Raw genomic sequence first — 457141 nt, 5'->3', positions numbered from 1 at the left:
TCGCACTGACGTAGAGCCCGCGGACGGTGGCGAGCGACACGAGGGCCGTCTCGACCGTGACGCCCGGCTCGCGGCCCTGCCGGATCGCGTCGACGATGTCGGTGTACTGCCGCGCGTGCCCGGCGGCGAAGTGGTCGGGTTCGGCCGGGCCGCCGACGACGTGCTCCGGCGGGACGACGTCGTCCTTCTGGTCGACCGCTCCGGCGACCGCGGTGGCGTTCGCCGTGGTCGAGGCGGACTCGAGCGTGGCGCTGTCCGGCGCGACGTGGAAGTAGGCGAGCCGGTCGTCGTCGACGACCGCCGACCCCTGCGTGCCGTAGACGGCGTACCGCGCGGAGAGCCCCGGGTAGGCGGCGGTCGTGCAGTGGACGACACCGAGCGCTCCGCCGGCGAACCGGACGGTGGCGACGGCGGTGTCCTCGACCTCGATGCGGTCGTGTGCCAGGAGTGCGGTCTGCGCGGAGATCTCAACCGGTCGTCCGAGCGCCCACACGAGCAGGTCGACGGTGTGGACGCCCTGGTTCATGACGGCGCCGCCGCCGTCGAGGTCCCAGGTGCCGCGCCAGTCGCCGGAGTCGTAGTAGCCCTGCGACCGGTACCAGGCGACGCTCGCGACACCCGAGGTCACGGTGCCGAACCGGCCGTCGTGGGCTGCCCCGGCGACGACGGCGGAGGCCGGGTCGAACCGGTGCTGGCTGATGACGCTCGTGACGAGTCCCCGGTCGCGAGCGGCGGCGACGAGCGCCGCGATCTGCCGGGCCCTGGGCATCGTGGTGTCGAGCGGCTTCTCGATGACGACGTGCTTGCCGGCGGCCAGGGCGGCCTCGGCGAGTTGCACGTGCATGCCGGACGGCGAGCAGATCGCGACGACGTCGACGTCGGTCTGCGCGATCGCGTCCTCGATGGTGGACGTCGTGATCGGCCGGGTGACGCCCGTCGCCTCGACCTCGTCGGCGGCACTCGTGGCGGCGGCGGGGATCGCGTCGACGAGGGCGACGACCTGCAGGTCGGGGTGGTGCACGGCGACCTTCGCGTGGTGGCGTCCGATGACGCCGGCGCCGACGACTGCCAACTTCAGTGGGGTGGTCATCGCAGGGTGACTCCGATCTGGTCGGTGAGGGTGCGGAAGGCGCGACCGGCGCGACCGAAGGCCGCGGGGCCGGAGAACCCGCCGAGGGAGGTGACGTCGGCCAGGTGCGGCTCGAGCGAGGCGTAGCCGGAGTACCCGGCGTCGCGCAGGGCGGTGAGCGTCTGCAGCAGTTCGCCGTCGCCCTCCCCCGCCGGGACGACCGACGAGTCAGCGGCGAGGGCGTCCTTGACCTGCAGGTAGTCGACGTACGGGGCGAGCTGCGCCCAACCGTCGGTGAACGGCTTGACCCCGCACTGCACGTAGTTGGCGTTGTCCCAGGCCAGGCGGAGCGCGGGCGACCCGACGCTCTCGACGATGTCGAGCACCCGCGCCGGGACGTCGCCGTAGATGTCCTTCTCGTTCTCGTGGAGCAGCGTCACTCCTTCCCGAGAAGCCAGGTCGGCGAGCGCACGCATCCGGACGAGGACGTCGTCGCGGACGTCGCCCGGCTGCCGGCCCTCGAAGTAGAACGAGAAGATCCGGATGTTCGTGGTGCCGAGGGCGTGCGCCGCGGCGATCGCGCGGCGGAGTCGTCCGACCTCGTGCTCGACCGGCTCGTCGACCGGCACCTTGCCGATCGGCGACGCGATGGCGGACACGGTCTGGCCGCGCTCGTCGAGCAGGCGGTGCAGCCCGGCGAGTTGCTCGTCGTCGAGGTCGACGACGTTCACACCCCAGGCGCTGCGGACCTCGATGGCGCTCGCGCCGAGCGCCTGCAGGACCGCGACCTGGACGACCGGGTCGGCGTCGATCTCGTCCCCGAAACCGGAGAGTTCCCAACTGAGCTGGGTCATGGCATTCCCTTCGTGGGTTCGGACGGGAGGCGCGTGGCGGGGTCGCACCGCGCCTCCCGTCCGATCGATGGTTGCGTTCGCTACTTGACGGAGCCGGCGGTGAGGCCGCCGACCAGGTAGCGCTGGAAGACGAGGTACAGGGCGACGACCGGCACGGCGCAGACGATCGAGGCGGCCATCATCTGGCCGTAGATCGGGACGGCGCCGCCCTCCTGCGCGGTGCCGAGCACCTGCAGGACCACGGCGACGGTCCGCGTGTTCGGGGTCGTCATGATCGTGGAGAACAGGACGTCGTTCCAGCCGAGCAGGAAGGCGAAGATCGCGGAGACGACGATGCCGGGCCAGGACAGCGGCAGGACGATCTTCGTCAGGATCTTCGTGCTCGAGGCGCCGTCGATGCGCGCCGCTTCCTCGAGTTCCTTCGGCAGCCCGCGCAGGTAGGTGACCATCACCCACGTCGAGAACGGCAGGGCGAACGTCAGGTAGGTGACGAACAGGCCCCAGCGGGTGCCGATGATCTGTACGCCCGTGGCGCTCGCGATGTTCGAGAAGACGACGAACACCGGCAGCAGCAGGAGCGTGCCCGGGATCGACTGCAGCGCGAGCAGCCCGCGCAGGATGGTGAGCCGGCCGAGGAACCGGAACCGGACCAGCACGTACGCGGTGGACACGGCGAGCGCGGCGCTCGCGACGGCCACCGCCCCGGCGGTGAGCATCGAGTTCACCAGGCCCTGCCCGAGGGCGACCGTCGACCAGATGTCGACGTAGTTCGACAGCGTGAACGCGGACGGGAAGTACTCGCCCCGGGCGACGGCGACGTCCGAGTTCACCGAGCCGAACACGATGTACAGGACCGGGACGGCGATGAACGCGACGAGGACCGCGATCACCGTGACGAGCAGCCACCGGGGCAGCAGGCGGGTGACGTCGGTGTCGTAGGGGCGCTTCCCGCGGCGCCCGGGTGCCGTGATGCTCTCGGTGAGCGTGGACGTGGGTCGGGTGGTCGTCGTGAACGCGCTCATGCTCGTGCTCCGTCGATGTCTGCGGCCGCGGCCGGGGTGGCTGCCGCGAGCGTGGCGCGGTCGGCGCGCCGTTGCTTCCGGCCGGGTCCGGCGTCGTCGCCCGTGTCGAGCTGCACGGCTCGCAGGTAGACGAACAACGGGATGGCGACGATCACGAGCGAGCAGATCGCCATGGCCGCGGACAGGCCGAAGCGGAACGACTGGAAGCTCGCGATGTACGTCAGGACGGGCATCACCTCGACGCTCGACGGCAGCGGGTTGCCGAAGAGCACGAACGGCAGGGTGAAGTTGTTGATGTTGTGCAGGATCGAGATGATCACCGCCAGGCTCAACGGGCCGCGCAGGTACGGGAAGACGATGTACCGCAGCTTCGCCCACCAGGTCACCCCGTCGAGGGCGGCGGCCTCGTGCACCTCGTTGGCGACGGCCTGCAGCCCGGCGAGGGACAGCAGGTAGACGAACGGCCAGCTCGTCCACACCATCACGCCGGCGAGCGCCCAGTACGACGCGGACCCGTTCAGCCAGAGGACGTCGGTGTGCAGCGTGGCGTTCACCACGCCCTGCGGTTGCAGCATCGTGCGGAAGAAGGTGCCGACGACGAACGCGGGGAGCACGTACGGGATGAGGTAGACCGAGCGGACCAGCCCGCGACCGGGGAACCGGTTCTGGGTGGAGATCGCGGCGGCGACGCCGATCGGCACGGTGACGACGGTGACGAGCACCGACAGGGACACCGAGATCCAGATCGAGTGGAGCAGCGGTGAGTCGGTGAAGGCCTCGGCGAAGTTGGCGAAGCCGACGAACGGGGCGCTGAACCACTGCCGCAGCGTGTACTGGTCGAGGTCGAGCATCGCGATGAACAGGCCCACCAGGAGCGGCACCACGATCACGGCGAGCATGAGGACGCCGCCGGGCAGGAGCATCCAGAGCGGACGCTCCTTCTTGTACAGCGGCGTCGTGCCGTGCGGCCGCACCTGCGGGGCCGGCGTGCGGTCGGTGCGCGGCCGGGTCTGCGTGCTGGTCATCACAGACCTCCGTTCTTCTGACGGTCGAGGGTGGACTGGGCGTCGCGCTGCGCCGCTGCGAGTCGTGCACGGAGCTGGTCGTCGGTGACCTCGCCGCGCTTCAGCGAGGGGATCGACTGCACGACGACGTCGACGAGCGAGAGCTGGATGTCCGACCAGGCACCCGTGAAGGCGGTCGGCTTCGACAGTTCGCCTGCGCGGACGATGGGTGCCAGGTCGGGGTTCGCCGTCGCGACGCGGTCGGCGGCCTCGGCGTTCGTCGGCAGTTGGCCGAACAGCTCGAAGTAGCGTTCCTGGGCGGCCGGGGCGGAGACCTGCCGCACGAAGGCGAAGGACAGGTCCTGCTTCGTGCCGTAGTCGGCGACGACGAGGTTGTCGCCGGACAGGATGCTCGCGGCCTCGACGCCGTCGGCCGGACGCTCCGTCGCCCCCGGGGGCACGGTGGGCAGCAGCGCGTAGGAGTACTTCCCGTCGACCTTCGAGCCCTGCAGCGAGTTGAGCGAGGTCGTGGTGGTCATCGGGAAGAAGGCCGCCTTGCCGTCGGCGAACTGCGCGAGGGCCTGCGGGTTGTTCCACCCGATCGCGGCCGGGTCGACGACGCCGTCCTTCGTCACCCAGTCGAAGTAGGTGCGGTACGCCTGCTCGACCGCGGTCGTGTCGATCTCGACCGTCGTCCCGTCGACCAGCGTGTTGCCGGCGTTCTGCGCCATGCCCCAGACGAACTTCCAGGGGTCGAAGCCGTCGGCGTAGGCGATCGCCATGCCGTACGTCCCGTCGCCCGTGGTGGCCTTCGCATCTGCGGTCAGCTGGTCCCAGGTGGTCGGCGGCTCGGTGATGCCAGCGCGCTCGAGGAGCTCGTCGTTGACGGCCATCACGAACGGCCGGCTGGCGAACGGGATGCCGATCTGCTTGCTCGCGCTCGGCCCGGAGATGCCGAGGGAGGCCGGGGAGAACTGGTCCTTCCCGCCGACGGCGTCCCACTCGTCGGCACCCATCTCGACGAAGGCGCCGGTGGCGTACGCGGTCGGGGTGAAGGTCGTGCCGATGGCGTACACGTCGGGGCCCTGCCCGGAGATGACGCTCGTCTGGATGGCGGTGAGTTCCTCCTGCGGGGTGGAGTAGGTCTCCCACTGGATGTCGGCGCCGGTCGTCCGCTTGAACGCGGCAGCGGTCTCCTGCTGCCACTGCTTGCGTTCCTTCGGGTACGTCGTGTCGGCGCCCATCATCACGCGGAGGGTGTCCGGGTCGTCGCCGCTGCCGTCCACCACGGCGCAGCCCTGCAGGGAGAGCGCGGTGAGGGCGATCACCGCGACGGCACCGACGAGGGTGCGGGGCTTCAGTCTTCGCGTCTTCACGGGGGTTTCCTCCTCGAGACCTCCTCCGGGCGGCACTGCCCGGTGACACCACTGTCCCGGTGGTGGCAACAGGCGGCAACCGGTTGCCACTTGTTGCCAGAGCCGCCTACGTTCGCCTCGTGAGCGAACTCGACACCGACGTCGGCAGCACGGTCCGACGCGTCACCATCCGCGACATCGCCGTCGCGACCGGGGTGGCGCCGTCCACCGTGTCCCGTGCGCTCTCCCTGCCCGACCGCGTCAACCCGACCACGCAGCAGCGCATCCAGCGGGCCGCCCGCGACCTCGGCTACGTCGCGAACTCGCAGGCGCGCGCACTGACATCCGGACGCACCCGGGCGGTCGCCGTGCTCGTGTCCGACATCACCAACCCGTTCTACTTCGACGTCATCCGCGGCACGCAGCACCAGCTCGCCGCCGCCGGGTGGACGCAACTGCTCGTCGACACCGAGGAGTCCGCCGAGGCCGAGACGGCCGCCCTCAGCGCGATCGGCGCGAAGGCCGACGGGGTGGTGCTCACCGCCTCACGCCTGTCCGACGCGCAGATCGCCCGGGTCGCCGCACGCCTGCCGCTCGTCGTCGTGAACCGCCGACCCGAGGGGGTGCCCTCCGTGCTCATCGACACCCCCGGCGGCGTCGAGCAGGCGGTGCAGCACCTCGTCTCACTGGGGCACCGCGACGTCCTGTACGTCGCCGGGCCGGACAGCTCGTGGTCGAACGAACGCCGGTGGCGGGCACTCGTGCGGGTCGCGAAGCGCCTCGGCGTCCGCGTCGCACGGGTCGGACCCCACGCACCGTTCGTGGACTCCGGAGCGGCAGCCGCAGACGCCGCCGTGCACGCCGGAGCCACCGCCTGCATCGCCTTCAACGACCTCATCGCCATCGGTATGCTCGCCCGCCTGCGCGAACGCGGCGTCCGGGTGCCCGAGGACATGAGCATCGTCGGCTGCGACGACATCTTCGGCGCCGACTTCTGCAACCCGCCGCTCACCACGATGACCTCGCCGATCGAGCGGGCCGGACGGGTCGCGATCCGGATGCTCCTCGGCCGACTCGGCGCGGACCTGGCCGACGACCCGTCCGGGGAGCACGCGTCCGGCGCCGTCGCCCTGCCCACCCACCTGACCGTGCGGGAGTCGACCGGCCCAGCACCGGCCTGACGCACTGCTCGCTCGTCCCCGCGCTTCCCGCTCGTCCCCGCTCGTCCCGCTCTAGCCGCTCTTCCCCCGCTCGTCCCCCGCTCGTCCCCGCTCGTCCCCGCTCGTCCCCGCTCGTCCCCGCTCGTCCCCGAAGGAGTCGACGATGACCCAGACCACCGCCACCCGTCTCGCACCGCACGCCGACCGGCTGTTCCCCGCCGACCCGGCGGCCCGCCGGGTCGCCCGCACGGTGTACGCCGCCGTCGAGGACGCCCCGATCATCTCGCCGCACGGGCACGTCGACGCCGCGACCATCGCCGCCGACCAGCCGTTCCCGGACCCGGCGGCACTGCTCGTCACGCCCGACCACTACGTGCTCCGGCTGCTGCACGCCAACGGCGTCCCGCTCGAGGCGCTCGGTCGCGACCCGCACCACCAGCCCGACGGCCGCTCGGTGTGGCGGCACCTGGCCGAGCACTGGGACGACTTCCTCGGCACCCCGGTGCGGTACTGGTTCGAGACGGAGCTGCACGACGTCTTCGGGCTGACGGAGCAGCCGTCGCGGCAGAACGCGGACGCCCAGTACGACCACCTCGCCGACCTGCTCACGACACCGGCCTTCCGCCCGCGCGCACTGTTCGACGCCTTCGGCATCGAGGTCCTCGCCACCACCGACGGCCCCGCCGACGACCTCGCCGCGCACGCGCAGCTCGCCGCCGACCCGACCTTCACCGGCCGGGTGGTCCCCACCTTCCGCGCGGACGCCGTCTTCGACCCGTCGCGATCGGACTGGAGGCACGTGGTCGCGGCCGTCGGACAGGCCGCCGGCATCGAGACGGGCACCCACGCAGGACTGTTGGCAGCACTCCGCGCGCGTCGCCGGTACTTCATCGAGCACGGCGCGACCGCCACCGACACCGGCGTGCTCGACGCCGGTTCCACGCCGCTGTCCGCCACCGAGCGCGAACGCATCCACGCCGCCGCGCTCCGCGGTGACGTCTCGACCGCGGAGGCCACCGCCTACCGCCACGACATGCTCTACCGCTGGGCCGAGATGAGCGTCGAGGACGGCCTCGTCATGCAGCTGCACCCCGGCATCATCCGGAACCACCACACGCCGACGCTCGAGCGCTTCGGGCCGGACACCGGGCACGACCTGCCCGCCGTCGGCGCGTTCACCACCCCGCTGCGCCCGCTGCTCGAGGCCTTCGGCACCGCACCCGGGTTCCACCTCGTGCTGTTCACCGTCGACGAGACGGTGTTCTCGCGTGAGATCGGACCGCTCGCCGGCTTCTACCCCGCCGTCTACGCGGGGGCACCCTGGTGGTTCATCGACACCCCGGCGGCGATCGCGCGCTACCGGTCGGCCGTCACCGACTCGGCGTCGTTCACGAAGACCTCGGGCTTCATCGACGACACCCGCGCCTACTGCTCGATCCCCGCGCGGCACGACATGGCCCGGCGTGCGGACGCGGCGTACCTGGCGTCCCTCGTGGTCGCGCACGAGATCAGCGAGGAGGACGCCGTCCGCACTGCACAGCGCATCGTCTCCGACATCCCGCGGGCGACGTTCAAGCTGTAGCCCGGTCGACGCCGGATCGCCGGTACGGTCGGACGATGGGCACCGACGTCACCGCCGCGTACGCCGCGCGGGCCAGCGAGTACGCGGAGCACCTCGGGTCGATGGACCGCGTGCACGCCGACGACCGGCAGCACGTCACGGCGTGGGCCGACGGCGCCGGCGAGCGGATCCTCGACGCCGGGTGCGGGCCCGGCCACTGGAGCGCGCACCTGGCGGACCGAGGCCACGCGGTGCTCGGCATCGACGCCGTGCCCTGGTTCGTCGACCACGCGCAGCGCGTCCACGGCGGTGCCGGCGCGCACGGCGGCAGCGCCGCGTTCCGGGTCGGCTCCGTCGACGCGCTCGACCTGCAGGACCGGACCGTGGACGGGGTCCTGGCCTGGTACTCGCTGATCCACCACGCCCCCGACCGCCTCGCCGTCCCGCTCGCCGAGATCCGTCGGGTGCTCCGCCCGGGCGGGAGCCTGCTCGTCGGGTTCTTCGAGGGCCCGACGGTCGAGCCCTTCGACCACGCGGTGGTCGGCGCGCACCGGTGGTCGGTGCCGGCGATGGTGGAGGTGCTCGTCGACCAGGGGTTCGACGTGCACGACACCCGCACCCGGACGGACGACGGTCAGCGCCCGCACGCCGCCGTCACGGCTGCCACCCGCGGGTGACGAGGCCGGTCTCGTAGGCGAAGACCACCAGCTGGGCCCGGTCCCGCGCGCCGAGCTTGATCATCGCGCGGGACACGTGCGTCTTCGTGGTGAGCGGGCTGATGAACAGGCGCGCGGCGATCTCGGCGTTCGTCATGCCGACCCCGACGAGCTGCATGACCTCGCGCTCGCGGTCGGTGAGCACCCCGAGCTCCGGCGCGAGCGACGCCGGCTTCGCGTGCGTCGCGTACGCCTCGACGAGGGAGCGGGTGGCGCGCGGTGAGAGCAGGGAGTCGCCGGCGACGACGGTGCGGACGGCACGCAGGAGCTCCGCGGGCTCGGTGTCCTTGACGAGGAACCCCGCGGCACCGGCCCGGATCGCCTCGAAGACGTAGTCGTCCTGCTCGAAGGTCGTCAGGATCACGACGTGCAGGGCGTCGAGCTCGGGGTCCTCGCCGATCAGCCGGGTCGCGGTCAGGCCGTCGGTCCCCGGCATCCGGACGTCCATGAGGACGACGTCGGGGCGGAGGCTCCGGGCGAGCGCCACCGCCGCGTCACCGTCACCCGCCTCGCCGACCACGGCCATCCCCGGCTCGGCGTCGACGAGCGCGCGGAGCCCCGCTCGGACGAGCACCTGGTCGTCGACGAGCAGGACACGGATGTCGGTCATCGGGGGTCCTCCGTCAGCACGTCGGGCGTGCGTCCCGTGTCGGGCCCGCGGTCCGGGTCGGGTCCGCGGTCCGGGTCGGGTCCGCGGTCCTGGTCGGGTCTGCGGTCCGGGTCGGGCGGCCCGTCGGTCTGCGCCGGCAGCCGAGCGGCGACCCGCCAGCCGCCCTCCCGCATCGGGCCGGCACGCAGGTCACCGCCGACGGCGGAGGCCCGCTCGCGCATGCCGATGATGCCGTTGCCGGTCGACCCGATGCCGGGCGACCCGGTGCCCCTGGACCCCGTGCCGACCGAACCTGTGCCGACCGAACCTGTGCCGACCGTCCCCGTACCGAACGGCCCCGTACCGACCGACCCCGTACCGAACGAACCCCCGGCGACCGACCCTTGCGCAACTGACCCTTCAGCGACCGACCCTTCGGCGACCGACCCCGCGGCACCGGACGGGTCCGGTGCCACGGCCGCATCGCCGGCACGCGGACGGTCTTCGACCACGAGGTCGACGACGTCCGGCCCGACGACCACCTCGACGCGGACGGCGTGCCCCGGTGCGTGCTTCATGACGTTCGTGACGGACTCCTGCACGATGCGGAATGCACTCCGGCCGCTGGTGCCCCGGACCGTCGACGGGTCGCCGTCGAGGTGCAGGACGATCTCGATCCCCGCTGCCCGCGCCCGGGCCACCAGGTCGGGCAGACGGTCGAGACCCGGCACCGGATCACGGTCAGGGTCGTCGGGATCGCCGTCGACCGACCGGAGCACCCCGAGGACCGTGCGCAGCTCGACGAGCGCCTGACGGCTCGAGTCACGGATGTCGGTCAGGGCGTCACGCGTGGCCGTCGGGAGCTCGGTACCGAGGTGCAGGGCCACCCCCGCCCGCAGGTTGATGAGGGACATGCTGTGGGCCACGGAGTCGTGCAGCTCGCGGGCGATGCGCACCCGTTCCTCGCCCGCACGGCGGCGTTCGGCCTCGGCTCGGGCGCGGCGTCGGTCGGCGACCCGTTCCGTGCGCACGCGGACGAGTTCGGACACCGCGATCGTCACCGTCAACCACGAGAGGGCGAGTAGGACCGTCGCGAGGTCGAGCACGGGGGAACGACCGAGCACGACGTCGGCGGTCGGCAGCGTCACGAGGGCGACCCCGGCGACGACCCAGACGGTGCGGCGGTGACCGCGCACCCACGCGTTCGCGATCGCCATCGTCAGCGCGGCGACGAACGGACCACGCGGCGAGACCACGACGGCGTACCCGACCGTCGTGACGAGGACCACGAGCAGGACCGCCCGCGGCCACCGCCAGCGCCACGGCAGCACGACGACACCGCCGACGAGCAGGGCGAGCGCGAGGGGGCCGAGCGCCACCGGGTCGACCGGCACCAGGTCGTCGTGCCGGGTCCAGGGCGGACCGCCCCGTCCGCCGAACGGGATGCGGGACGCCACGAGGGTGCCGAGGACCTGCACGACGGCGACCGGCAGCACGCGCCCGGTGCGGGCGAAGCGCACTCGACCCGTCGGCCGGGCTGGTGCCCGGTCGCGGTGGTCGGTGCGCTGTCCGGTGGTCATGCTCCGAGCCTAGGGTCGACCGCCGGCGCGGTCGTCCGGCCCGATGAGCACCTGTGGACTACTCCGTCGGGAGTACTCCGGTGCAGGAAGAGTCCCCCGTGCACGACTGCGGGAGGACACCGGACTGCGGCTCAGGGACGGACGCGGGACGGGCCTCCCGACCGGCAGGCTCGTCGTGTCGCGACCGCGGCACCGGAACCGACCACGGAGGTCACCATGTTCAGCACCATCACGGCAACCGCACTCACCTCGGCAGCGGCCCACGGGCCGCACTGGCAGGGCGGCGGGTTCCCCTTCTTCCTGTTCCCGGGGTTCGTCGTCCTGACGTTCCTCGTCGTGTTCCTCGTGTTCGGGGTGCTCCGTCGGGGCAGCTGGCGCGCACGCTCCGACGCCCGCGGCGTGCTCGCCGATCGGTTCGCCCGCGGGGACATCGACGCCGAGGAGTACCGCTCCCGACTGTCCGAGCTCAGCCGGAAGTGACCGCGAGCGCGGCGGTGATCGCCCGGACCGTGTCGTCGACCGACCCGTCGATCGGCACGGCGACGGCGTGCTCGTCGGCCTCGGGCCGTTCGAGCGTCGCGAACTGCGAGTCGAGCAGCGACGCCGGCATGTACTCGTGGTGCCGGTGCGCCTGCCGGTCCGCGATGAGGTCTCGCGACCCGTCGAGGAACGCGATGACCAGGCCGGGCGCCGAGCGCCGCAGACGGTCGCGGTACACGCGCTTCAGGGCCGAGTTCGCCATCACGCAGCGCGAGCCGTCGGCCTCGACGGCCGCGATGCGCTCGGCGCAGGCGTCCAGCCACGGCCAGCGGTCCTCGTCGGTGAGCGGGATGCCCTGCCGCATCTTCTCCTTGTTCGCGGCCGGGTGCAGGTCGTCGGCGTCCACGAAGACGCTCGGCTCGCCGCGCTCCGCCAGGGCGTCGGCGACGGCCTGCCCGATGGTCGACTTGCCGGAACCGGAGACACCCATCACGAGGACCGGCGGGAGGACAGCGCGCTCGTTCATCCCTCCACAGTATTGACCGGCCGTCCGGCCGTCCCCAGTTGCCGTCGCTCCTGTGCGGACCCAGGACCGGGATCGTAGGTTGGGGCCGAGACGTCCGGACGAAGGAGACGACGTGGCAGACAACGACGCAACCGAGCAGGACCCGAAGGCCAACATCGGGGTGATCGGTCTCGCGGTGATGGGTTCGAACCTCGCGCGGAACCTCGCCTCGCGCGAGGGCAACACGGTCGCGGTCTACAACCGCACCTACGCCCGCACCGAGGAACTCATGCAGGAGCACGGCGACGCCGGCTTCATCGCGTCCGAGGACATCGACGGCTTCGTCGCCTCCCTGACGAAGCCCCGCACCGCGATCATCATGGTGCAGGCCGGCAAGGGCACCGACGCCGTCATCGAGCAGCTCGCCGAGCGCTTCGAGGAGGGCGACATCATCGTGGACGGCGGCAACGCCAACTTCCACGACACCATCCGCCGCGAGCGCGAGCTGCGCGAGAAGGGCCTCAACTTCGTCGGCACCGGCATCTCCGGCGGCGAAGAAGGGGCGCTCAAGGGCCCGTCGATCATGCCCGGTGGGTCCGACGAAGCCTGGGAGACGCTCGGCCCGATCCTGAAGTCGATCGCCGCCGTGGCCGAGGGCGAACCCTGCGTGACGCACGTCGGCACCGACGGCGCCGGCCACTTCGTCAAGATGGTGCACAACGGCATCGAGTACGCCGACATGCAGCTCATCGCCGAGTCCTACGACCTGCTCCGCCGCGTCGGAGGCCACTCCGTCGAGGACCTCGTGCAGGTCTTCCAGCAGTGGAACGAGGGCGACCTCGAGTCGTACCTGATCGAGATCACCGGTGAGGTGCTCAAGCAGCACGACCCGGAGACCGGCACGGCGCTGGTCGACGTCATCCGCGACGAGGCCGGGTCGAAGGGCACCGGCGTGTGGACCGTGCAGAACGCGGTCGGACTCGGCGTCCCCGTCTCCGGCATCGGCGAGGCCGTGTTCGCCCGAGCCGTGTCGTCGAAGCCGGCGCAGCGCTCGGCCGTCCAGCGCGCGTTCCCCGACCGCCCCGAGATCGCAGCGGTCCCCGACGGGTTCGAGGACGACGTCCGCGCCGCCCTGTACGCGTCGAAGGTCGTCGCCTACGCGCAGGGGTTCGACCTCATCATCGCCGGTGCGAAGGAGTACGACTGGGACATCGACCTCGGTGACATGGCGAAGATCTGGCGCGGCGGCTGCATCATCCGTGCGCAGTTCCTCAACCGCATCGTCGAGGCCTACGACAAGAACCCGGAGCTCGAGAGCCTGCTCGTCGACCCGTACTTCGCCGACGCCGTGAAGGAGGGCGAGGCCGCGTGGCGTCGCATCGTCGGCATCGCGGCCGCTTCGGGGATCCCGGCGCCCGGGTTCTCGTCGGCGCTGGCGTACTTCGACTCGCTCGCGTCCGAGCGGCTGCCCGCCGCGCTGATCCAGGGACTGCGCGACTTCTTCGGCGCGCACACCTACCAGCGCGTCGACAAGGACGGCACGTTCCACACGCTCTGGTCCGACGACGACCGGCGCGAGGTCGAGCAGGAGCCGTCGACGCACTGAGCGAGCTGCGCTCGTCGAGGGCGTCTCGGAGCAGGAGGCGCCGGGTCGCGTGATCCGGCGTCTCCTGCTCGTCCGGTCGGGCTCGGTCGTCGGCTCGTCCGACGGGCCGGCCGGGTCGTCGGCTCGTCCGACGGGCCGGCCGGGTCGTCGGGTCGTTCGGTCGGGCTCGGTCGTCGGCTCGTCCGGCAGGCCGGGTCGCCCGGCAGGGTGGGGTCGTCCGGCAGGGTGGGGTCGTCCGGCAGGGCGGGGTCGTCCGGCTGGGCTGGGTCGTCCGGCTGGGCTGGGTCGTCTGCTCATCCGGCTGGTCAGGTCCGGAACCCGTGATGCGTGCGGCCGTCGATCAGGCGACGATGCGCTCGCGCGCCAGGTCGGCGACGAGCCGGTCCAGCCGAGGCCCGCGGCCGAGGAAACGGCGGGACCCCGGAGCCGATCGGACCAGGAACGTCGCCACCGCCGGGGCGTCGTCCGGCCGGACGTAGTGGATCGCGACCGCGCAGGCGCCGTGCCCCCGGGGTCCGTGCACGTCCTCGAGCGCGATGTGCACCACGCGGCTCCACCGCACCACCAGCAGTCGGGTCGCCCGGCGTCCCTCGAGTTCCCACAGGGACGCCTCGGTCGCGCCGAAGGCCCAGGTCACGTGCTCGCTCAGGGTGACCTCTGGGCGCACCTCGGCGACGGCCTCGCGGAGTTCCGCGGTCGGTGCCGCCGGGACGAGCCACACCGTCGGGTCGATGCGGCGCACGGCGAGTGCGAGCGAGTCGTCCGCCTGCCGCCGTCGCAGCGCCGCAGCCCGGAACACCGCGACCACGATGACCGTGACGCCGAGTGCGATCGCCGCGAGCTCGACGAAACCGAACCACGACAGGTCGGCGTGGGGCGCGGCCGCGATGACGACGACCCGCGTGACGAGCAGTGCCGCCCACACCCCGACGATCGTCCACCGCAGGGTCATCAGCCGACGCGCGGCCGACATCGGCGAGCGGTCGTGGCGGCGGGCAGGTCCGAAGCGCGGGACACGTTCGGGAGACCTCGGCACAGGTCGATCCTCGCACGACCCGACGCGGGGCCGCTGGCGGGCGCCGGTGAACGACCGGGGAACCGGACGCACAGCGCACCAGCGGCCTGGCGACCTACGCTCCTCCGGTGAGCTCGCAACCGACGTCCGCCAGCACGACGCGCCGCCCTGTCCTGTCCGCAGCCGGGGTCGGGCTCGTGTCCGCCGCGGCCTTCCTGGGCATCGCGGAGTTCGGCGCACTGCTCCTGGGCGGTGCCGGCAGCCCGCTCGTCGCGGTCGGTTCGGCCGTGATCGACCTGGCACCGGCCGGGGCGAAGGACCTGATGGTCACGCTGTTCGGCACCGGCGACAAGGTCGCGCTGTTCGCCCTGATGACCGTCATCGTCGCGGCGGTGAGTGCCGGCGCCGGCGTCCTCGAGCGCGCCAGACCACCGTTCGGCGCGCTCGTGTTCGCGGCCGGCGGGGTCCTGGCGCTCCTCGCGGTGACCACGCGCTCCGGCAGCGGCACCCTCGACGGCGCCCCGACGGTCGTCGGCGTGGCCGCGGCGGTCATCGTGCTCCGGCTGCTGCTCCAGCGCCTGCGGAAGTGGGAAGCCGCCGCGCAGGTCCCCTCCGCGGCACCGCGACCGGCGTCGACGGAGCGCCGCGCGTTCCTGGTCTGGGGTGTCGCGACCGCAGCGGTCGCGGTGGTCGTGGGCGGGGCCTCCCGGCTGGGGTCCTCCGCCATGCAGGCGGCCGCCGCTGCCCGACGGGCCATCCGACTGCCCGCTGCGGCCACCGCCGCACCGGCGGTGCCGGCGGGGGCCTCGCTCGACGTCGACGGCATCTCGCCTTACATCACGCCGAACGCTGACTTCTACCGCATCGACACCGCGCTGCGGGTGCCGAACGTCGATCCCGCCAACTGGTCGCTGCGCGTCCACGGGGCGGTGGAACGCGAGGTCACGCTCACCTGGGACGAGCTGCTCGCGCTCCCGCTCGAGGAGCACGTCGCCACCCTGAGCTGCGTGTCGAACGAGGTCGGCGGCGACCTCATCGGCACCGCACGGTGGCTCGGCTACCCGATCCGGGAGCTGCTCGCCCGGGCCCGGCCGACGGGAGACGCCGACATGGTGCTCTCCCGCAGCATCGACGGCTTCTCGGCCGGCACCCCGCTCGACGTGCTGCAGGACGACGGCACCGCGGCGCTGCTCGCCGTCGGCATGAACGGCGAACCCCTGCCGACCGAGCACGGGTTCCCGGTGCGGATGGTCGTCCCCGGGCTCTACGGCTACGTGTCGGCGACGAAGTGGGTCACCGAGCTCGAGGTCACCCGCTTCGCCGACGCCCAGGGGTACTGGACGCCGCGCGGCTGGTCCGAGCGCGGGCCGGTCAAGCTCGAGAGCCGGATCGACACCCCGCGAGCCGGCGCGACGGTCACGGCCGGCAAGCCGGTCGCCATCGCGGGTGTGGCGTGGCAGCCGCACACCGGCGTGAAGGGCGTGCAGGTGCGGGTCGACGGCGGCGACTGGCAGCAGGCGACGCTCGCCGACTCGGCCTCGGCGGACACCTGGCGGCAGTGGGTGCTGCGCTGGACGCCCGACTCCGGGTCGCACCGCATCGAGGTGCGGGCGACGAGCGCCGACGGTGAGGTGCAGACGAGCGTGGAGCGGCCGCCGGCACCGAACGGGGCGACGGGGTGGCACTCGGTGGAGGTCTCGGCGCGGTAGGGGGCGGCGCGGCAGCGCGGGCGCGGCCCGCGGCCCGCGGTCCGTGCGGCGTGTGTGTGCGTGCGGTGCGGTCGAGGTCGCGGGATGTGCGCTTCCGATGGCGTCGAAGCGGCCGTTCGTGCGACCTCGGCGGACGCGAGCGGCGGGTCGTGCGACCTTGTCGGGCCTCGCCGCGACCGGCCGCTGAGCAGCCGGTCTGCGCCGGGGCGTCAGGCTCCGTCGGGCGTCGGGCGTCGGGCTCCGTCGGGACGTCAGGCGGGCAGGGTCGCGACGACGCAGGTGCCGTCGACCTCGTCGTCGTGCTCGATCGTGACGGCGAACCCGGCGTCGGCGAACACCGCCGCGGACGCCGACGACTGTGCCTCCGAGACCTCGATGACGACCGGGCCCCCGAGACGGAGCCACTCCCCCGCACCCGCGGCGATGCGGCGGTGCAGGTCGAGCCCGTCCGCGCCGCCGTCCAGCGCGACGCGGTGCTCGTGGTCGCGCGCCTCGACGGGCATCGTGGCGATCGACGCCGAGGGCACGTAGGGCGCGTTGACTGCGATCACGTCGACCGCGCCGCGGAACCGGTCGGGCAGCGGTGCGAACAGGTCGCCCCGGACGACGATGCCCCGGTCACCGACGTTCTCGGCCGCCACGTCGACGGCGTCCGGGTCGATGTCCGTCGCGACGAGGTCGAGCGCTCCGACCCGGCCGAACAGCGCCACGGCGATCGCACCCGAGCCGCAGCACAGGTCGACCACGCGGTCGTAGCGCTGCAGACGACGAGCGGCTTGCTCGACCACGACGGCCGTGCGCGCCCGCGGGACGAACACACCGGGCGTCACGCGGATGCGGTGGCCGTCGAAGGCGGCCCATCCGAGCACGTACTCGAGCGGCTCACCGGCGAGCCGGCGTTGCACGAGGGCACGGAGTCGCGTCGGCTCGCCGTCGCCGGCCTCGAGCAGCAGGTCGGCTTCGTCCTCGGCGAAGACGCTCCCCGCAGCCCGGAGCCGGGTCGCGAGGGCGTCGCGCGCCGGTGAGGTCAAGCGGCGCCGTCGAACATCGACGTGACCGAACCGTCGTCGAAGACCTCGTGGATGGCCCGGGCGATGAGCGGAGCGATCGGCAGGACCTCGAGGCGGTCCCAGCGCTTCTCCTCAGGCAGGGGCAGGGTGTCCGTCACGACCACCCGGTCGATGAACTCGCTCTGCAGCAGCTCGGTGGCCGGGTCGGAGAAGACCGCGTGGGTCGCCGCGACGACGACGCCCGTGGCACCGGCGGCCTTGAGGGCCTCGGCGGCCTTGGCGATCGTGCGACCGGTGTCGATGAGGTCGTCGACGAGCAGGCAGACGCGCCCGCTGACGTCACCGACGATCTCGTGCACCGACACCTGGTTCGGCACGAGCGGGTCGCGACGCTTGTGGATGATGGCGAGCGGTGCGCCGAGCTTCTCCGACCAGATGTCGGCGACGCGGACACGACCCATGTCCGGCGAGACGACGGTCAGGGTCTCCGGGTCGAGCGTCTCGCGGAAGCGCTCGAGCAGCACCGGCATGGCGAAGAGGTGGTCGACCGGGCCGTCGAAGAAGCCCTGGATCTGTGCGGCGTGCAGGTCGACGCTCATGATCCGGTGGGCTCCGGCCGCCTTGAACAGGTCGGCGACGAGTCGGGCCGAGATCGGCTCGCGGCCGCGGCCCTTCTTGTCCTGTCGGGCGTACGGGTAGAACGGCGCGACGACCGTGATGCGCTTCGCCGAGGCACGCTTCAGGGCGTCGACCATGATGAGCTGCTCCATGAGCCACTCGTTGATGGGCGCCGTGTGCGACTGGATGACGAAGGCGTCACAGCCGCGCACCGACTCGTCGAAGCGCGCGTACAGCTCGCCGTTCGCGAAGGTGCGGGCGTCCGTCGGGACGAGCTCGACGCCGAGCTCGTCCGCGATCTCGGCAGAGAGCGCCGGGTGTGCTCGCCCTGAGACGAGGACGAGTCGTTTCTGGCCGGTTGTCTTGATTCCGGACAAGTGCGGTGCTCACTCCCTGACCCGCGTGGGGTCGATGTCGACGACCGGTGGTCGCCAGGATCTATTCGCCGTTCGCGAGCCGAGCTGCCTCGGCCGCCGGTGTGCCGGGCCGGTGTTCCGCGACCCATCCGTCGGTGTTGCGCTGCGGGGCGTAGCTGATCGCGAGCGATCCGGCCGGGACGTCCTTGCGAACGGTCGTTCCGGCACCCGTGTACGCGCCGTCACCAATCCTAACCGGGGCGACGAACACGTTGTGCGAGCCGGTGCGGACGTTCGAGCCCACCTCGGTGCGGTGCTTGTGCACGCCGTCGTAGTTCGCGGTGATCGTGTTCGCGCCGATGTTCGAGTCCTCGCCCACCTCGGCGTCGCCGATGTAGGACAGGTGCGGGACCTTGCTGCCCCGGCCGATCGTCGCGTTCTTCGTCTCGACGAACGTGCCGATCTTGCCGTCGTCGCCGAGGACCGTGCCCGGGCGCAGGTAGGCGAACGGGCCGACCGAGGCACCGTCCCCGATCACCGCGAGGGTGGCGTCGACGCGGTTCACGGTGGCGCGGGCGCCGACCTCGGTGTCGCGGAGCGTGGTGTCGGGTCCGACGACGGCACCGGCCGCGATCGCGGTGGCACCGATGAGCTGGGTGCCCGGCAGGACCTCGGCGTCGGGCTCGATGGTGACGTCGAGGTCGATCCATGTCGTCGCGGGGTCCTGCACGCTGACGCCGGCGAGCTGGTGCCGGCGGACGATGCGGGCGTTGAGCTCGCGCGCGGCGACGGAGAGCTGCACGCGGTCGTTGATGCCGGCGACGAGCCACTGGTCGGTGAGCGTGACGACGTCGATGATGCCGCCCCGACCGGCGATGAGCGTCGGCGCGTCGGTGATGTACTTCTCGCCCTGGGCGTTGGCGGTGGTGAGTGCGGGCAGCACGGCCCGCAGGTGCGCGGCGTCGAAGGCGTAGATGCCGGCGTTCGTCTCGGTGATCGTGAGCTGTTCGGCCGAGGCGTCCTTGTGCTCGACCACCCCGACGAAGGCGCCGGAGTCGTCACGCACGACACGGCCGAGACCCGTCGGGTCGGGAGCGATCGCGCTGACGAGGGTCACGGCGTTCGCGGCACCGACGTGGGCGTCGACGAGCAGACGGAGCGACGCCGCGTCGAGCAGCGGGACGTCGCCGGACAGGACCACGACGGCTCCGTCGAAGTCGGCCGGCAGGCCTCCCAGCGCCACCTCGACCGCGCGGCCGGTACCGGGAACGTCGTCCTGGTCGACCACGATCGCGTCGGGTGCACGCTCGACGACCTCGGCGGCCACTCGGTCACGCTCGTGCCGAACGACGACGGCGACGTGCTCGGGGCTGAGCGACGACGCCGTGCGCAGTACATGCCCGATGAGGGGCAGCCCGGCGAGCCGGTGCAGCACCTTGGGCGTGGACGACTTCATGCGCGTGCCCTGCCCGGCGGCGAGGACGACGACGGCGATGCGCTGGTCGGTCATGGGTCCATCCTGGCGCACCGCGAGCCGCGACGCCTGACGAGCACGGTCACCCGTGGACAGTGCCCGCCGATCGGGCACCTGTGGAGGAGTCCCTGCGGCCGTTCCCCGCCGACGTTCCGTCCCATTGCACGTGGGATGGGAAGCGGGATCGCGCGTGGGTGGTCGGAAGGAACGGCCTCCTACGCGCGGAACGACTCACCACGCGCGGAACAGCACCCGACGCGCGAAACAGCACCCCCGCGGACAGCACCCCCACCCCGCGCCCCCGCACCCCCGCGCCCCAGCGCCCCCTACGCCCGCTCGCGGCGCACGACCGCCATGAGCACGAGTCCGGCGAGCAGGACCACGACGATGCCGAGGATGCCGAAGCGCGTCGAGCCGCCGATCGTGACCGCGACGCCGAACAGGGCCGGTGCCAGGAACGAGGCCGCACGGCCGGTGGTGGCGTAGAGGCCGAAGAGCTCGCCCTCGCGGCCGGGCGTCGTCAGCCGCGCCAGGTACGCCCGCGAGGACGCCTGCACCGGCCCGACGAAGAGCGCGAGCGTCAGGCCGAGCACCCAGAAGAGCTCGGTGCGGTCGCCGGCGGCGAAGACCCCGATGCCGCAGGCCGCGAGCCCGACGAGGGAGACCGTGATGATCGCCCGCGAGCCGAACCGGTCGTCGAGGCGCCCCGAGACGAAGGTGGCGACGCCGGCGACGACGTTCGCGGCGATGGCGAAGAGGATGACCTGCGACGCGCTGAACCCGAAGACCTGCGCGGCGACGATCCCGCCGAAGGTGAAGACCGCACCGACGCCGTCGCGGAAGACGGCGCTCGCGAGCAGGAACGCCAGCACGTTCCGCCGCTCCCGCCACAGCCGGGCGACGTCACGGCCGAGGTCCGCGTAGGCGCCGAACAGCCCGCCGGACCGTGCGGGGCCGGGCGCGGCCTCGGGCACGACCACGAAGAGCGGGATCGAGCTCACGGCGAGCCACACCGCGGCGATGCCGATCGCGACGCGGACGTCCCACTGGCCGGTCGCGACGGTGGCGGGGAGCTGCAGCAGCCCGCCGACGACCCCGTCGCCGCGGAAGTCCTGGATGCACAGCACGAGCAGCAGCACGAGCAGGACGATGCCGCCGAAGTACCCGGCGGCCCACCCGATGGCCGAGACCCGCCCCGTGCGGCCGCCGGACGCGATCTGCCCGAGCATCGCGTTGTAGCCCACGCTCGCGATCTCGAACGCCACGGTGCCGATGCCGAGCAGGGCTGCGCCGAGCAGCAGGTACGGCTGGCTCGGGGCGACGAAGACCATGCCGCCGATGGACAGCGCGATGCCGATCGTCGCGATGAGGACCGAGCGCCGGCGGTGACCGGACGAGTCCGCGAGGCGTCCGACCGCGGGCGCGACGAGCGCGACGACGATGCCGGCGACGGTCAGCGCGGTCGAGACGACGGCGGCGTTGTGCGCGAGCTCCCGCTCGACGACCGCCTTGCCCGCCGCGGACGTGTCGCCGACGAGCGCCGGGTCGACGAACGCCCGGCTCGCCAGGTACGTGCTGAACACGAAGGTGGTCACGACCGCGTTGAACGCCGCCGAGCCCCAGTCCCAGAGCGCCCAGGACACGAGTGCGCGGCGGTCGGTGCGCGACGGTGCGACGGCGGCCGGTGAAGCGGTCATGCGCGAACCGTAGCGCGTCCTCGTGACGCGCCGGTGGCCCCGTTCCGGGTCACGTGTCGGAACGGGAGGCCCGTGGCGGCCTGGCCACGGGCCTCCCGTCCGTCTCGTGGGCACGTCGGGAGCCGCCCGCTCAGGCGGGGACGCCGCCGGGGTAGACGACGGACTTGAGCGACTCCGGGTCGGTGTCGCTCTCGAGGGCGTCGCGGACGTCGTCGAGCCCGAAGCGGCCGGTGACGAGCGAGTCGAGGTCGACCTGCCCGGACGCGACGAGCTCGATCGCGACCGGCCAGGTGTTCGTGTACCGGAAGATCCCGGTGACCGTGACCTCGAGGTTCTGGATGTGCTCGACCGGCAGCGTCATCTCGGAGTTGCCGAGCCCGACCAGCACCGCGGCTCCTGCCGGGCCCACCGCCTTGATGCCGTCCGACACCGCGCGGGGTGCACCGCTGGCGTCGATGAACGCGTCCACGGGGACGATGTCGGACGCGACGGACACGGCGGTCGGGTCGACGACCTCGGTCGCGCCGTACGACAGCGCACGCTCACGGCGCTCCGGCACGAGGTCGCTGACGACGATGCGCGAGGCGCCGAAGGCCTTCGCCACCTGCGCGCAGATGATGCCGATCGGACCGGCACCGGCGATGAGCACCGACGACCCGGGGACGATGCCGGCCTTGCGCACGGCGGCGATGCCGACGGACAGGGGCTCGAGGAGCGCGCCGGCCTCGAACGAGACGGTGTCGGGCAGGACGTGCGCGAACTCGGCCTCGATGGTGACGAAGTCGGTGAAGGCGCCGTCGACCGGCGGCGTCGCGTAGAAGCGCATGTGCGGGCAGAGGTTATACCGACCCGCCAGGCACTGCGCGCAGCGGTGGCAGGGGCGCTGCGGCTCGATGGCGACGCGCTCCCCCACACGGGCCGGGTCGACACCGTCGCCGACCGCGGTGATCGTGCCGGAGAGCTCGTGGCCGAGCACGAGGGGTTCCTCGACGACGAAGTCGCCGATCTTCCCGTGCCGGTAGTAGTGCACGTCGGAACCGCACACGCCGACGGCGGCGACGCGGACGAGCACGTCGCCGGGGGCGACCTCGGGGACGGGGCGGTCCTCGACGGTCAGGTCCTGGGTGCCGAGCAGCACGCTCACGCGCTGACGCTGGATGGAGGTCATGCGGTCCTCGTTTCCCCGACCGCGTCGACGCGGTCGGACGTTCGGGTGGTGGGGGTGGCCGGTACCGCGAGGGCGATCCGGTCCGGGTCGCGCAGCAGGTCGCCGAACGCGATCTCGGCGGCTCCGTGCACGAGCACGTCGGGCCCGAGCGCGGCCGGCACGATGCGGAGTCGGTCTGCGGTCCCGGTCATCGACTGGGCGCGCACGTCGTCGAGGATGCGGTCCCCGACGTGGTCGAGCAGCACGCCGAGGAACCCGCCGAGCACGACCATCGTGGGGTTCACGGTGTGGATCGCGTTGCGGAGCGCCGTGGCCAGGGCGGCCACCTGCCGGTCGACGACCCGTTCGACGTCGGGCCGGCCCTCGGCGAGCGCGGCGGCGAGGGCGACGAGGTCGTCCGGAGCGGTCCCGGCCGCGGTCGCCAGGTCGTCGCGGGATGCCTCGGTCTCCAGGCAGCCGACCGCGCCGCAGTGGCACCGGATGCCGTTGGCCGCGACGAAGGTGTGGCCGAGTTCGCCCGCGTAGCCGTCGGCGCCGCTGAGCGGTCGGCCGGCGGTGATCACCCCGCCGCCGATGCCGCTCGCACCGCCGTTGAGGTACACGAGGTCGTCGACGCCCCGGCCGCTGCCGGCCAGCCGTTCCGCCCACGCCCCGAGGTTGGCGTCGTTCGCGGCCCGGACCGGCAGCCCGGTCCGTTCGGCGAGGGGTCCGGCGAGCGGCGCGTCGGTCCAGCCGAGGTGCGGGGCGTCCTGCACGGTGCCGTCCTCGACCCGGACGGTGCCGGGGACGGCGACGCCGACGCCGACGAGCCGGAGCCCTGCCGGAGCGGACGCTCCGGGTGCACCGGGACCGGTCGGGCGCAGCCGGTCGAGCAGCGCGGCGACGGTCTCGACCGCCTCGTCCGGCGTGGGCGGGCGGTGTTGCGGTTCGACCGAGCGGCTCCGCACGGTGCCGTCGAGCCCGACGAGGGCGACCGACACGGCGTCGACCTCGACCGTGACCGCGGCTGCGACGACGTCCGGGGCGGCCCGCACGACGGGACTCGGCCGCCCCACGCCGGTGCCCGGCGCACCGGCGGCGGGCAGGTCCTCGTGCAGGAGCCCGCGGTCGACCAGTTCACCGACGAGCGCGAGGGTGGTGGAGCGGTTGAGGCCGGTCCGTCGGGTGACCTCGGCGCGGGTGATCGGACCTTCCTCGTGCACGAGCCGGAGCACCCGCGCGGCGTTGCTCGGCGCGGGCGAGGGCGCGGGTGAAGGCGAGGGGGCGGGCACGGGCCCGGATGCGGCGCCCGGTGTCGCGGCGGTCGTGCTCGTCATCGGTCCCTCGTCGTGGTCGGTGGTGGATGGTGGATGGAGGCCCGGAGCCCACGGTCTGCGCCCGGGGTCCGGGGTCCGGGGTCCGGCGTTCGGGGTCCGGGTTCGGGGTCCCGGGTCCGACCCGCGGCGGTGACCCGCCCGGTCCCGTGGACGCGCAGCCCCGCCCCGGCCCGGCCCGGCCCGCTCAGCGTGAGCGGCTGAACGCGGCGTCGAAGGCGGCCTCGGGCGGCGCGATGGTGCCGAGCCGCCGGACGAACGCCAGCGCTTCGGGCCCGCCGACGAGTCGGTCCATGCCGGCGTCCTCCCATTCGACGCTGGTCGGGCCGGCGTAGCCGATGTGGTTGAGCACGCGGAAGACCCGCTCCCACGGCACGTCCCCGTGGCCGGCGGTGACGAAGTCCCACCCGCGCCGGGGGTCGCCCCACGGCAGGTGTGAGCCCAGTCGCCCGTTGCGGCCGTCGAGCTGCTTCACCGACTCCTTGCAGTGCACGTGGTACACCCGGTCGGCGAAGTCGAGCAGGAACGCGGCGGGGTCGAGGTCCTGCCAGACGAAGTGCGACGGGTCGAAGTTGAACCCGAACGCCGGCCGGTCCGCGAAGACGTCCAACGCCCGACGAGCGGTCCAGTAGTCGTACGCGATCTCGGACGGGTGCACCTCGAGCGCGAACCGGACCCCGACCTCCTCGAAGACGTCGAGGATCGGCGACCAGCGGTCGTGGAAGTCCTGGTACCCGGCGTCGATCATCGACGGCGGTACGGGCGGGAACCCGGCGACGGTCTTCCAGATCGACGAGCCGGAGAAGCCGGTGACGGTGTCGACACCGAGCGCCGCGGCGGCACGGGCCGTCCACTGCAGTTCCTCGGCGGCGCGCTGCCGCACGCCCTCGGGGTCGCCGTCGCCCCACACGTGCGGGGCGAGGATGTCCTCGTGCCGCTGGTCGATGGGGTCGTCGCACACGGCCTGGCCGGTCAGGTGGTTCGCGATGGTCCAGACCTGCAGCCCGTTGCGTTCCAGGATCGCCTTGCGCTCGGCGACGTACGAAGGGTCCGTCGCGGCGCGCCGGACGTCCAGGTGGTCGCCCCAGCAGGCGATCTCGAGTCCGTCGTAGCCCCACTCGCCGGCGAGCCGGGCGACCTCCTCGAAGGGCAGGTCGGCCCACTGTCCGGTGAACAGGGTGACCGGCCGGGAGGCCCGGGTCGTCTCCGTCGTGTCGCTCGCGTCCGTCGTCGTCGTCATCGTCGTCCTTCCTCGCGGTGGTCGGGTACCGTCACCAGGATCCGGGTGCGGACCCGGCGGGGACGGTGGCGGGTCGCTCGACGCGCGAGTGCACGTCGACGACCGCGTGGTCACGGGCGGCGGCCGAGACCGCCTCCATGACCTCGAGCACGTGGAACGCCAGGTCGCCGGAGGCCCGGTGCGGCCGCTCCGTCGCGAGCGCGTGCGCCATGTCGGCGAGCCCGTAGCCGCGGCCGGCGTCGGCGTACCCGGCGGCGACCGGCAGGTCGCGCCAGGTGCGGTCGTCCGCGGTGGCGATCGACACGGTGTCCGAGAACCGGTTCGGGTCCGGGACGCCCAGGGTGCCGGCGGTGCCGTACACCTCGAAGAGCGGTGCGCGGGTGGCCCAGACCTCGAACGAGACGGTGACGGTGGAGACCACGCCGTTCTCGTGCTCGAGGATCGCGACGATGTGCGTGTCGATGTCGACCGGGATCGGCGTGCCGGCGTTCGGCCCGGTCGCGACGGTGCGTTCCCGGGTGGAGCGGGTGGCACTGCCGCTGACCCGGACGACCGGCCCGAAGAACGTGACGAGGCTCGTCAGGTAGTACGGCCCCATGTCGAGGAGCGGTCCGCCGCCCGGCTGGTAGTAGAACGCCGGCGCCGGGTGCCAGAGCTCGTGACCGGGAGCACTCCACGAGACGGCGGCCCCGACCGGGGTGCCGACCAGGCCGTCGTCGAGGGCGGCCCGCGCGGTCTGGATGCCGGTGCCGAGGACGGTGTCCGGGGCGCTGCCGACGCGCAGGCCGGCGGCGCGGGCGGCCTCGAGCACCGGGGCGGCCTCGGCCGTCGACATCGCCAGCGGCTTCTCGCCGTAGACGTGCTTGCCGGCGGCGAGCGCGCGGGTGGCGACGTCGGCGTGCGCGGCCGGGATCGTCAGGTTGAGCACCACGTCGACGTCGTCGGCGGCGAGCAGGTCGTCGACGCTCGTGCCCCGCACGCCCTGTGCCGTACCGACGGCCTCGGCCCGGGCGACGTCGAGGTCGGCGACCGCGGCGAGCTCGAGGCCGGGCAGGGCCGGGAAGTGCTCGAAGTACTGCTGGCTGATCACGCCCACGCCGACCACGCCGACCCGGAGCACCCCTTCGTTCACCGTGCTGCCCACAGCAGCCCCCGTTCGATGATGGTGCGGAGCGGTTGCGACTCGACGACCTCGAGTCGGTGCCCGGGAGCCGACACGAACACGCGGCCCTCGCCCCACTGTCGGGTCCAGATCGCCGGTGCGGTCACCGGCCGGTTCCACGCGTCGAAGTCGCGGGCCTCCTGCGTGGTGGTCGCGAGGACGTCGTTGTACTCGTCGGACAGCACCCAGTACTGCTCGGTGACGAGGTCGAAGTCCTCGATGCCCTGCGTGATCGGGTGCTCGTGCCCGAGGTCGGTGACGTGCACCGTGTACGGGATGTAGTTGTCCGACTGCTCGCCGGCCCGTTCGTCGGGGTGCTTGCCCGCGTGGTGCGCGAACTGGCCGCCGATCATGTGCAGGTAGTCGGCGGTGTTCCGGAACGCGTCGGCGATGCCGCCGTGCCACCCGGCCAGACCCGCACCGCCCAGCACGGCGCGTTGCAGCCCGGCGAACTCGTCGTCGGCGATGGTCGACATCGTGACGACCTGGACGATCAGGTCGACCTCGGCCATGACGGACTCGTCGGCGTAGACGGCCGTCGAGTCGGACACCCGGACCGCGAAGCCTTTGTCACGCAGGAACGGCACGAACAGGTCGGTGGTCTCGACGGGCTGGTGGCCGTCCCAGCCCCCGCGGACGACCAGGGCCTGGCGTGTGCCGTCGGCGGCGCTCACGAGGTCACCGTCCAGCTGCTGCCGGCGGCGGCGCTGCGCTCGACGGCGTCGAGGACCCGCTGCACGTGCAGGCCGTCGGCGAACGACGGCGACGGGTCGGTGCCGGCGACGATGGCGTCGACGAAGTCCTTCACCTGGTGGCTGAAGGTGTGCTCGTAGCCGATGAGGTGCCCGGTCGGCCACCACGCGGCCATGTAGGGGTGCTCGGGTTCGGTGACCAGGATCCGGCGGAAGCCCTGCTCCCCCGCAGGGGCGTTCGACTCGTACAGCCGGAGTTCGTTCATCGCCTCGAGGTCGAACTGGATCGCGCCTTCGGACCCGCTGATCTCGAGCGTCAGGCCGTTCTTCCGGCCGGGCGCGTAGCGCGTCGCCTCGAACGTGCCGATCGCACCGTCCGCCGCGCCGCCGGTCAGCCGTGCGGTGAAGAACGCGGCGTCGTCGACCGTGACCTGGCCGCGCTCCTCGGAGGCGGTGCCGGACAGCCCGACGCCCTCGGCCATGAGCGGCCGCTCGGTGACGAAGGTCTCGAGCGTGCCGGACACCGTGGCGAGCGAACCGCCGGTGACGTGCTCGACGAGGTCGATCGCGTGCGCACCGATGTCGCCGAGTGCGCCGGAACCGGCGAGCGACTTGTCGAGCCGCCAGGTCATCGGGCCGTCGGCGTCGGCGAGCCAGTCCTGCAGGTAGAGCGCGCGGACCTGGCGGACGGTGCCGATCCGGCCGTCCTGCACGAGCTGCCGGGCGAACGCGATGGCCGGCACCCGGCGGTAGCTGAACCCGACCATCGCCCGGACACCCCGCGCACGTGCTGCGTCGGCGGCGGCGGTCATCGCCTCGGCCTCGGCGACGGTGTTGGCGAGCGGTTTCTCGCACAGGACGTGCTTGCCGGCCTCGAGCGCGGCGATCGCGATCTCGACGTGCGACGACCCCGGGGACACGACGTCGACCACGTCGACGTCCGGGTCGGCGACGACGGCACGCCAGTCGGTGGACGCTGCCTGCCAGCCGTACTGCTGCCGGGCGGCCTCGGTGCGTCCGGCATCACGCCCGACGATCACCGCCATCTCGGGTTCGGCGCCGAGGTCGAAGAACCGGGGAGCGGTCCGCCACGCCTGTGAGTGCGCGGCTCCCATGAAGCCGTGCCCGACCATGGCGACCCGCAGTCGTTGCTGTGCCGTCGACACACTTGCCATCCGCTCGCTCCTTTGCGATCACGTCCTTGCCACAGCCAACACTACCGCTTATGTTGGGCGCGGCAACATTTTGTTTCGACGACGAACGGTGACCACCATGGCAACGACGCCCACCCGTGCAGACAAGTTCTCCTTCGGTCTCTGGACCATCGGCTACAACGGCTCGGACCCCTTCGGCGGGCCGACCCGCCCCGCCCTCGACGTGGTCGAGGCGGTCGAGAAGCTCGACGAGCTCGGGGCCTACGGCCTGACCTTCCACGACGACGACCTGTTCGCGTTCGGTTCGACCGACGCCGAGCGCCAGACCCAGATCGACCGCCTCAAGGGCGCGCTCGAGTCGACCGGGATCGTCGTGCCGATGGTCACGACGAACCTGTTCTCCGCCCCCGTGTTCAAGGACGGCGGCTTCACCTCGAACGACCGGCAGGTCCGCCGCTTCGCGCTCCGCAAGGTCCTGCGCAACATCGACCTCGCCGCCGAGCTCGGCGCGTCGACGTTCGTGATGTGGGGCGGCCGCGAGGGCGCCGAGTACGACAGCGCGAAGGACGTGCAGGCCGCGCTCGAGCGCTACCGCGAGGCCGTCAACCTGCTCGCGCAGTACGTCACCGACAAGGGCTACGGCATCCGCTTCGCCATCGAGCCGAAGCCGAACGAGCCCCGCGGCGACATCCTGCTGCCGACCCTCGGCCACGCGATCGCCTTCACCGAGACGCTCGAGCGTCCGGAGATGTTCGGCATCAACCCCGAGGTCGGCCACGAGCAGATGGCGGGCCTGAACTTCACGGCGGGCATCGCCCAGGCGCTCTACCAGGGCAAGCTCTTCCACATCGACCTGAACGGCCAGCGCGGCATCAAGTACGACCAGGACCTGGTGTTCGGTCACGGCGACCTGCAGAACGCGTTCTCGCTCGTCGACCTGCTCGAGCACGGCGCCCCGCAGGGCGGCCCGGCGTACGACGGCCCGCGCCACTTCGACTACAAGCCGAGCCGCACCGAGGACATCACCGGCGTCTGGGACTCCGCGTCGGCCAACATGCGCATGTACCTGCTCCTCAAGGAGCGTGCGCAGGCGTTCCGCGCGGACCCCGAGGTGCAGGCGGCACTCGAGGCCTCGAAGGTCGGCGAGCTGTCGACGCCGACGCTGGACGACGGCGAGTCGTACGACACGTTCCTCGCCGACCGCTCCGCCTACGAGGACTTCGACGCCGACGCCTACTTCGGCGGCAAGGGCTTCGGCTTCGTCCGCCTGCAGCAGCTCGCCATCGAGCACCTCATGGGCGCTCGTTGAGCCAGCAGCTCGTCGCCGGGGTCGACTCGTCGACCCAGTCCTGCAAGGTCACCATCCGTGACGCCGCGACCGGTGCGGTCGTCCGCGAGGGACGCGCGTCCCACCCGGACGGCACCTCGGTCGACCCCCGCCACTGGTGGGACGCCCTCGGTGCCGCCGTCGCCGACGCCGGCGGCCTCGACGACGTCGATGCCGTCGCCATCGCCGGGCAGCAGCACGGCTTGGTGGCGCTCGACGCCGACGGCCGCGTGGTCCGCGACGCCCTGCTCTGGAACGACGTGCGCAGTGCGGATGCGGCCGCGCAGATGGTCGAGGAGCTCGGCCGGGAGGCGTGGGTCGCCCGGACGGGGCTGGTGCCGGTCGCGTCGTTCACCGGCACCAAGCTGCGGTGGCTCCGCGACGCGGAGCCCGAGAACGCAGCCAGCGTGGCGGCCGTCGCGCTGCCGCACGACTGGCTGTCGTGGCGGCTCCGCGGCCACGGCCCGGCGGACGAGAGTCCGCTCGGCCCCGACCTCGACGCCCTGGCGACGGACGCGTCCGACGCCAGCGGCACGGCGCACTGGGACCCGGTGCGCCGCGAGTACGACCCGGAGCTGTTCGAGCTCGCGCTCGGGCGGCCGATGCGCGTCGCCAGCGACGGTGTGTCGGGCGCGTCGTCCGCCCAGTCGTCCGTCCGGAACCAGGTTCCGGACGGAGAACCGCGGAAGAGCGCGGTGCAGAGTCCGGAACCTGGTTCCGCGGGCTCGTCGGACGCCGTGGTCGTGCCCCGCGTGGTCGCTCCCGACGAGGCGATGGGCACCCTGTCCACCGACGTGGAGCTGCCCGGCGGCGCGGTCGCGCGGTCGGGCCTCGTCGTCGGCGCCGGACTCGGCGACAACGCGGGGGCAGCGCTCGGCCTGGGTCTCGGCCCGGGCGACGTCGCGGTGTCCCTCGGCACGAGCGGCACGGTCTTCGGGGTCAGCGACGCCGAGGTGCGCGACCCGAGCGGGACCGTGGCGGGCTTCGCCGACGGGACCGGGTCGCGCCTCCCGATCGTCACGACGCTCAACGCGGCCCGCGTGCTCGAGGTGATCGGCGGCCTGCTCGGCGTCGACCACGGCGAGCTCGGCGAGCTGGCGCTGCAGGCGCCGGCCGGGGCCGACGGCCTCGTCCTGGTGCCGTACTTCGTCGGCGAGCGCACGCCCAACCGGCCGGACGCGACCGCATCGCTGCTCGGCATGACGCCGGCGACCACCGACCGGGCGCACCTGGCCCGGGCGGCCGTCGAGGGGATGCTCTGCGCCCTCGCCGACGGACTGGCCGCGGTGCAGGACACCGGGGTGACCGTCGAGCGGCTGCTGCTCATCGGCGGCGCTGCTCGGAACCCGGCGGTCCGGACCGTCGCCGCGCAGGTGTTCGGCCGTGACGTCCTGGTGCCGGAGCCCGGCGAGTACGTCGCCGCAGGGGCTGCGAAGCAGGCCGCGTGGGCGCTCACCGGTGCCCTGCCGACGTGGGACACCGCGACGACCACCGTGCCGTCCGACCCGCACCCCGATGTGCTCGAGCAGTACCGCGCCGTGGCGCGCTGACCGACGCAGCGGACCGACACCCGCCCCCGGCACCCTCGACGAGGGCGCCGGGGGCATCACCGTCCCAGGAGGACCCCGTGCCACTGACCGACCTGCCCCTCGACGCGCTCCGCGCCCACCGCTCGGACGTCCGTCGCCCCGCCGACTTCGACGCCTTCTGGGCGGACACGATCGCCGCCGCCCGGACCGCTGGTGACGGGGTCGAGACGACCCTCGTGCCGGCCGAGACCCCGGTGACCGGGCTCGTCGTCGAGGACCTGACGTTCCCCGGGTTCGCCGGCGACCCGGTCCGCGCCTGGGTCACGCGCCCGCTCAGCCCCGCGGACGCTCGACTGCCCGTCGTCGTCGAGTTCCTCGGGTACGGCGGCGGTCGCGGTCGACCCGGCGAGCGCGTCGGCTGGGCGCTGGCCGGGTTCGTGCACGTCGTCATGGACACCCGCGGCCAGGGCAGCGGGTGGGCCGGCGGCGACACCCCGGACCCGCACGGGTCGGGCCCGCACGCCAGCGGGTGGATGACGAACGGGATCGGATCGCCCGCCGACCACTACTACCGCCGCGTCTACACCGACGCCGTGCGGCTCGTCGAGGCGGTACGGACGCTGCCCGGCGTGGACCCGGAGCGCGTCGCCCTGACCGGTGGGAGCCAGGGCGGCGGCATCACGATCGCGGCGGCGGCACTGGTCGAGGCGCACGTCGGCCCGCTCACCGCGGTCATGCCGGACGTCGCGTTCCTGGCCGACTGGCGGAACGGCACCGACGTCGCGGTCGGTGGTCCGTACCTGGAGCTCGCGCAGTACCTCGCCGTGCACCGCGACGCCGCCGACACCGTGTGGGAGACCGCCGCGTACCTGGACGGCGTGAACCACGCCCCGGGGATCACCGCTCCCGCGCTGTTCTCGGTGGCGCTGATGGACGACGTCGTCCCGCCGCGCACGACGTTCGCCGCGTACAACGCCCTCGGCTCCGACGACCGCGAGATCGCGGTGTACCCGTACAACGGCCACGAGGGCGGCGGCTTCCGGCACTGGGAGCGGCAGGTGGCCTTCCTCCGCGAGCGCGGCTGACCGGCGCTCAGGCGGGGCGGCCGAGCACCCTGCGGAACAGCTTGCCGAACGCGGTCCGCCGCGGCCGCCACCCGTGGGCGGCGAGCGTCTCGTTCACCGGACGGGTGATGTACCCGGTGCTGAAGCGCCAGCTCGTCGCGCCGGGGACGACGGACGTCACGCTCGTCGACTTCATGATCCGCGTGTACTCGGCGGTCTCGGGGAGCAGCCGGACGACGTACCGGTACGTCGTCCGCTGCGAGTCCGCCTGCAGGACGTAGGTCGCGACGTAGCGGCCGTCAGCGTCGACCGACACGTCGAACGGGTGCTCCGTCGACCGGTGCAGCGCCAGCAGGGCGTCGTGCACGGCGGCAGGGGGCGAGGGGGTTCCGGGACCGGGCGTCGTCATGCCGGCACGCTACCGGTCCGCACAGCGTCGTGGCAGGCTCGTGGCGTGCCGAACGAACCGCTCTCGGGGATCCGCGGTGTCGTGTTCGACGTCGGCGAGACCCTCGTCGACGAGACCGCGACCTGGACCCGTCACGCACTGGTCGCGGGGGTCACCCCCTTCACGCTGATGGCCGCCCTCGGCGCGCTCATCGCGCGGAACGAAGACCACCGAGGTGTCTGGTCGCTGCTCGGGGTCGACGACCCGACCGTCGGTCGCAGCGCCGGCACGATCATGCCGACCGAGCTCTACCCCGACGCGCTGCCCTGCCTCCAGGCGCTCCGCGACGCGGGCTGGATCGTCGGGATCGCCGGCAACCAGCCGACCGGTGTCGAGGAGCGGCTCCGGGACGTCGGTCTCGCGGCCGACTTCACTGCGTCGTCGGCGGCCTGGGGCGTCGCGAAGCCCGATCGCCGGTTCTTCGAGCGGGTCGTCGACGCGTCGGGCCTCGACGCTCGAGCGCTGTTGTACGTCGGCGACCGGCTCGACAACGACGTCCTGCCCGCGCGGTCCGTCGGCATGCGCACCGCGTTCCTGCGCCGCGGACCGTGGGGCCACCTGCACGCGGACCGTGCGGAGACGGCCCTCGCGGACCTGCGTGTCGATTCGCTGACCGACCTCGTCCCGTTGCTCGTCCGCGCCTGACGTGCGGCGCACCGGCAGCTGACTACTCGGCCCCGTCCTGCGCGGTCGTGTGCGACGCGACGGCGCTCTCGAGCAGCGCGTTCGCGAGACCGGCGAGCGTGGCCTGCAGCGTTCCCGGGTCCTCGCCGGCGACCGCCCGCAGCGCGTCGGTGTAGCGGCGCCGGAGGTCCGCCACGACCTCGGTGCCGGCGTCCGTCAGCCGGAGCAGCGAGCCGCGACGGTCCGCCGGGTTCGGCAGCCGCTCGATCAGCCCGGCCGTGGTGAGCCGGTCGACCATGTTCGTGACCGCGCCCGACGTCAGGCGCAGGTAACCGGCGACCTCGGTGGGCGTCGAGTACCCGGTGTCGCTGATGAGCGTGAGGGCCTGCAGTGCCCGCTCGTGGACGCCGGTGCGGGCGCTGAGCTCGGCCGCGAGGGTCGCCTGCGCGCGGACGACCGCGTCGAAGGCAGCGACCAGTTCGTCGTCCCCGGCACCCGTCATCGCTGCGTCCCTCCGGTCGCGTTCGTCCGCACGAGAGTACCGGCAACGGGCCGTGTCCCCCCTGGTCCCCCTCATTGGGGACAACCGCGGGGTACCAAGTACGTCAGTGCTTCGTTATCTTAATGACTAAGCAATCACCACCGCGAAATGGTGAACCATCAACCCACGAACATCGAGGTACCCCGTGTCGAACCCGCACCGCATCTCCCCGCTGAAGCGCCTCCGCTTCGCTCCCGTGGCGCTCGTCGCCGGCGTCTTCGCAGCACTCCTGCTCTCCCTCTCGCTCACCGGCACCCTGTCCGGGTTCGCGGCGAGCATCACGAACACCAGCAACACGGCCGGCAGCGGCACGCTGATCATGCAGGAGCAGAACGCCGGCGCGACCGTCACCTGCCTCAGCACCGACAGCGGTTCCGTCTCGACGAACTCGGCGTCCTGCTCGACCATCAACAAGTTCGGCGGCAGCACCACGATGACGCCGGGCAACACGGTCAACACCGCGATCACGATCAAGAACACCGGCACCGCCGCTGCGAGCACCTTCACGCTCACCCCGGGCGCCACCTGCACCCAGACGAACAACGGCCCCTCGAACGGCTCCGCGACCGACCTCTGCGCGAAGATGAACCTCGTCATCACGTCGGGCTCGACCACGGTCTTCTCCGGCACGCTCGCCAGCTTCAAGGGCGCCGCCGCATCGGCCTTCACGATGCCCGCCGCCCCCGCCGCCGGTGCGAGCACCCCGTTCAACTTCGCCGTGACGCTCGACCCGAGCGCCGGCAACGCCTACCAGGGCCTGGCGGCCTCGGTCCCGATGACCTGGACCTTCACCGCCTAGTCCGCGAGCACCACCACCCCACCCCCACACCGGGTGGTGCCCGGCCGGACCCGACGGCCGAGCACCACCCACCCCCCCCCACGTCACCCCGACACGTCACCCCCCAGCAGCAGGAGCAGCAGATGAGCCAGGCAACGGTCGTGCCGCTGAGCGGAACGCTCACCCGCCCGCTCCTCGGCGAACCGTCGGCCACGCGCTTCGAGTCCGGGATCGCCTGGCTGGTCGCCCTCGTCGCCGCACTCCTGCTCGCCGGCGCCGCGCTCTTCCTGACGAGCGGCGGTCGCTGGTTCGTCGTCGAGACCCCCTCGATGGGCGAGGCCGCCCCGGTCGGCACCCTCGTCCTCGACCTGCCGGTGGACGCCTCCACCCTGCGGGTCGGCGACGTCGTGTCGTTCCAGGTCCCCGCGAACCCGGACGTGACCTACACGCACCGCGTCGTCTCGATCGACCCGGACGGCGGCCTGCACACCCGCGGTGACGTCAACGGCGCGACCGACCCGTGGACGCTCACGCAGGACAACGTCGTCGGTGCGCCGATGCTCCTCGTCCCGCACCTCGGCTGGCTGTTCCGCGCCGCACCGATCCTGGTGATCGGCACCCTGCTCATCTGGCTGCTGACGAGCCCCTTCACCGACCGCGTCACGCGCGGCTCGCTCCGGATCGCGGGCAGCGCGCTGACCGTCGCCTACGCGGCCTTCGTCCTCAAGCCCTTCGTGAACGTCACGACCATCACGAACACCGCCACCCCGCACTCGGTCACGGCCACGGTGGTCTCCTCCGGCATCTTCCCCGTCCGCGTCGACGCGCACGGCGGCACGAGCGTGCACCTGGTGGACGGCCAGGTCGGACGCGTGCACATCGACCAGCTCACCGCGAACGGGCACTACCAGCTGCACTCGACGATCGACCTCGGTCCGGCCGGGTGGGCGCTGCTCATCGCCGCCTGCCTGGTCCCGCTCGTGCTCTGCCTGTCGATCGGGCGCGTCCAGACGGTGCAGTCCGCATGAGGCCCCTGCGTCTGCGCGACGGCCGGCTCGTCGCCCTCGTCCTCGTCCTCGCACTCGTCGCCCTCGTGTTCGCGGTCGGCTCCGCCCCGACGCGGTCCGCGTTCTCCGCCAAGGTCACGAACTCCGGCAACACCGCGGCGACCGCGACCTACTTCACCTGCACCGGCGCGGTCGGCGCCGACACCACCAACGCCGTCTTCGCCTACCGGCTGACCGAGGCGTCGAACGCCACGACCGCGGTGGACTGGTCCGGCAAGGGCGCGAACGGCAGCTACCAGGGCGCCATGACCGCGACCACCCCGTCCCCCAACGCCTGCCCGCGCGACCCCGGCAGCTCCTACCAGCTGAACGGTTCGACGAGCTTCGTCTCGACGCCGGCCTCGGTCCGGAACCCGACGACGTTCAGCGAAGAGGTCTGGTTCCGCACGACGGTCGCCGGGGGCCTGCTCATCGGCTTCGGCAGCAACCAGGTCGCCACCTCCGGCCAGCACGACCGGCAGGTGTACCTCAACACGAGCGGGCAGCTGGTGTTCGGGACGTACAGCGGGACGACGCAGGTCGTCACCTCGCCGAAGGCGTACAACGACGGCGCCTGGCACCACGTCGTCGCGACGATGTCCGCGAGCACCGGCATGCGGTTGTACGCCGACGGCACCCTCGTCGCCTCGAACGCGGCCTTCACCGCCCCGGAGAACTACACGGGCTACTGGCGCATCGGTTACGACACGATCAGCGGCTGGCCGGGAGCACCCGCCAACTACTCGTTCACCGGCTCGATGCGGTACGCAGCCGTGTACAGCACGGTGTTGACCCAGGCCCAGGTGACCGCACACGCCGCCGCCGGCTCCTGAGCCGCCACCGACGGTCTGCGAGGATCGGCGGATGACCCTGCAGAACGACACCGTCGTCCTCGAACGGATCACGCCCGCGCTCGCACGGCGGATCCTCGTCCGTGACGAACGGCCGGACGACGCGTGGCACGCGGAGTACCCGCTGGCCGACGAACTCGACCCGCTCCGGACCCTGGCCGGTTCGTCCTCGCCCGACCCGGACTTCACGATGTACGTCGTGCGCCGCGCGGTCGACGGGGTCGCCGTCGGCGGACTCGGCTTCTCCGGCCCGCCCGACAGCGAGGGGCGCGTGGAGTTCGGCTACGGACTGGTGGCCGCGGCACGGGGTGCGGGGATCGCGACCGCCGCGGTGGGACTCGCGCTCGCGCACGCCGCCCGTCGTGGCGCCCGCACCGCCGTCGCGGACACCGAGGCCGCCAACACCGCGTCGCGCCGGGTGCTCGAGAAGAACGGGTTCACCGAGACGGGCCGACGCGGCACCCTCGTGGTGCTCGAGCGGCAGCTGTCGGCGGACTGACGCACGAGCACGAGCACGAGCAGAAACCACTTGCCGCCGTGGCAAGTACATGCCAGCATGGAGGCAACAGAGGGGAACCACCATGCAGCACCACACCGACGTCACTCCGGCCGAAGCCCGCCGCCTGCTCGACCGCGCCGGTCGGATCAGCCGACAGGCGCACGAACGGACGCGGTGGCCGTACGTCACCTTCATCCTCGCGCTCGGCACGGTGACCTCGTTCGGCACCCTCGCGATGGGCCTGACCACCGGCTCCGCGTTCGGGCTGACGTACGTCGCCACGCTGTCCGCCTTCTTCGCCCTGATCGTCTTCTTCGCGGTGTCGATCCGCGGCCGGTCCGCCTTCGCGCGCAGTCGTCGTTGGACGGTCTACATCGCAGCCTGGTTCGTCACGTACGCCGCGGCGATCGTCGTCGTCGCCTGGGTGCACGGATCGGTCCTGTGGTCCGGGGTCACGTCCGGAGCGGTCCTCGCCGTGACCACGGCCTGCGCGGCGTACGAGGCACGGCGGTGACCGTGACCGAGCAGTCGCACCCCCGCCACCGGCTCGACGACCGCCTGCAGAACCCGGTCCGGTTCTCGATCGTCGCGGCGCTCGACCGCGCCGGCACGCTCGGGTTCCGCGAGGTCCGCGACGCCGTCGAGGTGACCGACTCCGCCCTGAGCAAACAGGTCGCCCTGCTCGAGGCAGCCGGGTGGGTGTCGGTCCGGAAGTCCTTCGTCGGCAAGCTCCCGCGCACCGCGCTGACCCTGACGCGGTCCGGGCGCACCGCCTGGCAGGCACACCTGGCGGCGCTCCGCGAGATCGCGGGCCAGGCCTGACCGGACTCCTGCCATGATGGCGTCGATGCGCACCTCACCCCGGACCTCCGTCTCCCGTCGTCGCCGATCCGCGGCGGTCGCCGCCGTCGTCGTCACCGCGGGGCTCGTCCTCACCGCGTGCACGGTCCCGACCGCGCCCTCGACCGACGCGGCGGCCGTCGGCTCGGACCGCTTCGACGTCACCGGCTTCCAGCCGGAGAACGCCGACCCCGCCCTCATCGACGCCGACGCGGCGGCGATGACCGTCGTCGGCGTCGACGGGCTCCTGCTGAACCGGGCGGGCACACGGGTCTCCGCGCCGAGCCGCGCCGCGAAGGCGCAGCGCAACCGGGCGCACGCCCGAGGGCTCGACGCGCAGCTCCTGGTGAGCAACTTCGCCGACGGCGACTTCAGCGAACCGATCGCCCGCAGGCTGCTGCGGTCGCCGACGAACCGTGCCCGGGTGGTCCGCTCGCTCGCCACCCACCTCGAGCGGGGCGGCTGGGACTCGGTAATGATCGACCTCGAGGCGCTCACGGCGGCGGACCGACCCGGACTCACCGCCTTCGCCCGCGAGCTCCGGGCACGGGTCGGTGACGACGTCCGCCTCGACATCGCGCTCTCCGCGTCGACGACGGTCGCGGGCTACGCCCGGCTCGGCTACGACGTCCGGGCCCTGCGAGCGCCGCTCGACCACCTGACCCTGATGGCGTACGACCAGCACGGACCGTGGGAGCCGGACGCGCCGGGGCCGGTCGGCTCGTTGCCGTGGGCCACGAAGGCCGTCCGTGCACTCGCCCGCCTGGCGCCGGCCGACCAGATCGTGCTCGGCGTCGCCGGGTACGGCTACACGTGGAAGGGCCCGCGGCCCTCGGCGCAGGTGTCCGACGCCCAGGCACGACGTCGCGTGCGCGCGGCGGACGCGACCCCGCGGTGGGACGACGCCGCCGGCGAGTGGACCGCGACGCTGCGGAACGGCGAGGTGCTCTGGTGGTCCGACGCCCGGTCGCTCGAGGTGCGGGTCGCGCTCGCGCAGCGGCTCGGCCTGACCGGCGTGGCCGTCTGGTCGCTCGACCTGTCGGACCGGATCGCGCCGGTCAGCTGACGGCCCCGCGCCCGGCCGGCCGCGGCACCGCGAGGGCGGCGTCGACGAGCGCCGTGACCAGGTCCCCGTACCCGAGACCGACCGCGGCGTACATGCGGGGCACCTGCGACCGCTCGGTGAAGCCCGGAGTGGTGTTCACCTCGTTCAGCACGACGCCCGTCCCGGTGACGAAGAAGTCGAACCGTGCCACCCCGGCGCACCCCAGGACCTCGTAGAGCCGCACCGCCGAGCCGACGACCGCGGCGTGTTCGGCCGTCGTGACCCGCGCGGGCACGACGAACCGCGCGCTGCCGTCGTACTTCTGGTCGCGGTCGAACACCGCGCGCTCCGCCAGGTCGACCTCGAGCGTCGACCCGACCCGCAGCGCCCCGCTCCGGTCACGGAAGACCGCCACGTCGACCTCGCGGCCGGACACGAACGACTCGACCAGGACCACGCTGCCCGCCGACCGCGCGAGCCGGACCGCGTCGTCGAGCTCGGAACGCTCGCGCACGATGCCGACCCCGTTGCTGGACCCGCCCGTCGTCGGCTTCACCACGAGCGGCGGCTCGAGCGCGACCTGCTCCCCGTCGGCGACGACGACCCCGGGGGCGGTGGCGATCCCGACGGCCCCGGCGACGAGCTTCGTCACCCACTTGTCCATCCCCACCGCGCCGGCGCGGACCGGCGACCCGACGATCGGCACGCCGACCAGGTCGAGCAGACCCGCCACCGTGCCGTCCTCGCCGTGCTCGCCGTGCAGCAGCGGGAAGGCGACGTCGCAGGTGACCAGGACGGCCACCGCGTCGACGGCCGACAGGGGGTCGCCGGCCGTCGTGCGCCATCGCCCGTCCGTGTCGACGGTGAGCGCGACGACGTCCTCGCCCTGTGCACGGAGGGCGTCGGCGACCGCCGCTGCCGAGGCCAGCGAGACGTCGTGCTCGTCGTTCACGCCGCCGCCGATGACGGCGATCCGTCGAGGGGTCCGGTCAGTCATGGTCGTGCTCCTGGGTGCTCGTGGTGTCGGTGGTCGTCCGGTGGACCCGGGCGACGCGGCTGCCGATGCGGGTGACGATCTCGTGCGGGATGGTGTCCGACCACGCGGCCCACTCGGCGACGGTGGGTTCGCCCCCGTCGCCGGGGCCGAAAACGGTCACGACCTCGCCGGGCGCCAGGGCGTCGTCGCCGGTGTCGACGACGACGCTGTCCATCGAGACGCGCCCGACGACGGGCCGCCGGCACCCGCGCACGAGCACCTCGGCCCGGTGCGACGCCGCGCGCGGCACCCCGTCGCCGTAGCCGATCGGCAGCAGCGCCAGGTTGGTCGACCGGGTGGTGACGTGTTCGCGGCCGTACCCGACGCCGGTGCCGGCCGCCGCCGTCCGCGTGCCGACGACCCGGGTCCGCAGGGTGAGCGCCGGGCGGAGCCGGTCGGTCGTGCCGGACGGGTCGATGCCGAAGAGACCCGCGCCGACACGGTGCGGTCCGAAGGCGCCGCCGACACCCGTGATCGTGGCCGCGGTGGCCGCGAGGTGCGTCACCCGCGGTGCGAGCCCGGCACGTCGCGCAGTGCGCACGGCGTTCGCGAAGACCAGCCGCTCCCGGGCGTTCCAGGGATCGGTCGGACGGTCGGCGCTCGACATGTGGCCCATCACGCCGACCACCGCGACGGTGCCGGCGTGCTCGAGCAGGCGGGCGGTCCGGCAGAGCGCGGGCCAGGCGGGGACCGGGCACCCGTCACGCGCCATCCCCACGTCGACGTGCAGGTGCAGGCGGGCGACGCGTCCGGCCCGGTGCGCGGCGGCCGAGACCGCACCGAGCATCCCGGTGTCGGACACGGCGAGCCCGACGTCGGCGCGCAGGGCCCCCTCGAGGTCCGCGTCCGGCCCGTTGAGCCAGCTGAGCACCGGTGCCGTGACGCCGGCCGCCCGCACGGTGAGCGCCTCGTCGATGCTCGTCACGCCGATCGACGAGGCCCCGGCCGCGAGCACGGTCCGTGCGACCGCGCCGTGACCGAAGCCGTCCGCCTTCACCACGCCCATCAGGCGCCCTCCGGTCAGCGCGGCGAAGAACGCGGTGTTCGCGCGGATGGCGTCGTCGTGGACGACGAGCTCGGAGACCGGTCGGTTCACCGCTGCATCCGGGGGTCCGAGGTCGGGTCGACGTACATCTGCGGGCAGCCCTCGGACGGGGCTGCCGAGCGGAGTTCGAAGTGCCAGGCCTCGTTCGTGTAGATCTGACACAGTCCGTACGCGGCACCGTGTTCCTGCAGCCAGGCCGCCGCGTCCCAGTCGCCGATGTCGACGGCCTCGCCCCGCACGTGCAGCGACGTCTGCGGGGTCGAGACCCACCGGGCCGCCTCCTCGCGCGAGCCGTACTCCGTGACCGCGTCGTCGAGCAGCCGCTCCTGCAGGGCCGGCGACCGCCACCCGCTGTTGAGGAGGAAGTGCACGTCCTCGCCCTCGGCGTCCCGCGCCGCCTGGCGCACGGCCCGGAGCAGGTCCGGGTCCAGGCGCGTGACCGCCGGCAGGCCGTCGTCGAAGACGGACGCGCCGGAGGGGACCTCGCCGCCGGCCCGACCCGTCGACGACACCGGACCCCGTTCCATCGACGAGACCACGGCGCCCAGCGACCTCGAGGCCGTCGGGTCGGTCGCGACGGTGCGCACGGCGACGAGCGCGATCGCGGCGAGGACCACCACGATCGCGGTGACGAGGACGGCGACCACGCGGCGGTGGCGGGTCCCGGAGCGGACGGACGGAGGGGTCGTGTTCGGCATGCGGACCACTCCACCGTGCCGGCCGTTGCCGGAGCGTATGCGTTTCCGCATACGCTCACGACACACCCGTCCGCCTAGCATCGTCGTGTGCGCGTGCTGATCGTCGAGGACGAACCCCTGCTGGCCGAGGCCGTCCGTGACGGTCTGCGGCTCGAGGCGATCGCCGCCGACGTGGCCGGCGACGGGGACACCGCCCTCGAGCTGCTCGCCCGCAACCCGTACGACGTCGCCGTCCTCGACCGGGACGTGCCGGGTCCGTCGGGCGACGAGGTCGCCGCGGCCGTGCTCGCCTCGGGCAGCGGCACGCCGGTGCTCATGCTGACCGCGGCCGACCGGATCGAGGACAAGGCGTCCGGCTTCCGGGCCGGTGCCGACGACTACCTGACGAAGCCGTTCGAGATGCGGGAGCTCGTCCTGCGCCTGCGTGCGCTCGCCCGCCGGCGGGTGTCGCACCGACCACCCGTGCTCGAGGCGGCGGGGGTCCGGGTCGACCCGTTCCGCCGCGAGGTCTCGCGGGACGGGCGGCACGTCGCGCTCACCCGCAAGCAGTTCGCGGTCCTCGCGGTCCTGGTGGAGGCGCAGGGCGGGGTGGTGAGCGCGGAACAACTGCTCGAGCGGGCGTGGGACGAGAACGCCGACCCGTTCACGAACGCGGTCCGGATCACCGTCTCGTCGCTGCGCAAGCGGCTCGGCGAACCGTGGGTGATCGCCACGGTCCCCGGCGTCGGCTACCGCATCGACCCCGACGCGGGCGCGACGTCGTGACCCGTCGACGGCCCGGACCGAGCGTCCGGCTCCGCCTCACCCTGACGTTCGCGGCCGTCGTCGTGGTCACCGGCACGCTCCTGCTCGCCGTGGTCTGGCTGTTCCTGCTCCGCTACGTCCCGAGCGGGTCGATCGACACGGCCAGGGACTTCGTGCCGAACCGGCGGGACCTGGTCCGCGCGTTCGCCCCGGCGGCAGCGGTGGTGCTCGTCGCGCTGCTCGCGCTCGGCACCGTCGGCGGCTGGTTCCTCGCGCGCCGTGTCCTCGCTCCGCTCGACCGCATCGCCGAGGCGACCCGGCTCGTCGCGTCCGGCTCCCTGTCGCACCGCGTCGCGATGGCCGGCCGCGACGACGAGTTCCGCGAGCTCGCCGACGCGTTCGACGGCATGCTCGCCCGCCTCGAGTCCGACGTCGGCGCGCAGCAGCGGTTCGCCGCGAACGCGTCGCACGAACTCCGCACACCGCTCGCGATCACGCAGTCGCTGCTCGAGGTCGCCGAACGGGATCCCGGGCGCGACCCGGCCACGCTCGTCGCACGGCTGCGGTCGGTCAACACGCGTGCCGTCGACCTCACCGAGGCGCTGCTCCTGCTCAGTCGGTCGGAGCAGCACGCGGTCGCGCACGAACGGCTCGACCTGTCGCTGCTCGCCGAGGAGGCCGTGGAGACGTTGCTCCCGCTCGCCGAGGCCGACGCCGTCGACCTGCGGGTCGACACCGGGCCCGCACCGACGGCCGGGTCCCCGGCGCTGCTCCTGCAACTCGTCACGAACCTCGTGCACAACGGGATCGTGCACAACGGTCCCGACGCGCAGGGCGCGCGCTGGATCGGCGTGCGGACCGGCACCGAGGACGGTCACGCGGTCCTCGAGGTCCGGAACTCCGGGGCGACCGTGCCGCAGGACGTCGTGCCGACGCTCACCGAACCGTTCCAGCGGGGCGCAGCCCGCACGCGCAACGGGACCGGGACCGGGCTGGGCCTGGCGATCGTCGCGGCGGTCGTCCGTGCCCACGACGGCGAGCTCGAGCTCGCGGCTCCGGCGGACGGCGGGCTCGCCGTCACGGTGCGGCTCGGTCGCTGACGTCCGGGAGGCCCGGCCCCCTCCGTCCCGCAGCTCCCGGTCCGTCCCGCATCACCACCACCACCACCGCCCCGGGCCGGCACCGCCCGCACCGGACGGCGACGGCGACGGCGCTCCGCACCGGGTGCGGAGCGCCGTCGCCGGTCACGGCCGGGCGGGATCAGTCCTGGGCGACGACCGACCAGGTCACGATGCGGGCGTCCCGCACCGTCACCTCGTGCAGCGGCCCGGTCACCGCGACCGTCGCGCGCTCCGTGGCGGAGCCGGGGACGGGCCGTCGGGCCGGCCCGCCGCCGGACGCGACGATCCCGCCCGTCGGCACCGGGCCTCCTGGCCGGGACGCCGCGGCGTGCGACGCCACCCACACCTGCACGTCCCCGGGCTCGACCACCCGGCGCATCCGCAGGTCGGTGTGGGCGAAGCGCCCGGCGGGGACGCGGAAGCGCACCCGGGCGGACTCCCCCGCGGCGAGCGCGACCCGCGCGTAGCCGAGCAGCTGCACCTCGGGCCGCGTGACGGTCGCGTGCAGGTCGTGCCCGTAGAGCTGCACGACCTCCTCGCCGTCGCGGCCACCGGTGTTGCGGACCGTGACCGTCGCCGCGAGGACACCGTCCGAGCGGACCTCCGGGTCGACGACCAGGTCCTCGGCGACGAACGACGTGTAGCCGAGCCCGAACCCGAACGGCCGCACCGGCGTCGAGTCCGCCGCGGTGACGTCGGACGGACCGCCGAGGCGCGGGTGCAGGTAGGTGTACGGCTGCGCGCCCGCGGACCGCGGCAGCGACACCGGCAGCCGGCCGGACGGCGACGTGGCCCCGGTGAGCAGGTCCGCGATGGCCGGTCCCCCCTCTTCTCCGGGGAAGAACGCCTGCACGACGGCCGCCGGCCGTCGCGGGTGCGTGCCGTCGCCGCGGCCGTCCGGCTCGTCGTCGAGCGCCCAGCCGACGGCGTAGGGCCGCCCGGTCAGGAGCACCACGACCGTCGGCGTCCCGGTCGCGACGACGGCCTCGACGAGCTCGCGCTGCACGCCGGGCAGGTCGAGCGACTCGGTGTCGTTGCCCTCGCCGACCGTGCCGCGGCCGAACAGTCCGGCCTGGTCCCCCACCACGACCACCGCGACGTCCGAGGCGGACGCGGCGGCGACCGCCTCGTCGAAGCCCGAGCGGTCGGTGCCGGTGACGGCGCAGCCGGCGGCGAAGCGCACCGTGCCCGGGGCGCTGACGCCTTCCAGGGCCTCGCGCACGGTCGGGATCGCGAAGCCGAGCGGCAGGTCCGGGTGTGCGGCGAGCACGTGGTTGGCGAACGAGTAGCAGCCCTGCAGCGCCTCGGCGCGGTCGGCGTTCGGGCCGATGACCGCGAGCGAGGTGCCCGGCGCGAGCGGCAGGACGGGCGTGTCCCCCGTGACCGGTTCGTTGGCGAGCAGCACGAGCGACCGTGCGGCCAGCCGTCGTGCGAGGTCCCGGTGCAGCGGGGTGTCGAGGTCGACCCCGGTGGGCGGCTCGTCCCGGAACGCGTCGTCGTCGAGCAGCCCGAGCCGCTCCTTCTGCCGCAGGACCCGGAGCACCGCGCGGTCGACGAGCGCCTCGTCGACCTGCCCCGACCGCACGCGCTCGACCAGCGGGCCGAGGTAGGCGTCCCCGGTGGGCAGTTCGACGTCGATGCCGGCCTCGAGCGCGAGCGCCGCGGCCGCACCACGGTCGGCGGCGATGCCGTGCATGACCTCGAGGAACGCCACCGAGAAGTAGTCGGCGACGACCGTCCCGGTGAAGCCGAGGCGGTCGCGGAGCAGGTCGGTGAGCAGCGTCCCGTTCGCCGCGACGGGCACGCCGTCGATCTCGGCGTACGAGTTCATGACGCTGCGCGCACCGCCGTCGTGGAGCGCCATCTCGAACGGTGGCAGGAAGACGTCGGCGACCTCGCGCGGTCCGGCGTGCACCGGTGCGTGGTTGCGGCCCGCCTGCGACGCCGAGTACCCGAGGAAGTGCTTGAGCGTCGCGTCGACGCCCGCGCTCTGCAGACCACGCACGTACGCGGTGCCCACTGTGCCGACCAGGTACGGGTCCTCGCCGATGCACTCGTCGACCCGCCCCCACCGCGGGTCGCGGACGACGTCGAGCACCGGGGCCAGCCCCTGGTGCACACCGAGCTCGCGCATCGAGGCGCCGATCGCGGCACCCACCTGCTCGACCAGGTCCGGGTCGAAGGCGGCACCCCACGCGAGCGGGGTCGGGAACGTCGCGGCCTTCCACGCGGCGAGCCCGGTCAGGCACTCCTCGTGCACGAGCGCCGGGATCCCGAGCCGGGTCTCCCGACGCAACCGGCGCTGCTCCGCCCAGAGCCACGCCGCCCGCTCGTCCGGTTCGACCGGACGGGTGCCGTAGACGCGGGTGAACTGGCCGATCCCGTGCCGGGTGATGTCGGCCAGGGTGCGGCCGTCCGCCGCGGCCGTCATCTCGCCCTGCATCGGTGCGACGACGCCGTCCTGGTCGAGCCAGTAGCCGACGAGCTGCGCGGTCTTCTCCTCGAGCGTCATCTCGGCGAGCAGGGCGGTCGCGCGGTCGGCGCGGGTCGCGGTGGCCGTCGCGGCGTCGGCGTCCGTCACGGTGTCGTCGTCCGTCACGGTGTCGGCGTCCGTCACGGTGTCGGCGTCCGTCGCTGCCGCGGGGGTGGCCGGGAGGCGCGGCGTGCGTCCCGCGGTGCGGGTCGCGTCGGTCGCGGTCACCCCTTCACCGCCCCGGTCAGGCCGCCGACGATGCGACGCTGGAAGATCGTGAAGAACACGAGGGCCGGGATCATCGACATCGACGTGAACGCCAGGACCTTCGCCGTGTCGACCGAGTACTGCGACGAGAACGCCTGCACGCCGAGCGGCAGGGTGTAGCTGCCCTCGTTGTTGAGGATGAAGAGCGGCAGGATGTAGCTGTTCCAGCTCGCGATGAAGGCGAGGATGCCGACCGTGACGACGCCCGGCAGCGACAGCGGCACGACCATCCGGAAGAAGAACCCGAGCCGGCTGGCGCCGTCGATCGAGGCGGCCTCCTCGAGCTCGTCCGGGATCGCCCGCAGGAACGGCACGAGGATGATCACGGTGGTCGGCAGGGCGAACGCGATCTGCGGCAGGATCACCCCGACCAGGCTGTTCGTCAGGTGCAGGTCCTTGACGAGCAGGTACAGCGGGGTGATGGCGACCGTGATGGGGAACATGAGCCCGGCGGCGAACAATGCGTACAGGCCGCCGCGGCCGACGAACTGGTAACGGGCGAGCACGAAGCTCACCATCAGCCCGAGCACGACGACGCCGACCGTGGTGGACACGGCGCTGATCGTCGAGTTGCCGAGCTGCTGCCAGAAGATGCCGCTCGACAGCACCGAGCCGTAGTTGCCGAACTCGAACGGCGCCGGCAGGCCCGCGGGGCTCGTGGTGATCTGCGAGTTCGTGCGGAACCCGCCGAGCACGATGTACGCCACCGGCGCGAGGTTCGCGGCGACGAACAGGACCGCCACCAGGTAGGTGAGCGGGTTTGCGCGGCCGATCGCCGCGCTGGACCGGCGCTCCCGCGTGGCCCGGCGCCCGGGGGCGACGATGGTCGTGGTGGCCATCAGTTCTTCCTCTCCGTGAGTGCGCCGGCGGTGTCCCGGCGGAGCACGAAACGCTGGTAGACGAGGGCGACGGCGAGCGAGATCAGGAACATCACGACGGCGACCGCGCTGCCGAACCCGAAGTTGCCCGAGGTGCGGCCGTTGGCGACCATGTACGTCGCCATCGTCGAGGTGCCCGCGGTCGACGAGATGTACTGGCCCCAGATGATGTAGACGAGGTCGAACAGCTGCAGCGAGCCGATGATCGACAGGAACGCCCAGATCCGGATGGTCGGGCCGAGCAGCGGCAGGGTGATCCGCCGCTGGATCTGCCAGTAGCCGGCGCCGTCGATGGCGGCCGCCTCGAACAGCTCCTCCGGGATGCTCTGCAGCCCGGCGAGGAACAGGATCACCGCGAAGCCGATGTACTTCCACGAGATGATCACGAGCAGGGTCCAGATCGCGATGTCCGGGTTGGACAGCCAGTCGGCCCGGAGACCGCCGAGACCGATGCTCTGGAACATGTCGTTCACGGCGCCGTTCGACTGGAGCATGAGGCTCCAGCCGGTGCCCACGATGACCTCGGAGATCACGTAGGGCACGAACACGAGCACGCGGATGAGCCCGCGGCCGTGCATCTTCTGGTTGAGCAGCAGGGCGAGCACGATGGCGATCGGCCCCTGCAGCACGAGCGACAGCACGACGATGAAGCCGTTGTGCATGAGGACCGCGTGGAACGCCTTGTCCTGGAAGATGATGAGGTAGTTCTGCAGGCCGACGAAGTCGGTGGGCGGCCCGTAGCCCTGCCACTTGAAGAACCCGTAGTAGGCGGCGAGGCCCACGGGCAGGATCACGAACGTCACGAAGACGATGACCGCGGGTCCGGCGAGGACCGCGATCTCGACCCGCTTCCGCCAGTCCGCGATGCGGCGCGTGGACCGCCGACCGGCGGGGAGCGGCGTACCGCTCCCCGCCGGGGACGTCCCCGCGGCGCCGTCCGACCCGGTGGTCGGGGTCGTGCTGAGCGAGGTGTCGAGGGTCATGGTCAGCCCTTGGCCGCAGCCTGGTTCGTGGCCGAGACGATGTCCTTCGCGTCGCCCTTGCCGGCGAGCACGTCCACGACGCTGGTGTTCAGCGCGTTGCCGACGTTCTGGCCGTACAGGGTGTCGAGGTACTGCGAGACGAACGGGGCCTCCTGGTAGGCGGCGAGCGCCGACTTCAGGTAGTCGGAGTCGACGACCGACTGCGCCTCCTTGTTCACGGGGATGGCGTTGAAGGCCTTGTAGTAGCCCTCCTGGTTGTCCTTCTGCACGATGAAGTTGAGGAAGTCGGTGCAGGCCTTCTTCGGGGCTTGTGCCGAGCAGGAGTTGCCGTCGACGCCGCCCATCATCGACTTCGGGTCACCCTTGCCGCCGTCGATCGTGGGGAACGGGAACCAGCCGAGGTCGGACAGCGGCTTGCCGTCCGGGGTCAGCGAGGCGATCACGCCCGGGTCCCAGGCACCCATGAGCTCCATGGCCGCCTTGTGGTTGGCGAGCAGACCCGCCGAGCTGCCGGCGCCCTGCTGCGCCGCCGTGGTGAGGAAGCCGTTGTTGAAGGGCTTCGTCGCGTTGAAGTCCTCGAGCTGGTCGCCGGCCTTGGTCCAGCAGGCGTCGTCGAACTTCAGCGACTTGGCGGTGTCCTCGAGCGTCTTCTGGCTGCACTCGCGCAGGGCGAAGTTGTAGTACCAGTGCGCGGCGGGCCAGGCGTCCTTCGCGCCGACGGCGACCGGGTCGACCCCGGCGGACTTGAGCTTCGCGATGTCGTCGTTCAGCTCGTCCATCGTGGTGGGCGTGCCGTCGATGCCGGCCTTCTCGAACAGGTCCTTCGAGTACCAGATGCCCTCGGGGAGCACCGCGCCGGGCATGGCGTAGGTCTTGCCGTCCTTCTCGTAGCCGGCGAAGGTGCCGGCGCTGATCGACTGCTTCGCGTCGGCGCTGATGGAGTCGGAGATGTCCATGAGCTGCCCGGCGGCGATCATCGCGTCCATCTTGCCGCCGCCGCGCTGCAGGAAGACGTCGGGTGCGTCACCGGAGTTGAGCGCGGTCTGCAGCTTGCCGTCCAGGTCCTCGTTCTGGATCGCCTGGATCTTGATGGTGACGTTCGGGTACTTGTCCTCGAACGCCTTGACGGTCGAGGCCCAGTAGGCCTTGCCCGGACCGGTCGTCGAGTTGTGCCAGAAGGTCATCGTGACCTTCCCGCCGTCTGCGGAGGCATCGCTGCCCGCCGAGCAGCCGCTGGCCACCAGTGCTGTCGCCCCGATCAGCGCGATGGCTGCCGCGGCACGGATCTTCCTCGTCATCGTGGATCTCCTGAGTGTCGTCGTTGACATGCAGCGACATCGACTGCCGCTGCGGAGAGCGTGCCAGGCGCTCCGTGGCAATGTCAATCGATATCGATAACGTTTTCTTCACCGTCCGCAACCCGCAGCCGCGGTACGGTGTGCCAATGGATCCAGCCGTCGGCGCGCATCCCGGTGCCGGCCGGGTGACGATCGGCGACGTGGCACGGGCCGCTGGGGTGTCGATCCCCACCGTGTCGAAGGTGATCAACCGGCGCGACGGCGTCGCCCCCGCGACGATGGTCCGCGTGCAGCAGGTCGTCGACGACCTCGGGTACGAGACGTCGCTCGTGGCCAGGAGCCTGCGGAGCTCGCGGACCGGGGTGATCGGCATCCTGGTGCCCGAGTTCGAGCCGTTCTCGACCGAGCTGCTCCGCGGCATCTCGAGCGCGGCCACCGGCACCGGCTACGAGCTGCTCGCCTACGCCGGGCTCATGACCGGCGCCGACCGACCCGGCTGGGAACGCCGCTCGCTGTCGCGGCTGTCCGGCACGCTCATCGACGGCGCCATCGTGGTCACCCCCACGACGGCGTTGTCCAGCTCGACCATCCCCGTCGTGGCCATCGACCCGCACACCGGGCCGGAGGGGCACGCCACGGTCGACGCCGACAACGAGGGCGGGGCCGTGCTCGCGGTGGAGCACCTGCTCGCGCTCGGGCACACGCGCATCGCGCACGTGCAGGGCCGTGCCGACCTCGCCTCGGCCCAGCTCCGCGAGGCCGGGTACCGCTCGGCCCTGGCGGCCGCCGGCATCGCGGTCGACGAGCGGCTGCTCCATGACGGCGGGTACCAGGAGGACCAGTCCGCGGTCGTCGCCCGACAGCTGCTGACCCTCGAGGACCGACCGACCGCCGTGTTCGCCGCGAACGACTCCTCGGCCGTCGGTGTGCTGCGCGCCGCCGCCGACCTCGGGCTCCGCGTGCCCGAGGACCTGTCCGTCGTCGGCTTCGACGACGTGCCGCAGGCGTCGGTCACGACCCCACCGCTCACCACGGTGTCGCAGCCCCTCGCCGAGCTCGGCACCCGTGCGGTCGAGATGCTCCTGACCATGCTCCGCGGCGAGGACGCGTCGGACCACGTGCGGCTGCCGACCACCCTGCGCACGCGTCGGAGCAGCGGAACGGCCCCCACCGCCGCCTGACCGCGCACCGACCGCCGCCTGACCGCGCACCGACCGGCGCCTGCCCGCGCACCGACCGGCGCCTGGACGTGCCCCGACCGCCGCCGCCCGACCGCGCACCGTCCAGCGCCGCAGTGCCCGCCAGCACGGCAGCGTCGGCCAGCACGGCGTCGTCGCGGCCAGCGCGGCAGTGCCGTCGAGCGCCGCAGCGCCGGTCAGCGCCGGTCAGCGCCGGTCAGCGCCGCAGCGTCTGCTTCGGGTACTCGCCGAACCGTGCCGCGTAGGACGCCGAGAAGCGCCCGAGGTGCGCGAACCCCCACTTTCGAGCGACGTCGCCGATGACGCCCGCCTGCGGGTCGAGCTCGAGCAGCTCCGCACGGACCCGGTCCAGCCGGACGTCGCGCAGGTACGCGAGCGGCGTGACGTCGAACACCCGGCGGAACGACTCCTGCACGGACCGCACGCTCAGCCCGGCCACCGCCGACAGCTCGGCGATGGTGACCGTCTCGGCCGCGTGCGCGTGGATGTACTCGACGGCAGCACGCAACCGCGCGTTCCGCGGCAGCGACAGCTCTTCGGGCAGGTCGTCGCCACGCGGCGGGAAGGTCTCGAGGAACGCCGCCACGGTCTGCAGCTTCGCCTCGTGCCAGTCGTCGGTGCCGTGCCCGCCGAGCCGGAGCGAGCGGGACAGGGCGGACAGGGCCTGGTGCCAGCGGTCGGCGGTGCCGGGCTCCGGCTCGCGGGCGTGGTCGAAGCGCAGCGGCCGGTCGTCCCGGCCGAGCGTCCCGACGGCGACCCGGCGCACGAACTCCCGGTCCAGGTGCACGAGTCGCTGGTCGTGGTCGGCGGCCGAGAACACGAACTCGCCGTCGCACGGCAGGAGCACCGGGACGTCCCGGCGCAGTGCGATCCGCGACCCGCTCGTGTCGACGTGTGCGCTGCCCTCGGTGATCCAGGTGACGATGTAGTCGCCGCCGACCGGCACCGGGCCCCAGAGCGCTCCGCGCAGCTGCGACCGCCGGATCGTCACGTCGGAGTCACCGACCGCGGTGTACCGGTACGCGGGGTCGCCGTCGGTCGCCCGGACGGACCACCGGTCGGCGCCGTGCACCCGCGCGAGGTCCCGCCCGGCCGACTCGGCGCCGGAACCGGCGACCTCGAAGCGCACACCCTCGACCGGTCGCGTCACGGACGCCGTGCGCCCGCCGGACAGGCTCACGCCGGAACTCCCCGCGACATGACACGTCGTGCGTTCCGCGGATACGCTGACCCGGTGAGCGCAGCGCATCGTGGCACCGGCCCGATCCGCACCGAGATCCGCACCGAGGGGACGTGTCCGTGAGCGATCTCGACCTCGTCGGCGCGCTGACCCGTCTCGAGACGGCAGTTTCGGATCTCCGAGCGCGACTGCGCGACCAGCTGGGGGTGTCCGGCGGCGACGTCGGCGTGCTGCAGTACGTCTCGCGGGCCCAGGACGCCGGCCGGACCGTGCGCGTGACCGACCTGGCGAAGTACCTGGGGCTCACCGGTCCCGCCGTGACGGGCATGGTCGACCGCCTCGAGCAGAGCGGGCACCTCTGCCGCGTCCCGAACCCCGACGACGGCCGCAGCCGGCACATCGAACTGACCACGACGGCCAGGCGTGACTTCGCGCGCGCGATGGACGGCACGAACGAGCACCTGCACGAGCTGATGGCCTCCTTCTCGGAACGGGACGTGGCCAGGTTCGTCAGGATCGTCGACCGCGTCGTCGCGGCCGTCGACGTCGGCGCACCGAACCACTGACGGCAGAGTACGGGCGAGCACGGCTCGGATCGGACGATTGTCCGCCAAGCGCAATTAGGTCACTTTCCTACCTATCTGGACCGACCGTTCTGCGGCACCGACGACGTCATCCCTTCACCGCTCCCGAGGTCAGTCCGGACACGATGGAACGGCGGAACACCAGGACGAGGATGACGATCGGGACCGTGGCCGCGACGCTCGCGGCGAAGATCTGCGCGAACGGCACCGTGAACTGGGTACCGAACAGGGCGATGCCGACCGGGATGGTGCGGAAGGAGTTCTCGCTGTTGAACGTCAGCGCCATGAGGAACTCGCTCCACGACGCCGTGAACGTGAAGACCCCGACGGTGAACAGGCCCGGCTTCGCCATCGGCAGGATGACGGACAGCACCGTGCGCCACGCTCCGGCGCCGTCGATCTCGGACGCCTCCTCGATCGTCGACGGGATCCCCTGCAGGTAGTTCCGCATGATCCAGATGGCGAACGGCAGGTTGAACGCGACGTACGGCACGATGAGGCCCGGATACGAGTTGAGCAGTCCGAGGTTGCGCTCGAGCAGGTAGAGCGGCGTCAGCACCGCGATCGCCGGGAACACCGAGAGCATGAGCAGCGAGGTCATGATGGCGGTGCGGCCGCGGATGAACCGCCCGGCGAGTGCGTAGCCGGACAGGAACGCCAGCGCGAGCACGACGACGGTGGTCGACACCGACACGATGACGCTGTTGAGCATGTACTGGCCGAGCGCGTTGTCGCGGAACGCCACCACGAAGTTGTCGAAGGTGATCCGCTGCGGGAACGCCGTCGGTGGCGACTGGGCGATCTCGCCGGACGGCTTGAGCGACGTCGTGACGAGCCAGTACAGCGGCAGCGCGGTGAGCACCGCGATGACGACGCCGCTGACGTTGACGGTGTTGACCCACTTGCGCCAGCCCTTGCGGACACGTTGACGGGGCATCAGTCGTCCCCTCCCTTCGCCTGGTTCCGGAACGCCCGGAGGAACAGCAGACACCCGACGGCCACGATGACCGCCGTGGACGTCGCGATCGCCGCACCCGGACCGATGTTGATGTCCTGGAAGAGCACCTTGTAGCCCATGATCGCGAGCGACTGGGTCGTGGTGCCCGGACCGCCGTTCGTCAGCACGAACGGCAGGTCGAAGACGCCGAACGCCTGCAGGATGCGGAACAGCACCGCGATCGTCAGCGTCGGGGTGAGCTGCGGGAGCACCACCCGCCAGAACGTCTGCCACGTGCTCGCGCCGTCGAGCTCGGCGGCCTCGTAGTGGTCCTCGGAGATCTGCACGAGCCCGGCGAGCAGGATGATCGCCACGAACGGCGTCGTCTTCCAGATGTCCGCGACCATCAGGCCGGTGATCGCCGGCACCGGCTCCCCGAGGATCACCGGGGCGTCCCCGAACAAGCCGAAGAACCAGGTCGCGACGCCGTAGGTGCTGTCGTAGACGTACTTCCACAGCTGCGCGTTGACGATGGTGACGAGCGACCACGGCACGAGCATGAGCGCGAGCATCCAGCCACGGGTGGCCCCGAGCCGCTCGAGCACCAGCGCGACGAGCATGCCGAGCACGAGCTCGACCGAGACGGTCACGACCGTGTACAGGACGGTGAACCCGAGTGCCCGGTACCAGTCGGCGCTCTGCAGCAGGGCCGCGTAGTTGCCGAACCCGAAGGACTGGATGGTGAAGCCCTCGTAGCCGACCTCGACGTCGGCGAAGCTCAGGACGATCGAGTACACCACCGGGAAGATCGTCACCGCGGCGACGACCAGGAGCGCCGGGGCCGCGAAGCCCCACGCACCCCGCGCCCGGATGCGGTCGAGACGCGACCGCCCCGTCGGCCGGGGCGGCGGGGCAAGTCGACCCGGGCCTCCCGGCCCGACCGTCGTCCGCGTCGCGGTGCCGGCGCTCACAGCGCGTCACCCGACAGCGCGAGCGAGATGGCGGAGGCCATCGCGCTCGTGCCGCCGTCGACCGATGCCTGGCCGCCGAGGATGCTGTTGCCGTTCTGGTAGACGCCCTGCGAGACCTTCGGGTAGTACGCCGTCGAGGTCGGCCGGGGCACGAGCGTGATGCCGGCCGCGGTGTCGTAGGTGGGCCGCTGCTGCCGCTTCGCGTCCTCGCTGACGAGCGACGCACTGCGGGCGGGCAGGACACCGCCCTCGCGGGTCAGGAACTGCTGCGCGGTCTCGCTCGACATCCAGCTCGCGAAGGTGAGCGCCGCCGCGGGCTGCTGGGTGTGCGGGTTGATGTAGTTCCCCCACCCGCCGATCGTCGAGTGGTGGTCGTCCATGCCGTCGAACGTCGGTCGCGCCGCGAGCCCGACCTTGCCGGCGACCTGGCTGTCCGGTCCGTTCGCGATCCCCCACGCGTACGACCAGTTCCGCAGGAACGCGGCCCGGCCGCCCGAGAACGCGTCGTTCGTGTCCTGCTCCTGGTACGTCAGGGTGGCCCGCGGGGACGCCCCCTCGGTGACCAGCGAGCGCATGAACTCGAACGCGCGCTTCGTCTCCGAGCTCGTGGTCTCGGGCTTCGTCAGGTCGTCGTTGAGCAGCGACCCGCCCGCGTCCGCGACGAACTCGGTGACGTTGCAGGTCAGACCCTCGTACACGTCGCCCTGGAACGCGAACCCGTACGACACGTCACCCGTGTCGACGAGCTTCGCGGCGGTCTCGCGCACCTCTTCCCACGACGCCGGCACCTGGAAGCCGTGCTTGTCGAGCAGGTCCTTCCGGTACAGGAAGAACGACTCGTCGATGTAGAGCGGGAACATGTAGTACGTCCCGTCGACGCTCGCCGCCTGCCGCAGCCCCTCGGGGAACTGGTCGAAGAAGTCCGCACCGACGAGCTGGTTGACGGGGGTCGCGAGCTTGTTCTTCGCGAACTGGCCGGGCCACGCCACGTCGCCGAGGTACACGTCCGGGGTGCTGCTGCCGGCCGCGATCTGGGTCGTCAGGCTCGTGCGGTTCGTGTCGGTGTCGCTCGGGGCGCTGACGATCTGCACCCGGATGTTCGGGTGCTCCTTCTGGAACTCCGTGATGAGCCGCCGCCGCAGGTCCCCGCCGTCCTTCGACGCGATCTGGCCGGCCCACCAGCTGATCGTGGCCTCGCCCTCGGGCGGGTCGGTGGGCCAGTCCTCGACCCTCGTGCGCTCGGGTCGGGTGGAGCAGCCGGCGAGCAGCAGCACCCCCGCTCCCCCGAACAGGAACATCCTCCGGTCGATGGCCATCCGTCCTCCTCGACGTGTGGTGCTGCGAACCTGTGCGTCCACACAACCAGGCGGAGCCTGGGCTGTCCGCAGGTGGTGCTGGCGGGCGGCGGGGCGGGCGGCCGTGGCGGGCGGCCGCGCCTGCAGGCCGACAGGTGGTCGCGAAAGCGACAGATCCCGCACTGGCGGCCCCGTCAGCGCGGGGGAAGCGACAGTGTGCGACGAACTGTTCGCGGAGAACTGTCGCTTTCGCGAGGCGGGGCGGCGGACGTCGGGCGTGGAAGGGAGGCGGACCGCTGACGCGGCGGCCGGGAGGCCCGCGGCGGGGCCGGCCCGCGCCTCCCGGCCGACAGGTGGTCGCGAAAGCGACAGATCCCGCACTGGCGGCCCCGTCAGCGCGGGGGAAGCGACAGTGTGCGACGAACTGTTCGCGGAGAACTGTCGCTTTCGCGAGGCGGGGCGGCGGACGTCGGGCGTGGAAGGGAGGCGGACCGCTGACGCGGCGGCCGGGAGGCCCGCGGCGGGGCCGGCCCGCGCCTCCCGGCCGACAGGCGGGCGCGAAAGCGACAGATCCCGCACCGGCGACCCCGTCAGCGCTGCGGAGGCGACTGTGTGCGGCGAACTGTTCGCGGAGAGCTGTCGCTTTCGCGTGAGGGCGGACCGCGGGGGGCGAGGCGGCGGACCTGGTGACCGCGGGGCGGCGGACCGCGGAGGCGGCGGCCGCGGAGGCGGCGGTCGGGAGGCTCGTGGCGGGGGCGACCCGCGCCTCCCGGCCGACAGGTGGGCGCGAAAGCGACAGATCCCGCACCGGCGGCCCCGTCCGTGCTGCGAAGGCGACAGTGTGCGACGAACTGTTCGCGGAGGACCGTCGCTTTCGCGAGGCGGGGCGGCGGACCGCGAGGCGGCGGCCGGGAGGCTCGTGGCGGGGCCGACCCGCGCCTCCCGGCCGACAGGTGGTCGCGAAAGCGACAGATCCCGCACCGGCGACCCCGTCAGCGCTGCGGAGGCGACAGTGTGCGACGAACTGTTCGCGGAGAACTGTCGCTTTCGCGAGGCGGGGCGAGGCGGGGCGCAGGGCGCGGGCCGCAGGCCCCAGGCCCCAGGGCTCAGGCGCGAGCGGGCGCCGTCGAGTCGGCCAGGTGCAGGGCGCACGGGATGAGGGTGTGCGTGCGGTCCGTCGTGCCGCCCTCGAGGCGGTCGACCAGGGACTCGACGGCCAGGCGGCCGAGTGCCGGGCCGGGCGCGTTCAACGTCGTGAGCACGGGTTCGGTGGCGGCGCCGGCGCCGTCCGACGAGACGATCGCGACGACCGAGACGTCCTCGGGGACGCGTCGTCCGCCGGCGCGGAGGCCGCTCACGAGCCCGAAGTTCGAGTCGTCCTTCATGATGATCGCCGCCGTCAGGTCGGGGTCGCGCGCCAGCAGGTCGGCCGCCGCACGACGGCCGCCCTCGGCGGAGGCCCCCGCCGCGACGACGGTGCCGCTCAGACCGCGGCGCTCGACGGAGGCGCGGAACGCGGCCTCGGACCGGACCTTCGGGCCGTAGTCGGCCATCGCGGTGCCGTCGAGGTCCTCGACGACGAGGCCGATGCGGCGGTGGCCGAGGCCGGTCAGGTGGTCGAGGGCGTCCTCGACGGTGCGCTCGAAGTCGATGTCGACGAAGGAGATGCCCGACGGGTCAGCGGTCCGGCCGATGGCGACGAAGGGGACGTCGAGCTCGACGAGGCGCTCGATGCGGGGGTCGCGCATGGTGACCTCCATGACGACGACGCCGTCGGCGAGTCCGCCGGAGATGAGCTCCTGCACGTCGTCGCCGGTGGCCGCGGCGGGCCAGAGCACCAGGTGGTACCCGAGCTCCGAGGCGCGGCCGGCGGCGCTCGTGAAGAACTGCAGCGCCGTCTGTCCGAGCCGGTGCTCGAGGACCGGGAAGACCAGCGCGAGGATGCGGCTGCGACGCGACGCCAGGGCCCGCGCGACCACGTTGTTGCGGTAACCGAGCTCGCGCATCGCGGCGGTGACGCGGGCACGGGTGGCCGCGGACACCCGCTTGTTCCCGTTCACCACGAAGGACACGGTCGCGATCGAGACGCCCGCCCGGTCGGCGACCTGCTGCATCGTCGCCATGCCGCTCCCTCACCCTGTTCCGCTCACTGTAGCGGGGGTGACCCACGAGAAAGTTCGTCTAAGCGCTTTACCATCTAACCGCTTCGATGCTAGCTTCGACCCCACTCGGGACGCGACGGAGCGGTTCTGGTCCGGTTCGCTCCCGATCCACGAGCGGCACGTCGCGTTCGTGTCCGGCAACCATCCAGAGAAGAGCGAAGCAATGAAGCCTCGACACCGCAGGATCGCACCGGTCCTCAGCACGGTCGCCATGCTGGCGACCGTCCCCCTCGTCCTCGCCGGCTGTTCCGGCGGCTCGTCGGCGAGCTCCGGCGGCAAGGTGGACTCCATCACCGTGCTCGACTACTACAACCAGGGCAACGACAAGAAGGTGATCGGCGAGTACCTCGACAAGTGCGGCGCCGAGAACGACGTCACCATCAAGCGCACCCAGGTGCCCGGCTCGTCCCTCATCCAGAAGGTGCTGCAGCAGGCGTCGTCGCGGACCCTGCCGGACGTCCTCATGCTCGACAACCCGGACATGCAGCAGATCGCCGAGACCGGTGCGCTGTCGCCGCTGTCCGACTACGACATCTCGACCGACGGCTACGCAGAGGGCGTGCTGCAGGCCGGCACCTACGAGGGCAAGGTCTACGGGCTCGCGCCGACCGTGAACACGATCGCGCTCGTCTACAACAAGAAGGTGCTGTCCGAGGCCGGGGTCACCCCGCCGAAGACCTGGGACGAGCTGCAGTCCGCCGCGGCGAAGCTCACGAAGGGCAGCCAGTACGGCTTCGCGGTCGACGCGAACGCCACGTACGAGGGCACCTGGCAGTTCCTGCCGTTCATGTGGTCGAACGGCGGCGACGAGAAGGACATCGCCACCCCCGAGACCGCCGAGGCCCTGACGTTGTGGAAGGACCTGATCGACGACGGCTCGATGTCGAAGAGCGTCCTGAACTGGACCCAGGCCGACGTGAACGACCAGTTCATGGCCGGCAAGGCCGCGATGATGATCAACGGTCCGTGGCAGATCCCCGGACTCAAGGAGTCGGGGGTCGACTACGGCATCGCCCAGATCCCCGTGCAGTCCGCCAGCGACACGGCCGTCGCACCGCTCGGGGGCGAGGTCTGGACCGTCCCGAACACCGGGGACAAAGCAAAGCAGGCCGTCGCCGCGAAGATCGTCGACTGCATGAACAGCGACGCGAACCAGCTCGCGATGGCGAAGCTCCGCTACACGATCCCCTCGAAGACGGCCGTCGCCCAGCAGTTCGGCAAGGACGTCCCCGAGGAGCAGGTCTTCGTCGACCTGGTCGCCGACGCCCGGGCCCGCACGGGCGAGCTCGGCGCCGACTGGCCGAAGGCCGCGACGAAGATCTACACGGCCGTGCAGGCTGCGCTCACCGGCCAGGACTCGCCGGCCGACGCCCTGCAGAACGCCCAGTCGAGCAACTGAGCATGACGAGCACCGCGACCCCCGTCGCCCCACGGCGGGCCGCCGGCGACGGAGCACCCGCTCCGTCCCGGCGGCCCCGCCCGGGCCGCTCGCTGCGCTTCGAACGGATCGCGCAGCTGCTGTTCCTGCTGCCGGCCGTGCTGTTCCTGCTGCTGTTCTTCGGCTTCCCGGTCGTCAAGAACGTCGTCATGAGCTTCCAGGCGTACACGACGTCGACGTTCTACACGGGCGAGGCCCCCTGGGTCGGCTTCGCGAACTACGCCTCGGTCGTCTCGTCGCAGCTCTTCGACACGGCGCTGATCAACACCGCGCTGTTCACGGTCGGGTCGATCGTCGGCCAGTTCGTGATCGGGCTGCTGCTCGCGCTGTTCTTCCGGCGCAACTTCCCGCTCTCCGGGCTGCTGCGCTCCCTGCTCCTGCTGCCCTGGCTGCTGCCGCTCATCGTGTCGAGCGCCGTGTGGAAGTGGATGCTGGACCAGGACTCGGGCGTCGTGAACCAGTTCCTCGGCTCGTTCGGCGTCCCGTCGGTCCCGTGGCTGACGAGCCCCGCGGTCGCGCTCATCACCGTCATCGCGGTGAACATCTGGATCGGGATCCCCTTCAACACCACGATCCTGTACGGCGGGCTGCAGGACATCCCGACCGAGCTCTACGAGGCCGCGGCCCTCGACGGCGCCACCGGCTGGAAGGCGTTCTGGGCGATCACCTGGCCGATGCTGCGCCCCGTCGTGAGCGTCACGCTCGTGCTCGGTGTCGTCTACACGATCAAGGTGCTCGACATCATCCTCGGGTTGACGAACGGCGGGCCGGCGAACGCCACGCAGACCATCGCCACGCAGTCGTACGACCTGTCGTTCAAGCAGTTCGACTTCGGGCAGGGCGCCGCGCTGAGCAACATCCTCATCGTCATCTCCGCCCTGTTCGCGATCGTCTACCTCCGCCTCAACAGGAAGGCCGTCGATGACTGACGCAACCGCGACGCGCGCCGTGGTGACCCGCGGCACCCGTCGACCCACCCGGCCGACCACCCCGAAGCAGTGGGTGCTCTCCGGCATCGGGATCCTGATCCTCGCCGTCATGCTGTTCCCGGTCTACTGGATGGTCAACATCTCGCTGCAGCCGACCGGCTCCGCGATCGAGGCCGCCTGGTTCCCGATCAACGCGCAGCTCGGCGGGTACGCCCAGGCCATCGCAGACCAGGGCGGCGCCCTGGTGACGAGCCTGCTCATCGCGCTCGGCAGCGTCGTGGTGAGCCTGCTCATCGCGACGCCGGCGGCCTACGCGCTCGCCCAGTTCAAGGTAAAGGGCGTCGGACCGGTCCTGTTCGGCATCCTCATCTCACAGATGATCCCGGGCATCGTCGTCGCGAACGCCCTGTACGCGGCGTACAACGACCTCGGCCTGCTCAACACCGTGCCGGGGCTGATCCTCGCCGACAGCACCGCCGGCGTGCCCTTCGCGATCCTCATCATGCGGGCGTTCATGCAGAACATCCCGCCGTCGATCATCGAGGCCGCGAAGGTCGACGGGGCCGGCAACTTCCGGGCCTTCCGCTCCGTCGTCGTCCCGATCAGCGCGAACGCCCTCATCACCGCCGGGCTCTTCACGTTCCTGTTCACCTGGAGCGACTTCCTGTTCGCCCTGACCCTCACCACCACCGAGGACGTCCGGCCGATCACGCTCGGCATCTACAACTACATCGGCACGTTCACCGCCGACTGGTCGACCGTCATGGCCGCAGCGGTGATGGCGTCGATCCCCGCCATCGTGCTGCTGCTCGTGGCGCAGAAGTTCATCGCGGCCGGTGCCACCGGCGGCGCGGTCAAGTGACCCGCGGCCGAGCGACCCGCACCCGGTCCCCCCACCCCCGAGAGGCATCCACCATGACCACGACACCGTTGCGCATCACCGTCTGGGGCGAGAACGTCCACGAACAGGTCGAGCAGCACGTCGCCGAGCGCTACCCCGACGGCATGCACGGCGCGATCGCGGACGGGATCCGCGAGCACCTGCCCGACGCCGTCGTCCGCACCGCCACCATGCAGGAACCCGAGCACGGGCTCACCGACGAGGTCCTCGCGGACACCGACGTCCTCACCTGGTGGGGGCACGCCGCCCACCAGGACGTCGACGACGCCGTCGTGGACCGGGTGCACAAGCACGTGCTGTCCGGCATGGGCCTGGTCGTGCTGCACTCCGGTCACTGGTCGAAGATCTTCGGCAAGCTCATGGGCACCACGTGCACGCTGCGTTGGCGGAGCGAGCACGACCAGGAGCTCGTCTGGACGGTGAACCCGCAGCACCCGATCACCCGCGGGGTGCCGAACCCGATCGTCATCCCCGAGCAGGAGATGTACGGCGAGTACTTCGACGTCCCGACGCCCGACGAGCTCGTGTTCATCTCGGGCTTCACCGGCGGCGAGGTGTTCCGGAGCGGCATGACCTACCGCCGGGGCCTCGGGAAGATCTTCTACTTCTCCCCCGGTGACCAGGACTTCCCCGTCTACCACCACCCGGACGTCCGTCGTGTCGTCGCGAACGGTGCCGAGTGGGCCCGGCCGGAACGCGAGCGGGAGATCCCGACGCTCCGCCGCTACGACCTCGGCGAGTACTTCGACGGCCAGCACTACCGCGGGCCGTTCGACGACGCCCCGGTCGAGGACCCGGCCGCCGGTACGGCCCCCGTCGAGGACCCGGCCGCCGCCGAGGCCCGCGCGTGAGCGCGCTCCGCGTCGTCCAGGTCGGTGCCGGCGGGATGGGCCGCGCCTGGCTCGCCACCGTCGCCGCCGACCCGGAGGTCGAGCTCGTCGGCGTCGTCGACCTCGACCTCGACGCGGCCCGCGCCGGGGCCGCGCACGCCGGCGACCCGACCCTGCCGGTCGGGACGGACCTGACCGCACTGGCCGCCGAGACCGGCGCCGAGGCCGTCCTCGACATCACGGTCCCGGTCGCGCACCACCCCGTGACCATGCAGGCATTGCGCGCCGGTCTGCCGGTGCTCGGCGAGAAGCCCGCGGCGCAGACCGTCGCCGAGGCGCTGTCGCTCGCGGCCGCCGCCGAGGTCACCGGCAAGCTGTTCATGGTGTCGCAGTCGCGCCGCCACAACGACCAGCTCGTCGCCTTCCGCCAACACGTCCGCGGCCTCGGCGGCGTCGGCGGGCTGAGCACCCGCTTCGCGAAGGCCCCGCACTTCGGGGGCTTCCGCGAGGAGATGGACGACGTCCTGCTGCTCGACATGGCGATCCACGCCTTCGACTCCGCCCGGTACGTGCTCGAACGCGACCCGGTGTCGGTGTACTGCGAGTCGTGGAACCCGTCGTGGTCCTGGTACCGGGGCGACGCGGCCGCAGCCGCCGTCTTCACCTTCGAGGACGACGTCCGCTACGTCTACGACGGCTCGTGGTGCGCCCCGGGCGCCGAGACGTCGTGGAACGGCGACTGGCGGGCCTCCGGCGCGGCCGGCACCGCGCTGTGGGACGGCGACCACGACCCCTCCAGCGACCTCGACGGCGTGCCCGGCACCCCCGGGTCGGCGCCGAGCGTCGGGCACGAGATCGCGGGGGCGCTCACGTCCTTCGTCCGGGCGGTCCGCTCCGGCACCGCGCCGGACGGCGAGGTCCACGGCAACGTCATGAGCCTCACCATGGTCGACGCCGCGATCGCGTCGGCGCGGAGCGGGCGCCGCGTCGTCATCGACGAGGTGCTCGAGCAGGCGCACGCCGACGCCCTCGCCGCCGAGCGGGACGACGAGGTGCGCGAGCGCCTCGCGTCGTGGGGCTCGGTCCGCCACGCGCTCGGCACGTCGGTCGTCGCACCCGGCTGAGGCAGGGGCCGGACAGGAGGCGCGGCGCGGCCCCGGCGGTTACGGTTGCCTGGTGCGTGGACAACGGTCGTCGGACGCGGGGGCCGTCGCCCCCGTCGTGCTCGTGGTCGCCGACCCCCGCCGCCGGGCCGGCCGCACCCCGTGGCGCCGCGTGCTCGTCGGGGTGGTGCTCGCCGCCCTCGTCGGCGGCGCGGCGGTCGCCACCGCCGGCGCGCTCGTCTCCCAGCGCACGGCGGAGGCCTTCGCCGTGCGCGACGCGACGGCCGACACCGCCGCGCTCGCCCGGGTCGTCGTCGAACCCGCACTCGTCGACGCGATCGCCGACCCGGACGCCACCGTCGCTGAACGCGCTGCGGCCCGTGCCCGGCTCGGCGACGCCGTCGCGGGCGAGCTGCGCGCCGGTTCGGCGGTGCGGATGAAGCTCTGGCGCGCCGACGGCACCGTGATCTGGTCGGACGAGCCGCGGCTCGTGGGCGACCGGTTCCCGCTCTCCGACGAGGACCTCGAGGCACTCCGCACCGACCGCTCGGACGCCGAGGTGTCCGACCTCGACGAGCCGGAGAACCGGTTCGAGCGCGGGAGCGGCCCCCTGCTCGAGGCGTACCAGGCGGTGCACACCCCCTCCGGCGAGGCCCTGCTGTTCGAGGCGTACCTGCCGTACGACGAGGTCCTCGAGCGCGCCGCCGACCTGCGCCACGCGTTCGCGGTGCTGGCGTTCGGCACGGTCGCGGTCGTGCTCGGCCTGCTCGTGCCGCTCCTGCTCTGGCTGCTGGTGCGCATCCGGTCCGGCCAGCGGCTCCGGGAACGCCTGCTCGGCCGTGCGCTCGACGCCGAGGCCGCCGAGCGGCGCCGGATGGCCGGCGAGCTGCACGACGGTCCGGTGCAGGACGTCGCCGGGCTGGCCCTGTCGCTCGGCGCCGCCCCGGAGACCCGAGACGCCGCGACGACGCTGCGCCGGGCGGTGTCGTCGCTCCGGACCTCGATGGCGGCGATCCGACCGGCGGCCCCGGACCGCGACGGCCTCGGCGCCGCGCTCGACGACGCCTGCGCCCGCGCCCGCGCGGCCGGCGTGACGACGACGGTGCACGTGCCGGACGCCGTCGAGGCCTCGCCCGCCGCACTGCTGGCGGTCGTGCGGTTCGTGCGCGAGGCCGTCTGGAACACCGTGAAGCACGCCGACGCCACCACGGTCGACGTCCAGGTGGCCCGCGACGGGGACCACCTGGCGGTGACGGTGGCCGACGACGGCTCCGGCTTCGACCCCGCGGTCGTCGCCGGACCGACCCGTGCCGGTCACCTCGGCACGACGCTGCTGCGCGAGGTCGCCGAGGACACCGGCGGCTCGCTGCTGCTCCGGACCGCCCCGGGGCGCGGGACCACCTGGGAGCTCACGGTCCCCACCGACGTGGAGACCCTGCGGTGAGGGTGCTGCTGGTCGACGACCACGCGCTCGTGCGCGGTGGCCTCCGTGCGGTGCTCGCGACCACGGACGACTGCGAGGTGGTCGGCGAGGCCGCGACCGGCGAGGAGGCCGTCGACCGTGCGGCGGACCTGCGCCCGGACGTCGTCGTCATGGACCTGTCGATGCCGGGCGCCGGGGGCGTCGACGCCACCGCCCGGCTGCGGGCGGCGATGCCCGCGGTCCGGGTGCTCGTCCTGACGACGTTCTCCGACGACCACCGGGTCCGCGCCGCCCTGGCCGCGGGAGCCACCGGGTACCTGCTGAAGGACGCCGCGCCGGACGACGTCGTCGCCGCGGTCCGGGCGGCTGCCCGCGACGAGACCCCCATCGACCCGCGGGTCGCCCGAGCGCTGCTCCCCGGTGCCGCCGCGACCGACCGCGGCCCCGACCTGCCGCCGCGGGAGCGTGACGTGCTGGTCCGCATCGCCCGCGGGCTGTCGAACCGGCAGATCGCCACCGAGCTCGGCATCGCGGAGCGGACGGTGAAGGTGCACGTCGGCTCGCTGTTCCGACGGATCGGCGTCGCCGACCGCACGAGCGCCGCCCTGTGGGCACGCGACCACGGCTGGTGACGAGGTACTAGTACCAAGGTCCGATGGTGGGCGCGCGCGGCTCGGGCGACGATCGACGTGTACGGGCCATCCAGGCCCCTTCGCCCCAGGAGGCACCCATGCACACGGCACCCACCACCACCCGGCGCTCGCGCCGCCGCGTCGCCGGCATCGCCGCCGTGATGACGCTCGGCACCGTCGCCGCCGCCGCCCTCGTCGGGGTCTCCCCCGCGAACGCGTCCGGCAAGACCTCCACCGGTGGCGACTACGCGGTGACCGTCAACGGCACCACGACGAACCCCACCCAGGGCAAGGACTACAAGGTGAAGGACCTGGCCGTGTCCGGCACCATCGCGGTCCGCGGCAAGCACAACGGCTTCGACATCCGCATCGCCGACCTCGGCGTGTACGACTACACGCTCACCGGCGCCGCGGACACGCAGCGCATGGTCACGAAGCCGACCGTCGTCTTCGCGTCGAAGGTGCCGTCGCTCACGCCCGCGCAGCTCGCCGGCACGAAGCTGTCGTCGCTCGAGGTCCGCGACGACACCCTGGTCGCGATCTTCGGCACCGGTGCGGGCAAGTACAAGATCCAGGCGAAGGACGGCGCCCAGGGCGGCGTCTTCCAGATGGAGACCGAGTTCGCCGCGCCGGTGACCTTCACCCACACCCTCGGGGCAGGGCTGTTCTACTTTACGAACCCGTACAGCGGCAAGATCAACTTCGGTGACGGTGTCGCCGCCGTGGCGTCGGGCAGCGGCGCGCACCAGATGCTCCTCGGCAAGGACAGCCCGCAGGTCGCCACGAAGACCTCGCAGACCGCGACGACGACCACGTGGACCGTCCAGCCCGGCGGTCGCCTTGGGGGTGTGCTCGGTGAGGACGCCGTCGAGCTCTCGCAGGGCGCCACGAACTGCACGAGCGACTGCCAGGCCCAGAACCAGATCCGCGGCTCGCTGCCGGTCCCGCCGGACCCGGTGGGCCCGACCCCGCTGGTGGTCGCGGTCCGCTGACGCGACCGGTCTGCGGACGGACGCACCCCGCTCAGCGGCAACGCGAAGCGTTGCGCGGGGCGCGCCGACCGAGCCTACGAGGGAGGGGTGCCGGCTGGCACCGCGCCTCTTGTCCGTCGTCCCGGCCGCGTCGGAAGCCGCACCGCACCCAGCGAGGTGGGCGCTCGGACACGCGCGTGGGTAGCGTCTGCGCCATGGACGGACTCGGACTGGGGACCCTCAACGTCGCGACGATCGTGGTCGAGGGGGCACGGCGTCACCGCAACAAGACCGCCGTCCTCACCGCGCTGCCCGACGGGCTGCACGAGACGAGCTACGGCGAGCTCTGGGAGCAGGTGCGCGCGGCCGCCGGCGGGCTGCGTGCCCGCGGGGTCGAGCGGGGTGACCGGGTCGCGGTGATGCTGCCGAACGTCCCGCAGTTCATCGTCGCGTACTTCGCGGTGCTGTCCCTCGGTGCCGTGGTCGTGCCGATCCACCTGCTGTTCAAGCGCGAGGAGATCACGCACGTGCTCTCGCGCTCCGGGGCCGGGGTGCTCATCGCCTCCGGCACGGCGCTGGCCGAGGCGGGGCCCGCCGCCGTCGACACCGGGACGACCGTCGTCGGGGTCGGCCCGGTGCCGGACGGGGTGCCGGTGCCCGCGGTGTCGCTCGACGACCTCGCCACCGAGGGGACCCCGCTCGACGCCGTCGTCGGGTCGAACCCGCTCGACCCGGCCACCGTGCTGTTCACGAGCGGCACGACCGGAGCGCCGAAGGGCGCGGTCGGCACGCACTTCGCGCTCGTCGAGCAGGCGAACGTGTGCATCATCGACCTATTCGACCTGCGCGAGGACGACGTCGTCTTCGGCGGCCTGCCGCTGTTCCACACCTTCGGGCAGACCGTCGTGATGAACACGACGCTGCGCCGCGGTGCCACGATCGTGCTGCTCCCCCGGTTCGACGCCGCCACCGCGCTGGCACTGTGCGTCGAGCAGCGGGTCACCGCGTTCCTCGGGGTGCCGACGATGTTCATCGCGCTGCTCGAGGCGTCGCGGACCTCGGCCGAGCGGCCGCCGTTCCGCTGGGCGGTCTCCGGCGGGGCCGCGCTGCCGTCCGCGGTGTTGGAACGCTTCGAGACGACGTTCCGCTCGCCCATCCAGGAGGGCTACGGCATGACCGAGACCTCGCCCGTCATCTCGGTGAACCCGCGCGGGGTGCCGAGCCGGGCCGGCAGCGTCGGACCGGCGATCTGGGGCGTCGACGTCGTCATCGCGGACGCCGAGGTCGAGGGCCGCATCGAAGCGCTGCCCGTCGGCGAGGTCGGCGAGATCGTCGTGCGGGGGCACAACCTGTTCGCCGGGTACCTCGACGACCCGGAGGCGACCGCCGAGGCGATGGCCGACGGGTTCCTGCGCACCGGGGACGTCGGCCTGCTGTCCGAGGACGGCTACGTGACGATCGTCGACCGCAAGAAGGACCTCATCCTGCGGAACGGCTACAACGTGTACCCGTCCGAGCTCGAGTCGGTGCTGCACCGGCACGAGGACGTCGCCTCGGCGGCGGTGTTCGGCGTCGACCACCCGGTGCACGGACAAGAGGTGCACGCGGCGGTCGTGCTGCGCGACGGCGCCGTCGGCACCGACGCGATCGACGCGTTCGTGCAGGACCGGGTCGCTGCCTTCAAGTACCCGCGGGTGTACCACGTCGTCGACGGCCTGCCCCTCGGGCCGAGCGGCAAGGTGCTGCGCCGGGAGCTCGCCGCCCGCGACTGGTGACCGCCGGCGGCGCCAGCGGCGCCGACGGTGCCGCCGCCGTCCGGTGGTGAGGTCGCACTCCGGCCCGCTTCGCCGGCCGCGATCCGGGCCCGAGTGCAACCTCACCGGCCGACGGGCCGTCGTGCTGCACGGGCCGCCGTGCTGCACGGGCCGTCGTGCTGCACGGACTGGAGGCGCGACACCGGCCCGGTCCGCGGGTCGCGGGTCGCGCTCAGCGCGGGATGACCGAGAACAGGAACCGCTTCCGCACCATGTACCAGGCGAGCAGGATGAGCGCCGAGTGCACGACGAAGCCGATCCAGAAGTCGCCCCACGGCACCCCGGGGATCGACGCCACCGCGAGTGCGAAGAACACCTGCCAGACGAAGACGTAGAGCGACGCCTGCCCGAGCGGGATCCACAGCCAGCCGATGACCGCGTTGACCGGCTTCCAGAACACCGTGAGGATCGCGTACGACACGATCGCGAAGAACGCGATGTCGACCAGGCGTCCCCACTGCAGGTCGACCCGCTGGTATGCGGTGTTGTAGAGGCTCTCGTACATCGACGCCGGGAACGGGGTCGGGACGAACCCGAAGTGGTCGCCGGCCCACACGTAGACCAGGAAGGCGGCGTACAGGGCGACGGCGACGCCGACCAGCACCTTGCCGATCCGTCCCGTCAACGCGCCGACGACCTGCCGCCGGTAGTACCCGAGCACGAGTCCGTGCGTGAAGACGACCTGCCAGGTGAGCAGGGGGAACACCGCGTTGAACTGCGAGTCCAGCGGCCGGAAGTCCGGGTGCAGGGCCTGGAACACGTAGAGCGCCCAGCTCACGACGAGCAGCGCCCACCAGAACCCGCGCCGGATCACCCAGAGGAACACCGGGATGAACAGGCTGAGCACCACGAACAGGCCCATGATGTTGAACGGCCACGGTCCCATCTCGAGCAGCAGGAACTGCCGGATCGCGTACCAGGGCGGCGGGTAGCCGAGCAGCTGCATCGCGTTCGGGTACAGGTCGTAGACCCGTCCCTCGGCGTCGACGCCGCCGGTCCCGGTGCCGCGGTCGGTGAACGTCGTGATCGCGTCCGTGTTCAGGAACGGCACGAAGGACAGCACGAAGACGACGGCGATGACCGCGAGCGTGACGAGGTACTGCTTGCGGGCGCGCTTCCACGCCCCGACCGCCGCGGCCCACTCGCCCGCCTTCTTGATGGCGAACGGGTAGGTCATGCCGAGCACCATGCCGGACAGGAACACGAACATCTCGGCGCCGGTGATCGCGCCGACCGCGTGCAGCGTGAGGTACGAGTACGGGCCGCCGATCTCGATGTGCGTGATCACCACCGCGAGGATGATGAAGCCGCGGAACAGGTCGAGTCGCAGGTCGCGCCCCGGCTTGCCGTCGTCGGGGTAGCGCCAGCTCGGCAGCAACCGGCCGACGAGGCCGCTCAGCAGGAACACGACCGCCAGCCCGACCGCGAGCCAGACGATCCACGCCATCTGGTCGCCGCCGGTCTCGTACTGCTGGCTCGTGGCGGCGTTGCCCTCGCGGGTGGTGACCCGCTCGGTGACCGGGCCGAACGCGAAGTGGTCGGACCGCTCGAGGTCGGTCCGGAACGACCCGGCGATGCCGCGCGCCGCGGTGTCCCGCCAGTCGGCCACGCGGTTGCCGGCCTCGGGCTCGCGCCGGTTCGTCTCGACGAAGGTCACGCCGCGCACGAGCGGGCGGTCGCGCACGGCCGCGATCACCTGCCGCCACCAGCCCTGCTTCACCGCGAGCTCGGCGGCGCCGGGCAGCGAGTGCACGTACAGCGCACCGGTGTCGAGCAGCATCGGTCGGTCGCCGGCGACGGCGAAGCGGTCGTAGAACGACTCGGGCTGCGGGTCCTCGTACCCCCACGTCTCGTCGAAGCGTGCGGCGACCTCGCCGGCGTCCGGCACGTCGTTGCGGGTGAGCGGCACGTCGCGGCCGGCCGCCTCGGTCGACTTGCCCTTGCCGAAGGAGTACATCGACAGCCCGACCCAGTCGACCGCCTCGGCGCCGGGCCAGTAGGGCTCGTACGGGTCGTCGGCCGCGGTGAGGCGACCGTCGCCGTCCGTGTCGAGCTTCGTGACGTCCGCGGTGGACAGGTCGCGCAGGCGCCCGGCGGACTCGCCGAACGGGTACCCGGCGCCGTAGGAGGGCGACCACACCATGCGGGCGTCGGAGTCGCCGCCGTGCACGGCCGCGGCGAGCGACCGGAACGCGGACACGAAGTCCGTGGGCTGCTGGCCCCACCGCACCCACGTGCCGTTCATCTGCGGCGCCAGGCGGACGAGCACCTGCGTGCCGTACTGGTCGTGGGCGTCCTGGAACAGGGCGTTCGCCGCACGGGCGTCGGCGGCGTCGAGCGAGCCGAGCGACGACCCGGGCAGCAGGCTCACCACGAGCACCGCGCCCTGCGTCGCCGCGGCGCGGGTCGCCCGCTGGAACTCGCGTCGCGCCGAGCGGTCGAGCGGGTAGGCGATCTCGACGCCGTACATCGACGGGGTGGCGCCGAGACGGCCCTCGTACCCGTCGGGGGCGTCGTCGCCCCAGTCGAGGTCGGGACCGAACCATGTCGTCCCGGACTCCGGCGTCACGGCCGCCGCCCGGTGCACCGGCACGGCGGACGCGGGCAGTGCACCGCCGAGCAGGAACGTGGCGACGACGACCAGGAACGCGACCGCGCGAGCGGCCGAGCGCCTCACCGGTCGCACACCAGGGTCCAGACGTTGTGCCCGTGCTCGTGCCGGTGCTCGAGGCGGTCGAGCGCCGCGATGGCCAACGCCAGCCCCCGCCCGCTCTCCTCGTCGACGTCGGCCATCGTCACCGCGCTCAGGTCGATGTCGGCCGGCAGCCCGTTGTCGGTGAGCACGGCGGAGACGGTGCGGTCGGTCGCGCCGAGGTGCACGGTGTACCGCCGGCCGGCCTCACGGTCGGCGCGCTTCGTGTGCTCGACGATGTTCGCGGCGACCTCGGCGAGCGCCGTCTCGAGCGCGAAGCGGAGCCGCAGGTCGTCGACGCCGAGCCCGTCCCACCAGGCGCCGAAGCGGTCCTGCACCTCGTCGAGCGAGTCGGGGGTGGCGGGGACCTCGAAGGTGGTCTCGGTGCTCACAGGGGACCTCCGACGGTGCTCGACTCGTGTTCGGACTGTGCGCCGTCGCCCGGGCCCCGGTACAGGACGGCACGGATGACGATGCTGAAGATGAAGAGGTCGAACACGACCCACGCCGTGTTGACGAGCGGGGCGATGCCGGACGCTTGACCGGTGAGGTAGCGGACGCCGATGAGCACGAGGGCGCCGACCAGGGCACCCATCGCGATGAGCTGCGGCTTGACGAGGTCCCACCGCGGCTTCTGCTCGGACCCGTCGCGCACCTTGGGCGTGACGCGGAACCCGAGCGGCTTGCCCCGGAAGACGTTCTCGAACGCGCTCGTCACCGACTCGATCCAGACGGGGAAGAGCGCGAGCGAGTACTGCTGCCCGCGCCACGTCGGCCTGCCGGCGGCCACCACCCAGAAGAGCAGCTGGTTGAGCACGAGGAACGGGATGAGCCGCGCGAAGAAGTCGACGCTGTAGGCCTGCACCGGCACCACCCCGAAGGACAGGCAGAGCACGGGTGCGGCGATGTAGACCACGGCGGCGAAGCCGGACAGGTAGCTCCACATCGTCGAGAAGTACATGAGGCGCTGCCCCCAGGACAGGCCCTTCTGCACGAGGGGGTTCTCGCGGAAGAAGACCTGCATGGTGCCCTGCGCCCAGCGGAGCCGCTGCACGAGCATGGTCGGCAGGTCCTCGGGGGCCAGACCCTTCGCCAGGATCTCGTCGTGGTACGCGGACTTCCACCCGAGGCCGTGCAGGCGCATCGCGGTCGCCATGTCCTCGGTCACCGAGATCGTGGCGAGCGGCATGACGGGCTGCGCCTCGTCGTCGCGGTTGACGTCGAGCGCGCGGGCGAGCACCGCGATGGACTCGATCGCGGCGACCGGGGACGCGTCGCGCCGGCCGAGCACGTCGAGGGCGGCGTCGTCGAGGCCGGCGAAGGTGTTCGCGTCGGTGGACATGGCCGCGAGCTCCTGCAGGTCGTTCCGCACCGCCTCGAGGTCGGCGGCGGCGAACCGGAAGGCGATGGCGTCGATGCCGCGCTGGAAGGCGTAGGTGACGTCGCCGAGCGGTTCGCCCGAGCGCACCTGGTCGCGTGCCCGGTCGACGACCTGCTCGGCCTCGGCGAGCGCGTCGAGCACGCGGGGGTCGGTCTCGGTCTCGCGGGCCCGGGCGAGCAGCTTGCGCGACGTCGTCAGCGTGCGCTGCACCGACGCCTCGACCTCGGCCACGTAGCGGGTGATGCCGAGCTGCATGAGGGCCTCGCGCCGCAGGATGGCGTTGGAGCCGCAGAAGAACGCGGCGTTCCAGCCGTCCTTCGACTGCTGGATGGGGCCGTAGAAGAGCGGGGCCTGGCTGCCGAGCAGGTCGGCGTCGGGGACGTTCTCGAACCACTGCGGGGTCTGCACCAGGGCCATCCGCGGGTCCTTGAAGTAGCCGAGGGTGCGGTCGAGGATCGCCGGGTCGGGGACCTGGTCGGCGTCGAGGATGAGCAGGAACTCGCCCTGGGTGGCGAGCAGGGCGTTGTTGAGGTTGCCGGCCTTGGCGTGCCGCGGGCGGTCGACCCAGTCGGCCCCGCGGGTGATGACGCCGATGCCGAGCGCCTCGGCGGCCGCGCGCATCTCCGGGCGGTCGCCGTCGTCGAGGATCCACGTCGCGTGCGGGTGCGTGATCGCCTTCGCCGCCCGCGCGGTGCGGACCACCAGGTCGACGGGCTCGTTGTACGTCGTGATGAACACGTCGACGGTGACGTCGGTGGACGGCTTCGCCGGCGGTTCGCCGCGCTCGCGGAGCCGCCAGGCGCCGAAGGCGAAGAGCAGCGAGTCGATGACGCTGTACGTCTCGGCCAGGATGAGCGGGACCGCGATCCACCACGAGTGCCAGTTGACCGAGGCGGCCCACCGCCACACGACGTAGTTCAGCCCGGCGACCGAGGCGAGGAGTGCGACCACCCGCACGGACAGGAGCCGACGGCGGGCGGTGCCGGTGGTGAGCCGGCGGCGGTCCTGCCGGCTGACGTCGAGCGCCGTCACCGGTCCGCTCCGTGGGTGGTGCCGACGCACGTGCTCCGTCGCAAGCCCTGCCTCCTGATCCGCGCATCCCCCCGGGACGCAGCCCGCCCGGGCGTGGTCACGGCCGGGCACCGTGGTGATCGGTGCGTCGGTCGTCCGCTCCGGTCGTCGGGCCGACCTCGGCGTAGGGACCTGTCTACCGCAGCCGACGGCGTCCTGTCAGGCCCCCGCCCCGATCGGGGGTCGGGACTGCGGTGTCCGGTCAGAACCGCGCGGCGAACCCGAGGTCGTCGGCGAGCCGGGCGACCACCTGGTCGAAGTACGCGGCGCCGTCGGACACGGAGCCGACGAAGTGGCCGAAGAGCTCGAACGAGATCGACCCGAACACCGTCGACCACGCCATCAGCGTGCGCACCAGCACCTCGTCCGGCAGCTCGACGTCGGTGGCCCGCAGGGACGCGACGGCGTCCGCGACGGCGGGGCCGGCCACCCCGGGGGCCGCCGTCGGGGCGGTGGGCGACCCGGGCCTCCTGTCCGTCCCGTCCCCCGTCTCCGGTGCCGCCGCGCCGGACGCCACCGCGTCCGCGACGACGCGCACCAGCACGAAGGTGGTGCGCGAGGCGGGCTCGATCGTCTCGCGCGGCGCCACGTAGCCGGGCACGGGCGAGCCGTACAGCAGGGCGAAGTCGCCCGGGTGCGTCACCGACCACTGCCGGATCGCTCGGCAGGCGGCGACCCACCGGGCCCCCGGGTCGGGTCCGGCGGCGCGGTCGGCGTCCTCGACCGCTGCGCCGAGTTCGTCGTAGTCGGCGACGAGGAGCGCGGTGAGCAGGTCGTCGCGGCTCGGGAAGTACCGGTAGACGGCGGAGGAGACCATCCCGACGTCACGGGCCACGGCGCGCAGGCTGAGCTGGCTCGGCCCCTCGTCCGTCAGGCGCGCTCGGGCGGCGGCGAGGATCGACGCCGTCACCGTCTCGCGGGCGAGGGCTCGTGCAGTCGGGGGCATGCTCCGAGGATGCCACGCGAGAGCACTGCACACAAACGAGAGCGCTGCTCTTGCAATCAGCGCGCCGCTCGTGCATGCTCGTGCCGAGAGCACCGCTCTCGCAGAGCTGGATCCGAAGGAGACCCCATGTCGCAGCACCACCTCGTCATCGGCGCCGGGCCCGTGGGCCGCCACGTCGCCGCCCTGCTCGCCGACCGCGGCGAGCACGTCACGATCGGCACCCGGTCGGGCCGCGACACCGGGTTGCCGGGCGTCCGGCACGTCGCGCTCGACGCCTCCGACGCCGACGCCCTCACCCGTGCCGCCACGGACACGGCCGTGCTGTACAACTGCGCCAACCCGGGCGACTACACGCAGTGGGAGCGGACCTGGCCGCCGCTCGCTGCCGCGCTGCTGACGGCCGCCGAACGCACCGGCGCCGTGTACGCCATCACCGGCAACCTGTACCCGTACGGCCCCGTCGACGGGCCGATGCACGCCGGTCTGCCGGATGCCGCGACCGACCACAAGGGCGTCCTGCGCGCACGGCTCTGGGCGGACGCGCTCGCCGCCCACCGCGCCGGCCGGCTCCGGGCCGTCGAGGTGCGCGGCTCGGACTACGTCGGCCCCGGCACCGGCGAGAACGGCCACGTCACCCGGGTCCTGCCCGCCGCCCTGCGGGGGAAGGCCGTGACGATGATCGGCCGGACCGACCTGCCGCACAGCTTCACCGACGTGCTCGACGTCGCCAGGACGATCGTCGCGGCGGCGGCCGACGCGACCGCGCACGGCCGCACCTGGATCGTGCCGAGCAACCCGCCGCGGTCGCAGCGGCAGGCGCTCACCGAGGTGCTCGCCGCGGCGGGACGCCCGCCCGTGCCGGTGCGCCGGTTGCCGGTCCCGGCCGTGCGTGCCGTCGGGCTGGTGTCCCCGATGATGCGCGAGGTCGCCGAGATGGGGTACCAGTGGACCGCGCCCTACGTCGTCGACGACGACGAGACCCGGTGCCACTTCGGGATCGAGCCCACCCCGTGGGACGAGGTGTGCCGCCGGACGGCCGACGGGGTCGACGCCTGACGGCGCGACACCTGACGGCGCAGCGACGCGGCGACGCGCCGGCGCCGCGGGCGGCGCACCGACGCCGGACAGCGGGACGGGGTGGGACGCGCCGTTGCGTCCCACCCCGTCCGGTCCTGGTCGCGGCTTCAGCTCACCGAGAGCCGCGAGTACTGCGCCGCGGACAGCTGCCGCGCCGCCCCGCCCTCGGCCGGCACCCGCCAGAGGCCCGGCGTCGGGCCGCTGTCGACGTCGACGAACACGTCGCCGTGCGCGTCGGCCGCCCCGGTGTTCGGTCCGCGCGACCCCGCGGTCAGCCCCGACACCGGCGTCGTGGACGTCCCGCCGGGACCGACGACGAGCTTCTCCGGCACCGAGCGGTCGACGTTGCAGCCGGTGTGGCTGATCGGGTACTCGGCCGGCGCGGCACACCACCCGGCCGACTGCAGCAGCGAGAACCCGTCGGCGTTCGCGGCGGCGTACTCGAACGCGAGCCGCGGCTCGATCCCGGTCAGGGCCGACTCCCCGGGCCGCAGTTCGTACCAGACCCACGATCCCGCGGCACCCGGCGAGCGGATGTCGACGAAGACGTCGCCGTGGTCGTCGGCGAGCACCGCGGCGGGGTAGCCGACACCGTTGCTGCCCGGCATCGTGACCGACCGCGCGGCGACCCCCGTGCCCTTGACGTACGGGGACGTCGTCGACCCGCCGAGCACGACGACCCGGCCGCCCGGCGTCACCGTCCAGAACCGCTGGTCGGGACCGACCGCCGGTCCGCCGAGGTCCAGGACGGTCCGTGCCGCCCTGGCGCCCACCGGGAGCTGCTCGATCGCGCCGGACACCGCGTCGGCCCAGTACAGGTTGCCGGTCCCGTCCGAGCGCAGGTCGGCGGTGAGGTGCAGGCCGCTCGCACGGGTCCGCGCCGCTCCCCCGCCCGCCGGGTGCTCGACGATCGTGGTCAGGTCGGCCGACGGGGTGTACACGGAGCCGGCCGGGTCGGCGGCGTAGCCCGTGCCGTCGGCGGTGACGGTCGTCGGCGTGCCCGCACCGGACGTCGGGAACCGCACGACGGCGCCCGAGGCGTCGAGTGCGTACAACGACTGCGCCACGGGCTGCGCGTCGGGCGCCGTCCAGCGCACGGACACGACACGACCGGCGCCGCGGTGTCCGAGGGCACGGACCGACAGCCGGTAGGTCCGCTGCGCGCGGAGACCGTCGAACCGATCGGAGCGTGCCCGGGCCGGCAGCCGGTCGGTCTGCGTGCCGCCATGGTGGGCACTGTGGGCACTGTGGGCGCGGTGGGCACTGTGCGCCCGGTGCACCGGTGCCAGCACGACCTTCCAGCCGGTGACACGTGCGCCGGACCGCGGACCGTGCCAGGACACGACCGCGTGGTCGGCGGTCCCGGTCACCCGCACGGACGTCGGCGCGCCCGGCACCGAGGACGGCGGGGATGCCGTCGCCGGCGCCGCACCTCCGATGACGAGCGCCGCCGCTGTCGCGGCGATGAGCAGTGCTCGGTACATGACGGTTCCCCTGACTCCTCCGCGGCTCCCTGCGTCACGGCTGCGGGCATCACAGCACCGCGCCGGTGCGATGGGAACGCCTGCGCGGCCGATCTGCGGTTCCCCGCAAGCGCGCGCGGCGTCCGGAAGGTCCCATCACCCCTGCGATGGGAAGCAGTTCCGCGCGTGGGAGGTCGGAACTTCCGCCACACCACGCGCGATTCCGCGCACCACGCGCGGATCCGCGCACCACGCGCGGTTCCGCGCACCACGCGCGGTTCCGCGCACCACGCGCGGATCCGCGCACCACGCGCGCGGGGGCGCAGACGGACGGGAGGCCCGGTGCCAGCCGGCACCGGGCCTCCCGTCCGTCAGGGGGTCGCGTCAGGAGCGCGGGCGGCGCGCCGGACGGTCGTCGCGGTCACCGTCGCGGTCGTAGCGGCGACCGCCACCGCGACGGTCGGGCTTGATCTCGATGAGCTTGCCGCTGATCCGGGTGTCGGTCAGACGGTCGAGCACGCCGTTGTCCATGTCGGCGGGCAGCTCGACGATGGAGAAGTCCGGCTGGATGCGGATCGCGCCGAAGTCGTCGCGGCGCAGCCCGCCCTCGTTCGCCAGGGCGCCCACGATCTGGCGCGGCTCGACGCGGTGCCGGCGACCGACCTCGATGCGGTAGGCGGTCATCGGCTGCGACCGACGGGGGCCGCGGTCGCGGTCGCCGCCACGATCGCTGCGCGGGCCGCGGTCGTCGCGTCCGCCGCGGTCCTCGCGCTCGCCACGGCGGGCGTCGCGGTCCATCTGGCTGCGGAGCGCGTCGTCCGAGGCGGTCAGGAGCAACGGGTCGTCGCCCTGCGCCACGACCGCCAGGGCCGCGGCGACGTCGTCCGCGGGGACGTCGTGGTTCCGGACGTAGTGCGCGATGACGTCGCGGAACGCGGTGATGCGGTCCTGCTGCTCGAGCGCGGCGGTGATGGCGTCGTCGAAGCGCGTCAGACGCGTCTCGTTGACGTCGTCGATGGTCGGCAGCTGCATCTGCGTGAGCGGCTGCTTCGTGTGGCGCTCGATCGCCGACAGCAGACGACGCTCGCGCGGGGTGACGAAGCTGATCGAGTCGCCCGAGCGGCCGGCACGACCGGTGCGGCCGATGCGGTGCACGTAGGACTCGATGTCGACGGGGATGTCGTAGTTCACGACGTGCGTGATGCGGTCGACGTCGAGGCCGCGGGCGGCGACGTCGGTGGCGACCAGGATGTCGAGCTTGCCGGACTTCAGCTGGTTGACCGTGCGCTCGCGCTGGGCCTGGGCGACGTCACCGCTGATCGCGGCGGCCGCGTAGCCACGGGCACGGAGCTTCTCGGCCAGGGTCTCGGTCTCGCTCTTCGTGCGGACGAAGATGATCATGCCCTCGAAGTCCTCGACCTCGAGGATGCGGGTGAGCGCGTCGACCTTCTGCGGGTACGAGACCATCAGGTAGCGCTGCGTGATGTTCGCGGCGGTCTTCGTCTTGGTCTTGACGGTGATCTCGGCCGGGTCGGTCAGGTACTGCTGCGAGATGCGGCGGATCTGCGCGGGCATCGTCGCCGAGAACAGGGCGACCTGCTTGTCGTCCGGGGTGTCCGCCAGGATCGTCTCGACGTCCTCGGCGAAGCCCATCTTGAGCATCTCGTCGGCCTCGTCGAGCACCAGGTACTTCAGCTCGGACAGGTCGAGCGTGCCCTTCGCCAGGTGGTCCATGATGCGACCAGGGGTGCCGACGACGACGTCGACGCCGCGGCGCAGCGCGGAGAGCTGCACGCCGTAGGCCTGACCGCCGTACACCGGCAGGACGTGCACGTTCTTCATGTGCGACGCGAACTGCTCGAACGCCTCGCACACCTGCAGCGCGAGCTCGCGGGTCGGGGACAGCACGAGCGCCTGCGGCTTCTTGCTGCCGGACTCCATGCGGGACAGGATCGGCAGCGCGAAGGCCGCGGTCTTGCCGGTACCGGTCTGCGCCAGGCCGACGACGTCGCGGCCGTCGAGCAGGGTGGGGATCGTGGCCTCCTGGATGGCGGAGGGGGTCTCGTAGCCGATGTCCTTGACGGCCTTGAGCACAGCATCGCTCAGGCCGAGGTCGGCGAAGGTCACCACTGGCCCGTCGTCGAGGGTCTCAGTGGTGGTGGCGGTGTCCGTGCTCATGCTGAAACGGTATCTCGAATACGCCTGCAACAGTGACGGACGGGCACCTCCTGTGCACCCACGGACACCCGCCTTTAGTTGCATTGCGGAACTAGTGGATGTATCGTTGCGCGGTCTGCAAAGTTTCACAGTCCGAAAAAGGAGTTCGATGACCGCCACCGCACCCGTCCCGGTGCAGCCCGGTCGGAGCTCGTCCGAGGCCGCTCCGGCCTCCGGCGGCCCCGGCCAGCAGCCGCTGATGACCCACCGCCAGATCCTCCTCGTGATCTACGGGCTGATGGCGGGCATGTTCCTGTCCTCGCTCGGACAGACGGTGTTCGGCACGGCGATCCGCACCATCGGTGACGACCTGCACGGCCTCGACCAGCAGGCGTGGGTGACGACGGCGTACCTCATCACCTCGACGATCGCGACGCCGATCTACGGCAAGCTCTCCGACATCTTCGGCCGCCGCCCGCTCTACATCTTCGGCATCGTCGTGTTCATCGTCGGCGCCGTGCTGTCCTCGATGGCGACCTCGATGCTCATGCTCGCGGCCTTCCGCGCCGTGCAGGGCATCGGCGCCGGCGCGCTCATGTCGCTCCCGCTCGCGATCATGGGCGACATCCTCGCCCCGCGCGAACGCGCCAAGTACCAGGGGTACTTCCTCGCGGTCTTCGGCATCTCGTCGGTCATCGGCCCGCTCATCGGCGGCCTGCTCGCCGGCTCGTCCGAGATCCTCTGGATCACCGGCTGGCGCTGGGTCCTGCTGATCAACGTCCCGATCGGCATCGCGGCGCTCGTCATGGTCATCGTCTTCCTGCACCTGCCGAAGGTGCACGACAAGACCGACAAGCCGAAGGTCGACTGGTGGGGCGCGACCGCCGTCATCGTCACCCTCGTGCCGCTGCTGCTCGTGGCCGAACAGGGCCGTACCTGGGGCTGGGGTTCCCCCGCCGCGCTCGCCTGCTACGTCATCGGCGTCGTCGGGCTCGTCGGCCTGCTGCTCATCGAGTCGAAGATGGGCGACGCGGCGATCATCCCGCTCAAGCTCTTCCGCTCCGGCACGTTCTCGATGGCGACCGTCATCGGGTTCCTCGTCGGCTTCGCGATGTTCGGCGCGATGCTCACCATCCCGCTCTACCTGCAGATCGTCGTCGGCCTGACCCCGACCGAGTCGGGCTTCGCGACCCTGCCCCTGGTCGGCGGCCTCATGATCGCGTCGATCACCAGCGGTCAGATCGTGGCCCGCGTCGGCCGCTACCGGATCTTCCCGGTCATCGGCACGGCACTCGTGTCCGCCGGTTACGTCGTGCTGACGTTCATGTCCATCGACAAGCCGCTCTGGTTCCTCATGATCGGCATGTTCCTCATCGGCCTCGGGCTCGGCTCCGTCATGCAGTCGCTGACGCTCGCCTCGCAGGGGTCCGTCGAGGCCCGGGACATGGGCGTCGCGACGTCGTCGGCCACGTTCTTCCGTCAGATCGGCGGGACGCTCGGCACCGCCGTCCTGCTCTCCATCCTGTTCTCGGTCATGCCGGCGAACATCCTGCACGCCACGTCGAACCAGAAGGACCTGAACGCCGCCCTCGACGCGGCGACGAACCCGACGGTCGCCACCGCCCCGCGGAACCAGGGTGCGATGGAGAAGATCTGGACGCCGATCGTCGCCCCGCTCGAGCAGGGCATCCAGCGCCAGCTCGACCAGGCCTCGGCGCAGGCGATCACCGCCGCCCGCCCCTCGACTCCCGAGTCCGTGGTCCTGCAGGCCGTCGCCGAGCGGGCACACGCCTCGGTGCAGGACGGCAAGGTCGTCGTCGACTGGTCGGACGCCGCCCAGCGCACGTACTGGGTCGACCAGGTCACGCCCGACCTGGCGAAGCAGATCGACGCCGGTGACAGCAGCAGCTCGAGCAGCACGAGCACGAACGACACGTCGTTCCTGACCGGTGCCGACAGCGCCCTGACCCGCCCGTTCATGGCCGGGTTCAACGCCTCGTCGGTGACGATCTACTGGGTCGGCCTCGGCGTGATCCTGCTCGCGTTCGTGCTCACCTGGTTCTTCCGGGTGCCGCCGCTGCGCCAGCGCTCCGCGCTCCAGGAGCGTGCCGACATGTCCGCCGAGGCACAGCTCGAGTCCGACGCCGGGCTCGCCGCGGCCGAGGCCGGCAGCTTCACCGGTCCGATGACCGGCTCCACGCCGACGCAGCGCCGGTGACCGACCGGGCCGCCCGTGCCGTGCCGACCTTCCGGCACGGGCGGCCCACCACCCGGCGGCCCACAACCCCTCGACCCCCAGGAGTGCCCGTGCCCACCACCGCAGCACCGCCGGACGCCACCGCCCCGTGCACCCTGCGGGAGCGCAAGAAGCAGCAGACGCGTCAGGCGCTCCACGACGCGGCCCTCACGCTCGTGTCGGCGCACGGTCTCGACGGCGTCACGATCGAACAGATCTGCGCGGACGCCGACGTCTCCCCGCGCACCTTCTTCAACTACTTCACGTCGAAGGCGCACGCAGCGCTCGGCCTCGACTCGGTCGAGGTCCCGGAACACAGCGCCGCCTGGTTCGAGCAGGCCGAGGGCGCACTCGTCGACGACCTGTGCGTGCTCATCGCCGCCACCGTGCCGCTGTCACAGGACCGCCGCCGCATGAAGGAACTGCTCGTGCTGCGTCCGGAGATGTCCTCGACGGTCATGCAGTGGATGGCCGAGTCGCGGCAGTCCCTGCTCAGCGTCGTGGGCACGCGGACCGACGAGCAGACCGCCCGGACCGCCGTGACGCTCGTCATGTCGGCCCTGAGCGAAGCAGCGCACCGGGACACGGTGCGGAGCAACGACGAGCTCGCCGATCGCTTGCGTGCCGTGGTGCGCGAGATGGTGGCGCTCGCGTCCTGACGGCGACGCAGGCGCGGGACACCCATGCCGAGCCTCACGCTGAGCGGGCGAATGCCTCCAAGGACTCGGCGGCAGTCCGGGCCCGCGCGATGTCCGCGTCGCTCACCGACCTGGCGTTGTACTCCGCCTTGTTCTTGACCGCGAGCAGGACCTCGAGGTGCTTCGCGACGGACTGGCCAGCCGCAGCACGGAGCACCGGCACCGCTTCGTCGTGCGCACCCGACCGCGAGTAGCGGCCCGTCCGTGCGACACAGATCGCGTCCGCCGCTGCGATCCCGCTCAGGACGCACTGTGCGACGAAGGCGTTGGCGAAGTGTGACTCCGCGGTGATGACACCCGCTGCTCCCCCGAGTTCGCGCAGCGCATCGGCGGCATCGAGGAACTCCGACGCCTTGGCGAGGTGCCCACGACGGAACGACTCATCGCCGATCGCAGTGGTGCCGGTCCGCGGTGTCATCCAGCCAGCGTACGGAGTCGCCGGACCAGCCAACGACCATCACCTGCAAGGGGAATGCCCTCGCGCGCAACGGAACCCAAGAGGGCGTCCGCCGCGCTGACGTCGTCCTCATCGAAGACGACGGGCCGGACCTCGTTGCCGCTCCACCGAGCAGCGCGCTCGGTCAAGGCGTGGATGCCGGTCTCGGCCTCGGACCGCCGGCCGCGCAGGACGACGAAGCAGAGGTCGACGTCGCTCTGCGGTCGCATCTCCCCGCGGGCAGCCGAGCCGAAGACGGCGGCGTAGCGGAGTGGGATGGGCTCGCAACCGTCGCGGAGCCGGTCGAGGAAAGCCGTCCGGAGGTTCGCGATCGCGACGACCGCATCAGCGGCGAGGTGTTCGCGGTTCAGACTGAAGGACTTCGTCCGTCCGGTCCGGTGCCCGTCGACGACACCTTGCTCGACCAACCGATCCGCACTGTTCCGGACCCCGGCGTACGACCGGTCCGGCACCAGGCTGCAGATGTCCGCGATCGTCATCGGTCCTGGCGCTCGTGCCAACACGGCGAGCACATCGCCGTCCACGGAGGTCGTCACCGTCGCGAAGGGGGTTTGCAACTGCATCGGTACCTCCGATCAGATACGAGTAGAAATATACCACTTCTGGTAGATTTCTACTCGTATCTGAGCATCTTCCTCAGATGACCGACCACCCGCCGTCGCTCGGCAGCACGACGCCGTTCACGTTGGCCGAGTCGTCGCTGAGCAGCCAGGTGATGGCCGCGGCGAGCTGTTCCGGCTGCGCGATCGGCGGGATCACCGCCTGCATCAGCGGACCGACCCGGCTGGCCGCGTACTCGCTGCGCATCGGCGCCTCGATGTTCGTCGCGACCGACCCCGGCGCGACGGCGTTGGCCCGGATGCCCTGCGGTCCGTGGAAGAACGCGACGCTCTTGGTCAAGCCGGCGATCGCGTGCTTCGAGGCCGTGTACGCGGCACCGGAGGCCGACGCGCGGAGCGCCGCCTCGGATGCGACGTTCACGACGGCTCCGCGACCGGCGGCGATCATGAGCGGCAGGACGGCGCGGGTGAGGCGCATCGGTCCGGTGACGTTGACGCTGAAGACGCGGTCCCAGGTGGCGTCGTCGACCTCGCTCGGCGGCAGGAAGGCGTCCATGATGCCGGCGACGTTCGCCAGCCCGTCGATCCGCTCGCCCGCGGCCGCGATGAGCGCGTCGATCGTCTCGGTCGCTGCGACGTCCCCGACGACGGTCTCGACGTCGAAACCGTCGAGTTCGGAGCGGAGGGCGTCGAGCCGCTCGGCGACGACGTCGGTCGCGATCACGCGCCCGCCCTCGTTCGCGATGCGCGTCGCCGTGGCGCGTCCGATGCCGGAGCCCGCTCCGGTGACGATGATGGTCGTGCCGGCGAACCGTCCGGCGGTGGTCTCGGTCATGTCGTCTCCTCACTGAGAGGCGCTCGGTGCGCCACCACCGTTGTAGCACTCAGTGCCGAAAGGACTCCATGAGCTCGACGAGCGACCGCCCGACGGGCCGCCCCCGCACGATCGACCCGGACGCCGTCTCCCTCGTGGCGCTGCGCCTGTTCGACGAGCAGGGTTTCGACGCCGTGTCGATGGACGACGTCGCGGCTGCCGCCGGCGTGAGCCGCCGGTCGCTGTTCCGGCTGTTCCCGAACAAGGCAGCGCTCGTCTGGGGCGGGCTCGAGGAGTTCACGACCCGGTTCGGTGACGCGCTCCGGCAACGGCCGGCGTCGGAGTCCTCACCGGACGCCCTGCGTGCCGCGTACCGGATCGGCGCGACCTTCCCCGACGACGCCGTCGAGGTCACCCGACACCGCCTCCGCGTCATCCGCGCGAACCCGTCGCTCGAGCGCGTCGGTGACGCTGCGGTCACGAGCCTGACCGACGAGATCATCCGGTTCGTGGCCGAGCGCGACGGCGCGTCGGCCGACGACCTCGGCGTCGCGGTGCGCGCGCACGCCCTGGCGGCCGCCGCGAGCGCGGCGCTCACCTGGTGGGCGCTGAACGGCGACGGCCGTCCGGAGGACGTCGTGGACCGCGCGCTCGCCCTGCTCGACTGAGACGCGCTCCGGACACGACCGCCCGCTGGACGGGAGGCCCGTGGCGGGCGCGCCACGGGCCTCCCGTCCGACGCTCGGCCGGGCTCAGCTCATCGCGCGCTTCCCGCGGACGTCGCGCGACAGCGCGTCGATGCGCGCCACCTCCTCCGCGGTCAGTCGGATGTCGGCGGCCGCGACGTTCTCGGCGACGCGCCCCGGGTTCCGCGACCCGGGGATCGGCACCACGTCGTCGCGCTCCGCCAGGACCCAGGCGAGGGCGAGCTGCGACAGGGACACGCCCTTCGCGTCGGCGATGGCAGTGAGCCCGTCGACGACACCGACGTTGGCGTCGAAGTGCTCCGGCGCCCACCACTCGAGCTGGTGCCGGAGGTCGTCGGCCGCGTAGGCGCTGCGTGGCTGCACCGCACCGCTGAGGAACCCCCGCGCCAACGGCGAGTAGGCGACCAGACCGATGCCGAGCTCGTCCACGAGCGGGAAGAGCGCCTCGGACTCCCGCGAGAACACCGAGTACTCGGTTTGCAGCACGGAGATCGGGTGGACGAGGTGCGCACGGCGGATCTGCTCGGCATCGGTGTTCGAAAGGCCGAGGTACCGCACCTTGCCGGCCTGGACGAACTCCTGCATGACGCCGACGACGTCCTCGATCGGGACGGCCGGGTCGTGGATGTGCTGGTACAGCACGTCGATCCACTCGGTGCCGAGGTTGCGCAGGCTCGCGTCCACCACGGCGCGCACGTGCTCCGGACGCGAGTCCGGAGCGTAGGCCTCGGGGGTGAAGCCGAACTTCGTGGCGATGGTCACCTGGTCGCGGATCGGGGCCAGCGCGCTGCCGAGCAACCGCTCGCCGGTCCCCCACCCGTAGAGCTCGGCGGTGTCGAAGTGGGTGACGCCGAGGTCGTGCGCCTGGCGGATGGCCGCGACGGACTCCTGATCGTCGCCTGGTCCGTACGCGAACGTGGTACCCATGGCGCCGTAGCCGATCGCGCTGACGGTCAGGCCCTGTCGGCCGAGGGTGCGCTGCTGCATGGTCGGTTCCTCCGGTGGTCGTGGTGACTGCTGACACGTTGTGCCCGCATTGTCAGACTCTGACACACTCGACGGAGATTGCCAAGCGGGTAGGATCACAGCATGAGCGACGGACCATCCGGCCTGCGTGGCATCACCCGCGACGCCGTCCGTGCCCGCATCGCGGCCGTGGCCGTGGAGCGCTTCGACACCGACGGCTTCGAGAACGTCACGGTGGAACAGGTCGCGGCCGAGGTCGGCATCTCCGCCCGGAGCTTCCACCGCTACTTCCCGGCGAAGGAGGACGCGGTCATCGGCGACCCGGCGCGGCACCGCCAGGCGCTGGCCGACGCCTTCCGCGCCCGCCCCGACGACGAACCGGTGTGGAGCGCCCTGCGCGAGGCCTTCGCCGAGATGCTCGCCCGCGGCGGTGAGGACGACCCGGAGACCGGCCGCCGCTCCGTCCGCGTGATGACACGCACCGCCTCGCTCCGCGCCCGGAACCTCGAGAAGCACCAGACCTGGGCCGATGCCCTCACCCCGCTGGTCACCGACCGCCTCGGCGGGACGGACAGGGACCTCCGTGCCCGGACCCTCGTGCAGGCGGCGCTCGGCTGCTTCGACGTCGCGGTGACCACCTGGGCGACGGACGAGGGTGCCGGAGCCGATGCCCCGGCGATCCTGCGGCGGGCCTTCGACGTGCTCGGACCGACCCGCTGACGACGAGGGCACGGCCGGCGGCCTGCGGCGGTACCGTCACGCCATGGACGCCATCGCACCGACGCCGTACCTCCGCTTCGCCGGCACGGCCCGGCAGGCCCTCGAGCACTGGCAGGGCGTGTTCGGCGGCGAGGTCCGGATCGCCACCTTCGCCGACCTCGCCCGCGCCGACGGTCCCGCCGACGCGGTGGCACACGGGCAGTTGACCGGCGCGGTCGACCTGTTCGCCACCGACACGAGCGGGCACGAGGAACCGTTCGCGGCGTCCGGTCTGCTCTTCGCGCTGCTCGGGACGGCCACGCCCGACGTCCTGCGCCGGTGGTTCGACGGGCTCGCCACGGGCGGCACCGTCCTCGACGCCCTGCAGGAACGCCCGTGGGGCGACTGGGACGGCACCGTGCGGGACGCGTTCGGCGTCACGTGGCTGATCGGCTTCGAGGCGTCCGCCCTGCGCTGATCCGGTCCGGCACGTCGTCGACGGTCACCACTGGGATGATGGCGGCATGACCGACCGCCCCACCGTCCTGTTCGTGTGCGTCCACAACGCCGGCCGCTCGCAGATGGCCGCCGGCTGGCTGCGGCACCTCGCCGGTGACCGCGTCCGCGTGTTCTCGGCCGGCAGCGAACCGGCCGACCGGGTGAACGCCGTGGCCGTCCGGGCCATGGCCGAGGCCGGCATCGACATCGCCGGTGCGCAGCCCGCCGTGCTCGCGACCGACACCGTGCGCGAGTCGGACGTCGTCGTCACGATGGGGTGCGGGGACGCCTGCCCGGTCTTCCCCGGCAAGCGGTACGAGGACTGGGAACTCGAGGACCCGGCCGGGCAGCCGATCGAGCGCGTCCGCCCGATCCGCGACGACATCCGCGCCCGCGTGGAAGCGCTGGTCGCGTCGCTGTAGCGGCGCCCTACTGCTGGTCGGCGGGCAGCAGCGGCGCCCAGAAGACGCCGAGTCCCTCGGTCTGCACCGTGTCGCGCTCGAACCGGAAGCCGTACTCGCGGACGAAGTCGAGCGCGGCGGTCTGCTCGTCCTCGGCGTCGTCGTGGTCGGCGTCGAAGAGGTACACGCCGTGGCCCATCGCCACACCGGAGTCGCTGATGAGCGAGAGGTCCCAGCGGCCCTCCTCTGCGCGCTCGATCCGGACGACGGCGGCCTGGGCAGCGGTGAAGTCAGCCATGCCGCGAGCATACGGACGGCCGACCGGTGGCGTTCAGGCTCGGTGCCGGCCAGTACGCTGAGCATCGCCACAGGGGCGGATCGATCGGAGTGCGTCACCATGTCAGTCGGATTGCTCGCCGTGGTGGACGACATCCTGTCCGCGGCCCTGAAGGCCAGCGCGAAGACCGCCGGGGTCGTCATCGACGACGCCGCCGTCACGCCGCAGTACGTGCAGGGCCTCGCCCCCGCGCGGGAGCTGCCCGTCGTCGGGCGGATCGCGCTCGGCAGCCTGTTCAACAAGTTCGTCATCATCATCCCGCTCGCGCTGCTGCTCACGGCGTTCGCACCGTGGGTGCTGCCGTGGCTCCTGCTGCTCGGGGGCACGTACCTGTGCTTCGAGGGCGCGGAGAAGGTCACCGAGTGGTTCGGCGTCCACCACGAGGGCGGCGCTTCCGAGGCGGTGTCCGAGGGCAAGCTCGTGTTCGGCGCGATCCGCACCGACCTGATCCTCAGCACCGAGATCATGCTCATCGCCCTCGACGGCCTCGACCCGGACCTCGGGCTCTGGCCGACGCTCGGTGCACTCGTCGTGATCGGTCTCGTCATGACGGCCGTCGTCTACGGCGCGGTCGCCCTGCTCGTGAAGGTCGACGACGTCGGCCTGCAGATGATGAAGCAGCCCGCCCGCGGGACCCGGCGGACCGGTGCCCGGATCGTGCGGGCGATGCCGACCGTCTTCCGGGTGATCAGCGTGATCGGCACCGTCGCGATGCTCTGGGTCGGCGGGCACCTGGTCATCGCGAACCTCGCCGAGACCTTCTGGCACGGTCCGTACGACGTGCTGCACGCCGTCACGCACGCGATCGAGGCCGCCGGCCCCGTCGTGGTCTGGATCGTCGACACCGCGGTGTCCGCGGTCGCCGGTGTCGTCCTCGGCATGGTCGTCGTGGCGATCGTCCTGGGCATCGGCCGCCTGCGCCACAAGCACTGAAACAGCACGGATCGTGCCTCGTCGCGGGGCGCCGGACGACCGGCGCCCCGCCGTGCGCTCAGTACTCGATGCGCCCCCGCCGGTCGTGGAACTCACCGGTCGGCCCGTCGGCGCCGAGGAGTGCGAGCGCGACGGTCGCGTCCGTCCCCTCGGTGACGGTCTGGTGGCCGCCGTGCCCGTTGAAGTCGGTGGCCGTGTACCCGGGGTCGCTCACGTTGATCCGGAAGTCCGGCAGGTTCTTCGCGTACTGCACGGTGAGCGCGATGAGGGCGGCCTTCGAGGCGGCGTAGGGCACCGCCGGCACCGGGTACTCGTCGCGGCCCTCGGTCGTCAGCCAGCGCGGCCAGCCGACCCCCGACGCGACGTTCACGATGACGGGCTGCTCGGAGCGTCGGAGCAGCGGCAGCGCGGCCTGCGTCACCCGGACCACGCCGACGACGTTGACGTCGAACACGTCCTGCAGGCGCTCGGGCGTCAGGTCGTCGACACCGAACGACGCACCGAGCACCCCGGCGTTGTTCACGAGCACGTCGAGCGCGGGCAGCGAGGCGATCGCGGCGTCGACGCTCGCCTGGTCGGTGACGTCGAGCTGCACGGCCGTGGCCCCGAGCTCCCGGGCGGCGTCACCGCTGTCGAGGTCGCGCATGCCGGCGTAGACGGTGTGGCCGGCCTCGACGAGTCGTCGGGCGGTCTCGAGTCCGAGGCTCTTGTTCGCCCCGGTGATGAGTGTGGTGGTCATGGGTCCATCGTGCGCCTGCTGCTGACGGACTCCCAGGTCCCGCACGACGGTGGGACTGCCGGTACCACCGAGCGCAGCCGTCCCGCGGGCAGGATGGACGCATGAGCGAGTTCGCGAACGTGCTGCGGGCCTGGCGCGACCGCGTCACCCCCGCCGAGGTGGGGCTGCCGTCCGGAGCCGGCCGCCGCACGTCCGGTCTGCGCCGCGAGGAGCTCGCCGCCCTCGCCGGGGTCAGCGTCGACTACGTCGTCCGTCTCGAGCAGGGCCGGGCCTCGAACCCCTCCCCGCAGATGCTGCGTGCGCTGTCCGTCGCGCTCCGCCTGACCGACGACGAGCGCGACCACCTGTACCGGGTCGCCGGCGCGGCTCCCCCGTCCGCCGGCACCGTGCCCCGGCACATCGGTCCCGGCGTGCAGCGCATCGTCGACCGGCTCGGCGACGTCCCGCTCGCGGTCTTCTCCGCCAGCCACGACATCCTGCTGTGGAACCCGCTGTGGGCCGCGATCGGCGGCGACCCCGCGGAGCACACCGGCCTCGACCGCAACCTGGTGTGGCGGCACTTCACCGCGGGCCACGCGGGTGTCGAGTTCGACGCCCAGCACGAGGAGGACTTCGCCAGCGACCTCGCCGCCGACCTCCGGACCGCCGTGGGCCGCTACCCGCGCGACGCTGCGCTCGCCCACCTGGTGCAGCGGCTCCGCGCCAGCGCGCCGGAGTTCGAGCGGCGCTGGGCCGAGGCGAAGGTCGCCGAGCACCGGTCGAGTCGCAAGACCCTCACGGACACGCCGGTCGGACCGATCACGGTCGACTGCGACGTGCTCACCGCCCCCGGGAGCGACCTGCGGATCGTGGTCTACACGGCCGTGCCGGGGTCGGAGGACGAGCAGCGGCTCGACCTGCTGCGCGTCACCGGCACCCAGCGACTGTCCGCGACACCGGCCTGACCACGTCGTACGCTGGCGCCATGTCCACGGTGCGACAGGTCCAGGTCACGTTCGACTGCGCGGAACCCGAGCGCCTCGCCCGCTTCTGGTGCGAGGTCCTGGGCTACGTCGTGCCGCCGCCCCCACCGGGCTCCGACTCGTGGCAGGCGTTCGACGACCAGCTGCCGCCGGAGCAGCGCGGTCGAGCGTTCGCCTGCGTCGACCCGCAGGGCGTCGGACCGCGCCTCTTCTTCCAGCGCGTCCCCGAGGGCAAGGTGGTGAAGAACCGGGTGCACCTCGACGTGCGGGTGGGGCCCGGCCTGGTCGGTGCCGAGCGCCTCGCGGCGCTCGACGCGGAGCGCGACCGCCTCGTCGCGCTCGGCGCGACGCAGGTGCGCCGCATGCTCGCCGACGGCGTCGACGAGTCCTGCATCGTCATGCAGGACGTCGAGGGCAACGAGTTCTGCCTCGACTGACGGACGGGAGGCCCGTGGCGGGGTCGCCACGGGCCTCCCGTCCGGTCCTCGGTGCGTCCACCGCGTGTGGTGTGGTGGCGACGTCGGCGACCGGAGCCGTCAGGCGACGGGTCCGTACAGGGGGTCCTCCGCCTCGTCGAGCTCGAGTTCGGCGGTCTGCTGGATGAGTGCCAGCAGGTCGGCGTCGAGACCCGGCGAGAACTCCTCGAGCCGCTCGGGCGCGATGAACGAGGGCGAACCGGTGGGGGCCTGCTCGGTGGCCGACAGGTCGGTGCCGTCCTTCGACGGCGACGCCCCGCGGAAGATCTTGCCGGCCTCGGACGCGCCGTCGAGGTCGAAGCTGTACTGCTTGCTCTGCAGTCCGAGGTCGACGAGCTGCTTGACCTCCGGGAACTGCTCGGCGTTCGTCTTCGGGATCGGCAGCAGTGTCTTCCAGTCCACCCCGAGGGTCTCGAGCGCCTTCGCGTAGGCGTTCTCGTGCGCCTGGTCGCGGACGATGAGGTACGCGATGGTGCCGCGGGCGGTCGGGTTGTCCGTCATCTCGTAGATCCGGCACTTCTGCAGCCGACCGGTGGACTCGAGCATCAGGTTGTAGAGCAGGTCGAGCGGCAGGTTGCCGGAGTTGTAGACGTAGCTGCCGCTCCAGGGGTTGCCAGCCGAGTCGACGGGCAGGGCGCCCTGCGCTCCGACCAGGTAGTGGTGGATGTTGCTCGTGTCGAGCGCGATGGAGAGCGGCGTCGCGCCCTTCGCCCCGGGGGTGTCGAGCGGGTCGGTGAGCTTGCCCGAGTACTCGGGCGACCCGTCGAGCAGACGGGAGATCGTGGTGCCGATGAGCTCGACGTGGCTGATCTCCTCGGTCCCGACTCCCTGGATGAGGTCGCGGTACGGCTTCGCGGCCGGACCGCGGAAGTTCATCGCCTGGAAGAGGTACTGCATCATCGTGCGCATCTCGCCGAACTGGCCGCCGAGTCCCTCCTGCAGGGCGTTCGCCGCTGCGGGGTCGGGCTCGCCGTCGGCGATCTCGTTGATCCAGGTCTGTGCGTGGAAGTACATGGAGCCTCCTTGCTGTCGACGGCGGATCCGCCGTGGGCCTCACGGTCCTCGGCCGCCCCTGGCAACGGGCACTGCCACTTCGCTCAGTGGACGTGACGGCGCCGTCGAGCGAGAAGGTCACGGACAGGTAACGACGTGGAATCAACCCAATCGACTTCGCGGGTGGTGCCGAATCACCTGCAACGACCGGGAAACACCCGGAGCGCTCACCAGCCGCACCACGCTGGTTCTCCACCCTGCACCAGGGTGTGTTCGGCGCGCACACAGCAGCCGCGCCGAGCGCGACACCAAGCAAAGGATCCACATCATGCGCAAGAGCCTCAAGACCAGCATCACCCTCGCCACGACCGGCGCTCTCGTCCTCGGTGGCGCAGCGTTCGGGATCTCCTCCGCCCAGGCCGCGACCCCGAACGTGCAGACGGTGTCGTCGTCGTCGGAGTCGAAGGTCCCCGCACCGGTCGCGTCGGTGCCCGAGGTCCTCGGTGGTTCCACCGCGGTGAAGCTCGACTCCGGCTTCACCGACGCCCTCACCGCCCTCAAGCTCACCCCCGGCGTCTCCGGCGATGCGACCCTCGCCGACGGGTCGGTGTCGTTCCCGATCACGGCCGGTTCGGTCACGTACTGGTCGCCGGACGGCAACTACCGCCCCTACGTGCAGGGCCTGCTCAACCACGACGACTCCGGCCTGACCCTCAAGGCCGGCGACACCACCGTCACGCTGGAGAACTTCGTCGTGAACCCGGGCTCGTCCAAGCTCTACGGTGACGTGCTGGTCAACGGCAAGGTCGCCGCGTCGAACGCGTACCTGTTCGAGCTCTGGGGTGGTTCGCTCAAGCCCCTCCAGCTCGAGGGCGACAACGCCATCCTCACCGGGACCACCGTCCACATCAGCGAGGACGCTGCCGGCCTGCTGAACAAGACCTTCGGTACCGACGCCGTCAAGCGCGGCCTCCTGGTCGGCACCGCCACCATCACCGCCCAGATCAAGTAACACCCCCGCACCACCGCACCACGCACGAAGGGCCGCCCCGGGCAACCAGGGCGGCCCTTCCGCACGCGCCGGGGGCTGTTCGGGCTGGTGCTGTTCCGCGCGTGGGTGGTTGTTTCGTGCATGGTGTGACGTTCCGCGCGTAGGAAGCCCGACGTTCCGGCCACCAACGCGCGGACCACCTTCCCATCCCACGGGCGATGGGACGGAAACATCCGCCCGAACCCTGCGCACTCCGGGACCAGCAGCACGCAGTGACGGTCCTGGTACCCGACACCCGGCCCCCACGAACCAGGACCGTCAACGACCAGATCGTGTCACCACACCCCGGCTCCGACGACGGTTCCCGCTCCAGCGTGCTGCACGACCGAGCAGCAGCGGCGGGCACATCTGCATCAACGGTTGCCGGTCCTGGTTCCCGAAACCCGCTCGTCGCGAACCAGGACCGTCAGCACCGTGGGCCCGCCGGTCCTCCTGAGCCCCGCCCGAGTCCGCGCCCGTCGTCCCACCCCCACGACGCACCGCCTCCCGCGACACCGCCAGGCATCCCGCGCGTGGTGAGACGTTCCGCGCATGGGAAGCCGATCGTTCCGACCCCCTACGCGTGAAACTCCTTCCCATCCCACGTGCGATGAGAGAAAACGCGCACGCGCAGGCGCACCCGCACGCCACGCCACGCTGCCCCCATCACGCACCACGCACCACGCACCAGTGACCGCACCCGCGACCGCGACCGCCCAGCGGCCGCGCCTACGATCGAGCAGATGCTCACTCCCCGCTCGACCGCGCCCCACGACGCCCCCGGACCGGACGACTTCATCCGCGTCCGCGGAGCCCGCGAGAACAACCTGCGGGACGTCGACGTGGACATCCCTCGCGATCGCATCGTCGCGTTCACCGGGGTGTCGGGGTCGGGGAAGTCGTCGCTCGCCTTCGGGACAGTGTTCGCCGAGGCGCAGCGTCGCTTCCTGGAGTCCGTCGCGCCCTACGCCCGCCGGCTCATCGCGCAGGGGTCGACCCCGCACGTCGACTCGATCACGGGGCTGCCGCCGGCGGTCGCGCTGCAGCAGCGACGGGGTGCTCCGAGCTCCCGTTCCACCGTCGGCACCCTGACGACGCTGTCGAACTCGATGCGCATGCTGTTCTCGCGTGCGGGGACGTACCCGACGGGGGCCGAGCGGCTCGAGTCGGACTCGTTCTCGCCGAACACGGTCGCCGGCGCCTGCCCGCGGTGCCACGGGCTCGGCGTCGCGCACGAGGTGACCGAGGCCTCGGCCGTGCACGACCCCTCGCTGAGCATCCGCGACGGCGCGATCACCGCGTGGCCGGGCGCCTGGCAGGGCAAGAACCTGCGGGACGTCACCGCCGTGCTCGGGTACGACATCGACCGACCGTGGCGGGACCTGCCGCGGGAGGACCGCGACTGGCTGCTCTTCACCGAGGAGCAGCCCGTCGTGCAGGTGCACCCGAAACGGGACCGGGTCGCCAAGCCGTACAAGGGGCGGTTCTGGAGCGCGCGGCAATTCGTGATGCACACGCTCGCCGACTCGCAGAGCGAGACCCAGCGCACGAAGGTGCTGCAGTTCGTCGAGTCCGGGCCGTGCGGTCTCTGCGGCGGCACCGGTCTGACCCGGGCGGCGCTGGCCGTCACCGTCGGCGGGCACTCGATCGCCGAGCTCAACGCGATGCCGTTCACCGGGCTCACCGAGGTCCTGCGGCCGATCGCTTCCATCACCGACGCCGCCGCGGCGACGAGCCGTGCGTCGTCGGGTGAGCACACCGAGGTCGCCGTGGCGATCTCGCGGGACCTCGTGGCACGGGTCGAGGTCCTCGTCGGGCTGGGGCTCGGGTACCTGGCGCTCGACCGTGCGACGCCCACGCTGTCCCCGGGTGAGACGCAGCGGCTGCGCATCGCCACGCAGCTGCGCTCCGGCCTGTTCGGGGTCGTGTACGTGCTCGACGAGCCGAGTGCCGGGCTGCACCCCGCCGACGCCGAGTCCCTCGTCGAGGTGCTCGACGACCTGCGGGCCGGCGGCAACAGCGTCTTCGTCGTCGAGCACGACATGAGCATCGTGCGTCGGGCCGACTGGATCGTGGACGTCGGTCCCGGTGCGGGGTCCGGCGGCGGCACCGTGCTGTACAGCGGGCCGGTGGCCGGGCTCGCCGACGTCGAGGCCTCGCGCACCCGCCGGTACCTGGAGCCCCGCGTCCGCGACGACGAACGGGTCGCGCGGACCCCGATCGACACGCTCGAACTGCGCGACGTGACGCTGCACAACCTGGACGGCCTCGACGTGGACCTGCCCCTCGGGGTGCTCACCGCCGTCACCGGGGTGAGCGGCTCGGGCAAGTCCTCGCTCGTCGGCGGGGTCCTGCCCGCGGTCGCGACCGACCACCCGCTGGTCGACCGCGTCGTCCAGGTGGACCAGAAGCCGATCGGTCGCACGCCGCGGTCGAACCTCGCGACGTACACGGGCCTGTTCGACACGGTCCGGGCGGCGTTCGCCGCCACCGACGAGGCGACGGCCCGCGGCTGGACCGCCGGACGGTTCTCGTTCAACGTCGCCGGCGGCCGGTGCGAGGTCTGCCAGGGCGAGGGGTCAGTGTCCGTCGAGCTGCTCTTCCTGCCGGGCAGCTGGGCCCCGTGCCCGGAGTGCCACGGTTCCCGGTACACGGCGGAGACGCTCGAGGTGCGGTGGAACGGTGCGTCGATCGCGGACGTCCTCGGGATGACCGTGGACGAGGCCGCGCCGTTCCTGGCGTCGCTGCCCGCCGCGGCGCGGGGACTCGAGACGATGCGCGAGGTCGGGCTCGGCTACCTGCGGCTCGGGCAGCCGGCACCGGAGCTGTCCGGCGGCGAGGCGCAGCGCATCAAGCTCGCCACGGAGCTGCAGCGAGCCCGCACCGGGCACACGCTCTACCTGCTCGACGAGCCGACCACCGGCCTGCACCCGGCGGACGTCGAGCTGCTGACCGCGCAGCTCGCGCGGCTCACCGACGCGGGCAACACCGTGGTGGTCGTCGAGCACGCGATGGACGTCGTGGCGGGTGCCGACCACGTCGTCGACATGGGGCCGGGCGGTGGCGAAGCGGGGGGCCGAGTGGTCGCCGCCGGCACTCCCGACGAGGTCGCCGGGTCCGCCGACAGCCGGACCGCTCCGTACCTGCGGGCCCAGCTGGGCCGCTGACACCGCGGCCGCGGCAGCGGCAGCGGCAGCGACCGCGGCCCCGCGGTCAGATCTCGACGTCGCTGCCCATCGTCACCGTGCGTTGGGCGGGCAGGGCGAACCGTGCCGCCGGGTCGGCCGCGTTGTGGGCGAGCCCGACGAACAGCTTCTTCCGCCACGACACCATGCCCCGGTTGCCCGGCATCGGCCGGAGCGCACCGCGCGAGATGAAGTACGACGCGCGCTGCATCTCGTCGGGGTCGATCTGCAGGACGTCGGCCAGGCAGGCGGCGTGCAGGGCCCTCGGCAGGTCCTGGTCGTCGGAGAACCCGAACTTCACGGTGATGTGGTCGATGCCGTCGTCGGCGTAGCCGAGGTCGTCGCGGAAGAACGCCTTCGCGTGCGGCACGTGCGGCACGTTCGCGGTGAGGACGGACACGATGATCACGGTGCGGTGCACCACCCGGTTGTGCTCCACGTTCGCGCGGAGGGCCAGCGGGGTGGTCTCCTTGTTCGGGTGCGGGAAGACCGCGACCCCGGGCACCCGCGGGATGTGCTTCTCGTTCACCCGGTCGATGAAGTCGGCGAGGGACCCCTCGCGTTCCTTCCGTTCCTCTTGCACGAGTGCACGACCGCGGCGCCAGGTGGTCATCACCGTGACCACAGCGAGCGCGATGAGGAGCGGGACCCAGCCGCCGTGCACGATCTTCGACAGGTTGCCGGCCAGGAACGTCAGCTCGAGACCGCCGAAGGCCACCGCGGCGACGACGAGCTTCCAGGGCTTCCACCGCCACAGCGGTCGCACGACCAGGAGCAGCAGCAGGGTGTCCACGACGAGCGCGCCGGTGACCGACACCCCGTAGGCGGTTGCGAGGTTCGCCGAGGACCGGAACGCGAGCATGATCGCCAGCACGCCGATGAACAGCAGCAGGTTCACCGCCGGCAGGTAGATCTGGCCGCTCTCCTGCCGTGAGGTCTGCCGGATCGTGAGCGGCGGCAGCAGGCCGAGCTGGATCGCCTGTCGGGTGAGCGAGAACGCCCCGGAGATGACGGCCTGGCTGGCGATCACCGTCGCGAGCGTGGCCAGCACGACGACCGGTATCCGCAGCGCATCCGGGAACAGCAGGAAGAACGGGTCCTTCGCAGCCGTCGGGACGCTCAGCACGAGCGACGCCTGCCCGAGGTAGTTGAGCACGAGCGCGGGGAACACGACGAAGAACCAGGCGCGCAGGATCGGCGCGCGGCCGAAGTGCCCCATGTCGGCGTACAGGGCCTCGGCGCCGGTGATCACCAGGACGACCGCGCCCATCGCCACGAACGTGGTGTAGGGGTGGGCGAAGGTGAAGGCGATCGCCCACGTCGGCGACAACCCCTGCAGCACGCCGGGGTGCGCCAGGATGTGCGGCACGCCCGCGACGGCGATGACCACGAACCAGAGCAGCATCACCGGGCCGAACAGGTTGCCGACCTTGCCGGTGCCGAACCGCTGGACCGCGAACAGCGCGATGAGGATGACGGCGGCGATCGGTACGACCAGGTGCTCGACCGAGGGCGCTGCGGTGCCGAGCCCCTCGACCGCGGACAGCACCGACACGGCGGGCGTGATCACGGAGTCGCCGTAGAAGAGCGAGACGCCGACGATCCCGATCACCAGGAAGATCGTCGCGCCGCCGCGCCGCTTGGCGTAGAGCCGTCGGGCCAGCGCGGCGAGCGCCATCACCCCGCCCTCGCCGTCGTTGTCGGCGCGCATGAGCACCAGCACGTACTTGATCGAGACGATGATCGTGACGCTCCAGAACATCATCGAGATGACGCCGTAGACGTCCTCCTGGTTCGCGCGGACCAGGCCGTCGTCGATGGTGAACACCGTGCGCAGCGCGTACAGCGGACTCGTGCCGATGTCGCCGAAGACCACGCCGAGCGCGGCGAGCGCCAGGACGGCGACGCCCTTGCGCGGACCGTGCCCACCGTCCTCGGTGGTCTCGGTCGTCGGTGTTCCAGAGCGGGTCTCGGTCACGCTCGCCACTTCCGTCTCCGGCCGTCCGGGAGACGGCCGTCGCTCATCATGGCACCGTTCGCGGGGACCGCGTGCAGGTGGCGCACAAGCATGCGCAGGGCGGCTCCCGACGCACGCACCGGTCGGACGGGAGGCCCGTGGCGGGGCCGACCCGCGCCTCCCGTCCGACGGTGGTCGCGGCAGCCCAACCGGACGGGAGGCCCGTGGCGGGGGGGGGGGGGGGGCCCGCGCCCCCGTCCGACCGCGGTCGCGGCAGCCCGCCGGACGTGAGCCCCGAGGCGGGGGCGACCCGCGCCTCCCGTCCGACGGTGGTCGCGGCAGCCCGCCGGACGGGAGGCCGACGGGTCAGCCCGCCGTGCCCGCCAGCTCGGCGGCGACGAACGCGGCGAGCGCGTCCGCGCCGGGGTGGTCGTCGGCGGTGACCGTGACGACGGTGTCGCCGACCTCGTCGAGGAGCAGCATCTGGCCGTACGCACCGTGCAGGCGCCAGAGCCGCCCCGGACCGCCCCACCCGGCCATCGCGTAGCGCTCGTAGCCGGGGCCCGCACCCTGCCGGTGCACCCACTCGGTGTGCATCGCATCGCACCACCGCGCGCCGACGATCCGTCGTCCGTCGGACACCCCGCGGTCGCGCAGGAGCCGCCCGATGCGGGCGAGTTCCCCGGTGCGCAGGGCCAGGCCCTCCCCCGCGGCGACGAACCCGTTCGGGCACCGCGCCCAGTGCACGTCGTCGATGCCGAGCGGGTCGAACAGTCGCCGCGAGACGAAGGCCCCGACGTCGCCGACCTTCGTCTCGAGCACGCGCATCGCGGTGTACGTGCTGACGTTGGCGTACTGGAAGACCCGACCGCGGGACGGCCGGGCGAGGAACTCGGCGGCCAGGTCCGGCCAGTCCGTCAGCTCCGTCGGCGACCAGGGCATGTCGATGCCGCTCGTCATGGTGAGCAGGTGACGGAGGGTGACCCCGTCGACGCCGTCGCCACGGACCAGGCCCGGCAGCGACGCGGCGACCGGTTCGTCGACGTCGACCAGGCCGTCGTCGGCGGCGATGCCCGTGGCCAGGACGCAGACGCCCTTCGCGACGGAGTGGACCTCGCGGCGGACGTCGGGGGTCCAGTGGTGCGCGGCGGTGTCGTCACCGGCACGGACGTGCACGCCGTGGGCGACGAAGCCGGTCGCGTCGACGTGCCGGACGATGGCGTCGAGGAGGCTGGTCGCACGGGTCACAGTGCATCCTCTCGTACTCGGCGGTCCAGGACGTCGGTCGCGCCGAGGTCGCACTCCGGCCCGGAACCCGGAGGACGAACCGGGCCCGAGTGCGATCTCACGCCACAGCGGACGCCCGTCGGTGCTACGCCAGTCGTCGCAGCACCCCCGCCGCCAGGGCGGTCCGCTCGACCATCCGGTCGAGGTCCACGAACTCGTGGCGGGCGTGTGCGCCGTCGCCGACCGCGCCGAGTCCGTCGAGGACCGCGGCACCGAGCGCCGCGGCGAAGTTCCCGTCGCTGGCACCGCCGACGCTCGTCTCGGTGACCGTCAGCCCGAGGGCCGTCGCGGCGGTCTCGGCGACCCGGAAGAGCCGCACGTTGCGGTCGGTGCGCTCCATCACGGGTCGGTTCCAGTCGCCGGTGACCTCGATCGACGCGGCGGGGTCGTGCGGCGTCAGGCCGGCGAGGACCCCGTCGATGCGCCGGGACTCCGGTTCCGAGGACACCCGGACGTCGAGCGCCGCGGTCGCCGCCCCGGCCCGGACGTTCGGGCGCGTGCCGCCGCTGAGCACCCCGACGTTGAGCGACGTCCCGGCCTCGAGGTCGGCGGCGCCGTGCAGGGCGAGGACGACGCGGGCGACCTCGTCGATCGCGCTCGCACCGCCGGTGGGGTGGAGCCCGGCGTGCACCTCGACGCCCCGGACGTGCACGTCGAACAGGCCGACGCCCTTCCGTGCGGTCTTCAGCGCGCCGTCCGCCCCGGCCGAGGCCTCGAAGACCAGGACCGGGCCCGGGGTGCGGCGCACGGTGTCCTCGATGACGGGTCGTGAGCCGCCGCTGCCGATCTCCTCGTCGCCGTTCAGCACGAGGCGCACGTTGGGGCGGGCGGCTCCGGCGTCGTCGAGCACGGCGACGGCGTGGGCGAACTGCACCAGGCCGGCCTTCATGTCGTAGGCGCCGGGTCCGGTGAGCCGCGAGCCGTCGGTGCGGACGGGCCACTCGGCGAGGGTGCCGGCGGCCCACACGGTGTCGTAGTGGCAGAGCACCACGACCCAGGCGTCGGTGGGCACGGGTGCGACGAGGTCGCCGACGACGACGGGGCCGTACCCGTCCGGTTCGTGCAGGGTGCGGGCGGCGAACGGGCCGACCGTGGCCGCGAGGAACCGCTCGACGTGCTCGAGGCCGGCGCGCAGCAGCCCGGTGTCGTCCGAGGGGGTCTCGGTCTCGATGTACGCCACGAGGTCGTCGACCATCCGGGACCGTCGGGCCCGCACGGCGTCGAGCAGCTCGGCGTCGGTGCCGGTCGCAGCGGTGGCGTCGTCGCGCGCGGTCGCGCCGTCGGAGGCGGTCGCGCCGTCGTGGGCGGTCGCGCCGTCGTGGGCGGTCACCGGCCCGCTCCCACGGCCGCGACGAGCCCGCGGATCCGCGACTCGTCCATCGGGGCGCCGTCCTGCACGGCGACGATCTCGTCGACGAGCGCGCGGATGCCCGGCGTCGGCACGCCGAGCTCGTCGCCGCGGGCGACCACGGGCGCGTAGTGCAGCGGCACCTCGGTCTTCCGGTGCCGGACGGCGATGTCCCGCCAGATGCCGGACCGGGTCTTCGACTGCGTGGCGAGCCAGGCCACCAGGCCGTCGAGCGCCGCGGTCGTCGCGGCGGGCGGTGCCCCCGGGGCGAAGGCGCTCGGTTCGAACGCGTCGAACGGCTCGGCGACGATGCCCTGCGCCTCGGTGACGGCCAGGACCTCGCGCGCGAGCGCCGTCATCACGGTGCGGTTGCGGTCGATGAGCACGCTCATGTCCTCGTCGGCGAGGGCGGTGGCGGTGAGCATGGCGCCGAAGGCCAGCTTCGACCACAGGAAGCCGGCGACGTTGTCGGTGACGACGGGGTCGCCCCACTGCCGCAGGTCCTCGGCGAGCTGCCGGGTGCGGTCGCTCGTGCCGCCGGCGTACTCGCCGAGGGCCATCGCGCCGAGGCCGCCGTCCTGCACCACACCGGGGGCGACGACGTCGGCGAACAGGTCGACGAACGCGGTGACGGTGCGGTCCGCGCCGACGTGCGCGGCGATGGTGGCCTCGTTCAGGCCGTTCTGCAGCGATGCGACCCAGCCGTCGGCGGCGAGTCGGGGTGCGATCCACGCGGCGGCGGCGTCGGTGGCCAGGGCCTTGACGGCGAGCAGCACCGGCCCGAGCGTCGCGGGGGCGTCCGGATCGTCGACGTGCCAGATCGGGATGCGGGCGGTCTGCTCGCCCGCCGCGGTGCGCAGGCGCAGGCCGTCGGCCCGGACGGCGGCGACGTGCTCGGGGTCGGCGTCGACGAGCTGGACGGGGACGCCGGCGGCGACGAGGTGGACGGCGAGGGTGCCGCCGATGGCTCCGGCGCCGACGATCGTGTACGGGGTGCGGTCGGTCATGCGGGGACTCCCTGTCGTGTACTGTCGGTACCGGGCGTCGACGTGGTGGTGCTGAGCGGCAGCGTGTGCGCGCCGGTGGACGAGCCGCCGTCGACGCGCAGGACCGTGCCGGTCACCCAGCCGGACTGCTCCGGGTCGGCGAGCCAGAGGACGGCCTTCGCGATGTCGGCCGGTGCGCCGGGGCGGCCGAGCGGGTTCGGCGACACGGCGGCGGCGTACTCGTCGCTCACGGGGTTCACCGTGCTGTCCACCACGACGAACCCGGGCGCGACGGCGTTCACGCGGATGCCGGCGGCGCCGAGCTCGAGCGCGCTGGCGCGGGTCACCATCTCGAGGGCGGCCTTCGACGTGCTGTACGGCGCTGCTCCGGGTCGGGCGCGGAGGGCCGCTCCCGACGTGATGTTCACGACCGAGGGGGTCCGTCCCGCGGCGGTGGCGAGCCGGCCCAGCGTCACGGTGGCCAGGAGCGGCGCGCGGACGTTGACGTCCTGCACGCCGTCCCAGGTGGCGGCGTCGAGCTCGAGGAACGGGGTCGCCGGGTAGACGCCGGCGGCGTTCACCAGGACGTCGACCGGTGCGGTGTCCCACGCCGTCGACACGACCGACGCCGGTGCCTCCGGGTCGCGCAGGTCCGCCACGAGCACGGCCACGCGCCCGCCGTCGGCCGCGCCGGAGCCGGCGACCGCCCGCACCGTGTCGGCGGCCGCGTCGAGTGCCTCCGGGCGGTGGTCGACGAGCGTGACGTCGTCGCCGGCCGCAGCGGCGTGCTGCGCCACCGACAGGCCGATCCCGCTCGCCGCACCGGTCACCAGGACGTGTCGGCTCACCGGAGCACCTTGCCCTTCGTCTCCGGCATGGTCAGGTAGACGACCAAGCCGATGGCCGCGGCGATCGCGCAGTAGACCCAGACGAGGTGCCCGAGCCCGGCCCCGCTCAGCCAGGTCGTGATGTACGGCGCGGTGCCGCCGAAGATCGCCACGGCGAGCGCGTACGGCAGGCCGATGCCGGTGGCGCGGACCTCGGGCGGGAACTGCTCCGCCATGATCGCCGCACAGTTCGCCGAGTAGCCGAGCAGGAGCAGGATGCCGAGGACCTGGATGAGCAGCAGCGACCAGAAGCTGCCGGACAGGAAGGTGAAGGCGGGCCAGGCGAGGAGCAGGAAGCCCCCGGCGAAGGCGGCCATCGTCGGCTTGCGGCCGATCTTGTCGGACAGGATGCCGGCGAACGGCAGCAGGACCAGGAAGACCACCATCGCGACGACGTTGGCGATGAGCGCCTGGTTGAGCGGGATGCCGGTGGTGACGTGGGCGTAGGTGGGCATGTACGAGACCCACATGTAGTAGAGCAGCGTGCCGGCGATGGTGATGCCGAAGACGCGGGCGGTCGCACCCGGGTGGTCCCGGAACATCGCGACGAGGGCGTTCCGCTTCGGCCCGGCCGCCTCGGCGTCGCGGTCGCGCTGGGCGGTGAAGGACTCGGTCTCCTCGACCGAGGTGCGGAGCCAGATGCCGACGAGCCCGATGAGCGCGCAGAACACGAAGGCGAGGCGCCAGCCCCAGGCGTCGAGCGCCTCGTCGGAGAGCGTCGAGGTGATGATCGCCCCGATGCCGGACGCGATGAGCACGCCGGCGCCGACGGACACCTGCTGCCACGAGCCGGCGAAGGCGCGGCGCTTCGGGGCGGCCGACTCGACGAGGAACGCCGAGGACGACCCGAACTCGCCACCGGCCGAGAAGCCCTGCGCCAGGCGGGCGAGGAGCAGGATGATCGGCGCGGCGATGCCGATGGTCGCGTAGTCCGGCGTGATGCCGATGACGAGCGACGCCACCGCCATCAGGCCGATCGTGAGCATCAGGCCCTTCTTGCGGCCGTGCCGGTCGGCGTAGACGCCGAGCACCGCGGCCCCGATGGGCCGCATGATGAACCCCACCGCGAAGACGGCGAGCGTCGCGAGCAGCGCCGCGGTGTCGTTGCCCGGTGGGAAGAAGTGGTGGCCGAACACCGACGAGAACGTCGTGTAGACGGCCCAGTCGATCCACTCGACGACGTTGCCGATGCCGCCGGCGATGATCGCCTTGCGACCGCGGGCGGTCAGCCGGGTCTCGTGGACGGTGGTCGGGGTGGTGCCGGGGGCGCCGGTCACCGGACCGGTGGTTCCTGCTGTCATCGTTGCGTCGACTTCCGTGCGGAGGGATGGGGACGGGGCGGAACGGGTGGAGCAGCGGACGGGAGGCACGGGGCGGGTCGGCACCGGGCCTCCCGTCCGTCAGGGGGTCGCGTCCGGGGCGGACGCGAGCCGGTCGAGACCGCTCGCGGTCGCGACGTGCTCGGCGAGCCCGGCGTGGGTGGTGAACCAGACGTCGTCGAACGAGCGAATGTGGGCCAGGAGGGCCTCGAGGACGACCAGGCGCGACCGGTGCCCGATGAAGTGCGGGTGCACGGTGAGCTGGAAGACGCCGCCCTCGGCGCGCGCCACGTCGAACTCGTCGCGCCAGATCCGGCCGACCTCGTGCGGCGGCGTGTACGGCCGCAGCCCCTGGAAGCGCTCCATCATCAGGTAGGGCGCGTCGTCGCGGATCCAGTCCACCGGGATCTCGACGATGCCGGTCGGCTCGCCGTGGTGCAGGATCTCGTAGGGGTCGTCGTCGGCCATGAGCGACGAGTCGTAGCGGAACCCGAGCTCGCGGGCGACGTCGAGCGTGGAGTCGCTGAAGTCCCACGACGGGGTGCGGATGCCGGTCGGTCGGGTGCCGGTCTGGCTGGTGAGCACGTCGACGGCGCGGCTGAGCAGGTCGAGCTCGTCGTCGTGGCCGAGTTGCGTGTTGCGCTCGTGGATCCAGCCGTGTACGGCGACCTCGTGGCCGTGCTCGACGTAGGTCGGGGCCTCGTCGGGGCGCAGGAGCGCGCACACCGCCGGCACGTAGAACGACGACGGTGCCTCGTACCGGTCGAGCAGTCGGAGGATGCGCGGCACCGCGGCCCGGGCGCCGTACTCCCCCATCGCCATCCGACCGGGCGAGGTCTCGCCGTCGCGGAGCGCAGGCGTCTCGTGGTCGGAGTCGAACGAGATCGCCACGGCGACGGCGGCGCCGCCCGGCCAGCGCTCGGGGCCGGCCGGCGGGAGCAGGGTGCGGCCGGCGCGGACCGCCTCGACGTGGCCGCGCCAGGTCGGTTCGTCCCACTGCCAGGGCTGCTGCTGGGGTGCGTCGTTCACGGGGTCCTTCCGTCGGTGGTGGACAGGGGTCCGGCGGTGCGGTCAGGGGCGGGCACGCGGAGGGCCGGGCGGTCGCCGGGCCCCCGCTCGGTCGGCGGCACGAACCGGCCGTCGACGATGCGGCTCCACATCCGCTTGACGGTGCGGAGCTGCACGGTGACGTCGACCTCGCGCACACCGGGCAGGGCGCCCAGGACGTCGGTCGTGAACACGTACACCGAGGCGAAGTCGGGCAGGAAGACCTGGCCGATCAGGTTGTAGCGGCCGAGCGAGGCCGCGGCGTAGTGCACCGACGGGTGGGCCGCGAGCTGGGCCGCCGCCGCGGAGAGCTGGTCGGGGGCGATGGAGATCCAGACCTCGAGCTCGGTGGTGCGGCCGAGCAGCGCCGGGGCGACGAGCGGCCCGATGCGCATCCGGCCGCTCTGCACCAGGTCCTCGAGGGTGCGGCGGGTGGCCGCCTCGGAGCGGCCGACCTCGCGGGCCAGGTCGGTCAGGGGCTTGCGGCCGTCGTCGACGAGTGCGGCGAACACCGCCTGTTCCTCCGGGGTCGCCTCGGCGTGCAGCGGCGCGACGCCCTGCCCCGAGGACGGGTCGGGGGCCGGGGCGTTCGCGGTCGCCGACCGGGGCGTCGGGCCGGCGAGGGCGTCGCCGGGGAACACCGTGAACGGGGCGGTGAAGGTGCGGACGATCGGCAGCGCCTCGGTCTCGACCGGGCGGCCGTCCACCTCGATGGTGCTGAGGAAGGCGGTCAGGTCGGCGACCCGGGGCAGGACGACCTCGGCGGTGCAGTCCGCCGAGCCCGTCAGGGTGGCGGCGAACCGGACCTCGGGGCGGAGCGCCAGGGCGTCGGCGAGGGCGTCGGCCCGCGCGGCGCCGGAGCGCACCCGCACCTTGGTGGCGGTGCCGAACCCGGCGGCGAGGACGTCCGACGCGGCGATGACGCGCACCGAGCCGTCCTCGACCAGCCGGGTGACCCGGCGCTGCGCCGTCGACGTCGAGCAGCCGGCGGCTTCGCCGATCGCGGCCCACGACGCCCGGCCGTCGTGGGCCAGTGCGCGGAGGACAGCGCGGTCGACGTCGTCCGCCCGGCGGGGCGCCTCGTCCGTGATCGACATGCGAGCCAACGTATTCGATCACTCGGAGGCGGTCAACCGTTGCTATTCGTCACCGTCGAGCCGTAACACGTTGTTTTCATTCACACGGTGGGCGTCTCGACCCGGTCGGGCTCGGTCGCCGGCTGCTTGCGGGTCCGGACCGTCAGCACGAGGATCCCGCCGAGCACCATGAAACCGGCCGTGATCCAGAGCGCGATGGTCGCCGTCTGGGTGGCGTCCTTCACCGCGCCGATCGCGTACGGCGCCGCGAAACCGGCGAGGTTGCCCGTCGAGTTGATGAGCGCGATGCCGCCTGCCAGGGCCGTCCCGGTGAGCATCGACGTCTGGAAGCTCCAGAACACCGCCGGGATCGACAGCGCACCGGCGTTGGCGAGCATGAGCCCGATGATCCCGAGCACCGTGTTGTCGCCGGCGAGGATGCAGGTGACGAAACCGATCGCGCTGAGGGCGAAGGCCGCGGCGATGTGCTTCTTCCGCTCGCCGTGCCGGTCCGAGCTGCGGCCGAACAGGACCATCGCCACGATCGCCGCGAGGCTCGGCAGCGCGGACACCAGCCCGACGGTGACGTCGCCCTCGATTCCGAGGTCGCGGATCAGGTTCGGCAGCCAGAAGCTGATGCCGTAGAGCGCGAAGTTGTACGAGAAGTAGATGCCGGTGAGCATCCAGATGATCGGGCTGCGGAACACCGTCGCCAGGCCGGTGTGCCCGGCGGGCGGGGCCTCCGCCTCGAGCAGGTGGCCGAGCCGTGCGCGCTCGGGCTCGGTGAGCCAGCGGACCGTGCGGTGGTCCTCCTGCAGGAACCGGAGCACCACGAAGCCGAGGACGACCGTCGGCAGCGCCTCGATGATGAACAGCCACTGCCAGCCGTCGAGCCCGGCGACGCCGCGCATGCCGTCGAGGATGATCCCGGAGACCGGACCGCCGACCACGCCGGAAGCCGCCAGCGCGATGTAGAAGATGCCCCACGCACGCCCGCGGCGGCTCGCCGGGAACCACTGCGCCATGTAGAAGAGCACGCCGGGGATGAACCCGGCCTCGGCGACGCCGAGCAGGAACCGGAGGACGTAGAACGTCGTCTCCGAGTCCACGAGGAACATGCACCCGGAGATGAGGCCCCAGGTGATCATGATGCGGGCGATCCACTTCCGGGCCCCGACCTTGGCGAGGATCAGGTTCGACGGGATCTCGAACAGGAAGTACCCGACGAAGAAGAGCCCGGCGCCGAGCCCGTACACGGCGTACGAGAACCCGAGGTCGGTGCTGAGCTGTTCCTGCGCGAAACCGATGTTCACGCGGTCCAGGTAGGACAGGAAGAACCCGATCATCGCGAGCGGGAGCACGCGGGTCGAGACCTTCCGGAAGAGGGCGTCGTCGTTGACGGTGGTCATCGGGTTCCTTCGTTCGGGTGCTGGTCAGCCGACGGTGTCGGTGAGCGGGATGCGGTAGACGCGCGCGGCGGTGCCGTGGAAGAGCGCGTCGAGCTGGTCGGGGGTGGCGCCGGCGGCGCCGGACAGGACGGTGTCGACGACCTCGTCGAAGTCGGGCGCGGTGAGGGTCGCGACGGGCAGGTTCGAGGCGAACATCGAGCGGTCGTGGCCGAAGACGGCGAGGGTCTCGCGCACGACCACCTCGTTCGAGGCGCGGTCCCACCGGTTCCCCGGCAGGCCGAGCTCGGACACCTTGACGACGGTGTTCGGCAGGGCGGCGAGCGCCTCCAGGCCGTCGCGCCAGATCCGCATCCCGTCGTCGCTGCGGTCGAGCGGCAGACCGCAGTGGTTCACGACGACGGTGGTCCCCGGGATGTCCCGGACGACGTCGGCGGCCTCGGCGAGGTGGTGGTACGGCACCCGGAGGTCCCAGCTGAAGTCGTGCTCGGCGAGGCGGTGCAGCCCCGCGAGCCACACCGGGTCCTGCATGGAACCGGGCAGACCGCGGACCGAGGCACCCGGCCCGACCGAGGTGACCGGCTTCGACCGGATGCCGCGGACGAGCGGGTGCGCCGCGTGCCCGGCGAGCACCTCGTCGAGGTCGGGCTGGGTGAAGTAGACGTGTCCGACCGCCGCCATCGGGAACCGCGGGTCGGCGGCGTGCAGGGCGGTGAGCCACGCGGACTCCTCGACCTGTTCCGTGCGGGACCGCTCGGCCTCGCAGTGCACCGTGCCGACGACGTCCCACCCGGCGGTGGCCCGTCGGTACTCGTCGGGCATGAACGTGTGGCGCATCGCGGCGTAGTCGCCGAGGAAGAAGTCGGGGTCGACGTCGGTCTGGATCCACGGCCAGTGGCCGTCGCCGTCCAGGTCCCAGAAGTGGTGGTGCGCGTCGAGGATCCGCGGGCGGTGCTCGCTCGGGGTGGTCATGGTCGTCGCTCCTCGGGGATGCGGGCGGGCCGGTAGACGCGGTCAGCCGTGTCGTGGAACACCGCGCGCTGGTCGGCGTCGGGCAGGTCGGCGAGGATCGACCGGAGACCGTCGAGCATCGCCGCGTAGGTGGTGAACATGCCGTCGACCGGGAAGTTGCTGCCGAACATCACGCGGTCGGCGCCGAAGGTGCTGACGAGGGTGCGGACGACCTCGCGGTTGGCCACCGGGTCCCAGCCGTCGTCCTCGGTGCACAGGCCGGAGGCCTTCACCACGACGTTCGGCAGCTGCGCGACGGTGGTCACGGCGTCACGCCACCCCGCGACGGTCTCCGATCGGTGGTCGAGCAGGACCCCGGCGTGGTTCACGACGACGAGCGTCTCCGGGTGGTCCGCGGCGAGCTCGGCGGCCTCGTGCAGGTTCCACCACGGCGTCTGGAGTTCGAAGTGCAGTCCGTGGGTCGCGAGCAGCGCGTAGCCCGCACGCCAGCGGGGGTCGCTCATGCGGGTGCGACCGGAGCCGACCTGCTCGAGGCGGGCCGGGCCTCCCGGCTTGTGCCGGATGCTCCGGACCGACGGGTGCGACGCCTGCTCGGCGAGCACCTCGGCGACGTCCTCGGCGTCGAGCCGCGCCTGCGCGGCCATCGCGCCGGGGACCCCGGACGCGGACGCCGTCCGCTCGAGGAACCGGGTCTCGCCCACCGGGTCCTCCGGGTCCCACTCGGCCTCCATCGTGACGGTGGCGACGAGGTGCTGACCAGCCGCGTCGCGCAGCAGGTCCTCGGGGCGGTAGTCGTGCTTCACCGCCGTGTAGTCGCCGTACCGGTGCGGCACGAGCACGTCGGGCCGGAGCCACGGGTACCGGTCGTCGGACAGGTCCCACAGGTGGTGGTGCGCGTCGATGACCGGACCGCGGTACCCGGGGTCAGGCACGGGCCGCACCCGTCCGGGCGTTCCCGGCGAAGTTGATGGAGAGCGAGCCGACCAGGTAGACGGCCGCCGCGACCGCGAGGAACACGAGCACCGCGGTGTAGCCGCCGGTCAGGTCGAGCAGCACGCCGGCGGCGATCGGCACGATGATGCCCGCGGCGGTGCCGGCGAAGTTCATCACGCCGCCGACGACGCCGACGTTGCTCGGCTTGGCGAGCATCGAGGGGATGGTCCAGTAGAGGCCGCCGAACAGGTTGCAGAACACCCCGACGCAGAGCAGTGCGATGGCGATGCCGGCGTCGCTGACGAACGGCAGGGCGACCAGTGCGGCGAGGCTCAGGGCGCCGGACCCGCCGAAGAGCAGCTTGAACGCGACGTTCCGGCTGAACCGGCGCTGCAGCCGGTCGGCCAGGAACCCGCTGAGGATCTCGCCGACCGCGCCGCAGAGGAAGATGAGGAAGGTCGCGAAGCCGAGCGCCGACAGGTCGAGGCCACGGGCCGCGGACAGGTAGCTCGGCCCCCACGTGACCAGGCCCCAGAACACCATCGCCCACGCGAGACGACCGATGACCATCGCGACGACGTTGGCGCGGCTCACGCCGGGGCGGTCCTGCTGCTCGTCCTCGGCCTGCTCGATGAGGGCGATCTCGGCCGCGTTCACGGAGCGGTGCTCGGCCGGCCGGTTGCGCAGGTAGGCCCACGCACCGATCCCGAACAGCACGGTGGCCACACCGATGATGACGAAGGAGACGCGCCACGACCCGGTGGCCCCGATCAGCCAGGCGACGAGGAGCCCGCCGACCGCGGCGCCGAGCGGAGCGCCGCTGTCGATCAGGGTGACCCCGCTCGCCCGCTTCCGCGGCGGCATCCACTTCGACACCAGGGTCGACGCGGCCGGCATGAACGGCGCCTCGAACGCGCCGAGACCGATGCGCGAGAGCACGAGCATGACGGCGTTGGCCGCGAAGCCGGCGACCGCCATGAACGATCCCCAGACGACCGAGGCGATCCCGATGACGGTGCGCGGGCCGAACCGGTCGACCGTCAGGCCACCGGGGATCTGGAGCAGGCAGTACGACCAGAAGAACGAGCTGAGGATGATGCCCTGCACCGTGCCGGAGACGTGGAAGTCCTCGCTGATGAAGGGCAGCGCCACGCTGAGGGCGCTGCGGTCGACGCTGTTGATCGTGTAGAAGACGAAGAGCAGGACCACGATCGCCCAGCGGATGCGGGTCGGCCGTGCGGTGGCGGTGCCGCCGTCGCGCTCGAGCCGCGTGGTGGCGCTCATCGGACGGTCCCCTGGTACGCGGCGCGGGCCTGGTCGAACAGGCGGCGGCCGGTCGGGTCGACGTCCTCGAGGTCGTCGAAGGTCAGCAGGTGCCCGGCGGGCAGGTCGCGCACCAGGCGCGCGCCGCCGAGCAGGTAGAACGGGGCCGTGCCCTCGGCCGCCTCGGCGGCGGACAGCAGCACGGGGTCGATGCCGGACACCTCGTGGTGGTGCCCGGCGACCCGGAACACCGTCCCCGCGGCGACGGGCGCGGCGGTCCGGCCGGCGAGCACCGACGACTGGCTCGGCACCGGGGTCGTGGCGGTGTCCTCGACCGCGGCCGCGATGGTGAGCGGGGTCTCCACGCCCATCAGGTGGTACGGCCAGAACACGCAGGCGTAGCGGCCGTCGCGGCTGACGACGTGCCCCTTGCCGGCCAGCAGCGTCCACGTCTCGGGGTCGCCCGTGCGCACCACGACGAACACGCCGCCGCCGAAGCTGGCCTCGTCCGGCAGACGGAGCATCGAGAAGACGTCGAGGCTGCCGGGACGGCCCGTGATCCCGCCGTCGGCGCGGGCGGCGTACACGTCGGCGAGCTCGGCCGTGCGGACGACCGGGTAGTGCAGGTCCTCGCGGTCGGCGGTGTACCCGGTGTACTGCGCGACGACCGTCATCTCGCAGTGGTCCGCCGCGGCCCGGCGCTTGAGCGGCGCGACGAGCCGTGCCCGGGCGTCGAGGGTCGCGTGCAGGTCGTCGCCGAGCGCGAGGAGCTCGGCCATGCCGGGCGCGTCGATGCGCTCGTCGACCTGGGTCACCGTACCCGCGGCGGGGTCGAAGACCAGGTCGTACTCGCCGGACTTGCCGAGCGCGACGACCTCGAGACCGACCCGCTCGACCCAGGCGACCAGGCGGACCAGGTTCGCGGGCTGGTCGCCGTCCCCGGGCAGGTACCGGACGCCGGCGGCAGCGGCGGTCGCGGCGAGCGCGACACCGGCGACCGTCTCGACCTCCTTGCTCACCATCACCACGTGCACGCCGTGCGCGATCGCCGCCTCGGCGTACGCGACGCCCGCGGCGACGCGTCCGGTGGCCTCGACGAGCACGTCGACGGCGCTCCAGTCGACGTCGACCAGGTCCGGCACGACGGCGACGTCGGTGACGGCGAGGTCGTCGAGCATCGCGCGGACGCCGTCGACGTCCGGGTCGACGAGCACAGTGGGCGTCATGTCCGCGACGTTCCGGAGCTGTGCCAGGAGCGTGCGCCCGTACCCGCCGCGTGCTCCGGTCAGTGCCACACGGGTCTGCGCGCCGGTCGGCTGCTGGATCGTCATCGGTCCTCGTCTCGTCGTCGATGCGACCGCCGGGCGAAGGGGATGCCCGCCGGTCGTCCGTCACCGTAACACCGCCTGTCACAGTTGTTCAACTTTCATCACACAGATTCACGTGTAGTCTCATCCAGAGGGCGGGCACCGCTGGCCGCCGGGAGGGAACGACATGGCAACGATGGGCGTCATCGCCGACGACTTCACCGGGGCGACCGACATCGCGACGGCCTACGCCGCACGGGGGTACCGGACGGAGGTGCTGACCGGTCGCACCGCTGCCGCCGCCCCCGAGGCGGACGTCGTCGTCATCGCGCTGAAGACGCGCACGGCCCCGGTCGAGACCGCCGTCACCGAGAGCCTCGCCGCCCACGACCGGCTGGTCGCCGCCGGCCACACCCGCTTCACCGTGAAGTACTGCTCGACCTTCGACTCGACCGACCGCGGCAACATCGGGCCGGTGCTCGACGCCCTGGTGCAGCGCACCGGGGCGTCCCGGTGCGTCGTCGTCCCGGCCTTCCCCGCCAACGGCCGCACCACCTACCAGGGGCACCTCTTCGTCGGGTCCGACCTGCTCGAGCACTCGTCGATGCGGCACCACCCGCTCACCCCGATGACCCGGTCGCGCATCGTCGACCTGCTCGTGCCGCAGACGAGCCGCTCCGTCGACGAGGTGCACCTCGCCGTCGTCCGGCAGGGCGCCGCAGCGGTCCGCGCCGCACTCGACGCGGCGGACGCCCAGTACCTCGTGGTCGACGCCGTCGACGACGAGGACCTCGGCGTGATCGCCGCCGCGACCGCGGACGACGTGCTGCGCTCCGGCGGCTCCGGGCTCGCGATCGGCACCGCCCCCGGCGGCTCCGACACGGCCACCGCGTTCGTGGCTGCGCCGGGCCGACGGCTCGTGGTCTGCGGCAGCGCCTCCGCGCGGACCCGCGAGCAGATCGCCGCGGCGGCCGCCGCCGGCTCCCCCACCCGTCGGCTGGACGTCGCGCGCCTCGCCACCGACCCGGAGGGCGAGGTCGCGGACACCCTCACCTGGTTGACCGACCAGCCGGAGGGCAGCGCGCCCGTCGTCTTCAGCGTCGGCGACCCGGACGACGTCTCCGACGACGCCGCCAGCTCCGCCCGCATCGAGCACGCACTGTCCGAGGTCGTCGCGCAGGCCGTCCCGCTCGGCTTCACCCGGTGCATCGTCGCCGGCGGCGAGACCTCGGGCGCCGTCGTCTCGCGGCTCGGCATCGAGCGGCTGACCGTCGGCGCGGTCATCGCGCCCGGGGTGTGCTGGGCCGAGGGCGCCACCTCGGCCGGCGAGCGGATCGCGATCGCGCTGAAGTCCGGGAACTTCGGGGCGCCGGACATGTACACGACCGCGTGGGAGGCCCTCGCATGACCACCGACGACGACTGGACCACCGCGGTCACCGCGGTCCTCGCCGCGACCGGCAGACGCCTCGCCGCCGCCGGGCTGAGCCCGGGCAGCTCCGGCAACATCAGCGTCGTCCGCGACGGCCGCGTCGCGATGACCGGCACCGGTACCGATCTCGGCGACCTGCGCACCGAGGACGTCGCGGAGCTCACCCTCGACGGCGTGCACGTCGCCGGCCCCCGTCCGTCGAAGGAGGTCGCCATGCACCTCGCGATGTACGCCAGGAACGCCGGACACGGTGCGTGTGTCCACGTGCACTCGCCGTTCGCGGTCGCCGCGTCGTGCCTGGCCCCCTGGTCGTCGACGAGCGCCGTGCCACCGATCACCCCGTACTTCGTGATGCGCGTCGGGCAGACCCCGCTCATCCCCTACCGCGCCCCCGGCGACCCCGAGATCGGCGCGCTCATCCGGGACGAACCGGTGCCCTCCCGAGCCGTCCTGCTGGCGAACCACGGGCAGGTCGTGAGCGGGACCGACGTCGACGACGCCCTGGCTGCCGCGATCGAGCTCGAGGAGGCGTGCCGCATCGCGGTGCTCACCGCCGGTCACGACCGCCGGCTGCTCAGCGACGCCCAGGCGCACGAGCTCGCCGAGCGGTCCGGGACCCCCTGGACGCCGCGCGGATCGGACCCCGGCACGCCGCTACAGTGACCGTGTGAGGGAGGTGCCGATGTCCGCGACCGAACCGTCGTCCGAGCCACCCCTGATCCCGGAGCAGCGCCGTGACCGCATCGTCCGGCACCTCCGGCAGGACTCGGTGCTGAGCTACCGGCAGCTCGCCGCGCTGCTCGGCGTGAGCCACATGACGGTGCGCCGCGACATCGCCGAGCTCGAGGAACAGGGGCGGGTCATCGCGACCCAGGGCGGCGCCAAGAGCGTCGCCCGCGTGGCCACCGAGCCCCCGCGCACCGAGAAGTCCACGACCGAGGTCCGAGAGAAGGACGCCGTCGCCGCCCGGGCGGCGGGCATGGTCCGGGAGTCGATGACCGTCTACCTCGACGCCGGCACCACCGTGCAGGCGATGCGACCGCACCTCGACCACCTGCACGACCTGACCATCGTGACGAACGACCTCGTCATCGCCGCCTCGTACCTCGACCACCCGACGATCGAGGTGATCGTGGTCGGTGGTCGCCTGGACAAGCAGAACCAGTCGACCGTCGGTCGGCTGCCGTCGATCGTCCTCGCCGAGCTCTCCATCGACATCGCGTTCCTCAGCACGAGCTCCTGGGACCTGCGCCGCGGCGTGACCATCCCGTCGGAGTCGAAGGTCGAGCCGAAGCAGGCGGCGGCGCGGGCCGCCTCGACCACGGTGCTCGTCGCGACGAGCTCGAAGTACGGCACGTTCGGCCGGTACCGGGTGATGGGGCTCGACGCCCTGACGACCGTCGTGACCGATGCCGGCCTGCCGCGCGCCGAGGCCGACGCGGTCGAGCGGGACGGCGGCACGACCGTGCTGCGCGTCCCGATCGGCCCCGCCGGCCCCTGAGCGCTCAGACCCGCTCGGCGTCGACGATCGTCGGCAGCGGACGGTCGGTGTCGGCGACCCGTGTGATCCGCGCCACCACCGGCCGCATGAGCCGCGACGTCATCACCTTGTCCGCCACGCCCCGCACGGCCAGCCCGAGCCCGGTCTGCGGGTAGGCGAAGCGCACGATCCCCCGCGGGATGCCCTGCACGTCGTCGACGAGCGGGCGCATCCACTCGTCGAACGCACCGAGCGCCGCGTCGAGCGCCTGCCGGTCGAGCGGGCCCGACGACGTGTCGACGCGCGAGAGCGAGGCGGCGAGGACGTACCCGCTCGTGAGCGCGAGCGACGCTCCCCCACCGCCCATCGGCGTCACGCACCAGGCGGCGTCACCGATCACGCACACACGCCCGCGCCGCCACGAGGGCATGCGCACCTGGGTGAGCACGTCGAGGTACAGGTCGTCCGACGACGCGAAGCCGTCGAGCACGCGCTCGGACTCCCAGCCGGCGTCGGCGTAGCGCGCACGCAGTCGACGCACCAGTTCGTCGCGGTCCGTCCCGGTCAGGTCCTCATCGTCGCCCGCGAACGCCAGGATCGCGCGGGTGGTGCCGTACGGGTCGGGTCGCAGGTGCACCTGGCGCCCCTCGACGGCGTTGTACCAGCGCCACCGGTCGTCGTCGGCCTCGGTGCGCGGGATGGTGCCGAAGGCCATGGTGACCCCGAGGTCGCGGGTGTCCACGTCGCCGGGCGCACCGAAGACCCGGGCACGGGTGCGGGAGCGCACACCCTCGGCGACGACGAGCAGGTCCGCGTGGAGCACCCGACCGGCCGACGTCGTGACGGTCACCCGGCCGGTCGCGAGCCCGCCGTCGTCGACGTCGTCGATCTGCTCGCCGTACACGAACTGCACGCCGGCGGGCAGGGCGTCGAGGATCGTCCGCGCGAAGTCGCCGCGCAGGACCTCGAGCTCGGCGGTCGCCCCGTCGGTGCCGTCGGACGGCAGCTCGGCGCGGACGGCGCCGTCGCGGTCGACGAGCACGGTGCCGGTCTCGGTGGTGTTCACGGCGCGGACGGCCTCGACGAGCCCCATCCGCTCGAGCACCTGCCGGGCGACGCCACGGACGTCGACGTTCTGGCCGCCGTCACGGAACCGCGGGGCGCGCTCGACGACGGTGACGGACCACCCGGTCCGCCGGAGCCACCAGGCGGCCGAGAGTCCTGCGATGCTGGCTCCTGAGATCACTGCGTGCGGTGCGGTCATGGTCTGCTCCTGTGCTCGATCGGGGTCGGCGTGCTGCGGTCGCGCCGCGACCTCCGTGCTTTACAGTAAAGACACTCCACAGTAAAGGTTCCTGGATGCCCGAGATCGACCCGCTCACCACGGCCTGGTCCGACGACGAGGTCGCCGTCATGCACGCGCTGCGCGACTGGGCCGTCACCTTCGACGAGCTGAACCGGCACCTGTCGACCTGGATGCACCTGCCGGTGTCCGACGCGAACGCCCTCGGCCAGGTCGTGTGGGCCGAGCAGGCCGGCGAACCGATCTCGCCGGCGCAGCTCGCTCGGCGCATCGGCATGACCTCCGGCGCCACGACCGTGCTCGTCGACCGACTCGTCACCGCCGGCCACGTCGAGCGACACCGCGAGAGCACCGACCGCCGCCGCGTGACGCTCCGCGCCACCGAGGCGGCCCGAGCCGAGAACGGCCGGTTCCTCGCCTTCGCCGGCACCGAGATCGCCACCGCGCTCGTCGCGATCGACCCGGAGGAGGCACGCCTGGTGACGGCGTTCCTCGCCCGCATGACCGAGGCGGCCGCCACCGCGAACACCCGACTCGTCCGGTACGGCAAGGACACCGGTCAGCGCTGAGGCCGCGCCGCCTCCAGGGGCGACGTGCGCGTCGCCCGGCGCATCCGACCGGACCGCGCGACGGACGGGAGGCGCGTGGCGGCGCCGACCCGCGCCTCCCGTCCGCCTCGTGACGGGCTGGGTAGTGTCGTCGACAGGGGGGACGATGCGCGGACCTGACGACACGACATGGGACGTCGACGCCTGGTGGCGCTCGTCCGAGCGGGGCAGCGCCACGACCGCGCGGTTCCTCCGCCCGGATCCGTGGCCGGACGACTGTGTCGACCGCACGGCCACGACACCGGTCCGCCAGTACTGGCTGGTCGGCGGCTCGGACGTGAGCCTCTGCCACCCCGACCCGGATCTCCTGGTGCGCGAGGCGATGGAGCGCATCCCGATGGGCTACAAGGTGCTCCTGCTCTTCGAGCGGGTCGCCGTCGCGCATGCCGACGGCTCGGTGACCGACTGGGGGACGGACCCGGGCGACGACGAACCCGCGACCCGACCCGGTTCGGGATGGGTCCCGGGCTACGACCTGTACCCGCGGACGCCGACGTCACAGGAGAACGTCGCGTACCCGGGCCGCTGGCCGGCCACGAGCGCGGGTCGGGCGCAGGCGATCGAGGAGGCCTCCCGAGCCGCCGTCCGGGTCGGCCACGACCTGCCCGTCGGACGCATCCGGCAGTGGATCGACTGGCACTGAGGACCAGACCGCGCCGTTCACACACCAGGGGGCTCGTGTGCCGTCCCACGACCAGAGCGCACCGGTGGGCCCCTCGTCCGCCAGGAAGGTCAGCCGTGCCTGAATGACCGAGGCGGCCGCCACCGCGAACACCCGACTCGTGCAGCACCGGAAGGACGTCGACCCCCGAGCGGTACAGTCGACGCGAGGGGGATCATGAGCGAGCAGATCAACACGTGGGGTGGCAGCACGCCCACGAAGGACACCGAACCGCTGTTCGTGACGCGGCGTCCCCGGTGGCAGGCGGCGATCCTGCTCGTGCCGGGCTGGGCCGTCATCGCCGTCGCCGTCGTCGTCGCACTGTCCGACGCGACCTCGGGCGATGCCGACGCACTGACGTCGGCGGTGATCTCGCTGGTCGTCTTCGGCGCTGCCGGCGGCCTGCTCCTGCTCTTCGGCGCCCTCGTCAACGGCTCCCAGGTGCGCGGTCACGGCGACCGGCTCGAGGTCCGCACCGGCCTCGGCCGCTTCCGTCAGGTCGCGCCGAAGGACCTGGTGCGCCTGCGCCACGGCTCCCAGCGCACGAACGGCGGCGTCACCTTCATCAGCCTCACCGCCTGGAACGCCCGCCGGAAGAAGCAGTTCATGGTCTTCACCGGCTACCGCGGGTACGCCGAGCTGGCGGACTGGCTGGCGGCGAACCGGCCGGAGCAGTGGGCCGAGTGCGTCGCGGTCGGCGTCGAGGACTGACCGGGCCGACGCTCCGTAGGCTGGCTGTCCGAGAGGGGGCTCGCGTGGTCGAACAGGACAGGTCGAGTGCTGAGGCGGCAGCAGCGGACCGTGAGGACCGCGCCCGGCGCTGGTCGGTCGGGGTCGGGGTGCTCGCGCCGGCGACAGCGATCGTGGTGCTCATCGTCGCCGGGTACTTCGGGGTGAACGAGTCGTTGCGGCCGACCAGCAAGACGGGCGGGTTCGGGCTCCTCGGCACGTGTCTGCTCCTCGGAGCGGTGTTCCCGGCGCTCGCAGCGACGTCCTTGACGCGCATGCAGCGCGGGTCGGAGCGGAAGTGGTACGGCGGGATCGTCCTCGCTTGGTTGTCCGCCGGCGCGACGGCACTGCTCCTCGCCCCGACGTTCGTCACCCGTGCGGTACCCGCTGAGATCCAGTGGCGGCAGGCTCTGCAGCAGCCGCTCACCGCGTCGGAGGTGCAAGACCGCTCGACGGTGCGGGACCGGCTCGAGCAGGTGTACCGCAACGTCGCTGAGGAGTCCCCTGCCGAAGTGCCGGTCGACGACCCCGGGACTGGTTGGACGGGGTGGACGCAGGAGGACTGCGACTTGTCGAACGAAGGCGACGGAGCGAAGTGGTACGAGTACGTCCTCTTCGACCACCGCGGTGACACCGGTCTGCCAGCGCTGGACGCTATGGAAGCAGCCGCGAAAGCGCACGGCTACGACACGGAACGGGAGCGGCGCCCCGACTCCACCGTGATGTTGATCGTCACCACGACCTGGGGCACGGTCCGCGCCGACGCCGATGACCACAGCACCCAGGTGACCATCAGCGCTGAGACCGTCTGCGTTCGATGAGTTCGCCCGCCGTCGCCGTCGTCGTCGCGGTTTCCGACGCGACCTCGGGCGATGCCGACGCACTGACCCCGGGCTGACCCCGCCACGGGGCCGCGTCCGGTGCCGTCGTCGCGGTGACCACGGGGTCGCGACCGGACCGGCCAGGAGGCGCGACGCGCGTCGACGACGTCGGTCGCGCCTCCCGGGCGCCATTCGGCCACCCTGCGTCCTGGAGGTGCGCGAAAACGGTTGACCTTCGTCAACGACCTGACTATCGTTGACTTCTGTCAACTTCTCGGGCTGCAGCGTGGCAACCCTCCTCGATCTGGAGTCCCCGTGTCGCACACCCCGAACGAATCCTCTGTCGAGCACCCTCCGGCGCCGGCCGCCATGTCCCAGCGCCAGGTGCTCGAAGCGCTGTCCGGGCTGCTGCTGGGCATGTTCGTCGCGATCCTCGCATCGACCGTGGTCAGCACCTCGCTGCCGAAGATCATCGGCGACCTGGGCGGCGGCGAGAGCGCCTACACCTGGGTGGTCACGTCCACGCTCCTCGCGACCACCGTGTCGACGCCGGTCTGGGGCAAGCTCGCCGATCTCTTCAACCGCAAGCTGCTCATCCAGCTCTCCCTGGGCATCTTCGTCCTCGGGTCGGCCCTCGCCGGCTTCTCGGAGAACCCGGGCACCCTCATCACGTTCCGCGTCGTGCAGGGCCTGGGCGCCGGCGGACTGACGGCGCTCAGCCAGATCATCCTCGCCGACATCATCAGCCCGCGTGAGCGCGGCAAGTACAGCGGCTACTTCGGCGCCGTGATGGCCGTCGGCACCGTCGGCGGACCGCTCATCGGTGGCCTGCTCACCGACACGCTCGGATGGCGCTGGAACTTCTTCGTCGGCGTCCCGTTCGCCGTCGCCGCGATCATCCTGCTGCAGGTCACGCTGAAGCTCGTCGCACAGCCGAAGCGCGCGGTCTCGATCGACTACCTCGGCATCACGACCATCGGCGGCGGGGTCTCGCTGCTGCTCATCTGGATCACCCTCGCCGGCAAGAACTTCGAGTGGGTCTCGCCGACCTCGTTCGTCATGGTCATCGGCGCCGCCGTGCTCCTCGCCGCCTCGGTGTTCATCGAGCTGCGGGCCACCGAGCCGATCATCCCGATGACCCTGTTCCGCAACCGCACCTTCACGATGTCGGTCATCGGCTCGATCGCGGTGGGCATCGCGATGTTCGGCGCGACGGTCTACCTGGCGCAGTACATGCAGCTCGCCCGCGGCGCGACCCCGACCGAGTCCGGCCTGCTCACCATCCCGATGATCGCCGGTCTGCTCGTCTCGTCCACCGTCGGCGGCGCCCTGGTCACGAAGACCGGCAAGTGGAAGCCGATCATGGTCACCGGATCGGTCGCCCTCGTCGTCGGCCTCGCACTCATGGGCACCCTCCGCTACGACACCGCCTACGTCCTGGTCGCCGTGTTCATGCTCGTGATGGGCGCCGGTGTCGGCCTCGTGATGCAGAACCTCGTGCTCGTCGTGCAGAACACCACCGAGCCGCGCAACATCGGTGCCGCGTCCGCCGGCGTCGCGTTCTTCCGCTCCCTCGGCGGCGCGATCGGCGTCTCCGTCCTCGGCACCGTGCTTGGCACCCGTGTCTCGGACCTGATCGCGGACGAGCAGGACGCGCTCACGAAGGCGATCACCGCCCTCGGGGCGCGGGGCACCGACGTGGCGCAGGAGCTGTCCTCCGGCAGCATCCCCGCGGTGCGCCAGCTGCCCTCCGGCGTGCGGCAGATCATCGAGTCCGCCTACGGGCAGGGCGTCGCCGACGTGTTCCTCATCGCTGCGCCGATCGCGATCCTGCTCGTCCTGGCGATCGTCTTCATGCCGAACACCGCGCTCACCACGAAGACCGTGGCGGAGCGCAGCACGGACGACGGCCCCCTCGGCGGCTCCGCGCAGGACGTCGCCGGCATCGGCACCGTCACCGGTTCGACGCCGGTGGTGCAGTCGGACGACGCGCAGTCCCGCACGACGTCGACCTCCAGGCGCCCGTGACATGCTGCCGACCGTGGCCACCCCCGAAGCAGCCCCGAGCGACGCGGTCGCACAGGACACCGACGCCGCGCTCGACCGGCTCGAGCGACGGTTCGCCGTCCTCTACGCTGCGTACCGACAACGGTTCCGCGACCAGTCGGCCGCGGTCGACCCGGCGCTCCAGCCGTCCGGCTACCGCACACTCGTCGAGATCGTCCTGGGCGGGCCGGTCGCTGCCGGTGAGCTCGCCGACGCCCTCGGCTTCGACAAGAGCGTCCTGAGCCGGCAGCTGCACCACCTCGAGTCGCTCGGCCTCGTCGCGCGTGACCGCGACCCCGCCGACCGACGGTCGATCATCATCAGCCCGACCGCCGAGGCGATCACGCGCGTCGACCGCGTCCGCCGGGACGCCCGCGACGCGTTCCGGAACCGCCTCGGCGCGTGGTCGCCGGAGGAGGTCGACGAACTCGACCGGCTCCTCGGCAACTTGCTGTGAACTCGGGCACCCAGGTCGGTCCGGGCACACCGGTCGGTCCGGGCACACCGGTCGGTCCGGGCTCCCAGGTCGGTCCGGGCACACCGGTCGGCACTGCCCCGGCACCGTCGGGCTCCCCGGTCGGCACCGCCGCGCCGTCCTCGGGTCTCCGGGAGCGCAAGCGCTCGGCGACCCGGCGACGGATCGTCGAGGCGGCACGAGCGGGCGCCCTCGAGTGCGGCATCGAGGCCCTCACGGTGGAGGCCATCGCCCGCGCCGCCGAGGTGTCGCCCCGTTCGCTCTTCAACTACTTCCCGACCAAGGAAGCGGCGATCCTCGGGAGCCACGACGAGCACCGGCAGGGCATGACGGACGCCGAGTTCGACGCGCTCCCCGACGACCTGGCGGCCGCGGTGGCCACGGTCGTGACCACGGCCCTGGCCGACGGTGTGGAGGACCCGGACGACGAGCTGCTCCGCGCCGTCGTCCTCCGGTTCCCGCACCTGCTCGACACCTCGCGGGCACAGTGGAAGCACGCCGTGCGGGCCGCGACCGAGACCGTCGCCCGACTCCTCGTCGATCGCTCCGTCGCCTCCGGCACGGACGCCGCCGAGGCCGCCACCGTGGTGGTGGCGATGTGCGTCACCGCGGTCCGGGTCAGCCTGTCCACGACGGACCGGGACGGTGCGGACCCGGTCGCGATCGACACCGTCGCGGCCAGGATCCGCGCAGCGGCGCGGGTCGTCCTTGCCGACGACGGACGGTAGGAACGGTCCGCCCCCGACAGGACCGGTACGGCCGCCGACCTCGCCGGTCGGTCGTCGACGACGTCGCCGGTCGACGGCGGTGGCGGGCACCGATCAGCACCCGCCTCCGCCGCCGCCTCCGGGTCCGGGTCCGGGTCCGGCTCCGGCTCCGGCTCCGGCTCCGATCAGGAGGCGGTGAGGCCACCGTCGATGACGTGCTCCATCCCGCTCACGTACGACGAGTCCTCGGACGCCAGGAAGAGGACGAGCTTCGAGACCTCGTCCGGCTCCGCCATCCGGCGGATCGGGACGATGTCCGCGATGCCGCCGCCGTCGGCGTCGGTCGCAGCGGCCATCATCGGCGTCTTGATGTACCCCGGGTGGACGGAGTTGACGCGGATGTTGTCCGGTCCGTACTGCACGGCGACGTGCTTGGTCATGCCGCGCGAGGCGAACTTGCTGCCGACGTACGCGAGGTTCGGTGCACCGACGATCGACACCATCCCCGCGGTCGACGAGATGTTGACGATCGTGCCGCCACCGGCCTGCTGCATGGACGGGATGACCGTCTTCATGCCGTAGAACTGCGAGTGCTGGTTGACGGCGACGACCTTGAGGTAGTCCTCTTCGTCGAAGTCCACGGTCGGCTGGACCGGACCGATGATCCCCGCGTTGTTCACGAGGACCGTGACGGGCGAACCGAAGTGCTCCTCGACCTCGCTGACCACGCGCTTCCAGTCGCTCAGCGACGTGACGTCGTGCTTGACGAAGAGCACGGCCTCGCCGAGCTCGTCGGCGATCTGCCCGCCGCGCTGTTCGTTGAGGTCGGTGAGGGCGACCTTCGCGCCCTCCGACACGAAGCGCCGCACGTGCGCCTCTCCCATGCCCTGTGCTCCGCCGGTGATGATGGCGACCCTGCCGTCCAGCTTGCCCATGTCGAGATCCTCCGTTGGTCTCTCCGGCACGACCCTGTGCCGTGCCTCGTCGCCGATCGCGAACCGATCCGGCGACGGCGCCAAGCATAGTGGTACTCAGTGTCACAATTGCTGGACGAGCAGGGTCCGTGCGCCCCGGCGTGGGGACCACCCCGGACGGCGGGCCCTACAGTGGGGGCATGGCGGCAGCGATCGGATCCCGGGGACCCGGCCGCCCACCCGCCGCCTCCCGCGAAGCGGTCGAGCGGATCGCCCTGTCCCTGATGCTGCGCGACGGCTACGACGCGGTCAGTGTCGACGCGATCGCCGACGCGGCCGGCATCAGCCGGACGACCTTCTTCCGGTACTTCGGTTCGAAGCCCGGTGTCGTCTGGGCCCCGTTCGACGCGACGATCGCGTGGCTCCAGGACGGCCTGGGCGCGGACGACACGGGCAGCGAACCCCTGCGCGCCGTGCGCGAAGCCGTCGTCTCTTCCACCCGTCTCGCCATCGCCTCGAGCGACGTGTGGTTGGAGCGGTTCCAGCTCCTCGACACACACCCGTCGCTCCGCTCGGGGGCCCACGAGCACTGGGAGAAGTGGCGGCAGGCCATCGTCGACCACCTCAGGGGCAGCGTCGACGACCGCCCTGACACCACCGCGTCGATGGCCGTCGCGGGAGCCTGCCACGGCGTGTTCCTGGCCGAACTCCGGCACTGGCAGAACTCCGACGACGACCGCGACGGCCTGCTGCGTCGCCTCGACCACGGGTTGGCCCAGGTCTGCACGGCGCTGGCACCGCTCGTGGCGACGACCCGGCGCTGACGCCGCGCGGCCCGCCGGACCGGCGTCCTAGGACCCGATGCCCAGGTGTGCCCCGCCGGCGACGTCGAGGGAGACCCCCGTGACGTAGCGGTTCTCCGGGGCGGTGAGGAAGGTGATCGCGCTGGCGACCTCGTCGGGTTCGGCGAAGCGCTGCATCGGGAGCTGCGCGGCGCGGGCGTCGCGGGCAGCCTGGGCGGACCCGGACTGGTCGGCGAGTTGCGACCAGAGCGGGGTGTTCACCGGTCCGGGGTTGACGGCGTTGACCGAGATGCCAGCCGGTCCGAGGATCTTCGCCATCGACCACATGATGTGGAGCACCGCGATCTTGCTGGCGTTGTAGGGCAGGTAGTCGACCCGCGCCTCCTTCGCGGCCACCGACGACAGGAGCAGGATGGTGCCCGCGGTCCCGGCGTCGCGCATGGTGTTGGCGACCTCCCGGGTGATGGTGAAGGTGCCGGTGGCGTTGATGCGCATGATGCGCTCGAACTCATCGGTCGTGGTCACGAGTGGGTCCGGCGTCCCGCCGAGCACGCCCGCCGCGTGCACGAGGACGTCGATGCGGCCGTGCTCGGCGACGACCTGTCGGACGACGTCCGCGGTGCGCCGTTCGTCGGTGACGTCGAGTTCGAGGAACCCGTCGATGTCCTGGCCGTCGAGCGGGGCGCGGTCTGCTCCGACGACGAGGTCGCCGCGAGCACGGAGCGCGGTGACCACGGCGGCACCGATCCCGCCGCTCGAACCGGTGACGAGCGCGACCTGACGGTCCGCCGTCGGTGCTACTGCTTCGCTCTGCTGGACCATGTGCGTCCTTCCTGTTCCTCGGTCGGCAGCCCTGCCGCGGCGAGGATCCGATCGAGGAGTTGTTGGGTCTTCACTGCTTCCCACCCGGAGGTGAGGGGTTGCTGCCGGTCACGGACGCGGTCGAGGAAGTGGCGGACGGCATCCGCGAACCCGAAGCTCTCGGTCGCCGTCGCCCAGCCGAAGGCCTCGGGACTCATCGACCGCACCGTGCGGACGCCGTCGACCGTCACCGCGACGGAGTCGGGGGCGATCACCTCGGCGGAACGCATCTGTCCGTACGCGTCGAGCTTCTCGCCCCACGCACCGGCAGCACGCGCCGCCACGAGGACGCCGGTGTTCCCCGTCGAGAACCGGACAAGTGCCGCGGTGCCGTCCTCCTCCCACGGGTCCGTCCCCGCCGCCGCGGCCGTCACGTCGAGGACCTCCCCGCCGCAGAACCACCGGAGCAGGTCCACCATGTGGATGGCGTTCTCGAAGGTCGCCCGGTACTCCGAGCCCGCGCGGTTCTTCTGCGCGACGCAGAACGACGCACCCGACGCACCGAACGCCTGGTGCGCAGCGACGTAGACCGGGGCGAAGCGTCGGTTGAGCCCGACCATGAGGACCCGACCGTGCTCGTCGGCGAGTTCGGCGAGGCGGACGGAGTCGGCGGTGGAGGTGGCAAGGGGCTTCTCGCAGAACACGTCGACACCGGCACGGAGTGCACGCTCGACGGCCGCGACATGCTCGGAGCGCGGGGTGAGGACGAAGACCGCGTCGAGTGTCTCGGCCGCGAGCATCTCGTCGACGCTGCGGTACACCGCGCCGAACCCCCACCGCCGCTGCAGGGCGCCCGGGTCCTCACGCCGCGACACCAGCGCACGCAGCTCGACGTCGTCACGCTGCACGAGGGTGGGCAGCTGCGCGATGCTGGCGATGTTGCCGGCACCGACCACGCCGAGACGGAGCGCGGTCACGAGCGGACCCCGGCGCCCCGGTCGGCCTCGTGCAGCTCGAGCTGGAGCAGGAGGTTCCTCAGGTGCTCGGCACCCCGCCGGAACCCGGTCTCCGGGTCGTCGAGGTCCTGCGGGTGCCACCGGTACTCGTACTCGAGGGAGAGCACGTCGTCGTAGCCGACCTCGCGCAGGCGTCGGAGGATCCGCGACCAGGCGATCGAACCGTCGCCGACGACGCGCGACGTGACGGCGCGCTCCTCGGCGTGCACTCGAGCCGTCTCCGAGGCGACGAACGGGGCGTCCGGGTCCTTGAAGACGAGGTCCTTGACGTGCACGTGGCCGATGAGGTCCCCCTGGACGGCGAACGCCGCGTCGACGTCCTCGTCGTGCGTGAAGGTGAGGTTCGCCTGGTCGTAGAGGACCCGGACGGCGGGCGAGTCGACGGCCCGCACGAGGGCAGCCGTGTCGCGGGCGGTCTGGGTCATCGTGCCGAAGTGGTTCTCGGCGCAGAGCACGACGCCGGCGTCCGCTGCCGGGCCGGCGAGTTCCTGGAAGGAGCGGACGAGCTGCACCCAGTGCGCGGTGTGGTCCTGCTGGTCCGGCTGCCAGGCTCCGGAGTACACGCGCACACGGTCCGCACCGATCGAGTGCGCGGTGTCGATCGCCGACCGGAGTTCGTCCACCGCGCCGTTGCGGATCCGCTCGTCGGTGGCGTTGATCGCGGTCGTGTACGGGGTGAGCCCGACGATCGGGATCCCCTCCCCGTCCGCGACCCGGGCCGCTTCGGCCGCGGCAGCGACGTCACGGACCGGCAAGCCGCTCCGGTAGTCGTCCTGGTAGATGACCTCGGCGGCGTCCAGACCGGCGCGGCGGAACAGCCGGAGTGCTTCCGGCACGGTCTGGTCGGGTGTGCCGAGCGTGTGGCCGGCGATCTTCATGGGAGGTCCTTCGTGGTCGTGGTGGTCGTCGTCCAGTCGGCTGGTCCGACCAGACGTGGCGGGTCCTGCACCCGTGATCGGTCGACGAACTCGAGGATGAGTCCCCAGTCGGTCCGCGCGTAGACCCAGCGGTTCCCGGCGACCGCGGGGCTGTCGCCGCCGACCTCCTTCCGGTGCCCGAGCACCTCGACGCTCGGGTGCTCCGCGATGGCCTCGACGACGGCGTCGACGTCCTCGACCACGAAGCAGAGGTGGTGACCGCCTGCGTCGCTCGCACGGGGGAACACCGCGGACCGGTCCTCGCTCCACCACTGGAACAGCTCGATGTTGAGGTTCGGCGGCAGACGGAGCATGGCCAGCTCGAGGCGCGCGTCGGCCGGGACACCGAAGTGCAGCGGCATGAACGACGCATCGGGCCCCCGGGTGGAACGGTAGAGGTGCTCTGCTCCGAGCACCTCGGTGAAGAAGGCCACGGCGGCGTCGAGGTCGGGGACGGTGAACGCCGTGTGGTCCACCCAGCGCAGGCCGGGCAGGGTTCGGGAGTCGGTCATGATCGGGGTCCTGCGGTCGAGGATCGGAGGAGCAGGGTCGGTTGGAGCACCTCGTGTCGGACGGGGCCGCCGTCGAGCAGGCCCTCGCCGAGGTCGACCGCGATGCGTCCGAGGTCAGCGATGGGCTGTCGGACACTGGTCAGGCGTGGCGCGATGTGTGCACCGAGGTCGAGCCCGTCGAAGCCGACGACGGACACCTCGTCCGGCACGCGGTGACCGCGCGACTCGAGCTCGGCGATCACGGCGAACGCGACGGCGTCGTTCGACGCGATGATCGCGGTGGCGCGGACCGGTTCGGCGAGCCAGTGGTCGACGATGCCGGCGCCGAGCTCGACGCCGTCCGGAGCTCCGAGCACGAGCGGCTGGGTGCCGTGCCCGGTCGCGATCTGCTCGTACGCCTCGTGCCGGTCCTGGGCCGTGTAGGTGCCGACGATGCCCGGTGCGTACGCGATGGCACGGTGCCCGAGCAGCGCGAGGTGCTCGAAGGCGAGCTCCACGCCGCGGCGGCTGTCCACCGTCACGGTCGGGACCGTCGGGTCGTCCTCCACCCGGTCCAGCACCACGACCCGGTTCTTCGAGCCGTAGGTCCGCAACGCTTCGAGGTCGACACGGGTGGACGGGGCGACGATGCCGAACGGTGAGTACATGGCCTGCATCGCGTTGACGTACCCGGCCGTGGAGCTCCCCCCGTTCTCGGTCACGCAGAGGACGAGCTGGTAGCCCCGCAGTTCCGCCGCCGCGGCCGTCGCACGGGCGAGCTCGGCGAAGAAGGGGTTCGTGATGTCCGGGATGACCAGCGGCACGAGGGTGCTGGACCGGCGGCGGAGGGCCTGGGCGAGGGGGTTCGTGGAGTACCCGAGCTCGGCCGCGACCCGGAGCACGTGCTCCCGGGTCTGCGCCCGCACGGCAGTCGGGTTCGAGAACGCCCGGGAGACGGTCGAACGGTGGACACCCGCCGCCGCCGCGACGTCGTCGATGCTGGCGTCGGTCATCGCTGCACGCTCTCGATCCCGTCGACGTGCCAGATGCGGGCCATCGTGTCCTCCAGGTCGTCGAGCGTGGGCATGCCACGGAAGCCGTCGGCGAGCGAATCGGCGACCGCGTCGACGAACCGTGTGTAGAGCGGGTCGCTGTCGACGTCGATCACGGCCTGCTCGGTGACCCCGTCGGCCCCGGTGAACCGCGCCGTCCCGTCCGTGTCGATCGAGACGAACCCGTCCGTGCCGGCGGCGGCGAAGCTGCAGTAGCGCTTGGTGGGTGCGTCCGGGAAGGCGTAGCCGACCTCGATGACGGCCTCGGCGCCGACGTCGGTCGTGAGCACCAGTGTGGCGTGGTCCTCGACGGCCTCGCCGTGCAGTGCGTGACTCCGCGACCGGAGGGTGACCGCCGCCGGTCCGAGGTGCTGGAGCGCGAGGTCGACGAAGTGCGGGCCGAGGTTGACGAGCGCTCCGCCGCCGGCGCGCGCCGGGTCGAGCATCCAGGGGCTCCCGCCATGACGGTACCGGCTCGGCGGACCGGCGATGAACGACGCGCGCTCGTACCTGATCCGACCGGCCTTGCGGAGCCACCGATCGACCGGCCCGCCGCGTTGCACCAGAGCGACCGTGGCCGGGACGCCCGCGGCGTGTGCGGCAGCCACGACGGAACGGAGTTCCGCCAGGTCGACGCCGAGTGGCTTCTCCACGGCGAACGGGATCCCGCGGTCGACGAGTGCTCGACAGACGTCCGCCACCTCGTCGTGCGGGCTGAGGACGTAGGCCAGCTCGATGTCCGGGAACGCGAGCGCTTCATCGACCGAGGCGACGATCGGGGCGTCCCAGGCGGCACCGTCGGCGACCGCAGCGAACCGGGCGTCCTGGACGGCGAGCACGTCGTGCCGGCGCAGGACCGCATCGCGGTACAGCGGGGTGTGCCAGTGCGAGGCACCGAGGACGACGACACGGGTCCGGCCGGGTTCGCGGGGTGCGGGATCGCTGATCACGTGACTTCCTCGTCGTTGCAGAACATTGTGAGATCGATTGCTGAGATCGATTGCAGTGATCGTGCCACGCAGGCCGAAACCGTGTCAAGGCTGGGAGAAGACTGAGTCGACGGCGTCCGAAAAGTGGTGTATCCACTTGACCCATGCCCCAGAAACTCGACGTCCTCAACACCATCCGCGATTCCGGCAACGTGCTCATCGTGCGCCTCGACACCGCCGACAAGGCCTTCGAGGCTGCTTCGGCCGCGGTCGAGGGCGGCATCCGCGCCCTCGAGATCACGCTCTCGATCCCCGGAGCGCTGCGCGTCATCGAACGACTCTCGGAACGCTTCGCCGACCGCGACGTCGTGTTCGGCGCCGGCACCGTCCTGGACGAACACGCAGCGTGGGCGAGCATCCAGGCCGGCGCACGCTTCCTGGTCAGCCCGAACCTCAACCCGGCCATGATCCGGGTCGCGAACCGCTACCAGGTCGCGACGATCAGCGGTGCCTACACGCCCACCGAGGTGCTCGACACGGCCGAGGCCGGTTCGGACATGGTGAAGATCTTCCCGACCGAGGCAGGCGGGATCCCGTACGTCAAGGCCATGCTCGCGCCGCTCGCGCAGATCCCGATGGTGCCGGCCGGCGGCGTGACGACCGCGAACGTCGGCGAGTGGTTCGATGCCGGCGTCACAGCCGTCGGTGTCGGCAGTGCCGTCACGAAGGCCGGCGGACCGGAAGGCGACACCACGAAGATCACCGCTGCCGCCGCGGAGTTCGTCCGGGCGATCGAGCGAGCGCGCGGGTGACAGGGGCGCCGCCCGACGCGTTCATCACACTCGGAGGCGCGGGCTCCGGCAAGAGCACCGTGTCGAGACAGCTCAGCAGGATGACGGGAGCCGTGTACCTCGACAAGGACACGATGTCCGACGTCTTGGTCCAGGCAGCTCTCGAGGCGCTCGGACACGATCCGACGGACCGTGAGTCGAACGCGACGTACGTCGAGCGCATCATGCCGCTCGAGTACCGGGCGCTGTTCGCGGTCGCCGCTGACAACCTGGCGCTCGGCCACTCGGTGGTGCTCGACGCTCCGTTCGTCGCCTACCTCGACGACCCGACGTGGCTGTCGCGGTCGATGGCCACTGCCGGCTGGCCGGTCACGGACGTCACCGTCGTGCACGTCCGCGCGGAGGCCGAGATTGTGCGGGCCCGGCTCCGGGAGCGGGGGCTCGATCGGGACCGCGCGAAGCTCGCGGACTGGGACGCCTACTGGTCGCGGTTCGGTGCGCTCACCTGCACCTGGGACGGCGTCCGCCACGCCACGATCCACAACGGCGACGCGGCGCGGGCCGCCGTCGACCTCGAGCGGATCGCGCTCCAGACGGGCGCTTGACACGCCTCCAGGGCCGTGCGATGGTCTGTAACAGCGTTACCGAGTAACGCTGTTACAGACCACGACGACGAGGAAAAGCGATGGCGCTCCAAGACGATGTCACCAACGGCATGAAGGTGCTGCACCTGCTCGCGCCCGAGGCCGACGGCCTCGGCGTCAGCCAGGTCGCGTCCAGCCTCGGGCTCAACAAGGCGATCGCGCACCGTCTGCTCGCCGCCCTCGTCGCGGCGGGCTACGTGGCCCAGAACCCGAAGACCTCGGCCTACTCGGCGACGCACCGCCTCGGCGCCCTCGGACTCCTGCAACTGTCGGCGTCCGGCATCGACACGTGGGCACAGCGCGAACTCGACGCACTCGCCACCACCAGCGAGGAACTCGTCCGCCTCGCAGTCGCGTCCTCCGACTCACTGCAGTGGATCGCGAAGGCGCAGGGGTCGAACTCCTCCCTCCGGCTCGACCCGGTCATGGGCCGGGACGCCGTGCCGCACGCCACCGCTTCCGGCAAGGCCTGGCTCGCCACGCTCAGCCCGGACGAGGTGCAAGGGGTCATCGACCAGCACCACCTCACCCCGCAGACCCCCCGGACCGTCGTCGACCCCGAGGCACTCGCCGAGGAGCTCGCGTCGGTGCGACACCGCGGGTACGCCACCACCTACGAGGAGATGGACCCGGGCATCAGCGCGGTGGCCGCTCCCGTCTTCGGCGCCGGCCGTGACCGCCCTGCCACCGGCACGATCAGCATCGCCGGCCCGTCCGTGCGGATGACCAGGGCCCGTCTGGCAGACCTCGCACCGGCCGTCATCGCAGCAGCCGACGAGATCGCGGCCTCTTGGCCGTCCTACGCGTACCTCACGTCGGAATCCGTCAGCGCGTAACCCCGACCCGCACCACACCTCCCGACCCCCGTGTCCTCCCGCCGTGGAGGTCCCCTTCTCCGGCGCGCCCACGCGTCGATCCTCGGCGTGCCCCGACGGCACGACGACCACTCGAACAGGAGAGTTCAATGACGACCTCGCACTCCACACCGGACCCGTCCGCTCCGGACGGCACCGACCCCTTCGCCCACAAGGGCCGCACGAAGAACCTCGTCGCCGGTACCGTCGGCCACTTCGTCGAGTGGTACGACTGGTACGTCTACGGTCTGCTCGCCGCGATCTTCTCGGCGCAGATCTTCCCCTCGCACTCCGCGTTCGCGTCACTCATCGCCGCGTTCCTGACGTACGCGATCGGCTTCGTCGTCCGCCCGCTCAGCGGCATCATCATCTCGCCGATCGCCGACCGGTACGGACGACGACGCATCATGGCGCTCGGCATCTCGGGGATGGCGCTCGGTGCCCTGATCATCGGGCTGACGCCGCCGTACGCGAGCGTCGGCGTCCTCGCGCCGATCATGTTCGTCGTCGCACGCATCCTGCAGGGCATCTCCGCGGGCAGCGAGGGCCAGAGTGCCATCGCGTACCTCGTCGAGCACGCGCCGGCGAAGCGACGCGGCCTCTTCGGGTCCCTCACGAACCTCGCCAGCGGACTCGCCACCCTCGCCGCGACCGGCGCTGCTGCGATCGTCACCTCGGCGTTCGCCCCCGACGCGCTCGCATCGTACGGGTGGCGGATCCCGTTCGTCTTCGGCGGGATCATCGGCGTCATCGGTCTCGTCATGCGGGCGCGGTCCGACGAATCCCCCGAGTTCGAAGCCAGCGCAGCGGTCGACCAGAAGTCCGCGCCGAAGAAGCTGCTCGAGCTGCTGCGCAACCACCCCAAGGCGATCATCCAGACGGCTGCGCTGTCGGCCCCCGCTGTGGCGTACTACACGTGGGCGACGTTCCTGCCCACCTACGCCAACCTCACCTCCGGTCGGGACCTCTCGCAGACGCTCGCCGGCAGCGTCATCGGCCTGGTCCTGCTCGTGATCACCGTCCCGCTCACAGGCTACGTGTCGGACCGCCTCGGCCGCCGGAAGATCTTCCCGATCATCGGCGCCGTCGGCATGGTCGTCCTCTTCTACCCGCTCCTGCTGCTCCTGAACCAGCCCGGCTTCGGCGTCTACATCCTGGTGGCCGCCTCCGGATGGGTGGTCCTCGGCATCTGGCAGGCCGTCTACCCCACGATCCAGGCGGAGCTCTTCCCCGCCGCGGTCCGTGTCTCCGGCATCGGGTTCGCGCACCAGATCGTCATCGCGGTCTTCGGCGGCACCGCACCGCTCATCGCGGCTGCCTTCGTCGGATCCGGTCACCCGATGCTCGTCGCCGTCTACATGATCGTCATCGTCGCCATCTGCCTCGTCGTGTACTTCACGCTCCCCGAGACCGGCAGCCGGAACCCGCAGGCAACCGTCTCCGTCACGGACAGCATCGCCGTCGTGGCGGACAAGTCCGCGAAGAAGACCGACGTCCGCAACGAGTCCTCTCCGGTCTGACCCGACGAGACCCGACACGACACGACAGCGGAACACAACCCGAACGGGAGTCCCCCATGATCATCAACACGTTCTCCTACCTCTGGTCCAGGAAGGCCACCGACGCGATCGCCGAACTCACCGACCACGGCTACACGACGTTCGAGATCCCGATCAGCTCGCCGCACTGCTGGCCGGAGGAGATCGACGCCGCCGAACGGGCGTCGACGCGCGCTCGGCTCGACCAGACGGGGGCGTCCATCCGATCGCTCAACGCCGGAGGCTACGACCTCAACCTCGCGAGCCCAGCGGCGAGCATGCGGCGCAAGAGCATCGAGCACATCGCGTCCGTCATCGACCTGGCCGCGGAGTGGGGTGCTCGGGAGGTCGTCGTGTCGCCCGGGACGCGGCGGCCCATGATCTCGCCGACGCTGGACCAGGTCCACGGGTGGATGTACGAGAGCCTGGAGGAACTCGTCCCGCTCGCGCGCCGATCGGGGCAGCGCCTGCTCTTCGAGAACACGCCGTACTGCTTCGCACCGACGATCGGGGACCTCGCGCGGATCATCGACACCGTCGACGACGATGCACTCAAGATCGTCTACGACGCCGCCAACGCCGCGTTCATCGGGGAGGACCCGGTCGCCGGACTGCTCGAGCACGCGGACGCCATCGCGCTCATGCACGTCTCCGACACGGGCATCGAGTCCTGGGGGCACGACCCGATCGGCACGGGCGTCATCGACTGGGAAGCGCTCGGCGCGGCCGTGGACGCGACGATCGGGACGGACGACGTCGTCCTCGAGGTGATCCGCGAGGACGAACCCCTGCTCGAGTTCGACAAGGCGATGGACGAACTGAGCAGCAGGGGATGGAGGGTACCGAGCGTCGGCGCACCGGCGCTCGTCTCGACGAAGGAGGAGGACGAGGCATGAGAGCTCTGGTCAGCGGTGGGAGCAGCGGGATCGGTGCAGCGGCGAGCGTGCGGCTCGCCGAGGCGGCACTGGCTCGCGGTGAACGAGCCATGATCGCCGTGTGCGGGTACGAGGTCACCGATCGGCAGCGAGACGTCGTCCGCCAGATCGAGTCGTTGGGTGGGACCGCGATCGCGATGAGCGGGGACCTCGGTGACCCGGCCGTTCCCGGGCGGCTCGTCGGGGAGGCCGCCGACGCCTTCGGTGGACTGGACGCCCTCGTCGCGAACGCCGGTGTGGCCAGCCCTGCACCGTTGAAGGACGTCACCCTCGACGAGTGGGACGAGATGTTCGCCGTGAACCTCCGCGGCGCCTGGCTCCTCGGGAAGGCGAGCCACGAACACCTCAAGGCGAGTGGCGGCGCCGCGTGCTTCACGTCGTCGATGTCCGGACAGCTCCCGCACGCAGGGTCCGGACCCTACAGCCCCACCAAGGCGGCGTTGACGATCATGGCGCAGACGTTCGCCCTGGAATGGGCCGCCGACGGCATCAACGTCAACGTGGTGTCACCAGGCATGACCCGGACCGCGATGACGGAGAAGATGTACCTCGACCCGGCGGTGAAGCGGGCACGGGAGGAGATCATCCCCCTGCACCGGATCGGCGAACCCCTCGACGTCGCCAACGTCATCGAGTTCCTCGTGAGTCCGCTCGCCGGCTACGTCACGGGACAGGACATCTGCGTCGACGGTGGCTTCTCGAAGTCGATCCTCAGCCACATCCCCGGACGACCGAGCTCGAAGTAGACGGAGCACCCCGTACGGGCGCGGGCCGGCCAGCGCCCGCCCCTCGGGGTGGCCCGATCCCCGGTCGCGGACGGTCACGGGAGCGTGCCGGGGCGCGTTCCTGGCTGAGCTCCGGCGTCGGCAGAGCTCCGACGACGACCGCGACCTCGCACACCGACGCCGCACAGTCGGGCACCCGTCAGCCCCGGATCGTTCGGAGCGCCCCGACCCACCGTTCGAGCTGGTCGAACAGGTCGGTCGCCTGCCCCTCGTGCACAGCCGTGGGCGTCAGGACCCGCTCGGGGAAGTCACCGGGCAGGTGGAAGCGGACCTGGTTGCGGACGTCGGCCATCTGGAGTTCACCGACGACACCGCGGAGGTGCTCGACGGCACGGACGCCGTAGCTGGTGCCGTAGCTGACGAAGCCCACGGCCTTGTCGTTCCACTCGCGGTAGACGTGGTGGAGCGCGTTCAGCAGCGCCGGAGCGGTCGAGTGGTTGTACTCGGGGGTGACGAACACGAAGCCGTCGAACCGGGCCACGGTCGCGGCCCAGTCCTTCGTGTGCTGGTGTTCGTACTGACCGGCGAGCGCCGGAACGGCTTCGTCGAGCAGGGGCAGAGCCGCTTCCGCGAGGTCGACGACCTCGTACGTCGCGGCATCTCGCGCCGATGCCTGGTCGTGGATCCAGGCAGCGACGGCGGCACCGGCGCGGCCCGGGCGGGTGCTGCCGACGACGATCGCGATCTTCAGGAGCGCCATGGGTGGTCGCCTTCCGGAGCGGTTGCTGTGGAGTGGTTGCCGAGGCCTGGTTGCCGTGGAGTGCTTGCCGTGGCCTGGTTGCGACGCGGAGGGGCGCGCCGCACGGCGACACGCCCCTCCGCGGACGCGCTACTTGCCCTCGGCCTCGCGGGAGACGGGGGCCCACTCGGCCCACTCGGCGAGGCGCTGCTGGTAGATGTGCGGCGCCAGCTGGGTCGGCTGCTCACCGAAGAACACGCGCAGCGGCGCCTTCTCGGCGTCAACGACCTTGAGGATTGCGGGGCCGAACCCGACCGGATCGGGGCTCTGGTTGCCCGACATCTGCTCCGCCATCGCGTCGTGCAGCGGCTGTTACGCCGGCTGCGGGTCGGCGAAGACGGCCGAGCTGCCGGCCCAGTCGGTGGCGAACCCACCCGGCTCGACGAGGGTGACCTTGATCCCGAGGCCAGCGACCTCCTGCGACAGGGCTTCGGTCATGCCCTCCAGTGCCCACTTCGAGGCGTGGTAGCCGCCGAGGCTCGGGAACGCTGCGACACCGCCGATGGTGGAGACCTGGATGATGTGGCCGGAGCCCTGCTCACGGAGGATCGGCAGCACGGCCTGGGTGACGTGGAAGACACCGAACAGGTTGGTCTCGAGCTGGTCGCGGAGCTGCTGCCCGGACCCGCCTCGGCTTGGCCGCCCGCGGGGTCGCGGACCGGCTCGTGACCGCGACGATCCTGCGGACCCTCGTGCAACGCCTGCACGCAGGCAAGGAGGATGATGGACAGCTCACCCTCCCCGCGATGACCACGGTCAGTGGCGGAACCGCGAACGAACGGCTGGTCTGAACCGTCATGGACACTCCGCACTTCGCTGCCGCGGTCGCCGCGTTCGTCAGCGCACTCGGCGACCGCGTCGCCCCGGGCGTCTCCTCCTTCCCGGAACTCTTCACCCCGGACGCGGTGATCGACGTGCCCTTCGACGGAGCCGGCGACGTGCAACCCATCGTCGGACGGCCCGCGATCGAGGCCATGGCAGCGGGCCTCGACGGGTTCCTGTGGTTCGACGAGGTCACCTTCCACACCGTGCGCTCGACCGATGACCCTGCCGTCGTGGTCTGCGAGTACGAAGCGGTCCTCCGTCGAGCGGACCGCGACGGACGACTCCGCCGCCGGTACGTCTCCGTCATCACCCTCCACGCGGGACGCATCGGTCACCTCCGCGAGTACGGCGGTCCCTTCACACCGGCGTGATCGCCGACGTGCGGAGGGGTTGGTTCCCGAGACGTCGCACGCCGTCTCCACCGCCACGAGGGCGGGAGGCGCTCCGGACGGAGTACGCCGAGCCGATCCCGTCGACCGACCGATCGATCTCGGCGAGGTGTTCGGTCTATTCGCGGATGCCAGTGGTGGCGCGGACCGCCGATCCCAGCAACGACGGGCGTTCCACGGGTTTCGGGATTCTGTTCCACGCCTCTGGGAGGCTGCGCCGTGATACGTCTCCGAGCGCGTTGCGGTCGGACGTGCGACAAGCTAGCCCCTGCTCCGACCGTCGCACCAGCCACGACCGCGCTAGTCGCAACAATCAGCGACGCGTTCCCACGCGTCGGGAGCCCTTCTACGGTCTTCCAGCTCCGACTAGGGCCCCGGAGCCTAGCCAGTTGGGTGGACGTTGAGAGCGGGACGGGGCGGCGGAACGGGACCCGCAGGTCCAGGCTGGTCGGAGTCGTCAGCTCGAAGAGTCTGAGACCCTAGAACCAGTGGCTGCACTCACGTTACGTCCGTCGTCGAAGCCCTGATGCCAGGTGAGGATCATCCGATGCTCAGGACAGGAAGCCCCGCAAACTGCAGGAGTGACACCCGCGAGCCTCCTGCTGGAAAGAACTCTGCCGCGTTCAGCTTCCCTACGTCGAGCGTCTTGTACCTGAAGGACTCGAGTACGCGGGCTGTGAGCTGGTCGACTGCGTCGGGGTCGTCGAGTGCGCTCAGCACCGGCGACGGGTCCCAGCGACGTTCGCCCTCCGTTCGGCGACCTGCTGGCACCCAGCCCCGAAGTCTGCCCGCGGCACCGTCAAACTGGATTCGGAGGCGAACACCGTCAACGACTGGCAGATGCAACGGGAACACCGTGATGTGCAAATTGGCCTCTTCGGTATCGGTTTCCGGAAGCTCGACCTGTGCCTGAAGCGAGTAGCCACCCAAAACACCGATCGCCAGTGGACCGACCGCGAACCGGAGATAGCTGATACGCGTCTTCACGACCCGGGCGAATGCAATGCGCCCGGACGGGTTGAGGATAAGCGGATACATGCGGTATCGAGTGAGCGACACCAGAGTGCCGGTGCCCCCACTGCCCTGAACGATCCAATTCGTGAAGTCCGCCTGCGGATCATCCGGTAGGAACGAGCTGTAGCCCATCCAGCCCCCGGTGTGGCGAACGGCTGCCCAGACGGACTGCTGCGCCTGACGCTGCTTAGCAACGGCCTGACCGAGCCGACGCCGGAACGCGTCCCGCGTTGCAGCCACGTCAGCGTGGTTGTCGCGGCGATTCACGTCCTTCGACGCTTGCGGACGTTCCGCGCGTTCCCGCTGCGCGGCTTTCAACTCCTGCTGGCGCTGCGCGCGCAGCCGATCCGCCTCCGCCGCCTCCTCGAGTGCGTGTAGGTACACTTTCCAGCGCTCATCGAATGCGTCGGCTAGCCGGCCATTGGCTGCGGCAGCGGCTGCCATCTCTTCATCAAGTTCCGTCAGGAGGCTCTCGACGAACTCCTCACTGACCAGAATTGCCGATTCAAGCCAAGCATCAAGCGTCGAGAGGAAGTCGCCTTTCCCGAGATGCTGCAGGCCGGCAACAGTGGTCTCATGGCTTTCGGTTGCGTATCTGGTGAAGTTCTGCGAGCCGATTGTCGCTACTCGGTCGTCGGCGAGGAGCACCTTCGCGTGTAAGCGGCCGAGCGAACGGACAGTAACACCAATTCGAAGAAGAGCGCGGGTCGCGAGGAGCTGCGCACGGTACTGCTGGTTACCAGACCGGGGTGACAAGTCCGTGACGACGCAAATGGCGGAGGTCGGAAGATCAGCGCCCGTTAAGAGGCGAACGAGGAGAAAATCGAAGTACGGGGTGTACACACGGACGTTCTCCATCGCATCGGCGACCAAGCTCCTCCAAGCCCACGAGACGTCGGAAGCGAGGAGCTGGGCGTCGGCATCGAACTCCATAGGCCCACGATAGGGCCTTCTATCGGCAAGAGACGTAGCTGCCACGTAGGCAGCACCACCGGCAGGATCGGATTCCACGCGGCGTAGAGGCCCATTCCGTGTCTCAACCACTGACGGCTCACAAGATTTCGAGGGGTGATCGAGCGGGTGCTGCGAGGGGGCGGGATGCCGGTAGGTTGAGGGCCGTGAAGGCCGTCGACGCGAATCTCCTCGATCTGCTAAAGGTAACGAGCCAGTTCGAAGTTCCCATCTATCAACGGGCGTACGCGTGGGGTCGTGCCGAGTGTGAGCAACTCTGGAAGGACATCCTTCGGGCTGGCGGCAACGAAGAGCTCGGCGCTCACTTCACGGGATCCGTCGTGTACGTGGAGAAAGCCGCGGGCACGCAGACCAACCAGGCGCCGAGCCTCATCATCGACGGTCAACAACGCGTCACAACGGTCAGCCTGATCCTCGCAGCGCTCGCCGCCCACCTGGGCGGCCCAGCCGACGAGGATCGCGAACCACTTGAAGGCTTCTCGGCTGAGGAGATCCGCGACTCCTACCTCACGAATCGGTTCAAGACCGACGAACGGCGATACAAACTCCTGCTCTCCCAGGACGATCGGGGTGCACTGAAATCGGTCATCGATGGCACCGAGCCTGCGGCAGAGACGACTAGCCGCGTGTTCGACAACTTCGAGTTCTTTCGCGCCCAAATCGGGGCGTCGTCCACCGATCTGGCGACCGTGTGCCGCGGGTTGGCGAAGTTGCAGGTGGTCGACGTGCACCTGCAGCTCGGGATCGATCACCCGCAGCTCGTGTTCGAGGCGATGAACTCAACCGGCAAGCGGCTCTCGCAGGCGGATCTCATCCGCAACTTTGTGCTGATGGGGCTGACGACGAACGCGCAGGAACGGCTTTGGACGGGTTACTGGCGGCCAATGGAGCTTGATTTCACCGGCGCCGGTTCCGAGTCGGCGTTCGATGACTTCGTACGGCACTACCTTGCCACCGTCACCGGCAGCATCCCGCGACTCGGGGACATCTACGACGCGTTCAAGGACTACGCAGCCATTCAGATGCAGCATGGCGAATCGATCGATGTCCTCGTCCTTGAGCTGCGCGAGTACTCGCGCCGGTACAGCGCCATCGCGCTCGGCCGCGAACCCGACAAAGCACTACGGGCAGCGTTCGACGATCTCGTCCAGATCCGCGCGGACGTGGTCTACCCCTTCCTCCTCGAGGCATACACGGACTACGACTTCGACGTGATCAAGAAGGACGAACTGCTCGAGATCGTCCACATGGTGACCTCGTACGTCGTGCGACGCGCCGTCACCGGCTGGGCCACGAACTCGCTGACCACCACGTTCCAGAGCCTGGCGCGGGCCCTCCGGAAGGACCGCTACGTCGAAAGCGTCAAAGCACACTTCCTGCGCCTGCAGGGATACCGGACGTTCCCGACCGACGCCGAGTTCGAGGAGAAGCTGCAGTCGTTCGACGCGTACCACTTCAAGCGGCGCTCATACTTTTTCCGGTCGTTGGAGAACCACGGCCGGAAGGAACCCGTCGCGACGGACGAGTACACGATCGAGCACATCCTCCCGCAGAACGAGTCACTCCGTCCGGAGTGGCGAGCCGATCTCGGCGAGAAATGGCAGGAGATCCAGTCGGCGTGCCTGCACACCCTCGGCAATCTCACCCTGACCGGATACAACTCCGAGTACTCAGACCGGCCGTTCCGTGAGAAGCGGGACATGGAAGGTGGCTTCAGGGAGAGCCCGCTTCGCCTAAACCAAGGCATCGGGCAGCTCGACATCTGGGACGAGTCCGCCATCCGGACCCGCGCCGCGCGGCTGGCTCAGCAGGCGCTGCGAATCTGGCCTCGGCCCGCGCTTCCGCCCGAGGTGCTCGCGACGTACCAGGAGAGCCGGACAGAGTCGCAGTACACGATCGCTGACCACCCGAATCTGTTCCGGCCGGAGCGCCGTAGGGACTTCGAGCGGCTTCGCAACGAAGTCATGTCGTTCGATCCCTCCGTCACCCTTGATTTCCTAAAGGTGCGCGTGGCCTTCCGGACGGAGACGACGTTCCTCGACGTCGTCCCGCAGGCGTCGCGGCTCCTCCTCGTGCTGAACATCCCGATCACGGCGCTCCGCGACGAACGCCGAGTGGTTCGCGATGTAAGCGCGATCGGGCATTGGGGAGTCGGTAATACACAGGTCGCTTTCGACGACACGACGGACTTCAGCTACGTTCTCGGCCTCGTCCGGCAGGCCTACGAGTACCAGGATCTGGCGTGAAGGATCGTTTGCGCCTGCTTGCTTCCCGGGCTAGGAGGCGGTGGCACCCAGAACGACGTTGACCGGGTCCTCAAGTGATCGGGCCTTTCGGTACAAGGGCATCAGCGAGGTCGGGCCATCGTGGGCTGCGTACAGGGTGGCGTTGTCAGCGAGCACCGCTGACGGCTGATCGCCCCGACGGATCATCCAAAAGTGTCGTAACGGCAGGCCAGCTTCGTCCGGGAATGCCCGGACAGCCGATTCGAGGCCCTCGAACTCGCTGACCCACGCCGGCGTCGTCTCAGGAGTCAAGTACGACGCGCCATACCAGTGCGTGCCAACAGTGAGTCTGATTCGGTCGTTGATCGTTCGGCCCAGGACGGCGGCGATGATTCGATAGGTCAGAGATCGAGGTGTAGTGGGGTTGGCAGAGGCCGTCGTCCATCCCACCGCGGTTTCAATGAGCTTCACCACCTCGTGGGGATCCTCAGCCTCGAAGAGTGCCTGCCAGCCGATGCCGTCGACGGCTTGGTCGTCTCCGCGCGTCAGGTGAATGCTGCCGTTGAGGTTCATGAACACCGAGCCGCCTGAACGCGGGTCGAAGGTTTCAAGACCATGGTAGAAGCCATCCATTGGCCACGTTTCGGCGATCTTGAAGTGGCTGTGCCGGCGAGCGAGCTCGCTAGACACCCACCACGCCTGGGTGAGTTTGAATCGTTCCGCGATCTGCATTAGGGCTCCATGTTGAAGGTCGTTGTCGGGGTCGCTTGACGGTGCCGCTTCAGACGCCAGGACTCTTCTGCAGGCGTCCAATTCAGGGGTTCCGGCGGAGATTCGACGCCCAGGTCACTCTTCGCCCAAGGGATCGACGCCGGAATCGGACGACGTGTCGTACGAGCCCGGCCAGGCGGTGGGTGCCGGCCCGAAAGCGCTTCGAGCTGCGCGGACCGTCAACTCGGCCATGCCCAGGTTTGCGCCGCCCCCGATGACGGCGCCAATACCGAATGGGACAACGTTGCCGAGCACGATGATGCCCTGCTTCGTTCCCCATTTCGTCACAAAGTTCTGGCCGAGGACCTTGTTGATCTGCTTGAGTTGCGACACGGGTATTGCGTTGACGATGGCTTTCGCCCAGTGCGGTCCGGTCCGCCCCGCGACCTTCTCGATCGTCCGCGAAGCGCCGCCTCCGAGGACAACGCCTAGAACTAGCGTGCGACGGCGCTCGAGCTCGTCGACACGGACGCCGTGCACTTGCGCGACGGAGAGCGCAAACAGCGCGCTCAGTTCAAGTGAAGATAGGACCTCCCCTCCTGCGAGAGCCAGTCCCGCGGCAGTACCGACTCCGGGGGCGGCCGCGACGGCGCCGACGGCGGCGCCGGTTCCAGCCAGGGCGGTGCGATACATGCTCTCGAGCGTGTGCACGACCTGCTGCGGAATCGCTTCCGGGTTGCGTTGCCGGGCACGGGCGATGTTCCCTGCGACCACGGCGCCCTGCACGCTGAGCGCTTTGTCCAGCGCCGCGGTGAGGAGATTGCGTCGGTGCTCTGGCGTCAAGTCGTCTTCTCCGAGCGGCATGCTGGTCACCTGCACAGACTAGAGCGAGCCTTACTCGTTTCGCGAGGGGACACCGACCCGGCCGTCCACTCGCCTAGCAGCAACGTGCTACGAACGTGGGCAGTGGCGACGGCGCGAGCAGCCGATATCGTGAGACAGTGATAGCCGGGGAACTCAAGAGCAAGATCGATCGAGTCTGGGACGCGTTCTGGTCCGGAGGCATCTCGAACCCGCTGGAGGTGATCGAGCAGATCACGTACCTGCTGTTCGTCCGCCGGCTCGACGACCTCCAGACACTCGCGGAAAAGAAGGCGCGCGTCACCGGCGGCAGCATCGACCGAGAGATCTACGGGCCCGGCCAAGAGCAGTTGCGGTGGAGCCGGTTCAAGAACGATGAGCCTGAGACGATGTGGCGGATCGTCGGGGAAGGGGTCTTCCCGTTCCTCCGTGCTCTTGGCGGTGATGGCTCGACGTACGGCGAGCACATGCGCGACGCCCGCTTCACGATCCCGACTCCCGGTCTCCTGTCGCGGGTCGTCGACATGCTCGACGACATTCCGATGGCCGAGCGCGACACCAACGGCGACCTCTACGAGTACCTGCTTTCGAAAATCGCGTCCGCGGGCGTGAACGGGCAGTTCCGCACGCCGCGTCACATCATCGACCTAATGGTTGCGATGATGGCCCCGCAACCAGTAGACGAGATCTGCGACCCCGCAGCCGGTACCGGTGGGTTCTTGGTAGCGGCGTCAGAGTACGTGCGGCGCGAACACTCGAGCGTCCTGACGAACCCTGCACAGCGCTCGCATTTCCACACGAGCATGTTTCACGGGTTCGACTTCGATTCGACCATGCTGCGCATCGGCAGCATGAACATGCTCCTTCATGGCATCGAAGCACCCGACATCCGCTACCGCGATTCTCTCTCCGAAGGCGCCAGCGATGACGCCGAGCGGTACACGCTGATCCTCGCCAACCCGCCCTTCGCCGGGTCGCTCGACTACGAGTCAACATCGAAGGACCTGCAGCGCGTCGTGAAGACGAAGAAGACCGAGCTGCTCTTCGTCGTCCTGTTCCTCAAGCTTTTGAAGGTTGGCGGCCGAGCGGCCGTCATCGTGCCGGACGGCGTGCTGTTCGGGTCCTCGACCGCTCACAAGACGTTGCGGCGCATCCTCGTCGAGGACCAGAAACTCGACGCGGTCGTCAAGCTGCCCTCCGGCGTGTTCCGCCCCTACGCAGGCGTGTCCACCGCGATTCTGTTCTTCACGAAGACAGACTCCGGCGGCACCGACGACGTCTGGTTCTACGACGTGCATGCCGACGGTTTCTCCCTCGACGACAAGCGGAACCCAATCGAGACGAACGATCTGCCGGATGCGCTCGCTCGCTGGGCGAACCGCCGCGCGAGCGAGCGAGCCCGGAGCCGAACCGACCAGTCCTTCACGGTGCCGAAGGCGGACATCGCCGCGCAGGGTTACGACCTCTCCTTGAATCGTTATAAGGAAATCGTCCACGACGAGGTCGAGCACCGATCACCTCTCGAGATCATCGCCGACATTGAAAGACTCGAGGCAGAGATGACTGACGAGCTCGCGACTTTGAAAGCGATGCTCACATGAGAATCGTGCGCTTGTCTGACGTCGCCACGGTGAACCCGAGAGGAGACCGAGTTTCCCCAGAACAGTGCGTCTCGTTCGTCGGAATGGCCCAGCTCGATCAGGTGACGGCAAAAGCAACTCCGCTCGACTCGCGGAAATTCTCCGCAGTTTCCAAGGGGTACACGGTCTTCCACAATAGTGACCTGCTCGTGGCGAAGATCACGCCCTGCTTCGAGAATGGTAAGATCGGCCGGGCGGTTCTCGACAAAGAAGTCGGGGTCGGTTCAACCGAATTTCATATTGTGCGTCCGGGGCCCGATGTGGACGGAGCATACCTTCTCCATTTCCTCCGCCGTCCAGAGGTTCGTCGAGCAGGCGAGTTGCGCATGACCGGAAGTGGGGGTCAGCGCCGCGTTCCGGCAGATTTCATGCGAATGCTTGAGATCCCGCTCCCGCCACTCGAGGAGCAGCGACGACTTGCCGCGATCCTAGATCAGGCTGACGCTCTTCGGGCGAAGCGTCGCGAAGTCCTCGAAGCCCTTACCGCGCTTGATCTCGCAGTGTTTGAGTCGATGTTCCCCGACTATTCCACTGACAACGCGACGAGCGTGCCGCTGGAGGATGTGCTGGTAGCTATCGAAAGCGGCTCGAGTCCGGTTTGCGAATCGAGACCCGCACGTTCGGACGAATGGGGCGTCTTGAAGCTCGGCGCTGTGACGTATGGCACGTTCCGCCCCGTCGAGAACAAGGCCTATCGTGGCTCAGTCGTCGGCATGGAACGCAACGAGGTCCGGACCGGGGATGTTCTCATGACTCGAAAGAACACCCGCGACCTCGTAGGTGCCGTCGCGATCGTTGATGAGACGCGACCTCACTTGCTAATGCCCGATCTCGTATTCAGGCTTCGATTGAGAACCGAGAAGGTCGTCCCGAAGTACTTCCAAGCACTCATGATGGCTCCGAAAATGCGCCGAGTCGTAAGAAACCTCTCTAGCGGATCTGCCGCGAGCATGCCCAACATCTCGAAAGCACGGCTCTCGCAAATGCGGATACACCTACCCCCGTTGAGTCAGCAAGTTGCATTCGCAGGACGACGGCAATCCCTAGAACTCAAGCGCGGGATTGCAGAACGCCAACTTGTCGTCGTTGATGAGCTTCTGGCTTCGTTACAAACACGCGCGTTCCGAGGTGAACTGTGACGGCGAACTTCGCTTTCGTTCGAGCTGCTTGGCCAGATGTTTTCGCGGACGCGTCCCGGGCGGAGTCATACCTCTCGAGCGACCCGCGTTCAGCGTGCTTCTACAGCCGCCGGGCGGTCGAGCAGCTTGTTGTCCACCTCTACGAGGTCCTCGCCTTGCCGGTCCCTTATCAGGAGGACCTCGCGGCGCGCATCAATGACGCTGGTTTCGCGCGCGTCGCAGGGGTCGGGATCAGGCAGAAGCTGAACTTGATACGGAAGCTTGGCAATCAGGCGGTACATGCGCAGCAGCCAGTGCGTCCTGACATTGCATTGGCTGCGCTACGCGAGTTGCATCACGTGCTGGTGTGGGCGGTGTTCCGGCATTCGGCGCATCCGGAGGGCGTGCCCACCGGTGCAACGTTCGATCCCAAGCTCGCAGCCAGTGCTACCCCGCTCACGCGGGAGGACGTGCAGCGGCTCGCGGCGAAGTTCGCCGCGCAAGATGAAGCGCACGCCAAGGCGCTTGCGGATCGCGACGAGGTCGCGGCGACGCAGACTGCTGAGATCGAGCAGTTGCGCGCGCAGGTAGCCGCGGCGCAAGCCGGGAACCACACGTCCGACGACCACGACTACTCCGAAGCCGACACACGCGACCTCTTCATCGACGTGCTTCTCGCCGAGGCCGGCTGGCCGCTCGCCGACGCGCGTGATCGCGAGTTCGAGGTGACCGGCATGCCGAACGCCCCTGGCGTCGGGTTCGTCGACTACGTGCTGTGGGGAGCGGACGGCTTGCCGCTCGCCGTCGTCGAGGCCAAGCGCACCACGACGAGCCCCCTCGTCGGGCAGCAGCAGGCGAAGCTCTACGCCGACTGCCTTAAAGCGATGTTCGGACGTCGACCGGTCGTGCTCTACACCAACGGATACGAGCACTGGCTCTGGGACGACGCGGCCGGGTACCCGCCGCGGCAAGTCGCAGGGTTCTTCACCCGCAGTGAACTAGAGCTCATGATCCAGCGTCGCTCAACCCGACTACCGTTGTCGCACGCTCCTGTCAGCACAGACATCGCCGGCCGGCACTACCAGGTACGGGCCATCAGGGCCGTCGGGGACACCTTCGATCGACGGCAACGGCAGGCACTGCTGGTCATGGCGACCGGTTCGGGGAAGACCCGGACAGTCATCGCGTTGGCCGATCAGCTGATGAAGGCGAACTGGGCGAAGCGCATCCTGTTCCTCGCCGATCGCACCGCGCTCGTGAAGCAGGCAGCGAACGCGTTCAAGACGCACCTGCCGAGCGTCGCCACAGTGAACCTGGTCACCGAACGCTCCGCCGAAGGACGCGTCTACGTCTCGACGTACCCAACGATGATGAACCTCATCAACCAGACCGACGGCGACGACGGGCCGACGCGCCAGTTCGGGCCGGGATACTTCGACCTCATCGTGGTCGACGAAGCGCACCGGTCGATCTACCAGAAATACGGAGCGATCTTCGACTGGTTCGACGCGATGCTTGTCGGCCTAACTGCGACGCCGAAGGACGAAGTCGACCACAACACTTACCGACGATTCCACCTCGAGGACGGAGTGCCTACCGATGCGTACGGGCTCGACGAAGCCGTCGCGGAAGGATTCCTCGTTCCACCATATGGCGTGTCGGTCGGCACCCGCTTCCTGCAGCGCGGCATCCGATACGACGACCTCAGCGAAGAGGAGAAGGACGATTGGGACGCGCTGGACTGGGGCGAGGGCGGAACCCCGACCGCCATCGAGGCCGAGGAAGTGAACCGGTTCCTGTTCAACGAGGACACCGTCGACAAGGTGCTGGCGACGCTGATGACGGACGGGTACAAAGTCGCCGACGGCGACCGCCTCGGCAAGACCATCGTGTTCGCGAAGAATAAGGACCACGCCGAGTTCATTCAGCAGCGATTCGACGAGCAGTACCCCGAATACGCAGGACACTTCGCGCGCGTCATCACCCACGGCACCCCCTACGCGCAGAACCTCATCGACGAGTTCTCCATCGCCGACCACGCGCCGCACATCGCGATCTCCGTCGACATGCTCGACACCGGCATCGACGTGCCCGAAGTCGTGAACCTCGTGTTCTTCAAGACCGTTCGATCAAAGTCGAAGTTCTGGCAGATGATCGGCCGCGGCACCCGCCTCAGCCCCGACCTGTTCGGAGAGGGGCGCCCCAAGAAGGACTTTCTAGTCTTCGATTTCTGCGGCAACCTCGAGTTCTTCAGCCAGGACCTTCCCGGCGCCGAAGGGTCGACGCAGAAGTCCCTCACTCAACGGCTGTTCGAAGCCCGGCTCGGACTGATCACCGCCCTCGACCGAACGCACGGCGACGCGGACCTTCGCGCATCGGCCGCAGGCACCCTGCACGAGGTCGTCGCGGGCATGAACCTCGACAACTTCCTCGTCCGTCCCGAGCGGCGCTGGGTCGAGCAGTACGCCGACCTGGCAGCGTGGGACGCGCTCACGCCCGAGGGCGCATCGGAAGCGCTCGAGCACCTCGCCGGCCTTCCGTCGAGCGTGGTGGACGACGATACTGACGCGAAGCGCTTCGACTTGCTGATCTTGCGCCGACAGCTTGCGCAGCTCGACGGCGACGCCACCGCTTCCGAGCGGGTCCGTCAAACCGTGCAAGCCATCGCGACAGCGCTCCTGGCGAAGACCGCCATTCCGTCCGTCGCGGAACAAGTCGTGCTCCTGGAGGAGGTCGCCGGCGACGACTGGTGGCTCGACGTGACCCTAGGCATGCTCGAGATAGCACGCCTTCGCATCCGAGCCCTGGTCCGATTCGTACCGCACGTCACCCGCCCCCGCGTCTACACCGACTTCATCGACGAACTCGGCGACGCCACTGAAATCGTGCTGCAGCACACGACGCCGGGCACCGACCTCGAACGATTCCGCGCGAAGGCAACCGCATACCTACGGCAGCACGAGGACCACCTCGCGCTGCAGAGACTGCGCCGCAACCGTCAGCTCACGGCAGACGACCTGGACGCACTGGAGCAGATGCTCCTGGCGAGCGGCGCAGGGTCGAAGGCCGATATCGACTTGGCGGCCGAGGAGGCCCACGGGCTTGGATCCTTCATCCGGTCGCTCGTGGGCCTTGACCGGGAAGCGGCGCTCGCATCCTTCGAACGGTTCCTCGACGGCTCGCGATTCTCCGTCGAACAGATCCGGTTCATTCATCTCATCGTCGACGAGCTCACGGCGAACGGGCTAATGGATGCAGGGCGCCTCTACGAGTCGCCGTACACAGATCGGGCCCCAAGCGGCGTCGACTACCTGTTCGATGAAAGCGACGTCGCAGCGATCGTGCAGATTCTGCACGACGTGCACAACCATGCACGGCCCGGAACCGCGGCCTCAGGGTAGTCAGCCCGTTATTCCATCGGTGGCCAGATCGAACGCGCGGCTCAACCACGGCCGTTCGCCGACGCAATCGGTCGGCCACTGCTCGCGCCGATAACGCTCATTCGGTCAACCGGACAGTGGCCGCATGCACAGGGTCCAGCGCGCCCACACCGGCAATCGGGTTCATCGAGCGTGGGACGGTTCGAGGCGCAGCCTTTCACGGTCCGTCGTTGGCGGTTACTCGTGGACGCGGGTGCTGAGGACGACGCGCTCGTCTTGGTCGAGATCCCAGAGCATGGTCGCGGTATGACCTGCGGCTTGCTCGTAGGCGAGGAGGAGGACCGCGTCGGCGGCGGTGCGGCACCAGCGCATAGACGACTGGGCGAAGATGGGTTCGTTGGGTCGGGTAGGGCGGGGTCGCTCTCGAAGCGGTCTCGCTGCTCCCGGAGGATCCGGGGGCTCGTGGTGCCGGTGTGCCACAGCATGTCAGCGAGATGCTGCGTCAGGGTGATGGGCAGCGACCTGCCGGCCGCGGGTGGATCCTTCAACTGAGTGCGCTCGACGCGGGACGTCGCGAGCTGGCGATCTCTGGTCGATCTCACCGCCATCGGAACCGAGGTCGGTGCAGCAGCTGGAGGATCACCACAAGAGCAGACGTCTCCTCCTTTCAATCTTGCACTCTCAGCTGGAGGAACCAGGACCGGGCCGTAACGCTTCGTCGGCATGACGAAGCGCCGCTCACCAATGGTGAGCGGCGCTTCGACGGCCCGGCGCGGCTGGCCGACAGCGGCCACACCGTTACCGCAGGCGGTCGTCGCTGCCGACGAGACTCAGTCGAGGAGGTCAGGGTCGAGGAGGCTCGGCTCAGACTCGGACGCGTCGCGCTTCATGACGATCAGCTCGATGACCCAAGGCGCGTGTCGGAACGCCGTCGCCGGTCGCTGGTCGTACCAGCCGGGCTTGTAGTTCGACTCGCGGGAGCCGGTCGAGTTGTCCGCAGCGTGCGACGGGGTCGCGTCGAGCTGGACGCGCTGGCTGACACTCGGCAGGTAGCTCCACTGACTCGGCGTAGACGCGTTCGAGGCCCAGTGGTCAACGCTCTGCTGGTCGGCGTTCTGCTGCTCGATGAGGTTCCGCGTGGAGCGCCGCTGGGCACCCTCGAGGTGGTCGTACTTGCGGGTGGGCGGGAGCATCGCGGCGGGGACACGGTGCGCGTACCCGAAGCAGTTCGGGTCGTTCGGCGCGGGCGTCGGGGCCGGCTGCAGCGCATCTCCGTCCAGGTTGGTCTCCCCCACGGTGCGGGGCGTGGCGACGGGCCATCCGTCGCAGTGCCAGCGCACCAGGACGTTGCTGACCTGGATGTCGGCCTCCAGCACGCGGCTGCGGTGCAGCTCCGTCTTGTCCGACTGCGACGCATCGGTCGGGGTGAACGTGGCGTCCACCGCGTAGGTGTCGACGAACTGGCGGCGCCAGGCACGGATCATCGGGCAGGTGAACTCCTGCCGGCCTCGGCGGCCGGCTCGGCGGAGGGCGATGCGCAGCTGCTGCAGCTCCTCGACGCTGTGGATGTGGTGCGTCGCCTGCGTGCAGGTCGTGATGGGGGTGTTGCTGATGGTGAGGTTGCGGTCCATGGTGGTGTCCTTCAGGTCGGAGCGAGGCGGTTGCTCGCTTGCGCCACCCCTATGCGAGCTCGTGCTTGCGAGCGGGGCGCCGACACTGTTCGCGGACCTGATTTGGGACTCTAAGAGCCGTTTTGCCCCTCGTTCGTGGGCCAGAATGTTGCCTGTTCGGCGTTTTCTGACCCCCGGAGTGGGGAGTCCGGGCTGGGAGTTCGGACTGGGACTCAGGAGTCGCTGAAGCGCGTGGCGGCGACGGGTTTTCCTGCTGGTGGACTCGGCGCCGTTCGAACGGCCCCATGAGTGGCGCGGGCCTCGTAGCGTGCGCAACATGCGTCGCATCGCGAGTCACACCAGGAGTGCCATCACCAGTCCGACCGGGCGTCCCGAGAGGACTGCCGAGACCGGTGACGGGTCTGCTTCGTGAATGGCAGCCCCGACGAGACGGCGCTGACCGCGAAGCAGCGTCAGCAGCTCGCCGCGATTCGTGGCATGGCGCGCATCCCGTTATCGGACCTGCGCGACCAGAGTCCCCCGAACCTCCAGGCCCTCTACGCCGAACTGCAGGACGGCCAGGCGCTGATCCCGGGCCTGAAGATGGGGCTCGGTGCTCTCACCGTCCAGCGTTGGGATCCCGCTTACGCGGCCAAGGGTTGGACGCTGTACGGTGCGGACCTCACGCTCGACATGGGGCACCCGTTCGGGTCGATGTTCTACCGCAACGACACCGACGGCCGTGTGCTGCGCATCGGTGTGAAGTGGCACCCGCCGGTGCAGCAACTCGAGTTCCCTGCCCTGCACCCATCGAAGCCGGAGCTCACGTCTGACTGCACGGCTGAGGAGGTCGCCGCGGTCGTGTTGGACGCGCGGAGTCGGATCGGGACTCTTGTCGCGATCAACGCGCAAATCGGGTCGTTCGTAGCCACCGAAGAGTCAGAGAACGCCATCCTCGACGCATCAGGGCTCGGGCTCGAGCGGCTCTCCGAAGACGACCCACGGTTGGCTGGCGATGCCTGAGCGTGGGGCGGCGCTGCGATTCGAGCCGGTGCCGTTGCGGCTGCTGTCGTTGTCGGCGCAGTTCGACGCCGGGATCTGGCCGACGTTGGCCGGAATGACGTTCACGAACTCCACCGGGCCGAAGATCCTGCAGCGGACCGTCAACGTCCGCACCAGCGAAGACGGGTGGGTGTTCACGCTCCTGAACGGAACACCATTGTCGGATCCTGCGGACCCGCTGCGTGAGGCAGCGACTCAAGTGATGGACGCACTGTCGAAGCTTCGTGCGGTGGGGCGTGGTCCTGAAGCGGCTGGTGCGGCTGATGTCTGACCGGCAGCGGGTGCGGACCATCCGGCATGAGCAGTCGATGCTGTCGCTGCCGTTCGGGCTTGGCTACACGATCGACATCACCGAGACCCTCACCGCCCTCGCTGCTGCCGGGCTGACCGCACGCGTGGAGACGTTCGACCGGCTCCGATTCGACGACGGCCGCACGGCGCTTCTCGCCACCCCGGACCCGACCACCACCGTCACCGACGGCGACGGCGGCGAGGGCCGGGTGGATGATGTGATCCTCCTGCCCGGCGGGTCCGAGGGCGGGGTGCTGTCACTGGTGCGCCGATACCCCGACCTGGTGGTCGTGAACGGGAAACGCGGGCGGGTGTGGGCTGACGGGCGGCAGCTGTCCGGCACGTCGATGCAACGGGAAGCGACCCCAGGGTGGCGGACCGTGTTCGCGATCGCCCGCGCCATCGCCATCCACGGCGGGGGTTCTCAGTCAATCGCGGACCGCATCGGCATTCCACTTGATGTTGTGCGTGCCGCGATGCCTGCTCTCGGGACACACGTGTTCTTCACGCCGATCGGGTGGGAAGCAGCCGATCGCGCCGCCCTGTGCGATTGGGCGCTGGCGGCCTACCCCGGTGTCGGTGGAATCCGGACCTGCTGGCGCCGCGACACCACCATCGACGAGCAGGCGGACCAGCTGATTGCGTTGGGTGGGGTGATGTCGGACCGGTGGGCGGCGCAGCAGTCCGGCGTACTCGTCCCGCCAGACCGATTGACCGCGTTCTTCGCCGAGCATCCCGACATGCAGGCGCTCGGCTACGAGCCCGCCACTATGAATGAGGCGACAGTGTCGGTCGTCATCCCGCAGGACACCACCGTCCTGACCGGCGCTGAGGGGTGCTGCGCGGACGACTTCATCACCGCGCACGTTCTCTACGAAGACAGCTGGGTGGCCGCGAACACGGATGCGGTGAACGGGCTGCGGCAGCTGCTGCACTTCAAGTCGGACCTTGCCCATGACCTTCGCTGGCACCCCGGCAGCGGTGAGGGCAGGGAGGGCTGATGCTGCAACTGCTGTCACTGACGTTGGCGTACGACGACACCCGATTCTTCGGCTCCGTCATGTTCACCGACCCCACCCACCCGGACGACAATCCCGCCGCGGTCCTGGTGGACCACACGGATGAACCGCCCTGGTTCCGGCTCACCAACGTGGACCCGGACGGGCAGGATCGTTCGGTCCCGGCGATGGTCGAGGCGGAACGCATCATGCGGTTCCTCCTCCGCTACACGCCCGAACGCATCGGCCGCACTCCCGCCGACTTCCCCCAGCCCTGATCCGCTCTGCTCACGCCCGTCCCTTTGGAGGTAGTTGCTGATGATGCATCTGGTGTCCCTGCATCTCTCGAACGACCGGATCCTCTCGGGGCATGTCCTCCTCGAGGACACCGAGAACCCGGACGCACACCTGGCGCAGATCCTTGTCCGCGCCGTGGATGTCGAGCCGGGGTATGAGCTCTACGACAGGACCAACACGGTCCTGTCGGACCTGACGGTGCCGGCGGTGCGGGAAGCGAACCGTATCGTGCAGACCCTCCTCATCCCCGCCTCCGAGATCGCGAAGCGGGAGAAAGCCGTTCGGGCGGTGATCCACTCCGGCTACTTGGAAGGGTCCCCCGACGACATGCCCTGGCAGTCGCAGCTGTGGATGTACGCCCGCGGTGAAGTCACCCGCGAGCAGCTCAGCGCCTACGCCGACGAAGGCAGACAGATCCCCCGTGCCCCCGACCACGGTGCTGTTGGTCCGGCGGACGTTCCCGAGGACTGGTGGCAGACCACACAGGCCCGAATCCGCCGGAACCTCCTGAACACGACCCTCACCGAACCCGAAGTCGCTGCGGCCCTGCAGGTCAGCATTGACGAGGTCGGGGAGCTGTTCGAGTCGTGCCGGCTGACGAGCTTCGACCTCGATGGCGAAGAACGCATCCCGGACTGGCAACTCGTGAAGCCCGCCCTCCCCGAGTTCGGCGACCCGTCCTCGCTGCTGCCAGGCCTTGACGTCCTCTACGCGGCAGCCCCGCAGCCGCTCCTCGACGCGGCAGCAATGACGGAGTTCATCACCACACCCTTGGACTTCCTCGCCGTCGACGACCGGATCCTGACCCCGCTCGACTGGATGCGGGAAGGCCGACCGCTGACGACGATCATCGCCCTGTTCCGCGGACGACGGTGGCGACCTTGACCAACCGGCCGGACCTGTTCCTCCTCAACGTCTCCTACGACGTCACCGGGGTGCACGGGCACGTGTTCTTCCGCGACCCGCCTAGCAGCGAGCTGCGGCAGGTCATCATCCGCAGCACCGACACCGGCAACATCTGCGAACCAGTACACGGGGACACCCGCGACGGGTGGGAACCGTTCCTCGAAGAAACCCGCTGGCTGATCGCCATCACCCGGCCCGACACCCCGGGAGAACAAAGCTGATGGGACTGAGGCTCGAATGGGTCGCCGCCGCATACGCCGGCCGGCCGCGGATCACGATGCCGTATGGGCTCGGTGACACCACCGACCTCACCGACACCCTCACCGTCCTGAAACTCGCTGGGCTTCGCGCGGTCGTGGAGACGCACGACACAATCCGCCTCCCCGACGGCCGCCGAGCACGCTTCCCGACCCTCACCCAACGCCCCCGCAACGACGACCCGACTGATGCGGAACTGCTCCTGCTGGCCCCGCGGACCGTGACTGCGACGCAGATCGCGCTCGCGGAGCAGACGGCGACGGTGCTGCTGGTCGACGTCGACCGGCGCCGCGTCTGGATCGACGGCAGACAAGCCCTCGGGACGAAGGAACGATGGAAGGACGCCGCCCCCATCTACGTCACCTTCGCCGTCGCACGGCTGCTCGCCGTCAACGGCTCCACCTTCGACAAGCTCGTGCAGGCCGGACTCACTGCCGGACAGGTAGATGACGCGCTCGCACGCCTCGGGAAGCGCGTGCACCGCACGGACATCGGGTGGGAGTCACGGCAGGTCGGTGGCCTCGTGGACTTCGCTATCGCCTGCTATCCAGGACCGGGCGGCGTCAGGACACGATGGACGTCCGACCTGCCGCTGGCCGAGCAGGCGGAACGGCTCATAGGTGCGGGCTGTCGCATCTCCGGGCGCGCCATCTCCGCCCGGCCCGGCTACCCCGCCATCAGTAGACGGGAGATGCCGTACCGGCTCGTCGCGTTCACCGAGGAAGAAGTTGACATGGCCGCGCTCGGGTTCGAACCCGACACGATCGGCTTCGCCGGCACCGAACTCATCCGGCCAGCGGACCCCGCGATCTTCCTCACCGCGGCCGCCGCCGGCTACACGGACCGCACCGACGACATCATCACCGCGAACACGATTCTCCGCGCCGACTACCGCAACGCCGACGACACAGCGTCCCTCGAGGAGGTGCGGAACCGGCTGCAGTTCCTCGCCGACATCGGCTACGACCTCCGCCACAACCTGCCCAACTGACGAGGACGCAGGGGAGTGCTCCTCGGTCAGCAACCGAGCACCGTCTCACTTCTGCGCGCCCGCAGACAAGTCCGACACGCGACTTTGAGTGGATCCGACACGCCGAGACGAAGATTCCACACTTGTGGATCGAGCGCGTCCACGGGTGTGGGGAAGTGTCGGTGGTCGGCCGTGGATGCTTGATGTTCCGGGATTACCCGAACTGTTCAGACTGTGGAAGACGTTGTGGAGAACTACACGGCTGTAACACTTCCATCAGACACAAGTGCGGCAGGGCAGTGGTCCGTCGTAGGATCGAGTTGAGGCCGAACACAGTTTCGAGCCTCGTAACGCAAGAACCTCCAGTCGATTCCGACTGGAGGCGCCAGCGGGACTGCATTCCGGATCTAGCTTGCCGGCACGGATCGGAAATCAGCCCTTACCACGAAAGTCAGGAACATGTCAACTCCCGCCCCTCATGGCTATCAGTTTAGGCCCCAACTGCCCACTTTGGCCAACATCCGTGCGCGCCTTGGGCGTGTCGAGTTGCGGATCTTGAAGCCCTCGCGATCCGTGATCACTGTGTCGCCTGACCTGCGAGCGATCATCGACTTGATGAAGTTCGCGGTTGCAGCCTACGTGGCTATCCGCTACAGCGTCGGGCTGTAACTGTCAAGTACCGAACGGTCTCGACTCCTCAGAGTCGAGGCCGTTCGGTGTCTACAGAGACGTGGCCGCGAACCACACGACATCAAGGACATCCACATGGACATCATCGGCGAGATCGCCAGCAGCGCCCGACCGCGGTAGGTCACCGTGGGCCACTTGTCAGCCGCCCGTCTGAAGGTTCACGCTCTGCGGGCCAATCGTCTACCCGCGGAGTGCGCTCCGATGCAGCAGCGCCGACTGGCGCATCTGCGGTCTGGCCATCACACGCTCCCCCGAGCCGACTCCCGCAGCGGCGACGACGCGGCCTCGCTCGAAGAAGTACGGAACTGGCTGCTGTTCGCCGCCGACACCAGCTACGACCTCCGCTACAACCTGCCCAGCTGACGAAGACCAATCGATTAGGTGGAAGTCACATCACCTTGCCATGGTGCTTCCCCGAACTGCGCCACACCCAGGCGGCGAGCTTGGTCTCGCCGCGACCGGCTTCCACCCAGACGGCGTCCCGAGTCAGGCGGTACGCATGGGCGTCACTTCGACGAATCAGGCGGTCGGGCAACTGGAACCACGCATGCACCGGCAACGACTTCGGCAGTTCGCGCATCTCCGTGCCACGGGCATCCTCCTTGAGCGAGAACGGCGAGCCGGGCAACCAACGATCCGAACGGAGACGACCCATGACCGCGACAGTAGGAGGCCGCACCTACGTTCGCATCCCGGGCCCTCATCGAGAACATCCCCGGGACCAGTCATGTGAGCAGCTTCGCTTTGTGTCGTCCTTCTGCCTTCGCTTTGTGTCGTGACCGCGTCCCGGTAGCTGGTGAATCAGCGGACAGTTCCGGCGGATGGTGCTGGCTGCGTCGAGTTCTTCCAACTCACCGTGAAGGCAATGGCAATGGCAATGAGGAGGACCGCGCTGACGAGTCCGGTGCCCGCGTCGAGGCCGCCTCGAGAGTGTGGGACGGCGATGTAGTCGGCGAAGGATGCGCCGATCGGTCGGGTGAGGACGTACGCGGTCCAGAACGCTGTGACAGGGCCGAGGACCGCTGTTGCCCGTGCGAGGACGACGACGATCATCGCGGCAACGAACACGAGGCCGCCGCTGAGGTAGCCGAGGTGGAAGGTGCTGGCGGCGAGGTCTCCGGCGGCGGTCCCCATTGCGAACGTGGTGATCACGGCGGCCCAGTAGAACAGTTGCCGGGGGATGCTGGTGATGGTGTGCACGTCGACCGTTCCCTCGACGCGACGCCACAAGACAAAGACGGCGACGAGCCCGGCGAGGAACACGGGCGTCGACACCGCGTAGGGGACGCCGAGCGCGACGTGGGTGACGTCGGCGACCATCGTGCCAAAGACTCCCACCATGGAAACGGTGCCCCAGTACAACCAGGGCCGGTATCGGTCCGCCCGCAGCTGGACGATGAGGATCACCGCGAAGAGGACCGCGGTGATCAGCACGGTCGGGACGGGGGCGAAGCGTGTGACGAGGAAGTCGGAGAGTGCTTCACCCATCCCGGTGGTGAGGACCTTGATCAGCCAGAACGATGCGGTGGGTTTCGGCACCCGGTTCAGCTCGCCTCGCGTGGTGTTCACTGCTCGCGAGCCGTCCGCTCAGCGGATGCGGGCGCGGATGCGGACGTGTCTCGGTTCTTCCGAGCGACGTGGCGGCGGAGTGCGCCGATGACGATCGGGAGGATCGAGACCAGGATGATGACGAACATCAGCGCGTCGATGTTGTGAGCGATGAGCGGGATGCCGCCGAGGAGCACACCGACAACGGTCAGGCCGCAGGCCCAGGAGATCGCGCCGATGAGGTTGAAGAGCAGGAACCGGCGGTAGTGCATCTGCGCGGTGCCGGCGGCGAGGGGGACGTAGGTGCGGACGATCGGGACGAACCGGCCGAGGACCAGGCTGAGGCCGCCCCACTTGGTGAAGAACGCCTCCGCTTCGTCGAGTCGAGCGGTGGTGAGGATGCGGGCGTCTTCCTTGAACAGGCGTCGCCCGAAGCGCTTCCCGATCCAGTAGCCGACCTGGTCGCCGGCGATCGCGGCGATCGCGGCGACGATGGCGACCTGCCACGGTGTCACACCGAGCGTGCTGCTGATGATCGCTGCGGTGACGAGGAGCGAGTCTCCGGGCAGGAAGGGGAACAGGACCCCGGACTCGATGAAGATCAGCAGCGCGATCCCGGCGAGGACGAACGGGCCGAACGCATGCAGCACGGAGGCTGCGTCGAACGACGCTCACTGCGAGCGGAACGGTGTGGAGCACGAGGTGCCTTTCACGGGACGGGCTGGTGCAGCCGCCGTTCGAGTCGACGGCGGCACCAGCGAACGGGGTCAGACGGTGAGTCGGCTCCGCTGCGCGGGTTCCTCGCGGCGGAGCCGGATCACGAGGAAGCTGATGATCGCGGCGATGACGACGAAGAACACGACGCTCGTGGTGACGGTCCCGATCCCGAGTCCGCCGTCCTTCGTGGACGCGGACAGCAGGTCACCGGTGGACGCGCCCGAGGGGACGGGTGAGGATGTATGCGATCCAGAAGCACAGGACAGGACCGCGACGGCCGATGAACCAGACCGCAGCGGTCAGGGCGATAGCGCCGGCGAAGAGCAGCAGGGACGGGAAGTACCCCAGGCCGGTCTGCTCGGCGATCAGGTCACCGGCAGCGGTACCGAGTGCGAACGTGAACAGGATCGCGAGCCAGTAGAACGCTTCGCGGCGGACCGTGTCGATGCTGTGGATCGACAGGGTGCCCTCGACGCGGTACCAGATCGCGAACACGACCAGCAGGGCGACGCCGAAGACGGTGGTGCTGACGGCCAGGGGGATGCCGAGGCCGTCGGTGAGGTTGTCGGTGACGCAGGTGCCAACGATGCTGATCAGCACCACGGTGATCCAGTACAGCGGCGGCCGGTAGCTGCGGGCACGGAACTGCAGCACCAGGAACACGGCCAGCGCGGCCGCCATGATCAGCGTTGTCAGCGGTAAGCCCAGACCGACGGTGTCGCTGAGGAGGTCAGCCGCGGTCTCGCCGACGGTGGTCGCGAGGACCTTGATGATCCAGAACGACGCGGTCGGATCAGGCACCTTGTTCGAGCGGCTCCGGGTTGGCATCGGCGCTGCGGGCGAGTGGGACATGGCGTTCTCCTCGTCGGGACGGGCCGTGCCGCGGTGTGCGGGACCGGCGATGCTCCGACGGTAGAAAGCGGCGCGCAAGACTCCACCAAGAATCACGCCTGACTGGTGGGGAGATCGGTTTCTTGGCCGTTCCTTGACCAGCGGCGGTGAGGATCCGTGCACCGGTGTTGCCATGAGTGAGGCAGGATCGAGCCAACACGGCGACGCCGGAACGCACCCCCTCGCGTTCCGGCGTCGCTTGTCCGGAAGGGGTCTCATGTCGGCAGGATGGCGGTCAACGGTCGCAGACAAGCTGGCTCGATGGTCGTTCCGGTCGAGTCCTGAGACCGACCCGGACCGGTTGACCTACCGACGGTCGGTGGTCGGGATTGCGCTCCGCGTCGCGGTCGTGTCAGCGGCGCTGGTGATCGCGATCATCGTCCTCGTCGTGACGTACGTGTTGTGGCAGCTGACACCGAACCAGCTCCACGAACGCCCCGGGCCGACCGACATCCACATCTACCTCGACACCATCGACCTGAGCATCGCGGTCATCGGCGTCGGTGGTCTCGCGATCATCCTCGCCGGCATCGCAGCATGGGTCATCGCCCGTCGAGCAGTGCGGCCGATCGCGGAAGCGGCACGGATGCAGCGCACCTTCGTCGCGGACGCCAGCCACGAGCTCCGCACCCCGTTGACGGTGCTCCATGCACGCGTGCAACGTCTGCAACGCATGACCCCGGCGCACGATCGGCGGCGCCCGGTCGTCGACGAGCTGCGTGGCGACACGCAGATCTTGATCAACATCGTCAACGACCTCCTCGAAGCAGCTGCAGGGTCGGGTGGCTCGGACGGCGCCGCTGACCTGAGGGCCGCGATGGAAGCCGTGCACCGCGACATGGACGTCCTCGCAACTGAACGGCAGGTGCACCTCGATGTCGACCCGGTCGACGCGGTGGTGCAGGTGTCGGAGACCCAGCTGCACCGCTGCCTGATTGCCTTGTCCGACAACGCCATCGGCCACACCCGGGCCGGTGGCAGCGTTCACATCACCGCGGTGACTAACGGTGGTCGCGTGACGATCCGCGTCGCGGACGAGGGCCCCGGCGTGGTCGGTATCGAGCCAGCACGGGTCTTCGACCGGTTCGCTCACGGCACCCCCGTCGAAGCGACCACGACAACCAGCACCCGCACGGGGTACGGCATCGGGTTGGCGTTGGTCCGCGACATCGCCGTCAGAGCCGGCGGCGACGCCGTCGTCGTCGTCGAGCACACCGATAGCAGCGGGACGGTCTTCGCACTCCGTCTCCCGATCACAGACGACCGCGCACCGGAACACGATCGGGAGGCCCGCGCATGATGCCGCGACTGCTGCTCGTCGAGGACGACCCCCGACTCGGGCCGCTGGTCGCGGACGAGCTGGCCGAGCAGTGGACCGTCACGCTCTGCGCCGACGGGGAATCCGCGCTCGAGACCGCAGACGCGGAGTACTTCGACGTCATGGTCATCGACCGTCGACTCCCGGGCATCGACAGCACCACGGTGATCGCGACCCTCCGACAGCGACGCATCAGCACCCCCGTGCTGATGCTCACCGCCCTTAGCGAGGTCCACGACCGTGTCTCCGGGCTGGACGCCGGCGCCAACGACTACCTCGTCAAGCCGTTCGACTTCGACGAACTCACCGCCCGGCTCCGCGCGCTCACCCGCGACTACACCGGCACCGGCACCAGCGTCGAGATCGGCGGGTGGGCGTTCTACCCCGAGGACCACAGCATCACCTCCCCCTACGCGGGACGGGTGATGCTCACCGAGAAGGAAACCGCGTTGCTCCGGCTGCTCGCGGGCGAACCATCCCGCGCGTTCACCCGGCAGCATCTGCTGTCCGCGGTGTTCGACAACGGCGAGCAGCTCGGCACGGTCGACACGTACGTCCACTACATCCGCCGGAAGACCGACCGCGACCTCATCACCACCATCCGCGGCGTCGGATACCGGCTCGGCACACCAGTCTGAGGCCACCGCTCAGTCATCGAAGAGGCCCTCGCGCTCAGCTTCCGAGGCCACTGCGAGTACAGCAGCTCCAACCGAACCGACGATCACCAGCAGCACGACGACCACTGCGCACACCAACCACACGCCCACGGGGAACCACCTCCGAGGCCACCCTCGCCGCTGCACACCAAGGAACGACCAAGTCTCAGCCTCAGCCCATGTCAGTGCGCTGACGTGGTGGGCCTGGTCGCGACTGGTGCCAACCACTGCGTCAGGCACACCGCGGTGCACGATCCGGCGGCCATGATCGCGGCGAGCACCACGATCTGGAACCGGCCGGCGTCCAGCGGCGACAACCCGCCGAACACCGCTCCGACAAACGCGCCGGGCAACGTCACCAACCCGGTCGTCTTGGTCTGATCTACCGTCGGCACGAGCGCCGCGCTGACCGCCCGACGCACCAGCCGTTCCGTCGCACGTCGAGGTGACGCTCCAAGCGCGAGCCACCCCTCGACCTCGTCCCACTGATCGGCCACGAGCTCCCGGAACCGCCGGCCGCTGATGGTCGCAATCGTCATCGCGTTTCCGATCACGATCCCACCGATGGCGAGGGCGTACCGAGGGCTGAACTCGACCGCACCCGTGCCGAAGACGACGCTGCCGGTCACCAGGACGCCGCACGCCATGGACACCGCCACCGGAAGTGCCATCGTGGACACGCTGCCGAGTCGACGCGCGGCAGTCACCACAGCGACGGAGAACATCATTAGGAGTGCCGCCCCGATCAGCAGCGGCGATCGGATGATTCCACTCAGCACCAGGCTGATCGCCGCCAGCTGTGCCGCGCCACGCACGATCGCGACGGCCGGCGCCCATGGCACTTCCGCCCGCGCCAGGACCAGCACCGCAGACGCGACCCCAAGGAGCAGCACTACACCGAGCAGCGCGTGCGTCAGCTGATCAGCCACGCGTGCTCCGAACACTCACGTCTGAACTGTAGGCCTCTGGCTCCGCGGCCCTTGCGGCACGACTGACCCCGACCGACCCTCCCACCGGTGTCCGATAGCCGATCCGGCGCGGTGGAAGGGGCGGGAAATCGGCGCGGCGGTGCATTCGATTCGGGTGCATACTGGTGGTGTCTTCGGACCCGGCAGTGGGGCTTGCCGGACCCAACTTCGACACTCGTCGACAACAGTCCCTATCTCAGCTGGTCGCGCTTCTGCGCGCCTGAGGTAGGGAGAAGACATGGGACAAGCAGTACCGACCGGCGCGGTCGTCGTCGGCGTGCGGGCCGGGCAGGTGCGTGACGTTGTGACGGTCGCGGCGCAGATCGCTGAACGCTTCACGGTTCCCCTTGTGTGCGTGACCGTCGACCCAGCGCTCCTGTCAGCCGGGAATCGAGCGGACGGGTCCGAGATCATCGAGCCGATCGATCCGGACTCGGCAGACGCCGGGCCGGCGGATCTTCCCGAAACTGACCGGGCCGTCATCGAGCAGATCGCCGCTGCTCGGTCGGTTCACGCCTCGGTGCTGGCGAAGGTCGGCGATCCCGCACGCGCGCTGGCCGCGGTCGCCGAGGAACGCGACGCGGTGATGATCGTCGTCGGCACCCAAACCGGTCGCCGGCGGATCACGGAGTTCTTCAACGGCTCGGTCGCGGCGCGACTCGCGCATCAGCAGCACCGTCCCGTCCTCGTGGTCCCCGTGAACCCCGTGGGGTTCGATGAACCGCTCCCGTGGGATGCGTCATGACGGGTGCACTGGTGCTCCTTCGGCATGGGGAGAGCACCGCGAACCAGGCCGGGACCTTCACGGGCCTGCTCGACGTGCTCCTCACCGCTCGCGGTGAGGAGCACGTCGAGCAGGCCGGTCGGCTTCTTGCCGTGCACCACGTGATCCCGGACCTGATCCTCACGTCGACGTTGCAGCGCGCCGTCCACACCGCGGACCTCGTCAGCGACGTCCTCGGTCGGGACATCCCGACCACCGCGGTGTGGGAGTTGAACGAGCGGAACTTCGGCGCGCTCACCGGGATGACCAAGGCGGCATCCCTCGCTGCGCTTGGGGACGCCGAGTACCTGCGGCTGCGCCGTTCCCGAGACGGCCGACCAGCACCGATGCCACTCCGGCAATGGCTCACCCTTCGTCGGAGCCCAGCCCTGCGGGGTCTTCCGCGGGCGGCGGTCCGGCGAACGCAATCATTCGCCGACGTCATCACCCGCATCCGCCCAGTGCTGCGCGACCGGCTCCTACCCGCGGTGGCGGCGGGGCGGACGGTGTTGGTCGTCGCGCACGGGAACTCGTTGCGGGCGCTCTGCGCCTGCATCGATGACCTGTCGGATGCGGAGCTGGCGGAGCTGAACCTGCCCACCGGGCAGCCCTTGCTGTACCGGCCGACTGGCGCCGGTTCGTTGCAGCCGCGGGGTGGGGAGTACCTCGACCCTGCAGCACATCACGCCGCGGCTCTCGTCGCGGCAGAAGGCGGAACATGACCACCCGAACGGACACCCCGATACTCGATGATCAGCTCCCATCCGACCCCGACGTCGATGTTTCCGATCCGCGACCGGTCATGCGGCCCGTGCACTTGCGGTGGCGCTACCTTGGCCTCGTCGCGCTCGGCGGTGCCGTCGGCACCGCGCTCCGCGACGTCATCAGCGGCCTCCTCCCCGCAGATGGTGGGGTGAGCTGGTCGATCTTCTGGATCAACATCACCGGCGCACTGCTGCTCGGTGTGCTCCTGGAAGCGCTCGCGCACCGCGGGCCCGACCAGGGCCGCCGTCGCGTCCTGCGGCTCCTCCTCGGCACGGGGGTCCTCGGTGGGTTCACTACCTACAGCACACTCGCCGAGTCCACCGCCGCGCTGTTCCTGGGCGGGCATGGCCTCGCCGGCACCGGGTACGCGCTCCTGACCGTCTTGTCTGGTGCGATCGCGACCGCCTGCGGGCTCGTCGTCGTGTCTTGGTTCCGTCCGCGGGAGGTGCGCGCATGAGCCCGCTCCTGGTCCTCGCCGTCGCGGCCGGTGGTGGGGTCGGCGCTGCCGGACGGTTCCTTCTCGACGGCCTGATCAACACGGGCCGGCAGTTCCGGCTCCCGGTCGGGACGTTGACGATCAACATCACCGGGTCGCTGCTACTCGGGATCATCGTCGGCGCTGCTACACACCTCGGCGCGGTGCCGGTCGCGGTCCTCGGGACCGGGGTGATGGGCGGCTACACCACATTCAGCACCGCCAGCTTCGAGACCGTCCGCCTCGCCCGCGGCGGCCGGATCAACGCCGCCGCCGTCAATGGTCTCGGGATGCTCGTCGTCTCCGTCGCCGCAGCGACCGCCGGCATCCTCCTCGGCGGTCTGCTGTGACCGCCACCCCACATCCTGAAACGGACCTCCCCATGCAGTTCGACGTCACGATCGAGATCCCCCGCGGCAGCGGCAACAAGTACGAAGTCGACCACACCACCGGCCGGATCCGGCTCGACCGGGCCGTGTTCACCAGCATGGTGTTCCCCCAGGACTACGGCTCCATCGACAACACCCTCGGCGAGGACGGCGACCCCCTCGACGCGCTCGTGCTCCTACCCCGCCCCACGTTCCCCGGCGTCGTGATCGACGTCCGCCCGGTTGGGATGCTCCGCATGGTCGACGAGAACGGCGGCGACGACAAGATCCTCGCCGTCCCCGCCGGCGACGACCGGTTCGAAGACCTGCAGGACATCAGCGACGTCCCGGAGCACACCCTCATCGAGATCGAGCACTTCTTCTCCCACTACAAGGAGATCGAACACGGCAAGCACGTCACCACCAACGGGTGGGCCAACCGTCCTGCTGCCGAAGCCGTTATCCGCACCGCACAGGAAGCCCACACCCGACACCCGTGATCCACGGGCCCCTTGACCGCCGCGGGGAGGCACTGGCGCTGAGTGATCGCCAGCAGGTCGTCCCCTCCGCCTCCCCGCGGCTTTCCCTTCCATCCGCACGACCACGACGCATGACCCGACCAGAAGGAGCGTCACCATGAACGACTACATCAGCGGCATCCACCACCACGGAGCCCACCAGGGCGAGTACGTCACCCACCACGACCACCCCGTCACCATCGACGCCGTCCACAGCACCCGCATCCTCGACTCCCGCGGCTACCCGACCGTCCGCGTCCTGCTCGAACTCGACGACGGCCGCACCGTCACCGGCGACGCCCCCGCGGGCGCATCCACCGGTGCCCACGAAGCCATCGAGCTCCGCGACGGCGGAACAGCGTTCGGCGGCCGCGACATCACCCAGGCGCTCCACCTGATCAACACCGACATTGCGGGCCTCCTCACAGGGCGATCGTGGTCCGCAATCGGACAGGTCGACGCCGCCCTCGCCGAACTCGACGGCACCACCGGGCACCGCCGGCTCGGCGCGAACAGCGTCGTCGCAACCTCCATCGCCGCATCCCGGGCGCTCGCACACGCCGCGGGCCTCCCGCTCTGGCAGTGGATCGCCGAGATCACCGGCTCGACGCCGCGGATGCCGGTCCCGCACTTCAACGTTCTCAACGGCGGCGCGCACGCAGCGAACAAGCTCGACTTCCAGGAGTTCATGATCGCCCCCGTCAACGCCTCATCGATGGCCGACGCTGTCCGCATCGGCGCGGACGTGTACCACGCCCTCGCGGGCCTGGTGCGGGACCGGTTCGGTAGCCTCGGCCTCGGCGACGAGGGCGGCTTCGCACCATCGATCGCTGCACCCGAGGAAGCGCTCGACCTGCTGGTCACCGCGATCCGCGCCGCAGGCTACGAGCCGGGCGTCGACCAGGTGGCGATCGCCCTCGATCCGGCCGCGAACGAGTTCTCCCTCGGAGACGGCTCGTATCGGATGCTCGACGACAGCCTCGACCGGGACGGGTTGGTCGACTACTACCGGCAGCTCATCGACACGTACCCGATCCGCAGCATCGAAGACGGGTGCGCTGAGGACGACTATGACGGGTTCCGCCGCATGCAGGCGGCGCTCGGTGACCGGATCCAGAACGTCGGCGACGACCTCTACGTCACCGACCCCCAACGCATCCGCGACGGCGGCGAGCAACACCTGACGAACGCGGCACTGATCAAGCCGAACCAGATCGGCACCGTCTCCCAGACCCTCGGCGCGATCGCCACCGCCACCAGCATCGGGATGGCCAGCATGGTGTCGCACCGTTCCGGGGAGACCACGGACACGTTCATCGCCGACCTCGTCGTCGGGACCGGCACTGGGCAGATCAAGTCCGGCGCACCCGCCCGCGGCGAACGGGTCGCGAAGTACAACCGGCTCACCGAGATCGCCGAGCAGCACCCGGATCTGCCCTACGGACTGATCTGACCACCGGCACTCGAGCTGCGAGCGGTGTCCAAAAACGCCGTGACAGCAGGCCCGGGGTGGCCCGACCAGATCGCACGCAGCGACCGGATCAGCGGCGGGCCGAGCAGCGGCACTCGGACGAGGGCACCGTCGGCGAGGTCCCTGCCGACGGTGCGGAGACTCATCACCGCCGGAGCGATGCCCGCTCGAGCGTTGGCCCGGATGATGCCCGTCGTCTCCAGTACCGCCGCTGGCGGAACGAGGGTGCGGCCCGCATCGTCGAGCCACGCCTCGACCGTGGCGCGGGTGCCGGACCCTTCCTCACGGAGCAGTAGCGGCGTCTCCGCGAGGTCATCCGCGGTGATGCTCGAAGCCCGCGCCCACGGATGGTGCGGAGCGACGACAACCACGAGTTCGTCCTCGTCGACCACCAGAGAGGAGAGGTCAGGTGGCGCAGCAGGGGTCTCCGTGAATCCGACGTCGGCAGCGCCGGAGCGAACAAGGTCGATCACAGCGGTGGAGTTGCCCGCGATCAATCGGACCGGCGCATCGGGCGCGGCAGCACGGTGGGTGAGCAACCATCCAGGAAGCAAGAGTTCGGCGATCGTCTGCGACGCTGCGACCACGAGGGATCCCGCCGGTTCTCGAAGCGCGACAAGTCCTGCTTCGAGCCGCTGCGACGCCTCCAACACCGGAACGGCCAGACCGAGCACCACCCGGCCGGCGTCGGTCAAAGCTGTCCCGGATGCTCTCCGGTGCGCCAGCGGCTGACCGATCGCCTGCTCCGCGGCACGCAGTCGCGCAGACACCGCCTGCTGTGTCACCCCCAACACTTCGGCCGCGCGGGTCAACGAACCGGTTTCCGCGACGCGGACGAGGACCTCGAGAGTGTCGAGGTCCAGGGTCCGGTCGGTCAGCCGTCGCAGTGCCACAAGCAAACATTGTGCCCCGCCAACGAGTTCGCCGTTCCCGAACCATGGGAAACACGCGCACGCTGGGTGCATGTCCGCTCACCTCGCCCATGCACCCGCACCCGCACGTTCCGAGCATGGTGTGCAAGAACGGCGGTTGTTCCGGGAGTTGGAGCGGCCCGGGCTGATCGTGTCGAACCTGACCCCGAACTGGTTCGCATCGATCATGGGGACCGGGATCGTCGCCGTCGCGGCTGCGTCGTTGCCGCTGCAGTTCCCAGGTCTGCGCACTGCGGCGACGGTCGTATGGGCGATCGCCGCGGTCCTGCTCGTCGCCCTCACGATCGCGACGGTGCTGCACTGGATCCGCTACCGGAGCACCGCAGCGAAGCACCACCTGCACCCGGTCATCTCCCACTTCTACGGGGCACCGCCGATGGCGTTCCTCACCGTTGGTGCCGGAACGATCCTGCTCGGCAAGGACTGGATCGGCCTCCCGGCTGCCGTCACCGTCGACTGGGTGCTCTGGAGCATCGGCACCATCGGAGGACTGCTCACGGCAGTGCTCGTGCCGTACCTGGCGTTCACCCGCCACGAGAACACGCCCGACTCCGCGTTCGGCGGTTGGCTGATGCCGATCGTCCCGCCGATGGTGTCCGCCTCCACCGGTGCGCTCCTGCTGCCGTACGCTCCCGCCGGGCAGGCGCGGGAGACGCTGCTGTGGTCCTGCTACGGCTTCTTCGGCCTCAGCCTCATCACGTCGCTGGTGGTGATCACGCTGATCTGGAACCGTCTCGCGCAGCACAAGGTCGGCGCCGCGGGCATGGTCCCGACTCTGTGGATCGTCCTCGGGCCGGTCGGACAGTCGATCACCGCCGTGAACCTCCTCGCATCGAACGCCCCCACCGTTGTCGATGCGAGTACCGCGCATGCCCTGCTGGTCGTGGCGCTGGTGTACGGGTTCGCGATGCTCGGCTTCGCGCTGCTGTGGACCGTCATCGCCCTCGCGATCACCATCCGCACTGCCCGAGAGCACTTGCCGTTCAGCCTGACCTGGTGGTCCTTCACGTTCCCCGTCGGGACCTGCGTCACCGGCCTGAACGGCCTGGCCCTGCACTCCGGACTCACCGTCGTCGCCGTCCTCGCAGTTGTCTACTACGTCGGCCTCGTCGCCGCGTGGATCACCGTTGCCGTCCGCACCTTCCACGGCTCCGTCATCCGAGGCACCCTCCTGGCACCGCCACAGCCGGCGTGAGCACCGCCGAGGAGCTCGCGGACGAGCTCGCGGACGTTCGATCGCTGAACGCCCTCGCCGAGACATGGCGCACCGCACCGGACGGCTCGCGACGGTTCGTCCCGAGCTTCGACCCACGATCCGGCGGCACATCAAGCCGCGTGCTGGTCCTCATGCAGTCGCCCGGCCCGCAGACCATTGCCGCCGCGCACGCGGCGGTCTGCAGCGAGGACAACCCGGGCCCGACCGCGGCCGCGTTCCGCGCAGCCCGCATCGAGTCCGGACTCGCACGCAACGAGTACCTCCGCTGGAACCTCATCCCCTGGGAAGTCCCCGGCCGCGTACGACCTGCGGACATCGACGAGGGGCGACGCGCCCTCGGAGCTTTGCTCGAGGCGCTCCCCGTGCTCGACGCCATCGTCACTTACGGGACCGTTGCCCTTGACGGAGTCATGCGGCATCTCACCCTGGACGAGCACCCCAGACTCATACCCGTCATCGCGGCGCCACACCCCTCTCCCGCCAACGGCCGCCACCGCGCGGAACAACAACGACGTTCCGTGCAAGCACTCCAGCTTGCCGCACTGAAGCGACCGGTGTAGCGAATACGAACGATTCCGCTACAACCGTCCGTTCCGACGGAACGCCAGGGTGTGTGAGCAGCCCAGTCATCTGAGTGTGAGCAGCTGCGCTTGGTGTCGGCTTTTGGGCGGCATTCGGTGTCGCTATGAGGCGGTCGCTTTAGTCGTCATCGTCGTCTTCCACGAGTTCGCCTTCCCACGCCTCGCGTCCTTCGTGGATGGCGAAGAGGGCGATGACGAATCCTGCAACGGGGTCGAGCCAGGCTGCGCCGGTGAGGGTGTAGAGGAGGAGTCCGATGAGGGTCGCGACGCTGAGGAGGACACAGATTCGAGTTTCTGCCGCGTCGGCGAGGATGAGCGGGTCGTCGAGCTTCTTGCCGACTCGGGTCTTGAGTGCGGCGAGGACCGGCATGACGATGATCGAGAGGACCAGCAGCACGATGCTGACCGGGGAGGTCTCCGGTGTTTCGTGGGTGATCAGGCTGCGGATGCCATCGATCACGACGTAGGCGGCGAGGAGGAAGAACGTCACGGCGACGAACTTCAACGTGCGTCGCTCCTTACCCTCGTCCGCTTCGCCGTGGCGGAGCCTGGCGGCGAGGCGGATGCCCACCAGCACGGCGACGATCGATTCGATTCCGGAGTCGATACCGAACCCGATGACGGAAACGAGTCCCGCGGCGATCCCAGCCGTGATGGCGACGATTCCTTCGAGGACGTTGTATGCGACGGTGAACTGCGCGAGGCGGAGCCCTCGTCGGGTGAGCTGCTCCGTTTCGGTTTCGGTGAGCGTGCTCATTCGCCAGCCCTCGCGTCCGAGCCATAGGTGCCGCAGAGATCGACTTGGTAGCCGGTGGCCTGCAGCAGTGTCTCCGCGGACTCGAGGAGGTCCATCAACTCCGGACGGGCGAGGCTGTAGAACACTTGCCGGCCCTGCGCCCGCCCCTCCACGAGTGCGCAGTCGCGAAGGCACGCGACGTGCTCGGAGAGGGTCGATTGGGCAAGACCGAGCTCCGCGACGAGGTCGCTCACGCGAGCTTCCCCGTGGCGGAGTCGGCGCAGGATGCGCAGCCGGGTCGGGTCTGCGAGAGAGTGGAACAGCGATACCGCGGCAAGATCGCCCCGCGCTTCTACGATCGGCATATGCCGATGATATCGGCGTAGCGCGGTTCGTGCGTTCAAGGTCGGCCATTGGTTCTGGGGCGGTGCTTGCTCGATCGTGACCATGGGGATGCCGCCGTCGACCATGCGTTGCAGCGGGCTGCACCTGGGTGTTAGAGGAGCGTGACGTACTGGCCGATGTGTGCGCCGACCGTGTACATCAGCGATGACCACAGTCCGGTGACCATGAGGACACCGATGAGGATCAGCGTGCCACCACCGATCAGGTTCACGGTCCGTAGGTGCCGTTTAACGCGGCTGATCGCGGTGGTGGCCCAGGTGGTTCCAAGGGCGAGGAGGAGGAAGGGGATGCCGAGTCCGAGGCAGTAGGCGATGCCGAGCAGGACGCCGTTCCAGGTGCTCGCGGCTTGCAGGCTCAGCAGGTTGATCGCGGTGAGGGTCGGGCCAAGGCAGGGGGTCCAGCCGAGCCCGAACACGATCCCGAGCAGGGGTGCGCCGGCGATGCCGGTGGCCGGTTTCCATCGTGGTTTGAGGGTGCGCTGCAGGATCCCGAAGCGGCCGATGAACACGAGTCCCATGATGATGACGAAGCCGCCGAGGATCTGCGTGAGCAGGTCGCGCCAGCGGATCAGCCAGAAGCCGGCGGCGCCGAATGCGGCGGCGTAGGCGACGAAGATGACGGTGAAGCCGAGGATGAACAGGAGCACGCCCAGGGTGAGCGTGCTGCGGCGGCGTTGCTCTGCGACACCGCCGATGAAGCCGAGGTACCCGGGGACGAGTGGGAGGACGCATGGTGAGAGGAAGGACACCAGCCCGGCCAGGAGTGCGACCGGCACGGCGATCAGGAGCTGTCCGCTGAGGATCGCTTCCGCGAAGGGGTTCCCGTTCACGCTGATCGCTCCGTGGGCGCGGGCTCGTCCTTGTGCCTGCCCGGCATCAGGAAGCGGATCGCGAATCCGGCGATCCCCAGGGTGGCGAAGATGTCGGCGACGTTGAAGATGGCGAACCAGTCGATGTTGATGAAGTCGACGACTTCGCCGGTGAGTGGCCCGGACTCGGCGCGGGTGATGCGGTCCCAGAGGTTGCCTGCGGCGCCGCCGACGGCGACGCTCATCAGCCCAGTGGCGAGCATGTCGGCGCCGCGCACGGCGCGCACGACTGCCCACGTTGCCAGGCACAACGTCAGGGCGATGATGCCGAGTGCGAGCGGCGGCCCCATCTCGCTGCCGAGGCTGAAAGCGACGCCTGGGTTGAACACGAGCTGGAGGGTCGCACCCGGAGCCAGCTCAATTGTGCGCGACGGGCCGAGGCCGGACAGTGCCCACGCTTTGGTGAGCTGGTCGATGGTGAGCGCGGCCGCGGCGATCAGCAGCACCACGACCACTCGGATGCTTGCTCTCACGAGAGCACGTCGATGAGGCGCACGATCACGCCGGACTCGATCAGGATGTAGAGGCCCAGGCCCGTGAACACGGCGGGCACGAGCCAGTGCTCGATCTTCTCGAGGGCTTCCGTGACGGTCTTGTTCGTCCCCACGAAGCGAGCCACGAGGCACCACACCGCGACGAGCACGAGGAACACCGCAATCGTGACCACGGTGTCCGGGATCGGGGTCGTCCGGAACACCGGCGTGTAGAGGGAGATGTTGTCGGCGCCGTTGGCGATGGTGATCCCGGCGACTCCGAGGACCCCGCCGGCGCGCACTGCCGAGTCGTCGTCATCGTCGTCGTCATCACCGCGTCGTCGCAGAGCACGGACCAACCCCACCAGACCAATACCCAGGGGGATGAGCCCCAGCAGTCCCACCCACTTGTCCGGAACGATGGTGAGCCCCGCAGCAGTGAGGACACTGATCGCGACGAGGGCGATGAAGCCGGCGTACTGACCGACGACGACCTTCCACCCCGGCAACGTTCCACGCGTCGATGCAAGGAACAGAACCGTCAGGACCACGACGTCATCGATGTTGGTGGCAGCAAAGAGACCCACCGCCGCCGCAATCGTGCCGATCATCGGTTCGACTCAACAAGCGGCGGCCGAGACACGGGAACCATCATCCGGCAAGTGATCGTCATACGACGATCATATCGGTATCGACCGATGATCGGCGACGTGCAGCCGGCCGGCTCTCCACAACGCTGCCGCCGGCCCGGAGGCGATCGTCGGCGCGCGATCGGATGGTTGCCGCGGAGCGGGCTGAGTGGGCGCCGCTCACAAGGTGCGCCCGGCATTCGTTGTAAGCCAGGCAATGGGGTCGATTGGGGTGCTGCTGCCGAGCATGACCTGCAGGTGCAGGTGGGCGCCGGTGCTGGCGCCGGTGTTGCCGACGAGGCCGACGAGCTGCCCGACGGCGACGCTCTGCCCGGCATGCAGCGGTGACGAGCCGAAGATCATGTGCGCGTAGAGGGTGGAGATGGTCTGACCGTCGATCTGATGGTCGATGATGACGTACTGGCCGTACTCCGGGTGGGTGCCCGAGATTCGGACGGTGCCGGCGGCGACGGCGCCGATGGGGGTGCCGGCGCCGGGGGTGATGTCGGCGCCCTGGTGGATCGACGAGCACGCCGCGCACGGGGCGAGGCGGGGGCCGAACGGGGAGCTGACCCGGATGCTGCCGGCGACGGGCCAGCGGATATCGCCGGCGCCGGTGTTCACGATCGTCCCGGTGGGCGCGACTGCAGCCGTGCTACCTGCCGCTGCTGTGGCGCTGTTCGTGGTGCTGGTGGTCGTCTTGGTGATCACGGGCTTCACGGCGGGCTTGGTGACGGTGTAGCCGTCCCGGTCAACGGTCACGGTCAGCCCGGTCGCGGTGAAGCTCTGCCCGGTAGCGGACGGGGTGCCGCCGGGCACGGTGACGGCGGGGCCGGTAGATGCCTGCGCGGGAAGCGCCGCGGCGGTGAACAGCGCCATCGCCGCAGCAGCACCGGTCAGCGGAATCGCCGCCAGCGCCCGGGATCGGAACGTCCGCGTCGGAGCCGGCGCGGCCACCGTCACGGCGGGCAGCGGCGGCCGACTCACGACAGCGGGGGTCCGGCGGATGCGGGGCGTCCGCGGAGCGGGGGTGTGTGGCGCGTTCTGCGGCGAGGGCTTCGCGGCGCGTCAGCGGCGTTGCAGTGGGGGTGTGGGGGTGCTGCTGGGGCACAGGCAGGCTCCAAGAAAGACGGCGGACGGGGATGAGCACGTCAGAAGAAACAGGGCCGCTCGGCGGGGTGCTCGAGCGGGAGAGGGGGAAAGCCGGTCGCGGATCGCGGCAGGGAGGGGGGACACCGCCGCGACCCACGGCCGGGGTCACATCGACGCGAGCATGTCCTTCATCTGGCTGATCTGCTCGGTCTGGCTCGACACGATCGACTTCGCCATCGCGACCGCGTCGGTGTTCTTGCCCTTATCGACTTCGGTCTTCGCCATGTCGACAGCGCTGGTGTGGTGCTCGACCATCTGCTGCAGGAACAGCTTCCCGGCGTCCGCCGGGGAGGCACTGTCGAGGGCGTTCATATCGGCGTCGGACATCATCCCGCCCGACATGGAGGAGTGATCCATCCCGGACATGCTCGACATCTCCGTGGGCTCGCCCCAGGCCTTCAACCAGCCGGTCATCGTCTTGATCTCCGGTGCCTGCTCGGCCTTGATTTGCTTCGCGAGCGTGACGACGTCGGGGTCCACGTCGGAGCCCTTGGCGAGGAGCATGTCGCTCATCTCGATGGCCTGCTTGTGGTGCGGCAGCATCCCCTGCGTGAACGTCACGTCCTGGTCATTGTGCGTCGACGAGGACGACGAGGACGACGAGGAGGAGTTGTCCGAGGAGCCGGCGTTGTTGGTGGAGCATCCGGCGAGGGTGAGGCCGATGGTGAGGGCGGCGGTGGCCGCGAGGGTGCGCGTGATGGTGGTGTTCATGGATCCGTTCCCGTGATGCGTCAGGTGTTCCGGGCAGGCGAATACCTGCCCGTGTTCTGGGCATGCGAGAGCTTCCGAAGGGAGCGCTCCCGCCGGGGATGGATCAGATACGGATGATCTGCAGCGCCGTCAGTGATGGCGGCTTGGGTGCCGCGACGCGGCGTGCGACACGGTCCCCGAGGGCGAGGAGGCGTGCGAGGACGTAGAGGACCCCGCCGTTCCGGGTGCGCAGAAGCGCCCACGCGAACAGGGCGATCGTCAGCGCGCAGGCCATCCCCATCAGGGAGCACATCAGCGCGCACAGGCCGCCATCGCAGCCAGCATCACTGAGCACGCTCACCACCGCGCCAGCCGGCGCGGCAGCGTGCTCGGCTGCGTCGCTGTGGGTGTGCTCGGCCGTCATGGCGGTCATGGCGTGCTCGCCGGTGGTCGCGTGGCCGAGCATGCTGTGCATCAGGACCGTGAACCCGACCAGCAGCAGCAACGCCAGCACCGCCGTGGCCTGCAGCAGCAGGCGGCGGCGCGTGGTGTTCGCGGTGGTGAGCATGCGGATCCGTACTGATGACTGGTCGGGGTGCGGGTTCTATGGTGCAGGACGAGCGCTGAGAGGACAACCGCCCCGTCTGGCGGGCGGAGAGCTGGTTAGGCGCGCACGAGGCGGGCGATCGCGTCGGAGGCTTCCTTCAGCTTCACCGCCGCCTCGTCGCCGCCTTCGGCGACGGCGTCGGTGACGCAGTGCGCGAGGTGGTCATCCAGCAGGCCGAGCGCGACGGATTGCAGCGCCTTCGTCATCGCGGACACCTGGGTGAGGATGTCGATGCAGTACTGCTCCTCATCGACCATCCGCTGCAGGCCGCGGGCTTGCCCCTCGATGCGGCGCAACCGTTTCAGGTAGTCCTCCTTCGCGGTGATGTACCCGTGGTGGTGCTCTGCTGCGGGCGCGGTGGTGTCGGTCATGGACGCTCCTCGGGGTTCACCGATTACGGTAGCGGCGCTCATGCCGCCGTCGACCAATCGAACGGGGTCGGCGCGATCGGCGTACCGGACCCACGGGTGATGACGATGGCGATGTCCTGCTGGTCCTGCAGTTCCAGATCCGGCAGCGGCGTGGTGGTGCGGGTGCCGTTGACGAACACGGCGACGTGCCGGTCGTTCTTCCCGTCGACGTACCCGCCGACCTGCCCGTCTCGCAAGGTCACGTCCCACTCGGTAAAGAGCTGTCCGAGGGTGAACGGCTGCACCTTCGCGGACTCGACGTGCACGATGCCGGAGGTGTCGTGGGTGTGGAGTGCAGACATGCCGCCCCGCTGCACGTCGACGCCGATGTTCGCCGGCACCGCCACCGGCTCCCCGTCCACGGACACGGACAGATGCTGATGGGTGTGCAGCGCCGCACCTTCCATCCCCGCCACCTCGAGCCCGGCAGCCTTCGCCCGCGCCGCCGCATCCGCGGGGGCCGGCCACGGCGGTGCCGCCGTCGCTCCGGACGCTGTTGGCGCCGTGTCGTTGCCACGGATCAGCGCGGCGACCGTGATCGTGGTGACCGCGGCGAGGACGACGACCACGGCGGCGCCCAGCAGCCACCACCGGCGGGTGCGACTGCGCTGCTGTTCCGCTCTGCGGTCAGCGGCTTTCCGCCGCGCCTCTTCGCGCCGATCAGTTCTGCTCGCCATCACGTCCTCTTTCCGGATGCCGGTTCGGCGGATTGGGAACACATCCGCCCGACCGGCGTTACACTCGCTACGGTACCCCCCTAGGGTACCTGATGAACGTGAACGACGAAGGGATCACCACGATGAGCGAGCAGCTGACGAACACGTACGCCATCACGGGCATGACGTGCGGGCACTGCGTGATGAGTGTCAACGAGGAACTCGCCGCCGTGCCGGACGTCACGGACGTGACGATCGACCTCAACGTCGGCGGTGTCTCCACCGCTCGGGTGACCAGCACCCGCAACCTGCCGCAGGAGGAAGTCTCCGCCGCTGTGGAGGAGGCCGGCTACACGTTGGTCGCATCATGACCACGACCAGCACCCCGCCGGTTGAGCTGACCATCGAGGGGATGACCTGCGCGTCGTGCGCGAACCGGATCGAGCGGAAGCTGAACAAGCTGCCCGGCGTGACCGCGAGCGTGAACTACGCCACCGAAAGCGCCTCCGTCACGCTCCCCGCGGACCTCGCTGTCGACGACGCGATCCGGACCATTGAAGCGGCCGGGTACGGCGCGCACCTGCCCGAACCGGCCGGCGCGGACACCGACGAGCTCGCGCCGCTGCGTCGGCGCCTGATCGTGTCCACGGTGCTCGCCGTCCCGGTGGTGGCGCTGTCGATGGTCCCGGTCCTGCAGTTCCCGGGATGGCAGTGGGCCGTTCTGGTGCTGGCGCTGCCGGTCGCTGTGTGGGGTGCGTGGCCGTTCCATCGTGCTGCCGCGATCAACGCCCGGCATGGGGCCGCGACGATGGACACCCTCGTCAGCGTCGGCGTCGCCGCCGCGACCGTGTGGTCCGTCTGGGCGCTGGTGTTCGGCGGCGCCGGGCACATCGGGATGCGGATGGCGTTCTCCTGGTTCCCGCACCCGGGCGCGGCTCCGGAGCCGTACTTCGAAGTCGCCGCCGCGGTGACGGTGTTCCTCCTCGCCGGCCGGTACTTCGAGGCCCGCGCGAAGGACCGCTCCGGCGCCGCCCTGCAGGCGCTCCTCGCCTTGGGTGCACCGACTGCCCGGGTGCTCCGAGACGGTGTCGAAACCGAGGTGCCGACCGCAGCACTACAGGTCGGGGATCGGTTCGTGGTCCGTCCGGGTGAACGCATCGCCACCGACGGAACCATCACTGATGGCACGAGCGCGATCGACACCAGCGTGATGACCGGTGAAGCGGTCCCCGTCGAGGCCGGCCCCGGCGACACTGTCACCGGTGCGACCGTGAACGTCGGCGGCCGACTCATCGTCGAAGCCACCCGCGTCGGTCACGACACGGAGCTTGCCCGCATCGGCCGGCTCGTCGTGTCCGCGCAGACCGGCAAGGCCGAGGTGCAGCGCCTCGCCGACCGGGTCTCCGCCGTGTTCGTCCCGATCGTCATGGGCCTGGCGGTGCTGACCCTCGTCGGGTGGCTGCTGCTCACCGGCGACGTGCAAGCCGCGTTCACCGCCGCCGTTGCGACCCTGGTGATCGCCTGCCCCTGCGCCCTGGGGCTGGCAACTCCGACCGCGCTGCTCGTCGGCACCGGACGTGGCTCCCAGCTCGGGATCCTCATCCGCGGACCCCAGGTCCTCGAGGCCACCCGCCGGATCGACACCGTCGTGCTCGATAAGACCGGCACCGTCACCACCGGCAAGATGAGCGTCCACCAGGTGACCGCCGTCGGTGGGGAAACCGACACCCGGGTGCTCGCCCTCGCCGCCGCCGCGGAAGCAGGATCCGAACACCCGATCGCCCGCGCCATCACCGCAGCCGCCACCGACCACCCCACCGCGGAATCGTTCCAGTCCACCGCCGGGCTCGGCGTCCAAGCCGTCGTCGACGGCACCCTCGTGTTCGTCGGCCGACCCGCCTGGTTGGCCGAACAGTGGGCCATCAGCATCCCCGAAGCGGTCACGGACGCGGTCCGGACCGCAGAGCGGGGCGGCGCGACCGCGGTCGTTGTCGCATGGGACGGCGCAGCCCGCGGCGTCATCAGCGTCGCGGACACCATCGCGCCGACTAGCCCGGACGCGATCCGTCGCCTGCACGACATGGGGCTGCGCACGATCATGCTCACCGGCGACGCTAAAGACGTCGCCCGGACGGTCGCCGCCGAGGTCGGCATCGACGACGTCGAAGCTGAGGTGCGACCCGAAGACAAGTACCGGACCGTCATCCGGCTGCAGCAGCAGGGCCGGTCCGTGGCGATGATCGGCGACGGCGTCAACGATGCCGCCGCTCTCGCCGCCGCGGATCTTGGGATCGCGATGGGTAGCGGCACCGACGCGGCCATGGAAGCCGCCGACATCACCCTCATCCGAGCGGACCTGAGCGCCGCGGCGGACGCGATCGCGCTCGCCCGCCGCACCCTCGGCACGATCAAGGTGAACCTGTTCTGGGCCTTCGCCTACAACGTTGCCGCGATCCCGCTCGCGATGGCGGGACTGCTGAACCCGATGATCGCCGGCGCAGCCATGGCCCTGTCGTCGGTTTTCGTCGTCAGCAACAGCCTTCGACTCCGCACCTTCCACACTCGATAGGAGCGACATGGACACCCACGAACACCACAGCATGACCGACCACGACAGCCACCAGAACCACGGCGGTCATGCGCCGACGACGTGGTCGATGGCCGCGCAAGCAACACTGCACTGCCTCACGGGCTGCGCCATCGGTGAAGTGCTCGGCATGGTCATCGGCACCGCGACCGGTCTGCACAACACCGGCACGATCATCCTGTCGATCGTCCTCGCGTTCATCTTCGGCTACGCCCTCACCATGCGCGGGGTGATCCGGTCCGGGCTGAGCTTTTCCGCCGCGTTCAAGGTCGCCCTCGCCGCCGATACTGTCTCCATCGCCGTGATGGAGATCATCGATAACACCGTCATCGTCGCGGTTCCCGGCGCCATGGACGCGCAACTGAACAACTGGCTGTTCTGGGGGTCGCTCGCGTTCTCCCTGGCGGTGGCATTCGTCGTCACCACCCCCATCAACCGTTGGATGATCAGTCGCGGCCTCGGCCACGCCGTCGTCCACGGCCACCACTGACACCAGCACCCCACCGAGCACCCGAACCAGCGCTCAGAGATGAACATCACGATGCAGATCACCCTGCAGTACTTCGATGGCTGCCCAAACTGGCAGATCACGGAAGAACGCCTCGCCACGATCGCGGCCGAACGCTCCGACGTCACGGTGACGCGGCAGTTCATCGCAACCCAAGCCGAGGCAGAAGCCTGGGACTTCCACGGCTCCCCGTCGGTGCTGATCGACGGCGCTGCACTATTCCCCACACCGGACGGACCGCCCGGTCTGTCATGCCGGATGTACCTCACTCCTGACGGGCTCGCGGGCTCCCCAACCCTCGGCCAGCTCCGCGACGCGATCGCCGAACACGCCAACTGACCCGAGGCGAGGGCTCTCGCCAGTCATCGGGATGGGAGCCCTCGCCCCTCGGCTCAGCTGCGTCCCGGCGTGAGCCCTGGAGCCTCCGTGGTTAGCGTGAGCCCTGGAGCCTCCGTGGTTGTTAGAAGGATCCCCAGTCAGGACGCCGTACAGCAGCTCGACGCTGCGGGCTCTGCCAGAGATGGAACCGCCGGAGCGGCGCAGCAGGAGGAGGATCCGCCAACATCGGTGCTGCACACCCCGGTCGCCGGGAGGACGAGCTGCACCAGCCGGGCAGCGTCGCGGTCGCCAGCAAGCTCCGCGGCAATGGAACGGACTTGCTCGTACCCGGTGAGGAGCAGGAACGTGGGTGCGCGGCCATAGGACTTCATGCCGGCGATGAAGAAGTTCGGCTCCGGATGCGCGAGCTCAGCGACGCCGTGCGGGGGCACGGACCCGCAGGAGTGCAGGTTCGGGTCGATCAGCGGTGCGAGGGCTCGGGGTGCTTCAACGATGTCGTCGAGACCGAGCCGTATCTCGCGGAGCATGTCGAGGTCGGGCCGGAACCCGGTCGCGTTCACGATCACGTCGACGGTCACCGCGAACGGCGCTCCAGCGCGGCGGCCGGTGACGGTGACCTGGTCGCCGTCGGGTCGGACGTCGTCGATCTCGTACGAGGCGATCTGCTGCACCTGCCCGGACTCGACGAGCCCGTGGACGGTGGAGCCGAGCTGACCGCGGGCGGCGAGCCCGTCCGCGGCCTCGGCGCCGAGCCGGGCTGTGCCGGCGTTCCGGACAGCCCACAGCACGTGGGTACCCGGCGCGGTCTTGGCGAGGCTGGCGAGCTTGATGAGCGTGTTCGCTGCGGAGTGGCCGGCACCAACGACGAGGACCCGCTTCCCCGAGAACCGGGCCCGGTCGGCGCCGAGGACGTCAGGCAGTGCGTGGACGACCCGGGCGCCGAGGTCCGCGACGGGTGCGAGCCCGGCGGCAGCGAGGGGGTTCGGGGACGTGTAGGTGCCCGAGGTGTCGACGACCGCACGCGCGCTCACGTCGTGCGCGCCGTCGGCGGTGTGGAGGCGGAGCAGGAACGGGGTGTCGGCGCGGCCGGTGGAGCGGGTGCGGTCCTTGCCCTGCCGTGACACCGCCTCCACCCGGGTGCCGTAGCGGATCACCGGTGCGAGCTGTGGGGTCGCTGCCAGGGGCGCCAGGTACGTGTCGACGAGGTCCTGGCCAGTGGGCAACGACGCCGCTCGAGGCGCTTCCCAGCCGGTGGCTTCCAGGAGACGCTGCGCGGCAGGGTCAATGACGTACTGCCACGGGGAGAACAGACGCGTGTGCCCCCAAGCGCGGACGCTCGTCCCAACCGTCGGGCCAGCTTCGTAGACGACGACGTCGAGGCCGCGCTCGAGGAGGTGCGCGGCGGCAGCGAGCCCGACGGGGCCGGCCCCGATGACCGCAACGGGGAGTCCGGTGAGGCGGTCCGCGGCGGTGCGGGGTGGGACGGTGAGGGTGAGCGTCATGGTCTGCGGCTTCCTGGTCGTTACGCGGTTGCTTCGGTGGGCAGCAGCTCGGCGAGGAGCGTCTGGACGCGGTGCTTGATGTCGTCCCGGATGGGGCGGACGTCCTCGATGCCGCGGCCCGCCGGGTCGGTGAGGTCCCAGTCCTCGTACCGCTTGCCGGGGAAGATCGGGCAGGCATCGCCGCAGCCCATCGTGATGACGGCGTCGGAGTCGCGGACGGCGTCGGTGGTGAGGATCTTCGGCTGGTTGCCGGCGATGTCGATGCCCTCTTCGGCCATCGCCTGGATCGCGATCGGGTTGATCTGGTCCTTCGGCTCGGAGCCGGCGGAGAGGACCTCGACGCGGTCGCCACCGAGGGCCTGGGCGTAGCCGGCGGCCATCTGGGAGCGTCCGGCGTTGTGGACACAGACGAACAGGATCGTGGGCTTGTCACTCATGGGTGTGTGTCTTTCCGGGTTCAGTGGATGAGGGTGAGCCAGCCGGCGAGGGCGGCGAGGGTGACGGCGAGGACGGGAATGGTGAGGACGATGCCGGTGCGGAAGTACTGCCCCCACCCGATGTGGATGCCCTTCTTCTCCAGCACGTGCAACCACAGCAGGGTCGCGAGGGAGCCGATGGGGGTGATCTTCGGGCCGAGGTCGGAGCCGATGACGTTGGCGTAGACCATCACCTCGTACGTGAGCCCGGTCGCGCCGGCACCGCCGATGGCGAGGGCGGCGATGAGGACGGTGGGCATGTTGTTCATCAGGGACGCGAGGATCGCGATGGTGAACCCGACGCCGAGCGCGGTGACGAGGACCCCGTGGTCACCGAACACGTCGAACAGCGTCGCGAGGTGGTCGGTGAGGCCCTGGTTCTGGAGGCCGTAGACGACGAGGTACATGCCGATGGAGAACAGCACGATCTGCCACGGCGCCTCCCGGATCGTCTTCCACACCGGAATCACCCGCCCCGAAGGAGCACCCGGCCCGGTGCTGCCTGCGCTGACGGTGGCAGTACCGCCGGTCGTGACCAGAACCGGTGCGGCCTGGGCGCGGGCGAAGAGGAACGCGGGCTGCCGTGCGGCGACGAGCACGATGATGACGGCTCCGACGCCGGCGACGGCCGCGAGCGGGACGCCGAGCGGGTCGGCGGCGAAGTAGCCGACCAGCAGCAGCGCCAGGACGACCCAGCCAGCGCGGAACGTCGCACGGTCCGTGATCGCCGCGGCGGGGCTGGTGAGGGCGAGAACGTCGTACCGCTTCGGGATGCTCCTGCCGAAGTAGAGCAGCAGCATCCCGAGGGAAGCAAGGACGGAGACGATGCCGACGGGGATCATGACGGCGGCGTACTCGGCGAAGCCGAGGTGGAAGTAGTCGGCGGAGACGATGTTGACCAGGTTCGACACCACCAGCGGCAGGCTGCCGGTGTCGGCGATGAACCCCGTGGCGAGGATGAACCCGAGCGCCGCCTTCCGCGGCATGTTCAGTGCTCGGAGCATCCCGACGACGATCGGGGTGAGGATCAGCGCGGCCCCGTCGTTGGCGAACACCGCCGCGATGACGGCACCGAGGCCGACGATCAGGACGAACAGCAGCCGTCCGTTGCCGCGGCCCCAGCGGGCGACGTGCAGGGCCGCCCACTCGAAGAACCCGGCCTCGTCGAGGATCAACGAGATCAGCACCACCGCGACGAACGTCAGCGTCGCGTTCCACACGATCCCGACCACTGTCGGGACGTCGGAGAGGCCGACGACGGTGGTGGCGAGGGCGATGACGGCGCCGATGAGCGCGGTGTAGCCGATCGGGAAGCCCTTGGGCTGCCAGATCACCACCACGAGCGTCGCGACGAAGATCGCCGCCGCGACCACAGCCATCACCATCAGGCGCTCACCCCGGCCTGGTTCGCTGCAGCGGCGGCGCGTTCCCAGCCCTGCGCGGCGACCTGCACGGCGTCCCACGGGGACCCGAGCGGCGGCGTGTAGCTGAGGTCGAGGTCGATGACGTCGTCCACGGTGAGTTCCGCGTGGAGGGCGGTGGCGAACGTGTCGATGCGCTTGCTGATCTCCGCGGTCCGCTGACCGACGATCTGCGCGCCGAGGAGCCGACCGGTGGCCTGGTCGCCGGTGACGCTGATCGTCAGCGGGACGGCGCCCGGGTAGTACCGCTTGTGGTCATCCGCGACCGTCACCCGCGTCAGCGGCGACACGTCCAGAGGGCCGGTCTCGTGCTGGCGGAGGCCGGTGCGGGCGGCAACGAGGTCGAACACCTTCACCACTTGCGTCCCCACGGAGCCGGCGAAGACCCTGCTGCCGCCGAGCATGTTCTCCCCGGCGACGCGACCCTGCTTGTGCGCGGTCGTACCGAGCGGCAACCAGGTTGTGCCGAGGAGGCGGTGGTGCGTCACGACGCAGTCACCTGCCGCCCACACGTGCGGCATCCCGGTGCGCATGGACTCGTCGACCACGATCGCGCCAGCCTGCCCGAGCCGTGCCCCAGCGGCGACCGCAAGGCCCGTGGCCGGGCGGACACCGACACAGACCACGACGAGCGCGAACGTGCCCTCCGCGTCACCGGACGTGGAGGTCGTGGCGACGCGCCACTGCCCACCGCCTGCCGGGGTAATCCCGGTGACGGTCAACCCCGTCAGGACGGTTGCGCCGTGTCGGCGGACCTCGGCGGTCGCGAGGGAACCGAGTTCGGGGTCGAGGGTGGAGAGCACTTCCGGGCCGCGCTGGATCAGCGTCGTGTCGAAGCCACGGGCGACGAGCCCTTCGGTCATCTCCAGGCCGATGTACCCGGCGCCGACTACTGCCACTCGGCTCCCCGCCGGCAGCAGCTCGAGGGCAGCGACGACCTGCTCGGCGTCAGTCATCGAGTGCAGCAGGTGGATGCCCGGTTCCCCGAACGGCACCCCGGCCGGACGCACCGGTTCAGCACCAGTGCCGATCAGCAGCTGGTCGTAGGAGATCTCCTCATCCCCGGCGGGACTGGTCACGGTGAGGCGGCGGCGGTCGACGTCGACTGCGGAAGCCCAGGTGGAGGAGCGGACGGTCATGCCGGCGGCTTCGAGGTCCGTGCGGGTGCGGTGCGCGAGGGACGCTTCCGTGGCGACGTCGCTGGAGACCCAGTACGGGATGCCGCAGATGGAGAAGTTCGGGAACTCGTCGGCGAGGACCACCGTCACATCGGTGGTCGGGTCGAGTTCGCGGGCGCGGAGCGCTGCGGCGATGCCGGCGTCGCTGCCGCCGACGGCGAGGAGGTGAGTCATCAGGCTGGTCCTTCACGGATCGAGCGGGAGCCGAGGGCCGGCGCGTACATCGAAGCACGTCGATATCGATGAGTGCAAATATAGACGCGTGTCAAAGTCCGTGGGAGGATGAGCCCATGACGATCGAACTGCTTCCCATCCAGGACGTCACCGCGTGCTGCTCGCCCGTCACCACCGAGGCGATGGACCAGGCGTCCGCGGAGGTCCTCGCGAAGTCGCTCAAGGCGATCGCCGACCCGGCACGACTCCGGCTGATCTCGATGGTCGCCGCTCACGAGGGCGCGGAAGCGTGCGTCTGCGACCTGCAGGAACCGCTCGGGCTGTCCCAGCCGACCGTGTCACACCACCTCAAGGTGCTCGTCGACGCCGGGATCCTCCACCGCGAGAAGCGCGGCACCTGGGCCTACTTCTCACTCGTCCCCGGCGCGCTCGACACCCTCGCCGGCCTCATCACCGCACCGACGCGCTAACCCTCGGCCGCGCGGTTACCTTCTCCGGGGACGCCGAGCAGTTGCCCCGATGCCGTCGGCGATGACGCACTGCGTGCTGCAGTGCTCGTCACGGTCCGGGCATCCGGCGAAGTCCTGATCCGCTTGCGCCAACCGCCCGCGGAGCTGTTGCAGGCGAGCGATCTTGTCGTCGATCTCCTGAAGACGTCGAGCGAGGACGGGCCGCATGGTGTCGCGGACGTCCGTGCAGGATCGGGGGTCAACCGTGACGAGGTGCTCGGCGACGTCGACGAGGGAGAGGCCGAGCTCTTTGCTCGCCTGGATGAACCCGACCCGCTCGATCGCGGCGTCGTCGTAATCGCGGTACCCGTTCTCGAGCCGGCGGCTGCCGATCAGGCCAAGGGACTCGTAGTACCGCAGCGTGGTCGCAGCGACACCGGTTCTGCGGCTGGCTTCCGAGATGCGCACGTCAGCAGCGTACGGCTTGACCTTCCAGCGCACTGGAACGCCCCCGATGCGGCCGGAGCGTTCCGGTGAAGCGGCTCGTCTCCGCGATGGAGGATCACCAGATCCTGCTCTACCTGGCCGCGATCGCCATCGGCGCCGGAGCAGGACTAGTGCTGCCCGGAGCGGAGCACCTCGAGGTCGGTATCAACCCCGTCCTCGGCCTCCTGCTCTACGCGACGTTCCTCGGGGTGCCATTCGCCGCGATCGGACGAGCGGTCCGAGATGTTCGCTTCCTCGGCACAGTCCTCGTGCTGAACTTCGTCGTCGTGCCGGTCGTGGTGTTCGTCCTGTCCAGGTTCGTTGCCGGCGACCCGCCACTGCTCTTCGGCGTGCTGCTGGTGCTGCTGACACCCTGCATCGACCACGTCATCGTGTTCTCCGGCCTCGCCGGCGGTGCGTCCGCGCGACTCCTCGCGGCGGCACCCCTCCTGATGCTGGTGCAGATCCTGCTGCTCCCCGTCTACCTGCTGCTGTTCATCGGCCCCACTGGGGTCGCCGCAGTCGAGATCGGACCGTTCGTCGAAGCGTTCCTCGTCCTGATCGTCCTGCCGCTGGTCGCGGCCGCGGCGACGCAGGCACTCGCGAAGCGGGCGAGGATCGGCCAGCGTGTCGAGGGGCTGATGCAGGGCCTAATGGTGCCCCTGATGATGGCGACCCTGTTCGTTGTCGTCGCCTCACAAGCGGGAGCGGTCGCCGAGAACGTCAGCCGACTCATCCTGCTGGTACCCATCTACGGGGCGTTCCTGGTGGTGATGGCCGTGCTCGGGATGATCGCCGGCAAGATCACCAGGCTCGACGTCCCCAGCCGGCGCGCGCTGGTGTTCAGCGGCGCAACGCGGAACTCCCTCGTCGTCCTCCCGCTTGCGCTCGCACTCCCACCAGACCTCGGGCTCGCACCGGTCGTCGTGGTAACCCAGACGCTCGTCGAGCTCGTCGGCATGATCATCTACGTCCGCGCCGTGCCCGCACTGATTCCGACCGCAGTGGAACCGACGCAGCGGTAGCTCGGGAAGGGTTGCACACGGTCCACTCCTCGTGTCAGAATCGTCCTGCGTTCATAGTGCGCGCCTGCAGCCGGTCCTCTGGATCGGCTTTTTTCATGCCCGGTCGCTCCGCTACTGTGGGATCGCTCGGTACGCGTCTGCCCGGAACCTCCCGGGTGTCGCATCCGCTCTGTACGCTGACACTCAAGACAGCACGATGCTGTCTCCGGCCGGCCCTCTCGGGACCGGCTTTTTTCATGTCCTGATCTGACTCGGGCATCCGTGGGAAGCGCTCGTCGCTCCTGCCATCCGCCGCCGCGCCCTTCGTTGCGCGTCGGTGCCCTCATGCCCCCACTCGAAGCCGGGTGGGTTCTGGCCGCATCTGGCCAATCCCGAAGGAGGCATCATGCCCATCACCGACACGGTGGACATGCTGATGGCCTCCGGTGGTACCGCTGCCCTGACCGGCGTCATCGCCGTCGTCGGTGGCGTGCTCGGTGTCGTCCTGCCCAAGCAGGTCGTCGCACTGATCCAGCACGTCATCGATGTCATCGACGACCGCACGCTGGCCAAGGATCCCGAGCGTGCTCGCATCGTCGCAGAACTGCGTCGAGCACGCCGCGGGCAGAAGTAACCGCCGGTTCAAAAAGCCGTCCCTCGTTCGGCCAGGAGAACTCTGTCTATCGGATGTACCATAAACCTCCGATTCCGCTACAACAGACCTGAACTCTGGCAGCGCGACCTTCGGAACGGCGTGTCTTGTAACGGCGCCATCCCGCTCGCCACCCTCGCCCGCACCACGGGCGTCGCCGAACGCACCCTGCAACGCTGGCTCGCCCGCTACCGAACCGGCGGATACCCGGCTCTCGCCGACGGCACCCGCACCGATCACGGCGCCCGACGGACGGCACCGGAACTGGTGCGCCTGATCGAGGGGCTCGCGCTCACCAAGCCACGACCCTCGATCGCCACGATTCACCGCCAGGTCGACAACCACTGCACCAAACGAGGTCTCTCCGCGCCGTCGTACTCCGTTGTGCGGTCGATCGTGAACGGGCTTGATCCCGGGATGATGACGCTCGCGCTCGAGGGGCCCGCGTCATATCGGGACAAGCACGAACTGTTGCTCCGACGTCGTGCGGATCGCCCCAACGCGATCTGGCAGGCGGACCACACGATGCTCGACCTGCTCATCGTCGGACCCGACGGCAAGCCGGAACGGCCGTGGTTGACGGTGATCCTCGACGACTACTCCCGTGCGGTCTGCGGGTACATGGTGTTCCTCGGCGCCCCATCCGCCGCGAACACCGCGCTCGCGCTCCGGCAAGCGATCTGGCACAAGCCGGAACCAGACTGGCCCGTCTGCGGGATCCCAGACGTGCTCTACACGGACCACGGGTCCGACTTCACCAGCCACCGAATCGGCGACACCGCCGCCGTGCTGCACCTCCGCATCATCCACTCGCAGGTTGCTCGACCACAGGGCCGCGGGAAGATCGAGCGGTTCTTCGGCACCATCAACACCGAGCTGCTCCCAACGCTCCCCGGCCACCTCGCGCCCGGATCCTCCGCGCCGACGCCGGCGCTAGATCTCGCCGGTGTCGACAGTGCCATGAACACGTTCATCCGCCGCTACAACGCCCGCACCCACCGCGAGCTCCGGAAGAGCCCACTGGAAGCGTGGATCGCAGACGGGTGGCTGCCACGACTGCCGGACTCCCTCGAGCAGCTCGATGGGTTCCTGCTCACCGTCCCAACCACGCGCGTCGTGCAACGAGACGGCATCCACTTCGAAGGGCTCCGCTACACCGCAACCACCCTCGCACCCTTCGTGGGCAGCACCGTCAGCGTCCGGTACGACCCCCGCGACGTCACCGAGATCCGCGTCTTCCACCGCGACGCGTTCCTCTGCACCGCCATCAGCACCCAGCACCAGACCGAGACGATCAGCCTCAAACAGATCCAAGCCGCCCGGAACGCGCAACGCAGAGCCCTGCGCGGGCAGATCCGCGAACGCATCGCGATCGTCCGCCCCACGCCCGATGATCACACCCCACCAGCACCCGCACCCGCACCGGATCAACGGCGACTGAAGACCTACGAGGAGGACCGGTCATGACGAGCCAGTTCATCATCACGAAGGAACACCGCCGGTTCGCGGAGTTCGCGGATGCCGTTCGGAAGCAGAACACCATCGGCGTCTGCTTCGGCCCCGCTGGCGTCGGTAAGACCCTTTCCGCACGCCGCTACGCCCACTGGGACAGCATCGGCCCATTCATCGCCAGATGGGCCGCACGCAGTGAAGACGACACCAAGATCTACGCCGCCGCACACCGTGCCCGCACGGTCTTCTACACGCCCGAGGTCTCCGCCACGATGCGAGCCCTGCAGGACGACCTCCGGCACGACATGCTCCGCACCGAACACTGCATCGAGGAACACCTCATCCTCCACGGCCGCCACTTCGACCACGCACACGGCCCCAACCCGTCCCTGCTCGAGCTGATCATCATCGACGAGTCCGAACGCCTCACCGGCAACGCCGTCGAGTGGCTCCGTGACCAGTACGACCGCACCGGCATCGCGATGATCCTCATCGGCATGCCCGGCATCGAGAAGCAGTTCAGCCACTACCCGCAGCTCTACAGCCGCCTTGGATTCGCCCACCAGTACCGTCCGCTCGGCCACGACGAGCTGCTCTTCGTCCTCGAACGTCAATGGCGCAAGCTCGGCAAGACGCTCGACCCCGACGACTTCACCGACGCCCAAGCCATCGCCGCCGTCGAACGCATCACCCGAGGCAACTTCCGACTCCTCGAACGCCTACTCCCACAGATCCAACGCGTCCTGAAGATCAACGAGCTCGACGTCATCACCAACGACGTCGTCGAAGCCGCCCGCAGCACCCTCGTCATCGGCACCACCTAACCCGACACCGACCGCAGCGAAAACGACGACACAGAGCGAGGCTGCTCACACATCTGAGACAGACAGAACTGCGTCAAGGACAGGCTCTGACCACTCGTCCGTTGAAGGACCGGCTATCGAGACGATGGTTCGTGCTTCGGGAGCATTGAGTGGGCCCACCGCGTTTAGGCGACCTCGGCAGCTATCGGAGAGCGCAAGCACGGTGGCAGTGCGCAGGTTGACGGCCGCATCGGCGGGGATGAGCGATTCTCGACACTTCGCTAGAGTGTGCATGGGGACGGCCGCCGTGGCCGGAGGCAGGAAGCTGCACACCCCGCGAGCGATGGAGCAGGCCGATGGTGGACTTCGGAGCAATGCTGGCGAGCGGGGCGGATGACGCTCCTATCGAGCCGCGGGAACTGCATAGTCAGTTGACCAAAGCGCCAGGCTACGGGTACCTCCGCGACGTTCAGGGGCAGGTGTTATCGAAGTGGCACGAGCGCCGCGACGATCGCGATATCATCATCAAAGTCAATACCGGCGGCGGCAAGACTATCGATGGCCTCATCATTCTTCAGAGCTACCTGAACGCCAACGCCGGCCCCGCGCTCTTCGTAGCCCCCAGTGACTACCTCGTGACGCAGGTCATCGCAGAGGCAGAGAAAATCGGCATCGCCGTCACAACAAACGTCGACGGCGCGTCCTACCTCAACAGCGAAGCCATCGGCATCATCAACGCACACAAACTCGTCAACGGTCGGACGGTATTTTCAGACCGTCGGCCCACGCGACCCCGCGTCCCCATCGGAGCGGTGGTCATCGACGACGTGCACGCTGCCATCGCCACGACACGAGAAAAGCTGTCGCTGACCGTGCCTCGCAGCAACGCTGCATTCATGCCGCTTCTGGAGCTGTTCGTGGAGGATTTGAAGACGCAGTCCTCGGACTCGTACCTCGACGTGCGCGACGACCGGCGAGGCGCTCCAGTGCGCGTGCCGTTCTGGGCGTGGCGGTCAAAAGTCGAGCAGGTACGAGAGCTCCTCCGCCTACAAACAGGCGAGAAACAGGACCTGTTCTACGACTGGCCGGCAGTTGCCGAAGTCTTGCCCCTGTGCCGTGCCGCCTTCGCAAACCATGAATTGACGATCACGCCGCACTGCCCGCCCATCGACCACGTGACGTCGTTCATGGAAGCGAAGCACCGCGTGTTCCTCACAGCGACGCTCGCCGACGACAGCGTCCTCGTCACCGACTTCGGCGCCGCTCCAGCCAGCGTTCAATCACCGATCACCCCACTGACCGCTGGTGATATCGGAGAGCGAATGATCCTCGCCCCACAAGAGATCAATCCTGCACTCTCCGCGGAGGAGATCCGCTCCCAGATTGTCGATCTCAGCAAAATGGTCAACACCGTAGTCCTCGTGCCCAGCACCCCATGGGCAGAGAAGTGGAAAGCCCACGCAGCAATAGTCGCGACGAAGGACGATATCGAAGATGCCGTGAAGAAGCTCCGCGGCAGGAAGCACATCGGGCTGGTCGTGCTGGTCAATCGGTATGACGGGATCGACCTCCCCGACGATGCTTGTCGCGTGCTGGTACTCGACGGGTTACCCGAGGCGTTTAGCCCCGAAGACCGCATCAGCTCTACCCTCACGCGCTCCAGTTCAGGAATTGACGACCGCCAGGTGCAACGCATCGAGCAGGGCATGGGCCGCGGCGTGCGTAGCAACGAGGACCACTGCGTGGTGTTCCTCCTCGGGCCCCGACTCGCACAACTGACCGTGGACCCACGCACCGTGACGCGTTTCAGTCCTGCGACCCAGCAACAGCTCAAGCTCTCCAGGCAGGTCGCCTCGAACATGGATAACCTCCCGATGAGTGGCATCATCAAAACGGTCAAACAAGCGCTATCACGGGACAAGAGCTGGGTCGAACTCGCACTCAGGACACTACGCAACATCGCACCTGCGCCCGGCCACGTCTCCGATGCTGCGGTGGCAGAGCGTGAGGCCTACGCACTGGCCCAAAACGGCAACCTCGTCGCCGCGCGCGACCGCATCGGCAGCGCCGCCGAGGCGGAACAGGATGAGGCGTCCGCAGGCAGGCTCCTGGAGCTGCAAGCGACCTACGCCGATATGACCAACCCTGAACTTGGCCAGCAGATCCTCACGCAAGCTCGCGCCCTGAATACCAATGTCACCAAGCCCCTGGCCGGACTGACATTCGTCGCTCTAGAGGCTCACTCTCCGCAAGCAGCGACATGCGCGCGCCGTCTCGGGCAGAAGTACTCGACCGCCGCAGGACTTCGCCTCGACGTAGAGTCCATCATCGAGGACCTCGTCTTCGATGAATACCGCACAGACCAGACCGAAGAGGCGTTGCGACGCTGCGGCGAATTCATCGGGCTCGGGTCTCAGCGCCCCGAGCACGATACGAACACCGGTCCTGACAATCTCTGGGCACTTGGTGATAACGAGTTCTGGGTCATCGAAGCGAAAACAGGAGCTAAAAGCGCCGCGATCGCGAAACGCGACATGGGACAGCTCGCGACCTCCATGCTGTGGTTCGGCAAGCGTTACGACCCCGCCGCACGGCCAGTGCCGATCATGGTGCATCGCGCTGTCGCTGCCTACTCGGATGCAACTCCAGTAACAGGGATGCGCATCATCACGGGAAGGGGCTTAGGTGAACTCGCGGCGGCACTGCGCGCTTTCGCGACCGCGCTGGCCGAAGGCGTCTGGACAGACCCGCAAGCGGTCGCCAAGTTGCTCGAAGGGCACGGGCTTTCCGCCAGCAAACTGGTCGACTTCACGACACCACAGCGTGGTGTCAAGAATTGACCGCGCTGTCGCTGCAGGGGCCGTTCACTCTGCCTCAGCCGACCGTCCCACCCCGGGCGCTTGCCGACGCAGGGATCCTGCACCGTGAGAAGCGCGGGATCTGGGCTGCGCGCGTCCGGTAGCCGATCGGCTAGTGAGACGGTCCGCCGCCTGTCGTGCGACTGCTCAGAACGCCCTCGACGATCCAGCACACCAGGCCGATCACGATCAGCGCACTACCGATCCAGATCGGGGTGGGGCGGCCACACTCCCGTGGGCTTCTAGGCAGATCAGCGGCTGCCATTTCCGCCGCCGGCCGACAGCACTCGCCGAGCCGCGGAAGCCTTGGCGGCAGACAAACAAGGAGCGGAACAGACAGTTTGAGGCACTTCGAGACACTTTCGCTCCCCTCTTCACAACAACAACAACCCTGCCTTCTGCCGCAAGCCGACGAACCGCGAGAACATCCCGTGGAACGCCATCGCGATGGTGTGGGTTGGGCCGACAGATCGCTCTGCCCGCAGCCGATTCGGGTAGCCGCTCCCCCGCTGGCGGCAGGTTGCAAGCCTCGCCGTCGCTCACGACGAGCCCGGTGCTGACACGTTGAGGCGAACGAGTAGTGGGGCTGCGGTCGACGGCGCAGCTAGCGGGTCTCCGCGCTGCGCGGGGTCCGCTTCCGTCCGGTGGTCGTCCCTGCCGGGCGGTTCCGCCACTGGCCTTCCTCTGACTTCTTCTTTGACCGCGGTGCCGAGCGGTGAGATGTGAGGGCGCAGTTGGGGCAGCCGGTCGCGTATTTGGAGGTGTGGTTGTCTGGGCGGACTGAGAATGCTCCGTGTTCGCTACAGTTCACGGTCACGTCGGTTCGCGCGTCCAAGTACACGACATCGGTGTAGTCGTACCGGTCGCCGTGCGTGGCCAGAGCCTTCGCAACGAATCGCTCGCGACGAATCTCCGCCTGAGCGTTGAACCCTTTGCAGTCTCGGCAACCCTGGCCACGCTGTGGGCCCCAGGGCGTTTCGCGGACTCGGCGGTGCTCGCGCGGGGTCTGCTCGAAGGGCCCATGGTCGGGGCAGATGATGGTGACCTTGGTGTCGCCGTTGACGTAGCCGAGCGGAACGTGCGCGTAGTCGTATCGGCCGTCGTGCAGCTTCGTCGCGAAGTCGATGAACTCGGCGGCTCGTTCTTCACGGGTAGCGGTGCGGTAGTCCAAGGGGTCCTCCAGGAGTCGTTGTCCTGGAGCTATGCCGGCACGCCCGAACCAGCTGGGGAAGTTGGCTAGGAGCGGTCCTTGAGGGCCGTGTCGGTCTACTTCTCGGCGTTCCTCACGTCAGGGTCCGGCCGTCGGGCATAGCCGTGGCATGCCTTCGCTCCCTGCCGCCGTTCGAGCGGCGCTCCGCTCACCTCGTTCTACCGAGCACCGCGTCGTGCCGCACCAGGAGACCGTCACGTCTGCGACTGCCCTGGGGCGGCCGATGGGCGCCGCCTTCGGTCGTCCGTTCCCACGTCGAGGTCTCGTCGAGCACTGCTCGCACGTCCAATGTTGGGAACCCGAGCCGCTCATCCTCGGGGACTCAACGCTCGGGGCCCGAAGCTCGAACGCAGACAAGGGGACGCTTGTCCCGCAGCTTCGCCCAGAACCCCTCCACGCGATGCGGAAGTACCGGAACCAGTCGGTTCCCGCCGACCGGTGGGCCAACATCGAGCCGTTCGTACTGGACGCTGTCGCGCTCGTCGCACCCGCGTGTGCCTACCTTGCTGAGCGGCTGATGGTCGCGGTAACGCCGTACGTTGACTGGGTCGTTCACGTCAACGGGATGCAGAAGGTCGCGAACGTGTTCCACCCGGTGCTAATCCGCCGGTACATCTCCCGCGACGACCTAAACCTCAAGGACAAGACGCTCCGCGACTACCGCTCCTTCCTGCTCCGGATCTCGGAGGTCGTCCTCCCCGAAGAGGGTCCGATCGAGTTTGCGCCGTTGAACGGGCAGTCTGTCACTGCCCCGTACACCGACCTCGAAATGAACCTGCTCGAGACCTGGGCGCTTGGGCAGTCGACGGCACTGCGACGTCGAGGTGCTGGCGCAGTCCTCGCCCTGGGAGCAGGTGCTGGGCTTGACCCGTGGGAGATGCAGCAACTGCGGCGGAGCGACGTGCGCGTTGACCGTGACGGAGCGCTCGTCGACGTCCAGGGCGGAAGGCTGAGGTCGGTACCTGTGCTCGAACGATGGGAACAGCTCCTCATCGACTCCCTCGCGGACGTGCCGGACGACGCATGGGTGCTTGGCGGGGAGGACAGAAAGGCGACCTACAACTTCGTCACGCCGTTCATCAACCACACCGACTTCGGCAACGAGCCGAAGCCAGTCCCCACGCGAATGCGCGCTACGTGGATCACTACGCAGCTCGCTGGCGGCACGCACGTCGGGGAGCTCATGGCTGCCGGCGGACTGCGCAAGCCGGAGCACTTGGTCACGTCTCTGCGGCACATTCCGACGATGGACGCTTCCGAGCATCGTCGACGGATCCTCGCTGAGGCTCGCGAAGTTCGGTAACGCCGTCAGAGGACCCGGAACCGTGCTGCCCGGAGCTGCTGTTCGCGTTCGGGCAGCAGGCGGCCGCGGGCGTGCTGGGCGCGTTGCTGGGCGACCCACCGTCCGATCGTCACCTCGGCAGGGTCGGTCGCGCGACGACGCGGCGGTCGCTGATGATTGACCCAGAACTGCTGGTGCGCGGCGAGCATCGCGGACCACTGAGCGTCCCGGGGGTTCCATGCGAAGCCCGGCACCGCTTCAAGTCGTCGAACCTGGTACGAGCAGTAGCCGCCCGCAGCGCCGATCTGCCGGAAGTACGTAAGGGTGTCAACGAGGGTCTGTTCGGCGGTCGCAGGGCGGGGACGGGTCGAGTCGGCGCGGGGCATCCGTCCGTGCTTGTCGACGAAGTCGTCGAGGTCGTGCACTCGGTCGGTCCAGCGTCGTACGAAGGATTCAACCTCGACGGAGTCATCGGTGTCGGCGAGGTAGAACGCGACGCCGCGCCGTTGGTCGAGGGTGAGCGTCAGGGCTGGCTGCGTTGCGTGGTCGGAGTACTCGGCGTGGAGCGCTGCGAGCGCCGTGGTCGGGGTGGGCATGTGGTCCTCTCCGAGGCCGGCGGTCGGCCTCGGAGGGGGTATGCGCGGAACGGGCGTGATCTTGGAGGACGCGCGGGTCGCGGACGAGCGGGGTCCGCAAACAGGACCAATCCGGACGCGAAGATCACTACGTTTTCTGAGTCCCCGAAGCAGAGAGCCGCCCGGATCGCATGCACATCGCGAGCGTCACGCGTACGACGCCGACGTCACCGTCGTATGCGCGGGCAAGCGGCGACACGCCCGGCAGGGCGCGTCCGTTCGCATCGGCGGCGGTACCCACTGATCCGCGCAGTCATGGGGATCGGCAGGCAGCGAGATCAGAATCTGGAGCGCTTTCCCACAGCTCATCTCACTGCGTCTGCATAGGGCGGGCATGTATCGCCAGATCCTCCGCTCGTTGCGTCAGTACATTGCCGCGATGCTCCGTGCCGTCCTGTCGTTCCTCAGGCGCGGAGGAACACCGGTGAAGTACGTCCCGACGTTCGCGGAGGACAGGTGGAGCGTTGTCCGGGCCTTCGTTGTCAGCGCAGTGGCTGACGCGGCAGTGTCCATTGCTCAGCCCGCCGACCGGCTCATCGTTGTCGCGGCACCGTTCGTCGACTGGGTCATCAACGTCAGCGGATACCCGGCGAAGACCGCCGTCGTCTTCCACCCCGTCATCATCCGGCGCTACATCACCCGGACCGACGTCACCTGGTCGGACACCACGCGTCGCACGTACCGGTCCGCTCTGATGCGCATGTCCGAGGTCCTCGTCGGCGAGGTGCCGCTGGAGTTCGCGCCGACGGCTCCGCAGAACACCGCAGCACCGTACGACGACCTCGACCTGCACCTCCTTGAGAGCTGGGCGACGGGCCAGTCGACCGCGGCACGACGGCGCAGCGCCGGCGTCGTCCTCGCGCTCTGCGCTGGAGCGGGGCTCAAAGCGAACGAGCTCCTCCAGGTCCGCCGCCGCGACATCGTCGCTGACGCCGAGGGTGTCCTCGTCACCGTCTCGGCGGGAGCCCGGACCGTTCCGCTCCTGGCCCGATTTGAGACGCTCCTGCTCAACTCCATTGCCGAGGTCGAGCCGGAGCACTGGGTATTCGGGTCGCCGAAGCGGGTCAAGCACGGCATCAGTACGCTCACCACGTTCCTCTACGACACCGACCGCGGCAACGAACCAGGTCCCGTCACCACCCGCATGCGGAACACCTGGCTCATCACCCACCTCATCGCCCGCACCGACATGCGCGCTCTCATGACCGCCGCCGGCGTCACGAAGTTCGAACACCTCGACCAACTCGTCGCCCATGTCCCGGCACTGGACACCGACTCCTACCGCAGCCAGCTCCGCGCGGAGGTGGCACGATGACCGCGCCGCTTCCCAAGCACCACGACTACGAAGATGCTGAGCGATTCATGCTCGAAGCCTTCGGTGTGCCTATGGGGAAGTACATGCGCGTCGGCGAAGTGGTTCCACTCGAACTCGCTGTCCACGAGGCGGTTCTCCTGTTCAGCCGCGCACCGATTGAAGAACGAGTGCTGGAGTGGCGGCGTGAGGAACGTCGCTCGAATCGAGGACGTCGCGCACTCTTCTCAGAAGCAAGCCTTCTGAAGTTGATGTTCGTGACGATGCGAGCTCGACGAAGCGTCAGCATCAAGAAGATGACCGAAGTCGCGATGTCCTTGACCGTTCGGCAACGCGAAGCCGTTGGCATCCTTCATTTCTCTCCGCACCAGGCTACGCAGTACCGCCGCCTCTGGGAGGCGATCCAGCGCCTGCGAACCCTCACTGACCGACACCCCGGCAAGCGGGGCGAGCGAACGCTGAAGAAGGACTACGACCTCCTCGTCGCGAGTCGAGAGCGTAAGCAGATGGCCAAACGGCACGCGCGAATGCTCGAGCTCACGAACCTCCTCATTGACGGCTCGGTCAACTTCCTGCCGAGGGACGTCCGCCGACGGTTCAAGGGCGCTGTCGCCATCGACGCCACCTTTGCGGAGGTCTCCGGCAGCCAGAAGGGTGACAAGACAATCGGCCCGAACGATACGGTTTCGGTGAACTTCGACTGCGGGTGGTACACGCGCGATGGCGATCACGACGGGTCCGGAGTCAAGAAGAGCAAGCGCAAGTTCGGCTGGGAGGTCGAGTTCGCGGTCATGACTCGCGACCCTGCTGAAAGCGACTTCACATACCCGCTCCTGTTCCTCGCGACCAGCGGGCACAAGCCGGGCAAGACTCGCGGACACGGGCTGCATCTCTACAACTCGATGCGCTCGCGCGGAATCGACGTCAAGACACTCATCGGCGACCGCGCGTACTTCCCTGGCGCCCGAGTTCAGGACCTCCAAGGGCCGCTCGCGAAAGCTGGCGTCAAGGTCGTTATGGACTACAAGACGACCGAACTCGGCATCCAGGCGTCCTACAACAGCAAAGACGGCCGTCACAAGCTCATCATGGTGGGCGGCAACTGGTACATGGCATGCATGCCCTCAACCCTCGTCTTCCTCGAACAAACTCACCAGGCACGACTTGCCGCCATTGAAGAGTTACCGAAAGAAGCGCAAAGCGCCGCTCGCGCTGAGGCCGAGGCACTCGCGACGAAGCGTCGGAACTCGCGCAGCAAGTACCATCTGAAGCCGCGCAGCAACTTCGACCAGACGGGCGCCCGGCAGTACACCTATCCCACGTTCAAGAGCGATGAGGTCGAGTTCGATCCCGAATCCGGCGAAGTCGTGGAACTCAAAGTGCCTGGGAAGACCGTCAAGGTCCCGGGCAACCTCAGCAATCGCCCGGGTGTGTTGAATCAGCGCCACCTGAAGTACCACCAGGAGTTCGAGTACGGTTCCGACGAGCAGCGTGCCTGGTTCGGCCAGCGCAACAATGTCGAGAACGGCAACTCGCGCCTCAAAGACGCCGATCGCGAAGCCCTCGGAGTGGCTATGAAGCGTCGCGTCCGCGGACCCTGGTTTGTCGAGCTCGCTGCCGCATTCGCAGCTGCAAGCGCAAACCTCGCTCGCATCATCGAGTGGCTGAAGGAGCGACTGAGCCTCGCGCCCATCAACCGCATGAACAACACCAGCCCCGCCCTGTTCGAGGCCGGCCTGAGCACCCTGACCCTCGACGAGCACGACTCTCGAAACGGCTTCAACGCAATCGCGCAGCTACCAGAGTTCCAACTACTGGACTGACGAGCCCGCGCCTCCAAACTTCATAGACCCTGAACTCCCCCTCGCCACGTCCGGCAGGGGGTATTCGTCGTTCCTCGAAGCGAACGCAGACCAAGGCACGCGTCGCGGTACGCTCCCCAGCGGTCGTCGGGACAGGACGAGCGACCCTGGGAGCGGAGCTGAGCGCGGTTTTCCACCTCGGCCTGCTGTCACGCCCGAATATTCCGACTGAGATCGCCGAAAACTCCGAACACCCCTCGGCTCCGCCTCCAGGATTCGAACCCGGACCTAACGGCACCAAAGGCCGTCGTGCTGCCATTACACCAAGGCGGAACGCACCCGGAGGTGCCCGACCATCCTCCCACGACTGCCGAGGCTGGCCGTCCGCAGCGACGTCGGCCAAGATGGAGGGATGCCACCAGAGGACGAGGTCGACCGCATCGTCACGGCGTGGGGCCGCGAGCGCGGTGACCTCGACTTCGCCCCGTTGCAGGTGCTCTCGCGGGTCGACCGGCTGGCCCGGCACCTCGACCGCGCGCGGCGGGCGGCCTTCGACGCGAGCGGCATGGAGCCGTGGGAGTTCGACGTGCTGTCGGCGCTGCGGCGGGCCGGTGAGCCGTACGAGCTGAGCCCGAAGACGCTCCTGCAGCAGACGCTGGTGTCGAGCGGCACGATGACGAACCGGGTCGACCGGCTGACCTCGCGGGGGCTCGTCGCCCGCCGCACCGACCCGCGCGACGGCCGCGGCATCCTCGTGTCGCTGACGGCGGCCGGGCGGACGGCCGTCGACGCCGCCATCGCCGACCTGCTCGGGGCCGAGCGGGACATCCTGGCGGGGGTCTCCGACGACGAGCAGGACCAGCTCGCCGCGCTGCTCCGGCGGCTCATCCTCGGCCTCGGCGACTGAGCCGGACGCTCGGCGGCACCGGACCGGCTTCACCCGCACGGCCGAAGGCGGCTGCCGTGCTTCGGTCGCCGGGTCGATGTGTGCCGTGGTGCTCCGGCGGCACGATGATCCCGTGTCCAGACTCCGTGCCCTCGTCCGTCGCCGCCGGTACACCCTCGCGCTCGTGGTGGTGCTCGTCCTGCTCGCGGCGGGCATCGCCGCGGCGACCTCGGCGATCGGCGCGCAGCGGCAGACGGCGGCGGCCGAGGAACGCTGCACCGCCGACGGCCTCGCCGCTCGCTGGCACCACGGCGAGCTGTTCCTCGACGCACGCTCCGCCCGCACCGGCGCGACGGTCCTGACGCGCCGAGGTGACGTGCCGACGCAGACGGGCAGCACGATGAAGGTCGTCACCGCGGCCGCCACGGTGTCCGCCCTCGGACCGGACCACCGGTTCACCACGACGGTGGTCGCCGGCACGACGCCCGGCGCGGTCGTCCTGGTCGGCGGCGGGGACCCGACGTTGAGTCGGCTGCCCTCGGGTCAGGACAGCGTCTACCCGCACGCGCCGCACCTCGACGACCTGGCCGAGCAGGTGCTGGCCGCCCGCGGCGGGCAGCCGGTCACCTCGGTGCAGGTGGACACCGACCTGTTCGACGGACCAGCGTGGCACCCGAGCTGGCCGGAGAGCGCCCGCACGAGCGGCAGTGTCTCGAACATCACGTCGCTCATGGTCGACGGCGACCGCGACGACCCGACCGAGTCGTACTCGATGCGGAGCGCCGGAGCGGTCGCCCGCGCGGCGACGGCGTTCGCGGCGCTCCTCGGCCCGGGTGTCAGCGTCGACACGACCTCGGTGGCGGTGCCGGCGGGTGCGCAGGTCATCGGGTCGGTGCACTCGGCGACGGTCGCGGAGCTCGTCGGCATGCTCCTCACCGACTCGGACGACACCCTCGCCGAGATGCTCGCCCGACACGTCGCGATCGCCGAGGGCGCGGGGCGGTCCTTCGACGCCGTCCAGGCCGGCAGCACGAAGGCACTCGTCCGCTACGGGGTCCCGACCGCGGGGCTCCGCCTGGTGGACGGCTCGGGCCTCAGCCCGGACAACCGCGTGCCGGCCTCGGCGCTCACCACACTCATGCGCGCCGTCGCCGCGAACCGGGACGGCCTCGCGCCGGTCGACGCGGGGCTCGCCGTCGCCGGCCGGACGGGCACGCTCGGCGAGGACGGCCGGTTCACGGGAGCGGCCGCCGACGCCCGCGGCCACGTGCGCGGCAAGACCGGCACGCTCGACGACATGTACGGGCTCACCGGCGTGACGGACGAGGTCGCCGGGGACCGCATCGTCTTCACGGTCTTCGCCGAGGGGACGAGCGACCCGGACGCACGCAAGGAGATCGATACCCTCGCGGCGGCGTTGTGGCGCTGCGGCGGACACGCCCCGGCGGCGCGCTGACCCGCAGCGGCGGCGTCAGCAGCTGCGCACGACCGAAGTGATCCCGAACCACGCGAACGCGCGGCGCGGACGCAGTTCGGTTCCGCGGAACGCGCCGGCACCGGCACAGGCACGCGCCGCCCGCACCGACGCGCACGAGCGTGCACCGCCGCGCACCGGTACCGGCACCGGCACCGGCACCGGCGCCGCCCGCACCGGCACCGGCGCCGCGCCGCCGCGCGCCCTCGCAGGCTCAGACCCCGAGCAGCTCCGCGACCTCGAGCCAACGCTCCTCGAGCTGCTCGACCTCGGCCTCGAGCGCGCCGAGCTTCGTCTGCAGCTCACCGAGCCCGGCGTAGTCCGACTGGTCGTGCGTCGCGAACTGGTCGAGCAGCTTCTTGCGGTCCGCGCCGACCTTCGCGATCTTGCGGTCGAGCGCCGACATCTCCTTCTCGGCCGTCCGACGGTCTGCACCCGACAAGCCGGAGGCCGCCGCAGCCGACGCGCCGGAACCGGCCGCGGCTGCGGACCCGGCCACGGCACCGGCCGAGCCGGTCCCGCCGACGGTGTCGGGCCTCCCGGCGGACGCGGCGGCAGCCGCCGAGGCGGTCCCGCCACCGGTGCCGGCCTCGCGCAGCCGCATGTACTCGTCGACGCCGCCGGGCAGGTGGCGCAGGTGCCCGCCGAGCACGGCGTACTGCTGGTCGGTGACCCGCTCGAGCAGGTACCGGTCGTGGCTGACGACGAGCAGGGTGCCGGGCCAGGTGTCGAGCAGGTCCTCCATGGCGGCGAGCATGTCGGTGTCGAGGTCGTTGGTGGGCTCGTCGAGGATGAGCACGTTCGGCTCGTCGAGCAGGATGAGCATGAGCTGCAGGCGCCGCTTCTGCCCACCGGACAGGTCCTTCACCGGGGTGGAGAGCTGCTCCGAGGTGAAGCCGAGCCGCTCGAGCAGCTGCGACGGCGTCATCTCCTTGCCGTCGGCGACGTAGCTCGTCTTCTTGCGGGCCACGACCTCGCGCACGCGGTCGTCGGCGAACTGCTGCAGGTCGGCGAGCTGCTGGTCGAGCACCGCGACCTGGACGGTCTTGCCGGTCTTCACCCGCCCGCTCGTCGGCTGCAGCCGACCCGAGACGAGGTTGAGCAGCGTCGACTTGCCGGCGCCGTTCGGGCCGAGGATGCCGGTCCGCTCCCCCGGGGCGATGCGCCACTCGATGCGGTCGAGGATCTGCGTGCCGTCGAACGAGACGCTGACGTCGAGCAGGTCGACGACGTCCTTGCCGAGGCGCGCGGTCGCCGTCCGGGACAGCGCGACCGCGTCGCGGATGGGCGGGACGTCGTCGATCAGGGCGTTCGCCGCGTCGATGCGGAACTTCGGCTTGCTCGTGCGGGCCGGGGCGCCGCGGCGGAGCCACGCGAGCTCCTTGCGGGCCAGGTTCTGGCGGCGCTGCTCGATCGTGGCGGCCTGCCGGTCACGCTCGACGCGCTGCAGGATGTACGCGGCGTAGCCGCCTTCGAAGGGGTCGACGACACCGTCGTGGACCTCCCACGTGTCGGTCGACACGGCATCGAGGAACCACCGGTCGTGCGTCACGACGACCATGCCGCCCTGGTTCGACGACCAGCGGCGGTTGATGTGCCCGGCGAGCCACTCGATGCCCTCGACGTCCAGGTGGTTGGTCGGCTCGTCCAGGAACAGGACGTCCCAGTCGCCGACGAGCAGCCGCGCGAGTGCCACACGGCGACGCTGCCCACCGGACAGGTCGTCGACGCTGACGTCCCACGGGATGTCCGAGACCAGCCCGCCGATGATGTCGCGGATCTTCGGGTCACCGGCCCACTCGTGCTCCTCGAGGTCGCCGACGACGGTGCTGCCGACGGTCGCGCCCTCGGGCAGGATGTCGCGCTGGTCCAGGTAGCCGATCGTCAGGCCGCGGCGGTGCGTGACCCGGCCGTCGTCCGGCTCGAGGCGCTGGGCCAGCAGCGCGAGGAGCGTCGACTTGCCGTCGCCGTTCCGACCGACCACGCCGATCCGGTCACCCTCGTCGATGCCGAGGGTGACGCTGTCGAAGACGACCTTGGTGGGGAACTCGAGATGCAGGTTCTCGGCGCCGAGGAGATGAGCCACCCCTCAAGGGTAGGCGGCGTGGCGGGGTGGTCGGTCCGGTGCTGCGTCCGGCGCCGTCGGGCGGCGTCCGGCGGCGCGCTGCGGCGTGCTGCGGGTCTGCCGGGAGGCCCGGGTCAGCGCACCGGGACGGGCTCGGCTCCGGCAGGGGGCTCGGTCTCCTGCAGGAACGCGCGCCACTGCGCACGAGTGTGCAGTGTCGCGACGAGCACCACCACGAGGAACCCCGTGCCGATGGCGAACACCCCGGTGACGACCGACCACTCGGTGGACACCACCCGCGCCAGGGTGATCGCGCAGACTCCCCCGACGAGGAACGCCGTGGACGCCGTCGTCCGGAGCTTCCCGGCGGCGACGGCTCGCACCTCGGCCGCGCGGTGCGGTGGGCACGGCACCCGTCCCAGCGCCATCCGCCCGATCCACTGCTGCTCGCGGCGAGGGACACCGGCCAGCGGGATCGCGCGTGCGCCGACCGACCGGTTCCGGACCAGGAACACGACCACACCGACGATCATGCACAGCAGCCCCACGAGGTTGCCGACCAGCCCGACCGCGCCGGGCCAGCCCGCACGGGACTCGCCCTGCAGCAGGGCGTCGAGACCGCCCCCGGACGCCGACGAAGATGCTCCGACGAGCAGCCCGGCACCCGCACCGATGACGACCGCGGCGACGAGGGAGACGACGAGGACCCGGGTCAGCCGGCGCCGGGCCGTCTCGACCGTGGGGTGCGGCCGACCCGCGACGGTGTCGGCCACCAGGTCCCAGGACTCCTCGGAGACGGGCGGGGTCTGCGGCGCAGCGCTCGACACCGGTCAGTTCACAGCGGGAGCGTCGCCTTCGCCGGCGGCCTCCTTCGCCCGCTTGAGACGGGCCTGGGCCTCCCAGTACTCGATCTCGCGCTCGAGTTCCGCGAGCTCCTGCTCGGTGCCGCTCACCCGCTTGTCGCCGTGCGCGTTCCGGGCGTCGCCGAGCGTGGCGTAGCGGTCTTCGTGCCGCGCGGGCTCGAGGTACCGGCCGTGGTTGCGTTCCCCCGGAGCCCAGTCGTGCCCGATTGCGAACCAGACGATGCTGCCGACGACCGGCACCAGAATGACGAGGATCACCCACGCGATCTTCGGCAGGCCCCGGATCTGGTCGTCGTTCTTCGTCAGGATGTCGATCAGGGCGAAGACCAGCAGGACGACGGTGATGCCGGGCAGCAGGACGCTCATGTTCGTGAGTCTAGAGAGCCGCGGAGGATGCGCGCCACGCCCTCGTCGGGGGGCGGGGTGCGGGCGTTGCGGGGTGCGGGCGTTGCGGGCGGAGACGTGCGGGGTGGTTGGGGTCGGACAGGTGGGCGCATCTCGTGAGCAGAAGATGTCGAGTGCGCGGACACGAGGCGACATCTTCTGCTCACCAAGCGAGCCGCGCGGCCGCACCGTCACGCACCACCACGGGCTAGTGCGGGGGCGGGCGCCGGGCGCGCATCTCGTGAGCAGAAATTGTCGAGTCCCCGGCCACCAGGCGACACCTTCTGCTCACCAAGCGAACCGCGCGGCCGCACCGCCACGTGCCGACCACGTCCCGAAGACGCGCTGATGCCGGGGCCGAGGGTGGGCGCGGACATCGAGTGAGCAGAAGACGTCGAGTCCCCGCGCACCAGGCGACATCTTCTGCTCACCAAGCGAACCGCGCGGCCGCACCACCACGTGCTGGAGCGAGAGCGGGGGCGGGGCGGGGGCGACGGTGGGCGCAGACATCGAGTGAGCCCCGCGCGCACCCCGTCAGAGCGCCGCCACCCACTCGTCGGTGCCGTCGGTGAAGCGCTGGTGCTTCCAGATCGGCACCCGCTCCTTGACGAGGTCGACCAGCTCCCCGCACGCCGCGAACGCCTGGGCCCGGTGCGACGACGCCACCGCTGCGGCGAGCGCGACGTCGCCGATGCCGAGCGCGCCGACGCGGTGCAGCACCGCGACCCGGACGTCGGGGTGTGCGTCCGCGATGGTGCGGGCCACCTCGGCGATGACCTCGCCGGCGCTCGGGTGCCGTTCGTAGTCGAGGGCGGTGACGCCCTTGCCGCCGTCGTGGTCGCGCACGACGCCCGCGAACGTGACGACGGCACCGTCGTGCTCGGTCGCGGCGACGGCCGCGACCTCGTCGACACTGATCGCCCGGTCGACGACGTCGGCGAGCACGACGCGGTCGACAGGTGCGTCCGGGGCGGCGCTCACGACGCGCTCCGCGGCGCGTGCCCTGCACCGTGCACCTGCGCGAGCGCGTGCTCGTGGACGCCGTCGAGCACCGCGAGCCCGTCGGCGACCCCGCCGCGCGACCCGGGCAGCGTCACGACCAGCGCGCCACCGCTGCTGATGCCGGCGACCCCGCGGGTGAGCAGCGCCGTCGGGCCGGCGCCGTCGAGTCCCCGACGACGGATCTCCTCGATGATGCCGGGCAGCTCGAGGTCGAGCAGCGGCGCGACGGCCTCGGGTGTCCGGTCGGTCGGCGTGACCCCGGTGCCCCCGGTCGTGACGACGATGCGGGCACCGGCGTCGAGCGCCGCGGAGACGGTCTCGGCGATGCCACCCCCGTCCGGCACGATGACGGGTTCGTCGACGGTGAAGGAGCGCTCGCGCAGCCAGGCCACGATGACCGGACCGGTGCGGTCGAGTGCGGGGTCGGCGGCGGCCTGTGTGGAGACCACCACGACGGCGGCGCGGCCGCGGGTCGGTTCGCCGGTCATCGGTTGCTCCAGTCCCCGGAGCGCCCGCCGTGCTTCTCGAGCACCCGGACGTCCGTGATCGTCGCGGCGCGGTCGACGGCCTTCACCATGTCGTACACGGTCAGGGCGGCGACGCTCGCGCCCGTGAGCGCCTCCATCTCGACGCCGGTGCGCGAGGTGGTGCGGACGGCGACCTCGATGCGCACGCGGTCGTCGGCCCCGGTGATGTCGACCTGCACCCCGGCGATCGGCAGCGGGTGGCAGAGCGGGACCAGGTCCGAGGTCTTCTTGACGGCCATGATCGCGGCGATGCGGGCGGTGCCGATCACCTCGCCCTTGGGCAGGGAGCCGTCGAGGATGCGTGCGACGACGTCGGGACGGGTGACCAGGGTCGCGGTCGCGGTGGCGGAGCGGTCGGTGACGTCCTTCGCGGAGACGTCCACCATGTGGGCGGACCCGTCGGCACGCACGTGGGAGAGTTCGGTCGGGTCGGTCGTCATCGGAGGCTCCAGACGGTCAGTTCGTCGCCCGGTTCGACGGCGTCGACCCCCACCGGGACGTGGACGAGGTGGGTGGCGGCGGCGTGGTGCGCGAGCAGGTGCGAGCCCGGCCCGCCGACGAGGTGCACGAGCCCGTCGGCGACCCGACCGCGGCGCACCTGGTGCTTGCCGGGCGGCGACGCGGCGGCAGCGGCGGCGGGCAGGCGCTGGGCGGGCCGCTCGGCCGGCAGTCCGACGAGCGGCGCGAGCAACGGGCGCAGGAAGACCTCGAACGAGACGAGCGCGGACACCGGGTTGCCCGGGAACGACACCACCGGGACCGGCCGCCCGGCGAGCACGACGGTGCCGGACGCCTGCGGCCCGCCCGGCTGCATCGCGACCGGGGTGACGGCGAGCCCGCGGGGCTCGAGCGCCTGGCGGACGACCTCGTAGGCGCCGGCGCTGATGCCCCCGGTCGTGAGCACGAGGTCGGCCCAGCTGCCCACCGCGGCGTCGAGCGCCCCGACGAAGGACGGCACGTCGTCGGGCACGCGGACGGCGCGGGACGCGGCACCGACCTCGGCGAGCGCCGCCCGGAGCGCGGTGCCGTTCGCGTCGCCGATCGTCGCCGCGTCGACGTCGGCGCCCTGCAGCTCGGAGCCGGTCGACACGACGAGCACCCGCAGCGGCCGTCGGACCGACACGGTCGGCACCCCGGCCGAGGCGAGCGCGCCGAGCAGCGCCGGTGTGACCACCGCACCGGCCGGAGCGAGCTCGGCGCCGGTCGCCAGGTCGCTGCCGGTCGTCCGGACGAAGGTGCCGGCGGTCAGGTCGCCCGGCACGGTCACCTGCGGCAGGGCGAGTGCCGCGGGGAACGCTCCGGGCCCGGTGGCCTCGACCGGGAACACCGCGTCGGCGCCGGTCGGGATCCGCGCCCCGGTCATGATCGGCGCGGCCGTGCCGGGCGCGAGCGGCTCGGGCACCACGCCGGCCGGGATCGGCTCGACGACCCGGACGGTGTCACCGGCGTCGGCGACACGCACCGCGAAGCCGTCCATCTGGCTGTTGTCGAACGGTGGCAGCGGCACGGGCGACACGACGGGTGCCGCGAGCACACGCCACCCGGCACCTGCGCTGCTGCCGGCGGCGAGCTCGTCGACCGCGCACTGCTCCGCTCCGAGTCCCGCCAGGACCGGCGCGAGCAACGCCGCCAGGTCGTCACGGTGCTGACCGATCGTTCGCACGGGTGCCTCCGAACAGGGGTGGGGTCGCCGCCACCCGGTTCGCCCGGGGTCGGCTTCAGTAGCGTATCCAGCGCGCGGACCGCGCAGACGACCATCCGGAGGACCTGTGGAGAACGACGAAGCCGTGACGATCGGTGTGATCGGGGGCTCCGGCCTCTACCAGCTGTTCGAGGAGGGGAGCGCCGACGAGGTGGACGTGCCGACGCCGTTCGGCCCGACGTCGAGCCCGATCAGCATCGGCACGATGTCCGGTCGCCGTGTGGCGTTCCTCACCCGGCACGGGCGGCAGCACTCGGTCGCCCCGCACCGCATCAACCACCGCGCGAACGTGTGGGCGCTCCGGTCGCTCGGGGTCCGGGCGATCGTGTCGTCGAGCGCGGTCGGCGGCCTGCACCCGGACTACGCACCCGGCACCTTCGTCGTGACCGACCAGCTCATCGACCGGACCTGGGGTCGTGCGGACACCTTCTTCGAGGACGACGTCCAGCACCTGTCGTTCGCCGACCCGTTCGACCCGACCCTGCGCCGTGCGGCCGTCGAGGCGATCGCCGCGCTCGACGTGCCCTTCCGCCCGACGGGCACGTGCGTCGTCATCCAGGGCCCCCGCTTCTCGACGCGCGCCGAGTCGGTCTGGCTCCGCGAGGCCGGCGGCCACACCATCAACATGACGATGACGCCGGAGGTACCGCTGTCCGCCGAGCTCGGCATCGGCACGGTCAACCTGTCGTTCGTGACCGACGCCGACGCCGGGCTCGCCCCGAGCGAGGACGAGGCGGCCGCGAGCACGGCGGAGCCGGTCACCCACGCGATGGTGATGGAGCGGCTGGCCCGCGCCAACGAGGTCATCGTCCGCGCCATCGGCTCGATCGTCGCCGCGATCCCGGCGGACTTCTCCCCGCGCGAGCTCGTCCCGGCCAGCGCGAGCGAGCGCATCGCCAACGCGACCCCGGCCAGCGCGAGCGAGCGCATCGCCAACGCGACCGCGGCCGGCGCGAGCGAGCGCATCGCCAAAGCGACCGCGGCCCCCGCAGCGAGCACGACCGGCACCGGGACCCCGGCAGCCACCGGCACCGAGACCCCGGGAGCCACCGCGTGAGCCGCCTGCTCGTCACCGGTGGTGCCGGCTTCATCGGGTCCGCCATCGTCCGTCGCGCGCGCGCCGAGGGCCACGAGGTCCGCGTGCTCGACTCGCTGCGGGCCGACGTGCACGGCGCCCCGGAGGAGGTCGTGCTCGCCCACCAGCAGCAGGGCATCGAGTTCGTGCACGGCGACGTCCGCGACCGGGTCGCGCTCGACGCCGCGCTCGAGGGCGTCGACGTCGTCTGCCACCAGGCGGCCAAGGTCGGCCTCGGCGTCGACTTCCAGGACGCGCCCGACTACGTCTCGTCGAACGACGCCGGCACCGCCCACGTCCTGGCGGGCATGGACCGGCACGACATCGGGCGGCTCGTCGTCGCGAGCTCGATGGTCGTCTACGGCGAGGGCGCGTACACGACCGCCTCGGGCGAGCCGATCCGTCCGCCGGCGCGGCGCCGCGAGGACCTGGACGCCGGACGCTTCGACCCGATCGGGCCGGACGGGCAGCCGCTCGTGCCCGGGCTCATCGACGAGGCCGCGGCGCTGGACCCCCGCAACGTGTACGCCCAGACGAAGGTCGCCCAGGAGCACCTGGCGTCGAGCTGGGCCCGTGCGACGGGTGGCCGGGCGATCGCGCTCCGGTACCACAACGTCTACGGTCCCGGGATGCCGGCGAACACCCCCTACGCCGGTGTCGCGTCGCTGTTCCGCTCAGCCCTGGCGCGTGGCGAGGCCCCTCGGGTCTTCGAGGACGGCGCCCAGCGCCGCGACTTCGTGCACGTCGACGACGTCGCCGGGGCGAACGCCGCCTCGATCGCGGCGACCGCCGACCTGCCGGCCGACTCGTTCCGCGCCTACAACGTCGGCTCGGGCACCGTGCACACGATCGGCGACATGGCCGCGGCGATCGCCGGCCCGGACGGCCCCCAGCCGGTCGTCACGGGCGAGTACCGCCTGGGCGACGTCCGCCACGTCACCGCGTCGTCGGACCGCATCGCCGCCGAGCTCGGGTGGCGGGCCGCCGTCGACTTCGAGCAGGGCATGCGCGACTTCGCGACCGCCCCGCTCCGGAGCGCGGTGCAGTAGACCACGCAGGAGCGGTCGGTCGCCGAGCGACGGCCCGACCGCTCCTGGTCGCGCGGACGCCCCCAGTCCAGGGGCGGGCGCGCCCGGGAAGTGCGCGGAACGTCCATCAATTGGTCGACACACGTACTCCTGACGGCTTCGTCGTGTTGTGTCGGGTGCATGACACAACAGACCCGTCGACCCGGTGGACCGCACCGAATGCCCGGTATGCGTGTCGATGTGATCCTGCCCTGCCTCGACGAGGCGGATGCCCTGCCGAAGGTCATCGGGCGCCTGCCGAGCGGGTACCGGGCAATCGTCGTCGACAACGGCTCCACCGACGGGTCCGCCGACGTCGCACGCGCACTCGGCGCGACCGTGGTCACCGAGCCCCGCAAGGGCTTCGGCTCCGCCTGCGCCGCGGGCGTCGCCGCCGCCACCGCCGACTACGTCGCGTTCTGCGACGCCGACGCGTCGATGGACCCGGCCGAGCTCCCCCCGCTCGTCGACCGGGTCGCCAGCGGCCGCGTCGACCTGGCCCTGGGCCGCCGCGTCCCGACGGGCAAGGGCGCGTGGGCACCGCACGCACGCTTCGCGAACCGCGTGCTCGCCGTCCTCATGCACCGCGCGACCGGGTACCGGCTGCGCGACCTCGGACCGATGCGCGTCATGCGCCGCGAGGACCTCGTCACGCTCGACCTGCAGGACCGCCGCAGCGGCTACCCGCTCGAGATGGTGCTCGCCGCGCACGCCGCCGGCTGGCGCGTCGACGAGTCCGACATCGGGTACGCCCAGCGCATCGGCGACAGCAAGGTGACGGGGACGCTGCGCGGCACCGTCAACGCCGTCCGCGACATGTCCCGACTGCTGCGCGCCTACCGCCGGGAGGCCCGGGGTCGCGTCGTCGCGCCCGCGGCGGCCCGCCCCGTGGCCGGCTCCACCGCCGTCGAGGAGGTCCGCTCGTGAGCACGGGGATCACCGTGGCCGTGGTCGCGAAGGAGTGCCTGCCCGGCAAGGTGAAGACCCGGCTGACGCCGGCGCTCACCCCGGAGGGCGCCGCCCGTGTCGCCGCCGCGAGCCTCGCCGACACCCTGGCCACCGTGCGCGCCCTGCCCGCGGCCCGTCGGCTGCTGTTCTTCGACGGCCAGGTACTGCCGGACGGTGCCGAGGGCTTCGACGTCCTGCACCAGCCCGGCGGCGGCCTCGACGAGCGCCTCGGCTTCCTCTTCGACACGGTCGACGGCCCGACGCTGCTGGTCGGCATGGACACGCCGCAGGTGACCGTCGCCGACCTCGCACCGGTCTTCGACGAACCGGGCCGCGACGCCTGGTTCGGCCCCGCCGAGGACGGCGGCTTCTGGTCGCTGTACCTGCGCGACCCCTCCGGCGACCTGCTCCGCGGCGTCCCGATGTCGCAGGACGACACCGGGGCCGTGCAGCGCGCACGGCTGGTCGAGGCCGGCCTCGACACCGGTGACCTCGGCGAGCTGCTCGACGTCGACACCATCCCGGACGCCGAGCGCGTCGCCGCCCTCGTGCCGGGCTCCGGCTTCGCCGAGGCACTCCGAGCCGAGACCGTTGGGAGCTCCCGATGACCATGCACGCACCCGTCACGTTCGGCGCCGGCGGCGGCGAGCCCTACGCCCGCGCCCTGCGCACCGACGGTCGCCTCCGCCTGACCGACCCGGACCGCCCCGGCGAGGTGACGACGCTCGACGTCGGCCGGTGGAGCGCCGCCGCCGACCAGGTGGACCGCTCGCTGCTCGAGAACGTCGACGGCGCGGTCATCGACATCGGCTGCGGTCCGGGCCGGATGCTCGTCGCCGCCGCCCAGCTCGGCCTCCCCTCGCTCGGCGTGGACGTGTCGGCCGAGGCCGTCGCCATCGCCCGACGCTCCGGCGGCACCGCGCTGCAGGGCTCGGTCTTCGACCCGGTGCCCGACGAGGGCCACTGGGACACGGCACTGGTCATCGACGGCAACATCGGCATCGGCGGCGACCCCGCGGCGCTCCTCGGCCGCTGTCGCTCGATCGTCCGCGAGGGCGGCCGTGTGGTCGTCGAGACGAACCCGGACCCGCTCGCCGACCGTGTCTACACGGCCCGCGTGATGGACGCCGACGGCCACGAGAGCGCCGGCTTCCCCTGGGCCGAGGTCGGGCTCGACGCGCTGCACCGGCACGCGGCCGCTGCCGGCCTGGTGGCCCGCCAGAGCTGGACGGTCGAGGGCCGCAGCTTCTGCGAGCTCGTGGCCTGAGCCGTCCTTTTCTTGCATCATGCAAGAGAAGGACGTAGGGTGGTGGCACCAGCCGACGGCGACAGGGCCGCCGGACCGGTGTCCCTCGACGTCGCCACACACCGAGGAGACCACCATGACGAACAGCACCTTCCCGTTCGGCGGCAGCTTCGTGTCCGGGATCGGCGGGCGTGACGACCGCGGTACCTACACGGGCAGCCGCACCGCCGAACCGATCGGCACCTACACCGGCGCTCCGGTGACCGGGCGTCTCGGACGCTTCGTGGACACCCAGCGCATGCGCCCCGGCACGTCGACGGCCTCGACCCGGACGGTGACGGGCTCGTTCCGCACCGCCACGGGGTCCTTCCGCACGGCCTGACCGACCACCGGCGCACACCGACGCCGCCCGGCCCTCCCCGGCCGGGCGGCGTCGTGCTGTGTACCGGCCGGACGCGATCGGCTGCGCGATGCCAGGATGGGTCCATGAACGACCGTGCCGGCACCCCAGCCACCGCAGACGACCTCGTCGACCTCGACGCACTCGTCGCCGCCTACCACGACCGCGTGCCGGACGTCTCCGTCGCCGAGCAGAAGGTCGTGTTCGGCACGTCCGGTCACCGCGGGTCGTCGCTCGACTCCGCGTTCAACGACACCCACATCGCGGCCATCACGCAGGCGATCGTCGAGTACCGCCGGTCGCAGGGCACCGACGGCCCGCTCTTCATCGGCCGCGACACGCACGCGCTGTCCGCCCCCGCCGAGCGCACCGCCCTCGAGGTCCTCGCCGCGAACGGCGTGCACGTCCTGGCCGACAGCGCGGACGGCTACGTGCCCACCCCGGCGCTCAGCCACGCGATCATCCGGTACAACCGCGAGGACCACGCCGACACGGCCGACGGCATCGTGATCACCCCGAGCCACAACCCGCCGCGCGACGGCGGCTTCAAGTACAACCCGCCGCACGGCGGCCCGGCCGACAGCGACGCCACGAGCTGGATCGCGGATCGCGCGAACGCGATCATCGCGGGCGGCAACGCCGAGGTGCAGCGCACGGAGCAGGCCACGCCGGACCGCTACGACTTCCTGCACACGTACGTCGCCGACCTCGAGAACATCATCGACATCGCGGCGATCAAGCGTGCCGGCGTGCGGATCGGGGCGGACCCCCTCGGTGGCGCCTCCCTGCCCTACTGGAACGCCGTCCGCGACCACTACGGCCTCGACCTGACCGTCGTGAACCCGGACGTCGACCCCACCTGGGCGTTCATGACGCTCGACTGGGACGGCAAGATCCGGATGGACCCGTCGAGCCCCTCCGCGATGGCCTCGGTGCTCGCCCGCAAGGACGACTTCGACGTCCTGACCGGCAACGACGCGGACTCCGACCGGCACGGCATCGTCACCCCCGACGGTGGCCTGATGAACCCGAACCACTACCTGGCCGTCGCCATCGAGTACCTCTACGCGCACCGTCCGGCGTGGCGCGACGACGCCGCCGTCGGCAAGACGCTCGTGTCCTCGAGCATCATCGACCGCGTCGCGGAGTCCCTCGGCCGTCGCCTGTGGGAGGTCCCGGTCGGCTTCAAGTGGTTCGTGCCCGGGCTGATCGACGGCTCCGTCGCGTTCGGCGGCGAGGAGTCCGCCGGAGCGTCGTTCCTGCGTCACGACGGCACCGCGTGGACCACCGACAAGGACGGCATCATCCTCGCGCTGCTGGCGTCGGAGATCATCGCGGTGACGGGCAAGACGCCGTCGCAGCTCTACGCCGAGCTCACCGAGCGCTTCGGCGACCCGGTCTACCAGCGCGTGGACGCGGCGGCGAGCAAGGAGCAGAAGGCCCGCCTCGGCAAGCTCGACGGCGAGGCCATCGCGGCCGACACACTGGCCGGCGACCCGATCACGGCGAAGCTGTCCGAGGCCCCCGGCAACGGCGCGGCCGTCGGCGGCGTCAAGGTCGTGACCGAGAACGCCTGGTTCGCGGCGCGACCGTCCGGCACCGAGGACGTCTACAAGATCTACGCCGAGAGCTTCGTCGGACAGGAGCACCTCGAGCAGGTGCAGCGCGAGGCCAAGGAGATCGTGGACGCCGCCCTCGGCGGCTGAGCACGAGCGGACCACGAGGGGGGACGGGGACGTCATGGGGTTGTTCGGACGGAAGAAGCGGGAACCGGGACCGGGAGCGGCACCGTCGCTCGTCGTACTCGCGCGGCGCGTGCTCGCTGAGCGGGGCGTCGAGACCACGGTCGAGGGGCCGGCGGACGACCCGTCGGCCGCCCGGCTGCGCGGTTCCGACGGGCAGGTCTACCTGTTCGGCAACCTCGCGGGCATGCTCGAGGGGGCCGACACCGCCACGCAGGAGGCCGCGGTCCGACGCCACCTCGACGCCATGCTCGCGTCGCGGAGCGACCCGGCGGCCGAGGACATGTCCCCCGACGAGCTCCGGCAGCGCATCCGGCTGCGGCTGCTCGCCGAGCGGGGTCCGGACGGCATCGACCTGTCCTACGCGCGGCCGTTCGTGCCGGGCGTGGTCGCGGCGCTCTGCGTGGACTTCCCGACGACCGTCGCGACGCTCTCCGCCGAGACGGTGCACCGGCTGCCGCTCGGCATCGACGAGCTCTTCGCGATCGGCCAGCTGAACAGCGACGACGAGCCGGTCGACCAGCAGAGCGAGGTCGCCCCCGGGTTCGTCGTCGTCGAGGGCGAGTCGCTGTTCACCGCGTCGAAGGCCGTCAACCTGCCCGCCGTGCTCGGGGCGCTGCCGTACGGGGCGGTCATCGCGATCCCGCACCGGCACCTGCTGCTCGCCGTCCCGATCCGCGACGCCGACAGCCTGACCGCGGTGAACACGCTGGCGGGAGCACTCGTCCAGCTCGTGTCCGATCCGCGGGGAGCACCCGGCGGTGTGCTGAGCGACCGGCTGCTGTTCGCCCGCGACGGCGAGGTGAGCATCGTGTCGTCGTTCGACCCGGAGTCCGGGGCGATGCGCATCGAGGTCGACGAGCGCTTCCAGGAGGCGCTCGAGCAGGCGATGGCCTGACGACCGCTCAGTCGTCGGCGGCCGCGAGCGCCAGTTCGCAGAACATCGCGTCGGCCCACGAGAACCACGGTCGCGAGTACCGCGTCGGGTCGTCGACGTCGAACGCCTCGTGCATGTCGCCGGTGCCGCCGTCCGTCGCCACGAGCACGTCGAGAAGCCGCCGCCGCCGTGCGGGCGACCCGGAGACGAGTCCCCCGACCGCCAGGGCGATCGGCCACACCCGGTTCGGCAGCGTGTGCGGGCTGCCGACCCCGGCCGCCGCAGCACCGCTCGACCAGTACGGGTTCGCCGGCGACAGGACGAACTCCTGCGTCGCCGCCCACACCGCGCGGTCGACCACCGACGGCGCGGACAGCGGCAGGGACAGCAGCGACGGGGTGTTCGCGTCGTCCATGAGCAGCACGCCGCCGAGCCCGTCGACCTCGTACGCGTACACGTCCGTCCCCGACGGCCCCGGCACGATGCCGTGCCGTCGGACGCCGTCGGTGATCGCGCTCCGCAGCAGGTCGGCGTCGTCCGCCAGGCCGGTGTCGGCCCAGACCTCGCGCGCGATCGCCGCGACGGCGAGCAGCGCCTCGGCCGCGAACAGGTTCGCCGGCACGTTGTAGCCGTACGTGCAGGCGTCGTCCGAGGGGCGGAACGCGCACCAGGTCATGCCGGTCACCGCGACCGGGGTGCCGCGGCCGTCCCGTGCCAGGGTCTCGGTCGGGATCGCGCCGTCGCGGACGAAGCGGTACGCCGACGCGTCGTGGTCCTGCTCGGCACGCCACTGCGCGACGATCGTCCGGAACACCCGGTGCGCCCGCTCGTCGAGCACGTCGGTGCGCCCGGTCGCCCGCCACAGCGCGTGTGCGAACGTCACCGGGTAGGCGAGGCTGTCGACCTCGTACTTCTGCTCCCACACCAGCGGGTCCGCGTTGAGGTCGTCCTCGTCGTAGTGCGCGCCGTTCGGCTCACGGTTGAACGAGTTGGCGTAGGGGTCGTGCTCGACGAGCCGGAGCTGCCGGCGCACGACCGCCCAGAGCAGGTCGGCGAGCACCGCGTCGTCCGCGACGAAGCGCAGGTACGGCGTCATCTGGGTCGTCGAGTCGCGGAGCCACATCGCCGGGATGTCCCCCGTGATGACGAAGGCGCCGTCGTCGTCGAGCGTGATGGTGTCGCGCAGGGTCCGCACGAGCGCGCGCTCGACGCGGTCGCCGACCTCGACCCCGATCGTGGTCCGCACCCGGTCGGCCGCCGCGACCAGGGTCGGGGTGACCTCCTCGAGCCGCACCTGCGTCACGACACCCATCGCACTGCCTCCTGTCCGTCGGTGACACGGACGGTCCGCGTCGACCCGGGCGGATCGAGCACGTCGTCCGTCCAGCAGTCCAGGTCGAGCGGCCGTGCACCGAGCTGCAGACCAGCGTCCCACGTGCCGAGCGCGTCGAGTCCGAGGGCGAACGCGGTCTCGACGGTCGTGCCCGGCGGCACGTCCACGGTCACCAGGTCGAGCAGCCGCCGACGCCGCGGCCGCACGCCCGGTTCGCGTCGCCGCCCCCACAGTGGCACCGAGACCCGACGGGGCACGTCCGATGCGTTGCGCACCGTCACCGGGACGGTCACCGTGCCCCCGGCCAGGAGGCGCACGGCCGTCACCGCGTCGCTCCCGTCCGCCAGTTCCACCTGGATGCCGGCTCCCGGTCCGGGTGCACCGGTGACGGTCGGCGACGCGGCGACGTCCACGTAGCCGCGCGCCGTCTCGAGGCGTTCGTCGTGGGCGACCGGCAGCACGCCGTCCGCGCCGGGCCAGGTCGCGGGGAGCCGCCCCTCGGCCGGGGCGCCGAGCAGCACGTCGACGACGGCCCCGCCGCCGGTGGGCCCCGGGAACGGGACGACCAGCACGCTGTCGGCCAGGGCGAACACCTCGGTCAGGACCCTGGGCCGGCCGTCGACGACGACCGCCACGACGGGCAGACCGCTCCCCCGCGCGGCGCGGAGGACGTCGAGCTGCGCCTCGGGCACCGCGACGGAGGCCAGGTCGACCCCCTCGCCGTTCGTCGTGTCCGGTGCCGGACCGCTGACCGCGCCGTTGTCCTCGAAGCCGTCGTCGTAGGCGCGGCGGCTCGACCCGCCGAGGACCACGACCGCGACATCGGCGTCGGCGAGCGCCGCGTCCACCGCGGCGATCCCGTCGGGGCCCGGCAGCGGGTGGCGGAGGTGACTGCCCCGGGCGCTGCGGATCCGGTCGGGGCCGAGCCGGGCCTCCAGGGCGGAGCGCACGGTGGACGCACCGGGGTCGACGGGCGGCCGCGGCGGCGCGTAGTCGCCGAGCAGCGCGTCGACGTCGTCGGCGTTCGGGCCGACGACGGCCACGACGGCGTCGGCGGCGATGGTCGGGAGCGGCCCGCCGAGGGCCACCACCGCCCGCCGGGCCGCATGCTCGGCGAGCAGCAGCGTGGAGCGCTCCGGCGGTGTCCGGTGCTCGACCGGGGCCGGCGGCGTGCCGAGCAGCCCGACGCGCCGCTTCAGGGCGAGCACGCGGTCGGCCGCACGGTCGAGGTCCGCCAGGTCGACGAGCCCGCGGTCGAGTGCTTCGTCGAGGTGGGTGAAGGCGTCGTCCCAGAGGCTCAGGTCGACGCCGGCCCGGAGCGCGAGCGCCGCGGCAGAGGCCGGGTCGGGCGTGACGTCGCGCAGTCGGTCGACGGCGGTGCCGTCGGCCATCACGAGCCCGTCCCACCCCCAGGCGTCGCGGATCGTCGTGGTGAGCAGCTCCCGGTTGCCGCAGCAGGGCACCCCGTCGACGTCGTTGTAGGCGGCCATGAACCCGGCGACGTGCGCACGCGCCGCGGCGAGCGCCGGCGGCAGGTGCACCTCGGCGAGTTCGCGTCGGCCGATCGGTGCGCCGGAGCCGTTGCGACCGCCGATGCCGGCACCCTGTCCGGCCAGGTGCTTCGCGACGACGGCGACGTGCCGTCCGTCGATCGGGCCGTCACCGCCGCCCTGCATGCCGCGCACGGTCGCGGCGACCATGACCGCCGCGAGGGCGCCGTCCTCCGACCAGCACTCCTCGCTCCGGCCCCATCGGGGGTCACGCAGGACGTCGAGGCCGGAGACGAGGGCGACGTGGGTGCCGCGCGCCCGGACCTCCGCCGCGACCGCGGCTGCGAGGTCCTCGACGAGCTGCTCGTCCATCGCGGCGCCGAGGGCGAGGTTCACCGGGACCGTCGTGCCGCCGAGGGCCTGCAGGCCGTGCGGGACCTCCTCGACGAAGAGCGTGGGGACACCACCGTCGCTGTGCGCGACGACGTGGTCCTGCACGGCCGCGTACGCCTCGGCCGACCGCTCGGGCGGGGTGCCGTTCCCCCAGTGCACGCCCGACCACGGGTCGGCGCGGAGCACGCCGTACACCGCGCCGATGCCGCCCCAGCGGTCGACCTCGGCGCGCAGCACGTCGGTGATGCGGGGGCGGCCGTCGACCCAGCGGACGGCCTCCCACCCCTTGAGCCGCTGGTTGACCTGCCCGATCCGGGCGCGCACGTCGAGGCTGGTCGCGGTGGGGTGCCCGGTCATCCCTTGATCGCTCCGGACACCAGCGCGCGCTGCATCTGGCGCTGCAGGATCGAGTAGACGAGGTACACCGGCAGCAGGGTGAACAGGGTGCCGGCCATGAGCATCCCGTAGTCGGTGCCCGCGTCGACCTTCAGCGTCGGCAGCGCCACCTGGATGGTCCGCTGCGCGGTGTCCGGGCCGATGAGCACCAGGGCGTACAGGTACTCGTTCCAGAACGACAGGAAGTTGAGCAGCAGCACGGTGGCGATGCCCGGGATGCAGATCGGCAGGTAGACCTGCCGCATGACCTGCCACGCCGAGGCGCCGTCCATCGACGCTGCCTCCTCGAGTTCGCGCGGGATCGTCCGCATGAACTGGGTCAGGATGACGACCGCGAGCGGCATGGCGGTCGCGGGCAGCAGCAGCACGAGGAAGGTCCGGGTGTGGAACAGGCCCATGCCGGCCGCGAGCAGGAACGTCGGGAACAGCGCCGCGAACGACGGGATGAGGAACCCGAGCGAGAACAGCGCCTCGACGACGCGGCCCGCGCGGCCGGTCGCCCGCGCCAGGGCGAACGACGCCGGCAGCGCGAGCACGAGCGTCAGCACGAGCGCCGCCACCGTGGTGATGACGGAGTTCGCGATCGCCGGGCCGAGCGACGCCTGCCGGATCGCGTCGGTGAAGTTCGACAGGTCCCACGAGGCGGGCAGGGCGAGCGGGGACTCGAAGATGCCGTCGTTGTCCTTGAAGGACGAGACGACGAAGTAGTAGAACGGCAGGATCAGCAGGGCGGCGTAGATCCACGCCACGGTGCCGCTCGTGATGGAACCGATCCGGTCGCGCAGCCGGATGCCGGCGGTGGGCTTCGCCATGGTGGTCTCCCGGGGTCAGTGGGTCAGTGGGTCTTGCGGAGGACCCGGCGGATGACGAACATCCCGACGAGCCCGAGGACGAACAGGACGACGCCGACCGCCTGGCTGTATCCGAGGTCGGTGTCGACGAAGGCCTTCTGGTACACGAGGTACGACAGCGTCGTGGTGGCGGTGCCCGGCCCGCCCTGGGTCAGCAGGAGCACGTTCTGCGCCGAGCTGAACAGCATCGCCAGGAACTGGAGCATCGCGACGACGCCGATGAAGTCGCGGGCGATCGGCCAGTACACGCCCCAGGCGAGCCGCCACGAGCCGGCGCCGTCCATCCGGGCGGCCTGCACGACCTCGGCGTCGACGCCGTCGAGGCGGCTCGCGATGAGCACCGCCGAGTAGCCGATGCCGGCCCAGAGGTCGACCACGATGAGCGCGCCGAGGGCCGTGGCGGGGTCGGCGAGCCAGGCCTTGCCGCCGATGCCGACGGTCGCCAGCACCCCGTTCACCAGGCCGTCCGGGTTCAGCATCGCGTAGAACATCATCGCGGTGGCGGGCGCGGAGATGAGCGCCGGGATGAAGAGCAGGTAGCGGAGCACCCTGTGCCCGCGCGGCTTCTGCACGACGTGGAACGCGAGCAGGAACGCCAGCACGATCATGATCGGCAGGCCGACGACGATCTGCACGGTGCTGTTCCGGACCGCCGCCCAGAAGGTCTCGTCCGAGAACAGGACCCGGAAGTTGTCGAGCCCCGCGAAGGTCGGCGAGACGAGCATGCCCGGCCAGCTGAGGAACGCGATGATGATCATCGCGAGCACCGGCCCGATCATGAACAGGCCGTACCAGACCAGCGCGGGGACCGCGAAGGTCGGGAAGGCGCCGCGAGCGGTCCCGACGGCACGGTTGCCCCGGCGGCCGGGGCCGGACGGCGTCGACGCCGACCGGACGGGTGGTTCCTCGACGAGCACTGCCATGGGGAGCTCCTTCTCGCGGATCGGGTGGTCAGGCGGCCGTGTAGGCGCGCTCGAAGAGGTCGATGATGCGGTCGGCCGAGGTGCCGGAGCCGTACGCCAGGCTCGTCGCGCGGATCATCGGTTCGTAGGCCGAGTCGGGCACGAGCAGGTCGGGCAGCATCACCGGGGTGACCTGGTCGTCGGTGAGCTTCGACGCCTGGGCGACGAGCGGGAAGTCACGGCTGACGGTGTCCGTGATCCGGCTCATGTCGCGGCCGGAGTCGAGGACGAACTCGCTCGTGACGCCCGACGAGTACAGGTACTGCACGAACGGCTTGATGAGGTCGAGCTTCGCCCGGCCGTTCTCGCTGATCCAGATGCCGTGGCCGTTGTAGCTCTTGATGACGCTCGGATGCGCGATGGCGGCGTCCTTCGACGGCACCGGCCAGCCGCCGACCGTGACCTCCTTCGCGCGTTCCTTCGACACCAGCGCGAGGGCGGAGGACATCGCGGGGACGATGGCAGCCTTGCGGGTGGTGAACTGCGTCAGTTCGGAGTCCGAGGTGAACCCCTGCACCGAGTCCACGAAGACCCCGGCGTCGCGGAGTGCGACGAAGTGCTCGACGCCGCGGACCGCCCCGGGGCTCTCCGAGATCTTGCCGGTGGAGAAGACCGTCGCGGCTTCGTCCTGGGTGACGAAGCCCTGGATGACCTGCATGAGGAGCTTCTGCCCGCTCCAGTCCGACCCGCCGACGGTGACCGGGCCGATGCCGGCGGCCCGCAGGCGGTCGGCCGCGGCGATGAGCTGGTCCGAGGTCGTCGGGATCTCGCTGACGCCGGCCTCCTCGAGCAGCGCCGTGTTGAACGACACCGGCCAGTTCGTCCGGGTGAACGGGAACGCCCGGAGCCGCCCCTGGTCGTCGGTCCACTCCTCGAGCGCCTCGGGGATGATCTTGTCGCGCAGGTCCCACTCGTCGAGGTAGCGGGAGACGTCGATCGTGGCGTCCTCGCCCGTCCAGGACAGCGTGCGTCCGACCATGTTCACGATCGCGACGTCGGCTTCCTTGCCGGCCAGGGAACTCGTCTCGAAGACGATCGGCAGGTCGGACCCGTTCGAGAGCAGGGCGACCCGGCGGTCCGTGCGGCGGCGGTAGGCGGCGACGACGTCCGTGAACGTCTGCGCGCCGGCGACCGCGCCGCTGAGCTGGGTGTGCACGCTGAGCGTCCCCGGGCCGCTCGACGCCGGCGTGAGGGCGCTGCACCCCGCCAGGATCGGCGCGAGGATTCCGGCGCCGAACCCGGCTCCGATGAGGGTGCGTCTGCTGATGCCGTCCGTCACGGTGCCTCCCTGGCAGTGGATGGTGGAGCGGTCCCGATGCGATTCGGTACAGCGGTGTACTTCAGGTGACGAGCAACGTATACCGCTTTACACGAGGTGGTCAAGCCTCTACGCTCGACCGCATGAGCGACACCACCGCCGGCGCCGTCGACCGACGCCGCGTGACCATCGCGCAGGTCGCCAAGCGCGCCGGCGTCTCGACGTCGGCGGTCTCACACGTGTTCAACGGACGACCGAACGTGTCGGCCGCCACCGCCGCACGCATCCGGAAGGCCGCCGACGACCTCAACTGGCGGCCGAACCTGGCGAGCCGCAAGCTCTCCGGCAACGCCGGGCACAGCCTCGGGCTCGTGCTCGCCCGCTCCCGCGACACCTTCCAGCGCGACCCCTTCACGATGCGCCTCATCGCCGGGCTGACCGAACCGCTCGCCGCGATCGGCTGGTCGCTGTCGGTGACCCTCGTGCAGGCCGACGACGAAGCCGCCGTGTACCGCCAGTGGTGGACCGAGCAGCGGGTCGACGGGTTCCTGCTCGTCGACGTCCGCACCGACGACCCCCGCATCTCCCTGCTGCAGCACCTCGCCGCACCGGCCGTGATGCTCGGTGCCCCCATCCCCGGCAGCACCGTGCCCGCGGTGACCGTCAGTGACGCCGACGCGACCGAGTCGCTGCTCGACCACCTCGGCACGCTGGGCCACCGGCGGATCGCCCGCGTGGGCGACGGACCGGCGCTCGCCCACACGGGCGCGCGTGACGCCCGGTTCACCCGTGCCGCGCGGCGCCGGGGCGTCGAGGCCCTCGTGCTCGACTGGCGCGCCGGCGCCGAGGACCCCGTCGCCGACCTGCTCGCCCGGCTCTACGGGGCGACCGCCATCGTCCTCGACGGCGAGGCGATCGCCGCCGAGGTGGTCGCCCACGCCCCCGAGCTCGGCGTCCGGGTCCCCGACGACCTGTCCGTCGTCGCGTGGGAGGACTCGTGGGTCTCCACGATCGTCCGCCCCGCGCTCACGGCGCTCGACGCCCCGGTCGAGGACTCGGCCCGCACCGCCGTCGCGCTCGTCGAACGACTCGTGCGCGGCGACGAGGTCGCCGACGCCGAGGTCGGCGGTCGCGCCCTGCACGTCCGTGGGTCGACCGGACCGGCGCCCACCCCAGCTCCATGACCGAAGGAGACCGATGACCACCGCCACCCGCTTCGGCGTGAACTACGTGCCGTCCACCGACTGGATGTTCCAGTGGCAGTCCGTCGACGAGACCGTCGTCCGTCGCGACCTCGAGGCGATCGCGGCGCTCGGGCTCGACCACGTCCGGCTCTTCCCGCTCTGGCCCACCCTGCAGCCGAACCGCACGCTGATCCGCCGCCGGGCGCTGGACGACGTGGCACTCGTGGTCGACCTCGCCGCCGAGTTCGGACTGGACGCCAGTGTCGACGTCGTGCAGGGACACATGTCCGGCTTCGACTTCGTGCCCGCCTGGCTCGTGAACTGGCACGACGGCAACATGTTCACCGACCAGCCGGCGATCGACGCGCAGGCCGCCCTCGTCGCCGCCGTGTACGACGCCGTCCGCGACCGCCCGAACTTCACCGGCCTGACCCTGGGCAACGAGCTGAACCAGTTCCAGCCGCCGAACCCCGCTGCGATGCCCGCGGACACCGACCAGGTGACGCACTGGCTGACGTCGCTGCTCGGGGCGCCGCGTGACAAGGACCCGCGGCACGTCGTCACCCACTCCGAGAACGACCACCTCTGGTACCGCGACGGCCACCCGTTCGTCCCCGCGCACGCCAGCCGCCTCGGCGACGTCACGACGGTGCACTCGTGGATCTTCAACGGGGTCGCCGACCGCTACGGGGCGCTGTCCGACGAGTCCGTCCGCCATGCCGAGTGGATGATCGAGCTCGCCAGGGCCTTCGCCACCGACCCCGACCGGGCGGTCTGGCTGCAGGAGGTGGGCGCCCCGGACCGGCACCTCGCCGAGTCCGAGATGCCGGAGTTCCTCGAGCGCACGGTGGCGGCCGCCCTGACGACCGAACGGCTGCACGCGGTGACGTGGTGGTGCTCGCACGACGTCTCCCGCGACCTCGGGGACTTCAAGGACCTCGAGTACTCGCTCGGCCTGCTCGACGTCGACAACCGGGTGAAGCCGCTCGGCCGCCGCTACGCCGAGGTCGTCGCCGACGCTCGCCGTGCCGCACCCGTGCCGACGCCGCGCACGAGCGCCGTGGTGGTCGACGTCGACCACGCCGACCTGCCCCTGCGCCGGTCCGACCTGGCCCCGGGCGGCGCCGTGTTCGAGCAGTGGCACCGCCTCCGTGCCGCCGGCCACGCGGTCACGGTCGTGACGAGGCGGACCGCAGCCGACCCCGCCGAGCTGGCGGCACGTGGCGTGACCCGGGTCGTCGAACCCGCAGCGGTCTGACGGGGCCGACCCGGGCCTCCCGGCCGTCCGTCGACGCCGCGAACCGACGTCGGGAGCCGGCGCACCGGTGGAGCGGACCCGGCGTACGGTGATGCCGATCGGGTGACCCCCGGCGCGTCCCTCGGCGCCACCCGTGCAGATCCCTGCCGATCCGTTCAGGAAGCCGACCCCACGGGCGCGAGCACCTTGCGGCTGCTGTAACTTTGCACGCAGCGCAAAATTCGTGTGCGCCAGCGCACCGGACCGGGAGACCCTGCTCATGACCCAGACGGCGACCGCACCCGCGGCCCCCACCACGGCGTCCAACGTCGTGATGAACCACCGACAGATCCTGTTGGTGATCTACGGCCTGATGGCCGGCATGTTCCTCGGCGCCCTCGACCAGACGATCGTCGGCACCGCGATCCGCACCATCGGCGACGACCTGCACGGGCTCGACCAGCAGGCCTGGGTCACCACCGGGTACCTCATCGCGTCGACCGTGACCACGCCGATCTACGGCAAGCTCTCCGACATCTTCGGCCGCCGTCCGCTGTTCATCACGGCGATCGCGATCTTCATCATCGGGTCGTTCGCCGCATCGTTCTCGACCTCGATGCTCATGCTCGCCGGGTTCCGCGCGCTGCAGGGCCTCGGTGCCGGTGGCCTCATGTCCCTGCCGCTGGCGATCATGGGCGACATGCTCGCCCCGCGCGAGCGCGCGAAGTACCAGGGGTACTTCCTGGCGGTCTTCGGCATCTCGTCGGTGATCGGCCCGCTCGTCGGCGGTGTCTTCGCCGGTGCCGACCAGCTGCTCTTCATCGCCGGCTGGCGCTGGGTCTTCCTCATCAACGTGCCGATCGGCATCATCGCCCTCTTCATGGTGGTGACGTTCCTGCACCTGCCGAAGTTCGGCGACCGCGGCACGCCCCGCATCGACTGGTGGGGCGCGACGCTCGTCATCGTCACCCTCGTGCCGCTGCTGCTCATCGCCGAGCAGGGCCGCGAGTGGGGCTGGAACTCCCCCGGTGCGTTCGCCTGCTACGCCATCGGTGCGCTCGGGCTCATCGCGTTCATCATCGTCGAACGGGCGATGGGCGACGACGCGATCCTGCCGATGAAGCTGTTCGGCTCGCGGGTGTTCTCGATGGCGGCGGTCCTGTCCGTCCTGGTCGGCTTCGGCATGTTCGGCGCGATGCTGACGATCCCGCTGTACCTGCAGATCGTGAAGGGCGTCACACCGACCGAGTCCGGGTTCGCGATGCTCCCGATGGTCCTCGGCCTGATGATCTCGTCGATCGCCTCCGGCCAGATCATCTCGCGCACCGGCCGCTACCAGGTGTTCCCGGTGACCGGCACCGCCTTCACCGCCGTCGGCTTCACGGTCTTGACCTTCCTGACGGCCGACCGTCCGCTGTGGTTCCTCATGACGGGCATGTTCCTCATCGGGCTCGGCCTCGGCCAGCTCATGCAGACCCTGACCCTCGCCGCACAGAACTCGGTCTCCCCGCGGGACATCGGCGTCGCCACCAGCGCCGCGACGTTCTTCCGCCAGATCGGCGGCACCATGGGCACCGCCGTCCTGCTCTCCGTGCTCTTCACACTCATGCCCACGAACATCACGGCCGCGATGCAGGACGAGGGCGACCTGAAGCGTGCGCTCAACGCCGCGCTCACCCCGTCGGTCGCCAGCGCCTCGGAGAACGAGGGCGTCATGGACCAGATCTGGTCGAAGATCGTCGACCCGGTGCAGCGCAACGTGCAGGACGGCCTCGACAAGGCCGCCGCGCAGGCGAAGCAGTCCGCCGACCAGGCCGTCACGGAGCAGGTCACCGCCGCCGTCCAGCAGCAGGTCGACGCAGGGACGCTCCCGGCCGCCGCAGCCGACACCGTCATCGCGCAGCAGGTCGACGACGCCACCCCCGCCGCCGAGCAGAAGGCGCTCGAGGCGGTGGCCGCCAAGGCGGACGCCGAGGTCGTCGACGGCTCGGTGCAGGTGGACTACTCGAACCGGTCGCAGCGCCAGAACGTCGTCGACGGGGTCGCCCCGTCGCTCATCGAGCAGCTCAAGCGGGGCGACACGAGCGCGAGTTCGTCGAGCAACGCGACCACGAGCAACACCTCGTTCCTCAACGGCGCCGACGAGCGGCTGACCCGGCCGTTCCTGGTCGGCTTCAGCGACTCGGCCGTCCGCGTCTACTACGTCGGGCTTGCCGTGATCCTGCTCGCGTTCGTGCTGACCTGGTTCTTCCGGGTGCCGCCGCTGCGCAAGACCTCGGCCCTGCAGGAGCAGGCCGACGCCGCACGCACCGCGGACACCGTCGCCGGCCCCGGGCCGAGCGTGGGCGTTGCCGCCCCGGTCGGGTCGGGAGCCTCGGGTGGGTCCGGCGCCGTGGGTGGGTCTGGTGCCTCGGGCGTCCCGGCCGCCGTCGCCTCGTCAGGTGCCGATGCCGTGCCGACCTCGCCGGACGTCGTGGCGCAGCCGCGATCGGCCCGTTCCGCGGGCGCCGGCGACGTGTCCGTCCTGCCGTCGGACACCCGCTCCGAGCCGGACGACACCCGGGCCCCGCTGCCCGACGCCACCACGCACGGTGCGCACTCGGCCGCGGCACCGGTGGACGAGCCGCCGACCGCCACCGGCGCGATCCGGACCCACGCCGCGCACGTCGCCGGAGCTCCGGCGCCGGCTGCGGAGTCGGTTCCGGCTTCGGGTTCGCCGTCGGCTCCGGTGTCCGACGACACGCACCCGCACGGGCGGCACTCGGCCGAGTAGGCGCCCTGCACTCCTTGCGGGTGCATGTCCCGACGGACCACGCGTCGATCGGCTCGTGGTCCGTCGTCACATGCGCGTGCATCCGGTGCGTGAGCATCCTGCGACGGAGCACGTGTCGATCGACTCGTGCTCCGTCGCAGGTTGCACACACATGCACCGCCACTGCGGCACTGCGGCACCGCGCCACCGCCACCGCGGCACCGCGCCGCCGCCCCGCATGCGCCCGAACCCGCTCGGCCGCCCGCGCTCACCCCTCGAAGAACGCCCCCGGCAACCGTTTCCGCATGACCTCGATCGCCGCCGGGTTGTCGTCGATGAGCACGTACCGCCGGCCGAGCGCCGAGGCCACCGCCCCCGTCGTGCCGCTGCCGGCGAAGAAGTCGAGCACCCAGTCCCCCTCGCGCGACGACGCCTGCACGATCCGGCGGAGCACCCCCTCGGGCTTCTGCGTCGGGTAGCCGGTCTTCTCCTTGCCGGTCGGCGACACGATGGTGTGCCACCAGACGTCGGTCGGCAGCTTGCCCCGCTCGCGCTGCTCCGGCGTGACGAGCCCCGGCGCCATGTACGGCTCCCGGTCCACCGTCGTCGAGTCGAACCAGTAGCGTGTCGGGTCCTTCACGTACACCAGGATCGTGTCGTGCTTGGTCGGCCAGCGGGACTTCGACTTCGCGCCGTAGTCGTAGGCCCAGACGATCTCGTTGAGGAACGACTCCCGACCGAACAGCGCGTCGAGCAGCACCTTCGCGTAGTGCGACTCGCGGTAGTCGAGGTGCAGGTACAGCGTGCCGTCGTCCGCCAGCAGTCGCCACGCCTCGACGAGCAGGGGCTCGAGGAACGACCAGTAGTCCTCGAACCGGTCGTCGAACCGCATCAGGTCGCCGCGGACCCGCTCGTAGGTCCGGCCGTGGAACCCCATCACCGGCCCGTCGGCGGACGGCACCGCGGCGCTGGCGTGCCGGCGCTGGTAGCGCCCGGTGTTGAACGGCGGGTCGAGGTAGACGAGCGTGAACGAGCCGTCGGCGTACGCGGGGACGACGTCGAGCGCGTCGCCGTGTACCACGCGGTCGGGGCCGCGATCGTCTGCCGTGTGCACGGTCCATTGTCCCGCACGGGACGCCACGGCCGACGCGGCACCCGCCGCCCCCCACGGGCGGCGCCGCACGACGCCGCACCCGCCGCACCCGCCAGACCACGCAGCGCCCGCCGCCCACGCCGACGCCGCACCCGCCGCACCCCGCGCCACCCAGCCGGGACCCAGCGAGCGACCGCCCCCGGGCGTAGCGTGCACGGCATGGCAGCACCCGAGGTCCGGAACGACACCGACAAGCAGCAGTACTCCCTCGTCGAGGACGGCGACGTGATCGGCTTCGCCGCGTACGAGGTCGACGGCGACGAGATCCGCTTCGTGCACACCGAGGTCGACCCGGCGCACCGCGGTGGCGGACACGCATCGATCCTCGTGCAGCACGCGCTCGACGACGTCCGGTCCGGGTCCTCGCTCCGTGTCGTGCCGCAGTGCAGCTACGTCCACGCCTGGATCGAGCGCCACCCGGACTACCAGGAGCTCACCACGCGCTGACGCGCACCGGGACCGGTCCCACTGACGACGCCCTGACGAACCGAGCGGTCGTCCGCGGTCACCCGCGCGGCGCCGGCGACCGGCAGGTCCGGTCCACCGGCACGGCTCGGTCCGTCAGCGGTCCCCCGCGACCGGGACGTCCCACCAGGAGGGCTGCTCGTACTGCTCGGACCACCCGCGGCGCATCCGGGTCGCAGCCCGGTCGAAGGCGTCGACCAGGTCCGTGTCCGCGGTCAGCAGTGCCTGCAGGCGGAGACCGTCGTGGAGCGCCAGCAGCTGCTGCGCACCCCGGACCGGGTCCATCGTCCCCGGCTCCCGGCCGTCGCGGACGTCGGCGGCGAGACCGTCCCGGATCATCTGCCGGAACCGTCGGTACGTGGACCGGTGGTAGTCGGCGCCGTCCGCCGTCGGGTCGGCGGCCGACGCGAGACTCGCGGCGAGGAGCTCCATCAATCCCGGCTCCTCCGCCTGCGCCGCCAGCAGGGCGTGCAGGAACGCCACCGTGCCCTTCTCCGCGATCAACGGCGCCAGCGGCGCCGAGATCGCCTGTGTCCACCGCTCCACCGTCGCCGCGAGCAGCGCCGCCTCCGACGGGAACACCTCCCGCACTTCGGCCACGTCCATGCCCGCGCGCTCAGCGGCGACCTCGAGGGTGAACCTCGTGACGCCGCCGTCGTGGAGCGCGGTGATCGCACCGTTGATCGCACGCGTCCGCGGGGCTTCGTCCGCTTCGGCGGTCTGGCTCGTCAACGGGGCGAGCGGGTGCTTCCGGAACCACTCGAGCAGTGCACGGGCCCGGGTCACCCCCACCGACGGGTCGAGCGCGTGCTCGGGGGCGAACAGGTCGCTGAAGCCCGGGACCTGCTGCATCAGCGGATCCAGCGGTTGGAACGCCATCGACCAGTCCGGGAACGACCGCTGCCGGACCGACTCGTCCGCCAGGACACGGACGTTCGTGTGCCGCGGGTCGGCGCGCACCTGCTCGAACCGCGCGGCGACGGTCTCGTCGTCCCCCTCGAGGATCCCGAGGCAGTTCTCCTCCTTGTGCGCGAGGATCCCGGTCACCCCGAGGGCGGTGTTCTTCTCCCGGCCCACCGCGAGGATCTGTGCGAGCTCGGTGTCCGTGATCGGACGGGTCTGTGTGCTGGTGTAGACGATCGAACGCATCAGTCCTGGTCTCCCTCGCTCGCCGGAACGCGTCGCCCTGTCGAGTGAACCCCTCTGTCCGTCGCCCCACAACCCCTGCGGCCGTGGACGGGGAGATCGGTCGCCCGCCCCGTCTGCTCGCGCGTGCTCAGTACGAGCGGTCGTGCGTCCCGACGCGCGCTTCGTGCCGACCGGCGCTCCGCACCGTCGGCACCCGGATGAGCACGCTCCCGCTGAGCAGGTCGTGGTCGTCGTCCGCCGGTGTCGGTGCCTCTCTCGGGAGGCGCGACTGCCGTTCGTACTCGGCCTGCGTCTCGTGACAAGTCGGCGCGAACACCTCGTCCATCATCCCGATCGCACCACCGGATCCGCCGCTGCGCGTGGACTTGTTCGACAGGTCGATCCACCCCACGCGGTCGGCGATCCACACCACGACGGCCAGCGCGGCCACCGCCCCCAGGAAGATCAACCAGTTCACGGCAGCGACGTTACGTGGCGGACCGCGACGGGACATCCGCCGCGCGGGTGATGTGCGCCATCCGCAGGTCGGGTGCACCGAGACGTGCTCCGCACCGTCCCCTGGCCTCCACGGACCCGGCGGTGCCAAGATGACGACGTGCTCGACGACGCAGACCGTGACCTCATGCGGGCGATCGCCCGCTACATCGACCACGCGAACGAACTCGCGGGGTCCGAGCAGCAGGCGGTCCTGACGCCGCTCGGCGAGCGGGTGCGGGACCACCTCGGCGTCGACCCGCGATCCGTCCCCGTCGTGACCGAGGAGCTGCCGGACCACCGGCTCGTCGACGCGGACGTCGCCCTCGCGGAGCTCGCGGGGGACGACCCCGACGCCCTCCTCGGGATCGCCGGAGACGACAGTCGGTTCCACAGCTCGGTCAGCGAGTTCCTCGCGAACCCGAGCACCCGGTGGGCCGTCGGCCCGGTGAGCTACTCGGACCGGGCGACGGGACCAGACGACACCCGTCGCGTGGTGTCCTTCGGGCTCCGACTCCTGACGTTCGACGGCGAGCGGATCGCGGTCGTGCAGCGGTCCGCCAAGCCGGAGTACGGCCGCGGGAGCGCGACGATCGAGGTCCTCGGTGCGGACCAGGACGTCGTGGCCGCGTTCCTGCGCCGGTTCCGCGCGCTCATGATCGAACGCAGCGTGCTGCGGGGGCAGGTGCTGTCCTTCGTGCCGTCCGAGTACGGCGCGGATGCCGGCGCGACCTTCCTGCGCCGACCGGACGTCACCGCGGACGACGTCGTGCTCGCCGACGGCGTGCTCGACGAGGTCGTCGACCACGTCGTGGGGATCGGCGAGCAACGCGAGGCGCTCCTCGCCGCCGGACAGCACCTCAAGCGCGGGGTCCTGCTCTACGGCCCGCCCGGTACCGGGAAGACCCTGACCATCCGCCACCTGCTCGCCCGCACCGAGGGCGTCACGGCGGTCCTGCTCACCGGGTCGAGCATCGCCGCGATCGGAGCCGCGGCCGAGATCGCCCGGACGTTCCAGCCGTCACTCGTCGTGATGGAGGACATCGACCTCGTCGCGATGGAGCGCCACAGCTCCCCGCAGCCACTGCTGTTCGAGGTGCTCGACGCCCTCGACGGTCTCGACGGCGATGCCGACGTCGCGTTCGTCATGACGACGAACCGGGTGTCCGTGCTCGAACGGGCCCTGGCGGACCGCCCCGGCCGGGTGGACCTGGCGGTCGAGATCCCGCTGCCGGACCTGCCGGAGCGCACGCGGCTCTTCCGCCGGTACGCCGGTTCGCTGCCGTACTCCGACGACGCCCTCGCGGTGGCGGCGGAGCGCGCCGCGGGCACCACTGGCTCGTTCGCGAAGGAGCTCATGCGCCGGAGCGTCCTCGCCGCCGCCCTGCGCGGAGCGGAACCCGACGACACCGACCTGCTCTCGGCACTCGATTCGCTGTTGACCGAGCGGAGCGCGCTGACCCGCAAGCTGCTCGGCACCCGTTCCGACGACGACACCGACGAGCCCAATGAGGATGAGGACGAGGACGAGGACGAGATCACCTTCAGCGGTTCGTACATCGCGCCGGTACAGCCGATTGCCCTCCGCACGGACCAGCCCGCGGGCGGCGTCGACCTCGTCCTCCGCGATCCCGAAGACGAGGACGATCAGCCCGGGTCGTGACTCGAACGTCCGATCACGGCACGCGCTCGAGCCACTCCTTCGTCGCGAACTTCGACGCCACGAGCTCCTGCGCCCGCCGCCGCTCGTCCGCCGTGACGTGCCCCTCGGTCGCACCGTACAGCTTCGTGAAGGTCGCGATGAGCCGCTCGATGACCTCGGCGCGGGGCAGCCCGGTCTGCGAGCGCAGCGGGTCGACGCGCTTCGCAGCCGAGGTGGTGCCCTTGTCGCTCATCTTCTCGCGGCCGATGCGCAGCACCTGCACCATCTTCTCGCCGTCCATGTCGTAGCTCATGGTGGCGTGGTGCAGCAGCGCGCCGGTGCCGAGGCGCTTCTGTGCGGCGCCGCCGATCTTGCCCTTGGTCGAGGTGATGTCGTTGAGCGGCTGGTAGGACGCCTCGATGCCGAGCGACTTGAGCGCCTCGATCACCCACTCGTCCAGGTAGGCGTACGAGTCGGCGAAGGTCATCCCCTGCACCAGGTCGGTCGGCACGTACAGCGAGTACGAGATGACCGCCCCGGCGTCCATGAACATGGCGCCGCCGCCGGAGATGCGCCGGACGACCTCGATGCCGAACTTCTCCGCGCCCTCGGGGTCGACCTCGTTCTTGAGCGACTGGAACGACCCGATGACGACGGCGGGCTGGTCCCACTCCCAGATGCGCAGGGTCGGACCGCGGCGGCCGGCGCCGACCTCCTCGGTGAGGACCTGGTCGAGCGCGAGGTGCTCGTTCGGGCTGATCGGACCCTCGTGCACGATCTCCCAGGCGTAGTCCTGCCACGACGACGCACGCGAGAGCGCCCGGCGGACGGCGACCCCGACGGCCTCGGGCGTGAACCCGAGCAGCACGGCATCGGCGGGGAGCGCGGCGCGGACGGCCGCGGCGATGCCGGCGGCGTCCGTCGTCGCGGGCAGCCCGTTCACGGCGTCGTCGATGCGGGCCAGCGCGTCGTCCGGCTCGAGGAAGAAGTCCCCGGCGAGCCGGAACTCCTGGACGTCCCCGTCGACCACCTCGAGGTCGACGACGACGAGCTTGCCACCTGGGACCTTGTACTCACCGTGCACGCCCCGAGCCTACGCCCGCGCACACGGGTCCTTGCCGGTCCACGTCGCCCCGGTCGCCGTCACGCACCCGCCTGCCGGACGGGAGGCCCGTGTCGGCCCCGCCACGGGCCTCCCGTCCGTCGTTCCCTCCCATCGCACCCGCGGTGGGAAGCACTTTCGCGCGTAGGAGGCCGGAAGTTCCTGCTCACCACGCGCGATCCGCCCTCCCATGCGCGGAACAGCCACCCACGCGCGAAACTGCACCTGAGCGGAACACCCACCCACGCGCGGAACAGCACCCGCGCGGAACAGCCCCCTACGCGCGCGCCGCCACCCGGTCCAGCCACGCGACCAGGTCCCCGACGACCTCGTCGCGGTTGGTCTCGTTGTAGACCTCGTGCCGCGCGCCCTCGTACACCTGCACGGTCACGTCGGAGAGCCGGCCGCGTCGGCGGTACGCATGCGCCAGCCGCTCGACCGAGCGCGGCCCGCCGAGGGTGTCGTCGGACCCGACCTGCAGCAGCATGGGCAGGTCGTGCGGGATCCCCCGTCGCGGCACGCCGAGCAGCCGCAGGGTGTCGGGCAGGCCGAACAGCCCGATGACGTCGGCCTCGACCGCGAGCGGGTCGAGCGCGATGGCGTCGATGATCGACCGGTCACGGGTGAGCCACTCGTACTTCGTCGGCCCGGAGCCGGCATGCCGGGCGTTGAGGTCGCCGCCGTTCATCCAGCCGGGCAGCCGGTACGCGGTGGCGGAGAGCACGACGCCGTCGTACGCCTCCGACGCCGTGTTCACGATCCGCTGGGCCATCAGCGATCCCCACGAGTGGCCGAGCAGGACGAGCGGGACGCCCGGGGTGTCCGCACGGGCGACTTCGCCCATCTGCTCGACCGCGGCGATCGCGGCGCGCAGTCCGCCGGGGCCGAGCCGGCCGAGCTTCGCGTGGTCGCCGTCCCACTGCCCGAGGCCGGTGCGTCCGTGCCCCCGGTGGTCGTTGGCGTGCACGGTGTACCCGGCACGGACCAGGTCCTGCGCCAGCGGCTCGTACCGCAGCCCGTGCTCGCCGACCCCGTGCGCGATCTGCACGATGCCCTTCGGCCGTGCCGCGCGCCAGGTCGAGTAGACGATCTCGACGCCGTGCGCGTCGGTGAACGAGGCGTCGCCTCGGGCTGCGGAGAACGTGGGCACGGCCACATCTTCGCAGACGCACGAACCCGCCGACCTGTTCACCCGGCGTTCACGCGGCGGGGTCCGAGCGGGCCTAGCGTCCTCCGCATGGACGTCCTCGTCATCGTCGTGCTGGTGATCGTGGTGGCCCTCGTGTTCGACTTCACGAACGGGTTCCACGACACCGCCAACGCCATGGCCACGTCGGTCGCCACGGGTGCGCTCAAGCCCCGGACCGCCGTGCTCATCTCCGCCGTCCTCAACGTGGTCGGCGCGTTCCTGTCCACCGAGGTCGCCAAGACGGTCTCGCAGGGCATCATCCGCGAGGGCGAGAGCGGCATCGCGATCACCCCGACCATGATCTTCGCCGGGCTCGTCGGGGCGGTGCTCTGGAACCTCGCCACGTGGTACTTCGGCCTGCCGTCGTCGTCGACGCACGCACTGTTCGGCGGGCTCATCGGCGCCTCGATCATCGGCGCCGGCATCGACTCGGTGAGCTGGTCGACGGTGGTGTCGAAGGTCGTGCTGCCGGCCGTGCTCTCCCCGGTCATCGCGGGCGTCATCGCGCTCGTGGCGACCTACCTGGCCTACGTGCTCACGAAGAACGCCACCACGCACGGTGCCGCGACGGGCTTCCGGCACGGCCAGACGATCTCGGCGTCGCTGGTGTCGCTCGCCCACGGCACGAACGACGCGCAGAAGACGATGGGCGTCATCACGCTGACGCTCATCGCGGCGAACTACCAGGACGCCGGCACCGGTCCGGCGCTCTGGGTGATCCTGGCCTGCGGGCTGGCGATCGGCCTCGGCACCTACACCGGGGGCTGGCGGATCATGCAGACGGTCGGCAAGAAGATCTCCGACGTGCAGTCGCCGCAGGGCTTCGCCGCCGAGACGAGTTCCGCTGCGACGATCCTCGTCTCGTCGCACCTCGGCTTCGCGCTGTCCACGACGCACGTCACGAGCGGGTCGGTGGTCGGCTCCGGGCTCGGCAAGAAGCTCGCTGACGTGCACTGGTCGGTCGTCGGGCGCATCGTCGTCGCGTGGGTCGTCACGTTGCCGGCAGCGGCGGTCGTCGGGGCCCTCGCCACCGCCGTGGCCGCGAGCTCTACGGTCGGCCTGGTCGCCGTCGTGGTGCTCGGCCTCGCCGCCGGGCTGACCTTCTGGTTCCTCGCACGGCGCAAGCCGATCTCGCACGAGGACGTCACCGCCGACGACACCGCGGACCAGCCGGCCGCGGTCGCGAACTGAGGAGGACGACGATGGACATCGACTTCACCGCCATCGCGACGGTCGCCGTCGTGGGGTTCGTGGCGGCCGTGGGTGTGGTGCTCGTGTACACGCTCGGCCTCCGCCTGCTCGGGACGGGCCAGCCGGTCGACGCCGGCGGCGAGCGCACCCGGTACGCACAGGAGACGCCGCGGTCCGGCCACACCCCGCCGGCCGCGCTGGCGGGCGCGGTGGTCTGCTTCGCGGTCTGCGTCGCGGCGGTCCTGACCGGGATCTGGCTGACGATCCCCCAGTCCCACTGACGGCGGACGTGCGGCGACTGCGATGATCGAGGGGTGCCGACCACCCACCGCCTCGAGTCCACCGCCGACTCCGCCGTCGACGTCCTGACCGCCGAGCGCCGGCCGGTGCTCACCGTCGCCCCGGGTGACACCGTCACCGTCCACACCCTGAGCGCCGCCGGGTACACGGAGCGGCAGCCGGCACCGGGCGTCGACGCCCCGACGCTCATCGACCCGCGCCGCGGCCACTGCCTGGTCGGCCCGATCGCGGTCACGGGCGCGCGGCCGGGGGCGGTCCTCGCGGTCCGGTTCGACGACCTCGTGCCGGACGACTGGGGCTACACCGGCTCCGGCGGGGTGGACACCCCGGTGAACCGGGCGCTCGGGCTGACCGACCCGGCGTCCCGCGGTCCGCTCCTCTGGGACATCGACCCGGAGCGGGGCGTCGCCGTGAACCAGCTCGGGCTGGGGGTCCGGACCGCGCCGTTCCTCGGCGTCGTCGGGCTCCCGCCGGAACCCGCGGGCGAGCACTCCACGATCCCGCCGCGACCGCTCGGCGGCGGGAACATCGACTGCCGCGAGCTCGTCGCCGGCTCGACCCTGTACCTGCCGGTCACGGTGCCGGACGCACTGCTGTCCGTCGGCGACGGGCACGCGGCGCAGGGCGACGGCGAGGTCTCCGGCACCGCCGTCGAGTGCGGCATGACCACGACGATGACGCTCACGCTCCTCGACACGGCTCCGGTCGAGGGCGTGCACGCGGACACCCCGGCGGGCCGGATCACCTTCGGCTTCGACGCCGACCTGAACGCCGCGACCGCGACGGCCCTCGACCGCATGGTCGACTGGATCGTCGCGCTGCACGGCACCAGCCGTGCCGAGGCGCTCGCCATGGCGAGCGTCGCGGTGAGCATGCGGGTGACGCAGGTCGCGAACCGCACCTGGGGCGTGCACGCCCTGCTCCCCCACGACGCGATCCTGACGGGTGCCTCGCTGACGGACGCGCGGCACTGACGGACAGGAGGCCCGTCGAACGCGAGCCGACCGGCGCACGCTGGGCGGGCCTCCCGTCCGACCACCGCGCGGCGCGCGTCAGTGTGCGGAGCTGCCGCCGTCGACCAGGTCGCCTCCCGGACCGGTGGGCCGACAAGCAGTTCGTTCGCTGAACTAATGAGCTAGACTAACGACCCGTGACCGACGCCACCGACCTCCGCATCGCCGTGAACCGGCTGTCCCGGACGCTCCGCGCGCAGAAGGCCGACGCCGCCGTCACCGACGCCCAGTTCTCCGCCCTCGCACGACTGCACCGCGACGGCGCGATGACGCTCGCCGAGCTCAGCCGCCAGGACGGCGTCACCCCGCCGTCGATGACCCGGACCGTCGCGGTGCTCCTCGAGCGCGGACTCGTCTCGAAGGGCAGCCACGACGACGACCGCCGCAAGGTGGTGCTCGGCGCGACGCCCACCGGAGCCGCCCTGGTCGAGGAGACCCGACGACGCCGCGACGGCTGGCTCACCCCGCGGCTCGCCGCACTCACCCCCGCCGAGCGGGCGACCCTCGCCGACGCCACCGAGATCATGAGGAGGCTGGCCCAGTCGTGAGCGCCATGTTCCGATCCCTCGCCGGCCGCAACTACCGCATCTGGTTCGCCGGCGCCCTGGTGTCCAACGTCGGCACCTGGATGCAGCGCACCGCCCAGGACTGGATCGTCCTCACGCAGCTCTCCGACGACGACGCCGTCGCGGTGGGCATCACGATGGCGCTGCAGTTCGGCCCGCAGCTGCTGCTCCTGCCACTGACCGGACTCGTCGCCGACCGCTTCGACCGACGGCGCACGCTCATGCTGACCCAGGCGCTCATGGGGCTGCTCGGCCTCGGGCTCGGCGTCATGGTCCTCACGCACACCGCCACCCTGCTCGCGCTGTACGGGTTCGCCCTGGCGCTCGGCGTCGTCGCCGCGTTCGACACCCCGGTCCGACAGGCGTTCGTCTCCGACGTCGTGCAGGGCGAGCACGTGGCGAACGCCGTCGCCCTCAACTCGGCGTCGTTCAACGCGGCCCGGCTCATCGGCCCGGCGGTCGCGGGCGTGCTCATCGCAGCGATCGGCTCCGGCTGGGTCTTCGTCATCAACGCCGGGTCGTTCCTGGCGGTCCTCGTCGCGCTGCGCTTCGTCGACCCGGCGCAGCTCGCCGAACGGGTGCGGGCGAAGCGCGGGAAGGGGCAGGTCGTCGCCGGCTTCCGCTACGTGCGCACCCGGCCGGACATCGTCGTCGTCCTCTGCATGATCTTCGTGGTCGGGACCTTCGGCGTGAACTTCCCGATCTTCACCTCGACGATGGCCCGGGTCGAGTTCCACCAGGGGGCCGGCGAGTTCGGTCTGCTCAACTCGGTGATGGCGATCGGCTCGGTCGCCGGAGCCCTGCTGTCGGCGCGACGGGACCGCCCGAGGATGCGCACCCTCGTGCTCGCCGCCGGCGGCTTCGGCCTCGCCTGCACCGCCGCCGCCCTCGCGCCGACGTACTGGACGTTCGCCGTCGTGCTGGTCTTCGTCGGGCTCGCCGCCCTGACGTTCATGACGACCGCGAACGCCCTCGTGCAGACGACGACCGAACCGGTGATGCGCGGCCGCGTCATGGCGCTGTACATGGCGATCTTCGCCGGCGGCACCCCGATCGGCGCCCCGATCGTCGGCGCCGTCGCGGACGCCTGGGGCCCGCGGTGGGCGATCGCCGTCGGTGCCGCGTCGGGCTTCGTCGCCCTGGCCATCGCGATCGTGTGGCTCGTCCGGTTCCAGCACCTGCGGCTGCGGTACGACGCCGACAGCCGGCTGCGCCTCGCCGTCACCGCTTCCGTCCCGGTGCTCGACCCCGCGACCCGACGGGCCGCACTGCGCGCAGAGCTCGAACGCGACGAGGCCGTCACGGACCGCTCCAGCTCCGTCTGACCGCTCGGTGCGCCCGGCCTCGGTGCGCCCGGTGCGCTCGGCCTCGGCGCGCGCGGGTCAGTGCGCGGGGGCGGACACGGCGAACACGCGTTCGTCGAGCGCCACCATCACCCGGTCCGCGGCCGCGGCGATGTGGGCACCCGCCTCGCACACGACGTCGAGGGCCGCGTCCACGGGCACCGCGTCGAGCCGGGCGCGCGCCTCGACGAACCCGGCGACCTCGTCCTCGACACAGGACGGCGCGAGGTCGTCGAGGCACTCGGCGGCACGGTGCACGCCGAAGCGCAGCGAACGGGGGCTGTGCGCGTCGAGGAGCAGGAACGCGGCGGCCTCGACCGGCACCGGCGCGTGGTCGCGACCGCGCAGGAAGGCCTCCCCCGCGCCGCAGGCCCGGAGCGCCGTCGCCCACGAGGTGATCTCCCCCGACGCGATCAGCCCCGAGGCGAGCAACCGCGCCGTCGACGCGCACCGGGTGAGCGAGCGACCGAGCGTGAAGAACTCCCACACCTCGTCGCGGCTGGCGTCGCCCTCGACCACCCCGATCGCCAGGGCACTGCGCTCGCGCACCCACGACAGGAACTCGTGCGCCCGGTCCGGCGCGACCTTCCGGGGCATCCGCGACCGGGTGACGTCGAGGCAGTCCCAGAGTTCGCTCGAGACGACCTCGCGCGCGCGGCGGGCGTGGTCGCGCGCGACCGCCACGGCGGCCGCGATCGAGGCGGGTTCGTGCCGGTCGAGCGCCAGACCGTCGATCGTCGTCGCGCGGTCGGCGTCGTCTCCGGGACCGGCGGCGCCCACCACCGACCGGAGCTCGGCCGCGACGAGCCGGTCGTCCTCGACGGTGCCGGGTTCGCGACGCGCGACGTACACGTCGAGCAACCGGGCGACGACGTCGGTCCGCTCGACCGCGCTCCCCACGTGGAAGACGTTGCCCGCGAGACGGCTCAGCACGGCTGCTCCTGCATGCCCAGAACCTAACGAGTGGGCGTTGCGGGAGTGTTTCCGGACCGCGTCACGGGTGTTGCGGCTGTCCCGAGCCCGCGCTCGCTAGACAATCTAACTAGAGCGTCTAGCATTGAACCATGACGTCCGAGGTGATGACCGGCACCGCGGGGTACTGGTACAAGGACTCCGGGGTCGCCGCTGTCGACGTGTTGAACGCGCTCCGCCGCTACCGCAGCGCCGAGAGCGCGGCGCAGCGCCGTGCGCGAGAGGCGCTGGGCATCGGCGAGAACGCACTGCTCGCGCTCCGCATCCTCATCGACGCCGAGCACGAAGGCCGGTCGATGAACGCGAAGGACCTGGCCGAGCGGCTCGAGATCACCGCCGCGTCGACCTCCGCCCTGGTCGACCGGCTCGTCCGCAGCGGCCACGTCGAACGACACCCGGACCCGAACGACCGTCGCGGGGTCATCCTGACCGCCACCGGTACCTCGATGCGGGACGCCCTGCGGGTGATCGAGGAGCTCGACAACCGCGCGCTCGAGGTCACCGAGCACCTGCCCGTCGACGAGATGGCGGTCGTCGTGGAGTTCCTCGACGAGATGGTGCGCGTGGTCGAGGACGCCGACACGGGCGACCACGCCTCGCGCGCGTAACCTGCTCTCCATGGAGCCTCGCCGCACGCACGACCCCGAGGACGACATGCCGCTCGCCGAGCTCGACGCGCGCGCCCGAGCCGAGGCGGCGCTCCGGCGGATCGAGCGCGGGGCGGATCCCACCCGCGAGGCCTTCGACCTCGCGAACACGATGAACGACGAGGCCGTCGGACGGCTCGCGAAGCGTCTGCGGGAGCTCTTCCGCCGGAGCTGAGCGAGGCCCGGGTCAGAACGCGGTGCCGACCGCCGCGATGTCGTCGCCGCCGTGCCCCGCGGCACTCGCGTCCGCGTAGACGCGGCCGAGCGCCTCGAGCACCGTGGTGGAGACACCGGCGTCACGCGCGGCCTCGGTGATGAGCCCGATGTCCTTCCGGAGCCCGTCCAGCGCGAACTGCGCCGGGAACGCCCCCTCGAGCATCGCCGCACCCTTCGTGTGGGCGTACGCCGAGTCGCTCGCGCTGCCGTCGATGGCCTCGAGGAAGAGCGCCGGATCCAACCCGAGCCCCCGCGCGACCGCGAGCGACTGCCCGGTGGCCGCGGTGATGGAGGCGATCCAGGCGTTCGCGGCGAGCTTCAGTGCGGTGCCGGCTCCGACGGCATCCCCGGCACGGACCGTCTTCGCGCCGACGGCGTCGAGCACGGGGTCGACCCGGTCGAGCACGTCCGAGGGTCCCGCCGCGAGCATCGTCAGCGTGCCCTGCTCCGCCGGGGCCTTCGTGCCGAGCATCATCGCCTCGACCAGGGTGATGCCGTACTTCGCGGCGAGCTGCACGATCGTCTCGGTGCCGGCGACCCCGACCGTCGAGCACTGCACCCACACGGCGTCGGTCGGCGCCTCGCCGGCGGCCTGCTCGAGCACGTCGACGACCGCGTCGGTGTCGAAGAGCGTCAGCAGCACGACCTCGGCGCGCTCGACGGCACTGCCGGGGTCGTCGGCGACGACGGCTCCCCGGTCGCCGAGCGGAGCGGCCTTGTCCGCGCTCCGGTTCCAGACCGTGACCTCGTGGCCCTCGCGGAGCAGCGACCCCGCGACCCCGGCCCCCATCGCTCCCGTCCCCAACACCGTCACTCGCACGTGCGTCTCCGTCCTGCCGCGACGCTCGTGCCACGGCCGGTCAGACGGTACGCGCGCCGGACCGGGGCGGTGCTCGGCGAACGGTCGCGGGCTAGAGCAGCCCGCGGTCCCGCAACCAGACCGCCGGGTCGACCGGGGAGCCCGCGACGATGACCTCGAAGTGCAGGTGCGGACCGGTCGAGACGCCGGTGCTGCCGACCGCGCCGAGCCGCTGGCCGGCGGCGAGCTGCTGGCCGGCGCGCACGTCGATCGCGGACAGGTGCCCGTAGCGGGTCTGCAGGCCGTCCTCGTGCTGCACGACGACCTGGTTGCCGTAGCCGCCGAGCGGCCCGGCGGACGCGACGTGACCGGGCAGGGCGGCCACCACGGTGGTGCCCGTGGGCGCCGTGAAGTCGATGCCCTGGTGGACCGTCGAGCAGGCCGCGCACCCGGCGACCCACCGCGACCCGAACCCGCCGGCCGCGGGGACGGTGCCGACGGTGGGGCGTGCGGCGATCGCTGGCCCACCCGGCGCGGAGCGGACCGAGACCCCGGGCGCACCGACGACGGAGAAACCGTCGCGGTCCGCACTGGTGCGGCCAGCACCGTCGGCGACGAAGGTCTGCACGAGGTGCATCGAGGGCGCCTGCTGGTCGGTGGCCGCCACCGCGGTCTGCGGGGACCCGACCGTGACGAACAGGCAGGCGAGGGCGGCGGCAGCCGAGACCGGGAGCGTGCGCCGGAGCGGCCCGCGGAAGCAGGACGTCACGGGAGCCGGCGCGTTGCGCCCGGGTGGGGTGGAAGCCGGGGTGACGGGAGGGGACACCGCCACCCCGGCGGTTCGGGAGGCGTCCCGCCGGACCCGGTGCCGTGCAGCTCGGGCCGGGGACGCCGTGGTCCTGTTCGCGGCCCGCCGCTCGGCACCGCGCGGGCGCAGCGGCAGGCCGTCGGGGGTCGTGGACATCGTGCGGTCGGCTCCGCGGTCAGACGCGGACGACGCCGTCGCTGGCGATCCGGTCGAGCTCGGTGACGACGGCGTCGACGATCGCGCGGGTGATGGCATCGGCGACGGTCTCGACGAGCACGAGTTGCTCGGGCCGGACGGTGAGCTCGGTCGCGATGGTCGAGGACACCCGCTCCGGGATGCCGTCGATCGCCGCGACGAGCGCTGCGGGGACGAGCGTCGAGTCCCCGGCGCGAACCGGGGCGGAGAGCGGCGACGTCGGCGCGGCAGCCGGCTGCGGCCGTGACGGGGCACCGCCCGTCTGCGGGTGGTCGTGCCGGTGGGCGATCGAGTCGAAGAGCGGGGTGGAGGACATGCTGCTGGCCATCCGATCTGGTCGAGGGGCGCGGCTCGGGATCGGGCGAGCCGCTGACGGGAGGTGTGCCGATCGGCACGCCCGTCATTCAACCAGTAATATTTCAGATGTGCAATAGTGCAGCAGCGGTCGGGATCAGTCGGGGTCGACCGCGGCCACGTTCGGGTCGTCCGGCTGGAGCACCCGCCGCACCCGCTCGACGATCGTCGTCGCCGGCGGGTTGTTGTAGGCGTTCGCCGGCTCCTGCCCGCTGAGCTCCTGGATCGCGGCCATCACGGCGTCGGTCGCGTGACGCCGCGCGCGGCCGGACGACGCCTCGCCGAACGTGGAGAGGTCGAGCGGCTCCCCGAACTCGATCGTGACCTTCGCGAGCTTCGGCATGCGCGAGCCGACGGGTTGGACGTGCTCGGTCCCGGTGAGCGCGACCGGCACCACGGGGGCGCCGCTCGTCAGCGCGAGCCAGGCCACGCCCGTCCGGCCCTTGTACAGGCGGCCGTCCAGGGACCGCGTGCCCTCCGGGTAGATCGCGAAGGCCTCGCCCTCGCGCAGCCGCTCGAGGCCGAGGTCGAGTGCCTGCTGTGCCGCCGCCCCCGCGCCGCGCTGCACGCCGATCGCGCCGATGCCGCCGAAGAACGACCGCGACACCGCACCGCGGAACCCCGTCCCGGTGAAGTACTCCTGCTTCGCCAGGAACGAGACCTTGCGCGGTGCCATGAGCGTGATCGCCGGGGAGTCGATGAACGAGCGGTGGTTGCTCGCCAGGATGACGGGACCGCGGCGGGGGACGTTGCGGCGGCCGATGATCCGCGGGCGCCAGAGCAGGCGGGCCAGCGGCGTCACGACGGCGCGGCTCAACACGGTGGCGAACTTCGTCGAACCGGACACCGGACCTCCTCGTGGCAGCGGGGTTCCGAGTGTAATCAGCCTGCGCCGGGGCACATGCCCGGACGGGCATGGACTGCGACCGACGAGGTCAGTCCGCTGCGGCGACGACGTCGAGCACGGCGCGTCCGTAGTGCTCGAGCTTCGCCGCACCCACGCCGGAGATCTCGGCGAGCTGGTCGACGTCGCTCGGGCGGACGGCGGCGATGCCGCGCAGCGTGGCGTCGTTGAAGACCACGTAGGCGGGCACGCCCTGCTCACGGGCCTGTGCCGCACGCCAGGCACGCAGGGCCTCGAACAGGCCGACGGCTTCCTGCGGCATGTCGGTGACGACGGTCCGCCGGCTGCTTCGGCCTGCGCGCGGGGCCTTCACGGGGTCGCGGCGCATCCGCACCTGGACCTTGCCGGTCAGGACCTCGGCACTCGTCGGACTGAGGACCACGGTGCCGAAGCCGTCGCCCGACACCGCGGCGTAGCCCTGGGCGAGCAACTGCCGGGCGACCGCGCGCCACTCGCCTTCGGAAAGGTCGGACCCGATGCCGAAGGTCGCCAGGGAGTCGTGGCGGAGCTCTTGGACGCGGGGCGACTGCTTGCCGACGAGGATGTCGACGAGGTGCGCGACGCCGTACCGCTGGCCGCGCTCACGTTCGAGGCGGACGACGGTGGACAGGAGCTTCTGCGCGGGGACGGTGCCGTCCCACGACTCAGGCGGTGCGATGCACGTGTCGCAGTTGCCGCACGCCGTGCTCTCCTGCCCGAAGTAGGCGAGCAGACGCACGCGACGGCACTCGATCGTCTCGCACAGGCTGAGCATGGCGTCGAGGTGGGCGCTGAGCTGCCGGCGGTGCGCGGCGTCGCCGTCGGACTGGTCGATCATGCGGCGCTGCTGCACCACGTCGTTGAGACCGTAGGCGAGCCACGCCGTCGACGGCAGTCCGTCGCGCCCGGCGCGACCGGTCTCCTGGTAGTAGCCCTCGACCGACTTGGGCAGGTCGAGGTGCGCCACGAAGCGGACGTCGGGCTTGTCGATGCCCATGCCGAACGCGATGGTGGCGACCATGACGATGCCGTCCTCGCGCAGGAAGGTCGACTGGTTGCGCGCACGGACCCGCGCGTCGAGGCCGGCGTGGTACGGCAGAGCCTGGATGCCCTGCTCCGCGAGCGCCGTGGCGGTGCGCTCCACCGAGTTGCGGGACAGGCAGTACACGATGCCCGAGTCGCCGCTGTGCTCGGTCCGGATGAAGGTCAGCAGCTGCTGCAACGCACCGGTCTTCGGTTCGATGCGGTACTGGATGTTCGGTCGGTCGAAGTCGGCGACGAAGTGCGCGGCGTCGTCGAGGCCGAGCCGCCCGGAGATCTCGCGGTGGGTCTGCGGGGTCGCCGTGGCGGTCAGGGCGATGCGCGGCACCGTCGGCCAGCGCTCGTGCAGGACGCTGAGTTCGAGGTAGTCCGGCCGGAAGTCGTGCCCCCACTGGGCGACGCAGTGCGCCTCGTCGATGGCGAACAGCGCGACGCGGGCGCGGTCGAGCAGCGCGCGGGTGGACTCGAGCCGGAGCCGCTCGGGCGCCAGGTAGAGCATGTCGACCTCGCCCTGCACGACCGCGCGCTCGACCCGGGCACGCTCGTCGGGACCCTGCGTCGAGTTGAGGAACGCGGCACGCACGCCGTTCGCGGCGAGGGCGTCGACCTGGTCCTGCATGAGCGCGATGAGCGGCGACACCACGACCCCGACGCCGTCGCGCACGAGGGCGGGCACCTGGTAGCAGAGCGACTTGCCGCCACCGGTCGGCATGAGCACGAGGGCGTCGCCACCGGACACCACCTGGTCGATGATGGCGGCCTGCTCGCCGCGGAAGTCGTCGTACCCCCAGACCCGGTGCAGCACGTCGAGTGCAGCGCCACGGGAAGCAGACACGGCGGCGGGCGCGGGCGTGGTGCTCATGGGACGAGCCTACGGGCGACCGGCGACACCCTGGGGCTTGTCCACAGCGACGGGATCGCTGCCCGTGCCGTCCTCGTCGGACGCGGCAGGGGCGGTGGCGGTGACCGCCTGGCCGGGTCCGGCCGGCGCGGCCTGCCAGCCCGTGCCTCCTGGCCGGAGCCACGTGCGTCCGCCTGCCCAGACCGGCACGGGGCCACGGAAGCGGGGCGACTCGGCGCCCGCGAAGCGGCGGTCGAGTCGACGCCACCGCGCGAGCAGTTCGACCATGCCCCAGAACAGGAGCGACGTGCCGAGGGTGACGAGCCACCCGCCCGGGGTGCCGTTCGCGTCGTCGGACGACAGGTCGATCCCGGACCAGCCCGGCGCCTGGAGCACGAAGATCATGATGTTGTTGAAGGCGTGCTGCAGGACGGTCGCCTCGAGCCCGCCGGTGCGCAGGACGATGATCGCGGCGATGAGGCCGAACGAACCGACGTCCAGGATGCCCCAGATGTTGTAGCCGTTCGGGATGTGCAGCACGGCGAACACGACGGTCGAGACCGCGACCGCGATGACGGTCCCGCCGACCCGCCACGGGATCCACGAGCCGATGGTCTGCATGAGGAAGCCGCGGAAGATGTACTCCTCGGCGGCGCCCTGGAACGGCACGAGCGCGACGACGAGCACCAGCGTCAGGGTCAGCGTGCCGAGGGAGACGGTCGACTGTCCGATCGCGTCGTGGTTCCACGCGAAGCCACCGTCGGTCGTGATCATGCCGCCGTCCCAGAACAGGCCGGTCTGCACCACGAACATGATCGCCGCGATGACGAGCGTCGGCAGCAGGCACCAGGCCGTCCAGGCCCAGCGCACCCGGAAGCGCGCCGAGGACAGGATGCCGGCCGAGCCGACGCGGGCGACCCGCACCGCGAGCAGGATGCCCGGCAGCAGGACCACGAGCGAGACGAGCGAGAGCGACAGGATGAGCGGGTCGGTGGGGTCGAGCGCCCCGCCGGCCAGGTCGTCCTGCAGGTCGATGAGCCCCTGGGCACCCTGTGTCGCCCCGATCGGCACGAAGAACGCGACCGCGATGAGGACCTGCGAGACGAGGTACCACCCAGCCAGGAAGGCGAGGGCGACGAGGGGGCGCCACCACCTCCAGCGTGCGTCGACGCGGGGCAGGCGGTGGTAGGGAACGCTCACGCCGAGCAGGGTACCGGGCGGGCCGGGGCGCGAGCCGTGCGGGCGCCGGGCGCCGGACGGGTCAGTCGTCGGGGATGAGGCGCTTGCCGAGCGACACCGCGTGGTCGGGGGCGTAGCCGAGGGACTCGTAGAACCGGATGACCTGCTCGTTGCCCGCGCGCACCTGCAGGTTGACCTTCGGGCAGCCCCGGTCCGTGAGCAGCCGTTCGAACTCCGCCATGAGGCCCCGACCGAGCCCGGACCCCTGCAGGTCGGGCTGCACGGCGAGGTAGTTCACCCAGCCACGGTGCCCGTCGAACCCGGCCATGCCCGCGGCGACGATCATCGACCCGGACGGCGCGGTGGCCGCTCGGCTGGTGTCCGCTCGCCCGGCGTCCGCTGGGCTGTTGGCCGGTCGTCCGGCATCGGCCGGCCCGGTGTCCGCTCGCTCGACGACGAGGAACAGCTCGGGCTGCACCGTGCGCTTCCGCTCGATGTCCCGGCGCGGGTCGTTCCACGGACGGACGAGACCGCACGACTCCCAGAGGGCGACGACCGACTCGGTGTCGTCCGGGCGGAACGGCCGGGTGCGGTACTCCATGCCCTCACCGTAACGGGGGTGTGGAGAACGTCGTCACCGGGCCGCCGCCGTGATCTGATAGACCTGTCCGACCACCATCCGATCAGGAGCCCCGTGACCGCACACGACACTCTGCCGTCGCGCCGCAGCGCACGGGACGACGCACGCGGCGCACGCTCCGGACGACCCGCACGGCGTCGTCAGACCGTGGGCGGCGCGATCGTGTCCTTGATCGCCGAGCTGCTCATCATCGCCGGCGCCGGAACCGGCCTGTACGTGGTGTGGACCGCCTGGTGGACGGACGTCGTCGCCGTCAACGAGCAGACCAAGCTCGTGCAGGGCCTCGACCAGCTGAAGACCCCCGACGAGGTCGGCACCGAACACCGCGGCACCGCCCCCGTCCTCGCCGAACCGCCGGACGTCACCGACGTGTTCGGCACCATGCAGATCCCCCGCTTCGGCAAGGACTACAACCGCCCCATCGGCGAGGGCACCGACCGCGAACGCGTGCTGAACACCATCGGCCTCGGGCACTACCAGGACACCGCGATGCCCGGCGCCCCGGGCAACTTCGCCGTCGCCGGACACCGTGTCACCTACGGCAAGCCGCTCAACCAGATCGCCGAGCTGCAGAAGGGCGACTCCGTCGTGGTCCGGGTCACCGACGCGAAGCAGAAGTTCGACGTCTGGTACGTCTACAAGGTCACCGGCAGCCAGATCGTCACCCCGGACCACATCGAGACCATCGCACCGGTCCCGAACAAGCCCGGCGTCGAACCCTCCGCGAAGGACCGCTGGCTCACCCTCACCGCGTGCCACCCGATGTGGTCCGCCGCGGAACGCTTCGTCACCCACGCCAAGCTCGACTACTGGATGCCCGCCTCCGAGGGCACCCCGAAGGAACTCGCGGAGACCGCCCGATGATCTTCCCGCTGGTGTGGCGGCTCCTGCCCGGACCGACCGTCCTCAAGGTGCTCGAGCTGATCGTCCTGCTCGCCGCGATCGTGTACGTGCTGTTCACGTGGGTGTTCCCCTGGATCGCCGCCGACATCCTGCCGCCGCCGGACGGCACGGTCGAGACGACGCCGACGCCCTGACACCGGCGGCGCTCGGTGCTCGGTGCTCGGTGCTCGGTGCCCGGGGGTCGGCACTCGGCGCCCGGCGCCGGCGCCCGAGCGGCATCCAGTGAGCAGACGATGTCGGGTGCGACCAGCGCACGCGGCGTGTTCTGCTCACTCGCCGCAGACCGAGGCGAGACGGGACCGCCGCGCGCCAGGGCAGGACGGGACCAGGGCGAGCCAGGGCGCGCCGCCGCGGGACGCGCCCCGCGCCCCGCCCCCGTCAGACGGTCGTCGTGACCTGCGACCCGCCCGCCGCGGTGCGCCGGACGGCGATGCGCTCCGGGATCCGCTGCTTGAGTTCCTCGACGTGGCTGACGATGCCCACCTGGCGGCCACCGGCGGTCAGCCGCGAGAGCTGCCCGATGACGTCGTCGAGGGTCTCCGGGTCGAGTGTCCCGAAGCCCTCGTCGACGAACAGCGTGCCGAGGGAGACCCCGCCGGCCTCGGCCTGCACGACGTCGGCGAGTCCGAGCGCGAGACAGAGCGACACCGTGAAGGTCTCGCCGCCGGACAAGCTGCGCGGGTCGCGCACGGTGTCGGTCGTGTGGTCGTGCACGGCGAGCGCCAGACCGGTCCGGCGCGAGCGCGACCCGGACTCGCGTTCGTCCGAGGTCTCGAGCGTGAAGCGGCCGCCGAGCATGCCCCGCAGCCGGTCGTTCGCCGCGGCGACGACGTCCTCGAAGCGGCGCATGAGCACGTAGGTGCCGAGCGTGATCCCCGTCGGGTTCACCGATGACACCCCGTTCGCGACGTCGGCGAGGCGGACCACGGCCCGGCTCCTCGCCGAGGTGTCGTCACGGGCCCGGACGGCGCGGTCGAGTTCGGCGGCGCACCGATCGACGGCGTCCGCTCGGTCGGAGGCGGACACCGCGGCGCGGGTGGCGTCCTGCAGGGTGGCCTCGGCACCGGCGCGGGCCTCGCGCGCTCCGTCCGGGTCGAGCTGTGCGGCGTCGTCCGCTGCCGCGGCGACCACCGCGGGCTCGGCCAGGCCTGCCTGCACGACGGCCCGCTCGGCGTCGGCGGCGGCCACGACCGCCCGGTGGCGCGCGGCGGTGTCGGCGTCGAGCAGGGCGGCTCGGGCCCCGGCGACGTCGTCGAAGCCCTGTGCCGCCAGGACGCGTGCGACCTCGTCACGGCGCTCGGCGAGCGTCCGTGCGGCCTGCGCGGCGCGCTCGTCCGCCTCGACCACGGCGCGGAGGCCCGCGAGCCGGACGTCGAGCCGGTCGACCACCGCCGCGAGCGGGAGCGGCGCGTCGTCGGGTCCGACGGCGGAACCCGGGGCGAGGCGGGGAGCGAGACGCTCGCGGGCGTCCTGCACGGTGCGCAGGTCGGCGTCGAGGCGCTCGGCGTCGGACACCGCCGTCGCCGCCGTGAGCCGCTGCCGGGCGTCGAGGTCGTTGCGCTCCCGTTCGAGCACACCGGTGCGGGTGTCGTGCTCGGCGCGCTGCCGTTCGTGCTGGAGCACGAGCTCGGCCGCGTCGCGCGCCGCCCGGACCCGCTCGGCCGCCGCGGCCGTCATGGCGTCGATCCCGGCCTCGTCGAGAGCGCCGACGACGCCGACGAGGCGCTGGTGCTCGGCGCGGTCGACGGCGAGACCAGCGGCCGCGTCGGCGAGCTGCTGGTCGGCACGACGGGTCGCCGCGGCCGCTGCGTCGACGTCGGCGATCGAGGGGTGGTCGTCCTGCGGGACGGCGACCGCGGGGTGCGCCGTCGATCCGCACACCGGGCAGGGGTCGCCCGGTGTCAGCGCTGCACCGAGTTCGCCGGCGAGGCCGGCGATGCGACGCTCGCGCAGCGCACGTTCGGCGTCGAGGGCCCGCGTCGCGGCGACCCGTGCGGCGGCGACCGACCGTTCGGCGTCGGCCACGCGGACTGCGGCACGGTCGCGGGCGGCGAGGTCGTCGCGGAGGCCGCGGACCCGCGCGACCTCGTGCGCCGCGGGATCGGCGTCGGCCGCGGTCGTCGCGGCGGTGCGGGCGGCCTCGACGATGCGCGCGCGTTCGGCAGGACGGGCGTCGAGGGCGGTGTCGAGCTGCACGAGCTGCGCCGCGAGCCGCTCCGCCGTCGCGGTCGCGTCGGCGACGGCGTCGCGCCGGGCTGCGGTACTGGACTCGACGCCGACCAGGTGCCGCACGGCGGCGAGGTCGTCCGTCAGGGTGTCCCGCTGCTGCACGACGGCGTCCGGTGCGTCGTCGACCAGCCCGTGCTCGTCGCGCAGGCGATCGGCCGCCGTCGCGGTGTCGTCCGCCCGGCCCCGGGCGGCGTCGAGCCCGTCGGCGACCGCCGCGACCCGCGCGGCCCGCTCGCCGTCCGCCACGGCCGCGCGCGCACGCTCCACCGTGGGAGCGTCATCGTCGAGTGCGGTGCGTCGACGCAGGAGCTCGGCGCGGCGGTCGCGCGCGGCGATCCTGGCGGTGACCTGCTGCTCGTGCGCCACGGCCGCCACGGCGGCGGCAGCGGCAGCGACCCGCTCGGCCTCGGCGGCGTCCGACGCGGCCCGCAGGGAGCGGACGGTGGGCTCGACCACGGCCTCGTCGGCGTCGTCGACGCCAGCGGCCTGCGCGAAGCGGTTCAGTGCGTCGCGCACGCGGTCGTCGGCGCCGTCGACCTCGGCCTGCACGGCGCGCCGACGTGCTGCGAGCTCGTCGGCCGTGCGGTCGTAGACCTGCGTGCCGAACAGCGACTGCAGGAGCTTGCGGCGGTCCTCGCCCGGGGAGCGGAGGAAGCGGGCGAACTCGCCCTGCGGCAGCACCACGGTCTGCAGGAACTGCGCCCGGTCGAGGCCGACGGCCCGGGTGATCTCGAGACCGATCTCGGGGATGCGCGACGACACCGGTTCGCCGGCGACGTCGGCGGGTCCGGCGAGCCGGAACAGCTGCGCCGACGCCTGCTGCTTGACCGTGCCGGTCCCCCGCTGCTTCGGACGGTCGTACTGCGGGGTCCGTCGGACCCGGAAGACCCCGGCGCCGGTCTCGAAGACGAGCTCGACGAACGGTTCGACGGCGGGGTCGGCGTGCTGGCTGTGCAGGCGGTCGGAGCTGGCGTCGGACCCGGCGAGCCCGCCGTAGAGGGCGAAGACGACGGCGTCGATGATGGTCGACTTGCCGGAGCCGGTCGGCCCTTCGAGCAGGAAGACCCCGGACGCGGCGAGCGCCGCGAAGTCGATGGAGACCAGGTCCGGGTACGGGCCGATGGCGCGCAGGTCGAGGCGGTGCAGGTACATCAGCGGTCCCCCTCGTGCTGCAGCGCCAGGGCAGCGGCCTCGTACGCCTCGGTCAGGACGGCGTGCTCGTCGGCGTCGGGCACCGCACCGGTGGCGTACGTGACGAAGTCCGCGGCGACCTCGACCGGGTCGGACGTGGCGGTGACGGCCCGGGCGACCGAGGCGGGCCCGCGGTCGGCCGGTTCGTGCGTGATCGCCAGCGCGTGCGGGAAGTGCTCCTTCACGCGGGCGTACATGCGCTCCGGGTGCACGGTGTCGGTGACGGCCACCCGGACCCAGGCGTCGGCGTCCGCCCGGTGGGCCCCGGCCTCGAGGTCGTCGATCGTGCCGCGGACGTCGACGAGTCGGCGGGGCACCGGGGTGGGGACGGGTTCGACGGTCACCGCGCCGGCGGCGTCGAGGTCGACCACCGTGACGGACTTGCGCTGGTCGCGCTCCCCGAAGGAGAACGCCAGGGGCGAGCCGGCGTACCGGATCCGACCGCCGTCGCCGACGCGCTGCGGCCCGTGCAGGTGCCCGAGGGCGACGTAGTCGAAGTCGGCGAACACCGACTCGGCGACGCGGTCCACGCCGCCGACGCGGATGTCCTGTTCGCTGTCGCTCGGGTCGGCCCCGCCGACGAACGCGTGCGCGACGACGACGCTCCTGGTGCCGGTACGCCCTGCGAGGTCGGCGCGGATCCGCTCGGTCGCGGCCTGCACCACCGCGTGGTGGGACCGTGCGAGCGGCTCGTCGGGCACGGCGGCCAGGGCGTACCGCGTCAGGTCGGGGTGCAGGTACGGGATGCCGTAGACCGCGACCGGACCGTGGTCGTCGGTGACGAGCACGGGTTCGCCGACGCGTGCGGGTTCGGCGAGGATCCGGACCCGGGCGCCCATCACCCCGGCACCGAACCCGAGCCGCGCGGCGGAGTCGTGGTTGCCCGGGGTGAGCACGACCGTGGCGGTCTCGGCCAGGCGTTCGAGTGCGCGGGACAGCATCCGGACGGCGTCGACCGGCGGGATGGCCCGGTCGTAGACGTCGCCGGCGATGACGACGAGGTCGACGGACCGCGCCGCGACCAGGTCGACGAGCCAGTCGAGGAACGCCGCCTGGTGCTCGAGGAGGTCGGCACCGAGCAGCGTACGGCCGAGGTGCCAGTCGCCGGTGTGCAGGATGCGCATGCCGCCACGCTAACGCCGGCCGGGGACATCCCCCGCCGGCCGCGCGCACCCTGTGGAGAACCGGTCAGCCGCAGGCCGCGGAGGTCAGGATGCCCGCCACCGACGACACCTTGACGTTCACGGTGGCGGTGCTCACCGTCGTCCACGACCCCCCGAGGTTCGTCCGCAGCTGCAGCACGTACGGGGTGTTGAGGGCGAGGAGCCCGCCGCCGCTGTACGTCAGCGACCGGGCCGTGCCGCCGGCGGTCGCGACCACGGTGCTGCCGGACACCAGGTCGAAGGAGACCGGCACGGTCGAGCCCTGGTACGTCCAGCTGATCTGGACCGACGTCGACGACGACGTCGACGACGCCGGGGAGCACGACAGCGTCGGCACGGCGGTCGCCGTCCCGGCGACGAAGGTCGAGGTCGGGTTGCCGGTCGTCGTCCCGAACGGAGCCGCCACCGCCTGCGCGGGGAGCAGGAACCCGGTGCCGGCGACGACCACGACCACCACCGCGGCCCCGCCCCGGCGCAGGCGCCGGACGCGACGTTCCCGCGCCCGTGCGGCGCGGCGGCCGCGGACGGCCGTGCCGCCGGACGGGAGGCCCGTGGCGGTGCCGACCCGTGCCTCCCGTCCGGCGGGGACGCGAGCCGCGACGTCGCCGTCACCGTCGTCGTCGGCGGGTGACGGTCCGCCGTCCGGGTCCGACCGGGCGGTGCGACGGAGGGACCCGTCGGCGCCGCACAGCGCGAGCAGGGCGACCAGGCCGACCGCGAGGACGGCGACGCTCCCCCACCGTCCCTCGCGGAGCCAGCGGACCGGCGCCCCGACGAAGGGGATCCGCAGGAACGCCACCCCGCGGACGGCGGACCGTTCGACCGGGGTCGAGTCCTGCTGCGGGTTCGCGTCGCCCTTCGTGATGATGGTGTCGCCCGGGCCGTCCTCGACGTAGCGGTGCATGCGCAGGTGACCGCGCTGGTCCGGGTCCGCTGCGAGCAGGATCCGCCCCGGACGCACCTCGGACGGCGCGACCGGACGCGTGACCACGACGTCGCCCGGCGCGAGCCGCGGCTCCATCGACCCGGTCATCACGGTGGTCGGCTGCCAGCCGATCACCGCGGGGGCCGCCGACCACAGGGCGAGCCCGAGGAGCGTCGCCACCACGCCGCGGGCGACCGTGGCGACGACCACGCGGCCCCAGTCGACCGCGTCGTGGAGCGCCTGGTGCGGTGGGTGACCACCGGGCGCCGGGATGCTGACCATGACCGCCTCCGACGGATCGTGCGGGGCGATCAGCTGTTCTGGGCCTCCCACGTCAGGCCGAGCGAGGCGGTGCCGCCCTGCACCGTGTTCGGGGCGCCGCTCGCGACCGTGTAGGTGAAGCGGTAGACGCGCGCCTCGGACGAGCCGCCGCCCGGCGCCCAGGTCCCGACGCCGGAGGCGAAGTTCGTGGAGGTCGACCCGAAGCCGGCGACCGTGCCGGTGTAGAGCGTGCCGCTCGTCGCCGCCGGGGTGAAGCCGGTGCACGACCCGGCGCCGCCGCCGGTGCCCTGCTCGACCGTCAGGTTGAGGTTGGCGGCCAGGTTGTTCGTGGTCGACGCGTTCGTGCCGTAGAGCTTCACGGTCGAGGGCAGCGAGCCCGTCGACGTGACGGTGATGCAGTTCGCCGCCGTCGACCCCGGCTTGAGGTTCGTGGCGGTGAAGAGCGCGGTGTTGCTGTCGTCGTCGGTCAGGGCGACGGTGCCCGCGGTCCAGTTGTTCGTCGGGTTGACGGTGGTCGCCGAGAAGGCCGAGTAGGACGCGGTCGAGACGACCGCTCCCGAGGCGACGAGCGCGGCCGGGATGGCGATCCAGGCGGCGAGACGGGCAGCACGAGGCGTGACACGGGACATGGGTGTCCTCCGAGGTGAAGATGTCTGATCGAGGTCCGGCCGGATCCGCGGTGGTTGGTCGCGCTGCGTGCCGGGGTGGTACGACGATCAAGCTACGTTCGCCGGAACCGCCCCACAAGGGGGGCCGTCACCCCCACTGTTGGGGGTGGTTCGATCATCGAGATGCTTGGACACTGACCAGCACGGCGGAGTTCCCCCGCCGTCACGCCGTCCCTGCGGCGCACCCCTGAGAAGAGCCGATGACGGACACCGACTGGGCCGTCCGGCCCACCCCCACCACCACCCTCGAACCGACGCCGACCCCGACCCCGGACCAGGACCTCGACCGCGCACTCGAGGCCTACCGGAGCCTGCAGGTCCACCACGCGCGCGTCGCCGCCGCCGAGGCCGCCCGGCGCGGCCTCGGGACCACCGACCTGCGCTTCCTGTTCGCGCTCGCGGCGCACCCGAGCGGCCGGGTGCTCCCGAAGCAGGCCGCCGGCGCCCTCGGCCTGTCGACCGGCGCGATGACGTCGTTGATCGACCGGCTCGAGGCCCGCGACCTCGTCCGCCGTGTCCCGAACCCGGCGGACCGGCGCAGCGTCGAGGTCCGCATCACCGAGGCCGGCACCCGGAGCGCCGCCGAGGTCAAGGACGTGTACCGCGAGGCCTTCTCCGCAGCCGTCCCGACCGACCGGATGGCCGTGCTCGCCGCGCTGCTCGAGTCGCTCGACCAGGAGCTCGTCGCCCGCCTCGCGTGACATGGACGTGTCGTCGCCCCGGCGTAGCGTGAGCGGCATGACCCCATCCGAAGTCCTCATCGAAGCGTTCTCCCGCGTACCGTCGACCGTCGAACGGGCGGTCGAGGGCCTGTCCGAGGACCAGCTCGCGGCACGCCCCGCCACCGGGGCGAACACCCTGGCCTGGCTCGCGTGGCACATCGCCCGAGGGCAGGACGCGCAGGTCGCCGACCTCGCCGGCACCGAGCAGGTCTGGAGCGCCGACGGCTGGTACGACCGCTTCGACCTGCCGTTCCCGGCCGAGGCGCTCGGCTACGGCATGTCCCGCGACGACGTCGGTCGGGTGCGGGCCTCCGCCGAGCTGCTCACCGGGTACCTGCGCGCGGTGCACGAGCGCACGGTCGCCTACCTCGGCACGCTCGGCCCGGACGACCTGGACCCCGTCGTCGACGACGCGTGGGACCCGCCCGTGACGGCCGGCGCCCGGCTCGTGAGCATCCTCGACGACTGCACGCAGCACGCCGGGCAGGCCGGCTTCGTGCGCGGGCTGCTGTTCTTCAACCGCTGAGCGCGCTGCCGCGCGGTCGCGCGCGCTCGTGCGCGCGGTCGCTTCGTGAGCAGGAACGGTCGGGTCCGACTTCGCGACCCGACCGTTCCTGCTCACCATGTGACGGACGGGAGGCCCGGTACCAGCTGGTACCAGGCCTCCCGTCCGTCGTGTGGTCGCGACTACCGCGCAGCGAGCTCCGACACGATGCCGTCGCCGGGTGCGGCCTGCACCAGGTCCGCCTCGATCTCGGCGCGCTCGAGGATGCCCTCGATCTTGCGGATGCGGCCACGCGGGACGATCGTCACGACCGTGCCCTCCTTGCCGGCACGACCGGTGCGGCCGGAGCGGTGCATGTACGCCTTGTAGTCGTCCGGGGCGTCCGCCTGCACGACGAGCGAGACGTCGTCGACGTGGATGCCGCGGGCGGCGACGTCGGTGGCCACGAGCACGTTCACCCGGCCGCTCGTGAGCAGCTGCAGGTTGCGGGTGCGGCGCGACTGGTTCAGGTCACCGTGGAGCGAGGTCGCGCGGATGCCGGCGTCCTCGAACTGGTCGGCCAGGCGCTCGGCGTAGGCGCGGGTCCGGGCGAAGACGATGGTCTTGCCGTCGCCGGCGACCAGCTCCTCGAGGACACGGTCCTTCTCGCGCTGCTCGACCACGAGCACACGGTGGTCGATGGTCGAGGACGCCTGGTCCTCACCCGCGACCTCGTGCACGCTCGGCTCGTGCAGGAACTCCTCGACGAGCGCCGCGACCTGGGTGTCGAGCGTCGCGCTGAACAGCAGCTTCTGCGCACGGTTGCCCTGCGGGGTGACCTCGGCCGTGGCGGAGAGGATCTCCTGCACCGGCTCGAGGAACCCGAGGTCGCACATGTGGTCGGCCTCGTCGAGCACGGAGATGATGACCTCGCTGAGGTCGAGCTTCCCCTTGTTCATGAGGTCCTGCACGCGACCGGGGGTGCCGACGATGATGTCGACACCGCGCTCGAGCGCGCCCTCCTGACGGCCGTAGGGCACGCCGCCGTAGATCTGCGTCGTGAACAGGCCGACCGAGCGGGCGATGGGCTGCACGGTGCGGTCGATCTGCAGGGCGAGCTCGCGGGTCGGCGCGAGGATGAGCGCACGCGGGGCGCGGCCCATCTTGCGCTTGGTGCCGCCTCCGTGCTCCATGAGCTTCTCGACCAGGGGCGCACCGAAGGCGATGGTCTTGCCGGAGCCGGTACGGCCACGGCCGAGGACGTCCTTGCCTGCGAGCACGTCGGGGATCGTCGCCGCCTGGATCGGGAACGGGCTCGACGCGCCGAGCTCCTGCAGGGCGCGGGAGATGTTGCCGCCGATGCCGAGGTCGCCGAAGGTCACGCCCTCGACGTCGGCCGCGACGGTGGCCTCGGCCTGGAGCTTCTCGAGCTTGACGTCGTCGGCCGGCACGAAGCCCGTGCGCTCGGAGCGAGCCTCGCGCTCGGAGTCGCGGCGCGGGGCGCTGCGGTCGTCGCGGTCGAACCGACGCGGCGCACGGTCGTCGCGGTCGAAGCGACGCGGGCGGTCGTCGTTGTCACGACGGGGAGCACGGTCGTCGCGGTCGAAGCGACGGGGAGCGCGGTCGTCGGCGTCACGACGCGGAGCACGGTCGTCCCGGTCGAACGAGCGACGCGGGCGGTCGTCGTTGTCACGACGGGGAGCACGGTCGTCGCGGTCGAAGCGACGCGGGCGGTCGTCACGGTCGAAGCGACGGGGAGCACGGTCGTCGGCGTCACGACGCGGAGCGCGGTCGTCCCGGTCGAACGAGCGACGCGGGCGGTCGTCGTTCTCACGACGCGGAGCACGGTCGTCGCGATCGAAGCGACGCGGAGCACGGTCGTCCCGGTCGAACCGACGCGGGCGGTCGTCGCTGTCACGACGCGGAGCACGGTCGTCCCGGTCGAAGCGACGAGGCGCACGGTCGTCCCGGTCGAAGCGACGCGGGGCACGGTCGTCCCGGTCGAAGCGACGCGGAGCACGGTCGTCGGCGTCACGACGCGGAGCACGGTCGTCGCGATCGAAGCGACGCGGGGCACGGTCGTCGCGATCGAAGCGACGCGGGGCACGGTCGTCGCGGTCGAAGCGACGCGGAGCGCGGTCGTCGCGGCGCTGGCCGGCGTCGCGCGGCTCCCAGTTCGGACGGGCCGGACGCTCGCCCTGTGCCGAGCGGCCGCGACGCTCCTCGGCGTCCCAGCGCTGCTTCTGGCGCGGCTGCGACGGGTCGGCGGCGCGGAAGCCGCGGTGCTTGCTGCTGCGAGCGGCGGGGGTGCCGTTCGGGTGACGGACACGGTCGGAGGCGCGGTTGTCCGCGCCGCCCTTGTTGTACGGGGCCATGACTGCTTTCTCGGGTGCGCAACGTACCGCAGCGCCCGACAGCGACATCGGCGGGGGCTGCTTGCGGAGAGGGGGTTCATCCCGTCGCGATTCGACGTGATTCCAGCCCTCGAGCAACACACACCCAGCAGAAGTCCGTGATCACGATGTCACGGTGTCGAAGGCCGACCGGACGATCCTACGCGACCGGACGCGCCGGTACCAGCCCCGCGGGGACCGGCGGCCGTCCGCGGGGGGCGATCCGGGCCTCCTGTCCGGCCTTCGACGACGCGCTCACGCTCTCAGGACTCGGCGAGCCGCTGCCGCTGCTCGGCGACGTCGAAGTCGGCCGCGGGCCACGACAGGTGCATGTCCTCGAGCGCGCGGAGCAGCAGCTGCTGCACGGCGAGCCGGGCGTACCACTTGCGGTTCGCCGGCACGACGTACCAGGGCGCCTGCGGCGTCGAGGTCCGGTCGAACACGATCTGGTAGGCCTCCTGGTACTCGTCCCAGCGCAGCCGCTCGTCGATGTCGGCGGGGTTGAACTTCCAGTGCTTGTCCGGACGGTCGAGCCGGTCGCCGAGCCGTTCGCGCTGTTCGTCCTTCGAGATGTGCAGCATGACCTTGACGACCGTCGTGCCCTGCTCGACGAGGCGCTGCTCGAAGTCGACGATCGCGCCGTAGCGACGTTCGATCTCGTCCGGCTCGGCGAACGACCGAACGCGCTGGATGAGGACGTCCTCGTAGTGGGACCGGTCGAACACGCCGAGCTGCCCCGCCTGCGGCAGCTGCCGCTCGATGCGCCACAGGAAGTCGTGCTCGCGTTCCTCGGCGGTCGGGGCCTTGAAGCCGGCGTAGTGCACACCGTTCGGGTCGACCGCACCGACGACGTGCGAGACGATGCCGCCCTTGCCCGCGGTGTCCATCGCCTGCAGGACGAGCAGGACGCGACGCTCGTCGCCGCCGGTGGAGGCCGCGTACAGGCGCTCCTGCAGGGCGGCGAGCCGCGAGGAGCCGGCGGCGAGCGCCTCGAGCCCGTCGATCTTGCGTCCGTGGAAGCCCGGCGTCGCGTCGGGGTCGACCTGGTCGAGGCGGAACCCGGGCTCGACCCGCAACAGCGGCTCGGGGTCGGCGTTCCACGACTTGCGACTGCTCATGGGTCCTCCTGCGGTCCGGCGTCGCCCCTCATCCTGCACCACCGTGGTGACGAGCAGTGGCCCCGCTCGTCCGCCTGTGGACAACTGTCCTTCCTCCGCTCGGGTGACGTCCGGCGCGCTGCCTGCGGCTACCGTTGATCCGGTGAACCCCGGCCGCCGCTCAGTGCTCGCACTCGTCGCAGCGGTCGTGGCGCTCGGGGTGGCGACCGGGTGCAGCACGGACCCGCTCGGCGACGGGAACACCACGGTCACCGCGGACAGCGTCATCTACCCGCTGTCGTTGCAGTACCACGGCATCGACGTGGTCGCCGACGTCCCCTACGGAGCCGACCCGCTCCAGCGCATGGACGTGTGCCTGCCCGCCGACAGCGAGCCGGAGACGTCGGCGACCCCGACCGCGACGCCCACGGCCGGTGCCTCCGCGGCACCGGACGACGCCGCAGCGGCAGCGGCCGCCGGCCCGGGCACCGGGCGTCCGGCCGTGATGATGATCCACGGCGGCAGCTGGTCGCACGGCGACAAGGCGACCGCGGCGTACCGGTCGGTCTGCCAGTACCTGGCGTCCGAGGGATTCGTCACCTTCAACGTGGACTACCGGCTCGCGCCGACCGACCCGTTCCCGGCCGGCCTCGACGACGTCCGTCGCGCGCTCGACTACGTCTTCCGACCAGCGACGCTCGAGACCTACGACGTCGACCCGCAACGCGTCGGCCTGTTCGGCGGCAGCGCCGGCGGCAACCTCGCCGCGATGCTCGCCGTCACCGACCACGAGTCGAGCGCCTTCGCCGAGGGCGACCGGGTCCGCGCCGTGGTCGACCTGAGCGGGCCGACCAACCTGACGCGGCGCTCCACGGAGCCGGACGGGGTCTCCGCCTCGTTCCAACGGAAGCAGCTGCTGTACCTGGGTTGCCGGAGCTACGTGGCGTGCCCGGCAGCGGTGCGGGCGTCGCCCGAGTACCACGTGACGTCGGACACAGCACCGTTCTTCATCGGGCACTCGACCGACGAGTTCATCCCGCTGTGGGAGTCGCAGGAGTTCGCGGCGACGCTCCGCGAGCACGACGTGCCGGTGACCTTCGTCGCGGTCGAGGGCTCGGCGCACTCGATCGCGCAGTTGGACGAGGCCATGAGCCGACGCGTGGTGACGTTCCTGCGGGCCGAGCTGGGCTGACGGCGCCGGCTCCGGGCCGGCCCCTCCCGGCTGCTCCTGCACGGCCGCCCCGTCTGGGTGGCACCCGGACTCGGGACTGCCCTCGCGGCGCGGGCGGGGTCAGACTCCGGGTGTGACCGACACCTCGACGAGCCCTGCCCGCGCCGATGCCGCCCGCTGGGAGCACTCTGCGCTGCGGACGGTCGTCGAGCTGTCCCTCGGACTGACCTTCACCGCTGCGGTGGCGTTCGGTGGCTACGCGGCCGCGTCCGGCGGGCAGCTCCGTGTGGTGTCGCAGGTCGCCGGCGTGCTGTTCCTGATCACGCTGACCTGTGTGGTGGTCTCCTGGTTCCGCGCGGTCGAGCGCGACGAGCGGGCCGACCGCGCGGGCAGGACGCCTGCCGGCGTTCCCGCGGTCCCGACCGACGTCATCGCGCTCGTGGACGCCGAGTACCGACGCTAGCCGACACGGCGGCAGCTGGCCCGGCGCCAGCCGGCCTGAACTCCGGCCGACGCGGCACCCAGGTCGCACGACCCGCCGCACGTCCGCCGCCGAGGTCGCACGACCTGTCGCCTGCGGCCCCGCCGAACGGCAGTCCGTGCGACCTCGACGTCACGCATCCCGGCCGACCCAGCACCGGCCGGCCCGGCTTCGACCGCCCGCACCGAGGTCGCACGACCCGCCGCACGACCGCCGCCGAGGTCGCACGACCTGTCGCCTGCGGCCCCGCCGAACGGCAGTTCGTGCGACCTCGACGTCGAGCCCGCCCGCCGAACGGCAGTCCGTGCGACCTCGACGTCGAGCCCGCCCGCCGGCCGGCAGTCCGCGCGACCCCGGCGGCGGGCACCCGGGCCGGCGCTACGCCGCCGCCTTCGCCCGGGCGCGCTCCTGCCGGCGCAGGGCACGGTCCTCCTTGCGGGTCCGACCGGCGGCGATCCGGTCCGCCCGGCGTTCCGCACGCCGCTCCACGACGAAGTACAGCGCCGGCAGCACCACGAGGGTCAGCAGGGTCGACGAGACCAGGCCGCCGATCACCACGAGGGCGAGCGGCTGCGAGATGAAGCCGGACTTGCCCGTCAGCCCGATCGCCATCGGCACGAGCGCGAAGATCGTCGCGAGCGCCGTCATGAGGATGGGGCGGAGACGGCGGGTGGCACCCTCGACCAGGGCCTCGGCGACGCGCAGGCCCCTGCGGCGGTACTGGTTCACGAGGTCGATGAGCACGATGGCGTTCGTCACGACGATGCCGACGAGCATGAGCAGCCCGATGAGCGATGCCACCCCGAGCGGGATGCCCGTGATGATCTGCAGCAGCAGCGCACCGGTCGCCGCGAACGGCACCGACACGAGCAGCAGCAGCGGCTGGAGCAGGCTCCGGAAGGTCGCCACCATGATCACGTAGACGATCAGGATCGCGACGAGCGCGGCGAGCAGCAGCTGGCTGAACGCGGACGACTGGCTGGACGCGACGCCGCCGATCGACGCCGACGCGCCCCGCGGCAGGTCGAGGCGGTCGACCGCTGCGGTGACGTTCTGCACGGCCGCACCGAGGTTCGTCGAGTCCGGCGTGACCGTGATCGTGGCGGTGCGGGCCGCGTTCGACGTCGTGATCGTGGTCGGCCCCTCGGACCGTTCGACGGTCGCCAGGTCGGACAGCGGCACGTCGCCCGAGGAGGTCGGGATCGACAGTCCCCGGAGCGCCTTCGCCGTGGTGGGCGGCTCGGGGGCGGCGATGTAGACGTCGAGGGTGGCGTCCTCGATCTCGACGCTGCCGGTGTCGCGCGGGGAGATCGCCGCGGCGACGATCCCGCCGACCTGGGTCTCGGTCAGCCCCTTCTCGGCGGCCTTCTCGCGGTCCACCTTGACGGCCAGGAACGGCTCGGCGGCGGACAGGTTGCTCGTCGCACCGGTGGTGCCGTCGACGCCGCGCATCTCGCGCAGGACCTGCTGCGCCGCGGTGCGGAGCTCGGACTGGGTCGGCGCGGTGACGTCGACCTCGATGTCGCTCGAGCCGCCGAAGCCGCCGCCCGCCGACGACAGCGAGACCTCGCCGACGTCGTCGATGGCCTCGATGCGGTCGCGTGCCGTGGACTGCACGGTGGTCTGGTCGGCACCCGCGTCGGTGGTGACGTTGTACTGCACGGACGCCGACGCTCCCCCGCCGAAGGCCGCCTGGATCGACTGGCCGCTCGACCCGATGGTGGTCTGCACGGTCTCGACGCCGGAGACGTCCTGCAGCACCCGCTCGACCTTGCGGGCGGCGTCGGACTGCACGGCCAGGCTGGTGCCCGGCGTGAGGTCCTGCGTGACCGTGAACGTGTTCTGGCCGGAGTCGCCGAGGTAGTTCGTCTTCACGAACGGCACCGCGGCAGCCGTGCCGCCGAGCACGAGGACGGCCAGGACGAGGACGACCGCCGGCCGCCGCATGACCCAGCGGAGCACGGGCTGGTAGCCGCGCTGCAGCCGGTCGGGCCGTCCGGCGTCGTGCAGGTCCGCGGCGGACCCGAGCTCGCCGGTCGACGCGGACCCGGTGGCGGACGCAGCCGCCGTCGCGGCGTCGTCGCCGTCGCCCTCCGCCACCGCGTGCCGGTGCGCCTTCGGCGCGCGGAGGAACCAGTACGCGAGCACCGGGACGATGGTGAGCGACACGAGGAGCGACGCCACGAGCGCCATCGTGACGGTGAGCGCGAACGGACGGAACAGCTCGCCGACGAGCTCGGCGACGAACGCCACCGGCAGGAACACGGCGACCGTGGTCAGGGTCGAGGCGGTGACCGCACCGGCGACCTCGCGGACGGCCTCGCGGACGGCCTGCGCCCGGTCGACCCCGGGTTGCAGGTGTCGCTTGATGTTCTCGATGACGACGATCGAGTCGTCGACGACGCGGCCGATCGCGATGGTGAGGGCCGCGAGCGTGATGATGTTGAGGGTGTAGCCGGCGGCGCGCATGCCGATGGCCGCCAGCAGCACCGACGTCGGGATCGAGATGGCCGTGACCAGGGTCGACCGGACCGACAGCAGGAACACCAGGATCACGAGGACGGCGAAGCCGAGGCCGAGCATGCCTTCTTCGGCGAGCGAGTCGATGGACTGCTGGATGTAGGGCGCCTGGTCGAAGACGACGGTGAAGCGCGGGTCGCCCGCGACCTTGGCGGTGATGCCGAGCAGTGCCTGCTTCACGGTCTCGGAGACGTCGACGGTGTTCGCGTCCTGCGTCTTCGTGATGGCGATGGTCAGGGCGGTCTCGCCGTCGACGCGGCTGATCGAGGTGCGCGGCGACTCCTCGATCGCGACCTTCGCGACGTCGCCGAGCGACGTCGGCGTCGTGGTCGTCGCGTCCGACGTGCCGCTCGCGGTGGTCCCGGTGCCGGTGCCCGGACTGGAGGCACTGCCCGCGCCCGTCACGCCGCTGCCGTCCGCCGTGCCGGTCGCGCCAGGGGCGCCGGTCGCGCCCGACGTACCCGTCGCGTCGGCCGCGCCGCTCCCGGCGCCGGTGGAGTCGGAGGACGACGAGGACGACGACGTCAGGGGCAGTGCCTCGATGTCGGCGACCGAGGCGATCCGCTCGCCCGTCTGCACGGACAGGGTCGAGCCGTCCTGCGTGATGGTGCCGCCGGGGATGAGCGTGCCGTTGTCGTCGAGCGCGTCGGAGATCGACTGCGTGGTGAGGCCGCGTGCGGCGAGCTCGTCCTCGTCCGGGGTGATGACGACGCGACGGCCCGGGTTGCCGAAGACGTCGGCCTGGCGCACCCCGTCGAGCTTCTCGAGGTCGGGGACGGCGGTCGCGTTGAGGCGGTCGACGAGCTGCTCCTGGTCGCCCTTGCCGGTGACGGCGAGCTGGAGCACGGGCAGGTCGTCGAACGAGCCCGTGACGATCTGCGTCTGCACGGAGTCGGGCAGCGACAGCGCGTTCACCGCGGTCTGGATCTTGTCCTCGGCGCTGGCCAGGTTCGAGCCGTAGTCGAACGAGGCCGACACGACGCTCTGCCCGGTCGACGAGGTCGCGGTCGTCGACTCGAGGTCCGGGACGACCTGGATCGCCTGCTCGATCTTGGTCGCGACGTCGTTCGAGACGACCTCCGGCGTCGCCCCGGGGTAGGCGCTGACGATCGCCACCTGGGGGAACTCGACGCTCGGGATGAGCTCCTGCTTGAGGCTCGTCAGCGAGATCCCACCGAACACGGCGACGACGATGGTGACGAGCGCGATGAGAGCCCGGTTGCGGAGGCTGAAGACCGAGAGGAGGTGCACGGTCCGATCCTCGCAGGCGGCGCTGACAGCCGTGCGCTTCAGCCGCTGATCAGCAGGTACGCACCGAGGACCCCGAGCGTCCCGAGCACCCCGGTGCCCAGCGCGACGACCCGGCCGACCGGCGTGCGGGCGGTGCCGACCCCGAGCAGGAGCAGCGCGGTGCCGACGACGACCTCGACGACCCACGTGGTGTGTCCGGTCGTGGCGGCGACCTGGAGCAGTGCCCGGATGCCCTCGCCGACGAGCACGGCGGCACTGACGCCGAGCGCCCCGGCCCGCCAGCGCTCGTCGCGGGACCGCACGGACACGGCGACGGCCCCCGCGAGCAGCCCGGCCGGCACCCCGAGCAGGACCCACGGGTTCGTGATCGACAGGGAGTCAGGGTACCCGCGCAGGTTCGAGGTGGCCCAGTAGCCGACGTGCATGAGCTCGAGCAGCACCACCCCGAGCACCATGGCGAGGGGCAGTGCGGACCGACCGGCCCGGACACCGGCGGCCAGGCAGAGCGCCGCGGCGACGGCGAACCACGGTCCGGCCGAGTTCGACGCCGACGACAACGCCGGCACGGCCTGCCCGAACGACGTGCCCACCCCGGCCAACAGTGCGCCGCTCAGCGCCATCGTGACCCGGGCGGCCGCGGGCACCGCCGGGCACCCGGACGGCACGGGGTCGCCGGAGGTCGTCGGTCGGGTGCCGGAGGTCAGGGTCGCGTCCACGTCACCAGGATCGCCGCCCGGCGCCCGCCGCACATCATCCGCCGGGTCGAGTCCGTCCCCCGCGGGTCAACCGTCCGGATGACACGCTCAGACCACGGCGGCCAGCGATCCCCGCGTGCCGGTCGCCTCGCCGCCGACGCGCGCCCACGCCCGTCCGAGGACGTCGACGAGACGCCCCCGGTCCGACGGTCCCATCGTGAACGGCACCCGCAGGAAGCGTTCGAACCCGCCGTCCGGACCGAAGACCCCGCCCGAGGCGAGCACGACGCCCTCGGCCCGCGCGGCGAGCACGAGCGCGCTGGAGACCGGACGGCCGAGCCCCACCCACGTCGTCAACCCGCCCGCCGGTGACGGGACGTCCCACTCCGGCAGCCGCGTCCGGAGCGCGGCCACGACCTCGTCGCGACCGTCACGCAGGGTCGCACGCCGCGCCTCCAGGACGGCCGCCGTCCGCGGCACCAGCTCGCGCGCGACCAGCTGGTCGAGCACGGGGGTGCCGAGGTCGCCCGTCGGGCGGGCGCGGAGCAGCCGCTGCAGCAGTGCGGGCGCCGCACGGACCCAGCCGATCCGCAGGCCGCCCCAGAAGACCTTGGCCGCCGAGCCGATCATCACGACCGACGTGCCGTCGGGGTCCGCGGCGGCGAGCGGGGCGGACGCCTCGCCGTCGACCCGCAGCTCGCCCATGGTCTCGTCGGCGACGACGACGGTGCCGACCGACGCCGCGACGGACAGCAGCAGGCGGCGGGTCTCCGCCGACATGGTCGCGCCGGTGGGGTTGTGCAGCTCCGGCATGACGTAGGCGACGGCCGGGGCGGCGCGACGCAGCGTCGTCTCGAGCGCGGCCGCGTCCCACCCGGTCCGTGCGTCCACGGGGACGCCGACCAGACGTCCGCCGACCTCGCGGAAGGCCTCGTGCGCGTGTGGGTAGGTCGGCGACTCGACGAGCACGGCGTCGCCGCGGCGGACGAGCACGCGGGCGAGCAGCGCGATCGCGTGCTGCGCGCCGATGGTGACGACGATCTGCGACGGGTCCGTCGGCAGCCCCCGTTCCGTGTAGCGCGCGGCGACGGCGGCGCGGAGGCCCGGGTCGCCGACGGTGTCGTAGCCGATCCCGGCGAGCGCCGCGGGGACGTGGCGCACCGCGCGGTCGATCGCCTCGGCGACCCCCGGTGCCGCGTGCAGGGCCGCCTTGCGCAGGTCGAGGAGTCCGCCGTCGACCACCCCGCCGAGCCGTTCGGGGTCCGGTCGCCCGGCGAGCTCCCGGGGCAGGCGGACCACGCTGCCGGAGCCCCGGACCGAGGTGAGGAACCCGTCGGACCGCAGTCGGGCGTAGGCGTTCGCGACCGTCGTGCGGGACACCCCGAGGGCGACCGCGAGCCCGCGTTCGGCGGGCAGCCGGGCTCCGAGCGGGACCCGGCCGTCGATCAGGAGCACGCGGAGCGCGTCGGACAGTGCCTCGTACGCCGGGGCGTCGGTGGCGACCCGCCAGTCGGTGAGCAGGAGGGCGGCGGATCGGGCGCTCAGCAGGACGGGGGTCACGGGTCCACCGTAGCCTGATTGGCTCTCGACCAGCAGTCCAATCCATCGCCACGATGGAGCCATGTTCCTGACCCTCCGGTTCGTGCAGCTCGCCGTCGGCCTGTTCCTCTACGGCGCCGCGACCGCGCTCCAGGTCCGGGCCGTCGTGGGCGTCAGCTCGTGGACGGTCCTGACGCAGGGGCTCGAGCACGTGGTGCCCTGGTCGTTCGGCGTCATCACGATCGTGTCGAGCGGGGTGGTCCTGCTGTTCTGGATCCCGCTGCGGCAGAAGCCGGGGATCGGCACGCTGCTCAACGCGCTCGCCATCGGCCCGAGCGCCGACCTCGTGCTCTGGGCCGTACCGGAGCCGGAGGGACTCCTCCCCCGCATCGCGCTGTTCACCGCGGGCCTCGTGCTGCTCGCGGTCGCCACCGCCTTCTACATCGGTGCCGGCTTCGGCACCGGGGCCCGCGACGGGCTGATGGTCGGCCTGCACGAACGGCTCGGCTGGCCGATCTGGTTCGCCCGGACCCTGGTCGAGGTCACGGTCGTCGTCGTGGGGTGGGTACTCGGCGGCGACGTCGGGGTGGGGACCGTCGTCGCCGCGTTCGCGATCGGCCCGATGGTGCAGCCGATCATGCCGCTGTTCCGTCGGTTCCCCTGGAGCCCCGAGCGGCAGGCCCGCACAGCGGCCGCGCCCGGGGTGTCCGGGGCGCCCGCCGCGCCGCACGCTCCTGCTCCCGGCCCGTGACCGCGCCGGCACCCGAGCGGTTCCCAGGAACGCGACATAACGTGTCCTCCACGACGCGATACATCGCGAGTTCGAGGAGACAACATGGCACAGGAGAAGTGGCTCGTCGAGGAGCCCAAGGTCATCGACACCGGCATCGTCCGACGCCTGCGCGTCGGGCTCGTCGCCGGTCAGGTGGACGTCGTCGCGCACGACGAGCCCACGGCACGGGTCGAGGTGCACCGCGTGTCCGGCAAGGCCCTGAAGATCGAGGTCGACGGCGACACGCTGACGGTCGACCACCCCCAGATCCGGTGGGACGACCCGGTCGGCTTCGTCCGGTCCTTCAGCGGCAAGCCCACCGCGGACGTCAGCATCCTGGTCCCGCGCGACGTCGCGGTGACGCTCGGGGTCGTGTCCGCCGGCGCGCTGCTGTCCGGGACGAACCGCGGCGCGAACCTCAACTCGGCGACCGGTGACCTCGTGGTCGACGGCGTCGCGGGTGACGTCGCCGTCAACGCGGTGTCCGGCACCACCACGGTCCGCGAGCTCGACGGCGCACTGACGGTCCGCACCGTCTCCGGTGACGTCGTCGCGACCGGCCCGATCTCCCGCTTCTCGGCGGACGGCGTCTCCGCCGACGTCGTGCTCGACCTGCACGGCGTGCCCGAGTCCGCCCGGGTGAACACCGTGTCCGGCCGCGTGAGCGTCCGCCTCGAGGACGGCGTCGCGTACCAGGCCACCGTGAGCACGGCCACCGGCAGGCTGCAGTTCGACGACGCCGAGATCCGCGGTGTGCGCGGCACCCACGTCGAGCAGGGCGGGGAACTCTCCGGCCGCTGGCTCGAGCTGCGCGTGAAGTCCGTGTCCGGTGACATCGCGGTGGTGCACGCACCGCCGGTCCCCGCTCCGGCCGGTCTGCCCTCCGACGGCGCCGCCGACCAGGCGCAGGACCCGACGGCGGTGCACGAATGAGCCCCGTCTTCGCGCACGGCCACCTGCGCCTCTACCTGCTCGTCCTGCTCGCCGACCACCCGATGCACGGGTACGAGCTCATCCAGGCCCTCGGAGACCGCTTCGGCGGCACCTACGTGCCGAGCGCCGGCACGGTCTACCCGCGGCTGGCCAAGCTCGAGGAGGACGGCCTCGTCACGAAGACCGCCGACGGCCGCAAGACGGTCTACGCGATCACCGACGCCGGCCGCGCCGAGCTCGACGCCCGCGCCGACGAGGTCACCGCGGTGCAGTCCGGCGTCGCCGACTCGGTGAAGTCCTTGGCGGACGGCGTCCGCGCCTCGGTCGGCGAGGCGATGCGGTCGCTGCGTGCGGACCTGGCGGCCTCGGCCGAGACCCCGGACCCGGCGACCCCGGCCGCCGAGCCGGAGTCGGTCCCGTCGGACGGCGCCCGTGCCCTGCGTGAACTCGAGATGGCGCTGTCGTCGTTCCGGCAGCAGGTCCGCGCCGACCTGCGACGCCGCGCGACCCGCGGCACGCTCGGTCCGGACACAGTGACGCGCCTGCGCGACGGCCTGGAGGCCCTGCGCAAGTCCCTCTGAGACCGCCAGCCGACGCGGCGGACAGGAGCCGAGCCTCCCGTCCGCCGCGTCGGAGCCATGTTCCGCGACCTGCCGGACGCGACCGACAGCGGCACCAGCGCACAGCGCGCACGCGCGCCGCACCGGTGCACCCGGCTACCGCAGCGGCGCGAACCCGTCGAACACGCCTGCGGGCTCGAGCGCGTCGCCGCGCTCGAGCCGGGCGACGGTCGTGCGCACGGCGGCGAGCTGTCGCGCGAGCCGGTCCCGCTCCCGTTCGAGCCACGCGACGTGCGTGGCGAGCACGGCGGCGTCGTCGTCCGGGGCCTCGTCCAGCAGCGCCCGGATCGCGGGCAGACCGAGTCCCCGCTCGCGCAGCAGCAGGATGCGCTGCAGCCGCACGAGCGCGCGGTCGTCGTAGCGCCGGACGCCGCCGTCGCCGATCGCGGTCGGCGGCAGCAGACCGACGGCCTCGTAGTGCCGCAGGGTGCGGCTCGACACCCCGGCGGAACGCGCCACCGTGGCGATGCCGTGCGGCGCTTTCGCAGCAACGCCCTCCATGTCTGACGGATCGCTCATGCAGGACACGCTAGAGGTTGCCCCAGCGTCAACGTCGGACCCGACCGTGCACCGTCCGCGGAACCGCTGCGCCGATCCGGGAATACGTGCCCTGCGGCCCGTGTTGACTCGCGCCCGGAACTGAGTAGGTTTGCCGCTCGTGACGAACGAGATCCGGTCGTTGAAAGCGCGACTGATCGGGGATCCCCTCCCCTCCGAGAAGCTCGAAGGACAGCTCCTCCCGAAGCACCTGGCCCTGCCGATCTTCGCGAGCGACCCGCTGTCCTCGGTGGCGTACGCGCCGCAGGAACTGCTCATGATCCTGCTGCTCGGCGGCATGGCGTTCCTGACGTTCGCCCCGTGGGTCGCCGCGCTCGTCGTGCTGCTGCTCGTGGTGGTCGTCGCGTCGTACCGGCAGCTCATCAAGGCGTACCCGTCCGGCGGCGGCGACTACGAGGTCGCCCACCGGAACCTCGGCGAGAAGGCCGGGCTCGTGGTGGCGAGCGCGCTGCTCGTCGACTACGTCATGACCGTCGCGGTGTCGGTGGCCTCGGGCGTCGACAACATCATCTCGGCGCTGCCGGTGCTCAACGGCGTCCGCGTCGAGCTCGCCCTGGTGTTCGTCGTGCTCCTCGCCGCCACCAACCTGCGCGGGGTCCGCGAGTCGAGCAAGGCCTTCGCCGTCCCGACCTACCTGTTCGTGGCGAGCGTGTTCGTCATGGTCGTCACCGGGCTCGTCCGCGTCGCCGCAGGGCACGCGCCGGTCGCCGAGTCGGCCGGGTACACCGTCGACAACGTCGAGCACACCACGCAGGCGGCGTTCGTCCTGCTGCTCCTGCGCGCCTTCGCCTCGGGCTGCTCGGCGCTGACCGGCGTCGAGGCCATCGCGAACGGCGTGCAGGCGTTCCGCCGTCCGAAGATCCGGAACGCACAGGCCACCCTGGTCGCCATGGGCGGCATCGCGATCGTCCTGTTCGTCGGGCTCATCACCCTGGCGCTCGTGTCGCAGGTGCACTACGCCGAGCGCGCCTGCGACCTGCAGGGCTTCGCGGACTGCGCCACCACGCCGCAGCGCTCGCTCATCGCGCAGATCGCGGCGGCGACGTTCGGCAACGACTCGGTCCTGTTCTTCGTCATCCAGGCGACGACCGCGGCGGTCCTGCTCCTCGCGGCGAACACCGCCTTCAACGGGTTCCCGCTGCTCGGCTCGATCCTGGCGCGCGACTCCTACGCCCCGAAGGCCCTGTCCACCCGCGGCGACCGGCTCATCTACTCGAACGGCGTCATCGTGCTGGCGCTCGTCGCCGCGGCGCTGCTCGTGGTGTACCGGGCGAACGTCACGAGCCTCATCCAGCTCTACATCATCGGCGTCTTCGTGTCGTTCACCCTCGGCCAGACGGGCATGGTCGTGCACTGGACACGGCTGCTGCGGGCCGACCGGGCGGGCACCGCCGCGGAACCCATGCACCGCGGCCAGGTCGTGCGCTCCCGGCTCATCAACACCGTCGGCGCGAGCTTCACGTTCGTCGTGCTCGTCATCGTCACGATCACGAAGTTCACGCACGGCGCCTGGCTCGTCTTCCTCATCATGCCGGTGCTCTACGTGCTGATGCTCGGCTTGAACCGCTACTACCGCGACGTCTCGCACGAGATCGAGGCGGACGTCGAGACGCGGTTCGGTGCCACCGGCGATCACGCTATCGTGCTGGTGAACAAGCTGCAGAAGCCGGTGCTCAAGGCGCTCGACTACGCCGTCGCCGCCGAGCACGCGAGCATCGAGGCGCTCCACGTCGCGATCGACGACGCGGACGCGCAGCGGCTGCGGGCGCAGTGGGCGGAGTTCGGCCTCGAGGTCCCGCTCACCATCGTGCCGAGCCCCTACCGCGACATCTCGATGCCGCTCATCAAGTACATCAAGGCGCACCGCCTCGAGCACGGCTCCGAGGTCGTGACGGTCTACACGCCCGTCTTCATCGTCGGGCACTGGTGGGAGGGGCTGCTCCACAACCACCGGGGCCGCCGCATCCGCAAGAAGCTGCTGCTCGTGCACGGCGTGACGGTCGCCCTGGTGCCGTGGCTGCTCGACTCCTCGGAGCTGCTGTACGGCCGCCGGTCCCGTCCGCTGCCCGGGCAGGAACGCCGCGGCGAGCCCGTCCGGCCGCCGCTCCGCAGGACGTCGACCGACGCACCGCAGGACCGCCTGCTCCGCTCGGCCCAGCGGAACAGCCTGCAGCCGCGCCGGGCGACGCGTCCGGCCGGCCCCGCCGAGGGCGCGGACCCCGCGCTGTCCACCGGCGAGATCCGGGCCCTCGTCCCCGCACACCCGCGCCGTGGCGACGAGTCGTAGCATCTGACGTCATGACGATCACCGACCTGCGCACCTTCGCCACGTTCGACGGCCACGGCGGCAAGGTCTCGAAGCGTGTCGAGGTGCTCGACCACGAACCGCCGGCGGGCAGCCCGCACGAGGGCCTCGTCGCGGTGCGGGGCGAGCACCCGCTCGGCGCGCTGGACGAACGTGCCGCCGACGACTCGGCAGCGCTCACGCGGGGCGTCCCGAGCGTCGGCTGGGTGGACCCCGCGACGCTCCGCGACTGGTACCGCCCGGACCGCGTGGTCGTCTCCCGGCCAGAGGCACGGCAGTCCGGCATCACGCCCGGCCTGTACGCCGACTCACGGGGCCGCGGCCGCGTCCGCATCGACGGACTGGAGGCACGGCTCGCCCCCGACGGTCGGCCCGCCTTCCGCGCACTGGCCGGTCCCGACGACGCACCCGTCGTGGACGTGCCGCTGCCGACCGACCAGGCGGTCCGCCTGGTCGCGGTGTCCGAGGTGGACGAGGGACTCGAGGTCGTCACCGCCCCGGTGTCCCCGTTCCTGCAGCCCGGCGAGTACGCGGCGTACGACGACGACGTGCCCGGCCTGCCGCCGCGTCCCGCCAGCGGCCGGGTCGCGGTCTCCGCCACCGTGCTGCTCGACGGTGCCCTGCACCCCGTGGAGCGCATCGACGAGCGCGCCGCCACGATCTGGATCCACCGGCAGGGCAGCGTCGTCCCGATCGCGACGAGCGCCGTCGGCCCCGACCTGGTGCGCTACACCGCCGTCCCGGTCTGAGAGCCCGCGATCGACCCGCTCACCGGGGGACGCGGGGGACGTGGGGGCTGCGTGCGGCGTCGGAGGTGCGGCGTAGCGTCCGGGGCATGAGTGACGCAGAAGAGACCATCGGCGGGGCCCGCCCGGACCCGTCCACCACCGCGAGCAAGGACCCGGAGCAGTGGGTCACCGGCGACGAGCCCATGACGGGCCCGCAGCGCAGCTACCTCGACACCCTGGCACGCGAGGCCGGCGAGGAACTCCCCGCCGACCTCACCAAGGCCGAGGCGTCGGAGAACATCGACCGCCTGCAGCAGGAGACGGGCCGCGGCACCGACTCCTGATCGACCCCTCCTCTGGTGGACCGGTCCACGTGCCGGTCCGCCGTTCGGCGGACCGTTGCCTGGGGGTGTTCTGGTGAAGTCCGGGCAGACCCCCGGACGAGGGGCATCGATGACGCGTCACCCGTTACCGTCGTCCGCATGCGAACGACATCGACCTCCATCGGCCTGACCGCGCTCCGCATCGTCCTCGGCGTGGTGTTCATCGCCCACGGCGCCCAGAAGTTCGCCCAGGGCATCCCGAACGTGGCCCAGGGCTTCGCCGGCATGGGTGTCCCCCTCGCCGACCTGGCTGCACCGCTCGTGGCCGGGCTCGAGCTCGTGGGCGGGGCGCTCCTGGTGCTCGGCGTCGCGACCCGGGTCGTCGGCGTCCTGCTCGCGGTCGACATGGTCGTCGCCGGGCTGCTCGCCCACGCGTCCTCGGGGTTCTGGTCGCAGGACGGCGGGTTCGAGTACGTGCTCGTGCTGGCCGTCGCCTCGCTCGCCGTGGCGCTGACCGGACCGGGCCGGTTCTCGCTCGACGCCGTGGTCCTGCGGGCCTCCCGCCGACGCCGTGGCGTCGAGGAGCCCGTGCCCGCCTGAGCCCGTCGGGGCGGGGCGGGGCCGCGTGACTGCGCGCGACGGTCCCTCGTGGCGCTGCCGGACGCCGTCGCGGCCGGCTGGTCGCCGGCACCGTCGCGGTTGGCCGGTCGCCGACGCGGTCGCGGTTGGCCGGTCGCCGACGCCGTCGCGGCTGGCCGGTCGCCGACGCCGTCGCGGCTGGCCGGTCGCCGACGCCGTCGCGGCTGGCCGGTCGCCGACGCCGTCGCGGCTGGGCGGTCGCCGGCGCCGTTACGGCTGGGCGGTCGCCGGCGACCGCCCAGCCGTAACGGCGCCGTTACGGCTGGGCGGTCGCCGGCGCCGTTACGGCTGGGCGGTCGCCGTCCCGGGCCCGGCCTCGTCACTGCTGGCTGCTGGCTGCTGGCTGCTGGCTGCTGGCTGCTGGCTGCTGACTGCTGGCTGCTTCAGGCTCGCGGCAGGGCGGCCAGCGCGTCCACGACCTGCCGGGCGATGACCCGACCCGCTCGGTTCGCCCCGATCGTCGACGCCTGCGGCCCGTACCCCGCCATGAACAGACGCGGCTCGTCCACCGACCGCCCCTGCTCGACGACGACACCGCCCGCCGCGGTCCGCAGCCGCAGCGGCGCGAGGTGGCGCAGGTCCGCGCGGAACCCGGTCGCCCAGATCACGGCGTCCGCGTGCACGTGCTCGCCGTCGGCAGTCACCACGCCGGTCTCGTCCATCCGGGTGAACACCCGTTCGTCGCGGAGCACCCCGCGGTCGATGCCGGCCCGGATGCGCCGTGACACCGGGACGCCGGTGCCGCTGACGATGCTCGGCAGGACCTCGCCGGCGCGGGCCGCGCGGTCCTGCTCGTCGACCGCGGCGACCGCGGACTCGAGGTCGAGCGCGGCCGACTCCGCCCAGACCACGGGGCGCCGCGTGAACCACCGGGTCGACCGCGCCACGCCGTCGAGTTCGAGCAGGAACCCGATCGCGCTCGTCCCGCCGCCCACCACGAGGACGTCCTGCCGCGCGAACTCGCCCGCGGAGCGGTACTCGGTCGTGTCGAGCTGTCGGCCGCGGAAGGCGTCGCGCCCCGGGTACCAGGGCACGAACGGGGTTCCCCACGTGCCCGAGGCGTTCACCACGACGTCGGCGGCGATGCGGGTGACCGAGCCGTCCGCGCTGCGGGTCGTCACGCAGAGGCCGTCGTCAGCGCCCGTGCGCTCGACGGACGTCACGGCGACCGGACGCCGGACCCGCAGGTCGTAGTGCTGCTCGAACCGCCGGTAGTACTCGGCCACGACGTCCCGCGCCGGGCGGGACCGATCCGCATCGTCGAACTGCAGTCCCATCGCCCGCATGCCCGGCAGGTCGTGCACGCGGTGCGCGGCGCCGAGGCGGAGGGCCTCCCACCGGAACTGCCACGCACCGCCCGTGCTCGGCGCGCGGTCGGTGATGACCAGGTCGTCGCCCGGCACGAGGCCGAGGCGGCGCAGGTGGTATCCCACCGAGAGACCCGCCTGCCCCGCACCGATCACGACCACGCGGGCACGCTGGTCGACCGGGCTGTCGCGAGGTTCGGTCATCACTTCGATTCTCCTGTGCACGCCTGCAGTCACGGCGACGTCCAGATCGAGGTACATGGTAGAGTCATCGGCAGATTTCAAACCACGAACCGTCTGGTTCCCCGAGTGATCCTCCGTCATTCGCCAGGACCGGACCAGAGCCGAACGAGGGGGTCACGCATGGGGCGCGGCCGTCAGAAGGCGAAGCACACCAAGGTCGCCCGTGAGCTGAAGTACTTCAGCCCGCAGACGAACTACGGTGCACTCGAGCAGGAGCTCTCCGCCGGACAACACTCCGATGACGAACTCGTCGACCGCTGGGCGGACCAGTACGGTTCCGACCAGGACGACGTCGACGAGTACGACGCAGAGCAGGACCAGAACAAGTCCGCCTGACGTCGACTGCCGTCACGCCGCGCACCCTCGGGGAGCGCGGCGTTTCTGCGTGCCCGTGCCGTGCCGTCGCCACGCGCTGAGATCGCACTCAGGCCCGCATCTGCGAACGAGTTCCCGGACGAAGTGCGACCTCACCGCCCGGTGTCGACCTGGGACGCCCCGCCTCGCGCCCACGCGACGCACGACGTCCGCTGAGGTCGCACTCCGGACCGCATCCGCCGACAGGTTCCGGTACGAAGTGCGACCTCACCGGCGCCCCGACCCGGCCCCGGCCGCGGCACCGGCCCCGGCCGCGGCACCGGCCCCGGCCCCGGCCCCGGCCCCGCGGGGTCGCACGACGTGCCGCCGGCCGACCGCCGGGGTCGCACGACCTGCCGGGTCGAACGCGCTCGAGCGGCACGTTGTGCGACCTCGGCCGACCGCGGCCGACAGACGGCCAGGCGGCTTCCAGCCAGACGGGCCAGACGACCCCGCCCGACGCGCCTCAGACCGCGTAGCTCCCGACCAGCCGCACGGCGCCGCCGTCGACGCCCTTGGCGCCCTGCTCGAAGCCGTCCAGGTCGCGCGCGCTCGTGGCGATGGTGCCGACCGGCCACGTGGGCAGCCCGGCGGCGCCGAGTGTGGCGATGACGTCGGTGGCCGCGGCGGCCGAGACGACGGCGAACATGCCGATGCCGAGGTTCCAGGTGCCCTCGGTGTCCTCGATGGGCGTCCCGGCCATGTCGGCGAGCACGCGGAAGACCGGGAGCGGCTGCCAGGCGGACCGGTCGACCTCGACCCACGAGCCGACGGGCAGGACACGCGCCAGGTTCGCCGCGATGCCGCCGCCGGTGACGTGCGACAGCGAGTGGACGGCGCCGGGGTGCGACGACAGCAGGTCGAGCAGGGGGGACGTGTACAGGCGGGTGGGCTCGAGCAGGGCCTCGCCCACCGAGACCTGACCGCCGAACTCCGGACCGGAGAACTCGGGCAGCTGGTCGGTGAAGCCGATGCCGCGCGACGCCAGGATGTGGCGCACGAGCGAGTAGCCGTTCGAGTGCAGCCCCGAGGACTGGATCGCCAGGACGACGTCGCCGTCCTCGACCCGGTCCGCGCCCAACACGGCGGAGGCCTCGACGACACCCGTCGCCGCACCGGCCACGTCGTAGTCGTCCGGACCGAGCAGGCCCGGGTGCTCCGCGGTCTCGCCGCCGACCAGGGCGGTCCCCGTCGCCGAGCAGCCGCGGGCGATGCCGGCGACGATGTCCGCGATGCGGTTCGGCACGACGCGCCCGCAGGCGATGTAGTCGGTCATGAACAGCGGCTTCGCACCGACCACGACGATGTCGTCGACGACCATGCCGACGAGGTCCTGGCCGATGGTGTCGTGCTTGTCGATGGCCTGCGCGATGGCCACCTTCGTGCCGACGCCGTCGGTCGACGTGGCGAGCAGCGGCTTGTCGTAGGCGTGCAGGAAGGAGACGTCGTAGAGCCCGGCGAAGCCGCCGACGCCGCCGAGCACCGAGGTGGTGTGGGTGGCCGCGACCGCGGACTTCATGAGTTCGACGGCCAGGTCACCGGCGGCGGTGTCCACTCCGGCTTCGGCGTACGGGTTGGGCATGCTGAGTCCTTCGCGGTGACATGGCAGACTTGTGCGGTACCCCCCGATTCTACTGATCTGGAGCACACCCGCGAATGTGCGGCATCGTCGGCCTCGTTGCACAGGGCCCCGCCAACCAATCCATCTACGACGCACTGCTCCTCCTGCAGCACCGCGGGCAGGACTCGACGGGCATCGCCACGGTCGAGGGTCACGTGCACCACATGCACAAGACCCGCGGGCACGTGCGCGAGGCGTTCCGGACCCGCGACATGCGTGCCCTCCTCGGCACCATGGGCCTCGGACACGTCCGCTACGCCACCAAGGGCGCCGCGACGAACGAGGAAGAGGCCCAGCCGTTCTACGTGAACGCGCCGTACGGCATCGTCCTCGTCCACAACGGCAACCTCACCAACACGCGGGAACTCACGCGTGAACTGTTCGACATCGACCGTCGACACCTCAACACCACGTCGGACACCGAGCTCCTGGTGAACGTGCTGGCGCACGAGCTGCAGGGGCAGGTGCGCGGCGCGAACCTCGACCCGGGTCAGGTGTTCGACGCCGTCGAGCGCGTGCACGAGCGCGTCGAGGGCTCGTACGCGACGATCGCGACGATCGCCGGGCACGGGCTGCTCGCCTTCCGCGACCCGTTCGGCATCCGCCCGCTCATCCTCGGGCACAAGTTCGACGAGGCCGGGCAGCCGGAGTGGGTCGTCGCGAGCGAGTCGCTCGTGCTCGAGTCCGGCGGCTACGAGATCGTCCGCGACATCGCTCCGGGCGAGGCCGTGTTCATCGAGATGAACGGCCAGATGCACGCACGGCAGTGCGCGAAGAACCCGCGCCTGGTGCCCTGCTCGTTCGAGTACGTCTACCTGGCTCGTCCCGACTCGGTGATGAACGGCATCTCGGTCTACGACGCGCGTCTGCGCCTCGGCAACCGCCTCGCCGACACCATCGAGCAGTACGCGCCGACCGGTGACATCGACGTCGTCATGCCGATCCCGGACTCGAGCCGGCCGGCCGCGATGCAGGTGGCGCAGAAGCTCGGCATCGAGTACCGCGAGGGCTTCTACAAGAACCGCTACGTCGGCCGCACGTTCATCATGCCGGGGCAGGCGGAGCGCAAGCGGTCCGTGCGCCAGAAGCTCAACGCGATGTCGTCCGAGTTCAAGGGCAAGAACATCCTGATCGTCGACGACTCGATCGTCCGCGGCACCACCAGCCGCGAGATCGTCGAGATGGCGCGGGCCGCCGGCGCGAACGAGGTCACGTTCACGAGCGCCGCTCCCCCGGTCCGGTACCCGCACGTCTACGGCATCAACATGCCGACGCGGGCCGAGCTCATCGCGCACGACCGCAAGATCCCCGAGATCAACCGGGTGCTCGGCAGCGACCACCTGATCTACCAGGAGATCGGCGACATGCGGGACGCCATCATCGAGGGCTCCGAGGTGACCGACCTCGAGATGAGCTGCTTCACGGGCGAGTACGTGACCGGCACGGTGTCGCCGGAGTACCTGTCCTGGGTCGAGGCGAACCAGCTCAGCTAGGTCGCGTCCCGGACGCGACCAGCAGACGGACAGGAGGCCCGTGGCGACACCGCCACGGGCCTCCTGTCCGTCGTGTGGTCGCGGCTACGGCCGCTGGTCGCCGTGCTCGTCGAGCTCGCCGTCGACCGTCTCGGGCGGGAGTTCGACCTCGACGCGCTCCGCCGTCAGGCGGGCTGCCCGCCGGGCGTAGACCCGGTCGAGCACGACCGCGACCACCGCGCCGACGAAGGCGCCGATGGTGACGCCCCACAGGCTGAAGTAGCCGACCAGGCTGCCGAAGCTCGACTGCTCCTGCTGGCCGCCGAGGTCCATGGTGAGCGACACGACGACGAGCGTCGCGATGAACCCGAGGACCGCGCCGCCGACGATGAAGACGCCGAACTTCGGCGCGCGGCGGATCGTGACCTCGTCCGAGGAGGCGACGGCGTTCGGCGCCGGGGCCACGGGCGGCTGGTCGTCGGGACGATCGGGGGTGCTCACGATCCCATTGTCCCCCACTGTGGGACGTGTTCGGGCCGGTGTCCACGGGGCGATCCGGTGCAGGATGGTCCGAACCCGTCGTCGAACGATCGCAGGAGGTGGTGCGGGTGCCCGAACGGACCGTCCCCGGCCACGGCCGAGCGCCGCGCCCGCCCGCGCGCGTGCCGTGGCCCCTGTTGCGTCGTCGTGAGGAGGACCGCGCCGTCGCCGTCGTCGCCCAGCACCGCTGGAGCGTCGCGCTCGTCGGCGCGCCCGGACTCGGCAAGACCACCGTCGCCGCACGGGTGACCGACCGGGTCGTCGAGCGCGACCCGACGGACCGCACCGTGGTCGTGCCGATCACGGCAGTCGCCGCGAGCCGGTCGATGCCGTTCAGCGCCGCCGCCGAACGGTTCGGCGAGCTGCCCACGACACTGTCCGAGCTCGCGGACCGCGCCGGTGCCGAGGCCCGGCTGCGTGCGATCGCCGAGCTGCGGGACCGCGACGTCCTCATCCGCGTCGACGACGCCGACCACCTCGACGCGATCTCGGCGCGCTACGTCGCGTGGCTCGTCCGCGAGCAGGGTGCCCGGCTCGTGCTGACGTGCCGCGACTTCACCGCGCTGCCGGAACCCCTGCGCGCGCTCTGGCAGGAGGACCTGCTCGAACGGATCGACCTGCAGCCGCTCGCGCTGCACGAGACGGCGTCGCTCATCGCCGAGGCGCTCGGTGCGCAGCTCGAGACGGCCTCGGTCGAACGGGTGCAGCGTGCGACCGCCGGCAACCCGCTCTACCTGCGCGAGGTGGTGCGGGCGGCGCGGACGTCCGGCGCCCTGGAGCACACGGCCTCCGGCTGGTACTGGCGCGGTCGGGTGACGGCGTCGAACAGCCTCGCCGACATGTACCGGACCGAACTCGGGTCGCTGCCGGAGGACCTGCGTGACGTCGTCGACATCGTCGCCCTCGCCGACCCGATCCCGCTGCCGCGTCTGCTCGGACTCGTGAGCGGCGGTGACGTCGACCGCGTCGTCGCGCTCGGACTGGTCCGCATCGACGCGGTCGAGGACGGCGCCGCGGTCGTCCGGCCGTCGCACCCGCTCGTCGGCGAGGTCATCCGCGGCCTGGTGCCGGTCGCCCGGCGATCGACACTGTTCGCGCGTGCGAACGCCTTCCGCGCCGACCGGCCGGAGGGCGCCCCGCCCGCGGCACGGCTCCGAGCCGCGCTCTGGTCGCTCGAGTGCGGCGTGCTGCCCTCGGTCGAGCAGCTGCTCGACGGCGCCCAGGTGGCCTCGCGGCTGCAGGAGCACGAGAGCACGCTGTCGCTGACCTCGGCGGCGCTCCGCACGACGCTGCACCCGACGGAACGGGTCACGGCGCTGTGCCTCCGGTCACTGGCGTACGCCTACTCCGTCGGGCGCGAGGCCGGACGCACCGACGCCGAGGCGGCCTGGGCGCTCGCGCAGGCGTCGAGCGACGAGGTCTCCGACGACGCCGTGGTCCAGGCGTGCGAGACCCTGGCGAACACGCGGCAGTTCCACGACGACGACGTCGACGCCGCGGTCGCCCTGACCGACGCCGCCGTCCCGCTCGTGTCCGGCGACGCCGTCGAACGGCTGCGCCTGCTGCGGTTGAGCCACCTCGGCTGGGGCGGACGGTTCGCCGAGGTCCGGGCCGAGGTCGAGCGGAGCGGGATCGTGCACGCGCCGACCGTGCCGGCGTCCTTCCTGTGCCTCGCCGCCTGCGCCGTGATGGCCCTGGCGACCGAGGGGCGGCTCGACGACGCCTCGGCGTTCGGACGTCGGGCGCTCGCCACCGCGGTCGAGCACCTGGAGGACTCCCCGTGGAGCGTCGGGGAGATCATCTCGGTGCTGCACCAGGTGCAGGTCTGGCGGGGCGACCTCGCCGACCTGTTCACCGAGGTGCCGGTCCGACGCTCGAGCCCCTACCTGAAGTACGACTTCACGCTCGAGCTCATCGGCGAGGGCAACCTGGCGATCGGGCAGCGCCGCTGGGAGGACGCGATCACGGCGTTCACGGCGGCGTGCGAACGGTACGACGTCGCCGACCACGGCGGGTTCGCGGCGTACCCGTGGGCGCGCCTCGCGATGGCGTACGGCTTCGCCGGGCGGGCGGAGGACGCCGCCCGGGCGCTCGACCGCGCACGGACCACGCCGCTCCGGGCGATGCGCATCACCGGCGAGCTCATCCCCACGACGATCGCCTGGGCCGAGGCCGTCATCGGCAACCCCGCCGGAGCGCTGCACGCCGACGAGGTCATCGCGCGGAGCACCGAGTCCGGGTCCTGGACCGCGGTGATGTACGCACGGGCCCTGCACTACTCGACCGACCTGCTCGCGGGACGCGAGGCGGGACCGTCCCTCGACCGCCTGCGCGAGGCGGCCGCGCGCATCGAGGGGCCGCTCGCCGCCGCCGTCGTCGAGTACGCCGACGCGCTCCGGTCCGGGGACCGCGTCCGGACCGTGGCCGCGCAGGGCGTCCTCGCGTCGCACGGCATGGCGGTCGCGGCGAGCCGGGCGAAGGCTCCGCTGACGAAGCGCGAGTACGAGGTTGCCGAGCTGGCGGCGGGCGGGCTGAGCAACCGGCGCATCGCCGAGGTCCTCGGGCTGTCCACCCGCACGATCGACGCGCACCTGTCGCGGGTGTTCGCGAAGTGGCAGCTGCACGCCCGGTCGGAGCTCGGCGAGCTCTTCTGAGCGCCGCCGCCGCGCAAGAACGTTGCGGATTGCAGCACGACTCGCCGCGCCGGTTGACACCTGACGTGCAAGGTCGCGTACCTTGGTGCTTGTCGCCGGGTTCGGACCCGTTCGGGTCGGGTCCGAATCCCGGCGACTTCAAGCGTAGGCAACCGGTTGCACGATACGCATCGGTAGCGACTACCTAATTCGGGTGCGCGCATCTTCGCAGGGCGCGTCGGGGCCGCGTCGCCGGCTGGATCTCCCGCCGTCCGCCGGGTCGCCGCATCAGGCGCACGCCGTGACGGCCGGGAGGCTCGTGGCGGGGCCGACACGGGCCTCCCGTCCGTCGACCCGACCGACCATCCGTCCGTCCGTCCGTCGACCAGACGGTTCAGAGCGCGGCGTGCACCGGCAGGAAGGCCGTCAGGTCCGCGCGCGAGCCGGACGCGCTGACGCGCGCCTGCGCGACCGCACCGTCCCAGGTGAGCTCGCCGGTGGCCAGGGCCAGCCACGTCGTCGCGTCCGTCTCGACCACGTTCGGGGGCGTGCCGCGGGTGTGGCGCGGTCCCGGCACCGCCTGCACCGCCGCGAACGGCGGCACCCGCACCTCGACGCTGTTGCCGGGGACGTCCTCGGCGAGCCGCTGCAGGGTCCAGCGCACCGCGGTCGCGAGCGTCGGCCGGGCCGTCTCCCCCTGCTGCACGGCACGCAGTGCCGCGATCCCGTCGGCGTCCTCGATCCTCCTGGGTGGCATCCCCACAGGCTAGCCGTCGCATCGCGGCGGGCGAGCCCGGATCGGTAGGGTGATCGGGTGCGAATCCTCGTCCTCGGTTCCGGTGCCCGCGAGCACGCCATCATCACGGCCCTGCTCGCAGAGCGCGCCGGTCACGTCATCACGGCGGCTCCCGGCAACGCCGGCATCGCCGCCGACGTCGAGACCGTCTCCCTCGACCCCACGAACGGCGCCCTGGTCGCCGAGTACGCGATCGAGAACGGCGTCGAACTCGTCGTCGTCGGTCCCGAGGCACCGCTCATCGCGGGCGTCGCCGACCCCGTCCGCACCCGCGGCATCCCGGTGTTCGGCCCGGGCCGCGCCGCCGCGCAGCTCGAGGGTTCGAAGGCCTTCGCCAAGCGGATCATGTCCGAGGCCGGGGTGCCCACCGGGCGGCCCGTGTACGCCGGCACCGTGGACGAGGCCGTGGCAGCGATCGACGAACTCGGCGCCCCGTACGTCGTCAAGGCCGACGGGCTCGCCGCCGGCAAGGGCGTGCTCGTGACCGAGGACCGGCAGGCCGCCGTCGACCACGCCACCTACTGGCTGCAGCACGGCCACGTCGTGGTCGAGGAGTTCCTGGACGGCGAAGAGGTCTCGCTCTTCTTCCTGAGCGACGGACACGACGTCCGGGCGCTCAGCCCCGCGCAGGACTACAAGCGGCTCGGCGACGGCGACGTCGGCCCGAACACCGGCGGGATGGGCGCCTACTCGCCCCTGCCGTGGCTCGCCGACCGCTGGGAGACCGAGCAGGCCTTCGTCGCCGAGGTCACCGAGCTGGTCGCGCTCCCCACCGTCCGTCGCCTGGAGCACGAGGGCACCCCGTTCGTCGGGCTGCTCTACTGCGGGCTGATCGTGACCGAGCAGGGGGTCCGGGTCATCGAGTTCAACGCCCGGTTCGGCGACCCGGAGACGCAGGTCGTGCTCCCCCGCCTGGCCACGCCGCTGAGCGGGCTGCTGCTCGCCGCGGCCACGGGGCAGCTCGGCAACGCACCCGCCCCGCAGTTCCGCGACGAGGCCGCCGTCACGGTCGTGCTCGCCAGCGAGGGCTACCCGGAGAACCCGCAGACCGGCCGCGCGATCACCGGCGTCGACGCCGCCGACGCCCGCGAGGGGGTCTCGGTCGCGCACGCCGCCACCGGCCTGCTCGACGACCAGCTCGTCGCCACCGGCGGCCGCGTGCTCAGCGTCGTCGCCACCGGGTCCTCGTTCGCCGAGGCCCGCGACCGCGCCTACGCCGGCATCGGCGACATCACGCTCGCCGGCGCCCAGTACCGCACCGACATCGCCGCGAAGGTCGCCCGGTGACCGCCGCGCCGCGCGTCGCCGGCTGGGACCACGTCTCGTCGGGCAAGGTCCGCGAGCTCTACGTGCCGACCGGCACCCCGGACATCGCGAGCGCCTCGGAGCTGCTGCTCGTCGCGTCCGACCGGGTCAGCGCCTACGACTTCGCGCTCGAACCGCCGATCCCCGGCAAGGGCGAGCTGCTCACCCGGCTGTCCCGCTTCTGGTTCACGCAGCTGAGCGACGTGCCGAACCACCTCATCGGTCCGTCCGAGGGCGGCACCCCGGTGCCCGCCGACGTCGAGTCCCGCTCGATGCACGTGATGCCGCTCGAGATGTTCCCCGTCGAGTGCGTCGTCCGTGGCTACCTGGTCGGCAGCGGCTGGGCCGAGTACCAGGAGACCGGCAGCGTCTGCGGCGTGCCCCTGCCCGAGGGGCTGTCGAACGGCGACCGCCTGCCCGAGCCGATCTACACCCCGGCGTACAAGGCGCCGCAGGGCGAGCACGACGAGAACATCTCCTACGAGCAGACCGTCGACCTGGTCGGCGACGAGGTCGCGGCGACCCTGCGCGAGCTGTCACTGCACGTGTACACCGAGGCGGCGGCGATCGCGCTCGACCGCGGCGTGGTGATCGCCGACACGAAGTTCGAGTTCGGCCGCGACGCCGACGGCCGGATCCGCATCGCGGACGAGGTCCTGACGAGCGACTCGAGCCGCTACTGGGACGCTCGCGCCGACGCCCGCACGGATTCGTTCGACAAGCAGATCGTGCGCGACTGGCTCAGCGCGAACTGGGACCGGCAGGGCACGCCGCCGGTCCTGCCCGACGAGATCGTCGCGCGGACCGCGGCGCGGTACGCCGAGCTGATCGAGCGCCTCGGGGCCTGACGGCGGGACGCGCTGCGCCGGCCGGTCGGCAGGCCAGTCGGCGCCGCCCGGTCGGCGCTGCGCCGGCCGATCGGCTGGCCAGTCGGCGCTGCCCGGTCGGCGCGCGGCGGTAGGCGTCAGCCGTCGAGGGCCTGGCGTCAGGCGTTGAGTGCCTGGCGTGAGTCGGGCCGTCAGGCGTCGCGGGCGACGACGACCACCGTCAGGTCGTCGCCCGGGTCGTGCTCGACGGCTCGTTCGCGCACGCGCTGCAGGAACGCGGGGATGTCCGGCGACTGCCGGTAGAGCGCACCGAGCTCGGAGAGCGACGCCAGGGTCGAGTCCCACAGCTCGAGCGCGCCGTCGCTCACGATGACGAGGACGTCGCCCGGCCGGAGCACGAGCGAACCCGACGCCCGCTCGATGCCGACGGGGTGCAGCCCGATCGGCAGGTCCGAGGAGCGCAGGACGCGCTCGGCGCCGTCGTCGCGGAGCTGCAGCACGAGCCCGTGCCCCGCGTCGGTGAAGTCGAGGCGCCCGGTCGACGGGGTCAGGCGTCCGTGGAACATCGTCGCGAAGGACTCGGCGCGGCTGAGCTCCGGCGCGACCTGCGCCTCGAGCTCGGCGACCGCGACGTCGGGCGCCATGTCCCCGCGCGCGAGCAGGCCGCCGCGGATGGTGGCGGCGAGCAGCCCGGCCGACATGCCCTTGCCCATGACGTCCGACACTGTCAGGTGCACGGAGTCGTCGCCGGAACGGTGCCAGTCGTGGAAGTCACCGGAGACCACGCCGTGCGGCACGGACATGCCCGCCAGACGGTAGCCGGGCACGTCGAGCGCGTCGGGCTCGAAGCCGGTCAGCACGGAGCGGAGCCGGTCCTCGTCGGCGCCGGCGGCGAGTTCGCGCTCCGCCCAGGTGCCGAGCTCCTGCAGCAGGGAGACCTCGTCGGCGTCGAGCGTCCGCGGCTCCGGGTCGATCAGGCACAGTGTGCCGACCTTGACGTGGTCGTCGCCGATCCGCAGCGGCACCCCGGCGTAGAAGCGGACGTTCGGGTCGCCGACCACCATCGGCATGTCGGAGTACCGGGCGTCGTCGCGGGCGTCCGGCACGAGCACCGGACCGTCGACGCCGAGGGTGCGCCCGCAGAAGGTGTCGAGCAGCGGGATGGTCGGACCGAAGTGCGTGTCGCTCTGCTGCGACTTGATCGTCATCGTGGAGGTGCCGGCGAGGTTGAGGAAGGATCCCGAGACGCCGAAGGCCTCACGCGCGATCCGGGTGATCCGTTCGAAGCGTTCCTCGGGGCCGCCCTCGACGACGTCGAGCGCGGCGAGCAGCGCTGCGCGGCGGACCGCTTCGGGCGAAGCACTGCCGAGGGCGGTCGTCGCTGGATCGGTGTGGTGCATGCCTCCACGCTAACGCGCCGAACGGACAGAGGGCGTCCCCCGATCGGAGGACGCACACCCCCAGTAGGCGGGGAACCGCTGGCCGGGCACCCGCCGACGCCGGACTAGCCTGGACCGGTGCCCCGTCCCGTCGCTCCCGCGCTCGCCCTCGCTGCCGCAGCGCTCCTGACGCTGGCGGGCTGTGGCGCCCAGGACTCGACCGGGCAGATCGCGGTGACCGTGTCGACGAACGCCGCCGAGCAGCCCTACGAGGTCGAGGTCTTCGCGTCCACCGGCAAGCTGTCCGAGCACCAGCGGGTGTTCCCGGGCGGCACCGCGTCGTTCGCGGGCGTGCCGCTCGGGTCGGTCACCGTCCGGGCGGGCGACCTGTGCCCCCGGACGACGAAGGTCTCGAACGATGCCGTCGCCCGGGTCACGTTGACGACGACCGGCTGCTGACCGACCCGCCGCCCGCCGCCCGCCGCGGTCAGGGTCCGGGGACGGCGTCCCACTCGTCGCCGTACCGCGAGAGCACGGTCCAGCGCGACACCGGCCACGTGGTGACGAACGCGCGCCCGACGACGTCGTCGACCGGCACGGTGCCGTGCACGCGCGAGTCGGCGGAGTCGTAGCGGTTGTCGCCCATCACCCAGATCCGCCCCTCGGGGACGGTCACCGTGAAGTCGTCCGCCGCGACCCGGTCCGACCCGGGCTCGTGCACCACGTACGGTTCGTCGACGGCGTGCCCGTTCACCGAGAGCCGGCCGGCCGTGTCGCAGCACGAGACGGTGTCGCCGGGCAGCCCGATGACCCGCTTGATGAGGTCGTCGCCCTGCCCGGTGCCGAGCCACCCGCCCGGGTCCTGGAAGACGACGACGTCGCCGCGCCGCAGCGGCACCAGGCCCGGGACGAGTTCGTTGACGAGCACGCGGTCACCGACCAGCAGCGTGTTCTCCATCGACGCCGAGGGGATGTAGAACGACCGGACCAGGTAGGCCTTCACCAGGAACGAGGCCAGCAGCGCCACCACGACGATCACCGCCAGGTCGCGCAGGAACCGCCACCCGGCGCGACCCGGCCGCTGCTCGGTGCCGGCGCCGGACTCGGGCTCGGGCTCGGACTCGACGGCACTCAATGCGTCAACACCACCTTCACGACACCGATCACGAACGCCAGGGCAGCGAGCACGATGCCACCCCAGAGCCCGAGGAACGTCGGCTGCTTCCCGCTGAACCGCTGCATGAACACCCCGACCAGCCCGATGCGGACCACCAGGATCACGAGGGCTGCGGTCTGCGCCCACTCGGCGGGCACCCACCCGAGCCAGGCAGCCGCGTAGAGCACCGCGGGGATGAGCCCCGAGGTCGCGATCGGGTTGGCGTTGCGCATGATCGTCACGACCGACTCGCGGCGCACGGCGTCGGGCACGGTCTCGTCGGCGCCGAGTCCGTGCGCGACGAGGTGCGCCAGCACGTGCGCCAGGTACGTCAGCACGGCGGTGGCCAGGACCGCCCAGACCGCGGACCCGTGGCGGATCGCCTCGGGATCGACCGCGATGGCCGCCGCGAGCACCGTGATGTTGCCGTAGATGTACGACGACATCCGGTCGCGGACGTGCTCGATCGGCAGGTCGCGTGGGTCGGGACGACCGCCGCGGGGTCCGCGCTCGCGCGGGATCGGTCGTCGTGTGCGTGGCATCCGTCCATCTTGGCCTCCGCAGCGCCCCCTCCGCCGACAGGACACCGAGTGCGATGGCACCCGCGTGTCCGGTTCCGGCAGACTGGCCTGCGACCGGTGCACCGCAGCACCGGAGGGGAGGCCCGGATGACGTCCGAACGACCGCTCGCGTTGGTGGCCGGCGTGGGCCGCAGGGCCGGGATCGGCGCTGCGCTCGCCGTCCGGCTGGCGACCGTCGGCTGGGACCTGGCCATCTCGTGGTGGAGCCCGTACGACGACCGCGTGAGCGGCGGGGCGGATCCGGACGGGATCGACGCCGTGGTGCAGGAGTGCGGGGCCGTGGGTGCACGCGTGACGCGCCTCCCGGTCGACCTGGAGGACCCGGACCAGGCGGCCGCGCTCGTCGGCCGCGCCGAGGCGGAGGCGGGCGCACCCGTCACCGCACTCGTGATGTCGCACTGCGAATCGGTGGACTCGGACTTCGCGACGACCACCGTCGAGTCGTTCGACCGGCACATGGCCGTCAACGCCCGCGCCCCGTTCCTGCTCGTGCAGGCGTACGCGGCGCGGCTGCGGGCTGGTGCCGACGCCCCGATCGACCGGCGACGGGTCATCGCCCTGACGAGTGACCACACGGCGTTCAACCTGCCGTACGGCACGAGCAAGGGGGCGCTCGACCGGCTCGTCATCGCGACCGCGCACGAGCTCGCTGACGTCCACGTGAGCGCGAACGTCGTGAACCCGGGGCCGAACGACACGGGGTGGATGACGGACGAGATCCGGCAGGCCGTGGTCGAGCAGACCCCGGGCGGTCGGCCGTCGACGCCGCGCGACACCGCCGCGCTCGTCGGGTTCCTGTGCGGCCCGGACGGTGGGTGGGTGAACGGGCAACTGCTCAAGACCGACGGCGGGTTCAGCGCCCGGTGACCGCGTGCGGTGACCGGGTCCAGCGCCCGGTGACCGCGTGCGGTCATTTGGTTGACGCGTCAACCAAACCGGCGCACACTGGGGTCATGCACACGCAGGACCTCCTCGCCGCCACCACCGGGATGGGCGCCGTCACGCTCCGCGTCGCGGACCTCGACCGGATGATCGGCTACTACCGCGACGGCATCCGGCTGTCGCTGCTGTCGAACGACGGCGGCGTCGCCGTCCTCGGTCGCGGCACCACCCCGATCGTCGTCCTCGAGCACGCACCGTCGATGCAGCACGCCGGCCCGCGCGACGCCGGCCTGTTCCACACCGCGATCCTGTTCGACACGAAGGCCGACCTGGCCGCCGCGTTGTACTCCGTCGCGACGCAGTACCCGCAGACCTTCACCGGCAGCGCCGACCACCTGGTGAGCAACGCGTTCTACTGCACCGACCCCGAGGGCAACGGTGTCGAGCTGTACTGGGACCGCGACCGCACCGAGTGGTCGTGGACGCACGGCATGGTCGACATGGCCACGATCTACGTCGACCCGAACGCCTTCCTGCAGGAGAACCTGACCGCGGCGGCGCTGGAGTCGGCCGCGTCGGCGCCGGGACGCGTCGGGCACGTGCACCTGTCCGTCGGCGACGTCGCCTCGGCCCGCGACTTCTACGTCGACCGGCTGGGCTTCACGACCACGGCGGCGATGGGCGACCAGGCCCTGTTCGTCAGCGCCGGCGGGTACCACCACCACATGGCGATGAACACGTGGAACTCCCGCGGGGCCGGACGGCGGCAGCTCGCGCTCGGGCTCGGCCTCGTGCGCATCGAGGTACCGGGGTCGGACGACCTCGGGGCCCTCGTCGCGCGCATGCACGACACCGGGGTGCAGACCGCGGACGACGGTCGGACCGTCGCGTTCGAGGACCCGTGGGCGAACCGCATCGAGGTGACCGCGCCCGGCCCTCAGCCGCGACCGGGCGGGCGCGGCGGCGGTTGCGGGGCCGCGCGGCGGCGGGCGCCGGGGGCGGTCGCGGGGGCGCGCGGCGGCGGTCGCGCGGCGGCGGGTTGCATGCGGGCGCATCGTGCGACGACCCACGGGTCGATCGACGCGTGCTGCGTCGGAGGATCCGCACGCATGTGATGCACGCGCATGTTCCGACCGTGCACGAGACGATCGACGCGTGGTCCGTCGGACGATGCACACGCACGCAGTGCGACGAAGGGGTCGCTCGGCGGCACGGCGGCACGGCGGCACGGCGGCACGGGGGCACGGACCCACAGAGGCACGGAGGCACGGAGGCGCGGGCCCAGCGGTCAGCGTGCTCGGAAGTACCGGTGCAGGGACCGCTCACGGACCAGTGCGGCCGCCACCGCCCCGCCGACCAGCACGCCGACGAGCCCCATCGCCGCGATCCCCACCGCCTCGACCACGATCGGCACGGCGTCCGCCGGTCCGAGCCCGCGGACGGCGACCACGCCGACGGCCACCGCCACGCAGGACCCCACCGCGCCCCACAGTCCGTGTTGCAGCACCAGACCGAGGACCTGCGCGCTCCGCGGGACGCCGACGTGCAGGTCGGACGCCAGGGAGAGGCGCCGTCGCCCGACCGACGCAGCACCGACCGCCACCCCGGCCGCGAGCGCCGCACCGAGTGACGCCGTCACCGGGTCGGCCGCGGCCGGTGTGAAGGTCGCCCCGGCACGGGGGTTCAGCTGCCCGACCGTCGGACGGGCCTCGTCGTCGGCACCGGTGCCCGGCAGGACCGTCCGCCGGAGCGCCGCGAGGGTGTCCTCCCGTTGCGGCCACACCGTCGCCCAGCACGCATCGAACGCGCGACCGTCGTCCGGGGTCGGCGCGAGGAGCGCGTACTCGAGGTCCGGGTCACGGCCGTCGTCCGGGTACGGGTACACACCCGCCACCGGCGGCCCGGGCCCGACCGACGTGCCCGCCGCCGTCACGAGCGTGTCCCCGGGCGCGAGGCCGAGCGACTCCTGCACCGACGGGGACAGGACGACCCCGACCGACCCGGTGGCACCGGCGGCGGACCCGACGACCGCCGGGAAGCCCGCCGTGACCTCGTACGTCGGCACCGCCGAGCCGGGCAGCGCGGCCGGCACCGTGCCCTCCTCGAGTCGGCGGACCGCCCCGGCTGCCCGCACCCCCTCGGAAGCCGCGAGCGCGTCGCACGCGCGGCCGTCGATCCGCCCCTCGGCACGCTGCACCGTCGTGGCCGCCCCGCTCGCGAGGTAGTCGGCGGCGCCGCGGACGTCCGCGGCGAGCGCGACAGCGCGGAGACCGACGACCCCGCCGACGAGGACCGCGAGGACGAGGGCGCCCGTCGCCGCCCACCCGGCACCCGTCACGACGTCCCGCCAGGCTTCGCGCGCGACCTCCCCGAGCCGCATGTCCCGTCGTCGACACGCATCAGCGGCCCGGGGCCGGTCGGGCCGCCTCACCGGTGCTGCCCGAGGTCGAGGACGGAGTCGCACGCAGCTCGGGTGTCGTCGTCGTGCGTCGCGACGACGACCACGGTCCCCGACGCGGCGAGCGCCCCGATCGCCCGGTTCACCTCCGTCGCCGTCGCCCGGTCGAGCTGGGCCGTCGGCTCGTCGACGAGCATCAGTCCCGGGCTGCTCGCCACGCCCCGCGCCAGCATGAGGCGTTGCGCCTCGCCCCCGGACAGCTCGCCGAACCGGGCGTGCACCCGCCCGTCGAGGCCGAAACGACCGAGCAGTTCGACCGCCCGCCGATCGGCAGTCCGGCGGTCGTCACCGCGCGCGAGGAACGGCAGCGCCACGTGGTCCAGCGCTCGACGCCGAGCGACCCCGTGCGGGTTCTGGAACACCCAGAGCGGTCGGCACCCTGCCGGACGGTCCACGGAGCCGGCGGTCGGCCGGAGCATCCCCGCGAGGACCGCCAGGAACGTCGACTTCCCCGAGCCGCTCGGCCCGACGACCGCAGTGACCGTGCCATCGACGAAGGTGCGATCGACCTGGCGGAACAGGACCATGCCGTTCGACCAGGTGTGGCCGACCCCGACCAGCGTCACCGGCACGGACGGGACCGGTCGGGATCGGTACGGACCCGGTCGAGTGGTCGACCCTCGGACCCTCGCACGAAGGACTGACCGAGCTCGGAGCCGAGGACCTCGACCTCGCGTGCCGGACCCGACGTCGGTTGCACGCAGGCCCGATCACCGTCGAGGTTCCACAGCGCGGTCGGCGGAACGACCTGCACCGTCCGGGGACGACGGAGCGACCAGGCCACCGGGAGCGTCGGGACGCCGTCGGCCGACGACACCGTCACCGCGTACTCAGGCAGTGCGGCGACCGCAGCCAGCGCATCGGGCGCCGACACGACGCCCCGCGCATCGACCGGCACCTCGGCGCCGCCGATCCGCAGCACCCGGTCGCCCGGAGCCGGGTCGGCCGGCAGGGTCTCGATGCGCGCTCCGCGGAGCTCCGCCGGCAGCTCGACGAGGGTCCCCTCAGTGTCGACGGGGGCGCCGAGGACCGCCGTGCAGGCACGGACGCTGTTCTCGACAGCCGGGACCCAGGCGAAGGGCGCCCGCGGCACCACGCCGTCGGGCAGGTCGTCCGCTGTCACCCCACGGTCGACCAGGAACTGCCGAGCGGCACGGAGGGTCCCGGGGCCGACGAGCCCGTCGACCGCGAGTCCCGCACCGAGACGCGTGAGCTCGGCCTGCAACCCGGAGACGTCCTCGCCGCGGTCGCCCGGTTCCAGGTCCCGCCAGAGCGGTTCCCCCGTCGCCAGCGCGACGACCGGCTGGCCGTCGACGCGGGCGATCACGTCACCGCTGACGAGCGGGGCACCGGTCGAGCACGACGAGGCCGTCACCGTCCCGGTCCGGTTCGTCACCACGGCCCTGGGCGCCCCGGTGTCGAGGGCGAGTTGCACCTGCCGCTCGTCGGCGTCGGTGCGCTCGGTGACCGCGACGGTCCTGGCGGGCGACGCGGTCCGGAGCGCCGCGGGCGGCTGGGCCGGCACGGCCACCACGACCGCGGCGGCGCTGCCGGCCGCGACGAGCATCGCGCCGAGGCCGAGGAGCGCTCCGGACGGGCGCTGCATCAGCCGTCCCGCCACAGGCCGAGCGGGTCGAGTTCGCACTGCCTCGCCTTCTCGTCCATCCAATCGAACGGCAGCGTGTCGTCGTCGTAGTCCTTCCGCCACTGCTCCTCGGTGTACCCCCGATCGACGAGCCCCGCTCGCTGCAGGCACGGGACGGTGATCTCGGCCTCGTCGAGCCGCTCGGGGTTCCGGCGGGTCTGCTCGAAGAGGTACGTCACGTACTCGTCGTACCGTTCCTCACACGCGCGGAGGACCGGGTCCGACCGCTCGAAGTAGTCGTCCGGGTACTTCCCGTTCAGCGCTTGCAGCGAGAACCCGCCGTCCGGGTCGTACTCGATCCCGAGACCGGAGTCGGCGAGACACCGCCGGACGCCTTCGTGCGCCTCCTCGAGCTCTGCGGCCGTGACCTTCCCGTCCGACAGCATCGACGCCTCGGAGTCCGAGACGCCGTGGTCCAGCGCCGATCGGAACTCGTCGGCCCAGGGGCCGGCGTGCCGCAGGGAGGCGTCCGCACCGGACGGGGAGCGGTCCGGCCGCACCGGAGGGGCGGCACAGCTCGAGGCGACCAGGACCACGAGCACCATGACCGCGCCCCAAGGCCAGGCGCGCCTCACCGTGACCGCCACAGGCCGAGCGGGTCGAGTTCGCACTGCCGCGCCTCGCCGAACATCGAGTCGAACGGCAGCGTGTCGGCGTCGTAGTCCCTGCGCCACTGCTGCGTCGTGTAGTCCCGGTCGACCACTCCCGCCTCCCGCAGACACGGGACGATGATCTCCGCATCGTCGAGACGCTCGGGATTGCGGCGAGTCTGCTCGAAGAGGAAGGTCACGAACTGGTCGTACCGCTTCTCACAAGCACGGAGGACGGGGTCTGTCCGCTCGAAGTAGTCATCCGGGTACTTCCCGGTCAACGACACGAGCGAGAACCCACCGTCCGGGTCGTACTCGATGCCGAGACCAGAGTCGGCGAGGCATCGTCGGACGCCTTCGTGCGCCGTCTCGACCTCTTCCGCCGTGACCCGGCCGTCGGCCAGCATCGACGCTTCGGAGTCGGACACGCCGTGATCCAGCGCGGATCGGAACTCCTCTGCCCAAGGACCCGCGTGCTGGAGGGACGCCTCCGCGCCGGACGGCGAACGTTCCGGTGTCGTCGGAGCGGCTGCACAACCCGCCGTGAGGAGGACCGGGACCGCCGAGACCGCGATCACCGACCACGCGCGGCTCACGATCGCGTCTCAGACTGCCGTCATGCCGTACGAGACGACGTTCACCCAGCAGGCAGCTTCGTACGACCAGGCACCTCGCCCGGCCCAGTTGCCGTACTTCGTCCCCTTGTTCTTGATCACGTTCCAGTTCCGCGCACTCGTGCACGAGTTGTTCTTGCCCTTCGTCAGCGTCACCGACCCGTAGCAAGCCGCGTTCGCCTCCGGAGCCGTGGCCGCGTCGACCGCGAGCCCACCGCCCACGACGCTCCCCAGCACAGCCATCCCCAACACCACGTTCTTGATCGACACGTCGCCCCTTTGCTCGCCGTTACTGATGTATCGCCGTTAACGTACGAGAGAGCCGAGCCGCGGCGCAACCCGCTGTGGGGCATCCGTGCAGGATGGACGCGTGACTGACGACATCCGCTGGGAGGTGCTCGAGGAGAGCACCCTCACACTCCCCGACCACGAGGCCATCACCGCACTGCTGGCGCATGCCTTCCCGGACTGGTCCCACTGGTACGTGGGCGGCCGGAGCTGGGCGGGCATGCAGCCCGAACGACGGGTGATCGCCCGCGACACCGACGGTGTCGTGCTCGCCCACGTCGGCATCCGCCGGATGTACATCTCGGTGGGTGGCCGCGACGTGCTGGTCGGCGACACCGGGTTGGTCGCTGTCGCACCGCGCCTGCAGGGCACGGGCAAGGGCCGCGAGCTGATGGAGCGCGCGCACGCCGTGCTCGAGGGCCTCGCGGTGCCGTACGGCTTCCTCGGTGCCGGAGAGAACCGCATCCCCTTCTACGCGAACCTCGGCTGGCACCACTTCGACGACGTCGTCGGGGACTACACGGCCTTCACGGCCGAGGGCGCCGGCATGCCGATGACCGACCAGGGTGGCTGGATGGTCCTGCCGGTGGCGGAACGGCTGGAGGACTGGCCGGAGGGTCCGATCCTGCTCAACGGCCAGCAGGTCTAGCTCCAGGACGAGCACCGGGCGCCCCCGCCGGAACGGACCCGGTCCTGCTCGACGGGCCACCGGTCCGGAACGTGAGAACGGACGGGAGGCGCGGTGCGAGTCCGACCCGCACCGCGCCTCCCGTCCGTCAGCAGCGGGGCTTACGCCTCGACCGCCACCGTCTCCGGGTCCTCGTTCGAACCCGGTGCGCTCGGCACGACGGCCGCGCGCACGCGCGCGCCGAGGTCGGCGTCCACGTTCGTCCAGTAGGCGAACACGCGCTCACGCAGGTCGTCGCGGGTCACCTTCGAGACGTGACCGGCGATGTTGCCGACCAGACGCTCACGGGCGGCGTCGTCGAGGACCTCGCGGACCATCGTGCCGGCCTGGCCGAAGTCGTCGTCCTCGGGGTGCAGGGTCGCGGCGGAACGCTGCAGCGCGCCGTCCGACTCCCAGCCCGGGGTCTCGTCGGTCGCGTCCGGGTCGGCGTGCGCACCGCCGAGCGAGTTCGGGGCGTAGACCGGCACCTCGGACTTCTGGAAGTCGAAGCGCATGGCGCCGTCCTTCGAGTACGAGTGGACCTCGTTCTTCGGGGCGTTGACCGGCAGCTGCGCGTGGTTGGTGCCGACGCGGTAGCGGTGCGCGTCCGCGTAGCTGAAGATGCGCGCGAGCAGCATCTTGTCCGGGCTCGCGGCGATGCCGGGCACGAAGTTCGAGGGGGCGAAGGTCGCCTGCTCGATCTGCGCGAAGTAGTTCTCCGGGTTGCGGTTCAGCTCCATGGTGCCGACCTCGATGAGCGGGTAGTCGGCGTGCGGCCAGACCTTCGTCAGGTCGAACGGGTTGAACCGGTACGACTCGGCGTCCGCGTAGGGCATAATCTGCACCTTGAGCGTCCAGCGCGGGTGGTCGCCACGCTCGATCGCGGCGTGCAGGTCGCGGATGTGGAAGTCCGCGTCCTCGCCGGCGATGCGGTCGGCGTCCTCCTGCGTGAGGGTCTTGTGGCCCTGCTCCGTCAGGAAGTGGTACTTGACCCAGAAGCGCTCGCCCTCGGCGTTGATCCACTGGTAGGTGTGCGAGCCGAAGCCGTCCATCTCGCGCCAGCTCGCCGGCAGGCCACGGTCGCCCATGAGCCAGGTGACCTGGTGCGCCGACTCGGGCGACAGGGTCCAGAAGTCCCACTGCATGTCGTGGTCGCGCAGGTGCGACCCGGGCAGACGCTTCTGCGAGCGGATGAAGTCGGGGAACTTGATGCCGTCACGGATGAAGAAAACGGGGGTGTTGTTGCCGACGAGGTCGTAGTTGCCCTCGGACGTGTAGAACTTCAGCGCGAAGCCGCGGGGGTCGCGCCAGGTGTCGGGCGAACCCTGCTCGCCGGCGACGCTGGAGAAGCGCGCGAGCATCTCGGTCTGCTGCCCCGGCTGCAGGAACGCGGCGCGGGTGTAGCGGCTGATGTCCTGGGTGACGGTGAAGGTACCGAACGCGCCACCGCCCTTGGCGTGGACGACGCGCTCCGGCACGCGCTCGCGGTTGAACTGGGCGAGCTTCTCGACCAGGTAGTGGTCGTGCAGGGCGAGGGGGCCGTCGGCGCCGACACCCATGGAGTGCTGGTCGCTCGAGACGGGCGCGCCGCTGTTCGTCGTCGTGGTGGGGGTGCCGGACGGGGTGCCGGTCGTGTTCTGGTCGGACACGGTTCCTCCTTGGGTGGAACGGTTGGTTCGGTCAGGGATGCTCGGGTGGTTCAGGGGACGCGCGGGGTGTCGGCAGCGTCGCCGGGGACCGCGGCCACGGCGGGGGCGCCGGCCGCGTCGACGGGCGCGGCGGTGTCGTCGCGCTCGGCGGCGGCGCACCGCTCGCAGATGCCCCAGTAGGTGACCTCGGCGGTCGTCACGGCGAAGCCGTGGGTCTCGGAGGGCGTCAGGCAGGGGGCGTGGCCGACCGCGCAGTCGACGTCCTCGATCGCGCCGCAGAGGGTGCACACGACGTGGTGGTGGTTGTCACCGGTGCGCCGTTCGTACCGCGCCGGGCTGCCGGCCGGCTCGATGCGCCGCACGAGGCCGACCCCGGTCAGGGCGGCCAGCACGCCGTACACGGCCTGGTGGCTCGTGGTCGGGAGCTCGGCGGTGAGCGCGGTCACGATGTCGTCGGCGGTGGCGTGCGGCATCGCCCCGGTCGCGCGCAGCACGGCGAGTCGCGGCGTGGTGACCCGCAGCCCCGCCCCCCGGAGCAGATCGGCGTCGGCGTCCATGCTGAGCCTTTCTTTTGCAGCGATCAAGACAAGGGCAACACTACACGAGTCGGGTGGGTCGCCACCGACCCGTGCGCATGCCGCTACCGGAATACGTCATGTCACGATCCGGTCGCGATCCGCTGGAACGGTCCTGATCCGGCCGATCGCGCGCTAGCGTCCGGACATGTCCACGCACCAGGGTCTGCCCGAGCAGGCACCCACAGCAGCGGACGTCCGGGGGAACATCGCGAAGCGGGACCTGGTCGTCGACCTCATCCGGACGGCCTGCGTCGTCCTCGTCGTCTTCGTGCACATCACGATGGTCGGCGTCGCCGCCGACCAGGGCGGGCTCCGGGTGACGAGCCCGCTGCAGGAGCTCCCCTGGTACGTCGCCGCCACGTGGATCGGCCAGGTGATGCCGCTGTTCTTCGTGGTCGGCGGCTTCGCGAGCGCCGTGGGGTGGCGCAGCACCGTGGCGCGCAGCGGTGCCGACGGCAGTCCCGCCCGCGACTGGGTCGCCACCCGGCTGGTCCGGCTGTACCGCCCCGCCGTCCCGCTCTTCGTGGTGCTCGCCCTCGGCCTCGGCGTCGCCACCGCCGTCGGCACCCCGCCGGAGCTGCTCGCCGAGGTCGCCTTCGGCATCGGTTCGCCGCTCTGGTTCCTCGCCGCCTACGGCATCACGCAGTGCTGCGTCCCCTTCATGGTGCGCCTGCACGAGCGGGCCCCGTGGCGGACCCTCGGCGTCCTGCTCCTGCTGGCCGGCGCTGTCGACGCCGTGCGCCTCGCCACCGGCACCGCCGAGGTCGGGCTGCTCAACCTCGGTCCGGTCTGGCTGTTCGCGCAGCAGCTCGGGTTCCTGTGGGCCGACGGCTGGTTCGCCCGCCGTCCGAAGGCGCTGCTCCTCGCGATCGCGGTTGCGGCCTACGCGCTGCTCGTGCCGATGACCTCGATCGGGCTGTGGGCGCCGGACATGCTGCAGGACCTGAACCCGCCGATGCTGCCGCTGGCGTTCCTCGCGATCGCGCAGGCGTGCCTGGTCCAGCTCGTGCACGCTCCGCTCACCCGACTCATGCGCACGAGGGCAGCGCTCGGCACCGTCTTCGTGCTCGGCCGGGACGGCATGACGATCTACCTCTGGCACCTGCCGCTCTTCATCGCCCTGAACGGTGTCGCCCTGCTCCTCGGCGTCCCCTTCCCCGACCCCGGGTCCGGCGCGTGGTGGGCGACCCGACCGGTCGCCCTGGTGGTGCTGCTCGCCGTGTCGCTCGGCATCGCCCGTGCGCTCCGCTGGTTCGACCGCCCGCTCCCCCGCCTCGTGCCGACGACCGACCGGCCGGCCTGGCCGGTCGTCGCGGTGGCGGCGGTGTGCACGATCGGCCCGGCCTTCCTGGTGATGCAGGCGCACCTGTCGTTCGGCGTCGCCGTCGTGGGCGCGGTGGGCGTGCCGATCGGGGTGTGGCTGCTCTCCCGCACGGCGCCGTCGCGGGGCGTCCGGCAGATCTGAACCGGTTCTCACGGGCGGACGCCCTGCACGCAGGGGCGACGGGCGGAGGATGAGGAGCGCCGCACGATCACCGCCAGCCGGACGGTCCACGTCGGTCCCACCGCCGCAGGAGGCACCCGACGCCCTCGACACCCGAGTTCTGGAGCACCTGGCGGTTCGACCCTCTCGCCGCGGTCCTCGTCGTGGTCGCCGCCGTGGCCTACGGGTGGTGGGTGGTCGGTGCCGCCCGGCGCGGGACCCGGTGGCCGTGGTGGCGCACGCTGGCCTTCGCCCTGGCGCTCGGCCTGTTCGCCGTCCTGCAGTTCGGCATCGTCGGCGTGTACGACCGGCAGCTCCGGTGGGCGTTCGTCCTGCGCGCGGCCCTGCTCTTCTTCGCGGTCCCCGCGTTCGCCGCGCTGGGCGCGCCCGTCCCGTTGCTCCGGACAGGAGGCCCGGCTCGCCTCGCACGCGCCGCCGACGCCGCGATGGGCTCGCGTCCGGTGCGACTGCTCGGGAACGCGATCGTCGCGCCGGTGGTCGCCCTCGTGCTGTTCGGCGTCCTGCTCACCCCGCTGTCGGCGGTGGTCCGCGACTCCGAGGGCTGGGCCGTCGCGCTCACCGCAGGACTGCCGGTGCTGGGGTTCGCACTGCTGGCACCCCTGTCCGAGCCGGGGGTGCTCCGCTCGTCGACGTTCGTCACCGCCGAGTTCCTGCTCGCCTTCGTGGAACTCGTCCTCGACGCGGTCCCCGGGATCGTGCTCCGGATCACCAACCACGTCCTCGACGGGTCGGTGGTCGCGGTGACCGGCAGGCCGTGGTCGCCGTCACCGCTGCAGGACCAGCACCTGGCCGGCGACCTGCTGTGGTTCATCGCCGAGGTCGCGGACGTCCCCGTGCTCATCGCCCTGTTCGTGCGGTGGCAGCGGACCGACCGCCGCGAGGCCCGGGACGTCGACGCCCTGACGGACGAGCAGGTGGAGGCGATGACCCGCGCCCACCTGGAGCGCCGGGGCTGAGCGGGGCGCGGAGGGACCGGCGGCGGAGGGGGCCGATGGCGGGGACCTGCGCTGGCGGGACCGGCGCCGGCGGGCAGCGTCGTCGACGGGGACCGGCGCCGACGCGGGATCTGCGCCGACGTGGGACGACATCGTCGCGGTCACACGACGTCGATGACGTCGCAGCTCGTCGGCCGCACCCGTCGTGTCGCACCCCCGCGGAGGCGAAGCCTGCGCCACCGCCCCGGACGCACCCGGGCCCCGGGCCGCTCGTGTGAGCAGCCCGGGGCCCGGGTGGACGACGCGGGTCAGGCGTCGGCGTGCTTGCCGTGGTGGTCGATCGCCGCGAGCTCGTCCTCGGGAGTCGCCGGGGCGGCGGCCGCGGCGTGCGCACCGTGCTCGGACGCTGCCGTGCCCTGGTCGGCAGGCTTCGTGCCGTGGTCGGACGACTGTCCCTCGGCGCCGGGCTGCGTGGTCACGTCGCCGGTCTTCTCCCACTGCACGGTCTGCTTCGGCTTCGCCAGGAACAACGCCGCCACGATCGCCGCGACGAGCACGATCGCCGGCAGGAAGAGCGACTCGCCCATCGCGCGCGAGAACGGCTCGAGCAGGGGGCCGGGCAGTGCACCGACCTGCTGCTCCGCGCCGCCGGCGGACACGCCCCCGCTCGAGGACGGGAAGTTCGCCGTGATCCGGGCCTCCATCAGGGCCGCGATGCCGGCCGAACCGAGGACCGCACCGATCTGGCGCGTGGTGTTGTAGACACCCGAGCCGGCACCGGCGAGCTTCGGCGGCAGGTTGCGCGTCGCCGAGACGGACAGCGGGCCCCACATGCAGGCGTTCGCGAGCCCGAGGAGCGCGCTCGGCAGGAGCACCCAGCCCCAGTCCGCACCGGTCGACAGCAGGCCGCCGAACCAGAACAGCCCACCCGAGAAGCACGCGAGCCCGAAGGCGGCGACCCAGCGCGGGTTCCAGCGGTTCAGGTTCTTGCCCACGAGCGGGGCGAGCGCCGCGGACAGCACGGCCTGCGGCACGAGGAGCAGCGCCGCCTGGGTCGGCGAGAAGCGCAGGACGTCCTGCGCCCAGAGCATGATCGGCAGCGCGAACGAGGCGATGGCGACACCGACGGCCGTGATGGCGACGTTGGCGAGCGTGAAGTTGCGGTCCTTGAACAGGCCGAGCGGCAGGAGCGGCTCGCCCTTCTGCACGCCCTGCCAGACCACGAAGGCGGCCAGCACGACGAGGCCGACGATGATGAGCATCCAGACCGAGATGACGCCGGTGATGGTGCCCCAGTCGTAGGTCTCGCCCTCCTGGATGCCGAAGACGAGCAGGAACAGCCCGGCTGCCGACAGGAAGATGCCGAGGTAGTCGAAGCGGTGGCCGTGCCGGTCGAACGAGGGCACGAAGCGCTGCGCGAGGACGAACGCGACGACGCCGACGGGGACGTTCACGAAGAAGATCCACTCCCAGCCGAAGCCGTCGACGAGCAGGCCGCCGACGATCGGGCCGACGAGCGAGGCGACACCGGCGACGGCACCCCAGAGACCCATGGCCGCGCCGCGCTTCTGCGGCGGGAAGATGCGCGTGATGACGGACATCGTCTGCGGGCTCATCATCGCGGCACCGAGGCCCTGCACGACGCGGGCCACGATGAGCACCTCGATCGAGCCGGCGAGACCGCACCACAGGCTGGCGAGCGTGAAGACGACGAGGCCGATCTGGTACATGACCTTCGGGCCGAAGCGGTCACCGAGCCGGCCCGTGATGAGCAGCGGCACGGCGTACGCGAGCAGGTAGGCGCTCGTGACCCAGATCACCGCGTTGATGTCGGCGTCGAGCGCCTGCGCGATGGTGGGCGTCGCGACCGAGACGATCGTGGAGTCGACGAGGATCATGAAGAAGCCGACGACGAGGGCCCAGAGCGCGGGCCAGGGCTTCTTCTCGGTCGTCCGCGGGGGCGTTGCGGTGGTCATCGAGTGGGTTCCTTGCTGTTCGTGGGGGTGTCTGCGGGGACGGCCGGGCCGTCCCAGGTGAGGTCGCCGCTGTCGATGCGGTCGACCGTGGTGCTGAGCCACTCGATCTGCGCGGTGAGCATCGCACGGACGTACGACACGTCGAGCCAGTAGCGCTCGGCCAACTGCTTGGCGTGCACGCGCCCGACGGCTGCGTCGTAGTCGTCGCGCTCCCGCTCGAGCGCGACGATCCGGGCCCGGACGGCATCGACCGCCTCGGTCCGCGACAGGTTCTCGACCACCGAGAGCGCCAGGTGGAACTGCGGGTACTCGTCGGCGGGCTCGGCGACCATGCCGCGCAGGCCGTCGGCGAGCGCAGCACGACCGGCGTCGGTGATCGTGTAGGTGGTGCGCTCCGGTCGGTTGCCGTCGCGGTCGGTGCCGACGACCTCGGCGAAGCCCAGCTCGGCCAGCCGACCGACCTGGTGGTACAGGGTGCCCGGCCGGACCTTGACGGTGCGCTCCTGCTGCCGGTGGACCATCGTCTGGTACATCTCGTACGGGTGCATCGGCGCCTCGTTGAGCAGGTCGAGCGCGGCGAACGCGAGCGGCGTGAGCGACGTCACCCGGGCCTCCTGACCGATTGATGGCGATGATGTTCCGACTGGAGTATTCGACTTCGAATATACGGAGTGGAACAGAGGTGAGCAAACGCACAGGACGTTCTCCACAGGAGGCCCGGGTCCGGCCCGGCGGGCCGCGGGCGCCCCGTAGACTGGTCGCGTCCCCCACCCCTGAAGTGCTGGAGAGAACACGTGCCAACGATCGTCGTCGAGGTCATGCCGAAGGCCGAGATCCTCGACCCCCAGGGCAAGGCGGTGGGCAACGCCCTCGCGCGCCTCGGCAAGTCCGACCTGACCAACGTCCGCATCGGCAAGCGCTTCGAGGTGACCGTCGACGGCCCCGTCGACGACGCGAAGCTGGCCGAGGTCCGCGACATCGCGGTCGACGTCTTCTCGAACGCCGTGATCGAGGACGTCGTCTCCGTGACGGTCGAAGGCCAGTGACCCGGATGCGCATCGGCGTCATCACCTTCCCCGGCTCGCTCGACGACCGCGACGCCCAGCGCGCGGTCCGTCTCGCCGGTGCCGACCCCGTCGCCCTCTGGCACGGCGACCACGACCTGCAGGGCGTCGACGCGATCGTGCTGCCCGGCGGGTTCTCCTACGGCGACTACCTGCGCGCCGGTGCGATCGCGGCCAAGGCCCCGATCATGGCCGAGGTCATCGACGCCGCGGGCAAGGGCATGCCTGTCCTCGGCATCTGCAACGGGTTCCAGATGCTGGCCGAGGCCCGACTGGTCCCCGGCGCGCACACCCGCAACGCGCACCAGCAGTTCATCCGCCGCGACCAGAAGCTCCGGGTCGAGACCACCTCGACGGCGTGGACCTCGGGCTTCGCGCCCGAGCAGGAGATCACGATCCCGCTCAAGAACGCCGACGGCCGCTTCGTCGCCGACGCCGACGAGATCAAGCGCATCGAGGACAACGGCCAGGTCGTGTTCCGCTACCTGGGCGTCAACCCGAACGGATCGATCGACGACATCGCCGGCGTCTCGAACGAGCGCGGCAACGTCGTCGGGCTCATGCCGCACCCCGAGCACGCGACGGAGGCCGGCTTCGGTCCGGACACCCCCGCCGCCATGGCCTCCGGCACCGACGGCCTCACCTTCTTCACCTCCGTGATCGAGTCCACGCTGGTCAAGTGACCGCGACTCCAGTGACAGGGAACAACGACACCGTGACGACCTCCGTTCGCCCGAAGCCCGACACCGTGCAGGACGCGGCAGCGACCCCCGACAAGGAACAGCCGTACGAGGCGCTGGGGCTGAAGCCCGACGAGTACGCCCGCATCAAGGAGATCCTCGGCCGCCGCCCCACCTCGGGCGAGCTGGCGATGTACTCGGTGATGTGGAGCGAGCACTGCTCGTACAAGTCCTCGAAGAACTACCTCCGTCAGTTCGGCAAGAAGGTCACGCCGGAGATGACGAAGAACCTGATGGTCGGCATGGGCGAGAACGCCGGGGTCGTCGACGTCGGCAACGGGTGGGCCGTCACCTTCAAGGTCGAGTCGCACAACCACCCGTCCTACGTCGAGCCCTACCAGGGCGCGGCCACCGGTGTCGGCGGCATCGTCCGCGACATCATCTCGATGGGTGCCCGTCCGGTCGCCGTGATGGACCAGCTCCGCTTCGGTGCGATCGACCACGAGGACACCGCGCGCGTCGTGCACGGTGTCGTCGGCGGCATCTCGTTCTACGGCAACTGCCTCGGCCTGCCGAACATCGGTGGCGAGACCTACTTCGACCCGGTGTACCAGGGCAACCCGCTGGTGAACGCCCTGGCCGTGGGCGTCCTGCGCCACGAGGACCTGCACCTGGCCAACGCGTCCGGTGCCGGCAACAAGGTCGTCCTGTTCGGTGCCCGCACCGGTGGCGACGGCATCGGCGGTGCCTCGATCCTGGCGTCCGACACCTTCACCGAGGGCGGCCCGACCAAGCGCCCCGCCGTGCAGGTCGGCGACCCCTTCGCCGAGAAGGTCCTCATCGAGTGCTGCCTCGAGCTGTTCCAGCAGGAACTCGTCGAGGGCATCCAGGACCTCGGTGCCGCGGGCATCTCGTGCGCCACGTCCGAGCTGGCGAGCAACGGCGACGGTGGCATGCACATCTCGCTCGACGACGTCCTGCTGCGCGACCCCACGCTCACCGCCGAAGAGATCCTGATGTCGGAGAGCCAGGAGCGCATGATGGCGGTCGTCCGCCCCGACAAGCTCGACGAGTTCCTGCGCGTCGTCGGCAAGTGGGAGGTCGAGACCAGCGTCCTCGGCGAGGTCACCGGCACCGGCCGGCTCGTCATCGACTGGCAGGGCCAGGAGATCGTGAACGTCGACCCGCGCACCGTCGCCGTCGACGGCCCGGTCTACGACCGCCCGGTCGCCTACCCGACCTGGATCGACGCGCTGCAGGCCGACACAGCCGCCTCGCTCGACCGTCCGGTCGACGGCCCGGCGATCAAGGCGCAGTTCCTCAGCCTGCTCGGCTCGCCGAACCTGGCGTCGAAGAACTGGGTCACGAACCAGTACGACACCTACGTGCTCGGCAACACCGCGCTCTCCTTCCCCGACGACGGCGGCATGATCCGCGTCGACGAGGAGACCGGCCTCGGTGTCGCGATCGCCACCGACGCCAACGGCCGCTACTGCCAGCTCGACCCGAAGCAGGGTGCGCGCCTGGCCCTCGCCGAGGCGTACCGCAACGTCGCCGTCACCGGCGCCGTCCCCGCCGCCGTCACCGACTGCCTGAACTTCGGCTCCCCCGAGAACCCCGAGGTCATGTGGCAGTTCTCCGAGGCGGTGGAGGGGCTCGCCGACGGCTGCATGGAGCTCGGCATCCCGGTCACCGGCGGCAACGTCTCGTTCTACAACCAGACGGGCACGACCCCGATCCACCCGACGCCCGTCGTCGGCGTGCTCGGCATCATCGACGACGTCGCGAAGCGCGTCCCCTCGGGCTGGCAGGACGACGGCCACAACATCTACCTGCTCGGCACGACCTCGCTCGAGCTCGACGGCTCGGCGTGGGCCGGCACCGTGCACGGCCACCTCGGCGGTCGTCCCCCGGCGGTCGACCTGGGCCGCGAGAAGGCCCTCGCCGACCTGCTGCAGGCCGCGACGAGCGAGCAGCTCCTGACGAGTGCCCACGACCTGGCGGACGGCGGCCTCGGCCAGTCCCTCGCCGAGTCGGTACTGCGCTTCGGCATCGGCGCCCGCGTGGTGCTGGACGAGCTGGAGTCCCGCGACGGTGTCGACACCGCGACCGCGCTGTTCTCCGAGTCGACGGGTCGCGTGATCGTGACCGTCCGTCGTGAGGACGACGTCCGGTTCCAGGGCCTGTGCGACGGCCGGGGCTTCCCGGTGCTGCGCATCGGTGTGACCGACGCCACGTCGGACGCGCTCGAGGTCCAGGGCGCGTTCGAGGCGTCGGTGGACGAGCTCCGCGGCACGCACCGTGCCACGCTGCCGTCCCGCTTCGGCGACGTGATCGTCGAGGACGTCACCGAGGGGTACGTCGGCCGCGGGCCGCTCGACTCCGACGGCGCGTTCTCGCCGCGCACGGACGCCTAGGCCCCGCGAGCGACCCGGGATGCCGATCGTCACCCTGCCCTTCGCCGAGCTCGTCGACCGGTTCGGCCCCGTGCCGGACGGCATCGAGCTGGACGTCTGGGACGTCGAGGCGCCGTACGGACGGCCCGACGACGTCGCCATCACGTTCCTGCCGTTCTACTTCGCCGGACGGCACCGGTGGCAGTTCGTGCACGACCTGCCGGCGCTCGAGCTCCTGCAGCTGCCGAGCGCCGGCTACGAGCACGCGGTGCCGCACGTCCCCGGGCACGCGAAGCTCGCGAACGGTCGCGGGATCCACGACGACGAGACCGCCGAGCTGGCGGTCGGCCTGGCGCTGACCTCGCTCCGCGAGATCGCGGCGTTCCAGGCCGACCGGGCGAACGGCGTCTGGGACGCGCGTGAGACCCGCTCGCTCGCCGACCGGCGCGTGACGGTCGTCGGCTACGGCGCGATCGGTTCGGCGATCGCCACCCGGTTCGAGGCGTTCCGCACCGAGGTCACCGTCGTGGCCCGGACCGCTCGCGAGCAGGACGGGCGCCAGGTGCACGCCTTCGGTGCGCTGCGCGAGCTCGCGGTGACCACCGACGTGCTCGTGCTCATCGCGCCGCTCACCGACGAGACCGAGGGGCTGGTGGACGCCCGACTGCTCGCCGCCCTGCCCGACGGGGCCCTGGTGGTGAACGTCGCCCGCGGCAAGGTCGTCGACACCGACGCGCTGGTGGCGGAGCTGCAGTCCGAGCGGCTGTTCGCGGCGCTCGACGTCACCGACCCCGAGCCCCTGCCCTCCGGCCACCCGCTGTGGACGACGCCGAACACGGTGCTCACGCCGCACGTCGGCGGCAACACCGACCTGAGCGTCCCGCGGTCCGTCGACCTGATGCGCCGCCAGGTCGCCGCGCTGGCCGAGGGTCGCCCGTTCGAGAACCTGATCGAGTTCTAGCCCTCGAGCGGCACCGCGACGTCACTCGAGTCGCAGCGCCATCCCGAGGCTCGGCGCGACGTCGTCGAACCCGAGCGACCGGTAGAGCCGCTGACCGGGTGGGTCCCCGACGAGCGTGACGTACGCGCCGGCCGGCGCCCGGTCGCGGACGTCCGCGAGCAACCACTCGACGACCCGACGGCCGAGGCCCCGTCGCTGGTGCGCGGGGTCGGTGGCGATGTCGGCGATGTGGAAGTACCACCCGCCGTCGCCGATCGTCCGCCCCATCGCGACCGGTGTGCCGTGCTCGTCCACCACGTGGCACGCCGACCAGCTGCCGGCGATCGCACCGGCGCCCTGGGCGGGGTCCTTCGGGGACAGTCCGGAGTTCCGGCGCAGGCGCAGGTAGTCGTCGAGCGGCGGCGGCCCGACGACGATGCGGTACTCGGGGTCTCCCGGTGCAGCGGCCATGGTTAGACCGCGACGATGCAGGCGGGCGTGCCGACCGCGATCTGTTCCACCGCCGGGCCGGGCACGCCGTCGTCGCCGACCGGCAGGACCGCGATCGCGTCCGACATCTGGTTCGCGACGAGCAGGTAGCCGGGAACCCGGGCGAAGTGTCGCGGCCAGACCCCGCCGCAGGGCGCCGAGCCGGTGACCGTCAGTCCGCCGTCGGCGGTGTCGAGCACGACGACGACGTCGCGGCCACGGACGGCGACGACGACGCGTCCGGCGTCGTCGACCTCGAGGTGGCTCAGCAGGGACTCGCCGACCGCACCGTCGAAGGTGGGCGTGGACGCGACGACCCGGAAGGACCCGGTGTCGTCGCGGCGCAGGCGGTGCACCTGGCCGTCGAGCTCGCCGGCGACGATGAGGTCGCCGTCGTGCCACGCCATGTGCCGCGGTCCGACGCCGGGTGCGACGTGGTGCACGTGCAGGGGGTCGATCGTCGGGGTGCCGTCGGACGAGACCGCGACGCGGAACTCGTGCAGGGCGTCCCCGCCGAGGTCGGCGACGAGCACGGTGCCGTCCGGGGTGCCGATCGACTGGTGGGCGTGCGGGCCCTCCTGCCGGTCCTCGACCGGACCGGTGGTGTCCGGCAGCACCGCGACGGCGACCGCGTCGTCGGGGACGGCAGCGCCGGCACCCGCCTCGGCGGCGGCCAGCCCGACGGCAGTGACCGTGCCGGAGACGTAGTTCGTGACGACGATCGTGCCGGAGGGGTCGACCCGGACGTGGCACGGGGCGTCACCGCCGGCCGGGGCGTCCCAGAGGTGCTCGAGGGCGCCGTGCTCCAGGCGGAAGGCCGAGACACTGCCGTCGGCGACCTCGGAGACGGCGTAGACCCGGTCACCGTCGACCGCCAGGAACGAGGGGTCGTCGAGCACGGCGACCGTGCGGGCCGCTCCGTCGTCGACGATCGAGATGCCGGTCGCGGTGCCGCCACCGGTCGCGGTGTAGGAGCCGACGAGCAGGGTCGGCACGTCGACGCTCACTCGTCGCGCCCGGCGATGCGCTCGTGGTGGTGGATCACCTCGGCGACGATGAAGTTCAGGAACTTCTCCGCGAAGGCCGGGTCGAGGTGGGACTCACCGGCGAGCGACCGGAGTCGCGCGACCTGGATCTGCTCGCGCTCCGGGTCGGCGGCGGGCATGCCCGACTCGGCCTTGAGGTGCCCCACCCGCTGCGTGTACTTGAACCGCTCCGCGAGCATGTGGATCACGGCGGCATCGATGTTGTCGATGCTCTGCCGGATGCTCCGCAGTTCGGCGACGGCGGCCGCCGACGCGTCGCTCGCGGGCGATGGCGGGGTCGTGGCCGAAGGCGTGGAGACGTCGTCGTTCATGGCCCGAGCCTACTGGCGCACACTGGCCGCCCGCAGCACGCCCGACCGGCCGCCGCACACCCGCACAGCGCCCGTCTCGGCGCCCGTCTCAGTCCCGTCTCAGTGCACGTCTCAGCGCTCGTCTCGGCGCTCGTCTCGGCGCTCGTCTCAGGGCACGTCTCAGGGCACCGGGGACCGCGCGTCGCGTCGCGGGCGTGCCCGGCTGCCCCGCGCGCCTGCGAGAATGAGTGCATGTCAGTCCTGCTCGTGATCTCGGGCGTGTTCGCGGTGCTCGCCGGCCTCGTCCACGTGTACATCTTCTTCCTGGAATCGGTGGCGTGGACCAGTCCGCGGGCCCGCCGGACGTTCGGCATCGCGTCGGAGAACGATCTGCAGGCGACGCGCACCCTGGCGTTCAACCAGGGCTTCTACAACCTGTTCCTGGCGATCGGCGCGCTGCTCGGTGTCGTGCTCGTCATCGCGGGCAGCACGACGAGCGGGTGGACGCTCGTGGTGTTCTCGACGGCGAGCATGCTCGGCGCCGCGGTGATCCTGGCGGGCACCGGTCGTCGGTACCTCAACTCGGCGTTCAAGCAGGGCACGCTGCCGTTCATCGCCCTGGTGTTCGCGCTGCTCGGCTCGACGATCGGCGTCTGACGCTGGCGCGCGCGAGCGCACGCACCCACACGAACGCGCACGGCCGACCGGTCTTCCGGTCGGCCGTGCGCGTTCGTCGTCGGAGCAAGCAGGCTCGGAGCAAGCAGGCTCGGATCAAGCAGGCTCGGATCAAGCAGGCTCGGAGCAGGCAGGCTCGTCCTAGCCGAGCTTCTCCTCGAACTGGGCGGGCAGCTTGTCGAGCGCCCACTCGATCGCGGCCGTGGTGCCCATCGAGAACGCCGAGGACACGTCGGCGTCGTCGAAGACGATCGAGTGACCGGCCTCGACCGACGGCACCTTCTGGAACAGCTTGTCCGACTCCGCCTTCGACGCGTCGACGTAGATCGGCAGGATCAGCGTGAGGTCGGCGTCGAGCAGGTCGAGGTTCTCGTCGGACAGCGAGACCGAGAAGGCCTTGCCAGCCTCGTCGTCGATCGCCGACGGGATCGTGAAGCCGAGGTTCTCCATGAACTGCGAGCGGCTGTCGGCCGAGGCGTACGCACCGAAGCCCTCGGACGTGTACGCGCCGACGACGGCGGTCTTGCCCTCGAAGTCCGGGTGCGCCTTGCGGGCGGCTGCGTACGCGTCGTCGAGGCCGGTGAGCAGCTTCTTGCCCTCGGACTCCTTGCCGAGCGCCTTCGCGATCATCGTGGTCTGCTGCTCGGTCGTCGTCAGGTAGTTCTCGCCGCCCTTCGGGATCGCCACGGTCGGCGCGATGGCGGACAGCTTGTCGTAGCGGTCCTTGTCGCCCGACGACTTCACGTCGAGGATCAGGTCCGGGTCGAGCTTGAGGATGTCCTCATAGCTCGGCTCGAGCGTCTGGATGATCTTCGGCGACTTCGTGTAGGCACCCTTGAGCCAGGGCCCGACGCCGTCCCCACCGAACGCGAGCCAGTCGCTGGCACCGACCGGCTGCACGCCGAGCTCGAGCGCCGTCTCGGCGTCACCCCAGCCGAGCGCGACGACGCGCTTCGGCTGCGACTCGATGGTCGTCGTCCCGAGGGCGGTAGTGATGGACACGGGGAAGGCCGCGTCGGACGAGCCCGACGACGAGGTGTCCGTCGACGAGTCGGAGCCGGAGGCGCACCCGGCGAGGACGAGGGACGCGGCGACGACGGCGCCGGCCGCGGCGAGCACGCGTCGGAAGCGGAGGGGAGAACGATTCACAAAGGGTAGCCTAACCTAATCGCGCCGACGAGTACGCTCGAGCACGTGGCGCTCACCGACTCCGGCCGCACGCACCTCGCGGTGCTCGGCTCCCCCATCGCACACTCGCTCTCGCCCACGCTGCACGCAGCGGCCTACGACGTGCTCGACCTGCCCTGGACGTACGGGAGGCACGAGGTCGCCTCCGGTGGGCTCGACACCTTCGTCGCGGGGCTGGGTCCGGAGTGGCGCGGGCTGAGCCTCACGATGCCGCTCAAGCGCGAGGTCCTGCCACTGCTCGACCGGACGACCCCGCTCGTCGACGAGCTCGGCGTGGCGAACACGGTCGCGTTCCGCGCGGTCGGCGACGCGGTGCTGCGCTGCGGGGCGAACACCGACGTGCAGGGACTCGTGCGCCCGGTCGAGGCGCTCGGCCACCTCCCCGGCGAGGCGACGGTCCTCGGCGGCGGCGCGACCGCGACGAGCGCCCTCACGGCCGCCGTCCGGCTCGGGGCCGAGCTCGTGCGGGTGTTCCTGCGCGACACCGCGAAGGCCGGCCCGCTCGTCGACCTGGCCGTGCGGCTCGGCGTCTCGCTCGAGGTCCTGCCCCTCGGCGACCTGGCCGGCACCCGGCACGGCTTCGTCGTCTCGACCCTGCCCGGCGGAGCGGCGGACGAACTCGACCTCGTGCCGTCCGGCCCGGATGCCGTGCTGTTCGACGTCGCCTACGAACCCTGGCCGACCGCGGCGTCGACTCGTTGGTCGGCGGCGGGCGGACGGGTGCTCAACGGCCTCGACATGCTCGCCGAGCAGGCCGTCGGCCAGATCCGCTTCTTCCTGACCGGCGACGAGGACGAGCTGCTGCCCGACGAGGCCGCGGTCCGCCGCGCGATGCGCACCGCCGTCGGGCTCCCCGCCACGATCGGCTGACCGACCCGAGCAGGGCCGCGGTCAGCCGACCACCCCGTCGACGTAGGACCAGCGCCCGTGTTCGCGCACGAAGGTGCTCGTCTCCTCGAGGGTGCCGCGGTCGTCGTCGCTCCGCCACCACGCGCGGAACGCGACGGTGCCGGTCGTGTCGAACGGGCCTCCCGCGCTCGTCGACAGGACGTCGAGCCGGGTCCAGCGCTGCTGCGGGTCGAGCTCGAGGTCGCTCGGTCGCGTGCGCGGGTGCCAGGTGTGCAGCAGGTACTCCGGCAGCCCGAGGGCGAACGCGCTGAACCGGGAGCGCATGAGCCGCTCGGCCGTGGGGACCGCGGCGCCGGCGTGCAGTGGGCCGCAGCACTCGCCGTAGGGGTTGCCGCTCAGGCAGGGGCACCGGGTCGTGTCCGTGATCACGTCCGCACGGTACCCGAACGGGAGCAGGGCACGGTACCCGGACGGGCGCAGGGCACCGACCACGCCGGTCCGGTAGACATGACGTGTGTTCACGATCGGCAGGCAGGTGTACCGGGAGCGCCTCCCGGTGCTCGTCGACGACCGCATGCGTCGCCGGTTCCGGCTCGTCGGCGTCGTCGTCGGTGCGGTCGCGTTCGTCGGCCTGCTCCTGCTCGGCCTGCTGACCGACGTCGACGAGGACCTGCCGCCCGTCGCCGGCATCGTCGTCGCCCTGCTGCTCGCCTTGGGGGTCGGCTGCTTCGGAGCAGGGCTGGTCCCGATCGGTCCGAAGGGGTGGGCACTGCTGCCCGAGCCGCGGATCGGCTGGCGCACGCAGGAGGCGATCGCCCGCTACTACCGCGGCAACCCGCCCCCGGTCGCCCCGGAGCACCGTGACGCCGTGCTCCAGGGCATGCCCGTGACCCGGGACCTCATCGTGCGGGCGGCGTTCCGCGGCAACCTGTGGCTCGCCGGCTGGGGCGTCGGGTTGCTCGGGACCGCACTGCTCAACGCGTTCACGATCCCGGCGGACGGCACGGTCATCGGCCTCTCCCCGGTCTGGATCCTGCTGCCGGTGATCTCGTCGTACCCGGCGGTCGGCGGCGTCCGCACGCTCGGCCGGCAGGAGCAGCTGCGCGTCGAGGCCGAGGCCCTGCCGCCCGTCCCGCCGCCCCCGCCGGCCCGCGGCCGACCCGGCACACCGAGCGGCAGCAAGCTCGCGCTGCCCGGGGAGTGACCGTGCTCGCGCTCGGGTGGCAGGTGTTCCGCCGGCACGCCTTCGACGTGCTGGACCGCCGCCGTGTGCGCCGGGCGGGCCTGTGGTCGGCCGGCACCGCGGTGGTCGCCGCGGCCGCGATGACGGTGCTGCAGGCCCGGCTCGGCTGGACGGGGACCGGTCCGGCCAGCAGCGCGGTCGGCATCGCCCTGCTGGCGGTCGGCGTGGGGCTGGTCGTGTTCGCCTGCCTGCCAACGAGGCGCCCGCCGGACCCGTCGGCGACGATCAACGGCCGACAGGTGCGGCCGACGGAGCGCGCCGCGGTGCGGGCGGCGGTGGAACCGTACCTGCTGCGCCGGCCGCGCCCCGTCCGGCCCGAGGACCGCGAGGTCGTCCGCACCGACACCGTCCTGCTGCGCCGGAGCCTGATCGGCACGCTGCGCCGGGCGGCCCCGGCCGTCCTGTCGGTGGTCGCCGCGGTCGGTGCGCTCGTCGCGCTCGGTCAACTCCGGTGGTGGTACCTGGCCTGGGCCGCGGTCTGGGTCGGGCAGGTCTCCGAGACGCTCGTGCGCCTCGGGCGCTCCGAACGCGCCCGCCGCGCCGCCGAGGCCGCCGAGGCCGCCGAGGCCGCCGAACCACCCGAGGCGCAGACCGCTCGCTGACCACGAGCACGAGCACCAGCACCAGCACGAGCACGAGCACGAGCACGAGCGACCGGACCGCACACGCTCCGACGGGCACACTGGACGGCATGTGTGGAAGGTTCGTCGTCTCCGACACCACGGCCGATCTGTTGCCCGAGCTGATCGGCGAGCTCGCCGACCGCACCGAGCACGTCGACGAGGACACCGGCGAGGTGCACGCCGGCCTCGCCCCGAGCTGGAACGTCGCTCCGACCGACCCCGTGTACGCGGTGCGGCAGCGCCACGGCGAGCGGGAGCTCCCCCGGATCAGCTGGGGGTTCGTGCCGAGCTGGGCGAAGGACTTCCGGACGCAGCGGCCGAAGCCGATCAACGCCCGGATCGAGACCGTGGCGACGAGCGGCATGTTCCGCCGGGCGTTCGCGTCGAACCGCTGCATCGTCCCCGCGCAGGGCTACTACGAGTGGGTGGTGCGCGAGGACGGCAAGGAACCGCACTTCGTGCACGAGCCCGGTGGCGCCCTGGCGATGGCCGGCGTCGTGAGCGCCTGGCCGGACCCGACGAAGCCCGAGGGCGATCCCGACAAGTGGCGGCTGTCGCTCGCGATCATCACCCGCGACGCGCACGTCGCCCCCGGCGAGGTGCACGACCGGATGCCCGCGTTCCTGACGCCGGACGGCTACGACACCTGGCTCGACGGGGACCGACCCGCCGGTGACCTGCTGTCGCTGCTCGACGCCGAGTCGCTCACCGTGGCGGCCGGGCTCGAGCAGTACGAGGTGGCCCGCACGGTGAACAACGTGCGCAACGACGGACCGCACCTCGTCGAGCCGGTCGCGTAGCGACCGCAGCGGCCGCGCAGCGGCCCCGGACGGACGGGAGGCCCGGATCACGTCCGCCGATCGGCTGACGTGGTCCGGGCCTCCAGTCCGTCCCCTCGCTCCCTACGGACGGGGGCTGCGTCGGATGCCGGGCGCCTGCTCGACGGTGAAGCGTCGCCGCGAGGCGAGCAGCACACCGGCCAGGACGAGCGCGAGCGCGCCCAGGCCGAGACCGACGAGGCCGGTGGTGCCGGTGAAGGCGAGCTCGGCGTCGTGCACCACCGCGGCGATGCCCGTCGGGTAGGTGACCGTGATGGTCGCCTGGACCGACTGCCCCTCGGTGTCCGTCACCGTGTACCCGATGAACAGCGTGCCGGTGTGGCCCTCTGCCGGGGTGAGGACGACCGAGCCGTCGCGGACGGTCCAGGTGCCCTCGCCGTCGACGGTGACCCGGTCGACCGGCTGGCCGGTGCGCGGGTCGAGCAGGTGCAGCGTCGACGGGTCGAGCGCGGCGCCGCCGGTGCCGTGGTCGTTGTCGAGCGGTCGCACCGTGACCGGCTTGCCGGCGCTGCCGGTCGCCTGGTCGTCCGCGGCGACGGCCGCGGCGACGACCGTGATGGTCGCGGTGGCGGTCGTGGTCTGCCCCGAGGCGTCCGTCACCGTGTAGGTGAAGGTGTCCTTGCCGGTGAACCCGTCGGCGGGGGTGTAGACGTACGCGCCGTTCGGCTGCACGCGGACCGCGCCGTGGGCCGGCCCGCGGTGCAGGGCGGCGGTCAGGCCGGTGCCCTGGTCGTTCGCGAGCAGCCCGTGGGCGGCGTCACGGGCGACCGGGGTGCCCGCGATGGTGCGTGCGGTGTCGTCGACGGCGGCGATGCCGACCGTGGTGGTCACGGTCGCCGTCGTCTGCTGGCCGGCGGCGTCCTGCGCCCGGTAGGTCACGGTGTCCGTGCCGGAGAAGCCCTTCGCCGGGGTGTAGGTGAAGGTGCCGACGGCGGCGATGGTGACCGTGCCGTGCTGGGCGCGACCGGTGGCGACGACCGTCAGGCCGGCGCCGCGGTCGTTGCCGAGCACGCCCGGGCCCCGCACCGTGACCGGCTTGCCGGCCGTGGTCGACGCACGGTCGTCCACGGCGGTGGGCGTGACGTCGATGATCACGAGCGCGTACGCCGCGGTCCCCTCGGCGTCGTTCGCCGAGTACGTGAACCAGTCGCGTCCGGACCAGTCCGCCTTCGGCGTGTAGACGTACGAGCCGTCCTGGTCGAGCGACAGCGCTCCGTGCAGCGGCTCCGTCTCCATCGCGGCCCACAGGCCGCGGCCCGAGTCGCCGACCAGCACGCCCTTCGACGCGGGCACGCGCAGCGTGCCGTTCGTCGCGGTGGTGTTCCAGTGGTCGACCGCGGCGACGCCGACGACGACGGTGACGGTCGAGGTGGCGGTCTGCCCGGAGGCGTCGGTCACCGTGTACGCGAACGTGTCCGTGCCCGAGAAGCCGCGGTCCGGGGTGTAGACGAGCGATCCCGGCGTGCTGCCCGTGCTGACCGTGCCGTGCGCGGCCGTGCCGTGCCCCGTCACGGTGAGGCTCGTGCCGTCGTCGTTCTTGGTGAGCGTGGACCCGGCGACGGGCAGTGCGGTACCGGGGCCGGTCTGCATGCGGTCGGGTGCGGCGGTCGGCGCGACCGTCACGGTGACGACCGCGGTCGCGGTGCCGCCGGTCGGGTCGGTGACCGTGTACGAGAACCGGTCGGTGCCCGAGAAGCCGGCAGCCGGCGTGTACGTGACGGTCCCGGCACCGGTGACGGTGGCGGTGCCGTGCTCCGGCTGCGTGACCGACCGCACGGTCAGGGCGGTGCCGGAGTCGTTGCGCGTCACCGCGACGTCGACCGGGGTCGAGGCGCGGGTCTCCGCGGCGTCCGCCACGGCCTTCGGCGCGACGACGATCGTGACGGTACCGGTCGTGGTGTTGCCCGACCCGTCGGTGATCGTGGTGTCGAAGGTGTCCGGACCCGAGTACCCGGGCCGCGGCGTGTACGTGTAGCCGCCGTCCTCGTCCACGGTGACGTCACCGTGCTCGGGGTCGGTGTTGTCGGTGACGGTCAGCTCCGTCCCCGTCGCTCCGGCGAGCACGCCCTGGTCCGCGGGGACCGTGGTGGTGCCGTCGGCGGTCACGGTGGTCGACCCACCGGCGATCACCGGCGTGATCGTCACGACGACGGTCCCGGTGGCGGTGTTGCCCTCGGCGTCGGTCACCGTGTACGCGAAGGTGTCCTTGCCGGAGTACCCGGGGGCCGGCGTGTACGTGACGGTGCCGTCCTCGTTCCGCTTCGCGGTGCCGTGCTCGCCGTCCCGCACGCCGGTGACGCGCAGGCCGGTGCCGAGGTCGTTCCCGGTGAGGTCACGCGACGTCACGGTGACGCTGCTGCCCGCCGCGACGGCGACGGCGTCCGCCTTCGTCGCGGGCGAGACCGTGATCGTCACGGCGCCGGTGGTCGTGCTGCCGTCGCGGTCCGTCGCCGTGTAGGTGAAGGTGTCCGTGCCGGAGTACCCGTCCCCCGGCGTGTACGTGTACGAGCCGTCGGCGGCCAGGTCGAGCGTGCCGTTCGCCGGCGCGCGGTCGACCGTCGCCTCGAGCCCGGTGCCGTCGTCGTTCACGAGCACGCCACGGTCGGCACCGACGGTGAGCGTCGAGCCGGCGGTCGCCTCCGCGGTGTCCGCCGCGGCCTGCGGACCGACGACGACCGTGACGGTGCCGGTGGCCGTCGTGCCCGAGGCGTCCGTCACGGTGTAGGTGAAGGTGTCGGTGCCCGAGAAGCCGTCCTGCGGCGTGTAGACGACCCGGCCGGTGGCGGGGTCGACCGCGACCGTACCGTGGGCCGCGCCGGTGGCGTCGGTGACGGTCAGCTGCGTCCCGCGGTCGTTGGCGGTGAGCGTGGCCGGGTCGATGGCCAGCCGGGTGCCGGCCGTCGTGCTCACGGTGTCGGCCCAGGTGCGCGGCGACACGGTGACGGTGACCGTGGCGGGGGCGCTCGTGGCGCCGTTGCCGTCGGTGACCGTGTACTCGAACGTGTCGACACCCGAGGTGCCGGCGGCGGGGGTGTACGAGACGGAGCCGTCCTGCTCGACGACGGCGGTGCCGTTCGCCGGGCCGCGCACGATCGTCGTGGTCAGGTCGGTGCCGTGGTCGTTGCGCTGCACGGGGACGGTCACCGGCGTGCCGGTGGTCGTCGGGGCGTCGTCGTCGGCCGCGGTCGGCGCGACCGTGATCCGCACGGTCGCGGTCGTCGGCGCGCCGGAGGCGTCGATCGCGGTGTACCGGAACGTGTCCGTGCCCGAGAAGCCGTCGGCCGGGGTGTACGTGAAGGTGCCGCTCGCCTTGTCGACGGACACGGTGCCGTGTGCCGGCGCGGTGTTCGAGTCGACGGTCAGTCCGGTGCCCAGGTCGTTGCCGAGGACGCCGGTCGCCCGGGTGTCGGCGGTGGACGTGCTGCCGGCTGCAACGCGGACGGTGTCGTCCTTCGCGAGCGGTGCGACCTGGACGGTCACGGTGACGGTGTCGGTGTTGCCCGAGGGGTCGACCACGGTGTAGTCGAACGAGTCCGGACCGGAGTACCCGTCGGCCGGGGCGTAGGTGTACGAGCCGTCCTTCGCGACGGTCACGGAACCGTGCGCGGGCTGGGTGGAGCCCTGCACGGTCAGGCCGGTGCCGAGGTCGTTGCCGAGCAGACCGGGTGCGGCCCCCTTCGTCGGCGAACCGGCGGTGGCGGTGACGTCGTCGGCTCCCGCGGTCGGCAGGACGGTGACGGTGACGGTGGCGGTGCTCGACGCGCCGGAGCCGTCCTTCGCCGTGTAGGTGAACGAGTCCTTGCCGGACCAGCCGTCCGCCGGCGTGTACGCGTACGAGCCGTCGGCCGCGACCGTGACGGTCCCGTGGGCGGGGTCGGTGTTGCCGGTGATCGTCAGCTGCGAGCCGCGGTCGTTCGCGAGCAGGCCGTCTGCCGCGCCGGCCTTGGCCGTCCGGCCGGCGTGCACGCTGAAGGCGTCGTCGGTCGTCGTGGGGGTGACGGTCACGGTCACGGTGCTCGTCGACGTGCGGCCCCCGCCGTCGGTCGCCGTGTAGGTGAACTGGTCGGTGCCGGAGAAGCCCTTCGCCGGCACGTAGCGGAAGGAACCGTCCGTCGCGGACATCGTGACGGTGCCGTGCTGCGGGTCGGTGTGACCGGTGACCGTCAGGCCGGTGCCCTGGTCGTTGCGGAGCACGCCGGCGGCGGGGACGTCGAGGGCCGTCTCGACCGGGGTGGAGTACACGTCGGACGCGGTCTGCGCGTGCGTGAGCTTGAGCCGGTTCGCGAAGGTCACGACGACGTCGGTGCCGTCGGAGGACGTCGCCGCCGGGAACGTGAGGGCCGCGGTGCTGCCGGTGCCCTGCGCGACGACGGCGTTCGTCGTCGTGTCGACGGCCTTCCACGTCGTGTCGTAGTTCGCCGGGTCCGTGGTGCCCGCGGCGGTCTGCGTGACCGTGTACTTCTTGGTCGGGGTCGACAGGACCGCGCCGGCCTTCTGCGCCTGCACGCCGTTGGCGGAACCGGTCGTCGTGCCCCGGGTGCCGGGGTTCGGGGTGATGCCGCCGCCGGTGATGGCGAGGCCGAACTGGTCGCCGCTGTTCCAGCGGTCGTCGATGCTCGCCTGCCCGGTCAGGGTGTCGGCGTAGTTGCAGGTCGCGAGGTCGCTCGCCCGGTAGTCGCCGATGATCGGGAAGTGGCGGATCTCGGCGCCGGAGGTCGGGTCGAGCTGGTAGATGGTCGTGGTCCACACGTTGTTCGTCTGGACGGCGTTCGAGACGTACAGGTACCCGTCGGACGAGAACGCGATGCCCGGGCTCGTCGTGCCGGCGGGCAGGGTCGCGATCGCCGTGGTGCCGATCGACGCCGTCCCGGGGGTGGTCGGCATCTTCTCGGCGTTCACGCGGTACACGGTGTCCGCGGCGACCACGAACAGCAGGCCGCGCGTGCTGAACGCGAAGTCGCCGTTGCCGTCCTTCAGGCCGGTGATCTGGCCGACCTGACCGATGTACTTCTTCGTGGACGGGTCGTACGCACCGAGCCACGAGTTGGTGGCGTTGTCGCCGAGGTAGTACAGGCCGGTCGACGGGTCGACGGCACCGCGGATGATCGACCGGGTCGCGTCGGTGGCGATCGAGGCCGAGACCTGCTTGGTCTTCGGGTCGTACTCGCGCAGGGTGGCCGTACCGCCGTTCGCCGCGGCGAACATCTTCACGCCCTCGCGCGAGATGCCGAGCCCGTTGTTCGCCTCGGCACCGAACGTGGCGACCTCGGCCGTCTGGCCCTTCGCGTCGCTGTCGCTGATGTCGACCGCGATGACCCGCCCGGCCGCGTTCGTGGCGTAGAGCGTGTTCTGGTTGCAGAGCAGCGCACCGTCGAGGCTCGCGTCGACCGCCGCGGCGGGCTCGGAAGCGGCCACCGCGGTCGTCGCGGTCAGACCGGCGCCCGCGAGCAGGGTGGCACCGAGCACGGCGACGAGGCGGAGCGCGGGACGGCGTCGAGGCACAGCGGTGCCCTGGTGAACAGGCAGCATGAGTCACTTTCGGGTCGAGACGATGCGGGAGCCCTCGACCGTGGATCAGAGAACGGTCGTTGGCGCCGAGCCGATCCTGACAGGTTTTCGACTCGCGATGGGGACAGCGCAGGTCCCCAATAGGGGGGACCACTCGTTCGAGGGGTCGCCCGCTCCCCCGTCGTTCCGCGGCGGCCGTCGCCCGGTGTCACCCGTTCCGGGCGCACGAAGAAGCCCCACCGGATCCCGGTGGGGCTGTGTCCGTGACCGCCGGAGGGCGGGTGCTGCGACGGGGCTCAGGCGGCTCGGCGCACGTCCGGCAGGACGACCTGCAGCCGCTCGAGCAGACGGGCCTTGGCCTCGTCGAGTGTGCGGAAGTCCCCGACGTACTGCCCGAAGGTGTCCGCGACGAAGAAGTGCGTCCCCTGGCGGTCGACCGTCCCGCCGTAGTAGCCGCCGTAGTTCGCGACCCACAGGCCGCTGTCCGGCCGCGCCCACGTCATCGGCACGCGGGGTTCCTCCGCAGCCAGGACCTGCGCCTCGACCTGCGCCTCGATCTCGGTGATGACCTCGATCGTCTCGGTGTCGAGGGTCACTTCGGTCTGCTGCCGGTTCGCGAGGGTCGTGCTCATGGTGCTGCTCCTTCGTGGTGCTGCGGTGCTGGTGACGCTGCGGTGCTGGGTGCTGCTGCGGTGCGTGACGCTGCGGTGCTGGGTGGTGCTGCTGGACGGTGTCGTCAACTGATCTGTGACGTCACGCGATCGATGTCGTCACGCGATCGGTCGGATGACCGACGGGAGCATGACGTGGAGCTGGTCGTCGAGCTTCGCCTGGGCCTCTTCGAGCGAGGCGAAGTCGCCGACGACGAGGCCGAAGGTGTCCGAGGCGACGTAGCGGCCGTCGCGCTTGTCGACGCTGCCGCCGAAGTAGCCGCCGTAGTTGGCGACCCACTCGCCCTGGTCCTCCTGCACCCACGTGACCTTCGCGCGGGTCGGACGGCTCGACAGGGCGGCGTCGGCCTCGAGGATCGCGATGGTGTCGACGGTGTCGGTGTCGAGGGTGACCTCGGCCTGCGTCTTGGTGGTGACGGTGGTGTTCATGTCGCTCTCCTTCACGATCCGGGGTACATCTGCTGACACGAGAACGCTACGAGAAGCGGGGGTCGGATCGCCAGCGAGGCCCGTGGATTCACGGGTTCCGTCAATGCGGCGCAGTGCACAGGCCCGGATTTCCGGGCAGGTGCGTCGCACTTCCGGGGTACAGGGGACAGATCGGGGTACTCGTTTTGCGGACCGTCGGGGTGCGGACCGCGGACGGGTCGCGCAGCCGGACAGCAGGCCCGGCTCGCTACGGTCGTCGACGTGCCCCTCGACGAGTCCCGCCACCACCACCGTGCCGGGGCGACCGGGACCAGCCGGCGGGTGGCGACGTGGCTGGCCGTCGCCTACGGCGTCGGGGTGGTCGCGGTCGGTGCCTGGGGCTCACCGGTGGACGCGGCCGCCGGGCCGACCCTCGACCGGCTCGTCGCCGCCGCCCACCGTGCCGGCGTGCCCGACCGCTTCGGGTACGGCACGATCGAGTCCCTGGCGAACGTGGCGTTCTTCGTGCCGCTCGGCCTGCTCGTGGTGCTGCTCGCCGGCCCGCGGTGGTGGTGGGCCGGGGCCGCTGCCGGACTCGTCGTCAGCGCCGGGATCGAGACGACCCAGGCCCTGTTCCTGCCCGAGCGGACCGCGTCGCTCGACGACGTCGTCGCGAACGGTCTCGGGGCGCTCCTCGGGGCGGTCGCCGGGGTGCTGGCGCTCCGCCTGACGGCACGGCGGCGACGGCTCCGTCCCCCGGTGCTCGGCGACGCCTGACCCGAGTCTCCGAGCACCGGCGGCGGCCACCACTACCGTGCAGGGCATGCGCACACAGACGGATCCCCTCGAGCAGCACGTCGCCGTCTTCGGAGCGAGCGGCAGCGGGAAGACGGTGCTGCTGTCGTCGTTCTTCGGCGGCGCGCAGGAACCCGCCTTCCGCCGGACGAAGGGCTACGGCGTCCGCGCCGAGGACAAGGCGCAGGGCCGCAAGCTGCACCGCGACTACCTCGGCATGCGCGACGGCGCCACCGCACCGACCGCGAACCGCTTCGCCTCGACCGAGTACGCGTTCGTGCTCGAGCCGACCGCCGAGGTGTCCGCCGGGTCGGGGAAGGCCCGGAAAGCGTCCACGAAGCCGCCGAAGACCCTGCGCGTCGTCTGGCACGACTACCCCGGCGAGTGGTTCGAGCAGGACCCGGACTCGGCGCAGGAGGCCGAGCGCCGCGTCGAGACCTTCCGCTCGCTCCTCAGCGCCGACGTCGCGATCCTGCTCGTGGACGGGCAGCGGCTCGCCGAGCACCCCGGAGCAGAGGAGCGGTACCTCAAGGCCCTGCTGACCGACTTCCGCACCGGGTTGTCGGAGCTGCGCGACGACGTGCTCGACCGGGGCCGACGGCTCGCGCGCTTCCCGCGCATCTGGGCACTCGGACTGTCGAAGGCCGACCTGTTGCCGGAGCTCGACGTCGAGCGCTTCCGCGACCTCGTGCTCGGCGCGGCCGGCGGCGAGCTCGCCGAGCTGCACGCCGTCCTGCGCAGCTACGTCGAGGACCCCGACGCCCTCGACGTCGGCGAGGACTTCCTGCTGCTGTCCGCGGCACGCTTCGAGCCCGGCGCGATCGACGTCAGCGTGCGCACCGGCGTCGACCTGCTCATGCCGATCACCGCGATGCTGCCGTTCGAGCGCTTCGCGCGGTGGGCGACGAACAAGCAGCGGGCCTCCGCGGTCGCCGAGAACCTCCTGCGCTTCGTCGGGCCGGTCGTCGGGCTCGTCAGCAGCAAGCGCCTGAAGTTGCCGACCCCCGTCGGAGCGCTCGTCGGGTTCGTCGTCGGCGAGCTCGGCACCCGCGGCGTGAAGTTCCTCAACAAGTTCGTCGCGGACAAGCGGAAGGAGTCGGCCGCCGAGGCCGACTTCCTCGGCCGTCTGCTCGGGCACTTCGCCGAGGACCTGGACCACGGCGTCGAGCAGGGCGTCCTGCGCCGGGGCGAGGCGTGACGCGCATCTGGGCCACCCGCGGACGGACGTGGGGCTTCCGGTTCCTCAGCGGTGTCGGCGACGACGACCCGCTGCCCACCTACGAGCAGGCGTTCGACGGCGCCGGCGACGCCCCCGCGGTGCTGCACCGCAACGGGCGGCTCGTCGCCGTGCGGTTCCCCGACCCCGAGGGCCGGTGCGACCGGTCCGGCCGCCCGATCCCCCACGAGTTCGTGCTGTTCCCGCCGGAGGGCGACCGCATCACGACGGCGGACGACGCCCTGGCGCTGCTCTGGCCGTCCGTGCGCGACCGGTACGCCGCGGTGTGGGACCAGGACGCGCCGCCCGGACGGGCCTGACCACGGAACGGGAACGACGAAGCCCCCGGAGCGGATGCTCCGGGGGCTTCGTGCCGTGCGGCGGGACTCAGGCCTGCGCGCGCTGACGACGGACCGAGGTGCGGACCAGCAGGAGGCCGCCACCGAGGACGACCGCACCGCCGGCGACCCAGATCGCGAGCATCGAGATGGTGGAACCGGTGAAGGCGAGCTCACCGTCGCCGGCACCGGCGGCGGGGACCGCAGCGGCACCGTCGGCCGGGACGACCGTGAGGGCCGAGGTGCCGACGTTGCCCGAGGTGGCGCCGGTCGCGGTGAGCGAGTAGGTGCCCGAGGCGCCCTGCGGCAGCGTGACCTTGACGTTCGCGGCACCGGTGGAGGACGCCGTGTAGGTGCCGGTCACGGTGGTGACGGGCAGGGCGCCGAGCGTGACCGCACCCGCACCGGTGACGGAGACCGTGACGGTCTCGTTGGCGGCGAAGGAGCCGGCGGCGAAGCCGACGGTCGCGGTGCCACCGGCGACGGGGGTGCCCGCGACGCTGACGTTGGAGGCCGGGACGTACCCGGCGGCGTTGGCGGCGGTCGGCACGGCGACGAAAGCAGCAGCTGCGATCACGACGGCAGCGATGATCTTCTTCATGTGAAGTCCCCTGAGTGCTGTGGTCTTCGCGCGGATGGTTGGTTGTGCGACCGGCTCGGTTACCTGCAGGTGCAATGTGCGAAGTTCACTCAATCTAGCGGAGATTCACAGGTCGTGACCAGGGGTTGCGTGACGGTCTGGTGAACACCGGGCGTGGACACGGCGTCGACCGGCGTCCGCCCGTGGTCCGCGCCACCGAGGAACTGCACCCGGATCGTCGTGCTTTTCCCTGGTGAGAGCAGGGTCTGGAACTGCGCGACCGGGTGCTCGCCGTCCACCGCCGTCTGCGGCGTGCCTGGCTTGCCGCCCTGCGTCGCCCCCACGTACACCCCTGAAGAGGGGGCGTACACGATCACGTTCGTCCGGATTGCGCCAGGAGCCACGCCGAACGCGCCCGCACCGGTGACGTAGGCCGGCAGGCTCGTGGCCGCATCGGCCGGCGCCGTGTTCCGCAGCGTGACCTCGACGGTCCACGTCGGTCGGCCGTCCTTCCGGCACACCCGGCTGCCGACCGCGACCGTCTTCTCGAGGTGGTAGTCCATCTTCGCGCCGGTTGCGTCGTTGAGGTAGACGCCGAAGCGCTGCGCACGGTCGTCGCTCGTCGGCAGCCCGCCGGCGATGGTCGTCCCCGCGAGCTCACGCTGCTCGGCGCGGTCCGCGCTCCACAGCTTCACCCGCCCTTCCTGCACCCCGTTCGTCAGCGCCGCGATGAACGCCGTCGGGTCGAAGCCGCCCGCGGACACCTTCGTGAACACCGCGCTGGCGGCCGAGGCGAAGAACGCGTCCTGCACCGCGGGGTCCGGGTACTTCGCGTAGGCGTCGCTCAGCAGCAGCTGCACGGCGTTGTCCGACGACAGCTCGTCGCCCGTCGCGAGCCGGACCGGCCCGGTCGCCTGCAGCACGTAGCCGAGCGTCACCGGGTCGATCGAGAGCACCCCGTCGACGCGCTGTCCGAACTGCCGCTTCCACATCTCGCGCGCCAGCTGCGCCGAGGTGTCGAACCGGGGCGTCAGTGTGACGTCCTGGATGAACTCGCCCGTGATCGAGCCGTAGAGCCCCTGTGTCTCGGTGTCGAGCGGCAGCACCGGCCGGTCCGCCTCCGGGAAGTCCGCCGTCGACGCCTGCTTGCCGAGCGAGATCGCCCCGTCCTCGACGTCGAGCAACGCCACCGCTCCGGGGATCCCGCCGCCGGCCCGCAGCTCGGCGTTGTTCTGGAACAGCACCAGGTACTGGCGCTTCCCGCCGTCGCCGAGCATCGGCGGGACGAGCGAGACCACCTTGTCCGCGACGGCCGCCTGTTCCGACACGGACGCCAAGGAGGCCCGCAGCTGGTTCACGGCGTCCGTCACCGCCGACACGGTGTCACCCGTGTCGATCCGCTCGGCCGCGCGGGACGCCGTACGGAGCGCCGTCGCGGCGCGCTCGACGGCGGGCTCCGCCGCGACGAGCGGTGCGAGGTCGATCCTGCCGTCGACCGGCTTGAACGCGTCGACGTCCACGTCGCCGAGGACCCCCGCGACCGGACGCACCGCGTCACTCGCCACGTCGTCGACGATCGCCGCGACCTGCCGCACCGCGCGCAGGTTGCCGCCGACCAGCGGCGCGTGCTCGAAGACGGCCCACACCGGGTCGCTCGTCTTCGCACGCGCGTCCGCGGCACTCGACTCGAGCGCCGCCGCCGTCCGGACCGCGGCGGCCGTGTCACCGTCCGCGAGCTGGCTGCGCAGGGTGTCGACGTGCCGGACCGACGCCTCGAGGTCCTGCTTGGCCAGCGCGCCGCGCACCGCGACCCACGCGATCGCCAGGACCACGAGCAGGACGACGGCGAGGACGCCCCACAGGACGGTCCGGGGTCGGGGCCTCGGCAGTCGCGCAGCGCGTCGGAGCTCGGGCTGGTCCGACATGGGCTCAGCTTACGAGACCGGCCTCGACTCGCACGTGCCGTCCATCGCCGTTCCCACGCTGGTGTGAGCAAAGAGAGCCGCTCGTGTTTGGTATCTTCATCCCGCTGACAGCCCACGGCTCTCGACCCCGTGTCGTGGGTTCCGGGACGTGAGCTGACTCTGGTCGTCGTGAGGGGCAAGTTGACTGACAAGCGCGCACCCTCGGTGGCGATCATCGGAACGCGGGGGTACCCGAGCTTCTACGGAGGCTTCGAGACCGCGGTCCGTGAGATAGCGCCCTACCTCGCCTCCCACGGCTGGTCCGTCACCGTCTACGGCCGACCGGGAACAACCGACGACCGGTTCGACGCCGACCCGCGGGTGCGTGCGATCGTCACGCGCGGACTCCAGAGCAAGTCGCTCAGCACCCTCACCTACGGCCTCACGTCTTCGCTGCACGCCCTCTGGACCCGCCCGGACGTCGCTCTGGTCATGAACGTCGCTAACGGATTCTGGCTGCCGCTCCTCCGCCTCCGCGGGGTCCGGACCGTCGTCAACGTCGACGGCATCGAGTGGGAACGTGCCAAGTGGGGCCGTCTCGCACGCGCGATGTTCCGGTCCGGCGCTCGGTTGACCGCGCGCTGGGCCGACGAGATCATCGTCGACGCCAAGGCCATCGGTGCGCACTGGGCCGAACACCTCGGCCGACGTGGCCAATTCATCCCCTACGGCGGCGACCCGCGTCCGACCCACGCCGACATCCCGTTCGAGTCCGGGAAGTACGTCCTCGTCGTCGCGCGGTTCGTCCCCGAGAACACCATCGCGGAGTTCTTCGAGGCTGCTCCCGAGCTCGCACGGACGCACGACGTGGTCATCGTGGGGTCGTCCGGGTTCGGCGGCGAGCTGGACGAACAGGCGCAGGTGCTCACGGAGCGACACGACCGGGTGCACTGGCTCGGCCACGTCAACGACGACGCACTCCTGCACACCCTCTGGTCCGAGGCCGGTGCCTACTTCCACGGTCACAGCGTGGGCGGGACGAACCCCGCGCTGGTGCAGGCCATGGCCCTCGGCGCCCCGGTCATCGCGCGGGACACGGTCTACAACCGGGAGGTGCTCGGACCGGACGCTGCGTTCACCGAGCCCCATCCCGCAGCGATCGTCGCCGCGATCCGCGCGGTCCTCGACTCCGATGAACGGCGGCACGCGTTGTCCGACGCTGGTCGACGGCGCGCCGCGGACGTCTACTCGTGGGACAAGGTGTGCGCCGCGTACGACGAGCTGCTCCGTGCCCAGTTGCGGCGTCAGGAGCACCCGTGAGGGTCCTGCTCGACGGGTACTGGTGGATGAACGGCCCCCCGTCCGGACGGATGGTTCTGCGCGAGGTCGTGGCCGGATGGCGCCGAGCGTTCCCGGACGACCACCTGCACCTCGTCGTCCCCTCCACGGTCCTCGATCGAGCCCGAGCCGAATCGCCCCACTTGGCGTTCAGCGGAACGTCGCTGCGAGTGCATCCGCTCATCAACGCGGTCGCACTTCCGCTCGCGCATCGGTGGCACGGACCCTTCGACGCGACGCTCGCCCAGAACTTCGCCGCTCGGGTGGAGGGCAGCGGCGTCTTCGTGCACGACGTCTTGTTCCAGTCGAACCCCGAGTGGTTCACACGCACCGAGCGGATCTACCTGAGCGCGATCCCGAGGTCGGCCCGCCGGGCTGCAGTCGTCTTCACGTCGTCGCACTCCGAGCAGCAGCGCATCAGCACGCGGAACCCGCGGCTGCGACGGGTCGAGGCGACCGGCCTCGGCCTGCCCTCGGCCATCCTGCTGTCGCAGGGCACGGCAGACCCCGACCTCGAGCCGGGCCGGTTCCTGCTCACCGTCGGACGATTGAACATCAGGAAGAACGTCGGCTCGGTCATCGAGAGCGCTCTCCGGTCGGCGCGGGTCAGCCCCGCGATGCCGCTCGTCGTCGTCGGCAGTCCGGACGGCCGCGGCGAGGGGCTGTCGGCCCGCGCTCGAGCTGCGGTTGCCGACGGCTCGATCAGGTTCACCGGCGCGGTCGACGATGCCCGACTCGCATGGTTGTACCGCGAGTGTCGGCTCATGCTCTTCCTCTCGCTCGACGAGGGCTACGGCCTTCCTCCGATGGAGGCAGCGGCCAGCGGAGCGCCCGTCGTTGCGTCGGAACGTCCGGTGTTCCGGGAAGTCCTGGGAGGAGCGGCGTCCTACGTCGACCCGCTCGACGTCGACAGCATTGCCGAGGTCGTGCAGGCTGAACTCGACCGGCCGTGGCGGCGGGACCCTCGCAGCGCTCCGGGAGCGCGCTCGTGGACCGAGGTGGCTGCTTCGATCCGCGCCGGATTCGCAAGGGAGACTGCCTGACGATGAGCATCCTCGACGCCCTCTACGTCCGCCTCCGGGGCCGACCGATGAGTCCCGACGTGCCAGCACGCGTGTTCCGCCAGTTCGCCATCACGAAGGCGCTGCAGGCGGTGGGCGGTCTCACCCTGCCACGACGGTTCACCGACATCGGCCCCCGTTTCCGCGCACGCGGCGTCGTCCTGCGGCATCCTCAGTACATCCGGATCGAGGCTGGCACAGCCCTCGACCGTGGCGTCACGATCGACGGTTTCGCTCAGCGCGGCGTCCGGTTGGGGAAGAACGTGACCGTCGGCGCCGGTGCCGAGATCCGCGGCAGCGGCGTCATCGCGGAACCGGGAGTGGGAGTCCGCGTCGGTGACCGGACCGCAGTCGGCCGTGCGAACGTGATCTGGGGACAAGGCGGTGTCACCATCGGACGAGACTGTCTGCTCGGTCCGAACGTGACCATCGTCAGCGAGAACCACCGGTTCGACTCCGTCGCCGTCCCGATCCGCGAACAGGGCCACGACCGCGCCCCGGTCGTCATCGGTGATGACTGCTGGATCGGAGCGGGAGCGGTTGTCCTGAAGGGCGTGACGATCGGTTCAGGCGCAGTGATTGCGGCTGGCGCCGTCGTCACGAAGGACGTTCCGGACCACGCCGTCGTCGCGGGGGTGCCGGCACGGCTGCGCGCCGATAGGAAGCAAACCGATGGCATCTGATCATGCCAAGCAAGGGCTGTCGGTGGTCTTGGTGACGTTCAACAGCGCGGATGTCGTCGTCACCGCCCTCGAGGCCCTGGCCACGACATCCGACGTCGAACTCGTGGTCGTCGACAACGCCTCCGCGGACGACAGCGTTGCGGTCGTGCGCCGTTCCTGGCCGGACGCCGTCGTCATCGAGAACAGCGAGAACGTCGGCTTCGCTCGCGCGGTGAACGCAGGCGTCCGCGCCTCGTCCGGTGCACTGGTCATGCTGCTCAATCCGGACGCCCAGATCGCTCCAGCCGCCGTGGAGCTCCTCAGGGCCGCAGCCCGCGCGCATCCCGGGGACGTCGTCGCGCCGTTCATCGAGCAGCCTGCCCCACAGCGGATCGTCTCCGCCGGCAGGATGCCAACGGTGTGGCGGATGCTCACCCACTACTCCGGCTTGTCCCGCCTGGCGCCGTCCGTCCCGCTGTTCGAGGGGCACTACCTGTTGCCCCGACAAGTGCACCGCACCATGTCGGTGCAGTGGGTCACCGGGGCCTGCTTCCTGGTGCCCCGTGCTACCTGGGATGACGTAGGCGGTCTCGACGAGCGGTGGTTCATGTACGCCGAGGACATCGAGTTCTGCCTCCGTGTCCGTCGTTCCGGGCACCGGCTCTGGCTGGTGCCTGCTGCGAGAGCAGGGCATCTGGTGGGTCGGAGCGACTCACGAGCAACCGCAACCACGAATCCGGCCTGGGTGCTGAACCTCCGCGACTTCTATGCGACGGACCTTGCCCCGAACCGCGCCGCCGTGGCGCTCTGGACCGCCGTGGTGGCGGCCGGTCTCGCAGTCCGCGGCGCCCTCGCAGCACTGCGACGGGGAGTGCGGAATCCCGCCGCCCGGAGCTTGCTCGGGTACAGCTCGGCACTCCTCCGGAGGCGACGATGAGCCAGGGGCGACCGGTCGTCCTCATCACTGCGTTCGCGTGCGATCCGCGGCTCCCCAGCGAGCCGACGATCGGCTGGGAGTACCTCCGCACCTGGCTGAGGATCGCAGCTGAACACGACCTCGACGTGGTCGCCGTGATGAACGAGCGCTCACGGGCGGCCACCACGGATGCGCTCCGATCCGAGGGTGCCGACACCTCGCGGTTGGAGCTGGTCAGTCCTGCTGAACCGCGGTGGTCGCGGATCCTCGGTCATCACCGTTTGACCCGGCTGGAGCACGTCGCATGGGGACTGCGCACACCTGCCGCCGTCCGCAACACGATCGACGTCGACCGGATCGTGCTTGCTCGGCACGTCACCTTCGCGAGCGAACTACTTCCCGCGCCGATCACCTGGCTCACTGGCCGGTCGTTCACCGTGTGGGGGCCTGTGGGGTCGACCGGGCGTGCCGACGCCTACTTGTACGCACCGCGCCCGAGGGACTGGCTCCTGCGGTACCTCGTGCAGCGACTCCGTGACCGACTCAGCGCGATCGCCGCCCGACGCACCGGCCGACGAGTGGGGCTGAGCCTCGTCACGTCCGCCGCTCTCGCCGACCAGCTGCGCGCGGCGGGAGCGAGCGTCAGGGTGTTCCCGAACACCCGCCCGATCATCGTCGACGCACCAGGTGAGCCCACGACCCGCCGTGAGACGGCTCACGCGGGCATCGCGATCCTCTCGGTGGGCAACCTCGTGCCCTTGAAACGCATCGAACTCACGATCGCCGCGCTGGCGACGACAGAGCTCGCCGACGCGCGGTTGCGAGTCGCCGGAAAACCGGCGCCGGGGCGCGAGAACCACCTCGCGGATCTCGCACGCCGACTCGGTGTCGCGGAGCGCGTCGAGTTCCTCGGGCAAGTACCGCGTGAAGACGTCATCCGCGAGATGCACCGAGCCGACGTGCTCGTGCACCTGTCGGCTCGGGAAGGTGGTTCCGGAGTGGTCGGCGAAGCCACCTCTGTAGGGCTGCCTGTCGTGGTGTTCGAGGGAACGGGCGCCGCTGCCGTCCTCGAGTACGCCGGCGCCCCGGGTGTCATGGTCCCGAGGACGCGCCTCCGTTCGACACGGTCCATCGCCGAGGCCATCGTGGAAGCGGCAGCGCAACCCCGTCGCCGCAGCGACGTCTGGACGCCGGATCGGCTCCTCGACGCAGAGCGGGCACTCCTTCGCGAATCCCTCGAACGGACCGCGCGGTGAGGACGGTCCGCGCACGAATAGCTTCCTTGTCGCGGCACCCGGTCTTTCTGCGGCTGCTCGACCAGGGCTCGTGGTCGGCGGCGTTTTTCCTGTTCACGATCACCGCGAGCGCTTCGCTCGACACACGTGACTTCGCAGCGCTCACGGTCGTCACGTCGATCGGTGTCATCGCTGCGGCGTGCGCACGATCGTTCTCGATCGACAGCCGCGTCGTGGCAGGTGCCCGGGCCGGCCTGGCGATCGATGAGGCGACGTCGAGCGGAGCGGTGGCCCTCACGTCGGGCGCCTTCGCCGCGGTCGCGACCGCGGCGAGCGCGATCTGGATCGCGCTCGGTTCCACCGGAGTGTCGATGCTCCCGGTCGCGCTCGCCGGGCTCATCGTCCTCGCCGACGGGCCGCACTACCTGCTGACCCTGCAGCGTCGATTCGCTGCCGCGATCATAGGCGCGCTGCCGTACGCATTGTGCTCCGCGATTGCGATCCTGAGCACCCTCAGCCGGCCGTGGGTCCCGGTGCTGTCCGTCTGGGCCGCGGGTCTCGTCGTGGCCTGCGCAGCCTCTTGGCTCGCGGTCGTGCGGAGGCGTCGACGGGCCTCCGTCATCCCGGGGCTGCTCGGGACGGCGACGCGGATCTCCGCCGAAGCGCTCTACTCAGCGCTCGGATCACAGCTCGGGATCTTGATCATCTACCTCATCGCCGTGCCGTCGGCCACGACGGGAATACGACTCGCTTACTCCGTCGTTTTCGCCCCCGTCTTCAGCCTGATCCAAGCACTCACGCCGCTGCTCCTGGTTCACATGAGCGAGCTCGGTCGGGGACCAGCGAGTGCGAGTGGTCGGTCTCGGGCTGCTGCCCGGTGGGTCGTGGCGGGGCTCTCGGGGGTCGTGGTGTCCGGAGTCGTCGGATGGGCGGTCGCCGTCACCGGCCTAGGGGGTCCGAACTACGCGCACACCGCCGCGTTCCTGTTGCCCGTCGGCGCCGCGCTCGCAGGGAACCTCGTGCTCGACACGGCCCTCCTCGTCATCCGCTTCGGCGCCCGACCGAGTGTCCCGCACCGGATCCGACTGATCGTCGTCAGCATTGACCTCGCGGCCCAACTCGTGCTCACACTGTCGTTCGGCCTGGACGGGCTCGTCGCCGCGCTCGTCGGGATGGCCGTCCTCAAGGCGATCGCAGCTGGCATCGCCATCCGGGCTTCGACCGCGACAACCCCTGAGCAGGAACGGATCGCTGAATGAGCAGGACCACGGACGGGCTCCGACGAGAGTTCCGGCGCGGAGGTCGGGACTTCGTGCTCAACCGATGCATCGCGAGTTCCCTCATCGCACCGGCGCTGCGCTGGCGACTCCTCCGTGCGATCGGGATGAACGTCCGACATTCCTACGTCCAGGCGCGGTGTTTCTTCGGCGCCCGCAACGTCTCGATCGGAGTCGAGACCTTCATCAACTACGAGTGCTTCTTCGATGGCTCGGCACCGATCGCCATCGGCGACCGGGTGCGTGTCGGCATGCGCTGCACCTTCGTGACGGGCTCACACGAGATCGGTGATCCGCAGCAGCGCGCCGGTCGGGAGAGAGCAGCCCCGATCAGCGTCGAGGACGGAGCGTGGATCGGGGCCGGCGCGACGATCCTTCCCGGGGTCACGATCGGACACGGCGCGATCGTCGCAGCCGGCGCAGTCGTCACCCGGTCGGTGGCGCCGCTGCAGACGGTCTCTGGTGTCCCGGCGCGTAGCCACCGGGACGGATGAGCTCCCATGGCCCTCACCGCTGTCCCGACGCGCATCTCGTCGCTGCAGACGTCGTTCCAGTACCTGGTCCTCCTCGTCGCCCTGATGAAGGTGCCAGGGTTCTCGCTACTGCCCGCGCCGGGATTGCTCCTCGGCGTGCTCCTGGCTCCGGTGATCGTTCGAGCCGTCCGTCGTGAACCGATCGTTCAGCTGCTCCTCGGAGCCGCGCTCGTCGCAACGGCGAGCGGCCTCCTGACCGTCGCCTACACACCGGTCACGTCGGGGAGCCCGGGCGAGCCCTTCGTCCAGGCAACCTTGATCGCTTGGATCTTCTCGATCCCCGTGACTGTCGCCCTGATCATGTGGGCAAGCGCCGGAGTACCGACGCGAACAGCGGTCGTGCTCGTGCTGATCGGCGGCCTCGTCAGCGCCCTGGTCAACGAACCCCTCGCCTGGAAGGGGAGCATCGGCATCTTCTCGACCCTGCTCGCCCTGGCGCTGGTGTGGGGACGTCCGTTGATCGTGCCGCGCATCATCCTCGTCTCGTCGGCCGCGCTGAGTGCCATCGGTGACGCCCGGTTCATGACGCTCATCGCGCTGCTCGCGGTCGTGGCGACCTTCATCGGCCGCCGCACCCGTGATCGGCTCGCACGCAACCCGGTGCGTTGGAGCATCGTCATCACCGGTGCCGCGCTCGTGGCGACGCGACTGGCCATCACCGCCATGCAGTCTGGACTGTTGGGTCCGGCCATCGCGCTCCGGACACAGCACCAGTTCGTGGCCGGCCGGTCCTGGATCGAAGCGGCGCGGACCGAGTGGGCTGCCAGCCTGCACCTCTTCTCCGCTCAACCGTCGGGATTCGGTATCGGCGAGGTGACCAACGGCGGCCTCGCCCGGGAGGCGATCGCCCGAGTCCAGGCGGTCGGTGGCGACTACACCGCCGACTACTTCGTCGTGGACGTGTTCGGCAGCAGGGTCGATCTGCACTCCATGACGGCGGACCTCTGGTACCACTTCGGGATCGGGGGGCTGCTCGTCGTGCTGGTCACGGCGGCGTACTTGCTCGTCGCCCTCCCGGCATCGATCAGCCGGGCACGAACCGGAGGTGTCCTCGTGGTCTTCGCCTGTCTGGCCGGAGCGTGGGACCTGATGTTCAGCCCCATGGGCAACGTTGATCGACTGATCGTCGCTCTCGCCCTCGCCGGGACCATGCTGCAGCAATCACGAGGACCACACGGAGATGCCGGCTCCGAGTCAGGACTGGCCCAAGCGCCGACCAGCTCGGCCGTCTCATCGCCTCGCAACGATCGGAGGGTCCAGCGATGAAACTGAACCGCAATCAGGCGATCATCATCGGGAGCTCCGCACTCGTGGCCATCGGTGCGGTGCTGCTCGTCCCCCCGGTCCGTTCGGCTGTAGCGACGCACGAGGCCTGCCGGTCGGTGCGCGCGTACGAGGCGACGAACGGACCGGTGAAGACCGTCGGGCACGGCCCCCGGCGGGTGACGGTGATCGGAGATTCCTACGCCGCTGGGGACGTGCTCGCAGACCGGAGCAACGCCTGGGTGGACGTCTTCGCGGCTGAGGACGATGCGACCGTCCGAGTGCTCGCGCAGGGCGGTACGGGCTTCACGAACGCCGGGTTCTGTGGCGACAGCACGTATGCTGCCCGGCTCGACCGCGTGGCGTCGACTCGCCCAGAGCTCGTGATCGTCGAAGGCGGCCTCAACGACACGATGGCGTCCCCTGCTGAGGAAGAGCATGCTGCCCGGGCGGTCCTCGCCGAACTCCGGGACTACGACGTGGTGTTGGTGGGCCCGGTCGATGTTCCGGCGGTTGACGGCGAAGCAGAGGTGGACACGGCTCTGTCGCGTGCCGCTGCGGCCGAGGGCGTGCGGTACGTCTCCGCGACCCGCTGGCGCATCGCGCTGGGTGCCGATCAAAAGCACCCGACCGTGCAGGGACACGCTGACTTCGCACGACGGTTGGCTGACTCCGTCGGCCGTTGACCCCTGCGCTCTGTGGTGCCGAGTCACGACGAGCGCGACGCTCAGTACGCTCCGGAAGACGAGATGACCGCTCGTGCCGTCCGCCAAAGGATGATGAGGTCAGCGACCAGCGACCAGTTCTCGACGTAGTAGAGGTCGAGCCGGACGGAGTCCTCCCAGTCGAGGTCCGAGCGACCACTGACCTGCCACAGCCCCGTCACGCCGGGCTTGACGAGGAACCGCCGGTGCACGCGAGCATCGTACCGTTCGACCTCGCGCTGGAGCGGCGGCCGTGGCCCGACGAGGGACATGTTGCCGGTGACGACGTTGAAGAGCTGCGGGAGCTCGTCCATGCTGAACCGGCGCATGACCCTGCCCACGGGGGTGACCCGCGGATCGTCCTTCATCTTGAAGAGGACGTCGTTGCCCTCGGCCCGGTCCAGGGCGCTGAGCTCCTGGACGCGCGTCTCCGCGTCAACGACCATCGAGCGGAACTTGACCATCCGGAACGGCTCGCCGTTCAGGCCGACCCGCTCCTGCAGGAACAGGACACGTCCCGGAGAGCTGACCTTCACGGCCACAGCGAGCACGAGGAACACCGGCGAGAGCAGCACGATGAGCAGCGTGGACGACGCCAGGTCGAACGCCCGCTTCGTGTAGAGCTTCCGCCCCTCGTAAGTCGGTGTCTCGACGTGGATGAGCGGGAGGCCCTGCACGGGACGTGTGTGGATGCGCGGGCCGCCGATGTCGGTGAGGCTCGGCGCGACGACCAGGTGCTGTCTGCCGGGTTCGAGCGACCAGCTGAGCTCGCGGACACGGTCCGGGGACAGGTCGTCCGCGCTCGTGATGACCACGGTGTCGGCGCCACTGTGCGCGAGCGCTGCATGCAGGTCGTCGAATCCGCCGTAGCTGCGGATGGTCGAACCGGGCAGTGTCCCGACGTGACCATTGGAAACAGCTGCGCCGAGGACCCGGTAGCCAGCCTCGGGCGTGCGAGCCAGCTCGCCCGCGATGTGCAGGACGCTCGAGGTCGATCCGACGAGCAGCACCTTCGCCGAGTACCGCCCGGAACGGCGCTGCGCAACGAGCCACTGCCGCCACATCCACCGCGAGAGCATGAGGACGAGGATGCCGACCGGGAAGGCGATGAGCACGTAGCCACGTGCCAGCTCGAGGTGCAGGAGGAAGGCAGCGATCGCGAGCACACCGAAGACCCGGACACTCGAGTCAGCCACGAGTCGGTACTCCGTGCTGCCGACTCCGAGCACGCGAGCACCTCGGGTGCCGTACACGGCCAGGGAACCCAACCAGATCAGGATGACGATGATCGAGATCCCCGTGTAGCTGAGCCGCAGGTCGTTCTCGTTCGACGCCAGGTCCGAGTCGAAGCCGAGCCAGGCGATCTGCACGCCGAACACCACCCAGATCAGGACGAGGAGATCGGTGAAGAGCACCCGGCGGGCGTAGGCGCGGCTCCAGTCGGTCGTCGTCGGGTCCGTCGTCCGACCCGTGGCTGTGGCGCTGGAATCCTCCGTCACCAGGTCACCCCGCCGTCCTCCGACACCACCACGTCATCCCCGGCCCACAACCAGACCGCGGCCCCCGCACGCGCCACGACGAGGGCAGCGTCGTCTTCGGCATCCGCAGCGCAGCCGACCGGGGTCACTGTTACCGAGGCGGTCAGACCGGTGGCCGGCATCGAGGCGATCTGCACGCCGCTGCAGTCCGAGGCCCCGCTCCGCGCCAGCGTGTAAGAGGTGCCGTCGACAGCGAGCGAGCGGACGCCTCGGACGGGCACGGAGACCCAGTCCGCGCCTGAGGCCCCGCGCCACTCCAGTCCACCGTTGCAGACGACGGCGGTGGTCCGTTCCCCCTGGAACGCCTGCTCCGGGTCGGGGCAAGGAACCGCAGCCGTACCGGAGGCCAGGACCAACCCGTCCGGCCCGATGCCGGCGCCCGCGGCGCCCGTGGCGCCGTCGTGCCAGTCGGCGCCGCCGTTCGTCGACGACAGGACGGTCGTCGAGCAGGCCGGGCCCGACCCGACGAGCACGGAGGTCCCAGCGCTGTCGGCGCGCAGCGCCAGGAGCGCACCGGTCTCGTCACCGAGACCGACGCGAGTCCACGACGCTCCCCCGTCCACGGAGTGTTCCAGCACGCCGTCGGGGCCGCCGCACGACCCACTGGAGGCGCGCCAGGCCTCCTGCCCGTCCACGGCAGACAGCAGACGTCGCCCCTGCGTGACCACGCCAGCGGTTCCAGCTGTGGCGGACGCGGACGGCGACGCGGTCGGCGATGGTCGCGGCGAGCTCGAGAACGTCGGAACCGGACCGGGTGTGCCGTTCTGAGCCGGAGCTGTCCGTGCGAGCGCCAGAGTCACGAGGGCCACGTCGACCACGACGAGGAGGACGATCACGACGGCGACCCAGACGAGCGTCCGGCGCGTCAGCGCGCCGCGGAGGTTCCTGAGCCCTCGGCGACGGTTCACGCGGGGACCTCGGTCACCTGACGACCCCGCGGGGGGCACCGGCACGGCCGCGCTTTGGCGGCTTCGGCGGCTCGGGCTGGTCGTCGTCCTGCAGGCCGTACCCGTAGGCGTACCCGTACCGGCCGTACCCGTAGGCTCCCGGCCCCTTCGTCGGCATCATCGTCATCACGAAGCCGGCGATCGGAGCACCGACGTTCTCGAGCGCGCTGACCGCGCCGGCGAGTTGACCCTTGTGGGTGCGACCGGAAGCCACGGCGACGATCGCGCCGGACGCCTTCTTCGCCAGAATCGCAGCGTCCGTGACGGGCAACAGCGGCGGGGCGTCGAAGAGCACGTAGTCGAACTGCTGCTCGAGGGCAGCGATGAGGTCCTGCATGGCACGGGAGCCGAGGAGCTCGGAGGGGTTCGGCGGGATCGGACCGGCCGGCAGGACCACGAGGTTGCCGCGGCCCCAGGGCTGCGCGACGTCCTCGATCTCGGCGCGACCGATGAGGACATCGGTGAGACCGACGCCGCCCTCGATGTCCATGTACTGCGCGACCTTCGGCCGGCGCAGGTCAGCGTCGATGAGGATGACGCGGAAGCCCGCGTTGTCGAGCGCGATCGCGAGGTTGGCGACCGTCGTGCTCTTGCCCTCGGACTCGACCGACGACGTCATCACGAAGGTGCGCGAACCGGTGCCGAGGTCGAGGAACTGCAGGTTCGTCCGGAGCGTGCGGAACGACTCGGCGCGGGGGCTGCGCGGGTCGACCTGCACGATGAGCGGACGCTCGGAGGCCTTGCTGTCGAACGCGATACCGCCGACGACGGGCTTCTCGCTGATCTTCTCGACATCGGACTCGGTGCGGATCCGGTTGTCGAGCGTCTCGCGCAGGACGGCGACGCCGACGCCGAGTGCCAGGCCGATCAAGAGACCGAGCACGACGTTGACGGGGACGTTCGGGCTCACCGGGGTGTTCGGCACCTGGGCTTCCTTGACCCGGGTGAGCTTGACCGTGGCGGTGCCGTCCGCGTCCGTCGCCTCGATGTTCTGCACGACGTTCGTCAGGCTCTCCGAGGTCGCGTTCGCGATGTCGGCCGCCTGCTTCGGGTCGGTCTCGTCGACGGTGATCGAGATGAGCGTGGTGTTGAGCGGGGCGTCGGAGGTGACGATCTCCGCCAACTCGTCCGAGGTCATGTCGAGCTTCAGGCTCGAGATGACCGGCAAGAGCACGATCGGGGTCTCGACCAGGTTCGAGTACGTCAGGACCCGCTGCTGCGTGAACGTGTTGCCCTGAGCGAGGTCGCTCGCGCTGCCGCTCGTCTGCGTCGAGACGAAGACCTGTGCAGAGGCCGAGTAGACCGGCTGCTTGAGCAGCGAGAAGCCCGCCGCCGCCGCGACGCCGACCAGCGCCAGGACGAGGATGAAGACCCATCCCTTGCGCAAGACCGCGATGTAGTCGCGTAGCTCCACGCGGCACCCTTCCCCGAATGTCGCCGTGTCCTGCAGTCCCTGTCACAGGTCGACCGGGATTCTCCCAGCGTTCGGCATAGAAATAGTGCCACACGGAAGCGTCTGGGAGAGGCGCTGCTCGCAGGCCGGTCGATGGGCGTGGCCGCCGTGGCAGAGCGACACGCGGTCCTGCTGCTCCCCCGCCCCGCTGACCGGGCGGATGCCTCGCCGTCCCGTACGGTGTCGACATGCATCCCGACCCGGACGCGCCGACGACCGCCCCCAGTACCGCCGCTGCCCGCGACCTGCGCGTGGTGCTCGTCGCGATCGCCGTCGCGGTGCTGCTGTCGCGGCTGGTGACGGGCGTCGCCCGGTCCGGGGCACTGCCGTCCCCGGTCGTCCAGGTGCTCGCCGCTGACCTGGCGGTGTGGGTGCCGCTCGCGCTCGGCGTGTGGTGGGTCCTCCGCCGCTCGGCTCCCGCCACGATGGTCCGTCGGCTCGGCCTCGGCCGGCCGGACGCGGTCGCGGCGGTCGGGGTCGCCGTCGTTTGCCGTGGGCTCGACGCGGGCCTGTCGGTCCTGTTCTCCGGTACCACGGGCCTGACTCCGCCGGTGACGCTCGGCCCGCCCGACGTCGTGCCGCTCGTGGTGGCGGCGGTCGGGGTCTGCGTCGTCAGCCCGGTGCTCGAGGAGGTCGTGTTCCGCGGGGTGCTGCAACGCCGACTGGCGTCGGAGTTGACGCCGCGCACGCGCTTCCTGGCGGTCCTGGTAGCCGCACTGCTGTTCGCGCTGACGCACGTGCTCATCGCGGGTGCGCCGTCGCCGGTCGCCGGCTTCCAGGTGTTCGTGACGACCTTCGTGCTCGGCCTGCTCACCGGCGTGCTCGTCGCGATGACCGACCGCCTCGGCGGAGCGGTCCTGGCGCACGTGCTGTTCAACACGGTCGCCGTCGTCGCCACCTGGCCGCGCTGACCAGGGTCCGGGCCGGGCGCGTCCGGCAGCGCAGCCGACGTCGGCGTGGACGTCGGCGTCGAGGCGGGTCCGTCACGCGCGGTGGCGCTCGGCCTCCGCGTCCACCTGTCGGCGCGAGGGGCGCCGCGCCCCGACGATCGCCCACGCCGCTCCGGCCAGCACGAGGACGGCACCGGTGACGGCTCCGGTCGTGCGGGTGCCGTCACCGGCGCCGTCGTCGGTGAGTGCGCCGAGCGCGAGTCCAGCGCCGACGACGAGCAGCGCGAGGGCGATCACCGTCACCCGGCGGTCCGTCCAGCGGGAACTGCCCGGCGGCAGGCCGGTGAACGCGGCGACGACGGTCACCCAGGCGGTGAGCACCCACCAGTTGACGGGGACGAAGCGTCCGAGCACGAGCAGGGCGACGAACGACGCGACGGCTCCGCCGATGCACCAGGTGCGCCAGTGCCCCAGGTCGTCGTCGGTCGTCATGCGCCGACCGTACCGGAGCGGCATCGGCACCGGCACCGACGGGTACGGAACGGTGTTCGCGCCGCCACCCGAACCCGAATCGAGCAGCGGCGCACGCAGACGCGGTGCGTCTGCGCCTCGGACGCACGGGGCGTCCTCGGTCTGTGGGGGTGGGTCGGTCAGCCCACCAGGTCCAGGTCCCACACGGGCGGGACGTAGGTGCGCTGCCAGCCCTCGCGCAGGCGGGTGACGGCGCGGTCGTAGGCCTCGAGCAGGTCCATGTCGGGGCGCACCATCGACTGCAGCTGCAGGCCCTCGTAGGTCGCGAGCAGCTGCTCGGAGCCACGCGCCGGGTCCATGGTGTGCGGTTCGCGGCCGAGCAGCACGTCGCGCTCGAGCGCGTGCTGCACGAACGCGTGGAAGCGACGCCAGCGCGCGTGCAGCATCGGCGCCAGCGGGTGCTCGGGCGACGCGGCGATGTTGAGCGTCGCGGTCAGGAAGCGCATGAGCGTCGGGTCGGCGACGTTGGCCGTGACGATGGCGCGCAGGAACCGGACCGTGCCGTGCTGCTCGGCGATCGGCATGAGCGGGGCGGTCCGCTCCTCGTTCCACTTGTCGATGGTCGCGAGCAGCAGGCCGTCCCAGCTCGGGAACGCCTGGTCGACGACGTCGACGGATTCGCCGGCCTCGGAGGCGACGACGGCGGGGGTGACCTCGTGCATGGGTCGGGAGCGGAGCGCTCGCTGCATCGCCGCGACGACCTTGGGCCGGAGGTCGTCGTCGTGGATCCGGCCCGCGGCTTCGTTGTGCATGGTGACGAGTCCAGCAGGTCCGGGTGCAGGTCGACTACCCCCAGAACGGGAACGCGCGTTCCCTGGCTCGACCGGGGGCACTGGACGCCCGGAGCACGGTGAGCGATACTCAGGCGATGGAGCGGAAGCGGATGCTGACCATCGCCGTCCTCACGGCGGCCACGGCGAGCGTGCTCGCCGGCTGCGCGACCGGGGGCACGACCGCGGCCGGCGACGGTGCCGACGGCCCGCGGGGCGCGGGCGACGACGTCGTGGGGTCGGGGTCCTGCATCGACCACATCGCGGCGACGACACCTGCCGAGCGCAGCGACCTCGCGACCCTGGTGGTCGACGCCGAGGTCACCGACACCGACCGCACGGTCGAGGTCGGCGGGGTGTACGAGGTGCGACGGGCCAGGGTCACCGGCGTCGAGAAGGGTGACTCCCCCGGCCGCACCATCGACGTCATCAGCCCCTCGGACCAGTGCACGACGAGCGGGCAACCGGTCGAGTACCTCGAGGGCGACCCGCTCGCCCAGGACGGCACCTTCCGTCTGTACCTGCACCGGAGCAGCGACGACGACGTCTGGCAGCTCGTCGTCCCCGGCGCCGCCGAGCCGATCACGGCCACGTCCACGCCCGCGGCCGGCTGAGCGACCGACCCGACCCGACCGACCGACCGACCGACCGACCGACCGACCCTACGGCTGGTCCGGCACCGTCACGATCCGGTTCTGGTACGCCCACACCACGGCCTGCAGCCGCGACCGCACCCCGAGCTTCGGCAGCATCCGCGCCAGGTGCGACTTGACGGTCGACACCTCGAGCACGAGCGCGGCCGCGATCTCCTCGTTCGACATCCCCTGTGCCAGCAGCAGGAGCACCTCGCGCTCGCGGGCGGTCAGCACGCCGTCGGCCCGGTCGCCGGAGACCGGCTGCAGGCTCCGCCGCGACACGAACTCCCGCAGCACCCGCCGGGTCAGGGCCTGGTCGAGGGTGCCGTTGCCGGCGGCGACCTGCCGGACGGCGTCGACGATGGTGTCCGGCTCGGCGTCCTTGAGCAGGAACCCGGAGGCACCGGCCTCGAGCGCCCCGAACACGTAGTCGTCCAGGTCGAACGTCGTCAGCATGAGCGCCGGGATCGCCGGGTCGGCGTCCGGCGCGCAGAAGATCCGCGCGAGCTCGATGCCGTTCATCACCGGCATGCGGATGTCCAGGCAGGCGACGTCGGGTCGTGTCTCGCGCGCCAGCGCGAGCGCCTCGCCCCCGTCGGCGGCCACGCCGACCACCTCGATGTCCGGCTCCGCGCCGAGGAGCGCGGACACCCCGGCACGGACCAGGGGCTGGTCGTCCGCGACCAGGACGCGGATCACGCGACCACCCCGGTGCCGTCGGCGGTCTGCGCGGGTGCGGCAGGTGCCTCCCGGCCGAGCGCCAGCTCCACCAGCCACCCGCCGGTCGCGGTCGGGCCGGTCTGGAGGCGCGCCCCGACCAGGTCCGCCCGCTCGCGCATCCCCCGCAGGCCGTTGCCGCCCGACGGAGAGGTCCCCGCTGCCGGGACGGTGGCCGGTGCGTTCTCCACCCGGATCACCACCCGGGTCGCGTCGCGGTCGTCGATGGTGACGGTGCACGGGGCGGACGGGGCGTGCAGGGCGGCGTTGGCCAGTGCCTCCTGGACGGTGCGGTAGGCGGCGAGCTGTGCGAGCGGGCCGACGCCGTCGGCCAGCGGACGGTCGCCCGGCAGCACGTCGAGCCGGACGTCGCTGCGGAACCGGGCACGCTCGACCAGGTCGACGATGCCGGCGACCGTCTCGACGGCGCGCTCGGCGGGGGCGTCGTCGCGGAGCAGGCCGACCAGGCGGCGCAGGTCCTCGAGCACGGCGGTGCTCTGCTCACGGACCTGGCGGGCGCCCTCGTGGGCTCGCTCCGGGTCCGCGTCGATCTGCCGGTCGATGACGGCGGCCATCAGGGCGATGCCGGACAGGTGGTGCGCGGCGATGTCGTGGAGCTCACGGGCCATCGCGGCACGTTCGCGGGACACCGCGGCGTCGACCAGGGCGTCCTGCTCGCGGTTCACCGCGCTCGCCTCGGCGGTGCGGGCGACGCGGACCTCGCGGCGGGACAGCACCACGAGGGTGACCAGCAGCGGCAGGCCGACGGCTCCGACGGCCTGCAGCACGCCCTGACCGAGCGCGCCGGTCAGACCGTCGGCCGAGCCGGACGCGTTCGTGGCGAGCGCTCCCTCGCCGACGACGACGAGGACGGCCGCGGTGACGAGGGCCGGCCAGAGCCGGACCAGCGGGACCCGGGCGGCGGTCAGGACGACGGCGACGGCGATCGGCAGCGCGGTCAGGTCGAACAGGTCCGCCGAGGCCGGTGCGAGCCCGGCGACGACCACGGGGATCGCCGCGACGACGACGAGCGTGGTGCGCGCTGCCCGACGGACGGCGAGCAACGCCGCCGACTGGGCGAGCAGGCCGAGGGCCAGGACGGCCCACGGGACGGTGAACGGTGCGGCGGCCCGCAGGGCGAGGCCGGCCGTGTCGGGCTCGGAGGCGTCGAGCGGCGGCAGTCCGAGCAGCAGGCCGAGGGCCACCACGGCCGTGCCGAGTGCGACGAACAGGTCGACGCGGCGAGCGCGGCGCGCGTCGGACGCCGGCTGCGCGGCCGGCGTGGCCGGGGCGCGCAGCGCGTCGTGCTCAGCGGGTGCCATCGTTGGATCCTACGAGGCGGGCGTGGTCGGGGACCGGTGCGTCGAGGGGCAGGGCGCGTCGGGCCGGGTCGTAGCCGAGTCGTCCGCGGGTGGCGACGAGGAGCACCACGGCCGCGATCGTCGACGTGATCGTCAGGCCGATCATCAGCGTGCCGGCGGTCATGCTCGGGTACATCTCGGGGAACAGCATCGAGATGGTGTTGTTCACGCCGACGTGCAGCAGCAGGGCCAGGGGCAGGCTCTCGCGGGTCTTGTTGAAGACCTGGATCATCACGACGTTGAAGGTGATGGTGAACAGGGCGAACACGACCGGCTCGCTCCAGTGGGCGTTCGGCCACCCGCCCCAGTCGCTGAGGTACAGCGGCATGTGCCACAGCGCCCAGATCGGCCCGAGGATCGCGGCGGCGCCGAGGCCGCCGAACTCGTGCTGCAGCCGGGGCAGGGCGAAGTCGCGCCACCCGGGCTCCTCGCTCAGACCGGTCGAGAACAGCTGGATGACGAGGCCGGGCACGAGCGAGGCGATCGCCACGACCGAGGGGGCCCGCACGTCGCCGCCGGCGAAGGGCAGCGCGGACACGACGATCAGGGCCGGCACGACGACGAGCGCCAGGGCGTACCAGTACCAGGCGACCCGCCAGCGGAAGAGCCGGCCCACCCAGCGCCGCAGGCCCGCGCGGCCGTCGGCGACCGCCGTGACGATGAAGGCGCTGCCCAGCGGGCCGAGGAGCGCACCCGGCAGGACGCCGGTGAACTGCCCGGTGCCGAGGACCTCGGGGAAGTGGATGTCCCACACGCCCATGCCGTGCGGCGACAGGATGTACGGCACCCAGGCGAGCCAGCTCAAGCCGAGCGCCATGGTGAAGAAGGACGCGAGCGGGTGCCGGGCGATGACACCGCGGACACCCCCTCGGTCGCGGGCTGCGGTGCCGGCCGTGGGCCGGACTTCGGTGGTGTTCGTCATGCAGACGACGCTAGGAAACCCGCCGTCGCGGAACGACCGGCTTCGGGACGCACCTGCCGGAGTTCCATCGAAGGATGCAGGTGCGCCCGGGCCGCTCAGTCGGAGCGTCGGGCGGCCACGTGGGCGAGCAGGACGGGGTCCTCGCAGCCCCGGGCGAAGCCCCGGATCCGCCGGTCGATGTCGCGCTGCAGCACGAACGCACCGATGCGCTCGGCGAGCGGCGCCAACCACCTCGGCCGACAGGTGAAGTTGTAGCGCCAGACCGCCAGCGTGGAGCCGGGCTGCCCGTCGACGGGGGTGAAGCGCCAGCCGCCGCCCATCCGCTCGAAGAACCACGAGCCCTTCGTCATCTTCATCCCGACGTTCGACGGCGGGTGGTACGACACGTACTCGCTCTCCATGCTGAGCCCGAAGCGCTGCACCGTGAAGGTCCGGACGCCCTTCGCCGGCACCGTCGCGCCGTCCATCAGGTGCTGCCGCCGGATGAACGGGTCCCACCGCTTCCGCATCGCGCCCTGCGTCTGCGAGACGGCGAAGGCGACGTGCGCGTCGACCGGTACGACACAGCGGGACTCGACGACGGGCATGCGGCCATGCTGCCACGTGGGCCGGCGAGCGGACGGGAGGCCCGGTGCAGCTCCGCCCCGTCTCCCGCGTCCGTCGTCGCCCGCCGCTCACGCTGTGGTCACGTACAGGCAACCGGCGCGACAGACGACGCCACGAGCATCGTCGGGTGACCGCTCACCGATCCCGCCGCAGGTCCGCCGCGCTGGGGGCCACCGCCCTCGCCGTGGCCGCTGCCGTCGGCCTGCCGACCCTGTCCTCCTCCCCGACCGCCGCCGCGGCCGCCGCGCCGGACGCCGACCTCGCGTCGCGCTTCACGCTCGCCGTGCTGCCGGACACGCAGTTCTACTCGCGCTACTCGGCGTCACAGTTCGTGCCCCGGTACGGCGACGACCCGTTCCACGTGCAGACGCAGTGGCTCGCCGAGCACGCCGACGACCTGCACATCCCGTTCGTCACCCACGTCGGCGACGTCGTCGACCAGGTCGGGCAGCCCGGCGAGTGGCAGGCGGCCGACCGCGCGATGTCCGTGCTCGACGACGCCGGGCTGCCGTACAGCGTGACGACCGGCAACCACGACGTGCGGAACTCGGCGGACACCGTGTTCGACACCTCGTACGACCTGGCCGCCGAGCCGTACCTGCAGACGTTCCCGGCGAGCCGGGCCACCGGGCAGCCCACCGTCGAGTCGGGCACCGACCGTACCGGCCTGAGCCAGTTCCACGTCTTCGAGGCCGAGGGCCAGCGGTTCCTGTCACTCGCCCTGCCGTGGCGCGCGTCCGACGAGACCCTCGCCTGGGCGGACCAGGTGATCGCCGCACACCCGACGCTGCCGACGATCCTGACCTCGCACGAGGTGATCAACATCGCCACCGACGGCCTGACCCCGGTCGACACGGCCTACGGCGAGCGCCTGTGGGAGCAGCTCATCGCCCCGAACGACCAGGTGTTCCTGACGCTGAACGGGCACTTCCACGGCAGCACGTGGAAGAACCGCACGAACGACGCCGGCCACGCCGTGACCCAGGTGCTCATCGACCACCAGATGGACTACGAGGGCGGCGACGGCTACCTCGGGCTGCTCGAGTTCGACCTGACGAACGGCACGCTCGCGATGCAGACCGCGTCGCCGTGGGTGACGTGGAAGCCGACCGAGACGCTCACGTCGTACGACCAGCCGCTGCTCGACGGCGACCACCAGCGCTACATCGTGCCGGTCGACTTCCGCACCCGGTTCGCGGGCTTCGCGCCGGACTTCCGCGCCGGCTCCGCGGACGAGCCGCCGCTGAACGAGCGCGCGCGGGCGATGCTGCTCGACGGCTTCGAGGGCGCGCCGCCCACCACGACCGAGCTGCCCGGCGGCCGTGCCGACCACACCGACGTCGACGGCACCCTGGCCTGGTGGCGCCCCGGTGAGCAGGAGGCCGGTGTGCTCGCTCCCGGAGCGACCGTCGACGACGTCGTCGGGGACGCCGACCTGACCCGTCTGACGCACGCCGAGTCCGGTTCGCCGACCGCGCAGGACGGCGACGTCACCGTCGTCGACGACGCCCACCCGCTGTCCTCCGACGGCGCCGGCCTGTGCTTCGCGAACGCCGACAAGGCGGCGAAGCGGTTCAGCGCGCTCACCTCGCCCGGGGACACCGCGGTCGACCGGGCGACGTTCCCGGACGGCTACACGATCGAGACGTTCCTCGAGGTCGACCCGTCCTGGACCGACGGCGCGAACTCGTGGTCGAAGGCGATCGTCCGCAGCGGCAACCGCTCGCAGATCGGCGTGCCGCAGACCCGCTGGGACTGGACGGCGTCGCCGGCGGCGCTCGGCATCTCGAACCTCAAGGAGTTCCAGTGGACCGAGGTGACCGCCGACGCGTCGAAGGGTGACCGCACGGCGTGGTCGGGCGAGATCATCCCCGGTCGCTGGCTGCACGTCGCCCTGGTGAACGACGTCGACGCCCGCACCACCACGATGTACGTCGACGGCGCCCCGGTGCTCCGCAACGCGACCGACACCGGCGGCCAGACCGTGCAGGACGGCATGCCGTGGCTGTTCGGCAGCGACTGGGTCGACGACGCCGCGACGAACGGCTGGAACGGCTGCATCGGCGAGACCCGCGTGGTCGACCACCCGATCGGCGCCGACTCGTGGCTGACCGCCCGCGCCGACCTCGACGCTCTGACCGTCGACGAGCCGGGCACGGACGCCGTGCCGACCGCCGTGACCGGTTCCGGCCACCCCGGCGCCACCGTCACCCTGTCCGGCGCGGTCCGCGGCACCACCGAGGTCGCCGCGGACGGCCGGTGGACGGTCGCCCTGACCGGCACCGCGGCCCGTGCCCGCGCGCTCGAGACCGCGGCGGCGCAGGCCGTGCAGTCGATCGGCACCCGGAGCGGCGCAGCCGTCGACTTCGCGGTCGCGGTGCCCGCGGCAGAGGAGCCGGGCGAGCCCGGCGACCCGGGCGACCAGGACCCGGGTGCCGGAGATCCCGGTGCCGGAGATCCCGGTGTCGGAGATCCCGGTGCCGACGACGAGGGCGCCGGTGCCCAGCCGGGTGCCGGCACGCCGACGCCTGGTGCCGAGGGCCCCGGCGCGGACGGTCCGCAGGACGGTCCCGGCGAGCTCGCCTTCACCGGCGCGGACGGCCTCGGCCTGGCCGGTGTGGCGGCGCTCCTGCTGCTGACCCTCGGCACCGCGGTGCTCGTGCGCCGACGCCTCGGCGCGCTGCCCCACCTGCCGCGCACGGACCGGTAGTCCGACCGCTCGACCCGACGGCGGGCACGGTGCGACGAGCACCGTGCCCGCCGTCCGCCGTTCGCGGGCGCGCCGCCGCGCAGCGACGTTCCGACGACCCGACGTGGTGGGGTGGGGTCATGACCAGCGACCTCGTGCCGTGGGTGGTCGCCGGGGGGCTCGCCGTCGTGGTGGTCGTCCTGGTGCTCGTCCTGCGGCGACTCCGATCCGCCGCCCGCTCCGACCTCGACGCCGCCGAACGCGCCCGCGCCGACGAGCTCGCGCGGCTCGACGCCGAGCACCGCGAGCAGACCGAGGCCCGCGACGCGGAGCACCGGCGCTCCCTCGACCAGGCCGATGCCGCCCGGCGCGACGCCCTGACCGCCGCCGATCAGAGCCGCGACCTCGCGCGCAGCGGCATGCGGTGGGAGGAAGCGTCCGCCCAGGTCATCCGACAGGCCGCGATCGCCGCCGGACTGAACGGCGTGCTCATGACGAACGTCGTGTTCGTCCCCGCCGACGAGACCGAGCGCGGCTCGTGGCGGCGGTTCGTCGCACAGGCGGACCACGTGCTCGTCTCCGACGCCGGGCGCGGACTGGTCATCGAGAGCAAGCGCTGGGGCGGCATCGTCTTCGACGGCCGTCGACCGAGCGAGGTCCACCCGGCGTTCCGGAACCTGCTCGACGAGTCGTCGCTCGTGCCGCCGTTCGCCGTGCAGGTGCAGAGCCGGACCGTGCTCAACCACGAGCAGGAGGCCGAGAACTGGTGGCAGGTGCGCGTGCAGGCGAAGAACGCCGCTCCCGCGCAGCAGGTCCGCGTGCAGGCACGGCGCCTGGCGGGCTTCGTGGACGCGGCGACCGGCACGCGCCGGACCTGGTTCGACACCTGCGTGTTCTACTCGTCGCCGACGGCGATGGCCTACGTGCAGGCGGAGGACCGGAGCGGCGGCGCCTCGACGGCCGTCGTGACGAACCAGCACGAGCTGCAGTCGGCGCTCGCGGCGTGGGCGGCGAAGGACGCGGTGCCGAACCGGGCCCGTGCCGACGCCGTCGTCCGGGCGCTAGCGGGCCAGGGCGCGCACACCATCACGATCGGGTCGTACCGGCTGCCGGAGTGACCCGACTGCCGTCGACCGACGCGGTCGTCGACGAGCGCGGTCAGGCCGTGGCGACGGCGCGCAGGGCGTCCGCGATGCGGGTGACCGCGGCGTCGAGCTCGTCCGCCACCCGGGCGTGCGTCGCCTCGGACCGACGGTAGGGGTCGTCCACGTCGTCGTCGGCGGGGTCGGCCGGCGGCGGCACGGTCCCCCGCAGCCGCGCGACCCGCTCGACGAGTGCCTCGGCGGTGTGCACGTCGGCCAGGTCACCGGGTTCGAGCCCGTCGAGCACGCGCGCGAACTGCTTCACCGTGAAGGTGCGGCGGGCGGCCCGCGGCACGAGCGACACCACGGCCTGCCGGTGCGACCGTTCGGCGGTGAGCACGAGGTCGGTGTCCTCGACGATCGCCGCGGTCAGGTACCGCGACCCGTGCCCGGACGGGTCGCCGCTGAGTCGGGCCGACTGCGCGGCGGCGGCGCCGTCCATGGCGGCCCCGTCGTCGGCGATGGTGCCGGCCGACCCGACCCGGAACGCCGGAGCGTCCGGGCCGAGCCGCGCCGTCAGGACCTGCTCGCCGAGCGGCGACCGGCAGATGTTGCCGCTGCAGACGAACAGGACCCGCACGTCAGGCCTGGTCCGCGCCGAGCAGGTCGTGGCGGACGACGATGGCGTCACGGCCGGGGCCGACACCGATGGCGGAGATCCGCGCACCCGACATCGACTCGACGGCGAGCACGTAGTCCTGCGCGTTCTTCGGCAGGTCGTCGAACGACCGCGCGCCGGTGATGTCCTCGGTCCAACCCGGGAAGTCCTGGTAGACGGGCTTCGCGTGGTGGAAGTCGGACTGGTTCACCGGGACCTCGTCGACGCGGACGCCGTCGACCTCGTACGCGACGCACACCGGGATCGTCTCGAGCCCGGTCAGGACGTCGAGCTTCGTGAGCACGAAGTCGGTGACGCCGTTCACCCGGGCCGTGTAGCGGGCGATCGGGGCGTCGTACCAGCCGCAGCGACGGGGGCGCCCGGTGGTGGTGCCGAACTCGAAGCCGTTGGCGCGCAGGAACTCGCCGGACTCGTCGAAGAGCTCGGTCGGGAACGGGCCGGCGCCGACACGGGTCGTGTACGCCTTGACGATGCCGATGATGCGCTCGAGCTTGCCCGGGCCGATGCCGGACCCGGTCGCCGCGCCGCCGGCGGTCGCCGACGACGAGGTGACGAACGGGTACGTGCCGTGGTCGACGTCGAGCATGGTCGCCTGCCCGGCCTCGAACAGGACGGTCTCGCCGCGCTCGAGCGCCCGGTGGATCTCGAGTCCGGTGTCGGCGACCATCGGACGCAGGCGGTCCGCGAAGGACAGCAGCGACTCGACGACCTCTTCCGGGTCGATCGCGCGGCGGTTGAAGACCTTGAGCAGCAGGTGGTTCTTCTGGTCGAGGGCCGCCTCGACCTTCTGCCGCAGGATGTTCTCGTCGAAGATGTCCTGGATGCGGACGCCGACGCGGTTGATCTTGTCCGCGTAGCTCGGGCCGATGCCACGACCGGTGGTGCCGATCTGGCGCTTGCCGAGGAAGCGCTCGGTCACCTTGTCGATGGTGCGGTGGTAGTGCGTGATGACGTGCGCGTTCGCGGACACGAGGAGCTTCGAGGTGTCGACGCCGCGGGCCTTGAGCGCGTCGAGCTCCTGGAACAGGACCTCGAGGTCGACGACGACGCCGTTGCCGATGATCGGCGTCACACCGGGGGTCAGGATGCCGGAGGGCAGCAGGTGCAGGGCGTACTTCTCGCCACCGACGACGACCGTGTGCCCGGCGTTGTTGCCGCCGTTGAACTTCACGACGTAGTCGATGCGGCTGCCGAGCAGGTCGGTGGCCTTCCCCTTGCCCTCGTCGCCCCACTGGGCGCCGATGATGACTGCTGCGGGCATCTGGTTCTCCTCACGTTGGCGGAGGACCTCACGCGACCGACGGGCCGGTGGTCCACCCGAGTCTATCGGGTGGTCACCTCAGCGCCACCCGCGTGACGGTGACGTCCGATGGACGGACTGACGGACAGGAGGCCCGGTGCCAGCTGGCACCGGGCCTCCTGTCCGGTCTGTCCGTGCGTTCCGCGGTCAGGCGCGGAAGAAGTCCTGGTACGACGGGTCGCCGACGGGCTGCGCGTGCCCGGGCTCGGCGAGGCGCTGCTCGATCATGGCCTGGATGACGTCCGGCGGGGTGAGCCCACGACGCCGCCACTCGACCGGGTTGGACCGGAGTTGCTTCAACGTGCTCTGCATGGTGACCACCCTGACAGTGCATCACTAGTTTGTCTAACTACCTGTCCCCTTCCCGCACCGGTCGGGAAACACAACGGTGCCGGGCCCCTGGACGGGACCCGGCACCGGTGCTGGTGGGACTGCGCGCGACTAGCGGCGAGCGACCTTCGCGGTCGACCGCGACGTCGCCGTGCCGTCCTTGTACCCCGAGGCGTGGGCCGTCACCTTGACCGAGAACCGGTGCCCGGCGGCCGAGGACGTCAGCTTGTACTTCGAGCCCGTGGCGGTCGTGATCGCCTTCCCGTCACGGAGCCACTGGTACTTGTACGTCGCCTTCGCGGCCCAGGTGCCGGGCTTCGCGGTGAGCGTCGCCCCGACCTTGGCGGTGCCGCTGATCGTCACGGCGCTGCCCTTCTTCAGGGCGAGCGTCGGCGGGGTCACCTTGATGGTCGACACGTCGGCCTGCGAACCCGCGGCGTTGCCGAGGTGCAGGGCGAGCACCTTGGCGCTCGTCACGCCGGAGGCACGGGTCACCGTGAGGTTGCCCGCGTCGGCGAACAGCACGCCGGACGTGCCGCCCTGGCTGAACGTCAGCGCCGGCTTCGACACGTCGAACGTGACGGTCTTCGTCTCGTCCACGACCGACGAGGCGTCCGTGGCGATCGCGGGGGCGTACGCCGACTCGGTCAGGACCGAGTAGGAGAACTTGCCCTTCGCGCCGATGGCCGAACCGGTGACGGTGAGCACCTTCACGGAGCTGTCGAAGGTGTTGACGTCCTGGCCGGGCGCACCGCCGTTCAGCGGCTGCGCGTCGACCGTCTCACCCGTCGCCAGGTCGACCGTCGTCGCGAAGGTCGCGTCGACCGCCGACGACTTCGCGTCGTAGACCAGGTAGTCGGGCTCGCCGTCACGGTCGGTGTCGACGAGGACCTCGACGTTGGTCACGGCGCCCGGGTTCGCGTCGGGACCGGCGGTCTGGACGCCGAAGGCGACCGTGTCCGACGCCTTGTCGTAGCTCGCACCGTAGGACAGGACGTCGGCCGCGCGCAGGGACTGCTCCGCCGAGCCGGCCGGGAACGTCTCGGCCGGGTCGGTGCCGCCGAGCACGAACGGCGCGACGGTCGAGTGGTAGCCCGTCGTCAGGCCGCCCTGGTCGAACGAGCGACCCTTCAGCGTCAGGTTCGCGGACTTGCCGGGGCCGGTGAAGGGCACCGTCGTCCGTGCGCGGACCGCGCTGACCGGCTTCGGCGCCACGTAGGTGCCGATGCGCATCGGGTCGACCGCCGAGTCGGTCGGCGTGAACGCCACCACGCCCGAGGCCGCGGCGACGAACTCACGCTGGTAGCCCTGCTGCACCGACTCCTGGGTGGGGTCGATCACACGGCGCAGCGCGGTCGGGTCGGTCACCGTGAACGTCAGCTGCACGGTCTTGGTCGCGCCGGACGGCACCGTGATCCGCTTCGTGCTCAGCGCGAAGGCGACGCCGGGCTGGCTGACCTGCGGCTGGTACGACACGTCGTACGTGTGCGGGGAGCCGTCGGTGTTCTGGATCTCGAGGGTGCGGGTCTCGCTCGTCTTCCCGGCGACCTCCACGACACCGAAGGACGCGGTGACGAGCTGGCCGTTCTCCGCGCTCCGGACGGTGGTGCCGGTGGTCACGGCCTGCAGGGCGTCGACGCGGCCGGTGCCCTGACGGAGCAGGGTCGCCCCACGCGAGCCGTCCTTGACGTCGTGCGTCGCGGTGTTCATCAGCGCGGCCTTGACCTGCTGGGCGCTCCACCGCGGGTGCGACTGGAACGTCAGCGCCGCGATGCCCGCGACGTCCGGGGTGGCCATCGAGGTGCCGCTCATCGACATGCGACCGTCACCGGTGCCGTTGGCGGCGGAGATGACGTTGACACCGGGACCGGCGATGTCCGGCTTCACGATGTCGTCGAACGACCCGTGCACACCGCGGCTGGTGAACGACGCGAGCGTGTTCACGGACTCCGGATCGGTGGCGAGCGCGTAGCCCTTCAGCTCGTCCGCGAAGCGCACGTGCAGGGTCCCCGCCGTGGCGCTGGCGCGCAGGGCCGTCGCGGCGTCGAGGGTGAGCTCGGCGCCCGGGATCGTCGCGTTGCCCGCGATGCCGGAGTCGAACGTGTTGATCGTGCCCGCCAGCAGGACGCCGACACCGCCGGCAGCCTGGACGTTGTTGAAGCGCACGCCCGAGCCGCACTCGAGCGCCGCGTCGGTCCACTTGAGCCAGACGACCTTGCCCGCGATCTTCGCGGCGTCGTCGGCGCTGAACGCCGCGCAGCCGTCGACGTTCGCGGTCGGGACCACGACGTCGCCCTCGACCGGCAGGGTGCCGGTGAAGTTCTGCGAGTACTGCGCACGGTAGGTGCCGGCGACGTCCGACGGCCCGGTGGCCTCGACGGCGTCGAACAGCGACTGGCCGGTCGCGCTGGCCGCGACGGTGAGCGCCCCGGCGGCGTTGCCCGGCGAACCACCGATGTCGGTGAAGTCGTCGGCGTTGCCCGAGGCGATCACGGGCAGGACCCCGCGGGCCGTCAGCGCGTCGATCTTGGCGTTGTCGGGGTCGTCCGGCGCACCGTAGTCGGAGCCGAGCGACAGGTTCAGGACGTTGATGTCCTTGCCCTCGGTCAGCGCACGGCCGACCCAGTCGAGCGCGGCACCGGTGACGTCGGTGGAGCCACCGTTGTCACCGAAGACCTTGAGGGCGTAGAGGCCGGACTCGGGCGCGGTGCCCGGGCCGATCCACATGTCCTGGACCTGCTGCGCGGTGAGCTTCGTGTAGTCGCCGTCGAAGGTCTGCTTGTCGGCGGTCAGGCCGTAGCCCGCGATCGTGCCAGCGACGTGGGTGCCGTGGTCGCCGCCCTTGCCGTCGATCGGGTTCTCGTCCGGCGCGGGCACCGGGTCGTAGGACGCCGGGTCGGACGGGTCGGCGTTGTAGGTCGCACCGGCGAAGTCGTACCCGCCGAGGAACTTCGAGCCGTCGTACAGGCTCGGGTCCGGGGCGCCACCGCTCGCGTTCGCCAGCGCCGTGGCGTACGCCTCGGCGGTGCCGGGACCGCCGAAGTCGGCCTGCGTGTAGTCGAGGCCGGTGTCGAGCACGGCGACGTTGATGCCCTCGCCGGTGTGGCCGGTCTGCTGCCAGGCGTTGAGCGAGCGCGTGTAGATGTCGCTCGCCGCGTTCTTCGGTGCGACGCCGTCCACGCCGGGCTGGACCAGGCTCGGGTCGACACCCGAGGGTGCGACTCCGGCGTCGGGCAGCACCGTCGGCTCGACGACCTTCTTCGGCGTGAGCGGGATGACGCTCTCGACGTCGGCACGCTTCGCGATCGCGGACAGCGCGGAGACGTCGGCGACGACCGCGACACCGGGGACGGTGTACTCGGTCGCGTAGAGCTCCTTCGAGCCCTTGTCCGCCTTCTTGACGGCGGCGCTGACGGCCTCGGTCGTCGACTGGATCGCCTCGACGCGCTGCTTCGCCTGCGTCGACGGGGACTTCGAGCGGCTGAGGTCGCCGCCCTTCGCCTGGGCGTCCACCTCGAGCGCGCCCTTGCCGGTCGTGCGGATGAAGGCCGAGACGGTCTTCGAGGGCTTCGCGTCGCGCAGGGGTGCCGCGAGCTTGAGGTCGGCCACCGAGGTCCCGGCGGGAGCCGCCGAAGCCGCACCCCCGACTGCGAGGCCACCGCACGCGAGGGCCGCGACGGCGAGGCCGGCGGTCAGGACGCGTGTGAAGCGGTGTGGGGAGGGATTCGGGTTCGGGTTCGGTGTTGCACGGTTCAAAGAGGGCACTCCTGGCTCAGTCCGTGGTTCGCATCAGATTCCTGTGAAGCTATGTGTTGGCGCTCAGATTGGGCAGTCCGCACTTTGGGGGACACCCCCGTGCGGGGGACGCGAGCAGCGCTCATCCTGTTAACTTGCACACCTGTGTGCAGGTTATTACGCTGAGTCCGTGACCACCGCCGACCAGCCCGTCCGTGCGCCCCGCCGCGACGCCACGGAGAACCGGGCAGCACTCATCGACGCCGCGAAGACCTGTCTGCAGCGTGACCCCGACGCGTCGATCGAGACCATCGCCGCGGCCGCCGGACTGTCCCGGCGCGCGGTGTACGGACATTTCCCCTCGCGTGACGACCTCGTGCGCGAGGTCGTCACGGCCGGGGCGGCCCGGATCGCCGCCGCCATGCCGACGAGCTCCGACCTGCAGGAACTCCCCCCGGCCGCCCGCCTCGCCGCCATCGCGGTGACGCTGTGGTCCGAGGTCTCGCACGTCCGGTCGATGGCCCGGGTGGCCGTCCGGAGCCCCTTCGCCGAACCCGTCGCCGAGGTGTTCGCCCCCCTGCGCGCACAGGTCCGCGACGCGTGCGCCCTCGGGATCACCGAGGGCACGATGCGCGACGACGTCGACCCCGCCACGCTCGGACGCCTGGTCGAGGGTGCCTGCATCGCCGTGCTCGACGAGGCCACCCGCTCCGGGACGCCCGACGAGGACGGCCGCCGCATGGTCGTGCTGTCCGCGCTCGGCATGGCCGGCATCGACTGGCGCACCGCCCTGCTCTCCGAACCCGTGGCCGCCCCCTCCGCGAAGGAGCCCGCATGACACTCGAACTCGACCACGTCGGCATCGGGGACGAGCCGGGCGCCGCACTGCCCGTCGTCTCCGCCGTCGCCGCTCCCGGGCGTCCCGGGGTCGTCGCCGTCGAGACCGAGCAGTCCCCCGTGCTCGCCTCGCTCGTCGCCGGCGGCCGGATGCGGCCCGACACCGGGCGGCTGCTGCTCGACGGGCACGAGGACGCCGCCGCCGTGCGTCGCACCGTCGCCCTCGTCGACACCCCCGGCATCGCGGAGCCCTTCCCCGTGCTGACCGTGCAGCAGGTCGTGCGCGAGGAGCTCGCCTTCGCCGACCGGCGTCCCAGCCGCGGGCACGTCGACACGGTGCTCGACGAGCTCGGCCTCCGCCAGTACGCGGACACCCCGGTGCAGCGCGTGCCGACGGCCGTGCGCGTCCGCCTGCTCGTCGAACTCGCCCTGCTCCGCGACGGTGTCACCGGCGTCGTCATCACCTCGCCCGAGCGGCACGGCGGCGCCGTCGAGGACTGGTTCACCGTCGTCCGCGACGTCGCCCGGCGCGGCGTCACCGTCGTGCTCGTCACCTCGAAGGCCGCCGCGGCGACCGTCGAGGCCCTGCTCGACACGATCGACGCGACCGACGCGTCCCAGCCCGAGGGTCCCGACGACGCGGCCCTGTCCGACGGAACCGAGCCGGGCCTCCCGTCCGCCCCGTCCGTCACCGCAGAATCCGCAACCGTCCCGACGGAGGCAACCCCGTGACCACCACCTCGCTCGTCCGCGCCGAACTGGCGCGACTCACCGCGACCCCGCTCGCACGACTCGCGTTCATCGCGCTCATGGTCGTGCCGCTGCTCTACGGCGGCGCCTACCTGTGGGCGAACCGCGACCCGTACGCCAAGCTCGACCAGATCCCCGCCGCGATCGTCGACCTCGACGCCGGCGCCACGCTCGACGGCGACCACGTCGACTACGGCACCGACGTCGCGGACGAGGCGATCGACGGCGGCGACTTCAAGTGGACCGAGACGACCGCCGCGGACGCCCGCTCCGGGGTGCGGAACGGCACCTACGACTTCGTCGTGACCATCCCGCACGACTTCTCCGAGCACCTGGTGTCCGCGCAGTCCGACGACCCCACGCAGGCGCAGCTCGTCATGACGACCGCCGACACGAACTCGTACCTGGCGTCGACCATCGCCGAGCAGGCCGGCAAGACCATGCGCACCGCCGTCGCCGAACGGGTCGGCAAGCAGGCCGCGAAGTCCCTGCTCGTCGGACTCGCCGACGTCCGCGACAGCCTCGGCGACGCCGTCGACGGCGCGGACCAGCTCGCCTCCGGCTCGGCGAAGGCCGACACCGGAGCGCACACGCTGGCCGACGGCACCGCGGAGCTCAGCGCCGGAGCCGCCTCGCTCGCCGACGGAACGGCGTCCCTGCCCTCCCAGACCCAGCGCCTCGACAGCGGCGCACAGCAGGTGGCGTCCGGTGCGTCGACCCTGGCGTCCGGCCTCGCGAGCGCGCAGCAGCAGACCGCCGCACTGCCCGCGCAGACACAGCAGCTGAACGCCGGGGCGCAGCAGGTCGCCGCCGGCAACGAGCAGCTCGCCGACACGATCGACTCGTACAGCGCCGACGTCGAGTCGCTCCGGCCCGTCGACGCCGCCACGGTGCTCGCCGACATCACCGACAACCTGCCCGAGGGCGTCGAGCTCACCGAGGAGCAGCAGGCAGCGCTGCAGGCGACCGTCACCGACGCCGTCGCCCGGGTCAACAGTGCCGGCGCCTCGGCGAAGCGCACCTACGAGACCACGAAGACCTCGGTCGACCGGCTGCGCGACGGCTCCGCGCAGGTCGCGGCCGGCACCTCGTCGCTCGCGTCCGCGGCGCCCACGCTCGCCTCCGGCATCTCCTCGGCGGCGAGCGGTGCGTCCACGCTGTCGTCGGGCGCCTCGCAGGTCGCTGCCGGCACGTCGAAGCTGGCGGCGGCCGCTCCCTCGCTGTCGTCGGGTGCTGCGTCGCTCGCCTCGGGTGCGGCCGCCGCGGACCGCGGTGCCTCGTCGCTCGCCTCGGGCCTGGACGAGCTGAAGAAGGGCTCGGCGAAGTTGGCCCACTCGCTCGACGAGGGCCGCACGAAGATCCCGGCGTCGGACGCCTCGCAGCGGGAGTCGCAGGCCTCGGTCATCTCCGACCCGGTCACCGTCGGGGACGACAACGTCGCCGCCGCGTCGAACTACGGTGCCGGCCTCGCCCCGTTCTTCATCTCGCTGGCGGCCTGGATCGGCATGTACGCGCTGTTCCTCATCCTCAAGCCGATCTCGAAGCGTGCCATCACGGCGGCACGCAAGCCCCTCGCGGTGGTGTTCGGCGGCTGGCTGACCCCGGCACTGCTCGGACTCGTGCAGATGGCGGCGCTGTTCCTGATCGTGCGGTTCGCGCTCGACCTCGACGTCGTGCACGCCGGCGGCACCATCGGCGTCATGGTGCTGGCCTCGGCGACCTTCGCCGCGATCATCATGGCGCTCAACGTGCTGCTCGGGTCGGTCGGACAGTTCCTCGGGCTCGTGCTCATGCTCGTGCAGCTCGTCACCGCCGGCGGCACGTTCCCGTGGCAGACCCTGCCGGGGCCGTTGGCGGCGCTGCACTTCGCGCTGCCGATGACGTACTCCGTCGACGCGATCCGGCAGACGATGTACGGCGGGGACCTCGGCGCCGCGTGGTCGGACGCGGGCGTGCTGCTGTGCTGGTTGCTCGGTGCACTCCTGGTGTCCTTCGTGGTGACGGCGCGGCAGACCCGTTCCCGGACGCTGCGCGACCTGCGGCCGAGCCTGATCGGGTAGGGCGGGCGTGGGGCGGGCGCGGGGGCGCGGGCTGCGGGCGGGCCGGGCACGCACCCACCGAATGCGCCGCGCACACTTCGTGAGCAGAAGCGGTCGGGTGACGTCGGGTCACTCGACCGCTTCTGCTCACCAAGTCGGCCTGCCGAGCGGGCTCGGGCGCGGGCGCGCCGTGGGCAGGGGGCGCCGTGAGCGACGCGGGCTGCGAGCTGCGAGCTGCGAGCGCTCCCGCGAGCGCCGTGGGCACGTGGGCACACGCTTCGTGAGCAGGAACGGTCGGGTGACGTCGGGTCACTCGACCCCTTCTGCTCACGAAGTCGGTCCGCCGAGCGGGCGCGGACGCTCGGGCCGGCGGACGAGCAGTGCCCGCAGGTGGTCGGTCGCGCCGGACGCCGGGGTGTCGAGGTCGGACTTCGTCCACCGGACGACCGTCCACCCGAGTCGTTCCATCGCACGGTAGCGGCGGAGGTCACGCCCCCACTGCTCGGCGTCGGTCCGGTGGTGGTCGCCCTCGTACTCGACGACGATGCGCTCGTCCGGGTACGCCATGTCGACCCTGCCGACGAAGCGCCCGGCCTCGTCGAAGACGTCGACCTGCAGCTCCGGCTCGGGCAGTCCGGCGCGCACGATCGCCAGCCGCGCCCGGGTCTCCTGCGGCGAGCCGGCCCCGACCCGGACGAGCGCGAGTGCCGCGCGCAGTCTGCGGACACCCGAACGCGCCCCGGCCAGGGCGACGGCGGCGGCGAGGTCGTCGATCGTCGTCCCGCACCGTCGTTCCGTGACGATGGCGTCCCCGAGCACGACGAGCTGGTCGACGGAGAGCATCGCGCCGCAGTCCACCCACAGCGCCGCAGGCGTGCTCGTCGGCATCCCCCACCGCTCCGTGACCCGGGCGCGGTCCGGTGTGATGCGGTGCCCGACCACCCCGTGGCGTCGTGGTTGCGCCATCGGCAGCGGACTCGTGACGTGCACCGGTCCGTCGTCGGAGACCGGGACCGGGAGTTGCCACAGGACCGCCGCCGAGACGTGGCTGATGAACTGCCCGGGGACCAGGACCGGCCGGAACGCCCGGATCCGGCGGACCGGGTCGGGCGGACGGTCCCGAGCTCATCGGATCGACCGGGTCGGCCGGATCAGGTCACGCCGTCGGAGTCGTTGCCGGGAGACGCCGGCGCGGTCGGCGGCACCGACGTCGAACGCGCGCCCGCGCAGTGGTGCCGGAAGTGGTCGTGCTCGCATGACCACCACGGTCGCGCCCCGCGCCCACTGCTCACGACGCGGAGGCGACCTCTGTGGACGACGCACCCCGGGCCTCCCGTGTGGAGGACCCGCCATGCGCGGATCGTGAGCAGAAGGGGTCGAGTCGCCGCCCCGCACCCGACCGTTCCTGCTCACGAAGCGGAACCGGGGCGTGCCCGGGCACGCCCGCTACGATCGACGCACGAACCAACGGAGGTCGAAGCGCATCATGGGAGACGGCAAGCCCGCGACCATCTACGACGTCGCCGCGCGCGCCGGGGTGTCGAAGTCCCTCGTCTCCCTGGTGTTGCAGCGGTCATCGCGGGTGAGCGACCAACGTCGCGAGGCCGTGCTCAAGGCCATCCAGGAGCTCGACTACCGGCCCTCGACGGCCGCGGTCTCGCTCGCGGGCACGCGCAGCCGGACGGTGGGCGTGGTGCTCGACGACTTCCGGAACCAGTGGTTCGTCGACCTGCTCACCGGCCTGCGCGAGTCCCTGCAGGACCAGGGCCACCGCCTCGTCGTCGCCGACCGGTTCCTCAACACGGGGCTCGATGCCTCGCCCGTCGAGGGCTTCCTGTCCATGCGCGTCGAGGGCATCGTCATCGCCGGTGAGCCGGACACCGACCTGGCGATCCCGGCCTCGATGCCGCTGGTGATCGCCGGCGGCCGTGTGTCGATCCCCCGCGCGGACACGGTGGCGAACGACGACCGCGCCGGCGGTGGCATGGCCGCCGAGCACCTGCTCGACCTCGGCCACACGCGGCTCGGCTTCGTCGGCGCGCGCTCGGCCGCGTCCGCCGAACGGCGCGCCGGGTTCGAGGCCGCGGCGTCCGGGCGTGCCTCGGTGTGCGTCACGGTCCTGCCGGAGGAGCCCACCGAGGACGCCGGCTCACGCGGTCTGCGCGCACTGCTCGACGAGCACCCCGACGTCACGGCGGTCTTCGCGGCGAACGACGTCATGGCGCTCGGTGCGATGTCCGAGCTGGCCGAGCGGGGCCTCCGCGTCCCCGAGGACGTCTCGGTGATCGGCTACGACGACACCCCCGTCGCGGCGACGCGCTACGTGGGGCTCACGAGCATCGACGACCGCAGCGTCGAGATCGGCCGCGGTGCCGGCGAACGGCTGCTCGCGCGGATCGCCGACCCCACGGTGGCCGCCACCGAGGTCCTCGTCGAGCCCCGGCTCGTCGCGCGCCGCACCACTGCGCCGCGCTGAGGGGCGGGCGGGCGTCCCCGCCGCGCGCACTTCCTGAGCAGAAGTGGTCGAGTCGGTGCCTCCGACCCGACACCTTCTGCTCACGAAGCACCGCCGCCCCGCGCCCGCCGCGCACCCGCCGCGCTGAGCAGGCGGACGGGCTCCCCGCCGCGCGCACTTCGTGAGCAGAAATGGTCGAGTCCGCTCCCCCGGCCCGACACCTTCTGTTCACGAAGCGCCGCCGGCGTGCCGCCGCGCGCCGCCCCGACCCCCGCGGCCGCGCCCGCCCCGCCCTACGCCGCCAGCAACCCCAGCAACCGCGCCTGCTCGACCGCATCGCGCCGGGACGACACCCCGAGCTTCCGGTAGACGCTGCGGACCTGCGTCTTCACCGTGTTCACCGACACGTGCAGCTCCGCCGCGATCCCGGGCACGCTGTGCGGGGCGGCCAGCAGTGCGAGCACCACGGACTCCCGCTCGGACAGCACCACCGACACGTCGGGTCCGGGCATCACCGACGACAGGGACGACACCGAGGCGAACAGCGCCCGCGCCCGGTCGTCGTCCGCGACCTCGAGCAGCTGCAGGACGTCGTCGCGGGGCGGGGTGAGCAGCTCCCCGCGCAGACCGTGCCGGTCGAACGTGTCGACGGCCTCGCAGAAGGACGCGACCGCGCCGCGCACGTCCCCGGTCCGCCGCAGCGCCACCGCGCGGAGCAGCACGAGCAGTGCGGTCGTCCGCGCCTCGTACCGGCCGCCCTGCGCGAAGACGGCGGTGACGAGGTCGAGGGCACGCTGCGGCTCGTTGCGGGCGAGCGCGAGACCGACGTGCTCCGCGGCGTTCCAGCCCTGGACGGGGCCGAGGGCCTCGAGGCCTCGCTCCGCCTGCGGCAGCTGTCCGGCGGCGAGCTGCAGCCGCACGCGCGCCCGTCCGAGCAGCCGGGCGCCGACCCCGCCCGCGACCGCCCGCATCCGGTAGCGCTGTGCCTCGGCGTCGAGCGCCGCGAGCTGGTCGGCCGGCGGCACGCGTCCGGCGATGGTCGTGGCGCGCGCCCGCAGGGTGAGGACGAGGGGCCAGTGCTCGAACGCCCCGAAGAGCGGGTCGACGCGGTGCAGCAGCGCGAGGACGGTGGCGGTGTCGCCGTCCTCGAGCGCGACGACGGCGCTCGCCAGTGCGCCGGTGGGCAGGTCGAGCACGCCGTCGACCGAGAGCAGTCGCCGGGCGACGTCGACCTCGCCGGCCAGGGCGTGCACGAGGGCGGCCAGCCCGTCGGCGGCGGCGCGTTGCAGCGCTCCGTCCGGTCCGTCGGTCGGCTCGACGTGCACCAGGGTCGCGAGCGCCGTCTCGACGTCCCCCGCGGTCAGCGCGGTGGCTGCGAGCTGCTGCAGGACGAACGGGAGGCGCGGTGCCAGTCGGTCGGCGGCCGCCGCGTCGAGCGCATCCAGGCGTTCGCGGACCGCGTCCGCCGCGCGTTGCGCGCCGGCGTCGTCGCCGGTGATGCGACGGGACTGCATCTCGATCGCGGCGAGGAAGACCGCCTCGGCCGGGTGGGCGGTGCCGATGACGGCGGCGACGGAGGGCACGACGGCGGCGTTCACGCGGGACGCCCGGGCGTGGTGCCGGTCGGCGGTGGACTCGGCGCGAGCGATCGCGGCGAGGACGACGGGGTACCGGGCGGCCCGACGGGGCTGGACCGGGTCGAGGAGCCGCGCGATGGTCGGGGCGCCGGGCCCGGTGAGCCGGGTCCACGCGGTCGTCAGCACGTCGGAGAGCAGGTCGAGGTCGTCGAGCTGCACGGCGGCGTCCACGGCGGTGACGGTGTCGTCGTGGGTGATCGCCCAGGCCGCTGCGCGTCGCGCCACCTCGCGCTGCCGGTCGGGGTCGCGCGCGGAGCCGGAGGCGCGGAGTGCCCGGGCGGTGGCGTCGAACCAGGTGAAGCCCTGCCCGCGCACGGAGCCGAGGCCCGCGGCCGCGGCCGCACGGCACAGCGCGACGGGGTCGGCCGACGGGTCGTCGGCGAGCTCCGCGAGGAACGCGACGGGCGCCGACCGGACGACGGCGGCGCGTTCGGCGAAGCTCCGCAGCGCGCAGTCCTCGACGGTGTCGATCCAGTCGGCCGTGGCGGTGTCGACGGCGGCGTGGAAGCGGCTGCCGAGGTCGACGGGCGGGCGGTCCTCGGCGGCGACCGCTGCGGCCGCGGCGGCGAGCACGCCCACCAGCCCGCCGACGCCGTCGACGGTGCGTGCGACGACGACCGGGGCGACGACGACGCCGACGCTCCGCCCGAGCAGGGTCGCGGCCTCGGTGGCGTCGAAGGCGAGGTCCGCGCCGTCGAGGACGACCGCGTTCGTGTCCGCGGCGATCCGGTCGAGCGTCGGGCCCGCGCCACCGGCCAGGACCACGGGGACGTCGGTGGCACGGGCGAGGAGCTCGTGGAGGCCCTCGGCACCGAACAGGTGCGCGTCGTCGACCACCAGGACGGCGGCGGCGTCCTGCTCGCCGGGGGTCAGCCCGGTCACGACGGTCCGCTCGGTCTCCGACGCCCAGTGCCGGACCAGGGTGGTGACGCCGGACCGTGGCGGGCCGGCGACCACGACGGGTCGACCGGTCTGCAGCGCGCTCTCGATCCGGGCGAGCAGCCGTGGTCGCTCGACCCGGTGTCGCGGCACGCCTCGGGCACCGCTCACGTGAGCGGTGTCCGAGGGGCGGTGCAGCGGTGGCACGGTCCGGGCCGGGCCGGTCTCAGGCTGCGAACCGCTCCACGCGCAGCACGCAGGACAGTCCGCTCTCCGACGTGCCGATGGTGGTGGACCAGTCGTCCGAGGCGCCGGCGGCGACGCTGTCGACGTCGACCTCCTTGACGGCCCGGGTGTCGGACTGGCCCTTGAGCAGCGAGACGTAGATGCGGTAGCCCTGCGCGCTCTTCGCGGGGTTCTCCACCGTGCCCTCGACGGCCCACTCCGAGCCGGACTTCTTGCACGAGCTGACCTGGACGTCCTTCAGGGCGCCGACGTACTCGCCGTCACCGCCCGCCGGGGTGTCGACGTCGGTGATCGCCGGACGCTCGGTGGCGGTCGCCTGCGCGGTCGCCGTCCCGGAGGCCTTCCCGTCCGGCCCGTCGCCGCCGGAGCAACCGGCCAGGCCGATGCCGAGCGCGGCGGCGCCGGCGATCGCGAGCAGGCGGACGGGCAGGGAGCGCGTGGGGCGCAGGGTCATCGGTGTTCCTTCCGGGTGCGGCGGCGGCTCCCGAGGGCCGCCGTTGCGATGCCGAGCGCCAGCAGGAGTGCGGCGACGGCGATGGCCGGGACGGGGTCGGAACCGGTGAACGCGAGGGCGGGGACCCCAGCGGCCGGGTGGACCTCGATCCGGACGGTGTCGGGCGCGGACACGATCGGGTCGTTCCCGGGCAGGGCCCCGGGCTGCGGCGTCCCGATCGCCGTTGCGCTGTTCTCGACGCTACCGGACGCGCCGTCGGCACGGCTGATCGTGTACGTCGCGGTGGCGGTGACGCGCTCCCCCGGTGCGAGGGTGCCCGGCGTGCCCGGCCAGTCGCCGTACACGACGTCCGACAGCCCGGGCATCCGGTCGTCGACGCGCACGTCGTGCAGCGTGACGGTGCCGGTGTTGACGAGGGTGAAGCCGTAGACGAGCTGCTGGCCCACCCGCCCGTCGGTGCCCTCGGCGTACTGCACGGTCTTCGTGACCGTCAGTCCGCCCACGCCGTCGCCGGGAGCCGGCGGGGTCGGCGGGGTCGGCGGCGTCGTCCCGGTCGGCGCGGTCGGGGTGATCGCGGTCGAGGGGTCGCTGCCGACGACGACCCCACCGGGGCCGGTGCCGCCGGCGGTGGCGGTGTTCACGACGGAGCCGGCGTCGACGTCCGCCTGGGTCACGGTGTACTGCGCGGTGCCGGTGGTCTGCTCGCCGGGTGCGAGCACGCCGGCGGTGCCGGGCCACTCCCACGTGACGGTGGACAGGCCGGCCATCGGGTCGTCAAGCCGGACGTCCGTCAGGGTCGTGTCGCCGTCGTTCGTGACGGTGAACGTGTACCCGACCCGGTCGCCGGCCGTCGCCGCGGTGCCGGCCGGCAGCGTGCTGCGCTTGTCGAGCGTCAGGTGCGGACCGGACGGCGGCGTCGAGGTGGCCTCGGTCGGCACGGTGGCCGCGCCGCCTGCGGAGGTGCCGGCACCGTCCGGTGCGGTGCCGGTCGCGCGGGCGGTGTTCACGACCCCGCCGGCGTCGACGTCACCGCGGGTGACGACCGAGGTGCCGGTCACGCGGACGGTGTCGCCCGGGGCCAGGGTCCCGGCCTGCCCCGGCCAGGTGGTGCCGGTGGTGGTGAAGCCGGCGAGCTCGTCGGAGACGGTCACGTCGGTGAGCGTCACGGTGCCGGTGTTCGTCGCCTCGACCGTCCAGCGGACCTCGGCGCCGAGGACGGCCGCGCCGGTCGCCTCGCCGCGCTTCGCGACCGTGAGCCCCGGGGTGCCGGTGACCGGGGTCGTGCCGGCGTCCTCGTCGCGGACGACGGTGCCGTCGGGCGCGGTGCCCGTGGTGGTCGCCGTGCTGGCGACCGCGCCCCGGTCGACGTCAGCCTGGGTCAGGGTGTACACCGCGGTGGCCGTCGCGACCTGCCCGGGGCGGAGGACCCCCGGCTCGCCCGGCCACGTGACCGTCACGCGCCCGAGGCCCGCCTGCCCGTCGGCGACGGTGACGCCGCGCAGGGTGGCGGCACCGGTGTTCGTCACGGTGAAGGCGTACTCGACGCGGTCACCGGCACGACCGGCTGCGCCCTCGGCGAGCTGCTGCCGCTTTTCGATGGTGACGCCGGCGGTCGCCGAGCCGAGCGGCACGGACGCGCTGCCGGTCGCGGTCACGGGGTCGCCGGTCGGCGGGTTCGCCGTCGTCGTGGCGGTGTTCACCACGCTGCCGGCGTCGACGTCGGCCTGGGTGACGGTGTACCGCGCCGTGCCGGTGACGGTCTCGCCGGGGGCGAGCGTGCCGTCGGCGCCGTCGGGCAGGGTCAGCGCGCCGAGCCCGGGCAGCGGGTCGGTGACCGCCAGGTCGCGGACCGTGGTCGTGCCGGTGTTCCGGACGGTGACGCGGTAGTCCACGACGTCGCCGACCGCACCGGTCGCGCCGTCGGCGAGGGCACCGGACTTCGTCAGGGCGAGCTCCGGCGCGCCGGGCAGCACGAGCGTCGCGCCGGCGTCGGCCCGCACGGGGTCGCCGGTGGGCGGCGTGCCGCTCGTGGTCGCCGTCCCGCCGACCGACCCGCGGTCGACGTCGGCCTGCGTCAGGGTCACCGTCGCGGTGGCGGTGACGACCTGCCCGGGTGCGAGCGTTCCGGCGGTGCCCGGCCAGTCGTACGTCGGGTCCCCGACCCCCGCCTGGGCGTCCTGCACCGCGACGCCGGTGAGCGTCGACGTCCCGGTGTTCGTCACCTGGTAGGTGATCGTCACGACGTCCCCGGCACGCGGCGCGGCGTCGCCGTCCGGCAGCGCGGCCGTCTTCGTGATGCCGATGCGTGCCGCCGCGGGGCCGGTCTCGACGGCCGCGGAGGCGTCGGCGGTGACGACGGAGCCGTCGGGCGCCGTGGCGGTGGCCGTCGAGGGGTTGACGACCCGTCCGGCGTCGAACTGCGCCTGCGTGACGACCGAGGTCGTGGTCGCCGTGACGGACTGTCCCGGCGCGAGCTCGCCGGTGGTGCCCGGCCAGGTCCCGAAGGCCGCGGTGTCGCCGAGCTGCTGCTCGAGCGCGGTGCGGTCGAGCGTGACGGATCCGGTGTTCGTGACGACGTACGTCCAGCGGACGGTGTCGCCGACGGCGCCGGTGGCCCCGGGCGCGAGCGTCCCCTGCTCGGTCAGCGTGAGGGCCGGCGCCGCGGGGATGCGGACCGTCGCCGAGTCGGTCGCGGTGACGGTCGCGCCGCCGGGTCCGGTCCCCGCCGCGGTCGCGGTGGAGGCCTGGGTCCCCCGGTCGACGTCGGCCTGCGTCAGGGCCGTGGTCGCCGTGGCACGCGCGGACTCGCCGGGTGCGAGCACGCCGGCGCGTCCCGGCCAGGTGACCGCGATCGCCGAGGTGCCGGGGCGCGCGTCGGTGAGGGCGACCCCGGTCAGCGTCGCGGTGCCGGTGTTCGTGACGACGTAGCCGAACTCGACGGTGTCGCCGGTGCGTCCGGTCGACCCGTCGGCCAGGCGGGCCGTCTTCACGACGTCGACCTGCTGGGTCGAGGTCCGCAGTGCGACCGTCGCGGAGTCGTCCTGGGCACCGGGGTCGATGACGCCGGCGGGCACCCGGGCGTCCGCGGTCGCGCGGTTCACGACGCTGCCGGCGTCGACGTCGGTCTGCGTGACGGCTGACCGGGCCGTGGCGGTGACCGACTGCCCCGGGCGGAGCGTGCCGGCGGTGCCGTTCGGCCACGTCGTGACGACGGGCGCGGTGACGCCGGGCAGGTCGTCGCCGACGACCACGTCGGTCAGCGTGACCGTGCCGGTGTTCGTGACGCGGTACGTCCAGTCGATGCGGTCGCCGAGCACACCGGCGGCCCCGTCGGCCAGGGCGCCGGACTTGGCGATCGTCCACGAGCCGGTGCGGACCGTGTCGACCGCTCCGGTCGCGGTCGCCGTGACGACCTCGCCGGACGGCACGGTGCCGGTCGTCGTCGCGGTGCTGCTGATCGAGCCGCGGTCGACGTCGGCCTGGGTGAGCGTGTACGTCGCCGTGGCGGTGACGGCCTGGCCCGGTGCGAGCGTGCCGACGGCGCCGGGCCACGAGCCGTACGACACGGTGCCGAGCCCGGACTGGTCGTCGTCGAGGGTGACGCCGGTCAGGGTGCGGTTGCCGGGGTTCGCGATCGTCCAGGTGAAGGTGACCGTGTCACCCGCGACGCCGGTGCCGGAGGTCACGCGCTCGTCCTTCACGAGAGCGATCCCGTCGGCGGGCACGGCGGTGCGGAGCGTGGTGCCGTCGGTCGCGGTGACGGGCGCGCCGGTCGGCGGGCTCGCCCAGGCCACGGCCTGGTTGACGATGCTGCCGGCGTCGACGTCGGCCTGGGTGACCGTGTACTCGGCGGTCGCGGTGACGACGGCACCGGGCGCGAGCGTGCCCGGTGCTGCCGGCCAGTCGGCGGTGAAGGCGGACAGTCCGGCCAGGCGGTCGGTCACGCTCACGTCGCGCAGGGTCACCGAGCCGGTGTTCTCCGCGCGGACGGTGTACCGCACGGTGTCCCCGACGCGACCGGTGCCGCCGTCGGTGTACGCGGCGGTCTTCGAGAACGCGACCCGGGGCGCGGGTGCGATCGTGACGGCCCGGGTGTCGGTGGCGCGTACGTCCGTGCCGCCCGGTGCGGTGCCCGTCGCGGTGACGGTGCTGCGCAGGATGCCGGCGTCGACCTCGGCCTGGGTGAGCACGTGCGAGGCCGTCGCGGTGACGGTCCGGCCCGGTGCGAGCCGGCCGGCGGTGGTCGGCCAGTCGCCGAAGACGACGGCGGACACGGCGGTCTGGTCGTCGACGGCGTCGATGCCGGTCAGGGTGACGTTGCCCGAGTTCGTGACCTCGTAGCGGTACTCGACCCGGTCACCGGCGCGGCCGGTCGCGCCGTCGGCGAGGACGGCGGTCTTGACGACGCCGATGCGCGGTCCGGACGCGGCGGTCTCGACGGTGGTGCCGTCGGTGCCGGTGACGTCGGACCCGTCGGGCGCACGGCCGACCACGGTCGCGGTGTTCACCACGGAACCCGCGTCGACGTCGGACTGGCGGATCGTGTACGTCGCCTCGGCCGTGACGGTCTGGCCGGGCGCGAGCACGCCGACGGAACCGGGCCAGTCGCTCACCGTCGGGTCGCTCAGCCCGGCGAGGCGGTCGCGGAAGTCGAGGAGCTCGACCGTCACGTTGCCGGTGTTCGTCGCGCTGAAGGTGTAGCGGATGCCCTCGCCGGCGGCGCCGGTGGCGCCGGGCGCGAGCCGTCCCTGCTTGTCGAGGGACAGCCCGGGAGCCGCGGCGAGGTCGACGCCGGCGGCGCCGGTGGCGCGCACCGTGCCTCCCGTCGGGGCGACGCCGGAGACGGTGGCGGCGCTCTCGACGCGAGCCGCGTCGAGGTCTGCCTGGGTGAGCACGTACGTGGCCGTGGCGGTCACGGACTGCCCGGGGGCCAGGCGACCGGCGGTGCCGGACGGCCAGGTGCCGTACGCGACCGACGTGACGCCGATCTGCGCGTCGGTGACCGTGACGCCGGTGAGCGTCTGGTTGCCGCGGTTCGTCAGCGTGTAGTCGAGGCGGACGGTGTCGCCGGCTGTCGGCGTGCCGGTGCCGGTCAGGCGTTCGGTCTTGGTGATCCCGACCGCCGGGGCGCCGTCCGAGGTGCGGACGGTGGTGCTGTCCGCGGCGGTGACGTCGTCCCCACGGGCCGGCGTCGCGGTCGCGGTCGCGCTGTTGACGACGCTGCCGGCGTCGACGTCGGCCTGCGTCACGGTGTACGCGGCGCGGGCGACGAGCGACTGCCCGGGGGCGAGCGAGCCGTCGCCGTCCGGCCCGGCCCCGACCGAGACGGTGCCGAGACCGGCGAGCCGGTCCGCGACCCGCACGCCGTCGACGGTGACCTGACCGGTGTTGACGACGGTGAAGGTGTAGTCGACGGTGTCGCCGACCCGACCGGTCCCCCCGTCGCGGAACGCGGCGGCCTTGGTGAGCGTCACCGCGGCCGGCGCGGTCAGCGCGACCGTCCCCTGGGCGCTGTCGGCGACCTCGGTGCCGCGCGGGCTCGTGCCCGTCGCGGTCGCGGTGCTGCCGACGGTGCCGCGGTCCACGTCCGCCTGGGTCAGCGTGTACGTGGCGGTCGCGGTGACGGTCTGCCCGGGCGCGAGGGTGCCGACGCCGGACGGCCAGGTGCCGAACTCGATGTCGGACAGGCGCGCCTGGGCGTCCGTCAGCGCGACGCCGGACAGCGTCGCCGTGCCGGTGTTCGTGATCGTGTACCCGAGGCGCACGGTGTCGCCGGCCACCCCGGTGGCGTCGTCGACGAGGCGCTCGGTCTTGTCGAGGCGGATGCCGGGGGCGGCCGCAGCCAGGGTGACGGTCGCCGCGTCGGACGCCGTGACGGTGTCGCCCGCCGGCGTGCTGCCGGTGACGGTGGCGTCGTTGAGCACGCTGCCCGCGTCGACGTCGGCCTGGGTGACGCGGTACGTCGCGGTGCCGGTGACGGTGTCGCCCGGCTCGAGCCGCCCGGCGGCGCCGGACCAGTCGTCGATCGTGACGGCGGAGACGCCGGAGAGCACGTCGGCGACGCCGACGCCGGAGAGCGTCACGTTCCCGGTGTTGGTGACGCGGAAGCCGTAGCGGACGGTGTCGCCGACCGCGCCGGTCGCGCCGCCGAGGGTGCCGGTCTTGTCGACCGTCAGGGCGCCGCGCGGGGTCACCGTGACGCCGGCGTCGTCGGAGGCCGCGACCGTCGCTCCCCGGGGCGGGACGCCGGTGGCGGTCGCGGTGCTCGCGACCCCGCCACGGTCGACGTCCTGCTGGGTGAGCGTGTACGTGGCGTGCGCGACGACCGACTGTCCCGGTGTCAGGCGCCCGGCGGTGCCGGAGGGCCAGGCGTCGAAGCGCACGGCGGAGACGCCGGGCTGGCCGTCGGCGACGGCGACGTCGGTCAGCGTCACGTCGCCGCGGTTCGTCACCGTGACGGTGAGCTCCACGGTGTCGCCGGCCGCTCCGGTGGCGCCGTCGGCCAGTGCCTCGGTCTTCTGCACCGTGATCGCGGGCGCGCCGGGGGTCGTGACGACCGTCCGGGTGCCCGAACCGGACGTGGTGGTGCCGGCGGGCGTGGTGCCCGTCGTGGTGGCGGTGTTCGCGATCGACCCGGCGTCGACGTCGTCCTGCGTCACGGTGCGGTCCGCGGTGACGACGACGGCCTGCCCCGGCGCGAGCGTGCCCGCCGTGGTGTTCGGCCAGGTGGTGGTCGGGGTGCCGAGGCCCCGGAGCGGGTCGGACACGGTGACGTCGGTGAGCGTGGTCTGCCCGGAGTTCGTCGCGGTGACGGTGTAGCGGACGACGTCCCCGGCGCGGACGGCGCCGATGCTGCCGCCGCCGACGGTCGCGGCGGTCTTCCGGGTGGCGATGCCCGAGGTCGGCGCGAGCGTCACGGAGCCGTCGTCGGTGGCGCTGACGGCCTCACCGCTGCGCCGGTCGGTCGCCGTGGTCGTGGCGACGCTGGTGAGCGCGACGCCGTCCGCGGTGTCCGCCGCGGCCCGGTCGACGTCGGCCTGGGTCAGGCGGTACGTCGCCGTGGCGGTGACGGACTGACCGGGTGCGAGGGACCCGGTGGTGCCGGACGGCCACGCACCGTAGGTGATCGTGCCGAGGCCCGGCTGGGCGTCCGTCAGCGCGACGCCGGTCAGGGTCGTGGTGCCGGCGTTCGTGATCGTGTACCCGAACCGGACGGTGTCGCCCGCGACCCCGACGGCGCCGTCGGCCAGCGCCTCGGTCTTGTCGAGCGTGATCGTCGGGGCCGAGGCGTCCACCCCGGTGGTGCTCGTCGTCGTCCGCGTGATCGCGGAGCCGGTCGGCGGGCTCGCGATCGCGTTCGCGCTGTTGAGCACGCTGCCGGCGTCGACGTCGGCCTGGCTGATCGTGTACGCGGCGGTGGCCGTGGCGACCTGGCCCGGCGGCACGACCCCCGGGGCCGCTGGGTCGGGCCAGCGGTACTCGAGCACGCCGACGCCCTGCAGCTGGTCCGTCATCTGGAGCAGGTCCAGCGTCGTGTTGCCGGTGTTCCGCGCGGTGAGCGTGAACGTCAGGCGGTCGCCGACCCCGGCCGTGCTGCCCGCGGGGACGCCGCTCTTTGAGAAGTCGAACGTGTTCACCTGGGTGACGGGCACCGTGCGGTAGCTCGTCGCGGTGACGGCCGCACCGGTCGGCGGGGTGCCGGTGGTGCGCGCCGGGCTCGTGACGTAGCCGGCGTCGATGTCGGCCTGCGTCAGCGTGTGCACCGCGGTGGCGGTGACGGTCTGGCCGGGCTCGAGGCGGTTCGCGGTGCCGGAGGGCCAGGTGCCGTAGCGGACGGAGCCCGCGTCGGCGCCGTCGTCCGTGACGGTGACGCCGGTCAGCGAGAAGTCGCCGGTGTTCGTCACCGTGTACCCGAGCAGCACCGGGTCGCCGGGCTGCGGCGTGCCGGACCCGGGGACGGAAGCCTGCTTGACGATGCCGATCGCCGCGGTGTTGTCCGCCGCGGTGGCGATGGTCACGGTGGCGTCGCGGTTCGTGGTCGCGCCGGACGGCGTGGTGCCGGCGACGGTCGCGGTGTTCGTGATGCTGCCGGCGTCCACGTCGGTCTGGGTCACGGTGTACCGCGCGGTCGCCCGGACGCGTTCGCCGGGGGCCAGGGAGCCGGCGCTGCCGCCGGACCACTCGAGGTCGCGCAGCGCGGGGGTCCCGTCGATCGGGGTCGCGGTGGCGAGGCCGACGAGCTGGTCCCGCAGCGTCAGGCCGGTCAGGGTGACCGAGCCGGTGTTCGTGGCGAGGAACGAGAACACCACGGTGTCCCCGACGCGGCCGCTCTCGACGGCACCGGCGGCGTTCGTGTCGTAGCGTGCGGTCTTCGTCAGCGCGACGGCCGGCTGCGGCGTGATCGTCACGCCGTCGGTGGCGGACGCGGTCACGCGGGTGCCGGCGGGCGTGGTGCCGAACGCCGTCGCCGCGGAGCGGATGCCGCCCGCGTCGACGTCGGACTGGCTGAGCGAGTAGGTGGCCGTGGCGGTGGCCGAACGGCCCGGTGCCAGGGTGATGGTCGTGTCGCCGTCGGCGAAGACGACGCTCGAGACACCGCGCTGCGCGTCCTGCACGCCGACGACGGTGAGCGTGACGTTGCCGGTGTTCGTGACGACGTAGCGCATGTCGACCTGCTCGCCGGCGACGGCGGCGCGGGTCGTCGAGCCGTCGGCGTCGAAGGTCTCGACCTTGCTGATGCCGAGGCCGGGCGCCGCGTCCGAGGTGCGCACGGTGGCGGCGGAGGTGGCGGTGACGGTCGCCGGGTCGGTGCCGGAGGGCGCGGTCCCGGTGACCGAGGACGTGTCCACCAGGGACCCGGCGTCGACGTCGGCCTGGGTGACGGTGGAGGTGCTGGTCGCGGTGAGGGTCGCACCCGGGGCCAGGGTGTTCGGCGCGTTCGGCCACGCGTAGGTGACGGTGCCGCCGAGGGCGTGCACGACCTCGGGGACCGTCAGCGTCACGGTGCCGGTGTTCGTCGCCTGGTACGTCCAGGTGACGACGGAGCCGACGCCGCCGTTGCCGCTCGTCACGGACCCGGTCTCGGTCAGCGCGACCCCGGGCGTGCGCTTCGGCACGACGGAGCCGGTGTCGGTGGCGACGACCTCGACACCGCCGGGCGAGACGCCCGTCGTGGTGGCGTCGCTCGCCACCCGGCCGCGGTCGACGTCCGCCTGGGTGAGCGTGTACGTCGCCGTCGCCGTGACGGACTGGCCGACGGCGAGCGTGCCGGCGGTGCCGGACGGCCAGGTGCCGAACGCGAACGCCGAGTGCCCGGACTGGTCGTCCGTGAGCGTCACGTTCGTCAGGGTCTGGTTGCCCGTGTTCGTGATCGTGTAGCCGAGCCGCACGGTGTCGCCGGCGACGCCGGTCGCACTGGTGGCCAGGCGCTCGGTCTTCGCCAGCGTGATCGCCGGGGCCCCGGAGGCCGGGGTCACGGTGGCCGAACCGGTCGCGCGGACCGTGCCGCCGCCCGGCGTGGTCGCCGCCGAGGACGCGGTGTTCACGATGCTGCCCGCGTCGACGTCCGCCTGGGTGATCGTGTAGGTCGCGGTGCCGCGGACCGTCTGCCCCGGGGCGAGCGTGCCCGCGGTGCCGGACGGCCAGGTGCCGTAGGTGATCCCGGACAGCCCGGACAGCGGGTCGGTCACGCCGACGCCGCCGAGGGTCGTCGTGCCCGTGTTCGACACGTCGAAGCGGTAGGTCACGGTGTCGCCGACCCGACCGGTGCCGCCGACGACGGCGCTCTTCGCCACGGCGATGCCGGGTGCGGGCGCGATGGTCTGCGCGGCGGTCGCCGGGGTGCTCACCGCGGTGCCCTGCGGGTTCGTGCCGGACACGGTGGCGCGGTTCGCGACCGTGCCGGCGTCGACGTCGGCCTGCGTCAGCGTGTAGGACGCGGTCGCGGTCACGGTCTGCCCGGGAGCGAGGCGCCCCGCCGTGCCCGGCCACCGGTACGTCAGCGCGCCGAGGCCCGCGTGCGGGTCGGTGATGCCGACGCCGGTGAGCGTCTGGTTGCCGGTGTTCGTCGCGCGGAACGAGTAGTCGAGGGTGTCGCCGGCGCGGCCGCTGTACCCCGCGCCGGTGGCGACGGCCTTGGTGAACGTCAGCGCCGGGTTGCCGGCGAGCGGCACGGTCCCGGAGCCCTGGGCGGTCGCGGTCGTCGTACCCGACGGACCGGTGCCGGTCGCGGTGGCGGTGTTCGTGACCGAACCGGCGTCGAGGTCGGCCTGCGTGACGGTGCCGGTCGCCGTCGCGGTGACCGTCTGGCCCGGCGCCAGGGTCCCGGCGGTGCCGGAGGGCCAGGTGCCGTAGGTGAGCGCGGAGAGCCCGGCGAGCGAGTCGGTCGCGCCGACGCCGGTGAGCGTCGTGTTGCCGGTGTTCGTGATCCGCAGCGTCCAGGTCGCGGTGTCGCCCGCGGTGCCGGTCGAACCGGCGGCGAGCGCTCCCGACTTGGCGACGCTGACGGCGACGGTGCGGTCCACCGACACCGTGGCCGCTGCGGCCTGGCTGACGGCGGTGCCGCGGGGCGTCGTGCCGGCGACCGTCGCGGTGTTGCGGACGGTGCCCGCGTCGACCTGCGCCTGGGTGAGCGTCGAGGTGGCCGTCGCGGTCACGGTCTGTCCCGGTGCCAGGCGCCCAGTGGCCCCCGGCCAGGCGTACGTGACGGTGGAGATCCCGGCGAGCTGGTCGGTGATCGTGACGCCGGTGAGCGTGACGTTGCCGGTGTTGCGGGCCGTGAAGGTCCAGTCCACCGCGCCGCCGGCCGCGGGGGTGCCGGAGCCGACGAGGGTGCCGGTCTTCGCGAACGACAGGGTGCCGTTCGACGGGACCTGGAACGTGTTCGGCGAACTCGCGGTGATCGTCGTCGTGGCGGGCGTGCGGGCCGACACCTGTGCGGTGTTCACCACGCTGCCGGCGTCGACGTCGGCCTGGGTGAGCGCGTAGCGCGCAGTCGCGGTGACGGTCTGCCCGGGGGCGAGCGTGCCGGCGGTGCCGGACGGCCACGTGCCGTAGGTGACGGTCGAGACGCCGGCGAGGGCGTCGCTGATCGTCACCGCGGTGAGGGTCTGGTTGCCGGTGTTCCGGGCCGTGAACGTGTAGTCGACGGTGTCGCCCGCGGCGCCGGTCGCACCGGCGGCCAGCGCACCGGACTTCGACACGGTGATGCCGGGTGCCGACGGCACCGTGGTGCGGGCGGTCGCGGCGTTCGTCGCGGTCGAGCCGTCCGGTGCGGTGCCGCGCGCGGTCGCGGTGTTCTGCACGGAACCCGCGTCGACGTCCTTCTGGGTGAGCGCGTAGGTCGCCGTCGCGGTGGCGGTCTGCCCCGGCGTCAGGCGGCCGCTCGTGCCAGGCCACGAGTACGTGAGCGCGGACAGCCCGGCGAGCGGGTCGCTCACGGCGACGCCGGTGAGCGTCGTGTTGCCGGCGTTCCGGACCGTGAACGTGTACGTGACAGTGTCACCGACGGCGCCGGTCGTCCCGGAGGCGAGCGCGCCGGTCTTCGTGATCGCGATGCCGGGGGCACGCGAGAGCGACACCGCCGCGGTCGTCGTCGACGAAGCGGACTGGCCGGTGCCGTCGGCACGCGTGTTGCCCGCCGCCGTGGCGGTGTTCACGATGCTGCCGGCGTCGACGTCGGCCTGGGTGAGGGTCGAGGTCGCGGTGGCGGTGACCGTCTGGTTCGGGTCGAGCCGTCCGGCGGCGCCCGGCCACGCGTAGGTGCGGGCCGAGATGCCGGCGAGCTCGTCGGCGACGGCGACGCCGTACAGCGTGGTGTTGCCGGTGTTCGTCGCGCTGAACCGCCACTCCACGGTGTCGCCGACCTTGCCGGTGGCGCCGCTCGCGAGCGAGCCGGTCTTCGTCAGCGCGATCTTCTGCGCCGAGGCGATGTCGACGGTCTTCGTCGCTTGGCCGCTCGTCACGGTGGTGCCGGACGGGTTCGTCGCCGAGGCGGTGGCGGTGTTCGTGATCGAGCCGGCGTCGACCTGCGCCTGCGTCAGCGTCGACGTGGCGGTGGCGGTGACGGACTGCCCCGGAGCGAGGCGACCGGTCGTCCCGGAGGCCCAGGTGCCGTAGGCGATCGTCGAGATCCCGGGGAGCGGGTCGGCGATCGTCACCCCGGTCAGGGTGCGGTTGCCGCCGTTGGTCACGGTGAAGGTCCAGTTCACGGTGTCCCCGGCCCGTCCGGTCGCGCCGGACGCCAGGCTCCCGTTCTTGACGACGGTCAGACTGGAGGCATCGGTCACCGACACGCTCGCCGTCGCGTCCGGCGCGGTGACGGTCCCGCCCGACGCGCCGCGGCCGGAGGCCCCGGCGGTGTTCACGACGCTGCCCGCGTCGACGTCGGTCTGGGTGAGCGTGTACGTGGCGGCGGCCGTCACGGACTGCCCGGGCGCGAGCGTGCCGGTCGTGCCCGATGGCCACGTGCCGTACGTCAGCGCGGAGACGCCGCTCAGCCGGTCGGTGATCGACGCGGTGGTGACCGTCTGGTTGCCGGTGTTCGTCAGGCGGAAGGACCAGTTCACGGTGTCGCCGGCACGACCGGTCGACCCGGACGCCAGGGCGCCGGACTTCGTCAGCGCGAGCGCGTTGGCGGCGGGCACGGCGACGGTCGCGGTGACGGTCGGGGCGGAGACGGTGCTGCCCGAGGCGCTGCGGCCGGAGGCGGTCGCGGGGTTCGTCACGGAGCCGGCGTCCACCTGGGCCTGCGTCAGCGTCGACGTGGCGGTGGCGGTCACCGACTGCCCCGGCGCGAGCCGGCCGGTCGTCCCGGAGGGCCAGCTGCCGTAGGAGATCGCGGAGACGCCGGCGAGCTGGTCGGCGATCGTGGCACCGGTGACGGTCTGCGCCCCGGTGTTCGTCAGGCGGAAGGACCAGTTCACGGTGTCGCCGGCACGACCGGTCGACCCGGATGCCAGGGCGCCGGACTTGGTGAGCGCGAGGGTGTTCGCGGCGGTGAGCGGCTGCGTGCGGGACGCCGAGGCGGTCGGGCGCGGGCCGCCGTCGGGGTCGGTGCCGGTGACGGTCGCCGTGTTCGCGACGGAACCGGCGTCGACGTCGTTCTGGGTGAGCGTGTAGGTCGCCGTGGCGGTGACGGCCTGGCCGGGCTGCAGCGTCCCGCTCGTGCCCGACGGCCAGGTGCCGTACGTCAGCGCGGAGAGCCCGGAGAGCGGGTCGGTGATCGCGACGCCGGTCAGCGGGCCGGTGCCGTTGTTCGTGGCGGTGAACGAGTAGTTCACGGTGTCGCCGGCCTTGCCGGTGGCGCCGGAGGCCAGGGCGGAGGTCTTGGTGAGGGCGAGCGACGACAGGTAGGTGTTCGTCGAGCCGGTGTCGCTGACGGTGACGGTGGTGTCACCGGCCACCTGGGCGGTCGCGGTCACGGAGCTCGTGGTGGACGCCGCCGTGGGCGGGGGCCCCGTGCACCGGACCGTGGCCGTGGCCCCGGCGGCGAGTGGCCCCGCGATGGTGGTCGACGGCGTGCACGTCTCGGTGTCCGGGAACGTCAGCTGGATGTTCGTCAGCGCGACCGAGCCGTTGTTCGTCACCGTGATGGTGAAGGCGGTGTTCTCCGTCGCGGTGCGGAACTGGTCGTTGACCGTGCCGTCGAGGGTCTTCGACACGCTGAGCGCCGCGGTGGGCACGGACAGCACCGCGTTCTGCAGCAGGTACGAGTCGCCGCTCGTGCCGACCGTGAGCGTCATCGCGGTGTCGCCCTTGTCGACGCCGGACAGCGTCTGCGTGTGCACGTCGACGCTCTGGTTCGTGAACGCGGTGGTGTCGGCGGTCTGCGTGTACCGGACCGAGCCGTCCGCCTGGCCGACGCCGATGTTGCCGCCGGCGTTCTTCGTGTTGAGCACCTCGGTCGGCGACCCGCCCTGCGGGGTGTACCGCATGTAGTCGCCGGTGATCCCGCGGTCGCCCTCGTAGAGCGTGTACCCGAACCTGACGCCGGACTGCAGCGCCGAGAACCCGGTGAAGTTCACGGTGAGGGGGCTGTCCGACGCGGCCTCGCGCACGTGCCCCTGGTAGTAGATGACCTTGTGCGGGGCCGAGTTGGCGTTGCCCGCGATGTAGCGGCCGTAGTCGTACACCACGGTGAGCGACCAGCCCGCGTAGCAGCCGGCACCGACCGCCGCCCAGACGTTGCCGGCGCTGATCGACAGGGGCGACCCGGTGGCGGCACCGGCGAAGGCGTTCGTGACGTCGGCGGAGGCCGAGTAGTAGAGCGCGCTGGCCTGCGAGGCGGGGTCCTCGAGCAGGGCGTCGGGCGCGACGGAGCGGATCGCCGACGAGCCGACCTTGAGCTGCGCCGGCTGCGTGCGGTAGCCCGCGGCCGCGTCGGGGCGGGTGGCGTACCACTGCGACCCGTTCGCGGAGTTCCCGGAGCAGGTGACGTTCTGCGTCCCGGAGAAGACGCCGGTGTTGGCGCTCCAGTTGAGGAAGGCCTTGGCGACCGTCGCGCCGGCGGGGATGGTCAGCGTGCCGGTGGACGAGTTCGTGGTGAAGCCGGAGACGGTGTTCGAGTTCACCATCTTGAAGTAGTCGTTGTAGGACGTGGTGGTCGACGAGCCGACGGCGTTCGCGTGCAGGTCGGTGCAGGTGCCGCTGGTGCCCGTCGCCGTCAGGGCCGTGCCGGAGCAGGCCAGCACGCCGTTGCCGGTCATCGTGAAGTCGCCGTTGACCGTCGCCTGATAGTTCGGTGCCTGGTCGGCGCCGACGCCCCACTGCACGACCGCGGCCTGTGCGACGCCCTCTGTGCCGAGCGCGACGCCGGTCGTGGGGATGAGCACGGCGAGGGCCATCGCGACGCCGCGGAACCACCGGGGACGGGCGACGGACTCCGCGCGGTGGCGGGGACGGCGGGGTGCGAGCAGCAAGCAGTGACCTTCCGGGCACGACGAACAGACCCTCGGAGTGGTCGGGTCCACGCTGCAGGGTGGGGATGAGTGTGCGACGACCGCCTCACAGGCCGCTGCGCTTCCATCCTGAGCACCCTCACGGCTTTCCGCCGACGAACCGTCGCTTTTTCACCCTGCCGTTCACCCCGTCCGGGGGTCGTCGGTCAGGACGGGCGGGCGTGCTGGACGATCCAGCTGTGCATCACGACGGCCGCGGCGGCCGACGCGTTGATGCTCCGGGTCGAGCCGTACTGCGTGATCTCGAGGTGTCCGTCTGCGCCGGCGACGGCCTCGTCGGTCAGGCCCGGTCCCTCCTGCCCGAACAGGAACACGCACCGCTCGGGGATCGCCGCCGTCTCGATCCGCTCGGCACCGGGGGTGTTGTCGATCGCGACCACGGGCCGGCCCTCGTCCGCCATCGCCGCCAGGAACGCCTGCACGTCGGGGTGGTGCCGCACGTGCTGGTACCGGTCGGTCACCATCGCCCCGCGCCGGTTCCAGCGTCGCCGCCCGATGATGTGCACCGTGCCGGCGAGGAAGGCGTTCGCGCTCCGCACGATCGACCCGATGTTCAGGTCGTGCTGCCAGTTCTCGATCGCGACGTCGAACGCGTGCCGACGGGTGTCGAGCTCGGCGACGATCGCCTCCATCGACCAGTAGCGGAACCGGTCGACGACGTTGCGGCTGTCCCCGGTCGCCAACAGCTCCGGGTCGAGCCGCGGGTCGTCCGGCCACGGCTCGGGGTGCGGACCGACGCCGTTCGTCGTCAGCTCGTGCGACGGCTCGGGCGTGGTGCTCACCGGACCAGCGTACGACCCGGCGGTCAGGCGCTCGCGCGCGCCTCGATGCCCGCGATGAGGATGTCGAGCCCGAGGGCGAAGCGGACGTCGTAGGAGTGCTCCCCCAGCACCTCGCCCACGAGCGCGTGCCGCTCCGGTCGACCGGCGGGGGCGTCGCCCCGGCCGACCTGCACCCCGGCGTGCCCGACGACGAAGTCGTAGACGACGAAGAACGCGTACATCGATTCCTGGTCGGACAGACCGGCCTGGCGGAGCGCCCCGACGACCTTCGCCACGACGGCGTCCGACTCGGTGGACGCCAGCGGGGCACGCTGGCTGTGCGACTCGAGCACGAGCGGGTGCGTCCGCATGAGGTCGCGGAAGGTCGTGGCGAAGGTCCGGACGACCTCGTGCCACTCGTCCGGCCAGACGAACGTCGCGGTGAACTCGTCGACCGTGCGGCGGACGAGCTCGGCGTGCAGGTCGTCGAGCCCGCCGATCGTCCGGTGCACCGTCATCGGGGCGACGCCGAGCCGCGCGCCGAGCGCCCGGAACGACAGGCGGTCGAGGCCGTCCTCGTTCGCGATCGCCGTCGCCGCGTCGACGACCTGCTGCCGGTCCAGTGCGTTCGGCCGCCCACGGCGGCGACGCGGAGCGGCCTCGGGCGGACTCCCTGGGGCGGCGGTGGCTGGTCCGGGTTCGACGAGCACGGGCGGTCCTCCTTGATGCGGTACGTGTCCCGAAAAGCCTAGGGCAAAGCCGACCGGTGTTCGGTGTTCAGACGGGCGCGGTGCCCGTGGTCCGGGGTCCCCGTCACGGCCGCGCACTAGGGTGAGGCCATGGCAACCCGCGACGAGGTCGAGTGCTGGCTGACCGACATGGACGGCGTGCTCGTGCACGAGAACCAGGCGCTCCCCGGGGCCCCGGAGCTCATCCAGCAGTGGCTCGACGAGGGCACCGAGTTCCTCGTGCTCACGAACAACTCGATCTTCACGCCGCGCGACCTGAGCGCGCGGCTGCGCAGCTCTGGCCTGCACGTGCCCGAGGAACGGATCTGGACCTCGGCCCTGGCGACGGCGGACTTCTGCCGCTCGCAGATGCCCGGCGGCTCGGCGTTCGTCATCGGCGAGGCCGGCATGACGACCGCGCTGCACGAGGCCGGCTTCATCATGACCGAGACCGCCCCCGACTACGTGGTCGTCGGCGAGACCCGCAACTACTCGTTCGAGGCGATCACGAAGGCCGTGCGGCTCATCCGCGCCGGCGCCCGCTTCATCGTCACGAACCCCGACGCCACCGGTCCGTCGGCCGAGGGCGTGCTGCCCGCCACCGGCGCCATCGCCGCGATGATCGAGAAGGCCACCGGCAAGCAGCCCTACGTGGTCGGCAAGCCGAACCCGATGATGTTCCGCTCGGCCATGAACCGGATCGGCGCCCACTCCGAGAACACCGGCATGATCGGCGACCGGATGGACACCGACGTGCAGGCGGGCATCGAGGCCGGGCTGCACACCGTCCTCGTCATGACGGGCATCAGCGACCAGGCCGAGATCGACCGCTACCCGTTCCGCCCGAGCGAGGTCATCTCGGGCGTCCACGAACTCGTCCGCACCGAGCCCTTCGAGGTCGAGCTCTAGCGAGCAGCGCGCCGCCGCCCGCGCGCGGCTGCGTCGCTGCGCACGACCGAAGTGCATCCGCGCCAGGTCGCGTCGCGGTTCCGATGCACGTGCGTTGTGCACCGTCGCGCCCAGGGCCGGACCGTGCCGGGCGCGACGGACGGGGTCGCTACCGCGATGCGAGACCGGCGGGGGCCTCGACGGATGCGGTGCCACGGGCCTCCAGGGCGAAGGCCGCCATCGGCGGCACCGAACGCCACTGCTTCGCCAGGCGACGCGGGCGGTCGTCCCGCCACGCGACCAACGCCCCCGCGACGATGCCGAGCACCAGCACCGCGAACGAGAACAGCCCGATCAGCCCGACCGCGATCAGGCGTCCCCGGTCCTCGAACCCGGCGGTCGCCGAGAAGCCGATCGACCCGAAGTCCCAGAACGCGTGCAGGAGCACCGGGGCGAGCAGGTTGCCCGTGAGCCGACGGGCGACGTAGAGCGTGGAGCCGAACGACGCCGCGAACACCACCTGGAGCAGCGTCGCGTCGACCTCGGCACCGCCGAGCACGTTGAGCAGGTGGAGCACGCCGAACAGCGCGCACGAGATGGCCCACACGCCGATCTCCGGCACGCGACGGCGCAGTCCGACGAGCAGGACGCCGCGGGTCATCAGCTCCTCGAACACCCCGACGAACAGCACCCCCACGGTGAGCAGCAGGAAGTAGTGCGGCGGCAGCGCCGACCAGTCGACGAAGGGCAGGCGGGCGAGGGCCACGAGCACGATGAGCAGCGGGGCGACCATCGTCCACCGCAGTGGCGTCCGGGTGCGGTCGACCGTGGCGATGCGCCACCAGCCGAGCGCGGTGACGAACACGGCGAGCGCCACGACGGCGATGCCCTCGGGCACCACGAGCGCCCGGACGACGCTGTCGACCGTCTGCCCGAGGGTCGCGTAGTCGTCACTCGGTCGGGACCGCCAGGCGCTGACCGCCGCGAAGACCACGATCGGCACGAGGCCGACGAGCAGGGACGGCGGGACCGGCCAGCGGCGGCGACGGGGTGGGTGCACGTCTCATCTGTACCAGGGCGGCCGTACGATTGGCGGTATGCGCCTGCCCTCCTTGTCGACCATGGCAGAGGACTACGTCAAGCTCATCTGGAAGGACGGCGAGCGCGGCGGCGCGGGGCTCGCCACCCGGGACATAGCGGCCGCGCTGAAGGTGTCGGCGTCGACGGTCTCGGGCAACCTCCGCAAGCTCGACCGTGACGGGCTCATCGAGCACACCCCGTACTACGGCGTCGTCCTCACCCCGCTCGGCCAGCAGGTCGCCGTCGCGATGGTGCGCCGGCACCGGCTCATCGAGACGTTCCTGGTCGAGCGGCTCGGCTACTCCTGGGACGAGGTCCACACCGAGGCCGAGGCACTCGAGCACGCCGTGTCCGAACGGTTCCTCGACCGGGTGGACGCCGACCTCGGCCACCCGACGCACGACCCGCACGGCGACCCGATCCCCGCCGCCGACGGCTCGGTGCCGGACTCCCCCGGCACACTGCTCGGCGCGGTCGAGCCGGGTTCCTGCGGCACGGTCGACCGGGTGTCGGACGACGACCCCTCGTTGCTGCGGTACTTCGACGAGCTCGGGGTGGGACTGGGCACACACCTGCGGGTCGAGCGTGTGCGCGACTACGCGGGCGTCATCGCGGTGGCGCGCCGGGCGAGCGACGGGTCCGAGTCCCTCGTCGACCTGCCGGCAGCGGCGGCGTCCGCGATCTGGCTCGCCCCCGACGCCGACTGACCGGAGCGGCGCGCACGGCGCGCACGGTCCGAAGCCGCGCGACGCGCCCCGAGGTCGCAGGACGTGCCACTCACGTCCACCGAGGTCGCACGAAGTGCCGCCCGAGCGGCGCCCAGACGGCAGAACGCGCGACCTCGCGCCCGCCCGGCCCCGGCCCCGAGCCGGACAGGAGGCACGGGGCCAGCCGCCCCGCGCCTCCCGCCTGCCCCGTCCCTGGTCGCACGACGCGCCGCTCACGTCCACCGAGGTCGCACGAAGTGCCGCCCGGACAGCGGCCAGGCGGCAGAACGCGCGACCTCGCGCCCGCCCCCGGCCCCGCCGCCCGCGCGCCCGACGCCCGGCCCGCCCCGCCCGCCGCCTACGCCACCCGCGGCCGGCGGAACGGCGCTGCGAGCGTCGGCCCGATCTCCCGCCGGTTGTTCCAGAACACCACGACCGCCGCCACCAGGTGCACGGTGCTGAGCACCCACCGGCCGCTCGTGTCGGTCACGACGAACTGCACCGCGAACAGGGCCACCAGGGCGATCGCCGACCACCGGTGGAACCGCAGCGCGATGATGATCGCCACGCCGAGCACGGTCTGCGAGGCGGTGAGCACGAACTCCTCGACCTGCCGGCTGTCGAGCGGCAGCCCGCCCGAGGTCCCGCCGCCGAGCACGTGCGCGATCGGCAGCGAGCCGACGAGCAGCGACCACTGGTTGATCTTCGACGCGATGAGCGTGCCGATGGCCGCGCCGCCCATTCCGCGCAGTGCGAAGAGCACGGCGACGATGAACTCGGGGGCCTCGGTCGCGAGCGGCGCGAGCCACTGCACCAGGAAGTAGCTGTCGATGCCGAGCGCGCTGCCCGACTCGACGAGGGCGTCGGCGAACGGCTCCGCCGCCGTGAGCACGATGGTGGCGGCCGCGGCGAACAGCAGCACGATCGTCCAGCGGCGGGCGCCCCTCGGCATCGAGGCGATGTTGCCGGCCATGCCGGGCAGGTCCTCGTCGTCGCCGCCCGGCACCTGCGAGGCCCGCCACAGGTAGACGACGAACACGGCGAGCAGCACGAACCCGAACCACATCGGGATCGAGCCCATCAGCGGGATGAGGAACGCGACGACGGCGAGCAGTGCGAGGAACCCGACGTCGAGCCGCGCGGACCGCTCCAGCTCGAGCACCCGGCTGGCAGCGGCGGGCATCGAGCCCTCGCGCACGAACCGTCGTGCGACGAGCAGTGACACGATCACGACGAGCGGCCAGCCGAAGCCGAGCAGGAGCCGGTTCGACCCGGTCATGTTCGCGGCGGCGAACTGCTCGTACGCGGGGTCGTACCCGGAGCGGAACGCGTAGTACAGGTCGACGGCGTACTCGGGGAGCACGGCGATGAGCGCGAGGATCGCGATGGCGAGCGCCCCGGAGATGTCCTTCTGCGCGGCCTCGGCGGCCCAGGCGAGCAGGAACGCGGCGGCGACGACGGCCCCGCCGAACACGAACAGGTCGACGACCGGGTTCGGTGCGAGACCGCCGAGGCGGAACACGACGGCGGGCAACGCGAGGACGACACAGATCGCGACGCGGCCCCAGGCGCTGGCGCCCATGCGGGTTGCGGGGGCGGCGGCCGTCGACGTGGAGGTCGACAGGGTGTCGGTCATGGTGGGTCTCCCGGGAGGAGCCACGGCAGGGCCTCGCAGGGAGGACCTCGGCCACGGCGGAACGGCCGAAGGTCTCGCTCGCCCGACCCGGCCCTGTCGGACCCGTGTCGGGTGGTGCACCGGGCCGATCGTCGTGATGGCCAGTGTGTCGATGCACGCGCTGGGAGCTACTCCCCTTCGGCACCCACCTTGGCGCGCTCCGATCCGCTTGCGCAAGCCGATCCGGCCTCTTCGGCGTCCCGAATCCAGGTCTTGCCCGGCCCGCCCCGGAACGGACGGGAGGCCCGTGGCGGCGTCCGCCACGGGCCTCCCGTCCGTCAGGCGCGCACCCCGCGGGGCCTACCCCTTCGCCGACCGGGTGCGGCCGAGCGCGACCTCGCGGCGGGCGCGCTCGAGCGCGAGCGCCGAGGCGGCGTCGGGGTCCTGCAGCAGCCGCTCGGTCTCGGCGACGTGCTCGCGCACCGCGACCGAGCCGCGGTCGGCGGCCGAGGCGAGCACGCTGGCGACGGTGTCCTCGCCGAGGGCGACGAGCGCCCGCGACAGGCTGAGACGTCGTTCACGGTCACCGACGCCGAGCTGCACTGCGAGGGTGCGGGCGAGCGCGTCCCGTTCGTCGTCGGGCACCAGGCCGACGGCGGTGCGCCACGCGGTGCGCAGGACGCCCTCGTCGGGGTCGCCGAGCAGTGGTCGGACGACGGGCCAGGTCGACCGGTCGCGGATCTTCGACAGCGTGTGCAGCGCCTGGCTGCGGGCCTGCGCCTCGGGTCGGGTGAGCTCGCGCGTGACCCGTGCGACGACGGCGTCGGCGGGGTGTCGGGTGAGCGCCCACGTCAGGGTGTCGCGGACGAACAGGTCCGGTTCCACCGCGCACCGGGCGACGAGCACGTCCAGGTCCTCGGCGTGCGGGGTGGCCCCCGCGGCCATGACGGCCTGCAGTCGGACGGAGGAGCGCGGGTCGGCGAGGGCTTCGGTGAGCGCGGTCATCGGTCCATGCTCGTCCACGATCCCGGGACCGCGTCGAGACTCGGGGCATACCGTCGGCAGGCGACGGCCCGTCCCCGGACCGCCCACGACCACGTGCACAACCGGAAGGACCCCACATGCCCCGCATCGGCACCAGCGATCTCCACGTGTTCCCCCTCGCCCTCGGCGGCAACGTCTTCGGGTGGACGGCGGACGAGCGTACCTCTCACCAGGTGCTCGACGCGTACACCGCCGCGGGCGGTGACTTCGTCGACACCGCCGACGTCTACTCGGCCTGGGCGCCGGGCAACGAGGGCGGTGAGTCCGAGCGGGTCATCGGCTCGTGGCTCCGCGCCTCGGGCAAGCGCGACGACGTCGTCATCGCGACGAAGGGTTCGCAGCACCCGCAGTTCCAGGGCCTCGGCGCCGCGAACGTCGCCGCTGCCGCCCGTGCCAGCCTGCAGCGCCTCGGCACCGACCGCATCGACCTGTACTACGCGCACTTCGACGACCAGGCGACCCCGCTCGAGGAGACCGTCCGTGCCTTCGACCAGCTCGTGCAGGACGGCCTGGTGCGGTACACGGCAATCTCGAACTACTCGAAGGAGCGGGCCGAGGAGTGGATCCGCATCGCGACGGAGAACGGCCTCGCGCAGCCCGTCGCAATCCAGCCGCACTACAACCTGGTGACCCGCCAGCCGTACGAGTCCGACATCGCCCCGCTCGCCCACGACCACGGCCTCGGCGTCGTGCCGTACTTCGCGCTCGCCGCCGGGTTCCTGACCGGCAAGTACCGCACGAAGGACGACTTCGCCGGGAAGGACCGCGAGGGCCAGGTCTCCGGCTACTTCACGGACGAGGGGCTCGCCGTCGTCGACGCGCTGTCCACCGTCGCCGAGGCCCACGACGTCGCGATCGCCACCGTCGCCCTCGCCTGGCTGCAGGCGCAGCCGGACGTCGTCGCGCCGATCGCCAGCGCCCGGGACACCGACCAGCTGCCGGCGCTGCTCGCCTCGGCGGACCTCGAGCTCAGCGCCGACGAGCTGCGGACGCTGACCGACGTGTCGGCGAAGGTGCCGGCGACCGCCTGACCCCACGCAGGCGCCGTCCCGAGCGGATGCGCGTGCACGCTCCGACAGCCCACTCGTCGTTCGACGGGTGGGCTGTCGTCCGGTGCACACGCACCCAATGCGCGTGCATGCTCCGACAGCCCACGCGTCGATCCCGGGGTGGATCGTCGCAGAACGGGTGCGCGCCGACCCCGGTCGGCCGGCGGGCCTACGCCGGCGCGAGCGACCCGGTGAGCGGCTGCCCGGACGACCGCGTCACGAAGCACGACAGGAAGTGGTCGCCCTGGTCCCAGGTCTGCTGGTCGGGGGCGTAGGAGCCCTGCACCTGCACGTCCCCGACGGCGGCCGCGGCTGAGGCGTCCAGCGCAGCGTCCGACTGGCACTGCTCGGCGGCCTGCGCCCCGAGCGCCTCGGCACCGGGGTACGCGTCGGCGGTCACCGGGATCCGCGCGGTGAGCTGGGCGATGTGCGGGGTCGCGCAGTCGACGACCGTGAACGTCTGCGACCAGGCGTTCGTGAAGGGTGACAGGCACTCGCCACCGGCCAGGTCGGTCCACGGGTGCTCGCCGGGCAGCGCGGGCGTCGTCGCGAACTGCAGCGTCGTGCCGGACTCGGCAGCCTCGCTCGACGGCGGCGCCGAGGGGGTGGTCGACGGGGTCGCGGCAGCCGTCGACGCAGCCGCGGCGGGCGAGCGCGTCGGTGCGGTCTGCTCGGCGATCCCGTTGCCCCGGATCCACAGGGTGAGCAGGAACACCGCGACGACGAGCACGAGGATGAGCACGACCGACGCGCCGATGAGCAGCTGCTTGCCGCGCGTGCCCTCGCTCCGGAGCCGGGCGACGCCCTCGTTGATGAAGTTGTCGCGACCGCCGGACGCACCGCCGGCGCCGGACGACCCGCCCGCCCGCTGCCCGTTCGCAGCGGACATCCCGGCAGACGGCGCCACGGCCGCCGGCATCATCCGCGTGCCGGTGTCCTGCGGGTCGTAGCCGGTGCCGCCGAGCTGGTCGACGGCCTCGGTGCCGAACAGGTCCTTGATGGCGCTCGTGTCGCTCGTCTCGCGGCCGGCCCACTCGGACTGGTCGAGGTCGTCCGGCGCCGTACCCGGCAGGGTGGCCGGGCGCTCGTCGGAGCGGTCGTCGTCGCGGTGGTCGGTCCGGAGCCCGAGCAGCGCGTCGAGGTCCTGCCCCACCGCGGGCGGCAACGCCGCGGGGTACGCCTGGGTTCCGGCGGCGGGCTCGACGAGCGGCGGGGCCGCCGTGGGCGGCACGGTCGCGTCGGGGTCGTCCCACCACACGTCGGCCGCCGGCATCGCGGTGGTCGGCGCGTCGGACGGGAGGCCCGGGGTGGCGTCCGCAGCGTCGTCCCGCCCGGGCGCGCGGCTCGCGCCGAGGGCTTCGGTCGCGTCGGACGGGGGCGTCGCCCCCGGCCCGGGAGCGGCCGGCGCGGTCGCGGCGGCCGCAGCGGCCGCGGGGACGGCCGGCGGCACCGGGAACTCGCGCAGGACCGGCGGCACACCGTGCGCCGGGGTGGCGTCGTCGCGCGCCGGCTCGTCGGACTCCGCGGCGAGCGACCACGAGCCGGAGCCCGTCGAGGTCGTGGTGGTGTCGAACGTGTCCGCGGTCAGTGCGGACGGAACCTCGCCGGCCTCGTCGTCGCGGATCGCCCAGTCGAAGGGCCGGTCGCCGCCGGCGACACCCGACGCGGGTCGCCCGAGCTCGTCCAGGCGCAGCAGGTCGGTGAAGCTCGGCGGCTCCTCGGTCGGCGGCAGCACGTTCTCGACGCCGGGCGGCTGCTCGGCCACCGGCCCGGTCGGCACGGCCCCGGGGCCCGTGGCCCGTCCGAGCCAGTCGACGTCGGCGCGACCCTCGCCGAACGGGTCGACGCGGCGGCGCTCCGCGTCGACGGCCCGGCTCGCGGCGGCGCGTTCGTCCCGGTGCGTCTGCGCGGTCGGCAGCGAGATCGACGAGGGGTGCGGCGCGGCGGCGGCCGGGGGCACGGCGGCGGGCGGCGGGATGCGGTCGTGCAGGGTGGAGCGCTCGTACTCGACCGCCGCGGTGGGGTTCTCGGACGGTGCGGCGAGCTGCTCGGGCATCGAGATCGCCTGCGTGGCGCCGTCGTCGAGCGGCGCGGGAGCGGACGACACGGCGCCCGCGCCGGTGCCGGCGTCGGTGCCGGTGCCGGCGTCGGTGCCGGTGCCGGTGCCGGCGTCGGTGCCGGTGCTCGTGCCGGACTCGGGCTCGTCCTCGGGGACGAACGGTTCGGGCAGCGGTGCGCCGGTCTCCTTCGCGGAGCGCTCCGCCTCGCGGCGCTCCCGACGCGAGGGCCAGTCGTCCGCGCCCCTGGGCGCCCCGAAGATGTCCGCGGCGCTGCGGAGCCCGTGGAACGGAGCGTCCTCGCCGGACGCACGCCGGGCCTCCTGGCCGTCGGCCCCGTCTGCCGGGCCGGCGGTGTCCTCGGGTCCGCGCGCGTCCTCGGGACGCTCCTCGGTCACGCGGTCAGCCCCAGATCAGCCAACCCGATGGCCGCGAAGTAGGGGTAACCGGCGGCCTCGATCGTCTCCTTCGCACCGGTGTCCCGGTCGACGACGACCGCGACGGCGGCGATGATCGCGCCCTCGCGCTCGAGCGCCTCGGCCGCCTTGAGCGGCGAGCCACCGGTGGTCGAGGTGTCCTCGAGCACGACCACGCGCTTGCCCCGCAGGTCCGGCCCCTCGACCTGCTTGCCGCGGCCGTGGTCCTTCGGCTCCTTGCGGACGACGAACGCGTCGTAGGCCAGACCCCGGGCGGCGGCCTGGTGCAGCACCGCGCTCGCGATCGGGTCGGCGCCCATGGTGAGGCCCCCGACCGCGTCGACGTCGGGCACCTGCTGCACGAGCTCGGTCATGACCTGGCCGATCAGCGGCGCGACCCGGTGGTCCAGGCTCACCTTCCGCAGGTCGATGTAGTACGTCGCCTTCTTCCCGCTGGTCAGGGTGAAGTCGCCGTGGAACACCGCTTCGGAGGAGATGAACTGGATCAACTGTTCGCGCGCGTCGGTCACAGCCCACAAGGGTAGCCGGTCGGGCGCGTCCCGCGCGCCTCCCGGCTGCCGGGGCGAGGAAGCGGTACGGGCACCGAGCGCGGCTCGGTACGCTCCGGAGCATGTCCCGAGCACCGCACCGCGCCACGGTGGCCACGTCGTCCGCCGGCGCCGGCCGGGCGTCGGCGGGCGCTGCGTCCGGCGCGGTCTGGCGGGAGGCCCTGGGCGCCCTGGTCGCACTGGCCCTCGCCGTCGTGGCGCTGCGCCACGTCGTCGCCACCGAGCGCGTCTCGGTGCTCTGGTACGACGGCGACTCGGTGCTGCTGCCGCTCGTGCGCCGGTCGCTCGAGGCGGGGCAGCCGTTCGAGTGGGCGATGTCGCCCGCGCTGTTCTTCTTCCCCGAGCTGCCGGTCTACCTGCTCTGCGCCCTGGTGACGGCGACCCCGCAGCAGGCCCTCGCGCTGAACGGCGTGCTCGTGCTGCTCGCCGTCTACGCGCTGGTCCGGGCGGCGGCGAACGAGCTCATGCCCTCGGCAGGGCGCGCGGCGCGGATCACGGTGTCCGCCGGGGCGCTGGCGTTCGTGACCCTGCTGGTGCTCACCGAGTCGTCCCCGACGACGAACTCGCTCGAGCTGGCGTCGCTGCTGCTCACGACCACGTACTACTACGGGGTGGTGCTCGCGATGCTCGGCACGGCGGTGCTCGTGCTGCGGGCCGTCCGGACCGGCCGGGCCTCGCCGACGGTGCTCGTCGTGCTCGGGCTGGTCGCGGCGTGCACGACCGCGTCGAACCCGATGTACGTGCCGTGGTCGGCCGCGCCCGTGGTCGTCACGCTCGCGCTCCTCGCCCTGGCCCGTCGGGTGCCGTGGCGTCCGGCGGGGCTGCTCGTCGCGACGCTCGTGGTCGGCTCCGTCGTCGGGTACCTGCTCCGTGTCCCGCTGCGGCCCTTCGTGTCGCTCGACCCGTCCTCGTACCTGCACCCGGACCGGGCGGCCGCGTCCCTGCGCTTCTTCGCCGCGCTGACCGACGACCGCGCCGGCACCGCCGCCGGGGACGCCGGGCTGCTCCTGCTCTTCGCCGGGGTGCTCGTCGCGGTCGGCGGCACGGTGTGGGCCTGGCGGGTGCGGACGTCGCGCACGGTGCTCGTCGCCACGGCACTCCCCCTGGTGACCGTGGTCGCCCTGTCGGTCGGCGTCGTCGTGACCGGGCAGGACGCCGCGCGGTACCTGCAGCCGATCGCCACCGTCCCGCTGCTCGCGGTCGTCGCCGTCGCGGAGCTCGCCCGCACGGCGGTGCGCCGCACCCGGGTGCACCGTCCGCGGCGAGGTCTCGCCACCGCCGTGGCCGTCGCCGCCGGGGTCGTGCTCGTCACCGGCGTGGCCGTCACGCCGAGCACCGCGGGAGCGGTCGCCGCCGCGCGGTACGCCCCGACCGCGTGCCTCGAGCGCTGGGCCGACGGCCGCACGGTCACCGGCGTCGGCCAGTTCTGGACGGTGCGGCCGCTCGCCGCCTACGCGACGCCGAACGTGCACCTGCTGCAGGTCCGCGACACCTTCGACGCCTACCCCTGGCTCGTCGACCTCGGTGCCTACCGCGACGCGTCCCCGACGTTCGTCGTCGTGGGGTCGCGCGACCTGTGGACCACCGCGGTCGAGGACTCGCTCGGCGCCCCGGCGACCATCACCCACTGCACGGGCTTCGACGTCTACGACTACGCGGGCACGGCCGGCGCCGAGGTCCTGCGCCGCGACGTCGTCGGCAGCGCGGACGCGATCCGACGGGAACGCGGCTTCTAGGAGTTCTCCACAGCGGCGCGTTGTCGGTCGATCCCGGCTGTACGGATGTATAGGCTCGTGCCCGATGTCTCGATCCTCCCGCCTCCGCTCCCCCAGGGCCGCCGTGCGCCTGCGACTCGCCGTCACGGCCCTCGCGCTCACGGGCCTCGTCGGCACGGTCGTCGCCGAAGCCCCCGCCGCACAGGCGGTGACCTACCCCACGTGGGACGAGGTCAAGGCGGCCCGCGGCAAGGAGTCCGCGAAGCAGGGGCAGATCACCGAGATCAAGGGCATCATCAGCGAGCTCGACGCGAAGGTCGAAGCGGCCGAGGCGAAGGCGCAGGAGCTCGGTGACGTGTTCTACAAGGCGCAGCGCACGGCCCAGACCGCAGCCGAGAAGGAACAGCGGCTCCGCGCCGACGCGGAGGACCACGCGGAGGTCGCCGACCAGAGCGCCGCGCAGGCCGGCCAGTTCGCCGCGCAGATGGCCCGCTCGGGCGGCGCCGACGTCACCACCTCGGTGCTGACCAAGGGCGACGACGCGAGCGACCTGCTCTACGACCTCGGCGCGCTGAGCAAGCTCTCCGAGCAGGCCGAGCGCGTGCAGGCCGCCGCCGCCAACGACGCCGCCGTCGCCGAGTCGCTGCAGGCCCAGGCCGACCGCGCCGCCGAGGCGCTCGAGGACCTCGCGGCGAAGGCCGAGGCCCGCATGCAAGAGGCCCAGGCCGCCTCGGACGCGGTCCAGGCCGCCTACGACGAGCAGCAGTCGAACAAGGCGCGACTCGACGCCCAGCTCGCGACCCTGACCTCGGGACGCGTTCGCACCGAGGCCGAGTTCGCCGCGGGTGAGCGTGCCCGCAAGCGTGCCGAGGAGAAGGCCGCGCGCGAGGCAGCCGAGCGGGCCGCGGCGCAGCTCGCGGCGCAGAACGCGAACGCCGGCTCCTCCGGCGGTAGCGGTGGCGGTGGCGGGGGCGGCGCGTCCGCCGGCGGCAGCGGCGGCGGCTCGGTCGGCTCCGGGTCCGGCACCGGTTGGGTCCGGCCGGCGAGCGGGTACGTCATCAGCCCCTACGGCTACCGCGTGCACCCGATCACCGGCGTCGTCACCATGCACGAGGGCACCGACCTGGCGAGCGGCTGCTACACCCCGATCGTCGCGGCGTCGGCCGGCACCGTCGACTACGTCGGGTGGTACGGCGGGTACGGCAACTACGTCCGCATCAACCACGGCGGCGGCGTGCAGACCGCGTACGGCCACATCGTGGACGGCGGCTTCCGGGTCGCCCAGGGGCAGCAGGTGTCCGCCGGGCAGCTCATCGCCCTGGTCGGCTCCACCGGTGCGTCGACCGGCTGCCACAGCCACGTCGAGGTGCACATCAACGGCGCCACCACGGACCCCGTGCCGTTCATGTCGGCCCGCGGCGTCGCCTTCTAGACGGCACGGTCCCCAGCCGCCACCGGTAGGTTCTTGTCCCATGCGCGTGGCGACCTGGAACGTGAACTCCGTCCGCACCCGAGTGGGGCGGATCGTCGACTGGCTGGTGCGCGAGGACGTCGACGTCCTCGGCATGCAGGAGATCAAGTGCAAGCCGGAGCAGTTCCCGGTGGACGCCTTCGAGGCCGCTGGCTACCACGTCGAGGCGCACGGCCTGAACCAGTGGAACGGCGTCGCGTTCGCCAGTCGCCTGCCGATGGAGGACGTCACCCGCGACTTCCCCGGCCAGCCCGGCTTCCTCAAGGGCCACGAGGGTCCGGACCTGCCCGTCGAGGCCCGCGCGATGGGCGTCACGGTCGACGGCGTCCGGCTCTGGAGCCTGTACGTCCCGAACGGCCGCGAGCTCGGCGACCCGCACTACACGTACAAGCTCGACTGGCTCGCCCAGCTGGCCGACCGCACCTCGGAGTGGCTCGAGGCCTCGCCGGAGACCCCGCTCGCGCTCATGGGCGACTGGAACGTCGCACCGCTCGACGAGGACGTCTGGGACATCCGCGTCTTCGAGGGCTCGACCCACGTCAGCGAACCCGAGCGCGCCGCGTTCCGCGAGTTCGAGGCGCGCGGCCTGCAGGACGTCGTCCGCCCGATCGTCCCCGACGGCTCCACCTACTGGGACTACAAGCAGCTGCGGTTCCCCCGCGACGAGGGCATGCGGATCGACTTCGTCCTCGGCTCGCAGGCCTTCGCCGACGTCGTCACGGACGCCTCGATCCACCGCGACGAGCGGAAGGGCGACGCCCCGAGCGACCACGTCCCCGTGGTGGTCGACCTCGACCTCGACACCTCGCTCGACGACGACCGGCCGATGATCTTCTGACGCTGCGGGTGCTGCGGGCGGGCGTCGGGCGCGCACCCGATGCTTCGTGAGCAGGAACGGTCGGGTCCCCACCCGCCACCCGACCATTCCTGCTCACCATCCGCAGTGCACGCGACCCCACGACGGACGGGAGGCCCGGTGCGGCCCCGCCGCGCGCCTCCCGTCCGCCCCGCGCGCACCCGATGCTTCGTGAGCAGGAACGGTCGGGTCCCCACCCGCCACCCGACCGTTCCTGCTCACCATCCGCAGCGCACGCGACCCCACGACGGACGGGAGGCCCGGTGCAGCTCCGCCACGCTCCTCCCGTCCGCCCCGACGCTTCGTGAGCAGGAACGGTCGGGTCCCCGCCTGCCACCCGACCGTTCCTGCTCACCATCCGCAGTGCACGCGACCCCACGACGGACGGGAGGCCCGGTGCAGCCCCGCCACGCGCCTCCCATCCGCCACGCGCGCACCCGACGCTTCGTGAGCAGGAACGGTCGGGTCCCCACCCGCCACCCGACCATTCCTGCTCACCATCCGCAGCGCCCGCGACCCCGCGACGGACGGGAGGCCCGATGCAGCCCCGCCACGCGCCTCCCGTCCGCCACGCGCGCACCCGACGCTTCGTGAGCAGGAATGGTCGGGTCCCCACCCGCCACCCGACCATTCCTGCTCACCATCCGGCGCACGCGCCGCCCGCGGCCCCGCGGCGCCGCCCACAGCGCACGCGACCCCGCGCGGCGCCCCGGGCGCGCTACGGGTGCAGCAGCGCCGCCACCGCGACGAGCACGGGGACCGAGCCGATCGTCGAGATGAGCACGACGTCGCGGGCGACCGGGACGGCCGCGCCGTACCGCTGCGCGTAGTTGAAGACGTTCTGCGCCGCGGGCAGTGCGCCGAGCGTCGTCAGCACGAAGACGTCCTGCGCGCCGAGGCCGAAGACGAACCGGGCGAACACGAACGCCACGGCCGGCATGACCACGAGCTTGATCGACGACGCCACGATGACGTCGGTGCGGATCGCCGGGTCGCGCAGGGGCGCGGCGCCGTGCAGGCTCATCCCGAAGGACAGCAGCACGACGGGCACCGCGGCGGCCCCGACCAGCGAGAACGGCTCGAGCACCGGTGCCGGCAGGTCGATGCCGGTCGCCGAGAACACCAGGCCGACGATCGAGGCGATGATGATCGGGTTCCGGAAGGGCCCGGACACCCGCCGCACCCAGCCGCCCGAGCCCGCGGTCGCGGCGTCGAGGATCGTCAGCGCGATCGGCGCGAGGACGACGAGCTGCAGCAGGATCACCGGCACGACGGCGGTCGCCTGCCCGAGCACGTAGACGGCGACCGGCAGCCCGATGTTGTTCGCGTTGACGTAGCTCGACGCGAGCGCGCCGACGGTGGTGGTCGTGACGGACCGGCGCAACACCAAGCCGAACACCGCGGCGGCGACCAGCGCCACCGTGAGGGCGCTGACGAGCGACACCCAGAGCACCGGCGACAGCAAGGAGGCGATGTCCGCGGTGGCGATGGTGTGGAACAGCAGGCAGGGCATGAGCACGAAGAACGTGAGCCTGCTCATCACGAACTGGGCGTGCGGCCCGAGCAGTCGGATGCGCCCGACGACGTAGCCACCGGCGATGATCGCGCCGATGATCGCGAACCCGGTCAACACGCCACCCATCGGGTCCATCCTCGCACCACCGCGGGACCTGTCACGTCGCTCAGGTCGGAAATGCACCGGCACGCGCAGCCGTTGCACGCGGCATGACCTCGACGAACGCCGACACCCTCACCCGGTCCACCGACTCCAGCCAGCCCCTGGTTCCCCTGCTCGAGGAGCGCTGGAGCCCGCGCTCCTACGACGAGACCGCGACGATCACGGACGCGCAGTTCGACGCCGTGCTCGAGGCCGCGCGGTGGGCCGCGTCGGCGATGAACCACCAGCCCCGCCGCTTCCTCGCGGGCCGCCGTGGCACCGAGACGTTCCGGAAGATCAACGAGAACCTGCTCGGCTTCAACGCCGCGTGGGCGTTCCGCGCGAGCGCCCTGGTCGTCGGCGTCCTCGAGACCGTCACCGAGGACGGCGAGGCCCGTCCGTTCGCGCAGTACGACCTCGGGCAGTCGCTCGCGGCCCTGACGGTGCAGGCGCACGCCGAGGGGCTGCACGTGCACCAGATGGCGGGCATCGACGCCGAGGGCCTCCGCGCCGCCTTCGACCTGCCGGAGCGCTTCCTGCCCTACACCGTGACGGCGATCGGCACCGTCGCGCACCCGTCGCAGCTCGACGAGAAGGCCGCCGAGCGCGAGGTCGCCCCGCGAACGCGCCTGCCCCTCGACGAGGTTGTTCTCGTCAAGGAGTAGTCAGCGGGCCCCTGGCCGGCGTCTGGCAGGATCGGGGGCATGACCACGCCCCGCCTTGTCGCCTTCGACCTGGACGACACGCTCGCCCCGTCGAAGTCCGCCCTCGACCCGCGCATGCTCGAGACCTTCGCGTCCCTGCTCGAGGTCGTCCCGGTCGCGGTGATCTCCGGCGGCAACTTCCAGCAGTTCGAGCAGCAGCTCGTCACGCCCCTGCGCGAGCGTGACGGGCTCGTGCTCGACGACCTGCACCTGCTGCCGACCTGCGGGACCCGCTACTACCGGTGGGCGGGCGACGACTGGGCGTTGCAGTACGCCGAGGACCTGACCGACGAGCAGAAGCGCCGCGCGCTCGCCTCGGTCCGGGCCCGTGCGGAGGAGGCCGGCTACTGGGAGTCCGAGACCTGGGGCGAGATCCTCGAGGACCGCGGCTCCCAGATCACGTTCTCGGCCCTCGGCCAGACCGCGCCCGTCGACGTGAAGAAGCAGTGGGACCCCACCGGCGCGAAGAAGGACCACCTGCGCGGGCTCGTGCAGGCGGACCTGCCCGACCTCGAGGTCCGTTCCGGCGGCTCGACGAGCATCGACATCACCCGCAAGGGCATCGACAAGGCCTACGGCATGCAGCGGCTCGCCGAGATCACCGGCATCGCGCTCGACGACATGCTGTTCGTCGGCGACCGGCTCGACCCCGAGGGCAACGACTACCCGGTGAAGGCCCTGGGCGTGCCGTGCCACGCGGTCGAGGGCTGGGAGGACACCGACGCCTTCCTCACCGATCTGGTCCCCACCCTGCGCTGACGCGCTCCGTGAGCAGGAACGGTCGGGTCGGTACGCACCACCCGACCGTTCCTGCTCACCATCCGCAGTGCACGCGACCGCACGCCGGACGGGAGGCCCGGTGCGGGCCCGCCACGCGCCTCCCGTCCGGCACCGGGCACGTCCGGATCGCGCGCCGGCTCGCCGGGCCGACCGTGCGCCCGCCGGCCCGCGGTGGCCGATCCGAGTCAGCCGCTCCGTGTCAGCCGGAGGGTGTCAGCCGGTCCGTGTCAGCCGGACCGTGTGTCAGCCGAGGCTGCGGACGGCCTCGACGAACGCGCGGATCTTCGCCGGGTCCTTGACCCCGCGCTCCGACTCGACGCCGCTCGACACGTCCACGCCGTCCGGGTCGAGCGCCTCGACCGCCGCGGCGACGTTCGCCGGGGTGAGCCCGCCGGCCAGGATCCAGGCCTCGTCGACCGTGCCGTCGACGGCCGCGGGGTCGATGAGTCGACCGCTGCCCGGCACCGCGGCGTCGAGCAGCAGCAGGTCGTGGTCGTACGCGGCGCGCTGCTCCGGCGTCTCGCGCAGGTAGTCCTCGGCCGCGAGCGCCCGGATCGTGAAGAACCCGGCGTCGCGCGCCCGGGCGAAGTCGGTCGCGGACTCTCCGCCGTGCAACTGCAGCGTGGTGAGGCCGACCTCGGAGGCGATGCCGACGACCTCGTCGATCTTCTGGTCGCGGAACACCCCGACCGCGTCGATGCCGTCGGGCAGCCGCTCGACGAGCTCCTTCGCGAGGTCCGCCGTGACGGTCCGCGGGCTGCCGGCGGCGAAGACGAAGCCGACCGCGTCGGCACCCGCGTCGACGGCGGCGTCGACGGTGTCCGGGGTCGACAGGCCGCAGATCTTGATCCAGCGCTGGTCGGTCATGTCGTCCATCCTGCCAGTCGACCGGACGCCGCGCTGGACGCGGGGACCACCGCGGCCGGGGCAGCCGCTCCGGGGTGCTCCGTGGTCAGTGCAGCATGCCGGCGACGTACGCGGCGCCGCAGGCCAGGAGCACGCCGGAGACCGCGAACGAGCCGACGAGCACGTTGCGGCGACGCCAGCGACGGACCGCCTCGAACGTGCCGCGCTTCGCGTGGCGGTGCGCCGCGCGGTGCATGCGGTGATCGCGCTGGTGCTTGACGCGCTCCGGACCGAGCGGCAACGGGCCGGTGATCTGCGTCGAGCCGCCGCGCAGTGCGCTCGCGATCGCCACGGCGGTGGGCCGGCGCGCCGGGTCCCGGTGGGTCATCCGGCTGAGCAGGTCGCGCCACTCCGACGCGACGTCGTCCGGGACGACCGGGTCGTGCCGCAGCCGCGCGAGCGCCGCCTCGATGAGCGTGCCGGAGTACTCCTGCTTGCCGGTCAGCGCCTCGAGCAGCACCAGGCCGAGCGAGTAGACGTCCGTCGCGAAGCTGATCGGTTCGCCGGCGACCTGCTCGGGGCTCAGGTACGCCGCCGTGCCGATGATCGTGCCGTCGTTCGTCAGCCGCGAGCCGTCGACGAAGTGCGCGACGCCGAAGTCGGTGAGCTTGACCGTGCGGGCGAAGCCGGACGAGCCCTCGTCGCTGATCAGGATGTTCGCCGGCTTGACGTCACGGTGCACGATCCCGCGCGAGTGCACGTACGCCAGGGCGTCGGCGAGCTGCGCGCCGAGGTCGGCGACCTCGTAGTTGTGCAGGGCGCCCTCGGACAGCCGGCGGAGCAGCGTCGTGTCCGCGATGAGCTCCATCACGATGAAGCGGTGCGGCCCGTCCTCGAAGTCGTGGGTGCCGGCGTCGTACAGCGGGATGAGCCCCGGGTGCGACAGCATGCTGAGCAGCCGGATCTCGCGCTCCTGGCGGACGCGGTCGGCGGTGGTCATCTTGTCCGGGGTGGCGAAGAGCTTCACGGCGACGGCACGGTAGGTGTGCTCGTCGCGGGCCTCGTACACCGAGCCCATCCCGCCCGTACCGATCAGCTTGACGAGTCGGTACCGGGCCGCCAGGACCGTGTCCGCCCGCGCGCTGTCCAGCAGGGTCATGATGCGTCGTTCCGTCCGGAGCCAGGAGATCCGCGGCCGCTGCCGGCGTGTGTGGCTCGCCGTCAACGGTACGCGTCCGCTCTCCGTCCCGCTCGGGCGTTACGACATCGTGACCCCTGCTTCCCTGTGTCCGTGCGGGATCGGCGGGTACCGTCCGACGTCCACCAACGGACTACTTCGCAAGGAGGACAGCGATGGCACTGTCGAAGGGCGACGAGGTGCACTGGAACACCTCGCAGGGCACGACCACCGGCACGCTGGTCGAGCAGAAGACGAAGGACTTCACGTTCGACGGGCAGCACTTCAAGCCGACGGACGACGACCCGTACTGGATCGTCGAGTCGGAGAAGAGCGGCAAGCAGGCCGCCCACAAGGAGTCGGCCCTGCGGAAGGCCTGACGGGTCAGTCGCGGGCGGGCTCGGCGCGTCGACGACCCCGGGCACCGTCCGCGTCACCGTCGGACCGACGGTCGGCACGTGCGCGGCGGATGCGGCGCACCACGAACGTCACGACGACGACGGCGATCGCGACGTAGAGCACCCGGTCGGTCCACTCGGTGTACTGCTCGACGCGCTCGTACTGCGAGCCGAACGCCGCGCCGAGGAGCACCAGGGCGCTGTTCCAGATGCCGCTCGCGATGACCGTGAACACCGAGAACGTGGCGAGGTGCATCCGGTCCGCGCCGGCCGGCAGCGAGATGAGGCTGCGGACGATCGGCACGAACCGGCCGAAGAACACCGCGCTCTTGCCGTGGCGGTGGAACCAATCGGCGGCCTTGCGGAAGTCGTCCTCGTCGACCAGCGGCAGGCGGCCGAGCCAGCGCGTGGTCCGCTCGAAGCCGATGGCCGCGCCGAGCCAGTACAGCACCAGGGCCCCCAGGTACGACCCGAGCGTGGCGAGCAGCAGGACCAGGACGAGGTCCATCTTGCCCGCGCCGGCCAGGAACCCGGCGAGCGGCAGGATCACCTCGGACGGGATCGGCGGGAACACCGTCTCGACGAAGAGCATGAGTGCCACGCCCCACTCCCCCAGCGCGTCGATGAGCTGGAGCACGAGCCCGGACAGGCCCCCCAGGTCGGACGGGGTGGAGGAGTCGCCGGTGGCGACGGTCATGGCGCGGTCGGTCACGGCAGTCGTCATGCCGCCATCTTCTCTGAACGGCCTGTCAGGAACCCGGGTCCGGTCTGGAGGTCAGCCGAGTCCCATGTGCTCGGTGCGCACGTGCGTCAGGGACCGGGCGAGGGCACCCCGCGCGACCGCGTCGCGCCCGACGGTCGACGGCACGACCTCGACCGGGTGACGAAGCTGCGGTGCGATCACCGCGGCCAGGGCCTCGCTGAACTCGGCCGCCGCCGGCAGGACCTCGCCGCCGACGACCACGACCTCCGGGTCGATCGTCGCGACGAGCTGCACGACGCCGGGGGCCACGTCCGCGGCGAACGCGCGGACGACCTCGACGGCCCACGCCGCCCCCTGCCCGGCCGCGGCGAAGACGGACTCGAGGTCCGTGTCGGCGGGGACCCGGGCCTCCAGTCGGCTCGGCGCACCGGGCCAGCCCGTGACGTCGAGGCCGCCCATCTCGCCGGCCGCGCCGCGCGCCCCGCGCGCCAGTGCCCCGTCGACCACGACCGCCGCGCCGATCTGCCGGCCCATGACGAGCGAGACGGCGTCCTGCACGCCGCGCAGGCGGCCCCACATCGCCTCGGCGACGGCGGCGAGCTTGGCGTCGTTGTCGAAGAAGGTCGCGACGCCGGGGAACAGGTCCTGGATGCGGCCGGGCACCCGGCGCTCCACCCACTCCGGCACCGCGACGGTGTAGTCGATCGCGCCCGTCCGGTCGACGACGGCCGGCACGCCGAACGTCGCGGCCAGCACCGGTGACGTCGCGGTGTCGGCGGTCAGGCGGCGGACCACGTCCTGCACGCTCGTCCACGCCTGCTCGGCGTCGGCGAGGTCGGCGTAGCGCTCCTCGACCCGGGTCTGCTGGACCCCGCGCAGGTCGGAGCGCACGCCGACGATCCCGTGCAGCCCGAGGTCCACGCCGAGCACCGAGCCCGCGGTGGCGTCGGCCCGGAAGCGCTTCGGGCGCCGACCGGCCTTGTTCGGGGTCACGAGCACCTCGGCCTCGGCCACCCAGCCCTCGTCGACGAGGTCGGTGAGCGCCGCCTCGACCGTGGGGCGCGAGAGACCGACCGCGCGGCTCAGCTCGGTGACCGAGTGCGAGGCGTCGTCGCGCAGCAGGGCGTCGAGGATCGCACGCGAGTTCATCTGCCGGAGGACGCCCGGCGTCGCTCCGACCACTCCCGGGATCGTTGACACGGTCTCCTGCACAGCCATAGCCTCCACATTACGAAAGATCATTGAGGAATGGTGGACTCCGACATGCTCATCCCACGACCGCGCCGCTCCGCCCCGGGCACCGGCGCCTTCGAGATCACGCCGTCGACCCGGATCGCCGCCGACGACGCGGCCGGATCGGTCCGACTGTACCTGCAGCAGACGCTGCGGGCGTCGACCGGGCTGCCGGTCCGCGACGCCGCCGACGACGGCACCGGGCAGGGCGGCACCACCGAGGGCGTGATCGCGCTGCGCGTGGTCGACGACCCGTCGCTGCCGGCCGGGCCCGCGACCCCCGAGGGCGACCGCAGCGAGTCCTTCCGCCTCACGGTCACGCCGCGCGGCATCGACGTCGTCGGCGGTTCGGCGGCCGGCGTGTTCTACGGCGTGCAGGCCCTGCTGCAACTCCTGCCGCCGGACGTGTACCGCCACGGCCGGGTCGGCACCGGACCGTGGTCCGTCCCGTCGACGGTCGTCGAGGACGCACCGGCCTTCGCCTGGCGCGGCGTGATGCTCGACGTCGCCCGGCACTTCCGCACGAAGCACGAGGTCATGCGCGTCGTCGACCAGCTCGCCGCGCACCGGATCAACCGCCTGCACTTCCACCTCACCGAGGACCAGGGCTGGCGCATCGAGATCCGCAAGTACCCCCGGCTGACCGAGGTCGGCTCGTGGCGGCGCGAGTCGCAGGTGGGCGCGCACGTGCCGGGACCCGACGGTTCGCTGGTCGTCGCCGGCAAGGACGGCCGTCCGCACGGCGGCTACTACACGCAGGACGACATCCGCGAGATCGTCGCCTACGCCGCCGACCGGTTCGTCACCGTCGTGCCGGAGATCGAGACGCCCGGACACGTGCGCGCCGCCCTGGCCGCCTACCCGTCGCTCGGCGTGCACCCGGAGACGCCGGTGGAGGTCTGGACCGAGTGGGGCATCGCCGACGACGTCCTCAACGCCGACGACAGCACCGTCGACTTCTTCAAGGACGTCCTCGACGAGGTCATCGCCCTGTTCCCGTCCCGCTACATCGGCATCGGCGGCGACGAGTGCCCGAAGGTGCAGTGGGAGCAGGACCCCCGCACCCAGGAACGCATCCGGTCGCTCGGGCTCGCCGACGAGGAACAACTGCAGGCCTGGATCATCGGCCAGCTCGCCGACCACGTCGCCGGCCACGGCCGCCGGGCGTTCGGCTGGGACGAGATCCTCGAGGGCGGCACGCTCGACCCGTCCGCGACGGTCCTCTCGTGGCGTGGCCTGACCGGCGCCCGGACCGCGGCCAAGCGCGGGCACGACGTCATCTCCGCGCCCGACGACCAGGCCTACCTGGACTACCGGCAGAGCGACCTGGCGACCGAGCCCATCCCGGTCTCGATCGTGCTGTCGGTCGACGACGTCTTCGCCTTCGACCCGGTCCCCTCCGGCCTGACCGAGGCCGAGCGGGCGCACGTCATCGGCGGCCAGGGCAACATGTGGACGGAGCACGTCGACACCGCCCGCAAGCTCGACTACCAGCTGTTCCCCCGCGTGGCCGCCCTCGCCGAGGCACTCTGGTCGGCCGACGCCGCCGGCCCGCGCGACCTCGCCGAGTTCCGGGGGCGGCTCGCCGAGCACACCGCCCGGCTCGAGGCGATGGGCATCGAGTACCGCCACGAGGCCGGGCCCTTCCCGTGGGAGCAGCGCCCGGGCGTGCCCGGCCGCCCGCACTCCCGCGAGGAGCGCGCCGCGTACATCGACGCGATCACGGCGAACATCGCGGAGTAGGACGCGGCCCGGCGCCGAGGTCGCGCGACACGCCGCAGCCCGCCCACCGAGGTCGCGGAACCAGCCGCACGGTCGGGCGCCGGACGGCAGATCGCGCGACCTCGGCCGCGCGGCCTCGGCCGCGCGACCCGGGCTTCGGCCCGGCGACCGGAGACGGACGGGAGGCCCGGTGCCAGCTGGCACCGGGCCTCCCGTCCGTCAGGGGGTCGCGTCGACTACGCGGCGACCGGCGCGCGCTGGCCCACCGTCTCGGCGGCCGCGGCAGCCTCGCCGCCAGCGGCGGCCTCGTCGACCGGGCGGCGGCGCACCCACTTCTTCAGGGCGACGAGCACTCCGGCCGACACGAACGCGCCGAGTACGACCGCTCCGAGCCAGGCCCAGAAGTTCCCGATCGCGAAGAACACGAACACGCCGCCGTGCGGTGCTCGCGAGGTCACGCCCACCGCCATCGAGATCGCACCGGTGACCGCCGCTCCGACCATCGACGCCGGGATGACACGGAGCGGGTCGGCCGCGGCGAACGGGATCGCGCCCTCGGAGATGAACGAGAAGCCGAGCAGGTAGGCCGCCTTGCCGTTCTCGCGCTCCGGCTTCGTGAAGCCCTTGCGGTAGAACAGCGTCGACGCGAGCGCCATCGCGAGCGGCGGCACCATGCCGGCGCCCATCACGGCGGCCATGATCTCGAACGGCACGACGTTCGTGGCGGTCCCCGCGCCGAGGCCCGCGACGGCGAACGCGTAGGCCACCTTGTTGACCGGTCCGCCGAGGTCGAACGCCATCATGAGACCGAGGATGATGCCGAGCAGGATCGCCGAGGCACCGGACAGCGAGTTGAGGAAGCCGGTCAGCTGCGTCATGAGCCAGGCGATCGGGCCGCCGAGCACCAGGAGCATGAGCCCGGAGGCGATGATCGACGCGAACAGCGGGATGATCACCACCGGCATGAGGCCCCGCAGCCAGCGCCAGGTCGGGATGCGCCCGATCCAGTACGCGGCGGCACCGGCGATGAGGCCGCCGACCAGACCGCCGAGGAACCCGGCGTTCATGAAGACGGCGATCGACCCGGCGACGAAACCGGGCGCGATGCCCGGTCGGTCCGCCATGGCGTAGGCGATGTACCCGGCGAGCGCGGCCACCAGGAACCCGAGCGAGACCTGTCCGATCTGGAACGCGGCGGCGCCGAGGTAGTAGCCGAGGCCCTCCGCCGGCAGGTTCAGCAGCGTCGAGTGCGTCAGCGTCCAGGCGGCGTTGCTCACGCCGTCGTCGCCGTGGGTCGACGCGATCTGGTACCCGGAGAGCAGGAAGCCGAGCGCGATGAGGAGTCCGCCGCCCGCGACGAACGGGATCATGTAGCTGACGCCGGTGAGCAGCCAGCGCTTGAGCGACTGGCCGAAGTGCTCGTTCTTCGCGGTCGACTCGCCGTCGGTGGCGGCGGCGCCCTGCACGCGGGCGGCGTGCGGGTCCTCCGAGGCGCGGACGGCCTCCGCGATCATCGCGTCGGGTTCGTCGACACCCCGCTTCACCGGCCCGGAGACGAGCGGCTTGCCGGCGAACCGACCGCGGTCGCGGACGTCGACGTCGACCGCGAACACGACGGCGTCGGCCCGGGCGATGAGCGCCGGGTCGAGGGGCTCGACCTGCGAGGACCCCTGCGTCTCGATGTGCATCTCGGCACCGGCGCGCTGGGCGGCGGCGACGAGCGCGTCGGCCGCCATGTAGGTGTGCGCGATGCCGGTCGGGCAGGCGGTGACGCCGACGAAGACCTTGCGGTCGGCGGCCGGTGCGGCCGGTGCTGCGGTCGCAGTGGAGGCCCGGCTCGCGTTCCCGACGCCGGCCTCGGCCACCTCGCCGCTCACCTCGTGGTCGACCAGCCGGACGATCTCGTCGGCGGTGGTCGCGGCGCGGAGTGCGGCGGTGAAGTCGTCGCGGATGAGCGCACGGGCCAGGGTCGACAGCACCGTCAGGTGGTCCTTGTCGGCACCCTCGGGCACGGCGATCATGAAGACGACGTCGGCGTCGCCGTCCGGGGCGCCGAACGGCACCTTGCGGGCGAGACGCGAGAACGCCAGCGTCGGCTCGGACACCGACGCCGAGCGGGCGTGCGGGATCGCGATGCCACCGGGGACGCCGGTGCCGACGCTCGCCTCGCGGGCGATGGCGTCCTCGGCGAGGGCACGGCCGTCGGCGGCGCGGCCGGTCGCGGCGACGCGGTCTGCCAGGACGCGGATCACCTCGGTCGACGTGGCACCGAGGTCCTCGTCGAGGCCGACGAGCTGTGCGCTGATGAGGCGCGGACTCGGGTCTGCGGACATGTGCTTGCTCCTTCGCAATGGCGCTGGTCGCGCGGTGGTGCAGGTGTTCGGGGGTGGGGAGGGGATCAGGCGGGCTCGGGGGCCGGGTGCGGATCGAGCACCCGGACGGAGACCGCCGTCGGGTCGGTGTGGTCGAGGGCCGGCACGTCGCTGCCCGGCAGTGCCGCTGCGGCGGCCCCGGTGGCGACGGCCTGCGCGAGGCGCTGTTCGGGGGACGCCCCGGCGACCTCGGCGAGCAGGTAGCCGGCGAGCGAGGAGTCCCCCGCGCCGACCGTCGACCGGGCGACGATCGTCGGGGCGGCCGCCGCGAACGCACCTTCCGCGGCGACCAGGACCGCGCCGGCGCTGCCGAGGGTGAGCAGCACCGCGCCGACGTTCCGCTGCCGGAGCCGCTCGGCCCCGGCCACGGCGGCATCGAGGTCGCGCTCGTACTCGTCCGGGTCGCCGCCGACGACCTCGGCCAGCTCCTCGGCGTTCGGCTTCACCAGGTCGATCCGTTCGCCGGACTGCAGCAGCGCCGTGAACGGCACCCCCGACGAGTCGACGGCGATCCGGACGTCCGCTCCGTGCCGGGCACGGACGGCCCGGACGAGCACCGCGAGCGCGTCGTCGGGCAGTCCGGGCGGCAGCGAGCCGGCGAACACGACCCAGCGGGCGGCCGGACCGGTGGCGGTCGCGGCGGCGGTGTCGGCGACCAGCGCGGCGAGGTCGTCGAGCCGGCCGGCGAGCGAGGGGCCCGGCTCGTTGAGCTTCGTCGTGGTGCCGGTCGGCTCGGTGACGGTGACGTTCGAGCGGAGCGGTGCGCCGATCGGCAGCGCGGCGGTCGGGATGCCCCGGGTCGCGAGGCCGAGCAGCACCGGGTCGAGCTCGTCGCCGGGCAGCACGGCGGTGGTGTCCCCGCCGCTCGCCACGACCACGCGGGACACGTTGACGCCCTTGCCGCCGGGCTCGGCGGTCGACCGGGTGGCCCGCTGCACGGCGCCGCGCTGCAGCTCACCGGCGAGCTCGATGGTGCGGTCGAGGGACGGGTTCGGGGTCACCGTGACGATGCGGGTGCTGCCGTGCTGCTCGTTCACGCGACGACCACCTCGACGTCGGCGTCGGTGAGCGCCCCGGTCAGGTCCGCCGGCGGCTGCTCGTCGGTGACGAGCGTGTCGATCTCGTCGAGTCGGGCGAAGCGCATGAGCGCCTCGACCCCGTGCTTCGCGGCGTCGGCGAGCACCACGGCCCGGCGGGCGGCGAGGACGTAGGCGCCCTTGACGGCGGCCTCGTACTCGTCGGGGGTGCTCAGGCCGAACCCGGCGGACAACCCGTTCGTGCCGATGAAGGCGACGTCGGGGCGCAGCGCCCCGATCTGCTCGACGGTGGCGGTGCCGACGGCGGCGCTCGTCACGCCGCGCACCCGGCCGCCGAGCAGGTGCAGCTCGACGTGCGCGCTGTGCTGCAGCACCGCGGCGATCGGCACCGAGTTCGTGATGACGGTGATCGTCGCGCCGGCCTCGGGTTCCCAGCGGGCGAGCTCGGCGGCGACGGCGGCGCTCGTGGTGCCGGCGTCCAGGGCGATCGACCCGGTGAAGGTCGGCGGCACCAGGCGCATCGCGGCCCGGGCGATCGCGGACTTCGCGGTGCCGTGCTGCCCCTCGCGCTCGGCGACGCTCAGCTCGACGACGCTCGAGCGTCCGACCGGCACCGCTCCCCCGTGCACCCGACGCAGCACGCCGGCCGCCTCCAGCGCACCGAGGTCGCGGCGGACGGTCTCGGTGGTGACGTCGAAGTGCTCGGCCAGGTCGGCGACGGAGACCCGGCCGGCGTCCTGCAGCGCTGCTGCGATCGCCTCGTGCCGCTCGGTTGCGTACATGCCCGAACTCCTTCGTTCCCGTGGGTTTCGGAAACTGTAAGCCCGAACCCCACACAAACGCAACCGTCGCCGCGAACGACCGCACACGACGAGGTCGCACGATCTGCCGCTCGAACAGCGCCGATGCAGCACATCGTGCGACCTCGACGCACCACACGCGGCGAGTCGTGCGACCTCGGCGCCGCGCGCGGGCCGGGGCGCGTCGAAGTGACGCCGCCCGCACACGGACGCCCCGCCCTGCTCGTGCAGGACGGGGCGTTCGTCGCGGTGGGTCAGCCCTTCACGGCCCCCGCCGTCATGCCGCTCACCAGCCGGCGCTGCACGATGAGGAAGAAGACCACCACCGGGATCGAGAACAGCACGCTCGCCGCCATGAGCCCGCCGAAGTCCGTGCCCTTGTTCGTCGAGAACCCGGCGAGCCACACCGGCAGCGTGTACATCCCCTGGTCCTTGAGCATCACGTACGCGATGAGGTAGTCGTTCCACGCCGCGATGAACGCGAACACGCTCGTGGCGATGACCCCGGGCATCACGAGGGGGAACAGCACGCTCCACAGGATCCGGAACGTGCCGGCGCCGTCGACCTTCGCGGCCTCCTCGATCTCGACCGGCACGGACACGAAGAACCCGCGCATCACCCAGATCGAGAACGGCAGCACGCTCGCGACGTAGGCCAGGATCAGCCCGACGTAGCTGTTGAGCAGCCCGAGGGTCTGGAACGACAGGAACAGCGGGATGAGCAGCGCGCCGGACGGGATCATCTGCACGAACAGGATGGCGACCAGGATCGCGCGCCGTCCGCGGAACCGGAACCGCGAGAGCGCCGCCGACGCCAGGAACCCGACGACGATCGACAGCAGCACGGCCGCCACGACGACGATGGTCGAGTTCCGCAGGTAGACGAGGAACCCGTCCTGCGTCAGCGCGCGGGTGAAGTTCTCGATCGTGGGGTGCAACGGCAGCCAGATCGGGGTCATCGTGGTGACCTCGTCGGCGGGCTTGAACGCGGTGTTCACCATCCAGTAGATCGGGAACACCCACACCAGGCAGAACAGCACCGCGATCGTGTTCGCGACGATCCGCGGCCTGCGCCGCCGGACCCGCGGCGGGGCGGGCGCCGGCAGCGGTGCGGGAGCCGGCGTCGGCGCCCCGGCGGTCGGGCGGGACTGCGTCGAGAGGGTCACAGGTCCTCCTCACCGCTGCGGACGAGGCGGCGGATGTAGTAGCTGGTGAGCACGCCGAGGATCACGGTGGAGATGACGGCGATGGCGGCGCCCTGCCCGTAGGCGTTCGAGACGAACGACTGCACGAAGGTCCAGATGCCGAGGGTCAGGGTCGCCTCCTCCGGTCCGCCGCGGGTGAGCAGCCAGATCTGGTTGAAGACGTTGAAGTCCCAGATCACCGACAGGATCGACACGAGCAGCAGCGTCGGCGCGAGCGCCGGCAGGGTGATCGACCGGTACATCGTCCAGTCCGAGGCGCCGTCGAGCGCGCCGGCCTCGTAGTACTCCGGCGCGATCTGCGACTGCGCCGCGTAGAGCGTCAGCGCGACGAAGGGCACGGCCTGCCAGATGACGAGCGTGAGCACGATCGTGTAGGCCTGCGCCGGGTGCGACGCCCAGTTGTCCTGCGTGTGGTCGCCGAACACCCGCAGCTGCGTCACGAGCCAGTTGAGCACGCCGTAGAACGGCTGGAACAGCCACTGCCAGACCAGGCTCGACGCCACGTTCGGCATCGCCCACGCGAGCACGAGCACGACGCTCACGATCGTCCGCATGGCCACGCCGAGGCGGGTGAGCAGCTGGGCCACGCCCATCCCGATGACGATCGTGCCGAGCACCATCGCGCCGGTGACGAGCACGGTGCGCAGGATGACCGGCCAGAACGACGCGTCGGTCAGGACGTCGGTGTAGTTCGACGCCCCGGCGAACCCGGCCTGTCCCGTGAAGATGGCCCGCAGTCCGTAGTCCTGGAACGAGATGACGACGAGCCGGACCAGCGGGTAGACCACGAGGGCGAGCAGCAGGACGGCGGCCGGCGCGAGCAGCACGAGCGGTGCCCGCGACGCCACCGGTGAACGCCGACCGCGTCCGGACCCGCCGGCCGAGCCCCGACGGGGTCGGGGTCCGCCGTCCCCGCGACGGCCGGTGGCCGGCCCGGTCCGCACCGGGTCGGCCACCTGCTCCGCAGTGGAGGTCATCGACTACGGCTGCGCGTTCAGCGCGGTCGTGAGGTGCTTCGAGAAGCCCTCGGCTGCCTGCTGCGGCGTCTTCCGTCCGGTCGCGACGTCGGCGAACATCGACTGGAACGACGCGTCGCCCTCGATGGTCGCCCACCCCGGCGCGCCCGGGGTCGGACGGCTGGTCGAGGCGGCCTCGAAGTACGGCTTGTGCAGCGTGTCCACGTCACCGGCGACCGCGTCGAGCAGCTGGGTCGAGTTCGGCTCCCAGCCGTCCACGCCGAAGACCTGCTCCTGCTGGAACTCCTTCGAGGTCAGGATCTTCAGGTAGTACAGCGCCAGGTCCTGGTTCTGCGACTTCGCGGGGATCCCGAGGTCGGACCCGCCGAGGAACACCGGCTGCGTCTTCCCGGCCGTCTTCGAGGGCATCGGGAAGGTCCCGATCTGGTCGGCGAGGGCGGGCTTGGCCGTCGTCACCGACCCGATCTCCCACGCGGACCCGAGGAACGCCGAGGTGTTCCCCTGGGCGAAGACGTCGCTCTGCGAGGGCTTGTCGGTGTTGATGTCCTGTGTGGACTTCGCGGAGTAGTCGTTCTGGAAGTCCTTCCACGCCGTCAGGCCCTCGACCGCGTCGTCGGAGTCGAGCGTGCCGGTCCACTTGCCGCCGTCGTCCGTGGCGATCTCGCCGCCGGCGTCCCACACCCACTGCAGCCCGCCGTACCAGTACTGGCCGGGCATGTAGAAGGCGGAGAAGTCGCTGCGCGGGTTCGCGGCCTTGACCTTGTCGAGGTCGGCGGTGAGCTCCTCGTAGGTCGTCGGCACCTCGGTGACGCCGGCGTCCTTCCAGACCTCCTTGTTGTAGACGACGGCACGGTTGCCGGCGAAGAGGGGCGCTCCGTAGAGCTTGCCGTCGACGGTCGCCGGGCCCTCGAGCCCGGTGAGCCACGTCTGCCCGTCCTTCAGCTCGTCGCGGTACGGCGTCAGGTCCTTCAGCCCGCCGGCGGCCGCGTACACCGGCACCTGCGTGTTGCCGAGGTCGACGACGTCCGGTGCGTCGGACTGCGCGAGCGCGGTGGTGAGCTTGGTGGTGATGCCGTCCCACTGCTGAGTCTGGACCGTCACCTTCGCCCCGGTGTCCGCGGTGAACTGCTTCTCGGCGGCCTGCAGGACCTTGTCCGTCAGGTCGCCGTTCATCATCCACACGGTGATGGTCTTGCCCTTGCCATCGGGTGTGCCGATGGACTTCGTGCCGCCGTCGGAAGCTCCGTTGCTTCCGGCGGAGCACCCGGTGAGGGCGAGCGCGCCTGCGAGGGCGAGCGCACCGAGTGCGGCGAAACGCGTGCGTGTCACGTTGACTCCCTTGGTCCGACCTTTATGAAAGGACGTTGCGTATTGGTCATGAAAGACCCTTCGGAAGCCGTTGTCAACCGTTGGACCGGTCCCTGCGGAGAGCGGTCTCCCGCGTGTTTCCGGGGGATCACGGATGGCGAACAGATGATGACCACCGCTTGACGCGGTGGTCATGACCAGGCAAGATCTGCGCCGCACGAGCGTGGCTCTGCAGGCGACGGGCAGGAGGCCCGGCACCGGTCTCGGGGACCGGCGCCGGGCCTCCACTGCGTCGCCTCGACAGCGTCGCCGCCACCGCACCGTCTCAGACGGCCGCCAGGGCGGACGTCGGCGGGATGCGCGCCGCGCGCGCCGCCGGGTAGAGCCCGGAGACCCCGCCGATGACGACCGTCGCCCCGAGGCCGCCGGCCACCGCCCAGGGCGGCAGCGCCACCGGCCACCCCTGCACGACGGCGAACGCCACCGTCACGCCGACGCCGATCACGACCCCGGCCACCCCACCGAGGAACGACAGCAGCAGGGACTCGACCAGGAACTGGTCGCGGATCGTCCGCCGACGTGCTCCGAGGGCGCGGCGCACCCCGACCTCGGCGCGACGCTCGAGCACCGTGATCACCATCGTGTTGGCGACGCCGATGCCCCCGACGAGCAGCGCGACGCCGCCGATGCCGACGAGCAGTCCGGTGAACGAGTCGTCGGTGGCGTCCTTCGCGGCGAGCGCGTCCGACGGTCGGGTGACCCCGACGTCCTGCGGCGCACCCGGTCGGACCGCGGCCGCGAGGACGTCACGGGCCGCTTCCACCCGCTCCGGGTCGACGCGCGTGTAGACGGCGGTCGGCGCCCCGTCGAACCCGAGCTGTCCGGCAAGCGCCCGCGGCACGAACACGCTGTTGTCGAGTTCCGCGGCGAGCGCGAGCGGCCGGAGGACCCCGACCACCTGCACCCACTGTCCGCCGATCCACACCCGGGTGTCTGCACGGACCCGGTCGATGCCGAGCGCGGCGGCGGCCGCGTCCCCGAGCACGACCTGCGGCGCCGCGGTCCGGGCGTCGTCGATCCACCGCCCGGAGGCGAGCTCGCCACCGAGCACCCCGGGCACGTCACCCCAGGCCGCGAGCACGGCGATGCCCTTCGTCTCCGGCGCCGGGACGAACCCGTTGCGGTAGACCCCGGCGCCCGGCACCGTGCCGACCGCGGCGGCGGACTCGACGTCGTCCTGCCGGTGCACCGACTCGAGCGCGGTGTCCGGCAGCGGCGGCGTCTCGCCGAACCCCTGGGCCTCGGTGACGGTGAGCACGTTCGTGCCGAGGGCGTCGAGGACCTGGTCGACCTTCGCCTTGCTCGACGACGAGATCCCGACGACCGCGATCATCGCCGCGATGCCGATGGCGATGCCGAGGGCCGACAGCACGACGCGCGCCGGTCGGGTCCGCAGGCCGAACACCCCGAGTCGGAGCAGGTCCGTCGGACTGACGGTGCCCCGGGCGCTCACCGGTCGCTCCGGATCGCGGCGGCGAGCGCGGCGGCCCCGCCCGCGGTGTCGTCCTGCGAGACGAGACCGTCCCGCATCCGGACGCGGCGGGGCAGCGATGCCGCGAGCTCGAGGTCGTGCGTGATGACGAGCACGGTGGTCCCGCCGTCGTTGAGCTCGCGCAGCAGTCCGAGGACCGCCGTGCCCGAGGCGGTGTCGAGCGCCCCGGTCGGCTCGTCCGCCAGCAGGATCGTGGGCTCGCCGACGACGGCCCGGGCGATCGCGACCCGCTGCTTCTCACCGCCGGACAGCTGGTGCGGGCGGTGGTCGACCCGGTGCCCGAGTCCGACCCGGCCGAGCGCCTCGACCGCGCGCCGGTGCCGGTCGCAGCGCGGCACCCCTGCGTAGAGCAGCCCGTCGGCGACGTTCTCGGCGGCGGTCGCCCCGGCCTGCAGGTGGAAGTGCTGGAACACGAAGCCGATGTGCTCGGCCCGCAGGCGCGACAGGGCGTCGTCGGACATCGTGGCCACGTCGTTGCCGGCGATCGTCACGGTGCCGGACGTCGGCCGGTCGAGCGTCCCGACGATGTTGAGCATGGTCGACTTGCCGGACCCCGACGGCCCGACGACGGCGACGAGTTCCCCGGCCGTGACCTCGAGCGAGACGCCGCGGAGCGCGCCGACGTCGCCGTAGGTCTTCACGACGTCCGCGAGCGACAGGACGACCTCGCGGGCCGGCGCGGTGGTGCCGGTCATCCGGGCACCACCACCCGGTCGCCCGCGGCGACGTCGCCGGTGATCGCCACGCGGCCGTCGGCGGTGAACCCCGGCTCGACGGACACGCGCTCGGTCGTGCCGTCCCGGCGGACCACGTCGACGGCGTAGTGGCCGCCGGAACCCGCGACGAGGGCCGAGACCGGCACGGAGAGCACGCCCCGTTCGGTGGTGCCCTCCGCGTCGACCTGGGCAGAGGCCGCGGCCGGCAGCTTGCGGTCGCCGGGGTCGAAGGACACCGAGACGACGACCTTGGTCCCGCCGTCTTCGTCGGTCTCGGGCTGGACGTCGGCGACCTCGCCGCGCATCGGCGCCCCTGTGCCGTTCACCCGGACGTCCACCCGGGTGCCGACCGCCAGCCGCTCGGCGTCGCGCTGCGACACGGTCGCCGAGACGATGCGCTCCGTGCTCGTGACCTGCAGTACGTCGCCGCCGCCGGTGCCCGCTGCGCCCGCGGTGCCGGTCGACCGGCCGAGCTCGCCGTCCACTGACGCGACCCGCACGGCCCCGTCGACGAACGCGACGTCGTCGGCGGTCAGGACCCCGGTCGCCTCGTGGTCCCGGTCCTCCTGCCACTGCCGCACCGCGGCCTGGGTCCGCGGGCCGAACTCGTCGTCCACGGACACGTCGTAGCCCAGGGCCGCGAGGTTCTCGTTGAGCTGCCGCACGTCGGTGCCGTGCACCCCGCGGGACAGGTCGCGCCACAGCGGTACCGTGCCGTACATCGACCGCACACCGCGCTCGTCCACCGCGTACAGGTCCTCGTCGCGCTCGATGACGTCGCCGGGGCGGGGCAACCACGTGATCGTGCCGGCGGCCGCTGCGGGCACGCCCGTCGGGGCGCCGTAGCCCAGGGTGCCGGCGAAGACCTTCGAGTCGGTCAGGTCGCCCTTCGTGACGGTTGCCGTGGGGCCGGTGTGGACGTCGTCCGAGGCGGCAGGAGCAGCCGAGGACGAGCCAGGATCCGGGTCGATGACCGCCCACGTCCCCAGGCCGACGCCGACCGCGGCGGCCATGCAGAGACCGACGACCACCGAACGCCGACGCAGGGGGCTCACTCGCCGACCCCGGTGACGTCCGACCCCAGGGCCTCTTCGTTGCACGCGCGCGCAGCCTCGTCGAAGGCAGTCGGGTCCTCCGGTCGGTACGCGCGTTGCCCTTCCTGGTCGTCCGGGTAGTCGGCGAACCCGCGTTCGCGGAGACACGCAGCGGCCTGCTGCATCTTCTCCTCGAACCCGGGCATCGGCTTCGCGGCCGTCGCGTCGCCGGCTCCTTCGCCGTCGCCGAGGCACGCCTTGAGGTCGCTCTGGTACTGCTCGGGATCAGCGCCGTCCGGTAGACCGAACTCCACCGTCCCGCCGTTGCTCGCAGGATCCGCCATCTCGTAGCCCTTGCCGCGCATGCACTCGGCGAGTGAGGCACCCTTCTGAGCCGAGCCGACGGTCGGACCGTCGGCGTCGGTGTCCTCCGCGCTCGAACACCCGGCGAGCAGTCCGGGCAGCAGGACGACGGCGACGGCTGCGGTGGCGAGGAGCGATCGGGTCCGGCGGGTCTTCGTGGTGGTTGTCGTGTTCATGCCACCAGGACACCGGATCAGCTGTTTCGCCCGGCGTCTCCTCGGGGTTGCACCGACGAAACACCGACGCGGACGACGAGTCCACCGGTCGGTCGTGCCTCGACCGACAGCGACCACCCGTGCGCCTGCACGACCGCCGCGACGATCGACAGTCCGAGCCCGCTGTGGCGCCCGACCGACCGCGCCGACGGGCAGCGCCGGAACGGCTCGACCAGACGGGGCGCCTCGTCCACCGGCACCACGGGCCCGGAGTTCTCGACGACGATCGCGTCCGGCGACGTCGTCACCCGGACGAACCCGCCGGGCTCGTTGTACTCGACGGCGTTGCCGACCAGGTTGCCGAGGAGCTGGCGCAGCAGCGTCGGTTCGCCGTCGACGACCAGGCCAGGAGGCCCGGTGCGGGTCTCGTGGGTCAGCGCGACCCCGGCGTCGGCTGCGTTCCGGGCCGCCCCCGCGACCACCTCGGCGGTCACGTCGTCCACGTGGACCACCTGCGTCGTGCCGTCGAGCCCACGGTCGGCCTCGGCGAGCACGAGCAGCGACTCGACCAGGTGCTCGGTCCGCCGGTTCTGCTCGAGCAGCTCGTCGCGGACGGCCCGGACGTCGGCGGCGCCGACGTCGTCGTGCAACCCGATCTGCACGGCGGCCCGCTGCACCGCGAGCGGGGTCCGGAGCTCGTGCGACGCCTGCGCCACGAACCGCCGCTGGCTCTCGAACGCCGTCTCGAGCCGGTCGAGCAGGTCGTCGACGGTGCGGGACAGCCGCCGGAGTTCGTCGTCGGGCCCGACCAGGGCGATCCGCTCGTGCAGGTTCGACGCGGTGATCCGGGTCGCGGTGGCGGTGATCCGGTCGATCGGGCGGAGCATCCGCCGGCTGACGAACCACCCGACACCACCCGCGAGCACCCCCGCGACGACGATCCCCACCGCCGACCACTGCCACTGCAGCGCGTTGGCCTCGGTGACGACGCGCAGGGTCGTCTGCGACGCACCGAGTCGTTCGGGGTCGATCGGGACGGCGGACGGGATCCGGGTCGCCGGCACGCCGTCCTGGTCGGCCACGGGGAGCGTCCGGGCGAACGACTGCTGGGACGCCAGGTTCACGAACACCAGCACGGCGGTGGTGAGCACCATCGAGGCCACGGCGAAGGCGAGGGCCGTCCGGACGCGGATGGTCAGCGTCCGCATCACAGGGCGTACCCCTGCCCCGGCACCGTCCGGATCGGGTCCGGGTCGCCGAGCTTCCGCCGCAGCTTCGACATCGTCACCCGGACGGCGGCGGTGAACGGGTCGACGTTCATGTCCCAGACCTTCTCGAGCAGTTCCTCGGCGGAGACGATCCGGCCGTCCGCACGCAGCAGGGTCTCGAGCACGCCGAGCTCCTTCGCGGTGAGGTCGAGCGGGCGACCGTCCCGCGTCGCCATCCGCCGGTTCGTGTCGAGGAGCAGGCCGGCACGTTGGAGCACCGGGGCGACGGGTGCGACGCTCCGGCGGCCGAGCGCCCGGACCCGCGCAACGAGCTCCGGGTACTCGAACGGCTTCGTCAGGTAGTCGTCGGCACCGAGCTCCAGGCCGTTCACCCGGTCGGTCAGCGTCGTCGCCGCGGTGAGCATGAGGATCCGGGTCAGGCTCCCCCGGGCCGCCAGCCGCCGGGCGACCTCGTCGCCGTGCATGCCCGGCAGGTCCCGGTCGAGCACGACGACGTCGTAGTCGTTCACGGCCAGGAGCTCGTCGGCATGGTCGCCGCGGTGGGCGACGTCGACCGCCATGCCCTGCCGGGTCAACCCCGTCGCGACGAGGTCGGCGAGGGCCCGCTCATCATCCACCACGAGTACACGCACTGATGTATTGCAGGTGATGTACCTATGAGCGGACTGGGAGCACGGTGACGACTCCGGTCTGCTCGTCCACCCGCACCACGAACGTGGCGCCCGTCGGCAGCGGAACGGTCAGGAGCGGCAGGGTGTGGGCGCTGTCGAGGTCCATGCTCCGACCATGACGGACGGAGGGTTTCCCCGGTGTTGCGCGTGCGGCTCAGGCGCCGAACGGCACCTCGCCGTGGTCGCTCACCCCGGCACGCTGCCGGTACGCCAGGTGCCCACCGAGGTACCCGCCGACGCCGACGACCGCCAGCGCCGCGAAGCCGAGCGCCTTGCCGGCACCGTGGTTCCCGTGCTTCCGCTGCCACCACGACACCCCGTAGAGCGAGATGCCGACCCAGTTCACCGCCTGGTGCACCCACCCCGTGCGCAGCTGCTCACGATCGAGCTCGGACCAGTCCACGTAGCCGGCGAGCGAAGCGCTCCCGGAGGACACCAGCCCGACGCCGACCAGGGTCTTCGCGGCCTTCGCGTTGCCCTTCCCGCCGAACAGGTCGAGCACCGCGGCGGAGATCCAGGCGCCGAGCGGTACCTGCACCATGAGGGGGTGCACGGGGTGGCCGAACGGCACACCGTGCAGCAGCCGGCGGAGTCCCCGCGGCTTCGCGAGGGCGTTCACGACGGCACGGTCGATGTCGACGGCCTTGTCGAGCACGCTCGCGTGCTCGACGGCGTCGGTGAGGCGGCGGATTGCGCGGATCTCAGGCATGCCCTGCAGCCAACCCGGGAGGCCCGTGCCGGGTCCCAGGAACCGGCCCCGGGCCTCCTGTCGGTCACCCCACCCACCCCGGAACCAGGTTCCGGACACAGCACCACGTCGTTCCGCGGTGTCGTGTCCGGAACCTGGTTCCGCGCGGCCGTCGCCTACTCCTCGACGATCTCCGCCAGCTCGAAGGGCTCGACCGTCAGGCCGTCGCCGTCCTCGGAGACGTCCACCCGCACGGTGTCACCGTCACGGACGTCCCCGGACAGGATCGCCCGCGCCAACCGGTCGTCGATCTGGCGCTGCATGAGCCGACGCAGTGGCCGTGCGCCGTAGAGCGGGTCGTACCCGCGCTCGGCGAGCCAGCCCCGCGCCTGCGGCGTCACCGCGAGTTCGAGCCGTCGGTCGGTCAGGCGTCGGGCCAGCCGGTCGACGTCGAGCGAGACGATCTGCCCGAGGTCCTCGGCCGACAGCGCCTGGAACACCACGATGTCGTCGAGCCGGTTGATGAACTCCGGGCGGAACGCCTGCTGCACGAGCTCGCGCACGGCGTCCTCGCGCTGCTCGTCGGTCAGCGTCAGGTCGGTCATGAACTGCGAGCCGAGGTTCGACGTCAGCACCAGGATGGTGTTCCGGAAGTCGACCGTTCGACCCTGACCGTCGGTGAGCCGCCCGTCGTCGAGCACCTGGAGCAGCACGTCGAACACCTCGGGGTGGGCCTTCTCGATCTCGTCGAGCAGGATCACCGAGTACGGGCGGCGGCGGACCGCCTCGGTCAGCTGCCCACCGGCCTCGTACCCGACGTACCCGGGCGGCGCGCCGATGAGCCGCGCGACGGAGTGCTTCTCGCCGTACTCGCTCATGTCGATGCGGACCAGGGCCTTCTCGTCGTCGAACAGGAACTCGGCGAGCGCCTTCGCCAGCTCGGTCTTGCCCACACCGGTCGGCCCGAGGAACAGGAAGGACCCCGTCGGCCGGTCCGGGTCGGAGATGCCGGCACGGGTGCGACGCACGGCCTCGGACACGGTGGTCACGGCGGTGCGCTGCCCGATGATCCGCCGGCCGAGCTCGCTCTCCAGGTGCAGGAGCTTCTCGGTCTCGCCCTGCAGCAGTCGGCCGAGCGGGATGCCCGTCCACTGCGCGATGACGGCGGCGATGTCCTCGTCGGTGACGCTGTCGTTCACCATGCGGTCGGTGCTGCCTGCCTGCTCCGCGGCGGCGAGCTCGGCCTCGATGCGGGGCTTCTCGCCGTACTCCAGACGCGAGACGAGTTCGTAGTCGGCCTCGCGCTGCGCCCGCTGCGACCGCATGTTCAGGTCGTCGAGCTGCTGCTTCAGCTCACCGATGCGGTTCAGGCTCGCGCGCTCCGCCTGCCAGCGCTGCTCGAGTTCGCCGAGGCGTTCCTCGCGCGTGTGCAGCTCGTTCCGCAGGGTCTCGAGCCGCGCCTTCGAGGCGTCGTCCTTCTCCTGCTTGAGCGCGAACTCCTCGACGCGGAGCCGGTCGACGTTCCGCTTCAGCTCGTCGATCTCGACCGGGCTCGAGTCGATCTCCATGCGGAGCCGGCTCGCGGCCTCGTCGATGAGGTCGATGGCCTTGTCGGGCAGCTGCCGGCCGGAGATGTACCGGTTCGACAGGCTCGCCGCGGCGACGAGCGCGGAGTCGTTGATCGTGACCTTGTGGTGCGCCTCGTAGCGCTCCCTGAGCCCGCGGAGGATCGCCACGGCGTCCTCGACGCTCGGCTCACCCACGTAGACCTGCTGGAAGCGACGCTCGAGTGCGGCGTCCTTCTCGATGTACTCGCGGTACTCGTCGAGGGTGGTCGCCCCGATGAGGCGGAGCTCCCCGCGGGCCAGCATCGGCTTGAGCATGTTCGAGGCCGCGACGGACCCCTCGCCGCCGCCGGCACCCATCAGGGTGTGCAGCTCGTCGATGAAGGTGATGACCTGGCCGTCGGAGTCGTTGATCTCCTTGAGCACGGCCTTGAGCCGCTCCTCGAACTCGCCGCGGTACTTGGCGCCGGCGATGAGGGCGGAGATGTCGAGGGAGACGAGCCGCTTGTCCTTGAGGGAGTCGGCGACGTCGCCGGCGACGATGCGCTGCGCGAGCCCCTCGACGACGGCGGTCTTGCCGACGCCGGGCTCGCCGATGAGCACGGGGTTGTTCTTCGTGCGGCGGGTCAGCACCTGGCTGACGCGTCGGATCTCGGAGTCGCGTCCGATCACCGGGTCGAGCTTGCCGCTGCGGGCGATCGCCGTGAGGTCGACGCCGTACTGCTCGAGGGCGGTCTTCTGTCGCTCTTGCGAGTCAGGAGCACCCTGGAGGTTCGCCATGCGTTCCGTCCTTTCGTTGCGGTGGTCTCGTACTTGAGTCTACTGCACTCAACTTACGTCCGTGAGGTTCCATTCCGGATCCCGACGGCGCTGACGACGGCGCCGGCCAGCAGCAGCAGCGCCATCACCACCATGGCCCGGTGCAGCCCCTGGACGCTGACCCCGCCGCCGAGCACGACGCCGGCCAGCGCCACCGTGACGAGCCCGGCGATCCGCGCGACCGCGTTGTTCACCGCGGAACCCGCACCGGCTTCGGACTGCGGGACCGAGCCGAGCACGGCGCTCGTGAGCGGGGTGACCATGAGCGCGATGCCCGCGCCGACGAGCACCAGCCCCGGGAGCACCGACCACCAGTACCCGGCCGGGTCCTCGCCCGTGAACAGGAGCAGGAGCGCCCCGACGGCGCCGACGGCGGGTCCGGCGGCCATGAACCACCGCGGCCCCCACCGGCCGGCCAGCGAGCCGACCGTCGTCGAGAGCAGCAGGAGCATCACCGTCGGCGGCAGCGTCGCGAGGCCGGCGACCCAGGCCGGGAAACCCCAGACCTCCTGCAGGAACAGCGTGACGACGAAGAACACCATGCCGAGCGCGCCGTAGATCGACAGCGTCGCGAGGTTGCCGACCGTGAAGTTCCGCGCCCGGAACAACGCGAGCGGCACCAGTGGCACCCCGGACGTGCGCGTCACCCGGAGCTCCCACGGCACGAAGGCCACGAGCGCCGCGGCCCCGAGCACGAGCGCGGCGACCACGATCGGCGCGCCCCACCCGAGCCGCTCCTGCTCGATCAACCCGAGCACCACGCCGCCGACCCCCACCACGGCGAGCACCGCACCGACCACGTCGATCCGTGGGCGGGTGGCGGGGTGCACGTCGCCCGTGATGCGCAGCACGAGCACGATCGTCACCGCGATCGGCACCGCCGTCAGCACGAAGATCCACCGCCAGCCGATGCCGTCCACCACGAGTCCGCCGACGACCGGCCCGAGGATCGACGCCGCGCTCGACCACGCCGTCCACGTGCCGATCGCCTTCGCCTGCGCCGCCCCGCGGAACGCCGCCACGATGAGGGCGAGCGCACTCGGGGTGACGAGCGCACCCCCGACGCCCTGCAGCGCCCGGGCGACGATGAGCACCGCGCCGGACGGGGCCACCGCGCACAACACCGACGCGACCCCGAACACCACCAGCCCCCACGTGATGATCCGCACCCGGCCGAAGACGTCCGACAGCGATCCCGCGACCAGGATGAGCGACCCGAGTGTCACGAGGTAGGCGTCGACCGTCCACTGCTGCACGACCAGGCCGCCACCGAGCTCGGACCGGATGGCGGGCAGTGCCACGTTCACCACGCTCGAGTCGAGTCCGACCACGAACGAGGACAGGACCGCCACCACGAGCACGGTGCGTCGGTCGTCCCGGAGCGGTGCGGCGGCGGCGTGCGGCGTGGAGGTCATGTGCTCATCCTCCGCCACCCCGGCCGATCAGACGGCCGGTCGGGCGGCGTCGCGGCTGACGACCGTCGGCTCGAAGGCCCGGACATGCCGAATGCACCCCCGGACACGCCGAAGCCCCCGCGACCGGAGGGTCACGGGGGCTGCCGACAGGACGGGGCTGGGTGTCCTAGATCTGGGAGGAGTTGCGCGACTCCGGGGTGGGCTGCACGGTCGGTGCCGGGTTCACGACCGGCTGGGCGACGGGAGCAGCCGGGTCGGCGACCGTGTTCTGGACGCCGGCATCGGTGCCCTTGGTCCGCTTGTCATCGGTCTCCATCTCCTTCTTGAAGATGTTGATCGACTGACCGAGGCCCTTGGCGAGCGCCGGGAGCTTCGTCGCACCGAAGAGCAGGATGACGATCCCGAGGATGACCAGCAGGTGAATGCCGGTGAGACCTTGCCACATGTTGACTCCTTGGTTCTGGACCTGATCGCCGTCTCGCGCATCATCGTCGACACGTGCAGCGGAAGTCCGTCGTTCTCCCATCGTAACGCGCGCTCCCCGGGATGCCCAGGCCGAGCCGGAACGGACACCGTTCGCACAGGGAAGCCGCGCGGCGACGGCAGCCGCGGCGACCGCTCAGTAGGCCCCGTGCGAGCGGAGCACCGACGGGATCGTCCGCGCGAGGATCACGAGGTCGTGCAGGAACGACCAGTTCTCGACGTAGTGCAGGTCGAGGCGGACACCCTCGGCCCAGTCCAGGTCGGACCGACCGCTCACCTGCCAGAGTCCGGTGATCCCCGGGGTGACGAGCAGGCGGCGGTCCGCGAAGTCCTCGTACAGGGCGACCTCGCGCGGGAGCGCCGGCCGCGGCCCGACCAGGCTCATCGAGCCGGTCAGCACGTTCCAGAGCTGGGGCAGTTCGTCGAGCGAGGTCCGCCGCAGGAACGCACCGACGCGGGTCACCCGGGGGTCGTCCTTCATCTTGAAGAGCGGCCCGGCACCCTCGTTCTCGGACTGCAGCGCCGCCATCCGGGCCTCGGCGTCGACGCACATCGTGCGGAACTTCAGGATCGAGAAGGCCGCCCCGCCCCGGCCGACGCGCACCTGGCGGAAGAAGACCGGCCCGCCGTCGTCGAGGCGCACGGCGAGGGCGACGACCCCGAGCAGGGGCGCCAGCAGGAGCAGTCCGACGCCGGCCCCGACGACGTCGAGCAGACGCTTGCCCGCCCGACGCCGGTAGTCCGGGGTCTCGATGTGCATGAGCGGCAGGCCGTCGACGGGGCGCTCGTGCACGCGTCCGGCCGCGATGTCGGCGAGGGGCGAGGACACGACGAGCTCGACGCCGTGCTCCTCGAGCTGCCAGCCCAGGCGGCGCAGGCGGGCGTGCCCACCCCGCACCGCACCCGCCACGACGACCGCCGAGACGCCCTGCTCCTGCGCGAGCGGGAGCACGTCCTCGATGCCGCCGACGACCCGGGCACGTGCGGCCCCGAGGTCTATCTCGGCACCCGCGGCCTCGCAGTCGGTGACGACGGCCCGGACGCGGTAGCCGGCACTCGGCGTCGCGGCGATGCGGGAGCCGACGTAGCGGACGTCCTCGGCGTCGCCGACGAGCAGGACGTCCTGCAGGCGCTCACCCCGGGAACGGGAGCGCGCGAGCACGGTCCGGACGGCCTTCCGGCCGAGCACCAGGAACGCGAGTCCGAGCGGGAACGCGATCGCGACGTAGCCACGGGCGAGGTCGAGCTGTACCGCGTACGCCACCACCGCCACCCCGGCGACGGCCACCAGGCTCGCGGTGACGAGCCGGCGGTACTCGTCCCCGCCGATGCCCGCGATGCGCGGGTCACGGGTGCGGAACACCGACAGCAGGACCATCCAGACGACCACGATGGCCGGTGCGACGGCGAACTCGAGCCAGCCGGACCGGGGGCGGACCGCTGTGAGCTCCCAGGGGAACCGGGCGACGTGCGCCACCGCGAACGCGGCGAGCAGCAGCCCGAGGTCGAGCAGGGCGACGGCCGGCACGTACCCGTGGCGGGCACCCGCGGGGGCGACCGGACGGTGCGCGTGCGGCGTCGTGTGCGCCCGCGTTCGCGGTCGAACCGGACGGGAGCGTTCGGTGCCCGTCAGATTGGTGCCGGTCGGGTCGGTACCGGTCGGCGCGGGCGCGACCGGGACGGCAGCGGTGGGTGGACGCATCGCGAGGGACATGGTGGGACCTCCTGTCGAGCGGACGACCGGGGAGGTCGACCGGACGCCGGGTCGGTCGGGTCACGACGGCGAGCGGCGCACCATCCAATGTATCACCGTGTTGTTCTGGATATCACCGGTCGGCGAGCACCTGGTCGAGACTCCACAGGACCGGGGCGGCGCGGAGGGCCGGGACGTCGGCCTCCGAGACGCCGGTCAGGCGGAACACGACGCGCTCACCCGGCAGCAGGGTCATGAACCCCCGGTCCACCGTCCCGGCACCGGCGACCCGGTCCGGCTGCACGAGCAGGTCGCGGACGAGCGAGTCGGCCTCGACGATCAGGTCCAGGCCGCCGTCGACGGGGGTGAACGACGTCCGGTAGCGCGCCGGCTCCCACCGCAGGTCGGCGTCGGGGGCCGACGTCCACACCGCTCGGCGCCAGTCCATGTCCGCGACGACGAGCTCGTTCGCGGGGTCGTCGACCACCCCGACCGACTCGGGCAGCGCCACCACCGCGACGCCGGCCGACGACAGGCGGACCGGCAGCTCCACCTCTGCGAGGATCGCCCCCGCCGTCGTGACCCGGCGCACCCGGACGACGCTGTCCAGCCCGCGCCGAGCGGAGCGGACGGCGATCTCGACGGGCGACGACCCGAACGCGCCGGGCGAGACACCGAGCGAGAGCGTGTCCGCCAGCTCGCCCGTCTCGTCGACCGGAGCCGACGGCGCGGGGTGATCCGCGCCTCCTGTCCGGTCCTCGTCCGGGGTGACCGACGCCGGCGGCCGCGCACCCGACGCGTCCGGCGATCCGGCGGTCGCGACGGACACGCGGGACACCGGACGGATCGTCAGCAGGACGTCGTCATACAGCCGTCGCAATTCGTGCGCGAGCGGCTTCAGCCGCCCCGCCGAGTCGATCGCCGACCACGAGGACACCGGCCACAGGTCGTTCAGCTGCCACACCACGACGCCCGTGTTGCGCGGCCAGTGCGTGCGCCAGTGCTCGACGCCGGTCGCGATCGCGCGGGTCTGCTGCAGCTGGGTCAGGTAGTGCCAGGCGTCGAGGTCCGCCGGGTCGACCGCGCCGAACCGCGGTGCGATGCCGCTGGCGAGCTTCGCCATGCCGCCCTCGGCCTTCTGGTGGTGGACGACGCCGGGTGAGTCGACGCGCATCGGCTCGTCGGCCACGGCGTCGCGCAGGGTGCGCCAAGCCGGCGGCGCCTGCCAGCCGAACTCGGACACGAAGCGCGGCACCGACTCGCGGTACGCCGTGTCGGGCAGCCGGTTCCAGGCGTCCCACGAGTGGTGCGTCTCGTGGTCGACGTCGTTCGCGGGGAGCGACTCCGAGCCGGACCACGGCGAGGCCACCGTGTAGAAGCGCGACGGGTCGACCGCGTCGACGATCGTCGGCAGCAGGTCGAGGTAGTAGTCGAGGCCCCAGCCGCGCCCGTCGAGCGAGGACTCCCAGTCCCCGACGTCGTGCAGCCAGATGTTCTCGTTGTTGCCGTTCCACACCACGAGCGAGGGGTGCCGCGACAGCCGGGCGACGTTGTCACGGGCCTCGGCGATGACCTCGCTGCGGATCGGCTCGCCCTCGGGGTACGCCGCGCAGGCGAAGGGGAAGTCCTGCCAGACGAGCAGCCCGAGCTCGTCGCAGACCTCGTAGAAGTCGCGGGACTCGTAGACCCCGCCACCCCACACACGCACCAGGTTCGAGCCGAGCGACGCCGCCGCGGTCAACCGGGACTCGAGCCGCGACCGGTCGACGCGCGAGACGATCACGTCGTCCGGGATCCAGTTCACGCCACGGACGTCGATCAGGGTCCCGTTGACGTGGACGCCGAACGGGCGGCCGACACGGTCGGCCTGCGTGTCGATGCGTGTCGAGCGGAACCCGGTGCGGAACGTGTCGCGGTCGAGCACCTCGCCGTCGACGGTCTGCAGCTCGACGACGACGTCGTACAGCGACGGTGCGCCGTACCCGCGCGGCCACCAGCGCCGTGCGTCGGGCACGCGCACCGTCACGACGGTCTCGTCGTCCTTCGGGGTGAGCTGGGCACGGGAGCGCTGCCGGGTGGTGGTGCCCTCCTCGGTCTCGCCGCTGACCGTCACGACGAGCACGAGGTCGTCGTCCTCGCCGTCCTGGTCGAGGTCGGCGGTGCTCTCGCCGAACACGGACGGCCCGGACCGCTCGACCGTGATGTGCGTGTCGAGCACGCCCTCGCCGGCCTCGACGTCGACGAGCGGCCGCACCTCGCGCAGCCGGGCGGTGGACCACCGCTCGATCGCGACCGGCCGCCACGGACCGCTGGTCACCGCCGTGAGGCCCCAGTCCCAGCCGAAGTTCGACGCCGACTTGCGGACGTACGGGAACGGCTCGTCGTACGGGCCCGGCATGCTGCCGGCCTTCGCGGCGACCCGGCCTGCCTCGCGGTAGGGCGACTCGAACAGGATCTCGAGGTCCTTCGCGGTCGCGTCGCCCGACCCGCTCTGCACGCGGGCGTCGAACCGGTACCGACGGTGCATGTTGCGGGTGGTGCCCACGACGACGCCGTCCAGGCTGAGCTCGGCCACCGTGTCGAGCCCGTCGCAGACCAGGTCGACGCGCTCGTGCCCACGCGGGTCGACGTCGACCGTGCGGCGGTACGCCCAGTCGGCGCGACCCACCCACTTCGCCGGCTGCTCGTTCAGGTGGAACGTCGGGTCGGGCAGCAGCCCCTCGCGCTCCAGGTCGGTGTGCACCTGCCCCGGCACCGTCGCCGGGATGGTGCGGTCCGCGATGCCGTCCGGCGCGCCGGCGGGCACGGTGTCCCCCGCGATCGTCACGGTCCAGTCGTCGCGGAGTTCCTCGCGTTCGAGGGTCATGCGGGTCCTTCTCTGGGTGCACGGGATGTCCGTCCACCTCGGTCGGGACGCCGGCCGGCGGCCCGCCCCGCGGCCGTCCGTACGGCCAGGAGGCGCGGCACCGGTTGCCCGGGCGTCGTCGCGTCGCGCGCGCGGGCGGGTTGCGCTCGCGCGGAGGGTGCTCGGCGATGGTAGTACGCCGAAGCCAACAGCGGCCTCCGTGGTGACACGGTCGGTGTCGTGCGGCAGGGTGGGGAGGTGATCACCGTCGACCTCGCCCGAGCCCTCCGAGACGCCGGCCTGCGCTGGCACCCCGACACCGGCGACCGGTTCGTCATCGACAAGCCCGAGGCCGACGGCGACGTCTACACGGTGTCCGAGATGACCGTCGAGCGGCACGACTCCCCGACGGGCACCATCCTGGGATTCAACGGCACGACCGAGTGGGCGCTCGACTCCGTCACCGCCGACGAGTCGCTCTGGCTCCCGCGCGAGGACCAGCTGCGCGAGCTGCTCGGCCCGTCGTTCGTCGGGCTCACCCGCGTGCAGCTCGGCGACCGCGTCGTGCACACCGTCACCGCGACGATCGGCGGCGTCGACCGGAGCTTCGCGTCGGAGGACCCCGCGGTCGCGTACGGGCAGGCGCTGCAGGCGTACATCCGCGCGGCGCTCGACTGACCGACGCGCCGCACCTGGACGTTCCTGGAACGACCGCTGACCGCCGTTTGGTTGCATGACACCATGACCGTTCCGAACATCACCCTGAACGACGGCAAGACCATCCCGCAGCTCGGCTTCGGCGTCTTCCAGATCGACCCCTCCGAGACGAAGGCCGCGACCCTCGCCGCACTCGAGGTCGGCTACCGCCACATCGACACCGCCGAGATGTACGGCAACGAGAAGGAGGTCGGCGAGGCGATCGCCGAGTCCGGCATCGACCGCTCGGAGATCTTCGTCACCTCGAAGCTCAACAACGGCTTCCACGCGCCCGAGGCCGCGCTGGAGAACGGCAAGAAGTCGGCGGAGCTGCTCGGCGGCTACACCGACCTGTTCCTCATCCACTGGCCGCTGCCCACCGTCTCGGACTTCGTGCCGACCTGGAAGGCCCTCGAGGAGCTCTACCACGCCGGCACCTCCCGCTCCATCGGCGTGAGCAACTTCCAGGCGCACCACCTGCACCGCCTGCGCGCCGAGACCGACGTGCCGCCGGCCGTCAACCAGATCGAGGTGCACCCGTACCTGACGCAGGACGAGCTCCGCGCCGTGGACACCGAGCTCGGCATCGCGACCGAGGCCTGGTCGCCGATCGCGCAGGGCCTCGTGCTCGACGACGAGACCATCACCCGCATCGCGGGCTCGGTCGGCAAGTCCCCGGCGCAGGTCGTCCTCCGCTGGCACATCCAGCGCGGCGACATCGTCTTCCCGAAGTCGGTCACCCGCGCCCGCGTCGAGGAGAACTTCGCGATCTTCGACTTCGAGCTCTCCGACGAGGACATGACGGACATCACGGGCCTCGACAAGGGCCACCGCACCGGCCCGGACCCCGACACGTTCGACTACGTGCCGGCCTGATCGGTCCGGACCACCACGCACGGAGCCGCCCGGGACCCCCGGGCGGCTCCGTCCGTTCCGGGCTCAGCCCTCGGTGCCCTCGGCGCGCCGCACCGTCCGCCGGCGCACGGCCAGGAGCGCCACGCCCGACACGACGAGCAGTGCTCCGGCCGCCCCGGCGGCGAGTACGCCCTCGGCACCGGTCCACGCCAGGCGGGCCGGGCCGCCGGCCGTCGCACCCTGGTCGCCCACCGGCGTCGCGGGTGCCGGACCTGCGCCGGCGCCCGAGCCCGGAGCCTGTCCGCTCCCCGGAGCGAGCGTCGGGTCCGGCGCGGGGCCGGTCCCCGGCGTCGGGTCCGGACGCGGACCCGCTGTGGGATCAGGGCCCGGCGTGGGGTCAGGGCTGGGTGTGGGGTCAGGGCCGGGCGTGGGACCGGGATCCGGGTCCGGGGTCGGTTCGACCTCCACGCGGATCGTCGCCGACGCCACCTGCCCGGCGTTCGACGTCACCTGGTACCGGACCGGCTTCGCGACCCCGCTGAACCCGTCCTCCGGCGTGAACGTGATGCGCCCCTGGTCGTCGGCCACGTAGGTACCCTCGCCGGGGACCCGGAGGTGCTTGCCGTCCGCGGAGAGCTCGGCCCCGTCGATCCCGTCCGCGGTCAGCCGCAGCGACCCGAGGTCGGCGCCGCTGCCGTCGAGTGCGTCGTTCCCGACCACGTCCACGACCACCGGTTCGCCCTGCGCGCCGGACGCCGTGTCGTCGGACGCGACGGCCTCGGGCAGCAGGACGTCGAACCCGATCACGTCGGTGTCGTTCGTCAGGTCGACGTCGCTCACCGAGCCGTCCCGCGCGACGGCGGACAGTCCCTCGTCGAAGCGGTCCGCCGTGAAGTCCGTGACGGTCTCCGCGGTGGTCGCGTAGGTGCCGCTCCGGGTCGTCGCCGGCACGGTGCCGCGACCGACCAGGGTGATCTCGCCACCGGGCGGAGCCGTCCAGGCGGTCCCGACCGCACCGGTCCCCCGGTCGTCGCCGCACGTCGCTCCCCCGCTGGCCTCGCACGTCCAGGTGACGTCGGTCAGCGGCAGGTCGTCCGTCAGCGCGACGGTCCGGGCGACGGCGTCCGGCGGTCCGCCGATCGTGGCCGGCCCGTCGTTGACCGAGCGCACGCGGAAGGTCACGTCGCTCCCGGCCGCGACCGGTCCGTCGGTGTCCACCGACGCCGTCGTCACCACGTCCGTCGGCTGCGTGGCCCGCACGTTCCGGAGCTCGTGGAACTCCGACCGTCCGCCGGTCGACCCGCTGAACCCGAAGCGCATCCGGTCCGGCAGCGCCGTCGCCGGCAGGTCGGTCGAGATGACGTGCCGCAGCTCGGCCGGCTCCGAGTCGACCGCCGTGGCGTCGGACATCGAGACGATCGCGGTGATGCCCCCGGCGTCCCGCGGCACGACGTCGACCTGCACGTGGCGGTAGGTCGCCGTGGCGGCGTCGGCGCCGCGGTCCTCGAGGAACCCGAGTCCGCGGTCACCGGTCGTCGCGAGCACCGGGTAGCACTGGGCCTCTGCGCCCCGGACCGTCACGGCGTTCGGCACGGACTCCGGCACCGCGAAGTTGCCGAAGCGGTCGAACCCGACCCCGACCACCCCGCCGTCGAGCCCGGCCGAGCACGCGGCACGTCCGTCGTAGTACCCGAGTCCGCCGCCGACCGGGCCGATCGACTCGAGCGGCACCGCGGCGTCCTGCAGGAAGAACCCGATGCCGTCGGCGTACCCGGTGTCGGTCGGGCTGTACATGCGCTGGTCGAACTCGACCGTCAGACCGTGGCTCGAGTCGTACGGCACCTCGTTGTACACGGCCGAGCGCGAGTACTTCGCGTTGTCGGTCATGCGCAGCCACTTGCCCGCGGCGCCGTGGTCGACGACGGCGGCCTGGGCGTCGTCCGTCGCGATGCGGGTCCAGCCCGGGGGCATCGTGGTGCCGACCGGCAGGTCGGCGAAGGGGTCGCGGATCGGGAACGGCTCGACGGCGTGCGCCGCGCCGGGCTCGGCCACGACACCCACCCCGGCGACGAGCGCGCCGAGGGCGAGCGCCGGCACGAGGGTGACGGCCCTCGCGGTGCGGCGTGGTGATCGGTTCATGGGAGTCCTCTCTGACGTGCGAGAGACGACTGTGCAGGACCGATCACCGGCCCACAAGTATTATCTGCGTGATATGCCGGAGCCGGTATCGGGGTGGATCACGCGGAGCGCGCGACCGACGCCGTGACCGTGAACTTCGGCGTCCGGACGACCTGCCGCGTCGGCCCGACGAGCCGCTCGAGCACCGGCCGGTAGCGCAGATGCGAGTTCCAGACGCACCACAGTTCTCCGCCGGTCTGGAGGATCGTGGCCGCGTTCCGGAACATCGCTGCGGCCGCGTCGGTGGTCACCGTGGTGTCCGCGTGGAACGGCGGGTTGCAGAGCACGAGCTGCGCCGAACCCGCTGCGATCTCGTCGCCGGCGTCGGTGCGCACCACCGTCACCCGGTCCGCGACGCCGTTCGCCTCGGCGGTCGCCCGCGTCGAGTCCACCGCGATCCGCGAGACGTCGGTCGCGACGACGCGCACGGTCGGTCGACGACGCGCGACCGCCGCGGCGATCACCCCGTTGCCGCTCCCCAGGTCGACGACGGTCCGAGCTGTCGGCACCGCGTCGTCGAGCACGTCGAGCAGCACCCGGGTGCCCTGGTCGAGCGAGGTCCCCGCGAACACGCCGCCGTGCGCGACGAGCGTCATGCCGAGGTCGTCCACGTGCACGGACCGCGGCCAGGGTTCGGTGACCGCGGCGCGGTTCGCCTGCGCGCGCAGCGGGTCCTGCGCGATGAGCAGCCGCGACTTCCCGCGCCCGCGCGACGCCGTGACCTCGCCGAACGACCGCCGCAGCACGTCGTTCTGCGACACGTGCATGTACTTCACGTTGCCGCCGCAGAGCAGCACGACGTCGGGAGCCGCGAACCGTGCGACGGCCCGGGCGATCTCGTCGAGCCGGTCGTGCGACTTCGACAGGCGGAGCACCACGAGCCGGACGTCGCGGAAGGCGTCCTCGAGCGTCGCCGGGTGGTGGAACCCGCGCAGCCCGAACGTGCCGGCGTTGGCCTCGAGCGCACGCTCCCCCACCAGGGAGTCCTGCACGACCCGGATGTCCGACGCACCGTACTGCGTGATGAGCCCGAGCGTCAGGACGCCGTGACGGTCGTCGACGACCGCGACCTCGCCGGGCTGCCGGAGCGCGTCGCCGTGCACGTGCGGCGCCTCGTCGATGAGGAACCGGTCGGTGCCGTCGATCGCGATGAGGTCCGGCGCGGAGTCGTCGCGGCGGCGGAAGAGGTCGGCGAAGTCTGGCACCGCGTCAGCGTACCGACGACGGCGCTGCTGTCGGTCAGCGCGGCCCGCGGTACAGGACGATCTGCGTGTTCCGCTGCGGCCGGGACCCCGCCTTGAGCGAGATCGCGGCACCGGTCGCCGTGGCCGCGAACACCCGCGCGCCCGGTCGGTTGATGAGCTGGTCGGCCAGCGCGGACTCGAGCTCACGCACCCGGTCGCGCAGTGCCCGGTTCTCGTTCTCCAGGTCGAGCACGCGCCGGATACCCTCCAGCGACACCCCCTCGGAGCCGAGCCGCGCGATCTCGCGCAGCTGCACGACGTCGCGCATGGAGTAGCGGCGCGAACCGCCGCGGGTCCGCCCCGGCACGACCAGGCCGAGCCGGTCGTACTGCCGCAGCGTCTGCGGGTGCATCTCGGCGAGCTCCGCCGCGACGGCGATCGCGAAGACGGGCGAGTTCTCGTCCATGTCGGTCACGGCACGTTCCCTTCCGTCGTCCGCGTGGTGTGTGGACCGGCCTGGAGGCTCGGGGCGGCTTCCTGACGGAGCCGCACCGTGCCTCTCCCCACCGGCTCGGCCGGCCCGCCGCTCCGCGACGGGCCGGTACCGGCGGTGTGGGCCCAAGCCGGGTCTTCTGGTGTGGTCGCGTGACGCTAGTCGCGCGCCTTGGCGAGGAGGTCCTCGCGGGGGTCCTCGTCGGGCAGGGCGGCCGCGAGCGCCTCGACGGCCTCGCGCTGCTTGTCCGACAGGTGGGACGGCACCGCGACCTGGACGGTCGCGAGCAGGTCGCCCGTGCCGTTCTTCGTCGTGACGCCGCGGCCCTTGACGCGCAGGACGCGACCCGACGGCGTGCCGGGAGCGACCTTGAGCCTCACGGGGGATCCGCCGAGCGTCGGGACCTCGATCGTCGCGCCGAGCGCCGCCTCGGTGAACGTCACGGGGACGTCCACCCGCAGGTTGAGCCCTTCGCGCTCGAAGACCGGGTGCTTGCGCACCGAGACCTGGACCACGAGGTCACCGGACTCCCCGCCGTCGGGCGAGGGTTCCCCACGACCAGGCAACCGGATCTTCTGCCCGTCCGCGACCCCCGCGGGGATCCGGACGTTCACCGGCCGACCGTTGCCCTGCGACAGCTTGACGGTGTCGCCGGCGATCGCGGTCGCGAAGTCGAGCGTCGTCGACGCCGTGACGTCGCGGCCCTTCGTCGGTCCGCCGAAGCCACGGAACCCGCCGCTCGGCTGACCGAAGCCACCGCCACCGCCGAACATGCCACCGAGGATGTCCTCGAAGCCGCTCCCGCCGCCCTGGCCGAAGCGGACACGCTGTCCGCCACCGCCCTGCTGCCCGAACATACCGCCGAAGACGTCCTCGAAGCCCCCGCCCTGGCCCGGGCCACCCGCGGTGAAGCGAGCGCCCGAGCCCATGGCACGGACCTGGTCGTACTCGGCGCGCTGCTCCTTGTCGGAGAGCACCGAGTAGGCCTCGCTGATCTCCTTGAAGCGGTTCTCGGCAGCTGCGTCGCCGGGGTTGGAGTCCGGGTGGAACTGCCGGGCGAGCTTCCGGTAGGTCTTCTTCAGCTCGGCCTCCGACGCGTCCTTCGACACCCCGAGGACCTTGTAGAAGTCCTTGTCGAACCAGTCCTGACTGGCCACTGGTACCTACCTTCCGTTCCGGCTCAGGCCGGGACCGCCACCGCGACCTTGGCCGCACGGAGCACGCGCTCACCGAGCTTGTAGCCCGGCTCGACGACGTCCGCCACGGTCTGGCCGGTGGCACCCGGGGTCGGGAGCTGGACGATCGCCTCGTGGACGTTCGGGTCGAAGGCTTCACCCTTCTCGCCGATCTGCACGAGCTTGAACTTGTCGAAGCCCCCGCGGATCTTCTGACCGATGACCTGCATCGGCCCCTCGGTGAGGTCGCCGTGGGCTTCGGCCCGGGTGAGGTCGTCGAGCGCCGGCAGCAGCGCCCGCACGACCTCCGCGATCGCGACCTCGCGGTTCGCCTCACGGTCGCGCTCGACGCGCTTCCGGAAGTTCACCAGCTCGGCCTGCGCCCGGAGCATGTCCGCACGCATCTCGGCGACCAGGTCGCGGTCCTCGGTGCTCAGCTTGTCCTCGGCGATGCCGCGGGCGGCGTCGGCGAGCAGTGCTTCGTCCTCGGGGCTCAGGTCGGTCGGCACCTCGACGTCGGGACCCTCGGCCTCGATGAGGTCCTCCGGCTCCGCGGCGTTCGTGGCATCGCCCTCGACCTGCGGCTCGTCGTTGTTCTCGACGCCGTCCTTCGGGTCCTGGGTGGGATCGGTGTTGGGGTCCGTCACTTCTTGTCGTCCTCGTCGTCCACGACCTCGGCGTCGACGATGTCCTCGTCGTCCTGCGCAGTCTGGTCACCGGCGGGCTGCTCGCCACCGGCCGCGGCACCCGCGTCCTGCTGCGAGTAGATCGCCTGGCCGAGCTTGCCCTGCGACTCGTTGAGCTTGTCGAAGGCGGTCTTCACGGCGTCGTCGTCCTCGCCGGCGAGGGCCGACTTCAGCGCATCGACGTCGGCCTGGACCTCGGACTTGACGTCCGCGGGGAGCTTCTCGTCGTTCTCCTTGATGAGCTTCTCGATCGAGTAGACGAGCTGCTCGGCCTGGTTGCGACGCTCGTTGGCCTCGCGACGGGCCTTGTCCTCGGCGGCGTGCTCCTCGGCCTCGCGGACCATGCGCTCGATGTCCTCCTTCGGCAGCGACGAGCCGCCGGAGATGACCATCGACTGCTCCTTGCCGGTGCCCTTGTCCTTCGCGGACACGTGCACGATGCCGTTGGCGTCGATGTCGAACGTGACCTCGACCTGCGGCACGCCACGGGGAGCCGGCGCGATGCCGGTGAGCTCGAAGGTGCCGAGCGGCTTGTTGTCGCGGGTGAACTCGCGCTCGCCCTGGAAGACCTGGATCGCGACCGACGGCTGGTTGTCGTCGGCGGTCGTGAAGGTCTCGCTCCGCTTGGTCGGGATCGCGGTGTTGCGGTCGATGAGCTTCGTCATCAGGCCGCCCTTGGTCTCGATGCCGAGCGACAGCGGCGTGACGTCGATGAGCAGGACGTCCTTGCGCTCACCCTTCAGCACGCCGGCCTGCAGCGCGGCGCCGACGGCGACGACCTCGTCCGGGTTGACGCCCTGGTTCGGGGACTTGCCGCCGGTCAGCGACTTGACGACCTCGGCCACGGCGGGCATGCGGGTCGAGCCACCGACGAGCACCACGTGCGCGATGTCGTTGACCGAGACACCGGCTTCCTTGATGACGTCGTTGAACGGCTTCTTCGTGCGGTCGAGCAGGTCGGAGGTCATCTGCTCGAACTGGGCGCGCGAGATGGTCTCGTCGAGGTTCAGCGGGCCGTCGGCGGTGAGCGTCAGGTACGGGAGCTGGATGTTCGCCGACATCTGCGACGACAGCTCCTTCTTGGCCTGCTCCGCCGCTTCCTTCAGGCGCTGCTTGGCGATCTTGTCCGTGGACAGGTCGACGCCGTGCTCGTCCTTGAACTTCTTGACCAGGTGGTCGACGATGCGCTGGTCCCAGTCGTCGCCACCGAGGCGGTTGTCGCCGGAGGTCGCGCGGACCTGGATCGTCGAGAAGTCGTCATCCTTGCCCACCTCGAGCAGGGAGACGTCGAACGTGCCGCCACCGAGGTCGAAGACCAGGATGAGCTCGTCTTCCTTGCCCTTGTCGAGGCCGTAGGCCAGCGCGGCCGCGGTCGGCTCGTTGATGATGCGCAGGACGTTGAGGCCCGCGATCTCACCGGCGTCCTTCGTGGCCTGGCGCTCGGCGTCGTTGAAGTACGCCGGCACGGTGATGACCGCGTCGGTGACGTCTTCGCCGAGGTACTGCTCGGCGTCGCGCTTGAGCTTGCCGAGGGTACGGGCCGAGATCTCCTGCGGCGTGTACTTCTTGCCGTCGATCTCGGTCGTCCAGTCGGTACCGACGTGACGCTTGACCGACGCGATGGTGCGGTCGACGTTGGTCACGGCCTGGCGCTTCGCGGTCTCGCCGACGAGCACCTCGCCGTCCTTCGTGAAGGCGACGATCGACGGCGTGGTGCGGAGGCCCTCGGCGTTCGCGATGACGGTGGGCTCACCGCCCTCGAGCACGCTGACGACCGAGTTGGTGGTTCCGAGGTCGATGCCTACTGCACGTCCCATGTGGTGATGCTCCTCTTGCTAGGGGTAAGTCGTTGGACTTGCGTCCGATGGACTCAACTCTACTCGGGACCACGGCGGCGTCAACTCAGGAAGGCAGAAGTTGCGTCGATCCCACTCAACTCCCAGCGACGGATTGTGCTCGTACCCATGTATCTCACGTGATATTCTTAATACACATGCTGCGACTTTCGTTGTCGCCTGCGTGCTTCCCTCCCGCACAGCCGCCGACGCGCGGCTTGTCCTGAAAGATGCACATGTCTCACAAGAAGAGGGCCTCGACGGCCTTCAAGTCCATGGGCGCGGCCGGACTGGCCGCCGCCACGATCGTCTCGGGCTTGTCGTTCGGGGTACCCGCCGCCTCCGCCAGCACACCGCTACAAGCATTGGACAGCGGCGATGGCACGCGCGAGCGGAACGTTGCGAACACTCCCGCCATCAAGCCGTTCGCCACGACTGCCAAGGGATTCCAGATCGGCACAGGTCGATACCTCGTGGCAGATGGCAGTCCTTATCCCGGCGGCACGTTCTTCCACGAACGCTCCCAGCTCTCCGGAGGGGTCACGTTCTCCATACCGGACAAGGGCGCATCAGGGGTCATCCAATGGAAAGACTCGCTCGGTACGTGGTGCATGGGTGGGTGGACGGTGAGTGGGGTCCCGACCGTGGGAGGCAGCAGCTCTTGCACCGGCGCGTTGATGACCTGGACCCATGAAACAAACGGCACCCTCAGCGTCAACTACGACGGCGTGAAGCGCTACCTCGGTAAGACGACCGTCTCCTACACCAGTCCTGTGAACGGGGCCTTCTACAGCGGCCTCCCTGCTCTCACGACTCGGGTGTCAGACGCCGCAACCGTTCCCGCCGAGACGAGCCCGCTCACCGCGAGCGTGAGTACCGTCAACAACATCGCTCGGACGGCGGTGGTCGGTGGGTCGGCGACGCCGAACGGGACGGTCACGATCGGGTCGAAGACCGTCAACGTGTCGAGTGGTGGCACGTGGTCGATGACCGTTGAGGGGCTCGCCGTCGGGTCGCAGACGTTGACGGCGAAGCAGCAGTTCAACAATGCCGACGTCGACTCGAAGAACGTGACGGTGACCATCGTGGAGGGCGGCACCGTAGTGGGTGTCGACCAGGGCCCGGTCAACCTGGCACGTGGTGAGAGCACGCAGCTGCCGATGATCGTGCAGAACAACGAGTCCCGCGCGAACTGGAACGGCACCGTCGTCCTGAACGCACCGGAGGGCACCACGTTCGACGCGCAGACCCGGATCGACGCGGGCTGGAGGGCAGTTGGGGGCTCGACCTGGAGCCCGATCACGTCGATGCCGCTGACCAATGGGCGCTTGTCGAACAACGACAAGACGATCACGTTCGACGCGAAGTGGACCGAGAACCACGGCGCGCCGGAGCAGTACCGGTACATGGTGAACGTCACCGCAGACGAGGATGCTGCTGCGGGGGCGAGCCAGATGGGCTTCGTGTTCGCTGGTGACAGCTCGAAGGGTGACTTCCGTGCCGAGGGGAAGACGACCACCAATCTCGAGGTCGCGCAGCGTGAGCTGACGGCGGCGGTCGACTCGATCGATCATGCCGCCGGCAGCGCGGTCCTCAAGGGCACGGCGACGCCGGGTGCGACGATCGTCGTCGGTGAGCAGAGCGCGACCGCGAACGAGGACGGCGACTGGAGCCTCGAGGTCACCGGCCTGGAGTCGGGCCCGAACAGTCTGCTCGTGGAGCAGAAGATCGGCAACGACACGGTTGACTCGAAGCCGGTCACGGTCACGATCAACGACGCCGCGATCATCGGGCAGGACGGCCCCGCCGCCACACTCGAGCGTGGTGAGCGCACCAAGGTGCAGGCACAGTTCGAGACCAAGGGCGACGTCTCGCGTCCGGACGCGCAGGTGACGTTCACCGCGCCCGAGGGCACCACGTTCGCCGAGGGGCAGAACACCATCGAGGGCTCCTACAAGAAGCCCGGTGAGGACTGGACGAACCGTTCCACGACCCTCACCGGTGGTGACCTGTCGATGGACGGCAAGACCTACACCTACACGTTCAAGCCCACCAGCAGCACGTGGACACTCCCGGATGCGTCGCTGCTGCGCTGGGACATCGACGTGGTGACTCCGGCGGATGCTGCCGAGGGCACGTCCTCGATGACCACGAAGCTCGAGGGCACCGCTGTGGAGGGGTCCTTCAACGCCTCCAGCAGCACGCGGACCACGATCGAGTCGGCGGAAGCGCCCGCTCCGGCACCGCTGGTGGTCACCACCCCCGTCAACGATTCCGTCGTCGACGTGAAGCGTCCGGTGTTCTCCGGCACCGGCGACGAGGGAGCGACGATCGAGGTGCGCGGCAAGTCCGGCCGCCTCGTCGCCACGACCACCGTGCAGGACGGCGCCTGGAGCGTCCCGGCGTCGTTCGACCTGAACGACAACGCGTACGCCCTGGACGTGTTCCAGAAGCCGCTGCAGGGCAAGGAGTCGCAGACCGAGGTCCGCTTCACGATCGCGACGAACCCGCTCACGACGCAGCTGACCGCCGATGGTCGCTTCCTGGCCGATGTCACCAAGCCGGCTGAGATCTTCGGCAACGCCACCACCGGCGCGACCGTGATCGTGAAGGACAGCCTCGGCAACCCGGTCGGCAGCGCGGAAGCCGTGGACGGCAAGTACGTCATCCCGGTGCCGCCGTCGCTCGCCCACTTCGGCGTGAACGACTTCACAGTCACCCAGACCAAGAACGACGTCACCTCCGACAAGGAAGACGTGTCCCTGGACTACGGCATGCCGGCACCGATCCAGATCGCCAGCCCCCAGAACGGTGACACCGTCGCGAAGGACGGTCTCACCTTCACCGGCACCGGCGACAACGGCGCCCGGATCGATGTCCGCGGCAACGTCCGCGCGATCGCGACCGGCACCGTCATCGACGGCACCTGGACCGCCCCCGTGACCCTGGACCTGCAGAACGATGTCTACGACCTCCGCGCAGTCCAGACCACCAAGGGCGGCCTCACCACGCAGCAGCCCATCACGATCACCATCACCGACCGCACCATCGCGGACCTGACGGCGACGGCGGCGTTCAACGCCACGGATGAGAACCTGCCGGCACTGGTGTCGGGCACGGCCGAGCCGGGCGCGACGGTCACCGTCCGCGACAGCAAGGGCGAGGTCATCGACACCGCCATCGCGACCGGCGGTCGTTACACGATCACGATCCCGCCGTCGAAGGCGCACTTCGGTGTCAACGAGTTCGAGGTCACCCAGACCGTGAACGGGAAGGTCTCCGACCCGCTGACCCGGACCCTGGACTACGGCACTCCCGCAGCGCCGGTGATCCTGACCCCGAACAACGGTGCGACCGTCACGAACGGTTCGATCCGCTTCACCGGCACCGGCGCCACCGGCGCGAAGCTCGACATGCGCGGCAACACGTCCTCGATCGGTGACACCAAGATCGTCGACGGCGCATGGACGGTCGACGTCACCCGACAGCTGACCCCGAACGTCTACGACCTCCACGCGTTGCAGACCACCAAGGGCGGTCTCACCCAGCGCAGCAACATCACCGTCACCATCCAGGACGAGCAGATCACCGAGCTCACCGCCGCCGGGACGTTCCCGGACGACGTCGAGCAGGAGGCGTTCATCTCCGGTGCGGCGCAGACCGGCGCTGACGTGGTCGTGAAGGAAGGCACGACGGTCATCAAGAGCGTGAAGGCCGTCGACGGCGAGTACACGGTGCAGATCCCGGCGACCGTCGCCGGGGAGCGCACCTTCACCGTCACTCAGACGGTCAAGGGCGACACCTCGGAGCCGAAGACCGTGACGCTGGACTACGGGACCCCGGCCGACCTGGTCGTGGAGTCCCCGACCGACGGCAGCACCGTCCCGGCCGACCAGGTCGTGTTCACCGGCACCGGCCAGCCCGGCGGCAAGGTCACCCTCGGCGGCACCGTCAGCCGGCTCGGTGAGGCGAACGTCAACGCGCAGGGCAACTGGACCATCACCGTCCAGCGCACCCTGGTCCCGATGGACTACGCCCTGTACACCAAGCAGATCACCAAGGGGAACCTGATCGGCGCGGACGACGTCCGCACCATCACCATCACCCAGTAACACCGCACCAGCACCACCACGGGCGCCCCTCCACACCAGGAGGGGCGCCCGTCCTCGTTGCGTGCTCCGAGCCAGGGCAACCCGGGCGACGGCGACGCCGGCCAGGAGAACTCAGGCAGGAGACCCCAGCCGGAAGATCCGAGCCTGGACACCCCACGAGACACGAAGAAGCCGCCGGCCCGAGGGCCGGCGGCTTCTGCGCTGCGGGGGAAGGGATCAGCGGGTCACGAAGAAGTTCCCCTTGCCGTCGTCGTCGACCTTCGGCTTGTTGTCCGAGGTGACGCGGTTGCCGTCGGTGGTGACCTTCACCGAGCCGACGGTCTTCGCCGAGATGTCGTTGATCGAACCGGTCACGACGAGCTCCTCGACGTTGCCGAGGTGGATGACCGCGTTGCCGGCGGTGACCTGCACCGAGGCGCAGTCGCCGAGCGTGACGTCCTTGTTCGCCTGGTCGATGACCGCCTTGCCGTCCGTGCAGGAGGCCTTCGTCTTGTCGATGTCGGCCGGCGGGTTGCTGAAGACGTCGCTGTGCGCCTTCGCGGTGGAGCTGGCGCTCGCGCTCGGCTTCGTGGTCGCCTTGCTCGTTGCGTCGTCGCCGGTGCCGGAGCAGGCGGTGAGCGCACCGAGCACGCCGACGACGGCGAGGCCGGTGACGAGGAGGCGGCGGATCGGGGGCGTGGGGGTCGTCGTCATGGCAGGGTCCGTTCTCGAGGTTGACGGGCGCGTCGTGCGCGCCCATGAGCGTGACGTATACATGTCACGTTCTATACAATACTTGATATGCTACCGAGGTGACAATCCACACGCGGCCCTGTGCGGCCTTCCTCAGCCACAGCGCAGCACTCTCCGGGGCGGAGCTCCTGATCGCGCGGGTCACGGCCGCCTGCACCCGGACCACGCCCGTCGTCGTGCTCGGCGAGCACGGGCCGCTCGAGGGCGTCCTCGCCGACCGCGGCGTGCCCTGCGCGGTCGTCGAACTGGACCGCTCCGTCCGGCAACACACGGTCGGTACGACGTCCGGCGTCGTCGCGAAGACCGCCGCGACACTGCGCTCGACCCGCGAACTCGCACGTGCTCTCCGCCGCCTCGGCGTCGACGTGGTCGTGACGCACTCCGCGAAGGCCCACGTGTACGGCGGGCTCGCCGGCCGCATCGCCGGCATCCCCGTCGTCGCGCACGTCCACGACGTCGTCGGCACGGCCGGGTCGTCCCACGCGAACGCCATGCTGCTCCGCGCCGCCCTCGCCGCCCTGCCGCGCGCGGTCATCGCGAACTCACAGACCACGGCCGCTTCCCTCGGCCGGTCGGCTCGCCGGGCCAGCGTCATCGGCTGTCCGACGGTCGTCCCGGACGTCGTCCCGCCGAGGACCGGCACGACGCCCACCATCGGCATGGTCGGGCGGCTCACCCCGTGGAAGGGACAGGACGTCGCGCTCCGGGCCTTCGCGGCCGCTCGGACGGCCGGGCTCGACCCTGCGACCCGGCTCCGGCTGGTCGGAGCGGCGCACTTCGGGGACGACGAGCAGTTCGCAGCGGCGCTCCGCCACCTCGCCGACGCGCTCGGTGTCGCCGAGGTCGTCGACTTCCGCGGGCACCGTGACGACGTGGCCGACGAGATCGCCGCGTGCGACGTCGTCGTCCACGCCAGCACCCGCCCGGAACCGTTCGGGCAGGTGGTCGTCGAGGCGATGGCGCTCGGCCGTCCGGTGGTCGCGGCGGACGCCGGCGGACCGGCAGAGGTCGTCACGGACGGCGAGGACGGCGTGCTCGTGTCCCCCGGGGACGTCGGTTCGCTCGCCGCCGCCATGACGCGGCTGATGGCCGACCGGGAGGCCCGTGCCCGGCTCGCCGACAACGGCCGCCGGTCCGTCGCGCGGTACGCGCTCCCCCACGTGGTCGGCCTGATCGAGGACGTGCTGCTCGCCGCCGCGCGCTGACGCGCGGCGGCGGCCCTGGTCGCTCGCACGACGTCGGCCGGACCCGACCGGCGGAGCCGCGCCGGGCCTCCCGTCAGACGCGGACGGCGCTCTCGATGCCCGTCCACGCGCGGACCTCGCGGCGGAAGCGCGCCGTGGAGAAGTCCTGCGCGCGTGCCCGACAGTCGTCCGGGTCGAGGCCGACGGCGGCGTCGACGGCGGCGCGCAGGGTGCAGTCGCGGAAGTCCTCGACCGCGACGCCGCTGCGCCCGGCCTGCACCGAGTCGCCGGCGCCACCGACTGCGTTCACCACGACCGGGGTCCCGAGTGCCATCGCCTCGACCGGCATGATGCCGAAGTCCTCCACCGGTGGGAACACGTAGACCGCCGCCCGCTGCAACAGCGCGGCCAGCAGGGCGTCCGAGGGGCGCACGACGATCCGGACGTCCGCCCCGGACGCGTCCGCGTGCCCCCGAAGCCGTTCGAGGTCCGGGCCGTCACCGGCCAGGACCACCGGGCGACCGGCAGCCCGACCCGCGTCGACCACCACGTCGAGTCGCTTGTACGGCACGAAGCGGGACGCCCCGAGCACGAAGCCGCACGGCAGGGACTCGAGCAGCGTCCGCTCGCAGTCGTCCAGGGCGTCCGCCCAGTCGTCGTGGGCGGCGAGCCGCTCGACCCCGACCGGCGGGTGGACCACGACGGCGTCGACACCCCAGCTGTCCTGGATGCGGCGCTGCACGAACCGGCTGTTCGCCGCGACGTGGTGCAGACCGGCCGCCCGGCGACGGTCGACCGACCGCAGGACCGGTCCGGCGACGCGTGCGGCGAGCGAGCTGCCACGCGCATCGAGCTCCGGGTTCCACAGGTACCGGGCGGGGGTGTGCACGTAGGTGAACTGCCGCTCGGGGTCGACGCCGGGCACCCGTGCCTGGTGCGCGAAGAGGTGGGAGCTGACGATCGCCCAGTCGTACGGGCCGAGGTCCCGCAAGCCCGCTGACCACAGGGCCGGCAGCAACGGGACGGTGAGCGCCTTCCGCCCGCGGAGCGGGGTCCTTGCGAGGGCGCTCTCGACCACCCGCCGGTCGGGGTACCGTCCGGGGGCGTCGTTCCACAGCCCGAACAGGTCGGCGTCCGGGTACTCGTCCGCGATCGCGTCGAGGACGCGTTCGGCGCCGCCGACGGCCTCGATCCACTCATGCACCAGCAGTCCGCGCACGGTCCGCTCCTTCCGTCGCTCGGGACGCACAGGCGACGACGGCGTCCATCGCCGCGTCGGTGGTCGCGCACATGCGCTCGTGGTCGACCGAGTCCCCGCGCACGGGGTCGGCGACGTCGTCGTCCTCCGGGGTGATCGGCGTCGTCGCGAGCCGGGAGCGGGCGACGAGACGGGGGAAGGTCTCCCAGAATTCCTCGGTGACGTCGTCCTGCTCGAGCAGGGGCCGGACGAGCCGTGCGAACTCGCGGAGCGTGAAGGTCCGACGGAGCAACGACGGAGCGAGGTCGAGCACAGCGGCCCGGTGCGCGCGCTCCATGGTCAGCACGAGGTCCGTACCGGCGAGCAGGCCGGCGGTCAGCGGAGTCGATGCGAAGCCCTCGAGATCGGCACAGTGGCGGTGGGCGGCCTCGGCGGAGCGGGGGAACGCGGGTGTCCCTGCCGTCGCGGCGGTCCCGGCGCTCGACACGTGGAAGCGCCCGGGGGCGACGGCGTCGAGGCGGGCCTGGAGCACGCGTTCGACGTAGGGCGAGCGGCAGACGTTCCCCTCGCAGACGATGAGGATGGCGGTCACGGTCGGGCTCCTGTCCGGATGGGGATGGGCGAGGTGGGCGTCGGGGGTGGTCGATGTTCGGCGCCCGGTCCTGGTCCTGGTCCTGGTCCTGGTCCTGGTCCTGGGCGGAGACGAGCCGTGTCGGGAGCGGGCCGTTGGTCGCGCGTCCAGGCCGGGACGGCACACGCGGCGATGAGCACCCAGAGGATCGGGGTCGAGAAGTCCGGCGTGCCGACGACCTTCGCGACGAGCAGGGCGACGAGCGCGATCCCGGCCGGCACCGTCCTCGGCGTCCGCACCGCAGCGACGATGATCCCGACGGCGAGCGCCGTGAACGCGACGGTTCCCGGGATGCCGAGGGTGGAGAGCAGGGCGAGTGCGAAGGACGACGGTCGGTTGCCGCCGAGGCCGGTGCCGAGGCCGAGGGTGTCCGCGACGACGCCCCAGCTGAAGGTGTCCGCGCCGGTCCGGGCGTTGTACGAGGTGCTGCCGACCTTGTCGGCGACGATCTCCTGGACGGGCGCGAGCAGCCGGTCGCCGGCGGTGAGCGCGACGATCCCGGCGACGAGCAGCCCGATGACGAGCCAGGGCGTCCCGGTACCGCCGCGCGCGACGTACCGCACGGCCAGGACGACGACGCCGAACGCGATGAACACGGCCGACGCGACCACGGCGGTCCCGGAGGATGCCTGCAGCAGGTTCGAGCACGCGAGCGCGCACACGACCGCCCAGAGGAGCCGTCGACGACCGTTCGCCCGCATCGCGGCGACCACCGCGAACGCAGCTGCGGCGAGTGAGAAGGTCGCGAGTTCGCTCGGCTCGCTCAGCACACCCCGCAGGCGGTCTCCCGGATCGGTCTCGGAGTACTGGATGTTCGGCATCGTGTCGACGAGCGGCGCGAGGACGTCCGCACCGACGGCGACCATGACGCCGCGGATCGAGCTGAGCACCGTCCCGACGACGAGCGCGACGGCCGCGGCGGTCACGGCGCCGCGCACCCGGACGAGGTGGAGCGTTGCGCAGGCCGAGAGCGCGAGGTACCCGAACTGGGCGACCGTACTGACCGAGTACTGCAGCATGCCCGGGTCCAGGACCTGCTCGTCGACGCCCCCGCGCGGGACGAGCACCCGGGTGCCGGCGAACATCCACGGCCCGAGGGCGGTGATGACGGCGGACCAGGCGATGAGGACGGCGAACGCGTTGGCGGTCCAGTGCGCGGTGCCGAGCCGACGGGAGCCCACCAGGGCGATGACGGCCCCGGCCGCGGCGACCGAGAACAACGGCACACCGTTCTCGCCGAAGGCGACGCCGGCGGAGGCGGGGAGTCCGGCAGCCACCCCGAGGACCACGGGCAACCAGGCGGGCCGGATCGACAGGGTGACGCCCAGCACCCCGAGGAGCGCGATGCCCAGCACCGTCATGACATCTCCGATCGTGGTTGCTGTCGTATTTCATATCTACTACTATGAGTATCACACACACAGAATGATCGAGGGGAAGTGCGTCGATGACGCTTGCGCAGTTCGTCGACCTGCTGAGACTCCGTTGGCTCTCCGTCGTGGCGGTGGTCGTGCTCGCGGCCGGCCTCGCGGCGGCCGTCTCCGCCGTGCAGTCGCCGCAGTACCGGGCGTCGAGCGCGGTCTTCGTGTCCGTCGCGTCAGGCGCCTCGGTGAACGACCTGAGCCAGGGCAACAACTTCTCCGCCGCCCGCGTGAAGTCGTACGAGGAGCTCGCGCTCACGCCGCGGGTGCTCGGCCTCGCCGCTCGACAACTCGGGTTGCCCGCCGACGCGGACCTCAGCCGCGTGGTGTCCGCGGAGTCCACGACGGACACCGTGCTCATCACGATCACGGCGACGGACACCGCACCGGAGCAGGCGGCGGCGATCGCCAACGCCGTCGCCGACCAGCTCGTCAAGGTGGTCGAGCAGGTCGAGCGGTCGACGTCGGCCGCCGACTCCCTCGTCAACCTCAGCGTCTTCCAGCGGGCGTCCGCGCCGACGGTCCCCTTCGCTCCGCGCCTGCCGGTCAACATCGCGATCGGCGTCCTCGCCGGCCTCGCCCTGGGCGTCGCACAGGCCGTCCTGCGCGAGGTCCTCGACACCCGACTGCGGTCGTTCGAGGCGCTGCGTCGGCTCACGGACGCGAGCATCCTCGGTGAGTTCGCCGTCGACGACACGATCGCGAAGGACCCCCTGGTGTCGTTCGACAACCGGTACAGCACCCGGGCCGAGGCCTTCCGACAGCTCAGGACGCACCTGACCTACACGAACCTCGACGGGGCGGCGCAGAGCATCGTCGTCACGAGCGCGACGCCGGGCGAGGGCAAGTCGTCGACCGCCGTGAACCTGGCGCTCATGCTCGCGCAGAACGGCTCGAAGGTGGTCCTCGTCGACGCCGACCTGCGTCGCCCGACCACCGGGGTCTACTTGGGGATCGAGAGCCGCGTCGGCCTGTCGACCGTGCTCACCCGGCAGGTCGACCTCGACGACGCCGTCCAGGAGATCGGCGCGGACAACCCGCTGCACGTCCTCGCCGCCGGTCGCGTGCCGCCGAACCCGAGCGAGCTGCTCAGCTCGAGTCGGATGGTCGACCTGATCCGTGAACTCGAGTCACGGTACGAGTACGTCATCGTCGACGCGCCGCCGATGCTGCCCGTCACCGACCCGGCCGTCCTCGGGGCGATCTGCTCCGGCGTCCTGCTCGTCGTCAGTGTGCAGGGCCAGACGAAGCGTGCCGACTTCACCACCGCCGAGCGCACCGTGGCACAGGTGGGCGCCCGACTGCTCGGCCTCGTGGTGAACCGCCTGCCCCCGCAACGCCGGGCCAAGACCTACTACAACTACGAACCGTCCGCGCCGGTCAGCGAGAGTCCCCGCCGGGCCTCGCGCGCCCGCCTCTCCTCGAAGGACCCCCGATGAAATCCACCCGCCGCTCCATCGTCTACCTCGGGTGGCAGAGCAACGGCAACTTCGGCGACGACCTGCTGCACGAGACGTGGCGAGCGGCGCTCGACGACCCGCTCGACGTCGAGGCGCCCCTGACGACCCGCGCGTACCTGCGTGCCCTGCCCCGGGTCGCTCGCGAACGCCTCCGGCTGGTCGGTTCGGAGCGCGTCGTCCTGCTCGGTGGCGGCACGACGATCGGGTACCGGGCATGGGCGGAGCACGCCCGGCTCGCCGTCCGGAACTACGGAGCGGCCGGCGTCGTCGGCGTCGGGCTCGGCGCCGCCGCCCGGACGGACGCGTACGCCCTCTCCCGACACCCTCAACAGTGGAGCGCCTGGCAGGAGCTCGACGGGATGCGCCTCGCCGGGGTCCGCGGTCCGATCACGGCGGACGAGGTCACCGAACACCTCGGCCCGACGACGGTCTGCGGCGACCCGGCGCTCCTGTACCCGCTCGTCCGGTCCGTGGAACCGACCGGCACCCCCGGGCGACGACGGATCGGTGTCGCGCTGGGGTCCGACCCGCAGACCCGCTTCGACGTCGAGACGGTCGCCGCGGCGGTCGACGAGCACGCCCTCGCCACCGGGACGCACGAGGTCGTCGCGTTCGCACTCTCACGACCGGACCGCGCCGCGGCGCGTGCGCTGTCCGAACGGCTCGTGACCCCGTCGACCGTCCACGAGTACACCGACGTCGCCACGACGATGTCGGTGATCGCCGGGTGCGACCTCGTCGTCTCCGAGCGGCTGCACGGCGTCGTGGCAGCGCTCGCCCTCGACGTCCCGACGGTGCCGCTGTCCTACGCCTCGAAGTGCGACGACTTCTGGTCGAGCGTCACCGGCGGGCCGGCGCCCGTCTCGGTGGGCCACTCGGTCGACGCCCTCGTCCGTGCGATGCTCGGCGCCGACACCGTCCGTGCCGAGGCCACGGGCGCGGTCTTCGCCCTGCAGGAACGGCTCGAGGGCATCCGGCGCGAGCTCGTGGACTGGCTCCGCGGGGACCGCTCGACGGTCAGCCTGCTGCAGACGGGTCCGGTGTCGTCGTGACCCACGCCACCGCTGCAGCGACCCACCGCTTCCACCTCGTCATCTCCACCATCCGCTCGCCGGAGCACATCGAGCGCTGCCTCGAGTCCATCCGCCGCGCTCGGGTGTCCGTCTTCGTGACCGTGGTCGAGCAGCGCCCGGAGCCCGACGCGCTCCCGGTCCTGCGCGACCTCATCGACGCCGGGCACGCCGAGCACGTCCACGAACCGGTCGTGCGCGGGGTGAGCCGCGGGCGGAACCGCGGACTCGCCGTGCTCCGCGGCGAGATCGTCGCGTTCCCGGACGACGACTGCTGGTTCGACGACGGCGTGCTCGAGCTGCTGTCCGAACGGATGGACGCCAGGGGCCTGGACGGCGCCGCGATCCCCTGCCGCGCGTCGGACGACAGCGGCACGATGCTGCGCTGGCAGCGACGCCCGAGCCTGGTCACGAGCTGGCGGGTCCCCCGCACGATCGTCGCCGCGGGGATCTTCCTGCGGCGCGAACTGCTCGAGCAGAACGGGTTGTTCGACGTCGCGCTCGGCACCGGTGCCGCGACGCCGTTCGGCTCCGGTGAGGAGAACGACCTGGTCATCCGGGCACTGCGGAACGGTGCGCGGATCGCGTACATGCCGGACACCACGGTGCGACACGGGGACTTCCGGCACGACGGCATGACCGACGAGACCCTGGCGAAGGTGCTGCGGTACAACCGCGGCTTCGGGCGGGTGCTGCGGAAGCACGGGCTCCGGGGGCAGGCCGCGTACTGGACCGCCCGGTCGGCAGCCGCGGTGCTCGTGGCCCGGGTGCGCCGCGACGCCGACGGGGTGCGGTTCCAGCGCGCCCAGCTCCACGGCCGCTGGCAGGGGTGGCGCGGGACGGACGGGCACGGGACTCGGCACCCGTTCGACCCCGCGACCACGCCGTCGGTCCGCTGACCGTGCCCGCCGGCACCGATCCCGCCGACGCAGCCCTGCGCCGGCGGGATCGTCGTGCGCTAGTCGTCCCAGACCACGAACCGGGGGATCCACTTCGCGGACATGGCGAGCGTGCCGTCCGTCGCGGTCACGGTCTTCGCCGATCCCGTCGGCTCCACGATCGTCCCGGTGCCGTGCATCGACACCCGGACGGGCGTCGCCGTGGACCGCGAGGACGTCTGCCAGACGACCCGGGTGTGGTGTCGTCCGTCCGGCGAGCTGAACAGCATGTCGCTGAGGTCGCCGACGCGGCGCTCGGGGACGTATCGCTTGCCGGCGAGGACGCGCTGCATCGTCGCCCACCCCGCGGCCGAGGTCTTCGGCTCGTACCCGGTGACCGCGCTGCCCGTCAGGCCGAACGTCCGTGCGGTCCCGTCCGGGTCGGCGAGCGAGGGCTCGGCCATCTCGAACAGGTACAGACGTTCGACGCCGAACTGCGCCGCGACGGCGTAGGTCCGCAGGACGTACGCGGTCTGGTCGTCCGGGTCGACCCAGCCCTGCCCGGCGAACCGGGTCGGCCAGCCGGTCTCGGTGATCCAGATCGGCAGTGCCGTGCCGTCGGCTCGCGGGTACCGGTCGGCGGTCTCGCGCAGCCAGAACAGCGCCTCGCCGATGCACGGGTTCGTGGGCTCGCAGTGCTCCGGACCCCACGGCTGGTTGTACGGGTGGATGCTCACGGCGTCCACGTGGTCGGCGCCGCCGGCAGCGAACCACTCGGACAGCCACCGCAGCTCGTGGCCGGCGACCGCGTTCTGGGCCGGTCCGACGATGGTCGCGTCGGGATCGGCGTCGCGGATGACCGCCGCGGTGACCCGGGCGAGTTCGATGTACGCCGCAGGGGTGTCCGGCAGGGAGCCGTGGTTGTTCGACCACTCGTTCCAGACCTCGTAGGACAGGTCCGCGTCGGGGTGACGCTCGCGCATGTGCGTGACGGTCTCGCGGACGTACCGCTTCCACGCCGCGGCCTGCGCCGGCTTCGAGACGTCGGGCGGCGCCATCGCACTGCCCGTGTACGCGACGTGGCCGTAGTCGAGGACGAAGAGCGGGCTGAGTCCGCGGTCGCGCACGAGCGGGTCGATGCGCGCGTCGACGGTGGTGAAGTCGAAGGTGCCGGCCTGCTTCTCGACGGCGCTCCACTGGAGGTCCTGACGGGAGGTCCCCGCGCCGAGGGCGTCGAACGTCGGGAGCGCCCCGGCCACCGGGTTCACGGCGAGCCCGAAGTACGTGTCCTCGGCGGTCGGCCCGGCGATCGTCCGCACGAAGCGGTAGGACATCGTCGCCCCACCGGCGACGTCCACGGTGACGCGGTAGGTGCCGGACGGCAGGACAGCGGTCGGCTGGACCTCGACCGATCGGGCCGCGGTGCGTCCGGATCCCGAGTCGACGATCGCGCCGCTCGTGTCGTTGATCTTCCACGTGACGTCGGCGGCCCGTTCGACCCCAGCGACCGTGAAGCGCGGCTGCTCATCGGGTCCGAACAGTCCGCTGCCCCCGATCGGTCGGATCGAGGGCGTCGGACTGGCTCGGGGGTCCGCGCGGGCGGAGCGGGGCGGCCCGTGCTCGCCGAGCAGGACCGCGAGGACGACGCCGGTGACGACGGTGGCGACGAGCCCGGCCGAACGGCGACGGGTGGGGCGAGGGGGATCGGCGGCCCGGAGGCGCCGCGAGGAGGGTTCCATGCGCCCCATCCTGTGCAGGGCGCGGACGAGCGGAGCAATCCTCCGAATGCATGGCGGACGCGATGGGAACGAGAGCGATGACACCGCGAAACACGACATCTGGAGAGTTCGCGACGCGCGTTCCTGCCGGTGAGGCTGGAGGTGTGTCCGTCCCTCGACCGTCCTTCGGCGGTGTCCAGGTCCTGCGCTTCGTCGCAGCACTGCTGGTCGTGTGTGCGCACCTGCCGATCTACCTGCACGCCCGCTTCGGCACGCCGGCGAGCGACCTGCCGACGGGGCAGGTCGGTGTCACCGTCTTCTTCTCGATCAGCGGCTTCGTCGCCGTGCTCGTGACGCAGCGCACCCCGCGGCCGTCCTGGCGGGACTTCCTGCGCCGACGGCTCGTCCGGATCCTGCCGCTCGCGTGGGCGGTCATGACGGTCAAGCTCGCGATGCTCGTGGTCGCACCGCAGGCACTCGAGCGGGCCGCGACGTCGCCCGGGTACATCGTGCTCTCGTACCTCTTCCTGCCCGGTCGCGGGCCGAACGGTGTGGTCGAGCCGTTCTACACGGTCACGTGGACGCTCTCGTTCGAGCTGCTCTTCTACCTGGTCGTCACGATCGCCCTCGCGGCGCGGATCGACCCGTTCCGGCTGGCGACCCCGGTGTTCGTGGCGCTCGCGGTGCTCTCGGCCGTGCGCGGTCGCGGCTGGCCGTCGTGGCAGTTCCACGCGAACCGGTGGGTGCTCTGCTTCCTGGTCGGGATGGCGATCGGCACCTGGGCGCTCGACCGCGCCACGCGCCGGCTGGTCCTGCGCCTCGCGGCGATCACGGCGGTCTGGACCGCGGTCGGGATCGTGGCCGGGGCCTCCGCGCCGAGCCTGTCGCTCCTGCCGCTCGCCGCGCTGGTGCTGTCCGCCACCGTCGCCGGGGAACGGTCGTGGGGCCGGCGGGCCGGTCCGGTCGGACGCACGCTCGGCGATGCCTCGTACGCGCTCTACCTGACGCATCCGATCGTCGCTCCGGCCGCGGTCGCCGTGGTGGCCGCGGTGGTGTCGGACGCCCGCGGCCCGGTCGTGGCCGTGGTCGGAGCGATGTCCGCGGCGGTGGTGGCCTCGGTCGTCGTGTGGTTCGCGTTCGACCGACCCGTCATCCGGCTGCTGCAGCGCAGGCGTCCCGATCGGCAGCCCGGCGAACCGCCGCAGGGCGCCGCCCCGACGAGGCGACGGCACCGCCGGGGACGGAGCACGCGCGCCGGGTAGTGTCGAGCCGTGCGATGGAGTCGAGTGAACTGGCCGGCGGTCGGCTACGTGTCGCTCGAGGACCTCGAAGGGGCAGCCGACCACCTGACCCGTCTGCTCGAGGACGCACCCCCACCCGTGGCGGCCCTCGCCACCGTGCGCTGGGTCGACTCGCGCCTGGCCGCGCTGAGCGCCGAAGCGCCGGCCGCGGGCAGCACCGGCGACGGCGACGACGAGGCGACGACCCCGGTCGACCTGCCGGGACACGGCACCCCGGATCCCGTGGTCGTCCGCGCCGAGGTCGTGGTGCGGAACGACGAGGTGCTCGACACCCCGGACGGCCTGTGGCGCCGGTGGAACCACGCACGGGTGACCCTGCGCTTCGACGACGCCGTCATCGACCCGACGCACATCGACCCCGCGGACCTGCTCGCCGGCGACGCCCACATCGCGCGCGGGGAGCTCGACCACGTGCCGGGGCAGGACGCCTGGGAGCTCCGGCTGCTCGTCTCCCCCGTCGGCGAGGTCGCGATCCGGTTCACCGACGTCCAGGTCGCCGTCCGGAGCGTCGCCGAGTCGGTGTACGACGCGCTCGGGGACCGCCCGGCGCGGGGCTGGCACGGGCCGGTGCCGGACGGCTGGGTGGAGTACGCCACCGAGGTCGTGCGGGCCGCGGCGTACGGCGACCTCGGCGGGCTGCACCTGGCCGACGACGCGAGCGACGTCGACGACGTGGACCAGCGGTGGGGCTTCGCGCCGCTGCACGCCGCCGCGTGGTTCGACCGTGCGGCGATGCTCGAGGAGCTCCTGCGCCGCGGCGCGTCGGTCGAGCTCACGGACACCGAGGGACGCACGCCGCTCACGCTGGCGATCGACCGGGACGCCCGTCGTGCCGTCGCCGTGCTCGCCGCTGCCGGCGCCGACCTCGAGGCACGGGACGCCGACGGCAACACCGCGATCGTCCGCGCGGCCTGGGGCGGTCACGCCGAGGTCGTCCGAGCCCTCGCCGCCGCGGGTGCCTCGACGCGGGCGGTCGGTTCGCGGGGCGCGACCCTGCTCATCGCCGCGGTCGACTCCGGCGACGTCGACACCGTGCGGGCCGCGCTCGAGCTCGACGTCGACGTGAACGCCCGGGACGACGAGGGGTCGAGTGCGAGCGACCGCGCGGAACTGCTCCGCGACCGAGCGGTCGCGGAGCAGCTGGCGCACCACTACGGGGCGAGCTGACCCACGCGCTCGAGCGCGTTCGCCCGGGCCACGCCGCCGTACCAGTGGGCGGAGGGCTTCGGCGTGCGCTCGAAGGTCTCCGGGTCCCAGGCGACCAACCCGAACGTCGGCCGGAAGCCGGACGCCCACTCGTAGTTGTCGAGGAGCGACCAGTGCTGGTAGCCGAGTACCTCGACGCCGTCCTCGATGCAGCGGTGGATGCCCTCGAGGGCGCCCTGCGTGTACGCCTGCCGGCGGGAGTCGTCGGCGGTGGCGATGCCGTTCTCGGTGATCATCAGCGGGACGCCGCCGGAGAGCTCCCACGCGCTGCGCAGCCCGTCGGCCGACGCCTCGGGGTAGAACTCCCAGCCGGTCAGGGTCGTCTCGACGTCGTCCGCCACGGGCAACGGACCGGAAGCGCCGATGAAGGTCCGGGTGTACGCCTGCACGCCGAGGAAGTCGTCACCGGCGGCCTGCTCCAGGTACCAGTCGTCGCGCGGGTACCCGTACTCGCGGAGCATCGCGTCCGCCCCGGGCTCGCCGTTCGACCGGAAGGCCTGCGTCGCGACGGTCCACCCGGACCGGAGGCCCGACACCTGTGACAGCACGTCGCGCGACCGCCGGTGGCTGGCCAGCAGTGCGTCGGCGACGCCGAGGTCCGGGTTCGGCAGACCGTAGGCGACGAGGTTCGCGGCGTCCTCGCCTCCGGCGAGCATGGCCGCGATGTTCGGCTCGTTGATCGTGCAGACGTAGCGGACGCCGTCCTGCACCACGGGCAGCGCCGCCTCGGTGTAGCGGGCGAACAGATCGGCGGCGTCGGGTGCACGCCAGAAGCCGTCGCGCTCGAACCACCGCGGCACGGTGAAGTGCATGAGCGTCACGATCGGCTCGATGCCGAACTCGTGGCACGTTTCGACCATGCGCCGGTAGTGGTCGACCCCGGCGCGGCTGACGAACCCGCGCTCGGGCTCGATGCGGGCCCACTCGATGCTGAAGCGGTACGAGTTCAGCCCGAGCTCGGCGGCGATGCGGATGTCGTCGCGGTAGCGGTGGTAGCTGTCCGCGGCGTCGCCCGAGGGCTCGACGATCGTGGTGTCCGGCTCGTGCTCGTGCACCCACCAGTTGCTGTTGACGTTGTTGCCCTCGATCTGGTGGGCGGCGGTGGCGGCACCCCAGAGGAAGCCGTCGGGGAAGTGCAGGGTGGTGATGATGGTGCCTTTCAACGGGCCGGCATCAGTGCGCCGACAGGAAGCGGTCGAAGACCTCGAGCGTCGCCGCGGGGTTCTCGACGTGGGGGCCGTGGTAGCTGGTCGGGATGACCTCGTAGGCCGCCCCGGTGTCCTCCGCCATCCGGCGCTGCCACGGGATCGGCCAGGCGTTGTCCCACTCGCCGTGGGCAACGAGCACGGGCAGCCCGGTCGCGCGGAGCTCGGCCGACGAGTCGGTGTGGTCCTCGAGGATGTGTCCGCCGGCGATGACGCTGAGCGGGCTGGTCGCGTCGAAGCGGTCGCGGACCATCCGGACGTCGTCCGGCAGCTCGTCGTCGGGGCGGGAGGCCCAGAGCGGGTTCGTCGAGTCGAACAGCTGGCGGAGGTTCCCGCCGGTGTCGTGCAGGATCGTCAGCTCGGTCACCTTGCGGTAGGGCCAGCCGTACGGTCCGGAGCAGAACTGCACGACGTCGCGGAACGACGACGGCGAGGCGATCGCGGCGGTGCGGGCGATGACCCCGCCGAGCGAGTGGCCGATGAGGTGCACCGGGGCGCCGTCGTCGAGCAGGGCGGCGACCCGGACGACGTCGGCGGCCTCCTGGTCGAGGGAGTGGTCCGACGGCGAGGGCGGCGCTGCCGAGTCCGCCTGCCCGCGACGGCTGATCGCCACCGCGGTCCAGCCGGCGTCGCGGAGGAGCGGCATGAAGGTGCGCCAGTCCTCCTTCGAGCCGGTGTACCCGGGGACGATCAGGACGGTGCCCTTCGACGGCCCGTCAGGCACCACGCGGTAGGCGGTGAGCCGACCGACGGGCAGGTCGATGCCGACGACGTCGACGTGGTCCGGGGTGGGGAGGTGCCCGAAGGGCGGCACGGTGGGGAAGTTCATGTCAGCAGTGTCCGCCGCGGGTTCGGCACGGCGTCCAGGAGTGCCACCGTGTAGTCGTCCTGCGGGTGCTGCAGCACCTCGGCGGTGCGGCCGCGTTCGACGACCGCGCCGTCGTGCAGCACCATGATGTCGTCCGTGATGAGGCGTGCACTGAGCAGGTCGTGCGTGATGTAGAGGAGCGAGACGCCCCACTGCTCGCGCAGGTCCTCGAGCAGGGCGAGCACCCCGGCACGCAGGGTGACGTCGAGCATCGAGACCGGCTCGTCGGCGATGATCACCTGCGGGTCGCTCGCGAGCGCGCGGGCGATGACGACGCGCTGCCGCTGCCCGCCGGAGAGCTGGTGCGGGAGCTTCTGCGCGAACTGCTCCACGGGGGTCAGGCCCACGGTCTCGAGCAGCTCGAGCACACGCCTGCGGGCGTCCCGCCCGCGCAGGTCCGTGTAGTTCGCGATCGGCCGGGACAGCGTGTACTCGACCGTGTGCAGCGGGTTGAGCGCCGAGTACGGGTCCTGGAAGACCATCTGCACCTCGGACCGCAGGTCCTTCAGGCCACGCCGACCCAGGCGGCCGACATCGGCGTCGCCGAAGCGGACCGTGCCGGTCGTCGGCTTCTCGACGCCGGTGAGCATCTTCGCGATCGTCGACTTGCCGGAGCCGGACTGACCGACGAGCGCCAGCGACTGCCCGGGTTCGAGGGTGAACGACACGTCCCGCACGGCCTGCACCGGCTGCTCCCCGCGACGCGGAGCCGGGTAGGTCTTCACGAGGTGGTCGACGACGATCGGGTTCTTCGCGGCGGATCGTTCACGGGAGCCGACGGTGGCGAACGACGAGGTCGTCTGCTGACGCGAGACCGAGCGCTGCGATCGGTCGGGGAACCCGGGCAGCGAGACGACCTCGGCGCGCGGGTCCGCGTAGTGCGACAGCAGCATCTTCGTGTAGTCGTCCTGCGGGTCGCGCAGGACCTCGAGCGAGCGGCCGTCCTCGACGATGCGGCCCTCGTGCATGACGAGGACGCGTTCGGTGGCCTCGAGGACGATGCCGAGGTCGTGGCTGATGAGGACGGCGGTGAAGCCCTCGGACCGCTGCAGCTCGATGATCGTGTCCATCACGGCGTGCTGCACGAGGACGTCGAGCGCCGTCGTCGGCTCGTCGAACACCATGAGCTGCGGCTCGAGCGAGAGCGCCAGGGCGATGGAGACGCGCTGCCGCATGCCGCCGGAGAGCTCCCCGGGGAACCGGGCGAGCATCGACGTCGGCAGCTTCACCTTGCCGACGAGCTCCTGCATCCGGGCGTCCCAGCGGTCGCGCGGCACGTGGCCGTGTGCCCTGAAGACGTCGATGAAGTGGTTCCGGATGGTGCGCACCGGGTTGAGCGCGTTCATGCCGGACTGCAGCACCATCGCGAAGCCGCCCTGCCGCTGCTGGCGCAGGGCTTCCTCGTCGAGGTCGCGGATGTCGTGTCCGTCGAAGACGATGCTGCCGCCGTTCGTGCGCGCCGGCGGCTTCTGCAACCGGGTCAGCGCGTAGCCGAGCGTCGACTTGCCGGAACCGGACTCGCCGACCAGGCCGACGAACTCGCCCTTCCGCAGGCTGAACGACACGTGGTCGACCGCCTGGACGGCCTCCTGGCCGGTCGATTCGTAGACGACCGACAGGTCGCGGACGTCGAGCAGGACGTCCTGCGTGGCGCGCGTGGCGTCGGACTGGGCCCCCGCCGCCGGTTCCGGACGGCCGCGAAGCGGGCGGCCGGCCGTGTCGGATGGGGGGAGGCGCGTGGCGGCGCCGTCCCGTGCCTCCTGGCCGTCTGTGGGGTGCGTTCCTGGCGAGCCGCTCATGCGCGCTTCTCCTTACGGGGCCGCGCGCCCTCGCGCAGCCGCGGGTTGGACACGGCGTCGACGCCGAAGTTGATCAGGGTGAGGCTCATCGCGAGCAGCGCGATGCAGAGGCCGGGCGCGAAGAGCAGGATCCACTGGCCGGTGAGGAGCGCGTTCGAGTTCTGCGCCCAGTACAGGATCGTGCCCCAGCTGACGATCGACGAGTCGCCGAGTCCGAGGAACTCGAGGCCGGCCTCGGCGAGGATCGCGCTCGTGGCGGCCCCGAAGAAGCTGCCGACGATCAGGGACGTCATGTTCGGCAGGATCTCGCGGAACACGATGCGGGTCGCGCCGTCACCGGAGAACTGGGCTGCGGTGACGAAGTCGCGCCCTCGGAGGGACTGCGTCTGGCTGCGCAGGACGCGAGCGCCCCACGCCCAACCGGTCACGACGATGACCGCGATGATCACCGCGATGCCGCCGTTCTGCAGGTACGCGGCGATGACGATCATCAGGGGCAGACCCGGGATGACGAGGAACAGGTTCACGATGAACCCGATGACCTCGGCGATCCAACCGCGGACGTAGCCCCAGCTCAGGCCGATCGCGACGGCGACGAGCGTGGACAGGACGCCCGCGACCGCGCCGACGAAGACCGAGATGCGGGCGCCGTACACGAGCTGTGACAGGACGTCCTCGCCGGCGGCGGTGGTGCCCATCCAGTGGTCGGGCGTCGCGTCGGCGGACCGGGCGAAGCCGTTCTGGCTGGCGCCGTACGGGGCCAGGAGCGGGGCGAAGACCGCGACGAGCACGAAGACGCCGAGGATGACGATGCCGGTCCGGGCTTTCCCGTTCGACCAGACGACGCCGAACTGGCGGGCGGCGGCGCGCCACTTGGACGGCGCTGCTTGTTCTTCCGTGTCCTGCGTGCGCACGGCGATGGTTGCGTTGTTGGTCATCGACGCGTCCTCGGGTCCAGGACGCCGTACATGACGTCCACGATGAAGTTGGCGATGAGCACCGACACGGTGATCATCAGGAAGAGGGCCTGCATGAGCGGGTAGTCCTGCCCGATCACGGCGTTGAACAGCAGGTAGCCGATGCCCGGGTAGCCGAACACCTGCTCGACCAGCACCGAACCGCCGACCACGCCGCCGAGCGCCAGACCGAAGCCGGTCAGGTTCGGCAGGATCGCGTTCCGCGCCGCGTACCGGACGGCCACGGTGCGTCCGCGCAGACCGTTGGCCTCGGCGAAGGTCACGTAGTCGTCACCGAGGGTGTTGATCATCGCGTTGCGCATGCCGATGATCCAGCCGCCCAGGCTCGTCACCAGGATGGTGACGGCCGGCAGCACGGCGTGCTGCAGGGCGTCGCCGAGGAACGCGCCGTTCAGACCGGGCGTCGTCGTGGCGGAGTAGGCGCCCGTGGTCGGGAACCAGTGCAGCACGTAGCCGAGGAAGAACAGCAGCAGCAGGGCGGTCCAGAAGTACGGGAACGTGGACATGAAGCTGCCGGACAGGGTGGGGAGCGAGTCGAGCCAGGTGCCGCGCTTCCACGCCGCCGCGACACCGATCAGGGTGCCGAGGACGAACGCCAGGATCGTGACGGCGCCGACCAGGATGAGCGTGTAGGGCAGGGCCTTCGCCACGAGGTCGCCGACGGGCTGCGGGTAGAACGTGTAGCTCGTGCCGAAGTCGAGGGTGATGACCTGGTGCAGGTAGCTGACGTACTGGTCCCACACGTTGCCGGTCGGCACGCCGAGCTGGGCCTCGATGGCCTTCTTCGTGGCGTCGGTGACCGGACCGTTCTGGCTGAGCTTCGCGAGCGCGGCGTCGGCCGGGCTGCCGGGCATCAGGCGCGGGAGCACGAAGTTGAGCGTGACCGCGGCCCACAGCGTCAGGACGAAGAGGACGAGTTTCTGCAGGACGTACTTCACTTTGCGTCCTCCTGCTGCTCGCCGTTCTGCTGCTGCAGGATCTCCTTGCCCGCCGCGCTGTCGCGCAACCGGAGCTTGGTGAAGATGAGCAGCGGAGCCGAGTCGTAGTTCTGCGGCGCCATGTAGGGGTCCTGAGCGCTGGGCCAACCGACGAACTTGCCGGTGTTGAACAGGCCCCAGAGCCCGCCGTAGTACATGCCGATGACGGGCAGCTCGTCGTACACGATCTGCTGCAGCTGGTCGAGGATCTCCTGCTGCCGCGTGGTGTCCGTCGTCGCCTTGTACTCGTCGAGGAGCTCCTGGGTGTCGGCGTTCTTGTAGCGCTCGTAGTTGTTGACGGTCGACTTGCCGACCGGCTGGTAGAACTCGGTGGACATCAGGGAGTTGAAGGCCTGGTACACGTCGCCGTTGCCCATGCCGCCCATCGCCATGTCGAACTGCCCGTTGTTGATCGCCTGCTGGTAGCCGGCGGGCTGCGGGGCCTTGATGGTGACGTCGATGCCGATCGCGGTGAGGTTGCGGCGGACCTCCTGCACGGCGCGGAGCCAGTCGGAGTACCCGTTCGCGGTCGTGATGGCGATCTGGAGCTGCTTGCCGTCCTTGACGAGTTTGCCGCCTTGCTCGCGGTAGCCGGCCTTCGCGAACGCTGCCTTCGCGGCGTCGGCGTCCTGCGTCACCATGCCCTTGTCCGGGATCGCGTCGTTCACGTAGCGCTCCTGGTTCGGCAGGATGAGCCCGGTCTGCGCCGCTGCCTGCAGGTTGCCCTCGGTCGCCGTCTCGGCGATCGCGTCGCGGTCGAGGGCCAGGGAGATCCCCCGACGGACGTTCACGTCGTTCAAGGGCGCCTTCGTCAGGTTCGGGATGAGGCCGGTGATGCCGCCCGGTGGGAACCAGTACTGGTTCGTCTCGGAAGCGGCTCCCCACGTGCCCTCGACATCGGAGATGAACGAGTACGCCCAGTCGTAACCGCGTGTGACGGTGTCGAGCTGGGTGTTCGTCGCCGGCAGGATGAGGTGCTTGATGGCGATCTCGTCGGCCTGCCAGTACCTCGGGTTCTTGTCCATCGAGTACTGCTGGTCGGTGTAGTTGCCGAGGACGAACGGACCGGTGCCGACCGGGTTCGGGTCGCGCCAGGTCGTCGGGTCCTTCACGCCGCCCCAGTGGTCCTCGCCGAGGATGTACGTCTGCCCGATGATCGTCAGGCTCGGGACGTCCTCGCTCTTGAGGTGGAAGACGACGTGGTCACCGTCCTGCTCGATGCGCTCGATGTGCTGCCAGGCGCCCTTGACGTCCATGGCGGGGAACTTCTTGAGCAGGTCGAAGGTGAAGACGACGTCCTGCGCACTGAACGGCGAACCGTCGGACCACTCGACGCCGGAACGGATCGTCATGTCGATCGTCTTCGCGTCGGGCTGGCTCCACGCGCTGGCGAGCCACGGGTTGCGCTTGCCGTCGAGGGGGTTGACCTCGATGAGGGGCTCGTACATCCACTTGGAGGCCGTCCGGGCGTTCGGGATGTACGGGTTGAAGTTGCGGTCGAACAGCGGGTTGCCGCGGTCCGCGTTGATGAGCATCGTGTCCTTGCCGATGGTGGGGTCGGGCTCGGAGCGGACCTGGATGCTGCAGCCGGTGGCCACGAGGGCCACGACGGCGAGCCCGGCGAGGGCCGCGGCGAGGCGGCCGCCTCGGCG

The 457141-nt window shown here is 71.8% G+C and carries 413 protein-coding genes, 1 tRNA gene and 3 pseudogenes (2 of these 417 running past the window's edge); 190 read left to right on the top strand and 227 right to left on the bottom strand.

Going from position 1 to position 457141, the window contains the following annotated elements; translation table 11 throughout:
• The 5 genes from DEI99_RS04030 to DEI99_RS04010 all read right to left on the bottom strand — a co-directional run.
• Nucleotides 1-1090: the 5' portion of a Gfo/Idh/MocA family protein gene (locus DEI99_RS04030; RefSeq protein WP_111042992.1), read on the bottom strand. Its footprint begins 113 nt before the window's first position; 1090 of the gene's 1203 nt are visible here — the first part of the coding sequence; its start codon is at nt 1088-1090; the stop codon falls past the left edge of the window.
• Complete coding sequence (locus DEI99_RS04025) at nt 1087-1923, bottom strand: sugar phosphate isomerase/epimerase family protein (protein ID WP_111042991.1); 837 nt, start codon at nt 1921-1923, stop codon at nt 1087-1089. The genes DEI99_RS04030 and DEI99_RS04025 overlap by 4 nt, the downstream gene beginning before the upstream one ends.
• An 80-nt stretch (nt 1924-2003) precedes the next feature.
• Nucleotides 2004-2945 (bottom strand): carbohydrate ABC transporter permease, encoded by a 942-nt coding sequence (locus DEI99_RS04020; RefSeq protein WP_111042990.1) that lies wholly within the window; start codon nt 2943-2945, stop codon nt 2004-2006.
• Complete coding sequence (locus tag DEI99_RS04015; RefSeq protein WP_111042989.1) at nt 2942-3970, bottom strand: carbohydrate ABC transporter permease; 1029 nt, start codon at nt 3968-3970, stop codon at nt 2942-2944. The genes DEI99_RS04020 and DEI99_RS04015 overlap by 4 nt, the downstream gene beginning before the upstream one ends.
• Nucleotides 3970-5325, bottom strand: a complete 1356-nt coding sequence (locus DEI99_RS04010; protein ID WP_111042988.1) for an ABC transporter substrate-binding protein — start codon at nt 5323-5325, stop codon at nt 3970-3972. Before DEI99_RS04010 ends, DEI99_RS04015 begins: the two co-directional genes overlap by 1 nt.
• A 119-nt stretch (nt 5326-5444) precedes the next feature.
• Here DEI99_RS04010 and DEI99_RS04005 point away from each other — a divergent pair, with 119 nt between their 5' ends.
• The 3 genes from DEI99_RS04005 (at nt 5445) to DEI99_RS03995 (ending at nt 8702) form a co-directional block, all read left to right on the top strand.
• Nucleotides 5445-6485, top strand: coding sequence for a LacI family DNA-binding transcriptional regulator (locus tag DEI99_RS04005; RefSeq protein WP_111042987.1), 1041 nt, complete (start codon nt 5445-5447; stop codon nt 6483-6485).
• A 142-nt stretch (nt 6486-6627) separates the two neighbouring features.
• Nucleotides 6628-8046, top strand: a complete 1419-nt coding sequence (gene uxaC / locus DEI99_RS04000; RefSeq protein ID WP_111043047.1) for a glucuronate isomerase — start codon at nt 6628-6630, stop codon at nt 8044-8046.
• A gap of 35 nt (nt 8047-8081) precedes the next feature.
• The gene (locus DEI99_RS03995; protein ID WP_111043039.1) at nt 8082-8702 is read left to right on the top strand and encodes a class I SAM-dependent methyltransferase; all 621 of its coding nucleotides are present in this window, start codon (nt 8082-8084) and stop codon (nt 8700-8702) included.
• Here the strand turns inward: DEI99_RS03995 and DEI99_RS03990 are convergent.
• Both DEI99_RS03990 and DEI99_RS03985 read right to left on the bottom strand, forming a co-directional pair.
• The gene (locus tag DEI99_RS03990; RefSeq protein ID WP_071253298.1) at nt 8680-9351 is read right to left on the bottom strand and encodes a response regulator transcription factor; all 672 of its coding nucleotides are present in this window, start codon (nt 9349-9351) and stop codon (nt 8680-8682) included. The genes DEI99_RS03995 and DEI99_RS03990 overlap by 23 nt on opposite strands.
• Entirely contained in the window at nt 9348-10910 is a 1563-nt protein-coding gene (locus DEI99_RS03985; protein ID WP_111043040.1) for a histidine kinase, read from the bottom strand. The genes DEI99_RS03990 and DEI99_RS03985 overlap by 4 nt, the downstream gene beginning before the upstream one ends.
• A gap of 216 nt (nt 10911-11126) precedes the next feature.
• Here DEI99_RS03985 and DEI99_RS03980 point away from each other — a divergent pair, with 216 nt between their 5' ends.
• A complete protein-coding gene (locus tag DEI99_RS03980) occupies nt 11127-11390 on the top strand; it encodes an SHOCT domain-containing protein (RefSeq protein ID WP_071253302.1) in 264 nt (87 codons plus the stop codon).
• Here DEI99_RS03980 and DEI99_RS03975 read toward each other — a convergent pair.
• Nucleotides 11377-11916, bottom strand: a complete 540-nt coding sequence (locus tag DEI99_RS03975) for a gluconokinase (RefSeq protein WP_111043041.1) — start codon at nt 11914-11916, stop codon at nt 11377-11379. The genes DEI99_RS03980 and DEI99_RS03975 overlap by 14 nt on opposite strands.
• A 112-nt stretch (nt 11917-12028) precedes the next feature.
• Between DEI99_RS03975 and gnd the strand changes: the two genes are divergently transcribed.
• Nucleotides 12029-13501: an NADP-dependent phosphogluconate dehydrogenase gene (gene gnd / locus DEI99_RS03970; protein ID WP_111043042.1), complete on the top strand. Its 1473-nt coding sequence runs from the start codon at nt 12029-12031 to the stop codon at nt 13499-13501.
• Nucleotides 13502-13841: 340 nt separating this feature from the next.
• Here gnd and DEI99_RS03965 read toward each other — a convergent pair whose 3' ends face one another.
• On the bottom strand, nt 13842-14474 hold the full coding sequence (locus DEI99_RS03965) for a hypothetical protein (RefSeq protein ID WP_111043043.1): 633 nt from the start codon (nt 14472-14474) through the stop codon (nt 13842-13844).
• Between the two features lie 170 nt (nt 14475-14644).
• Between DEI99_RS03965 and DEI99_RS03960 the strand changes: the two genes are divergently transcribed.
• Nucleotides 14645-16225, top strand: coding sequence for a molybdopterin-dependent oxidoreductase (locus DEI99_RS03960; protein ID WP_111043044.1), 1581 nt, complete (start codon nt 14645-14647; stop codon nt 16223-16225).
• Nucleotides 16226-16476: 251 nt separating this feature from the next.
• Here DEI99_RS03960 and DEI99_RS03955 read toward each other — a convergent pair whose 3' ends face one another.
• The 10 genes from DEI99_RS03955 to DEI99_RS03910 form a co-directional block, all read right to left on the bottom strand.
• Complete coding sequence (locus tag DEI99_RS03955) at nt 16477-17256, bottom strand: putative protein N(5)-glutamine methyltransferase (protein ID WP_284180944.1); 780 nt, start codon at nt 17254-17256, stop codon at nt 16477-16479.
• Nucleotides 17253-18230 carry a ribose-phosphate diphosphokinase gene (locus DEI99_RS03950; RefSeq protein ID WP_071253312.1) on the bottom strand — a complete coding sequence of 326 codons (978 nt, stop codon included), beginning with the start codon at nt 18228-18230 and terminating at the stop codon, nt 17253-17255. Before DEI99_RS03950 ends, DEI99_RS03955 begins: the two co-directional genes overlap by 4 nt.
• Before the next feature lie 61 nt (nt 18231-18291).
• Nucleotides 18292-19719 carry a bifunctional UDP-N-acetylglucosamine diphosphorylase/glucosamine-1-phosphate N-acetyltransferase GlmU gene (gene glmU / locus DEI99_RS03945; protein ID WP_284180943.1) on the bottom strand — a complete coding sequence of 476 codons (1428 nt, stop codon included), beginning with the start codon at nt 19717-19719 and terminating at the stop codon, nt 18292-18294.
• 290 nt (nt 19720-20009) lie between these two features.
• Nucleotides 20010-21380: an MFS transporter gene (locus DEI99_RS03940; protein WP_071253316.1), complete on the bottom strand. Its 1371-nt coding sequence runs from the start codon at nt 21378-21380 to the stop codon at nt 20010-20012.
• 130 nt (nt 21381-21510) lie between these two features.
• The gene (locus DEI99_RS03935; RefSeq protein WP_284180942.1) at nt 21511-22548 is read right to left on the bottom strand and encodes an NAD(P)-dependent alcohol dehydrogenase; all 1038 of its coding nucleotides are present in this window, start codon (nt 22546-22548) and stop codon (nt 21511-21513) included.
• Nucleotides 22545-23864 (bottom strand): ROK family transcriptional regulator, encoded by a 1320-nt coding sequence (locus DEI99_RS03930; RefSeq protein ID WP_284180941.1) that lies wholly within the window; start codon nt 23862-23864, stop codon nt 22545-22547. Before DEI99_RS03930 ends, DEI99_RS03935 begins: the two co-directional genes overlap by 4 nt.
• 184 nt (nt 23865-24048) lie before the next feature.
• Complete coding sequence (locus DEI99_RS03925; RefSeq protein WP_111043085.1) at nt 24049-25101, bottom strand: sugar phosphate isomerase/epimerase family protein; 1053 nt, start codon at nt 25099-25101, stop codon at nt 24049-24051.
• 31 nt (nt 25102-25132) lie between these two features.
• Nucleotides 25133-26245 carry a Gfo/Idh/MocA family protein gene (locus DEI99_RS03920; RefSeq protein ID WP_111043086.1) on the bottom strand — a complete coding sequence of 371 codons (1113 nt, stop codon included), beginning with the start codon at nt 26243-26245 and terminating at the stop codon, nt 25133-25135.
• A complete protein-coding gene (locus DEI99_RS03915) occupies nt 26230-26937 on the bottom strand; it encodes a ThuA domain-containing protein (RefSeq protein WP_111043087.1) in 708 nt (235 codons plus the stop codon). The genes DEI99_RS03920 and DEI99_RS03915 overlap by 16 nt, the downstream gene beginning before the upstream one ends.
• Nucleotides 26934-28130: a Gfo/Idh/MocA family protein gene (locus tag DEI99_RS03910; protein ID WP_258369675.1), complete on the bottom strand. Its 1197-nt coding sequence runs from the start codon at nt 28128-28130 to the stop codon at nt 26934-26936. The genes DEI99_RS03915 and DEI99_RS03910 overlap by 4 nt, the downstream gene beginning before the upstream one ends.
• Nucleotides 28131-28227: 97 nt before the next feature.
• Between DEI99_RS03910 and xylA the strand changes: the two genes are divergently transcribed.
• The 3 genes from xylA (at nt 28228) to DEI99_RS03895 (ending at nt 32050) form a co-directional block, all read left to right on the top strand.
• Nucleotides 28228-29418 (top strand): xylose isomerase, encoded by a 1191-nt coding sequence (gene xylA / locus DEI99_RS03905; protein WP_111043089.1) that lies wholly within the window; start codon nt 28228-28230, stop codon nt 29416-29418.
• Complete coding sequence (locus tag DEI99_RS03900; RefSeq protein ID WP_111043090.1) at nt 29415-30986, top strand: FGGY family carbohydrate kinase; 1572 nt, start codon at nt 29415-29417, stop codon at nt 30984-30986. Before xylA ends, DEI99_RS03900 begins: the two co-directional genes overlap by 4 nt.
• 77 nt (nt 30987-31063) lie before the next feature.
• Nucleotides 31064-32050 (top strand): acetylxylan esterase, encoded by a 987-nt coding sequence (locus tag DEI99_RS03895; protein WP_284180940.1) that lies wholly within the window; start codon nt 31064-31066, stop codon nt 32048-32050.
• Nucleotides 32051-32057: 7 nt separating this feature from the next.
• Here the strand turns inward: DEI99_RS03895 and DEI99_RS03890 are convergent, their stop codons facing one another.
• On the bottom strand, nt 32058-32438 hold the full coding sequence (locus DEI99_RS03890) for a hypothetical protein (protein WP_146247211.1): 381 nt from the start codon (nt 32436-32438) through the stop codon (nt 32058-32060).
• A gap of 45 nt (nt 32439-32483) precedes the next feature.
• Between DEI99_RS03890 and DEI99_RS03885 the strand changes: the two genes are divergently transcribed.
• Nucleotides 32484-33122: an HAD family hydrolase gene (locus DEI99_RS03885; protein ID WP_111043093.1), complete on the top strand. Its 639-nt coding sequence runs from the start codon at nt 32484-32486 to the stop codon at nt 33120-33122.
• 22 nt (nt 33123-33144) lie between these two features.
• Here DEI99_RS03885 and DEI99_RS03880 read toward each other — a convergent pair whose 3' ends face one another.
• Nucleotides 33145-33603, bottom strand: a complete 459-nt coding sequence (locus tag DEI99_RS03880; RefSeq protein WP_181434547.1) for a MarR family winged helix-turn-helix transcriptional regulator — start codon at nt 33601-33603, stop codon at nt 33145-33147.
• Nucleotides 33604-33787: 184 nt separating this feature from the next.
• Here DEI99_RS03880 and DEI99_RS03875 point away from each other — a divergent pair, with 184 nt between their 5' ends.
• The 7 genes from DEI99_RS03875 to DEI99_RS03845 all read left to right on the top strand — a co-directional run bounded on the left by DEI99_RS03875 (nt 33788) and on the right by DEI99_RS03845 (nt 38722).
• Nucleotides 33788-34441, top strand: coding sequence for a COG1361 family protein (locus DEI99_RS03875; RefSeq protein ID WP_111043095.1), 654 nt, complete (start codon nt 33788-33790; stop codon nt 34439-34441).
• A 122-nt stretch (nt 34442-34563) separates the two neighbouring features.
• A complete protein-coding gene (locus DEI99_RS03870) occupies nt 34564-35448 on the top strand; it encodes a S26 family signal peptidase (RefSeq protein ID WP_111042804.1) in 885 nt (294 codons plus the stop codon).
• Nucleotides 35445-36299 carry a LamG domain-containing protein gene (locus DEI99_RS03865; protein ID WP_111042803.1) on the top strand — a complete coding sequence of 285 codons (855 nt, stop codon included), beginning with the start codon at nt 35445-35447 and terminating at the stop codon, nt 36297-36299. Before DEI99_RS03870 ends, DEI99_RS03865 begins: the two co-directional genes overlap by 4 nt.
• Before the next feature lie 31 nt (nt 36300-36330).
• Nucleotides 36331-36816: a GNAT family N-acetyltransferase gene (locus DEI99_RS03860; RefSeq protein ID WP_111042802.1), complete on the top strand. Its 486-nt coding sequence runs from the start codon at nt 36331-36333 to the stop codon at nt 36814-36816.
• Between the two features lie 82 nt (nt 36817-36898).
• Nucleotides 36899-37330: a chemotaxis protein CheY gene (locus tag DEI99_RS03855; protein ID WP_111042801.1), complete on the top strand. Its 432-nt coding sequence runs from the start codon at nt 36899-36901 to the stop codon at nt 37328-37330.
• The gene (locus DEI99_RS03850) at nt 37327-37638 is read left to right on the top strand and encodes a winged helix-turn-helix domain-containing protein (protein ID WP_111042800.1); all 312 of its coding nucleotides are present in this window, start codon (nt 37327-37329) and stop codon (nt 37636-37638) included. The genes DEI99_RS03855 and DEI99_RS03850 overlap by 4 nt, the downstream gene beginning before the upstream one ends.
• 25 nt (nt 37639-37663) lie before the next feature.
• The gene (locus DEI99_RS03845; RefSeq protein ID WP_181434519.1) at nt 37664-38722 is read left to right on the top strand and encodes a glycosyl hydrolase family 18 protein; all 1059 of its coding nucleotides are present in this window, start codon (nt 37664-37666) and stop codon (nt 38720-38722) included.
• On the opposite strand, the gene DEI99_RS03840 is transcribed toward DEI99_RS03845, so the two are convergent.
• The 3 genes from DEI99_RS03840 to DEI99_RS03830 are packed head-to-tail and all read right to left on the bottom strand — an operon-like array spanning nt 38715 to nt 41480.
• On the bottom strand, nt 38715-39698 hold the full coding sequence (locus DEI99_RS03840) for a D-alanine--D-alanine ligase family protein (protein WP_284180939.1): 984 nt from the start codon (nt 39696-39698) through the stop codon (nt 38715-38717). The genes DEI99_RS03845 and DEI99_RS03840 overlap by 8 nt on opposite strands.
• Nucleotides 39691-40833 (bottom strand): alanine racemase, encoded by a 1143-nt coding sequence (gene alr / locus DEI99_RS03835; protein ID WP_111042797.1) that lies wholly within the window; start codon nt 40831-40833, stop codon nt 39691-39693. The genes DEI99_RS03840 and alr overlap by 8 nt, the downstream gene beginning before the upstream one ends.
• Entirely contained in the window at nt 40830-41480 is a 651-nt protein-coding gene (locus DEI99_RS03830; RefSeq protein ID WP_111042806.1) for a M15 family metallopeptidase, read from the bottom strand. The genes alr and DEI99_RS03830 overlap by 4 nt, the downstream gene beginning before the upstream one ends.
• 87 nt (nt 41481-41567) lie before the next feature.
• On the opposite strand from DEI99_RS03830, the gene DEI99_RS03825 reads away from it, so the two are divergent.
• Nucleotides 41568-42245, top strand: coding sequence for a response regulator transcription factor (locus tag DEI99_RS03825; RefSeq protein ID WP_111042796.1), 678 nt, complete (start codon nt 41568-41570; stop codon nt 42243-42245).
• Nucleotides 42242-43324, top strand: a complete 1083-nt coding sequence (locus DEI99_RS03820; protein ID WP_111042795.1) for a sensor histidine kinase — start codon at nt 42242-42244, stop codon at nt 43322-43324. The genes DEI99_RS03825 and DEI99_RS03820 overlap by 4 nt, the downstream gene beginning before the upstream one ends.
• 160 nt (nt 43325-43484) lie before the next feature.
• Here the strand turns inward: DEI99_RS03820 and DEI99_RS03815 are convergent, their stop codons facing one another.
• From DEI99_RS03815 to DEI99_RS03800, 4 genes are all read right to left on the bottom strand, one after another.
• Nucleotides 43485-45926 (bottom strand): beta-xylosidase/alpha-l-arabinosidase, encoded by a 2442-nt coding sequence (locus DEI99_RS03815; RefSeq protein WP_258369596.1) that lies wholly within the window; start codon nt 45924-45926, stop codon nt 43485-43487.
• Nucleotides 45927-46042: 116 nt separating this feature from the next.
• Entirely contained in the window at nt 46043-46924 is an 882-nt protein-coding gene (locus DEI99_RS03810) for a carbohydrate ABC transporter permease (RefSeq protein WP_111042794.1), read from the bottom strand.
• The gene (locus DEI99_RS03805) at nt 46924-47946 is read right to left on the bottom strand and encodes a carbohydrate ABC transporter permease (RefSeq protein ID WP_111042793.1); all 1023 of its coding nucleotides are present in this window, start codon (nt 47944-47946) and stop codon (nt 46924-46926) included. The genes DEI99_RS03810 and DEI99_RS03805 overlap by 1 nt, the downstream gene beginning before the upstream one ends.
• 2 nt (nt 47947-47948) lie before the next feature.
• Entirely contained in the window at nt 47949-49244 is a 1296-nt protein-coding gene (locus tag DEI99_RS03800) for an ABC transporter substrate-binding protein (RefSeq protein WP_071253362.1), read from the bottom strand.
• Nucleotides 49245-49390: 146 nt separating this feature from the next.
• Between DEI99_RS03800 and DEI99_RS03795 the strand changes: the two genes are divergently transcribed.
• Entirely contained in the window at nt 49391-50425 is a 1035-nt protein-coding gene (locus DEI99_RS03795; protein ID WP_111042792.1) for a LacI family DNA-binding transcriptional regulator, read from the top strand.
• Between the two features lie 214 nt (nt 50426-50639).
• On the opposite strand, the gene DEI99_RS03790 is transcribed toward DEI99_RS03795, so the two are convergent.
• Nucleotides 50640-51623, bottom strand: a complete 984-nt coding sequence (locus tag DEI99_RS03790; protein ID WP_111042791.1) for an AraC family transcriptional regulator — start codon at nt 51621-51623, stop codon at nt 50640-50642.
• Between the two features lie 119 nt (nt 51624-51742).
• Here DEI99_RS03790 and DEI99_RS03785 point away from each other — a divergent pair, with 119 nt between their 5' ends.
• Nucleotides 51743-52189, top strand: a complete 447-nt coding sequence (locus DEI99_RS03785) for a MarR family winged helix-turn-helix transcriptional regulator (protein WP_181434518.1) — start codon at nt 51743-51745, stop codon at nt 52187-52189.
• A 106-nt stretch (nt 52190-52295) separates the two neighbouring features.
• On the opposite strand, the gene DEI99_RS03780 is transcribed toward DEI99_RS03785, so the two are convergent.
• From DEI99_RS03780 to DEI99_RS03765, 4 genes are all read right to left on the bottom strand, one after another.
• Nucleotides 52296-53144, bottom strand: a complete 849-nt coding sequence (locus DEI99_RS03780) for a carbohydrate ABC transporter permease (RefSeq protein WP_111042789.1) — start codon at nt 53142-53144, stop codon at nt 52296-52298.
• The gene (locus tag DEI99_RS03775; protein ID WP_181434517.1) at nt 53144-54115 is read right to left on the bottom strand and encodes a carbohydrate ABC transporter permease; all 972 of its coding nucleotides are present in this window, start codon (nt 54113-54115) and stop codon (nt 53144-53146) included. Before DEI99_RS03775 ends, DEI99_RS03780 begins: the two co-directional genes overlap by 1 nt.
• Complete coding sequence (locus DEI99_RS03770) at nt 54112-55431, bottom strand: ABC transporter substrate-binding protein (protein ID WP_111042788.1); 1320 nt, start codon at nt 55429-55431, stop codon at nt 54112-54114. Before DEI99_RS03770 ends, DEI99_RS03775 begins: the two co-directional genes overlap by 4 nt.
• A gap of 1085 nt (nt 55432-56516) precedes the next feature.
• Complete coding sequence (locus DEI99_RS03765; RefSeq protein ID WP_258369490.1) at nt 56517-57533, bottom strand: LacI family DNA-binding transcriptional regulator; 1017 nt, start codon at nt 57531-57533, stop codon at nt 56517-56519.
• 202 nt (nt 57534-57735) lie between these two features.
• On the opposite strand from DEI99_RS03765, the gene DEI99_RS03760 reads away from it, so the two are divergent.
• The 9 genes from DEI99_RS03760 to DEI99_RS03720 all read left to right on the top strand — a co-directional run bounded on the left by DEI99_RS03760 (nt 57736) and on the right by DEI99_RS03720 (nt 67574).
• Entirely contained in the window at nt 57736-58971 is a 1236-nt protein-coding gene (locus DEI99_RS03760) for a sugar ABC transporter substrate-binding protein (protein WP_111042406.1), read from the top strand.
• Between the two features lie 2 nt (nt 58972-58973).
• A complete protein-coding gene (locus DEI99_RS03755; protein WP_111042405.1) occupies nt 58974-59939 on the top strand; it encodes a carbohydrate ABC transporter permease in 966 nt (321 codons plus the stop codon).
• Nucleotides 59932-60801 carry a carbohydrate ABC transporter permease gene (locus DEI99_RS03750; protein WP_071296755.1) on the top strand — a complete coding sequence of 290 codons (870 nt, stop codon included), beginning with the start codon at nt 59932-59934 and terminating at the stop codon, nt 60799-60801. Before DEI99_RS03755 ends, DEI99_RS03750 begins: the two co-directional genes overlap by 8 nt.
• Before the next feature lie 53 nt (nt 60802-60854).
• On the top strand, nt 60855-61691 hold the full coding sequence (locus DEI99_RS03745) for a ThuA domain-containing protein (protein WP_111042403.1): 837 nt from the start codon (nt 60855-60857) through the stop codon (nt 61689-61691).
• 35 nt (nt 61692-61726) lie between these two features.
• Nucleotides 61727-62794 (top strand): Gfo/Idh/MocA family protein, encoded by a 1068-nt coding sequence (locus DEI99_RS03740; protein WP_254784690.1) that lies wholly within the window; start codon nt 61727-61729, stop codon nt 62792-62794.
• A gap of 52 nt (nt 62795-62846) precedes the next feature.
• Nucleotides 62847-64217, top strand: a complete 1371-nt coding sequence (locus DEI99_RS03735) for a sensor histidine kinase (RefSeq protein WP_111042401.1) — start codon at nt 62847-62849, stop codon at nt 64215-64217.
• Nucleotides 64214-64828, top strand: a complete 615-nt coding sequence (locus DEI99_RS03730; protein WP_071253388.1) for a response regulator — start codon at nt 64214-64216, stop codon at nt 64826-64828. The genes DEI99_RS03735 and DEI99_RS03730 overlap by 4 nt, the downstream gene beginning before the upstream one ends.
• 98 nt (nt 64829-64926) lie before the next feature.
• Nucleotides 64927-65820: a hypothetical protein gene (locus DEI99_RS03725; protein WP_111042399.1), complete on the top strand. Its 894-nt coding sequence runs from the start codon at nt 64927-64929 to the stop codon at nt 65818-65820.
• Between the two features lie 194 nt (nt 65821-66014).
• Nucleotides 66015-67574 (top strand): AMP-binding protein, encoded by a 1560-nt coding sequence (locus DEI99_RS03720; RefSeq protein WP_111042397.1) that lies wholly within the window; start codon nt 66015-66017, stop codon nt 67572-67574.
• A gap of 211 nt (nt 67575-67785) precedes the next feature.
• Here DEI99_RS03720 and DEI99_RS03715 read toward each other — a convergent pair whose 3' ends face one another.
• From DEI99_RS03715 to DEI99_RS03700, 4 genes are all read right to left on the bottom strand, one after another.
• A complete protein-coding gene (locus DEI99_RS03715) occupies nt 67786-70290 on the bottom strand; it encodes an OpgC domain-containing protein (RefSeq protein WP_146247156.1) in 2505 nt (834 codons plus the stop codon).
• Nucleotides 70287-70697 (bottom strand): ATP-binding protein, encoded by a 411-nt coding sequence (locus tag DEI99_RS03710; RefSeq protein WP_111042393.1) that lies wholly within the window; start codon nt 70695-70697, stop codon nt 70287-70289. Before DEI99_RS03710 ends, DEI99_RS03715 begins: the two co-directional genes overlap by 4 nt.
• Nucleotides 70694-72649 (bottom strand): glycosyltransferase, encoded by a 1956-nt coding sequence (locus DEI99_RS03705; protein ID WP_111042413.1) that lies wholly within the window; start codon nt 72647-72649, stop codon nt 70694-70696. The genes DEI99_RS03710 and DEI99_RS03705 overlap by 4 nt, the downstream gene beginning before the upstream one ends.
• Before the next feature lie 310 nt (nt 72650-72959).
• Nucleotides 72960-73703, bottom strand: a complete 744-nt coding sequence (locus tag DEI99_RS03700) for a TetR/AcrR family transcriptional regulator (protein ID WP_111042391.1) — start codon at nt 73701-73703, stop codon at nt 72960-72962.
• Nucleotides 73704-73829: 126 nt separating this feature from the next.
• On the opposite strand from DEI99_RS03700, the gene DEI99_RS03695 reads away from it, so the two are divergent.
• The gene (locus DEI99_RS03695) at nt 73830-74759 is read left to right on the top strand and encodes an NAD-dependent epimerase/dehydratase family protein (protein ID WP_111042389.1); all 930 of its coding nucleotides are present in this window, start codon (nt 73830-73832) and stop codon (nt 74757-74759) included.
• Nucleotides 74760-74887: 128 nt separating this feature from the next.
• Here the strand turns inward: DEI99_RS03695 and DEI99_RS03690 are convergent, their stop codons facing one another.
• Together DEI99_RS03690 and DEI99_RS03685 are read right to left on the bottom strand one after the other, a co-directional pair.
• Nucleotides 74888-76264 carry a fibronectin type III domain-containing protein gene (locus DEI99_RS03690; protein WP_111042387.1) on the bottom strand — a complete coding sequence of 459 codons (1377 nt, stop codon included), beginning with the start codon at nt 76262-76264 and terminating at the stop codon, nt 74888-74890.
• 363 nt (nt 76265-76627) lie between these two features.
• Nucleotides 76628-78421, bottom strand: a complete 1794-nt coding sequence (locus DEI99_RS03685; protein WP_111042386.1) for a DEAD/DEAH box helicase — start codon at nt 78419-78421, stop codon at nt 76628-76630.
• A gap of 148 nt (nt 78422-78569) precedes the next feature.
• Here DEI99_RS03685 and DEI99_RS03680 point away from each other — a divergent pair, with 148 nt between their 5' ends.
• The gene (locus tag DEI99_RS03680; RefSeq protein ID WP_181434492.1) at nt 78570-80618 is read left to right on the top strand and encodes an MDR family MFS transporter; all 2049 of its coding nucleotides are present in this window, start codon (nt 78570-78572) and stop codon (nt 80616-80618) included.
• An 89-nt stretch (nt 80619-80707) separates the two neighbouring features.
• The gene (locus DEI99_RS03675) at nt 80708-81295 is read left to right on the top strand and encodes a TetR/AcrR family transcriptional regulator (RefSeq protein WP_111042409.1); all 588 of its coding nucleotides are present in this window, start codon (nt 80708-80710) and stop codon (nt 81293-81295) included.
• Nucleotides 81296-81329: 34 nt separating this feature from the next.
• Here the strand turns inward: DEI99_RS03675 and DEI99_RS03670 are convergent, their stop codons facing one another.
• The 3 genes from DEI99_RS03670 to DEI99_RS03660 all read right to left on the bottom strand — a co-directional run bounded on the left by DEI99_RS03670 (nt 81330) and on the right by DEI99_RS03660 (nt 83186).
• Nucleotides 81330-81752: a hypothetical protein gene (locus DEI99_RS03670; protein WP_111042384.1), complete on the bottom strand. Its 423-nt coding sequence runs from the start codon at nt 81750-81752 to the stop codon at nt 81330-81332.
• Nucleotides 81749-82354 carry a nucleotidyltransferase domain-containing protein gene (locus tag DEI99_RS03665; RefSeq protein ID WP_111042382.1) on the bottom strand — a complete coding sequence of 202 codons (606 nt, stop codon included), beginning with the start codon at nt 82352-82354 and terminating at the stop codon, nt 81749-81751. The genes DEI99_RS03670 and DEI99_RS03665 overlap by 4 nt, the downstream gene beginning before the upstream one ends.
• Before the next feature lie 73 nt (nt 82355-82427).
• Entirely contained in the window at nt 82428-83186 is a 759-nt protein-coding gene (locus tag DEI99_RS03660; protein ID WP_111042380.1) for an SDR family NAD(P)-dependent oxidoreductase, read from the bottom strand.
• A gap of 68 nt (nt 83187-83254) precedes the next feature.
• On the opposite strand from DEI99_RS03660, the gene DEI99_RS03655 reads away from it, so the two are divergent.
• A complete protein-coding gene (locus DEI99_RS03655) occupies nt 83255-83833 on the top strand; it encodes a TetR family transcriptional regulator (protein WP_111042378.1) in 579 nt (192 codons plus the stop codon).
• A gap of 84 nt (nt 83834-83917) precedes the next feature.
• On the opposite strand, the gene DEI99_RS03650 is transcribed toward DEI99_RS03655, so the two are convergent.
• Nucleotides 83918-84859: an aldo/keto reductase gene (locus DEI99_RS03650; RefSeq protein WP_111042377.1), complete on the bottom strand. Its 942-nt coding sequence runs from the start codon at nt 84857-84859 to the stop codon at nt 83918-83920.
• A gap of 102 nt (nt 84860-84961) precedes the next feature.
• Here DEI99_RS03650 and DEI99_RS03645 point away from each other — a divergent pair, with 102 nt between their 5' ends.
• From DEI99_RS03645 to DEI99_RS03635, 3 genes are read left to right on the top strand one after another with little or no spacing between them, the layout of a single operon-like run.
• Nucleotides 84962-85558, top strand: coding sequence for a TetR/AcrR family transcriptional regulator (locus tag DEI99_RS03645; protein WP_111042375.1), 597 nt, complete (start codon nt 84962-84964; stop codon nt 85556-85558).
• Between the two features lie 43 nt (nt 85559-85601).
• Nucleotides 85602-86015 carry a VOC family protein gene (locus tag DEI99_RS03640; RefSeq protein ID WP_111042373.1) on the top strand — a complete coding sequence of 138 codons (414 nt, stop codon included), beginning with the start codon at nt 85602-85604 and terminating at the stop codon, nt 86013-86015.
• A gap of 46 nt (nt 86016-86061) precedes the next feature.
• Nucleotides 86062-86457 (top strand): arsenate reductase ArsC, encoded by a 396-nt coding sequence (locus tag DEI99_RS03635; protein ID WP_111042371.1) that lies wholly within the window; start codon nt 86062-86064, stop codon nt 86455-86457.
• 7 nt (nt 86458-86464) lie between these two features.
• Here DEI99_RS03635 and DEI99_RS03630 read toward each other — a convergent pair whose 3' ends face one another.
• On the bottom strand, nt 86465-86734 hold the full coding sequence (locus tag DEI99_RS03630; RefSeq protein ID WP_111042369.1) for a hypothetical protein: 270 nt from the start codon (nt 86732-86734) through the stop codon (nt 86465-86467).
• 99 nt (nt 86735-86833) lie between these two features.
• On the opposite strand from DEI99_RS03630, the gene DEI99_RS03625 reads away from it, so the two are divergent.
• Nucleotides 86834-87706 carry a DUF808 family protein gene (locus tag DEI99_RS03625; RefSeq protein ID WP_111042367.1) on the top strand — a complete coding sequence of 291 codons (873 nt, stop codon included), beginning with the start codon at nt 86834-86836 and terminating at the stop codon, nt 87704-87706.
• Nucleotides 87707-87764: 58 nt separating this feature from the next.
• Here DEI99_RS03625 and DEI99_RS03620 read toward each other — a convergent pair whose 3' ends face one another.
• A complete protein-coding gene (locus tag DEI99_RS03620; RefSeq protein ID WP_111042365.1) occupies nt 87765-88445 on the bottom strand; it encodes an SDR family NAD(P)-dependent oxidoreductase in 681 nt (226 codons plus the stop codon).
• Nucleotides 88446-88546: 101 nt separating this feature from the next.
• Here DEI99_RS03620 and DEI99_RS03615 point away from each other — a divergent pair, with 101 nt between their 5' ends.
• Nucleotides 88547-89389, top strand: coding sequence for a helix-turn-helix transcriptional regulator (locus tag DEI99_RS03615; protein WP_111042363.1), 843 nt, complete (start codon nt 88547-88549; stop codon nt 89387-89389).
• Between the two features lie 20 nt (nt 89390-89409).
• A complete protein-coding gene (locus DEI99_RS03610) occupies nt 89410-89844 on the top strand; it encodes a VOC family protein (RefSeq protein ID WP_111042361.1) in 435 nt (144 codons plus the stop codon).
• A 99-nt stretch (nt 89845-89943) separates the two neighbouring features.
• On the opposite strand, the gene DEI99_RS03605 is transcribed toward DEI99_RS03610, so the two are convergent.
• Entirely contained in the window at nt 89944-90897 is a 954-nt protein-coding gene (locus DEI99_RS03605; RefSeq protein ID WP_071253428.1) for a manganese catalase family protein, read from the bottom strand.
• Between the two features lie 307 nt (nt 90898-91204).
• On the opposite strand from DEI99_RS03605, the gene DEI99_RS03600 reads away from it, so the two are divergent.
• Nucleotides 91205-91888, top strand: coding sequence for a hypothetical protein (locus tag DEI99_RS03600; protein ID WP_284180938.1), 684 nt, complete (start codon nt 91205-91207; stop codon nt 91886-91888).
• Between the two features lie 761 nt (nt 91889-92649).
• Nucleotides 92650-95073, top strand: a complete 2424-nt coding sequence (locus DEI99_RS03595; protein ID WP_111041237.1) for an excinuclease ABC subunit UvrA — start codon at nt 92650-92652, stop codon at nt 95071-95073.
• 46 nt (nt 95074-95119) lie between these two features.
• Here the strand turns inward: DEI99_RS03595 and DEI99_RS03590 are convergent, their stop codons facing one another.
• The 13 genes from DEI99_RS03590 to DEI99_RS03530 all read right to left on the bottom strand — a co-directional run bounded on the left by DEI99_RS03590 (nt 95120) and on the right by DEI99_RS03530 (nt 110903).
• The gene (locus DEI99_RS03590) at nt 95120-97069 is read right to left on the bottom strand and encodes a potassium transporter Kup (protein ID WP_111041244.1); all 1950 of its coding nucleotides are present in this window, start codon (nt 97067-97069) and stop codon (nt 95120-95122) included.
• Between the two features lie 345 nt (nt 97070-97414).
• A complete protein-coding gene (locus DEI99_RS03585) occupies nt 97415-98296 on the bottom strand; it encodes a serine hydrolase domain-containing protein (protein WP_111041236.1) in 882 nt (293 codons plus the stop codon).
• Between the two features lie 124 nt (nt 98297-98420).
• Nucleotides 98421-99665, bottom strand: coding sequence for a M20/M25/M40 family metallo-hydrolase (locus DEI99_RS03580; RefSeq protein WP_220037124.1), 1245 nt, complete (start codon nt 99663-99665; stop codon nt 98421-98423).
• On the bottom strand, nt 99662-100690 hold the full coding sequence (locus DEI99_RS03575) for a ketopantoate reductase family protein (RefSeq protein WP_111041235.1): 1029 nt from the start codon (nt 100688-100690) through the stop codon (nt 99662-99664). Before DEI99_RS03575 ends, DEI99_RS03580 begins: the two co-directional genes overlap by 4 nt.
• Nucleotides 100687-101517 (bottom strand): SDR family NAD(P)-dependent oxidoreductase, encoded by an 831-nt coding sequence (locus tag DEI99_RS03570; protein WP_111041234.1) that lies wholly within the window; start codon nt 101515-101517, stop codon nt 100687-100689. Before DEI99_RS03570 ends, DEI99_RS03575 begins: the two co-directional genes overlap by 4 nt.
• Entirely contained in the window at nt 101514-102857 is a 1344-nt protein-coding gene (locus DEI99_RS03565; RefSeq protein ID WP_111041233.1) for an MFS transporter, read from the bottom strand. Before DEI99_RS03565 ends, DEI99_RS03570 begins: the two co-directional genes overlap by 4 nt.
• Before the next feature lie 99 nt (nt 102858-102956).
• The gene (locus DEI99_RS03560) at nt 102957-103904 is read right to left on the bottom strand and encodes a polysaccharide deacetylase family protein (protein WP_111041232.1); all 948 of its coding nucleotides are present in this window, start codon (nt 103902-103904) and stop codon (nt 102957-102959) included.
• Nucleotides 103901-105019, bottom strand: a complete 1119-nt coding sequence (locus DEI99_RS03555; RefSeq protein WP_111041231.1) for an Lrp/AsnC family transcriptional regulator — start codon at nt 105017-105019, stop codon at nt 103901-103903. The genes DEI99_RS03560 and DEI99_RS03555 overlap by 4 nt, the downstream gene beginning before the upstream one ends.
• An 80-nt stretch (nt 105020-105099) precedes the next feature.
• Complete coding sequence (locus tag DEI99_RS03550; protein ID WP_111041230.1) at nt 105100-106407, bottom strand: MFS transporter; 1308 nt, start codon at nt 106405-106407, stop codon at nt 105100-105102.
• Between the two features lie 24 nt (nt 106408-106431).
• A complete protein-coding gene (locus DEI99_RS03545; RefSeq protein WP_071253699.1) occupies nt 106432-107376 on the bottom strand; it encodes an amidohydrolase family protein in 945 nt (314 codons plus the stop codon).
• Nucleotides 107373-108308 (bottom strand): amidohydrolase family protein, encoded by a 936-nt coding sequence (locus DEI99_RS03540; RefSeq protein ID WP_111041242.1) that lies wholly within the window; start codon nt 108306-108308, stop codon nt 107373-107375. The genes DEI99_RS03545 and DEI99_RS03540 overlap by 4 nt, the downstream gene beginning before the upstream one ends.
• Complete coding sequence (locus DEI99_RS03535) at nt 108301-109593, bottom strand: MFS transporter (protein ID WP_071253698.1); 1293 nt, start codon at nt 109591-109593, stop codon at nt 108301-108303. Before DEI99_RS03535 ends, DEI99_RS03540 begins: the two co-directional genes overlap by 8 nt.
• The gene (locus DEI99_RS03530) at nt 109590-110903 is read right to left on the bottom strand and encodes a homoserine dehydrogenase (RefSeq protein WP_071296959.1); all 1314 of its coding nucleotides are present in this window, start codon (nt 110901-110903) and stop codon (nt 109590-109592) included. The genes DEI99_RS03535 and DEI99_RS03530 overlap by 4 nt, the downstream gene beginning before the upstream one ends.
• Nucleotides 110904-111066: 163 nt before the next feature.
• On the opposite strand from DEI99_RS03530, the gene otnK reads away from it, so the two are divergent.
• From otnK to DEI99_RS03515, 3 genes are read left to right on the top strand one after another with little or no spacing between them, the layout of a single operon-like run.
• Nucleotides 111067-112287, top strand: a complete 1221-nt coding sequence (gene otnK, locus DEI99_RS03525) for a 3-oxo-tetronate kinase (RefSeq protein ID WP_111041229.1) — start codon at nt 111067-111069, stop codon at nt 112285-112287.
• On the top strand, nt 112284-112973 hold the full coding sequence (locus DEI99_RS03520; RefSeq protein ID WP_071253692.1) for a class II aldolase/adducin family protein: 690 nt from the start codon (nt 112284-112286) through the stop codon (nt 112971-112973). Before otnK ends, DEI99_RS03520 begins: the two co-directional genes overlap by 4 nt.
• Before the next feature lie 19 nt (nt 112974-112992).
• Nucleotides 112993-113811 (top strand): DeoR/GlpR family DNA-binding transcription regulator, encoded by an 819-nt coding sequence (locus tag DEI99_RS03515; RefSeq protein WP_071296992.1) that lies wholly within the window; start codon nt 112993-112995, stop codon nt 113809-113811.
• Between the two features lie 4 nt (nt 113812-113815).
• Here the strand turns inward: DEI99_RS03515 and DEI99_RS03510 are convergent, their stop codons facing one another.
• Nucleotides 113816-115054, bottom strand: coding sequence for an FAD-dependent monooxygenase (locus DEI99_RS03510; RefSeq protein ID WP_111041228.1), 1239 nt, complete (start codon nt 115052-115054; stop codon nt 113816-113818).
• A 95-nt stretch (nt 115055-115149) separates the two neighbouring features.
• On the opposite strand from DEI99_RS03510, the gene DEI99_RS03505 reads away from it, so the two are divergent.
• The 7 genes from DEI99_RS03505 to DEI99_RS03475 all read left to right on the top strand — a co-directional run bounded on the left by DEI99_RS03505 (nt 115150) and on the right by DEI99_RS03475 (nt 121161).
• Nucleotides 115150-115662, top strand: coding sequence for a MarR family winged helix-turn-helix transcriptional regulator (locus DEI99_RS03505; protein ID WP_111041227.1), 513 nt, complete (start codon nt 115150-115152; stop codon nt 115660-115662).
• Between the two features lie 145 nt (nt 115663-115807).
• Nucleotides 115808-116344, top strand: a complete 537-nt coding sequence (locus tag DEI99_RS03500; protein ID WP_181434388.1) for a hypothetical protein — start codon at nt 115808-115810, stop codon at nt 116342-116344.
• Nucleotides 116345-116539: 195 nt separating this feature from the next.
• On the top strand, nt 116540-117073 hold the full coding sequence (locus DEI99_RS03495; RefSeq protein ID WP_111041226.1) for a hypothetical protein: 534 nt from the start codon (nt 116540-116542) through the stop codon (nt 117071-117073).
• 44 nt (nt 117074-117117) lie between these two features.
• Nucleotides 117118-117912, top strand: a complete 795-nt coding sequence (locus DEI99_RS03490) for a hypothetical protein (protein ID WP_111041225.1) — start codon at nt 117118-117120, stop codon at nt 117910-117912.
• 369 nt (nt 117913-118281) lie between these two features.
• Nucleotides 118282-119940, top strand: coding sequence for an MDR family MFS transporter (locus DEI99_RS03485; RefSeq protein ID WP_111041224.1), 1659 nt, complete (start codon nt 118282-118284; stop codon nt 119938-119940).
• 13 nt (nt 119941-119953) lie between these two features.
• Nucleotides 119954-120415 carry a MarR family winged helix-turn-helix transcriptional regulator gene (locus DEI99_RS03480; RefSeq protein ID WP_220037123.1) on the top strand — a complete coding sequence of 154 codons (462 nt, stop codon included), beginning with the start codon at nt 119954-119956 and terminating at the stop codon, nt 120413-120415.
• Nucleotides 120412-121161, top strand: a complete 750-nt coding sequence (locus DEI99_RS03475) for a TetR/AcrR family transcriptional regulator (RefSeq protein WP_111041222.1) — start codon at nt 120412-120414, stop codon at nt 121159-121161. The genes DEI99_RS03480 and DEI99_RS03475 overlap by 4 nt, the downstream gene beginning before the upstream one ends.
• A gap of 164 nt (nt 121162-121325) precedes the next feature.
• Here the strand turns inward: DEI99_RS03475 and DEI99_RS03470 are convergent, their stop codons facing one another.
• Nucleotides 121326-122075 carry an SDR family NAD(P)-dependent oxidoreductase gene (locus DEI99_RS03470; RefSeq protein WP_111041221.1) on the bottom strand — a complete coding sequence of 250 codons (750 nt, stop codon included), beginning with the start codon at nt 122073-122075 and terminating at the stop codon, nt 121326-121328.
• A gap of 179 nt (nt 122076-122254) precedes the next feature.
• On the opposite strand from DEI99_RS03470, the gene DEI99_RS03465 reads away from it, so the two are divergent.
• Nucleotides 122255-122878: an acyl-CoA-like ligand-binding transcription factor gene (locus tag DEI99_RS03465; RefSeq protein WP_111041220.1), complete on the top strand. Its 624-nt coding sequence runs from the start codon at nt 122255-122257 to the stop codon at nt 122876-122878.
• Nucleotides 122879-122905: 27 nt separating this feature from the next.
• On the opposite strand, the gene DEI99_RS03460 is transcribed toward DEI99_RS03465, so the two are convergent.
• Genes DEI99_RS03460 through DEI99_RS03435 form a run of 6 tightly spaced genes read right to left on the bottom strand, consistent with a single transcriptional unit; the run spans nt 122906 to nt 128084 of the window.
• Nucleotides 122906-123679, bottom strand: coding sequence for an SDR family NAD(P)-dependent oxidoreductase (locus tag DEI99_RS03460; RefSeq protein ID WP_111041219.1), 774 nt, complete (start codon nt 123677-123679; stop codon nt 122906-122908).
• On the bottom strand, nt 123655-124635 hold the full coding sequence (locus DEI99_RS03455) for a Gfo/Idh/MocA family protein (RefSeq protein WP_111041218.1): 981 nt from the start codon (nt 124633-124635) through the stop codon (nt 123655-123657). Before DEI99_RS03455 ends, DEI99_RS03460 begins: the two co-directional genes overlap by 25 nt.
• Complete coding sequence (locus DEI99_RS03450) at nt 124632-125552, bottom strand: sugar phosphate isomerase/epimerase family protein (RefSeq protein ID WP_111041217.1); 921 nt, start codon at nt 125550-125552, stop codon at nt 124632-124634. Before DEI99_RS03450 ends, DEI99_RS03455 begins: the two co-directional genes overlap by 4 nt.
• A complete protein-coding gene (locus DEI99_RS03445; protein ID WP_111041216.1) occupies nt 125549-126103 on the bottom strand; it encodes a VOC family protein in 555 nt (184 codons plus the stop codon). Before DEI99_RS03445 ends, DEI99_RS03450 begins: the two co-directional genes overlap by 4 nt.
• Nucleotides 126100-127095: a LacI family DNA-binding transcriptional regulator gene (locus DEI99_RS03440; protein WP_111041215.1), complete on the bottom strand. Its 996-nt coding sequence runs from the start codon at nt 127093-127095 to the stop codon at nt 126100-126102. The genes DEI99_RS03445 and DEI99_RS03440 overlap by 4 nt, the downstream gene beginning before the upstream one ends.
• Entirely contained in the window at nt 127092-128084 is a 993-nt protein-coding gene (locus tag DEI99_RS03435) for a Gfo/Idh/MocA family protein (RefSeq protein WP_258369300.1), read from the bottom strand. Before DEI99_RS03435 ends, DEI99_RS03440 begins: the two co-directional genes overlap by 4 nt.
• A gap of 143 nt (nt 128085-128227) precedes the next feature.
• Between DEI99_RS03435 and DEI99_RS03430 the strand changes: the two genes are divergently transcribed.
• The 6 genes from DEI99_RS03430 (at nt 128228) to DEI99_RS03405 (ending at nt 133571) form a co-directional block, all read left to right on the top strand.
• On the top strand, nt 128228-128875 hold the full coding sequence (locus DEI99_RS03430) for a bifunctional 4-hydroxy-2-oxoglutarate aldolase/2-dehydro-3-deoxy-phosphogluconate aldolase (RefSeq protein WP_111041214.1): 648 nt from the start codon (nt 128228-128230) through the stop codon (nt 128873-128875).
• Nucleotides 128872-129459 (top strand): P-loop nucleotide/nucleoside kinase family protein, encoded by a 588-nt coding sequence (locus DEI99_RS03425; protein WP_111041213.1) that lies wholly within the window; start codon nt 128872-128874, stop codon nt 129457-129459. Before DEI99_RS03430 ends, DEI99_RS03425 begins: the two co-directional genes overlap by 4 nt.
• 80 nt (nt 129460-129539) lie before the next feature.
• The gene (locus DEI99_RS03420; RefSeq protein ID WP_111041212.1) at nt 129540-130334 is read left to right on the top strand and encodes an IclR family transcriptional regulator; all 795 of its coding nucleotides are present in this window, start codon (nt 129540-129542) and stop codon (nt 130332-130334) included.
• Nucleotides 130335-130462: 128 nt separating this feature from the next.
• A complete protein-coding gene (locus DEI99_RS03415; protein WP_111041211.1) occupies nt 130463-131872 on the top strand; it encodes an MFS transporter in 1410 nt (469 codons plus the stop codon).
• A gap of 56 nt (nt 131873-131928) precedes the next feature.
• Complete coding sequence (locus tag DEI99_RS03410) at nt 131929-132786, top strand: sugar phosphate isomerase/epimerase family protein (RefSeq protein WP_111041210.1); 858 nt, start codon at nt 131929-131931, stop codon at nt 132784-132786.
• A complete protein-coding gene (locus DEI99_RS03405; protein WP_111041209.1) occupies nt 132783-133571 on the top strand; it encodes an SDR family NAD(P)-dependent oxidoreductase in 789 nt (262 codons plus the stop codon). The genes DEI99_RS03410 and DEI99_RS03405 overlap by 4 nt, the downstream gene beginning before the upstream one ends.
• Before the next feature lie 178 nt (nt 133572-133749).
• On the opposite strand, the gene DEI99_RS03400 is transcribed toward DEI99_RS03405, so the two are convergent.
• From DEI99_RS03400 to DEI99_RS03390, 3 genes are all read right to left on the bottom strand, one after another.
• Nucleotides 133750-134310 carry an NADPH-dependent FMN reductase gene (locus DEI99_RS03400; protein WP_111041208.1) on the bottom strand — a complete coding sequence of 187 codons (561 nt, stop codon included), beginning with the start codon at nt 134308-134310 and terminating at the stop codon, nt 133750-133752.
• Nucleotides 134311-134439: 129 nt separating this feature from the next.
• Complete coding sequence (locus DEI99_RS03395; RefSeq protein ID WP_220037122.1) at nt 134440-134643, bottom strand: SDR family oxidoreductase; 204 nt, start codon at nt 134641-134643, stop codon at nt 134440-134442.
• 18 nt (nt 134644-134661) lie between these two features.
• Nucleotides 134662-135060 carry an SDR family NAD(P)-dependent oxidoreductase gene (locus DEI99_RS03390; protein WP_220037125.1) on the bottom strand — a complete coding sequence of 133 codons (399 nt, stop codon included), beginning with the start codon at nt 135058-135060 and terminating at the stop codon, nt 134662-134664.
• On the opposite strand from DEI99_RS03390, the gene DEI99_RS03385 reads away from it, so the two are divergent.
• Nucleotides 135015-135140 carry a hypothetical protein gene (locus DEI99_RS03385; protein ID WP_258369297.1) on the top strand — a complete coding sequence of 42 codons (126 nt, stop codon included), beginning with the start codon at nt 135015-135017 and terminating at the stop codon, nt 135138-135140. The two genes, DEI99_RS03390 and DEI99_RS03385, sit on opposite strands and share 46 nt — an antisense overlap.
• 6 nt (nt 135141-135146) lie before the next feature.
• Nucleotides 135147-135545 (top strand): nuclear transport factor 2 family protein, encoded by a 399-nt coding sequence (locus DEI99_RS03380; protein ID WP_111041207.1) that lies wholly within the window; start codon nt 135147-135149, stop codon nt 135543-135545.
• A 558-nt stretch (nt 135546-136103) separates the two neighbouring features.
• Here the strand turns inward: DEI99_RS03380 and DEI99_RS03375 are convergent.
• On the bottom strand, nt 136104-137510 hold the full coding sequence (locus tag DEI99_RS03375; RefSeq protein WP_111041206.1) for a phospholipase D-like domain-containing protein: 1407 nt from the start codon (nt 137508-137510) through the stop codon (nt 136104-136106).
• Nucleotides 137511-137695: 185 nt separating this feature from the next.
• Here DEI99_RS03375 and DEI99_RS03370 point away from each other — a divergent pair, with 185 nt between their 5' ends.
• Nucleotides 137696-139795 carry a DUF262 and DUF1524 domain-containing protein gene (locus tag DEI99_RS03370; RefSeq protein WP_111041205.1) on the top strand — a complete coding sequence of 700 codons (2100 nt, stop codon included), beginning with the start codon at nt 137696-137698 and terminating at the stop codon, nt 139793-139795.
• 30 nt (nt 139796-139825) lie between these two features.
• Here the strand turns inward: DEI99_RS03370 and DEI99_RS03365 are convergent, their stop codons facing one another.
• Complete coding sequence (locus tag DEI99_RS03365) at nt 139826-140506, bottom strand: TY-Chap2 family putative peptide chaperone (protein ID WP_111041204.1); 681 nt, start codon at nt 140504-140506, stop codon at nt 139826-139828.
• 114 nt (nt 140507-140620) lie between these two features.
• Complete coding sequence (locus DEI99_RS03360) at nt 140621-141358, bottom strand: hypothetical protein (protein ID WP_181434387.1); 738 nt, start codon at nt 141356-141358, stop codon at nt 140621-140623.
• Nucleotides 141359-141444: 86 nt separating this feature from the next.
• On the opposite strand from DEI99_RS03360, the gene DEI99_RS03355 reads away from it, so the two are divergent.
• The 3 genes from DEI99_RS03355 to DEI99_RS03345 are packed head-to-tail and all read left to right on the top strand — an operon-like array spanning nt 141445 to nt 147505.
• The gene (locus DEI99_RS03355; protein ID WP_349774920.1) at nt 141445-142947 is read left to right on the top strand and encodes a type I restriction-modification system subunit M; all 1503 of its coding nucleotides are present in this window, start codon (nt 141445-141447) and stop codon (nt 142945-142947) included.
• 11 nt (nt 142948-142958) lie between these two features.
• Complete coding sequence (locus tag DEI99_RS03350; RefSeq protein WP_181434386.1) at nt 142959-144125, top strand: restriction endonuclease subunit S; 1167 nt, start codon at nt 142959-142961, stop codon at nt 144123-144125.
• Nucleotides 144122-147505 carry a DEAD/DEAH box helicase family protein gene (locus tag DEI99_RS03345; RefSeq protein ID WP_111041201.1) on the top strand — a complete coding sequence of 1128 codons (3384 nt, stop codon included), beginning with the start codon at nt 144122-144124 and terminating at the stop codon, nt 147503-147505. The genes DEI99_RS03350 and DEI99_RS03345 overlap by 4 nt, the downstream gene beginning before the upstream one ends.
• A gap of 809 nt (nt 147506-148314) precedes the next feature.
• Here the strand turns inward: DEI99_RS03345 and DEI99_RS03340 are convergent.
• Nucleotides 148315-149115 (bottom strand): hypothetical protein, encoded by an 801-nt coding sequence (locus DEI99_RS03340; protein WP_111041200.1) that lies wholly within the window; start codon nt 149113-149115, stop codon nt 148315-148317.
• Between the two features lie 408 nt (nt 149116-149523).
• Between DEI99_RS03340 and DEI99_RS03335 the strand changes: the two genes are divergently transcribed.
• The 8 genes from DEI99_RS03335 (at nt 149524) to DEI99_RS03300 (ending at nt 154929) form a co-directional block, all read left to right on the top strand.
• The gene (locus DEI99_RS03335) at nt 149524-150117 is read left to right on the top strand and encodes a hypothetical protein (RefSeq protein ID WP_079238242.1); all 594 of its coding nucleotides are present in this window, start codon (nt 149524-149526) and stop codon (nt 150115-150117) included.
• A complete protein-coding gene (locus DEI99_RS03330; RefSeq protein WP_058741009.1) occupies nt 150110-150427 on the top strand; it encodes a hypothetical protein in 318 nt (105 codons plus the stop codon). The genes DEI99_RS03335 and DEI99_RS03330 overlap by 8 nt, the downstream gene beginning before the upstream one ends.
• Complete coding sequence (locus DEI99_RS03325; RefSeq protein ID WP_146247079.1) at nt 150393-151448, top strand: hypothetical protein; 1056 nt, start codon at nt 150393-150395, stop codon at nt 151446-151448. Before DEI99_RS03330 ends, DEI99_RS03325 begins: the two co-directional genes overlap by 35 nt.
• On the top strand, nt 151448-151723 hold the full coding sequence (locus tag DEI99_RS03320) for a hypothetical protein (protein WP_071295108.1): 276 nt from the start codon (nt 151448-151450) through the stop codon (nt 151721-151723). The genes DEI99_RS03325 and DEI99_RS03320 overlap by 1 nt, the downstream gene beginning before the upstream one ends.
• A 52-nt stretch (nt 151724-151775) precedes the next feature.
• A complete protein-coding gene (locus tag DEI99_RS03315; protein ID WP_145954457.1) occupies nt 151776-152627 on the top strand; it encodes an antitoxin VbhA family protein in 852 nt (283 codons plus the stop codon).
• Nucleotides 152624-152869: a hypothetical protein gene (locus tag DEI99_RS03310; RefSeq protein ID WP_141399070.1), complete on the top strand. Its 246-nt coding sequence runs from the start codon at nt 152624-152626 to the stop codon at nt 152867-152869. Before DEI99_RS03315 ends, DEI99_RS03310 begins: the two co-directional genes overlap by 4 nt.
• Nucleotides 152869-153897: a hypothetical protein gene (locus tag DEI99_RS03305; RefSeq protein WP_079238238.1), complete on the top strand. Its 1029-nt coding sequence runs from the start codon at nt 152869-152871 to the stop codon at nt 153895-153897. The genes DEI99_RS03310 and DEI99_RS03305 overlap by 1 nt, the downstream gene beginning before the upstream one ends.
• A gap of 870 nt (nt 153898-154767) precedes the next feature.
• Nucleotides 154768-154929 (top strand): hypothetical protein, encoded by a 162-nt coding sequence (locus tag DEI99_RS03300; protein WP_158521907.1) that lies wholly within the window; start codon nt 154768-154770, stop codon nt 154927-154929.
• Nucleotides 154930-154954: 25 nt separating this feature from the next.
• Here the strand turns inward: DEI99_RS03300 and DEI99_RS03295 are convergent, their stop codons facing one another.
• The 5 genes and pseudogenes from DEI99_RS03295 to DEI99_RS03280 all read right to left on the bottom strand — a co-directional run bounded on the left by DEI99_RS03295 (nt 154955) and on the right by DEI99_RS03280 (nt 157683).
• Complete coding sequence (locus DEI99_RS03295; RefSeq protein WP_079238237.1) at nt 154955-155221, bottom strand: hypothetical protein; 267 nt, start codon at nt 155219-155221, stop codon at nt 154955-154957.
• Between the two features lie 146 nt (nt 155222-155367).
• Nucleotides 155368-156135 carry a COG4705 family protein gene (locus DEI99_RS03290; protein WP_258369293.1) on the bottom strand — a complete coding sequence of 256 codons (768 nt, stop codon included), beginning with the start codon at nt 156133-156135 and terminating at the stop codon, nt 155368-155370.
• Nucleotides 156132-156764 (bottom strand): DedA family protein, encoded by a 633-nt coding sequence (locus DEI99_RS03285; protein WP_079238236.1) that lies wholly within the window; start codon nt 156762-156764, stop codon nt 156132-156134. The genes DEI99_RS03290 and DEI99_RS03285 overlap by 4 nt, the downstream gene beginning before the upstream one ends.
• 216 nt (nt 156765-156980) lie before the next feature.
• Nucleotides 156981-157031 (bottom strand): annotated as a pseudogene (locus DEI99_RS17200) (hypothetical protein); the annotation flags it as partial.
• 4 nt (nt 157032-157035) lie between these two features.
• The gene (locus tag DEI99_RS03280) at nt 157036-157683 is read right to left on the bottom strand and encodes a COG4705 family protein (RefSeq protein WP_202818728.1); all 648 of its coding nucleotides are present in this window, start codon (nt 157681-157683) and stop codon (nt 157036-157038) included.
• Between the two features lie 133 nt (nt 157684-157816).
• Here DEI99_RS03280 and DEI99_RS03275 point away from each other — a divergent pair, with 133 nt between their 5' ends.
• Both DEI99_RS03275 and DEI99_RS03270 read left to right on the top strand, forming a co-directional pair.
• The gene (locus DEI99_RS03275; protein ID WP_284180937.1) at nt 157817-159022 is read left to right on the top strand and encodes a sensor histidine kinase; all 1206 of its coding nucleotides are present in this window, start codon (nt 157817-157819) and stop codon (nt 159020-159022) included.
• The gene (locus DEI99_RS03270; protein ID WP_079238234.1) at nt 159019-159678 is read left to right on the top strand and encodes a response regulator transcription factor; all 660 of its coding nucleotides are present in this window, start codon (nt 159019-159021) and stop codon (nt 159676-159678) included. The genes DEI99_RS03275 and DEI99_RS03270 overlap by 4 nt, the downstream gene beginning before the upstream one ends.
• Nucleotides 159679-159878: 200 nt before the next feature.
• Here DEI99_RS03270 and DEI99_RS03265 read toward each other — a convergent pair whose 3' ends face one another.
• Complete coding sequence (locus DEI99_RS03265) at nt 159879-160640, bottom strand: ABC transporter permease (protein ID WP_502867012.1); 762 nt, start codon at nt 160638-160640, stop codon at nt 159879-159881.
• 262 nt (nt 160641-160902) lie between these two features.
• Between DEI99_RS03265 and DEI99_RS03260 the strand changes: the two genes are divergently transcribed.
• The 6 genes from DEI99_RS03260 (at nt 160903) to eno (ending at nt 165006) form a co-directional block, all read left to right on the top strand.
• Complete coding sequence (locus DEI99_RS03260) at nt 160903-161409, top strand: universal stress protein (RefSeq protein WP_079238232.1); 507 nt, start codon at nt 160903-160905, stop codon at nt 161407-161409.
• Nucleotides 161406-162149, top strand: coding sequence for a 2,3-bisphosphoglycerate-dependent phosphoglycerate mutase (locus DEI99_RS03255; protein ID WP_111041197.1), 744 nt, complete (start codon nt 161406-161408; stop codon nt 162147-162149). Before DEI99_RS03260 ends, DEI99_RS03255 begins: the two co-directional genes overlap by 4 nt.
• Nucleotides 162146-162649, top strand: coding sequence for a fluoride efflux transporter FluC (locus DEI99_RS03250; protein ID WP_175349933.1), 504 nt, complete (start codon nt 162146-162148; stop codon nt 162647-162649). Before DEI99_RS03255 ends, DEI99_RS03250 begins: the two co-directional genes overlap by 4 nt.
• Nucleotides 162646-163017, top strand: a complete 372-nt coding sequence (locus tag DEI99_RS03245; RefSeq protein ID WP_079238230.1) for a fluoride efflux transporter FluC — start codon at nt 162646-162648, stop codon at nt 163015-163017. Before DEI99_RS03250 ends, DEI99_RS03245 begins: the two co-directional genes overlap by 4 nt.
• 32 nt (nt 163018-163049) lie before the next feature.
• On the top strand, nt 163050-163535 hold the full coding sequence (locus DEI99_RS03240; RefSeq protein ID WP_079238229.1) for an inorganic diphosphatase: 486 nt from the start codon (nt 163050-163052) through the stop codon (nt 163533-163535).
• A gap of 136 nt (nt 163536-163671) precedes the next feature.
• A complete protein-coding gene (gene eno, locus DEI99_RS03235; protein ID WP_181434384.1) occupies nt 163672-165006 on the top strand; it encodes a phosphopyruvate hydratase in 1335 nt (444 codons plus the stop codon).
• Here the strand turns inward: eno and DEI99_RS03230 are convergent.
• On the bottom strand, nt 164991-165917 hold the full coding sequence (locus tag DEI99_RS03230; protein ID WP_079238227.1) for a LysR family transcriptional regulator: 927 nt from the start codon (nt 165915-165917) through the stop codon (nt 164991-164993). The two genes, eno and DEI99_RS03230, sit on opposite strands and share 16 nt — an antisense overlap.
• Nucleotides 165918-166053: 136 nt before the next feature.
• Between DEI99_RS03230 and DEI99_RS03225 the strand changes: the two genes are divergently transcribed.
• Entirely contained in the window at nt 166054-167151 is a 1098-nt protein-coding gene (locus tag DEI99_RS03225; RefSeq protein ID WP_254700853.1) for a TDT family transporter, read from the top strand.
• Complete coding sequence (locus DEI99_RS03220) at nt 167148-167732, top strand: uracil-DNA glycosylase family protein (RefSeq protein WP_079238225.1); 585 nt, start codon at nt 167148-167150, stop codon at nt 167730-167732. Before DEI99_RS03225 ends, DEI99_RS03220 begins: the two co-directional genes overlap by 4 nt.
• Before the next feature lie 139 nt (nt 167733-167871).
• Here the strand turns inward: DEI99_RS03220 and DEI99_RS03215 are convergent, their stop codons facing one another.
• From DEI99_RS03215 to DEI99_RS03170, 10 genes are all read right to left on the bottom strand, one after another.
• Complete coding sequence (locus DEI99_RS03215) at nt 167872-168510, bottom strand: cation diffusion facilitator family transporter (protein WP_079238224.1); 639 nt, start codon at nt 168508-168510, stop codon at nt 167872-167874.
• Nucleotides 168507-168854 carry an ArsR/SmtB family transcription factor gene (locus DEI99_RS03210; protein ID WP_079238223.1) on the bottom strand — a complete coding sequence of 116 codons (348 nt, stop codon included), beginning with the start codon at nt 168852-168854 and terminating at the stop codon, nt 168507-168509. Before DEI99_RS03210 ends, DEI99_RS03215 begins: the two co-directional genes overlap by 4 nt.
• Nucleotides 168855-168985: 131 nt before the next feature.
• Nucleotides 168986-169723 carry a cytochrome c biogenesis CcdA family protein gene (locus DEI99_RS03205; protein ID WP_099051938.1) on the bottom strand — a complete coding sequence of 246 codons (738 nt, stop codon included), beginning with the start codon at nt 169721-169723 and terminating at the stop codon, nt 168986-168988.
• Complete coding sequence (locus tag DEI99_RS03200) at nt 169720-170211, bottom strand: signal peptidase II (RefSeq protein ID WP_158521905.1); 492 nt, start codon at nt 170209-170211, stop codon at nt 169720-169722. Before DEI99_RS03200 ends, DEI99_RS03205 begins: the two co-directional genes overlap by 4 nt.
• Before the next feature lie 20 nt (nt 170212-170231).
• Nucleotides 170232-170846: a cadmium resistance transporter gene (locus DEI99_RS03195; RefSeq protein WP_079238222.1), complete on the bottom strand. Its 615-nt coding sequence runs from the start codon at nt 170844-170846 to the stop codon at nt 170232-170234.
• 198 nt (nt 170847-171044) lie between these two features.
• Nucleotides 171045-171851, bottom strand: coding sequence for a M23 family metallopeptidase (locus DEI99_RS03190; protein WP_123937981.1), 807 nt, complete (start codon nt 171849-171851; stop codon nt 171045-171047).
• 270 nt (nt 171852-172121) lie between these two features.
• Nucleotides 172122-172727 (bottom strand): DUF305 domain-containing protein, encoded by a 606-nt coding sequence (locus tag DEI99_RS03185; RefSeq protein WP_079238220.1) that lies wholly within the window; start codon nt 172725-172727, stop codon nt 172122-172124.
• A gap of 103 nt (nt 172728-172830) precedes the next feature.
• Nucleotides 172831-173274: a hypothetical protein gene (locus DEI99_RS03180; RefSeq protein ID WP_096897504.1), complete on the bottom strand. Its 444-nt coding sequence runs from the start codon at nt 173272-173274 to the stop codon at nt 172831-172833.
• 95 nt (nt 173275-173369) lie between these two features.
• Complete coding sequence (locus tag DEI99_RS03175) at nt 173370-173684, bottom strand: metal-sensitive transcriptional regulator (protein ID WP_079238218.1); 315 nt, start codon at nt 173682-173684, stop codon at nt 173370-173372.
• A gap of 38 nt (nt 173685-173722) precedes the next feature.
• Entirely contained in the window at nt 173723-174400 is a 678-nt protein-coding gene (locus tag DEI99_RS03170; RefSeq protein ID WP_181434500.1) for a hypothetical protein, read from the bottom strand.
• A gap of 92 nt (nt 174401-174492) precedes the next feature.
• Between DEI99_RS03170 and DEI99_RS03165 the strand changes: the two genes are divergently transcribed.
• Genes DEI99_RS03165 through DEI99_RS03150 form a run of 4 tightly spaced genes read left to right on the top strand, consistent with a single transcriptional unit; the run spans nt 174493 to nt 177813 of the window.
• Nucleotides 174493-174750, top strand: a complete 258-nt coding sequence (locus tag DEI99_RS03165; RefSeq protein WP_243648838.1) for a heavy-metal-associated domain-containing protein — start codon at nt 174493-174495, stop codon at nt 174748-174750.
• Nucleotides 174747-176948 (top strand): heavy metal translocating P-type ATPase, encoded by a 2202-nt coding sequence (locus DEI99_RS03160; RefSeq protein ID WP_079238216.1) that lies wholly within the window; start codon nt 174747-174749, stop codon nt 176946-176948. The genes DEI99_RS03165 and DEI99_RS03160 overlap by 4 nt, the downstream gene beginning before the upstream one ends.
• Nucleotides 176949-176955: 7 nt before the next feature.
• Nucleotides 176956-177456, top strand: coding sequence for a DUF4396 domain-containing protein (locus DEI99_RS03155; RefSeq protein ID WP_079238215.1), 501 nt, complete (start codon nt 176956-176958; stop codon nt 177454-177456).
• Between the two features lie 51 nt (nt 177457-177507).
• Complete coding sequence (locus DEI99_RS03150) at nt 177508-177813, top strand: thioredoxin family protein (RefSeq protein ID WP_079239173.1); 306 nt, start codon at nt 177508-177510, stop codon at nt 177811-177813.
• A gap of 137 nt (nt 177814-177950) precedes the next feature.
• On the opposite strand, the gene DEI99_RS03145 is transcribed toward DEI99_RS03150, so the two are convergent.
• From DEI99_RS03145 to DEI99_RS03130, 4 genes are read right to left on the bottom strand one after another with little or no spacing between them, the layout of a single operon-like run.
• A complete protein-coding gene (locus DEI99_RS03145) occupies nt 177951-179315 on the bottom strand; it encodes an FAD-dependent oxidoreductase (RefSeq protein WP_111042542.1) in 1365 nt (454 codons plus the stop codon).
• Nucleotides 179316-179335: 20 nt separating this feature from the next.
• The gene (locus DEI99_RS03140; protein ID WP_079238213.1) at nt 179336-179752 is read right to left on the bottom strand and encodes an arsenate reductase ArsC; all 417 of its coding nucleotides are present in this window, start codon (nt 179750-179752) and stop codon (nt 179336-179338) included.
• Nucleotides 179753-179772: 20 nt separating this feature from the next.
• Nucleotides 179773-181176: an arsenic transporter gene (locus DEI99_RS03135; RefSeq protein WP_284180936.1), complete on the bottom strand. Its 1404-nt coding sequence runs from the start codon at nt 181174-181176 to the stop codon at nt 179773-179775.
• Entirely contained in the window at nt 181176-182564 is a 1389-nt protein-coding gene (locus DEI99_RS03130; RefSeq protein WP_079238212.1) for an FAD-dependent oxidoreductase, read from the bottom strand. The genes DEI99_RS03135 and DEI99_RS03130 overlap by 1 nt, the downstream gene beginning before the upstream one ends.
• 116 nt (nt 182565-182680) lie before the next feature.
• On the opposite strand from DEI99_RS03130, the gene DEI99_RS03125 reads away from it, so the two are divergent.
• Nucleotides 182681-183034, top strand: coding sequence for an ArsR/SmtB family transcription factor (locus DEI99_RS03125; RefSeq protein ID WP_079238211.1), 354 nt, complete (start codon nt 182681-182683; stop codon nt 183032-183034).
• Between the two features lie 15 nt (nt 183035-183049).
• Here the strand turns inward: DEI99_RS03125 and DEI99_RS03120 are convergent, their stop codons facing one another.
• Nucleotides 183050-183514, bottom strand: a complete 465-nt coding sequence (locus tag DEI99_RS03120) for a MerR family transcriptional regulator (protein ID WP_220037169.1) — start codon at nt 183512-183514, stop codon at nt 183050-183052.
• Between the two features lie 53 nt (nt 183515-183567).
• Between DEI99_RS03120 and DEI99_RS03115 the strand changes: the two genes are divergently transcribed.
• From DEI99_RS03115 to DEI99_RS03095, 5 genes are all read left to right on the top strand, one after another.
• Nucleotides 183568-184524, top strand: a complete 957-nt coding sequence (locus DEI99_RS03115) for a bile acid:sodium symporter (protein WP_079239171.1) — start codon at nt 183568-183570, stop codon at nt 184522-184524.
• A 385-nt stretch (nt 184525-184909) separates the two neighbouring features.
• Nucleotides 184910-185137: a hypothetical protein gene (locus DEI99_RS03110; protein WP_079238209.1), complete on the top strand. Its 228-nt coding sequence runs from the start codon at nt 184910-184912 to the stop codon at nt 185135-185137.
• 120 nt (nt 185138-185257) lie between these two features.
• Nucleotides 185258-186622: a TnsB C-terminal domain-containing protein gene (locus DEI99_RS03105; RefSeq protein WP_145954456.1), complete on the top strand. Its 1365-nt coding sequence runs from the start codon at nt 185258-185260 to the stop codon at nt 186620-186622.
• Entirely contained in the window at nt 186619-187431 is an 813-nt protein-coding gene (locus DEI99_RS03100) for an AAA family ATPase (RefSeq protein ID WP_079238208.1), read from the top strand. Before DEI99_RS03105 ends, DEI99_RS03100 begins: the two co-directional genes overlap by 4 nt.
• Before the next feature lie 335 nt (nt 187432-187766).
• On the top strand, nt 187767-190250 hold the full coding sequence (locus DEI99_RS03095; protein WP_111042541.1) for a DEAD/DEAH box helicase family protein: 2484 nt from the start codon (nt 187767-187769) through the stop codon (nt 190248-190250).
• 622 nt (nt 190251-190872) lie between these two features.
• On the opposite strand, the gene DEI99_RS03090 is transcribed toward DEI99_RS03095, so the two are convergent.
• The gene (locus tag DEI99_RS03090; RefSeq protein WP_145954455.1) at nt 190873-191439 is read right to left on the bottom strand and encodes a DUF723 domain-containing protein; all 567 of its coding nucleotides are present in this window, start codon (nt 191437-191439) and stop codon (nt 190873-190875) included.
• 439 nt (nt 191440-191878) lie between these two features.
• On the opposite strand from DEI99_RS03090, the gene DEI99_RS03085 reads away from it, so the two are divergent.
• Nucleotides 191879-192781, top strand: coding sequence for a hypothetical protein (locus DEI99_RS03085; RefSeq protein ID WP_111042540.1), 903 nt, complete (start codon nt 191879-191881; stop codon nt 192779-192781).
• A gap of 5 nt (nt 192782-192786) precedes the next feature.
• On the opposite strand, the gene DEI99_RS03080 is transcribed toward DEI99_RS03085, so the two are convergent.
• A complete protein-coding gene (locus DEI99_RS03080; RefSeq protein ID WP_079238205.1) occupies nt 192787-193356 on the bottom strand; it encodes a helicase associated domain-containing protein in 570 nt (189 codons plus the stop codon).
• Nucleotides 193357-193885: 529 nt separating this feature from the next.
• Between DEI99_RS03080 and DEI99_RS03075 the strand changes: the two genes are divergently transcribed.
• Complete coding sequence (locus tag DEI99_RS03075; RefSeq protein WP_146247163.1) at nt 193886-194710, top strand: site-specific integrase; 825 nt, start codon at nt 193886-193888, stop codon at nt 194708-194710.
• Nucleotides 194707-196530 (top strand): hypothetical protein, encoded by a 1824-nt coding sequence (locus DEI99_RS03070; protein WP_145954453.1) that lies wholly within the window; start codon nt 194707-194709, stop codon nt 196528-196530. Before DEI99_RS03075 ends, DEI99_RS03070 begins: the two co-directional genes overlap by 4 nt.
• 240 nt (nt 196531-196770) lie before the next feature.
• On the opposite strand, the gene DEI99_RS03065 is transcribed toward DEI99_RS03070, so the two are convergent.
• Nucleotides 196771-196842: transfer RNA gene (locus DEI99_RS03065), tRNA-Gln, on the bottom strand.
• Nucleotides 196843-196921: 79 nt separating this feature from the next.
• Between DEI99_RS03065 and DEI99_RS03060 the strand changes: the two genes are divergently transcribed.
• Together DEI99_RS03060 and DEI99_RS03055 are read left to right on the top strand one after the other, a co-directional pair.
• On the top strand, nt 196922-197416 hold the full coding sequence (locus DEI99_RS03060; protein ID WP_111042538.1) for a MarR family winged helix-turn-helix transcriptional regulator: 495 nt from the start codon (nt 196922-196924) through the stop codon (nt 197414-197416).
• A 112-nt stretch (nt 197417-197528) separates the two neighbouring features.
• Nucleotides 197529-198851 carry a D-alanyl-D-alanine carboxypeptidase/D-alanyl-D-alanine-endopeptidase gene (locus tag DEI99_RS03055; RefSeq protein WP_258369523.1) on the top strand — a complete coding sequence of 441 codons (1323 nt, stop codon included), beginning with the start codon at nt 197529-197531 and terminating at the stop codon, nt 198849-198851.
• Between the two features lie 232 nt (nt 198852-199083).
• On the opposite strand, the gene DEI99_RS03050 is transcribed toward DEI99_RS03055, so the two are convergent.
• The 8 genes and pseudogenes from DEI99_RS03050 to DEI99_RS03020 form a co-directional block, all read right to left on the bottom strand.
• Entirely contained in the window at nt 199084-200463 is a 1380-nt protein-coding gene (locus tag DEI99_RS03050; RefSeq protein WP_502867032.1) for an ABC-F family ATP-binding cassette domain-containing protein, read from the bottom strand.
• Nucleotides 200464-200486: 23 nt separating this feature from the next.
• Nucleotides 200487-200853: pseudogene (locus tag DEI99_RS17235) on the bottom strand (ATP-binding cassette domain-containing protein); the annotation flags it as partial.
• A gap of 215 nt (nt 200854-201068) precedes the next feature.
• The gene (locus DEI99_RS03045; RefSeq protein ID WP_111042535.1) at nt 201069-201761 is read right to left on the bottom strand and encodes a hypothetical protein; all 693 of its coding nucleotides are present in this window, start codon (nt 201759-201761) and stop codon (nt 201069-201071) included.
• A 3-nt stretch (nt 201762-201764) separates the two neighbouring features.
• Nucleotides 201765-202163: a PLDc N-terminal domain-containing protein gene (locus DEI99_RS03040; RefSeq protein WP_111042534.1), complete on the bottom strand. Its 399-nt coding sequence runs from the start codon at nt 202161-202163 to the stop codon at nt 201765-201767.
• 552 nt (nt 202164-202715) lie between these two features.
• Nucleotides 202716-203162 (bottom strand): molybdenum cofactor biosynthesis protein MoaE, encoded by a 447-nt coding sequence (locus tag DEI99_RS03035; protein WP_111041904.1) that lies wholly within the window; start codon nt 203160-203162, stop codon nt 202716-202718.
• On the bottom strand, nt 203159-203671 hold the full coding sequence (locus DEI99_RS03030; protein ID WP_111041903.1) for a MogA/MoaB family molybdenum cofactor biosynthesis protein: 513 nt from the start codon (nt 203669-203671) through the stop codon (nt 203159-203161). Before DEI99_RS03030 ends, DEI99_RS03035 begins: the two co-directional genes overlap by 4 nt.
• A complete protein-coding gene (gene moaC / locus DEI99_RS03025; protein WP_071253664.1) occupies nt 203668-204150 on the bottom strand; it encodes a cyclic pyranopterin monophosphate synthase MoaC in 483 nt (160 codons plus the stop codon). The genes DEI99_RS03030 and moaC overlap by 4 nt, the downstream gene beginning before the upstream one ends.
• Complete coding sequence (locus tag DEI99_RS03020) at nt 204147-205373, bottom strand: molybdopterin molybdotransferase MoeA (RefSeq protein ID WP_181434450.1); 1227 nt, start codon at nt 205371-205373, stop codon at nt 204147-204149. Before DEI99_RS03020 ends, moaC begins: the two co-directional genes overlap by 4 nt.
• A gap of 106 nt (nt 205374-205479) precedes the next feature.
• Between DEI99_RS03020 and DEI99_RS03015 the strand changes: the two genes are divergently transcribed.
• The 8 genes from DEI99_RS03015 to DEI99_RS02980 all read left to right on the top strand — a co-directional run bounded on the left by DEI99_RS03015 (nt 205480) and on the right by DEI99_RS02980 (nt 212788).
• The gene (locus DEI99_RS03015) at nt 205480-206469 is read left to right on the top strand and encodes an MTAP family purine nucleoside phosphorylase (protein ID WP_258369419.1); all 990 of its coding nucleotides are present in this window, start codon (nt 205480-205482) and stop codon (nt 206467-206469) included.
• Nucleotides 206466-207536, top strand: coding sequence for an NAD-dependent epimerase/dehydratase family protein (locus DEI99_RS03010; RefSeq protein ID WP_111041902.1), 1071 nt, complete (start codon nt 206466-206468; stop codon nt 207534-207536). The genes DEI99_RS03015 and DEI99_RS03010 overlap by 4 nt, the downstream gene beginning before the upstream one ends.
• A gap of 198 nt (nt 207537-207734) precedes the next feature.
• Nucleotides 207735-208481, top strand: a complete 747-nt coding sequence (locus tag DEI99_RS03005; protein WP_111041901.1) for a glycosyltransferase family 2 protein — start codon at nt 207735-207737, stop codon at nt 208479-208481.
• Complete coding sequence (locus tag DEI99_RS03000) at nt 208478-209110, top strand: TIGR04282 family arsenosugar biosynthesis glycosyltransferase (RefSeq protein ID WP_111041900.1); 633 nt, start codon at nt 208478-208480, stop codon at nt 209108-209110. The genes DEI99_RS03005 and DEI99_RS03000 overlap by 4 nt, the downstream gene beginning before the upstream one ends.
• Nucleotides 209107-209769, top strand: coding sequence for a class I SAM-dependent methyltransferase (locus DEI99_RS02995; RefSeq protein ID WP_111041899.1), 663 nt, complete (start codon nt 209107-209109; stop codon nt 209767-209769). The genes DEI99_RS03000 and DEI99_RS02995 overlap by 4 nt, the downstream gene beginning before the upstream one ends.
• Before the next feature lie 115 nt (nt 209770-209884).
• On the top strand, nt 209885-210130 hold the full coding sequence (locus tag DEI99_RS02990; protein WP_111041898.1) for a hypothetical protein: 246 nt from the start codon (nt 209885-209887) through the stop codon (nt 210128-210130).
• A 104-nt stretch (nt 210131-210234) separates the two neighbouring features.
• Nucleotides 210235-211854 (top strand): phosphoglucomutase (alpha-D-glucose-1,6-bisphosphate-dependent), encoded by a 1620-nt coding sequence (gene pgm, locus DEI99_RS02985; RefSeq protein WP_111041897.1) that lies wholly within the window; start codon nt 210235-210237, stop codon nt 211852-211854.
• A gap of 34 nt (nt 211855-211888) precedes the next feature.
• Nucleotides 211889-212788, top strand: coding sequence for a hypothetical protein (locus tag DEI99_RS02980; protein ID WP_111041896.1), 900 nt, complete (start codon nt 211889-211891; stop codon nt 212786-212788).
• A gap of 7 nt (nt 212789-212795) precedes the next feature.
• Here DEI99_RS02980 and DEI99_RS02975 read toward each other — a convergent pair whose 3' ends face one another.
• The 5 genes from DEI99_RS02975 to DEI99_RS02955 are packed head-to-tail and all read right to left on the bottom strand — an operon-like array spanning nt 212796 to nt 219471.
• Nucleotides 212796-214079: a glycoside hydrolase family 125 protein gene (locus DEI99_RS02975; protein ID WP_111041895.1), complete on the bottom strand. Its 1284-nt coding sequence runs from the start codon at nt 214077-214079 to the stop codon at nt 212796-212798.
• Nucleotides 214067-216340 (bottom strand): glycoside hydrolase family 3 protein, encoded by a 2274-nt coding sequence (locus DEI99_RS02970; RefSeq protein WP_111041894.1) that lies wholly within the window; start codon nt 216338-216340, stop codon nt 214067-214069. The genes DEI99_RS02975 and DEI99_RS02970 overlap by 13 nt, the downstream gene beginning before the upstream one ends.
• Nucleotides 216337-217191 (bottom strand): carbohydrate ABC transporter permease, encoded by an 855-nt coding sequence (locus tag DEI99_RS02965; protein ID WP_071296971.1) that lies wholly within the window; start codon nt 217189-217191, stop codon nt 216337-216339. The genes DEI99_RS02970 and DEI99_RS02965 overlap by 4 nt, the downstream gene beginning before the upstream one ends.
• Before the next feature lie 23 nt (nt 217192-217214).
• Nucleotides 217215-218153: a carbohydrate ABC transporter permease gene (locus tag DEI99_RS02960; protein WP_111041893.1), complete on the bottom strand. Its 939-nt coding sequence runs from the start codon at nt 218151-218153 to the stop codon at nt 217215-217217.
• 28 nt (nt 218154-218181) lie between these two features.
• A complete protein-coding gene (locus DEI99_RS02955; RefSeq protein WP_111041892.1) occupies nt 218182-219471 on the bottom strand; it encodes an ABC transporter substrate-binding protein in 1290 nt (429 codons plus the stop codon).
• A gap of 122 nt (nt 219472-219593) precedes the next feature.
• Between DEI99_RS02955 and DEI99_RS02950 the strand changes: the two genes are divergently transcribed.
• The 3 genes from DEI99_RS02950 (at nt 219594) to DEI99_RS02940 (ending at nt 224644) form a co-directional block, all read left to right on the top strand.
• A complete protein-coding gene (locus DEI99_RS02950; RefSeq protein ID WP_111041891.1) occupies nt 219594-220634 on the top strand; it encodes a LacI family DNA-binding transcriptional regulator in 1041 nt (346 codons plus the stop codon).
• Between the two features lie 13 nt (nt 220635-220647).
• Entirely contained in the window at nt 220648-221892 is a 1245-nt protein-coding gene (locus DEI99_RS02945) for a glycoside hydrolase 5 family protein (protein ID WP_111041890.1), read from the top strand.
• 259 nt (nt 221893-222151) lie between these two features.
• Complete coding sequence (locus DEI99_RS02940) at nt 222152-224644, top strand: MDR family MFS transporter (RefSeq protein WP_111041889.1); 2493 nt, start codon at nt 222152-222154, stop codon at nt 224642-224644.
• 247 nt (nt 224645-224891) lie between these two features.
• On the opposite strand, the gene DEI99_RS02935 is transcribed toward DEI99_RS02940, so the two are convergent.
• Nucleotides 224892-225737: a DNA-methyltransferase gene (locus tag DEI99_RS02935; protein WP_071253626.1), complete on the bottom strand. Its 846-nt coding sequence runs from the start codon at nt 225735-225737 to the stop codon at nt 224892-224894.
• A 198-nt stretch (nt 225738-225935) separates the two neighbouring features.
• Here DEI99_RS02935 and DEI99_RS02930 point away from each other — a divergent pair, with 198 nt between their 5' ends.
• Entirely contained in the window at nt 225936-226223 is a 288-nt protein-coding gene (locus DEI99_RS02930) for a GNAT family N-acetyltransferase (RefSeq protein WP_111041888.1), read from the top strand.
• A 114-nt stretch (nt 226224-226337) separates the two neighbouring features.
• Here the strand turns inward: DEI99_RS02930 and DEI99_RS02925 are convergent, their stop codons facing one another.
• Both DEI99_RS02925 and DEI99_RS02920 read right to left on the bottom strand, forming a co-directional pair.
• The gene (locus DEI99_RS02925; protein ID WP_111041887.1) at nt 226338-227390 is read right to left on the bottom strand and encodes a BLUF domain-containing protein; all 1053 of its coding nucleotides are present in this window, start codon (nt 227388-227390) and stop codon (nt 226338-226340) included.
• Nucleotides 227391-227517: 127 nt separating this feature from the next.
• Entirely contained in the window at nt 227518-227847 is a 330-nt protein-coding gene (locus DEI99_RS02920; RefSeq protein WP_111041886.1) for a hypothetical protein, read from the bottom strand.
• Nucleotides 227848-227985: 138 nt separating this feature from the next.
• Here DEI99_RS02920 and DEI99_RS02915 point away from each other — a divergent pair, with 138 nt between their 5' ends.
• Nucleotides 227986-229527: an AAA family ATPase gene (locus DEI99_RS02915; protein WP_111041885.1), complete on the top strand. Its 1542-nt coding sequence runs from the start codon at nt 227986-227988 to the stop codon at nt 229525-229527.
• Between the two features lie 13 nt (nt 229528-229540).
• On the opposite strand, the gene lplAB is transcribed toward DEI99_RS02915, so the two are convergent.
• Nucleotides 229541-230590, bottom strand: coding sequence for a lipoate-protein ligase LplAB (lplAB, locus tag DEI99_RS02910; RefSeq protein ID WP_111041884.1), 1050 nt, complete (start codon nt 230588-230590; stop codon nt 229541-229543).
• Nucleotides 230591-230885: 295 nt separating this feature from the next.
• The gene (locus DEI99_RS02905) at nt 230886-231758 is read right to left on the bottom strand and encodes an alpha/beta hydrolase (RefSeq protein WP_111041906.1); all 873 of its coding nucleotides are present in this window, start codon (nt 231756-231758) and stop codon (nt 230886-230888) included.
• Nucleotides 231759-231845: 87 nt separating this feature from the next.
• Between DEI99_RS02905 and DEI99_RS02900 the strand changes: the two genes are divergently transcribed.
• The 5 genes from DEI99_RS02900 to DEI99_RS02880 all read left to right on the top strand — a co-directional run bounded on the left by DEI99_RS02900 (nt 231846) and on the right by DEI99_RS02880 (nt 236192).
• Nucleotides 231846-232988: an inorganic phosphate transporter gene (locus DEI99_RS02900; RefSeq protein ID WP_111041883.1), complete on the top strand. Its 1143-nt coding sequence runs from the start codon at nt 231846-231848 to the stop codon at nt 232986-232988.
• Nucleotides 232989-232999: 11 nt separating this feature from the next.
• Nucleotides 233000-233269: a hypothetical protein gene (locus DEI99_RS02895; RefSeq protein ID WP_111041882.1), complete on the top strand. Its 270-nt coding sequence runs from the start codon at nt 233000-233002 to the stop codon at nt 233267-233269.
• A 33-nt stretch (nt 233270-233302) separates the two neighbouring features.
• Complete coding sequence (locus tag DEI99_RS02890; RefSeq protein WP_220037152.1) at nt 233303-234262, top strand: acetamidase/formamidase family protein; 960 nt, start codon at nt 233303-233305, stop codon at nt 234260-234262.
• Between the two features lie 176 nt (nt 234263-234438).
• The gene (locus DEI99_RS02885; RefSeq protein ID WP_111041881.1) at nt 234439-234849 is read left to right on the top strand and encodes a MarR family winged helix-turn-helix transcriptional regulator; all 411 of its coding nucleotides are present in this window, start codon (nt 234439-234441) and stop codon (nt 234847-234849) included.
• Nucleotides 234846-236192, top strand: a complete 1347-nt coding sequence (locus tag DEI99_RS02880; protein ID WP_502867011.1) for an MFS transporter — start codon at nt 234846-234848, stop codon at nt 236190-236192. Before DEI99_RS02885 ends, DEI99_RS02880 begins: the two co-directional genes overlap by 4 nt.
• Nucleotides 236193-236249: 57 nt before the next feature.
• Here the strand turns inward: DEI99_RS02880 and DEI99_RS02875 are convergent, their stop codons facing one another.
• Nucleotides 236250-237143, bottom strand: a complete 894-nt coding sequence (locus DEI99_RS02875) for an alpha-E domain-containing protein (protein WP_111041879.1) — start codon at nt 237141-237143, stop codon at nt 236250-236252.
• Nucleotides 237144-237274: 131 nt separating this feature from the next.
• Here DEI99_RS02875 and DEI99_RS02870 point away from each other — a divergent pair, with 131 nt between their 5' ends.
• Together DEI99_RS02870 and DEI99_RS02865 are read left to right on the top strand one after the other, a co-directional pair.
• Nucleotides 237275-237790: a MarR family winged helix-turn-helix transcriptional regulator gene (locus DEI99_RS02870; protein WP_111041878.1), complete on the top strand. Its 516-nt coding sequence runs from the start codon at nt 237275-237277 to the stop codon at nt 237788-237790.
• 10 nt (nt 237791-237800) lie between these two features.
• Nucleotides 237801-238004 (top strand): hypothetical protein, encoded by a 204-nt coding sequence (locus DEI99_RS02865; protein ID WP_111041877.1) that lies wholly within the window; start codon nt 237801-237803, stop codon nt 238002-238004.
• A 12-nt stretch (nt 238005-238016) separates the two neighbouring features.
• Here DEI99_RS02865 and DEI99_RS02860 read toward each other — a convergent pair whose 3' ends face one another.
• The 7 genes from DEI99_RS02860 to DEI99_RS02830 form a co-directional block, all read right to left on the bottom strand.
• A complete protein-coding gene (locus DEI99_RS02860) occupies nt 238017-238865 on the bottom strand; it encodes an NAD(P)-dependent oxidoreductase (protein ID WP_258369413.1) in 849 nt (282 codons plus the stop codon).
• Between the two features lie 91 nt (nt 238866-238956).
• Nucleotides 238957-239613 (bottom strand): M23 family metallopeptidase, encoded by a 657-nt coding sequence (locus tag DEI99_RS02855; protein WP_181434449.1) that lies wholly within the window; start codon nt 239611-239613, stop codon nt 238957-238959.
• Nucleotides 239614-239827: 214 nt separating this feature from the next.
• Complete coding sequence (locus tag DEI99_RS02850; protein WP_111041874.1) at nt 239828-240175, bottom strand: hypothetical protein; 348 nt, start codon at nt 240173-240175, stop codon at nt 239828-239830.
• Nucleotides 240176-240298: 123 nt separating this feature from the next.
• Nucleotides 240299-241048, bottom strand: a complete 750-nt coding sequence (locus DEI99_RS02845) for a lysophospholipid acyltransferase family protein (protein WP_071253599.1) — start codon at nt 241046-241048, stop codon at nt 240299-240301.
• An 88-nt stretch (nt 241049-241136) separates the two neighbouring features.
• Complete coding sequence (gene recQ, locus DEI99_RS02840) at nt 241137-242987, bottom strand: DNA helicase RecQ (protein ID WP_111041873.1); 1851 nt, start codon at nt 242985-242987, stop codon at nt 241137-241139.
• Nucleotides 242988-242996: 9 nt separating this feature from the next.
• Complete coding sequence (locus DEI99_RS02835) at nt 242997-244166, bottom strand: CPBP family intramembrane glutamic endopeptidase (RefSeq protein WP_111041872.1); 1170 nt, start codon at nt 244164-244166, stop codon at nt 242997-242999.
• A 61-nt stretch (nt 244167-244227) separates the two neighbouring features.
• On the bottom strand, nt 244228-244746 hold the full coding sequence (locus tag DEI99_RS02830; protein ID WP_111041871.1) for a GNAT family N-acetyltransferase: 519 nt from the start codon (nt 244744-244746) through the stop codon (nt 244228-244230).
• Between the two features lie 201 nt (nt 244747-244947).
• Between DEI99_RS02830 and DEI99_RS02825 the strand changes: the two genes are divergently transcribed.
• A complete protein-coding gene (locus DEI99_RS02825; RefSeq protein WP_258369411.1) occupies nt 244948-245649 on the top strand; it encodes a class E sortase in 702 nt (233 codons plus the stop codon).
• Complete coding sequence (locus DEI99_RS02820; protein ID WP_181434451.1) at nt 245646-245822, top strand: hypothetical protein; 177 nt, start codon at nt 245646-245648, stop codon at nt 245820-245822. Before DEI99_RS02825 ends, DEI99_RS02820 begins: the two co-directional genes overlap by 4 nt.
• Before the next feature lie 244 nt (nt 245823-246066).
• Here DEI99_RS02820 and DEI99_RS02815 read toward each other — a convergent pair whose 3' ends face one another.
• The 4 genes from DEI99_RS02815 to DEI99_RS02800 all read right to left on the bottom strand — a co-directional run bounded on the left by DEI99_RS02815 (nt 246067) and on the right by DEI99_RS02800 (nt 252107).
• Complete coding sequence (locus tag DEI99_RS02815; protein WP_111041869.1) at nt 246067-249069, bottom strand: AAA family ATPase; 3003 nt, start codon at nt 249067-249069, stop codon at nt 246067-246069.
• Complete coding sequence (locus DEI99_RS02810; RefSeq protein WP_111041868.1) at nt 249069-250232, bottom strand: exonuclease SbcCD subunit D; 1164 nt, start codon at nt 250230-250232, stop codon at nt 249069-249071. Before DEI99_RS02810 ends, DEI99_RS02815 begins: the two co-directional genes overlap by 1 nt.
• Before the next feature lie 64 nt (nt 250233-250296).
• On the bottom strand, nt 250297-251478 hold the full coding sequence (locus DEI99_RS02805) for a signal peptidase I (protein WP_111041867.1): 1182 nt from the start codon (nt 251476-251478) through the stop codon (nt 250297-250299).
• A gap of 29 nt (nt 251479-251507) precedes the next feature.
• A complete protein-coding gene (locus tag DEI99_RS02800) occupies nt 251508-252107 on the bottom strand; it encodes a M73 family metallopeptidase (protein ID WP_071253585.1) in 600 nt (199 codons plus the stop codon).
• Nucleotides 252108-252346: 239 nt separating this feature from the next.
• Between DEI99_RS02800 and DEI99_RS02795 the strand changes: the two genes are divergently transcribed.
• Together DEI99_RS02795 and DEI99_RS02790 are read left to right on the top strand one after the other, a co-directional pair.
• On the top strand, nt 252347-252847 hold the full coding sequence (locus tag DEI99_RS02795; RefSeq protein ID WP_284180935.1) for a MarR family winged helix-turn-helix transcriptional regulator: 501 nt from the start codon (nt 252347-252349) through the stop codon (nt 252845-252847).
• Nucleotides 252848-252884: 37 nt separating this feature from the next.
• Nucleotides 252885-253394, top strand: a complete 510-nt coding sequence (locus tag DEI99_RS02790; protein ID WP_111042820.1) for a mycothiol transferase — start codon at nt 252885-252887, stop codon at nt 253392-253394.
• Nucleotides 253395-253555: 161 nt separating this feature from the next.
• Here the strand turns inward: DEI99_RS02790 and DEI99_RS02785 are convergent, their stop codons facing one another.
• A complete protein-coding gene (locus DEI99_RS02785; protein ID WP_111042818.1) occupies nt 253556-255727 on the bottom strand; it encodes a DEAD/DEAH box helicase in 2172 nt (723 codons plus the stop codon).
• 281 nt (nt 255728-256008) lie between these two features.
• Nucleotides 256009-256863, bottom strand: coding sequence for a polyphosphate kinase 2 family protein (locus DEI99_RS02780; RefSeq protein WP_111042817.1), 855 nt, complete (start codon nt 256861-256863; stop codon nt 256009-256011).
• Between the two features lie 142 nt (nt 256864-257005).
• Here DEI99_RS02780 and DEI99_RS02775 point away from each other — a divergent pair, with 142 nt between their 5' ends.
• Both DEI99_RS02775 and DEI99_RS02770 read left to right on the top strand, forming a co-directional pair.
• Nucleotides 257006-258034: an alpha/beta hydrolase gene (locus DEI99_RS02775; protein ID WP_146247186.1), complete on the top strand. Its 1029-nt coding sequence runs from the start codon at nt 257006-257008 to the stop codon at nt 258032-258034.
• Between the two features lie 112 nt (nt 258035-258146).
• Nucleotides 258147-258476 carry a hypothetical protein gene (locus DEI99_RS02770; RefSeq protein ID WP_111042815.1) on the top strand — a complete coding sequence of 110 codons (330 nt, stop codon included), beginning with the start codon at nt 258147-258149 and terminating at the stop codon, nt 258474-258476.
• A 396-nt stretch (nt 258477-258872) separates the two neighbouring features.
• Here DEI99_RS02770 and DEI99_RS02765 read toward each other — a convergent pair whose 3' ends face one another.
• The 3 genes from DEI99_RS02765 to yczR all read right to left on the bottom strand — a co-directional run bounded on the left by DEI99_RS02765 (nt 258873) and on the right by yczR (nt 264520).
• A complete protein-coding gene (locus DEI99_RS02765) occupies nt 258873-262265 on the bottom strand; it encodes an efflux RND transporter permease subunit (RefSeq protein ID WP_111042814.1) in 3393 nt (1130 codons plus the stop codon).
• A 38-nt stretch (nt 262266-262303) separates the two neighbouring features.
• Nucleotides 262304-262981: a DUF6518 family protein gene (locus tag DEI99_RS02760; protein ID WP_111042813.1), complete on the bottom strand. Its 678-nt coding sequence runs from the start codon at nt 262979-262981 to the stop codon at nt 262304-262306.
• Between the two features lie 87 nt (nt 262982-263068).
• Complete coding sequence (gene yczR, locus DEI99_RS02755; RefSeq protein ID WP_258369600.1) at nt 263069-264520, bottom strand: MocR-like transcription factor YczR; 1452 nt, start codon at nt 264518-264520, stop codon at nt 263069-263071.
• A 61-nt stretch (nt 264521-264581) separates the two neighbouring features.
• Here yczR and yczE point away from each other — a divergent pair, with 61 nt between their 5' ends.
• The 3 genes from yczE (at nt 264582) to DEI99_RS02740 (ending at nt 266785) form a co-directional block, all read left to right on the top strand.
• Complete coding sequence (yczE, locus tag DEI99_RS02750; protein WP_258369599.1) at nt 264582-265250, top strand: membrane protein YczE; 669 nt, start codon at nt 264582-264584, stop codon at nt 265248-265250.
• Between the two features lie 84 nt (nt 265251-265334).
• Nucleotides 265335-266204, top strand: a complete 870-nt coding sequence (locus DEI99_RS02745) for a DUF4097 family beta strand repeat-containing protein (protein ID WP_181434520.1) — start codon at nt 265335-265337, stop codon at nt 266202-266204.
• A complete protein-coding gene (locus DEI99_RS02740; RefSeq protein WP_071256691.1) occupies nt 266201-266785 on the top strand; it encodes a PadR family transcriptional regulator in 585 nt (194 codons plus the stop codon). The genes DEI99_RS02745 and DEI99_RS02740 overlap by 4 nt, the downstream gene beginning before the upstream one ends.
• A 135-nt stretch (nt 266786-266920) precedes the next feature.
• On the opposite strand, the gene DEI99_RS02735 is transcribed toward DEI99_RS02740, so the two are convergent.
• The gene (locus DEI99_RS02735) at nt 266921-267343 is read right to left on the bottom strand and encodes a MerR family transcriptional regulator (protein ID WP_220037178.1); all 423 of its coding nucleotides are present in this window, start codon (nt 267341-267343) and stop codon (nt 266921-266923) included.
• Between the two features lie 130 nt (nt 267344-267473).
• Between DEI99_RS02735 and DEI99_RS02730 the strand changes: the two genes are divergently transcribed.
• The 4 genes from DEI99_RS02730 to DEI99_RS02715 all read left to right on the top strand — a co-directional run bounded on the left by DEI99_RS02730 (nt 267474) and on the right by DEI99_RS02715 (nt 271338).
• Entirely contained in the window at nt 267474-269669 is a 2196-nt protein-coding gene (locus DEI99_RS02730; RefSeq protein ID WP_111042810.1) for an APC family permease, read from the top strand.
• Nucleotides 269670-269680: 11 nt separating this feature from the next.
• Nucleotides 269681-270436, top strand: a complete 756-nt coding sequence (locus tag DEI99_RS02725) for a hypothetical protein (RefSeq protein WP_111042809.1) — start codon at nt 269681-269683, stop codon at nt 270434-270436.
• Between the two features lie 86 nt (nt 270437-270522).
• The gene (locus DEI99_RS02720; protein WP_071256703.1) at nt 270523-270759 is read left to right on the top strand and encodes a DUF3072 domain-containing protein; all 237 of its coding nucleotides are present in this window, start codon (nt 270523-270525) and stop codon (nt 270757-270759) included.
• A gap of 138 nt (nt 270760-270897) precedes the next feature.
• Nucleotides 270898-271338 carry a DoxX family protein gene (locus DEI99_RS02715; RefSeq protein WP_111042808.1) on the top strand — a complete coding sequence of 147 codons (441 nt, stop codon included), beginning with the start codon at nt 270898-270900 and terminating at the stop codon, nt 271336-271338.
• A gap of 422 nt (nt 271339-271760) precedes the next feature.
• Here DEI99_RS02715 and DEI99_RS02710 read toward each other — a convergent pair whose 3' ends face one another.
• Nucleotides 271761-272888 (bottom strand): NAD(P)-binding domain-containing protein, encoded by a 1128-nt coding sequence (locus DEI99_RS02710; protein ID WP_111042807.1) that lies wholly within the window; start codon nt 272886-272888, stop codon nt 271761-271763.
• Nucleotides 272889-273047: 159 nt separating this feature from the next.
• Between DEI99_RS02710 and DEI99_RS02705 the strand changes: the two genes are divergently transcribed.
• Nucleotides 273048-273263 carry a DUF3073 domain-containing protein gene (locus DEI99_RS02705; protein ID WP_071256724.1) on the top strand — a complete coding sequence of 72 codons (216 nt, stop codon included), beginning with the start codon at nt 273048-273050 and terminating at the stop codon, nt 273261-273263.
• A gap of 484 nt (nt 273264-273747) precedes the next feature.
• On the opposite strand, the gene purM is transcribed toward DEI99_RS02705, so the two are convergent.
• Complete coding sequence (gene purM, locus DEI99_RS02700; protein WP_111042749.1) at nt 273748-274863, bottom strand: phosphoribosylformylglycinamidine cyclo-ligase; 1116 nt, start codon at nt 274861-274863, stop codon at nt 273748-273750.
• Nucleotides 274864-274937: 74 nt separating this feature from the next.
• Between purM and purF the strand changes: the two genes are divergently transcribed.
• The gene (purF, locus tag DEI99_RS02695) at nt 274938-276395 is read left to right on the top strand and encodes an amidophosphoribosyltransferase (protein WP_111042750.1); all 1458 of its coding nucleotides are present in this window, start codon (nt 274938-274940) and stop codon (nt 276393-276395) included.
• 84 nt (nt 276396-276479) lie between these two features.
• Here the strand turns inward: purF and DEI99_RS02690 are convergent, their stop codons facing one another.
• Nucleotides 276480-276875, bottom strand: coding sequence for a hypothetical protein (locus DEI99_RS02690; protein WP_146247180.1), 396 nt, complete (start codon nt 276873-276875; stop codon nt 276480-276482).
• Nucleotides 276876-277051: 176 nt separating this feature from the next.
• On the opposite strand from DEI99_RS02690, the gene DEI99_RS02685 reads away from it, so the two are divergent.
• On the top strand, nt 277052-279568 hold the full coding sequence (locus tag DEI99_RS02685) for a helix-turn-helix transcriptional regulator (protein WP_146247181.1): 2517 nt from the start codon (nt 277052-277054) through the stop codon (nt 279566-279568).
• A 373-nt stretch (nt 279569-279941) separates the two neighbouring features.
• Here DEI99_RS02685 and DEI99_RS02680 read toward each other — a convergent pair whose 3' ends face one another.
• The gene (locus DEI99_RS02680) at nt 279942-280304 is read right to left on the bottom strand and encodes a sterol carrier family protein (RefSeq protein WP_111042770.1); all 363 of its coding nucleotides are present in this window, start codon (nt 280302-280304) and stop codon (nt 279942-279944) included.
• Nucleotides 280305-280361: 57 nt separating this feature from the next.
• On the opposite strand from DEI99_RS02680, the gene purD reads away from it, so the two are divergent.
• A complete protein-coding gene (gene purD, locus DEI99_RS02675; RefSeq protein ID WP_111042753.1) occupies nt 280362-281630 on the top strand; it encodes a phosphoribosylamine--glycine ligase in 1269 nt (422 codons plus the stop codon).
• Nucleotides 281627-282496 carry a phosphoribosylaminoimidazolesuccinocarboxamide synthase gene (locus tag DEI99_RS02670; protein ID WP_111042754.1) on the top strand — a complete coding sequence of 290 codons (870 nt, stop codon included), beginning with the start codon at nt 281627-281629 and terminating at the stop codon, nt 282494-282496. The genes purD and DEI99_RS02670 overlap by 4 nt, the downstream gene beginning before the upstream one ends.
• 170 nt (nt 282497-282666) lie before the next feature.
• Here the strand turns inward: DEI99_RS02670 and DEI99_RS02665 are convergent, their stop codons facing one another.
• Nucleotides 282667-283875 carry a PP2C family protein-serine/threonine phosphatase gene (locus tag DEI99_RS02665; RefSeq protein ID WP_111042755.1) on the bottom strand — a complete coding sequence of 403 codons (1209 nt, stop codon included), beginning with the start codon at nt 283873-283875 and terminating at the stop codon, nt 282667-282669.
• A gap of 117 nt (nt 283876-283992) precedes the next feature.
• Here DEI99_RS02665 and DEI99_RS02660 point away from each other — a divergent pair, with 117 nt between their 5' ends.
• Nucleotides 283993-284313 (top strand): hypothetical protein, encoded by a 321-nt coding sequence (locus tag DEI99_RS02660; protein WP_111042756.1) that lies wholly within the window; start codon nt 283993-283995, stop codon nt 284311-284313.
• A gap of 28 nt (nt 284314-284341) precedes the next feature.
• Here the strand turns inward: DEI99_RS02660 and lepB are convergent, their stop codons facing one another.
• Nucleotides 284342-284989 (bottom strand): signal peptidase I, encoded by a 648-nt coding sequence (lepB, locus tag DEI99_RS02655; RefSeq protein ID WP_111042757.1) that lies wholly within the window; start codon nt 284987-284989, stop codon nt 284342-284344.
• Nucleotides 284986-285552 carry a hypothetical protein gene (locus tag DEI99_RS02650; RefSeq protein WP_111042758.1) on the bottom strand — a complete coding sequence of 189 codons (567 nt, stop codon included), beginning with the start codon at nt 285550-285552 and terminating at the stop codon, nt 284986-284988. The genes lepB and DEI99_RS02650 overlap by 4 nt, the downstream gene beginning before the upstream one ends.
• A gap of 126 nt (nt 285553-285678) precedes the next feature.
• Between DEI99_RS02650 and DEI99_RS02645 the strand changes: the two genes are divergently transcribed.
• Together DEI99_RS02645 and DEI99_RS02640 are read left to right on the top strand one after the other, a co-directional pair.
• Nucleotides 285679-286458 (top strand): SDR family oxidoreductase, encoded by a 780-nt coding sequence (locus DEI99_RS02645; RefSeq protein WP_111042759.1) that lies wholly within the window; start codon nt 285679-285681, stop codon nt 286456-286458.
• Between the two features lie 122 nt (nt 286459-286580).
• Nucleotides 286581-287399, top strand: a pseudogene (locus DEI99_RS02640) (VOC family protein); the annotation flags it as partial.
• A gap of 362 nt (nt 287400-287761) precedes the next feature.
• Here the strand turns inward: DEI99_RS02640 and DEI99_RS02635 are convergent.
• The 6 genes from DEI99_RS02635 to DEI99_RS02610 form a co-directional block, all read right to left on the bottom strand.
• Nucleotides 287762-288853 (bottom strand): hypothetical protein, encoded by a 1092-nt coding sequence (locus DEI99_RS02635; protein ID WP_111042761.1) that lies wholly within the window; start codon nt 288851-288853, stop codon nt 287762-287764.
• Nucleotides 288854-288900: 47 nt separating this feature from the next.
• Nucleotides 288901-289503 (bottom strand): ATP-binding cassette domain-containing protein, encoded by a 603-nt coding sequence (locus tag DEI99_RS02630; RefSeq protein ID WP_111042762.1) that lies wholly within the window; start codon nt 289501-289503, stop codon nt 288901-288903.
• Nucleotides 289494-290537, bottom strand: a complete 1044-nt coding sequence (locus tag DEI99_RS02625; protein ID WP_146247182.1) for a peptidoglycan-binding domain-containing protein — start codon at nt 290535-290537, stop codon at nt 289494-289496. Before DEI99_RS02625 ends, DEI99_RS02630 begins: the two co-directional genes overlap by 10 nt.
• Nucleotides 290537-291121: a hypothetical protein gene (locus DEI99_RS02620; protein ID WP_111042764.1), complete on the bottom strand. Its 585-nt coding sequence runs from the start codon at nt 291119-291121 to the stop codon at nt 290537-290539. The genes DEI99_RS02625 and DEI99_RS02620 overlap by 1 nt, the downstream gene beginning before the upstream one ends.
• Before the next feature lie 26 nt (nt 291122-291147).
• Nucleotides 291148-291594 carry a hypothetical protein gene (locus DEI99_RS02615; protein ID WP_111042765.1) on the bottom strand — a complete coding sequence of 149 codons (447 nt, stop codon included), beginning with the start codon at nt 291592-291594 and terminating at the stop codon, nt 291148-291150.
• Between the two features lie 177 nt (nt 291595-291771).
• On the bottom strand, nt 291772-292050 hold the full coding sequence (locus DEI99_RS02610; RefSeq protein WP_146247183.1) for a hypothetical protein: 279 nt from the start codon (nt 292048-292050) through the stop codon (nt 291772-291774).
• Nucleotides 292051-292150: 100 nt separating this feature from the next.
• Here DEI99_RS02610 and DEI99_RS02605 point away from each other — a divergent pair, with 100 nt between their 5' ends.
• Complete coding sequence (locus tag DEI99_RS02605) at nt 292151-292717, top strand: GNAT family N-acetyltransferase (RefSeq protein ID WP_181434514.1); 567 nt, start codon at nt 292151-292153, stop codon at nt 292715-292717.
• 140 nt (nt 292718-292857) lie between these two features.
• Here DEI99_RS02605 and DEI99_RS02600 read toward each other — a convergent pair whose 3' ends face one another.
• Both DEI99_RS02600 and DEI99_RS02595 read right to left on the bottom strand, forming a co-directional pair.
• Nucleotides 292858-294384 (bottom strand): catalase, encoded by a 1527-nt coding sequence (locus DEI99_RS02600; protein ID WP_111042768.1) that lies wholly within the window; start codon nt 294382-294384, stop codon nt 292858-292860.
• A gap of 50 nt (nt 294385-294434) precedes the next feature.
• Complete coding sequence (locus tag DEI99_RS02595; RefSeq protein WP_258369584.1) at nt 294435-294941, bottom strand: Fur family transcriptional regulator; 507 nt, start codon at nt 294939-294941, stop codon at nt 294435-294437.
• A 166-nt stretch (nt 294942-295107) separates the two neighbouring features.
• Between DEI99_RS02595 and DEI99_RS02590 the strand changes: the two genes are divergently transcribed.
• Both DEI99_RS02590 and DEI99_RS02585 read left to right on the top strand, forming a co-directional pair.
• Complete coding sequence (locus DEI99_RS02590; protein ID WP_111042769.1) at nt 295108-296427, top strand: acyltransferase family protein; 1320 nt, start codon at nt 295108-295110, stop codon at nt 296425-296427.
• A gap of 182 nt (nt 296428-296609) precedes the next feature.
• Nucleotides 296610-297422: a cytochrome c oxidase assembly protein gene (locus DEI99_RS02585; RefSeq protein WP_258369586.1), complete on the top strand. Its 813-nt coding sequence runs from the start codon at nt 296610-296612 to the stop codon at nt 297420-297422.
• A 287-nt stretch (nt 297423-297709) separates the two neighbouring features.
• On the opposite strand, the gene DEI99_RS02580 is transcribed toward DEI99_RS02585, so the two are convergent.
• Nucleotides 297710-299377 (bottom strand): DHA2 family efflux MFS transporter permease subunit, encoded by a 1668-nt coding sequence (locus tag DEI99_RS02580; RefSeq protein WP_111043049.1) that lies wholly within the window; start codon nt 299375-299377, stop codon nt 297710-297712.
• Nucleotides 299374-299982: a PadR family transcriptional regulator gene (locus tag DEI99_RS02575; RefSeq protein ID WP_111043050.1), complete on the bottom strand. Its 609-nt coding sequence runs from the start codon at nt 299980-299982 to the stop codon at nt 299374-299376. The genes DEI99_RS02580 and DEI99_RS02575 overlap by 4 nt, the downstream gene beginning before the upstream one ends.
• A gap of 189 nt (nt 299983-300171) precedes the next feature.
• On the opposite strand from DEI99_RS02575, the gene purS reads away from it, so the two are divergent.
• Genes purS through DEI99_RS02555 form a run of 4 tightly spaced genes read left to right on the top strand, consistent with a single transcriptional unit; the run spans nt 300172 to nt 304478 of the window.
• Nucleotides 300172-300423 carry a phosphoribosylformylglycinamidine synthase subunit PurS gene (gene purS, locus DEI99_RS02570; RefSeq protein ID WP_071256793.1) on the top strand — a complete coding sequence of 84 codons (252 nt, stop codon included), beginning with the start codon at nt 300172-300174 and terminating at the stop codon, nt 300421-300423.
• 5 nt (nt 300424-300428) lie between these two features.
• Complete coding sequence (gene purQ, locus DEI99_RS02565) at nt 300429-301124, top strand: phosphoribosylformylglycinamidine synthase subunit PurQ (protein ID WP_111043056.1); 696 nt, start codon at nt 300429-300431, stop codon at nt 301122-301124.
• Between the two features lie 32 nt (nt 301125-301156).
• Complete coding sequence (gene purL, locus DEI99_RS02560; RefSeq protein WP_258369662.1) at nt 301157-303538, top strand: phosphoribosylformylglycinamidine synthase subunit PurL; 2382 nt, start codon at nt 301157-301159, stop codon at nt 303536-303538.
• Nucleotides 303539-303557: 19 nt separating this feature from the next.
• A complete protein-coding gene (locus DEI99_RS02555; protein WP_111043052.1) occupies nt 303558-304478 on the top strand; it encodes a 2-hydroxyacid dehydrogenase in 921 nt (306 codons plus the stop codon).
• A 21-nt stretch (nt 304479-304499) separates the two neighbouring features.
• Here the strand turns inward: DEI99_RS02555 and DEI99_RS02550 are convergent, their stop codons facing one another.
• Genes DEI99_RS02550 through DEI99_RS02540 form a run of 3 tightly spaced genes read right to left on the bottom strand, consistent with a single transcriptional unit; the run spans nt 304500 to nt 306303 of the window.
• A complete protein-coding gene (locus DEI99_RS02550) occupies nt 304500-304928 on the bottom strand; it encodes a GNAT family N-acetyltransferase (RefSeq protein ID WP_111043053.1) in 429 nt (142 codons plus the stop codon).
• Nucleotides 304929-304930: 2 nt separating this feature from the next.
• Entirely contained in the window at nt 304931-305953 is a 1023-nt protein-coding gene (locus DEI99_RS02545) for a lactonase family protein (protein WP_111043054.1), read from the bottom strand.
• A complete protein-coding gene (locus DEI99_RS02540; RefSeq protein WP_071256806.1) occupies nt 305950-306303 on the bottom strand; it encodes a chorismate mutase in 354 nt (117 codons plus the stop codon). Before DEI99_RS02540 ends, DEI99_RS02545 begins: the two co-directional genes overlap by 4 nt.
• A gap of 231 nt (nt 306304-306534) precedes the next feature.
• Between DEI99_RS02540 and DEI99_RS02535 the strand changes: the two genes are divergently transcribed.
• Complete coding sequence (locus DEI99_RS02535) at nt 306535-306939, top strand: DUF1304 domain-containing protein (RefSeq protein WP_181434543.1); 405 nt, start codon at nt 306535-306537, stop codon at nt 306937-306939.
• Between the two features lie 159 nt (nt 306940-307098).
• On the opposite strand, the gene DEI99_RS02530 is transcribed toward DEI99_RS02535, so the two are convergent.
• The gene (locus DEI99_RS02530; protein ID WP_071256808.1) at nt 307099-308106 is read right to left on the bottom strand and encodes an iron-siderophore ABC transporter substrate-binding protein; all 1008 of its coding nucleotides are present in this window, start codon (nt 308104-308106) and stop codon (nt 307099-307101) included.
• A 45-nt stretch (nt 308107-308151) separates the two neighbouring features.
• On the opposite strand from DEI99_RS02530, the gene DEI99_RS02525 reads away from it, so the two are divergent.
• A complete protein-coding gene (locus DEI99_RS02525) occupies nt 308152-309015 on the top strand; it encodes a shikimate dehydrogenase family protein (protein ID WP_111043055.1) in 864 nt (287 codons plus the stop codon).
• 21 nt (nt 309016-309036) lie between these two features.
• Here the strand turns inward: DEI99_RS02525 and DEI99_RS02520 are convergent, their stop codons facing one another.
• On the bottom strand, nt 309037-309423 hold the full coding sequence (locus tag DEI99_RS02520; protein WP_111043058.1) for a YchJ family protein: 387 nt from the start codon (nt 309421-309423) through the stop codon (nt 309037-309039).
• An 85-nt stretch (nt 309424-309508) separates the two neighbouring features.
• Here DEI99_RS02520 and DEI99_RS02515 point away from each other — a divergent pair, with 85 nt between their 5' ends.
• From DEI99_RS02515 to DEI99_RS02505, 3 genes are all read left to right on the top strand, one after another.
• Entirely contained in the window at nt 309509-310198 is a 690-nt protein-coding gene (locus tag DEI99_RS02515; protein ID WP_284180934.1) for a hypothetical protein, read from the top strand.
• 2 nt (nt 310199-310200) lie between these two features.
• Nucleotides 310201-310839 (top strand): hypothetical protein, encoded by a 639-nt coding sequence (locus DEI99_RS02510; RefSeq protein ID WP_284180933.1) that lies wholly within the window; start codon nt 310201-310203, stop codon nt 310837-310839.
• 89 nt (nt 310840-310928) lie between these two features.
• Complete coding sequence (locus tag DEI99_RS02505; protein WP_111042011.1) at nt 310929-311660, top strand: SOS response-associated peptidase; 732 nt, start codon at nt 310929-310931, stop codon at nt 311658-311660.
• Nucleotides 311661-311762: 102 nt separating this feature from the next.
• Here the strand turns inward: DEI99_RS02505 and DEI99_RS02500 are convergent, their stop codons facing one another.
• The 3 genes from DEI99_RS02500 to DEI99_RS02490 all read right to left on the bottom strand — a co-directional run bounded on the left by DEI99_RS02500 (nt 311763) and on the right by DEI99_RS02490 (nt 318307).
• Complete coding sequence (locus DEI99_RS02500; protein ID WP_146247121.1) at nt 311763-317201, bottom strand: Ig-like domain-containing protein; 5439 nt, start codon at nt 317199-317201, stop codon at nt 311763-311765.
• A 302-nt stretch (nt 317202-317503) separates the two neighbouring features.
• Nucleotides 317504-317839, bottom strand: coding sequence for a hypothetical protein (locus tag DEI99_RS02495; RefSeq protein ID WP_181434464.1), 336 nt, complete (start codon nt 317837-317839; stop codon nt 317504-317506).
• A 138-nt stretch (nt 317840-317977) separates the two neighbouring features.
• Entirely contained in the window at nt 317978-318307 is a 330-nt protein-coding gene (locus tag DEI99_RS02490; protein WP_111042016.1) for a hypothetical protein, read from the bottom strand.
• Nucleotides 318308-318568: 261 nt separating this feature from the next.
• On the opposite strand from DEI99_RS02490, the gene DEI99_RS02485 reads away from it, so the two are divergent.
• The 3 genes from DEI99_RS02485 to DEI99_RS02475 are packed head-to-tail and all read left to right on the top strand — an operon-like array spanning nt 318569 to nt 320617.
• Complete coding sequence (locus DEI99_RS02485) at nt 318569-319063, top strand: VanZ family protein (RefSeq protein ID WP_258369436.1); 495 nt, start codon at nt 318569-318571, stop codon at nt 319061-319063.
• A gap of 46 nt (nt 319064-319109) precedes the next feature.
• Nucleotides 319110-320279: an ATP/GTP-binding protein gene (locus DEI99_RS02480; RefSeq protein ID WP_146247120.1), complete on the top strand. Its 1170-nt coding sequence runs from the start codon at nt 319110-319112 to the stop codon at nt 320277-320279.
• On the top strand, nt 320276-320617 hold the full coding sequence (locus tag DEI99_RS02475) for a hypothetical protein (RefSeq protein ID WP_111042008.1): 342 nt from the start codon (nt 320276-320278) through the stop codon (nt 320615-320617). The genes DEI99_RS02480 and DEI99_RS02475 overlap by 4 nt, the downstream gene beginning before the upstream one ends.
• Before the next feature lie 67 nt (nt 320618-320684).
• Here DEI99_RS02475 and DEI99_RS02470 read toward each other — a convergent pair whose 3' ends face one another.
• Both DEI99_RS02470 and DEI99_RS02465 read right to left on the bottom strand, forming a co-directional pair.
• Nucleotides 320685-321236: a sortase gene (locus DEI99_RS02470; protein ID WP_111042007.1), complete on the bottom strand. Its 552-nt coding sequence runs from the start codon at nt 321234-321236 to the stop codon at nt 320685-320687.
• 89 nt (nt 321237-321325) lie between these two features.
• The gene (locus DEI99_RS02465) at nt 321326-323140 is read right to left on the bottom strand and encodes a DUF4012 domain-containing protein (RefSeq protein WP_111042006.1); all 1815 of its coding nucleotides are present in this window, start codon (nt 323138-323140) and stop codon (nt 321326-321328) included.
• Between the two features lie 180 nt (nt 323141-323320).
• Between DEI99_RS02465 and DEI99_RS02460 the strand changes: the two genes are divergently transcribed.
• The 9 genes from DEI99_RS02460 (at nt 323321) to DEI99_RS02420 (ending at nt 332090) form a co-directional block, all read left to right on the top strand.
• Entirely contained in the window at nt 323321-324439 is a 1119-nt protein-coding gene (locus tag DEI99_RS02460; RefSeq protein ID WP_111042005.1) for a glycosyltransferase, read from the top strand.
• A gap of 188 nt (nt 324440-324627) precedes the next feature.
• Nucleotides 324628-325500, top strand: coding sequence for a glycosyltransferase family 4 protein (locus DEI99_RS02455; RefSeq protein ID WP_181434463.1), 873 nt, complete (start codon nt 324628-324630; stop codon nt 325498-325500).
• A gap of 2 nt (nt 325501-325502) precedes the next feature.
• The gene (locus tag DEI99_RS02450; RefSeq protein ID WP_284180932.1) at nt 325503-326201 is read left to right on the top strand and encodes an acyltransferase; all 699 of its coding nucleotides are present in this window, start codon (nt 325503-325505) and stop codon (nt 326199-326201) included.
• Nucleotides 326191-327117, top strand: coding sequence for a glycosyltransferase family 2 protein (locus tag DEI99_RS02445; protein ID WP_111042003.1), 927 nt, complete (start codon nt 326191-326193; stop codon nt 327115-327117). Before DEI99_RS02450 ends, DEI99_RS02445 begins: the two co-directional genes overlap by 11 nt.
• Nucleotides 327114-328352: a glycosyltransferase gene (locus DEI99_RS02440; protein WP_111042002.1), complete on the top strand. Its 1239-nt coding sequence runs from the start codon at nt 327114-327116 to the stop codon at nt 328350-328352. The genes DEI99_RS02445 and DEI99_RS02440 overlap by 4 nt, the downstream gene beginning before the upstream one ends.
• A gap of 26 nt (nt 328353-328378) precedes the next feature.
• Nucleotides 328379-329590 (top strand): hypothetical protein, encoded by a 1212-nt coding sequence (locus DEI99_RS02435; RefSeq protein WP_146247119.1) that lies wholly within the window; start codon nt 328379-328381, stop codon nt 329588-329590.
• Entirely contained in the window at nt 329587-330102 is a 516-nt protein-coding gene (locus tag DEI99_RS02430) for an acyltransferase (protein ID WP_111042000.1), read from the top strand. Before DEI99_RS02435 ends, DEI99_RS02430 begins: the two co-directional genes overlap by 4 nt.
• Nucleotides 330103-330108: 6 nt before the next feature.
• Nucleotides 330109-331407, top strand: coding sequence for a hypothetical protein (locus tag DEI99_RS02425; protein WP_111041999.1), 1299 nt, complete (start codon nt 330109-330111; stop codon nt 331405-331407).
• Nucleotides 331404-332090, top strand: a complete 687-nt coding sequence (locus DEI99_RS02420; RefSeq protein ID WP_111041998.1) for an SGNH/GDSL hydrolase family protein — start codon at nt 331404-331406, stop codon at nt 332088-332090. Before DEI99_RS02425 ends, DEI99_RS02420 begins: the two co-directional genes overlap by 4 nt.
• A 41-nt stretch (nt 332091-332131) precedes the next feature.
• Here the strand turns inward: DEI99_RS02420 and DEI99_RS02415 are convergent, their stop codons facing one another.
• The 3 genes from DEI99_RS02415 to DEI99_RS02405 all read right to left on the bottom strand — a co-directional run bounded on the left by DEI99_RS02415 (nt 332132) and on the right by DEI99_RS02405 (nt 336007).
• Nucleotides 332132-333607, bottom strand: a complete 1476-nt coding sequence (locus tag DEI99_RS02415) for a sugar transferase (RefSeq protein WP_258369433.1) — start codon at nt 333605-333607, stop codon at nt 332132-332134.
• On the bottom strand, nt 333604-334209 hold the full coding sequence (locus DEI99_RS02410; protein WP_146247118.1) for a beta propeller repeat protein: 606 nt from the start codon (nt 334207-334209) through the stop codon (nt 333604-333606). Before DEI99_RS02410 ends, DEI99_RS02415 begins: the two co-directional genes overlap by 4 nt.
• Before the next feature lie 358 nt (nt 334210-334567).
• Nucleotides 334568-336007, bottom strand: coding sequence for a tyrosine-protein kinase domain-containing protein (locus DEI99_RS02405; RefSeq protein WP_111041995.1), 1440 nt, complete (start codon nt 336005-336007; stop codon nt 334568-334570).
• 227 nt (nt 336008-336234) lie between these two features.
• Between DEI99_RS02405 and DEI99_RS02400 the strand changes: the two genes are divergently transcribed.
• Nucleotides 336235-336957, top strand: coding sequence for a CPBP family intramembrane glutamic endopeptidase (locus DEI99_RS02400; protein ID WP_111041994.1), 723 nt, complete (start codon nt 336235-336237; stop codon nt 336955-336957).
• 72 nt (nt 336958-337029) lie between these two features.
• On the opposite strand, the gene DEI99_RS02395 is transcribed toward DEI99_RS02400, so the two are convergent.
• Both DEI99_RS02395 and DEI99_RS02390 read right to left on the bottom strand, forming a co-directional pair.
• Nucleotides 337030-337428 (bottom strand): hypothetical protein, encoded by a 399-nt coding sequence (locus DEI99_RS02395; RefSeq protein ID WP_146247117.1) that lies wholly within the window; start codon nt 337426-337428, stop codon nt 337030-337032.
• 158 nt (nt 337429-337586) lie between these two features.
• Nucleotides 337587-338219, bottom strand: coding sequence for a TetR/AcrR family transcriptional regulator (locus tag DEI99_RS02390; protein WP_111041992.1), 633 nt, complete (start codon nt 338217-338219; stop codon nt 337587-337589).
• Nucleotides 338220-338335: 116 nt separating this feature from the next.
• Here DEI99_RS02390 and DEI99_RS02385 point away from each other — a divergent pair, with 116 nt between their 5' ends.
• Entirely contained in the window at nt 338336-338851 is a 516-nt protein-coding gene (locus DEI99_RS02385; RefSeq protein WP_111041991.1) for a hypothetical protein, read from the top strand.
• 48 nt (nt 338852-338899) lie between these two features.
• Here DEI99_RS02385 and DEI99_RS02380 read toward each other — a convergent pair whose 3' ends face one another.
• From DEI99_RS02380 to DEI99_RS02365, 4 genes are all read right to left on the bottom strand, one after another.
• Nucleotides 338900-339571, bottom strand: a complete 672-nt coding sequence (locus tag DEI99_RS02380) for a response regulator (protein ID WP_071248459.1) — start codon at nt 339569-339571, stop codon at nt 338900-338902.
• Nucleotides 339568-340911, bottom strand: coding sequence for a sensor histidine kinase (locus DEI99_RS02375; protein WP_111041990.1), 1344 nt, complete (start codon nt 340909-340911; stop codon nt 339568-339570). The genes DEI99_RS02380 and DEI99_RS02375 overlap by 4 nt, the downstream gene beginning before the upstream one ends.
• Nucleotides 340898-341872 carry a CPBP family intramembrane glutamic endopeptidase gene (locus tag DEI99_RS02370; protein ID WP_111041989.1) on the bottom strand — a complete coding sequence of 325 codons (975 nt, stop codon included), beginning with the start codon at nt 341870-341872 and terminating at the stop codon, nt 340898-340900. Before DEI99_RS02370 ends, DEI99_RS02375 begins: the two co-directional genes overlap by 14 nt.
• A 95-nt stretch (nt 341873-341967) precedes the next feature.
• A complete protein-coding gene (locus DEI99_RS02365) occupies nt 341968-342459 on the bottom strand; it encodes an SRPBCC family protein (RefSeq protein ID WP_111041988.1) in 492 nt (163 codons plus the stop codon).
• A gap of 146 nt (nt 342460-342605) precedes the next feature.
• Here DEI99_RS02365 and DEI99_RS02360 point away from each other — a divergent pair, with 146 nt between their 5' ends.
• Together DEI99_RS02360 and DEI99_RS02355 are read left to right on the top strand one after the other, a co-directional pair.
• Nucleotides 342606-345188: a LamG-like jellyroll fold domain-containing protein gene (locus tag DEI99_RS02360; RefSeq protein WP_220037161.1), complete on the top strand. Its 2583-nt coding sequence runs from the start codon at nt 342606-342608 to the stop codon at nt 345186-345188.
• Between the two features lie 119 nt (nt 345189-345307).
• The gene (locus DEI99_RS02355) at nt 345308-346285 is read left to right on the top strand and encodes a hypothetical protein (protein WP_111041987.1); all 978 of its coding nucleotides are present in this window, start codon (nt 345308-345310) and stop codon (nt 346283-346285) included.
• Between the two features lie 40 nt (nt 346286-346325).
• Here DEI99_RS02355 and DEI99_RS02350 read toward each other — a convergent pair whose 3' ends face one another.
• From DEI99_RS02350 to DEI99_RS02335, 4 genes are all read right to left on the bottom strand, one after another.
• The gene (locus DEI99_RS02350; protein WP_181434460.1) at nt 346326-346889 is read right to left on the bottom strand and encodes an arsenate reductase/protein-tyrosine-phosphatase family protein; all 564 of its coding nucleotides are present in this window, start codon (nt 346887-346889) and stop codon (nt 346326-346328) included.
• Nucleotide 346890: 1 nt separating this feature from the next.
• A complete protein-coding gene (locus DEI99_RS02345) occupies nt 346891-348189 on the bottom strand; it encodes an adenylosuccinate synthase (RefSeq protein WP_071256888.1) in 1299 nt (432 codons plus the stop codon).
• A gap of 186 nt (nt 348190-348375) precedes the next feature.
• A complete protein-coding gene (locus DEI99_RS02340; protein ID WP_175472170.1) occupies nt 348376-348540 on the bottom strand; it encodes a hypothetical protein in 165 nt (54 codons plus the stop codon).
• Between the two features lie 129 nt (nt 348541-348669).
• Nucleotides 348670-352167: a S8 family serine peptidase gene (locus DEI99_RS02335; protein ID WP_181434459.1), complete on the bottom strand. Its 3498-nt coding sequence runs from the start codon at nt 352165-352167 to the stop codon at nt 348670-348672.
• Nucleotides 352168-352483: 316 nt separating this feature from the next.
• On the opposite strand from DEI99_RS02335, the gene DEI99_RS02330 reads away from it, so the two are divergent.
• The 3 genes from DEI99_RS02330 to DEI99_RS02320 are packed head-to-tail and all read left to right on the top strand — an operon-like array spanning nt 352484 to nt 355940.
• Nucleotides 352484-353131 carry a TetR/AcrR family transcriptional regulator gene (locus DEI99_RS02330; RefSeq protein ID WP_111041985.1) on the top strand — a complete coding sequence of 216 codons (648 nt, stop codon included), beginning with the start codon at nt 352484-352486 and terminating at the stop codon, nt 353129-353131.
• Nucleotides 353128-353862, top strand: a complete 735-nt coding sequence (locus DEI99_RS02325) for a hypothetical protein (RefSeq protein ID WP_111041984.1) — start codon at nt 353128-353130, stop codon at nt 353860-353862. Before DEI99_RS02330 ends, DEI99_RS02325 begins: the two co-directional genes overlap by 4 nt.
• The gene (locus DEI99_RS02320) at nt 353859-355940 is read left to right on the top strand and encodes a YhgE/Pip domain-containing protein (protein WP_111041983.1); all 2082 of its coding nucleotides are present in this window, start codon (nt 353859-353861) and stop codon (nt 355938-355940) included. Before DEI99_RS02325 ends, DEI99_RS02320 begins: the two co-directional genes overlap by 4 nt.
• 306 nt (nt 355941-356246) lie before the next feature.
• On the opposite strand, the gene DEI99_RS02315 is transcribed toward DEI99_RS02320, so the two are convergent.
• Nucleotides 356247-356807, bottom strand: coding sequence for an endonuclease domain-containing protein (locus DEI99_RS02315; protein ID WP_284180931.1), 561 nt, complete (start codon nt 356805-356807; stop codon nt 356247-356249).
• 598 nt (nt 356808-357405) lie between these two features.
• Between DEI99_RS02315 and DEI99_RS02310 the strand changes: the two genes are divergently transcribed.
• A complete protein-coding gene (locus tag DEI99_RS02310) occupies nt 357406-358395 on the top strand; it encodes a LacI family DNA-binding transcriptional regulator (RefSeq protein WP_071256909.1) in 990 nt (329 codons plus the stop codon).
• 272 nt (nt 358396-358667) lie between these two features.
• On the opposite strand, the gene DEI99_RS02305 is transcribed toward DEI99_RS02310, so the two are convergent.
• The 5 genes from DEI99_RS02305 to DEI99_RS02285 form a co-directional block, all read right to left on the bottom strand.
• The gene (locus DEI99_RS02305; RefSeq protein WP_284180930.1) at nt 358668-361061 is read right to left on the bottom strand and encodes a LuxR C-terminal-related transcriptional regulator; all 2394 of its coding nucleotides are present in this window, start codon (nt 361059-361061) and stop codon (nt 358668-358670) included.
• A gap of 55 nt (nt 361062-361116) precedes the next feature.
• Nucleotides 361117-361590, bottom strand: a complete 474-nt coding sequence (locus tag DEI99_RS02300) for a hypothetical protein (protein ID WP_284180929.1) — start codon at nt 361588-361590, stop codon at nt 361117-361119.
• Complete coding sequence (locus DEI99_RS02295; protein WP_284180928.1) at nt 361587-376508, bottom strand: CLIPPER-2 domain-containing protein; 14922 nt, start codon at nt 376506-376508, stop codon at nt 361587-361589. The genes DEI99_RS02300 and DEI99_RS02295 overlap by 4 nt, the downstream gene beginning before the upstream one ends.
• Before the next feature lie 185 nt (nt 376509-376693).
• The gene (locus DEI99_RS02290) at nt 376694-377329 is read right to left on the bottom strand and encodes a TrmH family RNA methyltransferase (RefSeq protein ID WP_284180927.1); all 636 of its coding nucleotides are present in this window, start codon (nt 377327-377329) and stop codon (nt 376694-376696) included.
• Between the two features lie 23 nt (nt 377330-377352).
• Complete coding sequence (locus tag DEI99_RS02285) at nt 377353-378018, bottom strand: TetR/AcrR family transcriptional regulator (RefSeq protein ID WP_284180926.1); 666 nt, start codon at nt 378016-378018, stop codon at nt 377353-377355.
• Between the two features lie 129 nt (nt 378019-378147).
• Here DEI99_RS02285 and DEI99_RS02280 point away from each other — a divergent pair, with 129 nt between their 5' ends.
• Nucleotides 378148-378945 (top strand): HAD-IIA family hydrolase, encoded by a 798-nt coding sequence (locus DEI99_RS02280; RefSeq protein WP_071296854.1) that lies wholly within the window; start codon nt 378148-378150, stop codon nt 378943-378945.
• Between the two features lie 148 nt (nt 378946-379093).
• Here the strand turns inward: DEI99_RS02280 and DEI99_RS02275 are convergent, their stop codons facing one another.
• A complete protein-coding gene (locus DEI99_RS02275; protein ID WP_284180925.1) occupies nt 379094-379984 on the bottom strand; it encodes a CPBP family intramembrane glutamic endopeptidase in 891 nt (296 codons plus the stop codon).
• 37 nt (nt 379985-380021) lie between these two features.
• On the opposite strand from DEI99_RS02275, the gene DEI99_RS02270 reads away from it, so the two are divergent.
• On the top strand, nt 380022-380711 hold the full coding sequence (locus DEI99_RS02270; protein ID WP_284180924.1) for a metal-dependent transcriptional regulator: 690 nt from the start codon (nt 380022-380024) through the stop codon (nt 380709-380711).
• Between the two features lie 358 nt (nt 380712-381069).
• Here DEI99_RS02270 and DEI99_RS02265 read toward each other — a convergent pair whose 3' ends face one another.
• Nucleotides 381070-382347 carry a calcium:cation antiporter family protein gene (locus DEI99_RS02265; protein WP_284180923.1) on the bottom strand — a complete coding sequence of 426 codons (1278 nt, stop codon included), beginning with the start codon at nt 382345-382347 and terminating at the stop codon, nt 381070-381072.
• Nucleotides 382348-382686: 339 nt separating this feature from the next.
• Nucleotides 382687-383331, bottom strand: a complete 645-nt coding sequence (locus tag DEI99_RS02260; protein WP_284180922.1) for a HEAT repeat domain-containing protein — start codon at nt 383329-383331, stop codon at nt 382687-382689.
• Nucleotides 383332-383447: 116 nt separating this feature from the next.
• Here DEI99_RS02260 and DEI99_RS02255 point away from each other — a divergent pair, with 116 nt between their 5' ends.
• Nucleotides 383448-384401: an aldo/keto reductase gene (locus tag DEI99_RS02255; RefSeq protein WP_284180921.1), complete on the top strand. Its 954-nt coding sequence runs from the start codon at nt 383448-383450 to the stop codon at nt 384399-384401.
• Between the two features lie 187 nt (nt 384402-384588).
• Here DEI99_RS02255 and DEI99_RS02250 read toward each other — a convergent pair whose 3' ends face one another.
• Entirely contained in the window at nt 384589-386874 is a 2286-nt protein-coding gene (locus DEI99_RS02250; RefSeq protein WP_284180920.1) for a septum formation family protein, read from the bottom strand.
• Complete coding sequence (gene pyrE, locus DEI99_RS02245) at nt 386871-387422, bottom strand: orotate phosphoribosyltransferase (protein WP_071296847.1); 552 nt, start codon at nt 387420-387422, stop codon at nt 386871-386873. The genes DEI99_RS02250 and pyrE overlap by 4 nt, the downstream gene beginning before the upstream one ends.
• Nucleotides 387423-387523: 101 nt before the next feature.
• Here pyrE and DEI99_RS02240 point away from each other — a divergent pair, with 101 nt between their 5' ends.
• The 3 genes from DEI99_RS02240 (at nt 387524) to DEI99_RS02230 (ending at nt 391485) form a co-directional block, all read left to right on the top strand.
• Nucleotides 387524-389197 carry a hypothetical protein gene (locus tag DEI99_RS02240; RefSeq protein ID WP_146247205.1) on the top strand — a complete coding sequence of 558 codons (1674 nt, stop codon included), beginning with the start codon at nt 387524-387526 and terminating at the stop codon, nt 389195-389197.
• Between the two features lie 64 nt (nt 389198-389261).
• On the top strand, nt 389262-390608 hold the full coding sequence (locus DEI99_RS02235) for a M23 family metallopeptidase (RefSeq protein WP_146247204.1): 1347 nt from the start codon (nt 389262-389264) through the stop codon (nt 390606-390608).
• A 40-nt stretch (nt 390609-390648) separates the two neighbouring features.
• Nucleotides 390649-391485, top strand: coding sequence for an exodeoxyribonuclease III (locus DEI99_RS02230; protein ID WP_071296845.1), 837 nt, complete (start codon nt 390649-390651; stop codon nt 391483-391485).
• A 736-nt stretch (nt 391486-392221) separates the two neighbouring features.
• On the opposite strand, the gene DEI99_RS02225 is transcribed toward DEI99_RS02230, so the two are convergent.
• Complete coding sequence (locus DEI99_RS02225) at nt 392222-393145, bottom strand: AEC family transporter (protein ID WP_111042958.1); 924 nt, start codon at nt 393143-393145, stop codon at nt 392222-392224.
• 83 nt (nt 393146-393228) lie between these two features.
• Here DEI99_RS02225 and DEI99_RS02220 point away from each other — a divergent pair, with 83 nt between their 5' ends.
• Together DEI99_RS02220 and DEI99_RS02215 are read left to right on the top strand one after the other, a co-directional pair.
• The gene (locus DEI99_RS02220) at nt 393229-393825 is read left to right on the top strand and encodes a nitroreductase family protein (protein ID WP_071256959.1); all 597 of its coding nucleotides are present in this window, start codon (nt 393229-393231) and stop codon (nt 393823-393825) included.
• Between the two features lie 39 nt (nt 393826-393864).
• A complete protein-coding gene (locus DEI99_RS02215; protein ID WP_111042957.1) occupies nt 393865-394623 on the top strand; it encodes an HAD-IIB family hydrolase in 759 nt (252 codons plus the stop codon).
• A gap of 264 nt (nt 394624-394887) precedes the next feature.
• Here the strand turns inward: DEI99_RS02215 and DEI99_RS02210 are convergent, their stop codons facing one another.
• Nucleotides 394888-395511 (bottom strand): phosphoribosylanthranilate isomerase, encoded by a 624-nt coding sequence (locus tag DEI99_RS02210; RefSeq protein ID WP_111042963.1) that lies wholly within the window; start codon nt 395509-395511, stop codon nt 394888-394890.
• Nucleotides 395512-395596: 85 nt separating this feature from the next.
• Entirely contained in the window at nt 395597-396649 is a 1053-nt protein-coding gene (locus DEI99_RS02205) for a serine/threonine-protein kinase (protein ID WP_071256963.1), read from the bottom strand.
• A 194-nt stretch (nt 396650-396843) separates the two neighbouring features.
• On the opposite strand from DEI99_RS02205, the gene DEI99_RS02200 reads away from it, so the two are divergent.
• Nucleotides 396844-397047 (top strand): hypervirulence associated TUDOR domain-containing protein, encoded by a 204-nt coding sequence (locus tag DEI99_RS02200; RefSeq protein ID WP_111042956.1) that lies wholly within the window; start codon nt 396844-396846, stop codon nt 397045-397047.
• Between the two features lie 4 nt (nt 397048-397051).
• Here DEI99_RS02200 and DEI99_RS02195 read toward each other — a convergent pair whose 3' ends face one another.
• Both DEI99_RS02195 and DEI99_RS02190 read right to left on the bottom strand, forming a co-directional pair.
• Nucleotides 397052-397789 (bottom strand): DedA family protein, encoded by a 738-nt coding sequence (locus DEI99_RS02195; RefSeq protein ID WP_181434537.1) that lies wholly within the window; start codon nt 397787-397789, stop codon nt 397052-397054.
• 51 nt (nt 397790-397840) lie between these two features.
• Complete coding sequence (locus tag DEI99_RS02190; protein ID WP_284180919.1) at nt 397841-398968, bottom strand: ROK family transcriptional regulator; 1128 nt, start codon at nt 398966-398968, stop codon at nt 397841-397843.
• A 48-nt stretch (nt 398969-399016) separates the two neighbouring features.
• Here DEI99_RS02190 and DEI99_RS02185 point away from each other — a divergent pair, with 48 nt between their 5' ends.
• Nucleotides 399017-400744, top strand: coding sequence for a beta-N-acetylhexosaminidase (locus DEI99_RS02185; protein ID WP_111042954.1), 1728 nt, complete (start codon nt 399017-399019; stop codon nt 400742-400744).
• Nucleotides 400745-400959: 215 nt separating this feature from the next.
• Here the strand turns inward: DEI99_RS02185 and DEI99_RS02180 are convergent, their stop codons facing one another.
• From DEI99_RS02180 to DEI99_RS02090, 19 genes are all read right to left on the bottom strand, one after another.
• Entirely contained in the window at nt 400960-403056 is a 2097-nt protein-coding gene (locus DEI99_RS02180) for a PTS fructose transporter subunit IIABC (RefSeq protein ID WP_111042953.1), read from the bottom strand.
• Between the two features lie 65 nt (nt 403057-403121).
• Entirely contained in the window at nt 403122-404132 is a 1011-nt protein-coding gene (locus DEI99_RS02175; protein ID WP_284180918.1) for a 1-phosphofructokinase family hexose kinase, read from the bottom strand.
• The gene (locus tag DEI99_RS02170; RefSeq protein WP_111041314.1) at nt 404129-404914 is read right to left on the bottom strand and encodes a DeoR/GlpR family DNA-binding transcription regulator; all 786 of its coding nucleotides are present in this window, start codon (nt 404912-404914) and stop codon (nt 404129-404131) included. Before DEI99_RS02170 ends, DEI99_RS02175 begins: the two co-directional genes overlap by 4 nt.
• 272 nt (nt 404915-405186) lie before the next feature.
• Nucleotides 405187-406098, bottom strand: a complete 912-nt coding sequence (locus tag DEI99_RS02165; RefSeq protein ID WP_220037129.1) for a carbohydrate ABC transporter permease — start codon at nt 406096-406098, stop codon at nt 405187-405189.
• Complete coding sequence (locus DEI99_RS02160; protein WP_111041316.1) at nt 406095-407114, bottom strand: carbohydrate ABC transporter permease; 1020 nt, start codon at nt 407112-407114, stop codon at nt 406095-406097. The genes DEI99_RS02165 and DEI99_RS02160 overlap by 4 nt, the downstream gene beginning before the upstream one ends.
• Nucleotides 407115-407117: 3 nt before the next feature.
• A complete protein-coding gene (locus DEI99_RS02155; protein WP_220037131.1) occupies nt 407118-408443 on the bottom strand; it encodes a sugar ABC transporter substrate-binding protein in 1326 nt (441 codons plus the stop codon).
• 304 nt (nt 408444-408747) lie between these two features.
• Nucleotides 408748-409935: an ABC transporter permease gene (locus DEI99_RS02150; protein WP_111041318.1), complete on the bottom strand. Its 1188-nt coding sequence runs from the start codon at nt 409933-409935 to the stop codon at nt 408748-408750.
• The gene (locus tag DEI99_RS02145) at nt 409932-410669 is read right to left on the bottom strand and encodes an ABC transporter ATP-binding protein (protein ID WP_111041319.1); all 738 of its coding nucleotides are present in this window, start codon (nt 410667-410669) and stop codon (nt 409932-409934) included. Before DEI99_RS02145 ends, DEI99_RS02150 begins: the two co-directional genes overlap by 4 nt.
• Nucleotides 410666-411703: a peptidoglycan-binding protein gene (locus tag DEI99_RS02140; protein WP_146247088.1), complete on the bottom strand. Its 1038-nt coding sequence runs from the start codon at nt 411701-411703 to the stop codon at nt 410666-410668. Before DEI99_RS02140 ends, DEI99_RS02145 begins: the two co-directional genes overlap by 4 nt.
• A 38-nt stretch (nt 411704-411741) precedes the next feature.
• Nucleotides 411742-412263, bottom strand: a complete 522-nt coding sequence (locus tag DEI99_RS02135; RefSeq protein WP_111041322.1) for a hypothetical protein — start codon at nt 412261-412263, stop codon at nt 411742-411744.
• A 17-nt stretch (nt 412264-412280) separates the two neighbouring features.
• Entirely contained in the window at nt 412281-413450 is a 1170-nt protein-coding gene (locus tag DEI99_RS02130) for a sensor histidine kinase (protein ID WP_111041324.1), read from the bottom strand.
• On the bottom strand, nt 413450-414103 hold the full coding sequence (locus tag DEI99_RS02125; protein WP_111041326.1) for a response regulator transcription factor: 654 nt from the start codon (nt 414101-414103) through the stop codon (nt 413450-413452). Before DEI99_RS02125 ends, DEI99_RS02130 begins: the two co-directional genes overlap by 1 nt.
• A 22-nt stretch (nt 414104-414125) precedes the next feature.
• Nucleotides 414126-414248: a hypothetical protein gene (locus DEI99_RS02120; protein WP_258369307.1), complete on the bottom strand. Its 123-nt coding sequence runs from the start codon at nt 414246-414248 to the stop codon at nt 414126-414128.
• A gap of 48 nt (nt 414249-414296) precedes the next feature.
• A complete protein-coding gene (locus tag DEI99_RS02115) occupies nt 414297-414851 on the bottom strand; it encodes a DUF2231 domain-containing protein (RefSeq protein WP_146247089.1) in 555 nt (184 codons plus the stop codon).
• 155 nt (nt 414852-415006) lie between these two features.
• Nucleotides 415007-417175 (bottom strand): ATP-dependent Clp protease ATP-binding subunit, encoded by a 2169-nt coding sequence (locus tag DEI99_RS02110; protein WP_111041330.1) that lies wholly within the window; start codon nt 417173-417175, stop codon nt 415007-415009.
• Nucleotides 417176-417228: 53 nt separating this feature from the next.
• On the bottom strand, nt 417229-418629 hold the full coding sequence (locus tag DEI99_RS02105; RefSeq protein WP_111041331.1) for an MFS transporter: 1401 nt from the start codon (nt 418627-418629) through the stop codon (nt 417229-417231).
• Nucleotides 418630-418795: 166 nt separating this feature from the next.
• Nucleotides 418796-419074 (bottom strand): twin-arginine translocase TatA/TatE family subunit, encoded by a 279-nt coding sequence (tatA, locus tag DEI99_RS02100; protein WP_071252989.1) that lies wholly within the window; start codon nt 419072-419074, stop codon nt 418796-418798.
• Nucleotides 419075-419248: 174 nt separating this feature from the next.
• Entirely contained in the window at nt 419249-420814 is a 1566-nt protein-coding gene (locus DEI99_RS02095; RefSeq protein ID WP_181434394.1) for a sugar transferase, read from the bottom strand.
• 124 nt (nt 420815-420938) lie between these two features.
• Entirely contained in the window at nt 420939-423671 is a 2733-nt protein-coding gene (locus DEI99_RS02090; RefSeq protein WP_111041335.1) for a glycoside hydrolase family 2 protein, read from the bottom strand.
• A 237-nt stretch (nt 423672-423908) separates the two neighbouring features.
• Between DEI99_RS02090 and DEI99_RS02085 the strand changes: the two genes are divergently transcribed.
• Together DEI99_RS02085 and DEI99_RS02080 are read left to right on the top strand one after the other, a co-directional pair.
• On the top strand, nt 423909-424328 hold the full coding sequence (locus DEI99_RS02085) for a pilus assembly protein CpaE (protein WP_071253182.1): 420 nt from the start codon (nt 423909-423911) through the stop codon (nt 424326-424328).
• A 63-nt stretch (nt 424329-424391) separates the two neighbouring features.
• Nucleotides 424392-425222, top strand: coding sequence for an aldo/keto reductase (locus DEI99_RS02080; protein WP_111041337.1), 831 nt, complete (start codon nt 424392-424394; stop codon nt 425220-425222).
• Between the two features lie 63 nt (nt 425223-425285).
• Here DEI99_RS02080 and DEI99_RS02075 read toward each other — a convergent pair whose 3' ends face one another.
• From DEI99_RS02075 to dnaK, 6 genes are all read right to left on the bottom strand, one after another.
• On the bottom strand, nt 425286-427340 hold the full coding sequence (locus DEI99_RS02075; protein WP_181434395.1) for an Ig-like domain-containing protein: 2055 nt from the start codon (nt 427338-427340) through the stop codon (nt 425286-425288).
• Between the two features lie 98 nt (nt 427341-427438).
• Nucleotides 427439-428584 carry a class I SAM-dependent methyltransferase gene (locus tag DEI99_RS02070; protein WP_111041338.1) on the bottom strand — a complete coding sequence of 382 codons (1146 nt, stop codon included), beginning with the start codon at nt 428582-428584 and terminating at the stop codon, nt 427439-427441.
• A 34-nt stretch (nt 428585-428618) separates the two neighbouring features.
• The gene (locus DEI99_RS02065) at nt 428619-429029 is read right to left on the bottom strand and encodes a heat shock protein transcriptional repressor HspR (protein ID WP_111041391.1); all 411 of its coding nucleotides are present in this window, start codon (nt 429027-429029) and stop codon (nt 428619-428621) included.
• Nucleotides 429030-429214: 185 nt separating this feature from the next.
• Nucleotides 429215-430213: a DnaJ C-terminal domain-containing protein gene (locus tag DEI99_RS02060; protein WP_111041340.1), complete on the bottom strand. Its 999-nt coding sequence runs from the start codon at nt 430211-430213 to the stop codon at nt 429215-429217.
• A 23-nt stretch (nt 430214-430236) separates the two neighbouring features.
• Nucleotides 430237-430878, bottom strand: coding sequence for a nucleotide exchange factor GrpE (locus DEI99_RS02055; RefSeq protein WP_258369309.1), 642 nt, complete (start codon nt 430876-430878; stop codon nt 430237-430239).
• Entirely contained in the window at nt 430875-432734 is a 1860-nt protein-coding gene (dnaK, locus tag DEI99_RS02050; RefSeq protein ID WP_111041342.1) for a molecular chaperone DnaK, read from the bottom strand. Before dnaK ends, DEI99_RS02055 begins: the two co-directional genes overlap by 4 nt.
• A 254-nt stretch (nt 432735-432988) precedes the next feature.
• Here dnaK and DEI99_RS02045 point away from each other — a divergent pair, with 254 nt between their 5' ends.
• Nucleotides 432989-436864, top strand: a complete 3876-nt coding sequence (locus DEI99_RS02045) for an Ig-like domain-containing protein (protein WP_284180917.1) — start codon at nt 432989-432991, stop codon at nt 436862-436864.
• Nucleotides 436865-437080: 216 nt separating this feature from the next.
• Here DEI99_RS02045 and DEI99_RS02040 read toward each other — a convergent pair whose 3' ends face one another.
• The gene (locus tag DEI99_RS02040; RefSeq protein ID WP_181434398.1) at nt 437081-437557 is read right to left on the bottom strand and encodes a DUF3060 domain-containing protein; all 477 of its coding nucleotides are present in this window, start codon (nt 437555-437557) and stop codon (nt 437081-437083) included.
• Nucleotides 437558-437655: 98 nt separating this feature from the next.
• Between DEI99_RS02040 and DEI99_RS02035 the strand changes: the two genes are divergently transcribed.
• Nucleotides 437656-438801 carry a glycosyltransferase gene (locus tag DEI99_RS02035; RefSeq protein WP_111041348.1) on the top strand — a complete coding sequence of 382 codons (1146 nt, stop codon included), beginning with the start codon at nt 437656-437658 and terminating at the stop codon, nt 438799-438801.
• A gap of 73 nt (nt 438802-438874) precedes the next feature.
• Here DEI99_RS02035 and DEI99_RS02030 read toward each other — a convergent pair whose 3' ends face one another.
• Genes DEI99_RS02030 through DEI99_RS02020 form a run of 3 tightly spaced genes read right to left on the bottom strand, consistent with a single transcriptional unit; the run spans nt 438875 to nt 441970 of the window.
• Nucleotides 438875-439999, bottom strand: a complete 1125-nt coding sequence (locus DEI99_RS02030; RefSeq protein WP_111041393.1) for a glycosyltransferase — start codon at nt 439997-439999, stop codon at nt 438875-438877.
• Entirely contained in the window at nt 439977-440570 is a 594-nt protein-coding gene (locus DEI99_RS02025) for an arsenate reductase/protein-tyrosine-phosphatase family protein (protein WP_111041350.1), read from the bottom strand. The genes DEI99_RS02030 and DEI99_RS02025 overlap by 23 nt, the downstream gene beginning before the upstream one ends.
• Entirely contained in the window at nt 440567-441970 is a 1404-nt protein-coding gene (locus DEI99_RS02020; protein WP_111041352.1) for a hypothetical protein, read from the bottom strand. The genes DEI99_RS02025 and DEI99_RS02020 overlap by 4 nt, the downstream gene beginning before the upstream one ends.
• A gap of 86 nt (nt 441971-442056) precedes the next feature.
• Here DEI99_RS02020 and DEI99_RS02015 point away from each other — a divergent pair, with 86 nt between their 5' ends.
• The 3 genes from DEI99_RS02015 to DEI99_RS02005 are packed head-to-tail and all read left to right on the top strand — an operon-like array spanning nt 442057 to nt 445459.
• Nucleotides 442057-443469, top strand: a complete 1413-nt coding sequence (locus DEI99_RS02015) for a tyrosine-protein kinase domain-containing protein (RefSeq protein ID WP_111041353.1) — start codon at nt 442057-442059, stop codon at nt 443467-443469.
• Complete coding sequence (locus DEI99_RS02010) at nt 443466-444542, top strand: polysaccharide pyruvyl transferase family protein (RefSeq protein ID WP_111041355.1); 1077 nt, start codon at nt 443466-443468, stop codon at nt 444540-444542. Before DEI99_RS02015 ends, DEI99_RS02010 begins: the two co-directional genes overlap by 4 nt.
• Nucleotides 444539-445459 carry a glycosyltransferase family 2 protein gene (locus DEI99_RS02005; RefSeq protein ID WP_181434400.1) on the top strand — a complete coding sequence of 307 codons (921 nt, stop codon included), beginning with the start codon at nt 444539-444541 and terminating at the stop codon, nt 445457-445459. Before DEI99_RS02010 ends, DEI99_RS02005 begins: the two co-directional genes overlap by 4 nt.
• Before the next feature lie 59 nt (nt 445460-445518).
• On the opposite strand, the gene DEI99_RS02000 is transcribed toward DEI99_RS02005, so the two are convergent.
• Nucleotides 445519-447177, bottom strand: coding sequence for a GH39 family glycosyl hydrolase (locus DEI99_RS02000; protein ID WP_111041359.1), 1659 nt, complete (start codon nt 447175-447177; stop codon nt 445519-445521).
• Between the two features lie 143 nt (nt 447178-447320).
• On the opposite strand from DEI99_RS02000, the gene DEI99_RS01995 reads away from it, so the two are divergent.
• Together DEI99_RS01995 and DEI99_RS01990 are read left to right on the top strand one after the other, a co-directional pair.
• Nucleotides 447321-448418 (top strand): acyltransferase family protein, encoded by a 1098-nt coding sequence (locus DEI99_RS01995; protein WP_181434401.1) that lies wholly within the window; start codon nt 447321-447323, stop codon nt 448416-448418.
• A gap of 9 nt (nt 448419-448427) precedes the next feature.
• Entirely contained in the window at nt 448428-449624 is a 1197-nt protein-coding gene (locus DEI99_RS01990; RefSeq protein WP_111041363.1) for an ankyrin repeat domain-containing protein, read from the top strand.
• On the opposite strand, the gene DEI99_RS01985 is transcribed toward DEI99_RS01990, so the two are convergent.
• The 6 genes in view from DEI99_RS01985 to DEI99_RS01960 are tightly spaced (at most 10 nt apart) and all read right to left on the bottom strand, a layout consistent with a single transcriptional unit that may run on beyond the window.
• Nucleotides 449609-450826: a glycoside hydrolase family 1 protein gene (locus tag DEI99_RS01985; protein ID WP_258369312.1), complete on the bottom strand. Its 1218-nt coding sequence runs from the start codon at nt 450824-450826 to the stop codon at nt 449609-449611. The two genes, DEI99_RS01990 and DEI99_RS01985, sit on opposite strands and share 16 nt — an antisense overlap.
• 10 nt (nt 450827-450836) lie before the next feature.
• Nucleotides 450837-451697: an alpha/beta fold hydrolase gene (locus DEI99_RS01980; protein ID WP_111041365.1), complete on the bottom strand. Its 861-nt coding sequence runs from the start codon at nt 451695-451697 to the stop codon at nt 450837-450839.
• On the bottom strand, nt 451694-453535 hold the full coding sequence (locus DEI99_RS01975; protein WP_111041367.1) for an ABC transporter ATP-binding protein: 1842 nt from the start codon (nt 453533-453535) through the stop codon (nt 451694-451696). The genes DEI99_RS01980 and DEI99_RS01975 overlap by 4 nt, the downstream gene beginning before the upstream one ends.
• Entirely contained in the window at nt 453532-454473 is a 942-nt protein-coding gene (locus tag DEI99_RS01970; protein ID WP_111041368.1) for an ABC transporter permease, read from the bottom strand. Before DEI99_RS01970 ends, DEI99_RS01975 begins: the two co-directional genes overlap by 4 nt.
• Nucleotides 454470-455450 carry an ABC transporter permease gene (locus DEI99_RS01965; RefSeq protein WP_111041370.1) on the bottom strand — a complete coding sequence of 327 codons (981 nt, stop codon included), beginning with the start codon at nt 455448-455450 and terminating at the stop codon, nt 454470-454472. The genes DEI99_RS01970 and DEI99_RS01965 overlap by 4 nt, the downstream gene beginning before the upstream one ends.
• Nucleotides 455447-457141, bottom strand: the 3' portion of a protein-coding gene (locus DEI99_RS01960; protein ID WP_258369315.1) for an ABC transporter substrate-binding protein. It continues 48 nt past the right edge of the window; only the last 1695 of its 1743 coding nucleotides appear in the window; its start codon lies beyond the right edge, outside the window; the stop codon is at nt 455447-455449. Before DEI99_RS01960 ends, DEI99_RS01965 begins: the two co-directional genes overlap by 4 nt.

The organism is Curtobacterium sp. MCLR17_036, from assembly GCF_003234445.2.
Taxonomy (GTDB): Bacteria; Actinomycetota; Actinomycetes; order Actinomycetales; family Microbacteriaceae; genus Curtobacterium.
Note: the sequence above shows the minus strand (reverse complement) of the source record. Positions and strands in the feature narration are given on the sequence as shown.

What these genes read in the sequence shown, in the direction of transcription:
- DEI99_RS03720 (WP_111042397.1), top strand. Translation starts at nt 66,015, where the DNA reads ATGGACGGACTCGGACTGGGGACCCTCAACGTCGCGACGATCGTGGTC.
- DEI99_RS02850 (WP_111041874.1), bottom strand. Translation starts at nt 240,175, where the DNA reads ATGGCCAGCAGCATGTCCTCCACCCCGCTCTTCGACTCGATCGCCCAC.
- DEI99_RS02995 (WP_111041899.1), top strand. Translation starts at nt 209,107, where the DNA reads ATGACCATGCACGCACCCGTCACGTTCGGCGCCGGCGGCGGCGAGCCC.
- DEI99_RS02930 (WP_111041888.1), top strand. Translation starts at nt 225,936, where the DNA reads ATGGCAGCACCCGAGGTCCGGAACGACACCGACAAGCAGCAGTACTCC.
- DEI99_RS03295 (WP_079238237.1), bottom strand. Translation starts at nt 155,221, where the DNA reads ATGGGTCGTCTCCGTTCGGATCGTTGGTTGCCCGGCTCGCCGTTCTCG.
- DEI99_RS02625 (WP_146247182.1), bottom strand. Translation starts at nt 290,537, where the DNA reads ATGCAGCGCCCGTCCGGAGCGCTCCTCGGCCTCGGCGCGATGCTCGTC.
- DEI99_RS03665 (WP_111042382.1), bottom strand. Translation starts at nt 82,354, where the DNA reads ATGCAGTTGCAAACCCCCTTCGCGACGGTGACGACCTCCGTGGACGGC.
- DEI99_RS02795 (WP_284180935.1), top strand. Translation starts at nt 252,347, where the DNA reads ATGACGGACACCGACTGGGCCGTCCGGCCCACCCCCACCACCACCCTC.
- DEI99_RS02465 (WP_111042006.1), bottom strand. Translation starts at nt 323,140, where the DNA reads ATGTCGGACCAGCCCGAGCTCCGACGCGCTGCGCGACTGCCGAGGCCC.
- DEI99_RS03280 (WP_202818728.1), bottom strand. Translation starts at nt 157,683, where the DNA reads ATGTCCCACTCGCCCGCAGCGCCGATGCCAACCCGGAGCCGCTCGAAC.
- DEI99_RS02130 (WP_111041324.1), bottom strand. Translation starts at nt 413,450, where the DNA reads ATGCGGACGCTGACCATCCGCGTCCGGACGGCCCTCGCCTTCGCCGTG.
- DEI99_RS02395 (WP_146247117.1), bottom strand. Translation starts at nt 337,428, where the DNA reads ATGACGACCGACGACGACCTGGGGCACTGGCGCACCTGGTGCATCGGC.
- DEI99_RS03460 (WP_111041219.1), bottom strand. Translation starts at nt 123,679, where the DNA reads ATGGTCCAGCAGAGCGAAGCAGTAGCACCGACGGCGGACCGTCAGGTC.
- DEI99_RS02645 (WP_111042759.1), top strand. Translation starts at nt 285,679, where the DNA reads ATGACGTCCGAACGACCGCTCGCGTTGGTGGCCGGCGTGGGCCGCAGG.
- DEI99_RS03635 (WP_111042371.1), top strand. Translation starts at nt 86,062, where the DNA reads ATGACCGACCGCCCCACCGTCCTGTTCGTGTGCGTCCACAACGCCGGC.
- DEI99_RS02940 (WP_111041889.1), top strand. Translation starts at nt 222,152, where the DNA reads ATGACCCAGACGGCGACCGCACCCGCGGCCCCCACCACGGCGTCCAAC.
- DEI99_RS02495 (WP_181434464.1), bottom strand. Translation starts at nt 317,839, where the DNA reads ATGAGCACGACCCTCGCGAACCGGCAGCAGACCGAAGTGACCCTCGAC.
- DEI99_RS03620 (WP_111042365.1), bottom strand. Translation starts at nt 88,445, where the DNA reads ATGACCACCACACTCATCACCGGGGCGAACAAGAGCCTCGGACTCGAG.
- DEI99_RS03255 (WP_111041197.1), top strand. Translation starts at nt 161,406, where the DNA reads ATGACGGGTGCACTGGTGCTCCTTCGGCATGGGGAGAGCACCGCGAAC.
- DEI99_RS02355 (WP_111041987.1), top strand. Translation starts at nt 345,308, where the DNA reads ATGACCAGCGACCTCGTGCCGTGGGTGGTCGCCGGGGGGCTCGCCGTC.
- DEI99_RS02425 (WP_111041999.1), top strand. Translation starts at nt 330,109, where the DNA reads ATGGCCCTCACCGCTGTCCCGACGCGCATCTCGTCGCTGCAGACGTCG.
- DEI99_RS04020 (WP_111042990.1), bottom strand. Translation starts at nt 2,945, where the DNA reads ATGAGCGCGTTCACGACGACCACCCGACCCACGTCCACGCTCACCGAG.
- DEI99_RS03395 (WP_220037122.1), bottom strand. Translation starts at nt 134,643, where the DNA reads ATGGCGGAGCAGATGTCGGGCAACCAGAGCCCCGATCCGGTCGGGTTC.
- DEI99_RS03110 (WP_079238209.1), top strand. Translation starts at nt 184,910, where the DNA reads ATGCCCATCACCGACACGGTGGACATGCTGATGGCCTCCGGTGGTACC.
- DEI99_RS02470 (WP_111042007.1), bottom strand. Translation starts at nt 321,236, where the DNA reads ATGAAGAAGATCATCGCTGCCGTCGTGATCGCAGCTGCTGCTTTCGTC.
- DEI99_RS01975 (WP_111041367.1), bottom strand. Translation starts at nt 453,535, where the DNA reads ATGAGCGGCTCGCCAGGAACGCACCCCACAGACGGCCAGGAGGCACGG.
- DEI99_RS02710 (WP_111042807.1), bottom strand. Translation starts at nt 272,888, where the DNA reads ATGACCGAACCTCGCGACAGCCCGGTCGACCAGCGTGCCCGCGTGGTC.
- DEI99_RS02065 (WP_111041391.1), bottom strand. Translation starts at nt 429,029, where the DNA reads ATGGACGAGAACTCGCCCGTCTTCGCGATCGCCGTCGCGGCGGAGCTC.
- DEI99_RS03430 (WP_111041214.1), top strand. Translation starts at nt 128,228, where the DNA reads ATGCCCCAGAAACTCGACGTCCTCAACACCATCCGCGATTCCGGCAAC.
- DEI99_RS03100 (WP_079238208.1), top strand. Translation starts at nt 186,619, where the DNA reads ATGACGAGCCAGTTCATCATCACGAAGGAACACCGCCGGTTCGCGGAG.
- DEI99_RS02215 (WP_111042957.1), top strand. Translation starts at nt 393,865, where the DNA reads ATGACCACGCCCCGCCTTGTCGCCTTCGACCTGGACGACACGCTCGCC.
- DEI99_RS03365 (WP_111041204.1), bottom strand. Translation starts at nt 140,506, where the DNA reads ATGCAGATCGCGGAACGATTCAAACTCACCCAGGCGTGGTGGGTGTCT.
- DEI99_RS02390 (WP_111041992.1), bottom strand. Translation starts at nt 338,219, where the DNA reads ATGCACAACGAAGCCGCGGGCCGGATCCACGACGACGACCTCCGGCCC.
- DEI99_RS03125 (WP_079238211.1), top strand. Translation starts at nt 182,681, where the DNA reads ATGACGATCGAACTGCTTCCCATCCAGGACGTCACCGCGTGCTGCTCG.
- DEI99_RS02815 (WP_111041869.1), bottom strand. Translation starts at nt 249,069, where the DNA reads ATGTACCTGCACCGCCTCGACCTGCGCGCCATCGGCCCGTACCCGGAC.
- DEI99_RS02550 (WP_111043053.1), bottom strand. Translation starts at nt 304,928, where the DNA reads ATGGCCGCTGCACCGGGAGACCCCGAGTACCGCATCGTCGTCGGGCCG.
- DEI99_RS02950 (WP_111041891.1), top strand. Translation starts at nt 219,594, where the DNA reads ATGAGCGACACCACCGCCGGCGCCGTCGACCGACGCCGCGTGACCATC.
- DEI99_RS02255 (WP_284180921.1), top strand. Translation starts at nt 383,448, where the DNA reads ATGCCCCGCATCGGCACCAGCGATCTCCACGTGTTCCCCCTCGCCCTC.
- DEI99_RS03245 (WP_079238230.1), top strand. Translation starts at nt 162,646, where the DNA reads ATGAGCCCGCTCCTGGTCCTCGCCGTCGCGGCCGGTGGTGGGGTCGGC.
- DEI99_RS02745 (WP_181434520.1), top strand. Translation starts at nt 265,335, where the DNA reads ATGGCACAGGAGAAGTGGCTCGTCGAGGAGCCCAAGGTCATCGACACC.
- DEI99_RS02090 (WP_111041335.1), bottom strand. Translation starts at nt 423,671, where the DNA reads ATGACCCTCGAACGCGAGGAACTCCGCGACGACTGGACCGTGACGATC.
- DEI99_RS02965 (WP_071296971.1), bottom strand. Translation starts at nt 217,191, where the DNA reads ATGGCGAAGCCCACCGCCGGCATCCGGCTGCGCGACCGGATCGGTTCC.
- DEI99_RS03925 (WP_111043085.1), bottom strand. Translation starts at nt 25,101, where the DNA reads ATGACGACGACGACGGACGCGAGCGACACGACGGAGACGACCCGGGCC.
- DEI99_RS03195 (WP_079238222.1), bottom strand. Translation starts at nt 170,846, where the DNA reads ATGATCGGCACGATTGCGGCGGCGGTGGGTCTCTTTGCTGCCACCAAC.
- DEI99_RS03410 (WP_111041210.1), top strand. Translation starts at nt 131,929, where the DNA reads ATGATCATCAACACGTTCTCCTACCTCTGGTCCAGGAAGGCCACCGAC.
- DEI99_RS03625 (WP_111042367.1), top strand. Translation starts at nt 86,834, where the DNA reads ATGTCAGTCGGATTGCTCGCCGTGGTGGACGACATCCTGTCCGCGGCC.
- DEI99_RS02595 (WP_258369584.1), bottom strand. Translation starts at nt 294,941, where the DNA reads ATGGACGCCGACGCCGATCTGCTCCGGGGGGCGGGGCTGCGGGTCACC.
- DEI99_RS03465 (WP_111041220.1), top strand. Translation starts at nt 122,255, where the DNA reads ATGGCGGCAGCGATCGGATCCCGGGGACCCGGCCGCCCACCCGCCGCC.
- DEI99_RS02345 (WP_071256888.1), bottom strand. Translation starts at nt 348,189, where the DNA reads ATGCCCGCAGCAGTCATCATCGGCGCCCAGTGGGGCGACGAGGGCAAG.
- DEI99_RS03555 (WP_111041231.1), bottom strand. Translation starts at nt 105,019, where the DNA reads ATGTCGATCACGGACGAGGCGCCCCGCCGGGCGGACGACGTCGACCGC.
- DEI99_RS02340 (WP_175472170.1), bottom strand. Translation starts at nt 348,540, where the DNA reads ATGCAGAGCACGTTGAAGCAACTCCGGTCCAACCCGGTCGAGTGGCGG.
- DEI99_RS03320 (WP_071295108.1), top strand. Translation starts at nt 151,448, where the DNA reads ATGCTGCAACTGCTGTCACTGACGTTGGCGTACGACGACACCCGATTC.
- DEI99_RS03160 (WP_079238216.1), top strand. Translation starts at nt 174,747, where the DNA reads ATGACCACGACCAGCACCCCGCCGGTTGAGCTGACCATCGAGGGGATG.
- DEI99_RS02235 (WP_146247204.1), top strand. Translation starts at nt 389,262, where the DNA reads ATGTCTCGATCCTCCCGCCTCCGCTCCCCCAGGGCCGCCGTGCGCCTG.
- DEI99_RS03870 (WP_111042804.1), top strand. Translation starts at nt 34,564, where the DNA reads ATGAGCCAGGCAACGGTCGTGCCGCTGAGCGGAACGCTCACCCGCCCG.
- DEI99_RS03575 (WP_111041235.1), bottom strand. Translation starts at nt 100,690, where the DNA reads ATGACCGACCGCACCCCGTACACGATCGTCGGCGCCGGAGCCATCGGC.
- DEI99_RS02375 (WP_111041990.1), bottom strand. Translation starts at nt 340,911, where the DNA reads ATGGCACCCGCTGAGCACGACGCGCTGCGCGCCCCGGCCACGCCGGCC.
- DEI99_RS03440 (WP_111041215.1), bottom strand. Translation starts at nt 127,095, where the DNA reads ATGACCGACGCCAGCATCGACGACGTCGCGGCGGCGGCGGGTGTCCAC.
- DEI99_RS02650 (WP_111042758.1), bottom strand. Translation starts at nt 285,552, where the DNA reads ATGCCACGCACACGACGACCGATCCCGCGCGAGCGCGGACCCCGCGGC.
- DEI99_RS02975 (WP_111041895.1), bottom strand. Translation starts at nt 214,079, where the DNA reads ATGGGTGTCGTGACGCAGGTGCGGCTCGAGGAGGTCACCCCGACCCTG.
- DEI99_RS03680 (WP_181434492.1), top strand. Translation starts at nt 78,570, where the DNA reads ATGACCGCCACCGCACCCGTCCCGGTGCAGCCCGGTCGGAGCTCGTCC.
- DEI99_RS03030 (WP_111041903.1), bottom strand. Translation starts at nt 203,671, where the DNA reads ATGACCGGCGAACCGACCCGCGGCCGCGCCGCCGTCGTGGTGGTCTCC.
- DEI99_RS03520 (WP_071253692.1), top strand. Translation starts at nt 112,284, where the DNA reads ATGACCACCGACGACGACTGGACCACCGCGGTCACCGCGGTCCTCGCC.
- DEI99_RS03640 (WP_111042373.1), top strand. Translation starts at nt 85,602, where the DNA reads ATGGACGCCATCGCACCGACGCCGTACCTCCGCTTCGCCGGCACGGCC.
- DEI99_RS02705 (WP_071256724.1), top strand. Translation starts at nt 273,048, where the DNA reads ATGGGGCGCGGCCGTCAGAAGGCGAAGCACACCAAGGTCGCCCGTGAG.
- DEI99_RS02120 (WP_258369307.1), bottom strand. Translation starts at nt 414,248, where the DNA reads ATGGACCTCGACAGCGCCCACACCCTGCCGCTCCTGACCGTTCCGCTG.
- DEI99_RS03695 (WP_111042389.1), top strand. Translation starts at nt 73,830, where the DNA reads ATGTCGCAGCACCACCTCGTCATCGGCGCCGGGCCCGTGGGCCGCCAC.
- DEI99_RS03340 (WP_111041200.1), bottom strand. Translation starts at nt 149,115, where the DNA reads ATGGACCGCAACCTCACCATCAGCAACACCCCCATCACGACCTGCACG.
- DEI99_RS03165 (WP_243648838.1), top strand. Translation starts at nt 174,493, where the DNA reads ATGAACGTGAACGACGAAGGGATCACCACGATGAGCGAGCAGCTGACG.
- DEI99_RS02240 (WP_146247205.1), top strand. Translation starts at nt 387,524, where the DNA reads ATGTCCCGAGCACCGCACCGCGCCACGGTGGCCACGTCGTCCGCCGGC.
- DEI99_RS02365 (WP_111041988.1), bottom strand. Translation starts at nt 342,459, where the DNA reads ATGCCCGTCGTCGAGTCCCGCTGTGTCGTACCGGTCGACGCGCACGTC.
- DEI99_RS03420 (WP_111041212.1), top strand. Translation starts at nt 129,540, where the DNA reads ATGGCGCTCCAAGACGATGTCACCAACGGCATGAAGGTGCTGCACCTG.
- DEI99_RS03510 (WP_111041228.1), bottom strand. Translation starts at nt 115,054, where the DNA reads ATGACCGCACCGCACGCAGTGATCTCAGGAGCCAGCATCGCAGGACTC.
- DEI99_RS03495 (WP_111041226.1), top strand. Translation starts at nt 116,540, where the DNA reads ATGAGCGAGCAGATCAACACGTGGGGTGGCAGCACGCCCACGAAGGAC.
- DEI99_RS02590 (WP_111042769.1), top strand. Translation starts at nt 295,108, where the DNA reads ATGTCCACGCACCAGGGTCTGCCCGAGCAGGCACCCACAGCAGCGGAC.
- DEI99_RS02145 (WP_111041319.1), bottom strand. Translation starts at nt 410,669, where the DNA reads ATGACCGGCACCACCGCGCCGGCCCGCGAGGTCGTCCTGTCGCTCGCG.
- DEI99_RS03470 (WP_111041221.1), bottom strand. Translation starts at nt 122,075, where the DNA reads ATGGGCAAGCTGGACGGCAGGGTCGCCATCATCACCGGCGGAGCACAG.
- moaC (WP_071253664.1), bottom strand. Translation starts at nt 204,150, where the DNA reads ATGACGACCGACCCGACCGAACTCTCCCACGTGCGTGCCGACGGGTCC.
- DEI99_RS02020 (WP_111041352.1), bottom strand. Translation starts at nt 441,970, where the DNA reads ATGACGGTGCTGGGCATCGCGCTCCTCGGGGTGCTGGGCGTCACCCTG.
- DEI99_RS02635 (WP_111042761.1), bottom strand. Translation starts at nt 288,853, where the DNA reads ATGCGGCTCGGGGAGGTCGCGCGCGAAGCCTGGCGGGACGTCGTGACG.
- DEI99_RS03070 (WP_145954453.1), top strand. Translation starts at nt 194,707, where the DNA reads ATGACCGCGCCGCTTCCCAAGCACCACGACTACGAAGATGCTGAGCGA.
- DEI99_RS03725 (WP_111042399.1), top strand. Translation starts at nt 64,927, where the DNA reads ATGCACACGGCACCCACCACCACCCGGCGCTCGCGCCGCCGCGTCGCC.
- DEI99_RS03980 (WP_071253302.1), top strand. Translation starts at nt 11,127, where the DNA reads ATGTTCAGCACCATCACGGCAACCGCACTCACCTCGGCAGCGGCCCAC.
- glmU (WP_284180943.1), bottom strand. Translation starts at nt 19,719, where the DNA reads ATGACCGACCAGCGCATCGCCGTCGTCGTCCTCGCCGCCGGGCAGGGC.
- DEI99_RS02430 (WP_111042000.1), top strand. Translation starts at nt 329,587, where the DNA reads ATGAGCAGGACCACGGACGGGCTCCGACGAGAGTTCCGGCGCGGAGGT.
- DEI99_RS03300 (WP_158521907.1), top strand. Translation starts at nt 154,768, where the DNA reads ATGCAGCAGCGCCGACTGGCGCATCTGCGGTCTGGCCATCACACGCTC.
- DEI99_RS03700 (WP_111042391.1), bottom strand. Translation starts at nt 73,703, where the DNA reads ATGCCCCCGACTGCACGAGCCCTCGCCCGCGAGACGGTGACGGCGTCG.
- DEI99_RS03610 (WP_111042361.1), top strand. Translation starts at nt 89,410, where the DNA reads ATGTCCACGGTGCGACAGGTCCAGGTCACGTTCGACTGCGCGGAACCC.
- DEI99_RS02260 (WP_284180922.1), bottom strand. Translation starts at nt 383,331, where the DNA reads ATGACCGCGCTCACCGAAGCCCTCGCCGACCCGCGCTCCTCCGTCCGA.
- DEI99_RS03270 (WP_079238234.1), top strand. Translation starts at nt 159,019, where the DNA reads ATGATGCCGCGACTGCTGCTCGTCGAGGACGACCCCCGACTCGGGCCG.
- DEI99_RS03405 (WP_111041209.1), top strand. Translation starts at nt 132,783, where the DNA reads ATGAGAGCTCTGGTCAGCGGTGGGAGCAGCGGGATCGGTGCAGCGGCG.
- DEI99_RS03805 (WP_111042793.1), bottom strand. Translation starts at nt 47,946, where the DNA reads ATGACCCTCGACACCTCGCTCAGCACGACCCCGACCACCGGGTCGGAC.
- DEI99_RS02310 (WP_071256909.1), top strand. Translation starts at nt 357,406, where the DNA reads ATGGGAGACGGCAAGCCCGCGACCATCTACGACGTCGCCGCGCGCGCC.
- DEI99_RS03005 (WP_111041901.1), top strand. Translation starts at nt 207,735, where the DNA reads ATGCCCGGTATGCGTGTCGATGTGATCCTGCCCTGCCTCGACGAGGCG.
- DEI99_RS03550 (WP_111041230.1), bottom strand. Translation starts at nt 106,407, where the DNA reads ATGACCACCGTCAACGACGACGCCCTCTTCCGGAAGGTCTCGACCCGC.
- DEI99_RS03305 (WP_079238238.1), top strand. Translation starts at nt 152,869, where the DNA reads ATGGGACTGAGGCTCGAATGGGTCGCCGCCGCATACGCCGGCCGGCCG.
- DEI99_RS02325 (WP_111041984.1), top strand. Translation starts at nt 353,128, where the DNA reads ATGACACTCGAACTCGACCACGTCGGCATCGGGGACGAGCCGGGCGCC.
- DEI99_RS03210 (WP_079238223.1), bottom strand. Translation starts at nt 168,854, where the DNA reads ATGCCGATCGTAGAAGCGCGGGGCGATCTTGCCGCGGTATCGCTGTTC.
- DEI99_RS02010 (WP_111041355.1), top strand. Translation starts at nt 443,466, where the DNA reads ATGAAATCCACCCGCCGCTCCATCGTCTACCTCGGGTGGCAGAGCAAC.
- DEI99_RS02945 (WP_111041890.1), top strand. Translation starts at nt 220,648, where the DNA reads ATGACCACCGCCACCCGCTTCGGCGTGAACTACGTGCCGTCCACCGAC.
- DEI99_RS03040 (WP_111042534.1), bottom strand. Translation starts at nt 202,163, where the DNA reads ATGAGCGTCCTGCTGCCCGGCATCACCGTCGTCCTGCTGGTCTTCGCC.
- DEI99_RS02080 (WP_111041337.1), top strand. Translation starts at nt 424,392, where the DNA reads ATGACCGTTCCGAACATCACCCTGAACGACGGCAAGACCATCCCGCAG.
- DEI99_RS03795 (WP_111042792.1), top strand. Translation starts at nt 49,391, where the DNA reads ATGGATCCAGCCGTCGGCGCGCATCCCGGTGCCGGCCGGGTGACGATC.
- DEI99_RS03215 (WP_079238224.1), bottom strand. Translation starts at nt 168,510, where the DNA reads ATGAGCACGCTCACCGAAACCGAAACGGAGCAGCTCACCCGACGAGGG.
- DEI99_RS02170 (WP_111041314.1), bottom strand. Translation starts at nt 404,914, where the DNA reads ATGTACGCAACCGAGCGGCACGAGGCGATCGCAGCAGCGCTGCAGGAC.
- DEI99_RS02555 (WP_111043052.1), top strand. Translation starts at nt 303,558, where the DNA reads ATGCCGATCGTCACCCTGCCCTTCGCCGAGCTCGTCGACCGGTTCGGC.
- DEI99_RS03595 (WP_111041237.1), top strand. Translation starts at nt 92,650, where the DNA reads ATGCTCACTCCCCGCTCGACCGCGCCCCACGACGCCCCCGGACCGGAC.
- DEI99_RS03840 (WP_284180939.1), bottom strand. Translation starts at nt 39,698, where the DNA reads ATGACTGACCGGACCCCTCGACGGATCGCCGTCATCGGCGGCGGCGTG.
- DEI99_RS03375 (WP_111041206.1), bottom strand. Translation starts at nt 137,510, where the DNA reads ATGGAGTTCGATGCCGACGCCCAGCTCCTCGCTTCCGACGTCTCGTGG.
- DEI99_RS03445 (WP_111041216.1), bottom strand. Translation starts at nt 126,103, where the DNA reads ATGACCGACTCCCGAACCCTGCCCGGCCTGCGCTGGGTGGACCACACG.
- DEI99_RS03880 (WP_181434547.1), bottom strand. Translation starts at nt 33,603, where the DNA reads ATGACGGGTGCCGGGGACGACGAACTGGTCGCTGCCTTCGACGCGGTC.
- DEI99_RS02040 (WP_181434398.1), bottom strand. Translation starts at nt 437,557, where the DNA reads ATGACGACGACCCCCACGCCCCCGATCCGCCGCCTCCTCGTCACCGGC.
- DEI99_RS03645 (WP_111042375.1), top strand. Translation starts at nt 84,962, where the DNA reads ATGAGCGACGGACCATCCGGCCTGCGTGGCATCACCCGCGACGCCGTC.
- DEI99_RS03060 (WP_111042538.1), top strand. Translation starts at nt 196,922, where the DNA reads ATGCCACCAGAGGACGAGGTCGACCGCATCGTCACGGCGTGGGGCCGC.
- DEI99_RS03115 (WP_079239171.1), top strand. Translation starts at nt 183,568, where the DNA reads ATGGAGGATCACCAGATCCTGCTCTACCTGGCCGCGATCGCCATCGGC.
- DEI99_RS03865 (WP_111042803.1), top strand. Translation starts at nt 35,445, where the DNA reads ATGAGGCCCCTGCGTCTGCGCGACGGCCGGCTCGTCGCCCTCGTCCTC.
- DEI99_RS03380 (WP_111041207.1), top strand. Translation starts at nt 135,147, where the DNA reads ATGGACACTCCGCACTTCGCTGCCGCGGTCGCCGCGTTCGTCAGCGCA.
- DEI99_RS02805 (WP_111041867.1), bottom strand. Translation starts at nt 251,478, where the DNA reads ATGGTCAGCATCCCGGCGCCCGGTGGTCACCCACCGCACCAGGCGCTC.
- DEI99_RS02990 (WP_111041898.1), top strand. Translation starts at nt 209,885, where the DNA reads ATGACGAACAGCACCTTCCCGTTCGGCGGCAGCTTCGTGTCCGGGATC.
- DEI99_RS03930 (WP_284180941.1), bottom strand. Translation starts at nt 23,864, where the DNA reads ATGACGAGCACGACCGCCGCGACACCGGGCGCCGCATCCGGGCCCGTG.
- DEI99_RS03150 (WP_079239173.1), top strand. Translation starts at nt 177,508, where the DNA reads ATGCAGATCACCCTGCAGTACTTCGATGGCTGCCCAAACTGGCAGATC.
- DEI99_RS03545 (WP_071253699.1), bottom strand. Translation starts at nt 107,376, where the DNA reads ATGACCACCCCGAGCGAGCACCGCCCGCGGATCCTCGACGCGCACCAC.
- DEI99_RS02780 (WP_111042817.1), bottom strand. Translation starts at nt 256,863, where the DNA reads ATGAGCAGTCGCAAGTCGTGGAACGCCGACCCCGAGCCGCTGTTGCGG.
- DEI99_RS03085 (WP_111042540.1), top strand. Translation starts at nt 191,879, where the DNA reads ATGCGGAAGTACCGGAACCAGTCGGTTCCCGCCGACCGGTGGGCCAAC.
- DEI99_RS03760 (WP_111042406.1), top strand. Translation starts at nt 57,736, where the DNA reads ATGAAGCCTCGACACCGCAGGATCGCACCGGTCCTCAGCACGGTCGCC.
- DEI99_RS02740 (WP_071256691.1), top strand. Translation starts at nt 266,201, where the DNA reads ATGAGCCCCGTCTTCGCGCACGGCCACCTGCGCCTCTACCTGCTCGTC.
- DEI99_RS03250 (WP_175349933.1), top strand. Translation starts at nt 162,146, where the DNA reads ATGACCACCCGAACGGACACCCCGATACTCGATGATCAGCTCCCATCC.
- DEI99_RS03995 (WP_111043039.1), top strand. Translation starts at nt 8,082, where the DNA reads ATGGGCACCGACGTCACCGCCGCGTACGCCGCGCGGGCCAGCGAGTAC.
- DEI99_RS02385 (WP_111041991.1), top strand. Translation starts at nt 338,336, where the DNA reads ATGGAGCGGAAGCGGATGCTGACCATCGCCGTCCTCACGGCGGCCACG.
- DEI99_RS03175 (WP_079238218.1), bottom strand. Translation starts at nt 173,684, where the DNA reads ATGACCGACACCACCGCGCCCGCAGCAGAGCACCACCACGGGTACATC.
- DEI99_RS02865 (WP_111041877.1), top strand. Translation starts at nt 237,801, where the DNA reads ATGGAGCCTCGCCGCACGCACGACCCCGAGGACGACATGCCGCTCGCC.
- DEI99_RS02720 (WP_071256703.1), top strand. Translation starts at nt 270,523, where the DNA reads ATGAGTGACGCAGAAGAGACCATCGGCGGGGCCCGCCCGGACCCGTCC.
- DEI99_RS03745 (WP_111042403.1), top strand. Translation starts at nt 60,855, where the DNA reads ATGACCACGACACCGTTGCGCATCACCGTCTGGGGCGAGAACGTCCAC.
- uxaC (WP_111043047.1), top strand. Translation starts at nt 6,628, where the DNA reads ATGACCCAGACCACCGCCACCCGTCTCGCACCGCACGCCGACCGGCTG.
- DEI99_RS03630 (WP_111042369.1), bottom strand. Translation starts at nt 86,734, where the DNA reads ATGGCTGACTTCACCGCTGCCCAGGCCGCCGTCGTCCGGATCGAGCGC.
- DEI99_RS02870 (WP_111041878.1), top strand. Translation starts at nt 237,275, where the DNA reads ATGACGTCCGAGGTGATGACCGGCACCGCGGGGTACTGGTACAAGGAC.
- DEI99_RS03755 (WP_111042405.1), top strand. Translation starts at nt 58,974, where the DNA reads ATGACGAGCACCGCGACCCCCGTCGCCCCACGGCGGGCCGCCGGCGAC.
- eno (WP_181434384.1), top strand. Translation starts at nt 163,672, where the DNA reads ATGAACGACTACATCAGCGGCATCCACCACCACGGAGCCCACCAGGGC.
- DEI99_RS03650 (WP_111042377.1), bottom strand. Translation starts at nt 84,859, where the DNA reads ATGCAGCAGCGCACCCTCGGCCGACAGGGCCTGACCGTCAGCGCGATC.
- DEI99_RS03670 (WP_111042384.1), bottom strand. Translation starts at nt 81,752, where the DNA reads ATGACACCGCGGACCGGCACCACTGCGATCGGCGATGAGTCGTTCCGT.
- DEI99_RS01980 (WP_111041365.1), bottom strand. Translation starts at nt 451,697, where the DNA reads ATGAACTTCCCCACCGTGCCGCCCTTCGGGCACCTCCCCACCCCGGAC.
- DEI99_RS03605 (WP_071253428.1), bottom strand. Translation starts at nt 90,897, where the DNA reads ATGTACTTCCACGCACAGACCTGGATCAACGAGATCGCCGACGGCGAG.
- DEI99_RS02000 (WP_111041359.1), bottom strand. Translation starts at nt 447,177, where the DNA reads ATGGAACCCTCCTCGCGGCGCCTCCGGGCCGCCGATCCCCCTCGCCCC.
- DEI99_RS02505 (WP_111042011.1), top strand. Translation starts at nt 310,929, where the DNA reads ATGTGTGGAAGGTTCGTCGTCTCCGACACCACGGCCGATCTGTTGCCC.
- DEI99_RS02960 (WP_111041893.1), bottom strand. Translation starts at nt 218,153, where the DNA reads ATGGCAGTGCTCGTCGAGGAACCACCCGTCCGGTCGGCGTCGACGCCG.
- DEI99_RS02580 (WP_111043049.1), bottom strand. Translation starts at nt 299,377, where the DNA reads ATGACCACCGCAACGCCCCCGCGGACGACCGAGAAGAAGCCCTGGCCC.
- DEI99_RS03940 (WP_071253316.1), bottom strand. Translation starts at nt 21,380, where the DNA reads ATGACCGCTTCACCGGCCGCCGTCGCACCGTCGCGCACCGACCGCCGC.
- DEI99_RS03750 (WP_071296755.1), top strand. Translation starts at nt 59,932, where the DNA reads ATGACTGACGCAACCGCGACGCGCGCCGTGGTGACCCGCGGCACCCGT.
- DEI99_RS03240 (WP_079238229.1), top strand. Translation starts at nt 163,050, where the DNA reads ATGCAGTTCGACGTCACGATCGAGATCCCCCGCGGCAGCGGCAACAAG.
- DEI99_RS02735 (WP_220037178.1), bottom strand. Translation starts at nt 267,343, where the DNA reads ATGAGCGATCCGTCAGACATGGAGGGCGTTGCTGCGAAAGCGCCGCAC.
- DEI99_RS02790 (WP_111042820.1), top strand. Translation starts at nt 252,885, where the DNA reads ATGACCCCATCCGAAGTCCTCATCGAAGCGTTCTCCCGCGTACCGTCG.
- DEI99_RS03935 (WP_284180942.1), bottom strand. Translation starts at nt 22,548, where the DNA reads ATGACCTCCATCCAGCGTCAGCGCGTGAGCGTGCTGCTCGGCACCCAG.
- yczE (WP_258369599.1), top strand. Translation starts at nt 264,582, where the DNA reads ATGTTCCTGACCCTCCGGTTCGTGCAGCTCGCCGTCGGCCTGTTCCTC.
- DEI99_RS03155 (WP_079238215.1), top strand. Translation starts at nt 176,956, where the DNA reads ATGGACACCCACGAACACCACAGCATGACCGACCACGACAGCCACCAG.
- purF (WP_111042750.1), top strand. Translation starts at nt 274,938, where the DNA reads ATGTGCGGCATCGTCGGCCTCGTTGCACAGGGCCCCGCCAACCAATCC.
- DEI99_RS03145 (WP_111042542.1), bottom strand. Translation starts at nt 179,315, where the DNA reads ATGACGCTCACCCTCACCGTCCCACCCCGCACCGCCGCGGACCGCCTC.
- DEI99_RS03845 (WP_181434519.1), top strand. Translation starts at nt 37,664, where the DNA reads ATGCGCACCTCACCCCGGACCTCCGTCTCCCGTCGTCGCCGATCCGCG.
- DEI99_RS03600 (WP_284180938.1), top strand. Translation starts at nt 91,205, where the DNA reads ATGCGCAAGAGCCTCAAGACCAGCATCACCCTCGCCACGACCGGCGCT.
- DEI99_RS03910 (WP_258369675.1), bottom strand. Translation starts at nt 28,130, where the DNA reads ATGGCAAGTGTGTCGACGGCACAGCAACGACTGCGGGTCGCCATGGTC.
- DEI99_RS03140 (WP_079238213.1), bottom strand. Translation starts at nt 179,752, where the DNA reads ATGAGTGACAAGCCCACGATCCTGTTCGTCTGTGTCCACAACGCCGGA.
- DEI99_RS02205 (WP_071256963.1), bottom strand. Translation starts at nt 396,649, where the DNA reads ATGACCCTGCTGGACAGCGCGCGGGCGGACACGGTCCTGGCGGCCCGG.
- dnaK (WP_111041342.1), bottom strand. Translation starts at nt 432,734, where the DNA reads ATGGGACGTGCAGTAGGCATCGACCTCGGAACCACCAACTCGGTCGTC.
- DEI99_RS03890 (WP_146247211.1), bottom strand. Translation starts at nt 32,438, where the DNA reads ATGACGACGCCCGGTCCCGGAACCCCCTCGCCCCCTGCCGCCGTGCAC.
- DEI99_RS03615 (WP_111042363.1), top strand. Translation starts at nt 88,547, where the DNA reads ATGAGCGAGTTCGCGAACGTGCTGCGGGCCTGGCGCGACCGCGTCACC.
- DEI99_RS02200 (WP_111042956.1), top strand. Translation starts at nt 396,844, where the DNA reads ATGGCACTGTCGAAGGGCGACGAGGTGCACTGGAACACCTCGCAGGGC.
- DEI99_RS02160 (WP_111041316.1), bottom strand. Translation starts at nt 407,114, where the DNA reads ATGACCTCCACTGCGGAGCAGGTGGCCGACCCGGTGCGGACCGGGCCG.
- purQ (WP_111043056.1), top strand. Translation starts at nt 300,429, where the DNA reads ATGCGCATCGGCGTCATCACCTTCCCCGGCTCGCTCGACGACCGCGAC.
- DEI99_RS02715 (WP_111042808.1), top strand. Translation starts at nt 270,898, where the DNA reads ATGCGAACGACATCGACCTCCATCGGCCTGACCGCGCTCCGCATCGTC.
- DEI99_RS02185 (WP_111042954.1), top strand. Translation starts at nt 399,017, where the DNA reads ATGGTGGACTCCGACATGCTCATCCCACGACCGCGCCGCTCCGCCCCG.
- DEI99_RS02095 (WP_181434394.1), bottom strand. Translation starts at nt 420,814, where the DNA reads ATGCGTCCACCCACCGCTGCCGTCCCGGTCGCGCCCGCGCCGACCGGT.
- DEI99_RS02785 (WP_111042818.1), bottom strand. Translation starts at nt 255,727, where the DNA reads ATGGCCCCGTACAACAAGGGCGGCGCGGACAACCGCGCCTCCGACCGT.
- purM (WP_111042749.1), bottom strand. Translation starts at nt 274,863, where the DNA reads ATGCCCAACCCGTACGCCGAAGCCGGAGTGGACACCGCCGCCGGTGAC.
- DEI99_RS02680 (WP_111042770.1), bottom strand. Translation starts at nt 280,304, where the DNA reads ATGCCACCCAGGAGGATCGAGGACGCCGACGGGATCGCGGCACTGCGT.
- DEI99_RS03530 (WP_071296959.1), bottom strand. Translation starts at nt 110,903, where the DNA reads ATGACGATCCAGCAGCCGACCGGCGCGCAGACCCGTGTGGCACTGACC.
- DEI99_RS02110 (WP_111041330.1), bottom strand. Translation starts at nt 417,175, where the DNA reads ATGGCGAACCTCCAGGGTGCTCCTGACTCGCAAGAGCGACAGAAGACC.
- DEI99_RS02105 (WP_111041331.1), bottom strand. Translation starts at nt 418,629, where the DNA reads ATGACCTCCACGCCGCACGCCGCCGCCGCACCGCTCCGGGACGACCGA.
- DEI99_RS03095 (WP_111042541.1), top strand. Translation starts at nt 187,767, where the DNA reads ATGGTGGACTTCGGAGCAATGCTGGCGAGCGGGGCGGATGACGCTCCT.
- DEI99_RS02725 (WP_111042809.1), top strand. Translation starts at nt 269,681, where the DNA reads ATGACGATCACCGACCTGCGCACCTTCGCCACGTTCGACGGCCACGGC.
- DEI99_RS02895 (WP_111041882.1), top strand. Translation starts at nt 233,000, where the DNA reads ATGGACATCGACTTCACCGCCATCGCGACGGTCGCCGTCGTGGGGTTC.
- DEI99_RS02445 (WP_111042003.1), top strand. Translation starts at nt 326,191, where the DNA reads ATGGCATCTGATCATGCCAAGCAAGGGCTGTCGGTGGTCTTGGTGACG.
- DEI99_RS02540 (WP_071256806.1), bottom strand. Translation starts at nt 306,303, where the DNA reads ATGAACGACGACGTCTCCACGCCTTCGGCCACGACCCCGCCATCGCCC.
- DEI99_RS03180 (WP_096897504.1), bottom strand. Translation starts at nt 173,274, where the DNA reads ATGCTCACCACCGCGAACACCACGCGCCGCCGCCTGCTGCTGCAGGCC.
- xylA (WP_111043089.1), top strand. Translation starts at nt 28,228, where the DNA reads ATGGCAACGACGCCCACCCGTGCAGACAAGTTCTCCTTCGGTCTCTGG.
- DEI99_RS03565 (WP_111041233.1), bottom strand. Translation starts at nt 102,857, where the DNA reads ATGACAGCAGGAACCACCGGTCCGGTGACCGGCGCCCCCGGCACCACC.
- DEI99_RS03500 (WP_181434388.1), top strand. Translation starts at nt 115,808, where the DNA reads ATGCGCGGACCTGACGACACGACATGGGACGTCGACGCCTGGTGGCGC.
- DEI99_RS03185 (WP_079238220.1), bottom strand. Translation starts at nt 172,727, where the DNA reads ATGAACACCACCATCACGCGCACCCTCGCGGCCACCGCCGCCCTCACC.
- otnK (WP_111041229.1), top strand. Translation starts at nt 111,067, where the DNA reads ATGGCAACGATGGGCGTCATCGCCGACGACTTCACCGGGGCGACCGAC.
- DEI99_RS03080 (WP_079238205.1), bottom strand. Translation starts at nt 193,356, where the DNA reads ATGCCCACCCCGACCACGGCGCTCGCAGCGCTCCACGCCGAGTACTCC.
- DEI99_RS03800 (WP_071253362.1), bottom strand. Translation starts at nt 49,244, where the DNA reads ATGACGAGGAAGATCCGTGCCGCGGCAGCCATCGCGCTGATCGGGGCG.
- DEI99_RS03400 (WP_111041208.1), bottom strand. Translation starts at nt 134,310, where the DNA reads ATGGCGCTCCTGAAGATCGCGATCGTCGTCGGCAGCACCCGCCCGGGC.
- DEI99_RS02230 (WP_071296845.1), top strand. Translation starts at nt 390,649, where the DNA reads ATGCGCGTGGCGACCTGGAACGTGAACTCCGTCCGCACCCGAGTGGGG.
- DEI99_RS02420 (WP_111041998.1), top strand. Translation starts at nt 331,404, where the DNA reads ATGAAACTGAACCGCAATCAGGCGATCATCATCGGGAGCTCCGCACTC.
- tatA (WP_071252989.1), bottom strand. Translation starts at nt 419,074, where the DNA reads ATGTGGCAAGGTCTCACCGGCATTCACCTGCTGGTCATCCTCGGGATC.
- DEI99_RS02280 (WP_071296854.1), top strand. Translation starts at nt 378,148, where the DNA reads ATGGCAACCCGCGACGAGGTCGAGTGCTGGCTGACCGACATGGACGGC.
- DEI99_RS02800 (WP_071253585.1), bottom strand. Translation starts at nt 252,107, where the DNA reads ATGTCCCGTGTCACGCCTCGTGCTGCCCGTCTCGCCGCCTGGATCGCC.
- DEI99_RS02180 (WP_111042953.1), bottom strand. Translation starts at nt 403,056, where the DNA reads ATGTCCGCAGACCCGAGTCCGCGCCTCATCAGCGCACAGCTCGTCGGC.
- DEI99_RS02270 (WP_284180924.1), top strand. Translation starts at nt 380,022, where the DNA reads ATGCGCCTGCCCTCCTTGTCGACCATGGCAGAGGACTACGTCAAGCTC.
- DEI99_RS03660 (WP_111042380.1), bottom strand. Translation starts at nt 83,186, where the DNA reads ATGACCGAGACCACCGCCGGACGGTTCGCCGGCACGACCATCATCGTC.
- DEI99_RS02970 (WP_111041894.1), bottom strand. Translation starts at nt 216,340, where the DNA reads ATGACCGGGCACCCCACCGCGACCAGCCTCGACGTGCGCGCCCGGATC.
- DEI99_RS03985 (WP_111043040.1), bottom strand. Translation starts at nt 10,910, where the DNA reads ATGACCACCGGACAGCGCACCGACCACCGCGACCGGGCACCAGCCCGG.
- pgm (WP_111041897.1), top strand. Translation starts at nt 210,235, where the DNA reads ATGAACGACCGTGCCGGCACCCCAGCCACCGCAGACGACCTCGTCGAC.
- DEI99_RS03330 (WP_058741009.1), top strand. Translation starts at nt 150,110, where the DNA reads ATGCCTGAGCGTGGGGCGGCGCTGCGATTCGAGCCGGTGCCGTTGCGG.
- DEI99_RS02665 (WP_111042755.1), bottom strand. Translation starts at nt 283,875, where the DNA reads ATGCACCACACCGATCCAGCGACGACCGCCCTCGGCAGTGCTTCGCCC.
- DEI99_RS02820 (WP_181434451.1), top strand. Translation starts at nt 245,646, where the DNA reads ATGATCTTCCCGCTGGTGTGGCGGCTCCTGCCCGGACCGACCGTCCTC.
- DEI99_RS03810 (WP_111042794.1), bottom strand. Translation starts at nt 46,924, where the DNA reads ATGGCCACCACGACCATCGTCGCCCCCGGGCGCCGGGCCACGCGGGAG.
- DEI99_RS03505 (WP_111041227.1), top strand. Translation starts at nt 115,150, where the DNA reads ATGCCCGAGATCGACCCGCTCACCACGGCCTGGTCCGACGACGAGGTC.
- DEI99_RS02370 (WP_111041989.1), bottom strand. Translation starts at nt 341,872, where the DNA reads ATGACGAACACCACCGAAGTCCGGCCCACGGCCGGCACCGCAGCCCGC.
- DEI99_RS02810 (WP_111041868.1), bottom strand. Translation starts at nt 250,232, where the DNA reads ATGCGCATCCTGCACACCGGCGACTGGCACCTCGGCCGTACGCTGCTC.
- DEI99_RS02830 (WP_111041871.1), bottom strand. Translation starts at nt 244,746, where the DNA reads ATGGAGTACCGCACCCGGCCGTTCCGCCCGGACGACACCGAGTCGGTC.
- DEI99_RS03260 (WP_079238232.1), top strand. Translation starts at nt 160,903, where the DNA reads ATGGGACAAGCAGTACCGACCGGCGCGGTCGTCGTCGGCGTGCGGGCC.
- DEI99_RS02450 (WP_284180932.1), top strand. Translation starts at nt 325,503, where the DNA reads ATGAGCATCCTCGACGCCCTCTACGTCCGCCTCCGGGGCCGACCGATG.
- DEI99_RS03765 (WP_258369490.1), bottom strand. Translation starts at nt 57,533, where the DNA reads ATGGCGACGATGCAGCAGGTCGCCGACCGGGCGGGCGTCTCGATCGCG.
- DEI99_RS03655 (WP_111042378.1), top strand. Translation starts at nt 83,255, where the DNA reads ATGAGCTCGACGAGCGACCGCCCGACGGGCCGCCCCCGCACGATCGAC.
- DEI99_RS02440 (WP_111042002.1), top strand. Translation starts at nt 327,114, where the DNA reads ATGAGCCAGGGGCGACCGGTCGTCCTCATCACTGCGTTCGCGTGCGAT.
- DEI99_RS02300 (WP_284180929.1), bottom strand. Translation starts at nt 361,590, where the DNA reads ATGACCCTGCGCCCCACGCGCTCCCTGCCCGTCCGCCTGCTCGCGATC.
- DEI99_RS02225 (WP_111042958.1), bottom strand. Translation starts at nt 393,145, where the DNA reads ATGGGTGGCGTGTTGACCGGGTTCGCGATCATCGGCGCGATCATCGCC.
- DEI99_RS02015 (WP_111041353.1), top strand. Translation starts at nt 442,057, where the DNA reads ATGACGCTTGCGCAGTTCGTCGACCTGCTGAGACTCCGTTGGCTCTCC.
- DEI99_RS02980 (WP_111041896.1), top strand. Translation starts at nt 211,889, where the DNA reads ATGGGGTTGTTCGGACGGAAGAAGCGGGAACCGGGACCGGGAGCGGCA.
- DEI99_RS04025 (WP_111042991.1), bottom strand. Translation starts at nt 1,923, where the DNA reads ATGACCCAGCTCAGTTGGGAACTCTCCGGTTTCGGGGACGAGATCGAC.
- DEI99_RS02265 (WP_284180923.1), bottom strand. Translation starts at nt 382,347, where the DNA reads ATGACCGACACCCTGTCGACCTCCACGTCGACGGCCGCCGCCCCCGCA.
- DEI99_RS03415 (WP_111041211.1), top strand. Translation starts at nt 130,463, where the DNA reads ATGACGACCTCGCACTCCACACCGGACCCGTCCGCTCCGGACGGCACC.
- DEI99_RS03780 (WP_111042789.1), bottom strand. Translation starts at nt 53,144, where the DNA reads ATGCCCCGTCAACGTGTCCGCAAGGGCTGGCGCAAGTGGGTCAACACC.
- DEI99_RS02535 (WP_181434543.1), top strand. Translation starts at nt 306,535, where the DNA reads ATGTCAGTCCTGCTCGTGATCTCGGGCGTGTTCGCGGTGCTCGCCGGC.
- DEI99_RS02925 (WP_111041887.1), bottom strand. Translation starts at nt 227,390, where the DNA reads ATGCGTTCGATCGTCTACACCAGCACACAGACCCGTCCGATCACGGAC.
- DEI99_RS03975 (WP_111043041.1), bottom strand. Translation starts at nt 11,916, where the DNA reads ATGAACGAGCGCGCTGTCCTCCCGCCGGTCCTCGTGATGGGTGTCTCC.
- DEI99_RS03740 (WP_254784690.1), top strand. Translation starts at nt 61,727, where the DNA reads ATGGGCCGCGCCTGGCTCGCCACCGTCGCCGCCGACCCGGAGGTCGAG.
- DEI99_RS03860 (WP_111042802.1), top strand. Translation starts at nt 36,331, where the DNA reads ATGACCCTGCAGAACGACACCGTCGTCCTCGAACGGATCACGCCCGCG.
- recQ (WP_111041873.1), bottom strand. Translation starts at nt 242,987, where the DNA reads ATGAGCACCACGCCCGCGCCCGCCGCCGTGTCTGCTTCCCGTGGCGCT.
- DEI99_RS04015 (WP_111042989.1), bottom strand. Translation starts at nt 3,970, where the DNA reads ATGACCAGCACGCAGACCCGGCCGCGCACCGACCGCACGCCGGCCCCG.
- DEI99_RS03855 (WP_111042801.1), top strand. Translation starts at nt 36,899, where the DNA reads ATGCAGCACCACACCGACGTCACTCCGGCCGAAGCCCGCCGCCTGCTC.
- DEI99_RS02220 (WP_071256959.1), top strand. Translation starts at nt 393,229, where the DNA reads ATGACCTCGACGAACGCCGACACCCTCACCCGGTCCACCGACTCCAGC.
- DEI99_RS03690 (WP_111042387.1), bottom strand. Translation starts at nt 76,264, where the DNA reads ATGTACCGAGCACTGCTCATCGCCGCGACAGCGGCGGCGCTCGTCATC.
- DEI99_RS02900 (WP_111041883.1), top strand. Translation starts at nt 231,846, where the DNA reads ATGGACGTCCTCGTCATCGTCGTGCTGGTGATCGTGGTGGCCCTCGTG.
- DEI99_RS02195 (WP_181434537.1), bottom strand. Translation starts at nt 397,789, where the DNA reads ATGACGACTGCCGTGACCGACCGCGCCATGACCGTCGCCACCGGCGAC.
- DEI99_RS02045 (WP_284180917.1), top strand. Translation starts at nt 432,989, where the DNA reads ATGTCTCACAAGAAGAGGGCCTCGACGGCCTTCAAGTCCATGGGCGCG.
- DEI99_RS02315 (WP_284180931.1), bottom strand. Translation starts at nt 356,807, where the DNA reads ATGCCGACGAGCACGCCTGCGGCGCTGTGGGTGGACTGCGGCGCGATG.
- DEI99_RS02115 (WP_146247089.1), bottom strand. Translation starts at nt 414,851, where the DNA reads ATGCCTGAGATCCGCGCAATCCGCCGCCTCACCGACGCCGTCGAGCAC.
- DEI99_RS02620 (WP_111042764.1), bottom strand. Translation starts at nt 291,121, where the DNA reads ATGGTGCTCGTGGTCCTGGTCGCCTCGAGCTGTGCCGCCCCTCCGGTG.
- DEI99_RS01970 (WP_111041368.1), bottom strand. Translation starts at nt 454,473, where the DNA reads ATGACCAACAACGCAACCATCGCCGTGCGCACGCAGGACACGGAAGAA.
- DEI99_RS02210 (WP_111042963.1), bottom strand. Translation starts at nt 395,511, where the DNA reads ATGACCGACCAGCGCTGGATCAAGATCTGCGGCCTGTCGACCCCGGAC.
- DEI99_RS02400 (WP_111041994.1), top strand. Translation starts at nt 336,235, where the DNA reads ATGCATCCCGACCCGGACGCGCCGACGACCGCCCCCAGTACCGCCGCT.
- DEI99_RS03515 (WP_071296992.1), top strand. Translation starts at nt 112,993, where the DNA reads ATGTCCGCGACCGAACCGTCGTCCGAGCCACCCCTGATCCCGGAGCAG.
- DEI99_RS03135 (WP_284180936.1), bottom strand. Translation starts at nt 181,176, where the DNA reads ATGGTGATGGCTGTGGTCGCGGCGGCGATCTTCGTCGCGACGCTCGTG.
- DEI99_RS03770 (WP_111042788.1), bottom strand. Translation starts at nt 55,431, where the DNA reads ATGGCCATCGACCGGAGGATGTTCCTGTTCGGGGGAGCGGGGGTGCTG.
- DEI99_RS02075 (WP_181434395.1), bottom strand. Translation starts at nt 427,340, where the DNA reads ATGAACCGATCACCACGCCGCACCGCGAGGGCCGTCACCCTCGTGCCG.
- DEI99_RS03170 (WP_181434500.1), bottom strand. Translation starts at nt 174,400, where the DNA reads ATGGCGAGCAGAACTGATCGGCGCGAAGAGGCGCGGCGGAAAGCCGCT.
- DEI99_RS02135 (WP_111041322.1), bottom strand. Translation starts at nt 412,263, where the DNA reads ATGAACACGACAACCACCACGAAGACCCGCCGGACCCGATCGCTCCTC.
- DEI99_RS02140 (WP_146247088.1), bottom strand. Translation starts at nt 411,703, where the DNA reads ATGGCCGCCGCGGTCGGCGTCGGCCTGGGGACGTGGGCGGTCATCGAC.
- DEI99_RS03485 (WP_111041224.1), top strand. Translation starts at nt 118,282, where the DNA reads ATGTCCCAGCGCCAGGTGCTCGAAGCGCTGTCCGGGCTGCTGCTGGGC.
- DEI99_RS03965 (WP_111043043.1), bottom strand. Translation starts at nt 14,474, where the DNA reads ATGTCGGCCGCGCGTCGGCTGATGACCCTGCGGTGGACGATCGTCGGG.
- DEI99_RS02480 (WP_146247120.1), top strand. Translation starts at nt 319,110, where the DNA reads ATGCGCACACAGACGGATCCCCTCGAGCAGCACGTCGCCGTCTTCGGA.
- DEI99_RS03685 (WP_111042386.1), bottom strand. Translation starts at nt 78,421, where the DNA reads ATGAGCACGGACACCGCCACCACCACTGAGACCCTCGACGACGGGCCA.
- DEI99_RS03535 (WP_071253698.1), bottom strand. Translation starts at nt 109,593, where the DNA reads ATGAGCGCCACCACGCGGCTCGAGCGCGACGGCGGCACCGCCACCGCA.
- DEI99_RS03450 (WP_111041217.1), bottom strand. Translation starts at nt 125,552, where the DNA reads ATGAAGATCGCCGGCCACACGCTCGGCACACCCGACCAGACCGTGCCG.
- DEI99_RS02490 (WP_111042016.1), bottom strand. Translation starts at nt 318,307, where the DNA reads ATGAACACCACCGTCACCACCAAGACGCAGGCCGAGGTCACCCTCGAC.
- DEI99_RS03990 (WP_071253298.1), bottom strand. Translation starts at nt 9,351, where the DNA reads ATGACCGACATCCGTGTCCTGCTCGTCGACGACCAGGTGCTCGTCCGA.
- DEI99_RS03830 (WP_111042806.1), bottom strand. Translation starts at nt 41,480, where the DNA reads ATGCCGAACACGACCCCTCCGTCCGTCCGCTCCGGGACCCGCCACCGC.
- DEI99_RS03130 (WP_079238212.1), bottom strand. Translation starts at nt 182,564, where the DNA reads ATGACTCACCTCCTCGCCGTCGGCGGCAGCGACGCCGGCATCGCCGCA.